Origin of the sequence: Mycobacterium sp. H4Y (genome assembly GCF_000364405.1) — a bacterium.
Classification (GTDB): Bacteria; Actinomycetota; Actinomycetes; order Mycobacteriales; family Mycobacteriaceae; genus Mycobacterium; species Mycobacterium intracellulare.
Genome location: NZ_AKIG01000001.1, coordinates 2,536,915 through 2,994,874, shown reverse-complemented (window position 1 = coordinate 2,994,874; position 457,960 = coordinate 2,536,915). Strand labels below are relative to the sequence as shown.

The 457,960-nt window shown below is 68.1% G+C and carries 431 protein-coding genes, 4 tRNA genes and 9 pseudogenes (2 of these 444 running past the window's edge); 262 read left to right on the top strand and 182 right to left on the bottom strand.

Going from position 1 to position 457,960, the window contains the following annotated elements:
• Together W7U_RS13150 and W7U_RS13145 are read left to right on the top strand one after the other, a co-directional pair.
• A protein-coding gene (locus W7U_RS13150; RefSeq protein WP_008258625.1) for an acyl-CoA dehydrogenase family protein crosses the window boundary here: on the top strand, window positions 1-422 show its 3' end. It extends 769 nt beyond the left edge of the window; the window shows 422 of its 1,191 coding nt (coding positions 770-1,191); its start codon lies off the left edge, out of view; it ends in the stop codon at window positions 420-422.
• A gap of 11 nt (window positions 423-433) precedes the next feature.
• Window positions 434-1,531 carry an acyl-CoA dehydrogenase family protein gene (locus W7U_RS13145; RefSeq protein ID WP_014385401.1) on the top strand — a complete coding sequence of 366 codons (1,098 nt, stop codon included), beginning with the start codon at window positions 434-436 and terminating at the stop codon, window positions 1,529-1,531.
• A 16-nt stretch (window positions 1,532-1,547) separates the two neighbouring features.
• Here W7U_RS13145 and W7U_RS13140 read toward each other — a convergent pair whose 3' ends face one another.
• Window positions 1,548-2,297, bottom strand: a complete 750-nt coding sequence (locus W7U_RS13140; protein ID WP_008258623.1) for a dienelactone hydrolase family protein — start codon at window positions 2,295-2,297, stop codon at window positions 1,548-1,550.
• 98 nt (window positions 2,298-2,395) lie between these two features.
• On the opposite strand from W7U_RS13140, the gene W7U_RS13135 reads away from it, so the two are divergent.
• The 7 genes from W7U_RS13135 to W7U_RS13105 all read left to right on the top strand — a co-directional run bounded on the left by W7U_RS13135 (window position 2,396) and on the right by W7U_RS13105 (window position 9,388).
• A complete protein-coding gene (locus tag W7U_RS13135; protein ID WP_008258622.1) occupies window positions 2,396-3,196 on the top strand; it encodes a thymidylate synthase in 801 nt (266 codons plus the stop codon).
• A 71-nt stretch (window positions 3,197-3,267) separates the two neighbouring features.
• On the top strand, window positions 3,268-3,753 hold the full coding sequence (locus W7U_RS13130) for a dihydrofolate reductase (RefSeq protein WP_008258621.1): 486 nt from the start codon (window positions 3,268-3,270) through the stop codon (window positions 3,751-3,753).
• A gap of 99 nt (window positions 3,754-3,852) precedes the next feature.
• Window positions 3,853-4,587 (top strand): cell division protein DivIVA, encoded by a 735-nt coding sequence (locus tag W7U_RS13125; protein WP_008258620.1) that lies wholly within the window; start codon window positions 3,853-3,855, stop codon window positions 4,585-4,587.
• 52 nt (window positions 4,588-4,639) lie between these two features.
• Window positions 4,640-5,851, top strand: a complete 1,212-nt coding sequence (locus tag W7U_RS13120) for a crosslink repair DNA glycosylase YcaQ family protein (RefSeq protein WP_036429071.1) — start codon at window positions 4,640-4,642, stop codon at window positions 5,849-5,851.
• Window positions 5,852-5,900: 49 nt separating this feature from the next.
• On the top strand, window positions 5,901-6,653 hold the full coding sequence (gene thyX / locus W7U_RS13115) for an FAD-dependent thymidylate synthase (protein WP_008258618.1): 753 nt from the start codon (window positions 5,901-5,903) through the stop codon (window positions 6,651-6,653).
• 136 nt (window positions 6,654-6,789) lie between these two features.
• Window positions 6,790-7,692 (top strand): 4-hydroxy-tetrahydrodipicolinate synthase, encoded by a 903-nt coding sequence (gene dapA / locus W7U_RS13110; protein WP_008258617.1) that lies wholly within the window; start codon window positions 6,790-6,792, stop codon window positions 7,690-7,692.
• A gap of 19 nt (window positions 7,693-7,711) precedes the next feature.
• The gene (locus W7U_RS13105) at window positions 7,712-9,388 is read left to right on the top strand and encodes a ribonuclease J (RefSeq protein ID WP_008258616.1); all 1,677 of its coding nucleotides are present in this window, start codon (window positions 7,712-7,714) and stop codon (window positions 9,386-9,388) included.
• A gap of 103 nt (window positions 9,389-9,491) precedes the next feature.
• On the opposite strand, the gene W7U_RS13100 is transcribed toward W7U_RS13105, so the two are convergent.
• Genes W7U_RS13100 through W7U_RS13090 form a run of 3 tightly spaced genes read right to left on the bottom strand, consistent with a single transcriptional unit; the run spans window position 9,492 to window position 11,514 of the window.
• The gene (locus tag W7U_RS13100) at window positions 9,492-10,364 is read right to left on the bottom strand and encodes an SAM-dependent methyltransferase (RefSeq protein ID WP_008258615.1); all 873 of its coding nucleotides are present in this window, start codon (window positions 10,362-10,364) and stop codon (window positions 9,492-9,494) included.
• Between the two features lie 5 nt (window positions 10,365-10,369).
• A complete protein-coding gene (locus W7U_RS13095; protein WP_008258614.1) occupies window positions 10,370-11,200 on the bottom strand; it encodes a mycofactocin-coupled SDR family oxidoreductase in 831 nt (276 codons plus the stop codon).
• Window positions 11,200-11,514 (bottom strand): putative quinol monooxygenase, encoded by a 315-nt coding sequence (locus W7U_RS13090; RefSeq protein WP_008258613.1) that lies wholly within the window; start codon window positions 11,512-11,514, stop codon window positions 11,200-11,202. The genes W7U_RS13095 and W7U_RS13090 overlap by 1 nt, the downstream gene beginning before the upstream one ends.
• 168 nt (window positions 11,515-11,682) lie before the next feature.
• On the opposite strand from W7U_RS13090, the gene W7U_RS13085 reads away from it, so the two are divergent.
• The gene (locus tag W7U_RS13085; RefSeq protein WP_193375007.1) at window positions 11,683-14,196 is read left to right on the top strand and encodes a DNA translocase FtsK; all 2,514 of its coding nucleotides are present in this window, start codon (window positions 11,683-11,685) and stop codon (window positions 14,194-14,196) included.
• A 23-nt stretch (window positions 14,197-14,219) separates the two neighbouring features.
• On the opposite strand, the gene W7U_RS13080 is transcribed toward W7U_RS13085, so the two are convergent.
• Window positions 14,220-14,735, bottom strand: coding sequence for an amino-acid N-acetyltransferase (locus W7U_RS13080; protein ID WP_008258611.1), 516 nt, complete (start codon window positions 14,733-14,735; stop codon window positions 14,220-14,222).
• A 56-nt stretch (window positions 14,736-14,791) separates the two neighbouring features.
• Between W7U_RS13080 and pgsA (W7U_RS13075) the strand changes: the two genes are divergently transcribed.
• From pgsA (W7U_RS13075) to W7U_RS13060, 4 genes are all read left to right on the top strand, one after another.
• Window positions 14,792-15,382, top strand: a complete 591-nt coding sequence (gene pgsA, locus W7U_RS13075; protein WP_008258610.1) for a CDP-diacylglycerol--glycerol-3-phosphate 3-phosphatidyltransferase — start codon at window positions 14,792-14,794, stop codon at window positions 15,380-15,382.
• A 116-nt stretch (window positions 15,383-15,498) separates the two neighbouring features.
• Window positions 15,499-15,837 carry a transcriptional regulator ClgR gene (gene clgR / locus W7U_RS13070; protein WP_008258609.1) on the top strand — a complete coding sequence of 113 codons (339 nt, stop codon included), beginning with the start codon at window positions 15,499-15,501 and terminating at the stop codon, window positions 15,835-15,837.
• Window positions 15,838-15,971: 134 nt separating this feature from the next.
• Window positions 15,972-16,799: a phage shock protein PspA gene (gene pspA, locus W7U_RS13065; RefSeq protein ID WP_008258608.1), complete on the top strand. Its 828-nt coding sequence runs from the start codon at window positions 15,972-15,974 to the stop codon at window positions 16,797-16,799.
• A 9-nt stretch (window positions 16,800-16,808) separates the two neighbouring features.
• A complete protein-coding gene (locus tag W7U_RS13060; protein WP_008258607.1) occupies window positions 16,809-17,618 on the top strand; it encodes a hypothetical protein in 810 nt (269 codons plus the stop codon).
• On the opposite strand, the gene W7U_RS13055 is transcribed toward W7U_RS13060, so the two are convergent.
• Together W7U_RS13055 and W7U_RS13050 are read right to left on the bottom strand one after the other, a co-directional pair.
• Window positions 17,615-18,013: a DUF5313 domain-containing protein gene (locus tag W7U_RS13055; protein ID WP_014942570.1), complete on the bottom strand. Its 399-nt coding sequence runs from the start codon at window positions 18,011-18,013 to the stop codon at window positions 17,615-17,617. The genes W7U_RS13060 and W7U_RS13055 overlap by 4 nt on opposite strands.
• A 14-nt stretch (window positions 18,014-18,027) precedes the next feature.
• Window positions 18,028-18,459 (bottom strand): limonene-1,2-epoxide hydrolase family protein, encoded by a 432-nt coding sequence (locus W7U_RS13050; protein WP_009956010.1) that lies wholly within the window; start codon window positions 18,457-18,459, stop codon window positions 18,028-18,030.
• 52 nt (window positions 18,460-18,511) lie between these two features.
• On the opposite strand from W7U_RS13050, the gene W7U_RS13045 reads away from it, so the two are divergent.
• Genes W7U_RS13045 through W7U_RS13035 form a run of 3 tightly spaced genes read left to right on the top strand, consistent with a single transcriptional unit; the run spans window position 18,512 to window position 20,238 of the window.
• On the top strand, window positions 18,512-19,678 hold the full coding sequence (locus W7U_RS13045; protein WP_008258604.1) for a glycosyltransferase: 1,167 nt from the start codon (window positions 18,512-18,514) through the stop codon (window positions 19,676-19,678).
• 40 nt (window positions 19,679-19,718) lie between these two features.
• On the top strand, window positions 19,719-19,991 hold the full coding sequence (locus W7U_RS13040) for a hypothetical protein (RefSeq protein ID WP_026071291.1): 273 nt from the start codon (window positions 19,719-19,721) through the stop codon (window positions 19,989-19,991).
• A gap of 40 nt (window positions 19,992-20,031) precedes the next feature.
• Window positions 20,032-20,238, top strand: coding sequence for a DUF3046 domain-containing protein (locus W7U_RS13035; protein ID WP_008258602.1), 207 nt, complete (start codon window positions 20,032-20,034; stop codon window positions 20,236-20,238).
• Between the two features lie 10 nt (window positions 20,239-20,248).
• Here the strand turns inward: W7U_RS13035 and W7U_RS13030 are convergent, their stop codons facing one another.
• Both W7U_RS13030 and W7U_RS13025 read right to left on the bottom strand, forming a co-directional pair.
• Window positions 20,249-20,887, bottom strand: coding sequence for an NAD(P)H-dependent oxidoreductase (locus tag W7U_RS13030; protein ID WP_008258599.1), 639 nt, complete (start codon window positions 20,885-20,887; stop codon window positions 20,249-20,251).
• A 34-nt stretch (window positions 20,888-20,921) separates the two neighbouring features.
• Window positions 20,922-21,581, bottom strand: coding sequence for a (2Fe-2S)-binding protein (locus W7U_RS13025; RefSeq protein WP_008258597.1), 660 nt, complete (start codon window positions 21,579-21,581; stop codon window positions 20,922-20,924).
• 229 nt (window positions 21,582-21,810) lie between these two features.
• Here W7U_RS13025 and recA point away from each other — a divergent pair, with 229 nt between their 5' ends.
• Genes recA through W7U_RS13005 form a run of 4 tightly spaced genes read left to right on the top strand, consistent with a single transcriptional unit; the run spans window position 21,811 to window position 25,545 of the window.
• Window positions 21,811-22,863, top strand: a complete 1,053-nt coding sequence (gene recA, locus W7U_RS13020) for a recombinase RecA (RefSeq protein WP_008258595.1) — start codon at window positions 21,811-21,813, stop codon at window positions 22,861-22,863.
• Entirely contained in the window at window positions 22,829-23,350 is a 522-nt protein-coding gene (recX, locus tag W7U_RS13015; RefSeq protein ID WP_008258586.1) for a recombination regulator RecX, read from the top strand. Before recA ends, recX begins: the two co-directional genes overlap by 35 nt.
• 51 nt (window positions 23,351-23,401) lie before the next feature.
• Window positions 23,402-24,940: a tRNA (N6-isopentenyl adenosine(37)-C2)-methylthiotransferase MiaB gene (gene miaB / locus W7U_RS13010; protein ID WP_085976510.1), complete on the top strand. Its 1,539-nt coding sequence runs from the start codon at window positions 23,402-23,404 to the stop codon at window positions 24,938-24,940.
• Window positions 24,937-25,545, top strand: coding sequence for a hypothetical protein (locus tag W7U_RS13005; RefSeq protein WP_008258581.1), 609 nt, complete (start codon window positions 24,937-24,939; stop codon window positions 25,543-25,545). The genes miaB and W7U_RS13005 overlap by 4 nt, the downstream gene beginning before the upstream one ends.
• Here W7U_RS13005 and W7U_RS13000 read toward each other — a convergent pair.
• The gene (locus W7U_RS13000) at window positions 25,542-26,879 is read right to left on the bottom strand and encodes a DUF349 domain-containing protein (RefSeq protein WP_008258580.1); all 1,338 of its coding nucleotides are present in this window, start codon (window positions 26,877-26,879) and stop codon (window positions 25,542-25,544) included. The two genes, W7U_RS13005 and W7U_RS13000, sit on opposite strands and share 4 nt — an antisense overlap.
• A 403-nt stretch (window positions 26,880-27,282) precedes the next feature.
• Here W7U_RS13000 and W7U_RS12995 point away from each other — a divergent pair, with 403 nt between their 5' ends.
• The 7 genes from W7U_RS12995 (at window position 27,283) to W7U_RS12965 (ending at window position 36,130) form a co-directional block, all read left to right on the top strand.
• On the top strand, window positions 27,283-28,257 hold the full coding sequence (locus W7U_RS12995) for a DMT family transporter (RefSeq protein WP_014380607.1): 975 nt from the start codon (window positions 27,283-27,285) through the stop codon (window positions 28,255-28,257).
• 41 nt (window positions 28,258-28,298) lie between these two features.
• Window positions 28,299-28,991, top strand: coding sequence for a hypothetical protein (locus tag W7U_RS12990; RefSeq protein WP_008258576.1), 693 nt, complete (start codon window positions 28,299-28,301; stop codon window positions 28,989-28,991).
• A gap of 8 nt (window positions 28,992-28,999) precedes the next feature.
• Complete coding sequence (miaA, locus tag W7U_RS12985) at window positions 29,000-29,917, top strand: tRNA (adenosine(37)-N6)-dimethylallyltransferase MiaA (protein WP_008258573.1); 918 nt, start codon at window positions 29,000-29,002, stop codon at window positions 29,915-29,917.
• A 4-nt stretch (window positions 29,918-29,921) separates the two neighbouring features.
• The gene (dapF, locus tag W7U_RS12980; protein ID WP_008258572.1) at window positions 29,922-30,788 is read left to right on the top strand and encodes a diaminopimelate epimerase; all 867 of its coding nucleotides are present in this window, start codon (window positions 29,922-29,924) and stop codon (window positions 30,786-30,788) included.
• 52 nt (window positions 30,789-30,840) lie between these two features.
• Window positions 30,841-32,262 carry a GTPase HflX gene (gene hflX / locus W7U_RS12975; protein WP_008258571.1) on the top strand — a complete coding sequence of 474 codons (1,422 nt, stop codon included), beginning with the start codon at window positions 30,841-30,843 and terminating at the stop codon, window positions 32,260-32,262.
• Between the two features lie 121 nt (window positions 32,263-32,383).
• Window positions 32,384-33,544 (top strand): acyl-CoA dehydrogenase family protein, encoded by a 1,161-nt coding sequence (locus W7U_RS12970; protein WP_008258570.1) that lies wholly within the window; start codon window positions 32,384-32,386, stop codon window positions 33,542-33,544.
• 369 nt (window positions 33,545-33,913) lie between these two features.
• Window positions 33,914-36,130, top strand: a complete 2,217-nt coding sequence (locus tag W7U_RS12965; protein ID WP_008258569.1) for an LGFP repeat-containing protein — start codon at window positions 33,914-33,916, stop codon at window positions 36,128-36,130.
• 15 nt (window positions 36,131-36,145) lie between these two features.
• Here W7U_RS12965 and lexA read toward each other — a convergent pair whose 3' ends face one another.
• Window positions 36,146-36,856, bottom strand: a complete 711-nt coding sequence (gene lexA / locus W7U_RS12960) for a transcriptional repressor LexA (protein ID WP_008258568.1) — start codon at window positions 36,854-36,856, stop codon at window positions 36,146-36,148.
• A 292-nt stretch (window positions 36,857-37,148) separates the two neighbouring features.
• Here lexA and W7U_RS12955 point away from each other — a divergent pair, with 292 nt between their 5' ends.
• The 3 genes from W7U_RS12955 (at window position 37,149) to W7U_RS12945 (ending at window position 38,780) form a co-directional block, all read left to right on the top strand.
• Window positions 37,149-37,643: a LysM peptidoglycan-binding domain-containing protein gene (locus W7U_RS12955; RefSeq protein ID WP_008258566.1), complete on the top strand. Its 495-nt coding sequence runs from the start codon at window positions 37,149-37,151 to the stop codon at window positions 37,641-37,643.
• A 152-nt stretch (window positions 37,644-37,795) separates the two neighbouring features.
• A complete protein-coding gene (gene nrdR, locus W7U_RS12950; protein WP_008258565.1) occupies window positions 37,796-38,260 on the top strand; it encodes a transcriptional regulator NrdR in 465 nt (154 codons plus the stop codon).
• Between the two features lie 34 nt (window positions 38,261-38,294).
• Window positions 38,295-38,780 carry a peroxynitrite isomerase gene (locus W7U_RS12945; protein ID WP_008258564.1) on the top strand — a complete coding sequence of 162 codons (486 nt, stop codon included), beginning with the start codon at window positions 38,295-38,297 and terminating at the stop codon, window positions 38,778-38,780.
• A gap of 24 nt (window positions 38,781-38,804) precedes the next feature.
• Here the strand turns inward: W7U_RS12945 and W7U_RS12940 are convergent, their stop codons facing one another.
• Genes W7U_RS12940 through W7U_RS12930 form a run of 3 tightly spaced genes read right to left on the bottom strand, consistent with a single transcriptional unit; the run spans window position 38,805 to window position 41,602 of the window.
• Entirely contained in the window at window positions 38,805-39,491 is a 687-nt protein-coding gene (locus W7U_RS12940) for a PhzF family phenazine biosynthesis protein (RefSeq protein WP_008258563.1), read from the bottom strand.
• A gap of 47 nt (window positions 39,492-39,538) precedes the next feature.
• Window positions 39,539-40,570: an alpha/beta hydrolase gene (locus tag W7U_RS12935; protein WP_008258562.1), complete on the bottom strand. Its 1,032-nt coding sequence runs from the start codon at window positions 40,568-40,570 to the stop codon at window positions 39,539-39,541.
• 60 nt (window positions 40,571-40,630) lie between these two features.
• On the bottom strand, window positions 40,631-41,602 hold the full coding sequence (locus W7U_RS12930) for a PAC2 family protein (RefSeq protein WP_008258561.1): 972 nt from the start codon (window positions 41,600-41,602) through the stop codon (window positions 40,631-40,633).
• A 230-nt stretch (window positions 41,603-41,832) separates the two neighbouring features.
• Here W7U_RS12930 and W7U_RS12925 point away from each other — a divergent pair, with 230 nt between their 5' ends.
• On the top strand, window positions 41,833-42,669 hold the full coding sequence (locus W7U_RS12925; RefSeq protein WP_036429067.1) for a trypsin-like peptidase domain-containing protein: 837 nt from the start codon (window positions 41,833-41,835) through the stop codon (window positions 42,667-42,669).
• A 142-nt stretch (window positions 42,670-42,811) separates the two neighbouring features.
• Here the strand turns inward: W7U_RS12925 and sthA are convergent, their stop codons facing one another.
• Complete coding sequence (gene sthA, locus W7U_RS12920; RefSeq protein ID WP_008258559.1) at window positions 42,812-44,227, bottom strand: Si-specific NAD(P)(+) transhydrogenase; 1,416 nt, start codon at window positions 44,225-44,227, stop codon at window positions 42,812-42,814.
• A gap of 113 nt (window positions 44,228-44,340) precedes the next feature.
• Between sthA and W7U_RS12915 the strand changes: the two genes are divergently transcribed.
• Complete coding sequence (locus tag W7U_RS12915; RefSeq protein ID WP_008258557.1) at window positions 44,341-45,402, top strand: DUF4192 domain-containing protein; 1,062 nt, start codon at window positions 44,341-44,343, stop codon at window positions 45,400-45,402.
• A 20-nt stretch (window positions 45,403-45,422) separates the two neighbouring features.
• On the opposite strand, the gene W7U_RS12910 is transcribed toward W7U_RS12915, so the two are convergent.
• The 3 genes from W7U_RS12910 to W7U_RS12900 all read right to left on the bottom strand — a co-directional run bounded on the left by W7U_RS12910 (window position 45,423) and on the right by W7U_RS12900 (window position 47,813).
• Window positions 45,423-46,112, bottom strand: coding sequence for a metal-dependent transcriptional regulator (locus tag W7U_RS12910; RefSeq protein WP_008258556.1), 690 nt, complete (start codon window positions 46,110-46,112; stop codon window positions 45,423-45,425).
• Window positions 46,113-46,241: 129 nt separating this feature from the next.
• Complete coding sequence (sigB, locus tag W7U_RS12905; RefSeq protein WP_050782802.1) at window positions 46,242-47,231, bottom strand: sigma-70 family RNA polymerase sigma factor SigB; 990 nt, start codon at window positions 47,229-47,231, stop codon at window positions 46,242-46,244.
• Window positions 47,232-47,366: 135 nt separating this feature from the next.
• Complete coding sequence (locus tag W7U_RS12900; protein WP_008258554.1) at window positions 47,367-47,813, bottom strand: DUF3099 domain-containing protein; 447 nt, start codon at window positions 47,811-47,813, stop codon at window positions 47,367-47,369.
• A 70-nt stretch (window positions 47,814-47,883) separates the two neighbouring features.
• Between W7U_RS12900 and W7U_RS12895 the strand changes: the two genes are divergently transcribed.
• Window positions 47,884-48,123, top strand: coding sequence for a DUF3039 domain-containing protein (locus W7U_RS12895; protein ID WP_008258553.1), 240 nt, complete (start codon window positions 47,884-47,886; stop codon window positions 48,121-48,123).
• Here W7U_RS12895 and W7U_RS12890 read toward each other — a convergent pair whose 3' ends face one another.
• Both W7U_RS12890 and W7U_RS12885 read right to left on the bottom strand, forming a co-directional pair.
• Entirely contained in the window at window positions 48,124-49,125 is a 1,002-nt protein-coding gene (locus W7U_RS12890) for a YihY/virulence factor BrkB family protein (protein WP_008258552.1), read from the bottom strand. It lies immediately after the preceding gene.
• Between the two features lie 64 nt (window positions 49,126-49,189).
• Complete coding sequence (locus tag W7U_RS12885; RefSeq protein ID WP_008258551.1) at window positions 49,190-49,375, bottom strand: hypothetical protein; 186 nt, start codon at window positions 49,373-49,375, stop codon at window positions 49,190-49,192.
• A gap of 123 nt (window positions 49,376-49,498) precedes the next feature.
• Between W7U_RS12885 and W7U_RS12880 the strand changes: the two genes are divergently transcribed.
• Window positions 49,499-49,870, top strand: a complete 372-nt coding sequence (locus W7U_RS12880; protein WP_008258550.1) for a DUF952 domain-containing protein — start codon at window positions 49,499-49,501, stop codon at window positions 49,868-49,870.
• Here W7U_RS12880 and W7U_RS12875 read toward each other — a convergent pair.
• The 3 genes from W7U_RS12875 to ppgK all read right to left on the bottom strand — a co-directional run bounded on the left by W7U_RS12875 (window position 49,816) and on the right by ppgK (window position 52,857).
• On the bottom strand, window positions 49,816-50,232 hold the full coding sequence (locus tag W7U_RS12875) for a RidA family protein (protein ID WP_008258549.1): 417 nt from the start codon (window positions 50,230-50,232) through the stop codon (window positions 49,816-49,818). The genes W7U_RS12880 and W7U_RS12875 overlap by 55 nt on opposite strands.
• Window positions 50,233-50,364: 132 nt before the next feature.
• Window positions 50,365-51,870 carry an RNA polymerase sigma factor gene (locus tag W7U_RS12870; RefSeq protein WP_008258548.1) on the bottom strand — a complete coding sequence of 502 codons (1,506 nt, stop codon included), beginning with the start codon at window positions 51,868-51,870 and terminating at the stop codon, window positions 50,365-50,367.
• A 177-nt stretch (window positions 51,871-52,047) separates the two neighbouring features.
• Window positions 52,048-52,857: a polyphosphate--glucose phosphotransferase gene (gene ppgK, locus W7U_RS12865; protein ID WP_008258547.1), complete on the bottom strand. Its 810-nt coding sequence runs from the start codon at window positions 52,855-52,857 to the stop codon at window positions 52,048-52,050.
• 102 nt (window positions 52,858-52,959) lie between these two features.
• Between ppgK and W7U_RS12860 the strand changes: the two genes are divergently transcribed.
• Complete coding sequence (locus tag W7U_RS12860) at window positions 52,960-53,838, top strand: inositol monophosphatase family protein (RefSeq protein ID WP_008258546.1); 879 nt, start codon at window positions 52,960-52,962, stop codon at window positions 53,836-53,838.
• A gap of 5 nt (window positions 53,839-53,843) precedes the next feature.
• Here the strand turns inward: W7U_RS12860 and cei are convergent, their stop codons facing one another.
• On the bottom strand, window positions 53,844-54,494 hold the full coding sequence (gene cei, locus W7U_RS12855; protein ID WP_008258545.1) for an envelope integrity protein Cei: 651 nt from the start codon (window positions 54,492-54,494) through the stop codon (window positions 53,844-53,846).
• Between the two features lie 205 nt (window positions 54,495-54,699).
• Here cei and W7U_RS12850 point away from each other — a divergent pair, with 205 nt between their 5' ends.
• Window positions 54,700-55,002: a DUF4193 domain-containing protein gene (locus W7U_RS12850; protein ID WP_008258544.1), complete on the top strand. Its 303-nt coding sequence runs from the start codon at window positions 54,700-54,702 to the stop codon at window positions 55,000-55,002.
• A gap of 9 nt (window positions 55,003-55,011) precedes the next feature.
• Here W7U_RS12850 and W7U_RS12845 read toward each other — a convergent pair whose 3' ends face one another.
• Window positions 55,012-55,497, bottom strand: coding sequence for a DUF3093 domain-containing protein (locus tag W7U_RS12845; protein ID WP_008258543.1), 486 nt, complete (start codon window positions 55,495-55,497; stop codon window positions 55,012-55,014).
• A 25-nt stretch (window positions 55,498-55,522) separates the two neighbouring features.
• Between W7U_RS12845 and dut the strand changes: the two genes are divergently transcribed.
• Both dut and W7U_RS12835 read left to right on the top strand, forming a co-directional pair.
• Window positions 55,523-55,987 (top strand): dUTP diphosphatase, encoded by a 465-nt coding sequence (dut, locus tag W7U_RS12840; RefSeq protein WP_008258542.1) that lies wholly within the window; start codon window positions 55,523-55,525, stop codon window positions 55,985-55,987.
• 43 nt (window positions 55,988-56,030) lie between these two features.
• Complete coding sequence (locus W7U_RS12835) at window positions 56,031-56,804, top strand: DUF3710 domain-containing protein (RefSeq protein ID WP_008258541.1); 774 nt, start codon at window positions 56,031-56,033, stop codon at window positions 56,802-56,804.
• An 8-nt stretch (window positions 56,805-56,812) separates the two neighbouring features.
• Here W7U_RS12835 and W7U_RS12830 read toward each other — a convergent pair whose 3' ends face one another.
• Window positions 56,813-57,514: a hypothetical protein gene (locus W7U_RS12830; protein ID WP_008258527.1), complete on the bottom strand. Its 702-nt coding sequence runs from the start codon at window positions 57,512-57,514 to the stop codon at window positions 56,813-56,815.
• A gap of 131 nt (window positions 57,515-57,645) precedes the next feature.
• Here W7U_RS12830 and W7U_RS12825 point away from each other — a divergent pair, with 131 nt between their 5' ends.
• Together W7U_RS12825 and W7U_RS12820 are read left to right on the top strand one after the other, a co-directional pair.
• Window positions 57,646-58,014 carry an OB-fold nucleic acid binding domain-containing protein gene (locus tag W7U_RS12825; RefSeq protein WP_003875251.1) on the top strand — a complete coding sequence of 123 codons (369 nt, stop codon included), beginning with the start codon at window positions 57,646-57,648 and terminating at the stop codon, window positions 58,012-58,014.
• Between the two features lie 14 nt (window positions 58,015-58,028).
• Entirely contained in the window at window positions 58,029-58,718 is a 690-nt protein-coding gene (locus W7U_RS12820) for a DUF3159 domain-containing protein (RefSeq protein WP_051070690.1), read from the top strand.
• Here the strand turns inward: W7U_RS12820 and W7U_RS12815 are convergent.
• Both W7U_RS12815 and W7U_RS12810 read right to left on the bottom strand, forming a co-directional pair.
• Entirely contained in the window at window positions 58,715-59,371 is a 657-nt protein-coding gene (locus tag W7U_RS12815) for a TrkA family potassium uptake protein (RefSeq protein WP_008258524.1), read from the bottom strand. The two genes, W7U_RS12820 and W7U_RS12815, sit on opposite strands and share 4 nt — an antisense overlap.
• A 34-nt stretch (window positions 59,372-59,405) precedes the next feature.
• On the bottom strand, window positions 59,406-60,071 hold the full coding sequence (locus W7U_RS12810) for a TrkA family potassium uptake protein (RefSeq protein WP_008258523.1): 666 nt from the start codon (window positions 60,069-60,071) through the stop codon (window positions 59,406-59,408).
• A 127-nt stretch (window positions 60,072-60,198) separates the two neighbouring features.
• On the opposite strand from W7U_RS12810, the gene W7U_RS12805 reads away from it, so the two are divergent.
• Window positions 60,199-62,193 carry an APC family permease gene (locus tag W7U_RS12805; protein WP_008258522.1) on the top strand — a complete coding sequence of 665 codons (1,995 nt, stop codon included), beginning with the start codon at window positions 60,199-60,201 and terminating at the stop codon, window positions 62,191-62,193.
• Between the two features lie 29 nt (window positions 62,194-62,222).
• Entirely contained in the window at window positions 62,223-63,425 is a 1,203-nt protein-coding gene (locus W7U_RS12800; protein WP_008258521.1) for a class I SAM-dependent RNA methyltransferase, read from the top strand.
• Window positions 63,426-63,433: 8 nt separating this feature from the next.
• Here W7U_RS12800 and W7U_RS12795 read toward each other — a convergent pair whose 3' ends face one another.
• On the bottom strand, window positions 63,434-64,723 hold the full coding sequence (locus tag W7U_RS12795) for an ArsB/NhaD family transporter (protein ID WP_008258519.1): 1,290 nt from the start codon (window positions 64,721-64,723) through the stop codon (window positions 63,434-63,436).
• Between the two features lie 16 nt (window positions 64,724-64,739).
• Window positions 64,740-65,183 carry a CBS domain-containing protein gene (locus W7U_RS12790; RefSeq protein ID WP_008258518.1) on the bottom strand — a complete coding sequence of 148 codons (444 nt, stop codon included), beginning with the start codon at window positions 65,181-65,183 and terminating at the stop codon, window positions 64,740-64,742.
• 154 nt (window positions 65,184-65,337) lie between these two features.
• On the opposite strand from W7U_RS12790, the gene dxs reads away from it, so the two are divergent.
• Window positions 65,338-67,263: a 1-deoxy-D-xylulose-5-phosphate synthase gene (gene dxs, locus W7U_RS12785; RefSeq protein ID WP_008258517.1), complete on the top strand. Its 1,926-nt coding sequence runs from the start codon at window positions 65,338-65,340 to the stop codon at window positions 67,261-67,263.
• Here the strand turns inward: dxs and W7U_RS12780 are convergent.
• The 3 genes from W7U_RS12780 to W7U_RS12770 form a co-directional block, all read right to left on the bottom strand.
• Window positions 67,260-68,552 (bottom strand): ribonuclease D, encoded by a 1,293-nt coding sequence (locus W7U_RS12780; protein ID WP_008258516.1) that lies wholly within the window; start codon window positions 68,550-68,552, stop codon window positions 67,260-67,262. The two genes, dxs and W7U_RS12780, sit on opposite strands and share 4 nt — an antisense overlap.
• 1 nt (window position 68,553) lies before the next feature.
• Window positions 68,554-69,210: a DUF3000 domain-containing protein gene (locus W7U_RS12775; RefSeq protein ID WP_085976454.1), complete on the bottom strand. Its 657-nt coding sequence runs from the start codon at window positions 69,208-69,210 to the stop codon at window positions 68,554-68,556.
• An 88-nt stretch (window positions 69,211-69,298) separates the two neighbouring features.
• A complete protein-coding gene (locus tag W7U_RS12770) occupies window positions 69,299-70,120 on the bottom strand; it encodes an enoyl-CoA hydratase/isomerase family protein (protein ID WP_008258514.1) in 822 nt (273 codons plus the stop codon).
• Window positions 70,121-70,205: 85 nt separating this feature from the next.
• Here W7U_RS12770 and hemE point away from each other — a divergent pair, with 85 nt between their 5' ends.
• Genes hemE through W7U_RS12750 form a run of 4 tightly spaced genes read left to right on the top strand, consistent with a single transcriptional unit; the run spans window position 70,206 to window position 74,102 of the window.
• Complete coding sequence (gene hemE / locus W7U_RS12765; protein WP_008258513.1) at window positions 70,206-71,279, top strand: uroporphyrinogen decarboxylase; 1,074 nt, start codon at window positions 70,206-70,208, stop codon at window positions 71,277-71,279.
• Window positions 71,276-72,652, top strand: coding sequence for a protoporphyrinogen oxidase (locus W7U_RS12760; protein ID WP_008258512.1), 1,377 nt, complete (start codon window positions 71,276-71,278; stop codon window positions 72,650-72,652). The genes hemE and W7U_RS12760 overlap by 4 nt, the downstream gene beginning before the upstream one ends.
• Before the next feature lie 5 nt (window positions 72,653-72,657).
• Entirely contained in the window at window positions 72,658-73,353 is a 696-nt protein-coding gene (gene hemQ, locus W7U_RS12755; RefSeq protein WP_008258510.1) for a hydrogen peroxide-dependent heme synthase, read from the top strand.
• Complete coding sequence (locus W7U_RS12750; RefSeq protein ID WP_008258508.1) at window positions 73,350-74,102, top strand: class I SAM-dependent methyltransferase; 753 nt, start codon at window positions 73,350-73,352, stop codon at window positions 74,100-74,102. Before hemQ ends, W7U_RS12750 begins: the two co-directional genes overlap by 4 nt.
• A gap of 163 nt (window positions 74,103-74,265) precedes the next feature.
• On the opposite strand, the gene msrB (W7U_RS12745) is transcribed toward W7U_RS12750, so the two are convergent.
• Genes msrB (W7U_RS12745) through W7U_RS12730 form a run of 4 tightly spaced genes read right to left on the bottom strand, consistent with a single transcriptional unit; the run spans window position 74,266 to window position 78,356 of the window.
• The gene (msrB, locus tag W7U_RS12745; protein ID WP_008258507.1) at window positions 74,266-74,691 is read right to left on the bottom strand and encodes a peptide-methionine (R)-S-oxide reductase MsrB; all 426 of its coding nucleotides are present in this window, start codon (window positions 74,689-74,691) and stop codon (window positions 74,266-74,268) included.
• Window positions 74,688-75,998 (bottom strand): arabinofuranan 3-O-arabinosyltransferase, encoded by a 1,311-nt coding sequence (gene aftC / locus W7U_RS12740; RefSeq protein WP_008258505.1) that lies wholly within the window; start codon window positions 75,996-75,998, stop codon window positions 74,688-74,690. The genes msrB (W7U_RS12745) and aftC overlap by 4 nt, the downstream gene beginning before the upstream one ends.
• Before the next feature lie 28 nt (window positions 75,999-76,026).
• A complete protein-coding gene (locus W7U_RS12735) occupies window positions 76,027-77,586 on the bottom strand; it encodes an alpha/beta hydrolase (protein WP_008258500.1) in 1,560 nt (519 codons plus the stop codon).
• Window positions 77,587-77,600: 14 nt separating this feature from the next.
• Window positions 77,601-78,356 carry a pyrimidine reductase family protein gene (locus W7U_RS12730; protein ID WP_008258498.1) on the bottom strand — a complete coding sequence of 252 codons (756 nt, stop codon included), beginning with the start codon at window positions 78,354-78,356 and terminating at the stop codon, window positions 77,601-77,603.
• Between W7U_RS12730 and zapE the strand changes: the two genes are divergently transcribed.
• Entirely contained in the window at window positions 78,355-79,488 is a 1,134-nt protein-coding gene (gene zapE / locus W7U_RS12725; protein WP_008258497.1) for a cell division protein ZapE, read from the top strand. The two genes, W7U_RS12730 and zapE, sit on opposite strands and share 2 nt — an antisense overlap.
• On the opposite strand, the pseudogene W7U_RS12720 reads toward zapE, so the two are convergent.
• From W7U_RS12720 to W7U_RS12710, 3 genes and pseudogenes are all read right to left on the bottom strand, one after another.
• Window positions 79,472-79,975, bottom strand: a pseudogene (locus W7U_RS12720) (GNAT family N-acetyltransferase); the annotation flags it as partial. The gene zapE and the pseudogene W7U_RS12720 overlap by 17 nt on opposite strands.
• Complete coding sequence (locus tag W7U_RS12715; protein ID WP_008258492.1) at window positions 79,963-80,481, bottom strand: hypothetical protein; 519 nt, start codon at window positions 80,479-80,481, stop codon at window positions 79,963-79,965. The pseudogene W7U_RS12720 and the gene W7U_RS12715, both read right to left, overlap by 13 nt.
• A gap of 92 nt (window positions 80,482-80,573) precedes the next feature.
• Window positions 80,574-81,344, bottom strand: a complete 771-nt coding sequence (locus tag W7U_RS12710) for a Clp protease N-terminal domain-containing protein (protein WP_008258490.1) — start codon at window positions 81,342-81,344, stop codon at window positions 80,574-80,576.
• 100 nt (window positions 81,345-81,444) lie between these two features.
• Between W7U_RS12710 and W7U_RS12705 the strand changes: the two genes are divergently transcribed.
• Both W7U_RS12705 and W7U_RS12700 read left to right on the top strand, forming a co-directional pair.
• Window positions 81,445-81,783: a DUF732 domain-containing protein gene (locus W7U_RS12705; protein WP_008258488.1), complete on the top strand. Its 339-nt coding sequence runs from the start codon at window positions 81,445-81,447 to the stop codon at window positions 81,781-81,783.
• Complete coding sequence (locus W7U_RS12700) at window positions 81,783-82,127, top strand: DUF732 domain-containing protein (RefSeq protein WP_008258486.1); 345 nt, start codon at window positions 81,783-81,785, stop codon at window positions 82,125-82,127. The genes W7U_RS12705 and W7U_RS12700 overlap by 1 nt, the downstream gene beginning before the upstream one ends.
• A 9-nt stretch (window positions 82,128-82,136) precedes the next feature.
• On the opposite strand, the gene W7U_RS12695 is transcribed toward W7U_RS12700, so the two are convergent.
• From W7U_RS12695 to W7U_RS12670, 6 genes are all read right to left on the bottom strand, one after another.
• The gene (locus W7U_RS12695) at window positions 82,137-83,057 is read right to left on the bottom strand and encodes a cation diffusion facilitator family transporter (RefSeq protein WP_008258485.1); all 921 of its coding nucleotides are present in this window, start codon (window positions 83,055-83,057) and stop codon (window positions 82,137-82,139) included.
• Between the two features lie 63 nt (window positions 83,058-83,120).
• Window positions 83,121-83,333, bottom strand: coding sequence for a hypothetical protein (locus tag W7U_RS12690; protein ID WP_008258482.1), 213 nt, complete (start codon window positions 83,331-83,333; stop codon window positions 83,121-83,123).
• Between the two features lie 63 nt (window positions 83,334-83,396).
• Window positions 83,397-84,860 carry an aldehyde dehydrogenase family protein gene (locus W7U_RS12685; protein ID WP_008258481.1) on the bottom strand — a complete coding sequence of 488 codons (1,464 nt, stop codon included), beginning with the start codon at window positions 84,858-84,860 and terminating at the stop codon, window positions 83,397-83,399.
• 22 nt (window positions 84,861-84,882) lie between these two features.
• On the bottom strand, window positions 84,883-85,713 hold the full coding sequence (locus W7U_RS12680) for a carboxymuconolactone decarboxylase family protein (RefSeq protein WP_170320574.1): 831 nt from the start codon (window positions 85,711-85,713) through the stop codon (window positions 84,883-84,885).
• Window positions 85,697-86,518: a mycofactocin-coupled SDR family oxidoreductase gene (locus tag W7U_RS12675; RefSeq protein WP_008258477.1), complete on the bottom strand. Its 822-nt coding sequence runs from the start codon at window positions 86,516-86,518 to the stop codon at window positions 85,697-85,699. Before W7U_RS12675 ends, W7U_RS12680 begins: the two co-directional genes overlap by 17 nt.
• A 6-nt stretch (window positions 86,519-86,524) precedes the next feature.
• Window positions 86,525-87,355, bottom strand: a complete 831-nt coding sequence (locus W7U_RS12670) for a mycofactocin-coupled SDR family oxidoreductase (RefSeq protein WP_008258475.1) — start codon at window positions 87,353-87,355, stop codon at window positions 86,525-86,527.
• A 115-nt stretch (window positions 87,356-87,470) separates the two neighbouring features.
• On the opposite strand from W7U_RS12670, the gene W7U_RS12665 reads away from it, so the two are divergent.
• Window positions 87,471-88,037 carry a TetR/AcrR family transcriptional regulator gene (locus W7U_RS12665; protein ID WP_008258473.1) on the top strand — a complete coding sequence of 189 codons (567 nt, stop codon included), beginning with the start codon at window positions 87,471-87,473 and terminating at the stop codon, window positions 88,035-88,037.
• Window positions 88,038-88,052: 15 nt separating this feature from the next.
• Here W7U_RS12665 and W7U_RS12660 read toward each other — a convergent pair whose 3' ends face one another.
• The 3 genes from W7U_RS12660 to W7U_RS12650 form a co-directional block, all read right to left on the bottom strand.
• Complete coding sequence (locus W7U_RS12660; RefSeq protein ID WP_008258472.1) at window positions 88,053-88,427, bottom strand: DUF732 domain-containing protein; 375 nt, start codon at window positions 88,425-88,427, stop codon at window positions 88,053-88,055.
• 112 nt (window positions 88,428-88,539) lie between these two features.
• Window positions 88,540-88,905 (bottom strand): DUF4189 domain-containing protein, encoded by a 366-nt coding sequence (locus tag W7U_RS12655; RefSeq protein WP_008258471.1) that lies wholly within the window; start codon window positions 88,903-88,905, stop codon window positions 88,540-88,542.
• Between the two features lie 86 nt (window positions 88,906-88,991).
• A complete protein-coding gene (locus tag W7U_RS12650) occupies window positions 88,992-89,210 on the bottom strand; it encodes a hypothetical protein (RefSeq protein WP_020823085.1) in 219 nt (72 codons plus the stop codon).
• Between the two features lie 95 nt (window positions 89,211-89,305).
• Between W7U_RS12650 and W7U_RS12645 the strand changes: the two genes are divergently transcribed.
• Entirely contained in the window at window positions 89,306-90,580 is a 1,275-nt protein-coding gene (locus W7U_RS12645) for an amidohydrolase family protein (RefSeq protein WP_008258467.1), read from the top strand.
• Here the strand turns inward: W7U_RS12645 and W7U_RS12640 are convergent.
• Window positions 90,577-91,464, bottom strand: coding sequence for a helix-turn-helix domain-containing protein (locus W7U_RS12640; protein WP_008258464.1), 888 nt, complete (start codon window positions 91,462-91,464; stop codon window positions 90,577-90,579). The two genes, W7U_RS12645 and W7U_RS12640, sit on opposite strands and share 4 nt — an antisense overlap.
• A gap of 65 nt (window positions 91,465-91,529) precedes the next feature.
• Here W7U_RS12640 and W7U_RS12635 point away from each other — a divergent pair, with 65 nt between their 5' ends.
• The 5 genes from W7U_RS12635 (at window position 91,530) to W7U_RS26470 (ending at window position 96,160) form a co-directional block, all read left to right on the top strand.
• The gene (locus W7U_RS12635; RefSeq protein ID WP_008258457.1) at window positions 91,530-92,459 is read left to right on the top strand and encodes an SDR family NAD(P)-dependent oxidoreductase; all 930 of its coding nucleotides are present in this window, start codon (window positions 91,530-91,532) and stop codon (window positions 92,457-92,459) included.
• The gene (locus tag W7U_RS12630; RefSeq protein WP_008258456.1) at window positions 92,456-93,259 is read left to right on the top strand and encodes an acetoacetate decarboxylase family protein; all 804 of its coding nucleotides are present in this window, start codon (window positions 92,456-92,458) and stop codon (window positions 93,257-93,259) included. Before W7U_RS12635 ends, W7U_RS12630 begins: the two co-directional genes overlap by 4 nt.
• Window positions 93,260-93,262: 3 nt before the next feature.
• Window positions 93,263-94,477, top strand: a complete 1,215-nt coding sequence (locus W7U_RS12625; protein ID WP_008258455.1) for an amidohydrolase family protein — start codon at window positions 93,263-93,265, stop codon at window positions 94,475-94,477.
• Window positions 94,478-94,490: 13 nt separating this feature from the next.
• Window positions 94,491-95,759 carry an amidohydrolase family protein gene (locus W7U_RS12620; protein WP_008258454.1) on the top strand — a complete coding sequence of 423 codons (1,269 nt, stop codon included), beginning with the start codon at window positions 94,491-94,493 and terminating at the stop codon, window positions 95,757-95,759.
• Between the two features lie 257 nt (window positions 95,760-96,016).
• Complete coding sequence (locus tag W7U_RS26470; RefSeq protein ID WP_014382892.1) at window positions 96,017-96,160, top strand: hypothetical protein; 144 nt, start codon at window positions 96,017-96,019, stop codon at window positions 96,158-96,160.
• Between the two features lie 7 nt (window positions 96,161-96,167).
• Here W7U_RS26470 and W7U_RS26970 read toward each other — a convergent pair whose 3' ends face one another.
• Window positions 96,168-96,452: a hypothetical protein gene (locus W7U_RS26970; RefSeq protein ID WP_196771124.1), complete on the bottom strand. Its 285-nt coding sequence runs from the start codon at window positions 96,450-96,452 to the stop codon at window positions 96,168-96,170.
• Between the two features lie 224 nt (window positions 96,453-96,676).
• On the opposite strand from W7U_RS26970, the gene W7U_RS12610 reads away from it, so the two are divergent.
• The 3 genes from W7U_RS12610 to W7U_RS26465 all read left to right on the top strand — a co-directional run bounded on the left by W7U_RS12610 (window position 96,677) and on the right by W7U_RS26465 (window position 99,768).
• Window positions 96,677-98,608: an alpha/beta hydrolase gene (locus tag W7U_RS12610; RefSeq protein ID WP_008258451.1), complete on the top strand. Its 1,932-nt coding sequence runs from the start codon at window positions 96,677-96,679 to the stop codon at window positions 98,606-98,608.
• A complete protein-coding gene (locus W7U_RS12605; RefSeq protein ID WP_026071302.1) occupies window positions 98,589-99,161 on the top strand; it encodes a hypothetical protein in 573 nt (190 codons plus the stop codon). Before W7U_RS12610 ends, W7U_RS12605 begins: the two co-directional genes overlap by 20 nt.
• Before the next feature lie 313 nt (window positions 99,162-99,474).
• On the top strand, window positions 99,475-99,768 hold the full coding sequence (locus W7U_RS26465) for a hypothetical protein (protein ID WP_162494287.1): 294 nt from the start codon (window positions 99,475-99,477) through the stop codon (window positions 99,766-99,768).
• Window positions 99,769-100,006: 238 nt separating this feature from the next.
• On the opposite strand, the gene W7U_RS12600 is transcribed toward W7U_RS26465, so the two are convergent.
• The 3 genes from W7U_RS12600 to W7U_RS12590 all read right to left on the bottom strand — a co-directional run bounded on the left by W7U_RS12600 (window position 100,007) and on the right by W7U_RS12590 (window position 100,273).
• Window positions 100,007-100,081 (bottom strand) — tRNA-Val (locus tag W7U_RS12600).
• Window positions 100,082-100,098: 17 nt separating this feature from the next.
• Window positions 100,099-100,172, bottom strand: a tRNA-Cys gene (locus W7U_RS12595).
• Window positions 100,173-100,200: 28 nt separating this feature from the next.
• Window positions 100,201-100,273: transfer RNA gene (locus W7U_RS12590), tRNA-Gly, on the bottom strand.
• 182 nt (window positions 100,274-100,455) lie between these two features.
• On the opposite strand from W7U_RS12590, the gene W7U_RS12585 reads away from it, so the two are divergent.
• The 4 genes from W7U_RS12585 (at window position 100,456) to W7U_RS12570 (ending at window position 101,976) form a co-directional block, all read left to right on the top strand.
• Window positions 100,456-100,527: transfer RNA gene (locus tag W7U_RS12585), tRNA-Val, on the top strand.
• A gap of 176 nt (window positions 100,528-100,703) precedes the next feature.
• On the top strand, window positions 100,704-101,015 hold the full coding sequence (locus W7U_RS12580) for a hypothetical protein (protein ID WP_008258446.1): 312 nt from the start codon (window positions 100,704-100,706) through the stop codon (window positions 101,013-101,015).
• On the top strand, window positions 101,012-101,200 hold the full coding sequence (locus W7U_RS12575; RefSeq protein ID WP_008258445.1) for a hypothetical protein: 189 nt from the start codon (window positions 101,012-101,014) through the stop codon (window positions 101,198-101,200). The genes W7U_RS12580 and W7U_RS12575 overlap by 4 nt, the downstream gene beginning before the upstream one ends.
• A gap of 80 nt (window positions 101,201-101,280) precedes the next feature.
• Complete coding sequence (locus W7U_RS12570) at window positions 101,281-101,976, top strand: DUF732 domain-containing protein (RefSeq protein WP_008258443.1); 696 nt, start codon at window positions 101,281-101,283, stop codon at window positions 101,974-101,976.
• 303 nt (window positions 101,977-102,279) lie between these two features.
• Here W7U_RS12570 and W7U_RS12565 read toward each other — a convergent pair whose 3' ends face one another.
• From W7U_RS12565 to W7U_RS12500, 14 genes are all read right to left on the bottom strand, one after another.
• Entirely contained in the window at window positions 102,280-102,939 is a 660-nt protein-coding gene (locus tag W7U_RS12565) for a hypothetical protein (protein WP_136244865.1), read from the bottom strand.
• Between the two features lie 752 nt (window positions 102,940-103,691).
• Complete coding sequence (locus W7U_RS12560; RefSeq protein WP_008258438.1) at window positions 103,692-104,882, bottom strand: phage major capsid protein; 1,191 nt, start codon at window positions 104,880-104,882, stop codon at window positions 103,692-103,694.
• Window positions 104,883-105,446, bottom strand: coding sequence for an HK97 family phage prohead protease (locus W7U_RS12555; protein WP_008258436.1), 564 nt, complete (start codon window positions 105,444-105,446; stop codon window positions 104,883-104,885).
• Complete coding sequence (locus W7U_RS12550; protein WP_008258434.1) at window positions 105,433-106,638, bottom strand: phage portal protein; 1,206 nt, start codon at window positions 106,636-106,638, stop codon at window positions 105,433-105,435. The genes W7U_RS12555 and W7U_RS12550 overlap by 14 nt, the downstream gene beginning before the upstream one ends.
• Before the next feature lie 22 nt (window positions 106,639-106,660).
• Window positions 106,661-108,142, bottom strand: coding sequence for a terminase TerL endonuclease subunit (locus tag W7U_RS12545; RefSeq protein WP_008258431.1), 1,482 nt, complete (start codon window positions 108,140-108,142; stop codon window positions 106,661-106,663).
• Entirely contained in the window at window positions 108,142-108,720 is a 579-nt protein-coding gene (locus W7U_RS26210; protein ID WP_008258428.1) for a hypothetical protein, read from the bottom strand. Before W7U_RS26210 ends, W7U_RS12545 begins: the two co-directional genes overlap by 1 nt.
• 815 nt (window positions 108,721-109,535) lie before the next feature.
• A complete protein-coding gene (locus W7U_RS26930) occupies window positions 109,536-113,603 on the bottom strand; it encodes a transglycosylase family protein (protein WP_036429047.1) in 4,068 nt (1,355 codons plus the stop codon).
• Window positions 113,604-113,656: 53 nt separating this feature from the next.
• A complete protein-coding gene (locus W7U_RS12530; protein ID WP_008258423.1) occupies window positions 113,657-113,902 on the bottom strand; it encodes a hypothetical protein in 246 nt (81 codons plus the stop codon).
• A gap of 996 nt (window positions 113,903-114,898) precedes the next feature.
• A complete protein-coding gene (locus tag W7U_RS12525; RefSeq protein ID WP_136244864.1) occupies window positions 114,899-115,207 on the bottom strand; it encodes a hypothetical protein in 309 nt (102 codons plus the stop codon).
• 92 nt (window positions 115,208-115,299) lie between these two features.
• Window positions 115,300-115,887: a hypothetical protein gene (locus W7U_RS26205; protein ID WP_136244863.1), complete on the bottom strand. Its 588-nt coding sequence runs from the start codon at window positions 115,885-115,887 to the stop codon at window positions 115,300-115,302.
• The gene (locus tag W7U_RS12515; protein ID WP_008258416.1) at window positions 115,880-116,104 is read right to left on the bottom strand and encodes a hypothetical protein; all 225 of its coding nucleotides are present in this window, start codon (window positions 116,102-116,104) and stop codon (window positions 115,880-115,882) included. Before W7U_RS12515 ends, W7U_RS26205 begins: the two co-directional genes overlap by 8 nt.
• Window positions 116,101-116,322, bottom strand: coding sequence for a helix-turn-helix domain-containing protein (locus W7U_RS12510; protein ID WP_008258414.1), 222 nt, complete (start codon window positions 116,320-116,322; stop codon window positions 116,101-116,103). Before W7U_RS12510 ends, W7U_RS12515 begins: the two co-directional genes overlap by 4 nt.
• 103 nt (window positions 116,323-116,425) lie before the next feature.
• Window positions 116,426-116,638, bottom strand: a complete 213-nt coding sequence (locus tag W7U_RS12505) for a helix-turn-helix domain-containing protein (protein ID WP_232536743.1) — start codon at window positions 116,636-116,638, stop codon at window positions 116,426-116,428.
• Window positions 116,639-116,802: 164 nt separating this feature from the next.
• The gene (locus tag W7U_RS12500; protein WP_036429045.1) at window positions 116,803-117,978 is read right to left on the bottom strand and encodes a site-specific integrase; all 1,176 of its coding nucleotides are present in this window, start codon (window positions 117,976-117,978) and stop codon (window positions 116,803-116,805) included.
• Between the two features lie 392 nt (window positions 117,979-118,370).
• Between W7U_RS12500 and W7U_RS12495 the strand changes: the two genes are divergently transcribed.
• Together W7U_RS12495 and W7U_RS12485 are read left to right on the top strand one after the other, a co-directional pair.
• A complete protein-coding gene (locus W7U_RS12495) occupies window positions 118,371-118,817 on the top strand; it encodes a hypothetical protein (protein WP_008258408.1) in 447 nt (148 codons plus the stop codon).
• Window positions 118,818-119,315: 498 nt separating this feature from the next.
• A complete protein-coding gene (locus tag W7U_RS12485) occupies window positions 119,316-120,146 on the top strand; it encodes an enoyl-CoA hydratase/isomerase family protein (RefSeq protein WP_008258406.1) in 831 nt (276 codons plus the stop codon).
• On the opposite strand, the gene W7U_RS12480 is transcribed toward W7U_RS12485, so the two are convergent.
• The 3 genes from W7U_RS12480 to W7U_RS12470 all read right to left on the bottom strand — a co-directional run bounded on the left by W7U_RS12480 (window position 120,141) and on the right by W7U_RS12470 (window position 123,131).
• Complete coding sequence (locus W7U_RS12480) at window positions 120,141-120,926, bottom strand: MBL fold metallo-hydrolase (RefSeq protein WP_008258404.1); 786 nt, start codon at window positions 120,924-120,926, stop codon at window positions 120,141-120,143. The genes W7U_RS12485 and W7U_RS12480 overlap by 6 nt on opposite strands.
• Window positions 120,927-120,934: 8 nt before the next feature.
• The gene (locus tag W7U_RS12475; RefSeq protein ID WP_008258402.1) at window positions 120,935-122,482 is read right to left on the bottom strand and encodes an AMP-binding protein; all 1,548 of its coding nucleotides are present in this window, start codon (window positions 122,480-122,482) and stop codon (window positions 120,935-120,937) included.
• Between the two features lie 70 nt (window positions 122,483-122,552).
• Window positions 122,553-123,131 carry a hypothetical protein gene (locus W7U_RS12470; RefSeq protein ID WP_008258400.1) on the bottom strand — a complete coding sequence of 193 codons (579 nt, stop codon included), beginning with the start codon at window positions 123,129-123,131 and terminating at the stop codon, window positions 122,553-122,555.
• A gap of 196 nt (window positions 123,132-123,327) precedes the next feature.
• On the opposite strand from W7U_RS12470, the gene W7U_RS12465 reads away from it, so the two are divergent.
• From W7U_RS12465 to W7U_RS12455, 3 genes are read left to right on the top strand one after another with little or no spacing between them, the layout of a single operon-like run.
• Complete coding sequence (locus W7U_RS12465) at window positions 123,328-124,119, top strand: SDR family NAD(P)-dependent oxidoreductase (protein ID WP_008258398.1); 792 nt, start codon at window positions 123,328-123,330, stop codon at window positions 124,117-124,119.
• Between the two features lie 35 nt (window positions 124,120-124,154).
• On the top strand, window positions 124,155-125,096 hold the full coding sequence (locus tag W7U_RS12460; RefSeq protein ID WP_008258396.1) for a catalase family peroxidase: 942 nt from the start codon (window positions 124,155-124,157) through the stop codon (window positions 125,094-125,096).
• A gap of 55 nt (window positions 125,097-125,151) precedes the next feature.
• A complete protein-coding gene (locus W7U_RS12455) occupies window positions 125,152-125,922 on the top strand; it encodes a sulfite exporter TauE/SafE family protein (RefSeq protein ID WP_036429043.1) in 771 nt (256 codons plus the stop codon).
• Window positions 125,923-125,948: 26 nt separating this feature from the next.
• Here W7U_RS12455 and W7U_RS12450 read toward each other — a convergent pair whose 3' ends face one another.
• Both W7U_RS12450 and W7U_RS12445 read right to left on the bottom strand, forming a co-directional pair.
• The gene (locus W7U_RS12450; protein ID WP_008258387.1) at window positions 125,949-127,034 is read right to left on the bottom strand and encodes a glutamate--cysteine ligase; all 1,086 of its coding nucleotides are present in this window, start codon (window positions 127,032-127,034) and stop codon (window positions 125,949-125,951) included.
• A 32-nt stretch (window positions 127,035-127,066) separates the two neighbouring features.
• Window positions 127,067-127,504 (bottom strand): anti-sigma factor antagonist, encoded by a 438-nt coding sequence (locus tag W7U_RS12445; RefSeq protein ID WP_009952641.1) that lies wholly within the window; start codon window positions 127,502-127,504, stop codon window positions 127,067-127,069.
• A 153-nt stretch (window positions 127,505-127,657) separates the two neighbouring features.
• Between W7U_RS12445 and W7U_RS12440 the strand changes: the two genes are divergently transcribed.
• On the top strand, window positions 127,658-128,275 hold the full coding sequence (locus W7U_RS12440; protein WP_008258383.1) for a TetR/AcrR family transcriptional regulator: 618 nt from the start codon (window positions 127,658-127,660) through the stop codon (window positions 128,273-128,275).
• Here W7U_RS12440 and W7U_RS12435 read toward each other — a convergent pair whose 3' ends face one another.
• Window positions 128,276-128,947, bottom strand: coding sequence for a DedA family protein (locus W7U_RS12435; protein WP_008258381.1), 672 nt, complete (start codon window positions 128,945-128,947; stop codon window positions 128,276-128,278). It lies immediately after the preceding gene.
• 125 nt (window positions 128,948-129,072) lie between these two features.
• Between W7U_RS12435 and W7U_RS12430 the strand changes: the two genes are divergently transcribed.
• Window positions 129,073-129,888 carry an IclR family transcriptional regulator gene (locus W7U_RS12430; RefSeq protein WP_008258378.1) on the top strand — a complete coding sequence of 272 codons (816 nt, stop codon included), beginning with the start codon at window positions 129,073-129,075 and terminating at the stop codon, window positions 129,886-129,888.
• On the opposite strand, the gene W7U_RS12425 is transcribed toward W7U_RS12430, so the two are convergent.
• From W7U_RS12425 to W7U_RS12405, 5 genes are read right to left on the bottom strand one after another with little or no spacing between them, the layout of a single operon-like run.
• On the bottom strand, window positions 129,889-130,632 hold the full coding sequence (locus W7U_RS12425; RefSeq protein WP_008258376.1) for a class II aldolase/adducin family protein: 744 nt from the start codon (window positions 130,630-130,632) through the stop codon (window positions 129,889-129,891).
• Window positions 130,629-131,447 carry a 3-(cis-5,6-dihydroxycyclohexa-1,3-dien-1-yl)propanoate dehydrogenase gene (gene hcaB / locus W7U_RS12420; RefSeq protein WP_008258374.1) on the bottom strand — a complete coding sequence of 273 codons (819 nt, stop codon included), beginning with the start codon at window positions 131,445-131,447 and terminating at the stop codon, window positions 130,629-130,631. The genes W7U_RS12425 and hcaB overlap by 4 nt, the downstream gene beginning before the upstream one ends.
• Window positions 131,431-131,676, bottom strand: coding sequence for a hypothetical protein (locus W7U_RS12415; protein WP_008258372.1), 246 nt, complete (start codon window positions 131,674-131,676; stop codon window positions 131,431-131,433). The genes hcaB and W7U_RS12415 overlap by 17 nt, the downstream gene beginning before the upstream one ends.
• Window positions 131,673-132,203, bottom strand: a complete 531-nt coding sequence (locus W7U_RS12410; protein ID WP_008258369.1) for a 3-phenylpropionate/cinnamic acid dioxygenase subunit beta — start codon at window positions 132,201-132,203, stop codon at window positions 131,673-131,675. The genes W7U_RS12415 and W7U_RS12410 overlap by 4 nt, the downstream gene beginning before the upstream one ends.
• Window positions 132,200-133,546 carry an aromatic-ring-hydroxylating dioxygenase subunit alpha gene (locus W7U_RS12405; RefSeq protein WP_008258368.1) on the bottom strand — a complete coding sequence of 449 codons (1,347 nt, stop codon included), beginning with the start codon at window positions 133,544-133,546 and terminating at the stop codon, window positions 132,200-132,202. The genes W7U_RS12410 and W7U_RS12405 overlap by 4 nt, the downstream gene beginning before the upstream one ends.
• A 273-nt stretch (window positions 133,547-133,819) precedes the next feature.
• On the opposite strand from W7U_RS12405, the gene W7U_RS12400 reads away from it, so the two are divergent.
• From W7U_RS12400 to W7U_RS12380, 5 genes are read left to right on the top strand one after another with little or no spacing between them, the layout of a single operon-like run.
• Window positions 133,820-134,791, top strand: coding sequence for a Rieske 2Fe-2S domain-containing protein (locus tag W7U_RS12400; protein WP_008258366.1), 972 nt, complete (start codon window positions 133,820-133,822; stop codon window positions 134,789-134,791).
• Window positions 134,788-135,273, top strand: a complete 486-nt coding sequence (locus W7U_RS12395) for a hemerythrin domain-containing protein (RefSeq protein WP_008258355.1) — start codon at window positions 134,788-134,790, stop codon at window positions 135,271-135,273. Before W7U_RS12400 ends, W7U_RS12395 begins: the two co-directional genes overlap by 4 nt.
• 28 nt (window positions 135,274-135,301) lie before the next feature.
• Complete coding sequence (gene pcaH, locus W7U_RS12390; RefSeq protein ID WP_008258353.1) at window positions 135,302-136,075, top strand: protocatechuate 3,4-dioxygenase subunit beta; 774 nt, start codon at window positions 135,302-135,304, stop codon at window positions 136,073-136,075.
• Window positions 136,068-136,640: a protocatechuate 3,4-dioxygenase subunit alpha gene (gene pcaG / locus W7U_RS12385; protein WP_051070689.1), complete on the top strand. Its 573-nt coding sequence runs from the start codon at window positions 136,068-136,070 to the stop codon at window positions 136,638-136,640. Before pcaH ends, pcaG begins: the two co-directional genes overlap by 8 nt.
• Window positions 136,637-137,863, top strand: coding sequence for a lyase family protein (locus W7U_RS12380; RefSeq protein ID WP_036429040.1), 1,227 nt, complete (start codon window positions 136,637-136,639; stop codon window positions 137,861-137,863). Before pcaG ends, W7U_RS12380 begins: the two co-directional genes overlap by 4 nt.
• A gap of 10 nt (window positions 137,864-137,873) precedes the next feature.
• On the opposite strand, the gene W7U_RS12375 is transcribed toward W7U_RS12380, so the two are convergent.
• From W7U_RS12375 to W7U_RS12365, 3 genes are all read right to left on the bottom strand, one after another.
• Window positions 137,874-138,137 carry a hypothetical protein gene (locus W7U_RS12375; protein WP_009952620.1) on the bottom strand — a complete coding sequence of 88 codons (264 nt, stop codon included), beginning with the start codon at window positions 138,135-138,137 and terminating at the stop codon, window positions 137,874-137,876.
• A 181-nt stretch (window positions 138,138-138,318) separates the two neighbouring features.
• Window positions 138,319-138,531: a hypothetical protein gene (locus tag W7U_RS12370; RefSeq protein WP_026071309.1), complete on the bottom strand. Its 213-nt coding sequence runs from the start codon at window positions 138,529-138,531 to the stop codon at window positions 138,319-138,321.
• A gap of 191 nt (window positions 138,532-138,722) precedes the next feature.
• The gene (locus tag W7U_RS12365; protein ID WP_008258348.1) at window positions 138,723-139,562 is read right to left on the bottom strand and encodes a class I SAM-dependent methyltransferase; all 840 of its coding nucleotides are present in this window, start codon (window positions 139,560-139,562) and stop codon (window positions 138,723-138,725) included.
• Between the two features lie 159 nt (window positions 139,563-139,721).
• On the opposite strand from W7U_RS12365, the gene fdxA reads away from it, so the two are divergent.
• The 5 genes from fdxA to W7U_RS12340 all read left to right on the top strand — a co-directional run bounded on the left by fdxA (window position 139,722) and on the right by W7U_RS12340 (window position 142,626).
• Window positions 139,722-140,078: a ferredoxin gene (gene fdxA, locus W7U_RS12360; protein WP_008258347.1), complete on the top strand. Its 357-nt coding sequence runs from the start codon at window positions 139,722-139,724 to the stop codon at window positions 140,076-140,078.
• A 74-nt stretch (window positions 140,079-140,152) separates the two neighbouring features.
• A complete protein-coding gene (locus tag W7U_RS12355; protein WP_170320602.1) occupies window positions 140,153-140,845 on the top strand; it encodes a helix-turn-helix domain-containing protein in 693 nt (230 codons plus the stop codon).
• On the top strand, window positions 140,842-141,267 hold the full coding sequence (locus tag W7U_RS12350) for a hypothetical protein (RefSeq protein WP_008258345.1): 426 nt from the start codon (window positions 140,842-140,844) through the stop codon (window positions 141,265-141,267). The genes W7U_RS12355 and W7U_RS12350 overlap by 4 nt, the downstream gene beginning before the upstream one ends.
• A gap of 54 nt (window positions 141,268-141,321) precedes the next feature.
• Window positions 141,322-141,666, top strand: coding sequence for a cupin domain-containing protein (locus W7U_RS12345; RefSeq protein WP_008258344.1), 345 nt, complete (start codon window positions 141,322-141,324; stop codon window positions 141,664-141,666).
• A gap of 6 nt (window positions 141,667-141,672) precedes the next feature.
• Complete coding sequence (locus tag W7U_RS12340; protein ID WP_036429037.1) at window positions 141,673-142,626, top strand: nitronate monooxygenase; 954 nt, start codon at window positions 141,673-141,675, stop codon at window positions 142,624-142,626.
• Between the two features lie 14 nt (window positions 142,627-142,640).
• On the opposite strand, the gene W7U_RS12335 is transcribed toward W7U_RS12340, so the two are convergent.
• Entirely contained in the window at window positions 142,641-143,345 is a 705-nt protein-coding gene (locus tag W7U_RS12335; RefSeq protein ID WP_008258342.1) for a helix-turn-helix domain-containing protein, read from the bottom strand.
• 92 nt (window positions 143,346-143,437) lie between these two features.
• Between W7U_RS12335 and W7U_RS12330 the strand changes: the two genes are divergently transcribed.
• Window positions 143,438-143,881 (top strand): DoxX family membrane protein, encoded by a 444-nt coding sequence (locus W7U_RS12330; protein ID WP_008258341.1) that lies wholly within the window; start codon window positions 143,438-143,440, stop codon window positions 143,879-143,881.
• Between the two features lie 7 nt (window positions 143,882-143,888).
• On the opposite strand, the gene W7U_RS12325 is transcribed toward W7U_RS12330, so the two are convergent.
• Window positions 143,889-144,401 (bottom strand): DUF1990 domain-containing protein, encoded by a 513-nt coding sequence (locus tag W7U_RS12325; RefSeq protein ID WP_008258340.1) that lies wholly within the window; start codon window positions 144,399-144,401, stop codon window positions 143,889-143,891.
• Between the two features lie 22 nt (window positions 144,402-144,423).
• Between W7U_RS12325 and W7U_RS12320 the strand changes: the two genes are divergently transcribed.
• From W7U_RS12320 to W7U_RS12310, 3 genes are read left to right on the top strand one after another with little or no spacing between them, the layout of a single operon-like run.
• Window positions 144,424-145,344: an aldo/keto reductase gene (locus W7U_RS12320; protein ID WP_051070685.1), complete on the top strand. Its 921-nt coding sequence runs from the start codon at window positions 144,424-144,426 to the stop codon at window positions 145,342-145,344.
• 11 nt (window positions 145,345-145,355) lie between these two features.
• A complete protein-coding gene (locus W7U_RS12315; protein ID WP_008258338.1) occupies window positions 145,356-146,009 on the top strand; it encodes a PaaI family thioesterase in 654 nt (217 codons plus the stop codon).
• A gap of 59 nt (window positions 146,010-146,068) precedes the next feature.
• On the top strand, window positions 146,069-147,325 hold the full coding sequence (locus W7U_RS12310; RefSeq protein ID WP_008258337.1) for an amidohydrolase: 1,257 nt from the start codon (window positions 146,069-146,071) through the stop codon (window positions 147,323-147,325).
• Between the two features lie 22 nt (window positions 147,326-147,347).
• On the opposite strand, the gene W7U_RS12305 is transcribed toward W7U_RS12310, so the two are convergent.
• Window positions 147,348-149,123 carry a cation:proton antiporter gene (locus W7U_RS12305; RefSeq protein WP_170320600.1) on the bottom strand — a complete coding sequence of 592 codons (1,776 nt, stop codon included), beginning with the start codon at window positions 149,121-149,123 and terminating at the stop codon, window positions 147,348-147,350.
• A gap of 98 nt (window positions 149,124-149,221) precedes the next feature.
• On the opposite strand from W7U_RS12305, the gene thrS reads away from it, so the two are divergent.
• From thrS to W7U_RS12255, 10 genes are all read left to right on the top strand, one after another.
• Entirely contained in the window at window positions 149,222-151,297 is a 2,076-nt protein-coding gene (thrS, locus tag W7U_RS12300; RefSeq protein WP_008258335.1) for a threonine--tRNA ligase, read from the top strand.
• Window positions 151,290-151,865, top strand: coding sequence for an HIT domain-containing protein (locus W7U_RS12295; protein ID WP_008258334.1), 576 nt, complete (start codon window positions 151,290-151,292; stop codon window positions 151,863-151,865). Before thrS ends, W7U_RS12295 begins: the two co-directional genes overlap by 8 nt.
• Window positions 151,866-151,878: 13 nt before the next feature.
• Window positions 151,879-152,520 carry a phosphatidylinositol phosphate synthase gene (gene pgsA, locus W7U_RS12290; protein WP_008258333.1) on the top strand — a complete coding sequence of 214 codons (642 nt, stop codon included), beginning with the start codon at window positions 151,879-151,881 and terminating at the stop codon, window positions 152,518-152,520.
• 17 nt (window positions 152,521-152,537) lie between these two features.
• Window positions 152,538-153,488, top strand: a complete 951-nt coding sequence (locus W7U_RS12285; RefSeq protein ID WP_008258332.1) for a phosphatidylinositol mannoside acyltransferase — start codon at window positions 152,538-152,540, stop codon at window positions 153,486-153,488.
• On the top strand, window positions 153,488-154,612 hold the full coding sequence (locus W7U_RS12280; protein ID WP_008258331.1) for a glycosyltransferase: 1,125 nt from the start codon (window positions 153,488-153,490) through the stop codon (window positions 154,610-154,612). Before W7U_RS12285 ends, W7U_RS12280 begins: the two co-directional genes overlap by 1 nt.
• On the top strand, window positions 154,612-155,634 hold the full coding sequence (locus tag W7U_RS12275) for an NUDIX domain-containing protein (protein WP_008258330.1): 1,023 nt from the start codon (window positions 154,612-154,614) through the stop codon (window positions 155,632-155,634). Before W7U_RS12280 ends, W7U_RS12275 begins: the two co-directional genes overlap by 1 nt.
• Before the next feature lie 69 nt (window positions 155,635-155,703).
• Window positions 155,704-156,615 (top strand): pyridoxal 5'-phosphate synthase lyase subunit PdxS, encoded by a 912-nt coding sequence (gene pdxS, locus W7U_RS12270; protein ID WP_008258329.1) that lies wholly within the window; start codon window positions 155,704-155,706, stop codon window positions 156,613-156,615.
• Between the two features lie 9 nt (window positions 156,616-156,624).
• Window positions 156,625-157,461: an acyl-CoA thioesterase II gene (tesB, locus tag W7U_RS12265; protein WP_008258328.1), complete on the top strand. Its 837-nt coding sequence runs from the start codon at window positions 156,625-156,627 to the stop codon at window positions 157,459-157,461.
• Window positions 157,458-158,048, top strand: coding sequence for a pyridoxal 5'-phosphate synthase glutaminase subunit PdxT (pdxT, locus tag W7U_RS12260; RefSeq protein WP_008258327.1), 591 nt, complete (start codon window positions 157,458-157,460; stop codon window positions 158,046-158,048). Before tesB ends, pdxT begins: the two co-directional genes overlap by 4 nt.
• A 259-nt stretch (window positions 158,049-158,307) precedes the next feature.
• Window positions 158,308-159,063, top strand: a complete 756-nt coding sequence (locus W7U_RS12255; RefSeq protein WP_008258326.1) for a YebC/PmpR family DNA-binding transcriptional regulator — start codon at window positions 158,308-158,310, stop codon at window positions 159,061-159,063.
• 103 nt (window positions 159,064-159,166) lie between these two features.
• On the opposite strand, the gene W7U_RS12250 is transcribed toward W7U_RS12255, so the two are convergent.
• From W7U_RS12250 to W7U_RS12230, 5 genes are read right to left on the bottom strand one after another with little or no spacing between them, the layout of a single operon-like run.
• Window positions 159,167-160,729: a polyamine aminopropyltransferase gene (locus tag W7U_RS12250; RefSeq protein ID WP_008258325.1), complete on the bottom strand. Its 1,563-nt coding sequence runs from the start codon at window positions 160,727-160,729 to the stop codon at window positions 159,167-159,169.
• Window positions 160,726-161,181, bottom strand: a complete 456-nt coding sequence (locus tag W7U_RS12245) for a DUF350 domain-containing protein (RefSeq protein ID WP_008258324.1) — start codon at window positions 161,179-161,181, stop codon at window positions 160,726-160,728. Before W7U_RS12245 ends, W7U_RS12250 begins: the two co-directional genes overlap by 4 nt.
• A 25-nt stretch (window positions 161,182-161,206) precedes the next feature.
• Entirely contained in the window at window positions 161,207-161,638 is a 432-nt protein-coding gene (locus W7U_RS12240) for a DUF4247 domain-containing protein (RefSeq protein WP_008258323.1), read from the bottom strand.
• Window positions 161,635-162,150: a DUF2617 family protein gene (locus tag W7U_RS12235; protein WP_008258322.1), complete on the bottom strand. Its 516-nt coding sequence runs from the start codon at window positions 162,148-162,150 to the stop codon at window positions 161,635-161,637. The genes W7U_RS12240 and W7U_RS12235 overlap by 4 nt, the downstream gene beginning before the upstream one ends.
• Window positions 162,151-162,169: 19 nt before the next feature.
• On the bottom strand, window positions 162,170-162,781 hold the full coding sequence (locus tag W7U_RS12230) for a DUF4178 domain-containing protein (protein ID WP_008258321.1): 612 nt from the start codon (window positions 162,779-162,781) through the stop codon (window positions 162,170-162,172).
• 192 nt (window positions 162,782-162,973) lie between these two features.
• Here W7U_RS12230 and ruvC point away from each other — a divergent pair, with 192 nt between their 5' ends.
• The 6 genes from ruvC to W7U_RS12200 all read left to right on the top strand — a co-directional run bounded on the left by ruvC (window position 162,974) and on the right by W7U_RS12200 (window position 167,269).
• A complete protein-coding gene (gene ruvC, locus W7U_RS12225; RefSeq protein ID WP_008258320.1) occupies window positions 162,974-163,528 on the top strand; it encodes a crossover junction endodeoxyribonuclease RuvC in 555 nt (184 codons plus the stop codon).
• Complete coding sequence (ruvA, locus tag W7U_RS12220; protein WP_008258319.1) at window positions 163,525-164,124, top strand: Holliday junction branch migration protein RuvA; 600 nt, start codon at window positions 163,525-163,527, stop codon at window positions 164,122-164,124. Before ruvC ends, ruvA begins: the two co-directional genes overlap by 4 nt.
• Window positions 164,121-165,182, top strand: a complete 1,062-nt coding sequence (ruvB, locus tag W7U_RS12215; protein ID WP_008258318.1) for a Holliday junction branch migration DNA helicase RuvB — start codon at window positions 164,121-164,123, stop codon at window positions 165,180-165,182. Before ruvA ends, ruvB begins: the two co-directional genes overlap by 4 nt.
• 93 nt (window positions 165,183-165,275) lie before the next feature.
• Window positions 165,276-165,962 (top strand): hypothetical protein, encoded by a 687-nt coding sequence (locus W7U_RS12210; protein WP_008258317.1) that lies wholly within the window; start codon window positions 165,276-165,278, stop codon window positions 165,960-165,962.
• Between the two features lie 98 nt (window positions 165,963-166,060).
• Window positions 166,061-166,447, top strand: coding sequence for a DUF1304 domain-containing protein (locus W7U_RS12205; protein ID WP_008258316.1), 387 nt, complete (start codon window positions 166,061-166,063; stop codon window positions 166,445-166,447).
• A 129-nt stretch (window positions 166,448-166,576) separates the two neighbouring features.
• Window positions 166,577-167,269, top strand: a complete 693-nt coding sequence (locus W7U_RS12200; protein ID WP_008258315.1) for a hypothetical protein — start codon at window positions 166,577-166,579, stop codon at window positions 167,267-167,269.
• Window positions 167,270-167,332: 63 nt separating this feature from the next.
• Here the strand turns inward: W7U_RS12200 and car are convergent, their stop codons facing one another.
• Window positions 167,333-170,857, bottom strand: a complete 3,525-nt coding sequence (gene car / locus W7U_RS12195; protein ID WP_008258313.1) for a carboxylic acid reductase — start codon at window positions 170,855-170,857, stop codon at window positions 167,333-167,335.
• 139 nt (window positions 170,858-170,996) lie between these two features.
• Entirely contained in the window at window positions 170,997-172,337 is a 1,341-nt protein-coding gene (gabT, locus tag W7U_RS12190) for a 4-aminobutyrate--2-oxoglutarate transaminase (RefSeq protein ID WP_008258311.1), read from the bottom strand.
• A gap of 211 nt (window positions 172,338-172,548) precedes the next feature.
• Between gabT and yajC the strand changes: the two genes are divergently transcribed.
• The 6 genes from yajC to W7U_RS12160 all read left to right on the top strand — a co-directional run bounded on the left by yajC (window position 172,549) and on the right by W7U_RS12160 (window position 180,763).
• Window positions 172,549-172,875: a preprotein translocase subunit YajC gene (gene yajC, locus W7U_RS12185; protein WP_008258310.1), complete on the top strand. Its 327-nt coding sequence runs from the start codon at window positions 172,549-172,551 to the stop codon at window positions 172,873-172,875.
• Window positions 172,876-172,987: 112 nt separating this feature from the next.
• Window positions 172,988-174,787 carry a protein translocase subunit SecD gene (secD, locus tag W7U_RS12180; protein WP_008258309.1) on the top strand — a complete coding sequence of 600 codons (1,800 nt, stop codon included), beginning with the start codon at window positions 172,988-172,990 and terminating at the stop codon, window positions 174,785-174,787.
• Window positions 174,788-174,791: 4 nt separating this feature from the next.
• A complete protein-coding gene (gene secF, locus W7U_RS12175; RefSeq protein ID WP_008258308.1) occupies window positions 174,792-176,081 on the top strand; it encodes a protein translocase subunit SecF in 1,290 nt (429 codons plus the stop codon).
• 5 nt (window positions 176,082-176,086) lie between these two features.
• A complete protein-coding gene (locus W7U_RS12170; protein ID WP_008258307.1) occupies window positions 176,087-177,790 on the top strand; it encodes an ABC transporter substrate-binding protein in 1,704 nt (567 codons plus the stop codon).
• 7 nt (window positions 177,791-177,797) lie between these two features.
• Complete coding sequence (locus W7U_RS12165) at window positions 177,798-178,340, top strand: adenine phosphoribosyltransferase (protein ID WP_008258305.1); 543 nt, start codon at window positions 177,798-177,800, stop codon at window positions 178,338-178,340.
• A 44-nt stretch (window positions 178,341-178,384) separates the two neighbouring features.
• The gene (locus W7U_RS12160) at window positions 178,385-180,763 is read left to right on the top strand and encodes a RelA/SpoT family protein (RefSeq protein WP_008258303.1); all 2,379 of its coding nucleotides are present in this window, start codon (window positions 178,385-178,387) and stop codon (window positions 180,761-180,763) included.
• Window positions 180,764-180,775: 12 nt separating this feature from the next.
• On the opposite strand, the gene W7U_RS12155 is transcribed toward W7U_RS12160, so the two are convergent.
• On the bottom strand, window positions 180,776-181,666 hold the full coding sequence (locus W7U_RS12155; RefSeq protein ID WP_008258302.1) for a peptidylprolyl isomerase: 891 nt from the start codon (window positions 181,664-181,666) through the stop codon (window positions 180,776-180,778).
• 115 nt (window positions 181,667-181,781) lie between these two features.
• Here W7U_RS12155 and W7U_RS12150 point away from each other — a divergent pair, with 115 nt between their 5' ends.
• Together W7U_RS12150 and hisS are read left to right on the top strand one after the other, a co-directional pair.
• Window positions 181,782-182,438: an MBL fold metallo-hydrolase gene (locus W7U_RS12150; RefSeq protein WP_008258301.1), complete on the top strand. Its 657-nt coding sequence runs from the start codon at window positions 181,782-181,784 to the stop codon at window positions 182,436-182,438.
• Between the two features lie 3 nt (window positions 182,439-182,441).
• A complete protein-coding gene (hisS, locus tag W7U_RS12145) occupies window positions 182,442-183,704 on the top strand; it encodes a histidine--tRNA ligase (RefSeq protein ID WP_008258300.1) in 1,263 nt (420 codons plus the stop codon).
• A 45-nt stretch (window positions 183,705-183,749) separates the two neighbouring features.
• On the opposite strand, the gene W7U_RS12140 is transcribed toward hisS, so the two are convergent.
• Entirely contained in the window at window positions 183,750-184,982 is a 1,233-nt protein-coding gene (locus W7U_RS12140) for a DDE-type integrase/transposase/recombinase (protein WP_036429032.1), read from the bottom strand.
• A 143-nt stretch (window positions 184,983-185,125) separates the two neighbouring features.
• Here W7U_RS12140 and W7U_RS26925 point away from each other — a divergent pair.
• Window positions 185,126-186,204 (top strand): annotated as a pseudogene (locus tag W7U_RS26925) (13E12 repeat family protein); the annotation flags it as partial.
• Window positions 186,205-186,254: 50 nt separating this feature from the next.
• On the opposite strand, the gene W7U_RS12130 reads toward W7U_RS26925, so the two are convergent.
• Window positions 186,255-187,487 carry an IS256-like element ISMysp7 family transposase gene (locus W7U_RS12130; RefSeq protein WP_008258297.1) on the bottom strand — a complete coding sequence of 411 codons (1,233 nt, stop codon included), beginning with the start codon at window positions 187,485-187,487 and terminating at the stop codon, window positions 186,255-186,257.
• Window positions 187,488-187,603: 116 nt separating this feature from the next.
• On the opposite strand from W7U_RS12130, the pseudogene W7U_RS12125 reads away from it, so the two are divergent.
• A pseudogene (locus W7U_RS12125) lies at window positions 187,604-188,038 on the top strand (HNH endonuclease signature motif containing protein); the annotation flags it as partial.
• A gap of 28 nt (window positions 188,039-188,066) precedes the next feature.
• Here the strand turns inward: W7U_RS12125 and W7U_RS12120 are convergent.
• The 3 genes from W7U_RS12120 to W7U_RS12110 all read right to left on the bottom strand — a co-directional run bounded on the left by W7U_RS12120 (window position 188,067) and on the right by W7U_RS12110 (window position 189,179).
• Window positions 188,067-188,291 carry a hypothetical protein gene (locus W7U_RS12120; protein WP_008258295.1) on the bottom strand — a complete coding sequence of 75 codons (225 nt, stop codon included), beginning with the start codon at window positions 188,289-188,291 and terminating at the stop codon, window positions 188,067-188,069.
• Window positions 188,292-188,314: 23 nt separating this feature from the next.
• Window positions 188,315-188,809 carry an SRPBCC family protein gene (locus tag W7U_RS12115; RefSeq protein WP_008258294.1) on the bottom strand — a complete coding sequence of 165 codons (495 nt, stop codon included), beginning with the start codon at window positions 188,807-188,809 and terminating at the stop codon, window positions 188,315-188,317.
• A 70-nt stretch (window positions 188,810-188,879) separates the two neighbouring features.
• Window positions 188,880-189,179, bottom strand: a complete 300-nt coding sequence (locus W7U_RS12110) for a hypothetical protein (protein WP_008258293.1) — start codon at window positions 189,177-189,179, stop codon at window positions 188,880-188,882.
• A 141-nt stretch (window positions 189,180-189,320) separates the two neighbouring features.
• Here W7U_RS12110 and W7U_RS12105 point away from each other — a divergent pair, with 141 nt between their 5' ends.
• Complete coding sequence (locus tag W7U_RS12105; protein ID WP_008258292.1) at window positions 189,321-190,346, top strand: Rv2578c family radical SAM protein; 1,026 nt, start codon at window positions 189,321-189,323, stop codon at window positions 190,344-190,346.
• A gap of 1 nt (window position 190,347) precedes the next feature.
• On the opposite strand, the gene W7U_RS12100 is transcribed toward W7U_RS12105, so the two are convergent.
• Window positions 190,348-191,928 carry a metallophosphoesterase family protein gene (locus W7U_RS12100; RefSeq protein WP_008258291.1) on the bottom strand — a complete coding sequence of 527 codons (1,581 nt, stop codon included), beginning with the start codon at window positions 191,926-191,928 and terminating at the stop codon, window positions 190,348-190,350.
• 101 nt (window positions 191,929-192,029) lie between these two features.
• Between W7U_RS12100 and W7U_RS12095 the strand changes: the two genes are divergently transcribed.
• The gene (locus W7U_RS12095; RefSeq protein WP_008258290.1) at window positions 192,030-192,473 is read left to right on the top strand and encodes a hypothetical protein; all 444 of its coding nucleotides are present in this window, start codon (window positions 192,030-192,032) and stop codon (window positions 192,471-192,473) included.
• On the opposite strand, the gene W7U_RS12090 is transcribed toward W7U_RS12095, so the two are convergent.
• Complete coding sequence (locus W7U_RS12090) at window positions 192,448-192,972, bottom strand: XRE family transcriptional regulator (protein WP_008258289.1); 525 nt, start codon at window positions 192,970-192,972, stop codon at window positions 192,448-192,450. The genes W7U_RS12095 and W7U_RS12090 overlap by 26 nt on opposite strands.
• Before the next feature lie 71 nt (window positions 192,973-193,043).
• Between W7U_RS12090 and W7U_RS12085 the strand changes: the two genes are divergently transcribed.
• A complete protein-coding gene (locus W7U_RS12085) occupies window positions 193,044-193,841 on the top strand; it encodes an aldolase (RefSeq protein WP_008258286.1) in 798 nt (265 codons plus the stop codon).
• Window positions 193,842-193,877: 36 nt separating this feature from the next.
• A complete protein-coding gene (locus tag W7U_RS12080) occupies window positions 193,878-194,762 on the top strand; it encodes a dihydrodipicolinate synthase family protein (RefSeq protein WP_008258284.1) in 885 nt (294 codons plus the stop codon).
• Between the two features lie 13 nt (window positions 194,763-194,775).
• Here the strand turns inward: W7U_RS12080 and W7U_RS12075 are convergent, their stop codons facing one another.
• Genes W7U_RS12075 through W7U_RS12065 form a run of 3 tightly spaced genes read right to left on the bottom strand, consistent with a single transcriptional unit; the run spans window position 194,776 to window position 197,058 of the window.
• Window positions 194,776-195,654, bottom strand: a complete 879-nt coding sequence (locus W7U_RS12075; protein ID WP_008258283.1) for a neutral zinc metallopeptidase — start codon at window positions 195,652-195,654, stop codon at window positions 194,776-194,778.
• A 9-nt stretch (window positions 195,655-195,663) separates the two neighbouring features.
• The gene (locus W7U_RS12070; protein WP_008258281.1) at window positions 195,664-196,161 is read right to left on the bottom strand and encodes an SRPBCC family protein; all 498 of its coding nucleotides are present in this window, start codon (window positions 196,159-196,161) and stop codon (window positions 195,664-195,666) included.
• A 9-nt stretch (window positions 196,162-196,170) separates the two neighbouring features.
• Window positions 196,171-197,058 (bottom strand): oxidoreductase, encoded by an 888-nt coding sequence (locus W7U_RS12065; RefSeq protein WP_180831740.1) that lies wholly within the window; start codon window positions 197,056-197,058, stop codon window positions 196,171-196,173.
• A 62-nt stretch (window positions 197,059-197,120) separates the two neighbouring features.
• On the opposite strand from W7U_RS12065, the gene aspS reads away from it, so the two are divergent.
• The 3 genes from aspS to W7U_RS12050 are packed head-to-tail and all read left to right on the top strand — an operon-like array spanning window position 197,121 to window position 200,398.
• Complete coding sequence (gene aspS / locus W7U_RS12060; RefSeq protein WP_008258272.1) at window positions 197,121-198,896, top strand: aspartate--tRNA ligase; 1,776 nt, start codon at window positions 197,121-197,123, stop codon at window positions 198,894-198,896.
• Window positions 198,893-199,327 (top strand): nitroreductase family deazaflavin-dependent oxidoreductase, encoded by a 435-nt coding sequence (locus W7U_RS12055; RefSeq protein WP_008258271.1) that lies wholly within the window; start codon window positions 198,893-198,895, stop codon window positions 199,325-199,327. The genes aspS and W7U_RS12055 overlap by 4 nt, the downstream gene beginning before the upstream one ends.
• A 3-nt stretch (window positions 199,328-199,330) precedes the next feature.
• The gene (locus tag W7U_RS12050; RefSeq protein WP_008258270.1) at window positions 199,331-200,398 is read left to right on the top strand and encodes an FUSC family protein; all 1,068 of its coding nucleotides are present in this window, start codon (window positions 199,331-199,333) and stop codon (window positions 200,396-200,398) included.
• A 3-nt stretch (window positions 200,399-200,401) separates the two neighbouring features.
• Here W7U_RS12050 and W7U_RS12045 read toward each other — a convergent pair whose 3' ends face one another.
• Window positions 200,402-200,791, bottom strand: coding sequence for a hypothetical protein (locus W7U_RS12045; protein ID WP_008258269.1), 390 nt, complete (start codon window positions 200,789-200,791; stop codon window positions 200,402-200,404).
• A 98-nt stretch (window positions 200,792-200,889) separates the two neighbouring features.
• On the opposite strand from W7U_RS12045, the gene W7U_RS12040 reads away from it, so the two are divergent.
• From W7U_RS12040 to W7U_RS12030, 3 genes are read left to right on the top strand one after another with little or no spacing between them, the layout of a single operon-like run.
• A complete protein-coding gene (locus tag W7U_RS12040; RefSeq protein ID WP_008258268.1) occupies window positions 200,890-201,831 on the top strand; it encodes a transglutaminase family protein in 942 nt (313 codons plus the stop codon).
• Entirely contained in the window at window positions 201,824-202,879 is a 1,056-nt protein-coding gene (locus W7U_RS12035; RefSeq protein ID WP_008258267.1) for a putative zinc-binding metallopeptidase, read from the top strand. Before W7U_RS12040 ends, W7U_RS12035 begins: the two co-directional genes overlap by 8 nt.
• A gap of 15 nt (window positions 202,880-202,894) precedes the next feature.
• Window positions 202,895-203,566: a DUF6629 family protein gene (locus W7U_RS12030; protein WP_008258266.1), complete on the top strand. Its 672-nt coding sequence runs from the start codon at window positions 202,895-202,897 to the stop codon at window positions 203,564-203,566.
• Here W7U_RS12030 and W7U_RS12025 read toward each other — a convergent pair.
• Both W7U_RS12025 and W7U_RS12020 read right to left on the bottom strand, forming a co-directional pair.
• Window positions 203,563-206,214, bottom strand: coding sequence for a circularly permuted type 2 ATP-grasp protein (locus W7U_RS12025; protein ID WP_008258265.1), 2,652 nt, complete (start codon window positions 206,212-206,214; stop codon window positions 203,563-203,565). The two genes, W7U_RS12030 and W7U_RS12025, sit on opposite strands and share 4 nt — an antisense overlap.
• A 66-nt stretch (window positions 206,215-206,280) precedes the next feature.
• A complete protein-coding gene (locus tag W7U_RS12020) occupies window positions 206,281-207,219 on the bottom strand; it encodes a hypothetical protein (protein ID WP_020822993.1) in 939 nt (312 codons plus the stop codon).
• Between the two features lie 119 nt (window positions 207,220-207,338).
• Between W7U_RS12020 and W7U_RS12015 the strand changes: the two genes are divergently transcribed.
• Complete coding sequence (locus tag W7U_RS12015; protein WP_008258263.1) at window positions 207,339-208,703, top strand: replication-associated recombination protein A; 1,365 nt, start codon at window positions 207,339-207,341, stop codon at window positions 208,701-208,703.
• Complete coding sequence (locus W7U_RS12010) at window positions 208,700-209,035, top strand: hypothetical protein (protein WP_008258262.1); 336 nt, start codon at window positions 208,700-208,702, stop codon at window positions 209,033-209,035. The genes W7U_RS12015 and W7U_RS12010 overlap by 4 nt, the downstream gene beginning before the upstream one ends.
• 15 nt (window positions 209,036-209,050) lie before the next feature.
• Here the strand turns inward: W7U_RS12010 and W7U_RS12005 are convergent, their stop codons facing one another.
• Entirely contained in the window at window positions 209,051-209,674 is a 624-nt protein-coding gene (locus W7U_RS12005) for a hypothetical protein (RefSeq protein WP_008258260.1), read from the bottom strand.
• Between the two features lie 153 nt (window positions 209,675-209,827).
• Window positions 209,828-210,448 (bottom strand): antibiotic biosynthesis monooxygenase, encoded by a 621-nt coding sequence (locus W7U_RS12000; RefSeq protein ID WP_014385287.1) that lies wholly within the window; start codon window positions 210,446-210,448, stop codon window positions 209,828-209,830.
• A gap of 164 nt (window positions 210,449-210,612) precedes the next feature.
• Here W7U_RS12000 and W7U_RS11995 point away from each other — a divergent pair, with 164 nt between their 5' ends.
• The 6 genes from W7U_RS11995 to W7U_RS11970 all read left to right on the top strand — a co-directional run bounded on the left by W7U_RS11995 (window position 210,613) and on the right by W7U_RS11970 (window position 216,908).
• The gene (locus W7U_RS11995) at window positions 210,613-211,002 is read left to right on the top strand and encodes a secondary thiamine-phosphate synthase enzyme YjbQ (RefSeq protein ID WP_008258256.1); all 390 of its coding nucleotides are present in this window, start codon (window positions 210,613-210,615) and stop codon (window positions 211,000-211,002) included.
• 131 nt (window positions 211,003-211,133) lie between these two features.
• On the top strand, window positions 211,134-213,845 hold the full coding sequence (alaS, locus tag W7U_RS11990; RefSeq protein WP_008258254.1) for an alanine--tRNA ligase: 2,712 nt from the start codon (window positions 211,134-211,136) through the stop codon (window positions 213,843-213,845).
• Entirely contained in the window at window positions 213,846-214,358 is a 513-nt protein-coding gene (gene ruvX, locus W7U_RS11985) for a Holliday junction resolvase RuvX (RefSeq protein WP_008258252.1), read from the top strand. It begins immediately after the preceding gene.
• Window positions 214,351-215,595: an endolytic transglycosylase MltG gene (gene mltG / locus W7U_RS11980; RefSeq protein ID WP_008258249.1), complete on the top strand. Its 1,245-nt coding sequence runs from the start codon at window positions 214,351-214,353 to the stop codon at window positions 215,593-215,595. The genes ruvX and mltG overlap by 8 nt, the downstream gene beginning before the upstream one ends.
• Before the next feature lie 79 nt (window positions 215,596-215,674).
• Complete coding sequence (locus W7U_RS11975) at window positions 215,675-216,460, top strand: shikimate dehydrogenase (protein WP_029385085.1); 786 nt, start codon at window positions 215,675-215,677, stop codon at window positions 216,458-216,460.
• Between the two features lie 10 nt (window positions 216,461-216,470).
• The gene (locus tag W7U_RS11970; protein WP_008258242.1) at window positions 216,471-216,908 is read left to right on the top strand and encodes an A24 family peptidase; all 438 of its coding nucleotides are present in this window, start codon (window positions 216,471-216,473) and stop codon (window positions 216,906-216,908) included.
• 5 nt (window positions 216,909-216,913) lie between these two features.
• Here the strand turns inward: W7U_RS11970 and W7U_RS11965 are convergent, their stop codons facing one another.
• Window positions 216,914-217,987, bottom strand: coding sequence for an LLM class flavin-dependent oxidoreductase (locus W7U_RS11965; RefSeq protein WP_008258241.1), 1,074 nt, complete (start codon window positions 217,985-217,987; stop codon window positions 216,914-216,916).
• 163 nt (window positions 217,988-218,150) lie between these two features.
• On the opposite strand from W7U_RS11965, the gene aroC reads away from it, so the two are divergent.
• The 4 genes from aroC to aroQ are packed head-to-tail and all read left to right on the top strand — an operon-like array spanning window position 218,151 to window position 221,455.
• The gene (gene aroC, locus W7U_RS11960; RefSeq protein ID WP_008258240.1) at window positions 218,151-219,356 is read left to right on the top strand and encodes a chorismate synthase; all 1,206 of its coding nucleotides are present in this window, start codon (window positions 218,151-218,153) and stop codon (window positions 219,354-219,356) included.
• Window positions 219,356-219,880 (top strand): shikimate kinase, encoded by a 525-nt coding sequence (locus W7U_RS11955; protein ID WP_008258238.1) that lies wholly within the window; start codon window positions 219,356-219,358, stop codon window positions 219,878-219,880. Before aroC ends, W7U_RS11955 begins: the two co-directional genes overlap by 1 nt.
• Window positions 219,881-219,932: 52 nt before the next feature.
• Entirely contained in the window at window positions 219,933-221,024 is a 1,092-nt protein-coding gene (aroB, locus tag W7U_RS11950; protein ID WP_008258237.1) for a 3-dehydroquinate synthase, read from the top strand.
• Window positions 221,021-221,455: a type II 3-dehydroquinate dehydratase gene (gene aroQ / locus W7U_RS11945; protein ID WP_008258236.1), complete on the top strand. Its 435-nt coding sequence runs from the start codon at window positions 221,021-221,023 to the stop codon at window positions 221,453-221,455. Before aroB ends, aroQ begins: the two co-directional genes overlap by 4 nt.
• Here the strand turns inward: aroQ and W7U_RS11940 are convergent.
• Window positions 221,452-222,138, bottom strand: coding sequence for a B-4DMT family transporter (locus W7U_RS11940; protein WP_009955904.1), 687 nt, complete (start codon window positions 222,136-222,138; stop codon window positions 221,452-221,454). The two genes, aroQ and W7U_RS11940, sit on opposite strands and share 4 nt — an antisense overlap.
• A gap of 33 nt (window positions 222,139-222,171) precedes the next feature.
• Here W7U_RS11940 and W7U_RS11935 point away from each other — a divergent pair, with 33 nt between their 5' ends.
• From W7U_RS11935 to W7U_RS11880, 12 genes are all read left to right on the top strand, one after another.
• Window positions 222,172-223,281 (top strand): Xaa-Pro peptidase family protein, encoded by a 1,110-nt coding sequence (locus W7U_RS11935; protein ID WP_008258234.1) that lies wholly within the window; start codon window positions 222,172-222,174, stop codon window positions 223,279-223,281.
• A 36-nt stretch (window positions 223,282-223,317) separates the two neighbouring features.
• Complete coding sequence (locus tag W7U_RS11930; protein WP_008258233.1) at window positions 223,318-223,542, top strand: hypothetical protein; 225 nt, start codon at window positions 223,318-223,320, stop codon at window positions 223,540-223,542.
• A 126-nt stretch (window positions 223,543-223,668) separates the two neighbouring features.
• Window positions 223,669-224,232, top strand: coding sequence for an elongation factor P (gene efp, locus W7U_RS11925; RefSeq protein WP_007171952.1), 564 nt, complete (start codon window positions 223,669-223,671; stop codon window positions 224,230-224,232).
• Complete coding sequence (gene nusB / locus W7U_RS11920) at window positions 224,229-224,738, top strand: transcription antitermination factor NusB (protein WP_008258232.1); 510 nt, start codon at window positions 224,229-224,231, stop codon at window positions 224,736-224,738. Before efp ends, nusB begins: the two co-directional genes overlap by 4 nt.
• The gene (locus tag W7U_RS11915; protein ID WP_008258231.1) at window positions 224,735-225,121 is read left to right on the top strand and encodes a hypothetical protein; all 387 of its coding nucleotides are present in this window, start codon (window positions 224,735-224,737) and stop codon (window positions 225,119-225,121) included. The genes nusB and W7U_RS11915 overlap by 4 nt, the downstream gene beginning before the upstream one ends.
• A 95-nt stretch (window positions 225,122-225,216) precedes the next feature.
• Window positions 225,217-228,078, top strand: coding sequence for an aminotransferase class I/II-fold pyridoxal phosphate-dependent enzyme (locus W7U_RS11910; protein WP_008258230.1), 2,862 nt, complete (start codon window positions 225,217-225,219; stop codon window positions 228,076-228,078).
• Window positions 228,079-228,266: 188 nt separating this feature from the next.
• On the top strand, window positions 228,267-229,025 hold the full coding sequence (locus W7U_RS11905) for a GntR family transcriptional regulator (protein WP_036429023.1): 759 nt from the start codon (window positions 228,267-228,269) through the stop codon (window positions 229,023-229,025).
• On the top strand, window positions 229,022-229,252 hold the full coding sequence (locus W7U_RS11900; protein WP_008258228.1) for a ferredoxin family protein: 231 nt from the start codon (window positions 229,022-229,024) through the stop codon (window positions 229,250-229,252). The genes W7U_RS11905 and W7U_RS11900 overlap by 4 nt, the downstream gene beginning before the upstream one ends.
• Window positions 229,253-229,278: 26 nt before the next feature.
• Complete coding sequence (locus W7U_RS11895; protein ID WP_014385279.1) at window positions 229,279-230,667, top strand: ABC transporter substrate-binding protein; 1,389 nt, start codon at window positions 229,279-229,281, stop codon at window positions 230,665-230,667.
• Window positions 230,664-231,521 carry an ABC transporter permease gene (locus tag W7U_RS11890; protein WP_020822982.1) on the top strand — a complete coding sequence of 286 codons (858 nt, stop codon included), beginning with the start codon at window positions 230,664-230,666 and terminating at the stop codon, window positions 231,519-231,521. Before W7U_RS11895 ends, W7U_RS11890 begins: the two co-directional genes overlap by 4 nt.
• Window positions 231,518-232,267, top strand: coding sequence for an ABC transporter ATP-binding protein (locus W7U_RS11885; RefSeq protein ID WP_008258209.1), 750 nt, complete (start codon window positions 231,518-231,520; stop codon window positions 232,265-232,267). Before W7U_RS11890 ends, W7U_RS11885 begins: the two co-directional genes overlap by 4 nt.
• Window positions 232,264-234,978 (top strand): fumarate reductase/succinate dehydrogenase flavoprotein subunit, encoded by a 2,715-nt coding sequence (locus tag W7U_RS11880; protein ID WP_008258208.1) that lies wholly within the window; start codon window positions 232,264-232,266, stop codon window positions 234,976-234,978. Before W7U_RS11885 ends, W7U_RS11880 begins: the two co-directional genes overlap by 4 nt.
• On the opposite strand, the gene W7U_RS11875 is transcribed toward W7U_RS11880, so the two are convergent.
• Both W7U_RS11875 and W7U_RS11870 read right to left on the bottom strand, forming a co-directional pair.
• Entirely contained in the window at window positions 234,979-235,518 is a 540-nt protein-coding gene (locus W7U_RS11875) for a GNAT family N-acetyltransferase (RefSeq protein WP_008258207.1), read from the bottom strand.
• 13 nt (window positions 235,519-235,531) lie between these two features.
• Window positions 235,532-236,746, bottom strand: a complete 1,215-nt coding sequence (locus tag W7U_RS11870) for a serine hydrolase domain-containing protein (RefSeq protein ID WP_036429020.1) — start codon at window positions 236,744-236,746, stop codon at window positions 235,532-235,534.
• A gap of 433 nt (window positions 236,747-237,179) precedes the next feature.
• Here W7U_RS11870 and pyrR point away from each other — a divergent pair, with 433 nt between their 5' ends.
• The 7 genes from pyrR to pyrF are packed head-to-tail and all read left to right on the top strand — an operon-like array spanning window position 237,180 to window position 245,849.
• On the top strand, window positions 237,180-237,761 hold the full coding sequence (gene pyrR / locus W7U_RS11865) for a bifunctional pyr operon transcriptional regulator/uracil phosphoribosyltransferase PyrR (protein WP_008258205.1): 582 nt from the start codon (window positions 237,180-237,182) through the stop codon (window positions 237,759-237,761).
• Window positions 237,758-238,717: an aspartate carbamoyltransferase catalytic subunit gene (locus W7U_RS11860; RefSeq protein WP_008258204.1), complete on the top strand. Its 960-nt coding sequence runs from the start codon at window positions 237,758-237,760 to the stop codon at window positions 238,715-238,717. Before pyrR ends, W7U_RS11860 begins: the two co-directional genes overlap by 4 nt.
• Window positions 238,714-240,006, top strand: a complete 1,293-nt coding sequence (locus W7U_RS11855) for a dihydroorotase (protein ID WP_008258203.1) — start codon at window positions 238,714-238,716, stop codon at window positions 240,004-240,006. The genes W7U_RS11860 and W7U_RS11855 overlap by 4 nt, the downstream gene beginning before the upstream one ends.
• A complete protein-coding gene (locus W7U_RS11850) occupies window positions 240,003-240,518 on the top strand; it encodes a hypothetical protein (RefSeq protein WP_036429018.1) in 516 nt (171 codons plus the stop codon). The genes W7U_RS11855 and W7U_RS11850 overlap by 4 nt, the downstream gene beginning before the upstream one ends.
• The gene (gene carA / locus W7U_RS11845) at window positions 240,515-241,651 is read left to right on the top strand and encodes a glutamine-hydrolyzing carbamoyl-phosphate synthase small subunit (protein ID WP_008258201.1); all 1,137 of its coding nucleotides are present in this window, start codon (window positions 240,515-240,517) and stop codon (window positions 241,649-241,651) included. The genes W7U_RS11850 and carA overlap by 4 nt, the downstream gene beginning before the upstream one ends.
• Entirely contained in the window at window positions 241,651-245,028 is a 3,378-nt protein-coding gene (carB, locus tag W7U_RS11840) for a carbamoyl-phosphate synthase large subunit (RefSeq protein WP_008258200.1), read from the top strand. The genes carA and carB overlap by 1 nt, the downstream gene beginning before the upstream one ends.
• Complete coding sequence (pyrF, locus tag W7U_RS11835) at window positions 245,025-245,849, top strand: orotidine-5'-phosphate decarboxylase (RefSeq protein ID WP_008258199.1); 825 nt, start codon at window positions 245,025-245,027, stop codon at window positions 245,847-245,849. Before carB ends, pyrF begins: the two co-directional genes overlap by 4 nt.
• Window positions 245,850-245,957: 108 nt before the next feature.
• On the opposite strand, the gene W7U_RS11830 is transcribed toward pyrF, so the two are convergent.
• Window positions 245,958-246,380, bottom strand: coding sequence for a TOBE domain-containing protein (locus tag W7U_RS11830; protein ID WP_008258197.1), 423 nt, complete (start codon window positions 246,378-246,380; stop codon window positions 245,958-245,960).
• Window positions 246,381-247,014: 634 nt separating this feature from the next.
• On the opposite strand from W7U_RS11830, the gene mihF reads away from it, so the two are divergent.
• The 5 genes from mihF to metK all read left to right on the top strand — a co-directional run bounded on the left by mihF (window position 247,015) and on the right by metK (window position 251,079).
• The gene (gene mihF, locus W7U_RS11825) at window positions 247,015-247,329 is read left to right on the top strand and encodes an integration host factor, actinobacterial type (RefSeq protein ID WP_007171927.1); all 315 of its coding nucleotides are present in this window, start codon (window positions 247,015-247,017) and stop codon (window positions 247,327-247,329) included.
• Between the two features lie 88 nt (window positions 247,330-247,417).
• Complete coding sequence (gene gmk / locus W7U_RS11820) at window positions 247,418-248,089, top strand: guanylate kinase (RefSeq protein ID WP_085976452.1); 672 nt, start codon at window positions 247,418-247,420, stop codon at window positions 248,087-248,089.
• A gap of 73 nt (window positions 248,090-248,162) precedes the next feature.
• Window positions 248,163-248,489, top strand: a complete 327-nt coding sequence (rpoZ, locus tag W7U_RS11815; RefSeq protein WP_008258195.1) for a DNA-directed RNA polymerase subunit omega — start codon at window positions 248,163-248,165, stop codon at window positions 248,487-248,489.
• A gap of 21 nt (window positions 248,490-248,510) precedes the next feature.
• Window positions 248,511-249,773 (top strand): bifunctional phosphopantothenoylcysteine decarboxylase/phosphopantothenate--cysteine ligase CoaBC, encoded by a 1,263-nt coding sequence (gene coaBC / locus W7U_RS11810; RefSeq protein ID WP_008258194.1) that lies wholly within the window; start codon window positions 248,511-248,513, stop codon window positions 249,771-249,773.
• A gap of 94 nt (window positions 249,774-249,867) precedes the next feature.
• On the top strand, window positions 249,868-251,079 hold the full coding sequence (metK, locus tag W7U_RS11805; RefSeq protein ID WP_008258192.1) for a methionine adenosyltransferase: 1,212 nt from the start codon (window positions 249,868-249,870) through the stop codon (window positions 251,077-251,079).
• A gap of 75 nt (window positions 251,080-251,154) precedes the next feature.
• Here the strand turns inward: metK and W7U_RS11800 are convergent, their stop codons facing one another.
• The 3 genes from W7U_RS11800 to W7U_RS11790 are packed head-to-tail and all read right to left on the bottom strand — an operon-like array spanning window position 251,155 to window position 254,241.
• Window positions 251,155-251,721, bottom strand: coding sequence for a pyridoxamine 5'-phosphate oxidase family protein (locus W7U_RS11800; RefSeq protein ID WP_008258191.1), 567 nt, complete (start codon window positions 251,719-251,721; stop codon window positions 251,155-251,157).
• A gap of 20 nt (window positions 251,722-251,741) precedes the next feature.
• The gene (locus tag W7U_RS11795; protein WP_036429282.1) at window positions 251,742-253,229 is read right to left on the bottom strand and encodes an NAD(P)/FAD-dependent oxidoreductase; all 1,488 of its coding nucleotides are present in this window, start codon (window positions 253,227-253,229) and stop codon (window positions 251,742-251,744) included.
• A 46-nt stretch (window positions 253,230-253,275) separates the two neighbouring features.
• Window positions 253,276-254,241 (bottom strand): alpha/beta hydrolase, encoded by a 966-nt coding sequence (locus W7U_RS11790; RefSeq protein ID WP_008258189.1) that lies wholly within the window; start codon window positions 254,239-254,241, stop codon window positions 253,276-253,278.
• Here W7U_RS11790 and W7U_RS11785 point away from each other — a divergent pair.
• The 3 genes from W7U_RS11785 (at window position 254,240) to W7U_RS11775 (ending at window position 257,717) form a co-directional block, all read left to right on the top strand.
• The gene (locus tag W7U_RS11785) at window positions 254,240-255,010 is read left to right on the top strand and encodes a lysoplasmalogenase (RefSeq protein ID WP_036429014.1); all 771 of its coding nucleotides are present in this window, start codon (window positions 254,240-254,242) and stop codon (window positions 255,008-255,010) included. The genes W7U_RS11790 and W7U_RS11785 overlap by 2 nt on opposite strands.
• A gap of 80 nt (window positions 255,011-255,090) precedes the next feature.
• Window positions 255,091-257,103 (top strand): primosomal protein N', encoded by a 2,013-nt coding sequence (locus W7U_RS11780; protein WP_179300149.1) that lies wholly within the window; start codon window positions 255,091-255,093, stop codon window positions 257,101-257,103.
• A gap of 128 nt (window positions 257,104-257,231) precedes the next feature.
• Window positions 257,232-257,717, top strand: coding sequence for a MarR family transcriptional regulator (locus tag W7U_RS11775; RefSeq protein ID WP_008258186.1), 486 nt, complete (start codon window positions 257,232-257,234; stop codon window positions 257,715-257,717).
• Window positions 257,718-257,735: 18 nt separating this feature from the next.
• On the opposite strand, the gene W7U_RS11770 is transcribed toward W7U_RS11775, so the two are convergent.
• Window positions 257,736-258,563, bottom strand: coding sequence for a methyltransferase domain-containing protein (locus W7U_RS11770; RefSeq protein ID WP_008258185.1), 828 nt, complete (start codon window positions 258,561-258,563; stop codon window positions 257,736-257,738).
• Between the two features lie 176 nt (window positions 258,564-258,739).
• Here W7U_RS11770 and fmt point away from each other — a divergent pair, with 176 nt between their 5' ends.
• The 4 genes from fmt (at window position 258,740) to ribD (ending at window position 263,057) form a co-directional block, all read left to right on the top strand.
• Window positions 258,740-259,678, top strand: coding sequence for a methionyl-tRNA formyltransferase (fmt, locus tag W7U_RS11765; protein WP_008258184.1), 939 nt, complete (start codon window positions 258,740-258,742; stop codon window positions 259,676-259,678).
• Window positions 259,675-261,117: a 16S rRNA m5C967 methyltransferase gene (locus tag W7U_RS11760; protein WP_008258183.1), complete on the top strand. Its 1,443-nt coding sequence runs from the start codon at window positions 259,675-259,677 to the stop codon at window positions 261,115-261,117. Before fmt ends, W7U_RS11760 begins: the two co-directional genes overlap by 4 nt.
• Window positions 261,118-261,327: 210 nt before the next feature.
• On the top strand, window positions 261,328-262,035 hold the full coding sequence (gene rpe / locus W7U_RS11755) for a ribulose-phosphate 3-epimerase (protein WP_085976506.1): 708 nt from the start codon (window positions 261,328-261,330) through the stop codon (window positions 262,033-262,035).
• Window positions 262,032-263,057, top strand: coding sequence for a bifunctional diaminohydroxyphosphoribosylaminopyrimidine deaminase/5-amino-6-(5-phosphoribosylamino)uracil reductase RibD (gene ribD / locus W7U_RS11750; protein ID WP_008258181.1), 1,026 nt, complete (start codon window positions 262,032-262,034; stop codon window positions 263,055-263,057). The genes rpe and ribD overlap by 4 nt, the downstream gene beginning before the upstream one ends.
• Here the strand turns inward: ribD and W7U_RS11745 are convergent.
• Together W7U_RS11745 and W7U_RS11740 are read right to left on the bottom strand one after the other, a co-directional pair.
• Entirely contained in the window at window positions 263,054-264,610 is a 1,557-nt protein-coding gene (locus W7U_RS11745) for an MFS transporter (protein ID WP_008258179.1), read from the bottom strand. The two genes, ribD and W7U_RS11745, sit on opposite strands and share 4 nt — an antisense overlap.
• Window positions 264,607-265,323 (bottom strand): LppX_LprAFG lipoprotein, encoded by a 717-nt coding sequence (locus tag W7U_RS11740; RefSeq protein ID WP_026071326.1) that lies wholly within the window; start codon window positions 265,321-265,323, stop codon window positions 264,607-264,609. The genes W7U_RS11745 and W7U_RS11740 overlap by 4 nt, the downstream gene beginning before the upstream one ends.
• 109 nt (window positions 265,324-265,432) lie before the next feature.
• On the opposite strand from W7U_RS11740, the gene W7U_RS11735 reads away from it, so the two are divergent.
• The 4 genes from W7U_RS11735 (at window position 265,433) to W7U_RS11720 (ending at window position 268,432) form a co-directional block, all read left to right on the top strand.
• Window positions 265,433-266,032, top strand: coding sequence for a riboflavin synthase (locus W7U_RS11735; protein WP_008258175.1), 600 nt, complete (start codon window positions 265,433-265,435; stop codon window positions 266,030-266,032).
• 123 nt (window positions 266,033-266,155) lie between these two features.
• Window positions 266,156-267,433, top strand: a complete 1,278-nt coding sequence (locus W7U_RS11730; RefSeq protein WP_008258174.1) for a bifunctional 3,4-dihydroxy-2-butanone-4-phosphate synthase/GTP cyclohydrolase II — start codon at window positions 266,156-266,158, stop codon at window positions 267,431-267,433.
• Window positions 267,434-267,482: 49 nt separating this feature from the next.
• Window positions 267,483-267,965 (top strand): 6,7-dimethyl-8-ribityllumazine synthase, encoded by a 483-nt coding sequence (ribH, locus tag W7U_RS11725; protein ID WP_008258173.1) that lies wholly within the window; start codon window positions 267,483-267,485, stop codon window positions 267,963-267,965.
• Window positions 267,962-268,432: a PH domain-containing protein gene (locus W7U_RS11720; RefSeq protein ID WP_008258172.1), complete on the top strand. Its 471-nt coding sequence runs from the start codon at window positions 267,962-267,964 to the stop codon at window positions 268,430-268,432. The genes ribH and W7U_RS11720 overlap by 4 nt, the downstream gene beginning before the upstream one ends.
• A 91-nt stretch (window positions 268,433-268,523) precedes the next feature.
• Here the strand turns inward: W7U_RS11720 and W7U_RS11715 are convergent, their stop codons facing one another.
• The 3 genes from W7U_RS11715 to W7U_RS11705 all read right to left on the bottom strand — a co-directional run bounded on the left by W7U_RS11715 (window position 268,524) and on the right by W7U_RS11705 (window position 271,794).
• A complete protein-coding gene (locus W7U_RS11715; RefSeq protein WP_008258171.1) occupies window positions 268,524-268,862 on the bottom strand; it encodes a hemophore-related protein in 339 nt (112 codons plus the stop codon).
• Between the two features lie 103 nt (window positions 268,863-268,965).
• The gene (locus W7U_RS11710) at window positions 268,966-270,438 is read right to left on the bottom strand and encodes a PPE family protein (protein WP_008258170.1); all 1,473 of its coding nucleotides are present in this window, start codon (window positions 270,436-270,438) and stop codon (window positions 268,966-268,968) included.
• 183 nt (window positions 270,439-270,621) lie between these two features.
• Window positions 270,622-271,794 (bottom strand): cupin domain-containing protein, encoded by a 1,173-nt coding sequence (locus W7U_RS11705; protein WP_008258169.1) that lies wholly within the window; start codon window positions 271,792-271,794, stop codon window positions 270,622-270,624.
• A gap of 103 nt (window positions 271,795-271,897) precedes the next feature.
• On the opposite strand from W7U_RS11705, the gene uvrC reads away from it, so the two are divergent.
• From uvrC to W7U_RS11680, 5 genes are read left to right on the top strand one after another with little or no spacing between them, the layout of a single operon-like run.
• Complete coding sequence (gene uvrC / locus W7U_RS11700) at window positions 271,898-273,853, top strand: excinuclease ABC subunit UvrC (protein WP_008258168.1); 1,956 nt, start codon at window positions 271,898-271,900, stop codon at window positions 273,851-273,853.
• Window positions 273,850-274,761 (top strand): RNase adapter RapZ, encoded by a 912-nt coding sequence (rapZ, locus tag W7U_RS11695; RefSeq protein ID WP_008258167.1) that lies wholly within the window; start codon window positions 273,850-273,852, stop codon window positions 274,759-274,761. Before uvrC ends, rapZ begins: the two co-directional genes overlap by 4 nt.
• Window positions 274,758-275,834, top strand: a complete 1,077-nt coding sequence (locus W7U_RS11690) for a YvcK family protein (protein WP_008258166.1) — start codon at window positions 274,758-274,760, stop codon at window positions 275,832-275,834. The genes rapZ and W7U_RS11690 overlap by 4 nt, the downstream gene beginning before the upstream one ends.
• Complete coding sequence (gene whiA, locus W7U_RS11685) at window positions 275,831-276,808, top strand: DNA-binding protein WhiA (RefSeq protein ID WP_026071328.1); 978 nt, start codon at window positions 275,831-275,833, stop codon at window positions 276,806-276,808. Before W7U_RS11690 ends, whiA begins: the two co-directional genes overlap by 4 nt.
• A gap of 52 nt (window positions 276,809-276,860) precedes the next feature.
• Window positions 276,861-278,261, top strand: coding sequence for a wax ester/triacylglycerol synthase family O-acyltransferase (locus W7U_RS11680; RefSeq protein WP_008258164.1), 1,401 nt, complete (start codon window positions 276,861-276,863; stop codon window positions 278,259-278,261).
• A gap of 66 nt (window positions 278,262-278,327) precedes the next feature.
• On the opposite strand, the gene W7U_RS11675 is transcribed toward W7U_RS11680, so the two are convergent.
• The 4 genes from W7U_RS11675 to W7U_RS11660 all read right to left on the bottom strand — a co-directional run bounded on the left by W7U_RS11675 (window position 278,328) and on the right by W7U_RS11660 (window position 283,578).
• Window positions 278,328-279,722, bottom strand: a complete 1,395-nt coding sequence (locus W7U_RS11675) for an HNH endonuclease signature motif containing protein (protein WP_008258163.1) — start codon at window positions 279,720-279,722, stop codon at window positions 278,328-278,330.
• 209 nt (window positions 279,723-279,931) lie between these two features.
• Window positions 279,932-281,203, bottom strand: a complete 1,272-nt coding sequence (locus W7U_RS11670) for an alpha/beta hydrolase (protein ID WP_036429011.1) — start codon at window positions 281,201-281,203, stop codon at window positions 279,932-279,934.
• Window positions 281,203-282,834 (bottom strand): acyl-CoA ligase FadD12, encoded by a 1,632-nt coding sequence (gene fadD12 / locus W7U_RS11665; RefSeq protein WP_036429009.1) that lies wholly within the window; start codon window positions 282,832-282,834, stop codon window positions 281,203-281,205. The genes W7U_RS11670 and fadD12 overlap by 1 nt, the downstream gene beginning before the upstream one ends.
• 3 nt (window positions 282,835-282,837) lie before the next feature.
• Complete coding sequence (locus W7U_RS11660; protein ID WP_231504897.1) at window positions 282,838-283,578, bottom strand: lysophospholipid acyltransferase family protein; 741 nt, start codon at window positions 283,576-283,578, stop codon at window positions 282,838-282,840.
• 248 nt (window positions 283,579-283,826) lie between these two features.
• Here W7U_RS11660 and W7U_RS11655 point away from each other — a divergent pair, with 248 nt between their 5' ends.
• The 8 genes from W7U_RS11655 (at window position 283,827) to W7U_RS11620 (ending at window position 294,402) form a co-directional block, all read left to right on the top strand.
• Window positions 283,827-285,572 (top strand): DUF3556 domain-containing protein, encoded by a 1,746-nt coding sequence (locus W7U_RS11655; RefSeq protein WP_008258133.1) that lies wholly within the window; start codon window positions 283,827-283,829, stop codon window positions 285,570-285,572.
• A complete protein-coding gene (locus tag W7U_RS11650) occupies window positions 285,565-286,995 on the top strand; it encodes an NAD(P)/FAD-dependent oxidoreductase (RefSeq protein WP_008258131.1) in 1,431 nt (476 codons plus the stop codon). The genes W7U_RS11655 and W7U_RS11650 overlap by 8 nt, the downstream gene beginning before the upstream one ends.
• Before the next feature lie 127 nt (window positions 286,996-287,122).
• Window positions 287,123-288,142 carry a type I glyceraldehyde-3-phosphate dehydrogenase gene (gene gap, locus W7U_RS11645; protein WP_008258129.1) on the top strand — a complete coding sequence of 340 codons (1,020 nt, stop codon included), beginning with the start codon at window positions 287,123-287,125 and terminating at the stop codon, window positions 288,140-288,142.
• 3 nt (window positions 288,143-288,145) lie between these two features.
• Complete coding sequence (locus tag W7U_RS11640) at window positions 288,146-289,381, top strand: phosphoglycerate kinase (RefSeq protein ID WP_008258128.1); 1,236 nt, start codon at window positions 288,146-288,148, stop codon at window positions 289,379-289,381.
• Window positions 289,378-290,163, top strand: a complete 786-nt coding sequence (gene tpiA / locus W7U_RS11635) for a triose-phosphate isomerase (RefSeq protein ID WP_008258127.1) — start codon at window positions 289,378-289,380, stop codon at window positions 290,161-290,163. Before W7U_RS11640 ends, tpiA begins: the two co-directional genes overlap by 4 nt.
• A gap of 30 nt (window positions 290,164-290,193) precedes the next feature.
• Window positions 290,194-290,427, top strand: coding sequence for a preprotein translocase subunit SecG (gene secG, locus W7U_RS11630; RefSeq protein ID WP_008258126.1), 234 nt, complete (start codon window positions 290,194-290,196; stop codon window positions 290,425-290,427).
• 38 nt (window positions 290,428-290,465) lie between these two features.
• The gene (gene ppc, locus W7U_RS11625) at window positions 290,466-293,282 is read left to right on the top strand and encodes a phosphoenolpyruvate carboxylase (protein WP_008258125.1); all 2,817 of its coding nucleotides are present in this window, start codon (window positions 290,466-290,468) and stop codon (window positions 293,280-293,282) included.
• 130 nt (window positions 293,283-293,412) lie between these two features.
• A complete protein-coding gene (locus W7U_RS11620; RefSeq protein ID WP_008258123.1) occupies window positions 293,413-294,402 on the top strand; it encodes an aldo/keto reductase in 990 nt (329 codons plus the stop codon).
• Between the two features lie 14 nt (window positions 294,403-294,416).
• On the opposite strand, the gene W7U_RS11615 is transcribed toward W7U_RS11620, so the two are convergent.
• Genes W7U_RS11615 through tkt form a run of 7 tightly spaced genes read right to left on the bottom strand, consistent with a single transcriptional unit; the run spans window position 294,417 to window position 302,245 of the window.
• On the bottom strand, window positions 294,417-295,346 hold the full coding sequence (locus tag W7U_RS11615; protein ID WP_008258121.1) for a histone deacetylase family protein: 930 nt from the start codon (window positions 295,344-295,346) through the stop codon (window positions 294,417-294,419).
• A gap of 13 nt (window positions 295,347-295,359) precedes the next feature.
• Window positions 295,360-295,758 carry a hypothetical protein gene (locus W7U_RS11610; RefSeq protein ID WP_036429006.1) on the bottom strand — a complete coding sequence of 133 codons (399 nt, stop codon included), beginning with the start codon at window positions 295,756-295,758 and terminating at the stop codon, window positions 295,360-295,362.
• A gap of 45 nt (window positions 295,759-295,803) precedes the next feature.
• Window positions 295,804-296,559 carry a 6-phosphogluconolactonase gene (gene pgl, locus W7U_RS11605; RefSeq protein WP_008258117.1) on the bottom strand — a complete coding sequence of 252 codons (756 nt, stop codon included), beginning with the start codon at window positions 296,557-296,559 and terminating at the stop codon, window positions 295,804-295,806.
• Window positions 296,556-297,467: a glucose-6-phosphate dehydrogenase assembly protein OpcA gene (gene opcA / locus W7U_RS11600; protein ID WP_008258116.1), complete on the bottom strand. Its 912-nt coding sequence runs from the start codon at window positions 297,465-297,467 to the stop codon at window positions 296,556-296,558. Before opcA ends, pgl begins: the two co-directional genes overlap by 4 nt.
• Entirely contained in the window at window positions 297,467-299,011 is a 1,545-nt protein-coding gene (gene zwf / locus W7U_RS11595; RefSeq protein WP_008258114.1) for a glucose-6-phosphate dehydrogenase, read from the bottom strand. Before zwf ends, opcA begins: the two co-directional genes overlap by 1 nt.
• Complete coding sequence (gene tal / locus W7U_RS11590) at window positions 299,008-300,129, bottom strand: transaldolase (RefSeq protein ID WP_008258113.1); 1,122 nt, start codon at window positions 300,127-300,129, stop codon at window positions 299,008-299,010. The genes zwf and tal (W7U_RS11590) overlap by 4 nt, the downstream gene beginning before the upstream one ends.
• A 16-nt stretch (window positions 300,130-300,145) precedes the next feature.
• A complete protein-coding gene (tkt, locus tag W7U_RS11585; protein ID WP_008258107.1) occupies window positions 300,146-302,245 on the bottom strand; it encodes a transketolase in 2,100 nt (699 codons plus the stop codon).
• Between the two features lie 255 nt (window positions 302,246-302,500).
• On the opposite strand from tkt, the gene W7U_RS11580 reads away from it, so the two are divergent.
• On the top strand, window positions 302,501-303,427 hold the full coding sequence (locus W7U_RS11580; RefSeq protein ID WP_008258105.1) for a heme o synthase: 927 nt from the start codon (window positions 302,501-302,503) through the stop codon (window positions 303,425-303,427).
• A gap of 277 nt (window positions 303,428-303,704) precedes the next feature.
• Here the strand turns inward: W7U_RS11580 and W7U_RS11575 are convergent, their stop codons facing one another.
• Window positions 303,705-304,679 (bottom strand): quinone oxidoreductase, encoded by a 975-nt coding sequence (locus W7U_RS11575; protein ID WP_008258103.1) that lies wholly within the window; start codon window positions 304,677-304,679, stop codon window positions 303,705-303,707.
• 19 nt (window positions 304,680-304,698) lie between these two features.
• Between W7U_RS11575 and W7U_RS11570 the strand changes: the two genes are divergently transcribed.
• On the top strand, window positions 304,699-305,349 hold the full coding sequence (locus tag W7U_RS11570) for a hypothetical protein (protein WP_036429004.1): 651 nt from the start codon (window positions 304,699-304,701) through the stop codon (window positions 305,347-305,349).
• On the opposite strand, the gene W7U_RS11565 is transcribed toward W7U_RS11570, so the two are convergent.
• The 4 genes from W7U_RS11565 to mptB form a co-directional block, all read right to left on the bottom strand.
• Window positions 305,299-306,228 (bottom strand): heme A synthase, encoded by a 930-nt coding sequence (locus tag W7U_RS11565; RefSeq protein WP_170320599.1) that lies wholly within the window; start codon window positions 306,226-306,228, stop codon window positions 305,299-305,301. The two genes, W7U_RS11570 and W7U_RS11565, sit on opposite strands and share 51 nt — an antisense overlap.
• A gap of 86 nt (window positions 306,229-306,314) precedes the next feature.
• Window positions 306,315-307,091: an ABC transporter permease gene (locus W7U_RS11560; RefSeq protein ID WP_036429002.1), complete on the bottom strand. Its 777-nt coding sequence runs from the start codon at window positions 307,089-307,091 to the stop codon at window positions 306,315-306,317.
• Entirely contained in the window at window positions 307,088-308,047 is a 960-nt protein-coding gene (locus W7U_RS11555; protein WP_008258099.1) for an ABC transporter ATP-binding protein, read from the bottom strand. The genes W7U_RS11560 and W7U_RS11555 overlap by 4 nt, the downstream gene beginning before the upstream one ends.
• Window positions 308,044-309,753 carry a polyprenol phosphomannose-dependent alpha 1,6 mannosyltransferase MptB gene (gene mptB / locus W7U_RS11550; RefSeq protein WP_277813565.1) on the bottom strand — a complete coding sequence of 570 codons (1,710 nt, stop codon included), beginning with the start codon at window positions 309,751-309,753 and terminating at the stop codon, window positions 308,044-308,046. Before mptB ends, W7U_RS11555 begins: the two co-directional genes overlap by 4 nt.
• Before the next feature lie 51 nt (window positions 309,754-309,804).
• Here mptB and W7U_RS11545 point away from each other — a divergent pair, with 51 nt between their 5' ends.
• The 7 genes from W7U_RS11545 to W7U_RS11515 are packed head-to-tail and all read left to right on the top strand — an operon-like array spanning window position 309,805 to window position 316,156.
• A complete protein-coding gene (locus W7U_RS11545) occupies window positions 309,805-310,617 on the top strand; it encodes a metalloregulator ArsR/SmtB family transcription factor (protein ID WP_085976837.1) in 813 nt (270 codons plus the stop codon).
• Window positions 310,614-312,062, top strand: coding sequence for a Fe-S cluster assembly protein SufB (gene sufB, locus W7U_RS11540; protein WP_008258096.1), 1,449 nt, complete (start codon window positions 310,614-310,616; stop codon window positions 312,060-312,062). Before W7U_RS11545 ends, sufB begins: the two co-directional genes overlap by 4 nt.
• Window positions 312,062-313,246, top strand: a complete 1,185-nt coding sequence (gene sufD / locus W7U_RS11535; RefSeq protein ID WP_008258095.1) for a Fe-S cluster assembly protein SufD — start codon at window positions 312,062-312,064, stop codon at window positions 313,244-313,246. The genes sufB and sufD overlap by 1 nt, the downstream gene beginning before the upstream one ends.
• Window positions 313,246-314,019: a Fe-S cluster assembly ATPase SufC gene (sufC, locus tag W7U_RS11530; protein ID WP_008258094.1), complete on the top strand. Its 774-nt coding sequence runs from the start codon at window positions 313,246-313,248 to the stop codon at window positions 314,017-314,019. Before sufD ends, sufC begins: the two co-directional genes overlap by 1 nt.
• A gap of 1 nt (window position 314,020) precedes the next feature.
• Window positions 314,021-315,337: a cysteine desulfurase gene (locus W7U_RS11525; RefSeq protein WP_008258093.1), complete on the top strand. Its 1,317-nt coding sequence runs from the start codon at window positions 314,021-314,023 to the stop codon at window positions 315,335-315,337.
• Window positions 315,334-315,834: a Fe-S cluster assembly sulfur transfer protein SufU gene (gene sufU, locus W7U_RS11520; protein ID WP_008258092.1), complete on the top strand. Its 501-nt coding sequence runs from the start codon at window positions 315,334-315,336 to the stop codon at window positions 315,832-315,834. The genes W7U_RS11525 and sufU overlap by 4 nt, the downstream gene beginning before the upstream one ends.
• On the top strand, window positions 315,809-316,156 hold the full coding sequence (locus W7U_RS11515; RefSeq protein WP_008258091.1) for a metal-sulfur cluster assembly factor: 348 nt from the start codon (window positions 315,809-315,811) through the stop codon (window positions 316,154-316,156). Before sufU ends, W7U_RS11515 begins: the two co-directional genes overlap by 26 nt.
• On the opposite strand, the gene W7U_RS11510 is transcribed toward W7U_RS11515, so the two are convergent.
• Window positions 316,146-316,679, bottom strand: coding sequence for a YetF domain-containing protein (locus tag W7U_RS11510; protein ID WP_008258089.1), 534 nt, complete (start codon window positions 316,677-316,679; stop codon window positions 316,146-316,148). The two genes, W7U_RS11515 and W7U_RS11510, sit on opposite strands and share 11 nt — an antisense overlap.
• A gap of 133 nt (window positions 316,680-316,812) precedes the next feature.
• Between W7U_RS11510 and W7U_RS25585 the strand changes: the two genes are divergently transcribed.
• Window positions 316,813-317,238 (top strand): hypothetical protein, encoded by a 426-nt coding sequence (locus tag W7U_RS25585; RefSeq protein ID WP_241767548.1) that lies wholly within the window; start codon window positions 316,813-316,815, stop codon window positions 317,236-317,238.
• Window positions 317,239-317,252: 14 nt separating this feature from the next.
• Here the strand turns inward: W7U_RS25585 and W7U_RS11505 are convergent, their stop codons facing one another.
• The 19 genes and pseudogenes from W7U_RS11505 to W7U_RS11420 all read right to left on the bottom strand — a co-directional run bounded on the left by W7U_RS11505 (window position 317,253) and on the right by W7U_RS11420 (window position 339,309).
• On the bottom strand, window positions 317,253-318,203 hold the full coding sequence (locus W7U_RS11505; RefSeq protein ID WP_008258080.1) for an FAD-dependent oxidoreductase: 951 nt from the start codon (window positions 318,201-318,203) through the stop codon (window positions 317,253-317,255).
• 62 nt (window positions 318,204-318,265) lie between these two features.
• Window positions 318,266-319,972 (bottom strand): cytochrome c oxidase subunit I, encoded by a 1,707-nt coding sequence (gene ctaD, locus W7U_RS11500; protein ID WP_008258078.1) that lies wholly within the window; start codon window positions 319,970-319,972, stop codon window positions 318,266-318,268.
• Between the two features lie 70 nt (window positions 319,973-320,042).
• Entirely contained in the window at window positions 320,043-320,591 is a 549-nt protein-coding gene (msrA, locus tag W7U_RS11495; RefSeq protein WP_036429001.1) for a peptide-methionine (S)-S-oxide reductase MsrA, read from the bottom strand.
• The gene (gene msrB / locus W7U_RS11490; protein ID WP_008258068.1) at window positions 320,588-321,082 is read right to left on the bottom strand and encodes a peptide-methionine (R)-S-oxide reductase MsrB; all 495 of its coding nucleotides are present in this window, start codon (window positions 321,080-321,082) and stop codon (window positions 320,588-320,590) included. The genes msrA and msrB (W7U_RS11490) overlap by 4 nt, the downstream gene beginning before the upstream one ends.
• A 34-nt stretch (window positions 321,083-321,116) precedes the next feature.
• Entirely contained in the window at window positions 321,117-321,887 is a 771-nt protein-coding gene (locus W7U_RS11485; RefSeq protein ID WP_008258067.1) for an SDR family oxidoreductase, read from the bottom strand.
• A 172-nt stretch (window positions 321,888-322,059) separates the two neighbouring features.
• Window positions 322,060-322,575 (bottom strand): DUF417 family protein, encoded by a 516-nt coding sequence (locus W7U_RS11480; RefSeq protein WP_008258066.1) that lies wholly within the window; start codon window positions 322,573-322,575, stop codon window positions 322,060-322,062.
• A 133-nt stretch (window positions 322,576-322,708) separates the two neighbouring features.
• Entirely contained in the window at window positions 322,709-323,299 is a 591-nt protein-coding gene (locus tag W7U_RS11475; RefSeq protein ID WP_008258065.1) for a GNAT family N-acetyltransferase, read from the bottom strand.
• A 58-nt stretch (window positions 323,300-323,357) separates the two neighbouring features.
• Window positions 323,358-323,978 carry an RraA family protein gene (locus W7U_RS11470; RefSeq protein WP_020822933.1) on the bottom strand — a complete coding sequence of 207 codons (621 nt, stop codon included), beginning with the start codon at window positions 323,976-323,978 and terminating at the stop codon, window positions 323,358-323,360.
• A 29-nt stretch (window positions 323,979-324,007) separates the two neighbouring features.
• Window positions 324,008-324,280: a DUF6510 family protein gene (locus W7U_RS11465; RefSeq protein ID WP_008258062.1), complete on the bottom strand. Its 273-nt coding sequence runs from the start codon at window positions 324,278-324,280 to the stop codon at window positions 324,008-324,010.
• Between the two features lie 17 nt (window positions 324,281-324,297).
• The gene (locus W7U_RS11460) at window positions 324,298-325,038 is read right to left on the bottom strand and encodes a ferredoxin reductase (RefSeq protein WP_008258060.1); all 741 of its coding nucleotides are present in this window, start codon (window positions 325,036-325,038) and stop codon (window positions 324,298-324,300) included.
• Between the two features lie 8 nt (window positions 325,039-325,046).
• Window positions 325,047-325,646 (bottom strand): sulfite oxidase-like oxidoreductase, encoded by a 600-nt coding sequence (locus W7U_RS11455; protein WP_008258058.1) that lies wholly within the window; start codon window positions 325,644-325,646, stop codon window positions 325,047-325,049.
• Window positions 325,643-326,770 (bottom strand): transaldolase, encoded by a 1,128-nt coding sequence (gene tal, locus W7U_RS11450; RefSeq protein ID WP_008258056.1) that lies wholly within the window; start codon window positions 326,768-326,770, stop codon window positions 325,643-325,645. The genes W7U_RS11455 and tal (W7U_RS11450) overlap by 4 nt, the downstream gene beginning before the upstream one ends.
• A gap of 762 nt (window positions 326,771-327,532) precedes the next feature.
• Window positions 327,533-328,964: pseudogene (locus W7U_RS11445) on the bottom strand (NAD(P)H-quinone dehydrogenase); the annotation flags it as partial.
• A gap of 36 nt (window positions 328,965-329,000) precedes the next feature.
• A complete protein-coding gene (locus W7U_RS11440; RefSeq protein WP_008258051.1) occupies window positions 329,001-329,468 on the bottom strand; it encodes a DUF5709 domain-containing protein in 468 nt (155 codons plus the stop codon).
• A 58-nt stretch (window positions 329,469-329,526) separates the two neighbouring features.
• A pseudogene (locus W7U_RS25575) lies at window positions 329,527-329,915 on the bottom strand (four-helix bundle copper-binding protein).
• Between the two features lie 239 nt (window positions 329,916-330,154).
• Entirely contained in the window at window positions 330,155-330,469 is a 315-nt protein-coding gene (locus tag W7U_RS11435; protein WP_008258049.1) for a hypothetical protein, read from the bottom strand.
• Window positions 330,470-330,655: 186 nt separating this feature from the next.
• Window positions 330,656-332,926 (bottom strand): LuxR C-terminal-related transcriptional regulator, encoded by a 2,271-nt coding sequence (locus tag W7U_RS11430; RefSeq protein ID WP_008258047.1) that lies wholly within the window; start codon window positions 332,924-332,926, stop codon window positions 330,656-330,658.
• Window positions 332,927-333,616: 690 nt separating this feature from the next.
• Window positions 333,617-336,424, bottom strand: a complete 2,808-nt coding sequence (locus W7U_RS11425; protein WP_036429000.1) for a LuxR family transcriptional regulator — start codon at window positions 336,422-336,424, stop codon at window positions 333,617-333,619.
• A gap of 92 nt (window positions 336,425-336,516) precedes the next feature.
• On the bottom strand, window positions 336,517-339,309 hold the full coding sequence (locus tag W7U_RS11420) for a LuxR family transcriptional regulator (protein ID WP_008258043.1): 2,793 nt from the start codon (window positions 339,307-339,309) through the stop codon (window positions 336,517-336,519).
• A gap of 571 nt (window positions 339,310-339,880) precedes the next feature.
• On the opposite strand from W7U_RS11420, the gene W7U_RS11415 reads away from it, so the two are divergent.
• From W7U_RS11415 to W7U_RS11340, 16 genes are all read left to right on the top strand, one after another.
• Window positions 339,881-341,665 (top strand): helix-turn-helix domain-containing protein, encoded by a 1,785-nt coding sequence (locus W7U_RS11415; protein ID WP_008258042.1) that lies wholly within the window; start codon window positions 339,881-339,883, stop codon window positions 341,663-341,665.
• Between the two features lie 502 nt (window positions 341,666-342,167).
• The gene (locus W7U_RS11410; protein ID WP_008258040.1) at window positions 342,168-342,656 is read left to right on the top strand and encodes a hypothetical protein; all 489 of its coding nucleotides are present in this window, start codon (window positions 342,168-342,170) and stop codon (window positions 342,654-342,656) included.
• Between the two features lie 447 nt (window positions 342,657-343,103).
• Complete coding sequence (locus tag W7U_RS11405) at window positions 343,104-344,156, top strand: alpha/beta hydrolase (protein WP_036428998.1); 1,053 nt, start codon at window positions 343,104-343,106, stop codon at window positions 344,154-344,156.
• A 25-nt stretch (window positions 344,157-344,181) separates the two neighbouring features.
• Window positions 344,182-345,417, top strand: a complete 1,236-nt coding sequence (locus W7U_RS11400) for a PPE family protein (RefSeq protein WP_008258036.1) — start codon at window positions 344,182-344,184, stop codon at window positions 345,415-345,417.
• Between the two features lie 98 nt (window positions 345,418-345,515).
• Window positions 345,516-345,761 (top strand): hypothetical protein, encoded by a 246-nt coding sequence (locus tag W7U_RS11395; RefSeq protein WP_085976450.1) that lies wholly within the window; start codon window positions 345,516-345,518, stop codon window positions 345,759-345,761.
• Entirely contained in the window at window positions 345,761-346,681 is a 921-nt protein-coding gene (locus tag W7U_RS11390) for an NADP-dependent oxidoreductase (RefSeq protein WP_008258031.1), read from the top strand. The genes W7U_RS11395 and W7U_RS11390 overlap by 1 nt, the downstream gene beginning before the upstream one ends.
• Before the next feature lie 18 nt (window positions 346,682-346,699).
• Window positions 346,700-347,140 (top strand): cupin domain-containing protein, encoded by a 441-nt coding sequence (locus W7U_RS11385; RefSeq protein WP_008258030.1) that lies wholly within the window; start codon window positions 346,700-346,702, stop codon window positions 347,138-347,140.
• On the top strand, window positions 347,127-347,609 hold the full coding sequence (locus tag W7U_RS11380) for a hypothetical protein (protein WP_050989387.1): 483 nt from the start codon (window positions 347,127-347,129) through the stop codon (window positions 347,607-347,609). The genes W7U_RS11385 and W7U_RS11380 overlap by 14 nt, the downstream gene beginning before the upstream one ends.
• 5 nt (window positions 347,610-347,614) lie before the next feature.
• Window positions 347,615-349,093 (top strand): NAD(P)/FAD-dependent oxidoreductase, encoded by a 1,479-nt coding sequence (locus W7U_RS11375; protein ID WP_008258029.1) that lies wholly within the window; start codon window positions 347,615-347,617, stop codon window positions 349,091-349,093.
• Between the two features lie 53 nt (window positions 349,094-349,146).
• On the top strand, window positions 349,147-350,121 hold the full coding sequence (locus tag W7U_RS11370) for an NADP-dependent oxidoreductase (protein ID WP_232518829.1): 975 nt from the start codon (window positions 349,147-349,149) through the stop codon (window positions 350,119-350,121).
• Entirely contained in the window at window positions 350,118-350,507 is a 390-nt protein-coding gene (locus W7U_RS11365) for a Rid family hydrolase (RefSeq protein ID WP_008258020.1), read from the top strand. The genes W7U_RS11370 and W7U_RS11365 overlap by 4 nt, the downstream gene beginning before the upstream one ends.
• The gene (locus W7U_RS11360; protein ID WP_008258018.1) at window positions 350,504-351,169 is read left to right on the top strand and encodes a nitroreductase family protein; all 666 of its coding nucleotides are present in this window, start codon (window positions 350,504-350,506) and stop codon (window positions 351,167-351,169) included. The genes W7U_RS11365 and W7U_RS11360 overlap by 4 nt, the downstream gene beginning before the upstream one ends.
• A gap of 52 nt (window positions 351,170-351,221) precedes the next feature.
• The gene (locus tag W7U_RS11355; protein ID WP_036428997.1) at window positions 351,222-352,682 is read left to right on the top strand and encodes an MFS transporter; all 1,461 of its coding nucleotides are present in this window, start codon (window positions 351,222-351,224) and stop codon (window positions 352,680-352,682) included.
• The gene (locus tag W7U_RS11350) at window positions 352,679-353,707 is read left to right on the top strand and encodes a methyltransferase (RefSeq protein WP_036428995.1); all 1,029 of its coding nucleotides are present in this window, start codon (window positions 352,679-352,681) and stop codon (window positions 353,705-353,707) included. Before W7U_RS11355 ends, W7U_RS11350 begins: the two co-directional genes overlap by 4 nt.
• A 117-nt stretch (window positions 353,708-353,824) precedes the next feature.
• Entirely contained in the window at window positions 353,825-354,247 is a 423-nt protein-coding gene (locus tag W7U_RS11345; protein ID WP_170320597.1) for an MmpS family transport accessory protein, read from the top strand.
• On the top strand, window positions 354,244-357,189 hold the full coding sequence (locus tag W7U_RS11340; RefSeq protein ID WP_008258011.1) for an RND family transporter: 2,946 nt from the start codon (window positions 354,244-354,246) through the stop codon (window positions 357,187-357,189). The genes W7U_RS11345 and W7U_RS11340 overlap by 4 nt, the downstream gene beginning before the upstream one ends.
• A gap of 20 nt (window positions 357,190-357,209) precedes the next feature.
• Here W7U_RS11340 and W7U_RS11335 read toward each other — a convergent pair whose 3' ends face one another.
• Entirely contained in the window at window positions 357,210-357,428 is a 219-nt protein-coding gene (locus W7U_RS11335; protein WP_008258009.1) for a hypothetical protein, read from the bottom strand.
• A 310-nt stretch (window positions 357,429-357,738) separates the two neighbouring features.
• On the opposite strand from W7U_RS11335, the gene W7U_RS11330 reads away from it, so the two are divergent.
• A complete protein-coding gene (locus W7U_RS11330) occupies window positions 357,739-358,509 on the top strand; it encodes an SDR family oxidoreductase (protein WP_008258007.1) in 771 nt (256 codons plus the stop codon).
• Between the two features lie 240 nt (window positions 358,510-358,749).
• Complete coding sequence (locus W7U_RS11325) at window positions 358,750-359,136, top strand: GNAT family N-acetyltransferase (RefSeq protein ID WP_036428993.1); 387 nt, start codon at window positions 358,750-358,752, stop codon at window positions 359,134-359,136.
• Between the two features lie 42 nt (window positions 359,137-359,178).
• Here the strand turns inward: W7U_RS11325 and W7U_RS11320 are convergent.
• Window positions 359,179-359,393 (bottom strand): annotated as a pseudogene (locus W7U_RS11320) (NAD(P)/FAD-dependent oxidoreductase); the annotation flags it as partial.
• A 260-nt stretch (window positions 359,394-359,653) separates the two neighbouring features.
• Between W7U_RS11320 and W7U_RS11310 the strand changes: the two are divergent.
• Genes W7U_RS11310 through W7U_RS11295 form a run of 4 tightly spaced genes read left to right on the top strand, consistent with a single transcriptional unit; the run spans window position 359,654 to window position 361,848 of the window.
• Window positions 359,654-360,184, top strand: a complete 531-nt coding sequence (locus tag W7U_RS11310; RefSeq protein WP_232518819.1) for a cupin domain-containing protein — start codon at window positions 359,654-359,656, stop codon at window positions 360,182-360,184.
• Window positions 360,185-360,200: 16 nt separating this feature from the next.
• Entirely contained in the window at window positions 360,201-360,629 is a 429-nt protein-coding gene (locus tag W7U_RS11305) for a Rid family hydrolase (protein ID WP_008258002.1), read from the top strand.
• Window positions 360,630-360,665: 36 nt separating this feature from the next.
• Window positions 360,666-361,418, top strand: coding sequence for an SDR family oxidoreductase (locus tag W7U_RS11300; RefSeq protein ID WP_008258001.1), 753 nt, complete (start codon window positions 360,666-360,668; stop codon window positions 361,416-361,418).
• A gap of 19 nt (window positions 361,419-361,437) precedes the next feature.
• Window positions 361,438-361,848: a cupin domain-containing protein gene (locus W7U_RS11295; protein WP_008258000.1), complete on the top strand. Its 411-nt coding sequence runs from the start codon at window positions 361,438-361,440 to the stop codon at window positions 361,846-361,848.
• A gap of 42 nt (window positions 361,849-361,890) precedes the next feature.
• Here the strand turns inward: W7U_RS11295 and W7U_RS11290 are convergent, their stop codons facing one another.
• Both W7U_RS11290 and W7U_RS11285 read right to left on the bottom strand, forming a co-directional pair.
• Complete coding sequence (locus W7U_RS11290) at window positions 361,891-362,628, bottom strand: DUF5666 domain-containing protein (RefSeq protein WP_014380449.1); 738 nt, start codon at window positions 362,626-362,628, stop codon at window positions 361,891-361,893.
• Between the two features lie 125 nt (window positions 362,629-362,753).
• The gene (locus tag W7U_RS11285) at window positions 362,754-363,332 is read right to left on the bottom strand and encodes a DUF5666 domain-containing protein (protein WP_008257998.1); all 579 of its coding nucleotides are present in this window, start codon (window positions 363,330-363,332) and stop codon (window positions 362,754-362,756) included.
• On the opposite strand from W7U_RS11285, the gene W7U_RS26755 reads away from it, so the two are divergent.
• The gene (locus W7U_RS26755; RefSeq protein ID WP_014380448.1) at window positions 363,316-363,594 is read left to right on the top strand and encodes a hypothetical protein; all 279 of its coding nucleotides are present in this window, start codon (window positions 363,316-363,318) and stop codon (window positions 363,592-363,594) included. The two genes, W7U_RS11285 and W7U_RS26755, sit on opposite strands and share 17 nt — an antisense overlap.
• A gap of 21 nt (window positions 363,595-363,615) precedes the next feature.
• Here the strand turns inward: W7U_RS26755 and W7U_RS11275 are convergent, their stop codons facing one another.
• The gene (locus W7U_RS11275; protein WP_008257994.1) at window positions 363,616-365,445 is read right to left on the bottom strand and encodes an acyl-CoA dehydrogenase; all 1,830 of its coding nucleotides are present in this window, start codon (window positions 365,443-365,445) and stop codon (window positions 363,616-363,618) included.
• A 144-nt stretch (window positions 365,446-365,589) separates the two neighbouring features.
• Here W7U_RS11275 and trxA point away from each other — a divergent pair, with 144 nt between their 5' ends.
• The 4 genes from trxA (at window position 365,590) to W7U_RS11255 (ending at window position 368,842) form a co-directional block, all read left to right on the top strand.
• The gene (gene trxA / locus W7U_RS11270; protein WP_008257991.1) at window positions 365,590-365,943 is read left to right on the top strand and encodes a thioredoxin; all 354 of its coding nucleotides are present in this window, start codon (window positions 365,590-365,592) and stop codon (window positions 365,941-365,943) included.
• A 43-nt stretch (window positions 365,944-365,986) separates the two neighbouring features.
• Complete coding sequence (locus W7U_RS11265; RefSeq protein WP_008257990.1) at window positions 365,987-366,796, top strand: enoyl-CoA hydratase; 810 nt, start codon at window positions 365,987-365,989, stop codon at window positions 366,794-366,796.
• Window positions 366,797-366,823: 27 nt separating this feature from the next.
• On the top strand, window positions 366,824-368,461 hold the full coding sequence (locus W7U_RS11260) for an ABC-F family ATP-binding cassette domain-containing protein (RefSeq protein ID WP_008257989.1): 1,638 nt from the start codon (window positions 366,824-366,826) through the stop codon (window positions 368,459-368,461).
• A 183-nt stretch (window positions 368,462-368,644) separates the two neighbouring features.
• The gene (locus W7U_RS11255) at window positions 368,645-368,842 is read left to right on the top strand and encodes a helix-turn-helix domain-containing protein (protein ID WP_008257988.1); all 198 of its coding nucleotides are present in this window, start codon (window positions 368,645-368,647) and stop codon (window positions 368,840-368,842) included.
• On the opposite strand, the gene W7U_RS11250 is transcribed toward W7U_RS11255, so the two are convergent.
• Entirely contained in the window at window positions 368,839-369,414 is a 576-nt protein-coding gene (locus W7U_RS11250) for a TetR/AcrR family transcriptional regulator (protein WP_008257987.1), read from the bottom strand. The two genes, W7U_RS11255 and W7U_RS11250, sit on opposite strands and share 4 nt — an antisense overlap.
• Window positions 369,415-369,436: 22 nt before the next feature.
• Complete coding sequence (gene acnA, locus W7U_RS11245) at window positions 369,437-372,274, bottom strand: aconitate hydratase AcnA (protein ID WP_029384345.1); 2,838 nt, start codon at window positions 372,272-372,274, stop codon at window positions 369,437-369,439.
• A 259-nt stretch (window positions 372,275-372,533) separates the two neighbouring features.
• On the opposite strand from acnA, the gene W7U_RS11240 reads away from it, so the two are divergent.
• The 6 genes and pseudogenes from W7U_RS11240 (at window position 372,534) to W7U_RS11215 (ending at window position 378,727) form a co-directional block, all read left to right on the top strand.
• The gene (locus W7U_RS11240; protein WP_008257976.1) at window positions 372,534-373,106 is read left to right on the top strand and encodes a DUF6676 family protein; all 573 of its coding nucleotides are present in this window, start codon (window positions 372,534-372,536) and stop codon (window positions 373,104-373,106) included.
• Window positions 373,107-373,308: 202 nt separating this feature from the next.
• Window positions 373,309-374,746: pseudogene (gene ripA, locus W7U_RS11235) on the top strand (NlpC/P60 family peptidoglycan endopeptidase RipA).
• Between the two features lie 25 nt (window positions 374,747-374,771).
• Window positions 374,772-375,506 (top strand): NlpC/P60 family peptidoglycan endopeptidase RipB, encoded by a 735-nt coding sequence (gene ripB / locus W7U_RS11230; protein ID WP_008257972.1) that lies wholly within the window; start codon window positions 374,772-374,774, stop codon window positions 375,504-375,506.
• Window positions 375,507-375,628: 122 nt separating this feature from the next.
• The gene (locus W7U_RS11225; RefSeq protein ID WP_008257970.1) at window positions 375,629-376,762 is read left to right on the top strand and encodes a MoxR family ATPase; all 1,134 of its coding nucleotides are present in this window, start codon (window positions 375,629-375,631) and stop codon (window positions 376,760-376,762) included.
• A 38-nt stretch (window positions 376,763-376,800) separates the two neighbouring features.
• Complete coding sequence (locus tag W7U_RS11220; RefSeq protein WP_014380439.1) at window positions 376,801-377,712, top strand: DUF58 domain-containing protein; 912 nt, start codon at window positions 376,801-376,803, stop codon at window positions 377,710-377,712.
• A gap of 7 nt (window positions 377,713-377,719) precedes the next feature.
• Window positions 377,720-378,727: a VWA domain-containing protein gene (locus tag W7U_RS11215; protein WP_008257965.1), complete on the top strand. Its 1,008-nt coding sequence runs from the start codon at window positions 377,720-377,722 to the stop codon at window positions 378,725-378,727.
• 81 nt (window positions 378,728-378,808) lie between these two features.
• On the opposite strand, the gene W7U_RS11210 is transcribed toward W7U_RS11215, so the two are convergent.
• A complete protein-coding gene (locus tag W7U_RS11210; RefSeq protein ID WP_020821705.1) occupies window positions 378,809-380,026 on the bottom strand; it encodes an IS30 family transposase in 1,218 nt (405 codons plus the stop codon).
• A gap of 38 nt (window positions 380,027-380,064) precedes the next feature.
• Window positions 380,065-380,904, bottom strand: a complete 840-nt coding sequence (locus tag W7U_RS11205) for a type IV toxin-antitoxin system AbiEi family antitoxin (protein ID WP_008257963.1) — start codon at window positions 380,902-380,904, stop codon at window positions 380,065-380,067.
• Window positions 380,905-380,987: 83 nt separating this feature from the next.
• On the opposite strand from W7U_RS11205, the gene W7U_RS11200 reads away from it, so the two are divergent.
• The 4 genes and pseudogenes from W7U_RS11200 to W7U_RS11185 form a co-directional block, all read left to right on the top strand.
• Window positions 380,988-382,205, top strand: coding sequence for an IS30 family transposase (locus W7U_RS11200; protein WP_020821705.1), 1,218 nt, complete (start codon window positions 380,988-380,990; stop codon window positions 382,203-382,205).
• Window positions 382,206-382,337: 132 nt separating this feature from the next.
• On the top strand, window positions 382,338-383,105 hold the full coding sequence (gene fabG1 / locus W7U_RS11195) for a 3-oxoacyl-ACP reductase FabG1 (RefSeq protein ID WP_008257961.1): 768 nt from the start codon (window positions 382,338-382,340) through the stop codon (window positions 383,103-383,105).
• A gap of 34 nt (window positions 383,106-383,139) precedes the next feature.
• Window positions 383,140-383,949, top strand: coding sequence for an NADH-dependent enoyl-ACP reductase InhA (gene inhA / locus W7U_RS11190; protein ID WP_008257959.1), 810 nt, complete (start codon window positions 383,140-383,142; stop codon window positions 383,947-383,949).
• Between the two features lie 6 nt (window positions 383,950-383,955).
• Window positions 383,956-385,003: pseudogene (locus W7U_RS11185) on the top strand (ferrochelatase); the annotation flags it as partial.
• Here W7U_RS11185 and W7U_RS11180 read toward each other — a convergent pair.
• Window positions 384,975-385,919 (bottom strand): hypothetical protein, encoded by a 945-nt coding sequence (locus W7U_RS11180; RefSeq protein WP_008257954.1) that lies wholly within the window; start codon window positions 385,917-385,919, stop codon window positions 384,975-384,977. The pseudogene W7U_RS11185 and the gene W7U_RS11180 overlap by 29 nt on opposite strands.
• 56 nt (window positions 385,920-385,975) lie before the next feature.
• Here W7U_RS11180 and W7U_RS11175 point away from each other — a divergent pair, with 56 nt between their 5' ends.
• The 3 genes from W7U_RS11175 to W7U_RS11165 are packed head-to-tail and all read left to right on the top strand — an operon-like array spanning window position 385,976 to window position 387,942.
• Window positions 385,976-386,410 carry an NfeD family protein gene (locus W7U_RS11175; RefSeq protein ID WP_008257952.1) on the top strand — a complete coding sequence of 145 codons (435 nt, stop codon included), beginning with the start codon at window positions 385,976-385,978 and terminating at the stop codon, window positions 386,408-386,410.
• Window positions 386,411-386,445: 35 nt separating this feature from the next.
• A complete protein-coding gene (locus tag W7U_RS11170) occupies window positions 386,446-387,576 on the top strand; it encodes an SPFH domain-containing protein (RefSeq protein WP_008257951.1) in 1,131 nt (376 codons plus the stop codon).
• A gap of 9 nt (window positions 387,577-387,585) precedes the next feature.
• The gene (locus tag W7U_RS11165; RefSeq protein ID WP_008257948.1) at window positions 387,586-387,942 is read left to right on the top strand and encodes a DoxX family protein; all 357 of its coding nucleotides are present in this window, start codon (window positions 387,586-387,588) and stop codon (window positions 387,940-387,942) included.
• Here W7U_RS11165 and W7U_RS11160 read toward each other — a convergent pair.
• Window positions 387,939-388,433, bottom strand: coding sequence for a nitroreductase family deazaflavin-dependent oxidoreductase (locus W7U_RS11160; RefSeq protein ID WP_036428986.1), 495 nt, complete (start codon window positions 388,431-388,433; stop codon window positions 387,939-387,941). The two genes, W7U_RS11165 and W7U_RS11160, sit on opposite strands and share 4 nt — an antisense overlap.
• A gap of 7 nt (window positions 388,434-388,440) precedes the next feature.
• A complete protein-coding gene (locus tag W7U_RS11155; protein ID WP_008257945.1) occupies window positions 388,441-388,839 on the bottom strand; it encodes a hypothetical protein in 399 nt (132 codons plus the stop codon).
• 255 nt (window positions 388,840-389,094) lie between these two features.
• On the opposite strand from W7U_RS11155, the gene W7U_RS11150 reads away from it, so the two are divergent.
• Window positions 389,095-389,826: a response regulator transcription factor gene (locus tag W7U_RS11150; protein WP_008257943.1), complete on the top strand. Its 732-nt coding sequence runs from the start codon at window positions 389,095-389,097 to the stop codon at window positions 389,824-389,826.
• Complete coding sequence (locus W7U_RS11145) at window positions 389,823-391,307, top strand: HAMP domain-containing sensor histidine kinase (RefSeq protein ID WP_020822890.1); 1,485 nt, start codon at window positions 389,823-389,825, stop codon at window positions 391,305-391,307. Before W7U_RS11150 ends, W7U_RS11145 begins: the two co-directional genes overlap by 4 nt.
• Before the next feature lie 108 nt (window positions 391,308-391,415).
• Here W7U_RS11145 and W7U_RS11140 read toward each other — a convergent pair whose 3' ends face one another.
• Window positions 391,416-401,696, bottom strand: a complete 10,281-nt coding sequence (locus W7U_RS11140) for a non-ribosomal peptide synthetase (RefSeq protein WP_008257939.1) — start codon at window positions 401,694-401,696, stop codon at window positions 391,416-391,418.
• A gap of 396 nt (window positions 401,697-402,092) precedes the next feature.
• Here W7U_RS11140 and W7U_RS26620 point away from each other — a divergent pair, with 396 nt between their 5' ends.
• Together W7U_RS26620 and W7U_RS11135 are read left to right on the top strand one after the other, a co-directional pair.
• The gene (locus W7U_RS26620; protein WP_231504789.1) at window positions 402,093-403,073 is read left to right on the top strand and encodes a 1-aminocyclopropane-1-carboxylate synthase; all 981 of its coding nucleotides are present in this window, start codon (window positions 402,093-402,095) and stop codon (window positions 403,071-403,073) included.
• 496 nt (window positions 403,074-403,569) lie between these two features.
• Window positions 403,570-404,553, top strand: coding sequence for a fatty acid desaturase (locus W7U_RS11135; RefSeq protein WP_225337438.1), 984 nt, complete (start codon window positions 403,570-403,572; stop codon window positions 404,551-404,553).
• A gap of 584 nt (window positions 404,554-405,137) precedes the next feature.
• Here W7U_RS11135 and W7U_RS11130 read toward each other — a convergent pair.
• Window positions 405,138-406,121 (bottom strand): S1 family peptidase, encoded by a 984-nt coding sequence (locus W7U_RS11130; RefSeq protein ID WP_008257929.1) that lies wholly within the window; start codon window positions 406,119-406,121, stop codon window positions 405,138-405,140.
• 49 nt (window positions 406,122-406,170) lie between these two features.
• Window positions 406,171-406,938: a TVP38/TMEM64 family protein gene (locus tag W7U_RS11125; RefSeq protein ID WP_008257927.1), complete on the bottom strand. Its 768-nt coding sequence runs from the start codon at window positions 406,936-406,938 to the stop codon at window positions 406,171-406,173.
• A gap of 180 nt (window positions 406,939-407,118) precedes the next feature.
• On the opposite strand from W7U_RS11125, the gene mutA reads away from it, so the two are divergent.
• The 14 genes and pseudogenes from mutA (at window position 407,119) to W7U_RS11055 (ending at window position 425,701) form a co-directional block, all read left to right on the top strand.
• Window positions 407,119-408,996 (top strand): methylmalonyl-CoA mutase small subunit, encoded by a 1,878-nt coding sequence (mutA, locus tag W7U_RS11120; protein ID WP_008257925.1) that lies wholly within the window; start codon window positions 407,119-407,121, stop codon window positions 408,994-408,996.
• A 6-nt stretch (window positions 408,997-409,002) separates the two neighbouring features.
• Complete coding sequence (scpA, locus tag W7U_RS11115) at window positions 409,003-411,252, top strand: methylmalonyl-CoA mutase (RefSeq protein ID WP_008257923.1); 2,250 nt, start codon at window positions 409,003-409,005, stop codon at window positions 411,250-411,252.
• Between the two features lie 76 nt (window positions 411,253-411,328).
• Window positions 411,329-412,311, top strand: a pseudogene (meaB, locus tag W7U_RS11110) (methylmalonyl Co-A mutase-associated GTPase MeaB).
• Window positions 412,312-412,365: 54 nt separating this feature from the next.
• On the top strand, window positions 412,366-413,652 hold the full coding sequence (locus W7U_RS11105) for a serine hydrolase domain-containing protein (RefSeq protein WP_008257920.1): 1,287 nt from the start codon (window positions 412,366-412,368) through the stop codon (window positions 413,650-413,652).
• A 366-nt stretch (window positions 413,653-414,018) separates the two neighbouring features.
• The gene (locus tag W7U_RS11100) at window positions 414,019-415,101 is read left to right on the top strand and encodes an acyltransferase (RefSeq protein ID WP_008257918.1); all 1,083 of its coding nucleotides are present in this window, start codon (window positions 414,019-414,021) and stop codon (window positions 415,099-415,101) included.
• A gap of 323 nt (window positions 415,102-415,424) precedes the next feature.
• Complete coding sequence (locus W7U_RS11095) at window positions 415,425-416,339, top strand: sulfotransferase family protein (RefSeq protein WP_008257917.1); 915 nt, start codon at window positions 415,425-415,427, stop codon at window positions 416,337-416,339.
• Window positions 416,340-416,699: 360 nt separating this feature from the next.
• A complete protein-coding gene (locus W7U_RS11090; RefSeq protein WP_014380422.1) occupies window positions 416,700-417,692 on the top strand; it encodes a sulfotransferase family protein in 993 nt (330 codons plus the stop codon).
• Between the two features lie 181 nt (window positions 417,693-417,873).
• Complete coding sequence (locus W7U_RS11085) at window positions 417,874-418,983, top strand: NAD-dependent epimerase/dehydratase family protein (protein WP_008257915.1); 1,110 nt, start codon at window positions 417,874-417,876, stop codon at window positions 418,981-418,983.
• Window positions 418,984-419,136: 153 nt separating this feature from the next.
• The gene (locus tag W7U_RS11080) at window positions 419,137-419,943 is read left to right on the top strand and encodes a TylF/MycF/NovP-related O-methyltransferase (protein WP_036429273.1); all 807 of its coding nucleotides are present in this window, start codon (window positions 419,137-419,139) and stop codon (window positions 419,941-419,943) included.
• A 92-nt stretch (window positions 419,944-420,035) separates the two neighbouring features.
• Window positions 420,036-421,304, top strand: coding sequence for a glycosyltransferase (locus W7U_RS11075; protein WP_020822885.1), 1,269 nt, complete (start codon window positions 420,036-420,038; stop codon window positions 421,302-421,304).
• 413 nt (window positions 421,305-421,717) lie between these two features.
• Window positions 421,718-423,004, top strand: a complete 1,287-nt coding sequence (locus tag W7U_RS11070) for a glycosyltransferase (protein ID WP_081614494.1) — start codon at window positions 421,718-421,720, stop codon at window positions 423,002-423,004.
• A 95-nt stretch (window positions 423,005-423,099) separates the two neighbouring features.
• A complete protein-coding gene (locus tag W7U_RS11065) occupies window positions 423,100-423,906 on the top strand; it encodes a TylF/MycF/NovP-related O-methyltransferase (protein WP_008257902.1) in 807 nt (268 codons plus the stop codon).
• A 127-nt stretch (window positions 423,907-424,033) separates the two neighbouring features.
• Entirely contained in the window at window positions 424,034-424,825 is a 792-nt protein-coding gene (locus tag W7U_RS11060) for a class I SAM-dependent methyltransferase (protein ID WP_170320572.1), read from the top strand.
• 96 nt (window positions 424,826-424,921) lie between these two features.
• Window positions 424,922-425,701: an SDR family NAD(P)-dependent oxidoreductase gene (locus tag W7U_RS11055; protein ID WP_036428983.1), complete on the top strand. Its 780-nt coding sequence runs from the start codon at window positions 424,922-424,924 to the stop codon at window positions 425,699-425,701.
• A 7-nt stretch (window positions 425,702-425,708) separates the two neighbouring features.
• Here the strand turns inward: W7U_RS11055 and W7U_RS11050 are convergent, their stop codons facing one another.
• Window positions 425,709-426,965, bottom strand: a complete 1,257-nt coding sequence (locus tag W7U_RS11050; RefSeq protein ID WP_008257898.1) for a glycosyltransferase — start codon at window positions 426,963-426,965, stop codon at window positions 425,709-425,711.
• 148 nt (window positions 426,966-427,113) lie between these two features.
• Here W7U_RS11050 and W7U_RS25555 point away from each other — a divergent pair, with 148 nt between their 5' ends.
• From W7U_RS25555 to W7U_RS11020, 6 genes are all read left to right on the top strand, one after another.
• Entirely contained in the window at window positions 427,114-427,875 is a 762-nt protein-coding gene (locus W7U_RS25555; protein WP_081490120.1) for an FkbM family methyltransferase, read from the top strand.
• A gap of 41 nt (window positions 427,876-427,916) precedes the next feature.
• Window positions 427,917-428,795, top strand: coding sequence for an SMP-30/gluconolactonase/LRE family protein (locus W7U_RS11040; RefSeq protein WP_081490119.1), 879 nt, complete (start codon window positions 427,917-427,919; stop codon window positions 428,793-428,795).
• A gap of 120 nt (window positions 428,796-428,915) precedes the next feature.
• The gene (locus W7U_RS11035; protein WP_014711956.1) at window positions 428,916-429,875 is read left to right on the top strand and encodes a glycosyltransferase; all 960 of its coding nucleotides are present in this window, start codon (window positions 428,916-428,918) and stop codon (window positions 429,873-429,875) included.
• 19 nt (window positions 429,876-429,894) lie between these two features.
• On the top strand, window positions 429,895-430,569 hold the full coding sequence (locus tag W7U_RS11030) for an acylneuraminate cytidylyltransferase family protein (protein WP_014711955.1): 675 nt from the start codon (window positions 429,895-429,897) through the stop codon (window positions 430,567-430,569).
• Entirely contained in the window at window positions 430,566-431,498 is a 933-nt protein-coding gene (locus W7U_RS11025) for a phosphoglycerate dehydrogenase (RefSeq protein WP_008257892.1), read from the top strand. The genes W7U_RS11030 and W7U_RS11025 overlap by 4 nt, the downstream gene beginning before the upstream one ends.
• Complete coding sequence (locus W7U_RS11020; RefSeq protein ID WP_008257890.1) at window positions 431,495-432,217, top strand: SDR family oxidoreductase; 723 nt, start codon at window positions 431,495-431,497, stop codon at window positions 432,215-432,217. The genes W7U_RS11025 and W7U_RS11020 overlap by 4 nt, the downstream gene beginning before the upstream one ends.
• Before the next feature lie 267 nt (window positions 432,218-432,484).
• Here the strand turns inward: W7U_RS11020 and W7U_RS25550 are convergent, their stop codons facing one another.
• Window positions 432,485-433,303, bottom strand: coding sequence for an FkbM family methyltransferase (locus W7U_RS25550; RefSeq protein WP_165604839.1), 819 nt, complete (start codon window positions 433,301-433,303; stop codon window positions 432,485-432,487).
• A 586-nt stretch (window positions 433,304-433,889) separates the two neighbouring features.
• Between W7U_RS25550 and W7U_RS11010 the strand changes: the two genes are divergently transcribed.
• The gene (locus W7U_RS11010; protein ID WP_225337588.1) at window positions 433,890-434,744 is read left to right on the top strand and encodes a 6-hydroxymethylpterin diphosphokinase MptE-like protein; all 855 of its coding nucleotides are present in this window, start codon (window positions 433,890-433,892) and stop codon (window positions 434,742-434,744) included.
• 22 nt (window positions 434,745-434,766) lie between these two features.
• On the opposite strand, the gene W7U_RS11005 is transcribed toward W7U_RS11010, so the two are convergent.
• Complete coding sequence (locus W7U_RS11005; RefSeq protein ID WP_008257887.1) at window positions 434,767-435,453, bottom strand: FkbM family methyltransferase; 687 nt, start codon at window positions 435,451-435,453, stop codon at window positions 434,767-434,769.
• Window positions 435,454-435,896: 443 nt separating this feature from the next.
• Here W7U_RS11005 and gmd point away from each other — a divergent pair, with 443 nt between their 5' ends.
• From gmd to W7U_RS10990, 3 genes are all read left to right on the top strand, one after another.
• The gene (gene gmd, locus W7U_RS11000) at window positions 435,897-436,919 is read left to right on the top strand and encodes a GDP-mannose 4,6-dehydratase (RefSeq protein ID WP_008257886.1); all 1,023 of its coding nucleotides are present in this window, start codon (window positions 435,897-435,899) and stop codon (window positions 436,917-436,919) included.
• An 8-nt stretch (window positions 436,920-436,927) separates the two neighbouring features.
• Window positions 436,928-437,890 (top strand): GDP-L-fucose synthase, encoded by a 963-nt coding sequence (locus W7U_RS10995; RefSeq protein ID WP_008257885.1) that lies wholly within the window; start codon window positions 436,928-436,930, stop codon window positions 437,888-437,890.
• 143 nt (window positions 437,891-438,033) lie between these two features.
• On the top strand, window positions 438,034-438,819 hold the full coding sequence (locus W7U_RS10990; RefSeq protein WP_269778935.1) for a glycosyltransferase family 2 protein: 786 nt from the start codon (window positions 438,034-438,036) through the stop codon (window positions 438,817-438,819).
• Window positions 438,820-439,247: 428 nt separating this feature from the next.
• Here W7U_RS10990 and W7U_RS10985 read toward each other — a convergent pair whose 3' ends face one another.
• From W7U_RS10985 to W7U_RS10960, 6 genes are all read right to left on the bottom strand, one after another.
• Window positions 439,248-440,039 carry an ABC transporter permease gene (locus tag W7U_RS10985; protein WP_081490117.1) on the bottom strand — a complete coding sequence of 264 codons (792 nt, stop codon included), beginning with the start codon at window positions 440,037-440,039 and terminating at the stop codon, window positions 439,248-439,250.
• Complete coding sequence (locus W7U_RS10980) at window positions 440,039-440,779, bottom strand: ABC transporter permease (RefSeq protein WP_008257882.1); 741 nt, start codon at window positions 440,777-440,779, stop codon at window positions 440,039-440,041. Before W7U_RS10980 ends, W7U_RS10985 begins: the two co-directional genes overlap by 1 nt.
• Window positions 440,776-441,723, bottom strand: coding sequence for a daunorubicin resistance protein DrrA family ABC transporter ATP-binding protein (locus W7U_RS10975; RefSeq protein ID WP_036428980.1), 948 nt, complete (start codon window positions 441,721-441,723; stop codon window positions 440,776-440,778). Before W7U_RS10975 ends, W7U_RS10980 begins: the two co-directional genes overlap by 4 nt.
• 198 nt (window positions 441,724-441,921) lie before the next feature.
• A complete protein-coding gene (locus W7U_RS10970) occupies window positions 441,922-444,837 on the bottom strand; it encodes an RND family transporter (protein ID WP_008257880.1) in 2,916 nt (971 codons plus the stop codon).
• 89 nt (window positions 444,838-444,926) lie between these two features.
• Complete coding sequence (locus W7U_RS10965) at window positions 444,927-447,818, bottom strand: RND family transporter (RefSeq protein ID WP_008257879.1); 2,892 nt, start codon at window positions 447,816-447,818, stop codon at window positions 444,927-444,929.
• Entirely contained in the window at window positions 447,815-448,234 is a 420-nt protein-coding gene (locus tag W7U_RS10960; RefSeq protein WP_036390192.1) for an MmpS family protein, read from the bottom strand. Before W7U_RS10960 ends, W7U_RS10965 begins: the two co-directional genes overlap by 4 nt.
• Window positions 448,235-449,102: 868 nt before the next feature.
• Between W7U_RS10960 and W7U_RS10955 the strand changes: the two genes are divergently transcribed.
• Together W7U_RS10955 and W7U_RS10950 are read left to right on the top strand one after the other, a co-directional pair.
• A complete protein-coding gene (locus W7U_RS10955) occupies window positions 449,103-449,333 on the top strand; it encodes an MbtH family protein (RefSeq protein ID WP_003877688.1) in 231 nt (76 codons plus the stop codon).
• A 44-nt stretch (window positions 449,334-449,377) separates the two neighbouring features.
• A protein-coding gene (locus W7U_RS10950) for a non-ribosomal peptide synthetase (RefSeq protein ID WP_008257876.1) crosses the window boundary here: on the top strand, window positions 449,378-457,960 show its 5' portion. 1,683 nt of this gene lie beyond the right edge of the window; only the first 8,583 of its 10,266 coding nucleotides appear in the window; the start codon lies at window positions 449,378-449,380; its stop codon lies beyond the right edge, outside the window.

Genomic DNA, 457,960 nt, shown 5'->3' with positions numbered 1-457,960 from the left:
GCGCCGAGCCGGCCCTGCGCGACCCCGCCATGCACGATCAGCTGATGCGGTTGTGGGTGGAGGCGGAGGTCTTCCGGCTCGCCGGTGAACGGCTGCGGCAGCAGGCCGCCACCGGTCAGCCGGGGCCCGAGGGGGCCGGCATGAAGGTGGCGTTCGCCAAGCTGGCGCAAGCGATTTCGGGCTTCGAGATCGAGCTGCACGGCGAATCCGGCCTGTATTACGACGACTGGACCATGCGCCGGCCCGAGACGGTCGACCTGGTCGGCCGCGGGCCCGGCTACCGCTACCTGCGGGCGCGCGGCAACTCAATCGAGGGCGGCACGTCGGAAATCCTGCGCAACACCATCTCCGAGCGGATCCTCGGCCTGCCGGGTGAACACCGCGTCGACAAGGACGCCGCGTGGAAGGACCTGCCCCGATGAGCCCCCTTGCCGTGCTGACCGGGGACCTGCTCTATTCGGACACCGAAGAGGCGCTGCGGGCCGGCGTCCGTCAGCTCTTCGCCGAGCGTTGCCCGCCCGAATCGGTGGCCGGCGTGTATGACGCCCAACCCCAAGACTTCTCGGGCGTGTGGCGGACGCTGGCCACCGAATTGGGCGTGGCCGGCCTGCTCGTTCCCGAGTCGCTCGGCGGGGCCGGCGCAAGCGCCCGCGAGGCTGCGGTGGTCATGGAGGAGATCGGCCGGGCCGTTGCGCCGGTGCCGTTCTTGTCCAGCGCGGTCCTCGCCACGGTGGCACTGCTGCGCGCCGGGGACACCCGGACCGTCTCGGCGCTGGCCCAGGGCGAGCTGACGGCGGCGTTGGTGGTGCCGCTGACCACCGCGCCGGGCGACCCGGTCACCGGGGTCAGCGGCGGACCCGGCGGACTCAGCGGATCGGTCACCGCCGTGGCCGGCGCCGGCGAGGCCGACGTGCTGGTGGTGCCCGTCACCGGTCCGGACGGGCTCGAGCTGCACACCGTCGACCGCGCCGCGGCGGGCGTGCAGGTGTCGCCGCTGCTCGCGCTGGACATGACCAGACCCCTTGCCGCCGTGACGTTTTCGGGCGCGCCCTCCTCGAAGGTCGGCGCGGGCGACGGGCCGGTGGCCGATGCCGTCCTCACCGGGGCGGCCCTGCTCGCGTCCGAGCAACTCGGAGTCGCCCAATGGTGTTTCGACACCACGCTGGACTACGCCCGGCAGCGCCGGCAGTTCGGCCGCACGATCGGCTCCTACCAGGCGATCAAGCACCGGCTGGCCGACCTGTGGTTCGACGTCGGCGCCGCCGCGGCCGCGGCCCGCTACGCGGCCGACACCTGCGCCCGGGCCGACGACGACGCGGCCGCGGCGGCCGCCATCGCCCAGGCCTACTGCAGCGATATCGCCGTGCACGCCGCCGAGGAATGCATCCAACTGCACGGCGGCATCGGGATGACCTGGGAGTATCCCGCGCACCTCTACCTCAAGCGGGCCAAGAGCGACCAGCTGGCGTTCGGCACCGGCTACCGGCACCGCGCCCGGCTGGCCGAGTTGGTGAACCTGCCGCCGACCTGACGGCCCCGCGCAACCGTCAGCGCGGGAACGCCGCGGCGAACACCTCCGTCATCGCGTCCCAGTGCCGCTCGGCGGCCGCGGGGTCATACGGCGCGTTGTCCGGGACGGCGAACCCGTGGCCCGCCGAATACCACTCGATGGTGTGCTCGACGCCGGCCGCCGTCAGCGCCTTGTCGAGCTGTTCGGCGTGATCGGCGGTGAACGACGCGTCGTTCTGGGCGCCGCCCACGTACACCGTCGCGCTCATCCGGTCGGCCAGCAGGTGCGGGCTGTCGTCGGTGTCGGTCACCAGGCCGCCCCCGTGGAACGACGCCGCCGCGGCCACCCGGTCGGGCACCCGGCCGGCGACGATCAGCGACGTCCGCCCGCCCATGCAATAGCCGCACACGCCGAAGCGCTCGCCGGACACCTCGGGGCGCGCGGCCAGGTAGTCGAAGAACGCGGTGGCGTCGGCGGCCATCCGGTCCGGGGTGACGCTGCCGATCATCGAAAACAGGCGGCCCCGTTCTGACTGGTCGTTGAAGACGGTCGCCATGTCGAAGGGCGCCCAGTCGGCGGTGCGGTAGTAGACGTCCGGGAGCAGCACGGCATAGCCGAATCCGGCCAGCCTGGCGGCCATCTCCTCGAACGTGCCCCGCACGCCGCCGGCGTCGGGATACATGACCACGCCGGGCCACGGGACTTGGGATTCCGGACCGTCGGGCGTGAACAGGTGCACCGGGCAGGTGCCATCGGGGGTGGTGACGACGTCGGTGATATTCGGCATGGCACCCGTTCTACTCCGGTTGCCTAGACGCCCAAACATCGGCGTCGACCCGCCGCGCCCGGCTTCGCCGCGCTTGCGATCGCCGCTAAGCTGACCGCGTGCCAATCCCGACGCCCTACGAGGACCTGCTTCGACTGGTGCTCGACGAGGGAACGGCCAAATCCGATCGCACCGGCACCGGGACCCGAAGCCTGTTCGGCCGGCAGCTGCGCTACGACCTGTCGGCCGGCTTTCCGCTGCTCACCACCAAAAAGGTGCACCTCAAGTCGGTGGTGTATGAGTTGCTGTGGTTCCTGCGCGGCGATTCCAACGTCGGCTGGCTGCGCGAGCACGGGGTGACCATCTGGGACGAATGGGCAAGTGACACAGGCGATCTCGGGCCGATCTACGGCGTACAGTGGCGGTCCTGGCCGACGCCGTCGGGCGAGCACATCGACCAGATCAGCGCCGCCCTGGATTTGCTGCGCACCGACCCCAACTCGCGGCGCATCATCGTGTCCGCCTGGAACGTCGGCGAGATCCCCCAGATGGCGCTGCCGCCGTGTCACGCCTTCTTCCAGTTCTACGTGGCCGACGGCCGGCTGAGCTGCCAGCTCTACCAGCGCAGCGCCGACCTGTTCCTCGGCGTGCCATTCAACATCGCCAGCTACGCGCTACTGACGCACATGATGGCCGCCCAGTCCGGCCTGTCGGTCGGCGAGTTCGTGTGGACGGGCGGGGACTGCCACATCTACGACAACCACGTCGAGCAGGTGCGGCTGCAACTGAGCCGCGAGCCGCGGCCCTACCCGGAACTCGTTCTGGGCAAACGTGATTCGATCTTCGACTACACCTACGACGACGTCGTCGTGCGCAACTACGATCCGCACCCGGCCATCAAAGCCCCCGTCGCGGTATGACGCGCTCTACCGCCCGCGCCGGCGACGATGCAGAGCGAAGCGATGAGGAGGAGCGGCGCTCAACCACGGCTGTGGGCCTGGTGTGGGCCCAGTCGACCTCCGGCGTCATCGGGCGCGGTGGCGGCATCCCCTGGAACGTGCCGGAAGACCTCGCCCGGTTCAAAGAGGTGACGATCGGGCACACCGTGGTGATGGGCCGGCGGACCTGGGACTCGTTGCCGGCCAAGGTGCGGCCGCTACCCGGCCGGCGCAACGTCGTGCTGTCCCGCGAGGACGGCTTCGCCGCCGACGGGGCGCAGGTGGTCGGCTCACTGGACGCGGCCTTCGCCCGGGCCGAGGGGGAGCCCGCGGTCTGGGTGATCGGCGGCGGGCAGGTGTATCTGGCCGCGTTGCCGTACGCCACCCGGTGCGAGGTCACCGAGATCGAGCTCGACTTGCGCCGCGACGACGACGACGCGCTGGCGCCCGCCCTGGACGACACCTGGGTGGGCGAGACGGGGGAGTGGCAGGCCAGCCGCTCCGGGCTGCGGTACCGCTTCCACAGCTACCGTCGCTGAGCCTGCGCAGCCGCTCGCGCCCGGCCCCGACCTGACATACTCGGACTCGGGGTCGGTCGCAGGGTCTACCAGGAGTTTGGTGAGAAGGGGGAATTGGCAGTGATAACCGAACCCGTGAAGACGTTCTCGCGAAAGTTCATGGGCTACGACGCGTCCGCCGTCGATGCCCACATCGAAATGTTGACCACCAAGCAGCAGCTGCTGCTTGACGATGTCGAAAGCCTGCGGGCCCGGCTGCAGGAATCCGGCGAGCAAACCGCCGCGCTGCGCAAGGAGGTCGCCGCCCTCACCGACACGTCACCCTCTCCGCACGCGATGCAGAAGCGGATGGCGAAAATGCTGCAGCGCGCGGTCGACGAGGTCGCCGAGATGCAGGCCGAGGCGCGCGCCGAGGCGGACGCGCTGATCGCGGCGGCCGAGGCCGAGGCCGAAGCCGCCGAACGCAAGCGCGACGAAGTGCTCGCCGACATGGCCGCCCAGCAAAAGGCGCTGGAAGCCGAGTACGAACAGACCAAGGAAAAGCTCGACGCCGAACTGGCCGAGATGCGCGCCGAAACCCAGGCGGCGATCGACGAGGCGCGGCGAAACGCCGAGCGGGAGTGCGAGCGGCTCCTCGGTGACGCCAAGCAGGGGGCCGATCACTACCGTGACAAGGCACGGCGCGCGGTCGATGAGGCGACCGCGCAGCGGATCGAGATCCTCGAGCAGCTGATGGGCGTCTACCGCGACCTCGACGGCGTTCCGGCCGCACTCGAGGCGGCCTACCAAGAACAGAAGAACCCGTCCGAGGACGGCGCCCTGGCTCCGGTGGACGGCAAGGTCCGCGCGAGCTGAGCTCCCGCCAGCCCGCGCCGACGGGCCCCGACGGCGGGGTATTCTCGGCGCCGTGTCGACCCGCAGGCTATCCGCCGCTCAAGCCCGGCGGATAGCCGTTGCGGCCCAAGGATTTACCGAGCCTCGGCCCGGCGGGCAGATCACCCGGGCGCACCTGAAACGGCTGATGTCCAGAATCCAAGTGCTGCAACTGGATTCGGTCTCGGTGGCGGTGCGCGCCCATTACGCCCCGGTGTTCAGCCGGCTCGGCCCCTACGACCGTGACGTGCTCGACCGCGCGGCCTGGGGCCCGCGTTCGTCGCGGCTGCTGGCCGAGTACTGGGCGCACGAGGCCGCGCTGATGGCCGTCGAGGACTGGCCGCTGCTGCGCTGGCGGATGCGCCAGTACCGCCACGGCCGGTGGGGGACCCACATCGTCAAGGCCAATCCGCGGCTGGCCGAGAAGGTGGTCGCCGCCGTCGCCGAGCTCGGGCCCAGCACGGCCGGCCAGATCGAGGAGCATCTGGCCGCCGGGCCGCGCGGGCCACGCGGGAGCTGGTGGGGCAGCCGCAGCGACACCAAATGGGTGGCCGAGGCGCTGTTTTCGGCCGGGGTGCTCACCACGGCCACCCGGGTGGGCTTCGCCCGCCATTACGACCTGGTGGAACGGGTGCTGCCGGTCGCGGTGCTGGCCCGCGAGGTCGACGACGACGAGGCGCTCCGCGAACTGACCCTGCGGGCGGCCACCGCGCTGGGCGTGGGCACCGAGGCCGACATCCGCGACTATTTCCGGCTGTCCGCCGCGCAGGTCAAGCCCGCGATCGCCCAGTTGCTGGCCGCCGGTGACATCGAGCGGGTCGACGTCGACGGCTGGTCCGCCCCCGCCTACCTGCGTGCGGGCCGGACGGTGCCGCGCGCCGACCGCGGCACCGCGCTGCTGTGCCCGTTCGACCCGCTGATCTTCTTCCGGCCCCGGGTCGAGCGGCTCTTCGAATTCCATTACCGCATAGAGATTTACACGCCGGCCGCCAAACGGCAGTACGGCTATTACGTGTGGCCGCTGCTGATGGACGGGCGGTTGGTGGCGCGGGTCGACCTCAAGGCCGACCGGCCCGCCGACACGCTGCGTGTCGTCGGCACATTCGCCGAGCCCGACGCCCCCAAAGCCCGCGTGGCCGCCGCGCTGGCCGGCGAGCTTCGGTCCATGGCGTCCTGGCTGGGCCTGGGCGGGTTCAGCGTCTCCGGGCGGGGAGACCTGGCCGCCGACCTGCGGGCGATCAGCTGATGTGCGGCCTGCGACACCGATCCGCCCGGCACGCCTTAAGGTGAGCGCCGTGGCCGAGATCGCGCCGCTGCGCGTGCAACTGATCGCCAAGACCGAGTTCTTGGCGCCCCCGGACGTGCCGTGGAGCACCGACGCCGACGGCGGCCCCGCGCTGGTCGAGTTCGCCGGCCGGGCCTGCTACCAGAGCTGGTCGAAACCCAACCCCAAGACCGCGACCAACGCGGGCTACATCAAGCACATCATCGACGTCGGACACCTTTCGGTGCTCGAGCACGCGAGCGTGTCGTTCTACATCACCGGCCTGTCGCGCTCGTGCACCCACGAGCTGATCCGGCACCGGCACTTCTCCTACTCGCAGCTGTCGCAGCGCTACGTCCCCGAGACGGACTCGCACGTCGTCGTGCCGCCCGGCATGGAAGACGACCCCGAACTGCGGCAGATCCTGGCCGCGGCCGCCGACGCCAGCCGCGCCACCTACACCGAGCTGCTGGCCAAGCTGGAGGCGAAGTTCGCCGACCAGCCCAACGCCGTCCTGCGGCGCAAGCAGGCGCGCCAGGCCGCCCGCGCGGTGCTGCCCAACGCCACCGAAACCCGCATCGTCGTCACCGGCAACTACCGGGCGTGGCGCCACTTCATCGCCATGCGCGCCAGCGAGCACGCCGACGTAGAGATCCGGCGGCTGGCCATCGAATGCCTGCGTCAACTGGCGGGCGCGGCGCCGGCGGTGTTCGCCGACTTCGAGATCTCCGCCCTGGCCGACGGGACCGAGGTCGCGACCAGCCCGTTGGCGACCGAAGCCTGACCCGGCGCCCGTTTGCCCGAGCCCGCGGCCTTTTCCGCGCGCGTGCGCAGATGCCCGGCCGTATCGGCGTGTCGGCGTACCAACACGCACGCTCGCGGGTGCAAACCCCTTGCCGGCGCCAGGTAACCTGAACACCGTGAGCACGGCCGGATTCGACGCCCCAGCGCGGTTGGGAACCGTGCTGACCGCGATGGTCACACCGTTTCGCCCGGACGGCTCCCTCGACACCGCCACCGCCGCCCACCTGGCCAACCACCTGATCGACGCGGGTTGTGACGGGCTGGTGGTCTCCGGCACCACGGGCGAGTCGCCGACCACCACCGACGACGAGAAGCGGGAGCTGCTGCGCGTCGTGCTGGAGGCGGTGGGCGACCGGGCCCGCGTCATCGCCGGCGCGGGCACCTACGACACCGCGCACAGCGTCCGGCTGGCCAAGGCCTGCGCGGCCGAAGGCGCGCACGGGCTGCTGGTGGTCACGCCGTACTACTCGAAGCCGCCCCAGAGCGGGCTGATCGCGCATTTCACCACCGTCGCCGACGCGACCGCATTGCCGGTGGTGCTCTACGACATCCCGCCCCGCTCGGTGATCCCGATCCAGCCCGAGACCATCCGCGCGCTCGCGGCGCACCCGAACATCGTCGGGATCAAGGACGCCAAGGCCGACCTGCACAGCGGCGGCCAGATCATCGCCGAGACCGGGCTGGCCTACTACTCCGGCGACGACGCGCTGAACCTGCCGTGGCTGGCCATGGGCGCCACCGGCTTCATCAGCGTGATCTCCCACGTGGCGGCCAATCAACTTCGGGAAATGTTGTCCGCCTTCAACTCCGGGGATATCGCCACCGCCCGCAAGATCAACTCCACCGTCGCCCCGCTGTGCGACGCGATGGCCCGCCTGGGCGGGGTGACGTTGTCCAAGGCCGGCCTGCGCCTGCAGGGCATCGATGTCGGCGATCCCCGGCTGCCCCAAATGCCCGCTACGCCAGAGCAAATCGACGCCTTGGCCGCCGATATGCGCGCGGCGTCGGTGCTCAGGTGACCCAAGGAGCGTCCGAGAAGTGGATGTAGACCTCGCCCCGCCAGGCCCATTGGCCACTGGAGGGTTGCGGGTCACCGCGCTGGGCGGCATCAGCGAAATCGGCCGCAACATGACGGTTTTCGAACACCTGGGCCGGCTGTTGATCATCGACTGCGGGGTGATGTTCCCCACCCACGACGAGCCCGGGGTCGACCTGATCCTCCCGGACCTGCGCCACATCGAAGACCGGCTCGACGACATCGAGGCGCTGGTGCTCACCCACGCCCACGAGGACCACATCGGCGGCATTCCGTTTTTGCTCAAGCTGCGACCCGACATCCCGGTCGTCGGTTCGAGATTCACGCTCGCGCTGGTCGCCGCGAAGTGCCGCGAGCACCGCCTCAAGCCGGTGTTCGTCGAGGTGGCCGAGGGCCAGAAGAGCACCCACGGCGTGTTCGAATGCCAATACTTCGCCGTCAACCACTCCATCCCCGACGCGCTGGCGATCGCCGTGCACACCGGCGCGGGAACGGTTCTGCACACCGGCGACATCAAACTCGACCAGCTTCCGCTGGACGGCCGGCCGACCGACCTGCCCGGCATGTCCCGCCTCGGTGACGCCGGGGTGGACCTTTTCCTGTGCGATTCGACCAACGCCGAGCACCCCGGCGTCGGGCCGTCGGAAAGTGAGGTCGGTCCGACGCTGCACCGCCTTATCCGCGGCGCCGAGGGCCGCGTCATCGTGGCGTGCTTCGCCTCCAACGTGGACCGGGTCCAGCAAATCATCGACGCCGCAGTGGCATTGGGCCGACGGGTGTCATTCGTCGGCCGCTCCATGGTGCGCAACATGGGCATCGCCCGGGAGCTCGGCTTCCTGCGGGTGGCGGATTCCGACGTGATCGACATCGGCGCCGCCGAGATGATGCCGCCCGAGCGGGTCGTGCTGATCACCACCGGCACCCAGGGCGAACCGATGTCGGCGTTGTCGCGGATGTCGCGCGGCGAGCACCGCAGCATCACGCTGACCGCGGGTGACCTCGTGGTGCTGGCGTCGTCGCTGATCCCCGGCAACGAGGAGGCCGTCTACGGCGTCATCGACGAGCTCGCCAAGATCGGGGCCCGCGTCGTCACCAACGCCCAAGCGCGCGTCCACGTTTCGGGCCACGCCTACGCCGGCGAACTGTTGTTCCTGTACAACGGGATCCGGCCGCGCCACGTCATGCCCGTGCACGGGACGTGGCGGATGCTGCGCGCCAACTCCAAGCTGGCGGCCCGCACCGGCGTGCCGGAGGAGTCGATCCTGCTCGCCGAGAACGGGGTCAGCGTCGACCTGGTCGCGGGCAAGGCCGCGATCGCCGGGGCGGTGCCCGTCGGCAAGATGTTCGTCGACGGCCTGATCAACGGCGACGTCGGCGACATCACGCTGGGCGAAAGGCTCATCCTCTCATCGGGTTTCGTGGCGGTGACCGTCGTGGTCGCCCGCGGCACCGGACGCCCCGTGGTCCCACCGCACCTGCATTCGCGCGGCTTCTCCGAGGACCCCAAGGCGCTCGAGCCCGCCGTGCGCAGGGTCGAGGCGGAGCTGGAAGCGCTGGCGGCCGAGAACATCACCGACCCGAGCCGCATCGCCCAGGGTGTGCGGCGCACCGTCGGCAAGTGGGTCGGCGAAACCTACCGTCGCCAGCCGATGATCGTGCCGACCGTCATCGAGGTCTAGCGGCGATCGTCTCGACCCCTGATCCGCGAAACATAAACCAGTGCGGTGCTGACCGGCGTGTCGTCGTAATGGTTTAAGTGTCGCGAGCGACGCCCACCCAGATCTAGGTCTTCTCCGCGTAGGCCGACCACTCCAGTTGCGACGCCTTGAGTTTGCGACCCGTCGGTGCGACGTAGCGCTCGGCGAGCTCGTCGGGCCCGGCCTGCTCCACCAGCCGCCACCCGTACTCGCCGACGAACGCGGCGGCGTCGTGGGGTTGCAGGCCGAAATGCCACAGCTGCCGGCGCTGGCGCACGTTGCGGTACAGCGTGCGGGTGCCATACCGATTCGTGCCGTCGATGAAATCCCTACGGACGTAGGTGAACACCAAACGGCTGCCGGGTGCGGCCGCGCGCAGCCCCTCCAGCGTGCGGCGAACGGTGGCCTCGGTCAGGTATTGGGTGACGCCCTCGCAGATGAAGAAGACCCGGTAATCGGTGCGATAACCGTGCTCGGCCAGCGCGGTGAGCAGGTCGTCGTGCTCGAGGTTCAGCGCCACCAGCCGAACCGACAGCGGCGGCTCACCCAGCACCCGGCGGACCGTCTTGAATTTGCGGGCGATGTTGACCGGCAGGTCGACCTCGAACACCGGGATGCGAACCCGACGCGTCAGCAGATAGGCGCGGGTGTCCAGCCCCGCCCCCAGAATGACGACGGCGTCGATGTCGTCGAGCGACTCGGTGAGCTTGTCGGCGATAAAACGCTTGCGGCAGGCCAGATTCGCCCACAATCCGGGGCCGGTGAACTCCGAGCCGCGGATCATCAGGCGACGAACCGGCGCGAACCGCGTCGCGCCGACCAGCCACCGCAGCGGGGTGGGCAAGAACAGCTCGGCGAAATCGTCGTCCACCAGGCGGCGCCCGGGCGGCTCGTTCTGCTCGACGGCGGCCAACACCATGGGGCCGAACGCCGTCTGCGCTACCGGATTTCGAGCCATGGCCGCTACTTGTTCAGGAAGCCCGCGTCGACCGGCAACGTGACCCCCGTGATGTAGCGGGCCTGATCCGACACCAGCCAGGCCACCGCGTTGGCGACGTCCTCGACGTCCAGCACCTCCACCGGCATGGCGTTGCCCATGGCGCCGGGTGTGTCGGTCGCGGCGGCCATCTTGGCCAGCCACTCGCGGGTGAACTCGTTGTTGATCATCGGTGTCTCGACACCGGACGGATGAATGGAGTTGACCCGGATCATCTGCCCGGCAAGCAGATTCGCGTAAACCCGCATCAACCCGACGACCCCGTGCTTGGCGGCGGCGTAGCCCACCGAACCGGCGTCCGGGCTGCCGACGCCGGCCAGCCCGGCGCTCGAGCTGATCAGCACGATCGATCCGCCGGTGCCCTGCTTGACCATCGTGGGTATCGCGGCCTTGATCGTGTGGTACACGCCGGTGAGGTTGACGTCGATGACGTCGTGCCAGCCGTCGTCACCGGACTGCATGGGGGCGATCCCCGCGTTGGCCACCACGATGTCGAGGCGGCCGAACACGTCGAGCCCCGCTTGCAGTGCCGCCGACAGGGATTCGCGGTCGCGGACGTCGCCACGGGAGGCCACGATGCGCGCGCCGGTGTCCTCCACGAGCTTCACGGTGGCCGCCAGGTCCTCCGGCGTGGCCAGCGAGTAGGGGACGCTGGCGATCTGGTCGCACAGATCGACGGCGATGATGTCGGCGCCGTCGGCAGCCAGTCGCACGGCGTGTGCGCGCCCCTGGCCGCGCGCCGCGCCGGTGATGAACGCGACCTTGCCTTTGAGCGGGCCTTCCGACGACGGGGCCATCAGGGGCGCAACTGTCCTTTGGCCGGGTCGCCCGCCGAGATCGTCTGCAACATCTTGATGTCGGGGGCGCCGTCGAGGTGTTCGCCGGCCGCGCTGAACATCTTGCCGATCGCCGGGGCGGTGCTGTGCGCCTTGAGCGCCTCCTCGTCGGCCCACTGCTCGATGAAGACGAAGGTCTCGCCCGAGTGATGCAGCGAGTACAGCTGACAGCCCGGCTCGTCGTGCACCTCTTCGACCGCGCGGGTGAGGATGTCGCGAACGGTGTCGACCGATTCCGGTTTGACGGTCATGGTGGCGACGACGACAACGGGCATTGATGGCCTCCTGGGCGCTCCGGGACGGGTGACGAGCACGACTTCGCTCACCGAAATGTCACCCTACTCACGCGGCCGGGGAGCCGACCCGCCACATGCCGCACAAGCCGGGCGGTTACCAGTGTGGCGGGTGGTGTAGATGATGCCGTTGCGACTACCCTTGCCGTCATGCCCAGTAAGACCGCCGCCCGCTCCGCAAGCCGAACGAGCAGGTCAAAGGCCCCTTCGCGCGCGGGCGGATCCCGCGGCGCGCGACCAGCGGCGCCCCGCAGGAAGCCCAGCAAGCCCGCCCGCCGCCGGAATCGCTCACCGCTGGTCGGAATCGGGCTGACCTGTGGTCGCGCCCTGCGCGCCACCTGGTTGATGGCCGCGCGGGGGACCGGCGGCGCGGCCCGGTCGATCGGGCGGGCCCGCGACATCGACCCCGGCCACCGCCGCGACGGCATCGCGCTGCTGTTGCTGGGCTTTTCCGTGGTGGTCGCCGCGAGCTCGTGGTTCCACGCCGCCGGGCCGGTCGGGGCGTGGATCGACACCCTGGTGCGGACCTTCATCGGCGCCGGCGTGCTGGCACTGCCCGTCGTCACCGCCGCGGTGGGGGTGACCCTGATGCGGACGGAGCCCGACCCCGAGGTGCGGCCCCGGCTGATCCTGGGCGCCAGCCTGATCACCCTGTCGGTGCTCGGCCTGCGTCACCTGTGGTCGGGCTCGCCGGGCGACCCGGAGGCGCGCCGGCGCGCGGCGGGATTCATCGGCTTCGCCATCGGCGGGCCGCTCGCGGACGGGCTCACCCCGTGGATCGCGGCGCCGCTGCTGTTCATCGGCTTCATGTTCGGGCTGTTGCTGTTGACGGGCACCACGATCCGCGAGGTGCCCGTGGTGATGCGCAACCTGTTCCACACGCGGTTCGTCGACGAGGACTACGACGACGAGCCCTACGACTACGCCGACGAGTTCGACGACGCCGAACCCGACGATTACCCCGACGACGCCTCGAGCGAGCCGGCGCCGTGGTCGCCGGACGATGACGCCCAGGCCGCGCTGCAGGACGACATCCCCACGGTTCCCGAACCGGCGTTGCAACCCGGCTCAGAGCCCGGCGCGGCGCGGGGCCGCAAGCGCGGACGGTCGGCGGACAAGCAGGACACCATTGAGCTGGACCGGGTCGTCGAGGGCCCCTACGTGCTGCCGTCGCTGAGCCTGCTGGTGGCCGGGGACCCGCCCAAGAAGCGCAGCGCCGCCAACACCGTCATGGCCGACGCCATCACCGAGGTGCTGACCCAGTTCAAGGTCGACGCGGCGGTCACCGGCTGCACCCGCGGACCGACCGTCACCCGCTACGAGGTCGAGCTGGGCCCGGGCGTGAAGGTCGAGAAGATCACCGCCCTGCAGAAGAACATCGCGTATGCGGTGGCCACCGAAAGCGTGCGCATGCTGGCGCCCATCCCCGGCAAGTCCGCCGTCGGTATCGAGGTGCCCAACACCGACCGCGAAATGGTGCGGCTGGCCGACGTGCTCACCGCGCCGTCGACGCGGCGCGACCATCACCCGCTGGTGATCGGGCTGGGCAAGGACATCGAGGGCGACTTCATCTCGGCGAACCTGGCCAAGATGCCGCACCTGCTGGTCGCCGGCTCCACCGGATCCGGTAAGTCCAGCTTCGTCAACTCGATGCTGATCTCGCTGCTGGCCCGGGCCACCCCGGAAGAGGTCAGGATGATCCTGATCGACCCGAAGATGGTGGAACTCACGCCGTACGAGGGCATTCCGCACCTGATCACCCCGATCATCACCCAGCCCAAGAAGGCGGCGGCGGCGCTGGCATGGCTGGTCGAGGAGATGGAGCAGCGCTACCAGGACATGCAGGCGTCGCGGGTGCGCCACATCGACGACTTCAACGAGAAGGTCCGCTCCGGCGCCATCACCGCGCCGCTGGGCAGCCAGCGCGAATACCGGCCCTACCCGTACGTGGTCGCGATCGTCGACGAGCTGGCCGACCTGATGATGACCGCGCCCCGCGACGTCGAGGACGCCATCGTGCGGATCACCCAAAAGGCCCGGGCCGCAGGCATTCACCTGGTGCTGGCCACCCAGCGCCCGTCGGTGGACGTGGTCACCGGGCTGATCAAGACCAACGTGCCGTCACGGCTGGCGTTCGCCACGTCGTCGCTCACCGATTCCCGGGTGATCCTGGACCAGGCCGGAGCGGAGAAGCTGATCGGCATGGGCGACGGCCTGTTCCTGCCGATGGGCGCGGGCAAGCCGATCCGGTTGCAGGGCGCCTTCATCACCGACGAGGAGATCCAGGCCGTCGTCACCGCCTGCAAGGACCAGGCCGAACCCGAGTACACCGAGGGCGTCACCGCCGCCAAGCCCACCGGGGAACGCACCGACGTCGACCCGGACATCGGCGACGACATGGACGTGTTCCTGCAGGCCGTCGAGCTGGTGGTGTCCAGCCAGTTCGGCTCCACCTCGATGCTGCAGCGCAAGCTGCGCGTCGGCTTCGCCAAGGCCGGCCGGCTGATGGACCTGATGGAGACCCGCGGCATCGTCGGGCCGTCGGAGGGGTCCAAGGCGCGCGAGGTGCTGATCAAGCCCGACGAGCTGGCCGGGACGCTGGCGTTGATCCGGGGCGGCTCTGGAGGAGAGGCCGCCGACGGCGGCGACCCCGACCCCGACTAGCGCGAGCGTGGAATTCCGGCCGGTTAGAGCACCAACAGCATCCGGGAGTTGCCGAGGATGTTCGGCTTGACGTAGCTCAGGTCCAGGAACTCGGCCACACCGATGTCGTAGGAGCGGCACATCTCCTCGAACACCTCGGCGGTGACGGGCGTGCCCTCGATCTCGGTGAACCCGTGCCGCGCGAAGAACTCCGTCTCGAACGTCAGCACGAACAGCCGCTTGAGCGCCAACTCGCGGGCGACCTCGAGCAGCCGGTCGACGATCGCGTGGCCGATGCCGTGGCCGGTCATCGCCGGGTTCACCGCGACGGTCCGCACCTCGCCGAGGTCGGCCCACAGCACGTGCAGCGCGCCGCAACCGACGACGCGGCCCTCGTGCTCGGCCACCCAGAACTCCTGAACGGCCTCGTAGAGCGTCACGAGGTTCTTTTCGAGCAGGATCTTGCCCGCGTAGGTGTCGACCAGTTGCTTGATGGCGGGAACGTCGGATGTTCGCGCTCGCCGCACCAGCGGCCGGTAGCCCTGTGGACTTGTGCTCACGGCTAACAGTATCGGCATCGGGAACGGCGACGCTGGTCAACGGTTATTCTGTTGCCGTGTCGGGGCAGCCGCAGACCGGTCCGGTGGTAGGCCGCGCGAACATCGCCAACCTCGCCAACACGCTGACGCTGCTGCGGCTGGTGCTGGTCCCGGTCTTTCTGCTCGCCCTGTTCGCCGGTGACGGCCAGGAGCCCGGCTTCCGGGTGGTGGCGTTCCTGATCTTCGCGGTGGCGTGCATCACCGATCGCCTGGACGGCCTGCTGGCCCGCAACTACGGCATGGCAACCGAATTCGGCGCGTTCGTCGACCCGATCGCGGACAAGACCCTGGTGGGATCGGCGCTGATCGGCCTGTCGATGCTCGGGGAGCTGCCGTGGTGGGTCACCGTGGTGATCCTGGTTCGCGAATTCGGGGTCACCGTGCTGCGGCTGGCCGTGATCCGCCGCGGCGTCATCCCGGCCAGCTGGGGCGGCAAGCTCAAGACCGTCGTTCAGGTGTTGGCCATCGGATTGTTCGTCCTGCCGCTGGGGGGACCGTTCCGGGTGGCCGCCGCGGTGGTGATGGGCGCGGCGATCGTGCTGACGGTGATCACCGGGATCGACTACGTGGTCTCGACCGTTCGGGAACTGCGCCGCACGAACGGCTGATTCTTTCGCCGCCGAGCGGGAACCAGACCGCCGCTGACGGCGTTCACCTAATGAGCACCTGCCGGAGCCAAACTGGCGACGTGCCGCGCAGGGCCGACTGGACGAAGGAGGGCGGGATGCCGCCATTGGTGCGCGAGGTGATCGGCGACGTGCTGCGCGAGGCCCGCACGACACAGGGCCGCACGCTGCGTGAGGTGTCCGATTCGGCGCGAGTGAGCCTCGGGTATCTGTCCGAGGTCGAGCGCGGCCGCAAGGAGCCGTCCAGCGAGCTGCTCAATGCGATCTGCGACGCGCTGGACGTCCCGTTGTCGTCGGTTCTCACCGACGCCGGTGAGCGGATGGCCGGCCAGGAACGGGCCCACGAGCGGGCGCCCGCCGACGCGGCCGCGGGCAGCAGCATCGACGTCAGCACCAAGGTCGTCATTCCGCCGGTGGCGACGCTCGCGCTGGCCTGAGTGCCGGTCGGCCGATGCCGCGCAAAGGGTGGGGCGATCGGCGCCGACCCACTAAATTGAGCGTCAGGCGCGCGGCCCGTCAGGGTCGATCCGGAACCATCCGGCCCCTCAGGAAGCGAAGGTGGAGCTAACTCATGGCCAATCCGTTCGTCAAGGCGTGGAAGTACCTCACGGCGCTGTTCAACGCGAAGATCGACGAGCACGCAGACCCCAAGGTGCAGATCCAGCAGGCCATCGAGGAGGCGCAACGCACGCACCAGGCGCTGACCCAGCAGGCCGCGCAGGTCATCGGCAACCAGCGGCAACTCGAGATGCGGCTCAACCGTCAGCTGGCGGACGTGGAAAAACTTCAGGTCAACGTGCGTCAGGCCCTGACGCTGGCCGACCAGGCCACCGCCGCCGGGGACGCCGCCAAGGCCACCGAATACAACAACGCCGCGGAGGCGTTCGCCGCCCAGCTGGTCACCGCCGAGCAAAGCGTCGAAGACCTCAAAACGCTGCACGATCAGGCGCTGAACGCGGCCGGACAGGCCAAGAAGGCGGTCGAACAGAACGCCATGGTGCTGCAGCAGAAGATCGCCGAGCGCACCAAGCTGCTCAGCCAGCTCGAGCAGGCCAAGATGCAGGAACAGGTCAGCGCCTCGCTGCAGTCGATGAGCGACCTGGCCGCCCCGGGCAACGTCCCCAGCCTCGACGAGGTGCGCGACAAGATCGAGCGCCGCTACGCCAACGCGATCGGGGCCGCCGAGCTGGCGCAGGGCTCGGTGCAGGGCCGGATGCTCGAGGTCGAGCAGGCCGGCGTGCAGATGGCCGGCCATTCCCGCCTCGAGCAGATCCGTGCCTCCATGCGCGGCGAGGCGCTGCCGACCGGGGGGACGCCCGCGGCGGGGACCACGCCCGCCACTCCGGCGCCGGCGGAGAGCGCCGGCGGTGCGGTCAGCGAGAAGCCACTTGGCCAGTAGTCCGGTCTCATGGCGGTGAACGCGCCGCGGCCCCGCCTGTGGCGCGCGCTGCTGCACCGCGGATTGGCCACCGCCGCCGACGTTTCCGACCTGGTGGCCCGCAAGATCAGCGCGGCCGCGGATCCGCGCGCACGCCAGCTGCGCCGTCGCCGCCGCGCGCTGCGGTGGGGCCTGATCTTCGCCGCCGGGTGCGCGTTGTGGGCGGTGGTGACGATCTTGCTCGCGGCCTGGGGATGGTTCGCGTTGCTGCTGGAGATCACCGGCGGGGTCGCGGTCGTCATGGCCATTCCGGCCACCTTGCTGCTGCTGCGCTACCGCTGGCTGCGGTCCGAGCCGCTGCCGGTACCGCGGACCACGACCGCGCGCCGGCTGCCGCCGCCGGGTTCGGCGGCGCGCCCCGCCATGTACGCGCTGGGCGCCTCCGAGCGGGGATTCTTCTCGCTGGTGGCCGTGCTGGAGCGGGGCGCGATGTTGCCGACGGCCGAGATCCGCGACCTGACCGCGGCCGCCACCAAGACCTCGGCGGCCATGGCGTCCACGGCCGCACAGGTGGTGTCGATGGAGCGGGCGGCGCAGGCCAGCGAACAGTCGCGGTCGTATCTGGTGCCCACCATTAACGCGTTCACCGCGCAACTGAGCGCCGGTGTTCGCCAATACAACGAAATGGTCACCGCCGCAGCGCAATTGGTGTCCTCGGCCAACGGTGACGGGCTCACCGAGTCGCAGCGCTACCGCGCGGAGCTGGCCGGGGCGACCGACCGCCTGCTCGGTTGGGCGCAGGCGTTCGATGAACTCGGCGGACTGCGCGGCGCCGGCTAGTCTTCCGGGCGCGGGCCGTAGCGCTCGATGTACGACTGGTGCATGCGGGCGTCGCGCTTGCGGGCCAACTCGTCGACCAACTCGGGATCCAGATCGTGCACGGCCAGCATGTGGCGCCGCCACACCTTGTTCAGCGCGTGCGAAAAGTACACAAACGGAATGAGAATCGGCAGCGTCATGCTCAGATGCACGTCGAGCGTCGTCGGGATCAGCCAGAACGGCGCCAGCACCACCACCGCCGGCACCGCCACGCGGCGCATCATCCGCGCGCTCGCGCCCTTGCCGGCCAGGTCGTTGCGCACCCAGTCGCGCATCGAGTCCGGTAGCCGGCCACCGCAGCAATAGCGGACGAACTGCCAGAAATTCGGCCGCGTGCGGGCGGCGTCCCGGTTTATCATCGTGCCCCCGCTCAGAACGCCGCTTTCAGCGACGGCACCACCAGCGCCGCCAGGCCGCGCGCGGTGGCCTTGAGCATGTCGAAGAAGTCAAAGTAGTCCCGCCACAGCGTGATTCGCCCGTTGTGCACCTCGAACACGCCGCACACCCAGAACTGCAGCCGCAGGGGGCCGAAGATCAGCGCGTCGGTGCGTTCGGTGAGCACCGCGCCGCCGTCGGCCGCGATGCGGTGGATCTTCACCTCGAAGGCCGCGCGGCCCTCCATCTGGCGAAACAGCTTCATGGCCCTGGCGCGGCCATGGATGGTGGGCAGGCCGACGTTTTCGTAGACGAGGTCGTCGGCCAAAGCGGCGTCGGCGGCCTCGTAATCGGCGTCCTGCAGCGCGTTCAGGAATCCCTCGACCGTGCGGGTGTTCGCCACGGTTGTCCCAGTCAGCTCGGTCATCTTGCCAGCGTAGGCGAGCGTGGCGGCCGTGCGCTGTGGCAGGGTGAACCCGATGCGTGTCGCCGTGGTCGCCGGGCCCGATCCCGGGCATTCGTTCCCGGCGATCGCGCTGTGCCGGCGCTTTGCCGAGGCGGGCGACGAGCCCACGCTGTTCACCGGCGCCGAATGGATCGACACCGCCCGCGGCGCCGGCATCGACGCCGTCGCGCTGGACGGGCTGGTGGCCACCGACGACGACGTCGACGCCGGGGCCAGGATCCACCGGCGCGCCGCGCGGATGGCCGTCCTCAACGTGCCCGCGCTGCGCGACCTGGCGCCCGACCTGGTGGTCTCCGACGTCATCACCGCGGGCGGCGGGATGGCCGCCGAGCTGTTGGGGATCCCGTGGATCGAGCTCAATCCGCATCCGCTGTACCTGCCGTCGAAGGGCCTGCCCCCGATCGGCAGCGGGCTCACGCCGGGGACCGGCATCCGGGGCCGGTTGCGCGACGCCGCGATGCGCGCGCTCACCGCGCGCTCCTGGCGGGCGGGCCTGCGGCAGCGCGCGGCGGTGCGCACCGAGATCGGCTTGCCGGCCGCCGACCCCGGTCCGCTGCGACGGCTGATCGCCACGCTGCCCGCGTGCGAGGTGCCCCGCCCGGACTGGCCGCCGGAGGCGGTGCTGGTGGGCCCGCTGCACTTCGAGCCGACCGACCGGGCGCTGGACATCCCCGCGGGGTCCGGGCCCGTGGTCGTGGTCGCGCCGTCGACCGCGTCGACCGGCACCGAAGGCCTGGCCGAGGTGGCGCTGGCCTGCCTGATACCGGGGGACACCCTGCCGCCGGGGGCGCGGGTGGTGGTCTCGCGGCTGGGCGGGGCGGAGCTGACGGTGCCGCCGTGGGCGGTGGCCGGGCTGGGCAGCCAGGCCGAGTTGCTGACGCACGCCGACGTGGTGATCTGCGGCGGCGGGCACGGCATGGTGGCCAAGACGCTGCTGGCGGGGGTGCCGCTGGTCGCGGTGCCCGGCGGCGGCGACCAGTGGGAGATCGCCAACCGGATCGTCCGCCAGGGCAGCGCGCGGCTGGTTCGTCCGCTGAGCGCCGACGCGCTGGTGGCCGCGGTCAACGACGTGCTGGCAGCGCCGGGCTACCGGGCCGCGGCGCGGCGGGCCGCCGCTAGCATCGCCGACGTCGCCGACCCGGTCGCAGTGTGCCACGACGCGCTGGCGGCGGCCGGATGACCCGCCCCGCACCGCCTTATGCTTCGGCGGGAGGCACGCAATGAGGATGATCACGGCGGTCACGGCCGGCGCCCTGCTGGCGGGGCCGGTGTTCGGGGCGGGCGTCGCGCGCGCCGACAGCCCCGAGGAGCAGCAGGCCTGTCAGTTGATGGACGATCCCGCCGCCGCCGAGCAGGGGCTCGCGCCGGCCGAATACGCCTTCATGCGACTGCGCGCCACGATGTCGGCGCAACACGCCCGCGACACCATGTCCCTCGCGGTCCAGGAGGACTGCCCGAATCACATCATCGACCTGCCGGCCAGCTGGCGGTGACCGGCGTCGCGCCCGGGTGTCCGATCCATGCCCGCTGGGTATGTTCACTGGCGTGCGGCTAACGGAGTTTCACGAGCGGGTGGTGCTGCGCTTCGGTTCCACCTACGGGTCATCGGTTTTGGTCGATCACGTGCTGACCGGTTTCGACGGCCGGACGGCCGCCCAGGCCATCGAGGAGGGCATCGAGCCCCGCGACGTCTGGCGGGCGTTGTGCGTCGACTTCGACGTGCCCCACGAGCAGTGGTGACTCGCGCGCGTTATTCGTATGCCGGATAAGGGTTTTGCCGCAGCACCGTGGCCAGGTGCACGGCATTGCGGGCCGCGTTGGCGGTGGCGGACGCGACCGCGTCCGGGACGTCGTCGAGGTCGGTGTAGTCCGTGCCCTGCATCGCCTCGCCGTTCCAGTAGGTGCAGCCCTGCGCGGCGATCGAGAACCCGATGTCGTTGAGCGCCTGAAAGAGGTCGGCCACGATCTTGTGCGCGCCGTCCTCGTTGCCGACGACCGCGGCCAGGGCCACCTTGCCCACCATTGCCGGGCGTCCCGCGTCGTCGGTGTCGGACAGCTCGGCATCCAGGCGCTCCAGGACGCGTTGCGCGACGCTGGACATGTGCCCGACCCAGGTGGGCGTCGACACGATGACGATGTCGGCCGCCTTGATCTTGGTCAGCACCGCCGGCCACTCGTCGCCCGGGCCCATGTCGGCCTCGACACCCGGCAGCAGCGCCAGGTCCACGCACCGCACCTTCTCGCCCTGGACGCCCGCGCCGCGCAGCTGATCGAGCAACTGGTCGGCGAGCAGGTCGCTGCTGGACGGCGCGGGGCTCTTCTTCAACGAGCAGACCAGCGCGAGGGCGCGCAGGGACGGTGCTGAGGTCGGGGCCATGGTGGGCCACATACCCCGGCGCGGCGGCACCAAACGGCGCCCGGCCCTACCGCGGCGTCCGGTGCAGCACGCAGTCGCCGCACAACGAGCCGTCGGGCAGGCGATAGAACAGGCAGCAGCTGCGGCGCCGGAAGCCCAGCCGCGGGCCGGTGATCACGCCGGATCCGGCCAGCACGCCGGTGTCCAGCAGGGACCGGGTGGTCTCGGTGATCGCGCGGCGCAGGTCGGGCCGCGCCGTCAGCAGCGCCCGCGCGGCGCCCACCAGCGCGGAGGCGATGTTGCCCGCGAGCAGCGCCGGCGCCAGCTTGACCCGCAGGCCGGCGGCGAGCGGGCGCATGTGCTCGCTCACCACGGCGCGATACAGCGCGTCCGGTGAATCGGCGGGCATCCCGACGGGTCGGGGCAGTCGTAGCTGCGCGCCGTCGTCGGCGCGTTGCAGGTCGTCGAGCCGGGGGAGGACGCCGTGGCCGATCGCGCACGCGAGCACCGGCGACCACAGCCGGGTGGCGTGGCCGAGGTGAACCAGCGAGGCGCCGATCCGCAGGTCGGTCGTGCGGTAGCGCCGGGCGGTGGCGTCGATCAGGTCGACGCAGCCGTCGGCGTAGGACTGGGTGACCGGATGCCATCCCGCCGCGTCGCCGCCGACGGTCAGGGCGAAAAAGCTTCCATAGGAAGCCGTTTCGGCCAGCTCGGTGGAGATGTCCATCGCGTCGCGCCCGCCTCTTGAGGAAATCCGCCGCGAAGCCCCGTCGACGCCTTTCGGTGGCCGATGTTGCCACACGCGATGGCGATGAACGGCGTGTCAGACTTGAATCGAACACCTGTTCGGCTAGTGTGGGGAGCGTTCGGCCAGTCAACTTGTCGGTGGGCTTCTCTAGTGTCACCGCCAACCGACCGATACCGGTCAGACGAACACCGACTATAGGAGAGACACCATGGCGCAAGCCCCCGATCGCGAGAAGGCTCTCGAACTGGCGATGGCCCAGATCGAAAAGAGCTACGGCAAAGGCTCGGTAATGCGTCTCGGCGACGAGATGCGCCAGCCGATCTCGGTCATCCCGACCGGATCCATCGCACTGGACGTGGCCCTGGGCATCGGCGGCCTGCCCCGCGGCCGGGTCGTGGAGATCTACGGCCCGGAATCCTCGGGTAAGACCACCGTCGCCCTGCACGCCGTGGCCAACGCCCAGGCCGCCGGCGGCGTCGCGGCCTTCATCGACGCCGAGCACGCCCTGGACCCGGAGTACGCCAAGAAGCTCGGCGTGGACACCGATTCCCTGCTGGTCAGCCAGCCCGACACGGGGGAGCAGGCCCTCGAGATCGCCGACATGCTGATCCGCTCCGGCGCCCTGGACATCCTGGTCATCGACTCGGTGGCGGCGCTGGTGCCGCGCGCGGAGCTCGAAGGCGAGATGGGGGACAGCCACGTCGGCCTGCAGGCCCGGCTGATGAGCCAGGCGCTGCGGAAAATGACTGGCGCGCTGAACAATTCGGGCACCACCGCGATCTTCATCAACCAGCTGCGCGAGAAGATCGGCGTGATGTTCGGCAGCCCCGAGACCACCACGGGCGGAAAGGCGCTGAAGTTCTACGCCTCGGTGCGCATGGACGTTCGCCGGATCGAGACCCTCAAGGACGGCACCAACGCGGTGGGTAACCGCACCCGGGTCAAGATCGTCAAGAACAAGGTGTCGCCGCCGTTCAAGCAGGCCGAGTTCGACATCCTCTACGGCCGGGGCATCAGCCGGGAAGGCTCGCTGATCGACATGGGGGTGGATCAGGGCTTCATCCGCAAGTCCGGTTCCTGGTTCACCTATGAGGGCGAGCAGCTCGGCCAGGGCAAGGAGAACGCCCGCACCTTCTTGATGGAGAACGACGAAGTGGCCAACGAGATCGAGAAGAAGATCAAGGAAAAGCTCGGCATTGGCGCGGTCGTGACCGATGACTTGTCCGATGACAGCGTCCTGCCCGCCCCCGTCGATTTCTGATCCCTCCCGCGAGGAGCAGGCGCGGGCGCTGTGCCTGCGCCTGCTCACCGCGAGAGCGCGCACCCGGGCCGAGCTGCGCGGCCGGCTGGCCAAGCGGGGCTATCCCGACGACGTCAGCGAGCGGGTGCTCGACCGGTTGGCCTCCGTCGGCCTGATCGATGACACCGACTTCGCCCAGCAGTGGGTGCGGTCCCGCCGCGCGCACGCCGGAAAGAGCAAGCGCGCCTTGGCCGCCGAGTTGCACACCAAGGGCGTCGACAACGAGGTGATCACCACCGTGCTGGCCGGCATCGACGCCGGCGCCGAGCGGGATCGGGCCGAACAGCTGGTCCGGTCCAAGCTGCGCCGCGAGACGCTCAGCGACGACGACGCGCGGGTGACGCGGCGGCTGGTGGGGATGCTGGCGCGCCGCGGCTACAGCCAGAACCTGGCGTGCGAGGTGGTGTTCGCCGAGCTGGCCGCCGAGCGGGAGCGCCGCCGCGTCTAGGCGGTGACGTGCGGTTTCACCCGCGCCGACCGCCCGCCGTACCATGGCCCCGTGACTTCGACGGTGCGAGAGGCGGTGGCGCGGGGCGCCGCACCGGCGCGCACCTACCAGGTCCGCACCTACGGCTGCCAGATGAACGTCCACGATTCCGAGCGGCTGGCGGGCCTGCTGGAGGCGGCCGGATACCAGCGGGCGGCCGAGGACGCCGACGCCGACGTGGTGGTGTTCAACACCTGCGCGGTCCGCGAGAACGCCGACAACAAGCTCTACGGCAACCTCAGCCACCTGGCCCCGCGCAAGCGCGACGATCCCGAGATGCAGATCGCGGTCGGGGGCTGCCTGGCGCAAAAGGACCGGGACGCGTTGCTGCGCAAGGCGCCGTGGGTCGACGTCGTCTTCGGCACCCACAACATCGGGTCGCTGCCCACGCTGCTCGAGCGGGCCCGGCACAACAAGGTCGCCCAGGTCGAGATCGCCGAGGCGCTGCAGGAGTTCCCGTCGTCGCTGCCCAGCGCCCGCGAATCCGCTTACGCCGCTTGGGTTTCCATCTCGGTCGGGTGCAACAACAGCTGCACGTTCTGCATCGTGCCGTCGCTGCGGGGCAAGGAGGTCGACCGCAGCCCCGACGACATCCTGGCCGAGGTCGCCTCGCTGGTGGACGACGGCGTGCTCGAGGTCACGCTGCTGGGCCAGAACGTCAACGCCTACGGGGTGTCCTTCGCCGATCCCGCGCTGCCGCGCGACCGCGGGGCCTTCGCCCGCCTGCTGCGCGCCTGCGGCGAGATCGACGGGCTGGAGCGGGTGCGGTTCACCTCGCCGCACCCGGCCGAATTCACCGACGACGTCATCGAGGCCATGGCGCAGACGCCGAACGTGTGCCCCGCCCTGCACATGCCGCTGCAATCCGGGTCCGACCGGGTGCTGCGCGCGATGCGGCGCTCGTATCGCGCCGAGCGCTACCTCGGCATCATCGACCGCGTCCGGGCGGCGATGCCGCACGCCGCCATCACCACCGATCTGATCGTCGGGTTCCCGGGTGAGACCGAGGACGATTTCGCCGCCACGCTGGACGTCGTGCGCCGGGCCCGGTTCTCGGCCGCCTTCACCTTCCAGTACTCCAAGCGGCCCGGCACCCCCGCCGCCGACCTCGACGGTCAGCTACCGAAAGCCGTTGTGCAGGAACGCTATGAGCGGCTGGTCGCGCTGCAGGAGGAGATCTCGCTGCAGGGCAACCAGGCCCTGGTCGGCCAGACCGTCGAACTGCTCGTCGCCACCGGCGAGGGGCGCAAGGACACCGCCACCGCCCGGATGAGCGGGCGGGCGCGCGACGGCCGGCTGGTTCACTTCGCCGTCGGCGACGCGGCCCGCGGGTCCGCCGACACCCGGCCGCGCCCCGGCGACGTCATCACCACGATGGTCACCGGGGCCGCACCCCACCACCTCATCGCCGACGCGGGCATCCTGACCCACCGCCGCACCCGGGCGGGTGACGCGCACGCCGCAGGGCGGCGCCCGCGCGGCATCGGCCTGGGCATGCCCGCCGTCGGTCCGCCCGTCGGCCCGGCCCAACCCCTGGGATGTGCACGATGAAAAAAGACGACACACAACTTGGCGCCCTGCGCACCGAGATCGAGGCCGCCGAACGCCGGGTGGCGCGCGGGATCGACCCCGGCCCACGGGGCTTCTTCGTGTCGATCCTGGTGTTCGTGCTGCTCGGGTCGTTCATCCTGCCGCACACCGGCGATGTGCGCGGCTGGGACGTGCTGTTCGGGAGCCACGGCGCCGGCGCGGCCGCGGTCGCGCTGCCGTCGCGGGTGTTCGCCTGGCTGGCGCTGGTCTTCGGCGTGGGCTTTTCGATGCTGGCGCTGGTGACCCGGCGCTGGGCGCTGGCCTGGGTTGCGCTCGCCGGCTCGGCGATCGCGGGCGCGGCGGGCATGCTGGCGATCTGGTCGCGTCAGACCGTGGCCGCGGGGCACCCGGGGCCGGGGTGGGGCCTGATCGTCGCCTGGATCACCGTGCTGCTGCTCATCTATCACTGGGCGCGCGTGGTGTGGCAGCGGACCATCGTGCAGCTCGCCGCCGAGGAGCAGCGCCGCCGCGCCGCCTCCCAGCAGCAGTCGACCTCGCTGCTGGACGACCTGGACCGCCCGCGTGACGATCCCGGAAGCGGTACCGGATCGGGCGGCGGCAGCTAGGACTTGCGGCTCAGGGCCTCCACGGCCGCCTGCGCCCACTGCCGCCACTGTTCGGCGTTGGCTTTGGCCTCTTCGGCCTCTTTGGCCCGGCCCGCCGCCGCGGCCTTCTGGGCCTGCTGTTCGTATTGCTCGGCGCGCGCCTGGAATTGCTCGGCCCGGGCCTGCGCCTGGGGATCCGACCAATCCGCCTCGCCGGCGTCGCGCACCTTCTTCTCGACCGCGCGCAGCCGGCGCTCCAGCTCGGCGGTGCGCTCCCGCGGGACCTTGCCGATCGCGTCCCACTTCTCGACGATCGAGCGCAGCGCCGCCCGAGCGGCGTCGTGATTGCTGGTGTCCAGCTTTTCGGCCTCCGCCAGCAGCGCCTCTTTGGCCGTCGCGTTGGCGCGGAACTCCGCGTCCTTTTCCGCGGTCGCCGCGTTGCGGGCGGTGAAGAACACGTCCTGGGCGGCCTTGAAGCGCCGCCACAGCGCGTCGTCGACCTCCCGGGTCGCCCGCCCGGCCGCCTTCCATTCGGTGAGCAACTTGCGAAACTCCGCGCTGGTGGCGGTCCAGTCGGTCGAATCGGAGAGTTCCTCGGCCCGCTCGCACAGCCGTTCCTTGGCCTGGCGGATTCCCGAGCGTTCCCGATCCAACTCGGCGAAATGCGCTCCCCGCCGCCGGTTGAAGGCCTCGCGGGCCGCGGAATAGCGCTTCCACAACGCGTCGTCCACCTTGCGGTCCAGGCCGGTGATGGTCTTCCACTCGTCGAGGATCGCGCGCAGCCGGTCGCCGGCGGCCTTCCATTGCGTCGAGGTGGCGGCCAACTCCTCGGCCTCGGCGGCCAGCGCCTCCTTGCGGGCGGTCTGGGCGGCCCGATGTTCCTCGCGCCGGGAGCGGTCCGCGGCGACGGTCGCCTCGGCGTGTTCGGCGATGCTGGCCAGCCGGGTGGCCAAAGCGTCGATATCGCCCAGCACGGCGGCCGTCGGCAGCGTCTCGGCCAGCTCGGACGCGTGCGCCTTGATCTTGCGCGCGTCCCCGGTGCCCGAGGCCAGCCGCTCCTCCATCAGCGTGACCTCGGTGGCGAGGTCGTCGAATCGCCGGCCGAAGTGGGCGAACGCCGCTTCGCGGTCACCGGCCTGCCAGGAGCCCACGATCCGCTCGCCGGCGGCGCTGATCAGCCACACCGTGCCGTCGTCGTCCACGCGCCCGAACTGGTGCGGATCGCTGGGTGGGGGCGGCACCACGACCGGGTGAGCGGCCGGCCGCGACCCCGAGCCCGCGGGCCGCGGACCGGGACGCGGCCCCGGACGCGGCACCGGCCGGGCCGATTCGTCGCGAGGCTGGTCAGCCGTCATGCGCTCGTCACTACCCTTTCGCAAACCTTCCGCGCGGTTGGCGTACCGCGCGCCTGCCGCGCGTAGCGGCACCGTTCTTGCATCTGCGGACGTCCCACCCGGGTTTTCCCAGCAGGCGCCTAACAGTATTCAAGCAGCTTGCGCGACCACACGCCGCCACCTTGGTATTCGGGGCGGGGAACCGGGGCGGCCGCCTCGGCTCGCGCTACCTGTGATGTTCTCTTAGAGTTATCCAAGCGGTCACATAGATTGCTGAAGTAATAATCGAAGGATCGCCCGCGGCGCGGCCGGACGTGTGAAACGTCATAGATTTGTATCTGAACTGAACGCGAAATGTGCGTGTATTTGCTTGCGCCCCGGGGAAAGCTGGGTCGGACGGTCGTGAGCTCTGGGGGTCGGGGATATGTCGAAAGTTGATGTCGCAGCGTTGATTGCCTTGTGCGCGGCGCTGGCATCGGCGATCGGCGACGTGATCCGTCAGCGCTCCGCGCACGAGATCACCGACAAGCAGGTCGGGCACCTCGAACTGTTCCGCATGTCGCTGCGCGACGCGCGATGGTGGCTCGGCGGCATGGCCGCGGTCACCAATTACAGCCTGCAGGCCGCCGCCCTGGCGTGGGGCTCGGTGGTCATGGTGACCGCCCTGCAGGTGACCGCGCTGCTGTTCGCGCTCCCGATCTACGCGCGGCTCGCCCATCATCGGGTCAAGCCGCGGGAATGGATCTGGGCGCTGGTCCTGGCGGCCGGGCTGGCGGTGGTCATCATCGTCGGCGACCCGGAGTCCGGCCACCAGCGCGCGCCGCTGCAGACCTGGATCATCGTGGCCCTGGTCATGGCGCCGCTGCTGGTGGGCTGCGTGGTGGCCGCACGAATCTGGTCCGGCAGCCCGTTCGCGGCGGTGCTGCTCGCGGTGGTGGCGGGGTCCTCGCTGGCGCTGTTCGCGGTGTTGACCAAGGGCATCGTCGAGATGTCCGAGCACGGCGTCGCGCGCGTGCTGACCTCGCCGGAGTTCGTGCCCTGGCTGCTGGTGGCGCTGGCCGGGATGATCTTCCAGCAATCGGCATTCCGCGCCGGCACGCTGACCGCGTCGCTGCCGACGATGACGGTCGCCAAGCCGGTGGTCGCGGGGCTGCTCGGAGTGCTGGTGCTGGGCGAGACGGTCAACGCCAGCGGGGCCGAGTCGTTCGTGCTGGTCGCCGCGGTGTCGGTGGTGATCGTCGCGACCATCGCGCTGGCGCGCGGCGAGGCCGCCGCCGTCGACCGGACCGAATCCGGTGGGGGCGCACCGCGAAGAAAGCGGGCCCGGGACGCATCCGCCGAAGAGAGCCTCGGTCCCTACGGCGAGTGCCTGGTGGTCGCCGACGGCCCACGCTGCTGACTGGTTCGCTGGTGGCGGCCCGATCACGTTAGTTTGGTGGCGTGCTGAGCGCCATTGCCATCGTCCCGTCGGCGCCGGTGCTTGTTCCCGAACTTGCCGGGGCGGCCGCCGCCGAGGTGGCCGATCTGGTCGCGGCGACGCTCGCGGCGGCCGCGTTGCTGCCCGAACGCTGGGTGATCATCGGGACCGGCTCCGCCGACGAGGAATTCGGTCCCGACGCCGCGGGCACGTTCGCGGGTTTCGGAGTTGACGTGCGTGTCCGGTTGTCACCGCAGGACGGCGACGAGCCCGAGCCACTGGCACTCCCGGTGTGCGCGCTGCTGGGCGGCTGGGTGCGCGGCCGGGCGCAGCCGCAGGCCAGCGCGCGGGTCCGCGTCTACCGCGGCGACCACGGCGCCACCGCGGCGCTTCGCCGCGGCCGCGAACTGCGAACCGAGATCGACCGGCTGCCCGAGCCGATCGGGGTGCTGGTCGTCGCCGACGGCGCCAACACCTTGACCCCGTCCGCCCCCGGCGGACACCACCCGGACAACGCGCCCGCGCAAGAGGCCCTCAACGACGCGCTCGCCGACGGCGACGTGGCGGCGCTGACCCGCCTGCCGCCCCAGATCCTGGGGCGGGTCGCCTTTCAGGTGCTGGCCGGCCTGGCCGAGCCGGGGCCCCGATCCGCCAAGGAGCTGTACCGGGGGGCGCCCTACGGGGTGGGATACTTCGCCGGCGCCTGGCAGCTGTGACGGTGGCCGTGCGACCACTGGCCATCATCGGTCCCACCGGAACGGGCAAGTCGCAGCTGGCCCTCGACATCGCGGAGCGGCTGGGCGCACAGATCGTGAACGCCGACGCGATGCAGCTGTATCGGGGCATGGACATCGGCACCGCCAAGCTGCCCGTCGACGCGCGCCGCGGCATTCCGCATCACCAGCTCGACGTCCTCGACGTCACCGAGACCGCGACCGTCGCCCGCTATCAGCAAGCCGCCGCCGCGGACATCGAGGCGATCGCGGCCGCCGGCGCGGTGCCCATCATCGTGGGCGGCTCCATGCTCTACATCCAGTCACTCCTCGACGACTGGTCGTTTCCCGCCACCGATCCCGCCGTGCGCGCACGCTGGGAGCGGCGGCTGGGCGAGGTCGGGGTGGGGGAGCTGCACGCGGAGCTGGCCCGTCGCGACCCCGCCGCGGCCGCATCGATCCTGCCCACCGACGCGCGCCGCACGGTGCGGGCCCTGGAAGTGGTGGAACTGACCGGCCGGCCGTTCGCCGCCTCCGCGCCCCGGATCGGCGCCCCGCGATGGGACACCGCCATCATCGGATTGGACTGTGACACAACGATTCTCGATGACCGGCTGGCCAAGCGGACCGACGCCATGTTCGACCAGGGCCTGGTCGGGGAGGTCACCGCCCTGCTCGAGCACGGCCTGCGCGACGGGGTCACCGCCTCGCGAGCCCTGGGCTACGCGCAGGTGATCGCGGCGCTCGACGACGGTGGCGGCCCGGATCGACTCCGCGAGGCCAGGGAGCAGACGTTCGTGGGCACCCGCCGCTACGTGCGACGGCAGCGCTCGTGGTTCCGGCGCGACCACCGGGTGCAGTGGCTCAACGCCGACGATCGCGCCGGGCTCGTCGACGGCGCGGTACGCGCGTGGCGGCACGTATCCTGAACTGGTGAAATTCGCAAAGGGCCACGGCACCCAGAACGACTTCGTGGTGCTGCCCGACCCGGCGGCCGAGCTGAGCCTGACCGGGTCCCGGGTGGCCGCCCTCTGCGACCGGCGACGCGGGCTGGGCGCCGACGGGGTGCTGAGGGTCACCACGGCCGGCGCCGCCGCCGCGGCCGGCGTGCTGGACCGGTTGCCCGACGGTGTGGCCGCCGACGACTGGTACATGGACTACCGCAACGCCGACGGGTCCATCGCCCAAATGTGCGGCAACGGCGTGCGGGTCTTCGCCCACTACCTGCGCGCGAGCGGGCTGGAGGACCGCGACGATTTCGTCGTCGGGTCGCTGGCCGGCCCCCGGCCGGTCAGCGTGCATCGCGTCGACGGGACCACCGCCGACATCAGCGTCGACATGGGCAAGGCCAACACGCTCGGCCCGGGCGACGCCGTCCTGGGCGGGCGGCGATTTTCCGGCGTGGCGATCGATGTGGGCAATCCCCACTTGGCCTGCGTCGACCCCGACCTGACCGTCGACGCGCTGGCCGCGCTGGACGTGGCCGCGCCGGTCAGTTTCGACCCCGCCCAATTCCCGGACGGGGTGAACGTCGAGATCCTCACCGCACCGGACGCCGGGGCGGTGCACATGCGCGTCCACGAGCGGGGGGTCGGCGAAACACGCTCGTGTGGCACCGGAACGGTCGCGGCCGCGGTCGCCGCGCTGGCCGGCACCGGGGCGGACACCGGCACGCTGACCGTCCGGGTGCCGGGCGGCGAGGTCGTCGTCACCATCACCGACGCCACCAGCTACCTGCGGGGGCCGTCGGTACTGGTGGCCCACGGAGAAATCAGCGAGGAATGGTGGCGCGCACAGTAGCGTTAATTCAGATGCACGCCACCGACTTTGCGTGCATCATCTCTTATTGCCTATGACACATCCCGAATTTCGCGATCACGCGGTCACGGAGCCCAGCACGGGCGAACTCGCCCTCGAGGATCGGTCGGCGCTGCGCCGCGTCGCCGGCCTGTCCACCGAGCTCGCCGACGTCACCGAGGTCGAATACCGCCAGCTTCGGCTGGAGCGGGTCGTCCTGGTGGGCGTGTGGACCGACGGCACCGCCGCCGACAGCCAGGCCAGCATGGCCGAGCTGGCCGCCCTCGCCGAGACGGCCGGCTCCCAGGTGCTCGAAGGGCTCATCCAGCGCCGCGACAAGCCCGACCCGTCGACCTACATCGGCTCGGGTAAGGCCGCCGAACTGCGCGAGGTGGTGCTGGCGACCGGCGCCGACACCGTCATCTGCGACGGTGAGCTGTCCCCGGCTCAGCTGACCGCGCTGGAGAAGGCGGTGAAGGTCAAGGTCATCGACCGCACCGCGCTGATCCTGGACATCTTCGCCCAGCACGCCACGAGCCGGGAGGGCAAGGCGCAGGTGTCGCTGGCCCAGATGGAATACATGCTGCCTCGGCTGCGCGGTTGGGGTGAGTCGATGTCGCGGCAGGCCGGTGGCCGCGCCGGCGGCAGCAGGGGAGGCGTGGGCCTGCGCGGTCCCGGTGAGACCAAGATCGAGACCGACCGGCGGCGCATCCGCGAGCGGATGGCGAAGCTGCGCCGCGAGATCAAGGACATGAAGCAGGTCCGCGACACCCAGCGCAGCCGCCGGTTGCACAGCGACGTGCCGTCGATCGCCATCGTCGGCTACACCAACGCCGGCAAGTCCAGCCTGCTCAACGCGCTGACGGGCGCCGGGGTGCTGGTGCAGGACGCGCTGTTCGCCACCCTGGAGCCCACCACGCGGCGCGCCGAGTTCGACGAAGGACGTTCGTTCGTGCTCACCGACACCGTCGGGTTCGTCCGGCACCTGCCCACCCAGCTCGTCGAGGCCTTCCGCTCCACCCTGGAGGAGGTCGTCGACGCCGACCTGCTGGTGCACGTCGTCGACGGCTCCGACGTCAACCCGCTGGCGCAGATCAATGCGGTCCGACAGGTGGTCACCGACGTCATCGCCGACCATGACGGCGCGCCCCCGCCCGAGCTGCTGGTGGTGAACAAGGTCGACGCCGCAAGCGATTTGGCGTTGGCCAAGCTCCGCCACGCGCTGCCGGGCGCGGTGTTCGTCTCCGCGCGCACAGGCGAGGGCATCGACGGCCTGCGCCGCCGCATCGCCGAGCTGGCCGTGCCCGCCGACACGGCCGTGGACGTGGTGATCCCGTATCACCGCGGGGACCTGGTGGCCCGCCTGCACGCCGACGGACGCGTCCAGCACGAGGAGCACGACGCCGAGGGCACCCGGATCAAGGCCCGGGTCCCGGTCGCCTTGGCCGGCCGGCTGCGCGAGTTCGCCGCCCGCTGAGCCGTCGGCCGTAGCGGCCGATTCCCCAGCGCACCGCCGGCGCCGACCCGCCAGCTGCCGACCAACCGTCCGGTTGGTATATGTTGGGCTGCAGAAATCACCGTCGCCGGAGGTCAATTCCATGAGCAGCGCCATCAAATACCAGCGCACTCTTTTCGAGCCAGAGCACGACCTGTTCCGCGAGTCCTACCGGGCCTTCCTCGAGCGCCACGTCGCGCCGTACCACGACGAGTGGGAGAAGGCGAAGATCGTCGACCGCGGCGTGTGGCTCGAGGCCGGCAAGCAGGGCTTCCTGGGCATGGCGGTGCCCGAGGAGTACGGCGGCGGGGGTAACCCGGATTTCCGGTACAACACGATCATCACCGAGGAGACCACCGCCGGTCGCTACAGCGGCATCGGTTTCGGCCTGCACAACGACATCGTGGCGCCGTACCTGTTGGCGCTGGCGACCGAGGAGCAAAAGCAGCGCTGGCTGCCGAAATTCTGCACCGGAGAACTGATTACGGCGATCGCGATGACCGAGCCGGGCACCGGCAGCGACCTGCAGGGCATCAAGACCCGCGCGGTCAAGCAGGGCGACCACTACGTGCTCAACGGTTCAAAGACGTTCATCACCAACGGGATCAACTCCGACCTGGTCATCGTCGTCGCGCAGACCGATCCGGACAAGGGCGCCCAGGGCTTCTCCCTGCTCGCCGTCGAGCGTGGGATGGAAGGCTTCGAGCGCGGACGGCACCTGGACAAGATCGGGCTCGACGCGCAGGACACGGCCGAGCTGTCGTTCACCGACGTGAAGGTGCCGGCCGAGAACCTGCTGGGCCAAGAGGGCATGGGGTTCATCTACCTCATGCAGAACCTGCCCCAGGAGCGGATCTCGATCGCCATCATGGCCGCCGCGGCGATGGAGCAGGTGCTGGAGCAGACGCTGCAATACACCAAGGAGCGCAAGGCTTTTGGCAAGCCGATCGGCAGCTTCCAGAACAGCCGCTTCGTGCTCGCCGAGCTGGCGACCGAGGCGACCGTGGTGCGCATGATGGTCGACGAATTCGTTCGCCTGCACCTGGACCACAAGCTGACCGCCGAGCAGGCCGCAATGGCCAAGTGGTACTGCACCGAAAAGCAGGTGCACCTGATCGACCGCTGCCTGCAGCTGCACGGCGGCTATGGTTACATGCGCGAATACCCGGTCGCCCGTGCCTATCTGGACGCCAGGGTACAAACCATCTACGGCGGCACGACCGAAATCATGAAGGAAATCATCGGCCGCAGCCTCGGCGTATAGCTTTTCGTTTAACGGATCGTCGTCCAGTCGGCGAACGCCCCGCGGGCCGCGGTGGCCGCGCTCGATTGATGAAATCCCGGCCGGCTTTGGGCGCGATATGCGCCGACGCATGGATGGTCGCGATTCGGCCGTGGCCCGGCATCATTTCGACATCGGTGTGGTATCCCTTTTTGTAAAATTCGTGATTTGACTTCGCATTTCTTGTTGGCTGGAGCAAAGTTATGCGAGCCCGGCGATAAGGCGGATCGTGAGCGGGTCCATTCCCCGCGGAAGAACGGCCCGTTTCGCCGGTTATGCAGGTAAGGGCATAGCCGCAGATAGAGCCGTATCCGGAGGCTGGAAGGCTTGGTGAAGGTGCACAGAGGTCACATGCGCAAGCTGATCGGAAGCGCGCTGGTCAGCCTGACGACCACAGCACTAGCCGCCGTATTGCTGGCGCCCGTCGCCACCGCGAGCCCGATAGGTGACGCCGAAGCGGCGATGATGGCCGCGTGGGAGAAGGCCGGCGGCGACACGTCCCCGCTCGGCCCCCGCAAGGGTGACGTGTACCCCGCCGGGGAGGGGTTCGCCCTGGACTTCGACGGCGGCAAAATGTTCTTCACCCCGGCCACCGGGGCCAAATTCGCCTACGGGCCCATCCTGGAGAAATACGAGATGCTGGGCGGGCCGGCCGGTAGCGATCTGGGTTTCCCGGCCATCAGCGAAGTTCCGGGCCTGGCGGGCCCCGACAGCCGGGTGATCACCTTCTCGGCCACCGACAAGCCGGTCATTTTCTGGACACCCGAGCACGGCCCGTACGTGGTGCGCGGCGCCATCAACTCCGCCTGGGACAAGCTGGGCAGCTCGGGCGGGGTGCTCGGTGTTCCGGTCGGCGACGAGACCTACAACGGCGAGGTGTCCTCGCAGAAGTTCAGCGGCGGCCAGGTTTCGTGGAACCGGCAGACCAAGCAGTTCACCACCGAACCGCCGGGGCTGGCCGACCAGTTGAAGGGCCTGCAGGTGGCGATCGATCCCACCGCGGCCATCAACATGGCCTGGCGGGCGGCCGGGGGGCCCAACGGACCGCTGGGTGCCAAGCAGGGCGGGCAGACCCCCATCGGCGGTGACGGCATCGTCCAGAACTTCGCCGGCGGCAAGGTGTTCTTCACCCCGGCGACCGGCGCGAACGCGCTCGAGACCGACATCCTGGCCAAATACGAGTCGCTCGGCGGGCCCGTCGGCAGCGGCCTCGGATTCCCCGTCACCAACGAAACCGAGGGTGGCATCGGCCCGTCCAGCCGGATCTGCACCTTCTCGGCCGCCGACAAACCGGTGATCTTCCGGACCGCCGAGCACGGCGCGTTCGTCGTGCGCGGGGCGATGAAGGCCGCCTGGGACAAACTGCGCGGTCCGGCCGGCAAACTGGGGGCGCCCGCCGGCGACCAGGCCGTGGACGGTGACGTGATCTCGCAGCAGTTCACCGGCGGCAAGATTTCGTGGAACCGGGCGAAGAACACGTTCAGCACCGACCCGGCCAACCTGGCGCCGTTGTTGAGCGGCCTTCAGGTCTCGGGCCAGAACCAGCCGAGCAGTTCGGCCATGCCGTCACACGCCGACAAGTTCGGCTGGCATTCGTGGTGGTGGCTGGCCGCCATTCCGGTCCTGGTGCTGCTGGTGGTGGTGGCGTGGGCGCTGTTCGGATGGCGCCGGCGCCGCTCCGGCGCGGACGGTGCCGCCGGGTATGCGCCCGACCAGGGGTATGACGCGCCCTGGGGCCCGGAGGACCCCGACCTCGCGACCGAGCATTTCGCGCCGAGTGGGCCGCGCGAACCCGAGCAGCCGACCGATGCCGCGGCCACCGCGCGGGTCAGCTGGCAGCGTCAGGCGCCGTCGGAGAGCGACTACGGCGTCGAGCAGGAAGACCCCGACGCGATCGACACCGACTCCATCCCCGTCGTCTCGGAGGAGATGCTGGCGGAGGCCGACTATCCCGATGCCGAGGCCGATTACACCGACTACACCGACGCCGTTCCCGAGGTCGCCGAGGCCGAGACCGCCGACGATGCCGCCTACGTCGACGCCGACTACGCCGACGCCGGCTATCCGGACGACGAGTACGCCGACGACGAGTATCCCGACGTCGCCGTTGCGCACACGCCGCCGGATGCCGACGCCGTCACCGGTGCCCTGGAAGCCGCCGCGCCCGAGGATGAGTATCCCGACGTCGCGGTCCCTGAGGCGGAAGTCGAACCCGAGGACGATGTCGCCGCGGAGCCCGACGTGTCCGGGGCCCCCGAGGCCGGGGCGGTCGGCGCAGGCGCGGCCGGGGCCTTCGTCGCCGCGCAGCGATCCGGCGGTCGGCACGCCGCCGCGGACGACGCCGAGGACGGCTCGGAGAACGGGCTGGCGGGCCCGGACGGGCGCCCGACCATCCACCTGCCACTCGACGACCCGTACCAGGCGCCCGACGGCTACCCGATCAAGGCGAGCGCCCGGTACGGCCTGTATTACACGCCCGGCAGCGACCTGTACCAGGACACGCTGCCCGAGATCTGGTTGTCCAGCGAAGAGGTCGCGCTGGCCAACGGCTTCACCCGGGCCGACTAGCGGGGCCGCCGGCCGCTAGACCTTGCGGATCACCGTGACGACCTTGCCCAGCACGGTCGCGTCGTTTCCCGGGATGGGGTCGAACGCCGGGTTGTGCGGCATCAGCCACACCTGACCGCCGGCGCGTTTGAACGTCTTGACGGTGGCCTCGCCGTCCAGCATCGCCGCGACGATGTCGCCGTTGTCGGCGACGTTCTGCTGGCGCACGACGACCCAGTCGCCGTCGCAGATCGCGGCCTCCACCATCGAGTCGCCCACCACTTTGAGCAGGAACAGCGTGCCCTCGCCGACCAGCTCGCGCGGCAGCGGGAACACGTCTTCGACGGCTTCCTCGGCCAGGATGGGTCCACCGGCCGCGATCCGCCCGAGAACCGGGACGAACGTGGGTTCCGGCAACGCATCCGACCCGGCCACCTCGGTGGCGGGCGCGGCCACGTCGTCGTCGGCGCCGCGGACATCGACCGCCCGGGGCCGGTTGGGGTCGCGGCGCAAATACCCCTTGCGTTCCAGCGTGCGCAGCTGGTGCGCCACCGAGGACGTCGACGTCAGCCCGACGGCGTCGCCGATCTCCCGGATGCTCGGGGGATAGCCGCGGCTGGTCACCGAGGCGCGAATGACATTCAAAATGGTGCGCTGCCGCTCGGTCAGCGCGGAGTCCACGGAGTGCAGCCGGCCGTCCGCCGCGGCCGGGCCGGTGTTCGGGGAAGTGTCGTTGCTGTCGCCCATGGCACTGAATGTAGCCGCACCGCCGACAAGAATCAAACATGTGTTCGACTGGCGTGTCGCCCGGGCGTCCCGGGCCGGAAAAGCGCCGCCATCGGCCGAATCACAAATGTGTAACTCTTGCCGAGACCGGGTATTTGTGCCTCGTGACAGTGGTAGAGGCCGACGGAGTTGTCGGTGGTGTGATCTAGCGTTTTGCTCGTGCGACACGCTTCGCTCAAATGTTCGGGTTTCGAACACACAAGCGATTAGAGTCGAACACACGAGCGAGAGCTAGTTGACCGGAGGAACGCAGATGACAGTCATCCACACGCTTGCGCCGCGCACCAGCAGTCTTCGGCGCCCGGTCAACGGACCGGTTCAGGGCGTTCGGTACGGCAGGGACGGCCTGGCCCGCTCGCGGCGCCCCGCGCCGTCGCGGCCCGCGGGCGCCCCGACGCGCTACTACGGCACCGGGGTCGCGATGTCTGTCGCTCCGCACCGCAGGCGCGCCGTCACCTGGGCGACGACGGTTGGTCTGGCACTCGCCGCCGGGGCGATCACGCTGTGGCTGGGCCTCGTCGCGAACGTGGGGCAGGCGCTCAACGGCGACTCGACGAATTCGGCCGCCCCCGTCCCGAACCGGCTCGCCGTCGTGCGGGTCGACGCGGGGGAGTCGCTGCAGGATGTCGCTCACCGCGTGGCCCCCGACGCGCCGGCCGCCGCGGTGGCCGATCGCATCCGTGAGCTCAACGACCTGAACTCGCCGACGCTGGTTGCCGGCCAAACGCTGATCGCCCCGATCGGCTGACGGTCGTTGTGTCCCAACGGTTCCGGCCCGTGAGGTGCGCGGCCCGCGTGGCGCCGCCCCAGGGAGGGCGGCTCCGTTAGCCGTGCAGGTCAGCGCACGGGTACGCTCAAAGTTCTGCGGTACCCGGTTGTCGGCACGGTGAAGGAGCGGTCATGCACTGTCCCTTCTGCCGCCATCCGGATTCCCGGGTGATCGACTCGCGCGAAACCGACGAGGGGCAGGCCATCCGGCGTCGCCGATCGTGCCCCGAATGCGGAAAGCGTTTCACCACCGTGGAAACCGCGGTCCTGGCGGTGGTCAAGCGCAGCGGCGTCACCGAGCCCTTCAGCCGGGAAAAGGTCATCAGCGGAGTCCGCCGGGCCTGCCAGGGCCGCCAGGTGGACGACGACGCGCTGAATCTGCTGGCCCAGCAGGTCGAAGACACCGTGCGCGCCGTGGCCTCCCCGGAGGTCCCCAGCCACGAGGTCGGCCTGGCCATCCTCGGGCCGCTGCGCGATCTCGACGAGGTGGCGTACTTGCGGTTCGCGTCCGTGTACCGCTCCTTCGAGTCCGCCGACGACTTCGAGCGCGAGATCCAGGCGCTGCGCGAGCACCGCGGAGTGGCCACGCCGGGCTGACGGATCCCGCCGGGGGGCCCGCTAGGCTCGGTGCATGCCCCCTGAGTTGCATCCCGACCTGGCGGCCCTGGCCCCGCTCCTCGGCACGTGGGTCGGCCAGGGCGCGGGCAAGTACCCGACGATCCCGCCGTTCGACTACCTCGAAGAAGTCACGTTCGCCCATGTGGGCAAACCCTTTTTGGCCTACGCCCAGAAAACCAAGGCGGTGGCCGACGGCAAGCCGCTACACGCCGAGACGGGATACCTTCGCGTGCCGCAGCCGGGCCACGTCGAGCTGGTGCTGGCCCACCCGAGCGGCATCACCGAGATCGAGGTCGGCACCTATTCGGTCACCGGCGACCTCATCGACATGCAGATGTCCACCACGGCGGTGGGCCTAACGCCTACCGCCAAAGAGGTGACGGGACTTGGGCGTTGCTTCCGCATCGACGGCGATGAGCTGTCCTACACGGTGCAGATGGGTGCGGTCGGCCAGCCGCTGCAGGACCACCTGGCCGCGGTGTTGCACCGGCAGCGCTGAGCGTGCGACCGCCGGCGGCCGTGGTCAGTCCAACTGTCGCACACCGTCGTTGACCACCCGACCGGCCACCGCGACCCAGCCCTCGGGGCTCCAGGTGGTTTCGATGACCGAGCCGTTGCCCTGGGTGATCCGCAGGTTTTGGCTCAGGTAGTCGGTGATGCGCATCGCGGCCGAACCGGTCGCCTCGTCTTCGGCCACACCGAGGTTGGCGGCGAACATGCGCACCCGCAGCGCCCCGGCGGCCCGGTCGGTCCAGGCCCACAGGTAGTGCGCCGTGTCGTCGGGGAAGTCCGTCGGGTCGGCGGCGAGAACATCGTCGGCCGAAGCGAATTCGTGCAGCGCGAACTCGGGCGCCCATTCCGCGCGGGCGCTGATGCGGGTGTGGTGTTCGTCGTAGCCCACCTGCACGATCCCCGCCGGTATCTGCAACGTGTTGACCGGCCGACCGTTCTCCCGCAGCCACCACGAGGCGCCGACCGTCGGGTGCCCGGCGAACGGCAGCTCGGTCCGGGGCGTGTAAATGGTGGCGTGCGCGGTCGCGGAGCCCGCGGCCGGACGGTCGACGAAAACCGTTTCGCTGTAGCCCAATTGGGTCGCCACCCGTTGCCGGTCCGCGACCCCGACCTCAGCGGCATCAACCACGCCGAGCGGATTGCCGAAATTGCCGTCCGCGTCGGTGAACACCCGCAACACCGTGACGTCGATACCCATGGCCCGACTGTACGGCCCCGAACCGGGCCGCCTCGATCAAGGTGGAATCAGGTGGCGCTGCGTTCGTCGGACCCCATGGCGTTCAGTACGGCGACGCGCGTGGGTGCGGGGCCGCTGACGGCCCGCTCGCCACCACCGGTGCGCAGCAACCCGCGCAGCGCGGCCTGGTCGTATTCGGCGGGCGCGGTCGAATCCATGAAGCGCTCGACGACCTCGATGAAGCGGGCGGGGTCGTCGTGAAAGGGGAAGTGGCCGGAGCCCTCGAAGATCTCGAGCCGCGAACCGGGCATCGCGGCGTGGGCCATCCACGCGTGCCGGACCGGGACCACCACATCCTTGGTGCCCCAGACGATCTGCACCGGGATGGCTTCGGTCAAATAACATCGGTCGAGCATGGTGACGATCTGCCCGCGCCAGTCCACTACCGCCCGCAGGGTTCGGCTGAATGCCGCCGACGCCGTCGGTTCCGGCAGGTCGTCGAGGATCCGCAGCACGTTGGGCAGGTCACGGCCCAGGCCGGTGCTGCCCAGCGCGGCGCCCAGGACCCGGCCCACGACCTGAACCGCCGGCAGCACCAGGGGCAATCGCAGCAGGGCGATGGCTTCGCTGCCCATCGGCAGCGAAGCCCACCGCAAGACGAAGTTGACGTCCTTGGTCACGCCGCCGGCGCCCACCAGGATCAGCCGCTCCACCAAATGCGGGAACTGGTAGGCGAATTGCATGGCCACACCGCCGCCCAGCGAATGACCGACGATGGTGGCGCGTTCGATATCGAGCACGCTGAGCAGGTCCCGCATCCCGTTGGCGTATGCGGCGATCGAGTAGTCGGCGCGCGGCTTGTCGGATCGGCCGTGACCCAGCAGGTCCGGGGCGATGACCGTGAAGCGCTGGGCGAGCTTGGCCTGCACGGCATTCCACGTGGTGGAGTTGTCGCCGATGCCGTGGATCAGCAGGATCGCCGGCCCTGAGCCCGCGATGCGGTAGGCGCGCCGGTAACCGTGGATGGTGCGGAACTCGAGTGTGGGTGCGGTCACTTCGCGCACCGGGCGGAGCCTGTTCTTGCGCTTCCGCTCGGTCATAGGGCCAACCTTGCTGTCGGGCCGGGCTAAGGGCGGTGTGGCTGGGTGTTCGGCAGAGGGTCAGGCCTGATCGTCGTCGTCGAACTTCTTCTCCGCCTGCTGGGCGAGAAATCGCTCGAACTCCGCGCCCAGCTCGTCGCCGCTCGGCAGATCCTCGTCGCGCGACAGTAACGATCTGTTCTCCTGAGCGTCGATGAAGGCATCGTACTGGCGCTCCAGCGCCGCCACCACCTGAGCGACCTCTGCGCTCGCCTCGACCTGCTCGTCGATCTTGGCCCGGATCACCTCCGCGGCTTCGGTCAACGCGGTCAGCGGCAGCTCCAGCGACGCGGTCTTGGCGACCTGCTCGAGCAACGCCTGAGCTGCGGCCGGGTAATCGGTCTGGGTGAGGTAGTGGGGGACGTGCACGGTGAAGCCGACCACCTCATGGCCGTGCTGGGCCATCCGGTACTCGAGCAGGTTGGACGCGCTGCCCGGGACCTGGATCTCGGCGATCCACGGCTGGAAATTGGCGATCAGCTCCGGGTTGTTGGAGTGCGCGGTCATCGTGGTCGGCCGCGTGTGCGGAACGGCCATCGGGACGGTGCCCAGGCCGATGGTCTGGCGCACGTTGAGCCGCTCGGCCAGCAGGCGGACTGCGGTGATGAAGCGCTCCCACTTGAGATCGGGCTCCATGCCGGCCAGCAACAGGAACGGGGTGCCGACGGTGTCGCGCAACGCGTAGAGGCTCAGCTCCGGGTCGTCATAGTTGGTGAAGTGATCGGTCTTGAAGGTCATCAGCGGCCGCCGTGAGCGGTAGTCCAGCAATTCGTCGATCGCGAAGGACGCGACCAGCTCGGTGTCCAGCACGGCCTTGAGATGCGAGGCCGCCAGCCGGATGGCGTGACCGGCGTCGGAAAAGCCCTCCAGGGCGTGCACCAGTACGGGGCCGCGGCCGTCGGACGTCGACAACTGCGGCGCGGGCAGCTCCAGCTCGTACATGCCGGGCTGGCCCTGCTGGTACTGGTCACCTGGGTCTCGATGGTGATCCATCTTCGATCGCCTCCTCTCGGGGGTCCCTTCAGGGTGCCCTACCAAGTGTCCCCTGAATCAGGCGGCACCCGGATAGAACAGCGAACTCGGTTCCGGCGTTCGCACCGTGGAACGCGATAATTCTCAGGCGTAATCCGGTGAGACCCTATCGGGGGTCCCCTCCGCGGCGTCAGCAAACCCCGTGGCGCACGGCGTCGCGCGGAAGTCGGCTCGCCGCCGCGGCGTCGGGCATGATGAAGGCGATGCGCATACCGATCCTGGTGCTCTGCTCGGTGGTGGGGGTGGCGACGTCGCTGACGTCGTGTCATCGGCCCGTCGAGCAGGTGTCGGGCGCCCCGGTGTCGGCGCCGCGGACCGGCGGCCCCGTGCAGCGGCTCAGCCAGCCCGAGCAGAAGGCGGTCGCGGGTCCGGTGGAGCCGGACCGGCGGATCGGGGCGATCTTCATCGACGGTGGGCCGCTCCACGTTTGCACCGGTTCGGTGGTGCATTCCAAGGGCGGGGACCTGATCATGACCGCGGCGCATTGTCTGGCCGGGGCGTCGCTGATCACCTTCGTTCCCGGTTTCGCCGGCGACGCCGCGCCCGCTCCCACCGACATGTGGAAGGCCGACGCGGTCTACCTCGATCCGCGCTGGGTCGCCAGCAAGGATCCGCATGCCGACTACGCGATCGCGCGAGTCAGCAACGACACCGGCGCCGGCGTCGAGTCCCGCGCGGGTCTGGCGCTGACGCTGGGCGTGACGCCCCCGCCGGGCAGTCGCGTCACCGTGCTGGGTTATCCGGTCGGCGTGGGCGGCGAGCCCATCGGCTGCCAGGGCAGCACCTCGGTCAGCGACAGCGGGTTCCCCGCGCTCGCGTGCGAAGGTCTGGTGGACGGCACCAGCGGCGCTCCGTGGGTCAGCGGCACCACGCTCACCGGGCTGATCGGGGGTCTCGAGCGCGGCGGGTGCGCGCCGGACATCTCGTATTCGGCGCCGTTCGACGCCCAGACCGCGGAGCTGCTGGCCCGCGCCGAAGCCGGCGGGCCGGGCGACCCCGTCCCCGGCGACCTGCAGGACGCCTGTTAGCTGTGGCGACCGCCAGCGCGGCCGTGGCGATCGCCAGCGCGGCCGTGCCGGGCGCAGCGGGTCGCCACCATATGCCGGAGCCGGGCGCAGCGGGTCGCCACCACATGCCGGAGCCGGGCGCAGCGGGTCGCCACCATCTGGCCTACCGCCGGAACTGGTTGAGCGCGCGCACCTTGTTCATCACGTCGAGCGCGGCCACCTTGTAGGCCTCGGAAAACGTGGGGTAGTTGAACACGGCGTCCACCAGGTAGTCCACCGTGCCCCCGCACCCCATCACCGCCTGCCCGATGTGCACCATCTCGGTGGCGCTGGTGCCGAAGATGTGCACGCCGAGCAGTTTCAGGTCCTCGGTGGACACCAGCAGCTTGAGCATCCCGTAGGAGTCCCCGGCGATCTGGCCGCGGGCCAGCTCCCGGTACCGGGCCACCCCGACCTCGTAGGGGACCGCGTCCTTGGTCAGCTCCACCTCGGTGGCCCCGACGTAGGAGACCTCCGGGATCGAATAGATGCCGATCGGCTGCAGCTCGGTGATGCCGTCGCACGCTTCCCCGAACGCGTGGTAGGCGGCCAGCCGTCCCTGCTCCATCGAGGTCGCGGCCAGCGCGGGGAAACCGATCACGTCCCCGACGGCGTAGATGTGCGGCACCTTCGTCTGGAAATAGTCGTCAACGAAGATCCGGCCGCGGTTGTCGGCCTCCAGCTCGGCGTTGTGCAGGTCGAGATGGTCGGTCTGGCCCTGCCGACCGGCCGAGTACATCACCGTCTCGGCCGGGATCTGCTTGCCGCTGGCCAAGGTGGTGACGGTGCCCGCCGAGCCGACGTCGACCGCGGTCACCTCCTCACCGAACCGGAACGTCACCGCCAGGTCGCGCAGGTGGAACTTCAGGGCCTCGACCACCTCGGGGTCGCAGAAGTCCAGCATGTCGCCGCGCTTTTCCACCACGGTGACCTTGGTGCCCAGCGCGGCGAACATCGAGGCGTACTCGATGCCGATGACCCCGGCGCCGACGACCACCATCGAGGCCGGCAGGGTCTTGAGGTCGAGGATGCCGTCGGAGTCGAGCACGCGCTCCTCGTCGAACTCGACGCCGGACGGCCGCGCCGGCCGGGTTCCGGTGGCGATGACGATGTATTTGCCACTGATGGTTACCTTTTCGCGCCGCGACGGGTCCTCGACCTCGATGGTGTGCGGGTCGACGAACCGCCCGTGGCCGATCAGCAGGTCGATCCGGTTGCGCATCAGCTGGTTGCGCACCACGTCGACTTCCTTGCCGATCACGTGCTGGGTGCGGGCCAGCAGATCGGCCGGGGTGATCTTCTCCTTGACCCGATAGCTCGCGCCGTAGAGTTCGCGCTGGCTCATCCCGGTGAGGTAAAGGACCGCCTCGCGCAACGTCTTTGACGGGATGGTGCCGGTCTGGACGCAGACGCCGCCGATCATCTGGCCGCGTTCGACGATGGCAACCGACTTGCCCAGCTTGGCCGAGGCGATGGCGGCCTTCTGCCCGCCGGGCCCCGAACCGATGACCACCATGTCGTACTCTTGCGCCGAGCCCATGGGCTAAACAGTAGAGCAGCACAACTCACAGTGCCGGGTTCATCCACAGCTGGGTTGCCGCGCCGCCGCGCGCGAGCACCGGCCGACGGTGGCGGCCGTCAGCGTTGGTGCTCATGACCACGCATCCACAACCCGACTTCGAGCTTTCCCGCCCCGGCGCGCTCATCGCCGCGCTGCCCGCCGTTCTCGGCTTCATTCCCGAAAATTCATTGGTATTAGTGTCTTTGGAGGATCGGCACCTCGGGTCGGTGATGCGCGTCGACCTCTCCGAGGAGTTGCTCGCACGGGTCGGTCATCTGGCCGAGGTCGCCGCGGCGGCCCGGCCCGAGGCCGTCATCGCGGTGATCGTCGACGCCGACGGCGCGCACTGTCCCAGCTGCAACGACGAGTACCGGCAGTTGTGTGAGGCGCTCGCAGAGTCCTTGTCGCAGCACGACATTGAGCTCTGGGCCACCCACGTGGTCGACCGGGTCGCCCTCGGCGGGCGCTGGCATTGTGTCGAGGGCTGCGGGTCGAGCGGCCTCGTCGAGGACCCCTCGGCCTCGCCGCTGGCCGCCGCGGCGGTGCTGGAGGGCAGGCGGCTCTACCCGCGCCGCGCCGACCTGCAGGCGGTCATCGCGCCCGACGACCCGGCGCGCAGCGCCGCATTGGCCGGCGCGGTCGGCCGGCAGGCCGTCCGGCGCCGCGCCGCGCATCGCGCGCATCCTGTCCGCTGCATCCGCGGCGACGTGGAGGGCGCGATGGCGGCCGCCGCCCGCGTCGCCTCGGGCGAATCGCTCTCCGACGCCGAACTGGCGGCGCTGGGCTGCGCGCTGAGCGACCCGCAGGTCCGCGACATCCTGTACGCGCTGGCCGTCGGCGAGGGCGCCGATGACGTCGAGTCGCTGTGGGCGGTGCTCGCGCGCACCCTGCCGCGGCCGTGGCGGGTCGAGGCGCTGGTCCTGCTTGCGTTCAGCGCGTACGCGCGCGGCGACGGCCCGCTGGCCGGGGTGTCGCTGCAGGAGGCGCTGCGCTGTGAGCCCGAGCACCGGATGGCGGGCATGCTGGACACCGCGTTGCAGTCGGGCCTGCGGCCAGAGGACATCCGGGATCTCGCGCTCACCGGGTACCGGCTGGCCAAGCAGTTCGGGGTGCGGCTACCGCCGCGTCGGCCGTTCGGCCGTAGGGCGGGCTAGCCGGGGCGAGGGGCGGTGGGTCAGACCTTTTCGACCTTGACCGCGTGGGCCATCTCGTGGGGCAGGGTGACGTTTTCGTGGCCGGGGATGACGATGGTCACGCCGGCGGGGCCGGTCTCGACGGTCACGCGCGCGTTGGGGACCACGCCGGCGTCCTTGAGGCGGGTGATCAGGTCGGTGTCGCCCTGGACGTGTTCGGTCAGCTGCCGGACCACCACCGCCACCGGGGAGCCGGGCGGCAACTCGGTCAGCCGGACGAGGATGGCCTCCTCGGCGCCGGACTCGGGGCCCACGCCCAGGTCCAGAAGCCCGGGGATCGGGTTGCCGAACGGCGAGGTGGTCGGGTGGTTGAGCACTTTGACCAACCGCCGCTCGACCTCCTCGCTCATCACGTGCTCCCAGCGGCACGCCTCGGCGTGCACTTCCTCCCAGGGCACACCGATGACGTCGACCAGCAGTCGCTCGGCGAGGCGGTGCTTGCGCATGACGGCCACGGCCAGCGCCCGGCCCTTGTCGGTGAGCTCGAGGTGGCGGTCACCGGCCACGTGGAGCAGCCCGTCGCGCTCCATCCTGGACACGGTTTGGCTGACAGTCGGCCCGCTCTGATCGAGGCGTTCGGCGATTCGGGCACGTAGCGGCGTTACGCCCTCTTCTTCGAGGTCGTAGATGGTCCGCAGGTACATCTCGGTGGTGTCAACCAGGTCGTTCATTCAGCACCTTCCATCGACGCTGAGTCTACTTGGCCAGCTGCATGAATGGGTGTAACGCCTCCCAGGCAAGCAGTATGCCCGCCGCTGACGCGGCGGGCATACTGTCTGCTACCTAGCTTGAGTGAGTTGTCAGCTCGCGTACGACCGTAGCCTGTCGGCGCGCTCCCCGTTGCGGAGTTTGGACATTACGTCCCGCTCGATTTGGCGAACCCGCTCGCGGGACAGCCCGAACAGCTTGCCGATCTGGTCCAGCGTGCGGGGCTGGCCGTCGTCGAGGCCGAACCGCAACCGGATCACCTGGTGCTCGCGCTCGTCGAGCGTGGCCAGCACGCTGCGGATGTCAGTGTGCAGCAACTCGGCGATCACCGCGTTCTCGGCCGACATCGCCTCGGCGTCCTCGATGAAGTCGCCCAGCGGGGCTTCCTCCTCGGAGCCGACCGGCATGTCCAGGCTCACCGGGTCGCGGCTGTGCTCGAGCAGGTCGTTGATCTTGTCGACCGGGATGCCGGATTCGGCGGCCAGTTCCTCGTCGGTGGCCTCGCGGCCGAGGTTCTGGTGCATCTCACGCTTGATCCGCGCCAGCTTGTTGACCTGCTCCACCAGGTGGACGGGCAGCCGGATGGTGCGGCTCTGGTCGGCCATGCCGCGGGTGATGGCCTGACGAATCCACCACGTGGCGTAGGTCGAGAACTTGAATCCCTTTGTGTAGTCGAACTTTTCCATCGCGCGGATCAACCCGAGGTTGCCCTCCTGGATCAGGTCCAGCAGCGGCATGCCACGACCCGTGTACCGCTTGGCCAGCGACACCACCAGGCGCAGGTTCGCCTCCAGCAGGTGACGGCGCGCGGCCTTACCATCGCGCACCACGGCCTCTAGATCGCGTTTACGGTTCTCCCCGAGGCGCTTACGCGTTTCGAGCAGGTGCTCGGCGTAGAGCCCGGCTTCGATCCGCTTCGCGAGTTCAACTTCCCCCGCCGCATTGAGCAACGCCGTCTTGCCGATTCCGTTCAGATATACGCGCACTAGATCCGCCGCGGGGCTTTGAGCATCCAGATCGCCGTCAAATCTGCTCGTGCTGGCGTTCGCCATAGCGACCTCCCGTTCGGCTTGTACTGTCATCGAGTTCAACGACCGATTAGGGTTCAGAGTTCCCAGCGGTTCCCCATCTCACACGTCTTGACGTGCACAAATGTGCCGAAGACCTGAGAATGTCCTGAGAAGTGCGCCGCGACGGCACCGAAGAAGGAACGAGCGCTAGCCGTCGTCGATTCCGCCCCGCGGGTCGGGAGGCCACCCCGGCTGGGGGTGTCGCGGAGCCTCGAGCGCCGGGCGTTCGGCGCGGGGGAACAGGGGGGTGCGCCGGCGCGCGTTGTCGAACCGGCGGGGCTCGTCGGGGCGGCGCGGCGGGCGGTCGTTGGCGATCAGCACGGCCATCCAGGGCAGGGGGATGGACACCGCCACGATCGCCAGCGAGATCAAGCCGTTGTGCCACGCGCCGTAGGCGAGCGCGGCGAGGATGAGCGCCGGAATCCGGAATGCCATCAGGGTCAGGTATTTACGGACCCGCGCGCGATGCTGCTCCTCGTAGGAGGGCTCGGCGGCGGTGATGAGCACCGGGCGGCCCTTGTGGCCGGCGAAGTCATCGAAGCTGCCGTCGAACCCCGCGTCGGAGCCGTGCTTCATTTCTCCACTGTCCCACACCGCGACGATTCCGGCGTGGCCGGTTTTGGGGCGGCCCGGCAGCGCACCGGGCAGTGCAAGAATGTCAGGTATGCAGACCCAGACGATCGAGCGCACCGAGACCGACGAACGCGTCGACGACGGGACCGGCAGCGACACACCCAAGTATTTTCACTACGTCAAGAAGGACAAGATCGCCGAGAGCGCGGTGCTGGGCAACCACGTCGTCGCGTTGTGCGGCGAGGTGTTCCCCGTCACCAAGGCGGCCAAGCCGGGCTCGCCCGTCTGCCCGGAGTGCAAGCAGATCTACGACCGGCTCAAGAAGGGCTGATCACCCGGGCGGCTTCGCCGGCGCGGTATCGCGTTGTTGCGTGGCGGGATTCGCGATCGGGCTGGCCAGCGTCTCCACCGTCTTCTTCAGGGCGGGCGAGCGGGAGAACAACCAGGTGCGCACCCGGTGGGCGTGCGTGGTGGGCGCGGGAAACTCCTCCTGGACCGCGGCGTTGAGCTCGGCCCCGAGCATGATCGCGAACCCGCCGAAGAACGCGAACAGCAGGAATGCGATCGGGGTGGAGAGCGCGCCGTAGGTGTAGCCGGTGCTGGTGATCCAGCGCAGGTAGAACCGCAGGCCCAGCGTGGCGGTGACGAACACCGTGGTCGCCAGCATCGCGCCGAGGATCAGCCGGTGGGAGGGCAGCGGTTCGGGCAGTGCGACCCGGTACAGGATCATCACCCCGAGCGTCAGGCCGATGATCAGCGCCGGGTAGTAGCCGTAGCGCAGCACGTTGGACAGGCCGAGCGGGATGTGTTCTTCCACCTTGCGCGGGCCCACCACCACCAGCGGCGCGGTCGCCACCACGACGACCAGCATCACGACGTAGAGGAACAGCGCGAAGAAGCGCTGCCGCACCGGATGGCGCAGCGGCGTCTGGTCATGCGCCTCGACGACGGAATCGACGAACGCCGAGATCGCCGACGACCCCGCCCACAGCGAGATGATGAATCCCAGCGACACCACCTCTCCGCGGGCGTTGCTGGCGATGTCGCGGACCGTCGGCTCGATGATCTCGTTCACCACGCTGGGGGAGAACACGCTGTGCGCCGTCGAAAGCAGCTGCCGCAGGATGTTGGGCAGCATGTCCGGCCCGAACAGCGGCGCCACGTAGGCCATCGTGCCCAGCATCCCTAGCAGCAACGGCGGCAGGGACAACGCCGACCAGAAACCAGCCTGAGCCGACTCGGAAAAGATTGAGTCGTCCCAGCTCTTGGACAGAGCCCTGCGGGTGATTCGCCAGATGTGGTGGCGCGACGGTTTTGCGACCTGATCGCTCATACCAGTCCAGCATTACCGAAGATCGCGCGCGCTGCCCACATTGGGGACGGGCGAGTTCGGTTGGCTAGCTTCCGCTGACCTCCAGCACGGCGTCCAGCTCGGTCAGCTTGGCCTCGTGCTCGTTGGCGTGGTGCTGGCAGAAGAGAAGCTCGAGGCCGGAAGGCAGCTTGGCGCGCACACGGGCCGCGGCACCGCAGCGGTCGCAGCGGTCGGCCCGTGTCAGTTCTGGACTCGTCAGAGTTGCATTCATGGCTTCTCCGTTCTCGTACATTCACTTTCTCAGACGTATGGCGTTTTCGCCTTGTTCCCCGATCGTTATCGGGTGTGTCGTTTCTCACGGCCTGGTCAGGTTTGGTGTGGACGGTTCTCTAGGGTGACCGTCGTGACCTTCGTTGCCGACGTGCTGGTGCACCTGTGCGGCGCCGAGCAGTGGGCGCAGGCCCGCCGTGACGGCGCCATCCGCCCCACCGGCGGCGCCGACTTCATCCACCTGTCGACGCCCGAGCAGGTCCACCTGCCCGCCAACCGGCTCTACCGGGGCCGGCGCGACCTGGTGCTGTTGCGCATCGACCCGGCTCGCCTCGACGCACCGGTGCGCTGGGAGCCGGGAGTGCCAACCGATCCGGCGTCGATGTTGTTCCCGCACCTGTACGGCACCCTGCCGGTCGCCGCGGTGACCCGCGTCACCCCTTACCCGCCGGGGGCCGACGGCGCCTTCCCTCCGGTCACCGGCGAGTCGACGTAGGCGTCGGCCTCGATCTCCACCAGCAACTCGGGCGCGATGAGCGCCGAGACCTCGACCATGGTGGCCACGGGGCGGATCGCGCCGAACACCTCCTCGTGCACGGCGCCCACCTCGCGCCAGCGCGAGATGTCGGTGACGTAGAGGCGTGTGCGTACCACGTCGGTGAGTGACGCGCCGGCTTGTCGCAGCGCAATGTCGATGCGGCGCAGGGCATCTCGCGTCTGGGCGGCGATGTCACCGGCGGGCCCGGTGCCGGTCGTTCCGGCCACCACCACGTGCGGGCCGACCCGCACCGCGCGCGAGTAACCGACCACCGATTCGAATTCCGAACCGGACGAGACCACTGTGCGGTGTGCTGACATGTGGTCACGGTACGACGGCGGCGCCGCCGGCGCAGCCGAATTTCCCCGCGGCAGGGGTTGTTTGGTTCGGACCGGGTTCGGCGAGCCGCGAACAGCTTGTGCGCCAACCGTTCTCGCGGACGGCGGACCGCGCTAGTCGAGGTAGTCGCGGAGCACCTGCGAGCGGCTGGGGTGGCGCAGCTTCGACATGGTCTTGGACTCGATCTGGCGGATGCGCTCGCGGGTCACCCCGTACACCTGCCCGATCTCGTCCAGGGTGCGGGGCTGGCCGTCGGTGAGGCCGAAGCGCAGCCGCACCACGCCGGCCTCGCGCTCCGAGAGCGTCTCGAGCACCGACTGCAACTGGTCCTGCAGCAGCGTGAACGACACCGCGTCGACGGCCACCACGGCCTCGCTGTCCTCGATGAAATCGCCCAGCTGGCTGTCGCCCTCGTCGCCGATGGTCTGGTCCAGCGAGATCGGCTCGCGCGCGTATTGCTGGATCTCCAGCACCTTTTCGGGCGTGATGTCCATTTCCTTGGCCAGCTCTTCGGGCGTGGGCTCGCGGCCCAGGTCCTGCAGCAGCTCGCGCTGGATGCGGCCCAGCTTGTTGATCACCTCGACCATGTGCACGGGGATGCGGATGGTGCGGGCCTGGTCGGCCATGGCCCGGGTGATGGCCTGACGGATCCACCAGGTGGCGTACGTGGAGAACTTGTAGCCCTTGGTGTAGTCGAATTTCTCGACCGCGCGGATCAGACCCAGGTTGCCTTCCTGGATGAGGTCGAGGAACGCCATGCCGCGGCCCGTGTAGCGCTTGGCCAGCGACACCACCAGCCGCAGGTTGGCCTCCAGCAGATGGTTTTTGGCGCGGTCGCCGTCGCGGCAGATCCACTGCATGTCGCGGCGCTGGGCGGCCGGCAGTTTGTCGCCGCGCTCGGTCATCTCGGTCATCAGCTGCGTGGCGTACAGGCCGGCCTCGATCCGCTTGGCCAGCTCGACCTCTTCCTCGGCGTTGAGCAGCGCGACCTTACCGATCTGCTTGAGGTACGCGCGAACCGAGTCGGCGGAGGCGGTGAGCTCGGCGTCCTTGCGGGCCTGGCGCAGCGCCTCGGATTCGTCCTCGTCCCAGACGAAATCGCCGGAGGCCTTGTCCTTTTCGGTGGGCTCGGCGATCTCGTCGTCCTCGTCGGCGGCGGGCTCGGCGGCCGCCGCGGGGGCGGGCGCCTCCTCGTCGTCACCCTCCTCGGAATCGCCCGATTCGACCTCGGCGTCTTCGGATGCCACGTCGTCCTCGAGGTCGTCGAGGGACAGGTCGCTGTCGATGTCGAGGTCCTCGCCGGGCTCACCCTCGAGGTCTGGTTCGTTGTCGAGATCCTCGACGGCGCCGTCGGAATCGAGGGCGTCGGGATCCGCGGGGCCGCCCTTGGCCGTTTTGGTGCCGCGGCCCTTGGCCTCGGCGCCCTTGGCCCGGGTCTTCTTGGCGGGCTCGGCGGCGTCGGACTTGGTGGACCGCGCGGTCGTCTTGGCGGCCCGTTTGGCGGGCGCGGAGCCGTTGGCGGCCTTGGCCGCCGGACGCTTGGCGGGGGACGACGCAGACTTCGTGGCGGTGCGTTTCACCGGCCCATCGGTTGCCGGGCTTGCCTTGGTCGCTGCCACTTACACCCCTTCGTTTGGGCTCACCTTCGGTGGGTATTGGGCATGGTTAACCGAAAGTGTCTGCTATGTCGATGTCGGCGTTGGTATCAGCGTGCGTAGTCGCACGCTATCGGTTGGGCGTTCGCCGAGCACCATTGTAACGACAGTGCGCGGTACTACAGCTGTGCCGGGCGAAATTCAGTGGGTCACGTCCGAGGTGGCGGCCATCGCCGCGCCGACGATCCCGGCGGTGTTGAGCAGGGCCGCGGCCACCACCGGGGTGCGGTTTTCGAGCAGCGGCAGCCACTTGTCGGCCTTGCGGCTGATCCCCCCGCCGGCGATGAACAGGTCCGGCCACATCGCGTTCTCGATGCTGACCAGCACCTCGGTGACGTGTTTGGTCCATTTTTCGTAGGACCAGCCCTTCTTTTCCTTCACCGAGGAGGCGGCTTGTTTCTCGGCTTCTTTGCCGCCGACCTCCAGGTGCCCGAATTCGGTGTTGGGGATCAGCGTGCCGTTGTGGATGACCGCCGAGCCGATGCCGGTGCCGAAGGTCAAGAGAATCACCAGGCCCGTCTGATTCCTGCCCGCCCCGTAGTGCTCCTCGGCCAGCCCGGCCGCGTCGGCATCGTTGAGGACCGTCACGTCCTGACCGTCCAGCTCGGCGCTGATGATGTCGCGGGCGTTGACCCCGATCCAGGACTTGTCCACGTTGGCGGCGGTCTGCACCACGCCGTGCGTGACCACCCCGGGGTAGGTCACGCCGAGGGGCCCGGTCCACCCGAATTCGTTGACGACCGCGGCGATGGTCTTGGCGACCGCCGACGGCGTCGCGGGTTGCGGGGTCAGCAGTTTGACCCGCTCGCCGATCAACAACCCCGTGTCCATGTCGACGATGCCGCCCTTGATGCCGCTGCCACCGACGTCGATGCCGAAGCCGCGGCGTTCATGTGTGCCGTCGGCCGGTGCGGCGCCGGGCGTGTCCGTGGTCGAGTCGGTGCTGGTCATCGAATCTCCTCGGCGTGACGGGGCTGTCCGCTCACCTTAACGCCGCGACGCCGGCAGCCCGCGGTGTCTGCGCGCCCGCGCCGACTGTGATGCGATAGACCGGTGATCCAATCCGATGACGAGCTCGTGCGGCTGCGTTCAGTGGCCGAAACCGTGGCCACGGAGGCCGCCGCGTTCGTGCGGCGCCGGCGCGCCGAGGTGTTCGGCGCCGAGCCGGCCGGCGCGACAGGCCCGGACAGCGGCGCGGTGCGGACCAAGAGCACCCCGACCGATCCGGTGACGGTGGTCGACACCGAGACCGAGCGCCTGTTGCGGGACCGGCTGGCCGAATTGCGGCCTGGGGACCCCATTCTCGGCGAGGAGGGCGGCGGGCCGACCGACCCGGCGGGCACCCCGGCCGGGTCGGTGACCTGGGTGCTCGATCCCATCGACGGCACAGTGAATTTCGTTTACGGCGTTCCCGCGTACGCGGTGTCGGTCGCGGCGCAGGTTAACGGCGAGTCGGTGGCCGGGGCGGTCGCCGACGTCGTCGCCGACCGGGTGTACTCGGCGGCCAGCGGCCTCGGCGCGCACGTCAGCGACGGCCGAGGGACCCAGCCGTTGCAGTGCGCGGCGGTCGAGGACGTGTCAATGGCGTTGCTGGGCACCGGTTTCGGCTATTCGCGGCAGCGCCGCGCGGCGCAGGCGGCGTTGTTGGCGCGCATGCTGCCGGTGGTCCGCGACGTTCGCCGCATCGGCTCGGCGGCGCTGGATCTGTGCATGGTGGCCTCGGGCCGGCTGGACGCCTACTACGAGCACGGCCTGAAGGTGTGGGACCGCGCCGCGGGCGCGCTGATCGCCGCCGAGGCGGGGGCCCGGGTGGTGCTGCCGGCGCACGACGCCACCGGGGCGGGATTGGTGCTGGCCGCCGCCCCCGGGATCGCCGACGAGCTGCTGGCGGTCCTGGAGCGGTTCAACGGCCTGGATCCGATCCTGGATTGAGCGCCTCAGCAGCTGCTGGCGTGAATCTTGGCCAGCAGCGTGGGATCTGACGGCTCGGTGGCGCCGGGCCGCAGGGTGGCGAGCACGGCGTCGATGTCGTCGTTGTGGGCCAACGCGCTGAAGTCGGTTCCCAAGGCGAGGTCGACGGAGTCGTCGGCGCGGCTGTCGTTGAACAGTTCGGTGCACGGCGCCACCAGCCACACCGCCGCGGCCGTGGCCTGTCCGGCGGTGCCGAAACGGATTTGGCCTTGGCAGGCGAGCCTGGTGCCGGCGTAGAGCGGGTCGTTGGCGGCGGTCGGCTGCGCGAAGCCGAGGTCTTTCATCGCCCCGGCGACGTCGCCGGCCTGCCCGCCCCGGCCGCTGGCGTTGAGGACGCGGACCTTGGTGTCGGCGAGCTTGGCGGGTGCGACGTCCATCATGGCGCTGCGCGACACCTGCTCACCGAGCTGGGCCGACGCCGAACCGGTCGCCTGCGGCGGGGGATTGCACACCACCGCCTCGTGCACCTTGGCGGGCCGGGTCAGCGCCACGGTCCAGACGACCGCGGTGGCCACTGCGAGCAAAATCACCACGACGATCGCGGGCTTGGGGTTGCGTCGACGGAAGGGCCGACCATGCTTGTCAAAAGCTGTACCCTCGGTGATTTGCGTGACCACAGCTGCACTCTAGTCGCACCCCAAACCCACTGTTCAGAAGCGAGCGCAAGGGTGAAAATGGGTGTGTGAGGTAAATCACACCTTAATGGGCCGCGATACGGGCACGAATCATTTGGTGGATGCGTTCGACGCTGGTACAAAGCGATGCTTGAGATTTACGAGGGCATGCAGAGGCAAGCAGAGGCAATAGGGCAGGGGAATAGATATGCCTACCGATTATGACGCTCCACGGCGCACCGAGACGGACGACGTTTCGGAGGACTCGCTGGAGGAGCTCAAAGCGCGACGGAACGAGGCGGCCTCGGCCGTCGTCGATGTCGACGAATCTGAATCCGCTGAGAATTTCGAACTGCCCGGCGCCGACCTGTCCGGTGAAGAACTTTCGGTCCGTGTCGTTCCGAAGCAGGCTGACGAGTTCACCTGCTCGAGTTGCTTTCTGGTGCAACACCGCAGTCGGCTGGCCAGCGAGAAGAACGGCGTGATGATCTGTACCGACTGCGCGGCCTGATAGCTGCCGCTACGTTGTCAGGGCCGACAGCACCCGTTCCGGGTGACGGCAACTCACCAGCCAGTACGGCGTCGGGTCGTCCGGGTCGTCGAGGACGATCAGGATCATCGGCGCCACCCACGCCCTGTGCAGCACGTAGGCCGCCGGGTCGAGCTGGCGGCCCAACGCCGCGGATTTGGCCGAGGGCGCTACCTGTGCGGACCGGGCGATCGCGGTGACCGGCAGGTGCGCGGGGCCCGCCCACAGTTCCACTTCCCCCGGCACGGACGGGTTGGCGGTGACCCGGATCTCGACGCGCCCCAGCCACAACAGCGCCGCGGCCGCCACCGCGAACAGTGCCGCGTACGGCCACCACGAGGAGTGGCGGGTGACGCCCATGTTGAACTCGAACGCGAGGATGCCGGCGAGCGCGAGGGCCGGTGGCCACCACCACCACGGAACCCACAATCGTTCGCGATACCGCACGTTGTGCGGCGCGACGCGGGTATCGGACACGCAGTCAAGGGTAGTCTGTGGCCCCGTGTCGACCAGTCTGGCCATCGTCCGCCTTGACCCCGAGCTTCCGCTGCCCGCCCGCGCCCACGAAGGCGACGCCGGGATCGATCTCTACAGCGCCGAGGACGTCAAGCTCGAGCCCGGGCGGCGCGCCCTGGTGCGCACGGGTGTGGCGGTCGCCATCCCGTTCGGCATGGTCGGGCTGGTCCATCCTCGGTCGGGATTGGCTGCGCGCGTTGGGCTTTCGATCGTCAACAGTCCCGGTACCATCGACGCGGGCTACCGCGGCGAGATCAAGGTCGCGCTGATCAACCTCGATCCGGCCGAGCCGATCGTGGTGCATCGCGGCGACCGCATCGCCCAGCTGCTGGTGCAGCGGGTCGAGTTGGTGGAGCTGGTCGAGGTGTCGTCGTTCGACGAGGCCGGGCTGGCCGAAACGTCCCGTGGCGACGGTGGTCACGGTTCCTCCGGCGGACACGCGAGTCTGTGATGCGCCGGCGAGCAGGGCGAAGCGATGAAAAGGAGCGGCGCTGATGGCTGCATTCGGTAAACGCTCACGCAAGGACGACAGCGCTTCGGCCGCGGACGCCCGGGCGGACGAGGCCGTGACGCCGGGCGCCGACGAGCCCGCCGCCGAGGAACTCGAGGGCCCGTTCGACATCGAGGACTTCGACGATCCCGCCGTCGCCGAGCTGGCCCGGCTCGACCTGGGCTCGGTGCTGATCCCCATGCCCGAGGCCGGCCAGCTGCAGGTCGAGTTGACCGAAACCGGTGTCCCGAGCGCGGTCTGGGTCGTCACGCCCAACGGTCGTTTCACCATCGCCGCCTACGCGGCGCCCAAGACGGGTGGGCTGTGGCGTGAGGTGGCCGGCGAGCTCGCCGAGTCGCTGCGCAACGACTCCGCCCAGGTCAGCATCAAGGACGGGCCGTGGGGGCGCGAGGTGGTCGGCACCGCCACCGGCGTGGTGCGCTTCATCGGCGTCGACGGCTACCGCTGGATGATCCGCTGCGTCATCAACGGCGCCCACGAGACGATGGAGGCGCTCGAGCAGGAGGCGCGAGCGGCGTTGGCCGACACCGTGGTTCGGCGCGGCGACACGCCCCTGCCGGTGCGCACACCGCTGGCCGTGCAGCTGCCCGAGCCGATGGCCCAACAGCTGCGCGAAGCCGCCGCGGCGCAACAGGCCGCCCAACAAGCGGATGCGCAGCAATCCGAGGACCAGCAGGCCCCCGCCGACCAGCCGGCCGCGCGCCGCAGCGCCGACGGGTCGGCGATGCAACAGCTGCGCACCACCACCGGCGGCTGAGACCCCGGCTAGCCCAGCTCGGCCAGCGCCGCCAGGCAGGCCGCGCCCAGGCCGGCGGGATCCGCGCCGATCTGATCCAGCGTCACCGTGCGCAGCGCCGCGCGCGGCGCCGCGGCGACCCAGTCGAGGCCGGCCTGCAGCGGATGGATCGGATCGTCGACCGCGGCCGCCACCGCCAGCGGCGCGGCCAGCCCGGCCAGCTCGTCGCAGCTCGGCGCGACGTAGGCGGCCGCCTCCTCCATGGCGTCCGGAAGGTGCGGCCACTGGGCGCCCCACGAGCGGGTCAGCTCGTCGGCCAGCCACGGGGGGCTGGACGCCCGCATCTGGGTCGTCGTCGCCGCCAGGCCGTCGGCTCGCAGCTGGGAGGCCGAGTACCGCGCCGCGAGGGCGGCCGGCGCCTCACCGGGCGCCCCCGCCCACGCCGGCAGCGCGGCCAGCACCGCGACCGCCCGGTCCGGATGGGCCAGCGCCCAGGCCGCCGCGACCGCCGCGCCGATCGACACGCCGCCGACGGCGATCGGGCCTTCGCGCGATGCGGCATCCAGCGCCGCCAGGTAGCCGTCGATCAGCCGGTCGGGGCGCGGCGGCGGGGTCACCAATACCGCGCCGACGTGGGCCAGCGGGCCCGAAAACGCCCGCTGAACGTAGTCGTCGTCGGAGCCGGTTCCGGGCAATAACACCGTCGTGACACCGTTCAGATCGACCACCACCCCTCGATAGTGCACGGCGTTGACCTGCAGTCCAACATCACGTTTGAGTCGGTTGGCGCTGGGGAACCAAGAGGTCTACGGTGTCCGTTGGCATAGAGGAAGCATCGAAGCTTTTATCGTCAGGAGTGGCCATGGGGGCCCAAGGGTATCTGCGCCGGCTGACCCGTCGGTTGACGGAGGATCCGGAGCAACGCGACTCTGAGGAACTGTCCGACGAAGTCGCCAGCACCGGCGCGCAACGGGCTATCGATTGCGAGCGTGGCCAGGAGGTCACGATGGTCGGCACGCTACGCAGCGTGGAATGCAACGGCAGGGCCTGCGCCGGCGGGGTTCGCGCGGAATTGTTCGACGGCAGCGACACCGTCACGCTCGTGTGGCTGGGCCAGCGCCGCATCCCGGGCATCGACTCGGGCCGCACCCTGCGCGTGCGGGGCCGCCTCGGCAAGCTCGAGAACGGAACCAAGGCGATCTACAACCCGCACTACGAAATTCAACGGTGACCGTCCCGGAAGGATTGGGCGGGGCCACCCCGCCCGCCCGGGAGCCGGGCTCATCGGAACAAACCACTAGTCGCATCAGCCCCGAGCGCCTGCTGGCGCAGGCGGGCGGCGTCAGCGGCGTCATCTACTCGTCGCTCCCGGTGGTCGTCTTCGTGATCGTCTCGAGCGTGTCGGGACTGGTCCCGGCGATCGCGGCGGCGCTGGGGGTGGCCGCGCTGGTCTTGCTGTGGCGGCTGATCCGGCGGGATTCCCCACAGCCGGCGTTGTCCGGGTTCTTCGGCGTGGCGCTGTGCGCGCTGATCGCCTACGTGCTGGGGGAGTCCAAGGGCTATTTCCTGCTGGGCATCTGGATGTCGCTGGTGTGGGCGGTGGTGGTGGCGGCGTCGGTGGCGATCCGCCGGCCGCTGGTGGGCTACGCGTGGAGCTGGGCCACCGGCCGCGGGGACGGCTGGCGCAGCGTTCCAAGGGCCGTCCTTGCGTTCGACATCGCCTCACTGGGCTGGGTGCTGGTGTTCACCTCCCGCTTCGTGGTCCAGGGGCTGCTCTACGACGCCGATCGGACCGGGTGGCTGGCGGCGGCGCGGATCGGGATGGGCTGGCCACTGACCGTGCTGGCCGCGCTGGCGACCTACGCGGCGATCAAGTCGGCGCAGCGGGCCATCGCGGCGGGCGCCGAGCTGGCACCCCGTACCGTCGGCGACTAGCCCAACAACAGCTTCTGCAGGTCCTCTTCGGCCTCGGCGACGGCGACGAACAGCAGCTCGTCGCCGCCTTCGAGCGGCTCGTCCTCCTCGGGCACGATGACCCGCGGGCCGCGCAGGATCGTCACCAGCGAGGTGTCGCGCGGCAGCTGCAGTTTGCGCACCGGCTTGCCGCCCCACGGCGTGTCATCGGGCAGGGTGATCTCGACGAGGTTGGCCTGTCCCTTGCGGAACTCCATCAGCCGCACCAGATCGCCGACGGCGACGGCCTCCTCGATGAGCGACGCCAGCATGCGCGGTGTCGACACCGCGACGTCGACGCCCCAGGCGTCGGTGAACAGCCACTCGTTGCGCGGGTCGTTGACCCGGGCCACCACCCGGGGCACCGCGAATTCGGTTTTGGCCAAGAGGCTTAGCACGACGTTGGCCTTGTCATCGCCGGTGGCGGCCACCACCACGTCGAACTCCTGCATGTGCACCGATTCCAGCAGCGTCAGCTCGCACGCGTCGCCCAGGCGCCAGTGCGCGGCGGGGATGGCGTCGACGTCGACGTGGTCGGGGTTGCGCTCGATCAACGTCACGTCGTGGCCGTTGCCGATGAGTTCCCGCGTGACCGAGCGACCGACCGCACCGGCACCGGCAACCGCTACCTTCATATGCGCCGTCCCCTCACAGCCGTGCCCGAATTCATCACAGGTCTTCGCTCGGTGGTAGCGCGGCGATGGCGACCGCCTCGGCGGCGCGCCCGGATATCGCCGCGACATAGACCTGGTCGCCGGCCTGGATCACCGACTTCGGCTCGGGCAGGACGCCGGCCCCGAATCGGATCAGGAAGGCGACCCGGGCGCCGGTGGCCTGCTCGAGATCGGTGACCCGGTGGCCGATCCAGTCCTCGTGCAGGACGACCTCGGAGACGGCGACCGTGCCGGTCGGGTCGCGCCACTTGGCCGTCTCGGTCTCCCGCAGCAGGGCATTGAGCAGGCGGTCGGTGGTCCAGGGCACGGTCGCGATGGTCGGGATGCCCAGGCGCTCGTAGACCTCGGCGCGCTTGGCGTCGTAGATGCGGGCCACGACCCGCTTGACGCCGAACGTCTCCCGTGCCAGGCGCGCGGAGATGATGTTGGAGTTGTCACCGGAGGACACCGCGGCGAACGCGTCCGCCTCTTCGATACCGGCCCTCAGCAGTACATCTCGGTCGAATCCTTGCCCCAGGACCCGCTCGCCGGCGTATTCGGGGCTGAGCCGGTTGAAGGCCGTGCTGTCGCGGTCGATGACGGCCACGTCGTGACCGATGCGGGACAGCCCGTCGGCGACCGAGGAGCCGACACGGCCGCAGCCCATCACTACTACTCGCACTTGTGGTCCTCTCGGCCGCGTCCTGCGCCCTTCGTCGGCAACGCACGTGGGCAAGCCGTTTCGGTCGGCGAACATTCTCGTCCACGAACGCTACCGTCAAACCCGTCTGGGCTTACTCTTGGCTCTCGTGTCCAAACTTTCAACCGCCACTCGTCGGTTGCTTATCGGCCGGCCGTTTCGCAGCGACCGGCTCAGCCACACCCTGCTGCCCAAGCGGATCGCCTTGCCGGTGTTCGCCTCCGACGCGTTGTCCTCGGTGGCGTATGCGCCCGAGGAGGTCTTCCTCATGCTCTCGGTGGCCGGGGTCTCGGCGTACGCGCTGACGCCGTGGATCGGGCTCGCCGTGGCGGCGGTCATGTTGGTGGTGGTGGCCAGCTACCGCCAGAACGTCCACGCCTACCCCTCCGGTGGCGGCGACTACGAGGTGGTCACCACCAACCTGGGCGAGACGGCGGGCCTCGTCGTGGCGAGCGCCCTGATGGTGGATTACGTTCTGACCGTGGCGGTTTCGACGGCGTCGGCGATGGCGAACATCGGCTCGGCCATCCCGATCGTGGCCGAGCACAAGGTGTTCTTCTGTGTGGCCTCCATTCTGCTGGTGATGGCGCTGAACCTGCGCGGGGTGCGCGAATCCGGGGTGGCGTTCGCCATCCCGACGTATGCGTTCATCATCGGGGTCCTCGTCATGATCGGCTGGGGCCTGTTCCGGATCTTCGTGCTGGGTGATCCCTTGCGGGCGGAGTCCGCCGGTTTCCAGATGCACGCCGAACACGGCCAGGTCGTCGGTTTCGCGTTGGCGTTCTTGGTGGCGCGGTCGTTCTCCTCGGGGTGTGCGGCGCTCACGGGTGTCGAGGCGATCAGCAACGGGGTGCCGGCGTTTCAGAAACCCAAGTCGCGCAACGCGGCCACGACCCTGCTGATGTTGGGCGCAATCGCGGTGACGCTACTGATGGGCATCATCGTGCTGGCGCAGAAGATCGGCGTTCAGCTCGTCGAGGATCCCGCGACCCAGCTGAGCGGAATCCCGAAGGGGTACTACCAAAAGACCCTGGTCACCCAACTGGCGCAGGCGGTGTTCGGCGGCTTTCACGTCGGGTTCCTGCTCATCGCCACGGTGACCGCCCTCATCCTGGTGCTCGCGGCCAACACCGCGTTCAACGGATTCCCGGTGCTCGGTTCGATCCTGGCCCAGCACAGCTACCTTCCGCGCCAATTGCACACCCGCGGAGACCGGTTGGCGTTCTCCAACGGAATCCTGTTCCTGTCCGGGGTGGCCGTGCTGGCGATCGTGGCGTTCCGCGGCGAGGTCACCGCGTTGATTCAGCTCTACATCGTGGGCGTGTTCATTTCGTTCACGCTGAGCCAGATCGGCATGGTGCGGCACTGGACCCGGTTGCTGCGCACCGAGACCGATCCCGGGGTGCGGCGCAAGATGATGCGCTCGCGGGTGGTCAACACGGTCGGATTGCTTTCCACCGGTGCGGTTTTGCTGGTGGTGCTGGTCACCAAGTTCGTCGCCGGGGCGTGGATCGCGCTGTTCGCGATGAGCCTGCTGTTCGGCATGATGAAGATGATCCACCGGCACTACAACACCGTGAACCGCGAATTGGCGCAGCAGGCCGAGGACGAGGAAGACGCGGTGTTGCCCAGCCGCAATCACGCCGTGGTGCTGGTGTCGAAGCTGCACCTGCCGACGCGGCGCGCGCTGGCCTACGCGAGGGCCACCCGTCCCGACGTTCTCGAGGCGGTGACGGTCAGCGTCGACGATGCGGAAACCCGTGAGCTGGTGCGCAAGTGGGAGGCGAGCGATATCAGCGTTCCGCTCAAGGTCATCGCCTCGCCGTATCGCGAAATCACCCGCCCCGTACTGGAATACGTCAAGCGGGCCCGGGAGGAGTCGCCCCGCACCGTGGTCACGGTGTTCATCCCGGAGTATGTGGTGGGGCACTGGTGGGAGCAGGTGCTGCACAATCAGAGCGCGCTGCGGCTCAAGGGGCGGCTGCTGTTCATGCCCGGCGTCATGGTGACTTCGGTTCCGTGGCAACTGAGTTCGTCCGAACGGCGCAAGACGTTGCAGCCGCACGTGGCGCCGGGAGACGCTCGTCGGGGTATTTTCGATTGACCCGCGAATCGACCCGCCCACCGCGCGGGGTGTCGCCCGCGGTGGGGGAGCTGACGTTGACCACCGGCGCCCCGGCCAACGGCGGCAGCTGCGTGGCGCACCACGAAGGCCGGGTGGTGTTCGTCCGGTACGCGCTGCCCGGTGAGCGGGTTCGGGTGCGGGTGACCGCGGACCGCGGATCCTATTGGCACGCGGAGGTTGTCGAGGTCGTCGAGCCGGCGGACGGCCGCACGGCGTCGCTGTGCCCGATCGCCGGGGTCGGCGGCGCCGGCTGCTGCGACCTGGCGTTCGCCGCCCCCGAGGTGGCGCGCGCGCTCAAGGCCGAGGTGGTGGCCAATCAGCTGGAGCGCCTCGGTGGGCATCGCTGGAGCGGGGAGGCCGAACCGCTGTCGTCGCGACCCACGGGCTGGCGCACCCGCGTCCGCCTCGACGTGGGCGCCGACCATCGACCGGGCTTTCACCGTTACCACAGCGACGATTTGGTGACCGACCTGCGTTGCGCGCAGCTGCCCGACGGCATGCTAGACGGGATCGCCGAGACCGAGTGGCCGCCGGCCGCCCAGCTGCACGTGGCCGTCGACGACGACGGCGCGCGCCACGTGGTGCGCACCCTGCGGCAGGGCAGACGCACGGCGACCAAGGTGATGGAGGGCCGCTACGAGGCGGTGCAGCGGGTGGCGGGGCGCACCTGGCAGGTGCCGGTGACCGCCTTTTGGCAGGCGCACCGCGACGCCGCAGCGACCTACAGCGCCCTGGTCGCCGACTGGGCGGCCGCCGGCACCGGCATGAGCGCCTGGGATCTTTACGGTGGCGCAGGCGTTTTCGCCGCCGCGCTCGGCGAGGCCGTGGGGGCCTCGGGGCGGGTGCTCAGCGTGGACACCTCGCGCGGGTCGACGCGGGCCGCCCGGAGCGCGCTGGCCGATCTGAGCCAGGTGCAGATCGTCACCGACTCGGTGCGCCGCGCGCTGGCGGCGCAGCGAGAAGGCGCCTCAACAGCAGATGTGGCGGTGCTTGACCCACCGCGGGCGGGCGCCGGGCGCGAGATCATCGATCTGCTCGCCGCGGCCGGTGTCCCGCGTGTGGTGCACATCGGTTGTGAGGCAGCGTCTTTCGCGCGCGATATCGGTATCTATCTCGGCCACGGCTACGCCGTCGAGAAGATCAAGGTGTTCGACGCGTTCCCGTTGACCCACCACGTCGAATGCGTCGCGCTGCTGACACGTGGCGATTAGTCCGGCGCCTAGGCCATCACGAAATACCGCAGCCACACATACAGCGCGGCCAGCGCGATGGAGACGGCGGTGACGACCGCGCCCTTGCGGGTGAATTCCCAAAACGAGATGGGATTGTCGGCGCGGCTGGCGATCCCGAGCAGGACGATGTTGGCGCTGGCGCCGATAGCGGTCAGGTTGCCGCCGAAGTCCGTGCCCAGCGCGAGCGACCACCACAAGACGCCGGGGTTGGCGTGATCGCCCAGGGCGGGGACCAGGTCGGCCACCACCGGCGCCATCGTCGCGGCATACGGAACGTTGTCGACGACCCCGCTGATGAGGACCGAGGCGACCAGGATGATCATCGTCGCGGTCAAGGTGTTCCCGCCGGTCGCGGAGATCGCCACGCGGGCAAGCTGTTTGACCACACCCGTCTTCACCAGCGCGCCGACCATGATGAACAGGCCGGCGAAGAACAGCAGCGTGTCCCACTCCACGCTGGACAGGTAATCGGACGGCTTGAGTCGTGACGCCACGACCAGGATCCCGGCGCCCAGCAGCGCCACCATGGAGGGTTCCATATGCAGCGGCGAGTGCGCGATGAACGCGGTGAACACCGCCAGCAAGACGATCCCGCACGTGACGAGCAGCCGGGGGTCGCGGATGGCCTCCTTTTCCTCCAGCGACATCACGTCGGCAACCCGATCGGGGTCGACGCTGAACGCCCCGGGAAAAAGGCGCGGCAACAACACCATCAGGACGCCGAGGACGATGACCACGATCGGCGCCAGATGAACGAGAAAGTCGTTGAACGTCAGACCGGCCCTGCTGGCGATGATGATGTTGGGCGGATCGCCCACCAACGTTGCCGCGCCGCCGACATTCGATGCGAACACCTCGGCCATCAAAAAGGGCGCCGCGTTGATCGCCAGACGTTCGCACACCAACAGCGTCACCGGGGCGACCAGCAACACGGTGGTGACGTTGTCGAGCAGGGCCGAGGCGATCGCGGTCACCAGGGCCAGCAGGACCATGACGCGCAACGGCGAGCCGCGGGCGCGTTTGGCCGACCAGATCGCCACGTACTCGAACACGCCGGTCTGCCGCAGCACGCTGACGATGATCATCATGCCCAGCAGCAAAAAGATGACGTCCCAATCGATTCCGGTGCCGCGCGAGTAGAAGACGTCGTCGGATCGGATGATCGGCAGGGTGACCACGATCGCGGCGCCGGCCAGGGCCACGAATGTCTTGTTGACGCGGTCGCTGGCGATCAGGACATAGGCGACCACGAAGACCAGGATCGCGATGAAGCTCATCGATGTGCCTGGGGCATCAGGTTTTCAGCGCGGCGGCGAGCACCCGCGACGCCGTGATCACCCCGACCAGCCCGCCGTCTTTGACCACCGCGACGAGCGGGCTGCGCAGCCGGGCCATGAGCGCGGCCACCTCGATGATCGTGTCGTCGGCGTGGGCCGGGGGCACGTCGACCAGGTGGTCGGGCAACACGTCGCGCACCTTCTTGCCGCTCAATTTTTCCGCGCAACGGTCGGCGGTCGATTCGTTGAGCACGCCGGCCAGCGACGGATCGTCCTGCACGTAGCGGGGCACGATGAAGCGGACGACCTGGGAGGCGGGCAGCACCGCGTAGGGACGCCCCGAACCGTCGGTGACCAACAGCCCGGGCAGCCGGTGCTCGGCCAGCATCCGGGCGGCTTCCAGCGCGTCCGCGTCGATGCTGACGACGGGGAAATCCTCGGCGATCTGCTCGGCACGCACACTGCGACGATACGTCCGCGGGGAGTGGATGGTGCGGCGGCCTCGATGCTCATGGCGTGCTCCTGGGTCGGAAGTAGAAGTGCCGACCAGGCTTCCCGGCTCACCGCGCATTGACGCTACCAAACCCGCGCGTGTGGCTGCGTAGACTGACGGGATGCTGGAACAGATCCGCGGGCCCGCTGATCTGCAGCACCTTTCTGCGCATCAGCTCCGCGAATTGGCCGCCGAGATTCGCGAGTTCCTGATTCACAAGGTCGCTGCCACCGGGGGACACCTCGGGCCCAATCTCGGCGTGGTCGAACTGACCCTCGCGCTGCACCGCGTGTTCGACTCGCCGCACGATCCGATCATCTTCGACACCGGCCATCAGGCCTACGTCCACAAGATGCTGACGGGACGTTCCCACGAGTTCCAAACCCTGCGCAAAAAGGGTGGGCTGTCCGGGTATCCGTCGCGCGCCGAGAGCGAACACGACTGGGTGGAGTCCAGCCACGCCAGCGCCGCGCTGTCCTACGCCGACGGGTTGGCCAAGGCCTTCGAGCTGAGCGGGCACCGCAACCGGCACGTGGTCGCGGTGGTCGGCGACGGGGCGCTGACCGGTGGCATGTGCTGGGAGGCGCTGAACAACATCGCCGCGTCGGGCCGCCCGGTGATCATCGTCGTCAACGACAACGGGCGCAGCTACGCCCCGACGATCGGCGGCGTGGCCGACCATCTCGCCACGCTGCGGCTGCAACCGGTCTACGAGCAGGCCCTGGAAAGGGGCCGCGACGCGCTGCGGGCGCTGCCGCTGGTCGGCCGGCTCGCCTACCGGGTGATGCACAGCGTCAAGGCCGGCATCAAGGACTCGTTGTCACCGCAGCTGCTGTTCACCGACCTGGGGCTGAAGTACGTGGGCCCCGTCGACGGCCACGACGAACGCGCGGTGGAGGCCGCGCTGCGCCACGCCCGCGGCTTCGGGCGCCCGGTGATCGTGCACGTGGTGACCCGCAAGGGGATGGGCTACGCGCCCGCCGAGGACGACGAAGCCGAGCAGATGCATTCCTGCGGGGTGATCGATCCCCTTACCGGCCAGGCGACCAGCGTCCCCGGCCCGGGCTGGACGGCGACCTTCTCCGATGCGCTCATCGGCTACGCCCGCAAGCGCCGCGACATCGTCGCCATCACCGCGGCCATGCCCGGCCCCACCGGGCTGACGCCGTTCGGGCAGCAGTTTCCCGATCGCCTGTTCGACGTCGGCATCGCCGAGCAGCACGCCATGACGTCGGCGGCCGGCCTGGCCATGGGCGGGATGCACCCGGTGGTGGCCATCTATTCGACGTTCCTCAACCGCGCCTTCGACCAGATCATGATGGACGTGGCGCTGCACCGGCTGCCCGTCACCATGGTGCTGGACCGGGCCGGGATCACCGGATCCGACGGCGCCAGCCACAACGGCATGTGGGACCTGTCGATGCTGGGCATCGTGCCCGGCATGCGGGCGGCCGCCCCCCGCGACGCCACCCGGTTGCGCGAGGAACTCGGTGAGGCGCTCGAGGTCGACGACGGGCCGACGGCGCTGCGCTTCCCCAAAGGTGATGTGGGCGAGGACATCCCGGCGATCGAGCGCCGTGGTTCCGGCATCTCGGGTGTCGACGTGCTCGCGGTCCCGGCCGGCGGATGCAACCACGACGTGCTGCTGGTGGGCGTCGGCGCGTTCGCGCGGATGGCGCTGGCGGTGGCCAAGCGACTGCAGGATCAGGGGATCGGCGTCACGGTCATCGACCCGCGCTGGGTGCTGCCGGTCTCGGACAACCTGCTCGACCTGGCGGCGCGGCACAAACTGGTCGTCACCTGCGAGGACAACGGGGTCAACGGCGGCGTGGGCTCGGCGGTGTCGGCCGCCCTGCGCCGCGCCGAGATCGACGTTCCGTGCCGCGACGTCGGGCTGCCGCAGCGGTTCTACGAGCACGCCTCCCGGGGCGAGCTGCTGGCGGACCTGGCCCTGACGGATCAGGACGTGGCACGCCGCATCACCGGGTGGGTCGCCGCCCTGGGCAGCAGCGAGGCGGAAGCCGAGATCCGGGAGCACCTCGACTAACCGGCGCTTTCGGTGCCTTCCGCCTGCAGCGCCCGGGCCAGCACGGGATCCACCAACTCCCGCTGCCAGGGCCGGGCCTGCCCGGCCCGCAGAAACGCCTCGACGGCCTCGAACGGATCCGGCGCGGCCTCCCAGTCCCAGCACAGCCGTCGCACCAGGTCCGGCGAGACCAGGTTCTCGGTGGGGACGTGCACCCGCTCGGACACCTCCGACAGCGCCGCCCGCGCGGCCTCGAGCCGCGCGGCGGCCTCCGGTTTGCGCCGGCTCCACCGCGCGGGGGGCGGCGGCCCGTTCGGCGGTTCGGCGTCCACGGGCGGATTCTTGTTCTGGCGCGCGGCCTCCAGCGCCGCCAGCCACGTCGCGGCGCTGCGGCGTTGATTGCGCCCCCCGAACACGGGCAGGGCGACCAGTTCCTCGACGGTCGTCGGGTTGGCCAGCGCGGCGTCGATGATGGCCGAGTCCGGAAGGATGCGCCGCGGCGCGATGTCGCGGCGCTGCGCGATCTGGTCGCGCGTCAACCACAATTCGCGCACCGCGGCCAGGCCGCGCTTGTCGCGCACCCGATGGATTCCCGACGTTCGTCGCCACCGGTCCCGTCGCGCCGCGGCACCCGGATCTTTCGAACCCGTGTCCCGCAGGTAGTCGAATTCCTGTGCGGCCCAATCGGTTTTGCCCTGCCCGGCGAGGACCTCCGCGATCGCCGCGCGCAGCTCGATGAGCAGTTCCACGTCCAGCGCGGCGTAGTTGAGCCATTCGGCGGGCAGGGGGCGCTTGGACCAGTCCGCCGCGCCGTGGCCCTTGGCCAGCCCGAAACCCAGCAGCCGCTCGACCATGGTGGCCAGGTTCACGCGCTCGAACCCGGCCAGGCGGCCCGCGAGCTCGGTGTCATACAGCGCGGGCGGCCGCATGCCCACCTCCGCCAAACAGGGCAGGTCCTGATCGGCCGAGTGCAGGATCCATTCGTCGGTGCCCAGCACCTCGGCCACCGGCCGCAGCGCCTCCAGCGGGTCGCGGCCGTGGCTCACCGGGTCGATCAGCACGGTGCCGGAGCCCGCCCGGCGGATCTGGATCAGGTAGGCCCGGTTGGAGTAGCGGAAACCCGACGCCCGCTCGGCGTCCACCGCGAACGGCCCGCGCCCACGGTCCAGGCGCTCTGCCGCGGCCTCGATTTCGTACACGCTCACCGAGATGGGCGGGACGCCTTCGGTCGGGCGTGGAAGTGGGGTGGGGGCGGGTTCGGTGCCGCCGGGCGCGCTGCTGCCCGGCCCGTCGGGCGACGGTTCGCCCATGCTAGGCGCGTGACCGCGAGCTCAGGTCGGTGACTCCGGCGGGCGGCAGGCCCGCGGCGTGCTCCAGCACCTCGCAGAACGCCTCGACGTGCGCGCCGACCGCGGGCGACGTGGCGGTCCAGGACGCCCGCAGCTCGAGCTGGTGGGCGCGCGGCGGCCCCGAGATGTCGCCGTAGCGCACCGAGGTGGTGGCGGTGACGGTGCCGCCCAGCGCGACGACGTGTTCCATGCGTGACTCCAGTGCCTCGACCAGCCAGCTCCACGCTACTTCGGGCAGCAGGGGATCGACGGCCTCGCTGGGGTCGAGGTCGGCCTGGATGTAGGCGACCATGCGGATGGTGCCGTCCCACGCGTCGGCCCCTTCGGGGTCGTACAGCAGGATCAGCCGGCCGAAGGCGTCGCCGTCGGACCGTTCGGGGATGATCTCGCGGTCGGGATGCTTGACCTCGGCGCCCAGCGCGTAGCTGTGGGGAGCGAGGCGTTGCGGCGGCCGGATCGGACCCAGCTCGATCTCCGGCCGCACGGCCACGGCGTTCATCGCCGCCACCGCCTCGCGGAAGGGGGCCGGTTCGGATGAGGTCACTTGGCACCGCTCCTCTTCATCCCGACCGCTCTGTATCGTCACGGCAGGGGTCACAGGGATCGACGGTAGACCCATCGGCTGACACGCTGCGACAGGCGCGCCGGGTTTCAAACCCGCCGCGACCAACCCGTTACCAGCCCTCCACCAAACGTATATGTCCTGCTCAGGTGGCAGATCCGCCGGTAAACCGGGCGGGGCGCTTCTCGCGGTGGGCGGCCAGGCCTTCCTGCACGTCGGGGCCGCTGAAGCTGAGGAATTCCAGGCCCACCGAGGTCTCGAAGGTGGGGCCCATCATGCGGTACCAGTGGTTGAGGCTGCGCTTGGTCCACTGGATGGCGTTCTGCGCGCCCTGCGCCAGGTTCTCGGCGATCCGGGTGGCGGTGGACAGGACGTCATCGTCGTCGACGCAGGTGGAGACCAGGCCGATCCGCTCGGCCTCCTCGCCGAGCAGGGTTTCGCAGGTCAGCAGGTAGTACTTGGCCTTGGCCATGCCGACCAGCAGCGGCCAGCAGATCGCGGCGTGGTCGCCGGCGGCCACGCCGAGCTTCGTGTGCCCGTCGATCAGCTTCGCGGTCCGGCCCGCCACCGAGATGTCGGCCAGCAGCGCCACCACCAGGCCCGCACCCACCGCCGGCCCCCGGATCGCCGACACGACCGGGGTGTCGCAGTTGATCATGTTGTGCACCAGGTCGCGGGCTTCGCGCATGATGCGGATCCGGCCCTCGTACTCGCCGATGGTCTCGGCGATCAGGTCGAAGCTGCCGCCGGAGGAAAAGGCCTTGCCCTCGCCGCGGACCAGGACGACGCGCACGGCCGGGTCGCGATCGATCACCGGCCAGATGTCGGCGAGGTCGCGATGCATCTGCGGGCCCACCGAATTCAGCCCCGGGGAGTCGAGAACCAGCGTCAGCACGCCGTTCTCACCGAGCTCGCACCGCAGGCTGGGGAACTCGTCGTAATTGGCTGGGGGCTGGCTGACCGGCATCCGGGCTCCTGACGTTCAAACGGTTGCGGTCGCGATAGTACGCAGCGGGGTTTGGCGTTCTGCGGTCATGGCAGCATTGAGGCCGATGAACAGGCCCACGCACACCAGTGCGGACACTCGCCGCGACCTTCCCGAGTCGCCGTATCTGGCCGCGGCGGGCGGCCGAAAGCCCCGCCGGATCCCGGTGTGGTTCATGCGGCAGGCCGGCCGGTCGCTGCCCGAATACCGGGCGCTGCGGGCCCAGCACGACATGCTGTCGGCGTGTTTCGACGCCGAGCTGGTCTGCGAGATCACCCTGCAACCGGTGCGCCGGCACGACGTCGACGCGGCGATCCTGTTCTCCGACATCGTGGTGCCGCTGCTCGGCGCCGGCATCGACCTGGACATCGTCGCCGGGGTCGGACCGGTGATCGAGTCGCCGGTGCGCACCGCGGCCGACGTCGCCGCGATCAAACCGCTTGAGCGGCAACGGGTTCAACCGATTTCCAACGCCGTGTCGCTGCTGGTGTCCGCGCTCGGCGATGTTCCGCTGATCGGTTTCGCCGGCGCGCCGTTCACCCTGGCGTCCTACCTGATCGAGGGCGGGCCCAGCCGCCACCACGCGCGCACGAAGGCGATGATGCTGGCCGATCCCGACAGCTGGCATGCGTTGATGGAGAAGCTGACCGACATCACCGTCGGCTTCTTGCGGGTGCAACTGGATGCCGGGGTGGACGCGATCCAGGTGTTCGACTCGTGGGCCGGGACGCTGTCGTTGGCCAACTACCGCGCCTACGTGCAGCCGCACAGCGCCCGGATCTTCGCCGCCCTGGCCGAGTACGGCGTGCCGATGACGCACTTCGGCGTCGGCACGGCCGAACTGCTGGGCGCGATGTCGGAGGTCGGCGCGACGGTGGTGGGCGTGGATTGGCGAACCTCGCTCGCCGACGCGGCGGCCCGGGTGGAGCCCGGCACGGCGCTGCAGGGCAACCTCGATCCGGTGGTCCTGCTGGCGGGCTGGCCGGTGGTCGAACGCGCGGCGCGCGCCGTCGTCGACGACGGTCGGCGCGCGGTCGACGCCGGCGCCGCCGGTCACGTCTTCAACCTCGGCCACGGCGTGCTGCCCGAGACCGACCCCGCAGTGCTGACCGACCTGGTGTCGCTGGTCCATTCGCTATGACGTCCCGCTCATATTGCGTTGTCGGGGGCGGAATTTCGGGGCTGACGGCGGCCTACCGGCTGCGCATGTCCCTCGGCGACGACGCGGCCATCACGCTGTTCGACCCGGGGGAGCGGCTCGGCGGGATCCTGCGCACGGAGCTGGTCGGCGGGGCGCCGATGGATCTGGGCGCCGAGGCGTTCGTGCTGCGCCGACCCGAGCTGCCGGCGCTGCTGGACGAGCTGAATCTGACTGGGCACCAACTGGTTTCGACCGGTGCTCGCCCGCTGATCTACAGCGGGCAACGGCTGCGCCCGCTCCCCACCGGCACGATCGTGGGCATCCCGTCGTCGGCGGCGTCGGTGGCCGGATTGGTCGACGAGGCGACCGTCGCCCGCATCGACGCCGAACCCTCCCGCCCGTTGGAGTGGGTCGCCGGCAGCGATCCCGCGGTGGCCGACCTGGTGGGCGACCGGTTCGGCGACCAGGTGGTCGCGCGGTCGGTGGACCCGCTGCTGAGCGGGGTCTACGCGGGCTCGGCGGCCACCATCGGCCTGCGTGCGGCCGCCCCGACCGTGGCCGCGGCGCTGGACCGTGGCGCCGCCAGCCTGACCGACGCCGTCGGGCGGGTCGTGCCGCCGGCCACCGGCGCGCCGGTGTTCGGCGCGCTCGACGGCGGGTACCGGGTGCTGGTCGAGGAGCTCGCCGCGCGCGCCCGGCCGCGCTGGGTGCGCGCCGCCGCGTCGCGGCTCGAGCGCGCCGACGCGGGCTGGGCGGTGTTCGACGACACCGGCGCCCGCTGGGGCGCCGACGCGGTGATCCTGGCCGTGCCCGTGCACGAATCGTGCCGCCTGCTCGGCGGCATCGCGCCCCGCAGCGTCGCCGCGGCCGGGCGCATCGCGAGCGCATCGTCGGTGGTGCTGGCGCTGGCCGTGCCGGCTGACACCGCGTTCCCCGACTGCTCGGGCGTGCTGGTGGCCACCGGGGAGCGGTTGCGGGCCAAGGCCATCACGCTGTCGTCCCGCAAGTGGGGCGCCCGGGCCGACGTGCAGCTGTTGCGGTTGTCGTTCGGGCGGTTCGGCGACCACGTGGCGGCCAGCACCTCCGACGACGAGCTGCTGGCCTGGGCGCTGGGGGATGTGGCCGCCGTGTTCGGGCTCGACATCGACCCCGTCGACGTCCGGGTGCAGCGCTGGATCGACGCCATGCCGCAGTACGGCCCCGGCCATGCCGACCTGGTCGCCGAGGTGCGCGCCGGACTGCCGCCGACGCTCGCGGTGGCGGGGAGCTACCTCGACGGCATCGGCGTGCCCGCCTGCGTCGGCGCGGCCGGGCGTGCGGCCGAGGATGTGATCAGGGCCATCGGAGGTCCGGACGCGCAAGTGGCACGATAGGTTTCATGGCCAAGCTCGACTACGACTCGCTCAACTCCCAGATTCGCTACCTGATGTTCTCGGTTTTCTCGGTGGAGCCGGGTGAGCTGGGCGAGGAGCGCGACGACGTCATCGACGAGGCGTCGACGTTCCTCAAGCAACAGGAGGAGCGCGGCGTCGTGGTGCGCGGCCTCTACGACGTGGCGGGCATGCGGGCCGACGCGGACTTCATGATCTGGACGCACGCCGAACGCGTCGAGGCGCTGCAGGCCACCTACGCCGATTTCCGCCGCACCACCGCGCTGGGACGGGCCAGCTCGCCCGTGTGGAGCAGCGTCGCCCTGCATCGGCCGGCCGAGTTCAACAAGAGCCACATCCCGGCGTTCCTGGCCGGCGAGGAGCCCGGCAACTACATCTGCGTGTATCCCTTTGTGCGGTCCTATGAGTGGTATCTGCTGCCCGACGAGGAACGCCGCCGCATGCTCGCCGAGCACGGCATGGCCGCCCGCGAATACAAGGATGTCCGCGCCAACACGGTCCCGGCGTTCGCGCTCGGCGACTACGAGTGGATCCTGGCGTTCGAGGCTCCCGAGCTGCACCGCATCGTCGACCTGATGCGCGAACTGCGCGCCACCGACGCCCGCCGGCACACCCGCGAGGAGACGCCGTTCTTCACCGGCCCCCGGGTGGCCGTCGAGCAGTTGGTGAAAGCCCTGCCATGACAGCGCCGTTCGATCCGACCGACCCCACCCGTTTCGAGCAGATGTACCGTGACGACCGGACGTCGCACGGCCTGCCCACCGCCACGCCGTGGGACATCGGCGGCCCGCAACCGGTGGTCCAGCAGCTCGTGGCGTTGGGCGCGATCAAAGGCGAGGTGCTCGATCCGGGCACCGGCCCCGGCCACCACGCCATCTACTACGCCTCGAAGGGCTATTCGGCGACCGGCATCGACGGCTCGCCCGGCGCCATCGAGCGCGCCCGGGCGAACGCCGAAAAAGCCGGGGTGTCAGTCAATTTCGAGGTGGCCGACGCCACAAAGCTGGACGGGTTCGACGGCCACTTCGACACCGTGGTCGACTGCGCTTTCTATCACACGTTCAGCACCGAGCCCGAGCTGCGACGGTCCTACGCCGAGGCGCTGCGGCGCGCCACCAGGCCGGGCGCGCGGCTGTACATGTTCGAGTTCGGCGAACACAACATCAACGGCTTCAAGATGCTGCGGTCGTTGTCCGAGAGCGACTTTCGCGACGTGCTGCCCGACGCCGGGTGGGACATCACCTATCTGGGCACGACCACCTACCAGGTCAACATCAGCGCCGAGTCCATCGAGTTGATGGCCGCGCGCAACCCCGACATGGCCGACGAGGCGGCGAAGTTGCTGGAACGGTTCCGCGCCATGGAACCCTGGCTCGACGGCAGCCGGGTGTACGCGCCGTTCTGGGAAGTGCACGCCACGCGCGCCGACTGAGGGCCTGGGCGTCACACCCGTCGCGTCTGTCACTGGGGAAGGGAAGGGGGCTTTTGCCCACCTCCCAGCGACAACGTGTTTGCCCTGGTCACACCCGTTAACGACGTTGTCGCTGGGAGGTGGGCACAACGCATGCCCCCCGGATTCTTGTGACTGCTGGGACTCAAGCCCCCGACGGCACCAGTCGCAGGCAGACCGAGTTGATGCAGTACCGCTGGTCGGTCGGCGTCGGATAGCCCTCACCGGCGAACACGTGGCCCAGGTGGCTGTGGCAGTTCGCGCACAGCACCTCGGTGCGCGTCGTCCCCATCGAATGGTCGGGCCGCAGGATCACCGCATCGGATTTCGCCGGGTCGAAGAACGACGGCCAGCCGCAGTGCGACTCGAATTTCTCTGTGCTGCGGAACAATTCGGCACCGCAGGCACGGCACTGGTACACGCCTTCGGTCTTGGTGTCGGTGTATTCACCCGTGAAGGGTCGCTCGGTGCCGGCTTGGCGCAGCACGTGAAACTCTTCCGGGGTGAGCTTCTGGCGCCACTCGTCGTCGGTCAGCTGCAGCTTCGGACGCGATACGTCGGGGGAGGTCATGCATCCACGGTAGCGCGCTGCCGCTCGGTCATCAGCCACGCCGGATCGATCCCGTCATCCAGCCGGTTCTCAGCCTTGGCATCGAGGTACCGGAAGTACAGCACGGTGAACACCACGATCAGCAGCAGCGACCAGCCGTAGGTGATCTTGAGGTACTCCAGCGCCCGGCCCCAGCGCATCCAGTTGAACAGCAGCCAGCGGTCCAGGGTCATGAAGCCGTAGATCCCCAGCCACGCCGGCCAGTTGCGGATCAACGAGTTGGGCAGCACGACCGTCATCAAAAACGGGAACAGCATCATCGAGTAGTAGCCCTGGGCCAGCGACGACACCAGGAACGACCACAGCAGCAGCACACCCGCGGAGTTGGTCAACCAGAACCGCGGGTCCCGGGTGCGGTAGTGGCGGTACAACAGCCACAGGGCCCCAATGGCCAACAGCGTGAACAGGATTCGCAGGAACACGATCAGCCAGGTGGGCAGGCCGAAGTACACGCCGTTGCCCTCGATCGAGCTGTTGAAATAGTCGCGGGTGCCCAAAAAGTAGGGCACCGTGCGGGTCACGAAGTCCATCGGATCACTGACCAACGGCCACGCGGCGGCGTTGACGACGACGGGAATCACGAAGGCCGGCACCAGCGCTCGCCACTGGCGGTTCAGCACCGGCAGCAACAGCAACGGCAACAGCACCGGTTTGAGCGTCAGCGTCAGGCCGATCGCCACGCCGGCCCACCATTGCCGGCCGATCCGGCCGTCGAGCAGCCACCGCAAGAACAGCATCTCGGCGAGCAGCACGCAGCCGTTGATGTTGGTGAACACCAGCGTGTTGGTCACCGTCTCGGTGCAGAACATGGCCAGCAGCAGCGCGGGCGCGGCCACCGAGGACAGCGTGTAGTTGAACATCCGCAGCAGCAGATACCACGCGGCCAGGATGGCCACGGTGTTGATCAGGATGAACAGGTAGCGCGACGGATACTCGGGCAGGTACCCGAACGGTGCCATCAGCAGCGTGCCGCCGGGCGGATACAGGTAGTGCGGGTCGACGTAGTCGAAGTGCTCGTTGTAGATGTCCCAGCCGCGCCGGAAGTTCACCACCGCCCGGTAGACGGGTTTGAAGTCGTCGGTGATGTTGCCGTTGGTGGTGATGACGATGCTGCGGTGCAGCACCGAGAGGATGGCGATCGGCCACAGCGCGGACCGCAAGATGCTCGCCACGCTCGGCGCGCCGGTGCGGGGACGAAAGGCGGTCAGGAGCCGCTCGCGCGAGCCGGTTCGGATCGATTCAGCTGCCGTCACCAGCGCACCGTACACCGGCGCGCCGGCGCCGCTGAAGGCAGCATCAGGCCGGGCAGTAGGTGTCGGTGTTGGGCAATTTGCCGCTGCTGAGGTAGCCGTTCAGCGGCGCAACCGCGCAGCCCGAATAGATGCTGGCGCCGTGCCCGATGCCCTGCCACATCACCCGCTTGCTGGCCGCGTTGGCGTTGATGATGCTGGCCGCGGTCGCCGCGACCCCGTCGGTCCCCACGATCGGGTCGTTCTGCACGCCGAGCAGCAGCACGTCGACCTTCAGGGTCTTCGGGGAGGGCGGCGGGGAACCGGTGGGCCAGTGCACGCACTTGACCATGTTGAGCGCGGCGACGGTACCGAATTGGGGGTAGAGCTTGCCCCAGGCGACGAACAGCTCACGCACCCGGTCCGGGGTCGGGCGATTGACGGCGTCACTGCAGACATTGACGAACTGGCCGTCGGAGTCCTGCACGGTGTTGGCGTGGTTGATCAGGTTGTTCAGCCCGTTGGTGTCACCGGAGCGGGCGGCCGCGAGCGCGTTGGCCAGGTCGGTTGTGGCGTTGACGCGACCGCCGGACGGGAAGCCCAGCGCGACGGTGATGGCGTTGGCGACCTGTGCCACCGACGCGCCGCCGGGGCCCCTGCCGGCGCGGGCGTCGGCCAGCAGGGCGCTGACGGCGCCCTTGGGGTCGGGACCGAGCGCGCAGTTCACCGCGATGCACTGGGCGGCGAAGGCGTCGAGCGCGGCCTGCTGCCCCTTGACCTGTTGCTCGGCGGCGGCTTCGGCGTTGGTGCCCAACGCGACCGGTGAGTCGAGGACGAGGCGGGCGACCTTGTCGGGCCGCGATCCGGCGTAGGCCAGCGCCACCTGGGCGCCGTTGCCGATGCCGATCAGCGCCAGGGCGGGCACGTCCCAGGTGCTGCGCAACCGCTCGATGTCGGAGGCGGCGTGCGCGTCGTCGTAGGCGGAGGCACCAGGCGCGATGGCGTCGGTGCAGTTGGTGGTCGCGGTGTTGGCGACCTCGGACAGGTTGGCCACCGGGTCGTCGCCGGTCTGGAACTGCGACTGGTCGCGCATCTCCTGGCGGTCGAACTTGTCCCGGCAGTCGATGGGGCTCGACATGCCGATGCCGCGACGGTCGACGGCGACGATCGGGTGGGCGGCGAGCACGTCGGCGCCGGCGCGGGACAGCCAGACCGGCAGCTGCGCCGACGACGGCAGATCCGAGCCGGTGGTGAAGACCAGCGGCCCGGCGTCGTGGGGCGTCTTGTTCGTGCGGGCGCGCACCACGCCGATGCTCAGGCTGCCGCCCCCGCCGTTGACCGGGTCCAGGTCGGAGTCGTAGGTGGCGCAGTCGAGCTGCACACCCGCGGCGGCGGGAACCGCCGCGTCGGCGAACACCCGCGAGGTGCAGTCGTGCCACGCCAGGTCGTTCTTGGGCGCGGCGATCGGGGGCGGGCCGGTGGGCGCCGGCTTGGAGGTCGCCGCTCCCTGCGGCCGCGCACCGGAATTCGTGGCGAAGCGCGGGTTGGCGGCCAGGCCCGGGACGCAGCCGGCCAGCAGCGCGGTCACCGCAACGAGGATCGTGGCGCACGTGTACGGCCGACTCATGCCGACCACAGTAGCTAGGCCCTGACGTAGCGGGTGTAAAGGTAGCCGGCGTCGTCGGTCAGGACGTGGGCGCACCGCATCCCGGTGAGCAGCTGGCCCGGGCCGGCCGCGATGCGTCGCGCCTGGCCCCCGACGATGTAGGGCGCGATCGTCAGGCACAGCTCGTCGAGCATGTCGCGGTCGATCAGCGAGCCCAGCAGCATCGGGCCGCCCTCGGTGAGGATGCGGCGCAGCCCGCGCGCGCCCAGGGCCGCCAGCAGGGCGGCCTCGTCGACCTTCTCGGGATCGCCGGCGGAGCAGTCGACGACCTCGCACACGCCGCTGAGCAGCCGTCGCGTCTGGGCGGTCGCCGCGGCGCAGGTGAGCACCAGCGGGGGCACCTCGGTGCGGGTGAACACGGCCATGTCCCGGTTGAGGTGGCCCGATTTGGTCACGATCGCCAGGGGCGGGACCTCGCTTTGTCCGCGGGCCTGCCGGTGCTGACGCTGGGCGGCGCTCAGCTGCGCCCCGGAGTAGCCCTCGATCCGCACGGTGCCCGCGCCGACCACGATGACGTCGGCGAGCTCACGCAGCAGGTTGAAGATGAACCGGTCGCCCGGCCCGCCCATCGCCCCGCTGCTGCCGCCCGAGGTGGCGCCGCCGTCGACGCTGGTGATGAAGTTCGCCCGCACCCAGGTCGCGTCCTGCTCGGGATAGCCGTAGAGCCGGGGGAGTTCGCCGTCCTCGAGGTCGCGCACCGAGCCCAGCAGCGACAGCGGCGTCTCGGGCATGGGTCTGATTGCAGCACGCCGCTACAGTTCCTGCATGCACGGGTCCACCTCCGCGGGCGTTTCGGGCGCCGTCGCGCGCCTGGTGGATCGGCATCCGACCGTCTCGCCGGAGCGCCTGATCGCCCAATTGAGGCCGCCCCCGACGTTCGCCGACGTGAGCTTTGCGACGTACCAGCCCGATCCGGCCGAGCCGACGCAGGCCGCCGCGGTGCTGGCATGCCAGGACTTCTGCCGGCAGGCCACGCAGCGCCGCGCGGGCCGCCGAAAGTTGTTGGGACGACGGCAGGTTCTGCCCGGTGTCGGGCTGTACCTCGACGGCGGGTTCGGGGTGGGCAAGACGCACCTACTGGCGTCGGCCTACTACGAACTGCCCGGTGACGGGCCGGGCGGGTCGAAGGGCGGGACGCCGGATGGGCCGCCCCCCAAGGCTTTCGCGACCTTCGGGGAGCTCACCCAGCTCGCCGGGGTGTTCGGCTTCGCCGAATGCGTCGACCTGCTGGGCACCTACACGGCGGTCTGCATCGACGAGTTCGAGCTCGACGACCCGGGCAACACCACGCTGATCGCGCGGCTGCTCTCGTCGCTGGTCGAGCGCGGGGTGTCGGTGGCCGCCACCTCCAACACACTGCCCGAGCAGCTCGGCGAGGGCCGCTTCGCGGCGCAGGATTTCCTGCGTGAGATCAACACGCTGGCAAGCATTTTCACCACCGTGCGCATCGAGGGGCCCGACTACCGGCACCGCGGCCTGCCGCCGGCCCCGCAGCCGCTGTCCGACGAACAGGTGGCGGCGCGCGCCGCGCGCGTCGACGGGGCCACGCTCGACGACTTCGACGCGCTGTGCGCGCACCTGGCCACCATGCACCCGTCGCGGTACCTGACGTTGATCGAGGGCGTGCGCGCGGTGTTCGTGACCGGCGTGCACGGGATCGACGACCAGAACGTCGCGCTGCGGCTGGTTTCGCTTACCGACCGGCTCTACGACGCCGGAATTCCCGTGGTGGCGTCGGGCGCCAAACTGGACACCATCTTCAGCGAGGAGATGCTGGCCGGCGGATACCGAAAGAAGTACTTACGGGCCACATCCCGGCTGCTGGCGTTGACGGCGGCGGCTGGCCCAGCTCGCGAACCATGACATAGTCGTGCTCGAGGCCGGCGCCGAGACGAAACGTCCTGGTGCCGCTGATCCTGAAGCCGCTCTTGGCGTAAAAGCGTTGCGCGCGTTGGTTTGCCTGGTTGACCCCCAGCCACACGCGCCGCGCGCGCCACTCGCCGGCGGTGGCCAGCGCGCGGTCCATCAGGGCCGTCGACACCCCGCCGCCGTGGTACGCGGGCAGCACGTAGATCTTGGACAGCTCGGCGGCGCCGGGCTCGCGAATCAGCATGGCGTAGCCGATGATTCGGCCGTCGTGCGCCGCGGTGAGGACGGCGCGGTGCGGATCGGCGAGGTAGTCCGCGAAGCGTTCGGCCGACAGGTTGGCGGCCACGAAGGCCGCGATGTTCTCCGGGGCCGCCGTGGGCGGGCACGCCAACGGAAAGGTAAGGGCCGCAACGGCGGCCAGCTCGACCGCAGCACCGGAATCCGCCGCCGCGACGTGGACGGTTCGGATCAAAGATTCCACTGGGCGAGGTGATAGCCCGTCTTCTTGTCCAGCAGGACGACGGTGGAGACGGGGTCGCGGTAGGCGTCCCAATACACCTCACCGCGCACGATCGCCCCGTTGGGCGCGTTGACGATCACGTTGTCCAGCGCGTCGGGCGCATCGGAGGCCCGCGGCTTGTACGCGTCGGCGTTCGGGGTCACACCGTTGAAACTGAAGATGGTCGCCATGATGTACGGATTGGGCACGCGGATCGCGCGAATGGTCACGTCGGCGCGCTCGACGGTGCTGCCGGGGAAGCCCTTGTAGGTGCCCTCGCGCGTGTAGCCGAACCCGGGCGGCGGGTCGCAGGGCGCCACGCCGCTCACGGTCACGTCCGCGATGAACGTGCCGTTGTCGACGCGCAGCGTGTCCCCGATGTGGCCGATCGGCGCGTCGCCGGCCCACGCGCGCGGCGCCGGAACGACGGCCGTCACGCTCGCCGCGGCAACCAACACGGCCGACACCGATACCAGCCAGCGGCGCATCTTCGCCATGTCTTGCCTCCTTGGCACCGTTGCGGGGACCCTCGCATGATCGCACACGCGGTAGCGCCCGAGGGAGGGGTCGGCCGCGGCCGTCAGCCGTCACCGCCGCCGTCCGGGACAACGGGTTTCCCGCCACCGAGCGATTCCAGCGCCGCGATCAGATCCGCCTCGAGCCGGTCCTTGTCGACGCCGCACCGGTGCAGCGGCCCCGGGGTGGAGGAGGCGGCCTCCAGCTCGAGCAACGCCAGCAGCTGGTGCTCGGTGCCGACGTAGTTGTGGCCGAGCCGAAGCGCCTCGCGCACGGTCAACTCGAGCGCTTTGCGCGCCGGCCCGCTGAACGGGATGAGTTCGGGCGGTTGGTCTTCCACGCGCAGCGCGGCGATCGACGCGGCCGCGGCGTCGCGTAGCGCCTCGGTGTCGATCTTTTGCAGGCGCAGCAACACCGTGGCGAGCGCGGCCGCATCGGCGAGCACCCCGATCAGCAGGTGGTCGGGGGTGATCTCGCCGTTACCGGCCTCGTGCGCGGCGTTCTGGGCCGCCACCACCGCGCCACGCGCCCGCGGCGTGAACCGCGCGAAGCCTTGCTCCGGGTCCAGGGTGGTGGCCTCGGCGCGGGGGACGAATCGTTTCTGGGCGGCCTGTTTGGTGACGCCCATGCTCTTGCCGATGTCGGTCCACGAGGCTCCGGAGCGGCGGGCCTGGTCCACGAAGTGGCCGATCAGATGGTCGGAGATCTCGCCCAGGTGCTCGGCGGCCAGCACGGCGTCGGTCAGCTGATCCAGCACGTCGGGGTGGGTGGTCTTGATCGCGGTGATCAACTCGTCGAGGCGGATCGGATACGCGATGCGGATGGGCTCGGACATGTCGTCAACGCTAGGTTGACGCAGCCCGGGTGTCAACCGGGGGTTGACGGCTTCGGCAGGAGATGCGCGCGGGCGTTCCCTCTGGGAGAATCCGTAAGCCATGAAGCTCCTGCTCGCCCTGTCCGGCCTCGCCGTCACGATCGGCCTGGCCGCTTCGGCGCACGCCGACCCCGTTGACGGCGTCGACGGCACCGACGAAGCGTTCATCGCGTCACTGCGCGCGGCCGGCATCACCTTTGCCGATTCCGACAAGGCGGTGGGAGCTGGCAAGTGGGTGTGCGACACCGTCGGCCAGGGCACGCAGATGCCCGACGTGGTCAAGACGCTGTTGGCCAAGAACTCCGCGCTGAACGAGGACAAGGCCAACCAGTTCGCGGCCATTGCCGCCAACACGTACTGCCCGAACGCGATCACGGCGGTCACGAACGCCCCGCGATGATGCGATTTCTCCTCGCGCTTTGCAGCGTCGTCGCCGCGCTCGGCCTGGCCGTCCCGGCTCACGCGGACGTCGACAACGATCAGGATTTCCTCAAGGACCTGCGCGACGCCGGCATCACCTACCAGGACGCCGGCAACGCGATCACCATCGGCAAGTCGGTGTGTGAGCTGCTCGACGACGGCCAGTCGGACGCGAAGATCGTGACGGACCTGCGCAACCAGAACCCGACCTTCCAGGGCGCCAGCGCGGCCAAGTTCACCTTCCTCTCGGCCGCCCACTACTGCCCGAAGTACATCACCGGCGAGGACCGCGGGCCCAAGCCCGAAGGCGCCGCCGGCAACTGAGCCGCCCGGTCAGGCCGCGCGCGCCGTCCACGTGAAGCTCTGCATCTCCGGGATCCGCGGCGCCAGGGCCGCGGCGACGCTGCGACCGATCTGATCGGACGCGGCCAGCGACGTGTCCGCGTTCAGGAACCCTTCCACTTCCACGCGCAGGGTCCGGCCGGTCCATCGGGCCCGGGCGTGCGCGTGCGTCACGCCGGGCACCGAGGCGGCGACGGCCTCGGCGGTGGTGATGATGTCGGGGTCGACGCCGTCGAGCAGGCGATGCGCGATGTCGGCGGTGACCTCCCAGCCGACGTGGCAGATGAACCCGGTGACGACGATTCCGGCGACCGCGTCGGCCCAGCCCCAGCCGAGTGCCACGCCGATCAGCCCCAGCACCGCCCCGGCCGACGACAACGCGTCGAGCCAGGAGTGCTTGGCGTCGGCGACCATGGTGGCCGACCGAATTCGCTTGCCTACCACCAGTTTGTAGCGGGCCACCAGCTGGTTGCCGGCGACGCCCACGACGGCCGCGGCGATGCCCCAGCCCACGTAGCCGGTGCCGCCGTGACGGAGCAACTTGGTGACGCTCTCGAAGCCGGCGACCACGGCGCTGCCCCAGATCACCAGGGCCACCCCGATGCCGGCGAGGTCCTCGGCGCGTTCGTAGCCGTAGGGGTACCGCTCGGTGGGGACCTTGCGCGAGGCGCGGAACCCGACGAACACCAGGGCACTGGTGGAGACGTCGGACAGGTTGTGCAGCGCATCGCCGAGCAGCGCCACCGAACCGGACAACAGCGCGATGACCAGTTCCACCAGGCCGGTCAACGCCAGCCCGACGGCGCTGACGGCGACCGCACGGTTGGCCTGCCGGCGCTCGCCGGCGTCGTCCGCCGCGGTGTCGAGGGGAAAACCTGCCGCCGGGTCACGGACCCCGTTGATCGCATGCATAGGAGTCAGCATGCCCGATGCGGCGGCGGCTCCCAAGGGTTTACGGCAGACGAGGGCCGCGCCCTACTTGTCCTGCTCCGGCTTGGACGGTTGATCACGCCACGGGCGGACGGTCTTCGGCAGGAGCATGAACGCCACGGGTACGCGCACCAGCGCGTCGCGGGCGGAGACCTCGAGGAACACGATCTCCATCTCGAGGCTGTTCAGGGGCCGCGTTTCCATCATGAAGCGTGTCCGCAAGTAGCGGGGGGTCCGCAGCCACTCGACCAAATTCATGAACGCGACTGTACGCCACTAGCGGAAATACCTGATGGACACCGTGTTTCGGAACTCTGTGCGTCAGCTCATGCCGATGCGGATGTTCTTCACCTGCAGAAAGTCATAAAGGCCTTCGATGCCGCCGGTGCGGCCGAACCCGCTTTGTTTGTATCCGCCGTAGGGGCCTTGGGGCGCGATGTCGCTGTGCCTGTTCACCCACACCGAACCCGCCTCCAGCCGGCGGGCCACCCGGTGTGCCCGCTCCAGGTCGGAGGTCGCCACGAAGGCGTTGAGGCCGTAGCGCGAATCGTTGGCGATCCTGACCGCCTCGTCCTCGTCGCCGAACGGCATGACGGAAGCCACCGGCCCGAATGTCTCGGTCTGCGCCAGCGCCGAGCGGTTGTCGACGTTGGCGAAGATCGTCGGCTCGATGAAATAGCCGGACTCGAGTTCACCGCCCAGCCGGTGCCCGCCGGTGATCAGGTCACCGGCCTTCTCGCTGACCGCCTGGTCGATGACACCGAGGATGCGCTCGGCGGCGGCTTCGCTGACGACGGGCCCGAGCATGACGTCGGGCTGCAGCGGATCCCCGACCTTCGCGGCCCGCACGGTCGCCACGAGCTTCTCCACGAACGCCGTGTACACCGACGCCTGGACGAGGATCCGCGAGGCGCAGGCGCAACTTTGGCCGGCCTGGGTGATGGGCCCCTGGTGGGCCGCGATGACGGCGGCCATGTCGAGGTCGGCGTCGGCGAACACGAGATACGCCGACTTGCCGCCCAATTCGGCTGTCACGGGTGTGAGGTTGTGCGATGCGGCCTGCAGCACCTTCTGCGCGGTCGCCTGTCCGCCGGTGAAGTGGATCTTGCGGACTCCCGGGTGACGCACCAGGGCGTCGCCGCCCTCCGGGCCGGCCGGCACCACGTTCACCAACCCGGGCGGCAGGCCCGCTTCCAGGCAGAGTTCGCCAAAGCGCAAGGGCGCCAACGACGCAACCTCCGAGGGTTTGAGGATGACGGCGTTTCCCGCCGCCAGGGCGGGGGCCACGGCCGCGCCGACCACGACCAGCGGCCCGTTCCACGGGGCCAGGACGCCGACGACGCCGTACGGTTCGCGCTCGACGATGTTGACGTCGAACGCGCCGGCGACGGGAGTGCTTGCGCCGTGCGACTTGTCGACGTAGCCGGCGTAGTAGCGCAGGAACCGCTCCGTCAGTACGGAGTTGCCGGCGACCGCGATCGGGACGCCGTAGTCGTGCACGTTGAGCTCGCTCAGCTCGGCGAAGTGGTCGCGCACCACATCGGCCAGCGCGAACAACAGGTCGCGGCGGCGATCGACGGGGTAGGACATCCATTCCCGGTGCGCGTCCCACGCGCTGTCGACGGCCCGATCGACCTCGCTTCGGCCGGCCAGGGGTATGGACGCGTTGGGCAGGCCGGTGCCCGGGTAGACGTGGCGGTAGGTTCCGCCGGATGCCGCGGTAATGCGTTCCCCGCCAATGAGTAACGCACCCGAGAGCGTCGGTGACGACGCGGTTGCCGTCATGGCAGTGTCCTCCGTTGTCGTGTCAGCCGACGGTCGCGGGATCGGCCCGGTTTTCGGCCGTCACCCGCTGCTTCTGCTCCGCGATCACCTGGTTGAGGTAGTCCGCCTTGGCGCAGCCGTAGTACGCCGCGAACTGCAGCGCCAATTCGTCCATCTCCTCGAACGAGACGTCGCCGCTCTTCAGCGCCGCGTACACGTGGGAGATGATCGGGATTTCGGCGTCCTGGAATGCGACGCAGGCCACCGTGATGAGGCGGCGTTCCTTCATGCCCAAGCCGGGCCGCAGCCACATCTCGCCGAAGACGAAGTTCAGAATGCCCGCGCCCGAGTAGGGGTTGTCGCGCATCGGCGCGAACGGCAGGCAGTTGATCTCCTTGAACGATGCTTCGCCGCCCTGCAGCCGCTGCTCGGGGTCGCTGGCGGTGACCAGCGGCAGCAACGGTTCCGGGGGAGGGGGTGCCTCGCCGCGTTCCTCGGCGATCCTGGCCCACTCCTGGTCCACGGCGATGTTGAACCGCGAGGCCTTCGGCCAGCCGGCGTAGACGGCGAAATGCAGGACCGTTTCCCGCATTTCGGTGATGGTGAGGTCACCGCTGTTCAACGCCGCATAGACGTGCTGCTCGAGCGGGGCCTGCGCGTCGGCGGCCGCGACGCAGGCCAGCGTCACGAACCGTCGATCGCGGCGGCTGAGCCCGGGCCGCGACCACACCTCCCCGAAGACGAAGTCGATCAGCCCTGCGGTGAAGGGTCCCCGATCGCCGGGCGGGTCGACCGTCATCACCTCGGCGAAGGTGCGCACCCCCCGTTCACGTCGCGCACCGTCGTCCGTCAAAGCACTATCTGATGGTGACACCGGCGTCCACTTTCAGCTCAAGCCCCGTGACATAACGGGATTCATCGGAGAGGAGGTAGAGCACCGCGTTGCTCACATCGGCCGCCTCGATCAGCGGCGCGGGCAGCGCGTTGAGGAAGATGGGCACCAGGTCGGGCCGCTGCTCGGCGATCAACGTGTGCATCGTCGGGGGCGCCATGCCGGTCGCCACGCCGGTGGGGTGCACGGTGTTGACCCGAATGTTCTGTGCGGCAAGCTCGTTGGCCAGCGCGAGCGTCATCCCCACGATGCCGTGCTTGGAGGCCGTGTAGGGCACGTGCAGCGGGGTCCCCTTGATGCCGGCCGAGGAACTGATGTTGACCAGGCTCCCGCCGCCGCGCGCGACGAGGTGGGGCAGCGCGGCCGCGCAGGTGTTCCAGGCCCCGATGAGGTTGACATCGACGACCAGCCGCCACTGCTCGGCGGTGGTGGTGTCCCAGGTGCCGACGGTGAGCACGCCGGCGTTGGCGACCGCACCGTCGAGCCCGCCGAGTTCGCCGGCGGCCGCGTCGACCGCCGCTTTCATGGCGGCCTCGTCGCGCACGTCGACGACCGCGGTGATCGCCCGGCGGCCGTGTTTCTCGACCAGGTTCGCGGTCTCGTTCAGGTCGTCCTCGGTGGCCAGCGGGTATTCCAAACCCGCTGGGGTGGAACAGATGTCGACGAGGACGCAGTCGGCGCCCTCCTCGGCCAGCCGCACCGCGTGCGAGCGTCCCATGCCGCGCGCGGCCCCGGTGATCAGGATCCGTTTGCCGGCGACCCGGCCCGTTGCGTCGTTCGTTGTCACGGGCTATCAGACCTTGTTGCAGAAGCCGGCATCGACGGGGAAGGTCACGCCGGTCACGTACTTCGCCTCGTCGGAGACCAGGTAGGCGATGGCGGCGCTGACGTCTTCGGGTTCCAGCATGCCGACGGGCATCGGGTTTTGCAGATGGGGGCCGGCGCCGGGATTCTTCTCCAGGAAGTCGGTCATGTCGTCATTGGTCGCCATCATGGTGTTGACCGCGGTCGGGTGCACGGTGTTCACCCGAATGTTCAGCGGCGCAAGCGCATTGGCCAGCGTACGCATCAGGCCGACGATGCCGTGTTTGGACGCCGCGTAGCCCAGGCCGCCGCCCTGCAGGCCGCCGAAACCTTTGATGCCCGCCGTCGAGCTGGTGAAGATGATCACCCCGCCGCGATTGCCGGACAGCAGGTGCGGAACGGCCGCCCACGCCGTGTGGTAGGCGCCGTCGAGGTTGACGCCGGTGACCGCGCGCCACTGCGCCAGTTCCTCCTCAATGCTCAACTCGCGGAACGCCAATGGCGCGATCCCGGCGTTGGCCAACACGATGTCCAGGCGGCCGAAGTGCTCGACGCCGCTATCCATCGCGGTCTTGACCTGCTCGAAGTCGCGCACATCGGCGACGGTGCCCAGCATCTTTCCGCCGGCCTCTTCGACGAGGGCGACGGTCTCGTCCAGTTCCTGGCGGGAGGCCATCGGATATCCGTTGGCGGGGATGTCGGCGCAGATGTCGATCCCGATGATGTTGGCGCCCTCGCGGGCGAGCCGCACCGCGTGGCTGCGGCCCTGGCCGCGGGCCACCCCGGTGATGAAGGCGACTTTGCCATCTAACGAACCCACGGCGCGTTTCCTCTTTTCTTGGTCATCGGCCCAGATCGGGCCGGAGTAACGCCGTTACTCACGTGCGCACAGTAACATGGTTACTGTGAAGACGACAGGGCCCCGAATACAGACCGTGGACAGCGCGTCCGGGCCACGGGTCGATCCGATCCTGGACATTGTGGTCGAAATGCTCGACACCGAGGGCTACGAGGCCGTGCAGCTGCGGGAGGTGGCGCGACGGGCCCGCGTTTCGTTGGCGACCATCTACAAGCGGTATCCGACGCGCGACGAGCTCATCGTCGCCGCGCTGGAAGGCTGGATGGACGCCAACCGCTACGCGCGATTGCCGTCGCTGATCGAGGACCTGCCCGGCGGTTCGATCTATGTCGACCTGATGCACGTGATGAGGACCATCTTCGAGCCGTGGGAACGCCACCCGTTGATGCTGCGCTCCTACTTCCAGGCGCGATCGGGGCCCGGGGGAAAACGCCTCATCCAGCGCGGTGTCGATGCCGTCGTCCCGGTCGCCAAAGCCATTCTGGCCCAAGCCGATCCGGGGTTCGCCAAAGACCTCGAGCTCATCCTGCCCGGCGTCGTGTACGGGTTTCTCACGCGATTCGCTCAGGGCGAGATCGACGTCACCGAGATCGTGCCCGGCATCGAGCGCACGGTGTTCTGGCTGACTGCGGCGCAGGGCTGAGCGGATTCTGCGCTCTCACAGAATCGGGGGCGGTATCAGCCAGCCCATCGACGGATCGACGTCGTCTTTGTATTCCGGGCAGTAGCTGGCCACCGAAAGGCCGATGAAGTATCCGGATTGCTTCGCCGACATGGGCGTTTGCTTGGTCAGCTTGATCGCCAGCATCGATACGTTCGGGTTCGTTTCGATGCTGCTGCACACCGCATGGGCCGTCGCGATCGCATCGTCGTCGTCGAACATCGTGATCCCGCCCCTGTCGAGGCCGGCGAGAAACGCATCGTCGGCGTCGTCGTCGGCCGCCGCCGGTGCCGCGCCGGCGAGCGCGCCCGTGGCCAGGGCGATCGCGCAGGCGGCCGACCACGTGGCAAAACCGGCCCTCAGATGAGCCATGGCCTCCCCTCTATGCGCGGGCCAATCGGCGGCAAGTCAAGGACGACTTAAGTGAACGATAGCCGAAATCGCGGTGTCCATCTCGGCATCGCGCGAGGCGTCGTCCCGGATTTCACGACGAGCAGTGGGAGGCCTTGATTCGTCCGTTGGGCGCGCCCAGCTTGGCCAGGGCGTCCGCATTGGATGCCGTTGTGTCCGGGCCGGATCCGCCCTGGAACCGGCCGGAACGGTCGAACGCCACCGATGCGCAGCCGTTGCGCGTGCCGGCCACGACTTCGCAGACGTCGCCGGCCTCGGCGGTGCAGTGGGCGAACGCGATCCGGTTTGCCTGCTCCTGGCTGCCCCCGGTGCCCCAGCCGGCGGCGCGCCCGCTGCCGACGGACACCGCCAGGGCGACGAAGTCGTCGTCGGCCGCGGCCGCCGGCGCCGCGATGAGCGCGCAACCGACCGCGACGACGACGGCAATGATTGACCGCACCAGCCGACTCCTTCGCAACGCTCAGGACAGGAATTTAGCGCCGCGGTCGGCGTGCGCGCGGGAAAATGGGCCGCCGCGTCCCGCGGCTACCGGTTGCCCTCCGGGTCTTCGGCCAGGTAGGTGACCTCATACCAGCGCTTCTGCGGTTCGGCGTCGGACGACTCGCTCGCGGTGGCCCGCTCGAGTCGAACGTCCGTCAGATGCGGATTGTCAACGCGGATATAGTCTTCCAGCTCGGCGTGCAGCGCTTCGCCGTCCAGGCTGATGTCCGCGAGCGCCCTGCCGTCGTGCCTCGTCCAACTCACGGAGGACATCTTGCTCCGGTCGCGGACCGAACGTTTCGTTGGCCCTTCGCGAGCCGACCCGTTTCTCCTATACTCGACGTACCTTTGGAGGTGCGATGGCTACAAGCTGGGACACGCTGGATCGCTACGTCGTCATTTCGACGGACACCCACGCCGGGGCGGACCTTTACGACTACAAACCGTACCTGCCGGCCGGCCTGCACGAGGAGTTCGATGCGTGGGCCAAGGCCTACGCCAGCCCGTTCGACGATCTGATCGTCGCTACAGCCAACCGGAACTGGGACCACGAGCTTCGGATCGCCGAGATGGACGCCGACGGGGTGGCCGCCGAGGTCCTGCTGCCCAACACCGTTCCGCCGTTCTTCCCGACGACCCCGAACATCACCATCAGCTTGCCGCGCACGCGTGCGGAGTTCGAGCAGCGTTGGGCCGGCGTGCAGGCCCACAACCGGTGGCAGGTCGATTTCTGTTCGCTGGCGCCCGCCCGGCGGCGCGGGCTGATCCAGATCTTTCCCAATGATGTCGAGTTGGCGCTGGAGGAGATCCGCTGGGGCGCGGAGCAGGATTGCTTTGGCGGCGTGCTCATTCCGCCGGTGTCGCCCGGCGATTCGCAGGTGGCCCCGCTGTTTCACACCCGCTACGAACCACTTTGGGCGCTGTGCGCGGAATTGGACCTCACGGTGGTGCAGCACGCGGGCGCCGGCAGTCCCGAGATGCCGATGGACCAGCCGGCCTCCAACGCGGTGTTGATCACCGAAATGGCGTTGTGGGCCCAGCGGACCCTGGGTCACCTGATCCTGGCCGGGGTGTTCGAGCGCTACCCGACGCTGCGCTTCGTGCCGACCGAGCAGGGCACGCTCTGGGTGCCCGGGCAACTCGCCGTCCTCGACGCCATGGTGCCGACCATGAAGTCGGACGCGGGCAACCGCACCTATGGAATGTTCGGCGGATCGTCGGTCGACGAGCTGTCCCTGACTCCGAGCGAATACGTCCAGCGGAACTGCTATTTGGCCACCGAGCTGATGCCGTACGACGGCGAGATGATCGACTTCATGGGCCCCGATCACATCATGTGGGGCAGTGACTATCCCCACGAGGAGGGCTTTGCGCCCCACTCCACGTTGGCCATTCGTTGGGCCCTGCACGACCGGCCGGAGGACGTCTGCCGAAAGATCTTGGGCGGCAACGCCGGTCGCCTGTACCGATTCGATCTAGAAGCGCTGGCGCCGATCGCCGGCAAGATCGGGCCCACCGTCGCCGAGGTGCGGACTCCCCTCGAGGACACGGGATATCGCGCCCCGGCCGCCTTCGGCTACCGACCATTCGAAGGGGGCCTGGCCCTCAAGCGGCTGGCTCCGCAGCGGCACTAACCGGATTCGTCGCTCAGGGCGGCGCTCAGCCGGCGGGTCGCCGAAGCGAGTTGCGCCCCAAGGCCGGTGACCGCCGCGCCGCTCATCGGCTCGGCGCTGGGGACCAGGCTGAGCATCAGGGCGATGCGCGACCCGGGGCCCAGGATCGGGGAGTCGATGTGGCTCACCTCGTAGGTGCGGTCCGCGTCGAGGTCGATCGGGAACCACTCCTCCTGGTGGATCAGCTCGTCGGTCAATTCCTGCGCCAGCCGGCTCAGTCGGGTGGACCGCACCTCGGCACTGCGCACGATCAGGGCCAGTTCCTGCAGGCGCAGATCGGGCAAAAGATGCAGGCCGACCGCGTACCCACGCCGCCGGGCATTGGTGATGGCCTCGCGGTAGCGATCGCGCACGTCGTCCGGCAGCGCGGCCAGCCAGCGCTCCCGGACCTCGGGACCGGCCCAGGCAACGGTCGACGCCCCGTACGGCGGACGGTGCGGGAACTGGGTGCCGATCGGCATCGGGTGACCGCCGCCGCGACGGCTCCGGACCTGATCGACGACGGTGGAGTAGTCCTCGCTCACCGAGAAGGCCACGCAGTGCGCGCCCGTCGCGGCCGACAGCTCGGCCATCGCGGAGCGGGCCAACACCAGCGCCGGGTAGCGGCCCGCGGCCTCGCGGCCGAGCCGGACCAGAGCGGGACCGAGGTGGTAGGTCTTGCGCACCGGGTCGCGCAGCAGCCAGCCGGCCCGCAGTAGCTCGGACAACATCGAGTGGCAGCTGGCCTTGTGCACGCTCAAGTGGCGCGACACCTCGGCCAATGTCATCCCGCGGCTCCCGTCGCCCGCCAGCTGCTCGAACAGGTTCACCACCCGTTCGGTCTGCGGGGAGGGGCGCGGGGCCATGGCCCCAATGGTCGCATAATGCGACTGCTTGCGGTGATATAAGCGACCATGTGACCATGACCACAATGGAAGACCTGCGGGGCAAGGTGGCGGTCGTGACCGGCGGGGCCGGGGGCATCGGCCGGGCCATGGGCCGCCGTTTCGGCCGCGAGGGCATGAGGGTGGTGCTGGCCGACGTCCTCGCCGAACCCCTCGAGGAGGCGACCCGGGCGCTCGCGGACGAGGGCATCGAGGCCGCCGGGGTTCTCACCGACGTCACCGACTATTCCTCGGTCGAGTCGCTGGCCAAGGAGGCGGTCTCGCGCTTCGGCGCGGTCCACGTGGTGTGCAACAACGCCGGCACCGGCGGCGTCTCCGAGGGCTACATGTGGGAGCACGACCTGGCCGACTGGCGCTGGGGGATCGACGTCAACGTGCTCGGCGTCATCCACGGCATCAAGGCGTTCGTGCCGCTCCTGCTCGAGCAGGGCGAGGGACACGTGGTCAACACCTGTTCGGGCAACGGCGGGTTCGCCCCGATCGCCCGGGGCGCCATGGGCGGACCGGCCACCGCGGTCTACCCGATGACCAAGGCGGCAGTGCTCTGCCTCACCGAGAGCCTCTACACCCACCTGGAGATGGCGGGGAAGGGCGTCCGGGCGCACGTCCTGTTCCCCGGCGGCTTTTTGAACACCGGCATCTGGGAGTCGTGGCGGCATCGCCCGGAGCGCTACGCCGCGACCCAGCAACGTCACACGCCCGAGCAGACACTGGACAAGGTCGTGGCCCGCTTCGAGGCCGCCGGCGCGCACGTCGAGTTCACCCCGCTCGAGACCGTCGCCGACCAGGTGGTGGAGGGGATTCGCGCGGACCGCTTCTGGATGATGGGCCCGCCCACCCCGGCCGATCAGGTGGTGAGCGCCAAGGCGGCCTCGATCCTTTCCCGCGGCGCGCCCGACTACCTCGTCGACGTCCTCGGGCGGCACGCCGAAAACAGTGAAGGAGGAAAGCGTTGAACACCAACGTCATTCGCTACGGTCCTCGCCCGCCCGAGGCGCAGGTGGACCACGAGATCGATGCCACCAAGGCGCCCATCGCCACCGAGGCGGTGACCGTCACCTACCTTACCGATCCGGAGATCGTCGCGGCCGTGCTGCCCCGCCCGCTGCAGCCCGCGGCCGAACCACTGGTGCGCATCCAGCTGCAGCGGGTGCGGATCGAGGGCATGGCGCCCTTCGGGTCGGCGGTGTTCTCGGTGACCGCCCGGCACGGCGACGTCGAGGGCGACTACCCGCTCTTCATGCCCCAGTCCACCGAACAGTCGGTCACCGGCGGGCGCGAAACATTCGGCGAGCCTAAGAAATTGGCCCGCATCGAGGTGGAGCGTGACGGCGATCGCGTCACCGCCACCGTGGACCGGCTGGGCTATGCGCTCATCAGGCTGAGCGGACAGATCACCGGCCCGGCGGAGTTGCCCCCCGACCAGATGAACACCGAGTTCTACTTCAAGTTCCTGCGGGCCCCCGACGGCAGCGGCATCACCGACCCCCACCTGGTCCATGGCGAGTACCACCGCCACTACGAGCTGCTGGAGAACATCGACGGCACCCTCGAGCTGGGGGAGTCGCCGTTGGATCCGGTGGCCGACATCGTCGTTCGTCAGATCAGGTCGATCACCTGGTGTCGGCGGCGCACCGTCCAGGTGGGCCGGATCGCGGCGCGGGTGCCGCAGGAGTGGCTGCTGCCCTATGTGCACCAGCGCTACGACGACGTCGCCCTGCTCGCCGCCCCGAGGCCCGAGCCGGCGCGGGCCTGACCCATGGACCGCTACACCGTCATTTCGGCCGACTGCCACGCCGGCGCCGACCTGCTCGCCTACCGCGAGTACCTCGACCCCCAGTACCGGGACGAATTCGACGGCTGGGCAAAGACATACGTCAACCCGTTCGGTGATCTCACCGAGCCCGAGGCCGAGCGCAACTGGAACAGCGATCGTCGCAACGCCGACCTGGATTCCGAAGGCATTGCGGGGGAAGTCATTTACCCCAACACCGTGCCGCCGTTCTTTCCCCAGGCGAGCCTGGCCGCCCCGCCACCCGAGACCGCTCGCGAGCTCGAGCTGCGCTGGGCCGGCCTGCGCGCGCACAATCGCTGGCTCGCCGACTTCTGCTCGGCCTCGCCCGAGCGGCGCGCCGGGGTGGGCCAGATCCTGCTGCCGGACATCGACGAGGCCATCGCCGAGGTGGCGCAGATCGCCAAGCTGGGCCTGCGCGGCGGGGTGCTGCTGCCCGGGATCGCCCCGGGCACGGGCATTCCCGCGCTCTACGCCGAGCACTGGGAGCCGCTCTGGGCGGCGTGCGCGGAGGCCGGCCTGGTGGTCAACCACCACGGCGGCAACGCCGGGCCGAGCCCGACGGACGGGTGGGGCAGCTCGTTCGCGGTGTGGGTGTACGAGACGCACTGGTGGGCGCATCGGGCGTTGTGGCACTTGATCTTCAGTGGCGCGCTGGATCGCCATCCGGACCTCACCGTGGTCTTCACCGAGCAGGGCGCGGGATGGATCCCGGCGACGCTCGACTCGCTCGACGTGGCGGCGGCCCGATACGGGCGGGAGAACTCGGCGATCGCCCGGTTCGCCGGGCCCACCGCCGGCTCGCTGAGCCTCAAGCCGAGCGAATTCTGGGCCCGCCAGTGTTACGTCGGCGCCAGTTTCATGCGTCCCGTCGAGTGCGCCGAGCGGCACCGCATCGGCGTCGACCGCATCATGTGGGGAAGCGACTACCCGCACTACGAGGGCACCGCCCCCTATACGCGGGAAGCGTTGCGCCACACCTTCTCCGGCGTCCCGGCCGAGGAGGTGGCGGCCATTTTGGGCGGGAACGCGGCCACCGTGTACGGCTTCGACCTCGAGGTTCTCGCGCCGCTCGTCGAGCGGATCGGCCCGACCGTGGCCGAGGTCGCCGAGCCGCTGGACACCGTGCCCGCCGACGCGCGCAGCACCGTCTTCGAACCCGACCCCATCCGTGCCTGGTAAGGAAGGACCGCCCGTGAACCCCTACATCATCATCTCCGCGGACACCCACGCCGAACTCCCCACCGAGCGGTACCGCGAGTACGTCGACCCCGAGTACCGCGAGGACTTCGAGGCCTACCTGGCCGAGAAGACCGCCGCGGCGCAGGCAGGCGGATTCATCGACGAGGAGTTCGCGCAGGAGTGGTTCTCCGAGCACGGCGACGGCATCGCCGGGGGATGGGACGTCGGCCTGCGCGACAGGGAACTCGACGGCGACGGGGTGGTCGGCGAGGTCATCTTCCCCGACGCCGACGCCGTGACCGGGGTCGCCGGCGCCCCGTTCGGCGCCGGACTGGGCCAGTCGGGCGACCTCGACCCGGGGCGCGCCATGGCCGGGGCGCGGGCCCACAACCGCTGGCTGGCCGAACTGTGCAGCCACAGCCCCGAGCGGCGCGCCGGGGTGGCGGTGGTGCCGATACTGGCCGACGTCGACGCGGCGGTCGCCGAGATCACCCGAGCGGCGGAATCCGGACTGCGCGGCGGGATCCTGATCCCGGCGCGCTGGGTCGGCTACCCGCCGTATCACGATCGTCGCTACGACAAGGTCTGGGCCGCCTGTCAGGACCTGCAGATGCCGATCCACACCCATTCCGGTCCCGCCCCGCAGGAGGAGTACGGCGGGCACCTGGGCATCTACGTGACCGAGGTGCGCTGGTGGGGCGCCCGGCCCCTGTGGTTCGCGCTGTGGTCGGGCGTGTTCGAGCGCTTCCCCGGGCTGCGCTGGGGGGTCACCGAGTGCGGCGCGTTCTGGGCCAACGATCTGCTCTGGCTGATGGACACGCGGTATTTGCGTGAGCACTCGGCCAAGAAGATGAGCCATCTGATGGAGGGCGACCTGACGATGCCGCCGTCGGCCTACTTCGACCGGAACTGCTTCATCGGGGCCACCACCACCGAACGCCGGGAGCTGGCACGCCGCTACGAGATCGGCGTATCGAACATACTGTGGGGCAACGACTTTCCCCATCCGGAGGGTACCTGGCCGCATACCCGCGACTGGCTGCGCCGCTCCTTCTGGGACATTCCCGTCGAGGAGACCCGCCAGATGCTAGGCCTGGCGGCGGCCGAGGTCTACAACTTCGACCTCGGGGCCCTCGCCTCGCTGGCCGAGCGCATCGGCCCGACCCCCGAGGACCTCGGCCAGGACGATGCGGTCAGCATCCCCAAGTGGGAGGCGGCACGACAGGTCGGACGCCACTGGCTGACGGACGCGGAGCCGATCCCCGATCTCGTGCAGAACTGAATAGTTCCAGGGGTCTCGGCGCCTACTCCAGAGCGCGCCGCCAGGGCGGTATTCCGTTGCGGCGCAGCGTATCTGACCGACGCGTGAGGCCGCCGCGTCCGCGAATGCGCTTGCGTGGCCGCGGGAGGCATTGCCAGCCGTGAAAGGATGGCGATGATGACCACGGTATCTGCGGAATTACCCGTTGCACCGGTGCTGATGGGTTGAGCGTGCCCCTGAAACGCGTTGACGAACTGAAGCCCGGAGACAGGATCCGCATGAAGGTCGGGCACGCCACCGTCGTCGCGACGGAACCCCTCGACGACGACCGCACCCTGCTCACCTTTACCTACGGGACCAAAGCACCCGCCGACAGCAGCCTCACCGTGGACGTCCTCGACGATGACGACTGGGGTTGGTAAGCGAGGATTACGGCTCGGGTGGCGGTGCAGGTGGGTTGTCCCAACTTCCCGGCGTGCCGGCGGGCACCTGCATTCCGAGCCAGTTGCACGGCATCATCGATCGCCACGCGATGAACGCGCACTGCTGTTCGGGTGTCAACGGGCTAGGCCCCGCGCAGGGCGGCGTTCCCGCCGTCCCGCATATCGGGTCGGCCGCGGCGGGTGGTGACGCGGCGAATGTGGCGACGGCGATCATCGGCGCGATGGCCGCGATGAATGTGGTGACGAAACGTCGGGTGCGATGCATGGCCACCTCGAATCTGTAGCTCCGTGCGCAGATCGTAACCCCAGGCCCCGGCGCCGGGTGGCCGTTTGAGTGCACCCGGGCGAGCCCGGGAATCGGAGGGCATCGGCCACGGCGGAGCACGGCAGTGACTTGCGGCGCGTCGCCGGATGTAGCTAACTTGGACGACCCTCGGGTGGGGGTAGCGTCATAGCTGGTGTGGAGAATTATCAGCTAGGTTTTCGGGCGGAGCGATGCAGCTGAAGTGGCTCAGCGTGGCCGATCTGATCGCCCGGGCCGGTGGAGACCCCTGGGCGATCAACCAGAGCCTGCAGGCGGGCAGCCCGGCTCAGATTTCGAGTCTGGCGGAAGCCTTCCACGGCGCGGGTCGGCACACGGCGGAAGCCGACCACGCCTTTGAGCAAGCCAGGAAGCGCTTTGATGCGGCCTGGAACCACCAGAATGGCGACCACCCGATCAACGACTCCGCTGAAGTGCAGCGGGTCATCAAGTCCCTGGGTGCGCAATCCGAGCAGTTACCCAAAATCGGTAGCGATCTGGAGAACATCGCCGCCGCGTTGGCCGAGGCGCAGAAAGCCGGAGCTCAACGAATCTCCACGCTGGAACACGCGCTGCAGGGACTCGACCACATCATCGACGCGGCGCAGCACGACCTGCAATACGGCCACCCCGACGCGAAAACCGAGGCCTTTCTGAAGAAGCTGATCGACGACGCGAAAGCCGACGCGGCCGATGACGTCCGGGATGCTCTTGGCGACCTGCAGTCGATTCGTGACGGCTACTCGGCCACGCTGCAAAACTGTTTGGGCAATTTGCGCACCGATGGCTACGTCCCGAACATCCTGGCGCCAGTTGACGCCGACACCGAGATCCCCCCGCCGAACGCCAGTCCCGAGGACGTCAACCGCTGGTGGACATCCCTGACCCCCCAGCAGCGGCAGCGATTCATGGCCGAGCACCCCGACCAAATCGGCAACCTCAACGGCGTCCCCATTCTGGCGCGCAACGACGCCAACCTCACGGTGATGAACCAGGACCTCGACCGCGTGCGGGGCATCGCCAGCCGCAACGGTGTCTCGGTGGATGACGTGCTTCGCGACCCCGCGAAGTTCGGTTTGTCGGCCACGGATGTGACCCGCTACCAGAACGCCAACGAGACCAAGCTAGGCCTCGACCACGACGCGGGAGACCCGCTTCACCCGAAACCGGTCTACCTATTCGCTTATGATCCAACGGCATTCGGCGGCAAGGGCCGTGCGGCGATCGCGATCGGCAACCCCGACACCGCCAAGAACACCGCGGTGATCGTGCCGGGCACGAGCAGCAGCGTGAAAGGCGGCTGGCTACACGACGGCCACAACGACGCGATCAACCTGTTCGAACAGGCTAACGCCGCCGATCCCCATAACCCGACGGCGGTGATCGCGTGGATGGGCTACGACGCCCCCAACGGATTCGATGACGTCCAGCGCATCTCCACGCCGGCGCTGGCTCGCGCGGGCAGTGCGTCGCTGGCCCAGGACGTCAACGGTTTGTGGGCGACGCACCTCGGGGCGGGCCAGCATGTCACCGTGTTGGGCCACTCGTACGGTTCGACCACCGTCGCGGACGCCTTCGCCATGCACAACATGCACGCCAACGACGCCGTGCTATTGGGCTGCCCCGGAACCGACATGGCCCGCAGCGCCGAACAATTCCACCTCGACGGTGGACACGTCTTCGTGGGGGATGCCTCCACCGATCCGGTCGGCATGCTCGGTCACCTCGACGGCGCGAGCAAGAAGCTCTTCGGCGAGAACTTCTTCGGCACCAACCCCAGCCTGGGTACCGACCCCGCGGTCGACGGGTTCGGGTCGGTACGCTTCCGCGCCGAGGTCCCCGGCTCCGATGGCATCAATCCCCATGACCACTCGTACTACTACCACCGGGGCAGCGAAGCCCTCTATGGCATGTCCGACATCGTCTCCGGCCACGGTGACCAACTACAAGCCGACGGCATGACCGCCGATCATCGCCATTCGTTGGGTGGCGTACAGGTCAGGATCCCCGGCCTGCCCCCGGTCACCATCGGCCCGCACACGCCCGCCGTCATCGACCCGGAGTGGGAGCGCTCGCCAGGATCTATCACCGACAACCATGTTTTCGATGCTCAACACCACCATTGAGGAACAACGTATGCCGTTGCGCCAAGCGCTGATCAGTTCGCTAGTGGTCGTCGCCGTGTTGTTAGGAGGTTGCGCGCCAGTGCTACACAAACCACATGCCGCGGGATCGACGAATCCGTACGAGGATACGGCCCATCCCATGAGCGACGATCAGACCAAGGCGCAGGTGATCGAGCCGGCCAAGCAGATCGTCGCCGCCGCGAAGCTGGAGGGAGTCAGCGGGGCATTCTCGTTCGCCTCGTGCAACGACCAAGGGGATCCGCCGTTTCAGGGCACCGTCACGCTCAGCTTCCTGATCCACGGGGACCCCGATGCGTATTTCCAGCAAGTACGCGCGGCGATGATCGCGCAGGGCTGGAACGAGGGGGCGCCACCGGGACAGCACTACCACGGCGCCTCGCTGAACAAAGACGGCGTGGCCGCCAGCATCAGCTACATGCCGTCCGACCACGCCTACGGGCAGATCATCCTCGATGGCCAATGCCGAAACATGGGCAACCACAAGGGCGAAGGCCAATGGACCAACATCAACGATCAGCTGGCGGCTCGATAGGGTTCTTTGCCGACCGGCTTGTCAGGACCCGATAGGTGCTAGCACTGTGGGGAGCGACCTTGAATCCCTGCACCGATCATGCCTAAGGGGCAGATCCATTGTGGGACAACGCGAGAGGGACTGCCAACCGCCAGGAATTCCTGGCTCTTCCGACCCTTCGGACTAGTCGCCACGCTTGGTGGCGTGATTGACGAGGTGTGACGACGAGACACCTCGAGCGTGCGCCGGGAATCTCAGGGTAAGGCGTTGGCCTGGCTAGTTGGCTGCCGCCGACGGATAATACGAGGTTATCCCGCATGAAAGGTAAGGAGTGATGACCGACACCGCTTCCACCACATCACGAACTCCGACCGGCCCGACGTGGACTCGCTGGCTTTACCGAATCCTCGCCATCGTCGGCATCGGCGTCGGCATCGTTGTCATCATCGCCGTCGTCTATCTCCTCTTCGCTAAGTCGGACTGCTGCTCCATGATGAAAGCGGACCCGCCGGCTGCCCAGTCGAAGGATTGCTGTGCCTCAATGATGAAAGGCATGAAAATGCCGATGGAGAACAGGCCGAGCATGTCGCCGATGCCGAACATGCCCATGCCCGCCCCCGGCCGGTGAATGCCCTGGGGCCGGAGTCAGTCGGAATCTGAGCCGCCCATCACTGCAACCGCAAGTCCCGGCCCCGGCGCCCGCTGAAAAGGCGGCACGTATTCGACGTCGCACGCTCAAGGTGTGGGAGGGTTTCGTCGCGAGCATGACTCGCCACGCAATCGGCGATGTCCCTCTCGGCGCTCGCGCATGCCAGTTACATGAGATTGTCTCGATGCCCAGCTACGGCGGATAAGCAGTACCGATGTGGTGCGCGATACTGGGATTGAACCAGTGACCTCTTCCGTGTCAGGGAAGCGCTCTCCCGCTGAGCTAATCGCGCCGGGGAAACCAAAAGCTTGGAGGTGGAGACGGGAATCGAACCCGTGTGCACGGCTTTGCAGGCCGTTGCCTCACCACTCGGCCACTCCACCGTTGGGGTCCACGCCACTTGCACCTTCGAGCGGATGACGGGATTCGAACCCGCGACCCTCACCTTGGCAAGGTGATGCGCTACCAACTGCGCTACATCCGCGCGCCTCGGACGAGATCGTCGCCCGGTGCGAAGCACGACGATAGTCCACGTGAGCGGGCACATACAAATTTCTTGGTACGAGCCGTGTCTAGGCTATCGCGTCGCGCCCGGCATGCCGATGCGGTCGGTATCGTCGGGGTCTGCACGTGCTAGTCTTCGACGTCGTTCGCCATCTCGGCGCCGGTCCCGTGGCTCAGTGGGAGAGCGTCCGCTTCACACGCGGAAGGTCGCTGGTTCGATCCCAGCCGGGACCACTTGTATTGTCGCAGCTAGACTAGGGTATCTAGCCTTACGAAGCAAGACCGATGTTATCTCGGTGTTATCCGGTTCGCCAGTTCTCCGCAGCAAGAGAGGCCTCCGCAAGGTGCGGAGGGCCCCGGCGACGGCGGTCACCGTCCCGGGGTATGGCCCAACTGCTAAGGAGCTGGACATGCCGAACAATACCTTCCCCGTCCCCGCTGGCGCACTGCGTGTTTACGAGTGGCAGCTTGGTCCCACCGGCCCGGACGGCGCTCCCAATGTTTACCGCCGTTTCGTCGGCAGCTCGTGGGGCTCAGATCGCTTCGCGGTCGGCATCGACGGCATGCAGCACGGCGACGGCAGTGTCGAGCGGTTCATCTACCTCGACAAAGATCTTGGGCTGGACGATCTGACTGCTAAACAAGCTCGCCGGATGGCGCGTGCACTGATCGCTGCGGCCGACGACTACGACCGGCTGAACGACATCGAGGCTTCGAAATGACCAGCGACGCTCAGCTTTTGCATGCCACCCTCTGCTTTCTCGCCGACCGGATCGGCGCCGACCACCCCGATATCTGGGCGGCTCGGGCGGTATTTTCGGCAACCGGCGGGCAACGGCCCACGCAGGCCGGGGTGGATGCCCTCTGCCATGTGGCAGACGAGCAGCGGCCTTGCTCTAAACGCTGACCCAGGACTCGGTCTCGCCAAACCTGAGCGACTTGTCGGGACCGAGTCCTACTCTTTTTCGAATCGAGAGGGGAGCCACGATGGCCACAGACGAGGGTGACGAGACCCAGGCCGCCATCACCGATGACGACGCCAACACCGCTGTCGTGCCAGGCGTCAGCGGCGCGGATGTTGCAGAACTGGCGTGGTCGGCCGAACAACCCGAAAACCCGCCGGAAGAATCACCGTGGCTGAATCGGGTGCGCTGGGCCACGCTCGCCGTCACCGTGATCACCCTGGCTGGCGCGACGGGCTGGCTGGCGACCGTGTTCTACAAAGAGCACTGGGACGCGTCTGTTACTGCTGTGCCGTCCAAGGTGGTTGCGGCCTCCGCGGCGCCGCCAGCACACGAACCCGAGTCGACCGCCGAGAAGGCGTTGCCGTCACCGGGTCCCGCGGCCCAGCATGAGGAAGCGCCCAGGCCAACGCCGCAAGCGCTACCCCCTCCCGCCGCTGGTGTCCCCCCACCACTTCCGGGCCCCCCGGCCCATGCGTATGACACGTACGTGCAGTTGCTTGCACGCGACGGCATCATCTCGACGAACTCTCCGTCGGAAATGCACGACAAGGCTTATTGGCTCTGCAGGGCGGTCAGTACCGGCGACACGATCCGCCTCAAGAGCATCATCGTTGAGTCCCAGCTGGGAGATCCCTTGATGTCGCAAGGGCAGATACGGACGATGCTCACAGATGTAGTCACCGCGTATTGCCCGCAGTATCGGAGCTTGCTCAACTAGCTTGGTTCACGGGAGCTTTACCCTTCCGGTTCAGCCAAAGGACCCCCGCGCGTTGCGCGCACCCTGGGGCCTATAGCGCTTATTCTTCGGCCTATGACTGCTGCGAGTTTTTCTCCGTGGCACCGGACCGGCAGGACGTGTCCGCGTGGCGTGGCGATCGAGGAACGCACCGTCACGATGCAGACCGACCAGGGACGAGTCCCTCTCCATACAGAGGCGCGGTGCTGTTCATTGTGCGAGCGAGAGGGCTTCCACTAGCTGCGGTCCATCGGGGCGCAGTGCGCTCTAGGCCGGGAACGGCTCTCAATCGAGTGGGACAGCCATCGCGGCCCAATAACCTGACATCGTTAGACCCGCCGAGAAACCCTGCGGACCACCAGGAGCATCACCGAGCAGGAGACCGTTGTAGTTGTAGGTGGTGTTGTACCGGCTGGTTTGGTTGTAGCCGGTGAAGGTGTTGACGGTGGGCCAGCCCGCATTGAACATTGCGTTGAAAATTCGCGCGCCCGGCGCGACGGCCGCGGACACGCTCGCGATGCCCCCATTGCCGCTGCTGGTTACAACGCTCCCGAAACTTCTGACATCGTTGAAGGACACGCTATTAGCTGCTGAATACGTGCTGATCGAAGACGTGATGCTGACGGTCTGCACACCGGTGGGGGGATTGAGCAGGCCGAATAATGCGGCGGAGTAGCAATAGGTTCCGACGGCGTAGTTAGTGATGAACCCCAGTTGAGTCATTGGAATTGAGCCGACCTTCGCCGTCGTTGTAGGAGGTGTTGAGCCGTAGACCTCAAGGTTGATGGCAGCCAGGACGCAGTTGCCGGTAATCGTGTGGTTCCATGAAAAGGTGGTAGCGGTTGCGCCCTGTCCGCCGCCTGTGGCGTCATAGGTGACTGGCGGCCGGCGAACAATTTGATGCATTAGCGCGTTGTTCGGGAATGCACGCCCAAGACGGGACATTTAGTTGTTCTCCAAGTCATTTGAGAATTGCGCGCTCTAGGATGTAGAACATGGGCGTCCCGGAGTGCCGAATTTCGTTGGTAACCAGCCGCCGCGGCCCCTCCGACAACGGCGCGCGCTTCCGAAGATGAAGCGCAGCGGGCCGTTGGCACTGTCGGCGGGCGGGCCGGAGCGAAGCGCGGAAAGGAACTCCGGCCCTGTTGCCGCGGCGGCTGGTTAGGTTGGTCGGCGCCGGAAGGGACGAGGAACCTAGCGCCGACCAAGCTCTGGTATGGTTGGCTCATCACAAGCGGTCGAAACCTCACCCTGTAGGCAGGCCCGCGCTCCACGTGGCATGGACAGGGCAACCGGAAACGGTTGCCATCCATTAGCCATCGGGAGAATCGAATGATGAACACTGACGAACTTGTTGGACAGCTACTGCTCTGGTCCGACCTCAGATACGTCACCCTAGAGGATTTCGAGGCGTACGTCGCTCAGCAGGAAGCTGTCAACGCTGAGCTACGGGCGAGGGTGACCGAATTGGAAGCAAGAGTGTCGGAGCTAGAGCGGCTGGTTTAGGTTTGGTCGGCGCCAGGAAATGACGAGGAACCCGGCGCCGACCAAGTTTTAGGCCGTTAGCTGCGGCGCCTGGTGGCCCGCGGCTTGGATTCCGGCTCTGGGATTGCCTTGGCTAGCAAGGCTTTTTCCAGCGCCGCCACCCTCTGTTCGAGGTTGGCTATCTTGCGTTCACTCCATGCGTCGGCCATCGTTTACGACCCGTCGTTGACGAGAACGCGGTACGCGTAGGTGTCCTGCGTGTTACCGTCCGCACGCGACCACATCGTGTATTCAATCTGACCTTCATTGGCGCGTGTGTAGGGGTTCACGATGAGCGTGACGTCCTGCACCCGGCGAATCACGTACCCGGACTGCAGGTCTCCGAACGCGCCCCACTTGTGCGAGCTGGCGTCGACCGAATCGGCCCAAGCCTGATCGACCACAACCGGATATCCCAAGAGCCGCTGATTCGACCGACCCACGTTGATACCGTCAATCGAACTATTCAGCAGCGGGCGGCCATTGCCGTCCACCAGCGTCTCGATCAGGCTCAGCGTTTTGTCGTTGAACGTCCACACCGCCTGATCCCGGTAGGCCGGGTCCACCGAGTGCACAATCGACACCAGCTCGGCGTAGGTGGGCGTGGCGCCGGCGATCGCGGTGGCCGCCGTGCCGGTGCTGATGCCGTACGGCTGGCTGCTGCCGGTGCCGTTTACCCAGTGCGCGGCCTGCGCGCGAGCAATGCGCTGGGTCAGCTTGTTGACGACGAGGGACTGAACGTCGAAAGCGGCGTCCTGCAGCAGTTCCAGCGACACCCGCAACGGCAGTTGTGACGCGCCGGGGGCGACATACTTGTACGATCCCAGCGTCTTCTCGCCGAATACCAGATCGGCACCGCCAGAGGCAGGGTCGCTGGCCTCGGCCGCGATCACACCCACGTTGCTGGTGTCGTCCAAGGTCGGCCACGTCAGCGGCTCGCCGGTCGACGTAACGATCGTCTCCACCGCATTGGCAACCCCACCAAAGGCTTTCATGCGGTCGGTGATCTTGTTTAGCAAAGTGGTGGGCACCATATACCCGCCGGAAGTGGTGGTTCCCGCGGTCTGCCCGTCGCGCAACTCGGTGATGTCGCTGTTGGGCTGTCCGGTGCGAAGATACGCATCGAACGCGCGCTCAAGGGTGTCGCCTTCCTTCGGGGCGGCGACGTGCACGGCGGCCTGCAGCGACGCGTTCGGCGCCTCATAGGCACCCTGGCGGGCGCGAATCGCCTCGGAGCGCTGGGTGGCTTTCAGCTCGGTCTCCAAGGCTTCGTAGGTCTGCACTTCGTCGTCAGTGAGGTTCCGGCCTTCGGCGGCGTCCAGAACGGCGCGCTGCTCGACCAGAAGCTCATCAATTGTCTTCAATTACTTTCCTTTCGAAAGGTTCACACGAGCACGCGCTCGAATGATTTGGGTGCGGCCGGTGATCACGTCGGCCGGTTTGGCTCTGAGAGCCACGCTCGTTCCGCTATAGGCGGGCAGCGAGACAGGGCTGATTTCCACAAGACGGGCGATACTCAGGTGGGTCCGTAGGTCGCGACCCTCGTAGGTGCCCCATGTCTCTTGGTCTGGTTTGAATCCGAACGAAACGCCAGTCATGTCACCGCGGTTTATCAGCTCGCGGGCATCGCGGCCGGCGCTGGTGTCGGGAAGGTCCACCTCAAAATGAAGGCCCCTGGTGTCCGTGGACAGCCGCAGCGTGCCCGATGACTGGCGGCCCAGCAGCTTTCCCGAATCGTGGTCTAGGAACGCCCTTACGTCGGTCGCCGGGTTCGCCAGCACCGCATCGAACGCGGTCGGGGCGAGGACTTCAAAGTACGGCCCAATGTCCGCGCGCTCGTTGAAAACGGCGGCATAGCCGGTGATTCGGTTGCCTTTGACCTCGGAGCGGACCTCGATACATCTGCGTTCAAGTTCAGGCGGCAACATCAACGTTGGTCTGTTCGGCATCGGTCTCCTGTATTTGTGGTTGTGCCGGCAGCGGCGGCAGATTGCGCATGCGCCGGGCCTCGTCCACGGTGATAAGCCCTGCTTGAAGCTGCGCGATAATCAAGCCCACCTCCGTCTCGTGGTCGGGCTGCACGAATTGCGAGTAATCAAAATCCGCGCTCTTGTTGGGCGGCAGCAGCAGCGACAAGCGTTCTTCAATGCGAGAAGTCCAGGGCTGCAGCGTGTAGCGGGCGAACCCTCTGTTCTGCTCGGTGAGCCCGGCGCCGAAGCTGGTCTGCTTTTGTGTCTGGCCCAAAAGGTGGGGCGGCACGCCGAACCAGCGTGAAATGTCCTCCACCTGAAAGGCTCTCGATTCCAACCACTGCGCATCAGCGGCGTTCATTGACCAGGGCGAGAACTTGAGAGCCTTGTTAATCACGGCGATAGACCCGGCGTTGGCTTCGCCCGCTACCTTCTGGGTCAAGCTCTCTTTAATGCGGGTGGCATCCTCCGGTGTCAGCTGCGCGCCCTCCTCGGGCGTCACAAGCCCACTGATAAGCGCGCCGTTGCTGAAAAGCCGCGAGGCGGAGCGCTCGGCAGCAATCGACGTGCCGAAGCTATTGCGAGCCAGCCAGATGGGGCTTAGGCCCCTGATACCGTCCGTGGACAGCCCAGGGATGTGGGTCATGTCCCGAGACGTCAACGTAAGAGCCTTGCCGTCGATCGTCTCGACAAGGAACGTTTTCGTGTAGTCGCTGTGCCACTGAATCGACACGGCTCGCGGGTGAATCGGGTACAGGCCCAACATCTGGCCAGCGCCGCCCCTGATGTGTAACAGAAAAGCGTTTCCGTGCAGCAGCAGATGCAGAAGCATCGTTTCGACCAACTCGAACTTGGTCAGCCCAGCCGCGCCGCCGGGGTTATCCAGCCAGCTCGGTACCGGCTCGCTGATGCCGTCGCTCCGCTCGTGAATCGTGCGCAGAGGCAGGCTGGCGATGCTGGACGCGATCAGCGAGACGGCCCGCCACACGGCAGCCAGGCCCAACGCCGAGAATTCGTTGACGTTGACGCCCGCCAAGTTGGGCGTACCCAAGCCGAAGAATTCGGCGGCGGCGGGGTCACCGATCGACACGAGGTCAAAGCTGCGTTCTTCGATGTCTTCCGGCGGTGTTTTGCGATTCCACCAGGCCATAAAAGTCCTCTAATTCGTTTAGTCAGGCCCACGCGATCATTAGTGGCGGGTCTTCTTTAGTCGGGTGCTGTGCGCGGTCGTGCATCATCGCCAGCGCAATAGCTGCGTCGATCTTTCCGCGACTTTTCGCTTTCGCGAGCATGAAGCCGCGTTCGTTGAGTCGCGGAATAGCGTTGAGTATCTGGCGCGCATATTGCGCATCGCCGTCGTGGCTTATCTCCATGCGCTTAATCGCCTCATACAGCGATCCGATAGCCGGCGTCATACGCTCGACACTTTGCGGAAACTCCACCATCGGGATGCCCGCGTCACTGAGCGTTTGTGCCGGCAATTCAAACAAGCGCGGATCAAAGGCCACTTCAATCAGTTTGTAGGTCTGATCCAGCTCACGGATATAGGCCATAATCGACGCCAGGTCGACTGCATCATCGGCTTTAGGCATCCAAATCTTCGCGACCGTATGAAGCAGCCCGTTGGGCCGCCTCTGGCCCAACACCACGGCCGTCGAGTCGCGTTTCAGGCCAACATCAAGCCCTACCCAAGTAGGTGCACCGGGGACTAGCTTGTAGTCGCTTTCCAGGGCATCCCAGACCCGCTTGCCGTCTGGTCCCAGCCAGCAGTCCGTGCCCTCAACCCACTGGCCTAGATGGAAGATCCTGAAATAGCCCTCCGGGCTCATTTCGACCGCTGTTTCCAGCGCGTCAATCGACTGGTATCCGGCATCGAGTGCCGGGCACGCCTCACGCCAGGCATCGCGGTCGCGGATATCGCAACCATCGGGCGCGGACAGCTCGGTGAAGCTGAAGCCGGCCGGCGTGTGACCGTCCAGAAACGCGCTACGAAGGTGCCACAGCGCAGAGCGCTCGCGGTCCAGGCCCGGCGTGCCGATACCCACAGTTAGGCTGCTGGCGCGCTTACCAGAGGCCAGCACTAATGCCGACCAGCTGTCCAAAGGCTGGAATCCGATTTCATCGGCGATCGCCAACGTCGGATCGAGCCCTTGAAGACCATCGACATCGTTGGCGATAGGAAAGCAGGTACCGCCGTTGTAGCCGACAACCAGCTTTGAGTCGCCTATCGCCGTATATTGAATGCTGCGATTGCTCAGCTCGGGCTCGGCCGCCACCATTTTGGCCGCAACATCAAACACGGATCGTTTCGCCTGACCAACCGTCGTCGCCATGATCGGTACTTGCGGCTCGCCGGTCTCATTCCGGTCGAAAGTGGCCCAAACTGCGAGCGCGGCCAGCAGCGTTGATTTACCTTGCCCGCGTGGACACTGAAGAATGGCCTGCCGAATGCCCGCTTTCAGGATTTTGGCTATCCATTCCTTTTGGAATGCCGCCAGCTTCATTGGCTTGCCGTAGCCGTGGCCTTTCGGAGCGCGGCAGTAGGTCTCTATGAAGCGAATAGCCCGCTTGGCGGGCTCCGTTTCGTCCCAGTCGTACCAGGGCGGCTCAGAGGTATCCCGAAAGCGCGTCCGGGCGTTACCACCCGACGCCATCAGCAGAACTGAATTAGCCGGTAACGGTCCACCAGCTGGTGATTAATCAAACTGAACAGCTCCGGCGAATTGCCGATAGTCAAAATCCAGCGCTCCGACACGTCATCGACCCTGCGCTCCGACGGCGGCCCCGAAGCACCCCGAACACTGCCGACCTGGGCGGCCATCCTGTCGACCATTTCGAGAATTGCCGCCTGAAAATCGAATGCGTCGTCCCAGCCGTGTTCGAGCGAGACCGAGACGTTGCTGTAGCCGCGGGGCCAGGTTTTGCAGCCCGTGCGGTACAGCACCCCGGCGGCATCGGCGGACTGCTGCACTTCGCTGAGGTCGACAGCGGTGCCATCTGCGGTAATCGAGGTCAGACTGACGATATTTTGAGTCGGCAGAATCAGGCTTGACCAGCCGCTACCGTCGACTGTGATGGTTTCAGTGGTCGTCGGCGTAACGTGCCAGCCTGCATATTTCCGGCAAGCGGCAGTCGCGGCATCGAGTAGGCGCTGGGTTTCCGGGTCGTCTGCATCGAGTCGCCCCTTTACGTAGGCTGCCACGTCGGCAGTGGTGAGTTCACTGGTCGGCATGCACTATTACTCCAAATCCCTTATATTGCAATGACTTTGGATCACTGCGTGCATGCGAAAAACGTTGCTATGCAGCGTGATCGGGGTCGGCGAGTTCGGAGTGGGTATCAACAGCGTTGATATACCCCGGCACTCAACCGAGAAGCGTTGGTATCGAACGGCTTTCGAGAGCTCAAAAATGGCCTCTGACCTGCGGTTTTCTTTATAAGCGTGCAAATCCGGCTGCGCGTGTCCCCCCGAGCGTACTCGCCGAACTTTTGACGAATGTCGTTGTGCAACAACGTATCTCGTAGCCGTACGGATGGTCGTCCGCTACCGTATGGGTCCTCGGCGGCGTTGTGCCAAGGTGCCCTGTATTGCAACGTATTTCGCATACGGAGTGAGAGCTAATGCCGTTGTGTTACAACGTCTTTCGCGTTGGCATCATTCGGTATCAACCTAGATGATGGTCACTCAGGAGTGAGTATCAACGTGGCTGATACAGCATGGTTGATATCAGCATCGTTGATACCGTTGTGCGATGTATGCAGGTCAGGTCGTATCTCGGTCCCGACGAGCTGAATTGCATGGCACGCACGCCGGACGTAAATTCCGCCGATCATGAGTGCCGCCCCTAGAGAGCGGCACAATGTGATCCCACGAATTGGCGTAACCAAGACACCGAGTAGTCAGCTTGAGCTGGCACTCCCCGCTCGGTGCTGGTAGCGACCTGTAGGCCGGGTGGTCGTACGTCCTGCGGCGGCGGTCCCGGTGGCATCGTTGGCACCGGGAACCGTCGCTGAGCCGGCCACACTCAAGGCATGGCCGTCGAACGGTCACAGGGCCATCGGGGTTGATGCGCCCATCGCCCCCATGTATGCCAGGTCGTTGTACGTGGTCTGCGGGTTCTGGCCGGGCTGCGTGGTGATGTTCAGATCGCCACCGATATGCATACCGCCGTGGTACTGATCCCCGCCCTGCTGCTGACCCTTAGCGCCCTGCTGCTGCTGCTTGTCCTTGTTGTCCTTCTTGCCCTGCGTCTTACCGGCCGATGTGCCGGTCGCGGGCTTGGCCTTGGCAAGGCCTTTGAGCACCCGCCCGAAAATGTTGTTCTGGATACCGTCCAGGCCGCCCCCGCCGCCATCGGGATCATGCACACCAAAGGTTTCTTGCAAGCCCTGGACACCGATAGCCGCGTATTCGCCGACTTGCTGGATGGTGCGGTTGGTCAGCTGGATAGCGAGCTGTGCAGCAGCGCCACCACCGGGGAACATGCCTGCAGCCGATGTGATGGCCGCCGCCGGCATGCCGCCGATGCCAAGACCGCCGCCGCCCGAGGGCTGCCAGCCGCCACCGGGGCCGCCTGGCTGTGAGCCCTGCGGGGTGGGGCTGCCGGTGTCTGTGAGCCCTCCGGGCATCGGGAAGCCTGGCGTACCACCGCCGGGTCCTGGCATTCCATTGCCGCCCGGCATAGGGAAGCCTGGCGTGCCGCCGCGTGGCCCCGGGAATGGGCCGCCTGTCCCGTAACCGGCCTCTTGGACCCCGGGCATGCCTCGGGCTGGTCCTAAGCCCGTACCGGCGACAATGCCGCGTCCCCGCGTTGCTTGGAAGGCATCAGCTGCCGACACGGGATACTGTGTGCCGCCAGCGGTATCGGACAGGTTGATGGTGCCATCAGGGTTGTAACCCGTCGCGGCGATAAAGTGTCCGTCAGCGAAATTGCGTCCAGCAATTGAACTTCCGGGAGCCACGTTCAAAATGGAGCCGACGCCGTTGTCAATAGATGCCTTGATGGCAGCGAACATCGCTGCCGGGCTTCCGCCGGACCCTTGCATGGGCACGAATCGACCTGCTGGATCGAGCTGGTTCATGCCAGCGGCCTGGGACTCGATGCTGCCGCCTGGGGCTATAACACCCTTGAGCTGGTCCTCGCTCATGTTGACGCCGGAATGAGACAGGATGATCCGAGCCGATGCGTCGATACAGTCGTTTGCGTACTTTTGCGCCGCAATAGGAATGGTGGACAGATTCAGGCCACTACCCGAGGTCATGCCGGCCGGCATGCCGCCCTGGCCACCGCCTGTGCTGAGCTGGCCGTAATTCTGCGGCCATAGCGATTGGGGGCCGCCGCGGGCCTGCATCGCACGCTGAGCAACTTGGATCTGCTGTTCCCTGGTAGCCATGGCCGCGTTCGGGGCGAACGCGGTGCCGCCGTACTGCGCCCAGGTGCTCTGATCGAACTGAAGACCGCCGTAGTAGCCGTTGCCGGTATTGATGCCCCAGTTGCCGCCGGATTCCTTGGCCGCCAACGCATCCCAGTTCAGGTCGTCGCCGCCAGGCATTCCAGAGGGGATACCGAGCAGGCCCGAGCGGCCCTGCATGTGGTTTTGCTCGGCTAGGGCGCCCAAAGCACCGCTGCCGCCCGTGTAGATCGGGTCCGAGTCGCGCATGGCCGCGAGCCTGCCCAGCATGGGCGCGGCAGCCAGCTGGCCGATGAACTCGACTAGGTTCTTGGCCAGGCCCGGCAAGCCCTGTGACAGGCCGAAGTCTTCATCGAGTTTCGGCCCGATGTCGCGCATGCCGTCAGTGAAGTTTTTGTAACCGGCCAGCTGCTTTTTGTTGGCTTCCTGCTGCGCCTGCTGCAGCTCTAGCTGCGCTTTGTTGATCTCGCGCTGATCCTCAACGATTTTGTTCCGCTGCTCCTGCAGCTGCTGCTCGGAGACGGTATTGTCTTTCTCCATCGCCAAGAGGGTCTGTTTGTCGTCCTCAAGGCGGTGCCTGGCTTGCATGAGGGCGCCTTCGGCGTCGTACTCGCCCTGAGTTTCGCCCGGCCGCGGTGCGGCGCCGAAGGACGGATCAAGCGGCGAGACAACCTTCGGGAGCTTGCCCTTGTTGCCCTTGCCTGGGACCCCCGGTACGGGAATGTCATCCCACGGCGTGGCGCCATTGATCGCTGAGCCAGCCCCAAATTGGTTGTTCGGGCGCGGCGCCCACCCCGGGCCGCTCGTGGCTGGCTTGTTGTCCGGCTGGTCCGGCGGAGCGAAGCTGCCACCGCCGCCGATGTAACCCGGAACGGTCCCCGGCGCACCGGGACCGACGTAATTTCCGTTTTGGTCATACAAGCCGCCCTTGCCGAGACGGCTGGGATGCCTGATATCGCCCCACATTTCACGGAATGGCTGCTTGAACCAGTTCCAGTTATCCGTGTCGGGGAGGGGAAGGTTGGTGTGCTTCTTTAGCTGGTCGTCGGCCTTGGGTATGAGGGCCATCATTCCCAGCAGTTCAGCGACTGGCGCCATAGCACTCGCCATCGATGCGGCAATACTCTTGGCGCCCGTCGCGGCGCTGGCCGGCAGCGTAACGCCCAGCATCTCCGCGACCTTGCCCAGCTGAGTGATGGTCGTTGCAACCTTCCACGCCCCCCACGCGCTGGCCACGGCATAGATCAGGTTCGGCCAGCCGCCGATCATGTTCGCCACAGGCTGCAGGTCGTTGATGAGCGTGTTCACCACGTGCGAGACACCAGCGATGGCCTGCGCAACCGACACAGCCGCATCAACCATGCCGTGCAATGTCGATTGGAACTCTTGCGGGCTCTTGTTGCCGAAGACGTCGAAAATCCTGTGGCCGATCTCGCCGATGGTGCGGCCAAGCACCACCGCGGCGTCGATGCCCTTCTGAATCCACTCGTGGAGTTGTCCGGATTGCTGCGCCTTTTGAATGAAGTCGGCGAACTTGGTTGCCAGGTTGGCGATCGACGTGGCCATGCCGGGGAGAAAATCGCTGCCCACTTTGGCGATGCGCGCGAACGCATCCACGACGGGACCCATTGCGGGGGCCAGGTTCTGGAAGGCCTGGACGATGTTGTTCATCAGCGAGCCGATGGCAGCACGGGTCCCTGGCGTCTTCAGTTGGCCGGCGAAGTTCTGGAACATCTCATTCATCGCGCCGGCAATGCCCGTGGTGAGCTGGCGAATCTGCGGCATGAATTGCTTGCCGAGATCGCTCAATTGCCTTGCGACACCGCTAAACAGGGCGTTTTGCGTGATCGCCTTGAGGCCGTCCAGCCCTGTTACCAAGTGCTGAATCTCTAGCGCGGCTTGCTGGGCATTCGGAGCGAGGCCCGCGAGATCCTGCGCAAACTTACGCGGGTCAGACATGTCTTTCAGGGCCTTGTCAAAGCCGCTGAGACCCACCTTCAGGGTTAGAAGCCCAGCGCCCCCGGCGGTTGCGGCGGCAGGGAGTAACCACAGCGCCTGGCTCGCCGTTGTGGCAGCCTCAGCCACCGAACCAAGAATCGCGACTAAGCCGCCGCCGATCGCGACACCGGCTCTGCCGCCGGGCACGCCAGGGATGCTGCTCGCCATGTCGCCAAGAAATCCGCCGCCACGTCCACCACCGCCGCCGCCACGACGGTGCCTGTGAGCGTCATCGATCTTCGCGTCGCGAAGGCCTCGCAGGGCATCATGCTGCCGCTTCACGGCACGGGTGAACTCGTCGGAGCCGCGCGCCGCGTCACGGTTGGCCGCCGCCAGGTCGCGCCGAGCTGCGTATAGCTGGCGCTCCAGCTTGACGCCCTCGCTGGCGGTGATCGCGGTGCCGCGGCGAACGTCGGTAAGCTTTCGCTCACTATCGGCAACCGCCTGCGTCGACTCGCGGATGCGCCGGTTCGCGGCCTCCAACTTTTTGTTCGATTCCGCGACTTGAGAATTTGACGCGATGACCCCACCCGCGGCCTTGCGAATTCTGGGGGAGGCCGACTCCATTTCCTTGCTAAATGCGTCGGCGGCGCTTTGTCCAGCTTTTTTCATTTGATCGCGGATCTGACGATCCACGTTGTCAACGCTGGTGCGGTTTAAGTGCGTAAATACGCCAATATCAATGCGCGGCACGAATTCCTCCAATGAGGATCAAAAAGAATCGGAGCCGGAAGGCCGACCCCAAAATGTGAGCGTGGTTAGTTGTTCGTGTTCGGCGTCGGTGCGCTCGAAATAAAACTGGCCGCAGTGCGCAGCTCAGCGGCCCGCTCCGCGATCTGCTCGGCCGTAGGCTCTGCAATGCCCTGGGCGCGGCACAACAGGCTCGCCAGCAATGTGTAGTAACTGCCCAGCCCAACCATGCCGCGGGCGTAGGCGGCGACTAAATCCACGCCAGCCTGGCGGATTTGCCGAGCCTCGTCAGGGGTCACGTTCTCAGGGGTCATTGCATGGTCCGTTCAATGTCGCGGGACGCGCTAATGTTCTCGAAGAACATCAGGCGCGGCGGAAGTTTTTCCGGGCTATCCAAGAGGCTGTTCACGGGGAGCTGATCAGCAGCGCTGATAAACAACGGTTCAGCGGTCAACGGTTCGACATGTGTCGTCTACACCAAAGGCAAGTGCCACTCACGAGAGGTTCAAGCTCCCGAAGGGAGCCGTTCCCCTGGAATCAAGGGAAAGCCACCCGCTCGTTACGGGAGCTACGCTCGGGCGCGGCGAAGCGCCGCGCTCCGGGGTTGGGGCCTTGTCGGTATCGGCATTGTCGAAGTTGTCAGCGATGCCAAAACTGGAACGCATTTTGATAAAGAGTCATAGAGGAGCGATGCATTTGCGCTGGTCAGCGCGTCGGCTCTTAACCGTTTTGGTTAATGGCCTTAACCGAAACGGTTAAAAAATGCATCATTATTTAACCGTTTCGGTTAAATTTCGCACACCCCGGGATCGCTTACCATCGCAGACAGCGCAGGGGTCGTTCGGGTGCCCCTTCCACCCTCCCGTAACCACATCCTTGGGCGATACCAGGCACCGCGCAGTTGATTCATACATAAGTAGCCCGGCGTCCTTCGCCCCGGCTATGGCGCGGGATACAGACACCGGGTGTGCCTTGAGCGTCTCAGCCAACTCGCCCTTGGCGAAAGTGGCGTGACCATTCGTCCGCGTCTTGCTATAGGCCAGGAAGGCGACACGGAACCGCAGGGGGATCTGCTCATTCTTCGCGAATGCTAAGCACGTCTCCATGTTCAGTTTCACGAAATAGGGCTCATCGCTAGTGGGTTGCAATCTTGCTCATCGTTTCCGCCCGGGGGCAATCATCGGCTAGCAGCTCTTGCATGTCGGCTATCAACTGAACCGCCTCGTCACGGCTGAGCAGGATGAAACTGCGGCCCTGCTTTATGTGGACTCCACCACCGAATCGCTTCGATAGCTGGACAGGGTTTGCGTTCACACCGCACACCCGGCCCGGCCCAGCTCATCCGCCAGCGCCACCGCCGCACGGCACAACTCGGGATCGCGCTGCAGGGCGAGCTGCGCCCGTCCCGACCCGAAGTCCATGACGTCCTGAAGCGCCGCAGCAGCAACGAGAATGCGCTCCGCTTTGTTGAGGTCATTGACGTCAATCCCGCGAGCCTCAAGCGCCCTAAATAGCGCCATCGCCTGCCCGCGGCGGGTTTTATACTTGGTCTGCCGGCCATCATGGCATTTGCGGCATTCGCTGCCGATGAAGTCGGCAGGCGTGCGCAATTCGTGCAACTCATTCTTACAGAGCATTTTGGCGCGTTCTTTCTCCCGTATTTGTACGGTTGGTAGACATGGGTGTTCCCCGTTACTATCGGGTACAGGGATTAAGCCCCTGACCTCGCATTCTTGCGATTCTGTGACACGATTTCCTTCCGGCATGCTTTGCACACCGGGTGCCTGCCATCGGCGGCATCGGCTTTAGGCGAAAAGCACTCCGGGCCTTTCGACCGCCCGCAAGGGCCTTTGCAGGTTTTGCGCGCCCCGACCTCGTAGGCGCCCAAGAACGTGGTGGCGGCCTTTTCCCTGCCCTTCGCGAACACTGGCCTCGCATCATCGTCGACTGGGGTGGAAAGCCTGTTGCGTTCTTCTTCGCCAGCTCGCCCCCATACCCCGTCGGGAAGGCTGGGATTTTCGCGACTCCTTTTGCGGGTATTCACGTCATCCACATCGCCGCAAAGGGTTGGTTCGATATAGTCGATATCCCCATCGACAAGCAGGCTGAAAACGGAGTCTTTCGTGTCAAAATCATTGTCGGGATCGTAATGCTGAAGATCTTCCCGGGCGATAATACCCAGCTCGTATTTCCTCTTTTCAATATCCCGGTCGACGCTGCGCTTATTCTTGCCGGCGCCTTTGTTGAGCCATTCGTTGGCCTGTGCTTCAAGGCCCTTATCTTTGCCATGCTTAGTCACTGTCATCCCCTGATCGGCCAAGTCGATCGCGCCGCCTCAAGAGGTCACTGTGGGTGGCCTCAAGCTCATCAAGTGTCAGCTCATGCAGCGGCTTGCCGGTCGTCTTCAGCAGGCTGGCGAGGGTAGTACCCAGAAAGAGATCTGCGCCGCGGTCGATCTGATCGGCCAACGCCCTGATCCGGTTACGCAACCTTGCCTTCGCCTCGATGTCGTTCACCGGGCGCCTCCCCCATCCGGCCGCTCCGTCACACCACCGCGGGCAGTCGTCGCCATCTGGTTTTCCAGCCACGCCTCGACGTCCTCGCGGCGGTATTTCACATGCCGTCCGACGCGGAAAGACCGCGGCCCCTGATCCATATAGCGCCAGTAGCGAAGTGTCCCTTCACTAACGCCGAGCAGTTGTGCGGCACCGGCCGTTGACATGATATCCATCATGATCGGCGCCCATCCTCGGCCGCGTCGTCCTCGTCATCGATGAATAGCGGGCGCACGGCGAGCCACTGCGCGTCGGTCAGGATGTACTCGTCGTCTGGGTGGGTCACAGCACGCCCCCAATCGGGCGCTGGACCGCAAGCAAGCTGTCCCGGTCAATTCGTATGGCGCGCTTGCCGAGCCGGTATCCGCTGATCCGCCCCTCGGCGAGCCATCGGCGTATAGTCTTGTGCGACAGGCCGAAAACGGCTGCCGCCTGTGCGATACTGATGCGGACGGGAAGTGACTCCAGGTCCGTCATCGTGCCTGATGTGGTCATAGAGCAACTATTGCATCCCCATCCTGCGATCCCCGCGGTTCTAGCGGGACGAATTCCGTTGCGGGACGTAGGCATTGACACATACACCACGCGCTGACCAGCGGATAGGCGGCGGTCTAGTGACGCAAAACACGGTGTGCAGAGGTTGGGCAGCACCGCCGTAATTAGGTCGCGGATGTAGCTCTCGATGTTGAACTAGCTAGCGCCGACAACGCCTCGGCGATCTCGCCATCGCGGCCATCCACGGCGCCCTGATAGATCAAACTCGCCTTCGCCGTCGAGTGCCCGAGCCGGGCCATCGTCTCCGGGAGGTTCGCCACACGCGCGGTTTGGTGTCCGGCGAAGTGCCGTAGGTCGTGGATTGCCGGCCGCGGCTTCTTCTTGCCGTCGCGGCCGATCGCCGTGAGCGCGGTCCTGAAGTAGCGGCGGAAGGTTTTGTCGGACAGGTGGCAGCTGCGGTCAGGCGGAAAGACAAGGGCGTCAGGCCCTTTAGCGGCATACGCGGCCAGATGATGCTTGAGGGCGGCGCGAATGTGTGGGGGAGCGACGACCTTGCGGCCTTTCTTCGTCTTCGGGGTGTCGACAAAGCACTTCCCGTCACGGTGGACAACGCCACGCTCGACCGTGAGCAGCGCGCAGTCGGTGCTGAAGTCTTTGCGCCGTAGTTCGGTGACTTCACCCCACCGCAGGCCGCACCACGCGCTAATCAGCACCAGGGCTTTGAACCGCTCATCGATGGCGTCGGCCAACTGGCCGACCTCGGCTACGTCGAGTATCACGGCCCGTTTCTTGCTCGCGGTCCCGCCGGCCCCGGTGATCTGTGCCGGGTTGGCTAGGAGGTAGCCGTCAGTGACGGCGGTCGCCAGCACCGCGTGCAGCAGCCCATACGCATGGGCGCGATATGTGGGCTTGTCGATCAGCGTTGTCGCGTGCCACTGGCGCACCGCTTGCACGGTGATGTTCCCCAGGGGGAGCTTGCCGAGCGCTGTCGGCTTGATGTGTTCCTCGAACAACCGGGTGTAGTGGCTCTGGGTGCGTGGCTTGAGGGGTTGGCCGCCCACGGTGCGCTGCTCGATCCACGTGGGCGCGTAGTCCGCCAGGGTCAGGCCGTGAGCCTGTTTCTCCGCTTCCCGCTGCGCGGGCGGGGTCCAGACGTTGAGGTCGATCAGCCGCCGTTCCGCTGCCAGCCACGCCTCGCCGTCCATCTTCGCGCCGAAGGTGCCAGGCGCTTTGTGACGCGCCCCGTCAGGGCCAATATAAGAAGCGTGCCAGCGCTTGGGCGGGCGTCGGCCGCTCTGGCGTAGCCAGCCCCACCCCCGGTGCCCCTTCTTCCCGGCCACTAGATATGCCTTTCGTGGTGTTATCCGTGTGTTATGCAAAGGTCCGCTTCGGGGCTCTTGCGTCCACTACGGTCCTAGGCGTACGCTCAGTATAACAGCAGGTAGCGGACATATTATGACTGGTACAGGCTGTGCGGAGCAACTGCAGAAGCGGCTAATTCGATCCCAGCCGGGACCACACATCGACCCAGGTCACTGAGCAGTTCCCCCCTGATCCACCTCTGCTCCCTCGCCTTCTCGCGCGATAGCGTCCTGACCCCAACCGATGTTTCCTGGTCCTGATAGCGGCCCGCTTGGTGCGCCGTGTCGGGTTAACCGCTCGGCGAGACGAAGTCGCGGCCACAAGCCCCGAGGCCACGCTGCCCTTGCCGGAACGCGCCCGCTGGGCCACCATGAACCGCGTGAGTAAGGTAACCCTAACTACCGAGCTGCCGATCCCCGCCGAGACCGCCGCCGCCCTGGCGCGCAAGCCCGAGCTGATGCGCCATGTGTTGAGCCCCGTGCTGCGGACCTATCGCCTCGACGTCCCCGAGCGCATCGAGGTCGGCACCCAGGGATCGGCGCGGTTCTGGTGGTTCGGCGTGATCCCCGCCTGGACCCACCACCTCACCATCAAGCGCCTCGAACCGACCGAGATCTACACCAACGAGCACGGGGGACCGGTCCGCACGTGGAACCACCGCCTGACGTTTGAACCCATCGACGAGCGCAGCTGCCGCTACACCGACGAGATCGAAACCGACGACGGCCTGCATGGCCTACTGACCCGCGCCTTCGTCCGGCTCATGTTTCGCCACCGGCATCGGCGATGGCGAAAGCTCGCGCAGATCCTGCGATAACGCGAGCGGCTTCGCGAAAAGCCCGCATCCATCAACGAATAGCGCTTCCGATCCGAACGACTATTACCCGCCCGCGCGACGGGTACAGCTGTAGAGGACGACTCACAGCAACAGAGGAAGGGATCATGGGAGACACGGCTCGAGATCCGCTCGACCATCAACGGTCCAGCCGCCCGCGGGTTGGCCAAGCCCTGAAAAATCCCGCCAAAGCCCCGGGTGTGCTTCTGGGGGGGCCGGAGTCGTGGCGTTGGCAATCTGTCTCGCGTGCTTCGCTGACGGCCGGGTTGGCGCCGGAGTCGCCGCCGCGGCGGTGTCGTTGCTGACGGCCGCGGCGGGGCTGGCGTGGCTGACGAGGGAAGCGCGCCGCCTGCGCGAGCTCGAACGCCAGCACACGAGCACCGGGAGCCGCGGCCGGCCCTGAACCCGCAATCGGGGTGGCGCCCGGCCCCGCGGATACTGTAAGAGCTACAGTAGCGGCGCCGACCCGAGAGGAGCCCCGTGCCTCAGAATCCCCCGACAGCGCCCCGCCCTCCCGAGGGAGACTGGCTGGGCACGCCCTATCTGCGCTTCGAGCGCCAGGGACCGATCGCGGTGTGCACCATCGACCGCCCCGACGCGCGCAACGCCCTGAGCCCGGCGATGTACTTCGGAATCCGTTATGCCGTAGGACGTCTCAACGAGGACCCGGATCTGGCCGGGCTGGTGCTCACCGGAACCGGCGATGTCTTCGCGCCCGGCGGCGACATGGGCGGCGGGGGAGGCGAGGACAACTGGATCACCTTCGGTTCCGCGCTGGGCATGGACGTGACGCCGTTCGACGCGGTGCGCACTTCGGCCAAGCCCATCGTCTCCGCGGTCAACGGACTCTGCCAGGGCGGCGGATTCCAGATCGCGCTGTGCAGCGACCTGTCGGTGGTGAGCGATCGGGCGACCTTCCGGGTGCCCGAGTTGTTCCGCGGCTACGCCGACACCTACTACAGCCAGATGCTCACCCGCGTCATCGGGCCGGTGCGCACCCGCGACCTCATGTTCACCGGACGGGTGCTGACCGCGGTCGAAGCCCTCGACTGGGGCCTGGTCACCCGGGTGGTGCCGCACGAGGGCCTGCTGGACGCGGCGAAAGACCTACTCGCGCAATGCTGTCGGACCGCGCCGCGCGCCCGCGGCGTCATCAAGTCCAGCATCGACAGTTACCTCGGCCTGTATGACCGCATCGGCATGACCTCCAGCCTGTCCGACGCCGAGGCCATCGAGGGCTTCCGCTCGTTCAAGGAACGCCGCTCGCCCGACTGGGTGCATCCGGAACTGCGCGTCGAGGGACGCCTATAACTCGATCCATTCCCCGTGGGGCGCAACCTTCAGCAGGCTGCTGATGCCGGCCTGATCGAACGCGGCGACGAATTCGTCGAGGCCCTCGCTGAAGTGGGCCCAGCCGTCGACGTGAGCCGGGATCACCGCCTTGGCGCCGAGCACCTCGGCGGCGGCGGCCGCGCGCGCCGCGGTCAGCGTCAACGGCCGCCCGCGCTCCTTGGTGGGCACGCTCGCCGCCCCGGCGAACAGCACCGCGATGTCGACCTGCCCGACCCGATCGGCGACGTCCTTGACCGCGCTCATCGAGGCGTTGTCGCCGCTGAGGTACACCGTCGGCAGCCCGGGCCCCGATAGCACAAAGCCGGTCACCTCGCAGTTGACGTGGCCGCCGTCGTCCCGTTGCCCGTCGGCGGGGCCGTGCACGGCGGGAACCGCTTGCGCGGTAAGCGATCCGGTCCCGCCGCCAAGCTCGTGGGAGTCCCAGGGCGCCAACCCGACCGCGGGCGGGCCCAGCCGGGCGGCCGCCCCGGGATGGGTGAGCAGCAGCGGCGCGGCCAGCGCCATGCGTCGGCCATCGTCGTCGAAGTTGTCGGGATGCTGGTCGTGGCTGACCAACACCGCATCCACCGCGCCCAGGGCGTCGGCGTTCACCGCGGGACCGGTCAGCTTGGTCAGGTAGGCGTGCACCCCGGGCGGGTCGAAGGTCGGGTCCATCACGATCCTGCGGCCCGCGATGTCGATCACCGTCGTCGGACCGCCCAGCACACTGATCGCGCAGTCACGCCGCTGCGCGTCCACACGGCCGCTCATATTCCGCGGGACCGGTCTCGCCAAAACGGTTCCCGCAGCTGCGTTTTGAGGATCTTTCCGCTCGCATTGCGGGGGAGCTCCGACACGAAATCCACGGTGCGTGGGCATTTGAAGCCCGCCAGATGCTGGCGGCAGAATTCGATGATGCCGGCGGGTTCGGCCTCGCCGTCGGCCACCACGATCGCCTTGACCGATTCTCCCCAGAAGTCGTCGGGCACCCCGATCACCGCGGCATCGGCCACGGCGGGATGCTCGATGAGCACGCTTTCCACCTCGGGGCCGTACACGTTCTCACCGCCGGTGATGATCATGTCCTTCAGCCGGTCCTCGATGTAGACGTAGTCGTCGGCGTCGAGGCGCCCGACGTCGCCGGTGCGCACCCAGTCGTCGGCGGTGATCGTCTCGGCGGTCGCCTCCGGGCGGTTGAGGTACCCGGTCATGTTCTGGTTGCTGCGCACCCACACCTCACCGGACTCCCCGGGCGGCAACGAGGCGCCCGTCTCGGGGTCGACGATGCGAATCTCGCAGCCCAGCACCGCCTTTCCGGCCGAGAGCTGCAATTCGGGGCGCGCCGAATCACGGTGGTCGGCGTCGGACAGGGCCGTGACCGCGCCGCACAGCTCGGTCTGTCCGTACACCTGCACGAATTTCGTGTCCGGCCATGTCGACAGCGCCCGATGCAGCAACGGCAGCGGCATCGGCGCCGCCCCGTAGACGATGTAGCGCAGGCCGGCGATGGCGGCGGTCGCCGCCTCACCCGCCTGCAGGAACCGGGCGATCACCGGCGGCACGAAGAACGCGTGGGTGGCGCCGGCGCGCACCGCGCCGATCAGCGTCGCGGCGTCGGGTTCGCGGGTCAGGAAAGTCGGTGCGCCCGAACGGATCCCGAACAGCGCGTAGCCTATCCCGCCCACATGGAACAACGGCATGGCGACCAGGTTCGCGTCCCCGTCGGCGAACGGGAACGCCGGCGCGAGGTTCGCCGCGTGGTTGACCAGCGCGCGCTGGCTGAGCAGCACGCCCTTGGGCCGTCCGGTGGTGCCCGAGCTGTAGATCACCAACGCGGTCTCGTTCGGGTCGAGCCCCGCGTCGGCCTCGGCCGGTGACGCCGCGGCGAGCAACGATTCGTACTCCTCGCCGACCTCGATGATGCGTTCCAGGCCGGGTACCCGCTCGGCGGCCGCCTCGGCGGCGGTGCGCAGCTCGGCGCCGACCAGCAGCACGCGGGCCCCGCTGTCGGCGAGCACGTGGACGAGCTCGTCGCCGATCACCCGCCAGTTGACGACGGTGGTGACCACGCCGACGGAGGCCCCGGCGATCAGCACCTCGAGGCAGGCGGGATGGTTCTTGTCCAGGAACGCCACGCACTGGCCCCGCTCTATCCCGGCGTCGCGCAGCGCCCCCGCGGCGCGACGGATCCGCGAGCTCCACTCGGCCCACGACCACTGGCGCTCGCCGTAGCGGATCGCGATCGCCTCGGGCCGCTGTAGGGCGTGTCGTTCGACGATCCCGGCGAGCGTCTCCGCCGTGTCGGTTTGTGGCATGAACCCCTCCGCGTTCGATGTGTTCCACTCGGTAATACGGGATCGCTGCGCCGTGCCCGACGGCGGGGCGTCATTCCATGGAGCCGACCATCATTCCGCCGTCGCCCGCGGCTTGGGTGGTCGCGCTGCCGCCTTGGCGGAAGTCGATGAATGCCGAGCGCCCGTTCGACGTGTTCAGCAGCTCGGTGAACGTGCCGATCACCGGAATCGTGCCCTGCGGGTTCACCACGTTGGCCGTGTAGTTGACCGACGCTTGCTGCTGAAAGTTGGGCCCCTGCAGCGGCGTGACGTCGGGAGCGGTCAATCGGTTCACACCGGCCAAGATGGCCGATGCGCCGCTCACGTACTGGTCGATGTCGGCTTGCAGAACCGCGGCGGCGTCGGTGCCGCCGGCGTGTTTGACGGTGATCCGCATCTGCGCGCTGGTGTCGGCGTTGTTCAGCGCCACCCAGTTGGGGCCGCGGTTTCCCAGTGTCCAGCCGGGTGCGGGGGTGACCGAGACGCCCTGCGCGATGGCGATCGCCTCGTCGGAGGCCAGCGCAATCCCGACGGATGCGTGGGGGCCGGCCAGGACGAACACCGCGGCCACCACCGCGCCAAGCGCCCCGAGGGCGGTGGAAAAGAACGCCTGCGGCTGAGTCGATGACATCGTTGTTCCTCACTCTCTGGGCGGCGCGGATTCGAGCGCGGTCCTATCGTCCTCCGGCGCCAGGGCCGATGTCCAAGATGGGCTCGCTATGAGTCGATCCAGCGCGGCTATCGCAAATCCGGTATCCGCGAACTGATCCCGGGCCGGTGTGTCACCATGACGGGGCCGCCCGACCCGCCCCCGAGGAGGATCCGACATGGTGAACCCCGATCGCGCCCGCTCCCGCACCTTCGTCGTGACCGGCGCCGCCTCCGGAATCGGGCTGGCCACCGCGCGACGGTTGTTGGCCGAGGGCGGCACCGTCGTCGGCGCCGACCTGGCGGCACCGCCGGATGACCTGGGCCCGCGGTTCACGTTCGTGCCCGCCGACGTGACCGACGAGGCCGCGATCTCCGCGGTGCTGGACGCCGTGCCGGGCCGCCTCGACGGCCTCTTCCACGCCGCCGGTGTCGCCGGGGGAGGCCCGGTGCACCTGCTGGAGCGCGCCGAATGGGACCGGGTGATCGGGATCAACCTCACCGGCACCTTCCTGGTCGCCAAGGCGGCCCTGGCCAGGATGATCGACCAACCCCGCGCCGAGGGTGAGCGGGGCTCGATCGTGACCGTCGCCAGCGTCGAGGGCCTGGAGGGCACCGCGGGCGGCAGCTCCTACAACGCGGCCAAGGGCGGCGTCGTGCTGCTCACCAAGAACATCGCCCTCGACTACGGCCCGAGCGGCATCCGGGCGAACGTCATCTGTCCCGGCTTCATCGAAACCCCGATGGCGCACAGCGTGTTCAGCATTCCCGGGATGGAGGGCCCGCTCGCCTCCATCACCAAGGAGCACGCGCTGCAGCGGCTTGGACAGCCCGAGGAGATCGCGGCCATGGCCGCCTTCCTGCTGTCGCCCGACGCCTCCTTCGTCAGCGGTCAGGCCCTCGCCGTCGACGGCGGCTACACCGCCGGTCGCGACCACGGTGTCGTCGAACTCTTCGGCTTTCCCAGCTGATACCACTGCGATTCAAATGCCACTAAGATTCGTCCATGAGCGGTGGATTAACCCCTGACCAAGCGATCGAGGCGATCCGGGGCGCCGGCGGCGCTCAGCCGGGCTGCCGCGCGTTGCATGCGAAGGGCACCCTGTACCGGGGCACGTTCACCGCGGCCCGCGACGCGGTAATGCTCTCGCGCGCAAGCCATCTCGACGGCTCGCCGGTCCCGGCGCTGATCCGGTTCTCCAACGGATCGGGCAACCCCAAGCAGCGCGACGGCCGGCCCGGCGTGCGTGGGATGGCGGTGAAGTTCACCCTGCCCGACGGCTCCACCACCGACGTCTCGACGCAGACCGCCCGGCTCTTCGTCTCCAGCACGCCGGACGGCTTCATCGATCTGCTCAAGGCGATGCGGCCCGGCCTGATGACGCCGCTGCGCATGGGCAAGCACCTGCTCACCCACCCGCGGCTGCTCGGCGCGTTGCCCATCCTGCGGGAGGCCAACCGGATCCCTGCGAGCTATGCCACCACCGAATACCACGGCCTGCACGCGTTCCGCTGGGTCGCCACCGACGGCAGCGCCAGATTCGTTCGCTACCACCTGGTTCCGATCGCTGCCGAGGAGTACCTGTCGGTGTCGGACGCCCACGGCAAGGATCCGGACTTCCTCACCGACGAGCTGGCGACGCGGCTGGACGGTGGACCGGTGCGGTTCGACTTCCGGGTGCAGATCGCCGGGCCCACCGACTCCACGGTGGACCCGTCGTCGGCCTGGCAGAGCACCCAGATCGTCACCGTCGGCTCCCTGCAGATCACCGGTCTGGACACCGAGCGCGAACACGGCGGCGACATCGTGGTGTTCGACCCGATGCGGGTGACCGACGGCATCGAACCCTCCGACGATCCGGTCCTGCATTTCCGGACGCTGGCCTATTCGGCGTCGGTCAAGCTGCGCACCGGGGTCGAGCGCGGCGCCGAAGCCCCGCCCGCCTGAACATGCGACGAAATCGGCGGCAGGCTAAGGTTTTTCTTCGGTGTCGCCATTTCAGATGTTCCTCATATGCCTGGCCGGACTGGCGGCCGGGGCGATCAACGCGCTGGTCGGCTCCGGCACCCTGATCACCTTCCCGACGCTGGTTGCGCTCGGCTTTCCACCCGTGACGGCCACCATGTCGAACGCGACGGGCCTGGTCGCCGGCAGCGTGTCGGCGACCTGGGGCTATCGCGCCGAGTTGCGCGGTCAGTGGGATCGGTTGCGCTGGCAGCTGCCGGCTTCGCTGGCCGGCGCGACGCTGGGCGCCTATCTGCTGTTGCATCTGCCCGAGAAGGTGTTCGCCGAGATCGTGCCCGTGCTGCTGGTGCTGGCGCTGGCGCTGGTGGTGATCGGGCCGCGGATCCAGGCGTGGACCGGCCGGCGCGCCGCGCAGGCGGGCCGCTCACCCGAGCACGTCCCGCCGGGGCGGATGGCGACGCTGGTGCTGGGCACCTTCGCCGTCGGCGTCTACGGCGGCTATTTCACCGCCGCCCAAGGCATTTTGCTGGTCGGGCTGATGGGGGCCTTGCTGCCGGAGTCGGTGCAACGCATGAACGCCGCCAAAAACCTCCTGGCCCTGGTGGTGAATGTGGTTGCCGCCGTTGCCTATACGGCCGCGGCGTTCGACCGGATCAGCTGGCCGGCCGCCGGGCTGATCGCGGCGGGCTCGCTGGTCGGTGGCCTGCTCGGGGCGCGTTACGGACGCCGGCTATCGGGCAACGCGCTGCGCGCCATCATCGTGGTCGTGGGCCTGATCGGGCTGTATCGGCTGCTCGCGGTGGCCTGACGAGAAGTGTTGTGCGGCAACGAGACTCAACTCAGCGTGGCCGCTGCGGCTTCGGCGATGACGTCCGCCACCTCGCCGCGTCGGCGCCACGCCCGCAGCTGCCGCATCGCCCCATTGCCTAGCGTCGCGACGCGGTCGAGTTCATGGACGACGTGCCGGTATTCCCCCAGTGACTTGAGCGCCGGGCGGACCCGTTGCACGAGCGTTCCCAGTTGCTCACGCGCCGGCACCGCCCCGCGGCCGTGGATCAGATCGAGTGTATGCCCGGACAATCCGTCGTGCGCGGCCTTCCAATACGCCGCGCGCAGCGCGCCGGGCGGTAGCCGGCGGGCGTCGTCGGGTGAGTCGAGCGCCGTCATCACGGCGGCCCTGATCAACGTTGCCAGCAGCACGGTCTCGTCGACCGTGGCGGGCACGTCGGCCACGCGCACCTCCACCGTCGGGAACTCCGCCGAAGGGCGCACGTCCCAATAGACCATGTCCTTGTCGAGGATCACCCCGGTGTCGACCAGCATGCGTACCGCTTCGTCGTATTCGCCGGGCGAGGCGAAAAACGGCGGCGCACCCGCGGCCGGCCAGCGCCGCCACAGCACGCTGCGCCAGCTCGCGTAGCCGCTGTCGGCGTTGCGGTACACCCGCGAATTGGCCGACAGCGCAAGCAATGACGGCAGCCACGGCCGCAGCCAGTTGCTGACATGGATGGCCGCGGCACGGTCGGGCACCTGCACATGCACGTGGCATCCGCAGATGCCCTGCTCGTGGGCGATCATCCCGAACTCGTCGCCGATCCGCCGGTAGCGCGGCGTGTCGGTGACCGGGAACGCATGCGGGGTGGCCGGCGGAAGCCCGCAGGCCAGCAGCTGGACGCCGACGGATTGCGCGGCCTGCGCCGCGGCGCGTCGCAGCCGGCGCAGTTCCTCACCGAGCTCGGCGGCGCTCGCCGCCACGTCGGATGTGGTTTCCACCTGGCAGCTGCTCAGTTCCAGCTGCAGCGCGACGCCGTGCCGCTCGGCCTCGGCCGCCACGGCGGCGTTGCGCGGGGACGGCTCACCGGTTCGCGGGTCGACGAGGAGAAACTCTTCCTCCGCGCCGACGGTGGGATGGCCGCTCATTCAGCCGATTACGGCCGAGCAGTGCCGTGTGGTTACCAGCGCGCGGCCGCGGACAACGCGGAGTCGACGGTGGGGTAGATGGGCAGCACGCCGCCGAGCCCGCACGCGTCGATGATGCGGGCGACGATCGGCTCGCAGCTCACCAGCCGCAGATCGATGCCGCGTTTCTGGCAGCGCTTCGCCTCGTCGGCGAGCACCGCGAACGCGCAGCAGCCCATGAACTCGAGCCCGGTGACGTCGACGACGAACGGGCCGGGCGCGGTGACGACGCCGGCCGCCTCGCTGACCAGGTGGCGCCAGGTGTGCTCGTTGCACGCGTCGATCTCGCCCCCCGCGTAGATCAGCACCGCCGGGCCGCAACGATCGGCGGTCGCCCGTAGCGTGCTGTGCGGATCGCCCAGCTCATACACCAGCTTGGTGCTCAGCATGAGGTGAGTGGTGGGCAATTGTTCCGCAATGGCTGAGTTCATGATGGACCCCCTGATCGACCGGCGTCCGAGACGCCGCGAGGATGCCCGTCCTATTGTCTGAAGACAGACTGTTCGCGGATGCGAATCTCATTTGTATAACGAGACAGGGCGGTCTGTCTACGGGTCCGGGGCTAAGAGTACGGTAAGGCCCGTATGACAACCTCCGATGTCGGGACGCCTGCCGCGTCGGCGCGTGAACGCGTGCTGACCGCGGCATATGAGCTGTTCAGCCGCCGCGGCATCCGCGCCGTGGGCACCGACGAGGTGATCGCGCGGGCCGGTGTCGCCAGGGCGACGCTGTACCGCCATTTCGCCACCAAGACCGACCTGGTGCTGGCCGTGCTGCAGCGCCGGGAGGAGCTCTGGACGCACGGTTTGATCGAGGAGCAGTCGCGGCAGCGCGGTACCACCCCCGAGGAACAGTTGCTGGCGATCTTCGACGTCATGCACGACTGGTTCCAGCTCCGTGACGGATACGAAGGCTGCTCGTTCATCAACGTGCTGCTTGAAGTCGGGCCGGACCATCCGGCCGGACGGGCCTGCATCACCCACATCGACCACGTCCGCGACATCGTGCGCAGCCGCGCGATCGCGGCGGGGTTGACCGACATCGAAGACTTCGCCTCGTCGTGGCACATCCTGATGAAGGGCGCCATCATCCTCGCCGCCGTCGGGGACCTCGACGCGGCCAAGCGCGCGCGCCGGATGGCCCGCGCCCTGATCGACGAACACCGGCCGCCGCTGGTGGCCGACACCGGCGAGGCCGTTTAGTCAGACCGTGTCGGCTTGCGTGGCGGCCTCCGCGGTCTTGCGGTGATGCTCGGCCTCCAATTCGGCAATCGCCCGTGATGTGCGCTCGCGCAACAGGATTGCCGCGGTGAGACCGGCCACCACGGCGACCACCAGCCCGATCCAGGAGAACCGCTCCAGCCAGCGTTCGGCCGCGATGCCGGCGAAGTACACCAGCGCGGTCGTGCCGCCCGCCCAGCAGATGGCGCCCGAGACGTTGGCCGCCAGGAACCGCGGATAGTGCATCTTCAACGCACCCGCCAGCGGCCCGGCCAGAATCCGCAACAGCGCGATGAACCGACCCAGGAAGACGGCCCGCGCGCCCCACCGGTTGAACAGCTTCTCGGCGAGCGCGACGTGTCCGGGACCGAAATGCTTGGGGAATCGCCGGCCGAGCCGGTCGAAGAGCGGCATGCCGAAGCGGCGCCCGATCGCGTACCCGATCGAATCTCCGATCACCGCGCCGATCACCGCGGCGGCGCCGACCCCGATCGGATTGACGGCCAGGTCGTGATGCGACGACATCAGGGCCGCGGTCACCAACACGATCTCGCCCGGCAGCGGGATGCCCAGGCTCTCGATCCCGACCACACCGCCGACCACCACGTAGACCGCGAGCGGCGGGATCGAGTGCAGCAAGGGCTCCACATTCATGCGTCAAGGATGCCTGACCGGCCGCCGATCCGCGCCCCAAGGTGCGCGTTTCAATTCGCTTGCGGCGCCCGGGCCCACGGGACGAAACCCTCCTGCGTCCGGCGCCGACTGGTTACCGTTGAGCCATGCCACCCAAGCGCGAGCGCGCCGCACGGGATGTCGCCGCGGCGGCGCCCGCCGATTCGCTTGCGCCGCAGTATCCGATCGAGTCGGTCGACAATGCGCTCAAGCTGTTGTTGCTGCTGGGCGAACAACCCCAGATCCGGTTGAGCGAGGCGACCCGCTATCTGGGTGTGGCGTCGTCGACCGCGCACCGGTTGCTGGCGATGCTGGCCTACCGCGGCTTCGTCCGGCAGGACCCGGTGTCCAAGGCGTACCTGCCCGGCCCGTCATTGACCGGGGTGGCGTTCGCGATCTTCGGCCGCGTCGACATCGCGCGATCCGCCGCGCCCGTCCTGCGCGGCCTCAGCGAACAGCTGCGCGAGACCGTGCACGTCGGAATGCTGGACGGCGCCAGCGTCCGCTTCGTGGCCGCCGTCGAGGGGCCGGCCGCGGTGCGGGTGGCGTCCCGGCTGGGCCGCACGATGCCCGCGCACTGCACCTCGACGGGCAAGGTGATGCTGGCCCAGTTGTCGCCACCGGAATTGCGTGCGCTGCTGCCGCGCGAGCGGCTCGAGCGCATCACCGCGCATTCGATCGCCAGCCGCGTCGAGCTGGAAGCCGAGCTGTCCGGCATCCGCGAACGCGGCTACGCCACCAACCGGGAGGAGAGCGAGGAGGGCGTCGCCTCGGTCGCCGTGCCCATCCCGGCCCGGGCGCCCGGCCTGCGGCTCGCGCTCAACGCCGCCGCGCCGCAACACCGGCTGGACCCCTCCCGGTATCCGGCGGTAGCCGCCGCACTTGTCAACGCCGCCAAGGAGATTGGCGATCTGCTCGGCTAGCTAGGCCGGCGACGATGCGGGCCCCGACGGGAGTCGCGCCACTTCGTGGCGCCAGGCCGCCTCGGCGGTGAGCGCGGGCCCCAGATCCGGCAGGTCCTCCCAGTCCGCGTCGTCGATGTCGCGCGGCGTGCCGCCGGCGGCGCGCACTCGCAACGCCATGCGGGCCAGCGCGTCGAGGCTGATCGCCTGCAGCACCGCCTGCGGCACCGTGGCCGCGGCGCTGGTGATTCCGTGTCCGCGGCAGATCACCACGGGCGCACCGCGCATGGCCGCCACCATCTCCTTGCCCAGCCGCGAATCTCGGATCAGCACGGCGCGTTCGTAGACGGGGACACCGCCGCGCGCCAGCCAGGCGCCGGGAATGTCGTAGGCGCCGTAGATGGGCCGGATCGTGATGCCGGCCAAATCGGCGGCGACCACCGCCGGCGGGTGCAGGTGCGCGACGGCCGTGTGGCGCGGGTCGGCGAGCATGGTCTCGACGTGGATGGGCAGTTCGTTGGGCACCCGGTACCCGTCGAGTTCGCCTGGGGCGCCGGGGCTGCCGTCGAATCGGACCAGCCGGATGTCGCTGGGCCGGGTGAACGCCACCCCGTCGTCGGCGTCGCTGCGGCAGCGCACCAGCAGGCGCTCGTCGTCGACCCGCTGGCTCAGGTGGCCGAGGATGCCGTCGACCAGGCCGCGGGCGGCCGCGACGCGGCACCCCTGCGCGACCAGGGTTCGCTGCCGCTCCAGCCGGTCGGTCATGGTTCGGTCCCTTTCGGGTCGGGTTTCGTTGCGCCGAGGCCGAATCCGCCGTCGGGACGCACGGTTTCGCCGGTGATCCCGCGGGAGCGGTCGGACGCCAGGAACACATAACTGAACGCGTGGTCTTCGCCGGTGAGCGCGACGTGCAGGGGAGTGCGGTCCGCCACCTCGCGGGCCCGGCCGGGTCTGTCGTCCAGCCGGGTGTCGCCCAGCCCCAGGCTGGCGAGGCCGCGCAGATCGGTGTTCAGCGTGCCGCCGGGCGCCACCCCGTTGACCCGGATCCCCGGCGCCAACTCGTGGGCCAGCGCCGAAACCAGGCCGCGCACCGCGAATTTCGAGGAGACGTACAGCGCGCCGCCGCGTCCCGGGTAGAACGACGAGGCGGACTCGGTCAGCACGATCGAGGCCCCTCCCGCGTGCCGAAGCGCGGGGATCGCCGCCTTGACCGACTGCATGTGGCTGAGCACGTTGGTGCGAAACATCTCGTCGAACGCGCCGGGCAGGTCGGGCGGGTCGATGTCGCCGATGCCCCGGTAGAAGTCGAAGATTCCGACACAGTTGACCAGCGTGTCCAGCCCGCCGAAGGCCTCCACCGCGGCGGTGACGGCCCGTTCGTTGGCGTCGTAGGCGGTCGCGTCGCCCTCGGTCACCGGTACGTCGGGCAGCTGCGCGCGCAGCGCGGCGCACTTCTCCGGAACGCGTTCCAGCGCGGCGACTTTCGCGCCCTCGGCGCGAAACGCGTCGAGGACGGCGCGCCCGATTCCCGAACCCGCGCCGACGACCAGCGCGCGCTTGCCCTCAAGCCAGCCCGTCATCGCGCTCCTCGGGATCGTCGGGCAGCAGCGGCGCGTGGGAGTTGCCGACCATGGCAGCTAGAGTACGGGGGTTCTGCCAGGTCAGGGCCTCGACCTCGAGCGCGTCGAGGGTGATCGACTCCCCGGACCTGGGGGCGCTGATCAGCAGGCGTGACCCGTTGCGGGTGTCGATCCGGCGCACCACGACCTCGGTGAATTCGTTGGCGATCGTGATGGGTTCGTCGCTCATAGGAACACCGCCAGGTTCTGCATCCGTAGCACCGACTCGTCGGCGAGGATGGTGCGCCGCGCCAGCTTGAAGCGATCGCCACACCGGCGCAGGAGGTCCTCGCGCCCGCAGGACAGCAGGGCGGCCTCGTTGACGTCGCCGCGGCTGCGGAACAGCAGCTCGGCCGATTCGACGACCACGTCCTCGGAATCGTCGCACTCGAAGGTGCGCACGTTGGTGATGAAGTGCCGCAGCCGCGACGGCGGGTCCTCGGCCCACACGTGCTCGGTGCCCATCCGCGCGACCCGCTGGGTCAGGGAGTACTTGTCCTCATCGAAATGGGCCATGCCGGGCTCGGGAAACCGTGACGCGTCGAATCCGGCGCCGCGCGCGGCGGTGACCCGCACCGGCATGGTGTAGCGGACGTCGTCGGTCAGCGTGTCCAGCCACGCCTCATACCGTTGGGCGTCGAGCAGGTACGCCTCGTCCACCAGGAACTGGTGCGCCTCGAGGTGTCGAGCGTCGCTGAAGGGCAGGGGCTTTCTCATGTGCCGGCCCCCTGGAGGTAGTCGGCCCACATGGTCAAAAGCGCCCGCTGGTTGTGCTCGTTGTAGCCGACCTGCGCGCGTCCGGGTCCGTGAAAAGCGTTGGGCGCCAACGGCTCGACGACTGAGCGGTCGTCGGCGAGCAGGCCCATGCGGCTGTTCAGCAGCAGCCGTCGCGCCATCGAACCGCCCGCGGTGGTGGTCAGCGACACCCAGTTCTCCACGTCGTCCTGTTCGAACATGCCCGTCGACCCGAAGCACATCAGGTACGCCTTGTACGAATCCTGTTTGTACTGCGGGGGAGCGTTGGAGTCCACGGCGAACCACGAACACACCTCGGTCTCGTTCTCGCTGATGGGTTGCCACAACCGGATCGAGATGAACGGCAACACCTCGTCATCGCGATCGCGGACCTTGGGCCAGTTGTGCACGAAACTCAGGTTCGGAAAGCAGGTCGCCGCGGAGATCATGAACCCGTCCTCACCGACGACCCGCTGCTGTTGCGGGGTCCACACGTCCTTGATGCGGCCGATCATCTCGGCGGGGTAGCCGACGTAGCGCATCCGCTCCTCGAAGCTGCCGGGGGGCAGTTTGTAGGTGGTGCCCCCGCCGCGGTGCGCCCAGTAGGTGGCGCCGTCCTTGCGCTTCTGGGCTTTCGGCTCGCGGAACAGGCCGATCTCGACGATCGACGCGTGGGTGTGTGGGGTGTGGTACATGTCGCCGGCGAAGTTTTCCGCGCCGATCTTCCAGTTCGCTTTGATCCGCCAGCGCTGCGGCCCCCGCACCTCGACGCCGCCGGCGCTCTGCTTGGTGTAGTAGTCCAGGTAGAACCTGAAGTCGCCCAGGAAGTCCTCCAGCGGTTCGGCATTCGGATCCAGGCTGATGAACAGCAGGCCGTTGTAGCTCGCGAAATTCGGTGCGGGCAACAGGGTTTGGTCCTTGGCGAACCCCTCGTCGCCGCCGTAGGCCTCCCGGTGGAACGGCAGCCCGGTGAGCCGTCCGTCGTTGCGGTAGGTCCAGCCGTGGTACGGGCAGCGGAAGTTGGAGGCGTTTCCCATCTCCGCGCGACAGACCTGCATCCCGCGATGCAGGCACATATTGAACAGGGCCCGCACCTCGCCGGCGGAATCCCGGGTGATGATGAACGAGTCGTCGAGCACCCGGCGCACCACGTAGTCGCCGTCGTGCGGGATTTCGGACTCGTGCCCCACGAACATCCACGCCCGGCCGAACAGCCGTTCCTTCTCCAGCGCGAACAGTTCGGAGTCGTTGTAGATGTGCGCGGGGATCATCCCGCGGCGCACGTTCTCGAAGACTTCGAGCAATCCGCCGTCCCGGTGCGCCATGGCTCCCTCTGATCTACAGAAATACTCTCCGCTCAGAAGAATCCCGCAGTCTTCGGCGCCGGTCAACCGCCGGGCGCCCGCGTCGCCAGGTTGTCCGCAGAATCCTTGGGGCCGATTCACAGGTGGCACGCAATTACATCCCGGAAACCCCCGGCTACCGTGGGTCACGGCAGCGGTTCGGCGTATGTGAGCGCGGAGTAAACTGCCGGTAATCGTTCGGTTTTGCGGTTATTAACCGCTTATTTCCACTGATTTGAGGAAAGGCAGGGTGCGATGGTGGGTCGGCCACGCGGGGGTCGATTGCAGCAGGTCGGATCCAAGGTTCTGGCCGCTATCGGGCGCCAGGAGTGGATGGATCGGCCGAGCTATCGGTTCGAACACCTGCTCAGCTTCGCCTACAACGGGCTCGGCGGCGCCCGCAACACCGTCACCAACGCGCTCAACGGGGTCTGGCTTGGGCACCCGGTGCACCCGCCGTTGGCGTCGCTGACCAGCGGCGCGCTCGGCACGACGGTGGCGCTGGACGTCCTCAGCGTGCTGCCGGGCCAGCCCGCATCCGAGGTCGTCGACGCCTCGCGATTCGCCTCCCGCGCCCTCGGGGTCGGCATCCTGGCGAGCCTGGGCTCGGCCGTCACCGGCGTCACCGACTGGCAGCACACCCACGAGGAGGACCGCCGCGTCGGCGCGGTGCACGGCCTGCTGAACGTCGCCGCCACCGCGCTGTACATGCAGTCGTGGTGGGACCGTCGCAAGGGACGCCACGGGCGAGGCATCGTGCTCACCGCGCTGGGCTACGGCATCACCGTCGCCGGTAGCTACCTCGGTGGGGCGCTGGTCTTCGACTCCGGCATCGGCATCGACCAGTCCGGTCCGCGGCTGCGCACCTCCACGTGGACGCCGGTGCTGCCCGCGAGCTCGCTCAACGGCAAACCGGTGCGCGTCGAGGTCGACGGTGTGGGCCTGGTGGTCTGTCAGACCAAGCCCGGTGAAGTCGCGGCGTACGGAGAATTCTGCCCCCACCTGGCCGCCCCGATGGCCGACGGCTGGATGGACCGCGGCCGGTTGGTGTGCCCCTGGCACGGCTCGTGGTTCGCCGCCGAATCCGGCGAAGTGGTGCGCGGTCCGGCGGCAGCGCCGCTGCCGTGCTACGAGGCCCGGTTGGTCGACGGAGTGGTCGAAGTCCGCGGTGAGCAGCAGCCCGCTCCCGGCGGCGCGGTCGGAATCGCTAAAGGAGGAGCCAATTGAACGCCTACGACGTTCTCAAAGAACACCACATCGTGCTCAAGGGCCTCGGCCGCAAGGTCAGCGAGGCACCGCTGAATTCCGAAGAGCGCCATGCCCTTTTCGACGACATGCTGATCGAGCTCGACATCCACTTCCGGATCGAGGACGACCTGTACTACCCGGCGCTGCGCGCGGCCACCAAGCTGATCGCGGTCGCCCACGCCGAACACCGCCAGGTCGTCGACCAGCTTTCCGTGTTGCTCAAGACGCCGCAGAGCGCGCCGGGGTATGAGGACGAGTGGAATTCGTTCAAGACCGTGCTGGAGGCGCACGCGGACGAAGAGGAACGCGACATGATCCCGGCCCCTCCGCAGGTGAAGATCACCGACGCGGAGCTCGAGGAGCTGGGCAACAAGATGGCCGCCACGATCGAGCAATACCGCGGCTCGGCCGTGCACCGCCTGCGGACCAAGGGGCGCGCGGCGTTGATCCGCGCCCTGTAGGGGAGCATCGAGAGTAGCGTCACGGCTCATGGACGCCGGGTGTGTCGCTTCTCAGGCTGACATCACGGCGGAGATCGCCCGCATCGCAGCGCAATACCCGGGCGGCGCCGGGGCAGGCCCGGCGCACGGTCAGCCGCTCCTGGACTATCCGCCGTACCGCAGCACGACGCTGCGCCATCCCAAGCATCCCCTGGTCGCGGTCGATCCCGAGGGGGTCGAGCTCTGGGCGCCGTGCTTCGGCCACCAGGACGTCGACCCGCTCGACGCCGACCTGACGGCCGGGCATCCGGGCGAGCCGATCGGGGAGCGCGTCGCGGTGACCGGACGCGTCGTCGACGAAGGCGGCCGGCCGGTGGCCGATCAGCTGGTCGAGATCTGGCAAGCCAATGCCGCTGGGCGCTACCGCCACCAGCGCGACCAGCACCCGGCCCCGCTCGACCCCAACTTCACCGACGCCGGCCGCTGCCTGACCGGGCCGGACGGCTCCTATCGGTTCCTGACGGTCAAGCCCGGCCCCTACCCGTGGCGCAACCATCGCAACGCCTGGCGCCCGGCGCACATCCATTTCTCCGTTTTCGGAACGGCTTTCACCCAGCGCCTGGTCACCCAGATGTACTTCCCGGGCGACCCCCTGTTCGAGCTGGATCCGATTTTCCAGTCGATCCTCGATCCCGCCGCGCGGCAACGGCTCATCGCCCGCTACGACCACGACCTGACCCAGCCCGAGTACGCGACCGGGTACCGGTGGGACATCGTCCTGACCGGCGGCGCGCAGACACCCACCGAGGGTGCGCATGACTGAAACTGCCTGCACCCCAGGGCAAACGGTCGGACCCTTCCTCGACCTGGGATTGCCGTACCCCGGTGACAGCGAGCTGGTCGACGACGGCCACCCGCAGGCCATCCGGCTGCACGGCACGGTGTACGACGGCGGCGACGCCGCGGTCCCCGACGCCCTGGTCGAACTCTGGCAGCCCGATACCGCGGGACGCATTGCGCGGCAGGCCGGTTCGCTGCGCCGATGCCACGCGTCGATCCCGTCGTTCACCGGCTGGGGCCGCTGCGCGACCGACGACGCCGGGCGCTACGCGTTCACCACGCTGACGCCGGGTTCGGTGATCGACGGGCGCCCGCCGTTCTTCGCGCTCACCGTGTTCGCGCGGGGGCTGTTGAACCGGTTGTTCACCCGGGCCTACCTGCCCGGAGCCGACCCGGACGCCGATCCGCTGCTGGCCGCCATCCCCGCCGAGCGTCTGGAAACGTTGCTCTGTGTGGCCGAAAACGACGGCGCCGCATACCGTTTCGACATCCACCTGCAGGGGCCGGCCGAGACCGTGTTCCTGGCGTACCGGGCGGACGCGCGATGACGAATTTGCTGTGGCCCGGAGACCATCGAGCCGGTGAGCACATGACCGACGGGGCGCTGCTGGGTTCGATGGTCGCGGTGGAGTCCGCGTGGCTGAGCGCGCTGGCGGGCGCCGGCCTGACAGCCGCCGAGTGCGTCGGCGTGGAGCTGCGGAATCTGGTGACGCACGACGACTGCGAGGCGCTCGCGGCCTCCGCCGAAGACGGCGGCAACCCGGTGATTCCCCTGGTGAAGCTGCTGCGCGAGCGCGCGGAGCCGGCCGTCGCGCCGTGGATCCACCGCGGACTCACCAGCCAGGACGTCCTGGACACCGGCCTGATGCTGGCCACGCGCGCGGTCGCCGACGACCTGATCACGCAGCTGAGAAAGCAGATCTCGGCGCTGTCCGAACTCGTCGCGCGGCACCGGGCCGCGCCGATGGTGGCCCGCACCCTTACCCAGCACGCCGCACCCACCACCTTCGGCGCCAAGGCCGCCGGTTGGCTGAACGGGGTCGTCGACGCCTTCGACCGGATGGCCGCGCTGACCACACCCGCCCAAATCGGTGGCGCCGCGGGCACATTGGCCGCCACCACGGAGTTGGCGGCGCTGCTCACCGGCGGCTCCGACCCGGCCGGGGTGGCGGCCGGCGTCGCCGCGGACACGGCAACCGCATTGGGCCTGGCGCCGCGGGCGCCCTGGCACACGGCCCGCGCGCCGATCACCGGCGCCGCCGACGCGTTCGTCGGCTGCACCGACTGCTGGGGCCGCATCGCCTCCGACATCGTCACGCTGGGCCGCCCCGAGATCGCCGAACTCAGCGAGCCGACGGCCGACAACCGGGGCGGCTCGTCGTCCATGCCGCACAAGCGCAACCCCGTGCTGTCCATCCTGATTCGCCGCGCCGCGCTGTCGGCGCCGCCGCTTGCCGCGACCTTGCACACCGCCGCGGCGCTGGCCGACGACGAACGGCCCGACGGGGCGTGGCACGCCGAATGGGACACCCTGCGCACGCTGGGCCGGCGCACCGTGGTCGCGGGATCCCAAACCGCGGAGTTGCTGACCGGACTGACCGTGCACACGCAGCGCATGGCCGAAAACCTCGATGCCGCAGATGTTTCGGGTGAGCAGCAAGCGATCGCCGAGCTGGTGGGCAAAGACCCGTCACCGACCTACTTCGGCGCCGTCGACCGGCTGATCGACGACAGCCTCGGCCGCGCCGCGCGGGCACTCGCTCAGCGCTGAGTCGCGATTCTCAGTCGGCCACCGCGATCTCGATGGACAAGCACTCACTCAGGGCGTGCGCCGCCGCCCAGTCGCCGCCGCACACGGCCCGCTCGAGTTCGTCGACCAGCGGGCTGTCGGCTCCGAGGTCCGCCAGCCACGCCGACACCGTCGCCGTGATCTGATGGGCGGGCACCCGGGCGACGTGCCCGCGGTGGAGTCGGTCGGTCAACTGGTAGATCGTGGCCGTCGGCCTGCGCTGCGGCCAATGAACCATCCATTTCGGTGAATTCATCGTCCCCTCCCCGCTAGCCTCAACGACTCATCCATCCCCGGCGGCACGTCCAGCGTTAGAGCGCAATAGTACGTCCGTACCAATGCGTGGGTTGTCATTTCGGCCGTCAAAACTCGAACTTTTTCGCGGTTTTTGTTCATCGCGGTCGCCTACCTGGTTCTGCAGCAGAAGAGCAGGCCGGTCAATGCCGCGCCAATGAGGCACGGCCCGCCCGGGACATGATGCGTTGCAAGACGTTGTGGGACAGGTCGCCGTCGTTGGCCACCCTGGCGAGGCCGCGCCGCCTCAGGAACATGTCGAGCCGCCGGTCGGGTGACCAATCGGCGTAGATGGCGCCGAGGTAATGCGACTGCAGGAAATCCGACGCCAACGCGTCGAGGTCGGAATCCGTCAGCGACGGTGGGCTAGCACCCATGCTCGGCAAGCTCCTTCGTTCTCCCCACAACTGCCGCAGCCAAGTTACGTCAGGGGGCGTCACTAAACCGTCACGCGGAGATTGCGGAACGGGCCCAAACTCGGGACCCGATATCGGAAGCGGCGCAACACCGAACGGCGCAGGCCGTCCCCAAAGCCTTCCGGGGCCGGTCAGCCGGTGGCCGATGCCGCGGGCTTGTGGGCGACGATCGCGACGGCGGCCAGTTGCTTGCGGTGCTTGCGGAACGTGCGGCGCATCGCCAGGACCCGCTTGCGGGCATCGCGGTGCAGGAGCACGTTCCTGGCGAACCGCAGGGCCCCGAACAGGCCCTCGTCGGAGACCAGCCGGCGGGGCTGTAGCAGGGCCATCGGCGCGGTGGTGACGTTGTCGACCACCAATCCGTGCTCGGCGAGCAGTTTCGACCACTCCGCGATCGTCAGCGGCCGCGCGTTCACCTTGATCGAACGCGCGAGCCCCTGCCGGATCTCGGTGCTGATCTCCTCCGACACCGTGTCCGGGATGAGGGCGAGTTCGTGGATCGCGTAGCGGCCCCCCGGCCGCAGCACGCGGGCCGCCTCGGCGACGATGGCCTGTTTGGCCGCGTCGCCCTGCATGGTCAGCATCGCCTCTCCGACGACGACATCGCTGCTGGCGTCCGGCAACCCGGTCTCCGCCGCGTCCGCCACCCGCACGGCGGCATTCTGCGCACCGAGATCGGAAAGCACGCCGCGGACCATGTTGGCCGCGTCCGGGTCGCCCTCGGCGCCGACGTAGGATCGCGGACCGCGGGCCACGATCTCGGTGGCGGTACGGCCCAGGCCCGGCGCCAGCTCGACCACATCGGCGCCGCCCAGCTCCGCGCGCGACAGCAGGGTGCGGGTCAGCTCGACCCCGCCGGGGCGCAACACGCGCTTGCCGAGCCGCGCCAACAGCCAATGGCCGGCGACCGCGCTGTCGTCACGGCGCGAGGCCGGCAGCGGAAGTTCGGAACCTGCTCGTTGTCCTGGCATCAGATCTCCTGTCGCGCAGCGCCTTGCGGTGAGGCCAGGGCCAGCTCGTGGTACCCATGGCGCACCGGGGGCGGGGTGTCGATGAGCCTACCGTCGGCCTTCACCGTTCTTAGGCCTCGAACCCAATTTTTACAAGACATGTTGTGTAAACTGTAGCCCATGACTTACGCGATCGGGAAGCCATGCGTCGATGTGATGGATCGCGCCTGCGTCGACGAGTGTCCCGTGGATTGCATTTACGAGGGCGGCCGCGCGCTCTACATTCATCCAGACGAGTGTGTCGACTGCGGCGCGTGCGAGCCGGTTTGTCCGGTGGAGGCGATTTACTACGAAGATGACCTGCCCGAGGACCTCCAGCCGCACCTGGCCGACAATGCGGCATTCTTCGCCGAGACGCTGCCGGGCCGCGACGAACCCCTGGGGTCCCCGGGCGGGGCGGCCAAGGTCGGCCCGCTCGGCGTCGACACACCGCTGGTGGCGGGTCAGCCCAGTGCCGCCCATTCGGACGGGGCTTGAAGGACGAGCAGCGTGAGGGACCGGTGAAGACCCAGAGAACCCAGAAGACGCAGAAAGCCCAGAAGGCCCGGCAGTTGGAGAAATTCCCGGAGGTTCAGCGTTCGGTCGCGGGCGAATCGGCCGGTCGGCGCCGCGCGGTGATGCGGTTGTTGCGGGCTTCCCCGGAGCCGATGAGCATCGCCGGGATCGCCGACGAGCTGGGCGTGCACCCCAACACCGTCCGCTTCCACCTCGACAGCCTGGTCACCGACGGGCAGGTGGAACACGTCGAGCTGGACCGCAAAGGCCCGGGCCGCCCACCGCTGATGTTCCGGGCGGTCCGGCAGATGGATCGCGGCGGGACGCGGCATTACCGGCTGCTCGCCGAGATCTTGACCATGGCCTTCGCCACCGAGCGCGACCCGGGGCCCAAGGCGCTGGCCGCGGGACGGGCGTGGGGGCGGAAGGTGGACGCCGAGCTGCATCCGCGGCCCGACGCCCCCGCCAACGCCGAGGAGGTCATCGCCCGTTTGATCGAGGTGCTCGACGAACTCGGCTTCGCGCCCGAGCGCCGGGTGGTCGACGGGGAGCAACAAGTCGGACTGCGGCACTGCCCGTTCCTGGAGCTGGCCGAAAACCGGTCGAGCGTCGTGTGTCCGGTGCACCTCGGCCTCATGCAGGGAGCTGTGGAAACCTGGGGCGCACCGGTCTCGGTGGACCGGCTCGACTCGTTCGTGGAGCCGGACCTGTGTCTGGCTCACCTGACGCTGCAGGGGGCGGCCAAATGACCACCGGAACCGCGATCGCCGTCGCGCTCACCTTCGTCTGGCTCGGCATGGTGCTGGCCATCTCGTTTTTGGAAGCCCCGCTGAAGTTCCGGGCGCCCAACGTGACGTTGCAGATCGGGCTCGGCATCGGCCGGCTGGTCTTCCGCGCCCTCAACACCGTCGAGGTGGCCTTCGCGCTCGTCATCGGGGCGATCGTGATCGCGGGCCCCACCCCGGCGGGCGTCATCGTGGCGGTCGGCGTCGCCGTCGCCGCGTTGGCCGTGCAGCTGGTCGCGGTGCGGCCCGCATTGACCCGCCGTTCCGACCGGGTGCTGTCCGGATCGGACGGGCCGCGCTCCCGGGCCCACTACGGCTACGTCGCCCTCGAGGCGGTCAAGGTGGCCGGCCTGATCGCGGCGGGGATACTCCTACTGAGCGGTTAACTGCCAACCCTCAAGGCCGTCGGTGAAAGGCCTTGCAACTACGAAGGACTCACAATGGATTCCGTTTCGTTGACCGACCTCGCATCCGAAAAGCTCGCCGAGGCCAAACAGTCCCACAGCGGACGGGCCGCGCACACGATCCACGGCGGACACAGCCACGAGCTTCGGCAGACCGTGCTGGCCCTGCTGGCCGACCACGACCTCTCCGAACACGACAGCCCCGGCGAGGCCACCCTGCAGGTGCTGCGCGGCCACGTGCGCCTGACCACCGGCGGCGACGCCTGGGAGGGCAAGGCCGGCGAATACCTTGCGATCCCGCCCGAACGCCATGCCCTGCACGCGATCGAGGATTCGGTGGTCCTGCTGACCGTGCTGAAGACCATCCCCTCGGCACACTAGCCCCCGATGCTCTCGACGCCCTGGGCAACGAGTTTCGGTCTGCGGGTGCCCATCGTCAACGCGCCGATGGGCGGGGTCGCCGGCGGCCGCCTGGCCGCCGCGGTCACGGCGGCCGGTGGTCTGGGCATGGTCGGCATGGGCAGCGTCGCGACCCGGGAGCTGCTGGCCGAGCAGCTGCGGGCCGTCGACGGCCGGTTCGGCATCGGCCTGGTCGATTGGGTGATGCGCAACGAGGCCGGGCTGCTCGAGGATGCGCTGGCCGCACGGCCCGCCCTGTTGTCGGTCAGTTTCGGAACCGACTGGTCCTGGGTCGCCAAGGCGCATGACGCCGGAATCCCCACCGTCACACAGGTTTACGACAGCGACGGGGCGCGCAGGGCCGTCGACGCCGGCGTCGACATCCTGGTCGCCCGCGGGTCGGAGGGCGGCGGGCACGGCGAGGTCAAGCTGGGGCTGCTGCCGCTGCTGGACGCCGTCCTGGACGCCGTCACGGTTCCGGTGCTGGCCGCGGGCGGCGTCGCCTCGGCGCGCAGCCTGGCCGCCGTGCTGGCCGCCGGCGCCAGCGGCGCGTGGGTGGGGACCCGCCTGTCGGCCTGTCCGGAGGCGCTGACCGGCGACGCCGGCCGCCGGGCCCTGGTGGCCGCCACCGAAACCGACACCGCGGTCACCCGGGTCTTCGACGTCGCCAAGGGGCTGCCCTGGCCGGCGCGATTCCCGTCGCGGGTGCTGGCCAACGAGTTCGTCGAGCACTGGACCGGTCACGAAGAGGCGCTGGACCCGGCCGCCTGCGAGGAGCTGGCCACAGCGATCGCCGCCGGGGACTGCCGGATCGCCCCCGTGGACGCCGGTCAGGGCGTCGGGATGATCCGCGACGACGCGTCGGTGCGCGAGGTCATCGACGAGATGTGCACGGGCGCGGCACGGTTGCTGTCCGGCTGGGGGACATCAGGCCGGGCATAGGGCTCGCTCGCGGCCTACGCGCGGCCGGGCGCCAGCACGACGCAGCACCGGTCGGGCCCGGGGCAGAGCCGGGCGTTCGGGCCGTGTGGCGCCAGTGCATCGGCCACACCGCTGATCAGCGCGTGGTTCATGGTGCAGGCCAGCTCCGTCTGCTCCTGTGCCAGGGCGTGGAACGGGCAGTTGGCGAGCTCGACCCCGCCGTCGCCGTATCGGGGCTCGTAGCCGTGCCGGCTCAGCAGCTCCACCGCGCGCCGAAGCGCGCCCGCGGCGTCGGCGGGCGGTCGCTTGCCGGACCGCGCCCCGATCGCACGACCGTAGTCGTGGGCCACCCGGTTCAGGACGCTGGTGACCGGTTCGCCGGTGCCCGCCGACCGGGCGATCGCCGTCGCCATCAAGCGGCCCGCCAGCTCGTACTCCCGCTGCGGAAGGCTGACCGCGATGTCGCGGCCCGCCCGGCGATACAGCTTGGCGGTACGCCCGGCGCCGGGGCCCGAGCGCCCGGTCACGCGCGCGAAACCGGTTTCCAGCAGGCCCTCGGCGGTGAGCCGGTCCAGGTGGAACTTGGCCTGGTGGTGGGGGATCCCGACGGCGTCGGCCGCCTGGTCGCGGCTCACGGGCGCGGGCTGGTCGCACACGAACTGATACAGGCGGTGGCGCACCGGATCGGCGAGCGCCCCGATGCCGGCGGCGTCGCGCTGCAGGTGCTTCCCGTCGTCCATTTTCGCGCCGTTTCTAACAGACAAAATGCTTGACGCTACAGTCTACACGTTCTACCGTTCGATTTATTATCCGTTAGAAATGGAGGCACCCGATGAGCACCAATCAAGTCAGCGCGAGGCCCACCCTCGCCGAGCAGCTACGGGACCCGGCCTATTCGGCCTACCTAGCGCTTCGCACCGTGTTCACGATCGCGCCGATCGTGTTCGGGTTGGACAAGTTCTTCAACCTGCTGACCCACCCGCATCACTGGAGCATGTATCTGGCCGGCTGGATCGACGACCTGGTACCCGGAACGGCCGATCAGTGCATGTACCTGGTCGGGATCATCGAGATCGTGGCCGGGGTGGTGGTGGCGGTGGCCCCACGGCTGGGCGCCTGGGTCGTCGCGGCCTGGCTCGCCGGGATCATCATCGACCTGGTCACCGTGCCCGGGTTCTACGACGTCGCGCTGCGCGACTTCGGGTTGTTCGTGGGCGCCATCGCGCTGGGCCGGCTGGCGCAGGGCGTGCACAGCGGCAGCATCGCGGCCCGGTAGCCGCGGGTCAGACGGCCCTCAGGTAGCGCTTGGCGATGAGCCGCTGCGCTACCCGCACCACCGGGCCGCCGGCCTTGCTCCACCAGGTCGCCGGACGGGAGAACGCCGACACCTCCGCGTGGACCGCGGAGGTGATCGGGTCGTAGCGCACCACGAAACGCTCCTCGCCGGATTCCGGGTGGCCCGGCAGGGTGCCGTAGCCGAAGCCGCGAATGTCGGGTTCGTCGACGACGTACACGACGCGGCAGGGCGCCGGCAGAAAACCCATCCGCACCACCACCACCGCGTCGACGACGGCGATCTCCGAGCTGGCCTGCACGCGCAGCCCCGAGCCGCGCTGCATGCCCCAGCTCAGCACGGCGTCGGCGGCCTGCTCGAAACGCTGCCGGCCCGTGCCGATTTGGCGCTCGGCGTGTTGATGGTCGTATCCCGCGGGCAGGTCACCGGCCTGCTGAAAATCCTGGGTCGCACCCACTTCCCGATAGGTCAGCGGAAGTTCCTCGAGCGCTCGTAGGTCCACGCGTTCAGCTTGCCACGTCACGATGCGCGGCGGTGTTTTGCGAGTACGGTCTGAAGATGTGACCGCACTAAACTCGAAAACCGTTGCCGGGGCGTCGGGAACGTTCACCCTCGGCGGAGATCTGACCATCAACCGACTCGGCTTCGGGGCGATGCGCCTGACCGCGAAGGGCGTTTGGGGCCCGCCCGACGACCGCGACGAATGCGTCCGGGTGCTGCGGCGCGCCGTCGAGCTCGGGGTGAACTTCATCGACACCGCCGACTCCTACGGCCCGTACTTCTCCGAGGAGATCATCCACGAGGCGCTGCATCCCTACGACGGCCTGGTGATCGCGACCAAGGCGGGGCTGCTGCGCACCGGGCCGGACATCTGGATCCCGTTGGGCAACCCCAGTTATCTGCGCCAGGAATGCGAGCTGAGCCTGCGCCGGCTGGGCGTGGACACCATCGACCTGTTCCAGCTGCACCGCATCGACAAGAACTTCCCGCTCGAGGACCAGGTCGGCGAGCTGCTGACCCTGAAGAACGAGGGCAAGATCCGCCACATCGGCCTGTCCGAGATCAACGTCGACCAGCTCGGCGCGGCGCAAAAGATCACCGAGATCGTGTCGGTGCAGAACATGTACAACCTGTCGGCCCGCGACGCCGAGCCGCTGCTGGACGCGGTGACCGAACAGGGCATCGGTTTCATCCCCTGGTTCCCGCTGGCCGCCGGACCGCTGGCCGCCCCCGACGGGCCGCTGCAGCGCATCGCCGCCGAGCACGACGCGACGCCGTCACAGCTGGCGCTGGCGTGGTTGCTGAAGCGGTCACCGGTGATGCTGCCGATTCCGGGGACGTCGAAGGTGGCGCACCTGGAGGAGAACGTCGCCGCGGCCGAGATCACGCTGTCAGACGACGAGTTCGAGACCCTGTCGGCCGCCGGGGCCCAGCAGACCGGGTAGCCACCACGCGAATGCGCGCGCCCGTCGGGCAATACGGTGTGGTGGTGGCCGAACATCAGCGACACCCCGGCGGAGGATTCAACCCGCCCGAACCCACCACCAAGGGCGGGCCCGACTACGGCAGGTTCATCGACGCCGTGCGTGCGTTGCAGGATCACGCGCGCGCCGCCGACGCCCCCGACGAGGTGATCACCGAGGCGGCCGACCTGCTGGAGAAGGTGTCGGCGTTGCTGGCGCCGTACGACGCCGACGAGTGGGCCTCCCCGTCGGGCCGCCGGATGGACCTGCCGATGCGCGGCAACATCCTGACCATCCCGATGGCGGCCCGCAAAGGCGCAGACGGCCGCGTCCATGGCGAGGCCCGATTCGCCCGGTTCCACCTCGGGCGCAACGGCGCCGTGCACGGCGGGTCGCTGGGGATGCTCTTCGACACCGTGCTGGGTCTGACGGCGGTGCTGCTCACCGGCAGCCGCCGCCAGCGCACCGCCTACCTCAAGATCGACTACCGCAACATCGTCCCGATCGACAAGGAACTGCAGTTCGACGCCGGCGTCGACCGGGTGGACGGGCGCAAGATCTTCGTCTCGGGCCGGTTGACCGACGGCGAGCGCCTGCTGACCGAGGCCGACGCGCTGTTCGTGCGGCTCAAACCCGGCCAGCCCTGAGAGTCGTTCGCCCGCAAGGGGTTTCATGAAGCGTCGCCGCAACAAGGAGGGCCGAAACGATGAACAGTGGCTCGGCGGTGCTCGCCGGCCTGGCTGACGTCCGCGGCTGGCAGGAGGACCTGTATCGCGACCTGCACCGGCATCCGGAACTGTCGCACCGAGAACACCAGACCGCGGCGGCCGCCGCGCAACGGCTGCGCGAGTTCGGCTACGACGTCCACGAGGGCGTCGGCGGCACCGGCGTCGTCGGGATCCTGCGCAACGGCGAAGGTCCCGCCGTGCTGCTGCGCGCCGACATGGACGCGCTGCCGGTGGCCGAAGACACCGGGCTCCCGTACGCCAGCGTCGTGACCGACGCCGACGCGGCCGGCCACGAACGGCCGGTGATGCACGCCTGCGGGCACGACGTCCATGTGACCTGTCTGCTCGGCGCGGCCGCGCTGCTCGCCGGCGCGCGAGCGCAGTGGCGCGGCACCGTGGTCGCGCTGTTCCAGCCCGCCGAGGAGGTCGGCGACGGCGCGCGGCGCATGGTCGACGACGGGCTGGCGACGTTGGTCGGACGCATTGACGTCGCCCTGGCCCAGCACGTCCTGCCGATCCCGGCGGGCCAGGTGGCGACGCGGTCCGGGCCGGTCCTGACGACCGCCGACAGCATGCGGATCACCGTCTACGGGCGCGGTGGGCACGGCTCGATGCCGCAATCGTCCGTCGACCCCGTCGTGCTGGCCGCCATGATCGTGATCCGGTTGCAGACCGTTGTTTCGCGCGAGATCGCACCCGCCGAGGCCGCGGTGTTGACGATCGGCAGGATCGAGGCCGGCACCAAGAGCAACGTGATCGGCGACCGCGCCGTGCTGGAACTGAACCTGCGCACCTACAACGAACCGACCCGCGCCAGAATGCTCGCTGCGATCCGGCGCATCGTCACCGCCGAGTGCCAGGCGTCCGGATCCCCGAAGGAGCCCGAATTCGAACTGGTGGACCATTTTCCGGCCACCGACAACGATCCCACGGTCACCGCGCGGGTGCGTGCCGCGTTCGACGATTTCTTCGGCGACCGGGCCTGCGAGCTCGCGCCGCAGACCGCGAGCGAGGACTTCAGCGACATTCCCCGCGCGCTCGACGCCCCCTACAGCTATTGGGGCATCGGCGGAATCGACCCCGACGCCTATCGCGACGCCGACTCGGCGGGCCGCGTCGCCGAGGACATACCCGTCAACCATTCCCCGCGGTTCGCCCCCGTCATCCAGCCCACGCTCGACACCGGCACCCAGGCGTTGACGGTCGCGGCGCTGGCCTGGCTGGGGCGATCCTAGGCCGCACCAAACAGGTTGAAAATCAAGTTCTTTGCGTGCGCCGGCGGGCTCGGCGCGTTCGCATCGGCAGCGTGCTCTCTTCGTGGTCGAGTTCGCGTTCAATCGCGCGCAGGCTCTGGTCGGGCAGCATGCCCGCGTCCCGCCAGCGCACCAGCTCGTCGCGCTGGGCGTCGATGGCGACGCGGCGGATGGCGACCGCGGCCTCGTAGCGGGGAGCGGCGGGCGCCTCGGCGGCGTCCGACAACAGATCGAGCCGGTGCTGATACCGCTCGAGCCGTGCCGACAACTGTTGGCGCACACCGTCGATCACCCTAGGGTCCACATCCATGTCGTCCTGTTGATCCAGCGAGTCGAGCCTGTCCAGCGCGGCCTGCACGGCGGCGGCGCGAGCCCGGTTGCGCAGCCGCAGTTCGTCGGTGGCATCCGCGCGCAGGCCTAGGGCGCGCACCAGCGGGCCGAACGTGATGCCCTGTCCGATCAGCGTCACCAGCACGACGACCAGGGTGCAGAACAGCAGCAGGTCCCGGTCGGGAAACGGCGCGCGGCTGTCGGTCACGAACGGCACCGCGAAAATCGCCGCGAGGCTGACCACCCCGCGGGTGCCGGCCCAGCTCAGCACCAAGACTTCACGGCCGCTGAGGCGCTCGGAGGTGCGGTTGGGCCGGCGCCCGGTGTCGGGGTCGCCGCGTCCGTCGGGTTCGTCGGCATCGTTGGCGTCGTCGGCGTCGGCTGCGTCGTTTGCGTCGTCGGCGTCGGCGGCGTCGGCGGAACCCGAGACGTTGCCGAGCCGGGTGCGCAGCGGCCGGGGAAGCGACTGGGTGAGCAGCAACCACAGCGGCCGCACCACGAGAACCACGGCGACGGTGACGGAGACCGCCACGATGATCGTCGACAGGTCGTAGCCGCCCAAGTCGTCGAGGATGGCCGGCAGCTGATGGCCGATCAGCAAGAACACCAGGCCCTCGAGTAGAAAGTTGACCAGCCGCCAGACGGCCCGCGTCTGCAATCGGCTCGCCCCCGATTCGAGCCGGGGCGAGTCGTGGCCGACGATCAACCCGCACACCACGACCGCCAGGACACCGGAGGCGGACAGCTCCTCGGCCACCAGGTAGGTCACGAACGGGGTGGCGAGCGAGATCGCGTTGGCCGTCAGCACGTCGTGCCTCCACCGGCGCAGCAGCCGCCGGAAGTAGGCGAACACCATTCCCACCGCCAGGCCGCCCAGGGCCGCCAGCGCGAACTCCCGGATCGCCGACGGCACGGAGAACGCGGCGCCGCGCGCCACCGTGATGGCCACCGACAGCGTGGTCAGGGCGGTCGCGTCGTTGAGCAGCCCCTCGCCCTCGATCAGGGTGACGATGTTGAGCGGGAGGCCTTCCTTGCGGGCCACGGCCAGCGCGGCCACCGGGTCGGTCGGCGCGACCGCGGCGCCCAGCACCATGCCCACCGCGAGCGTCGCACCGCTGACGAGCAGCCCGAACGCGATGCCGACCGACGCCGCGGTCAACAGGACGAGGACCACCGACAGGCTGATGACCGTGCGCAGATTGCGGCGGATACCGACCAGCGACGACTCCAGCGCCGCGTTGAAGAGCAGCGGCGGCAGGATGCAGGTCATCACGACGTCGGGCTCGAGGCTGATATTCGGCCCCGGCACCAGCGCATAGCCGATGCCGACGAGAACCAGCAGCGGCGCGCTGGGCAGCCCGGTGCGCTCGCTGATCCAGTTGACCAGCACGATGACCGCGACGGCGCCGAGCAGCAGCGTCAAACCGGTCTGCGCCCCCATCGGGTCCATCTTGCCGGACTTGTGGGCGGCTGCTCGACGGCCCTGCTCGGCGCCGAACCGCCCCGATAGCATGGTCGTCGACCCATCGAGCCTTGGAGACCGCCACAATGACCGTCCCCGCACACGCCGCCTCGGGAGCCGACGGCGGTGACCCGCAAGCCCCGATCCGGGTGCCTGCCGGGACCACCGCGGCCGCCGCGGTGCGGGATGCGGGGCTGCCGGGCCGCGGGGCGCCCGACGGCGTCGTGGTGGTGCGCGACGCGGAGGGGAAGCTGCGCGACCTCAGCTGGGCGCCCGCCGCCGACGCCGAGGTGATCCCGGTGGCGGCCAACACCGACGACGGCCGCAGCGTGATCCGGCACTCGGCCGCGCACGTGTTGGCCCAGGCCGTCCAGGAGCTGTTCCCGCAAGCCAAGCTGGGCATTGGCCCGCCGATCGCCGACGGCTTCTACTACGACTTCGACGTACCGGAGCCGTTCACGCCCGAGGATCTGGCGGCGCTGGAGAAGCGGATGCGCCAGATCGTCAAAGAGGGCCAGCTGTTCGAGCGCCGGGTCTACGAGTCCAAGGACCAGGCGCGCGCCGAGCTGGCGGGGGAGCCCTACAAGCTCGAACTCGTCGACGACAAGTCCGGTGATCCTTCGGTGATGGAGGTCGGGGGCGATGAGCTCACGGCCTACGACAACCTCAATCCCCGTACCCGCGAACGGGTTTGGGGCGACCTGTGCCGGGGACCGCACATCCCGACCACCAGGCACATCCCCGCGTTCAAGCTGACCCGCAGCTCGGCGGCCTACTGGCGCGGCGACCAGAACAACGCCAGCCTGCAACGGATCTACGGCACGGCCTGGGAGTCGCAGGAAGCGCTGGAGCGCCACCTGACGCTGATCGAGGAGGCCCAGCGCCGCGATCACCGCAAGCTGGGCACCGAGCTCGACCTGTTCAGCTTTCCCGACGAAATCGGTTCCGGCTTGGCCGTTTTCCATCCCAAGGGCGGCATCGTGCGCCGGGAGCTGGAAGAGTACTCGCGGCGCAAGCACATCGCCGCCGGCTACGAGTTCGTCAACACCCCGCACATCACCAAGGCGGACCTGTTCCACACGTCTGGCCATCTGGACTGGTACGCCGAAGGCATGTACCCGCCGATGCATCTCGACGCCGAATACGACGACGACGGGACCGTGCGCAAGCCGGGGCAGGACTATTACCTCAAGCCGATGAACTGCCCGATGCACACGTTGATCTTCCGGTCGCGCGGGCGCTCGTATCGCGAACTTCCCTTGCGGCTCTTCGAATTCGGCACCGTTTACCGCTACGAGAAGTCCGGCGTGGTGCACGGGTTGACCCGGGCGCGCGGTTTCACCATGGACGACGCGCACATCTTCTGTGCCCGCGAGCAGCTGCACGCCGAGCTGGCGTCGCTCCTGCGGTTCATCCTCGAGCTGCTCGGCGATTACGGGCTGGAGGACTTTTATCTGGAGCTGTCCACCAAGGACCCGGAGAAGTTCGTGGGCTCCGATGCCATGTGGGAGGAATCCACCAAAGCCCTGGCCGATGTGGCCGCCGAATCCGGCCTGCAGCTGGTGCCCGACCCGGGCGGCGCGGCGTTCTACGGACCCAAGATCTCCGTGCAGGCCCGCGACGCCCTGGGGCGCAGTTGGCAGATGTCGACCATCCAGGTGGACTTCAACTTCCCGGAGCGGTTCGAGCTGGAGTACACCGCCGCCGACGGCAGCCGGCAGCGGCCGGTGATGATCCACCGCGCGCTGTTCGGGTCCATCGAGCGGTTCTTCGGCATCCTGACCGAGCACTACGCCGGCGCCTTCCCGGCGTGGCTGGCGCCGGTGCAGGTGGTCGGCATCCCGGTGGCCGACGACCACGTCGACTATCTGAACGACGTTGCGGCGCAACTGCGTTCGCACGGGGTTCGGGTCGACGTCGACGCCAGCGACGACCGGATGGCCAAGAAGATCGTCAACCACACCAACCAGCGGGTGCCGTTCATGTTGCTCGCCGGCGACCGTGACGTTGCGGCGGGCGCGGTCAGTTTCCGCTTCGGTGACCGCACCCAGATCAACGGCGTGCCCCGCGACGGCGCGGTCGACGCCATCGTGAAGTGGATCGCCGATCGCGAGAATGCCGCTCCCACCGCCGAACTCGTGAAGGTGGCGGCCGGTGAGTGAGCGCGAACGCGCCGAGCCGCGCACCGACGACACCATCCTCGACCGGGGCGTCGGCGAGGAAGATCATCTGCAGCGGTTGTGGACGCCGTACCGGATGACCTATCTGGCCGAGGCGCCGATGAAGCGCGACAACGGCAAAACCGAGCAGCCGTTCACCGACATCCCGCAGCTGACCGACGAAGACGGCCTAGTCGTCGCGCGCGGTGAACTCGTCTACGCCGTGCTCAACCTCTACCCGTACAACCCCGGGCACCTGATGGTGGTGCCCTACCGGCGCGTCTCGGAGCTGGAGGACCTCACCGATCCGGAGAGCGCGGAGCTGATGTCCTTCATCCAGAAGGCGATTCGCGTCATCAAGAACGTGTCGCGGCCGCATGGTTTCAACGTCGGCCTCAACCTGGGGACCTCGGCCGGCGGGTCGCTGGCCGAGCACCTGCACGTGCACGTCGTCCCGCGCTGGGGCGGCGACGCCAACTTCATCACCATCATCGGCGGGTCGAAGGTGATCCCGCAGTTGCTGCGCGAAACCCGCCAGTTGCTGGCGACGGAGTGGACGAAGCAGCGATGAGCGCAACGCGATCATGAGTAAGGTGCCGTTCCTGTCCCGGGCGGCGTTCGCGCGGCTGACCACTCCGACCGCGAAAGCGTGCCTGCGGTTGGGTTTGACCCCCGACGTCGTCACGATCCTGGGCACCGTCGTGGCCGTGGCGGGGGCGCTGATCTTCTTCCCGATTGGCAAGCTGTTCATCGGCACGCTGGTGGTCTGGTTCTTCGTCCTCTTCGACATGCTCGACGGGGCGATGGCGCGGGAACAAGGCGGCGGCACCCGGTTCGGCGCGGTGCTGGACGCCACCTGTGACCGCGTCAGCGACGGTGCGGTGTTCTGCGGGCTGCTGTGGTGGATCGCCTTCGGACTGCACGACAAGCTGCTGGCGGCGGCCACCCTGATCTGCCTGGTCACCTCGCAGGTGATCTCCTACATCAAGGCCCGGGCCGAGGCCAGCGGCCTGCGCGGCGACGGCGGCATCATCGAACGGCCCGAGCGGCTGATCATCGTGCTGGTCGGCGCCGGCATCTCGGACTTTCCGTTCGTCGCGTGGCCGCCCGCGTTGCCGGTGGCGATGTGGCTGTTGGCGGCGGCCAGCCTGGTCACCTGCGCGCAGCGGTTGCGCACGGTGCGCACCTCGCCGGGTGCGACCGACCGCGGATCGGTCGCGCCGTGATTCCCACTCCGCCGGGCATGAACGCGATCACGGCACCGAGCCGCCTGGCGAGCCGCGTCGCGGGCCGGTTGAGCGGCGTCGGGGCCGACTGGGCGTACGCGTCAGGCTGGTTGGCCGTGCGGGCGATGCCGGAGTTCGCCGCGCGCAACGCATTTGGCGCCGCGGCGCGCTACGCGGCCCGCGGCGGCGGCCCAGATCAGTTGCGCAAGAACCTGGCCCGCGTCTTGCGGGTGCCGCCCTCAGACGTTCCGGATTCACTGATGCGGGCGTCCGTGGCCTCCTACGCCCGTTATTGGCGCGAGGCGTTCCGCCTGCCGGGCATGGACCTCGCCGCGGTCGGCCGCCAGCTGCACGACTCTGTTCAGGGCCGCGACCATATCGAAGCGGCACTGTCCGGCGGCCGCGGCGCAGTGATCGCGTTGCCGCACAGCGGCAATTGGGACATGGCAGGGGTGTGGCTGGCGCAGACACACGGCACCTTCACCACCGTCGCGGAGCGACTCAAACCCGAGTCGCTCTACCGGCGGTTCATCGCCTACCGCGAAGGCCTCGGCTTCGAGGTGCTGCCCTTGTCCGGGGGCGAGCGGCCACCCTTCGACGTGTTGTGCGACCGGCTGCGGGACAACCGGGTGGTGTGCCTGATGGCCGAGCGCGACCTCACCCGCACCGGCGTGCAGGTCGACTTCTTCGGCGAACCCACCCGGATGCCGGCCGGGCCGGCGAAGCTCGCGATCGCGACGGGGGCGGCCCTGCTAGCGGCCCACTGCTGGTTCGAGGGCCAGGGCTGGGGCGTCGCCATCCACCCGGCGCTGGACTGCACCGGCGGCGACGTCGGCGCGATCACCCAGCTGTTGGCCGATCACTTCGAGAAGAACATTGCCGCCCGCCCCGAGGATTGGCACATGATGCAGCCGCAGTGGCTGGCCGACCTCTCCGAGAACAAGCAGGCCCGGCTAAGGGACGCCTGATGCGCATCGGGATGATCTGTCCCTACTCGTTCGACGTTCCGGGCGGGGTGCAGTCGCACGTCCTGCAGCTTGCCGAGGTGGTGCGGGCCCGCGGGCATGACGTCAGCGTGCTCGCGCCGGCCTCGCCGCACGCCGTGTTGCCCGACTACGTCGTCTCGGCGGGCAAGGCCGTCCCGATTCCCTACAACGGGTCGGTGGCCCGGCTGCGGTTCGGCCCGGCCACCCACCGCAGGGTCAAAAAGTGGCTCGCCGAAGGCGATTTCGACGTGCTGCACCTGCACGAGCCCAACGCGCCGAGCCTGTCCATGCTGGCGCTCAACATCGCCGAGGGTCCGATCGTGGCGACGTTTCACACGTCGACCACCAAATCGCTGACGCTGACGGTCTTTCAGGGCATCCTGCGCCCGATGCACGAAAAGATCGTCGGCCGGATCGCGGTCTCCGACCTGGCGCGGCGCTGGCAGATGGAGGCGCTGGGAACCGACGCGGTGGAGATCCCCAACGGCGTCGACGTCGGCTCGTTCGCCACCGCGCCGCTGCTGGACGGTTACCCGCGGCCCGGCAAGACGGTGCTGTTCCTCGGGCGCTACGACGAGCCGCGCAAGGGCGTGGGGGTGTTGCTCGACGCGCTGCCGCGGCTGGTTGAGCGGTTCGCGGACGTGCAGCTGCTCATCGTCGGACGCGGTGACGAAGACGAATTACGCGCGCAGGCAGGCGAATTCGTGAACAACATTCGCTTCCTCGGCCAGGTCGACGATGCCGGCAAGGCGTCGGCCATGCGCAGCGCCGACGTCTACTGCGCACCCAACCTCGGCGGGGAAAGCTTCGGCATCGTCTTGGTCGAGGCCATGGCCGCCGGGACTCCGGTGGTGGCCAGCGACCTCGACGCCTTCCGGCGCGTGCTGGCCGGCGGGGACGTGGGCCGCCTGGTGCCCGTCGGCGACGGCGCCGCGCTCGCCGATGCGCTGGTCGCGGTGCTGGAGGATGATGGGCTGGCCGAACGCTACGTGGCGGCCGGTTCGGCCGCCGTCCAGCGCTACGACTGGTCGGTGGTGGCCAGCCAGATCCTGAGGGTTTACGAGACGGTCGCCGCGACAGGCGCCAAGGTTGAGGTGGCCGGTTGATGACATGGCTGATCGTCGCCATCGCGGTGTTGGTCGCGGTGCTGGGCGTCTTCGGCGCCTGGGCGTACCGGACGGCCAACCGGCTGGACCGGTTGCACGTCCGCTACGACCTGTCGTGGCAGGCGCTCGACGGCGCGCTGGCGCGCCGCGCGGTGGTGGCGCGCGCCGTGGCAATCGACGCCTACGGCGGCGCATCCGAGGGCCGGCGGTTGGCGGCGCTGGCCGACGCCGCCGAGGGCGCGCCCCGGCCCGCGCGGGAGACGTGCGAAAACGAGCTGTCGGCCGCGCTGGCCGCCGTCAACCCGGCGTCCCTGCCGGCCGGGTTGATCGCCGAGCTGGCCGACGCCGAGGCCCGGGTGCTGCTGGCCCGCCGCTTCCACAACGACGCGGTGCGCGACACGCTGGCGCTGGCCGAGCGGCCCCTGGTGCGGCTGTTCCACCTGGGCGGGACCGCCGGGCTGCCCAGCTATTTCGAGATCGTGGAGCGGCCGCACGCGTTGGCCCACGGCGATCACGGCGTGCTCAACCACCGCACCTCGGCCCGCGTCGTGCTGCTCGACGAGAGCGGGGCGGTGCTGCTGCTGCGCGGGTCGGATCCGGCGCTGGGCGAGCCCGCCCCGAAGTGGTGGTTCACCGTGGGAGGCGAAGTGCAGCAGGGGGAGCGGCTGGCCGAGGCGGCCGCGCGAGAGCTCGCCGAAGAAACCGGCCTGCGGGTCGCGCCCGCCGACATGGTCGGGCCCGTGTGGCGGCGCGACCAGGTCTTCGAGTTCAACGGCTCGCTGATCGACAGCGAGGAGTTCTACTTCGTCTACCGCACCCGCCGGTTCGAGCCGTCGCGCACGGGCCGCACCGAACTGGAACGCAGCTACATCCACGGCCACCGCTGGTGTGATGCTGCCGACATCGCCCAGCTCGTCGCCGCGGGGGAGACGGTGTACCCCATGCAACTATCCGGACTGCTCACCGACGCGGCCGCGCTCGCCGGCGGCCGCGCCCCCGGCCCGCTGCTGTCGATCCGCTGACTCCGTCGGTCAACGCGGGCCAAAGCGCCTCATTAGACTGGGTCGACAACGGTTGAAGGAGATCAAGCAGTGACTAGCGCCCACCCACCGGACGGCAACGGGCGAACCGGAACCGCACGCGTCAAGCGCGGCATGGCCGAGATGCTCAAGGGCGGCGTCATCATGGACGTCGTCACCCCCGAGCAGGCCAAGATCGCCGAGGGCGCCGGCGCCGTCGCCGTGATGGCGCTGGAGCGAGTGCCCGCCGACATCCGCGCCCAGGGCGGGGTGTCGCGGATGAGCGACCCGGACATGATCGAGGGCATCATCTCGGCGGTGACCATCCCGGTCATGGCCAAGGCGCGCATCGGGCACTTCGTCGAGGCGCAGATCCTGCAGAGCCTCGGGGTGGATTACGTAGACGAGTCGGAGGTGCTCACCCCCGCCGACTACACCCACCACATCGACAAGTGGAAGTTCACCGTGCCGTTCGTGTGCGGCGCCACCAACCTCGGCGAGGCTTTGCGACGCATCAACGAGGGTGCCGCCATGATCCGCTCCAAGGGCGAAGCAGGCACCGGGGACGTCTCCAACGCGACCACGCACATGCGGACGATCGGCGGCGAGATCCGCCGCCTGACGTCGCTGTCCGAGGACGAACTGTACGTCGCCGCAAAGGAATTGCAGGCGCCCTACGAACTCGTCGTCGAGGTGGCCCGGGCGGGCAAGCTGCCGGTCACCATGTTCACCGCCGGCGGCATCGCCACCCCCGCCGACGCGGCGATGATGATGCAGCTCGGCGCCGAGGGCGTCTTCGTGGGCTCGGGCATCTTCAAGTCCGGCGACCCCGCCCAGCGCGCGGCGGCCATCGTCAAGGCCACCACGTTCTACGACGATCCCGACGTGCTGGCCAAGGTCTCGCGTGGGCTGGGGGAGGCGATGGTCGGCATCAACGTCGAGCAGATCGCGCAGCCCCACCGGCTGGCCGAACGCGGCTGGTAAAAGTAGTCCGTGGCGATCGAAGAGATCCTTGATCTCGAGCAGCTCGAGGTCAACATCTACCGGGGCAGCATCTTCAGCCCGGAATCGGGATTCCTGCAGCGCACGTTCGGCGGACATGTGGCCGGGCAGTCGCTGGTGTCGGCGGTGCGCACCGTCGACCCGCGCTACCAGGTCCACTCGCTGCACGGCTACTTCCTGCGGCCCGGGGACGCCAAGGAGCGCACGGTGTTCATCGTGGAGCGCACCCGCGACGGCGGCTCGTTCGCGACCCGGCGCGTCAACGCCATTCAGCACGGCGAGATCATCTTCAGCATGGGCGCGTCCTTCCAGACCGACCAGGAAGGCATCCACCACCAGGACCCCATGCCGCAAGCGCCGCCGCCAGACGGCCTGCCGGGGCTGGACTCGGTCAAGGTGTTCGACGACGCCGGGTTCAAGCAGTTCGCGGAGTGGGACGTGTGCATCGTGCCGCGCGAGCGCCTGCAGCTCACGCCGGGCAAGGCCGCCCAGCAGCAGGTCTGGTTCCGCCACCGAGACCCGCTGCCCGACGACCCGGTGCTGCACATCTGCGCGCTGGCCTACATGAGCGACCTGACGCTGCTGGGCTCGGCGCAGGTCACCCACCTCGACGTGCGCGAGCACCTGCAGGTGGCGTCGCTGGACCACGCGATGTGGTTCATGCGGGCGTTCCGGGCCGACGAGTGGCTGCTGTATGACCAGTCCTCCCCGTCGGCCAACGGCGGCCGCGCGCTGTGCCAGGGCAAGATCTTCACCCAATCCGGCGAGATGGTCGCGGCGGTCATGCAGGAGGGGCTGACCCGCTTCAAGCGTGGATATCACCAGTGAGCGTCCCCCGGATCGGGGTCCTCGCGCTGCAGGGCGATACCCGCGAGCACCTGGCGGCCCTGCGCGAAGCCGGGGCCGAGTCGATGCCCGTGCGCCGGCGCGGTGAGCTGGAGGCGGTCGACGGGCTGGTCATCCCCGGTGGGGAATCGACGACCATGAGCCACCTGCTGGGAGACCTCGGCCTGCTGGAGCCGTTGCGCGGGCTGCTGGCCGACGGGCTGCCCGCCTACGGCGCGTGCGCCGGGATGATCCTGCTGGCCAGCGAGATCCTCGACGCCGGAGCGGGCGGGAGGGAGGCGCTGCCCCTGCGCGCGATCGATATGACCGTGCGGCGCAACGCCTTTGGACGACAGGTCGACTCGTTCGAAGGGGACATCGACTTCGCGGGCCTCGACGACCCGGTGCGGGCGGTGTTCATCCGCGCGCCGTGGGTCGAGCGCGTCGGTGACGGCGTGGAGGTGCTGGCCAGCGCCGCCGGTCACGTCGTCGCGGTGCGCCAGGGCCGCAAGCTGGCGACGGCGTTTCACCCCGAGGTGACCGGCGACCGGCGCATCCACCACATGTTCGTCGACATGGTGACCGGCTGACGGTCGAGGCCGGCAGGGCGTTCGGTGTGCAGTCCGGGTTTTCAGTGTGCGTCCAGGCGGCGCTCCCCGGGCGGGTCGCCGCCGCCAGCGCACACTCAACGCCGTCACCGCACAGCCAAAGCCCTCAGCGCACACTCTCGCCGGAAGTCGGGACTGCGGGCACCCTGCGACCGGAGTGAAGCGCCCGGTAGTCGGCCGCAGACGTCCACGTAGACTCGACTGGCGAACTTTCCAGACATAGAAGAGGTAAGAGACACCGATGAGCGGCCATTCCAAGTGGGCCACCACCAAGCACCAAAAGGCCGTCAAAGACGCGCGCCGCGGCAAGGAATTCGCCCGGCTGATCAAGAACATCGAGGTCGCCGCCCGCACCGGCGGCGGTGACCCCGCCGGCAACCCGACGCTGTATGACGCCATCCAGAAGGCGAAGAAGACCTCGGTGCCCAACGACAACATCGAGCGGGCCCGCAAGCGCGGCGCGGGCGAGGAAGCCGGTGGCGCCGACTACCAGACGATCATGTACGAGGGCTACGGGCCCAACGGCGTCGCCGTCCTGATCGAATGCCTGACCGACAACCGCAACCGGGCGGCGGGCGAGGTCCGGGTGGCCGTCACCCGCAACGGCGGCAACATGGCCGACCCCGGGTCGGTGTCCTACCTGTTCACCCGCAAGGGCGTCGTCACGCTGGAGAAGAACGGCCTGACCGAGGACGACGTGCTGACGGCGGTGCTCGACGCCGGCGCCGAGGACGTCAACGACCTCGGCGAAAGCTTCGAGATCATCTCCGAGCCGACCGACCTGGTCGCGGTGCGCACCGCGCTGCAGGACGCCGGCATCGACTACGAGTCCGCCGAGGCGAGCTTCCAGCCGTCGGTCAGCGTGCCGGTCGACGTCGAGGGCGCGCGCAAGGTGTTCAAGCTGGTCGACGCGCTGGAGGACAGCGACGACGTGCAGAACGTGTGGACCAACGTGGACCTGTCCGACGAGGTGCTCGCCGCCCTCGACCAGGAGTAATTCGCCTCCTTCGCCTCGCCGAGCGTGCACTCAGGGCGAGATTTCGGCCCGGCCGATTTTTCGCCCTCACTGCACGCTCGGCGCTAGGGATTACGCAGGGGATCTAGTCGTACCCGTGCCGCATGTCCTCGACGATGCGCGGGTTGTCCAGGGTCGACGGCTCCACGGGCCGCGGCGCGACGTCGCCGGAGAACACGCACGCGGCCTGAAGCACCTGCTGGTTGAGGAAACGCAGCGGGGGAGCGTCGGGCGGCACCGTCGGCGTGGGCGCGGTATCGGCGCGCTGCGCCAGGGCGAATCCCCAATCGCCGAACGTCGGCACGTGCACGTGATACGGCGTGACCGCGTAGCCCGCCGCCCGGATCGTCGACACCGTGCGCCAGTAGGCCGTCGGCGTGGAAAAGGGGCTGCCCGCCTGCACCGCCATCAGCCCGCCGGGCGCCAGCGCCCGCGCGGCCAGCGCATAGAACTCGGCCGAATACAGCCGGCCCAGCACGGGTGTGTCGGGATCGGGAAGGTCGACGATGATCGCATCGAACCGGTCGACGTCGGGTCCGCGCAACCAGTTCATCGCGTCCTGCGTCACCACCGCCACCCGCGGGTTGTCCAACGAACCGTCGTTGGCGCCACGCAGCGTGGTGCGCGCGATGTCGATCACCGCGGGGTCGAGCTCGACCTGCACGATCTTGGAAACGCCTGGCTGGCGCAGCAACTCGCGAGCCACCAGGCCGTCGCCCCCGCCGAGCACCAGCACCGAACGCGCGCCTTTCCCGACGGCCGGGTACACCAGGCTTTCGGTGTAGCGGTATTCGTCCCGGGTGGAGAATTGCAGCCCGCCGTCGAGGTACAGGCGGGTGTCGTTGCCGCGCCGGGTCACCACGATCTCCTGGTAGGGCGTGTGCCGGTAGGCGACGATCGGATCGGCGTAAAGCCGTTGCCGGCTTGTGGTTTCGACGTCGGCCGAACGCAGCAGCAGGGTGGCGAGCAGCCCCAGCGCGGCGGCCAGCGCGCACAGCGCCAGCAGCAGCTGGCGCGTCGAAACCACGTGGCGCAGCAGGAAAAGCGCGACGACGGCCGCCGCCGCCAGGTTGATCATGCCGGTGGCCGCCGCGCCGCGGATCATCCCCAGCTGTGGCAGCAGCAGGAACGGCCAGACCAGCCCGCCCAGCAGCGCGCCGAGGTAGTCGGCGGCGTTGAGGTTGGCGAGGGTGCGTCCGGCGTCGGCGGCGCCCGTCACCCGCCCGCTCTGCAGCAGCGTCATCAACAGCGGCACCTCGGCACCGACCAGGCCGCCGATCAGGGCCGTGCTCACGGCCAGCACCCACGTCGACCCGACGGAGCCGTCCAGGAACGCGAACACCATGTACAGCGCCGCCGCGGACAGCCCGCCGATGACGCCGAGGGCCGCCTCCACGGCGATGAAGGTGATCGCCGCGTGCGCCAGCAGGGGCTTGACCAGTAGGGCGCCCACGCCCAGCGCGGCGATGTAGCCCGCGACGATCAGCGAGGTGGCGACGATGCCGCCGCCGTCGAGGCTGGCCGACAGCGTCAGCAGCGCGAGTTCGTAGATGATGCCGCAGGCCGCGCACGCCGCCACGGCGGCCAACAGCAGCGCCCGCCACCGCCCCGATACCGGCGACGGCATGGCCACGTCGACGGAGCTCATGACACCGCCGCGGCGGTCACCCCTCCCACGGCGAGCAGTATCAGCGCCACCGCGAACGAGCCGGGATGCAGCACCTGCTCGTCGATGTGCTCGTGGAAACTCCCCGGGATCAGCAGATGCATTGTCAGCAGCGCTATCCCGAGCAGGATCACCCCCATCAACCCGTACACCGCCACGCCGAGGAGCCCCTGGCCCAGCTGGCTGTAGCTGTTGGCGATCGCGGTGATGATGACGACGGTCAGCGCGATGTACATCGCGCCCGCGACGATCACGGCGTTGGGGCGGCGGTCGATGAACACCAGGTGGCGCAGCTTTCCCGGGGTCAGCACGTCGACCACGTAGAACCCGACGAGCAGGACGGCCATGCCGACGACGAAGTACAGGATCGTCGCGACCGCGCCCTTCAGGACGGGATTGAGGTCGACGGTTCCGATCTCGACGGCGAGGTACATGGTTGTCTCCTTTGCGCTGGTGCCATCACTTGGTTCCGCCCGGGCCGCCGGGGCTGCCTCCGGAACCGCCCGACGGGGAGCCGGGGGTGAATCCGGGACCGAGGAAGATGAACGCGCCGTGGCTGTAGCCGGCGCTCAGCGACTCGACGCGGATGCTGCACGGGTAGGTCCCGTCGGGGCCGACGATCACGATGTTGTTGGCGTAACGCAGGTATTCGGTGTTGCCGTTGTCGGCGCGCGCCTCGGGGTGCGCGTACGCGGCGAGCGTGTCGGCCGCCTGCCGTGGCGACCCGCTGCACTGGTAGCGCCTGCCGTTCACGTCGTGGGCGTACTCGTGATAGTGGCCCGCCACGTACGACGCGATGTTCTTCTGCAGCAGGATGATTCCGGTGACCAGGCACACCAGGGCGCCGGCCGCCAGCAGGCCGGAGATCACGAACAGGCGGGTCCGGCTCACGGTTGCCACCGGCTCGCCGTGTGAACCACGGTCCCGCCGGAGCCGGCGGGACGCCCCGGGTACAGATGCCATGTCCGCCAACGCCATCCGGCGCCGTCGGGCTCGGCGGCCAGCACGGTCAGCGCGGCGTCGTCGCCCGGGAACGTGCCGCCGAGCCACCCCTCCTGGCGGGCGCAGCGGCCGCGCAGGTCGTGGGCGAGGCGGCGGAAGTCCGCCTCGTCGCGGACGCCGGTGCGCGATTGCAGGCGGTAGCCGGGCGCGTCGGTGCGCTCGGGCAGGTCGGCCCCGAGATTGCGTGCCGTGCAAGAGATTTCCTCGGAGAACCGGCCCGCGGCGTGCTCGACCGCGACGACGTGCGACGCGCCGAGCACCCCGAGCAGCAGCGCCCCGGCGCCGCAGGGATGGTCCAGGCGGCAGGTGGCCAGCGGCGCGGGGACCGGCGCGTTGAGCGCGAGTCCCAGCCGCTGCCCGGACACGTCCGCCGGGGTTACGGCGAGCTGATGAAGGGGCACCGGCCTGACCTCGCGCGCGCTAGGCGGGGCTGGGCGGGGGCGCCGCGTACACGGTGAGTTCGCCGGGCGACACGGCCTTGCCCGTCGACACCTCCCAGGGCATGTCCGGGGCCCAGCGCTCGAAGGAGAGCAGGACCGTCTCGTCCTCGTTGGTGCAGTCGACGAATTCCATCTCGCCGCCGGCCGGCAGCCCGGTGGTGCCTTCGGTCGTGTACGAGGCGCGGCCGCGTTCGGTCTCGTGAAACATCGCGCCGTCGACGACGTACGGGTCGCCGGGCCGCAGCGGGACGTCCTTGCGGGTGATCCACATCGCCAGTTCCAGCCGTCCGTCGTCCTCCTCGACGCTGAACCAGATCGGCTGGTCGCCGCCCTCGAGCAGGTGTTCCCACCAGACGAACGGTCCCTCGCGGAAGGTGACCGACCCGCGCACGATGTAGTCGGTGCCGCCGTAGCTGACGATGGCGCCGGGGCCCAGTTGGCGCGGCCCGAACTGCGGCATCGCGTCCGACGCGAGCGGGTCCGGCCGCCCGGCGCGCTCGTCCGGCCGCTTGGGGCGGCGCAAAGCGATGACGAGCACCACGATGGACGCGATGAACAGCACGATGGCGAGCACGACCAGCAGAGATCCCACGCGCACCCTCCGTTGCCACGATGCTTGAGCGAACGTGGGCTAAAGCTAACAGCTTTTTCGCGGCACCGGCGCGGTAACCTCGCGGCCCGGGAATCGGCCCAGAATCGGTGGCGCCGCCGCGTGTCGCAGCCGCGTGCGTCGGTGCCGGCCGCTAGGGTATCGAACAGCTGTTCTACTAGGTGGGAGCGGGTAATGCGGGTGATGGGCGTCGACCCCGGCCTGACCCGGTGCGGGCTGTCGGTCGTCGAGAGCGGGCGCGGGCGCACCGTGGTCGCGCTCGACGTCGACGTGGTGCGCACGCCGTCGGACGCGCCGCTCGCCGAGCGGCTGCTGACGATCAGTGACACCGTCGAGCATTGGCTGGCCACGCATGAGCCCGACGTCGTGGCCGTCGAGCGGGTCTTCTCCCAGCTGAACGTGTCGACGGTGATGGGCACCGCCCAGGCCGGTGGGGTGGTCGCGCTGGCGGCGGCCAGGCGCGGCATCGACGTGCACTTCCACACCCCCAGCGAGGTCAAGGCCGCGGTCACCGGCAACGGCGCGGCCGACAAGGCCCAGGTCACCGCGATGGTCACCAGAATCCTTGCGCTGCAGGCCAAACCGACGCCGGCGGACGCCGCCGACGCCCTCGCGCTGGCGATCTGCCACTGCTGGCGGGCGCCGATGATCGCCCGGATGGCCGCCGCCGAGGCGCTGGCCGCCGAGCAGCGGCAGAAATACAAGGCCAAGCTCAAGGCCGCCCGATGATCGCCGCGGTGCGCGGCGAGGTGCTCGAGGTGGCGCTCGACCATGCGGTGATCGAGGCCGCCGGCGTCGGCTACCGGGTGAACGCGACGCCGTCGACGCTGTCCACGCTGCGCACCGGGACCGAGGCGCGGCTGATCACCGCGATGATCGTCCGCGAGGATTCGATGACGCTGTACGGCTTCACCGACACCGACACCCGCGACCTGTTTTTGACCCTGCTGTCGGTGTCGGGGGTCGGGCCCCGGCTGGCGATGGCGACCCTGGCCGTGCACGACGCCGGCGCGCTGCGCCAGGCGCTGCACGACGGCGACGTCGCCGCGCTGACCCGGGTGCCCGGGATCGGCAAACGCAGCGCCGAACGGATGGTCCTGGAGCTGCGGGACAAGGTGGGCGCCGCCGGCGCGGGCACGGCCCCCGCGGGCGCCGCGCTCAACGGCCACGCGGTCCGCGGGCCGGTGGTGGAGGCCCTGGTGGGCCTCGGGTTCGCCGTCAAGCAGGCCGAGGAAGCCACCGACAAGGTGCTGGCCGCCGAGCAGGACGCGACCACCTCCGGTGCGCTGCGCGCCGCCCTGTCGCTGCTGGGTAAGTCCCGATGACCCCGGACGACCTAGGCGACGACTGGTCGGACCGCGACGTCTCCGGCGCGCTGGCGCCCGGCGAGGGCGACATCGACGTCAGCCTGCGGCCGCGCTCGCTGCGGGAGTTCATCGGCCAGCCGCGGGTGCGCGAACAGCTGCAGCTCGTCATCGAGGGGGCCAAAAACCGCGGTGGCACACCGGATCACATCCTGCTGTCCGGGCCGCCGGGGCTGGGCAAGACGTCGCTGGCCATGATCATCGCGGCCGAGCTCGGCTCCTCGCTGCGGCTGACGTCCGGCCCCGCGCTGGAGCGCGCCGGCGACCTGGCGGCCATGCTGTCCAATCTGGTCGAGCACGACGTGTTGTTCATCGACGAGATCCACCGCATCGCGCGGCCCGCCGAGGAAATGCTCTACCTGGCCATGGAGGACTTCCGGGTCGACGTGGTCGTCGGCAAGGGCCCGGGCGCGACGTCGATCCCGCTGGAGGTGGCGCCGTTCACCCTGGTCGGCGCCACCACCCGGTCCGGCGCGCTGACCGGCCCGCTGCGCGATCGCTTCGGCTTCACCGCCCACATGGACTTCTACGAGCCCGCCGAGCTGGAGCGGGTGCTGGCCCGCTCCGCCGGGATCCTGGGCATCGAACTCGGCGGCGACGCGGCCGAGGAGATTGCCCGCCGCTCGCGGGGCACGCCGCGGATCGCCAACCGGCTGTTGCGCCGGGTGCGGGACTTCGCCGAGGTGCGCGCCGACGGCGTGATCACCCGCGACATCGCCAAGTCCGCGCTGGCGGTCTACGACGTCGACGAACTGGGACTGGACCGGCTGGACCGGGCCGTGCTCTCGGCGCTGACCCGCAGCTTCGGCGGCGGCCCGGTCGGGGTGTCGACGCTGGCGGTGGCGGTCGGCGAGGAGGCGACCACCGTCGAGGAGGTGTGCGAGCCGTTCCTGGTCCGCGCCGGCATGGTCGCCCGGACCCCACGCGGCCGGGTGGCCACCGCCCAGGCGTGGACGCACCTGGGGATGGCGCCGCCGGCCGGGGCGGCCGGTCTCGGGCAGCCCGGCCTGTTCGAGTAGCCAGCAAACGATCGCGCGGGCCCCATCCGGTTACTTCGCGGCGCCGTGGGTAACCAACCTCACAACAATCACGCCTCGTGAAGGAGATTGAAGATGAGGAACAGGCGCCACGACTACGAACGCCCTCGCGCGCTGTACATGCCGCGTACCCGCGGCGCGCTGACCGGGCTACTCCTGATTCTGTTGGGAGCTTGGGGTGCGCTGGTTCCGTTCTTCGGGCCCAACATCGACTGGGCCTACGCCACCGACCCGGCCTGGACCTGGACCGCGGCCAAAGGCTGGCTCGAGGTGCTTCCCGGGGTCGCCGCGGCGGTGGGCGGCCTGCTGGTGCTGCTCTCCGGCAACCGCGCGAACGCCGTGTTCGGCGGCTGGCTGGCGGTGCTGGGCGGTGCCTGGTTCGTCGTCGGCCGCGCGTTCGCCCCGACGCTGGGCATCGGGGACGTCGGCCAACCGGCGGCCGCGGCGGACCTCAAGCGCGCCCTGCTCGAGGTCACCTACTTCACCGGTCTCGGCGCCCTGATCGTGTTCCTGGGTGGGGCGGCCGTGGCGCGTTTGGCCGTTCGGCACGCGCGCGACGTCGTGGTGACCCAACCGGCGCCCGCGGCGGGCGATGCCGCCGTGCCGGCGGCCCAACCGGCCATGTACGACGAGACGGGCGGCATGGCGCCCGCACGGACGGACGCGGTGCCGGCCGACGCGGCGCCCGGCGAGCGCGGCGGGCATGGCCTGTTCCACCGCCGCCCCGGCGGCCTGTTCCACCGCCACCACGCCGGCGTCTAGGACAGTAGCCGGCAACACGAACGGCACCGGCAGCCCTTGGCTGCCGGTGCCGCTTTGCGCGAAGGTAGTGCGAGCGACCGCGAGACGAGGAGGACGCGATGATCACGACCGCGCTGCTGTTCGCCGCGCTGGCGGCGTTACTGCACGTCTACATCTTCGTGATGGAATCGTTGACCTGGACCTCGCCGCGCACCCGCGCCACCTTCGGCACCACCCCCGCGGAAGCCGAAACCACGAAGCTGCTCGCCTTCAACCAAGGCTTCTACAACTTGTTCCTCGCGATCGTCACCGGCATCGGCATCGCCGTAATTGCGTTGGGGCACACCACCGTTGGCGCGGCGCTCGTGTTCGCCGGCATCGGATCGATGGCCGCGGCCGCGGTGGTGCTGCTGGTGTCCGCGCCCGACAAGGCCCGCGCCGCGCTCGCCCAGGGCACCTTTCCGGCGATGGCGATCGTGCTGCTGTTGCTCGGCCTTCAGCAGTAACACCAGTCTCACCAGCCTCAACAACCACGGCGGTCGGTTGGCTTTCGTTTGCCGCGTGGGTTACTAGTGGAAGTCGCCGGGTACCCATCTCGAGCCGGAAACAGGCCCGGTATTCAACGAGGGGATGTCATGAAATACGCAGAAGACGGCCGAACCAGCGCGCTGAGCATGCCGCGCTCGCGAGGCGCGGTCAGCGGATTGCTCCTGGTCATTCTGGGAGCCTGGGGGGCGTTAATACCGTTTGTCGGTCCACACTTCAACTTCGCCTACACGCCGGACCGAAACTGGGCGTGGAGCACGGCCCGGGGCTGGCTGGAAGTCGCGCCGGGCGCGGCCACCGCACTGGGCGGCCTGCTGCTGATCGTTGCCGGCAACCGCGTCGCCGCGATGTTGGGCGGCTGGCTGGCCGTGCTGGCCGGCGCCTGGTTTGTGGTGGGCGGCGACGTCGCCCCGCTGCTGGGCATCGGCTCCGCCGGTGACCCGATCGCCGCGACCGACCGCAAGCGCGCGGTGCTCGAGGTCACCTACTTCTCGGGCCTGGGCGCGCTGATCATCTTCATCGGAGGTGTCGTGTTGGCGCGCACCGCCGTGCGCCTGGCGCGCGACGTGCAGCCGCTGGCGCCGGCCACCACGGGCACACCGGCCGTTGAGCCGTATCGGGACTCGGTTTACGAGCAGCCGGCCGAGGTCTCCTCGGGTGCGCTGACCAAGCCGCGCGCGTCGTCTGACCCCGAACCAAAGCGGGGATGGCGCCGCCACCGCGCGGGCGCGGGATCAGGGGGCAACGCCGCATATCTGCGTTGGCCGCACCCGCAACAGTAGTCGGCACACCAAAACAGGTCGCCCAGCCCCAAAAGGGCTGGGCGACTTGCTGTTTGGCTCACCTCAGAGGAGTCCGAGCAACTCCAGGTCGGTGATGTACTTGACGATCACCGGCGCCGACACATGCGGGATGTCTTTGTCGGGGCCGATTTTCGCTTCCTGCACCGCCGCGCGGAACACGTCGGTGGGCGCCATCGAGCCGTTGATCGGCTTTTCCGGCTTCTGGTAGTTGTGCAGCAGCGGCAGCAGCGAGTACTGACGCTGCCGATCGGGCAGGGCCCGCAGCGAGGTCTCGAACCGCCGCAGCCACTCGGAGTAATCGGCGATCCGCTCGATCGAATACCCGGCCTCGATCAGCCAATCGATGTACTCGTCCAGCCCGATGCCGTCGTCGTAGGGGTTCATCACGTGGTAGGTCTGGAAGCCGGTGTCGCTGTCGGTGATTTGGGTCCCCAGCGTCGAGATCGCCGCGGCGATGAACTCGACCGGCAAACCGTCGTAGTGTGCCCGCTGGCGGTTGCCGTCGGCGTCCAGTTCGTAGAACGACCCGGGCGCGATACCGGTGGCGACCAGGCTCAGCATCAGCCGGGTGAACATGTCGGGCAGGTTGAGCTGCCCGGCATAGGTGGTGTCGGCCAGGATCATGTCGCAGCGGAACACCGTGACGGGCAGGCCGCACAGGTCGTGGGCCTCGCGCAGCAGCACCTCGCCGGCCCACTTGCTGTTGCCGTAGCCGTTGGCGTAGCCGTCGTTGATCTCGCGGGTGGCGCTGATCTGGCGGATGTCGGCGTTCTCGACGAACTCGCCCGGCTTGATCTGATCGCCCACGCCGATCGTCGACACGTAGGTGTACGGCTTTTGCCTGGACGTCAGCGCGATCCGGATCAGCTCCGCGGTGCCCAGGGCGTTGGGGCCGAACAGCTCGCTGTAGGGCAGCACGTGGTTGACCAGCGCGGCAGGGTCGACGATGACGTCGACCTCCTCGGCCAGTCGCTGCCAGGCCTGGGGGTCCAGGCCGAGGTTGGCCTCACCCTTGTCGCCCGCGATGACCTCCAGGTGATCGGCGGCCAGCCGCTGGTAGTGGGCCAACAACTTTGGGTCGCCGCTGTCGAAGGTCTTGTCCAGCCGGGCGCGCGCCTCCTCGTCGGACTTCGCCCGCACCAGGGCGATGACCTTGCCGTCGACCATGTCCATCCGCTCGAGCCAGTCCAGCGCCAGGTAGCGGCCCAGAAAGCCGGTCGCGCCGGTCAACAGCACGGTGCGGACCTCGGTGGCCGGCTTGGGCAGGCTGGGCGCGGCGGCCAGGGTCGCCTCGTCGAGGAACTTGTCCAGCGTGAGGTCACTGGCGTGCACCGTCGTGGCGCCGCGTCCGTGCACGGCGGCGAACGTCGGGCGCTTGGAGCCCTGGCGCTCGGCCTCGATGTAGGCGGCGATGGCCGCCAGGTCGTTGGCCGGGCTGACGATCACGCCCACCGGCACGTCGACGTCGAAGATCTCGCGCAGCAGGTTGCCGAACGTCAACGCGGACAACGAGTCTCCACCCAGATCGGTGAAGTGGGCATCCCCGGACAGATCGCCGGTCGAGGCACCCAGCAGGGCGGCCGCGGCCCGGCTCACGGTCTGCAGCACCGGCCCCTGTGCGCCGCTGCGGCGCAGTTCGGCCAACTCGTTGGCCTGTCCCGCGGCCAGCTCGGCATACATCTGCTCGAGCCGATCCCCGTAGTGTGCCTTGAGCTTCGGCCACGCCAGCTTGCGGATCCCGGTCAGCAGACCGTTTTCCAGGGTGAACGGCGTGGTCTCGATGATGAAGTCGCGCGGCACCTCGTAGGACTGCAGGCCGGTCTCCTTGGCGACCTTCTGCAGCGAGTCGGCGATCTTCGGCTTGAGCGACTCAAGATCGTTGTCCGCCAAGGCCTCCTCGGTCGGCACCACCACGGCCAGCAGGTAGGGCTGGGAGCTGTTGCCGTAGACGTAGATCTGGCGGATCAGCGGGCTGTTGCCGAACGCCGCCTCCAGCTTGGCCAGGGTGACGAACTCGCCCTGGGCAAGCTTGAGCACGTTGTTGCGGCGGTCGACGTACACCAGCCGGTCCGGCGCGACCTCGGCGAACACGTCACCGGTGCGGTAGTAGCCGTCCTCGTCGAACACGTTCGCGGTGGTCTCGGCCCGCTTGTAGTAGCCGGGGAACATGTTCTCGGTCCGCAGCAACAGCTCGCCGCGCGGATGCGGGCGGTCGGTGCTGAAGTAGCCCAGGTCCGGAACGTCGACCAGCTTGTAGTCGATGACCGGCGGACGCTGAATCTCCCCGTCGAACAACACCATTCCGGCCTCGGTGGAGCCGTAGCCGTCCATCAGGTGCATCTGCAGCAGCGACTCGGCCCACGCCTTGAGCTCCGGCGAGGTGGGTGCCGAGCCCGTCATCGCGAAGATGAACCGCCCGCCCAGCAGGTACTGGCGCTGCTCGGCCAGCACCTCGGCCGCCACAGTCTCGCGGGCCTCTGGGCCCGCATCGCCGTCGGCCAGCCGCCGCTCGACCTGGCGCTGGAATTCGCCGTACAGCGTCTCCCAGATGCGGGGGACGAAGTTCATCTCGGTGGGCCGCACCAACTCGAGGTCCTCGAGCAGGGTGGACAGGTCGCTGCGGGCGGCGAAGTACGCGGTGCCGCCGTTGCCCAACGTGCCGTAGAGGATTCCGCGCCCCATGACGTGGCTCATCGGCATGAAGTTGAGGGTGATCGACGCGGCGCTTCCCCCGAACCAGTTCTTGCTGCCGCGCCGCCACATCTTGCCGACGTTGCTCTGCGGGTACATCGCGCCCTTGGGCGCGCCGGTGCTGCCGGAGGTGTAGATCAGCAGGGCCAGCGAGTCCTCGTCGCTCGCCGGCAGCTCGGGGGCCGGCAGGTCCTTGCCGCGCCGCAGCACGTCGGCGAGCGCCTCGACCGCGACGCCGGAGTCGGCCAACCGCGCGGCGGCGGCCTCCACGGCCTCGCGCTGGTCGTCGACCTGGGGCTGGTAGTCGAACACGACGAGCTTGCCGGGCACGTGGTCGCCGGCCAGGATCAGCTCCACCGCGTCGGGCAGCTGGTTGACGCTCGAGGCGATCAGGCTGGGCTCGGTCTCGGCGACGATCGGCTGCAGCGACGAGATCGCCGCGCTGGTCTGCAGCGGCACCGACACGGCCCCGATGGTGCCCAGCGCGATGTCGATGGTGGCGTAGTCAACGCTGTTGAAGCCGAGCACGCAGACGCGGTCGCCGGGGCGCACCGCGTCGCCGGCCCAGGCACGGCCGAGGGCCGAAACCCGTTCGCCGAGTTCGCCATACGTGATGGTCTCGAAACGGGGGAGCAGCTCGGCCGTCGTCCGCCCGGTCTTGGCGTCGGTGACGAACTCCACGACGCGCTGCGCCAGGGCAGGCCGGTCGGCGTAGCCGTCGAGCACGGTCCGGATGATCTGCGGCAGCCGCAGCCCCGGCGCTTCGGTGGCGGCGGTGATCGCCGGGTCCGGTCGGGCGGCGGCGAACTGGGGGTCGTTGGCGATGAGTTCCTCGATGCGACGGTCGAGGTGTTCGTCATGAATGGCAGTCGACATAAACAGGTCCCTTGCGAATGAAAAATAGTGAGTCAATAAGCGCGTCGGCGCTGACACATAGAACGTTAGCTAAAGTAACGGTATTCCACCATGATACGGCCTATGGCGTGGTTGTGAGATTGCCCACGGGGGCGGGGCCTTACAGGTCGCGCAACAACCCGCTCAAGATGTCGATTCCCTCGGCCAGCAGCTCGTCGCCGATGGTCAGCGGCGGCAGCAGCCGGATGATGTTGCCGAACATGCCGCAGGTCAGGACGATGACGCCGGCCGCCTGGGCGGCGACGGTCAGCTTCTGGGTCAGCTCCTTGTCGGGCTCGGCGGTCCCCGACTTCACCAACTCGATCGCGATCATCGCGCCGCGCCCACGGACGTCGCCGATCCGGTCGTCGCCGGCCTGCAACCGCAGCAGCGGTTCGGTGATCAGCCGCTCCAGCTGCTGGCCCCGCTCGACCAGCCCGTCGCTCTCGATCGTCTCGATCGTGGCCAAGGCCGCCGCGCAGGCCAGGGGGTTGCCGCCGAAGGTGCCGCCGAGGCCGCCGACGTGCGGCGCGTCCATGATGTTGGCCCGGCCGGTGACCGCCGACAGGGGAAGCCCGTCGGCGATCGCCTTGGCGGTGCAGATCAGGTCGGGCTCGATGCCCTCGTGTTCGCAGGCGAACATGGCGCCCGAGCGCGCGAAACCGGTCTGTACCTCGTCGGCGATGAACACCACGTCGTTCCTGCGGCACCACTCCAGCAGGGTGGGCAGGAATCCCTCGGCCGGCACGATGAACCCGCCTTCGCCCTGGATCGGCTCGATCAGGAGGGCGGCCAGGTTGTCGGCGCCGATCTGGCTGTCGATGACCCGGATGGCCCGCGCGGCGGCCTTCTCCCCGTCGGTGGCCAGCTCCTTGTCGATCAGGCCGTCCCGATAGGGGTAGGACAGCGGCGCCCGGTAGACCTCCGGCGCGAACGGGCCGAAGCCGGCCTTGTAGGGCATGGACTTCGCGGTCAGCGCCATCGTCAGGTTGGTCCGGCCGTGGTAGGCGTGGTTGAACGCCACCACCGCGGACTTGCGCGTGTAGGCCCGCGCGACCTTGACGGCGTTCTCGACGGCCTCGGCGCCGGAATTGAACAGCACCGAGCGCTTCTCGCCGGAGCCCGGGGTGATCCGGTTGAGCGTCTCGGCCACCGCGACGTACGACTCGTACGGCGTCACCATGAAGCAGGTGTGGGTGAACTCGGCGACCTGCGCGCGCACGGCGTCGACCACCCGGGGCGCCGAGTTGCCGATGGTCGTCACCGCGATGCCGGAGCCGAGGTCGATGAGCCGGTTGCCGTCGACGTCCTCGATGATGCCGCCGCCGGCGCGCGCCACGAAGACCGGGACGGAGACGTTGACCGCGTGCGACACCGCCGCCGCCCGGCGCTTGCTCAGTTCCAGCGAGAGCGGGCCGGGGATCTCGGTGACCAGTTGGCGAGTCTGCTCGAGGCCGGCCACCACGTACTCCCTCCCGCGGCGCGCGTGTCACGCCACGTTGAAAGCCTATCGAGCTTGCCTCCGGCGGGCATCGGTCGCACCGCGGCGGCCGGTGACGGGCCGCGGCCTGCCAGACTGAACGGGCACACTGGACCGTGATGAGGTGCGCGGCGTCCGCGTCGCACCGGCACCCACCCCCGAAATCCGAAGACAGAAAGACACAGGCGCGCCCATGGAGAGTTTGATCCTGTTCCTGCCGTTCCTGCTCATCATGGGCGGGTTCATGTATTTCGCGTCGCGGCGCCAGAAGCGCGCGATGCAGGCCACCATCGACCTGCACGAGTCGTTGAGCCCGGGCGACCGGGTGCACACCACGTCGGGCCTGCAGGCCACCGTCGTCGCGATCACCGATGACACCGTCGACCTCGAGATCTCCCCCGGCGTGGTGACCACCTGGATGAAGCTGGCGATCCGCGACCGCATCCTGCCCGACGACGACGAGGATCTGGTCGACGGGGACGAGCCCGCCGACGAGGGCTCGGTCGCCAAGGATTCCTGACGCCTAATACTTCGGGGGAGGGCGGCTTGCGCGACGGGCTCCTCGGGGCCACGTAGGCTTTTCTAGGCTCTGTCCGGGGTAAGTAACCGATTCTCGAGGAGATAGAAGGAACGTGGCATCGTCTTCGGCGCCGGTGCACCCTGCCCGCTACCTGTCGGTCTTCTTGGTGTTGCTCATCGGCGTCTACCTGCTGGTGTTCCTCACCGGCGACAAGCGCGCCGCCCCCAAGCTCGGGATCGACCTGCAGGGCGGCACCCGCGTCACGCTGACCGCGCGCACCCCGGACGGCTCGCGCCCCAGCCGCGAGGCGCTGGCGCAGGCGCAGCAGATCATCGGCGCCCGCGTCAACGGGCTCGGCGTGTCCGGCTCGGAGGTCGTCGTCGACGGCGACAACCTGATCATCACGGTCCCCGGCAACGACGGCAACGAGGCCCGCAACCTGGGCCAGACGGCCCGGCTGTACATCCGTCCGGTGCTCAACTCGATGCCGGCCCAAAGCGCCGAGCCCAAGCCCCCGGCGCACCAGCCCGCGCCCGGCCAGCCCGCCCCGGGGCAGCCCGCGCCCGCAGAACCCGCGCCCGCAGAACCCGGGCCCAGCGGCCAACCCGCACCGGGCCAACCGGCCCCGCCCCCGGCCGGACAGCCCGCGCCGGGAGCCAAGCCGGGCGCCCAGCCCCGGCCCTACCCACAGGACCCGCCGCCGTCACCCAACCCCGCCCCTCCGGCCCCGGCTGCCCCGGCCCCCGGGGCGCCGCCGGCCGAGCAACCCGCGCCGCCGGATCCACGCAAGGACCTCGCCGAGCGCATCGCCGATGAGAAGAAGTGGCGGCAGAGCACCCGGCAGGGCATCCAGTTCCTGGCCCTGCAGTTCCAGGCGACGCGCTGCGACAAAGAAGACATCCTGGCCGGCAACGATGACCCCACCCAGCCGCTGATCACCTGCTCGACCGACCACAAGGTCGCCTATCTGCTGGGACCGTCGATCATCAGCGGTGACCAGATCCAGGACGCCACCTCCAGCCAGAACCAGCGCGGCATCGGCTACGTCGTCGACCTTCAGTTCAAGTCCGCGGCGGCCAACACCTGGGCGGACTTCACCGCCGCCCACATCGGCACCCAGACCGCGTTCACGCTGGACTCGCAGGTCGTCAGCGCCCCGATGATCCAAGAAGCCATCCCCGGCGGCCGCACCCAGATCAGCGGCGGCGACCCGCCGTTCACCGCGGCGACCGCCAAGCAGCTGGCCAACGTCCTGAAATACGGTTCGCTGCCGCTGTCGTTCGAATCTTCGGAGGCCCAAACCGTCTCGGCGACACTGGGTTTGACATCGCTGCGCGCGGGGCTGATCGCCGGCGCGATCGGCTTGGTCCTGGTGCTGCTGTATTCGCTGCTCTACTACCGGGTGCTGGGACTGCTCACGGCGCTGTCGCTGGCCGCTTCCGGCGCAATGGTTTTCGCGATCCTGGTGATCCTGGGCCGCCAGATCAACTACACCCTCGACCTGGCGGGCATCGCCGGTCTGATCATCGGTATCGGCACCACCGCCGACTCGTTCGTCGTCTTCTTCGAACGCATCAAAGACGAGATCCGCGAAGGGCGTTCGTTCCGGTCGGCGGTCCCGCGCGGGTGGACGCGGGCGCGCAAGACGATCGTGTCGGGCAACGCGGTCACCTTCCTGGCCGCCGCGGTGCTCTACGCGCTGGCGATCGGCCAGGTGAAGGGCTTCGCATTCACGTTGGGCCTCACCACGATCCTGGACCTGGTGGTGGTGTTCCTGGTGACGTGGCCGCTGGTCTACCTGGCCTCCAAGTCACCGACGTTGGCGAAGCCCGCATACAACGGCCTGGGCGCAATCCAGCAGGTCGCCCGCGAACGCCGGGGTTCGTCGCAGGTCACGACGGGACGGGGATGACGTGATGGCCTCCAATGACGCGACCGAGATCACCGAAACCTCGGCAGGCACAGCGGAATTGACCGCCAGCGCCGCCGGCACCACCGGGGCGCCGCACCACAGCTTCCTCTCGCGCCTCTACACCGGCACCGGCGCGTTCGAGGTGGTCGGGCGGCGGCGGCTGTGGTTCGGCATCAGCGGCGCGATCGTCGCGGTCGCGCTCTTGAGCATCGTGTTGCGGGGCTTCAGCTTCGGCATCGACTTCAACGGCGGTACCACGGTGTCGATGCCCGCCAACGGGACGCACGGCACGGTGCGCACCTCCCAGGTCCAGGACGTGTTCCGCAAGACCCTCGGCAACGATGCGGAATCGGTGGTCGTCGTCGGCAACGGCGCGGCGGCGACCGTGCAGATTCGCTCCGAGACGCTGTCCAATGACCAGACGACCAAGCTGCGCAACGCCTTGTTCGACGCGTTCGGGCCCAAGGGACCCGACGGCAAGCCGAGCAAGCAGGCCATCAGCGACTCGGCGGTCTCCGAGACCTGGGGCGACCAGATCACCATGAAGGCGCTGTTCGCGTTGGTGGTGTTCCTGGCGCTGGTCGGCGTGTACATCACGGTCCGCTACGAGCGGTACATGACGCTGGCCGCGATCGCGGCGATGTTCTTCGACCTGGCCGTGACGGCCGGGGTGTACTCGCTGGTGGGCTTCGAGGTCACCCCGGCCACGGTCATCGGCCTGCTGACGATCCTCGGTTTCTCCCTCTACGACACCGTCATCGTGTTCGACAAGGTCGAGGAGAACACCCACGGCTTCCAGCACAAACCCAAGCGCACGTTCGCCGAAGAGGCCAACCTGGCGATCAACCAGACGTTCATGCGGTCCATCAACACCAGCCTGATCGGCGTGCTGCCGGTGCTGGCGCTGATGGTGGTGGCGGTGTGGCTGCTGGGTGTCGGCACCCTGAAGGACCTGGCGCTGGTGCAGCTGATCGGCATCATCGTCGGCACCTACTCCTCGATCTTCTTCGCCACGCCGCTGCTGGTCAGCATGCGCGAACGCACCGAGTTGGTGCGCACCCACACCCGCCGCGTCCTGCGGCGGCGCGCCGGCGGTGCGCGCGCGGGTGCCGAGAACGCGCCGGACGCCGACGACGAGGCCGCCGGGGACACCAAAGCGGACGCCGGCGAATCGGCGTCGACGGCGTCGGAGCCGTCCAAGCCCGCGCCGAGCAAGCCTGCGCCGGGGGCCCGTCCCGTGCGGCCGACCGGGACCCGTCGTCCCACCGGCAAGCGGAACGTCGGCCGGCGGTAGACGCGATGGCCACCAGGTACCGGGGAACTGGGGCCGATGGCGCGCTAACCGGCCGGCACAACATCGCGCTGTGGATCAGCGCCGGGCTGGCGGTGGCGCTGGTCGCGGGTTTCGTGGTGACCGCGTGCGCCGGTAGCGCCGCCTCCGAGGTGGACTACGTGGTCGACGGCCCGCTGAGCACCTACAACACCAACACCGTCGCCGGCGCCGCCTCGGCCGGCGCGCAGGCCTTCGCCCGCACGCTCACCGGGTTCAGCTACCACGGGCCGGGCGGGCAGATCGTCGCCGACCGCGACTTCGGCACCGTTTCGGTGGTCGGCGGCACGCCGCTGGTGCTGGACTACCAGATCGCCGACAACGCCGTCTACTCCGACGGCAAGCCGTTGACCTGCGACGATATCGTGCTCGCGTGGGCGGCCCAGTCCGGCCGCTTCCCGGAATTCGATGCGGCCACTCAGGGCGGCTATATCGACATCGCCAACGTCGAGTGCATCCCCGGGCAGAAGAAGGCGCGGGTGTCGTTCGTCCCGGACCGCGGCGTCGTCGACTACAACCAGCTGTTCACCGCGACCTCGCTGATGCCGTCGCACGTCATCGCCGACCAGCTCAACGTCGACGTGACCGCCGCGCTGCTCAGCCACAACGCGCCACTGGTGCAGCAGATCGCGAAGCTGTGGAACACCATCTGGGAGCTCAAACCCGGTCTGCAAAAAGACGTGCTCGAAAAGCGTTTCCCGTCGTCGGGGCCCTACAAGATCGGGTCCGTCCTGGAGGGCGGGGCGGTGGTGCTCGTCGCCAACGACCGGTGGTGGGGGCCGCGGGCCATCACCAAGCGCATCACGGTGTGGCCGCAGGGGCCCGACATCCAGGACCGGGTCAACAACCGCACCGTCGACGTGGTCGACGTCGCCGCGGGCTCGTCGGGAACGCTGGCCACGCCCGACAACTACGAGCGCTCGGATGCCCCGTCCGACGGCATCGAGCAGCTGTTCTTCGCCCCGCAGGGGCCGCTTGCGGCACCCAAGGCGCGCCGGGCCGTCGCGCTGTGCACGCCGCGCGACGCGCTGGCCCACGATGCGGGGACGCCGATCGCCAATTCACGCCTCAGCCCGGCCGGCGACGACGCCGTCACCGCGGCCGACGGGGCCGCCGAGGCCGGCCCGTTCGGCAAGGCGGATCCGGTCGCCGCGCGCAACGCGCTCGGCGGTGCGCCGCTGGCGGTGCGGATCGGCTACCAGGGGCCCAACGCGCGGCTCGCGGTCAACGTGGGCGTCATCACCAAATCGTGCGCCGCGGCCGGGATCACGGTCACCGGCGTCACGCTGGACAGCTCGGGGCCGCAGGCGCTGCGGGACGGGAAGATCGACGCGTTGCTGGCCAGCACCGGCGGCGCGACCGGCAGCGGTTCGACGGGGTCCTCGGCGCTGGATGCGTACGCCCTGCACACCGGCAACGGCAACAACCTGTCCGGATACAGCAATCCCCAGGTCGACAGCGCGATCGGGGCGCTGGCGGTGTCCGCCGATGCCGCCGAGCGCGTCAGGCTGCTGGCCGAAACCGCGCCGATCCTGTGGGGCGACATGCCCACCCTGCCGCTGTACCGGCAGCAGCGCACGTTGCTGATGTCCAAGAAGATGTACGCGGTGAGCAACAACCCGACCCGGTGGGGCGTGGGCTGGAACATGGACCGATGGGCCCTGGTGCAGTGAGGTTGCCGTGACGAACGTCGGCGGGCGGACGCCCGTGGCGGAGCTCATCGCGTCGCTGACGCGCAAGGTGGCCGACTTCCCCAAGCCCGGGATCCAGTTCAAGGACCTCACCCCGGTGTTCGCCGACGCGACGGCGATGACGGCGATCACCGGAGCGGTCGCCGAGCTCGCGTCCGGCGCCGATCTGGTGGCCGGCATCGAGGCCCGGGGGTTCTTGGTGGCCGCGGCCGTCGCCGACCGGCTGGGCACGGGCGTGTTGGCCATCCGCAAGGCCGGGAAATTGCCGCCGCCGGTGCACGCCGAGCGGTACGACCTGGAATACGGCACCGCCACGCTGGAGATCCCCGGCGAGGGCATCGACCTGCGCGGACGCAACGTCGTGATCGTCGACGACGTGCTGGCCACCGGCGGCACCCTGGCCGCGTCGGCCCGGCTGCTCGAGCGCGCCGGGGCGAACGTGACCGCGGCGGCGGTGCTGTTCGAACTCGGTGGGTTGGGCGGCCGGGACGCGGTCGCGCCGTTGCCGGTGCACAGCCTGATGTGCGAGTAGCCCCCTCACATCGGAGATATCCTCGAATTCGGAGGTGACCACACGTGGCGGATGACAACAGCGCGTCGCAGGCGCTCGACGCGCCCACCAAAGTCACGGAGCCGCCGGCCATCACGCAGCCCATGGAGGCGCCGGAGCCGCCGACCGAGTCCCTGAAGACGTCCAGCAGCGCGTCGCGGCGGGTCCGGGCGCGGCTGGCCCGGCGGATGACCGCGCAGCGCAGCACGCTCAACCCGGTGCTCGAACCGCTGGTGGCGGTGCACCGGGAGATCTACCCGAAGGCGAACGTGTCGATGCTGCAGCGCGCCTTCGAGGTCGCCGACCAGCGCCACGCCACCCAGTTGCGCCACTCGGGCGACCCGTACATCACCCACCCGCTGGCCGTCGCCACCATCCTGGCCGAATTGGGCATGGACACCACGACTTTGGTGGCCGCGCTGCTGCACGACACCGTCGAAGACACCGGCTACACCCTGGACGCCTTGAGCGAGGAATTCGGCGAAGAGGTCGGCCATCTCGTCGACGGTGTGACCAAGCTGGATCGGGTGGTGCTGGGCAGCGCCGCCGAGGGCGAGACGATCCGCAAGATGATCACCGCGATGGCGCGCGATCCCCGCGTGCTGGTGATCAAGGTGGCCGACCGGCTGCACAACATGCGCACCATGCGGTTCCTGCCGCCGGAGAAGCAGGCCCGCAAGGCCCGCGAGACGCTGGAAGTCATTGCGCCCCTTGCGCATCGGCTGGGTATGGCCAGCGTCAAGTGGGAGTTGGAAGACCTGTCGTTCGCGATCCTGCATCCCAAGAAGTACGAGGAGATCGTCCGGCTGGTCGCCGGGCGCGCGCCGTCGCGCGACACCTACCTGGCCAAGGTCCGCGCCGAGATCGTCAGCACGCTGGGCGCCTCGAAGATCAAGGCGACGGTGGAGGGCCGGCCCAAGCACTACTGGTCGATCTACCAGAAGATGATCGTCAAGGGCCGCGACTTCGACGACATCCACGACCTGGTCGGCATCCGCATCCTGTGCGACGAGATCCGGGACTGCTATGCCGCTGTGGGCGTGGTGCATTCGCTGTGGCAGCCGATGGCCGGCCGGTTCAAGGACTACATCGCCCAGCCCCGCTACGGCGTGTACCAGTCGCTGCACACCACGGTCGTCGGCCCCGAGGGCAAGCCGCTGGAGGTGCAGATCCGCACCCGCGACATGCACCGCACCGCCGAGTACGGCATCGCCGCGCACTGGCGCTACAAGGAGGCCAAGGGGCGCAACGGCGTTCCGCATCCGCACGCCGCCGCCGAGATCGACGACATGGCGTGGATGCGCCAGCTGCTCGACTGGCAACGGGAGGCCGCCGACCCCGGCGAATTCCTCGAATCGTTGCGGTATGACCTTGCGGTACAAGAGATCTTCGTCTTCACCCCCAAGGGCGACGTCATCACCCTGCCGACCGGCTCCACGCCGGTGGACTTCGCCTACGCCGTGCATACCGAGGTCGGTCACCGCTGCATCGGCGCCCGGGTCAACGGACGTCTGGTGGCGCTGGAACGCAAGCTGGAAAACGGGGAAGTCGTCGAGGTCTTCACCTCGAAGGCGGCCAACGCCGGGCCGTCGCGGGACTGGCAGCAGTTCGTGGTCTCACCGCGCGCCAAGGCCAAGATCCGGCAGTGGTTCGCCAAGGAGCGCCGCGAGGAGGCGCTGGAGGCCGGTAAGGACGCGATGGCACGCGAGGTGCGTCGCGGGGGACTTCCGTTGCAGCGCTTGGTCAATGGCGAAACCCTGTCGGCGGTGGCCCGCGAGCTGCACTACCTCGACGTGTCCGCCCTCTACACGGCGATCGGTGAGGGGCATGTGTCGGCCCGGCACGTCGTGCAGCGGCTGCTGGCCGAACTCGGCGGCATCGACCAGGCCGAAGAAGACCTCGCCGAACGGTCCACCCCGACGACCATGCTGCGGCGCCCGCGCAGCAGCGACGACGTCGGCGTCTCGGTGCCCGGCGCCCCGGGCGTGCTGACCAAGCTGGCGAAGTGCTGCACGCCGGTGCCCGGCGACCAGATCATGGGGTTCGTCACCCGTGGCGGCGGGGTCAGCGTGCACCGCACCGACTGCACCAACGCCGCGTCCCTGCAGCAACAGTCCGAGCGCATCATCGAGGTGCATTGGGCGCCGTCGCCGTCGTCGGTGTTCCTGGTGGCCATTCAGGTCGAGGCGCTCGACCGGCACCGGCTGCTGTCGGACGTCACGCGCGTGCTGGCCGATGAGAAGGTCAACATCCTGTCCGCGTCGGTGACCACGTCCGGCGATCGAGTTGCCATCAGCCGGTTCACCTTTGAAATGGGTGACCCCAAGCACCTCGGCCACCTGCTGAACGTGGTGCGCAACGTCGAGGGCGTGTACGACGTCTACCGGGTGACGTCGGCGGCCTGAGCCCGCTCGGACTCAGTCGAGCAGCACCGAGGTGATGGTGACCTCGGTCGCGGGTGCCCCGTCCTCGCCGCCGCCGGCGACGCCGGCCTTGGCGATCTTGTCCAGCGTGGCGAGCCCGTCGGGCTGGATGGTGCCGAACACGGTGTATTGCGGCGGCAGCTGGGAGTCCTTGTAGACCATGAAGAATTGGCTGCCGTTGGTGCCGGGCCCGGCGTTGGCCATGGCCAGGGTGCCGCGCGGGTAGAGGACGGGCTCCTGCGCCTTGGGGTCGTTCGGCGGGTACTGGTCGGTGGGGTATTCGTTGGCGAATTGGTAGCCCGGGCCGCCCGTGCCTTCGCCCTTGGGGTCGCCGCACTGCAAGACGCCCAGCCCCGGCGAGGTGGTCAGCCGGTGGCATTTGGTGTTGTCGAAGTATTTCTGGCCGACCAGGCTCGCGAAACTGTTGACGGTGCAAGGTGATTCGTTGTTGGCCAGCATCAGGCCGATGTGGCCCTGGTTGGTCACCATGCTGACGCTCACCTGCGCCGGATCGGTCGGCACCTTGCCGGTGCGCGGCGGCTTGACCTGCTTGGCCGCGGGCTCGGGTGTTGCCGGGTATTGACAGTTGGCGCCGACCTCGGCCGACGGCTTGAACGCCGGCAACGGCGGGGCGGACGGCGCGGGCGCGGCGGGCGTCGTGCTTTCCGGCGAGCTGCTGCTGGTCGTGGTCGCCGCGGTGTTGCTTTTGTGTTCGTGCTTGGTGTTGACGATCGTCAGGACCACCGCCACGACCACGGCCACGGCCACGATCGAGCCGGCCGCGATCAACACGATCCGGCGCGTCTTGGCTTGCTTCGCGCGCCGCTCCAGCTGGCGTTCGAGCTTGCGCTTGGCGTTGGCACGTCGTTGTTCGTTGGTCGGCACGGCCGCTATGCCTCCATGATTGGATCGGAGCCCCATAAACCCGTGAGGTGGCCAGCTCAGGCTAATGTGGGCGCCGCGACTCGTGTCAAGTGGGCCCCATGGGAAAATGGGAACCGTGTTGATCACCGGATTTCCCGCCGGCATGTTGGCTTGCAACTGCTACGTGCTGGCCGAGCGGCCGGGAACGGACGCCGTCATCGTGGATCCGGGTCAGCGGGCGATGGCCCCGCTGCGGCGCATCCTGGACGAGAACCAGCTGACGCCGACGGCGGTGCTGCTGACCCACGGGCACATCGACCACATGTGGTCGGCGCAGAAGGTTTCCGACACCTACGGGTGCCCGACCTACATCCATCCCGAGGACAGGTTCATGCTCAAAGACCCGATCTACGGCCTGGGCCCACGGCTGGCGCAGCTGGTGGCGGGCGCCTTCTGGCGGGAGCCCAAGCAGGTCGTCGAGCTCGACCGCGACGGCGACAAGCTCGACCTGGGCAGCGTGACGGTCAACGTCGACCACACCCCCGGGCACACGCGCGGATCGGTGGTGTTCCGGGTGACCGGGGACAAGGACTTGGTGTTCACCGGCGACACGCTGTTCGAGCGGTCGGTCGGGCGCACCGATCTGTTCGGCGGCAGCGGGCGCGACCTGCTGACCTCGATCGTCGACAAACTCCTGGTGCTCGACGACGCGACGGTGGTGCTGCCGGGGCACGGCAACGCCACCACCATCGGCGCCGAGCGGCGCCTCAACCCCTTCCTCGAAGGCCTGTAACCGGTGGCGGAATTTTCTGCGCCCAAGGGCGTGCCCGACTACGTCCCGCCGGACTCGGCCCAGTTCGTCGCGGTGCGCGACGGACTGCTCGGGGCCGCCCGCCGCGCCGGTTACGGCGATATCGAGCTGCCCATCTTCGAGGACACCGCGCTGTTCGCGCGCGGCGTGGGCGAGTCCACCGACGTGGTGTCCAAGGAGATGTACACGTTCGCCGACCGCGGCGATCGTTCGGTGACGCTGCGGCCCGAGGGGACCGCCGGCGTGGTCCGCGCCGTCATCGAACACGGATTGGACCGCGGCGCGTTGCCCGTCAAACTTTGTTACGCGGGACCGTTTTTCCGCTACGAACGCCCGCAGGCCGGCCGCTATCGCCAGCTGCAACAGGTCGGCGTGGAGGCGATCGGCGTCGACGACCCGGCCCTGGACGCCGAGGTCATCGCCGTGGCCGACGCGGGTTTTCGCTCCCTGGGGCTCGACGGCTTCCGGCTGGAGATCACCTCGCTCGGCGACGACAGCTGCCGACCGGCGTATCGAGAACTGTTGCAGGAGTTCCTGTTTGGGCTCTCGCTTGACGACGAGACGCGCCGGCGCGCCGAGATCAACCCGCTGCGCGTCCTCGACGACAAGCGACCCGAGGTGCGGGCCATGACGGCCGATGCGCCGGTGCTGCTCGACCACCTGTCCGATGCGGCCAAGCAGCACTTCGACACCGTCCTGGCGCATCTGGACGCGCTCGGGGTGCCCTACGTCATCAACCCGCGCATGGTGCGCGGGCTGGACTACTACACCAAGACCACGTTCGAGTTCGTGCACGACGGGCTGGGCGCGCAGTCGGGCATCGGCGGCGGGGGCCGCTACGACGGCCTGATGCGCGAGCTCGGCGGACAAGACCTGTCCGGCATCGGATTTGGGCTCGGCGTGGACCGCACGCTGCTGGCGCTGCGGGCCGAGGGCAAGAGCGTGGGGACGGCGGCGCGCTGCGAGGTCTTCGGGGTGCCGTTGAGCGAGCAGGCCAAGCTGCGGCTGGCGGTGCTGGCCGGTCAACTGCGGTCCGCCGGGGTGCGCGTCGACCTGGCCTACGGCGACCGCGGGCTCAAGGGCGCGATGCGCGCGGCCGACCGGTCGGGCGCCCGGGTCGCCCTGGTGCTGGGCGACCGCGATATCGAGGCCGGCACGGTCGGGGTGAAGGACCTCGGGACGGGGGAGCAGTCGGCCGTCGCTTCGGAGACCGTTGTCGCCGACGTGCTTGCGCGGCTGGGCCGGTAGCCCGTTTCGGGCCTGGTAGGCGGTTTGTCGGCTTGTTGCCTCATGTCAAGATGCGCGCGAAGGGTGGTTCGTTGCCTCACGTGAGCGTGCGCGCTTGGTGATGGGAGCGGGGGTGCCGGCTGGGGCTTTGCTGGTGGCCAGGGTGAAGAGCTGGGCGGTCAACGCCTGAATCTGGCGTTGGGTGGCGGCCGGATTGATCAGCGAGTGGGTCCGCTTGAGCGCGACAATGCGTTCCACAGCCATGCTCGGGTGATTGATCGCGCGGTGAAACGGGGTCTGGGCCTTGTCGTGTTTGCGGGACACCTTGGCTCCTGTGCGGACTTTGGAGATCAGTTTCTGCTGGGGGTGGAAGTAGTTGGTCAGCTTCGTCTGCAGATGCCAGATTTCGTTGAGTAGCAACAGTTCTGATGCGGTGTCGTAGCGGTAGTAGCCGACCACTGTGCGTACCACTGCCCAGTTTTTCTGCTCGACGTGGCAGCCGTCGTTCTTGTTGCCCGGTCGTGACCGGGTGAAAGTGATGCAGCGGTTTTGACACCATGTCAGCAGGTCGTCGTTGATGAATTCCGAGCCGTTGTCGCAGTCCACGCCGACGATCGGGAACGGCATCGCGGCGGCGATGTGATTGAGGGCGGCCAGTACGTGTTTGGCCGCCCTGTCGGGCAGTGAGCGGCTCTCGGTCCAGCCGGTGGCGATGTCGGTGACCGTCAGTGTGAAGGCATGGCCTCCACCGCGGTTGCCGCCGTCGTGGAAGACCGTGTCGATCTCGACGAAGCCGGGCACAGCGTCGTCCCATTCGGCCCAGGTGCGCACCGGGATCTGGCTTTTGAGCAGCGATCCCGGCTTGGTGCCCACACGTCCTTTGATCGTGTATTTGGCTCGCTCATCGGCCAGGCGGCGATCGATGGTGGCCGCCGACATCGAGACCAACAACGCCGCGGTCTCATCACTGATGACCAGCTCCCGGAAGTGACGCAACACGGCCACCAGCTCTGCGAGCATGGGGGCGAGCCGTTTGCCGGCGGGCATTCCGAGTACGGTCCAGCAGACCGTCAATGCGGCGATGACCTCAGGTCCATACGTCACCGGCCGGACAGGACGCGCGGCGACGATCGTGGGCACCAGCGCGGCTTTAAGCGCCTTACGGGCATGGTTGCGATGCCAGCCGGTGTTGGCACACAACTCATCGAGAATCCGGCTCTTCCCGCGCTTACCGGCCTGCTGGTAACGGATCGCCGCTGCCTGCGTCACTGCTCTGCGCTCGCCCAATGTCAGCCCCATCACCTGGGCCTACCGAAGTCATTGCTGACCGATCAGGCAGGCGCGCCGTCCACGCGCGCATTTCTGATGAGTCAACGAAGCACCCATTCGCGCGCATTTCTGATGAGTCAACGCGGTCGGTTGCCTGTGGCATAGTCGAACGTATGTTCGATGAGGTGCGGCGGCGTGCGGTGATCGCGGAGCTTGATGAGCTCGTTGAGCGTTGTCATCCGTCGTCGACGCGGGAGTCGGCGGCGTTGTTGGAGCACCTCGGGGTTGTGGCGCGGGTGGAGAATCGGGCGGCGGCGGCGCAGTTGGTGGCGATCGGGGAGTTGTTTGCCTATCGGCTCTCGCGCTGTGCGGAGAGCGAGGAGTGGGCGGTGGACACCGAGGCGGCGGTGGCCGCGGAGGTGGGCGCGCAGTTGCGGATCGGCCAGGGGTTGGCCGCGAGCCGGGTGCGCTATGCCCGCGCGATGCGCGAACGCCTGCCGAAAGTGGGGGCGGTGTTTGGCGCCGGGGATATCGATTATCGGATGTTTCAGACCATCGTGTTCCGCACCGATTTGATCGTCGATCCCGAGGTTCTGGGGGCGGTGGACGCGGTGTTGGCGGCCAATGTGGGCCGGTGGCCGTCGTTGAGTCAGGGCCGGTTGGCGGCCCAGGTCGACAAGGTCGTGGCCAAGGCTGATGTGGATGCGGTGCGGCGGCGCCAGGAGCGCGCGGCCGGCCGGCAGGTGTGGATGGCCGACATGGGCGATGGGCTGGCGCATCTGGAGGCCACCCTGTATGCCCCGGATGCCCACGCGCTGGATCGGCGCCTGGATGGGTTGGCGGCCACGGTGTGTGCGCATGACCCACGGACTCGGGAGCAGCGCCGCGCTGATGCATTGGGGGCGTTGGCCGCCGACGCCGATCGGCTGGGGTGTCGCTGCGGGCGCGCGGATTGCGCGGCCGGGGGCGGGCCGCGGGCCCGGTGACTGTCCATGTGATCGGCGAACACGCGGTGCTGGAGGGTCGCGCATCCACCCCGGGTGCCGAGGTCGGCGCCGAGGGATTGATCCCCCCGGAGGTGCTCGCCGAGCTGGCGGCCTCGGCCACACTGGTGCCGTTGACCCATCCCGGCGACGCCGCCTTGGAGCCGGGGTATGTGCCCTCGCGGGCGCTGGCCGATTTTGTGCGGTGTCGGGATCTGACGTGTCGCTGGCCCGGCTGTGATCGCCCGGCCACCGCCTGCGATGTGGACCGGGCTTGTCAAGATAACTGTGTAAGGTGTTGCAGCCGTTTATCTTTGGGTCATAGTGGGAGTCGGTCGGGGAATTGGATGGCGAAGGTGTTCAGTGCTTCGGTCCAGCGGTAGGTGCCTGGTCCGTGTGTTGATCCTCGTTTCTGGTTGATGTTGCGGATGGCCAAATACAGCAGCTTCATTGCTGCGGCGTCTGAGGGGAACGAGCCGCGGGCCTTGGTGACTTTGCGCAGCTGGTAGTTCAGCGATTCGATGGCGTTGGTGGTGTAGATGATCTTGCGGATCTCGACCGGGAATGCCAGGAAAGGCACGAACTCAGCCCAGGCCCGATCCCAGACAGCGATGGCTCCGGGGGATTTGGTGCGCCACTGGGCGCGGAACTCCTCGAGGGCCAGTTTGGCGGCCTCTTCGGTGGGTGCGGTGTAGATCGGACGCAGCGCGGTGGCCATCTTGCGGCGGTCGGCGTAGGAGGCATAACGCATCGAGGAGCGCAGCAGATGCACCACGCAGGTCTGGATCACCGCGGCCGGCCAGACCGCCGCGATCGATTCGGGCAGGCCGGCCAACCCGTCGCAACACACGAACAGCGCATCGCGGCACCCGCGATTGCGCAGTTCGGTGAGCACCCCGTGCCAGAATTTGGCGCCCTCGCTCTGCTGGATCCAGATGCCCAGGACCTGCTTGATTCCCTCGACATCGACGCCGATGACCACGTGGGCGGCCTTGTTGGCCACCACGCCGCCGTCGCGGATCTTGATGCGGATCGCGTCGATATACAAGATCGGATACACCGGATCGACCGGCCGGGATTGCCAGGCGGCGATCTCCTCGGTGACCACGTCGGTGACCCGCGAAATCGTGGCCGCCGACACGCGGGCGCCATAGACCTCGCCGAGGTGCTCGGTGATATCGCGCGTCGACATGCCCCGGGCATACAGCGACAAGATCATGTCCTCAACCTGGCCCAGGCGGCGTTTGCGCTTGGGCACGATCGCCGGGCTAAACGTGGCGTTGCGGTCACGGGGCACTTCCAGCTCGACCGGCCCGGCCGTGGTCAACACGGTTTTGCGGCCATGGCCGTTACGGGAATTGCCCGAGCCATGCCCTGCCGGATCGCCGTGCTCATAGCCCAGGTGATCGGCGATTTCGACGTCCAAAGCGCGTTCGAGCACCGCCTTGGTCATCTGCGCGAGCAACCCCTCGGGGCCATCAATCGGGGTGCCAGACGCTTCAGCGTCGGCCAACAAGGCATCGACTGCCGCCGGCGGCAACAACTCGGCCAACTGGGCGGCAGCATCATCTCTTGACGAATCAGATTGCGGCAATGGAACTCTCCTGTCCGGTGGTCAGCCACCACCATTCAGGCCGAACCCCTTACACAGTCAATAAGACACGCCCTGTGGACCACACCATCCCCTACGCCGCCGGTGGCCCCACACACGCGTCGAACCTCAAGGCGCTGTGCCGTACGCATCATTTGGTGAAAACGTTTTGGGGCTGGCAGGAAAAGCAGCTGCCCGATGGCACGCTGATCTTCACCTCCCCGGCCGGGCACACCTATGTGACCACCCCGGGCAGCGCGCTGCTGTTTCCCAGCTTGTGCGCGGCCACCGGCGCGATCGCGGCCCCCGAAGCCGACCCGCCCCCGAACCACTGCGCCCAGCGCACCGCGATGATGCCCCAACGCCGCCGCACCCGCACCCAAGACCGCGCCACCCGCATCGCAGCAGAACGCAAACACAACCGAACGGCTCGCCTGGCTGAAAGGCCTTCGTACGCTTGGTATTCCGAATCGACTCACGCCGTGGGGGACGGGGAGCCGCCGCCCTTCTAGCGCGCCGGCGCGGGCCGGCGCGGCCCGGTCATTTCTTGCTGGGAATGACGATCACCACGATCAGGGTGAGGATGGAGAAGAACAGTCCAAGGATTCCCCATCCCAGCGGATTGCGGCCCTTCATCATGGCGATGACGCCGCAGACTATTGCGGCGATGATGCTGCCGATCGCGACGAAAATCCCTTTGATGCCACGCAGAATGAAGCCGGCGGCGACGGGGTCCGAACTCGCCAGAACCATCGAATGCAACATGTCGGTCCCTCCTGCCGCCGGGCTTACAGCACGATTCCCCGCGGATAACCGCGGCGGACGGTGCGGTCGAGAATTCCCAGGGTCGCCCGCAGCGCGCCCTCGGACAGGATCGGGAAAATCCCGGCTTCCCGCCACTTGGGGTCGATGTCCGACCAGTCGTAGAACGAGGTGACCACGGTGGCCGAGGCGTCTTCGGTCGGCGCGAGCGCGTAGCCGTACACATGGCCGATCGGTGGCTGGATCTGACCGAGCACCGTCCACGCGATCAGGCGGTCCTGCTCGAACTGCTTGATCTCGACGGTGACGTCGTACTTGCCCAGTTGCGGAAAGTCGTTCAACGACTCGCGATCCATGTGCACGACGAAGCGGTCACCGACGCCGCGCACCGGATCGCCGTCGGCATCCTGGAGCATCCCGGACGAATCGATCGCCACGTGGCCCTGCGGGTCGCACAGCACGGCGAATATGTCCGACGCCGGTGCGGCGATGGTGCGGGAAGTCTCGATGCGTTCGGTCATAACTCCTCGCGGCTGACGTCCGGGGCGACGATCCGCAGCTTAGCCCCGCGCGGTAGGCGGCAGAAGCGGGCTAATGCGGTGAGTTGACCAGATAACACTGCACGCGGCGAACGGCGTCGTCCCGGTTGACGCCCATGTTCACCAGCCTCTCAACCACTTCGGCGGCCGGCACACCCGAAATGATGTCGTGGTCGATCACATGGACGCTGGGGAACCACACGTCTGCACTCACGCCCGGCGGCGGGGGCTTGGTGTCGCCTCCGACGCATTGGGCATAACCGACGGCGCCGGTTTCCGCGCCGGCCGGCGACGCCCCAATCAGCACAACGACGGGAATGCCAACCGCCGCCGCGACATGGATCAAACGCATGCGTGCAACACCCCGCCTTCGGTTCGGTCACCCGAAAATAATCTGGTTTGCTACCGCGCACAAGGCCGGGCTTCGGCGGCGCAGCGGGGCGGATGGGCCATGGCACTTGACTGTATCTCGAACTGATGTTCGAATAGCGGGATGCGGTGGGCAAGCCAGGCCGTCGCGGTCAACGGGAAACCGGTCGAGGACGGGGCGCTGCCGGGGCTGCAACGCATCGGCTTCGTCCGCAGCGTGCGCTCGCCGCAGTTCGACGGCATCACCTTTCACGAGGTGCTGTGCAAGTCCGCGCTGAACAAGGTGCCCAACGCGTCGGCCCTGCCGTTCCGCTATACGGTCAACGGCTACCGCGGCTGCTCGCACGCCTGCCGGTACTGCTTCGCCCGGCCCACCCACGAATACCTGGAGTTGGACTGCGGCAACGACTTTGACACCCAGGTCGTCGTCAAGACCAACGTGGCCGAGGTGCTGCGTCGCGAGCTGCGCAGGCCGTCGTGGCAGCGCGAGACCGTCGCCCTGGGCACCAACACCGATCCCTACCAGCGGGCCGAGGGGCGCTACGCGTTGATGCCCGGCATCATCGGCGCCCTGGCCGAATCGGGCACCCCGCTCTCGATCCTGACCAAGGGCACCCTGCTGCGCCGCGACCTGCCGCTGATCGCCGACGCCGCGGCGCAGGTCCCGGTGTCGGTCGCGGTGTCGCTGGCGGTCGGGGATGCCGAGCTGCACCGCGACGTCGAGCCCGGCACGCCCACGCCACAGGCGCGGCTCGGCCTGATCGGCGCGATCACCGCCGCCGGGCTGAACTGCCACGTGATGGTCGCGCCGGTGCTGCCGTATCTCACCGATTCCGCCGAGCATCTCGACGCGCTGCTCGGCCAGATCGCGGCCGCCGGCGCCGGCAGCGTGACGGTTTTCGGCCTGCACCTGCGCAGCTCGACCCGCGGATGGTTCATGTCGTGGCTGGCGCGCTCGCATCCCGAACTGGTCGGCCGCTATCGCGAGCTGTACCGGCGGGGCGCCTACCTGCCGCAGGGTTATCGCGACATGCTACGCGAGCGCGCCGCCCCGCTGATCGCCAAGTACCGGCTCGCCGGCGATCATCGCCCGTTCTCCCAAGCGGTTTCGGCCGAAACGCCGCAACCCGTTCAGGAGACGTTGTTTTGAGCTAGCTTTTGTCGCGGCGCGGCTTGGTCAGGGTGAATTCGTCGATCACGACCATGTCGCCCAGCGGGCCCCGCAACGCGTAATGCGTCGCCTTGATCGAGGTATTGCCGCCGGGGCGGCCCGGGTCGACGTCGAAAGCCGCGAAGCCGTAAGGGTTGTCGCGGTCGCGGAACGCCGACCACGGCGCGTCCTCGAGGACGTAGATCGGCGCCTTGCGCCGCAGCCCGGGGTCGAACGCCCCCACGCCGGTGACCACCCGGCACCGGGGTTCGGGAAAGAACATTGCGTTGCTCGGCGCCGAGGTGCCGCCGCCGCCGATGACCAGATGCACCGTGCCCCGGGTGGAGTCGATGAGATCGCTTCGGGTGTCGACGGGGATCGGCGTGCGGGTGTCGGTCCCCAGCGCGCCCCGCACGGGATGCGAGCGTTCGTAGTGGTGCTCGTGGCCGCACAACACCAGGTCCACCTGGTACTGGTCGAACAGCGGCAGCCATTCCTCCCGGATGCCCAGGTCGGCCCCGTTGGTCTTGTCGGCGGTGGAGATCGCCGTCTGGTGCATGCACACGACCACCCAGTCGATATTCGGGTCGCTCCGGGACGCGGCGAGTTCGCTTGCCAGCCAGCGCCTTTGCTCTCCGCCGGAGTAGCCGTGCACGTAGGAGTTGCCACCGTCCTGGTAGGCCACATCGTCGTTGGCCAGGCTGATCACCCGCACCGATCCGGCGGTGAACGAGTACCACAGGCCGCGGGTCTGGGGGCTGGACCCGGAATCGGGCACCGCGAAGTAGGTCTGATAAGCGCCGTAACCGATCGGCCCGTTGCCCAATTCGTTCTCGTGGTTGCCGGCCGCCGGCATCCAGGGCCGGTGGCGGGCCGAGCGGGTGTTGTTGTCGAACCAGTTCGACCAGGTCCGGATCCGGTTCTGGGCCAGGTTGGCGTAGCACAGGTCGCCGTTGACCAGGTTGAACAGCGGGCCGAGGCGCTCGATGGCGATGGTGGTGTCGGCGGCCGCCGGCGAGCCGATGTTGTCGGTCGCATAGCGGCCGTCGGGCATCTTGGCCAGAGCCGGCGTGGACTGGTCGCCGAAGCTGGTGAACCGCAAGGGCTTTCGGCCCGACGGCGCCGTTCGTACGGTGCCCTGTTCCGGTTCGGCTCCGTCGTGCACCGCGGCGTACACGTAGTCGGTGTCCGGGGTCAGGTCGGTCAGCCGGGCGTGGTTGACTCGAACTTCGGTGCCCGACTTGGCGTCCCGGTACGTGCGGGTCTCGGCGGCCACGGTGCGGCCGAAGCCGGATGTCGGCGTACCGAGCAGGACGCGCGGATTGCGGACGGCGTCGGTGGTGTGCCAGGACACCACCACCTCGGTGGCGGCGTCCCTGCCGAATTGCAGGTGCAGCCCGCCGATCGGTGGCGCGCCGTTGCGGTCGGACTGCAGCCAGGCCGCGGGCCCGCGGGGGCCGGCGGGCTGCGACCACAGCAGCGCGGCGCCGCCCACCCCGACGCCGCCGAGAACCGCGGAGGCCGCACTCGATGTGAGTAACCGGCGGCGGCTGATGCCGGCATGTTCCGAATCGTCGCTCACTCCTGCTTCATACCGCAGCCGCGCGACCTGAAGGTGAACGCCCCGCGTGGTAGAGGCCATTTCCCGGATACGGCGGTAACGGATTCGGTAGCGTTTGAGATATGACGAACGTGCGAATAGCGACCACGGGGATCGCGGCGGCGACGTTTGCCGCGGCCGCTGCGATGATTGCGACGCCCGCCACCTCCCACGCGGATCCCGCCGGCCACCAGGTGACGTACACGATCACCGCCACCGGCAACCTGACCGGCAACGTCAGGTACATGAACAGCGATCCGCCCAGCCAGGCGGCCTTCAACTCGAACTCGTCGCAGTTCCTGAACACCGTGCAGACGGCGTTCACCGCCGGGCAGCCGCTCGTCTACAACGCCACCCTGGCCGACCCCAACCAGTGGGCGTTCGTCAACGCCAGCGGTGGATGCCACTGGCCGGACTGCGACTCGTCGAACATGCCGCAGATTCAGTGCCAGATCGCGGTGGACGGCCAGGTCGTGGTGACCCAGAGCGCCACCACCGGAGTCACCTGCTCGACGCGTCCCTGGTAGCCACGACGACGACCTCGGCGGGTTCGGCGCCGACGGCCCGGACCTGGTGGCCGATCGAGGCGTCGAAATAGGCGCTGTCGCCGGGCCCGAGGGTGAACGTCTGATCCCCGTAGTCGAGCTCGACGGTCCCGGCGTGCACGAACAGGAATTCCTGACCCGTGTGCTCGGGATGGGGGTCGTCGGCCGGCCTCTCGGTCGGGCGAACCACGAACGGCGACATCGACTTTCCCAGCACCGACGAGGCCAGCACCCGGTAGCGCTCACCCTCCGCACTGGCGGCCCGTTCGACGGTGATCTTCTCGTGGGCCGCCTCCTCGGAGAACAGCCGCCCGACGTCGACGTCCAGCGCCTTGGCGACCTTGAGGGCGACCGCGATCGACGGCGTGCTGCGCCGGCGTTCGATCTTGGACAGGTAGCTCTTGGTCAGCCCGGTCTGCTGGGCGAGGGCCTCGAGAGTGAGGCCGCGTTGCTTGCGGACCGCGCGCAGCAGTGCCGTCACCGGCCGCCCCTCTCATGACACAAGGTTTCCTATAGTGATACTATCGTGTCATATCGCCGAGGGAGCCCGTTATGGCCAGCACGTTCACCGATTCGAAATCCGACTTGATGCGCCGCGCGGCCGAGCAGTTGACGGCCCTTCAATCCAAGGACGCCGCCGATGCGCCGCTGACCACCCGCCAGAAGCTCGCCCTGACGTGCCGCGCCCTGTTCGACGCCGGGCACGATTCCGGGTTGGCCGGGCAGATCACCGCCCGCGCCGAGCGGGACGGCACCTACTACACCCAGCGGCTCGGTCTGGGCTTCGACGAGATCACCGACGCCAACCTGCTTTTGGTCGACGAGGACCTCAACGTCCTTGAGGGAGACGGAATCGCCAACCCCGCCAACCGCTTTCACAGCTGGATCTATCGCGCCCGCCCCGATGTGCAATGCATCGTGCACACGCACGCGTTCCACGTGGCCGCGCTGTCGATGCTGGAAGTTCCGCTGATCGTGTCCCACATGGACACCACGCCGCTCTACGGCGACTGCGCGTTCCTGGAGAAATGGCCCGGCGTGCCGGTCGGCAACGAGGAGGGGGAGATCATCTCCGCCGCGCTGGGGGACAAGAAGGCGGTCCTGCTGGCCCACCACGGCCACGTCATCGCCGGCGCCAGCGTCGAGGAGGCGTGCTCGTTGGGCATCCTCATCGAGCGCGCCGCGAAACTGCAGCTGGCCGCGATGGCCGCCGGCACCGTCAAAGAGCTACCCGAGGAGCTGGCCCGCGAGGCCCACGACTGGACACTGTCGCCGCAGCGCAGCCGCGCCAACTTCGCCTACTACGCCCGCCGGGCCCTGGCCCGGCACCCGGACGCGCTGACCAGCTAACCCGTTATCCGCCAACCGAATCCGAGGAGCCCGCCTGTGGCGCAAACGTCCGAGCCCAAGATCCACGGCATCATCGCCTACCCGGTAACGCCGTTCTCTGGGGACGGCATCGACACGAAACGCCTTGCGGCGCTGGTCGATCGGCTGGTGTCGGCCGGCGTTCATGCGATCGCACCGCTGGGCAGCACCGGCGAACTCGCCTATCTCGACGAACCCGAATTCGACACCGTGGTCGACACCACCATCGCCACCGTCGCGGGCCGGGTGCCGGTGGTGGTCGGTGTGTCGGATGTGACCACCGCCAAGACCATTCGGCGCGCCACCTACGCGCAGCAGGCCGGGGCCGACGCCGTGATGATCCTGCCGGTGTCCTACTGGAAGCTGACCGAGCGGGAGATCTTCCAGCACTACCGCAGCATCAGCGATGCCATCTCGATCCCGATCATGGCCTACAACAACCCGGCCACCAGCGGCGTCGACATGCCGCCCGAGTTGCTGGTGCGCATGTTCGAATCCATCGACAACGTGACCATGGTCAAGGAGTCCACCGGCGACCTGACCCGCATGCAGCGCATCGCCGAACTGTCCGGCAATCGGCTGCCCTTCTACAACGGCAGCAACCCGCTGGTGCTCGACGCGCTGAAGGCCGGGGCGTCCGGATGGTGCACGGCCGCACCGTGTTTGCGGCCGCAGCCCTGCATCGACCTCTACGAGGCGGTGCGCGCGAACGACCTCGACACGGCGCAGAAGCTCTATGACGACCTCAAGCCGCTGCTCACCTTCATCGTCGCGGGCGGGCTGGCCACCACCGTCAAGGCCGGCCTGGAGCTGCTCGACTTCCCGGTCGGGGATCCGCGCGCGCCACTGTTGCCGCTCGACGAGGCCGGCCGGGGCGAACTGCGCAAACTGCTTGGCGCCTAACCCGATTGCCCTACTAACCCAAATCGGGTGCGGAGAAAGTGTCGCACTGCTTCGGGTCACCGGTCTGATAGCCGACGGTGAACCAATGCTGGCGTTGCTCGGCCGAGCCGTGGGTCCAGCTTTCGCGGTTGACGCGCCCGGTCGCCTGTTTCTGGATGCGGTCGTCGCCGACCGATGCGGCGGCCGATAGCGCGTCGCGAATGTCCTCGTCGGTCAACGGATTCAGGAACGGCGTGCCGTCCTTCTGGTTGACCGTCGCTGCGTAGTGCGCCCAGATGCCGGCGTAGCAGTCGGCCTGCAGCTCGGTGCGCACGCCGTTGCCGCCGGCGCCCTTGGCCCCCTGCTGGGCGCGGCCCAGGTCGCCCTGCAGCTGCTGCACGTGATGACCGTATTCGTGGGCGACGACGTATTCCTGCGCGAAAGCGCCGTTGCTGGAATGCAGCTGCTTGACGAGCACATCCTGAAAGAAGCTGGTGTCGAAGTACGCCGTCTGGTCGGCCGGGCAGTAGAACGGCCCGACGTCGGTGGTGGCCGGTCCGCAACCGGTGCTCACCTGGTCGCTGAACAGGCGCACATGGGGGCGGGTGTAACCCGGCATCAGCTGATGCCACACCGCGTCCACGGAATTGCCGGTGGCGACCACGCGGCATTGCACGTACTTGTTGGCGTCGGCGCCGGTCTTGCACTGGCTCAGGTCGAAACCGGGCGCGGAATAGCCGCCGGTGTTGGTCTGCGGCTGGTTCATCACGCGACCGGGGTCGACGCCCAGAAACAGCGCCCCGAGCAGGATGATCAGCCCGAGGCCGCCGCCCCCGACGGCCATCCCCATCCCGCCACCGCCGGACGACGATGCTGCGCTGGTGTCGATCTGCATGCCCTCGTTGAAGGTCATGACACGCTCCTAAGGTTGCCGGGTCGCAAGGGAGTCGGTGTAGCTACGCAGGTTGCGCAGGTATCGGCGCAGGGCCAGGTTCAGCAGCGGCCCGACCACGACCATCGCCAGCTTCGCCGGGCCGGCCGGCTTCTGGGCCATGGTCCACGTCAGCCGGCAGCCGCCCGGGATGGCCTCGACGCGGTAGTCCTCGGCGAAGGCCGCCACGGACTTGGTCGAGCATTCATTGAAACGAAAAGCCATGTGCGTGAAGGGTTCCCACGCGAGGAATTCCTCGTTGCCGACGATGCCGCCGCGCATCTCCACGACGCGGGTGGTGCCGACGCCGCGGGGCTCGGGGCTGGTCCAGGTCACCTTCGTGATTACCTTCGCCCAGCGCGGCCAGGATGCCGCGTCGGAGAGCACCTCGAACAGCTGCTCGGGGGTGATGGCCAGGTCGACGCTGTTGCGGAACGCAAATGGCGCCGATTCGATGAAGTTCACGTCGACGCGCTCGCAGGGGAACATGAAATTAATCTAACCGGGCCCGTCGCTCGCCGCGGCCAACAACGGCACCACGACGTCGCTGATCGGTGTGGCCAGGCCGTGGGCCCGGGCCTTGCGGATGATCACGCCGTTGCGGACGTCCCATTCCATCGGCCGGTGGTTTTCCGCGTCCGTCAGGATCGACGTGCCCATGTCCTCGGGGGCGTTGCGGAACAGGTCGGTCAGCTCGTGGGCGATGCCGTCGGGAAGCCGGGCGCCCTCGGCCCGCGCGACGGCCAGGCATTCGGCGAGGTAGCGGTGCGACAGTGCGGCCACGTCGTCGCGGCGAAACATCCCCGACCGCCGGCGCGACAGCGCCATGAACCCGGCCAGCGCGTTGGTGAGTAGCTTGCGCCAGCCCGCGGTGATGATGTCGGGGTCGCAGTCCACCCGGCAGCCGGCGCCGCGCAGCAGTTCGGCGACCGTCTCCGCCGAGGGCCCGCTGGGCAGCACCAGGGCCGCCTCGCCGCGCAGCCGCACCCAGCCGTCGGGCTGGGTCTCGGCCGAGTACCAGACGATGCCGGGGATGACGGGGGATCGCGGGCAGTGCGGCTGCACCTGCTCGACCTGCTCCACACCGTTTTGCAGCACGACGACGATGGTGTGGACGTCGCAGAGCCGGGCCAGCCAGCCGGCCGCCTGGTCGTTCTGGGTGGCCTTGACGGCAAGCAGCACCACGTCCACCGGGCCGGAAACCTCGCCGGGATCGGTGTGCACCGGGCCGGGGACGACGATCGGGTCGGCGCCGTCGGGCCGCAGTTCGATGCTCTCGCGAGGGGTGCGGCCGCACACTACGACCGAATGTCCGGCCCGCGACAGCAGCGCGGCGACCGTCGTACCGACGGCGCCCGGACCGACGAGTGCGATGTTTGTGGCGATACGAGCGAAACTACACCGCCCCTTAGACTGATCTGTCGTCCAACGTAAAGGGGAGTGTTTTTGTGCTGCGCAGCCACGCCGCCGGGTCGCTGAGGAGTAGCGACGCCGGGCAGCAGGTGACGCTAGCGGGCTGGGTGGCCCGCCGCCGCGACCACGGCGGCGTCATCTTCATCGACCTGCGCGACGCGTCCGGGATCACCCAGGTGGTGTTCCGCGCCGAAGACGTGCTGGCCCAGGCGCACCGGCTGCGCGCCGAGTTCTGCGTCGCGGTCACCGGTGTCGTGGAGATCCGCCCGGAGGGCAACGCCAACCCCGAGATCGCGACCGGTGAGATCGAGGTCAACGCCACCGCGCTGACCGTGCTGGGGGAGAGCGCGCCGCTGCCCTTCCAGCTCGACGAGCCCGCCGGCGAGGAAACCCGGCTGAAGTACCGCTACCTCGACCTGCGCCGCGACGCCCCCGCCGCGGCAATTCGGTTGCGCTCCAAGGTGAATGCGGCCGCTCGCGGCGTGCTGGCCGAGCACGATTTCGTCGAGATCGAGACGCCGACGATGACACGGTCGACACCCGAAGGCGCGCGCGACTTCCTGGTGCCTGCCCGGCTGCAGCCCGGGTCGTTCTACGCCCTGCCGCAGAGCCCGCAGCTTTTCAAGCAGCTGCTGATGGTGGCGGGAATGGAGCGCTACTACCAGATCGCCCGCTGCTACCGCGACGAGGACTTCCGCGCCGACCGCCAGCCCGAGTTCACCCAGCTCGACATGGAGATGAGCTTCGTGGACGCCGAGGACATCCTCGCCATCTCCGAGGAGATCCTCTCGGCGCTGTGGGCGCTGATCGGGTACCAGATCCCGACACCTATCCCGCGGATCAGCTACGCCGAGGCGATGCGCCGGTTCGGCTCCGACAAGCCCGACATGCGATTCGGACTCGAGCTCGTCGACTGCACAGAGTTCTTCAAAGACACCACATTTCGCGTCTTCCAGGCACCCTACGTCGGTGCGGTGGTGATGCCGGGCGGGGCCTCGCAGCCGCGGCGGACGCTGGACGGCTGGCAGGAGTGGGCCAAGCAGCGCGGCCACCGCGGGCTGGCCTACGTGCTGATCGCCGACGACGGCACGCTGGGCGGCCCGGTCGCCAAGAACCTGTCCGACGCCGAGCGCGACGGCCTGGCCGCGCACGTGGGGGCCGAGCCCGGGGACTGCGTCTTCTTCTCGGCGGGCCCGCCGAAGCCGTCGCGGGCCCTGCTGGGGGCGGCGCGCGGTGAGATCGCGCACCGGCTGGGCATGATCGATCCGGACGCCTGGGCGTTCGTCTGGGTGGTCGACCCGCCGCTGTTCGAACCCGCCGACGACGCGACCGCGGCCGGCGACGTGGCCGTCGGCTCCGGGGCGTGGACCGCCGTGCATCACGCGTTCACCTCGCCGAAGCCCGGGCATGAGGACGCGATCGACACCGATCCGGGCAACGTGCTCGCCGACGCCTACGACATCGTCTGCAACGGCAACGAGATCGGCGGCGGCTCGATCCGTATCCACCGCCGCGACATCCAGGAGCGGGTGTTCGCGGTGATGGGACTGGACCACGCCGAGGCCGAGGAGAAGTTCGGATTCCTGTTGGAGGCGTTCACCTTTGGCGCGCCCCCGCACGGCGGGATCGCGTTCGGCTGGGACCGGATCAACGCCCTGCTGTCGGGGGTCGACTCCATCCGCGAGGTGATCGCGTTCCCGAAGACCGGCGGCGGCGTCGACCCGCTCACCGATGCGCCGGCGCCGATCACCGCCCAGCAGCGCAAGGAGTCCGGAATAGACGCCAAGCCCGAAAAGGTTGACCGGGCATGACCGAACACCTGCCGGACACCGACACTATTAATGCCTTCAACCGGGCCATCGTCGACGAATTCCGCGCCAACGGCGGCAAGGTCGGCGGCCAGTTCGAGGGCGCCAACCTGCTGCTGCTGCACACGACCGGCGCCAAGTCCGGCCAGCCCCGGGTGTCCCCGCTGGCGTACTTCGACATCGACGGCAAGCTCATCGTCATCGGCTCCTTCGCCGGGGCCCCGGTCAGCCCGGCGTGGGTGCACAATCTGCGGGCCAACCCGAGCGCCCGCGTCGAGGTCGGAACGGACGCGTTCGACGTGACCGCTCGCGAGCTGCCGACCGACGAGCGCGACGCTCTCTTCGACAAGGTCACCGCCGCGGCGCCCGGGTTCGCCGAGTACCAGGCCAAGACCAGCAGGGTGATTCCGCTGTTCGAGTTAATCCGGACCTAGCCGGTGGGCGCTTCGCGGCCGGCGGTGCCCTCGAGGGTCCTCGCCGCCGCGCGCGCGGGCGGCAAGCGGTTGCGCGCGGTCTGGTTCAACCTGGTGCAGACGTCGGCGGCCGCGGGCGTGTCCTGGTACCTGACGCACGATGTCCTCGGCCACCCGCAACCGTTCTTCGCGCCGATCGCCGCCGCGGTGTCGCTGTCGACCAGCAACGTGCTGCGCGCGCAACGCGCCATCCAGATGATGATCGGGGTGACCCTCGGCATCGGCCTGGGCTCGGCGGTGCAGGGGCTGGTCGGGCCCGGCGCGGTGCCCATCGCGATCGCGGCGTTCATCGCGCTCGGCGCCGCGGTGTTCATCGGGGGCGGCTTCATCGGGCACGGGATGATGTTCGCGAACCAGACCATCGTGTCGGCGATCCTGGTGCTGGCCCTCTACCACGGCGGCGTCGGGCTGGAACGCATCTTCGACGCGCTGATCGGCGGCGCGGTGGCGATCGTCTTCGCCGTGCTGCTGTTTCCCGCCGACCCGCTGGCGCTGCTGCGCGGCGCGCGCGTCGGCGTGCTGGCGGTGCTGCACGACGTCTTGGCGCGCGCCGCCGACGTCGCCGCCGGGCGCAAAGCCGCCGCGCCCGACTGGCCGCTGACGGCCGTCGACCGGGTGCACGAACAGCTCAGCGGCCTGCTCGAGGCGCGCACCACCGCCCGCCACGTCGTCACCATCGCCCCGCGCCGATGGGGCCTGCGCGACGCCGTGCACGCCGCCGATCACCAGGCCGTGCACGTGGCCCTGCTGGCCGGCTCGGTGCTGCAGCTGGCCCGCGCCGTCGCCCCCGCCTCGGACGTCGGCCCCGAGCCCCCGGCCCCGCACGTGCACACGGTGCTGGTCGTGCTCGCCGCCGCGACCGCGCTCGCCGACCGCGACGCCGCCGGCGCCTGCGCATACACCGCGTCGGCCCGCCATCACGCGTCGCAGTTGCCGTCGGGCGCCGGCGCGAAAACCCAGGCGATCCTCGCCGACGCCGTCGGCGCCTGCATCGACGACCTGCAACGGGTCATCGACCTCCGGCCCGTGTGAGCCTCACCGCGAGTCGGCCAAGAACTCCTGCACCAACTTCCGCGGCGCCTGCGTCAGCCACGCCTCGGTGATCAGCTCCTGGAGGTCGCGCACCGAGATCTCGGCCAGGTTGACCAGCACGGCGGGGTAGCCGTCGAAATGCGGAGTGGTGAAGTAGGTTTGCGGCTCGTCGTCGATCAGCGCGAACTTGACCCCCTCGTCGGACACCCGAACGCCGAGGATGTCGCCGCGCGGCGGCTCCGGGCCGTTGCGGGCCAGGGCCTCGCGTTCCGAGGGCCGCAGCGGCCGCTCCCAGGCCAGCAGTTTCTTGCCGACCCGCCAGTCGTGCGGCGACGGCTCGGAGGTGAGGGCCAGCTCGCCGACGATGCGGGCGACCTCGTCCCAGGTGGCCACTCCTCGATTGTGCTCCCGTTTCCGGCCCGTTGCCGTCATATCGGCAAACCGCCGCCGCCGGCAGTCCGTCGCGGCCCGGTGTGTGATGTGATCAGCCTGTGTCTGAAGCAGACGCCGGGGCGGCCCGCCGGCATCGAGTCACCCACCGCACCGAATACCGCTACTCCGACGTCGTGACCAGCTCGTACGGCCGCGGGTTTTTGACCCCGCGCGACTCGCTGCGGCAGCGCCGCGTCGCCCATCGGCTGATCATCGAGCCCGCCCCCGCCGACAGCTCCACCAGCACGGACACCTACGGGAACATCAGCTCCTACTTCCACGTGACCGAGCCGCACAGCATCTTGAAGGTGGTCAGCGATTCGGTCGTCGACGTCTATCCGCCGGCGCCGGGCCTGTATGCCGCCGGGGCGGCCGTGCAGCCGTGGGAGGACGCCCGGCCGGCGGGACGGATCGGGGCGCTGGCCGCCGAGTTCACCCTGGACCTGGATCCGCCCGAGATCACCGACGAGGTCCGCGAGTACGCGGCGCCCAGCTTCACGCCCGGACGCCCGCTGATCGAGGTGCTGCGCGATCTGGCGTCGCGGATCTTCACCGACTTCACCTACCGGTCGGGGTCGACGACGATTTCCACCGGTGTCGCCGAGGTTCTGGCGGCCCGGGAGGGGGTATGTCAAGACTTTGCCAGGCTGGCGATCGCCTGCCTGCGCGCCAACGGTTTGGCGGCCAGTTACGTGTCCGGCTACCTGGCCACCGACCCGCCGCCCGGAAAGGATCGGATGATCGGCATCGACGCCACGCACGCCTGGGCCGCGGTGTGGACTCCGCAGGACCCCGGCCAATTCGAGTGGCTGGGGCTCGATCCCACCAACGACCAGATGATCGACGAGCGCTACATCGTGGTGGGCCGCGGCCGCGACTACGCGGATGTCCCGCCGCTGCGCGGCATCATCTACACCGACTCGCAGCACAGCGTGATCGACGTCGCCGTCGACGTGGTGCCCTATTCAGACCCCATCGAAGGCGACTTCTCGCATGCGTGACTTCACCTGCCCCAACTGTGGCCAGCGCCTGACGTTCGAGAACTCGACGTGCCTGAATTGCGGCAGCGCGCTGGGCTTTTCGCTCGAGCAGATGGCGTTGCTGGTGATCTCCGACGGCGAGGCCACCGAGCACGCCGGCGTCGTGCCCGCCAGCGAGTACCAGCTGTGCGCGAATCTTCAGGTGGCCGAATGCAATTGGCTGGTGCCGGTCAACACCCCGCGATTGCTGTGCGCGTCGTGCGCGCTGACCGCCGAGCGGCCCAACGACGCCGACACCGTCGGGCTGGCCGAGTTCGCCCGGGCCGAGGCGGCCAAACGACGGCTGATCGCCGAGCTGCACGAGCTGAAGCTGCCGATCGTCGGGCGGGACAAGGATCCCGACTACGGGCTGGCCTTCCGGCTGCTGTCCAGCGCACACGAAAACGTGATGACCGGGCACCAGAACGGGGTCATCACAATCGATTTGGCCGAGGGTGACGACGTGCACCGCGAGCAGCTGCGGGTCGAGATGGACGAACCGTACCGGACCCTGCTGGGCCACTTCCGCCACGAGATCGGGCATTACTACTACTACCGGTTGATCGCCCCGTACCGCGACCGCCTGGAGCGGTTCAACGAGCTCTTCGGCGACCCCGACGCCGACTACCAGGCGGCGCTCGACCGCCACTACAGCGAGGGCGCGCCCAACGGCTGGCAGGACCACTTCGTGTCGTCCTACGCCACCATGCATGCGAGCGAGGACTGGGCCGAGACGTTCGCCCACTACCTGCACATCCGGGACGCGCTGGACACCTCGGCGTGGTGCGGGCTGGCGGCGGCGTCGGCCACCTTCGACCGCCCCGCGTTGGGGCCCAGCGCATTTCAGACGATCATCGACATGTGGCTGCCGTTGTCGTGGTCACTGAACATGGTGAACCGGTCGATGGGGCACGACGACCTGTACCCGTTCGTGTTGCCGGCCGCGGTGCTGGAGAAGATGAAGTTCATCCACACCGTCGTCGACGAGGCAACGTCGGAGTCCCGGGGACCCGCGTCCGTGGCGGGTTAGCCGATGTGCTTCTCGATGACGGCGGATCTGGTGGTGGGCGCCGCCCTCGTGCCCGTCGCCGTGGCGACCCTGCGCGAGGTGAAGCACTGGCGCGAAGTGCCCTTCGCCCTGCTGCCGACGGTGTTCTCGGTCCATCAGTTCATCGAGGCGGCGGTGTGGCCCAACGACGTCGTCTCCCCGGGGATGAAACACCTGGCGATGCTCGCCTACGTCTTCATCGCGCTGCCGCTGCTTCCCGCGCTGGTTCCGTGGGCGATCCTGGCGCTGGAACCGAGCGGCGCCCGGCTCCGGGTGGCGCCGTTTGCGGTGCTGGGCACCGTCGTGTCGGTCTATCTCGCCGTCGTCGTGCTCACCGACCCGGTCACGGTGACGATGGGTCCCCATGCGCTGCAGTACCAGACCGGCGTTCGGGGCGGCTACGTGTGGGCGGCGCTCTACGTCATCGCCGTCATCGGGCCCGCGGTGATGTCGGGCTATCGCTCCATCGTGGTGTTCGGGATAGCGAACCTGGTGGGGCTGAGCGTGGTTGCCGTCCTCTACGTGCACGCGTTCGCGTCGCTGTGGTGCATCTACGCCGCGACGCTCTCGGTCCTGGCGCTGGTGCACATGGTGCGGCGCCGGCGGCTGCCCGACCCGCACCGCTACCACGGCGTCGCCGCGGAGCGGGAGGCATCGCCGACCGGCTAGGCGGGCATCACCCGGCGCACGTCGGGACCCCAAAGTGGTTGCATCCCACCGGGTAAGGCCAGCTGCGTGGTGGTGATGACGTCGGCCAGGTTGCGCAGCTCGGCGTGGACCGCGCCGAGCAGGTCCGCCAACTCGGCGCGCCGCCCGTCGTCGCCGACCCGTTCCAGCGCCGCGGGATGGGATCGGCGCAGCAGGGTGCCGATCTCGTCCACCAGACGTTCCGGGCGCGACGAGCCCGACGAGCCGGGCAGGTCCCCGAGATCGGTGCGCAGCCGGTCCAATTGGTACAGCAGCGATCTCGGGTTCTGCGCGTCGAACAGCATCAGCTCGACCATGGCGGAGACGCTGACCTTGCCCGCGGTGCGGCGCCGGTAGATGACCGAGGACTCGCACGCCACCAGGGTGGATTCGATGACGGTCTGTTCGGCGGCGGCCCCGCGCACCACGGTCAGCGTCGCCCGCAGCAACGCGGTCAGCCACAGGCCGCGTTCGATGCGCTTGCCGATGTCCATCATCGTCCAGCCCACGTCGCGCACCATCGACTCGGCGGCCACCCCCGACAGGGTCAGCATCCCGGCCAGCGTCTGGGCCTGCGCCCGGCTCAGCGCGGCGTCGGCCTCGGCGAGCGAGTCCGGCGGCTCGCTGTCGAGCGCCAGCGCGCGCTCCACCGCGGCCAGCACCATCCACGTGTCGTTGGACATCTGGTCGCGCACCGCGCGGGCGGCCAGCGCCAGGCCTTCCACCGACTGCACCAACGAGCCGGGGCGGTGCGGGTCGACGGTGAGCGACCACAGCGTCGAGGGGGCGACGGCGATCATCTCGGCGTGGTCGCCGCCGCCGTCGGCCGCGGTGTCGGTTCCGGTGATGCGGCCCAGCGCGGCCATCAGCACCGGCACGCACTCGCTTTCCTCGCTGTGCTGGTGGTGCCGGTACACGTGGAACCTGTCGCGGGCGACGATGAGCAACCGCGCCATGCTTTCGGCGCGCTCGCCGTAGCGGCCGATCCAGAAGAGGTCGGACAACACGCGCGGGGAACTGACGGCCCAGGTGCCCGCGGCCGTCTTCGCCGGCGGTTCCACGCTCGGCGGGCTGACCGCCTCGGCCCGCGCCCGCTCGGTGGGCCGGATCCAGACATCCTTTGCCGCAACGGTTTTCAACGCGTAGGCGGCGTCCCCGGGCGCCAGCACGTAGCCGATGCCGCCGATCATCGGCGCGTAACCGCCCCGCTGGGCGACGGTGAACAAGCGGATGCCGACGCCCGCCGAGGACAACGCTCCGGCGTGATCGGTGGGTGCTGACGAGAACTGCGGCAGCTCCTGGCCGACCCACTGCCACGGCGCCGCCTCGACCTGGGCCGCCAACCGCGCCAGCTGTGTAGACGACAGCGCCGGTCCGACAAGGGTTTTCGCGCCGACCGTCGACCTCACCAGCAGGGACCCCAGGTTCGCCAGCAAGTGCGAACGCTCGGAGGCGATGCCGCCCCAGTAGGCCGGCGGGCTGGGCAGCAGCAGGGTCTCCGACAGCAGGTGCTCGGCCATGGCGGGCAGGAAACGCTGCAGCCCAGGGTTTTCCAGGACCCCGCTGCCCAGCGTGTTGACGACGGTCACCGTGCCGCGGTGTTGTGCCTCCACCAGACCGGCCACCCCGAGGCGCGAATCGGCGCGCAGATCCAGCGGGTCCGTGTAGTCGGCGTCAACCCGGCGCAGCACCACGTCGACGCGCTTCAGGGTGCCCAGCGAGCGCATCCACAACATGCCCTCGCGCACCACCAGGTCCGCGCTCTCGACCAGGGGGAAGCCCAGCAGGGTGGCCAGATAGGCCTGGTCGAAAGCGGTTTCGGAGTAGATGCCCGGGGACAGGACCACCACCACCGGGTCCTGGGCATCGTCGGGTGCCGCGTCGATCAGCGCCAGCCGCAGCGCCTGGGCGAACGGCGTGGTCGGCCGCGGCGCGATGCGTTCGTAGAGGTCGGGAACGGCGTGCGCGACCACGCGCCGGTCGGCCAGCGCGTAGCCGGCCCCCGAGGGCGCCTGGGTCCGGTCGCCGTTGACGACGAAGGCGCCGTCGGGACGCCGGCTGACGTCACAGGCGTGCATGAAAAGCTGGTGGCGCCCGGGGATCTCGATGCCGTTGGCGGCACGGACGTAGCCGGGGTGGGCGAACAGCAGCTCAGGCGGAAGGACACCGTCGGTGAGCAGGCTGCGCGGCCCGTAAAGGTCGGCGAGCACGGCGTCGAGCACCCGGGACCGCTGCAGGAGCCCCGCCTCGAGCATCTCCCAGTCGGCCGCGGACAGCACGAGCGGCAGCGTGTCCAGCTGCCAGGGCCTCGGCTCCTGGCCACGGCCGCCGGGCACGACGTCGGTGTAGGTGATGCCGTCGTTGTCGATCAGCCCGCGCACCACCGAGCGCAGCCGGTCCAGCCCCGCGCGGCCGCGCTCCGCGATCGCGTCGGCCACCTCGGCCCACGCCGGGCGCACGTGGCCGTCGGGGTCGACGAATTCGTCGTAGCCGCTCGCCGGGCCGCGCCGCAGATCGAAGAGCGCTTGCTGGGCGCGGGCGGCCCGGTAGCCGGCCAGCAACCGGTCCGCGTCGTAGCGGCCGCCGGCCGGGGCCGCACCGGTGCCGAATGTCATGTCCGCAAACGCCATTACTGCTGCACGGTACGCACGCGGCGCAAGCCTCCGATGCCCGGCGCGCCGAATTCGCGCCGAGTGTTACGGCGGCGCCGGACCCGGCGGCGGCCCGGGCTGGTAACCCGCCTGCTGCGGCGCGACCACCTGCCCGCCGGAGAACTTGCGGTAGGCGTAGATCCCGATCAGGGAGGCGACCGGGGCCGCCACCAACAGCCCGACCCCGCACGCGAGCGCGCCCACCACGAACAGCGCCACCTCGACCAGCCACACCAGCAGGGCGTTGCCGAAGTTTGCGGTGACGGTGGAGAAGCTGGAGGTCAGCGCCTTGATGGGCTGCTCCGATCGATCGATGGCGAACGGGATCGTGAACTGGGCGAAAATGCCCAGGATCAGGCCCGGCAGGAAGCACAGCGCCGAGGCGATCGAGGTGAGGATGCCGACCAGCAGCGCGGCCAGGAACACCATGCCGAAGTTGCGCGGCTTGAAGAACGAACCGACGGTCACCGGGCGCCCGTCGGCCAGATCCAGGCAGCCGGACAGGAAGGCGGCTTGGGCGAACGCGCCCACCAGGTAGGCGACGAGGTAGCCGAGGATGAGCAGCGTCATCCCGCCGCCGTTGAGGTTCGCCGTGAAGGTGAAGTAGTCGTCGTCGGAGCCGGTCGTCGTCGTGCCCACGCTTTGGCTCAGGCCGACCAGGGCCGAGGCGATGCCGATCAGGATCCCGTACACCAAGGCCGGAACGATCAGTGCCACAGGGTTTTTGGAGAAGGCGTTCCAGGCCCAGCCGAACGCGTCACCGATGCTGAAGGCCGGCGCGGGCGGGCCGCCGTAGCCGGGCGGCGGCCCGTAGCCGGGCGGCGGCCCGTAACCCGGGGGAGGCGCGCCATATCCGGGGGGCGGGCCGTAACCCGGGGGTGGCGGGGGAGGCGTGCCGTAACCGGGCGGTGGCGGGTAGCCGGGGGGATTCTGGCCCCCGCCCTGAGGGTCCGGCGGGCCTGGATGTTCGGGGGGTTGGCTCATGTCCGTCCTTGCTGTCCTGGGAGGAACGCGCGCTGAACTTGGCAAACGCCGAACTTAGCAAAGATGCGGCCGGTGCGCGCGGATCGCCGGGGCCGCAGCGGACGTCCGTCCCTCGTGGTATGCCTGAATCCGTGTCCGACGGTCTGTTTGACCTGCCCGGCGCGCCGCAGCCAGACGATCACGGCTTGGGCGCGTCGAGCGGCTCGCCGCTGGCCGTCCGCATGCGCCCGGCGTCGCTGGACGAGGTGGTCGGGCAGGACCACCTGCTGGCGCCCGGGTCGCCCCTGCGCCGCCTCGTCGAGGGCTCCGGCGTGGCGTCGGCCATCCTGTACGGGCCGCCGGGCAGCGGCAAGACCACGCTGGCCGCGCTGATCTCACAGGCGACCGGGCGCCGGTTCGAGGCGCTGTCGGCGTTGTCGGCCGGTGTGAAAGACGTTCGGGCGGTGATAGAAAAGGCCCGAACCGCGCTCCTCCATGGCGAGCAGACGGTGCTGTTCATCGACGAGGTGCACCGGTTCTCCAAGACCCAGCAGGACGCGCTGCTGTCGGCCGTGGAGAACCGGGTGGTGCTGCTGGTGGCGGCGACCACGGAGAACCCGTCCTTCTCGGTGGTGGCGCCGCTACTGTCCCGCTCGCTGATCCTGCAGTTGCGGCCGCTGAGCGCCGACGACATCCGCACCGTCGTGCAGCGCGCGATCGACGACCCACGCGGCCTGGGCGGGCAGGTCGCGGTCGCGCCCGACGCCGTCGACCTCCTGGTGCGGCTGGCCGCCGGTGACGCCCGCCGCGCGCTGACGGCGCTGGAGGTCGCCGCCGAGGCGGTGCCGCCCGACGGCGAGCTGACCGTCACCGCCATCGAGCAGTCCCTCGACGAAGCCGCCGTGCGTTACGACCGCGACGGCGACCAGCACTACGACGTCATCAGCGCGTTCATCAAGTCGGTGCGCGGCTCGGACGTCGACGCCGCGCTGCACTACCTGGCCCGCATGCTCGTCGCGGGGGAGGATCCACGGTTCGTCGCGCGCCGGCTGATGATCCTGGCCAGCGAGGACATCGGCATGGCCGACCCGACCGCGCTGCAGGTCGCGGTCGCGGCCGCGCAGACGGTCGCGCTGATCGGCATGCCCGAGGCGCAACTCACCTTGGCGCACTGCACGATTCACCTGGCCACCGCGCCGAAATCCAACGCCGTCACCACCGCGCTGGGCGCGGCGATGGCCGACATCAGGGCCGGCAAGGCCGGCCTCGTGCCGCCCCACCTGCGCGACGGACACTATTCGGGGGCGGAGGCGCTGGGCAATGCGCAGGGCTACAAATACTCCCATGACCAGCCGGATGGTGTTGCGGCGCAACAATATCCGCCCGACGAGCTGGTGGGCGTCGACTACTACCGGCCCACCGCCCGGGGCTTCGAGCGCGACATGGCGGGCCGGCTGGAGCGGCTGCGCGCGATCATCCGCCGGAAGCGGGGTGACACGGGATGAAAACCTTCAGCGACGAGGAGATGGGCCAACTGCTGCCCACCGCCAAGCAATACAGCGTCGTCATCCTCAAGCGCGACCCGAGGTTCGGGGACGAGTCGTCAGCGCAGATCATCTGGGAGCACGGCCGGCGCAACTTCGGACTGCGTGACGACGGCGTGCTCGCGGTGGTACTGCCGGTCACCGACGAGTCCGACGTCTGCGGCATCGGCGTTTTCGCCGCGACCGTCGACGAGACCGCCGCCATCATGGCCGACGACCCGGGGGTGGCGGCGGGGGTGTTCGTCTACCAGGTGCACGCCTGCCGCGGATTCCCCGGGGACGCGCTGCCCTGACCCGCGGGCGCGCGCTCAGACCAGCTCGGGCACCCGAAGGTGGGCGATCGCCAGCTCGAATTCCCCGACGTCGATCACCTCGGCCCCCAGCTCGCGCACCCGCCGGCTGCGCAGCTCGGTGGCGCGGTCGCGGTTGCGGGCCATCGCGTCCATCGAGTCGAACGTCGAGCAGGTCACCGCCCGGCGGCAGCTGGGGTGGTCGACCAGCAGGCTGGCACTGCAGAACCCGTCCAGGTTCTCCATCTCGGGCAGCACCGCCATCCGGTAGAAGTCCAGGGATCTGCTCAGCTGGTCCGGCACCACCTTGAGCCAGGTGGCGCGCACGCACGCGCCCTGGCGGGAGGGGTGGTCGCGGTGCAGCAGGGCGATGTCCCATTCCTCCACCCGCGCGCTGCCGTCGAACATCAGCGCGGCCCGGTCACGGATGGGCGCGACCCGCTCGGCGCTGCCGCGCATCGCCTCCACCGTCTCCCACGAACTGGTGGCGATGCAGGTGCCGGACTGCCGGTCGACCAACAGCGACAACCCCAACCACCCGTCGATCTCCTTGAGGGCGGGCATGACGACGTCGCGAACATGCGCAATTCCGATGTCGACCGAAAGGGGTTGCGCCTGGATGGTGGTAGAGCGTGCGTACACGGTCGACCCCTTCTCTGTCGGGGCGGCACCCCGGTGGCGCCACCGGTCCCACCAGTTACCTTCCTCCTGCCGGCAACTCGCCGCAATGCTTTCGGGACGCGGATCGGCGACCGGCCGAATGCCTGGTTCGGCCGGTCCACCACCCCCTCTAGATCAGACCAGCTCGGGCACCCGCAGGTGCGCCAGCGCCAGCTCGAACTCGCATTCGTCGAGTTCCTCGGCGCGCGCCTCTTGCATCGAGGAGCTCTTCAGCGCGGTTGCCTGCTCCCTGTTCCGCTCCATCTCGTCGATGCTGTCGAACGTCGCCGAGGACACGCCACGCCCGGAGGCACGGTCGATCAGCAGGCTCGCACTGCAGAACCCGTCGAGGCCCTCGAGCTGGGGCAGGACGGACGACTTGTAGTACTCGATGCCTTGGTCCATGGTCTCCGGCGGCACCATGACCCACGTCGCACGCACGCCCGCACCGTCGGGCGCGTGGTGGTCGCGATGCAGCACCGCGATCTCCCACTGCTCGACGTCCGTCGTGCCCCCGAACATTTCCGCCGCCCGATCGCGGATTCCGGTCACGGCTTCACCGCTGGCGCGCATGGCTTCGTCGCTCTCCCAGGCGCTGGTGGCGATGCACCGGCCGGAGCGACGGTCGACCAAAAGGGATACTCCGATGCAGCCCGGCATGCCTTGCAGCGCGGGCATGACCTCATCGCGAACATGCGCTATCCCGGCGTCGATCGACGAGGGTTGCGCCTGAATTGTGGTAGAGCGTGCGTACACGATCCACCCCCTCTTTGTTCGGGGCAGCGCCCCGGTGGCGCCACCGGTCATGAACCACCTTCCTCCTGCGGGTTACGCGCCGCAATGCCCAAATGTGGTCGCGCTCACAAACGATTGGCTGGTCGCGACGCGCGCGCCGTAGGCTGGTTCGGATGCATACCGATGTGCTGGACGTGGACACCTCCCGCCGCCGCATCGTCGACCTCACCGAGGCGGTGCGCGGCTTCTGCTGGTCGCGCGGGGACGGTCTGTGCAACGTGTTCATCCCGCACGCCACGGCGGGGGTGGCCATCATCGAGACGGGCGCCGGCTCCGACGACGACCTGGTCGACACGCTGGAACGGCTGCTGCCGCGCGACGACCGTTACCGGCACGCGCACGGCTCCGAGGGGCACGGCGCCGACCACGTGATGCCCGCGCTCGTCGCACCGTCGGTGACGGTTCCGGTCTCCGGCGGGGAGCCGATGCTGGGCACCTGGCAGAGCATCGTGCTGGTCGACCTGAACCGCGACAACCCGCAACGCTCGGTCCGGCTGAGCTTTTTGGAGGGTTAGCGGCCCGGTAGCCGACGCCACCGAGCAGGTACTGTGAGCGGTCGAAATGCGTCGTTAGACGGGCTTCCCATACCCCGGCGAATAGGCTGGGAACAAGACGTCGAAGTAAGAGAAAGAAGCGGACTCCGAAAGTGCAGACACACGAGATCAGGAAACGGTTTCTTGATCATTTCGTGAAGGCGGGTCACACCGAGGTGCCGAGCGCATCGGTGATCCTCGACGACCCCAACCTGCTGTTCGTCAACGCGGGCATGGTCCAGTTCGTGCCCTACTTCCTGGGCGCGCGCACACCGGAATACCCGACCGCCACCAGCATCCAGAAGTGCATCCGCACTCCCGACATCGACGAGGTCGGGATCACCACCCGGCACAACACGTTCTTCCAGATGGCCGGGAATTTCTCGTTCGGCGACTACTTCAAGCGCCGCGCCATCGAATTGGCGTGGACCCTGCTGACCAACAGCGTCGAGCAGGGCGGCTACGGCCTGGATCCCGAACGCATCTGGGCGACGGTCTATTTCGACGACGACGAGGCCGTGCAGCTGTGGAAGGAGATCGCCGGGCTGCCCGACGAGCGCATCCAGCGCCGCGGCATGGCCGACAACTACTGGTCGATGGGCATCCCCGGGCCGTGCGGCCCGTCCTCGGAGATCTATTACGACCGGGGACCCGAATTCGGGGTCGAGGGCGGCCCGATCGCCAACGAGGACCGCTACATCGAGATCTGGAACCTCGTGTTCATGCAGAACGAGCGCGGGGAGGGGACCGGCAAGGAGGACTTCGAGATCCTCGGGCCGTTGCCCCGCAAGAACATTGACACCGGCATGGGTGTGGAGCGGGTCGCGTTCATCCTGCAGGGCGTGCACAACGTCTACGAGACCGACCTGTTGCGCCCGGTCATCGACGCCGTGGCCGCGCGGGCCCCGCGCGGATACGACGCCGGCAACCACGACGACGACGTGCGCTACCGGGTCATCGCCGACCACAGCCGCACCGCGGCCATCCTGATCGGCGACGGCGTCACGCCGGGCAACGACGGCCGCGGCTATGTGCTGCGCCGGCTGCTGCGCCGGGTGATCCGCTCGGCCAAGCTGCTCGACATCGAGGGCCCCATCGTCGGCGACCTGATGGCCACCGTGCGCGACGCGATGGGCCCGTCGTATCCCGAACTCGTCGCCGATTTCGACCGGATCAGGCGCATCGCCGTCGCCGAGGAAACCGCGTTCAACCGCACGCTGGCGGCGGGATCGAAACTGTTCGACGAGGTCGCCGGCACCACCAAAGCCTCAGGCGCGAAGGCGATTTCGGGATCGGACGCCTTCACCCTGCACGACACCTACGGGTTCCCGATCGAGCTCACGCTGGAGATGGCGTCCGAGGCCGGCCTGCAGGTGGACGAGGTCGGGTTCCGGGAGCTGATGGCCGAACAGCGCCGCCGCGCCAAGGCCGACGCCGCCGCCCGCAAGCACGCGCACGCGGACCTGAGCGCGTACCGCGAACTGGTCGACGCCGGCCCCACCGAATTCACCGGCTTCGACGAATTGACGTCCGAGGCAAAGCTTTTGGGAATCTTCGTCGACGGCAAGCGGGTGCCGGTGGTCACGCACGGCACCGAGGGGGTCGACCGCGTCGAACTCGTGCTGGACCGCACCCCGCTCTACGCCGAGGCCGGCGGCCAGATCGCCGACGAGGGCACCATCAGCGGGACGGGCGCCAGCGGGAGCGCCCGCGCCGCGGTCACCGACGTGCAGAAGATCGCCAAAACCCTGTGGGTGCACCGGGTCAACGTCGAGTCCGGGGAATTCGTGGAGGGCGACACCGTCATCGCGGCCGTCGACCCGCAATGGCGGCGGGGCGCCACCCAGGGCCACTCGGGAACCCACATGGTGCACGCGGCGCTGCGACAAGTGTTGGGCCCCAACGCCGTTCAGGCCGGATCGCTGAACCGGCCGGGCTACCTGCGCTTCGACTTCAACTGGCAGGGCGCCCTGTCCGACGAACAGCGCACCCAGATCGAAGAGGTGACCAACCAGGCCGTGCAGGCCGACTTCGAGGTGCACACGTTCACCGAGCAACTCGAAAAGGCCAAGGCCATGGGGGCGATCGCGATGTTCGGCGAACGCTATCCCGACGAGGTGCGGGTGGTGGAGATCGGCGGGCCCTTCTCGCTGGAGCTGTGCGGCGGGACCCACGTGCACAACTCCGCGCAGATCGGGCCGGTCACGATCCTGGGCGAATCCTCGGTCGGCTCCGGGGTGCGCCGGGTCGAGGCCTACGTCGGGCTGGAGTCCTTCCGGCACCTGGCCAAGGAACGCGCGCTGATGGCCGGGCTGGCGTCGTCGCTCAAGGTGCCGTCCGACGAGGTGCCCGCCCGGGTGGCCAACCTGGTGGAGCGGCTCAAGGCGGCGGAGAAGGAGCTCGAACGCGCCCGGTTGGCCGGCGCGAAGGCCGCCGCCACCGACGCCGCGGCCGGCGCGGAGCGCATCGGTAACGTCCGGGTGGTGGCGCAACGGATGACCGGCGGGATGACGGCGGGCGATCTGCGCTCCCTGGTCGGTGACATCCGCGGCAAGCTGGGCGGCGATCCCGCGGTGGTCGCGCTGATCACGGACAACTCAGCCGGCGAGGGCGGAAGCGTGCCGTATGCGGTCGCGGCCAATCCGGCCGCCCAGGACCTCGGGCTTCGCGCCAACGACCTGGTCAAGAAGCTGGCCGCGGCGGTCGACGGCCGCGGCGGCGGAAAGGCCGACCTGGCGCAGGGCTCCGGCAAGGACCCGACCGGCATCGACGCCGCCCTCGCCGCAATCCGCTCGGAGATCACCGCGATAGCGCGGGTCGGTTGAGTGGTTTCCGCACAGCACCGCGCGCCCGACCGGCCCGGCGATCCTGACCAGGACCCCGGGCGGGGCCGGCGGCTCGGCGTCGACGTGGGCAGCGTCCGCATCGGCGTGGCCTGCAGCGACCCCGACGCCATCCTGGCCACCCCGGTGGAAACCGTGCGCCGCGACCGCTCCGGCAAACACCTGCGCCGCCTGGCGGCGCTGGCCGCCGAACTCGAGGCCGTCGAGGTGGTCGTCGGGCTGCCGCGCACGCTGGCCGACCGCACCGGTCCCTCGGCGATCGACGCGATCGAGCTGGCGGACGCGCTGGCCGACCGCGTCGCACCCACGCCGGTGCGGCTGGCCGACGAGCGACTGACCACGGTGAGCGCGCAGCGATCGCTGCGCGCGGCCGGGGTGCGGGCCAAAGAGCAGCGTGCGGTGATCGACCAGGCGGCGGCGGTGGCCATCCTGCAGAGTTGGCTGGATCAGCGCCGCGCGACCCTGACCGGGCCCGGGGAGCGTGCCGATGGTTGACAGCGCACGGCGTGAACGCGCCGAACCCGAGGCCGTGGGTCCGCCCCGGCGCAGGTCGAGCCGCACCGCCCGCAATCGGGCGGAGCGGGGCCGCCGGCGCCGGCGCACCGCCCTGCGCACCGCGCTGGCGCTGGTGGCGGTCATCGTGGTGGCGGGTGTTTTCGCCGGCGGCAAGCTGTGGCACGCCGTGTTCGGTCCCGGTGACGACTACACCGGAAACGGCAAGCGCGACATCGTGATTCAGATCAAGGACGGCGACTCGACCACCATGGTCGGGGAGACGCTGCAGAACGAGCACGTGATCAAGACCGTCCGCGCGTTCGTCAACGCCGCGCACGGCAACAGCAAGATCTCCTCGATCCAGCCCGGTTTCTACCGGATGCGCACCGAGATCCCGGCCGCCAACGCCGTCACGCGGCTAGCCGACCCCGACAGCCGGGTGGGCCGGCTGGTCATCCCGGAGGGCCGGCAGCTCGACGACACCACCGACATGAAGACCAACGTGGTCAACCCCGGCATCTTCACCCTGATCTCGCGGGCCACCTGCGTGGATTTCGACGGGAGTAAGCGGTGCGTCTCCGTGGAGGACCTGCGCGCGGCCGCCACCAACAGTTCTCCCTTGGCGTTGGCGGTGCCGCCCTGGGCCACCGAACCCGTCGGTGAGCTCGGCAAGGACCACCGCCGCATCGAGGGGCTGATCGCGCCGGGGACCTTCAACGTCGATCCGTCCGCGCCGCCCGAGACCATCCTGTCGAACCTGATCGGCGCCGGGGCGGTGGAGTACATGAAGTCCGGGCTGGTCGACACCGCCCAGGCCATGGGCCTGTCGCCCTACGACATCCTGGTGGTGGCGTCGCTGGTGCAGCAGGAGGCCAGGTCGCAGGACTTCGCGAAGGTTGCCCGCGTCATCTACAACCGGCTGCACGCCCACCACACGCTGGAGTTCGACTCGACCGTCAACTACCCGCTGGACCGCCGGGAGGTGGCCACCACCGACGGCGACCGGGCCCAGAAGACGCCGTGGAACACCTACGTGTCCCAGGGCCTGCCGGCCACCGCGATCTGTTCGCCCGGTGTCGACGCGCTCAACGCCGCCGAGCACCCCGAACCCGGCGACTGGTTGTACTTCGTCACCATCGACGGTCAGGGGACGACGCTGTTCACCAAGGATTATCAGCAGCACCTGGCCAACATCGAGCTGGCTAAGCACAACGGTGTCCTCGATTCCGCCCGCTGACGGCGATCGCAAGCGCGGCGAAGCCGGGCGCAGCGGGTCGCCGCTCGGTCAAGCCAGCGGCGCACCCCGGAAGGCGGCGGTGCTCGGCAAACCCATCGCCCACTCGAAATCCCCGCAGCTGCACCTGGCGGCCTACCGCGCGCTGGGCCTGACCGGCTGGACCTACGACCGCATCGAATGCGACGCCGACCAGCTGCCCGGGGTGGTCGGCGGGCTCGGCCCCGAATGGGTCGGGGTGTCGGTGACCATGCCGGGCAAGTTCGCCGCCCTGGCGTTCGCCGACGAGCGCACCGAGCGTGCCGAGCGGGTGGGGTCGGCCAACACCCTGGTGCGCACCCCGGCGGGCTGGCGGGCCGACAACACCGACATCGACGGGGTGGCGGGCGCGCTCGGGTCGACGGCCTCTGGATGGGCGCTGGTCTGTGGATCGGGCGGCACCGCGCCGGCGGCCGTCGCCGGCCTGGCGCAACTGGGCGTCGGCGGCATCACCGTCGTGGCCCGCAATCCCGGCAAGGCGGCCCGGCTGGTGGAGCTGGGACACGCGATGGGCGTCGCGACGCGGTTCTGCGACCTCGACGGCGGCGGGCTGGCCGACGAGGTCGCTTCCGCCGACGTGCTGGTCAGCACCATTCCCGCGGACGTGGCCGCCCGCTATGCCGGCACGTTCGCCGGCATCGGTGTGCTGCTCGACGCCGTCTACGACCCGTGGCCGACGCCGCTGGCCGCCGCGGTGAGCGCCGCGGGGGGCCGGGTGATCAGCGGCGTGCAGATGCTGTTGCACCAGGCCTTCGCGCAGGTCGAACAGTTCACCGGGCTGCCGGCGCCCCGCGAGGCCATGGCTTGCGCCCTGGAGGCATCGGATTAGCCTGCCGCGCATGCGGATTGCGGCGGGGTGCCTGGTGCTGGCCTGGTTGGCGGCGTTGAGCTGCTACGACATCCACCAACGGCGCTTGCCCAACGCGCTGACCCTGACCGGCGCCGCGGCGATCCTGGCGGTGGCCGGGGTGGCCGGGCGCGGGTGGTCGGCGCTGGCCGGAGCCGCGGCGTTGACCGCGATCTATCTGCTGGTCCACTGGGTGGCGCCGGGCGGGATGGGGGCCGGCGACGTCAAGCTGGCCATCGGCGTGGGCGCGCTGACCGGTTGTTGTGGCGCCGGCGTGTGGTTCCTGGCGGCGTTCGGTGCGCCGCTGCTGACCGTGCTGGTCGGGATGGTCGCCCGGATTCGCGGCGGCGCTCGGGGCGGCCGCACGGTGCCGCACGGGCCGTCGATGTGCTTGGCCAGCGCGGCGGGCATCGGCCTGTCGCTGCTCTGACGCCTTCAGTTGCCGACGACGGCGGGGCGCAGCAGCGGCAACAGCTCGTCGCCGAGCCGGACCGTCTCCGACTTGTACGGGGTGTCCGACAGCACGAAATGGCTGACCCCCAGGTCGGCGTATTTGCGCAGCGCGGCGGCGACTTCGGCGGCCGACCCGACCAGCCACGTCGTCCCGGCGCCTTCGCCGCCGTACTTGCTCGGCGTCGTATACAGACAGGAATCGAGCACCTCGCCGCGCGCGGCGAGGTCGGACAGCCGCCGCTGGCCCGCGGATCCCTTCGGGTCGTGCAGCAGCTGCATGGTGGGCGTTCCGGCCAGGGTGGCGACCTTGGCCTCGGCGTCGCGCCAGGCCTGCTCGGAGGTGTCGCGCACCAGCGTGGTGACCCGCAGGCCGAACTCCAGCGGCGCGTGCTCGCGACCGAGCTTGGCGGACAACGACTTCAGCCGGTCGATGCGTTCGGCGATCCCGTCCAGGGGCTCCCCCCAGAACAGTTGGACGTCGGCGTCGGTCGCGGCGACCTGCTCGGCGGCCGCCGATGCCCCACCGAAGTACAGCGTCGGGTGCCGGCCCTCGGCCGCGCCGAGCGGGCGGGGCTGCAGGCTCGAGTGTTCGACGGTGTAGAACTCGCCGCGGTGGGTGACGTCGTCCTCGCGCCACAACCGGCGCAGCAACCGGATGAATTCCCGCGTGCGGTCGTAGCGGCGTGACTTGTCGACCTCGGCGTCGCCGTAGGCGGCCGGATCGTCGGCGCCGCTGACGATGTTGACCAGCAGCCGGCCGTCGTTGAGCCGGTCGAGGGTGGCCGCCGCGCTGGCGAAATGCGCCGGATGCCAGTACCCGGGACGGACCGCCACCAGCGGCGCGAAGCGGTTGGTGCGCGCGGCGATTGCGGTCGCGACCGTGAAGGTGTCCGGACGTCCCCAGCCGGTGCCGATCAGCGCGCCGTCCCAGCCGTGTTGCTCGGCGCGCTGCGCCAGTTCGACGGAATAGTCGAGGCTTCCCCAGCCGTCGACGGTGTCGTCGCCGCGATGGCCGGGCTCGACGGTATTCGGTATGTACCAGAGAAATTGACCCACCAGACAAGATGCTGGCACACGACCGCGGCGGCCCGGCCCGGCCGCCGACCGAATCGCGTGGTCACCCCTGGCATCAGGGAGGATGAAAGTCCCCGCATCGGTTCCCCGCAGCCGCGGGCTGCGCGAATCGGCTTTCGGAAGCCGCCATGGGAAGATGGGACGCGTGTTGCGTTGGATCACCGCCGGGGAGTCGCATGGCCGTGCGCTGGTGGCCGTGCTCGAAGGCATGGTCGCCGGCGTGGAGGTCACCTCCCTGGACATTTCGGAGCAGTTGGCCCGCCGCCGGCTCGGTTACGGCCGCGGCGCCCGGATGGCGTTCGAGCGGGACGCGGTGAGCGTGCTGTCCGGGGTGCGCCACGGCGTCACCCTGGGCGGGCCCATCGCCGTCGAGATCGGCAATACCGAATGGCCGAAGTGGGAGACCGTGATGGCTCCCGACCCGGTCGACCCCGGCGAGCTGGCCGACAGCGCGCGCAACGCCCCGCTGACCCGGCCGCGGCCCGGCCACGCCGACTACGCGGGCATGCTCAAGTACGGCTTCGACGACGCCCGGCCGGTCCTGGAGCGGGCCAGCGCCCGGGAGACCGCGGCCCGCGTCGCCGCGGCGACCGTCGCCCGGTCGTTCCTGCGCCAGGCGCTGGGCGTCGAGGTGCTCTCGCACGTGATCGCGATCGGCCCGTCGGCGCCCTACGAGGGCCCGCCGCCGGGCCCGGGGGACCTGGCCGCGATCGACGCCAGCCCGGTCCGCGCGTACGACGAGGCGGCCGAAAAGGCGATGATCGCCGAGATCGAAGCGGCCAAGAAGGACGGCGACACCCTCGGCGGTGTGGTCGAGGTGGTCGCCCTGGGCCTGCCCGTCGGGCTGGGCTCGTTCACCAGCGGCGACAACCGGCTCGACAGCCAGCTCGCCGCCGCCGTCATGGGCATCCAGGCGATCAAGGGCGTCGAGATCGGCGACGGATTCGAGACCGCGCGCCGCCGCGGCAGCCGTGCCCACGACGAGATGTACCCGGGCCCCGACGGCGTGGTCCGCTCGACCAACCGCGCCGGCGGGCTCGAAGGCGGCATGACCAACGGCCAGCCGCTGCGCGTGCGCGCGGCGATGAAGCCGATTTCCACCGTCCCGCGCGCGCTGGCCACCGTCGACATGGCGACCGGCGACGAAGCCGTCGCGATCCACCAGCGCTCGGACGTGTGCGCGGTGCCCGCCGCCGGCGTGGTGGTCGAGGCCATGGTTGCGCTGGTGCTGGCCCGCGCCGCGCTGCAGAAATTCGGCGGCGATTCGCTGGCCGAAACCCGCCGCAACGTCGAGGCCTATCGCAGGGCGGTCGCCGAGCGGGAATCGCCGGCCGCCCGGGGCACGGCGTGATGGCGCCCAAAGCGGTCCTGATCGGGTTGCCGGGGTCGGGCAAGTCCACCATCGGGCGCCGGCTCGCCAAGGCGCTCGACGTCGGCTTCCTCGACACCGACGCGGCGATCGAGCAGCGGACCGGGCGGCGCATCGACGAGATCTTCGCCACCGACGGCGAACGGGAATTCCGGCGCATCGAAGAGGACGTGGTCCGCGCCGCGCTGGCCGACCACGACGGCGTGCTGTCGTTGGGCGGCGGCGCCGTCACCAGCCCCGGCGTCCGCGAGGCGCTCGCCGGCCACACCGTCGTCTACCTGGAGATCAGCGCCACCGAAGGCGTCCGGCGCACCGGCGGCAACACGGTGCGCCCGCTGCTGGCCGGGCCCGACCGCGCCGACAAATACCGCGCGCTGATGGCCGAACGCAGTCCGCTGTATCGCCGGGCGGCGACCATCCGCGTCGACACCAACCGCCGCAACCCCGGCGCGGTGGTCCGCTACATCGTCTCGCGGTTGCAGGCACCGGCGGGGGCGGCCACGTGAGGGCAGCGCCGGCGACGATGCAGAGCGAAGCGATGAGGAGGAGCGGCGCCATATGACAGCCGGTGACCCGGTCACCATCGAGGTGGCCGTCGACCCGCCGTACCCGGTGATCATCGGCACCGGCCTGCTGACGGAGCTCGAGGAGCTGCTCGGCGACCGGCACAAGGTGGCCATCGTGCACCAACCGGTCCTGGCCGAGACCGCCGAGCTGATCCGAAGCCGGTTGGCCGACAAGGGCGTTGACGCCCACCGCATCGAGATCCCGGACGCCGAGGACGGCAAGGATCTGCCGGTCGTGGGCTTTTTGTGGGAAGTGTTGGGCCGCATCGGGATCGGGCGCAAGGACGCGTTGGTCAGCCTCGGGGGCGGCGCGGCCACCGACGTCGCCGGTTTCGCGGCGGCCACCTGGTTGCGCGGCGTCGACATCGTGCACGTGCCCACGACGCTGCTGGGCATGGTCGACGCGGCCGTCGGCGGCAAGACCGGCATCAACACCGACGCGGGGAAGAACCTGGTCGGGTCGTTCCACCAGCCGCGCGCGGTCCTCGTCGATCTGGCGACGCTGCAAACGTTGCCGCACAACGAACTCGTCGCCGGGATGGCCGAAATCGTCAAGGCGGGCTTCATCGCCGATCCGGTGATCCTCGACCTCATCGAGGCCGACCCGAAAGCCGCCGTGGACCCTTCCGGTGAGGTGCTCGCGGAGCTGATCCGCCGCGCGATCGCGGTCAAGGCGGAGGTCGTCGCCGCCGACGAGAAGGAGTCCGAGCTGCGCGAGATCCTCAACTACGGGCACACATTGGGGCACGCGATCGAACGCCGGGAGCGCTACGAGTGGCGGCACGGCGCGGCGGTATCGGTGGGGCTGGTCTTCGCCGCGGAACTGGCCCGCCTCGCCGGGCGCCTCGACGACGCCACCACGCAGCGCCACCGCACCATTCTGTCCGCGCTCGGCCTGCCGGTCAGCTACGACGCCGACGCGTTGCCTCAGTTGCTGGAATACATGGCGGGGGACAAGAAGTCGCGCGCCGGTGTGCTGCGGTTCGTCGTCCTCGACGGGCTGGCGAAGCCCGGCCGGCTGGCCGGGCCCGACCCGTCGCTGTTGGCGGCGGCGTACGCCGGACTCGCGGAGGCGCAATCATGACCACCACGGTGAACGTGATCAACGGTCCCAACCTCGGCCGGCTCGGCCGGCGCGAGCCCGACGTGTACGGCGACACCACGCACGAGCAGCTGGCGGCGCTGATTGAGCGCGAAGCCGCCGGGCTCGGCCTCAAAGCCGTTGTGCGACAAAGCGACAACGAGGCGCAGCTACTGGACTGGATCCACGCGGCGGCCGACGCGAGCGAACCGGTGATCCTCAACGCCGGCGGGCTCACCCACACCTCGGTGGCGCTGCGCGACGCGTGCGCGGAATTGAGCGCGCCGCTGATCGAGGTGCACATCTCGAATGTGCATGCGCGCGAAGAGTTTCGGCGGCACTCCTACCTCAGCCCGGTCGCGACCGGAGTGATCGTGGGGCTGGGCGTGCAGGGCTATCTGCTCGCCCTGCGTTACCTGGCCGCCGCCGGCTAGTCCTTTTTCGGCTCCTCGCGGGCCGACGGGATGACCTCGGTCTTCGGGTCGTCCTCGGTCTTGGCGATCGTCTCGGTGGGGGATTCCTCCGTGGGCATCGTCTCCGTGGGCCCCTCGCGCTCGGCGGTGGCGACAGCGGAGGTCCGCTCTTCGGTCTGGGCGCCGGCCGCGGGAATCTCACCGGTGGGCGCGTCGTCGGCGCGCACCGCGGAGAACACGTCGGTGTCGGCGCGTTCCTCGTCAGTGCCGGGGCGGCGCGGCGGGGGATTGCGGTCCACCCGCCAGCGGCCGATGGTCACGCCGATGATGCCGGGCAGGAAGACGCACAGCGCGGTGAACGCCGCGAACGTCGTCACCTCGTTGATCAGCCCACCGGTGTACAGGCCGGTGTACACCAGCGCGATCAGCCAGGAGACGGCGCCACTGAGCAGGCCCGCGACCAGGCCGGCCAGCAGCCAGGTCATCGCCAGGTCGCCGCGTCGGTCCGGATCGGGGTTGGCGATGGCGTCGGCCCGGCCGTCCAGAACCCCCCACACGGCGACCCCGATGACGAACAGCAGCAGCAGCACCACGCTGAACAAACCCGCCTGGGTCTGCCACGCGTTGATCAGCGCACCTTGGAACAATCGAACGACGACCATCGCCGCGGCGTACACCAATCCGCGCAGCATCCAGTTACTCATGGCCCAAAAGCGTAGCGAGTACCGTCAAGACCCGTGACACATTCACAGCGTCGAGACAGGCTCAGAGCACGGCTGCAGACCAGCGGATTGGATGCGCTGCTGGTCACGGACCTGGTCAACGTCCGTTATCTCTCCGGATTCACCGGGTCCAACGGCGCGTTGCTGGTGTTCGCCGACGATCGAAGCCCCCTGCTGGCGACCGACGGCCGGTACCGCACCCAGGCCGCCGAGCAGGCGCCGGACTTGGAGGTCGCCATCGAGCGCGTGCTGGGGCGCTACCTGGTCGGGCAGGCCGCCGCGGCGGGTGCGCGAAAGCTGGGTTTCGAAAGCAACGTGGTGACCGTCGACGGATTCGACGCCCTGACCGGCGAGCTGAACGACCGGAAGGCGCCCACCGAACTGGTGAAGGCCGCCGGAACCGTCGAGGCGTTGCGCGAGGTCAAGGACGCCGGTGAGGTCGCCCTGCTGCGCCTGGCCTGCGAGGCGGCCGACGCCGCGCTCACCGACCTGGTGGCGCGCGGCGGGCTGCGGCCCGGCCGCACCGAACGCGAGGTCAGCAGGGAGCTCGAGGCCCTGATGCTCGACCACGGCGCCGACGCGATCTCGTTCGAGACCATCGTGGCCGCGGGGCCGAACTCGGCGATCCCGCATCATCGCCCCACCGACGCCGCGCTGGCGGCCGGTGATTTCGTCAAGATCGACTTCGGCGCGCTGGTCGGCGGCTACCACTCCGACATGACCCGCACGTTCGTGCTTGGCAAGGCCGCCGACTGGCAGCTGGAGATCTACCAATTGGTCGCCGACTCCCAGCGGGCCGGCCGGGAGGCGCTGCGCGCCGGCGCCGACCTGCGCGGGGTGGACGCCGCGGCCCGCCAGGTGATCGCCGACGCCGGCTACGGCGAGCAGTTCAGCCACAGCCTGGGCCATGGCGTGGGTCTGGAGATCCACGAGGCGCCGGGCATCGGCGCCACGTCCACCGGCACCTTGCTGGGCGAGTCCGTGGTGACCGTGGAACCCGGCGTCTACCTGCCCGGCCGCGGGGGCGTCCGCATCGAGGACACCCTGGTGGTGCCGGAAGAGGGCCGCGCGCAGGCCCCGGAACTGCTGACCAAATTCCCCAAGGAGCTGGCCGTTCTCTCCTAGCTCGGGGGGGTTGCGCGCCCGAGTAAGGTCGGGGGCGTGAACGGGGTGGCACGGGGGCTGGCGCGCCTGCGGGATTTCCGGTGGGACATGTACGCCCAGCCCCTACGCGAGACACGGCTGGAGATGGACATCGTCTATTTCGCCGTGCGGCTGCCGTTCGCCAGCGGGGTGACGCTGCGCGTCCCGCTGTTGACGATGATCAAGCCGTTGGCGTCGCACGAGGAACCATCCCGGGTCGACGGACAACACGCCCACCGCTGACACGTTCCACCCGTCAGCGCCCCGACCCCGGGCCGCGGGCCCGCGCCGGCGAGCACTCTAAACTGGCCGACAAGTCACAGACAGTTCCCTAGACGACTGTCCATCCCCGAGGAGACGTACCGAACCGTGGCAAGCACTGCCGATTTCAAGAATGGACTGGTGCTGGTGATCGACGGCCAGCTGTGGCAGATCGTCGAGTTCCAGCACGTCAAACCCGGCAAGGGCCCGGCGTTCGTGCGCACCAAGCTGAAGAATGTGCTGTCAGGCAAGGTCGTCGACAAGACGTACAACGCCGGGGTGAAGGTGGAAACCGCGACCGTGGACCGGCGCGACACCACCTACCTGTACCGCGACGGCTCGGACTTCGTGTTCATGGACAGCCAGGACTACGAGCAGCATCCGCTGCCGGAGTCGCTGGTCGGCGACGCCGCCCGGTTCCTGCTCGAGGGTCTGCCGGTGCAGGTGGCGTTCCACAACGGGGCGCCGCTCTACATCGAGCTGCCGGTGTCGGTCGAGATGGAGGTCACCCACACCGAGCCCGGCCTGCAGGGCGACCGGTCCAGCGCCGGCACCAAACCCGCCACCGTGGAAACCGGGGCCGAGATTCAGGTGCCGCTGTTCATCAACACCGGGGACAAGCTGAAGGTGGACACCCGCGACGGCAGCTACCTGGGACGTGTCAACGCGTGAGCCGGCCCGTTAAAGGGCGACATCAGGCTCGCAAGCGCGCCGTCGACCTGTTGTTCGAAGCCGAGGCGCGCGGATTGAGCCCCGCGGAGGTGGTCGACGTCCGCACCGGGCTCGCCGAGGCGAACCCCGAAATCGCGCCCCTGCAGCCGTATACGGCGGCGGTGGCGCGGGGCGTCGGCGAACACGCCGCACACGTCGACGACCTGATCAGCTCGCATCTGCAGGGCTGGACGCTGGACCGGCTGCCCGCCGTGGACCGCGCCATCCTGCGGGTCGCGGTGTGGGAGCTCCTCTACGCCGACGACGTGCCGGAGCCGGTCGCCGTCGACGAGGCCGTCCAGCTGGCCAAGGAGCTGTCCACCGACGACTCGCCGGGCTTCGTCAACGGGGTGCTCGGCCACGTCATGCTGGTCACCCCGCAGATCAGGGCGGCCGCCCAGGCCGTTCGGGGCGCGGCGGGTTCCGACGCCCCCGGCACAGCGGAGGACCACGGACCGCAGCCATGAGCCGGTTGGAGCTGCGCCTGGTCGTTGCGGCCGTGCTGGCCGCGGCGGTGGTGGTGGGTGCCGTGGTGTGCGCCGCCTACGGGTGGACCATCGTCGCCTCGGTGCTCTCGATCTTCGCGCTGGGGGTGGGCGCGTGGCTGTATCACTGCGTCGAACGGGTGGCCGTCGCCCGCCGCATCAGCACGGTGCGTTCGGCGGCCCGGCCGCTGCAGCCGCTGCTGCCGGTGATGGCCGCGATCATGGGCCTGACGCAGGGCGTGGTGCGAGCGCTCAGCGACGTCACCGACCTGCCGGCCCGTAGCCGGGAGTTGCCCGTGCTGCGGTGGGCGGACGCCCGGGCAAACCGGCGGATGATCGAAGGTGGTGACGAGCCGGATCACTGATCAAGCTCAGGTGAAACGGCCACGGTCGGGGCGCGGCGGGTTGACAATACGAGTTGGACTGCAGCGGCGGCGATCCGAGAAGAACAGGTGAGGTCATGATCCGATACAGCACCCAGCCGCGACGACTTCGAGTCTCCGCGCTGGCGGCGGTGGCCAACCCGTCCTACGCCCGGGTCGACACCTGGAACCTGCTCGACGACGCGTGCCGCCACCTCGCCGAGGTGGATCTCGCCGGCTTGGACAAAACCCACGACGTGGCCCGGGTGAAGCGTTTGATGGACCGCATCGCCGCCTACGAGCGCTACTGGCTGTACCCGGGCGCGGAAAACCTGGCGGTCTTCCGCGCGCACCTGGAGAGCCTGTCCACGGTGCGGCTCACCGAAGAGGTCTCCCTGGCCGTGCGGCTGCTGAGCGAATACGGCGACCGCGCAGGCCTTTTCGACACCTCGGCGCCGCTGGATGACCAGGAGCTGGTGGCGCAGGCCAAACAGCAGCACTTCTACACCGTGTTGCTCGCCGACGACGCCCCCAGCACGGCGCCGGACAGCCTGGCCGAATGCCTGCGGGCGCTGCGTTGCCCGTCCGACGATGTGCAGTTCGAGATCCTGGTCGTCCCCAGCGTCGAGGACGCGATCACCGCCGTCGCTTTGAACGGGGAGATCCAGGCCGCGATCATCCGCGACGACCTGCCGCTGCGCTCGCGTGACCGGCTGCCGCTGATGAACACGCTGCTCGGGCCCAACGAGGACGCGGACGGCGTCATCCCCGACCGCGCCAACGACTGGGTCGAGTGCGGCGAATGGATCAGGGAGCTGCGGCCCCACATCGACCTGTACCTGCTCACCGACGAGTCGATCGCGGCGGGCGACGACAGCGAGCCCGACGTCTACGACCGGACGTTCTACCGGCTCAACGACGTCACCGATCTGCACAGCACAGTGCTCGCCGGGCTGCGGAACCGTTATGCCACACCGTTTTTCGACGCGCTGCGGGCGTATGCGGCGGCGCCGGTCGGCCAGTTCCACGCGCTGCCCGTCGCGCGCGGCGCCAGCATCTTCAACTCCAGGTCTCTGCAGGACATGGGGGAGTTCTACGGCCGCAACATCTTCATGGCCGAAACCTCCACCACCTCCGGCGGTCTGGACTCGCTGCTCGACCCGCACGGCAACATCAAGAAGGCGATGGACAAGGCCGCGAAAACGTGGAACGCCGACCACACCTACTTCGTCACCAACGGGACGTCGACCGCCAACAAGATCGTCGTGCAGTCGCTGACCCGGCCCGGCGACATCGTGCTGATCGACCGCAACTGCCACAAGTCGCACCACTACGGGCTGGTGCTGGCCGGCGCCTACCCGCTCTACCTGGACGCCTATCCGTTGCCGCAGTTCGCGATCTACGGGGCGGTGTCGCTGCGCACCATCAAGCAGACGCTGCTGGACCTGGAGGCGGCGGGACAACTGGACCGCGTGCGGATGCTGCTGCTGACCAACTGCACGTTCGACGGCGTCGTCTACAACCCGCTGCAGGTCATGCAGGAGGTGCTGGCGATCAAGCCGGACATCTGCTTTCTGTGGGACGAGGCGTGGTACGCCTTCGCGACGGCGGTGCCGTGGGCGCGGCAGCGGACCGCGATGGTGGCCGCCGAACGCCTCGAGCACATGCTGGCATCGCCGGAATACGTTGAGGAATACCGGAAATGGGCCGCGTCGATGGACGGGGTCGACCGGTCGGAGTGGATCGAGCGTGAGCTGATGCCCGATCCGGCGAGCGCGCGGGTCCGCGTCTACGCGACGCACTCCACGCACAAATCGCTGTCGGCGCTGCGGCAGGCGTCGATGATCCACGTCCGTGACCAGGATTTCAACGCACTCACCCGCGACGCGTTCGGGGAGGCGTTTTTGACCCACACGTCGACCTCACCGAACCAGCAGCTGCTCGCGTCGCTGGACCTGGCCCGCCGCCAGGTCGACATCGAGGGTTTCCAACTCGTCCGGCAGGTCTACGACATGGCGCTGGTCTTCCGGCACCGGGTCCGCAAGGACCGGCTGATCAGCAAGTGGTTCCGCATCCTCGACGAATCCGATTTGGTGCCCGAGGAATTCCGGGAGTCGTCGGTCAGTTCGTACCGCGAGGTCAGGCAGGGCGCGCTGGCCGAATGGAACGAGGCGTGGCGCTCCGACCAGTTCGTGCTGGACGCGACGCGCGTAACCCTGTTCGTCGGCGCGACCGGGATGAACGGTTACGACTTCCGCGAGAAGATCCTGATGGAGCGGTTCGGCATCCAGATCAACAAGACGTCGATCAACAGCGTGTTGTTGATCTTCACGATCGGCGTCACCTGGTCGAGCGTGCACTACCTGCTCGACGTGTTGCGGAGGGTGGCAATCGATTTCGACCGCACCGAAAAGGCGGCGAGCGTGGCGGACCGGGCGCTGCAGCAGCGCCACGTCGAGGAGATCACCGAGGACCTGCCGCACCTGCCCGACTTCAGCGAGTTCGACGTCGCGTTCCGGCCCGTCGACGAATGCAACTTCGGTGACATGCGGTCGGCGTTCTACGCCGGATACGAAGAGGCCGATCGCGAGCACGTGCTGATCGGCATGGCGGGCCGGCGGCTGGCCGAGGGCAAGACGCTGGTGTCGACGACGTTCGTGGTGCCCTACCCGCCGGGCTTCCCGGTGCTGGTGCCCGGCCAGGTGGTCTCCAAGGAGATCGTCTACTTCCTGGCCCAGCTCGACGTCAAGGAAATCCACGGCTACAACCCCGATTTGGGGCTGTCGGTCTTCACCGAGACGGCGCTGGCGCGCATGGAAGCGCAACGCAACGCCGCGGCGGCCGCGGTGGGCTCGGTGACCGCGGCGTTCGAGCTGCCCGCAGACGCCTCCGTCGCCTCCGGCATGAACGGGGCGCGCAACGGCGCGCCGGCGGTGCCGTCGGTCGCCGACAACACCTGACGCGCGCGTCGGGTTCTGCTCATCCAGATCGCAACACCGGCGGATCGCCGCAGGTGGCGCAATGGCGCGTCGGTCCGAGGTTTCCGCTGGTCGGGCGCGAACGGGACCCGGCGCAATGCGGCTGGGCGCCGTCGCCGACGCTGCCCGGCGGCCCGGAAAGGGCCCCTGAGCTGCGTTAGCGTGGCGGCGTGGCGCAACCAGTACCCGTCGGGGATGTTCAAGGCTCGCGGGCCAGCCGCGCCCGCCGGGTCGCCGACGTGTTGCGCCAGCAGATCCACGCCGACGCCTACCCGGACGGCCTGCCGGCCGAACTCGATCTGGCCGCCGAGTTCTCGGTCTCGCGCAACACCGTTCGCGAAGCGCTGACCGTCCTCAAGCACGAGGGGCTGATCGACCGCGGGCCCAGGGTCGGCACCCACGTCGCGCAGCGCAAGTACGACCACGGGCTCGACGCGCTGCTGGGCCTGAAGGAAACGTTCAAGGATCTCGGCGAGGTGCGCAACGAGGTGCGGGCGGCCATGCCGGTCACCGCGCCGCCGTCGGTGGCCCGCCGGTTGCGGCTGAAACCGGGGGAGCGGGCGGTGTTCGTCGAGCGGCTGCGCTACCTCGGGGACCTGCCGCTCAGCCTGGACCTCACCTACCTCGCCCCGGACATCGGCGCCCAGGTCCTGAACCATCCCCTGGAAACCGACGACCTGTTCGCGCTCATCGAGGAGGTCAGCGGGCAGCGGCTGGGCTCGGCGGCGCTGGCGCTCGAGGCCATCCCCGCCGACGCGCACTCGGCGGCCACGCTGCAGGTGCCCGACGGCGCGGCGCTGCTGATGCTGGAGCGCCTCACCAGCCTCGCCGACGGCACCCCCGTCGACCTCGAGTACATCCGGATGCGCGGCGACCGAATCACCATGCGCGGCAATCTTGTCCGAGCCGAAACGAGGAGCAACCCATGACGCTGATCAACAACACGCGCGCGGACGTGCCGGTGACGATCGACGAGTCGCTGTGCATCGACGGCTGCACGCTGTGCGTGGAGGTCTGCCCGCTCGACGCGCTGGCCATCAACCCCGACACCGGCAAGGCCTTCATGCATGTCGACGAATGCTGGTACTGCGGCCCCTGCGCGGCCCGCTGTCCGACCGGCGCCGTCACCGTCAACATGCCCTATCTCCTTCGCTGAAAAGCGTTTATCCCCAGGATTCTTCGATGAGACGACACGCCGTCTGGCCGGCGTCGGTGATGATCGCGATCGCCGCGTTCACCTCCGGGTGCTCGCTGGAATCCCTGTCGCAGTCATCCGGCGTGGTCAACGTGGTGGTGGGATACCAGTCCAAGACCATCAACACCGTCACCGCGGGCACGCTGCTGCGCGCACAGGGCTACCTCGAACACCGCCTTGCCGACATCACCACCCGCACCGGCACCAAATACGCGGTGCGGTGGCAGGATTACGACACCGGCGCCCCGATCACCGCGCAGATGCTCGCCGAGAAGATCGACATCGGCTCGATGGGCGACTATCCGATGCTGATCAACGGCTCCAAGACGCAGGCCAACCCGCTGGCCCGCACCGAGATCGTCTCCATCACCGGCTACAACCCCAAGGGCGCCCTCAACATGGTGGTGGTGACCCCGGATTCGCGCGCCAAGGGCCTGGCCGACCTCGCCGGCACCAAGGTCTCCGCCAGCGTCGGGTCGGCCGGCCACGGCACCCTGGTGCGCGCGCTGGGCAGGGCCGGCGTCACCGGCGTCGAGGTGCTCAACCAGCAACCGCAGGTCGGGGCATCGGCGCTGGAATCCGGTCAGGTACAGGCGCTTTCGCAATTCGTCGCCTGGCCGGGGCTGCTGGTCTATCAGGGCAAGGCCAAGCTGCTCTACGACGGGGCCGAGCTGAACCTGCCCACCCTGCACGGTGTGGTGGTGCGCCGCTCCTACGCGTCGGCGCACCCGGAGGTGCTGGGCGCCTTCCTGCAGGCGCAGTTGGACGCCACCGATTTCCTCAACGACAAGCCGCTGCAGGCCGCCCGCATCGTGGCCAAGGAAAGCGGGCTGCCCCAGGAGGTCGTCTACCTCTACAACGGTCCCGGGGGCACGTCGTTCGACACCACGCTGAAGCCCTCGCTGGTCGAGGCGCTGAAAAGCGATGTGCCGTACCTGAAGTCGATCGGTGACTTCGCCGATCTCGATGTGGCGAAGTTCGTCGTGGACGAACCGCTGCGCGCGGTGTTCACCGCCCGCGGCCTCGACTATGCGGCGTCGCGGGCGCGCACCGCCAACCCGTCGGCGCTGCGCGGCGACCCCGCGCTGGCCAGCGAGCTGTGGCTGGACGGGGCCGACGCCACGCAGACGGTCGCGACCCCGACCGCGCTGCTGCAGGCCGTGCGGGACGCGGTCAGCCACGGAGCCAAGGTCCGCGCCGCCTACGTTCCCGACGCCGAGCTCGGCACCCGCTGGTTCGCCGACAAGGCGTTCTGGGTCAAAGACGGGCAGAACTACCTGCCGTTCGGCACCCCGGCCGGGGCGAACCGGTACCTCGCCGGTCACCCGCGCGGTGTCGCCATGGATTACCAAGAGGCACTGGGAGGTTCGGTATGACTGCCCACGTGGTGGCCGATCAAGTCCTCGGCGTCGTCTCGACGCCCGCGGTGGCGCGGCCGCGGCGGATCGCGGCACGGTGGCAGTCTCGGCTGCTGCGGCTGGCGTCGGTGGCCGCCGCGATCGGGGTGTGGCAATTGCTCACCGCGGACAAGGTGCGGCTGTTGCTGCGATTCGACACGCTGCCCACCGTCACCGAGATCGTCAACGCGCTGCACCGCCGGCTCGGCACCGGCGAGTACTGGCTCGACCTGGCGCAGTCGCTGATCCGCATCCTGACCGGGTTCGGGCTGGCCGCCGTCGTCGGCGTCGCGACCGGTGTGCTGCTGGGCCGCTCGCGGTTGTTCGCCGACGTGTTCGGGCCGCTGGTGGAGCTGGCCCGGCCCATCCCGGCGATCGCCATGGTGCCGGTGGCCATCCTGCTGTTCCCGACCGACGAGGCCGGCATCGTGTTCATCACGTTCCTGGCGGCCTACTTCCCGATCATGGTCTCCACCCGGCACGCGGTGCGCGCGCTGCCCACCCTGTGGGAGGACTCGGTGCGCACGCTCGGCGGCGGCCGCTGGCAGGTGCTCACCCAGGTGGTGCTGCCCGGCATCCTGCCGGGTGTGTTCGGCGGGTTGTCCGTCGGCATGGGCGTGGCCTGGATCTGCGTGATCTCCGCCGAGATGATCTCCGGGCGCCTGGGCGTCGGCTACCGCACCTGGCAGGACTACACCGTGCTGGCCTACCCGCGGGTGTTCGTCGGCATCATCACCATCGGGGTGCTGGGATTCGTGACGTCGGCGGCCGTCGAGTTGGTGGGCCGCCGCGTGACCCGCTGGCTGCCGCGCGCCCAGGAGGGCGCACGATGACCGCGACCAAGACCGGGATGGGCCTCGAGCTGGACCGGGTTCGCTTGTCCTACAACGGTCCTGCGGTGATCGACGACCTGAGCCTGGTGGTGCGGCCGGGCGAGATCCTGGTGCTGACCGGGCCGTCGGGCTGCGGCAAGTCGACCGTGCTGCGCGCCCTGGCCGGCCTGCTCTTACCCGACGGCGGCCGCGTGCTGGCCGACGGCGACCCCGTCGAAACCACCTCGGGCGACCGGGGAATGGTGTTCCAGGACAACGCATTACTGCCCTGGCGCACCGTGCGGTCCAACATCGAATTGGCGCTGCGCCTGCGCGGCGCACCCCGGGCCGGCCGGCGCGCCGCCGCCGAACGCTGGATCGACGAACTCGGGCTCACCGGATTCGGCAACTATTTGCCCAAGAGCCTGTCCGGCGGGATGCGCCAGCGCGTCCAGCTCGCGCGGGGCCTGGCCGGGGCGCCCCGGGCGGTCATGATGGACGAGCCGTTCGGCGCGCTGGACACCCAGACGCGCGCCGCCATGCAGCGGCTGCTGATCGACACCTGGCGCACCCACCCGACCACGATCGTGTTCGTCACCCACGACGTCGACGAGGCGCTGGCGCTGGGGGACCGCATCGTGGTGCTGGGCCGCGCCGGTGAGCCGGTGCGTGCCTCGATCGAGGTGCCGGAGCCGCGCAGCGACCGGCCACAGCAGGAGTTGCGCGCGCAGATCATCGCCGCGCTGAACCACGCGGAGGTTCCATGATGCAGATTCCCGACCCGGCGGCACCGGTCCGGCTCGACTGTGACGTCCTGGTCATCGGCGGCGGCACCGCCGGCACCATGGCGGCACTGTCCGCCGCCGAGAACGGCGCGCAGGTGCTGTTGCTGGAGAAGGCCCACGTGCGGCACTCGGGCGCCCTGGCGATGGGCATGGACGGCGTCAACAACGCGGTGATCCCCGGCAAGGCCGAACCCGAGGACTACGTCGCCGAGATCACCCGCGCCAACGACGGAATCGTCAACCAGCGCACCATCTATCAGACCGCCACCCGCGGGTTCGCGATGGTGCAGCGTCTCGAGCGCTATGGGGTGAAGTTCGAGAAGAACGAGCACGGTGAATACGCCGTGCGCCGGGTGCACCGCTCGGGCTCGTACGTGCTGCCGATGCCCGAGGGCAAGGACGTGAAAAAGGCGCTGTACCGGGTGCTGCGGCAACGGTCGATGCGCGAGAAGATCCGGATCGAGAACCGGCTGATGCCGGTGCGGGTGCTGGTGGATGGCGGCCGCGCGGTGGGCGCCGCGGCGCTGAACACGCGCAGCGGCGAGTTCGTCACCGTCGGCGCCAAGGCGGTCATCCTGGCGACCGGGGCGTGCGGCCGGCTCGGGCTGCCCGCCTCGGGCTACCTGTACGGCACGTACGAGAACCCGACCAACGCTGGCGACGGCTACTCGATGGCCTACCACGCGGGCGCCGAGCTGTCGGGCATCGAATGCTTCCAGGTCAACCCGCTGATCAAGGACTACAACGGGCCGGCGTGCGCGTACGTGGCCAATCCCTTTGGCGGATACCAGGTCAACGCGCACGGCGAGCGGTTCGTGGACTCCGACTACTGGTCGGGGCAGATGATGGCCGAGGTCAAAAGCGAGATCGACTCCGCGCGCGGGCCCATCTATCTCAAGGTGACGCATCTGTCCGACGAGACGCTGACGGCGCTGGAAAACATCCTGCACACCACCGAACGGCCCACCCGGGGCACGTTCCACGCCAACCGGGGCCACGACTACCGCACCCACGACATCGAGATGCATATCTCCGAGATCGGTTTGTGCAGTGGGCATTCCGCGTCCGGCGTGTGGGTCGACGAGCAGGCCCGCACCACGGTGCCCGGCCTGTACGCCGCCGGGGACATGGCCTGCGTCCCGCACAACTACATGATCGGGGCGTTCGTGTTCGGCGACCTGGCCGGCACGCACGCCGCGTCCACCCTGGCCGACGTCGCCGCGCCGCAACGGCTTCCGTCCGACCAGGTGCGCGAGGCGCACGAGCTGATCTACCGGCCGCTGCGCCACCCCGACGGGCCGCCGCAGCCGCAGGTCGAATACAAGCTGCGCCGCTTCGTCAACGACTATGTCGCCCCGCCCAAGACGGCGGCCAAACTGTCGCTCGCGATCCGCACCTTCGAGCGGATGAGCGAGGAGATCGCCGAGATGGGCGCCCGCAACCCGCACGAGCTGATGCGCGCGGTGGAGGTGTCGTTCATCCGGGACTGCGCCGAGATGGCCGCCCGATCCTCGCACACCCGCACCGAATCGCGGTGGGGCCTCTATCACGACCGCGCCGATCTGCCCGGCCGCGACGACGCCCAGTGGGGCTACCACCTCAACCTTCGCAAAGACGCCGGCGGGGAGATGGTGTTCCTCAAGCGGCCGGTGGCGCCGTACTTCGTGCCGGTCCCGGAGCTGGACGGCCTGCCGCCCACCGACCGGACCGTGTACCCGGTGGAGGAGCCGCCGCTGATCGGCGGCCAGGCCCCGGCCACGGCGGTGTCCCGAATCGCCTCGGCGACAACGGCTTTCGAGGCGCCCTCGCCTCGCATCGCCGAAGTGCTGGCGCTCGAGGAGCCGACGGTCGCCGACCTGGCGCGCTACCTGGCCGACTTCGATCCCGGCGTGCGCCGCACCGCGGTGGCCACGCTGACCGAGCACATCCCCGACGGGTACGCCCCCGCGCTGTTGGCGGTGCTGGGCGACGACGACGCGGCCGTGCGCCGCACCGGCGCCGACGGGATCCGCGAACTGGTCGAGGTGCTGCCCGAGCCCGAAAAGGCCCGGGAATACCTGGATTCGGCCGACCGCGTGGTGCGGGCGGCGGCGCTGTACGTGCTGGCGGCACGCCGCGCCGGTGACGGCGCCCACTACCGCCGCGCCCTCGCCGATGCCGATCATCGGGTCCGCATCGAGGCGGTGCGCGCGCTGGTGTCCGTCGACGACGTGCAGGGCGTCGTCGACGCCGCCGGCGACGAGAACCGGGAGGTCCGGATCGCCGCGGCCGCCGGTCTGGCGACGCTAGCGGCGGTGGCAGCCCCAGCTAGCCGGGCGGTGCGCGGGCTGGTCGCCGACACCGACCCGTTGGTCCGTGCCGCCGGCCTCGCCGCGCTGGGTGAGATAGGTTGCAGCCAAGACGATTACGCCGCCGTCACGCAGGCGCTACGGGCCCCGGCCTGGCAGGTGCGCGAAGGCGCGGCGCGCGCGCTGGCCGGCGCGGCTGCGGATTTCGCGGTTCCCCAGCTGTCCGAGGCGCTCAGCGACGCGCACCTGGACGTGCGCAAGGCGGCGGTGCTCAGCCTGACGCGCTGGGCGGCCGAACCCGACGCCCGCGACGCGCTTGGGATCGCGCTCAAGGACAGCGACGCCGACGTGCGGGCCTACGCCCGCCGGGCGCTCGAGCACGACGGCTCGCTGCAGAACGGCTAGTCAGCGCAGGATCTTGGCGTAGAGGAGGCTGTCCTGCGGCTCGGGTCCCATCGTGGGGTAGACGGCGTGCCGGGCCAGCCGGCCCTCCAGGAAGAAGCCGGCGTGCTCGAGCAGACGCGCCGAGCGTTCGTTGTCGACGCTGCAGGTGGCCCAGACCCGATACACGTCGCGATCGGCGTCGAGCGCGGTTAGCAGCATGCCGAGCACCTCCGACATCAGGCCCTTGCCCCACCACCGCCGGCCCAGGCAGTAGCCGATCTCGACCGAGTGCGCCGCCGTGCGTCGGCAGCTGGCCAGCCCGACGACCTCGCCGCGGTGCCGCAGTTCGATCACCCAGGTCTTCTCGTCGGCGGCCGCGTTGAGCTTTTCGGTGATCACCCGCCGCGTCGCCGCGACGTCGGGATGCGGTGCCCACAGCAGATACTTGGTGACCTGCGGATCGCGCGCGACCCGCTGGTACAGCGGTCCGGCGTCGTCGAGCGTGGGTAGGCGCAGGGTCAGCCGCGGCCCGTTGATGCGGTCGGGTGGGTAGTCGGGCATGGCGATGCGCCCTTTAGAGGCCGAGCGCGCGGTAGGTGTTGCGGACGAATCTCGGTTGGGCCGTGCGGAGTTTGGCCAGCGACGTGTTGCCCGCGACAGCCGTGGCCGCGTCGACGGTCAGGTCCGGCAGATTCTGGATGAGGTAGATCAGGACCAGATCCGCGGTGGGATCGGCCTGCCACCAGGTCCCGTAGGCGCCGGGCCAGCTGAACGTGCCGACGCCGCCGGGTCCGAACAGCGGTGTGCTTTTTGCCGGATCGGTCACCACCGACAGGTTCAGCCCGAAGCCGCGGCCGACCCAATACGGCGCGCCCAGGAAGTTGTGCCGCTTCTGCTCGTCGGTCAGCCGGTCGGTGCGCATCAGCCGCACGGACTCCTCCGAGAGCACCCGCGCCCCGTCGATCGTTCCGCCGCCGAGCAGCATTCGCACGAAGCGCAGGTAATCGTCGGCGCTCGACCACAACCCGCCGCCGGCATTGCAGAACGACGGCGGCGTGAGGTGCGGCGGGCCCATCACCCCGTGCTGCAGCTGGTGCTCGTTGGTGAGCCGGTACATGGTCGCCGCGCGCCGCCGCGCCTCGGCGGTGACGAAGAACCCGGTGTCGGTCATGCCCGCCGGCCCCAGGATCCGTTCGTCGAGAACCTGATGGAACGGCTTGCCGTCGATGCGGGAAGCGATGACGCCCAGCAGGTCGATGGAGTGGCTGTAGGTGACCCGCTCGCCGGGTTGGTGCACCAGCGGCAGCTTGGCCAGTTCGGCCAGCCACGCGTCCGGGCCTTGGTTGAACGGCAGCCGCATGTAGGCCTTGGCGATCGGGCCGGACACCGAGAATCCGTACGCCAGGCCGCTGGTATGGGTGAGTAGGTCCTCGATGAGGATGGCGCGGTTCACCGGGTGGGTGCGGTCCAACGGGCCATGCGAATCGTCGAGCACCCGCACGCCGGCCAGCTCCGGCGCCCAGCGCACGACCGGATCCTTGAGCGTCAGCTTGCCCTCGTCGACCAGGCTCATGATCGTCGCGACCGTCACCGGCTTGGTCATCGACGCGATGCGAAACAGCGTGTCCCGCTGCATCGGCAGGCCCGCGTCCACGTCGCGGTAGCCGATCTCGTTGACCTGCAGCAGTTCTCCGCGCTGCCATACCACCGTCACCGCGCCGGCGAGCAGGCCGGCGTCGCACACCTCGCGGACGGAGGCCGCGTTGCCGTCAAGGGTCGAGCGATTCACCCGGTCAGGTTAGCGGGCCGGCGCCGCCGCGCGACCGGCGCCGCCGCGCACGGACGCGGCGCAACGCGCGCGAACGCGGCGCAACGCGCGCCGACGGACCGTCCGATTCTCCTCCCACGCGACACTGGGCGAAGCGATGGGTGTTTTGCCCGCCTCCGAGCGACAACGGGCCGGGACGCGGGCCGTGGCGGGTGCCGCCCGTAGCGGTGCCGCCCGTGGCGGGTGCCGCTCGGCAACTTGTCGCTGGGAGGTGGGCACACATCGTGTGCCTCCCCGGAGAGACTCGTGGGACGCGTGTGACGAGCGCGACCGGGGAGCGATGCGCGCCACACGCGGCCGGCGCCGCCGCCCCCGAAATAAGTGCTACGCTGCCGTGCAGTCGACATCCTTTAACGATCCGTCCGGTGAGGCGGAGAAGGAGGTCAAGTTTCGTATGGGTGCTGCGGGCGACACGCGCTCAGGCAGTGATTCCCGGGAATTGATGTCGGCGGCCGACGTGGGCCGCACCATTTCCCGTATCGCACACCAGATCATCGAAAAGACGGCCCTCGACGGCCCCGACGCTCCGCGGGTCGTGCTGCTGGGCATCCCCACTCGCGGCGTGATCCTGGCCGAACGCCTGGCCGGCAACATCGGCGAATACAGCGGCGGCTCTCCCGCCAACGTCGCCTGGGGTGCTTTGGACATCACCCTGTACCGCGACGACCTGATGCAAAAACCACCCCGTCCGCTGGAAGCCACCTCGATCCCGGCCGGCGGCATCGACGACGCCTTGGTGATCCTGGTCGACGACGTGCTCTACTCCGGCCGCTCGGTGCGCTCCGCCCTGGACGCGCTGCGCGACGTCGGCCGCCCCCGGGTGGTGCAGCTGGCGGTGCTGGTCGACCGGGGCCACCGCGAACTGCCGCTGCGCGCCGACTATGTGGGCAAGAACGTCCCCACCTCACGCACCGAGAGCGTGCACGTGTTGTTGCGGGAGAGCGACGGTGACGACGGGGTGGTGATCTCGCGATGACCCGACACCTGCTTGCCGCCGGGGACCTGAGCCTCGACGACGCCACCGCCATCCTCGACGACGCCGACCGCTTCGCCCAGGCGCTGGTCGGCCGCGAGATCAAGAAACTGCCGACGCTGCGCGGCCGCACCATCGTGACGATGTTCTACGAGAACTCGACCCGCACCCGGGTGTCCTTCGAGGTGGCCGGCAAGTGGATGAGCGCCGACGTGATCAACGTCAGCGCCGCCGGATCGTCGGTGGGCAAGGGCGAGTCGCTGCGCGACACCGCGCTGACGCTGCGGGCCGCCGGGGCCGATGCGCTGATCATCCGGCACCCGGCGTCGGGGGCCGCGCACCTGCTTGCCGAATGGACACGCGCCGGCGGCGATTCCGGCCCCTCGGTGATCAACGCCGGCGACGGCACCCATGAGCACCCGACGCAGGCGCTGCTGGACGCGCTCACCATCCGCCAGCGGCTCGGCGGCATCGAGGGCCGGCGGGTCGTGATCGTCGGCGACGTCCTGCACAGCCGGGTCGCCCGCTCCAACGTCATGCTGCTGCACACCCTGGGCGCCGAAGTGGTGCTGGTGGCACCGCCGACGCTGCTGCCGGTCGGCGTCGACGGCTGGCCGGTGACGGTGTCGAACGACTTCGACGCCGAGCTACCCGCCGCCGACGCGGTGCTGATGCTGCGCGTGCAGGCCGAGCGGATGAACGGCGGCTTCTTCCCGTCGGTGCGCGAATACTCGTCCCTGTACGGGCTTTCCGATCGCCGCCAGGCGATGCTGCCCGGGCACGCCGTGGTGCTGCACCCCGGGCCGATGCTGCGCGGCATGGAGATCGCGTCATCGGTGGCCGATTCGTCGCAATCGGCCGTGCTGCAACAGGTTTCCAATGGTGTGCACGTGCGGATGGCGGTGCTGTTTCACGTGCTGGTGGGTGCCGAGTCGGCCGGAAGCGAGGGGGCCGCATGAGCGTGTTGCTGCGCGGGGTTCGGCTGTACGGCGAAGGCGACCGCGTCGACGTCCTGGCCGAGGACGGTCAGATCGCCGAGATCGGCCCGGGCCTGAAGATCCCCGACACCGCCGACGTCATCGACGCGACGGGCCAGGTGCTGCTGCCTGGGTTCGTCGACCTGCACACCCACCTGCGCGAACCGGGCCGCGAATATGCCGAAGACATCGAAACCGGTTCGGCCGCCGCGGCTTTGGGCGGCTACACCGCGGTGTTCGCGATGGCCAACACCAACCCGGTCGCCGACAGCCCGGTGGTCACCGACCACGTCTGGCATCGGGGCCAGGAGGTCGGCCTGGTGGACGTGCACCCGGTGGGCGCCGTCACCGTCGGGCTGGCCGGCAAGGAGCTCACCGAGATGGGCATGATGGCCGCCGGGGCCGCGCAGGTGCGGATGTTCTCCGACGACGGCATCTGCGTGCACGATCCGCTGGTGATGCGCCGCGCCCTCGAGTACGCCACCGGGCTGGGCGTGCTCGTCGCCCAGCACGCCGAGGAGCCGCGGCTGACCGTCGGCGCCGTCGCCCACGAGGGACCCACCGCCGCCCGGCTGGGCCTGTCCGGATGGCCACGGGCCGCCGAGGAATCCATCGTCGCCCGCGACGCGCTGCTGGCGCGCGACGCCGGCGCCCGGGTGCACATCTGCCACGCCTCCACCGCCGGCACCGTCGAGATCGTGAAATGGGCTAAGGATCAAGGGATTTCGATCACCGCCGAGGTCACCCCGCACCACTTGATGCTCGACGACAGCCGGCTGTCCAGCTACGACGGGCGTAACCGCGTCAACCCGCCGCTGCGCGAGGCGGCCGACGCGGTTGCGCTGCGCCAGGCGCTGGCCGACGGCGTCATCGACTGCGTGGCCACCGATCACGCCCCGCACGCCGAGCACGAGAAGTGCGTGGAGTTCTCCGCGGCGCGGCCCGGCATGCTGGGACTGCAGACGGCGCTGTCGATCGTCGTGCAGACGATGGTCATCCCGGGGCTGCTGACCTGGCGTGGCCTCGCCCGGGTGATGAGCGAGAACCCCGCGCGCATCGTGGGCCTGCCCGATCACGGCCGGCCGCTGGAAGTGGGGGAGCCGGCCAACCTGACCGTGGTGGACCCCGACGCCTCCTGGACCGTCGCCGGGCCCGACCTGGCCAGCCGGTCGGCCAACACGCCCTACGAAGCGATGACCCTGCCCGCCACCGTGACCGCGACCCTGCTGCGCGGCAAGGTCACCTGCCGAGACGGGAAGTGCCCGGCATGAATTCGGGCACGCTGGCGGGGTCGCTGATCTTCGCGGCCGTGCTGGTGGTGGTGATCACGGTGGTGATCCAGCTGATGATGCGCAGCTGGCAGCGCCGCGCGCAGCGGCAGGCGGAGCTGATCGGCGACCTGCCGCAGATCCCGGACCAGGTCGGTGCGGCGAGCATCACCACCCGCGGCCACTATTGCGGGTCCATGATGGCGCCGGGCTGGAACGAGCGGATCGCGGCGGGCGATCTCGGTTACCGCAGCAAAGCGGTGCTGACCCGCTACGCCGGGGGCATCATGGTGGAACGCCTGCGGGCCCACCCGATTTGGATTCCACGGGACTCGATCACGGCCATCCGCATGGAGCGCGGAATGGCGGTCAGGCCGGCCCGGATCGGCATTCTGGCGATCCGCTGGCGGCTGCCGTCGGGCGTCGAGATCGACACCGGTTTCCGGGCGGATCACCGCCATGACTACGACCCGTGGCTGGAGGAACGGGATGGCCAGGAGAATGAGGTCGCGTGAGCAGTAAGGCCCTATTGGTACTCGAAGACGGCCGCGTCTTCACCGGCACCCCGTTCGGCAAGATCGGCCAAACACTGGGCGAGGCCGTGTTTTCCACCGGCATGTCCGGTTACCAGGAGACGCTGACCGATCCCAGTTACCACCGGCAGATCGTGGTGGCCACCGCGCCGCAGATCGGCAACACCGGCTGGAACGACGAGGACGCCGAGAGCCGCGGCGACAAGATCTGGGTCGCCGGCTACGCGGTGCGCGATCCCTCGCCGCGCCCGTCCAACTGGCGGGCCACCGGCACCCTGGAGGACGAACTGATCCGCCAGCACGTCGTCGGGATCGCCGGCATCGACACCCGGGCGGTGGTGCGGCACCTGCGCACCCGCGGCTCGATGAAGGCGGGCGTGTTCTCCGGGGACGCGCTCGCCGACCCCGACGAGCTGTTGCAGCGGGTGCGGGGCCAGCAGTCCATGCTGGGCGCCGACCTGGCCGGCGAGGTCAGCACGCCGGACACCTACATCGTGGAACCCGAAGGGGAGCCCCGGTTTACGGTGGCCGCGCTGGACCTGGGCATCAAGACCAACACGCCGCGCAACTTCGCCCGCCGCGGCATCCGCACCCACGTGCTGGCGTCCTCGGCGACCTACCGGCAGATCGCCGACATCAATCCGGACGGCGTGTTCCTGTCCAACGGCCCGGGCGACCCGGCCACCGCCGACCACATCGTGGCGGTGACCCGCGAGGTGCTGGGCGCCGGAATCCCGCTGTTCGGCATCTGTTTCGGCAACCAGATCCTGGGCCGCGCGCTGGGCCTGTCCACCTACAAGATGGTGTTCGGTCACCGCGGCATCAACATCCCGGTGATCGACCACGCCACCGGGCGGGTGGCGGTGACCGCACAGAATCACGGCTTCGCACTCGAGGGGGAGGCCGGACAGTCCTTCGACACGCCGTTCGGCCAGGCGATCGTCAGCCACACGTGCGCCAACGACGGGGTGGTCGAGGGTGTCAAACTCGCCGACGGACGGGCCTTTTCGGTTCAATACCATCCCGAGGCCGCCGCCGGGCCGCACGACGCGAATTATCTGTTCGACCAATTCATCGAGTTGATGGCGGCCCCAAACCGCGGAAAGGGGCGGTAGTGCCGCGTCGCGCCGATTTGCGTCACGTCCTGGTGATCGGCTCCGGGCCGATCGTCATCGGTCAGGCCTGCGAGTTCGACTACTCGGGCACCCAGGCCTGCCGGGTGCTGCGGGCCGAGGGCCTGGAGGTCAGCCTGGTCAACTCCAACCCGGCGACCATCATGACCGACCCGGAGTACGCCGACCACACCTACGTCGAGCCGATCACCGCCGCATTCGTCGAGAAGGTGATCGCCCAGCAGGCCGAGCGCGGCAACAAGATCGACGCCCTGCTGGCCACCCTGGGCGGGCAGACCGCGCTCAACACCGCGGTCGCGCTCTACGAGAACGGCGCGCTGGAGCGCCACGGCGTCGAGCTCATCGGGGCCGACTTCGACGCCATCCAGCGCGGCGAGGACCGGCAGATGTTCAAGGACATCGTCGCCAAGGTGGGCGGTGAATCCGCCCGCAGCCGAGTGTGTTTCACCATGGAAGAGGTCCGCGAGACGGTCGAGGAGCTGGGCCTGCCGGTGGTGGTGCGGCCCAGCTTCACCATGGGCGGTCTGGGTTCGGGGATGGCGCGATCCGTCGAGGAGGTCGACCGGATGGCCGGCGCCGGGCTGGCCGAAAGCCCCAGCGCCAACGTGCTCATCGAGGAATCGATCTACGGCTGGAAAGAATTCGAGCTCGAGTTGATGCGCGACGGCAACGACAACGTCGTCGTGGTGTGCTCGATCGAGAACTTCGACCCGATGGGCGTGCACACCGGTGATTCGGTCACCGTCGCGCCGGCCATGACGCTGACCGACCGCGAATACCAGCGGATGCGGGACCTGGGCATCGCGATCCTGCGCGAGGTGGGCGTGGACACCGGGGGCTGCAACATCCAGTTCGCGATCAACCCGGCCGACGGCCGGCTGATCGTCATCGAGATGAACCCCCGGGTGTCGCGGTCAAGCGCCTTGGCGTCCAAGGCCACCGGCTTCCCGATCGCCAAGATCGCCGCCAAGCTGGCCATCGGCTACACCCTCGACGAGATCGTCAACGACATCACCAAGGAGACCCCGGCCTGCTTCGAGCCCACCCTGGACTACGTGGTGGTCAAGGCCCCGCGGTTCGCCTTCGAGAAGTTCCCGGGCGCCGACCCCACCCTGACCACCACGATGAAATCCGTCGGCGAGGCAATGTCGTTGGGCCGCAACTTCATCGAGGCGCTGGGCAAGGTGATGCGCTCGCTGGAGACCAGCCGCACGGGCTTTTGGACCAAGCCGGACGATCCGGCAGGGGCCGAAAAGGGGCCGGCGGAGGTGCTGACCCGGCTGCGCACCCCGACCGAGGGCCGCCTCTACGACATCGAACTCGCGCTGCGCCTGGGCGCTTCGGTGGAACGCGTCGCCGAGGCCAGCGGCGTCGACCCGTGGTTCGTCGCGCAGATCGGCGAGCTGATCACGCTGCGCGCCGAACTGATCGCCGCCCCGGTCCTCGACGCCGACCTGCTGCGGCGCGGCAAGCACAACGGGCTTTCGGACCGCCAGATCGCCGCGCTGCGACCGGAATTGGCCGGCGAGAACGGGGTGCGCTCGCTACGCGAGCGCCTCGGCGTGCACCCGGTGTACAAGACCGTCGACACCTGCGCGGCCGAGTTCGAGGCCAAGACGCCGTATCACTACAGCAGCTACGAGCTCGACCCCGCCGCCGAGACCGAGGTGGCCCCGCAGACCCAGAAACCCAAGGTGCTGATCCTGGGTTCGGGCCCCAACCGGATCGGGCAGGGCATCGAATTCGACTACAGTTGCGTGCACGCGGCAACGACGTTGAGCCAGGCCGGTTTCGAGACCGTGATGGTCAACTGCAACCCCGAGACCGTGTCGACCGACTACGACACCGCCGACCGGCTGTACTTCGAACCGCTCACCTTCGAGGACGTCCTGGAGGTGTTTCGCGCCGAGCAACAATCGGCCGGGGACGGGCCGGGGGTGGTCGGGGTGATCGTGCAACTCGGCGGTCAAACCCCGCTGGGGCTGGCGCAACGCCTCGCCGACGCCGGCGTGCCGATCGTCGGCACCCCGCCGGAAGCCATCGACCTGGCCGAGGACCGCGGCGCGTTCGGCGACGTGCTCACCGCGGCCGGCCTGCCGGCCCCGAAGTACGGCACCGCAACCACTTTCGACCAGGCCCGCCGGATCGCCGAAGACATCGGATACCCGGTGCTGGTGCGCCCGTCCTACGTGCTGGGCGGTCGCGGCATGGAGATCGTCTACGACGAGGAGACGCTGCGGGGCTACATCACCCGCGCGACCGAGCTCTCGCCCGAACACCCGGTGCTGGTCGACCGCTTCCTCGAAGACGCCGTGGAGATCGACGTCGACGCGCTCTGCGACGGCACCGAGGTGTACATCGGCGGCATCATGGAGCACATCGAGGAGGCCGGCATCCACTCCGGCGACTCGGCCTGCGCGCTGCCGCCGGTCACGCTGGGCCGCAGCGACATCGAGAAGGTGCGCCGCGCGACCGAGTCCATCGCGCACGGCATCGGTGTGGTGGGGCTGCTGAACGTGCAATACGCGCTCAAGGACGACGTGCTCTACGTCCTCGAGGCCAACCCGCGGGCCAGCCGTACGGTGCCGTTCGTGTCCAAGGCCACCGCGATCCCGCTCGCCAAGGCGTGCGCCCGGGTCATGTTGGGCGCCAGCATCTCCCAGCTTCGCGAGGAGGGGCTGCTGGCGGCTTCCGGGGACGGGGCACACGCGGCGCTGGACGCCCCGATCGCCGTCAAGGAGGCGGTGTTGCCCTTCCACCGCTTCCGCCGCATCGACGGCGCCGCCATCGATTCGCTGCTCGGCCCGGAGATGAAGTCCACCGGCGAGGTGATGGGAATCGACCGCGACTTCGGCAGCGCGTTCGCCAAGAGCCAGACCGCCGCCTACGGGTCGCTGCCGGCGCGGGGCACGATCTTCGTGTCGGTCGCCAACCGCGACAAGCGCTCGCTGGTGTTTCCCGTCAAGCGCCTGGCCGACCTGGGATTCCGCGTCCTCGCCACCGAGGGCACCGCGGAGATGTTGCGCCGCAACGGGATTCCGTGCGACGAGGTGCGCAAGCACTTCGAGGACCCGCAGCCGGGGCGGCCCGCGCAGTCGGCGGTGGACGTGATCAAGGCCGGTGAGGTCGACATGGTGATCAACACCCCCTACGGCAATTCCGGTCCGCGCATCGACGGCTACGAAATCCGTTCGGCCGCGGTGTCGGTCAACATCCCCTGCGTCACCACGGTGCAGGGCGCGTCGGCCGCGGTGCAGGGCATCGAAGCGGGCATCCGCGGCGACATCGGGGTGCGCAGCCTGCAGGAGCTGCACAGCCAGATCGGCCAGGGCGGCCTGCCCGGAAACGGGGCCCGGTGACCGGCTTCGGGGTCCGGCTGAGCGACGCGAAGGCCGAACGCGGACCGCTGTGCGTGGGCATCGACCCGCACCCCGAGCTGCTGCGGGCCTGGGGGCTGCCCACCACCGCCGACGGGCTGGCCGCGTTCTGCGACATCTGCATCGAGGCGTTCTCCGGCTTCGCCGTCGTCAAGCCGCAGGTGGCGTTCTTCGAGGCGTACGGCGCGGCCGGATTCGCGGTGCTGGAACGCACCATCGCGGCCCTGCGGTCGGCCGGCGTGCTGGTGCTGGCCGACGCCAAGCGCGGCGACATCGGAACGACGATGGCCGCCTATGCCGCCGCCTGGGCGGGGGATTCGCCGCTGGCCGCCGACGCGGTGACGGCCACGCCGTACCTGGGGTTCGGGTCGTTGCGGCCGCTGCTGGAAGCCGCCGCCGCGCACGACCGGGGGGTGTTCGTGCTCGCCGCGACCTCCAACCCGGAGGGCGCGACCGTGCAGCGGGCCGCCTTCGACGGCCGCACGGTGGCCCAGCTGGTCGTCGACCAGGCGGCCGTGGTGAATCGGTCCGCGACCCCGTCCGGGCCCGGATACGTCGGCGTCGTCGTGGGCGCGACGGTGCTGCAGGCGCCCGATCTCAGCGCCCTGGGTGGGCCCGTGCTGGTGCCGGGCCTCGGGGTGCAGGGCGGGCGCCCCGAGGCGCTCGCCGGGCTGGGCGGCGCCGAGCCGGGGCAGCTGCTGCCCGCGGTCGCGCGCGAGGTGCTGCGGGCCGGGCCGGGGGTGGCGGAGCTGCGCGGGGCGGCCGAACGGATGCTGGACGCTGTCGCCTACCTGGCGGTGTGAGCTAGTCCGATGGCGGCGACCCGCTGCGCCCGGCTTGGACTATGCGGCGACCCGCTGCGCCCGGCTACGCCGCGCTTGCGATCGCCGCGGCCGCGCTTGCGATCGCCGCTAGTCCGACGCCAGCGCCGTGCTGGGCTGGGCTGTTTCGACGATGACGGTGGTGGCCTTGACGACGGCCACCGCCACGCTGCCGGGACGCAGCTGCAACTCCTCGGCGGCCTCGGTGCTCATCAGCGAGACGACGGTGAACGGGCCGCACTGCATCTCCACCTGGGTCATCACCTTGTCGCTGACCACTGCGGTGACCAGCCCGACGAAGCGGTTGCGGGCCGAGCTGCCGATGCTGAGCGGGTCGGCCGGCGGCGCGGGCGCGTTGCTGCGGGAGAAGCGGGCGAGGTCCTCGCTGGCGATCACTTTGCGGCCGGCCGCGTCGTGACTGACCTCCAACGCCCCCTGGTTGATCCAGCGCCGCACAGTGTCATCACTGACGCCGAGCAGCTCAGCCGCCTGGCGAATTCGCAGGTTGGACACGCCCCGATGGTATCCGATCCACGACCGCGGATTAGCTGATACGCGGCCGGCGCCGCGGCCTTCCCGCGGGTACGGAACGCTCTCAGGCCACGATCCCGTTCCTGCGGTGACACGTCCCTCGCCGACGCGAATCCGCGGAAGTGACACGCCCGCCGCCGTGGGGCCCGGGCGGCACACACGACCCCGCGGGACCCCCCGCCGCCCGCGCGGCCGCGGGGCGGCGCCGCTGGCCTGCCCTTTGACCGGCCGAACGCGACACGCGCGACACGCCGCGACGAATGCGTGATCCCTCGCACCGCCCCGCCCGGGTGCGCGCCGGCGCGTTTCCGGACGGCCACGTCGTCGCACCCCACGACGGCCCCTTCGGATAAAGCCGCTGGTAGATGGCTTGGCGACGGCCCAAAACGGGCTGCGCCGGGCCCCTCGGCACGGCGTCGCGGCGGGCGCCGTCGACGTCGCGCGGCGGGCCGCTTTGGGGGGACACGCGCCGTTGCATGCTGGGAGTTTGCCCCGTTAAGCAGGGGGGCGGGTTAGATTTCGTCAGGAGGCCTGAGTACGGTCGTCTCCGCTGGCAGAAGAACCGGCGAGACAAAATGAGATCGATTGAAATTGATTGATCAGATACGGAGGAATCGTGGCCCTTCCCCAGTTGACCGACGAGCAGCGCGCGGCCGCGTTGGAGAAGGCGGCTGCCGCACGTCGTGCACGAGCAGAGCTCAAGGACCGGCTGAAGCGTGGCGGCACCAACCTCACCCAGGTGCTCAAGGACGCCGAGACCGACGAAGTCCTGGGCAAGATGAAGGTTTCGGCGCTTCTCGAGGCGTTGCCCAAGGTGGGCAAGGTCAAGGCGCAGGAAATCATGACTGAGCTGGAGATCGCCCCCACCCGCCGCCTGCGCGGCCTCGGCGACCGTCAGCGCAAGGCCCTGCTGGAAAAGTTCGGCTCCTAACCCGGCCGCCGACGATGCAGGCCGAACGGCCTGAGGAGAAGGCGGGCAAACCGACCCGAGCCGTGGGCGCACCCGCCCGGGAGCGCCGATGAACGGCGGCGGGGGACCGGACATCCAGCACGGGGCACGTCCCGAACCATCGCGTGCGGGGCGTGTGGTCGTGCTGTCCGGTCCCTCCGCGGTCGGCAAGTCGACCGTGGTCCGATGCCTGCGCGAGCGGGTCCCGGACCTGCATTTCAGCGTCTCGGCCACCACGCGGGCGCCCCGGCCCGGCGAGGTCGACGGCGTCGACTACCACTTCGTCAGCCCCGCCCGCTTCCAGCAGCTCATCGACGAGGGCGCCCTGCTGGAGTGGGCCGAAATTCACGCGGGCCTGCACCGCTCGGGCACCCTGGCCGAGCCGGTTCGCGACGCCACGGCCCGCGGATTCCCGGTTTTGATCGAGGTGGACCTGGCCGGGGCCAGGGCCGTGAAGAGGGCGATGCCCGAGGCCCTGACGGTGTTTTTGGCGCCGCCCAGCTGGGAGGACTTGGAGGCCAGGCTCGTCGGCCGCGGCACCGAGACCCCGGAGGTCATGCGGCGGCGCCTCGAGACGGCCCGCATCGAAATGGCGGCCCGTGACGACTTCGACCGGGTGGTCGTCAACCGTCGATTGGAGTCTGCGTGCGCCGAATTGGTATCCTTGCTGGTGGGAACTGCCCCGGACCGGCACGACCCGGCTGGCCACACCGAAAGCCAGACCACATCCAATCAAGATTGAGCACCGACTTTTCGCCGGCGATCAGCCGTTTTGGGCCCTGGCCCGCCTTCGAACGTAGAGGAGATTGACCTCAGTGACTATTCCGCAGTCCGACGCCGCGCTGGCCGCCGTCCCCGATCGGTTCGACCTGTCCGCCGGGGCGCCGGGCGCCTACGACACCCCGCTGGGCATCACCAACCCGCCCATCGACGAGCTGCTGGACCGGGTCTCGAGCAAGTACGCCCTGGTTATCTACGCGGCCAAGCGGGCCCGTCAGATCAACGATTACTACAACCAGCTCGGCGAGGGCATCCTCGAGTACGTGGGGCCGCTGGTCGAGCCGGGGCTGCAGGAGAAGCCGCTCTCGATCGCGCTCCGCGAGATCCACGGCGACCTGCTCGAGCACACCGAGGGCGAGTAACAGGGCCGGGCCGGGCGCGCTGTGGACCGCACGCGGATCCCCAAACGAGTCGTAGTCGGTGTCTCCGGCGGCATCGCCGCCTACAAGGCGTGCACCGTCGTCCGCCAGCTGTCCGAGGCCGGCCATTCCGTCCGGGTCATCCCGACCGAGTCCGCGCTGCGTTTCGTCGGCGCGGCCACCTTTGAGGCGCTCTCCGGCCAGCCGGTGCACACCGGCGTCTTCAACGACGTTCCCGAGGTCCCGCACGTCCAGCTCGGCAAGCAGGCCGACCTGGTCGTGGTGGCCCCGGCCACGGCGGATCTGCTGGCGCGCGCGGTGCACGGTCGCGCCGACGACCTGCTGACCGCCACGCTGCTCACCGCCCGGTGCCCGGTGCTGTTCGCGCCGGCCATGCACACCGAGATGTGGTTGCACCCGGCCACCGTCGACAACGTGGCGACGTTGCGCCGGCGGGGCGCGGTGGTGCTCGAGCCCGCCGCCGGGCGCCTCACCGGGACGGACAGCGGGTCGGGCCGGCTGCCCGAAGCCGAGGAGATCACCACCCTGGCCCACCTGCTGCTGGAACGCCACGACGCGCTGCCCTACGACCTCGCCGGCTGCAAGATGCTGGTCACCGCCGGCGGCACCCGCGAACCGGTCGACCCCGTGCGCTTCATCGGCAACCGCAGCTCCGGCAAGCAGGGCTATGCCGTGGCGCGGGTGGCGGCCCAGCGCGGCGCCGAGGTCACCCTGATCGCCGGGCACACCGCCGGGCTGATCGATCCCGCCGGTGTCGAGGTCGTCCACGTCAGCTCCGCGGCCCAGCTGGGCGACGCGGTGTCCAAGCGCGCCCCGGAGGCCGATGTGCTGGTGATGGCCGCCGCGGTCGCCGACTTCCGGCCCGCGCACGTTGCCGCCGCCAAGATCAAAAAGAGCGCCTCGAATGAGACGGCGCCCCCGACGATCGAGCTGGTGCGCAACGACGACGTCCTCGCCGGGGCGGTGCGGGCCCGCGCCCACGGGCAGTTGCCCAACATGCGGGCAATCGTCGGCTTTGCCGCCGAGACCGGCGACGCCAGCGGCGACGTGCTGTTTCACGCCCGGGCCAAGCTGCAGCGCAAGGGCTGCGATCTGCTGGTGGTCAACGCCGTCGGCGAGGGCCGCGCGTTCGAGGTGGACAGCAACGACGGCTGGCTGCTGGCCTCCGACGGCACCGAGTCCGCACTGCAGCACGGCTCCAAGACATTGATGGCCAGTCGTATCGTGGATGCGATCGCCGCGTTCCTGCACGGGGACAGCGGGTAAAGCGGTCGAGTTCTTCCCGGCACCGGGACGGGGTGCCGGCCGGGCTGACGCGGGCCGATATAATTCGGTTGACTAACTATTTGGAAGGATTGGCATGAGCGAAAAGGGTCGCCTGTTTACCAGTGAGTCGGTGACTGAGGGACATCCCGACAAGATCTGTGACGCGATCAGCGACTCGGTCCTCGACGCCCTGCTGGCGCAGGACCCCCGCTCACGCGTCGCGGTTGAGACCCTGGTGACCACCGGGCAGGTGCACGTGGTCGGCGAGGTGACGACGACGGCCAAGGAGGCCTTCGCCGACATCACCAACACGGTCCGCGAGCGCATCCTCGACATCGGCTACGACTCGTCGGACAAGGGCTTCGACGGGGCGTCCTGCGGGGTCAACATCGGCATCGGCGCGCAGTCGCCCGACATCGCCCAGGGCGTCGACACCGCCCACGAGACCCGCGTCGAGGGTGCCGCCGACCCGCTGGATGCGCAGGGCGCCGGCGACCAGGGCCTGATGTTCGGCTACGCGATCAACGACACCCCCGAGCGGATGCCGCTGCCCATCGCGCTGGCCCACCGCCTGTCGCGCCGGCTGACCGAGGTCCGCAAGAACGGCGTGCTGCCCTACCTGCGCCCCGACGGCAAGACGCAGGTCACCATCGAATTCGAGGACGACGTCCCGGTCCGGCTGGACACCGTGGTCATCTCCACCCAGCACGCGGCCGACATCGACCTGGAGAACACCCTGACCCCCGACATCCGGGAAAAGGTGCTCAACACCGTGCTCAACGACCTGGCGCACGACACGCTGGACACCTCCTCGACGCGGCTGCTGGTCAACCCGACCGGCAAGTTCGTCGTCGGCGGCCCGATGGGCGACGCCGGGCTGACCGGCCGCAAGATCATCGTCGACACCTACGGCGGCTGGGCGCGGCACGGCGGCGGGGCGTTCTCCGGCAAGGACCCGTCCAAGGTGGACCGCTCGGCGGCGTACGCGATGCGCTGGGTGGCCAAGAACATCGTCGCCGCCGGGCTCGCGGAGCGGGTCGAGGTGCAGGTGGCCTACGCCATCGGCAAGGCGGCGCCGGTCGGGCTGTTCATCGAGACCTTCGGGACCGCGACCGTCGACCCGGTCAAGATCGAGAAGATCGTCCCGGAGGTGTTCGACCTGCGTCCCGGCGCGATCATCCGCGACCTGGACCTGCTGCGCCCGATCTACGCGCAGACCGCCGCCTACGGGCACTTCGGCCGCACCGACGTCGAACTGCCCTGGGAGCAGCTGAACAAGGTCGACGACCTCAAGCGCGCCATCTAGGTTGCCCGCCGCCTCGAATGTGACGTCGCAGTCACGTTCGGCGCCGAGCGTGACCACAGTGTCACGTTCGACGGGTCACCGCGGTGGACCCGGGTGGTCGGAATCGAGCGCGGGCAGCCCGTCGATGCTGCGCCGGTTGCGGTTGATCAGCCGGGTGTAGGCCTCGTCGGGCGCCTTGTGGTGATACGCGTTGAGGACCGGTCGCTCGTCGACCAGCTCGTAGTAGGGCACCGCGAATCCGCACGCGTCGGCGATCCGCTCCACATCGACCACGATGATGGCGCGGATCCCCGCATGCCGGTCACCGAAATGCGTGATGAGATCGGTGAATTCGGCGTCGTCGGGCCGGATCACCCGCCCAGTGCCGAACAGCCGCAGGATCCGCGAGTTGCGGGTGAACGAGCAGAACATGACAGTGATGCGGCCGTTGTCGCGCAGATGGGCGATGGTCTCCACGCCGCTGCCGAACAGGTCCAGGTAGGCCACGGTGCGCTCGTCGAGCACCGCGAACGTGTCGCAATATCCCTTGGGGGACATGTTGATTCGTCCTCCCTCGGAGGGCGCGGTGGCGACGAAGAACACGGCCTGTTCGCGGATGAAGTCGCGCAGCGACTCGTCGATGCTGTCAAATTCCTTCGCCACCCGTGCAGCGTAACCGCTAGCTAGCCGGTGAAGCGGTAGTCGTCCAGATCGAATCGCCGGCTGCGCCAGTACACCTCCGGGGTGGTGCCCGGCCGCAGCGGCACGTCGCCGTTCTTGTCGAAGTAATAGCTGTTGGCCAGCCGGCAACTGTCCTGCCAGAAGATCTGCCGGTGCCGCCGGCGCATCATCTCGGCGAAGTAGCGGTCGTTGGCTTCCTCGCTCACCTCGACGCGGGTCGCGCCCAGGCGCTCCGCCCGCTTGAGGCACCGCACGATGTGATGGGTCTGCGCCTCGATGAGCGCGAAATACGAAGAGCCGACGTAACCGTACGGGCCGAACACCGTGAACAGGTTGGGGAAGCCCGGAACGGTGACGCCCTCGTAGGCCTGCAAGCGGTGCTCGTCCCAGAACCGGCTCAACGAGCGACCGCCGCTGCCCGTGACCGCGAACGTGGGGACGCTGTCGGGGTCCATCACCTTGAAGCCGGTCGCCAAGATGAGCACGTCGATCTCGTGGGTTTCGCCGTCGGTGGTCGCCACCGCGTCGGGCGTGATCTTGTCGATCGGTTCGGTGATCAGGCGCACGTTGTCGCGGTTGAACGTGGCCAGGTAGCCGTTGTGGAAGCCGGGGCGCTTGCAGCCGACGGCGTAGCGCGGGGTGAGTTGCTCGCGCACCACCGGGTCGCGGACCTGCCGCCGCAGATAGGCGCGTCCCAGCGTGGCCATCCTCTTGGCCAGCGGGATCACCGTGAAGTAGTGCGCCGAGATCGGGAAGGTCAGTTCCACGTACGCCTGGCTGAGCAGCCGCTGCAGCGCCTTGCCGCCCGGGATGCGCATCGCCCAGCGCGCCGGCGCGGGCAGCGGGACGTCCAGCTTCGGGAAACACCAGATCGGGGTGCGCTGAAACACGGTGAGCGACGAGACAATTGGCGCGATCTCGGGGATCACCTGCACGGCCGACGCGCCGGTGCCGATCACCGCGACGCGCTTGCCGCGCAAATCCTGGCCGTGATCCCACCGCGCGGTGTGCATCGTGACGCCGGCGAACGAGTCCACGCCGTCGATGTCGGGCAGGTTCGGCACCGTCAGCACGCCGCAGGCGCTGATCAAAAACCTCGCCGTGACTTCGCCGCCGGGGTCGGTCTGCACCCGCCACAGCCCGCGCTCGTCGTCGAAGTCGGCCGCCTGCACCTTGGTGTTGAACCGGATCCGCGAGCGGACGCCGTACTTGTCGGCGCAGTGTTCGGCGTAGGCCTTGAGCTCGCGGCCCGGCGCGTAGGTGCGCGACCAGTGCCGGCTCTGCTCGAAGGAGAACTGGTAGGAGAACGACGGAATGTCCACCGCGATACCGGGATAGGTGTTCCAGTGCCAGGTGCCGCCGACCCCGTCGCCGGCCTCGAGCACCAGGTAATCGGGCAGCCCCGCCTTGTCGAGGTTGATGGCGGCGCCGATGCCGGAGAATCCGGCACCGATGATCAGCGTGTGGTAATCGGGGGTTTCCCCGTCCATCCGGGCGAAGGTGCGCTCCGTCATGAACTCACCGTACGCCCCGGGCTCAGCCCCGCAGGGCGGTTCGCAGCGCCGCCAGGCCGCGCTCGAGCGCCGCGGTGGCCGCGGGCACCACACCGGCGTAGCCCAGGTAGCCGTGCACCAGCGTCTCGGCGTTGTGCACCTCGGCGGCGACCCCGGCAGCCGCCAGCAGTTCGCCGTACCGGATGCCGTCGTCGCGCAGCGGGTCATAGCCGGCGACGCCGATGTAGGCCGGCGCCAGGTTGCTCAGGTCCTTCGCGCGCCCCGGCGCCATGTCCGACGGCGGGTCGGACAGGTCGACTTCGCCCGCGTACCAACGGGAGAACTCGGCGACGGCCCTGACGTCGAGGATCGGCGCGGTGGCGTTCTCGGCGAAGGACGGCAGCGTGGCGTCCCACATGGTCGACGGGTACCACAACAACTGGAATTTCAGGGCCGGTCCGCCGTGATCGCGTGCCCGCTGCGCGACCGCGGCGGCGATCGTGCCGCCGGCCGAATCCCCGGCGACGGCCATCCGGCCCGGGTCGCCGTGCAGGTCGGCGGCGTGCCCGGCGACCCAAAGCGTTGCCGCCCACGCGTCTTCGACCGCGCCGGGGTAGGGGTGCTCGGGCGCGAGCCGGTAGTCGACCGACACCACGATCGCGTCGGCGCCGACGGCATGCTGGCGCGCCGTGCCGTCGTGGGTGTCGAGGTCGCCGATCACGAAGCCGCCGCCATGGAAGAACAACACGACGGGCGCCCCGGTTTGACCGTCGGAATGGCTTGGCGGCCAATAGATCCGGATCGCGACCGGCCCGGCGGGGCCGGCAATCGTGCGGTCCTCGACCCGCAGCTCGGGATGCAGCGGCCTGCGCGGCAGGTCGCGGAACCGCTGGCGCGCCGCGGCGATGCCGTCCTCGGTGGATAGCCGGAAGGGAACCGCGTCCAGTACCTTCTGCAGGATGGGGTCGATCGCGGGTTTCTCGTCGGCTGTGTTATCCAAGCTGGGCATGGACGTACCGTACGCACCTCGTCTGGTGGCCGGCGCCTGGGTGGTGGCCGGCTGGGTGGCCCTCGGCTACGGCATCTACCTGACCGTGCTGGCGCTGCGCTCGCCGCCCGGAATGGAGCTGACCGGGCACTGGGTGCTGCAGCCGGCGTTCAAGGCCTCGATGGCGATCCTGCTGATGCTCGCCGCCGCCGGGCACGGATGCGTACGGGAGCGGCGGTGGCTGATGCCGGCCCTGCTGTTGTCGGCCCTGGGCGACTGGGTGCTCGCGATCCCGTGGTGGACGCTGTCCTTCGAGATCGGCCTGGCGGCATTCCTGTTGGCGCACATGTGTTTCATCGGTGCCCTGCTGCCGCTGGTTCCCCCGCTGTCGTGGTCGTCGCAAGCCGAGCGGCCCGCGGCGCTCCGGATCGCCGCGGTGGTCCTGATGTGCCTGGTGTCGATCGCGCTGCTGGTGTGGTTTTGGCCGCACCTGGGCCCGGACAAGCTGACGTTGCCGGTGACGGTCTACATCGTGGTGCTGACCGCGATGGTGTGCACGGCGCTGCTGGCGAAAATGCCGACGATCTGGACGGCGGTGGGGGCGGTGTGTTTCGCGGCCTCGGATTCGATGATCGCGATCAGCCGCTTCATCCTGGGCAACGAGGCGCTCGCCGTGCCGATCTGGTGGTCGTACGCGGCGGCCCAGATCCTGATCACGGCGGGATTCTTCTTCGGCCGCGAGCTTCCCGGCCAGGACGGCGGGGACGCCGCGGCGCCCGCCGAAGGCTGATCTGTCGGTGGTCGCCGGTACGCTGCGGGCCGGACGGTAAAGGCATTGGATAGCACCATGATTCGCGGCCCGAGGGCGCCGTGAGCCCCAGCGCGCGCACGCCGGTCGAAGTGGAACCCATCGCCCGCGTGCTGCCGATGCTGTCCGTGCCGCACCTGGACCGCGAGTTCGACTATCTGGTGTCGGCCGAGCAGTCCGACGATGCCCAGCCCGGGGTGCGGGTCCGGGTGCGTTTCCATGGCCGGCTGGTCGACGGGTTCGTGCTGGAGCGCCGCGCCGACACCGACCACCCGGGCAAGCTGGGCTGGCTGGACCGCGTCGTGTCGGCCGAACCGGTGCTCACCCCCGAGATCCGCCGGCTGGTCGACGCGGTGGCCGCGCGCTACGCGGGCACCCGTCCCGACGTCTTGCGGCTGGCCGTGCCGGCCCGCCACGCCAGGGTGGAGCGGGAGCCCGTCGTGAGCCGGGACCCGCCGGGCCCGGCGATCCCGGACCCCGTCGACCCCGCGGGCTGGGACGGCTACGGGCGGGGCGCTCAATTCCTGGCCGCCCTGGCCGAGTCGCGGGCCGCCCGGGCCGTCTGGCAGGCGCTGCCGGGCGAGCCGTGGACCGACCGATTCGCCGAGGCCGCCGCCCAAACGGTGCGGGCCGGCCGGTCCGCGCTGGCGATCGTTCCCGACCAGCGCGACCTGGACGCCCTGTGGCGGGCGGCGACGACACGGATCGACGAGGTCAGCGTGGTCGCCCTGTCGGCGGGTCTGGGCCCCGCGGCCCGGTATCGCCGCTGGCTGGCGGCGCTGCGGGGCACCGCGCGGCTGGTGATCGGCACCCGCAGCGCGGTGTTCGCGCCGCTGAGCGACCTGGGCCTGGTCATGGTGTGGGCCGACGCCGACGACAGCCTGGCCGAGCCGCGGGCCCCGTATCCGCACGCCCGCGAGGTGGCGATGCTGCGCGCGCACCAGGCCCGGTGCGCGGCCCTGATCGGCGGCTACGCGCGCACCGCGGAGGCCCACGCGCTGGTGCGCAGCGGATGGGCGCACGACATCGTCGCGGCGCGGCCCGTGGTGCGCGCCCGCACCCCGCGGGTGAGCGCGCTCGACGACACCGGCTACGCCGACGAGCGCGACCCGGCGGCCCGCACGGCGCGCATTCCCTCGATCGCGCTGCGCGCGGCCCGCTCGGCGTTGCAGGCCGGGACTCCGGTACTGGTGCAGGTGCCGCGGCGCGGATACGTCCCGTCGCTGGCGTGTGCGCGCTGCCGCACCATCGCCCGGTGCCGGCACTGCACCGGGCCGCTGTCGCTGCAGGAAGGGGGCGCCGCGCTGCTCTGCCGCTGGTGCGGGCGGATCGACCCGACCCGCCGGTGCGCGCGCTGCGGTTCGGACGCGGTGCGCGCCGTGGTCGTCGGGGCCCGCCGCACCGCCGAAGAGCTCGGCCGCGCGTTTCCGGGCACGGCGGTGATCACCTCGTCGGGCGATGGCGTCGTGCCCGAGGTCGCGCCCGGACCGGCCCTGGTGGTCGCCACCCCGGGGGCCGAACCGCGCGCGTCCGGTGGTTACGGGGCGGCGCTGCTGTTGGACACGTGGGCGCTGCTGGGCCGGCAGGATCTGCGCGCCGCCGAGGACGCGTTGTGGCGCTGGATGAGCGCCGCCGCGCTGGTGCGTGCTCGCGGCGACGGCGGCGTGGTGCTGGTGATCGCCGAATCATCGCTTCCCACAGTGCAATCGCTGATCCGCTGGGATCCGGTGGGGCACGCGGAAGCGGAACTGACCGCCCGCGCCGAGGTGGGCCTGCCGCCGAGCGTGCACATGGCGGCCATCGACGGAACGCCCGACGCGGTGACCGCGCTGCTCGGCGAGGTCCGGCTCGCCGAACTGGAAGCCGACCTGCTCGGGCCGGTGGACCTGCCGGCCGGCGTGCGCCGCCCGGCCGGGACCCCGGCGGGCGTGGCGGTGACGAGAATGCTGGTGCGCGTGCCCCGCCGGCAGGGCCTGGCGCTGGCGGCCGCGCTGCGCCGCGGCGTCGGTGTGCTCAGCGCCCGGCAAACCCATGAGCCCGCCCGGGTCCAGATCGATCCGCTGCACATCGGCTAGCGGTCACAAACCGTTACCCTGGGCGACAGTATGTGCATGCAATATTTCCTGTTTACGACATTCGAAGGTTGCTACACTTTCTATTCCTTAGCCGCCGAGAGGCCGGAAACAATCCGGGGAGGGGCGATATGACAGCGGACAACGCGACCGTTGACGAGTCGTTGGATGTCATCACCGACGCTTTGCTGACGGCCTCCCGTTTGCTGATGGCGATCTCGGCCCGTTCGGTCGGGCAGGTCGACGAGACCATCACCATCGCGCAGTTCCGGACGCTGGTGATCCTGTCCAACCGCGGCCCGGTCAATCTGGCCACCCTGGCGGGTCTGTTGGGCGTGCAGCCGTCGGCCACCGGCCGGATGGTGGACCGGCTGGTCGCCGCCGGACTGATCGACCGCCTGCCGCACCCGACCTCGCGCCGTGAGCTGCTCGCCGCGCTGACCACGCGCGGACGCGACGTCGTCCACCAGGTCACCGCGCACCGGCGCACCGAGATCGCGGCCATCGTCGCGAAGATGCCGCCGCCCGAGCGCCACGGGCTGGTGCGGGCGCTGACCGCGTTCACCGCGGCCGGTGGCGAGCCCGACGTGCACCTGGACGCCGATATCGGCCTGTAGCCGCCGGGTCTACCCCGCCTAGTCGGTCCGCTTGGTGGCGGTGAGCAGCAGGTACTCCCACCCCATGGTGCCGTCGGCGAGGTATTGCTGCGCGAGCTCGACGAGTTGGGCGTCGAGCTCGGCGGCCAGCACCCGGTTGTGGCCGATGTTCGCGTAGGCCTCGATCGTCGGGCCGTAGTGCCGCTTGAAGTAGGCGTGGACGTCTTCCGCGCTGGCGAACCGGTCCACCGCCAACATCCCACGCGCCGTGGTGATTTCGCCGACGCGGTCGCCCAGCAGCGCGGTGACGTAGCCGGGCCGTCCCCACAGCGCCGCCGGCGGCACGGGGTGCGACAGGCTCGGGCGATAGGGCCGGATGGTGGCCAGCATCCGCCCGAAGAAGCCCTCCGGGGTCCAGCTGATCACGCCGATCGTGCCGCCGGGCCGGCAGACCCGGACGAGCTCGCCGGCGGCGCGTTGCTGGTCGGGCGCGAACTGCACGCCGATCGCCGACATGACGACGTCGAATTCGCCGTCGCCGAACGGCAGCGCGTGCGCGTTGGCCTCCCGGTAGTCGATCGTCAGGCCCTGCGCCGCGGCCCGGTCCCGCGAGCGCAGGAGCAGCTCGGGGGTGAGGTCGGTGGAGACGACGGCCGCGCCGGCGGCGGCGGCCGGCAGCGAGATGTTGCCCGAGCCGGCGGCGACGTCGAGGACTCGGACGCCGGGCCCGATGCCGGTGGCCTCGACGAGGGCGGGGCCCAGCGGGGCCATCACTTCCTCGGCCATCAGGGCGTAGTCGCCCAGCGCCCAAACCGTGCGGTGTGTGGCGGCGACTCGGGCGTCGCTGATGGTGGAGTCGACGGTCATCAGACCTCCTTGGGGGAACGGAAAGGTTGTCTTCGACGTCGATGTCGACACGCGCGGTTTCACGCCGCTCAGATCATGACTACTAGAAATAGTAGTCATAAGCAATAGTATACGCGCGCAATTCCGGTCTCCTCGGGTGGGTCCGGCCGGCCTCCGGCGCTTTCTAGACTGGGCCGGTGCGCCTTGTCTTCGCCGGTACTCCCGAGCCCGCGCTGCCCGCACTGCGCCGCCTCATCGACTCGCCACGCCACGACGTGATCGCGGTGCTGACCCGGCCCGACGCCGCCGCCGGGCGACGCGGCAAGCCGGAGCCGTCGCCGGTGGCCCGTGAGGCGCTCGACCGGGGCATTCCGGTGCTGCGGCCGTCGCGGCCCAACTCGGCGGAATTCGTCGCGGAGCTGTCGCGGCTGGCGCCGGACTGCTGCGCGGTCGTGGCCTACGGCGCGCTGCTGCGCGACGACCTGCTGGCGGTGCCCCCGCGGGGCTGGATCAACCTGCACTTCTCGCTGCTGCCCGCCTGGCGCGGCGCCGCGCCGGTCCAGGCGGCCATCGCGGCGGGGGACACCATCACGGGGGCCTCGACGTTCCAGATCGAGCCGACCCTGGACTCGGGCCCGATCTACGGGGTGGTGACCGAGACGATCCGCCCGACCGATACCGCCGGGGAATTGCTTGAGCGACTGGCCATTTTGGGCGCGGCGCTGTTGTCGACCACGTTGGACGGCATCGCCGACTCGACGTTGACGCCGCGGCCGCAGCCGGCCGAGGGGGTCAGCGTCGCCCCCAAGATCACCGTGGAGCAGGCCCGGGTGCGCTGGGATCTGCCGGCGCTCGTGGTGGAACGCCGCATTCGCGCCGTCACGCCCAACCCCGGCGCGTGGACCGTGATCGGCGACCTGCGCGTCAAACTCGGGCCGGTCGACGCCGCCGTCGCGTCCGGTTCGCCAGAACCGTTGCCGCCCGGCGCGATTCACGTCGATCGCAAAGGCGTCTGGGTCGGCACCGGTTCGGATCCGGTTCGCCTGGGTCAAATCCAGCCGCCCGGAAAGAAATTCATGAACGCGGTCGACTGGGCGCGCGGCGCCCGGCTCGACCCCGCGGTGCGGGCGACATGAGCGCCGGCCGTGACGGGCGCCAGCGCAACCGGCCGGACCGCCAGCCGGCCCGGCCGCAGCGCCGGCCTGCGCAGCGGGATCGGCGGCCCGCCCGCCGGCCGCTGGACCCGGCCCGGGCAGCGGCGTTCGAGGTGCTACGGGCGGTCAGCGAGCGCGATGCGTACGCGAACCTGGCGCTGCCCGCGCTGCTGCGCGAGCGCGGAATCACCGGCCGCGACGCCGCATTCGCCACCGAGCTGACGTACGGCGCGTGCCGCAGCCGTGGCCTGCTCGACGCGGTCATCGGCGCGGCCGCCGGGCGCGCCCCGCAAGCCATCGACCCCGTCCTGCTCGACCTGCTGCGCCTGGGCGCGTATCAGTTGCTGCGCACCCGGGTCGATGCGCACGCCGCGGTGTCCACCACCGTCGAACAGGCAGGCATCGAATTCGACTCGGCGCGAGCGGGTTTCGTCAACGGGGTGCTGCGCACCATCTCCGGGCGCGACGAACAATCCTGGGTCGCGGAGCTGGCGCCGGACCCGGCGCGGGACCCGATCGGGCACGCCGCGTTCGTGCACGCCCATCCCCGGTGGATCGCCCAGGCCTTCGCCGACGCGCTGGGCGCGGCCGCGGGCGAACTCGACGCGGTGCTCGCCAGCGACGACGAACGGCCCCAGGTGCATCTGGCCGCTCGCGCTGGCACGCTGACCGCCGTCGAGCTGGCGGACGCGGTGGGCGGCACCGTCGGGCGGTATTCGCCGTACGCGGTGTACCTGCCGGGCGGCGATCCCGGGCGGCTGGCGCCGGTGCGCGACGGTGCGGCGCTGGTCCAGGACGAGGGCAGCCAGCTGGTGGCGCGCGCGCTGACCCTGGCGCCGGTCGAGCGCGACGGCGGCCGCTGGCTCGACCTGTGCGCCGGGCCGGGCGGCAAGACGGCGCTGCTGGCGTCGCTGGGCGCGGGATCCGGGGCCCACGTCACCGCGGTGGAGCCGGCCCCGCGCCGCGCCGACCTAGTGACCGAGAACACCCGCGGCCTGCCGGTCGACGTGCTGCGGGTCGACGGCCGGCACACCGACCTCGAGCCGGCGTTCGACCGGGTGCTCGTCGACGTGCCCTGCACCGGGCTGGGGGCCTTGCGCCGCCGGCCCGAGGCCCGGTGGCGCCGTCAACCGTCCGACGTGCCGGCACTGGCCAAGCTGCAGCGCGAGTTGCTGGGCGCCGCGATCGCGCTGACCCGTCCCGGGGGTGTGGTGCTCTACGCCACCTGTTCGCCGCACCTGGCCGAAACCGTCGGGGTGGTCGCCGACGCGCTGCGCCGCCATCCGGTGAGCGCGCTGGACACCCGGCCGTTGTTCGAGCCCGTCGACCACCTGGGCGACGGGCCTTACGTTCAGCTGTGGCCGCACCGGCACGGCACCGACGCGATGTTCGCGGCCGCGCTGCGCCGCGAAGCGGGGTAGCGGGGGCGCGACACGAAGAACCCCGCCGCGGCCGCGCTGCGCCGCGAAGCGGGGTAGCGCCGGGCGCGACACGACGAACCCCGCCGCGGCCGCGCTGCGCCGCGAAGCGGGGTAGCGGGGGCGCGACACGAAGAACCCCGCCGCGGCCGCGCTGCGCCGCGAAGCGGGGTAGCGCCGCCAGATGTGAACCGGCCCGCGCGGCTCAGTAGTCTGGCGCTCATGGCTGGCAACACGGAATCATCGAAGGGGCCCCTGATCGCACCGTCGATCCTTTCCGCTGACTTCTCCCGGCTCGCCGACGAGGCCGCCGCCGTGACCGGCGCCGACTGGCTGCACGTCGACGTGATGGACAACCACTTCGTGCCGAACCTGACCCTCGGGCTGCCGGTGGTGGAGAGCCTGCTGGCGGCCACCACCATCCCGATGGACTGCCATCTGATGATCGAGGACCCCGACCGCTGGGCACCGCCCTACGCCGAGGCGGGGGCCTACAACGTCACCTTCCACGCCGAGGCCACCCAGAATCCGATCGCCGTCGCGCGCGACATCCGCGCCGCCGGCGCCAAAGCGGGGATCAGCGTGAAGCCGGGCACGCCGCTCGAGCCGTACCTGGAGATCCTGCCGCAGTTCGACACCCTGCTCATCATGTCGGTGGAGCCCGGCTTCGGCGGCCAGAGCTTCATTCCCGAGGTCCTGAGCAAGGTGCGCACGGCCCGCAAGCTGATCGACGCGGGGGAGTTGACGATCCTGGTCGAAATCGACGGCGGGATCAACGGGGACACCATTGAGCAGGCCGCCGAGGCGGGCGTCGACTGCTTCGTCGCCGGGTCGGCCGTCTACGGCGCCGCCGACCCGGAGACGGCGATCGACGCGTTGCGCCGTCAGGCCGCCGCCGCGTCCCCGCATTGGCGTCGATGACCGTTTCCCCGGGCGACGGCCTTGACGCCGCGATGCGCTTGGCGATCGAGCAGTCCACTCTCGTCAAGGGAACGACGTATCCGAATCCCCCGGTCGGCGCGGTCATCCTGGACGCCGGCGGGGAGGTGGTCGGCGTGGGCGGCACCGAGCCGGCCGGTGGCGATCATGCCGAGATCCTGGCGCTGCGCCGCGCCGGCGACCTGGCCGCGGGCGGGACCGTCGTGGTCACGCTCGAGCCGTGCAACCACTACGGCAAGACCCCGCCGTGCGTGAACGCGCTGCTGGACGCGAACGTCGCCACCGTGGTCTACGCGGTCGCCGACCCGAACCCGCAGGCCGCCGGGGGCGCGGCGCGGCTCGAGGAGGCGGGCGTCGCGGTGCGCTCCGGAGTGCTGGCCGACGAGGTCGCCCGCGGGCCGCTGCGCGAGTGGCTGCACAAGCAGCGGACCGGGCTGCCGCATCTGACGTGGAAGTACGCCAGCAGCGTCGATGGCCGCAGCGCGGCCGCCGACGGCTCCAGCCAGTGGATTTCCAGCGAGGCCTCACGGCTGGACCTGCACCGCCGCCGCGGGGCATGCGACGCGATCGTGGTGGGCACGGGCACCGTGCTGGCCGACGACCCGGCGCTGACGGCCCGCTTGCCCGACGGCTCGCTGGCCGCGCGACAGCCGCTGCGGGTCGTCGTGGGGATGCGCGAAATACCTTCGGAGGCAAAGGTTCTCAACGACGATTCGCGAACCATGCTGATCCGGACACACGACCCCGCCGAGGTGCTCAAGGCCGTGTCGGACCGCACCGACGTGCTGTTGGAGGGCGGCCCGACCCTGGCGGGCGCCTTCCTGCGGGCCGGGGCGGTGGACCGAATCCTCGCCTACGTCGCGCCGACCCTGTTGGGGGGACCGGTCACCGCGGTCGACGACGTCGGTGTGTCGACGATCGCGCGGGCGTTGCGCTGGCAGTTCGACGGAATCGATCGGGTGGGACCCGACGTGGTACTCAGCCTGGTGCCGCGCAGCGCCTAGCGCTCGCTCAGCGAAACTTCTTGCGGCTCAGGGATTTCCGGTTCCTCGGCGTGTTCATTGCGGCCGCCGATCAGTAGACCCAGCAGCGCGCCCGCGATGCAGATCACGACGGTGGCCGCGAAGATGTCGCCGTACATCATGGCGAACGCCTTGAGGTACATCGTTCCCTGCGCGGCGATCCGCTCCAACAGGGTGGCGTCAGGCGGGATCGCGGCCGTCAGGCCCGCCACGATCTGGTTGAACCGGTACAGGCCCCACGCGCTGAGCGCGGCCACCCCGATCAGCATGCCCGTCATCCGGGCCACCACCACGGCCGCCGAGGCGATGCCGTGCTGGGCCGACGGGACGACGCGCAGCGCGGCCGACGTCAGCGGCCCGATCACCAGTCCGAGGCCGAAGCCCGCCACCAGCAGGTCGGCGTGCAGCACCGGGACGTTGAGCAGCCCCAGGATGTTGTGTTTCTGGCTCATCACGTCCTGGCGCCAGTAATGGATCAGCCAGTACCCGTACGCCGCGATGAGCAGCCCGACGAAGGTCACCGCCCGGTCGCCGACGCGGGTGGCGATCCACCCGCCCAGCACCGCCCCGATCGGCAGCGCGATCAAAAACCACAGCAACAGCCCGGCGGCCTGCGTCTGGGTCTGCCCCAGCACTCCCTGGCCGAACAGCTCGACGTCGACCAGGGTCACCATCAGCGCCGCGCCCGCGAACAACGAGGCGCCCAGCGCGGCCAGGAACGGCCGGAAGCGCACGCCGGCCGGTTCGATCAGCCGGGTCCGGGAGAACCGCTCCCACAGCAGGAACAGCACCCCGACCACGGCCGCGCCGATCACCAGCGGCAACCCGTAGCTGGGCAGGATCTGCTTGCCGTCGGGCTGTGGGTTGTACAGGCCGATCACGGCGAGCCCCAGCGCGACCGCGAGCAGCACGCCACCGACCAGGTCGACCTTCTCGGGCGTTTCGGTGCGTTCGTGCGACGGCAGGCTGAACTGGATCATCACCATCGCGATGAGGGTCAGCGGGACGTTGATCCAGAACACGTAGCGCCAGTCGTGGAACAGGAAGACGATGAAGATCCCGTACAGCGGGCCCAGCACGCTGCCGAGTTCCTGGGCGGCGCCGATGCCGCCGAGCACGCCGGCGCGGTTGCGCTGGGCCCACAGGTCGGCGCCCAGGGCGAGGGTGACCGGCAGCAGCGCGCCGCTGGCCACACCCTGGATCGTGCGGCCGCCGACCAGCAGGTGGAAATCGCCCCAATGACCGGCCAGCGCGGTGACCACCGAGCCGACCATGAACAGCGCCAGGCTGACCTGCAGCACCAGCTTGCGGCCGAACCGGTCGGACGCCCGGCCCAGCAGCGGCATGGCGGCGATGTAGCCCAGCAGGTACATCGTGATGATCCACGTGATGCGCTGCAGCTGATTGATGGGGATGTGAACGTCGCTCATGATGTCGCGCATGATCGTCACGACGACATAGGCGTCCAGGGCGCCCAGCAGAACCGCCAGGCTGCCGGCGCTGATCGCGACGCGGCGCCCGGTTTGTGTGGTCACGAGCTCACCGGGGGCTTGGTGACCTGAACCTGCTCGCCCCACTTCGACAGGGTGACCTCGGCGGAATTGCCCGAACTCTTCTCCAGGTTGGCGCGCACCAGCTGGTGGTCACCGGACTCCTGGATCCACACCGTGCTCGGGACCCGCTGGGTCGCGTTGAACTGCGGCACGATCTTGTTCACCGCGTCGGCCGAGACGTTGCCGCTGACCTTGATGGTGCTCTGCCCGTCGATGGTCTCGCGGCCCTCGGCCTTGGCGTCGCTGAAGTTCGCCAGCGCGTTGCCCAGCCCGCTGTCCGGGTTCAGCAGCACCGACACGTCGTAGATGTCGGACGCCTTGCCGAAATCGCTCCACTTGTTGGGGGTCAGCGTGGCGTACAGGGTCCCGTCGACGACCACGAAGTTGGCGTCGATGTCGGAGCCGCCCAAGGTGATGGTGGCGTTGCCCGACGCGGCGGTGGCCGGTGCCGTGGTGAGGTCGCCGTTGAGCGTCTTGATGGGGAGCCCGGGGATCTTGCCCTGGATGCTCAGCGCGATGTGCGCGCTCTGCACTTTCTTGGTGGCGTCGGCCGACTGCTTGACCAAGGTCGTGCCGTCGGGCAGTGGTGCGCCGCTCTGCTTTGAGCCCGACGAGCAGCCGGCGATCAAGGCGGTGGCGAGGGTCAGGGATGCGAGGACGGCCGATAGACGGCGGCGGGTCTGCATACTTCGCATCGTAGAGGGTGCCGGTGACTGCCCTGGTGAACGCGGGGCCCCGGTGTCGCCCGCGCGGTAGTGTTTGCCCTGCTCATCCGCGTACGGGCGGGCCAATTAGCCTTAGGGGATGTTTACCGGAATTGTCGAGGAACTCGGGGAGGTGACGGGTCGCGACGTCCTTTCCGACGCGGCGCGGCTGACGATCCGCGGAGCCGTCGTGACCGCCGACGCGGGCCATGGCGACTCGATCGCCGTCAACGGCGTGTGCCTGACCGTCGCCGAGCTGCTGCCCGGCGGGCTGTTCACCGCCGACGTGATGGGCGAAACGCTGGACCGGTCCAACCTCGGCGCATTGCAGGTCGGCAGCCGGGTGAACCTGGAGCGCGCCGCGGCCGTCAACAGCCGGCTGGGCGGGCACATCGTGCAGGGCCACGTCGACGGGACGGGGCAGATCGTGGCCCGCTCGCCGTCCGAGCACTGGGAGGTCGTGCGCATCGAGATCCCCGCGGAGGTGGCCCGCTACGTCGTGGAGAAGGGGTCGATCACCGTCGACGGGATCTCGTTGACGGTGTCCGGGCTCGGCAGTGACCCGCGCGACTGGTTCGAGGTCTCGTTGATTCCCACCACCCGCGAACTGACCACCCTGGGCCAGGCCCCGATCGGGACGCAGGTGAACCTCGAAGTCGACGTGATCGCGAAATACGTCGAGCGGTTGATGTCCCGCTGATCAAGCCGTCGCAATAACGGCGCCGCCGGCGTGGTTCATACTGAATGCAACACGTGGGCTTCTCGTGTGGGCCGTTTTGACAGTGTTCCCCCTCGGAAAAGCGGGGACGGCGAGGTAGCAGGGATGACGAGGTTGGACTCCGTCGAGAGGGCGGTTGCCGACATTGCGGCCGGCAAGGCCGTCATCGTCATTGACGACGAGGACCGCGAGAACGAGGGCGATCTGATCTTCGCCGCCGAGAAGGCGACGCCGGAGATGGTGGCGTTCATGGTGCGCTATACCTCGGGATATCTGTGTGTGCCGCTGGACGGGGCGATCTGCGACCGCCTGGGGCTGCTGCCGATGTACGCCGTGAACCAGGACAAGCACGGCACCGCCTACACCGTCACGGTGGACGCGAAAGATGGTGTGGGAACCGGCATTTCGGCATCCGACCGCGCCACGACGATGCGGCTGCTCGCCAATCCCATCAGCGTCGCCGACGATTTCACCCGCCCCGGTCACGTGGTTCCGTTGCGCGCCAAGGACGGTGGCGTGCTGCGCCGGCCCGGTCACACCGAGGCCGCGGTCGACCTGGCCCGGATGGCCGGCCTGCAGCCCGCGGGCGCCATCTGCGAGATCGTCAGCCAGAAGGACGAAGGTTCGATGGCGCAGACCGACGAGCTGCGGGTGTTCGCCGACGAACACGACCTCGCCATGATCACCATCGCCGACCTGATCGAGTGGCGGCGCAAGCACGAGAAGCACATCGCCCGCATCGCCGAGGCCCGGATCCCGACTCGGCACGGCGAGTTTCGTGCCATCGGCTACGCCAGCATCTACGAGGAAGTCGAACACGTCGCGCTGGTGCGCGGCGAGATCGCCGGGCCGGACTCCGACGGCGACGACGTGCTGGTGCGCGTGCACTCCGAGTGCCTGACCGGTGACGTCTTCGGTTCCCGCCGCTGCGACTGCGGGCCGCAGCTGGACGCCGCCATGGCGATGGTCGCCCGCGAGGGACGCGGCATCGTGCTCTACATGCGCGGCCACGAGGGCCGCGGCATCGGCCTGATGCACAAACTGCAGGCCTATCAGCTGCAGGACGCCGGCGAGGACACCGTCGACGCCAACCTCAAGCTCGGATTGCCCGCCGACGCAAGGGATTACGGGATCGGCGCGCAGATCCTGGTAGACCTCGGCGTGCGCTCGATGCGGCTGTTGACCAACAACCCGGCCAAGCGCGTCGGGCTGGACGGGTACGGTCTGCACATCATCGAGCGGGTGCCGCTTCCCGTGCGCGCCAACGCGGAGAACATCCGTTACCTGATGACCAAGCGGGACAAGATGGGCCACGACCTGGCCGGGCTGGACGACTTTCACGAATCCGTCCACCTGCCAGGTGAATTCGGTGGTGCTTTGTGAGCCACCCCGGCGACGATGCAGAACGAAGTGATGCGCAGGAGCGGCGCCCATGAGCCCCGCCGAGGGGGTGCCGGAGGTTCCCCCGCTCGATGCGTCCGGCCTGCGACTGGCCCTCGTTGCGAGTACCTGGCACAGCGAGATCTGCGACGCACTGCTGGCGGGTGCCAGCAAGGTGGCCTCGGAATCGGGTGTCGACGATCCGACGGTGGTCCGGGTGATCGGCGCGATCGAGATTCCGGTGGTGGCCCAGGAGCTTGCCCGCAACCACGACGCCGTCGTCGCGCTGGGCGTCGTGATCCGTGGGCAGACACCGCATTTCGAATACGTCTGCGATGCGGTGACCCAAGGCCTGACCCGGGTGTCGCTGGACACTTCCACACCGGTGGCCAACGGGGTGCTGACCACCGACACCGAGCAGCAGGCACTGGACCGCGCCGGCCTTCCGGAATCGGCCGAGGACAAAGGGGCCCAAGCCACGTTGGCGGCCCTGACCACCGCGCTGACCCTGCGTGAGTTGCGCGCTCGGTCGTGACTGAGCCTCCCGACCGCGAGACCTGGGATGCGGTGTTGCGTCCCCACCGCACGCCGCTGTTCGCCTATGGGGCTGCGGTGCTCATCGCCGGCGCGCACATCGTGGTGGGGCTGTTGCTCAAGGCGAGATCGACCGGCGTGGTTTTTCAGACTTCCGACCAGGTGGCGATCGCGGTGCTGGGGCTGGTCATCGCCGGCATCGTGCTGTTGTTCGCCCGCCCCCGGCTGCGGGTCGGGCCGTCGGGCGTATCGGTGCGAAACCTGCTGGGAGACAAGCTGATCGAGTGGCCCGATGTCGTCGATGTCTCGTTTCCGGTGGGCCACCGCTGGGCGCGCATCGACTTGCCCGACGACGAGTACATCCCGGTGATGGCCATCCAGGCCGTCGACAAGGGCCGCGCGGTGGAGGCTATGGACACGGTGCGCGCGTTGCTGACGCGCTATCGGCCGGACCTGCCAGCCTCCTGATCACCGTATAGGCGGGCGGGCCGCTGCGTACCCGCAGCGGCCCGCCGCCTGACTACCTAACGCTTGAGTCGGAGACCCGTATCGGAGGCACTCAGTATCGGGTGCAGTCCGTCATCATCTGCTGGAAAATCGGCAGGGCCTGCTGGGCCCCCTGGTTGTGCTCGATCGCGTGCAGCAGGTTCACGCGCTGATCGGGCGACGACGCCAGGTACTGCTGCAAAAACTGCTGGTTCGGCGGCGACTGGTCGAGGTACTGGGCGGCCATCGGGTTCTCCGCGTGTACGGCCCGCATCGCCTGGTCGTAGCTACAGGTCGTGTTGATCATCGGACCGTAATCGGGGCTGGCCGATGCGACCCCGGCCCCAGCGGTCGACGCCAAAGCCAGGCCGCCGACGGTGACGGCCAGTTTGGCCCACGAGCGCTTCATCATTTACGGACTCCCTCCATTGCTGTGCCCCCACTCTAACGTTGAGTTAGAGGCTTGGTAGCCAGAACCGGCGCCGCCCAAACCGCCGGCAACGCGTACGGGCCGCTCAGGGGACGTCCGTCTGCCCCGGTTCCGCCCCCTCGCTTTCGGGGCCCCAGCTGCTCGGTAGCAGCGGCATCCGGGGTCCGTCGTCCAAGGAATCGGCGCCGATTGTGGTCAACCCCACTGGGGCCGCATCGGGCCCGCGGGCGGTGCCGGCGAACCCCAGGGGCCCCGCCCCCCGGTCCGAGGCCGTCGCCGTGGTTTTGCCGGCGGCATCGAGCTCCGGGTCGGCGTCGAGGTATTCGTGGCGGCGGCCGGGGTCGATCAGGCCGGGCCGCTGGCGGCGCCGGCGGCGGGCCTGTTCCCGCCGGGCCGGGGCGGTCGCCGCGGCCGCGGTGCCGGGTTCGGCCGATCTCTGCTGGGACCGCGCGCCGGCCGCGAGGTTCGCACCGGCGCCGATGCCCGGCGGGCCGACGACGTAGGGGTAATCGAAGCCGGCGACGGCGGTCGCGGGTGGCGCCGCGGGCGCCGCGGCGGACGCCGGGGCCGTCGCCGGTGCGGGCGCGGGCGCCGCGGCCGGTGTTGCGGCCGGGGCCGGGGCGCTCAGGCCGGGCGCCATCGCGACGGGCGCGCCCGTGTGGGACGGCGCCGGCGCGGCCGCCGCACCGGGCAGGGTGGGCGCGGGCGGCGCGACGCCGGCCAGCCCGGCCAGCCCCGCCAGGCCGGCCGCCCCGGCGACGGGGAGGAAGGGGACGATCAGCCCGACCGAGAGCTGAGTCAACTGCGGCACTTGGGGAATGAAGGTGTAAAGCGACTCGCCCGCCCAGTGCGGAACCTTGAGGAGTAGCGGGTCAGTCAGCAGGCTGTGGATGGCCGTGGACGGGTTGGACCCAGGCTGGTTCAGGTCCGTGGTGAGTTCTTGGGCGACCATCTGCACGCGATCTACCCACCAGCTCAGCTGATTTGCCCCCCCGCCCGCATCTTGGTTCGGGGGGTTGGTCAGCTGGATCGGCGGGGGTGGCGCGGTGGGCGGGACCCACGTCATCGCGGTCTGGGACACCGCTTCATACATCGCCATCGCGGTGGCTGCCCGCAGCCACATCTGCAAATACTCGAACTCGTTTTGCGCGATCGGAATCGTGTTGACACCAAGGAAATTCGTCGCTATCAGGGAGGCGTTCAGGGCTTTGTTGGCTGCGATCTCCGCCAGTGTCGGCATGGCCGCCACCGCGGCGTTGTACGCCGCGATCACGGTGTCGTGCTCGAGGGCCGCCGCCGTGGCGTTGGCGCTGTTCTGCAAAAGCCAGGCCAGGTACGGCACGTGCGCGGCCACGAACTTCTCCGCGGTGGGGCCCTGCCACGTCCCGGCCTGCACCTCGGCCAACAACTCGCTGAGTTCGGTAGCCGCCGAGTCGTATTCGGCGCTCAAGTTCAGCCACACCGTCTCCGAGTTCAACAACGAGGCGGGCCCCGGGCCGGTGGTGAGCGCCGCCGAATTCACTTCCGGTGGAAAGGCCGCCCAGATCGGCATCGTCATCGTTGGCCACCCTCGTCGTTGCGACACTGCGATTCGTTCGAAGGCTGCGGCGCCGATGTCGCGTGGCAGTGACGAGGGCGGCCGCGGTGCGGACAGCGGTCCGCATGTCATGAAGCTTATCGCCAGAGTGTCCGCAAATACGGATACGATCCCCGACTTTCACCGGAAATGCGAAGGTATTTGTCAGTCAGTGGACAGCCGGGCCAGGAACCCGTTCAACAGGAGCGTCTGAACCAACCCCGTCTGCTGCGGGGCGCTCAGGCCGGGCAGTTCGCCGACCCGGAATGGCTCGGTGCTGGACGCGAGGAACCGCATCGCGGCCTCGTGGTCGAGGCCGGCGGCCACGGACAGCTGAGCGAAGTGCAGGACAACGCGATCGCCGGCGCGGGTCACCCGCGCGTAGAGCGGCTGGTGCTTGCGCACCAGCGTCCGGGCGTCGATTCCGGCCGTGTCGCTCACCCGCCCGACCGGTGGGCATCGGCCGCGCCGGACCAGGACGTCCTCCAATGCGCCGAGGCCGTCGGCGACGATGTCGGGGCCCTCGACGGTGCGCAGGGTGTCGTGCACCAGGTCTCCCAGGCCGGCGCGGGCGCCCGCGTCGTCCAGGTGGCGCGGCGACAGGCGGGTGTGCAGCCGGGGGTCGCGCAAGCTCAGCGCGTAGAGCGCGTGCGTGACGAGCGTGAGCACGGTGGGTGCGTGCAGCCCGATCGTCAGATGGACGGATGGCTCCGAGCGCGTTTCGGCCGAATGCACTTGGCCGCGTGGCAGATACAGCACGTCGCCGGCGCGCAGGCACACGTCGGTCGCCGCCGCGGGCCCGTCCGTCCCGACGCCCTTGCGGCTTTCGATCTCGTGTGGCGGCACGGGGGCGCCGGTGGACACATGCCACGTCTTGGATCCCCGGATCTGCAGGACCAGCACGTCGTGCGGGTCGTAGTGCGGGGCAAAGCCGGTGGCGTCGGGCGGCGTGACGTAGGCGTTGACCCGCGTCGGGAAGTTCAGCTCGACCTCGAGGGAATGCGACAGCGTGGCGACCGTGCGCAGGTACCGCTCGAGGCCGTTCAGCACGATGGTGTACCCGTCGGCCAGGCCCTCGCGGGCGCGGTCCGGGTCGAGGCTGCCGTCGCCGCGGCGATAGCTCGCCGGATCCCTGTCCTGGCCGCCCTTCACCAGCCGCACGGCCGACGGCTCCGCTCGCATCTGCTCGAGGAGTTCGTCGGCCGCGGGCAGCAGGCCGTCGAAGTAGCCCGGCTCGCCGCGCTGGATGTGGTGGTGCCTGATCGCCCAGATCTCGTCGAGGAACGCCTCGACCGAAACCGGCCGCAGCAACCAGGCGAGCGAGGACTCGGCGGCCACTGTTCCTCCCAACCCTTCCCGGCCTCCCCAACGTTCGTGGGCACCACAGTAGACCGGCACCCGCCTTTCTCGGCACGTCGTTCCCGGCTACTAGCCTGGATCTGTGCCAGATCCCGCCACGTACCGCCCCGCGCCCGGGTCCATCCCGGTCGAGCCGGGCGTCTACCGATTCCGGGATCCGCACGGCCGGGTCATCTACGTCGGCAAGGCCAAGAGCCTGCGCAGCCGGCTCACGTCCTACTTCGCCGACATCTCCGGTCTGCACCCGCGAACGCGGCAGATGGTCACCACCGCGGCCAAGGTCGAGTGGACGGTGGTCAACACCGAAGTCGAGGCGCTGCAGCTCGAATACAACTGGATCAAGGAATTCGACCCGCGGTTCAACGTCCGCTACCGCGACGACAAGTCGTATCCGGTGCTGGCGGTCACCCTCAATGAGGAATTCCCGCGGTTGATGGTCTATCGCGGCCCGCGCCGCAAAGGCGTCCGGTATTTCGGCCCCTACTCGCACGCGTGGGCCATCCGGGAAACTCTGGACCTGCTCACCCGGGTGTTCCCGGCGCGCACCTGTTCGGCGGGAGTGTTCAAGCGGCACAGGCAGATCGACCGTCCGTGCCTGCTGGGCTACATCGACAAATGCTCGGCGCCGTGCATCGGCAGGGTCAGTGCCGAACAGCATCGTCAGATCGTGGACGATTTCTGCGACTTCCTGTCGGGCAAGACCGATCGGTTCGCCCGCGAGCTCGAACAGCAGATGAACGCCGCGGCCGAGCGTCTCGATTTCGAGCGGGCCGCGCGGCTGCGTGACGACCTCGGCGCGCTGAAGCGGGCGATGGAAAAGCAGGCCGTGGTGCTCGGTGACGGGACCGACGCCGACGTGGTGGCCTTCGCCGACGACGACCTCGAGGCCGCGGTGCAGGTGTTCCACGTGCGCGGCGGGCGGGTCCGCGGTCAGCGCGGCTGGATCGTCGAAAAGTCCGCCGACCCGGGCGATTCCGGCGAGGAGCAGTTGGTCGAGCAGTTTTTGACGCAGTTCTACGGCGAGCAGGCCGAATTGGGCGGCGCCGCAGACGAATCGGTGAACCCGGTGCCTCGGGAGGTGCTGGTGCCCTGCCTGCCGTCCAACGCCGACGAGCTGACGAGCTGGTTGTCCGGCCTGCGCGGGTCCAGGGTCGTCTTAAGGGTGCCGCGGCGCGGTGACAAACGCGCGCTGGCCGAAACCGTGCAGCGCAACGCGAAAGAAGCCCTGCAGCAACACAAGCTGAAGCGGGCCGGTGACTTCAACGCCAGATCCGCTGCGCTGCAGAACATTCAGGAAGCCCTCGGGCTGTCCGAGGCGCCGCTGCGCATCGAATGTGTGGACATCAGCCACGTGCAGGGCACCGACGTGGTGGGCTCGCTGGTGGTGTTCGAGGACGGTCTGCCACGCAAATCGGACTACCGGCACTTCAGCATCCGGGAGGCCGCCGGACAGGGGCGCTCCGACGATGTCGCCTCCATCGCCGAGGTGACCCGGCGCCGCTTCGCGCGCCACCTCAGCGAGCAGAACGACCCGAATATGCTTTCGCCGGAAGGGAAGTCCCGCCGCTTCGCCTACCCGCCGAACCTGTACGTCGTCGACGGCGGCGCGCCGCAGGTCAACGCGGCCAGCGCGGTGCTCGAAGGGCTCGGCATCACCGACGTCGCGGTGATCGGGCTGGCCAAGCGGCTCGAAGAGGTGTGGGTGCCCTCGGAACCCGACCCCGTCATCATGCCGCGCAACAGCGAGGGTCTTTACCTGCTGCAGCGTGTGCGCGACGAGGCGCACCGGTTCGCGATCGCCTACCATCGCAGCAAGCGATCCAAGCGAATGACGGCATCGGTGCTGGATTCGGTGCCAGGATTGGGAGAACATCGCCGTAAGGCACTGGTAAGCCATTTCGGATCGATAGCCCGCCTCAAGGAGGCCACCGTCGACCAGATCACCGCGGTTCCCGGCATCGGCGTCGCCACCGCCACCGCCGTCCTGGAGGCGCTGCGACCCGAGCAGGCCCCCGACGAGTCCAGGGCCGCGCAATGACGGGTCCGGGCGAGTTGGCGGGGAATCACTCGGTGGACGCCCCGGCCGGTATCGACGTCGTTCTCGTGACGGGGTTGTCCGGGGCCGGGCGGGGTACGGCGGCCAAGGTGCTCGAGGACCTCGGCTGGTATGTGGCCGACAACCTGCCCCCGCAGCTGATCACCCGCATGGTCGACCTCGGCATGGACGCGGGGTCGCGGATCACCCAGCTGGCGGTGGTGATGGACGTGCGGTCGCGGGGCTTCACCGGAGATCTGGATTCGGTGCGCACCGAGCTGGCGACCCGCAACATCGCCCCGCGGGTGGTGTTCATGGAAGCATCCGACGACATGTTGGTGCGCCGCTACGAGCAGAATCGGCGCAGCCACCCGCTGCAGGGCGATCAGACGCTGGCCGAGGGCATCGCGGCCGAGCGCCGGATGCTCGCCTCGGTGCGCGCCACCGCCGACCTGATCATCGACACGTCGACGCTGTCGGTGCGGGGCCTGCGCGAGACCATCGAGCGGGCGTTCGGCAATGACGCCGGCGCGACCACCAGCGTCACGGTCGAGTCGTTCGGTTTCAAGTACGGCCTGCCGATGGACGCCGACATGGTGATGGACGTGCGATTCCTGCCGAACCCGCACTGGGTCGACGAATTGCGCCCACGCACCGGGCAGGATCCCGCGGTGCGGGATTACGTGTTGAGCCAGCCCGGCGCGGCCGAGTTTCTCGACGCCTACCATCGACTGCTATCTCTGGTCGTGGACGGCTACCGCAGGGAGGGCAAGCGCTATATGACGGTCGCCATCGGCTGCACGGGGGGGAAGCATCGCAGTGTCGCGATCGCCGAGCAATTGATGCAGTTGCTGAACGCGGATCACCAGCTGTCGGTGCGCGTGCTGCACCGGGATCTGGGTCGCGAATGAGCGAGCCGTTCAACCGGGGCATCGTCGCGCTGGGCGGCGGACACGGCCTGTACGCGACCTTGTCGGCGGCCCGGCGCCTCACCCCCTACGTCACCGCCGTGGTGACCGTCGCCGACGACGGCGGATCCTCGGGCCGGCTGCGCGGCGAACTAGGGGTGGTGCCGCCCGGCGACCTGCGAATGGCGTTGGCGGCCTTGGCTTCTGACAGCCCGCATGGGCGTCTGTGGGCGACCATCCTGCAGCACCGGTTCGGCGGCAGTGGCGCTTTGGCGGGGCATCCGATCGGCAACCTGATGCTGGCCGGCCTGTCGGAGGTGCTGGCCGACCCGGTGGCCGCCCTCGACGAGCTCGGGCGCATCCTGGGCGTCAAGGGCAGGGTGCTGCCGATGTGCCCGATCGCCCTGCAGATCGAGGCCGACGTGTCCGGCCTGGAAGGCGACCCGCGGATGTTCCGGGTGATCCGCGGCCAGGTGGCGATCGCGACCACCCCGGGCAAGGTGCGCCGGGTGCGGCTGCTGCCGGACCACCCCCCGGCCACCCGGCAGGCCGTCGACGCCATCATGGCCGCCGACCTGGTGGTGCTGGGCCCCGGCTCGTGGTTCACCAGCGTGATCCCGCACGTGTTGGTGCCCGAGCTGGCGGCGGCGCTGCGGGCGACGTCCGCGCGCCGCGCCCTGGTGCTCAACCTGGTGGCCGAGCCCGGGGAGACCGCCGGGTTCTCCGTCGAGCGTCATCTGCACGTGCTGGCCCAGCACGCTCCGGGATTCACCGTGCACGACATCATCATCGACGCCGACCGGGTGCCGAGTGAGCGGGAACGCGAGCAACTGCGCCGCACCGCCACCCTGCTGCATGCCGAGGTCCACTTCGCCGACGTGTCCCGACCTGGTACACCTTTACATGATCCAGGCAAGCTCGCGGCGGCCCTGGACGGGGTCCGGGCGGCCCGCAAGGGTCCGGAAGCGGCTCCGGCCACGGCCACCGCGGATATTCGGGTCGACGGTGCAAAACCACCACCAGGTGGGGATGGGCCCGCCGGCAGCGGAGCAAGGGGTGACGACTCGTGGCGATGACGACCGAAGTCAAGGACGAACTGAGCCGCCTGGTCGTGAAATCGGTCAGCGCGCGCCGGGCGGAGGTCACATCCCTGCTGCGGTTCGCCGGCGGGCTGCACATCGTGGGCGGTCGCGTCGTGGTCGAGGCCGAGGTCGATCTCGGCAATGTCGCCCGGCGGCTGCGCAAAGACATTTTCGAACTCTACGGCTACACCGCCGTCGTGCATGTGTTGTCCGCCAGCGGAATTCGCAAAAGCACCCGGTACGTGTTGCGGGTGGCCAACGACGGTGAGGCGCTGGCCCGCCAGACCGGGCTGCTCGACAACCGCGGCCGCCCGGTGCGCGGGCTGCCGGCCCAGGTGGTGGGCGGCAGCGTCGGCGACGCCGAGGCCGCGTGGCGGGGGGCCTTCCTGGCGCATGGGTCGCTGACCGAGCCGGGTCGGTCCTCGGCGCTGGAGGTCAGCTGCCCCGGCCCGGAGGCGGCGCTGGCGTTGGTGGGCGCGGCGCGGCGACTGGGGGTCAGCGCGAAGGCCCGCGAGGTGCGTGGCGCCGACCGGGTGGTGGTGCGCGACGGCGAGGCGATCGGCGCGTTGCTGACCCGGATGGGCGCCCAGGACACCCGGCTGGTGTGGGAGGAGCGCCGGATGCGCCGCGAGGTGCGGGCCACGGCCAACCGGCTCGCCAACTTCGACGACGCCAACCTGCGCCGCTCGGCGCGCGCGGCGGTCGCGGCGGCCGCCCGGGTGGAGCGGGCGCTGGAGATCCTCGGCGACACCGTCCCCGACCATTTGGCCTCGGCCGGCAAGCTGCGCGTCGAGCATCGTCAGGCGTCGCTGGAGGAGCTCGGCCGGCTCGCCGACCCGCCGATGACGAAAGACGCTGTGGCCGGCCGCATTCGGCGGTTGCTGTCGATGGCCGACCGCAAGGCGAAGATCGAGGGCATTCCCGACACCGAGTCGGCGGTGACGCCGGATTTGCTGGAAGACGCCTAACTGGTCGCGCGAATCGCTGTTCGCAAGGGGTGGCGGGGGCTACGGTCGGGGAATGAAACGGCTTTCGAGCGTTGATGCGGCGTTTTGGTCGGCCGAAACCGCGGGCTGGCACATGCACGTGGGGGCGCTGGCGATTTGCGACCCGAAGGAATGCTCCGAGTACAGCTTTGCGCGACTGCGCGAGCTGATCATCGAGCGGCTGCCGGAATTGCCGCAGTTGCGGTGGCGCGTCACCGGGGCGCCATTCGGCCTGGACCGGCCGTGGTTCGTCGAGGACGAGGACCTGGACCCCGACTTCCACATCCGGCGCATCGCGGTTCCGGCGCCCGGCGGCCGGCGCGAACTCGAGGAACTGGTGGGGCGGTTGATGTCCTACAAGCTGGACCGAGCCCGGCCGCTGTGGGAGATGTGGGTGATCGAGGGTGTCGAGGGCGGCCGGATCGCGTCGCTGACCAAGATGCACCACGCCATCGTCGACGGCGTCTCGGGCGCCGGCCTGGGTGAGATCCTGCTGGACGTCACGCCGGAACCGCGACCGCCGCAACAGGAGACGGTCGGATCGCTGGTGGGGTTGAATATTCCGGGCATCGAGCGGCGGGCGGTGGGCGCGCTCATCAACGTCGGCGTCAAGACGCCGTTCCGCGTCGCGCGGCTGGTGGAGCAGACCGTGCGCCAGCAGATCGCCACGCTGGGCGTGCGCAGCAGGCCGCCGCGCTACTTCGAAGCGCCCAAAACCCGCTTCAACGCGCCGGTTTCGCCACACCGGCGCATCACCGGCTGCCGCGTCGAACTGGCCCGCGCCAAGGTCATCAAGGACGCCTATGGTGTGAAGCTCAACGACGTGGTGCTGGCGTTGGTGGCCGGCGCCGCCCGCGACTACCTACTCAAACGCGGTGAGCTGCCTGCCAAACCGCTCATCGCGCAGATCCCCGTGTCGACGCGCACCGACGAGAACAAGGATGACGTCGGCAACAAGGTGAGCTCGATGACCGTCTCGTTGGCCACCCACATCGAAGACCCCGGGGAGCGGCTGCGGTCCATCCACGAAAGCACCCAGAACGCCAAGCTGATGGCCAAGGCGTTGTCGGCGCACCAGATCATGGGGCTGACCGAGACGACGCCGCCGGGGTTGTTGGGGCTGGCCGCGCGGGCCTACACCGCCAGCGGTCTGTCGCGAAACCTGGCCCCTATCAACCTGGTTGTCTCGAATGTTCCCGGCCCGTCGTTCCCGCTGTACATGGCCGGCGCCAAGCTCGATTCGCTGGTGCCGCTGGGGCCGCCGGTGATGGACGTCGCGCTGAACATCACCTGCTTCTCCTACACGGATTACCTCGACTTCGGCTTCGTGACGACGCCCGAGGTGGCCAACGACATCGACGACATGGCCGATCGCATCGAGCCGGCGCTCACCGACCTCGAAAAGGCCGCCGCGCGGGAGAACAGCTCGAGCTAGGCGTGCTGCCAGGCGATCTCGCGACTATGAGGCGCCGCCATCGGACCTAGGCGATCGCAAAAAGTGTTATGCAGCCCCCGGATTGTCGGCTTCGTCGTCGTCGTGTTCGTGGTGGAGGAGTTTTTCGGGGTGGTGGTAGGTGTTGGTGCGGGGTTGGCCGCGCTCGAGGTGGGGTGGTGGTTTCCATTCGGTGCCGCCGCGGGTGTTCTTGCGGGTGGTCCAGCCGCCGGGGTCGAGCATGCGGTGATGCGGGCCGCAGGCGAAGGTGAGGTCGTTGATGTCGGTGCTGTGACACTTGCTGTAGTCGGTGACGTGATGCACCTCGCAGTAGTAACCCGAGACGGTGCAGCCCGGGGCGGTGCAGCCGCGGTCCTTGGCGTACAAGACGATTCGTTGCCCTGGGGAGGCCAGCCGTTTGGTGTGGTAGAGCGCCAGGGCCTTGCCTTTGTCGAAGATGGCCAGGTAATGATGCGCGTGGCGGGCCAGGCGGATCACGTCGCTCATGGGCACGATGGTGCCCCCGCCGGTCAGCGCTCGCCCGGCGGCGGCCTCCAGCTCTTGCAGGGTGGTGGTGACGATGATGGAGGCCGGTAATCCGTTGTGCTGACCCAACTCCCCGGAGGCCAACAGCCCACGCAGCGCCGCCAGCAGGGCGTCGTGGCCGCGCTGAGCCTTCGAGCGGGTGTCACCGTCGATGGCGTCTTGGCTGGGCGTGCCGTCGACGCAGGGGGTGTCGTCGAGGGGGTTGCACATGCCCGGGGCGCCGAGTTTGGCCTCCACGGCTTCGAAGGTGGCCCGTAGTTCGGGGGTGATCAGGCCCCGCAACTCCGACATGCCGTCGGGTTGTTGGCGGCCCAGGGTCACCCCGCGTTTGCGGGCGCGGTCCTCGTCGGTGAAGAGGCCGTCGGGATTGAGGCAATCTTCGAGGACGTGGGCCAGGCCGTCGAGTTCGTCGGGCCGGTGATACGCGGCGTGACCGGCCAGGTCGGCTTCGACGCGCTCGCGGGTGACCGTGTCGATCCAGCCGGGCAGGCGGCGAAAGAATCTGCGGATCACCGCCACATGGGCAGCACCCAACTCACCGCGGCGTTGAGCGGCGGCGGTGGCCGCCAACACTGGGGGCAAGGGTTCACCGGTCAGGCCGTGGCGTGGGCCCAGATCGGCGGCGTCTTTGACCCGCCGGGCGGCTTCGGCGCGGCTGATCCGCAACCGGTCGGCGATCGCCTGATCCAGCGGGGCGCCGAGCTCTTGGATGCTGGCTTGGCGGGCCAGGTGATTGATCAACGCATGCTCAGGCACGGGCAATCGGCGGCGCACGGTTTCGCAGCGCTCCAACAGCGCCAGGCACTCCCGAGGAGCCAGCGCATCAAAACTGAGCCCCGCCACGCCCTCGATGGCGGCATCAAGCGCGTCGAAGGCCGCGCTGATCGCGTCCCGATCGATGATGCCGCCCGAACTCATACCGCAGACATTACGAAGCGCCACCGACACAAAACCCCGCATTGTGACCACTGAAACAACAGTGACACAAGGGATTTCAATATACGTTTCCGATATCCGAAACCGCGTCGGCAGGAGGTGCGAGAACCGACGGCCCGGGGCGCGAGAGCCGACGGCCCGGGGCGCCGGAGCGCTGCTCGGGGCACCGCCTCGGGCGGCGGCGAGCCGTCCTAGTCGCGCTGGGGCGGACGCGTCGCGTACACCCACGACAAGAACCGCGCCACGGCCTCCGCGGAACGGTGGGCCCGCGGGGAACTGAAGATGTCGAAAGCGTGTTGGGCGTGCGGCAATTCGGCGTAGGCGACCGGCGACTTCGACACCGCGCGCAGCTCCTCGACGAACTCCTGCGCCTCGCCCACCGGGATCAGCGAATCGTCGTGGCCGTGCAGGACGAAGAAGGGTGGCGCGTCGGCGCGCAGCCGACGGATCGGTGAGGCGTCGACGTAGATGTCGCGGTGGGTGCTGAATTTCCGTTTGACGACGAACTTTTGGAGCAACTCCACGAATTCGCGGCGGCCCTCGCCCTCGGTGGAAAACCAGTCGTAGCGCCCGTACACCGGGACCGCGGCGACCACCGACGTGTCGGCGTCCTCGAAGCCCGGCTGGAACGCCGGGTCGTTGGGTGTCAGCGCCGCCAGCGAACACAGATGGCCACCGGCCGAACCGCCCGTGATCGCCACGAAATTCGGATCCCCGCCGTAGCGGGAGATGTTCTCCTTCACCCAGGCCAGCGCGCGCTTGACGTCGACGATGTGGTCGGGCCAGGTGTGCCGCGGCGACACCCGGTAGCCGATGGACACGCACACCCAACCGCGCGCGGCCAGGTGGCTCATCAGCGGATAGGCCTGGGGCCGGCGCATTCCGATCACCCACGCGCCGCCGGGCACCTGCACCAGCACCGGCGCCTTGCCGTCGCGCGGTAGATCGTGGCGGCGCCAGATGTCGGCCAGATTGGCGCGGCCGTGCGGCCCGTAGGACACCACGTTCGTCTTCTCGACGTAGCGGCGCCGCGCCACCGTATTGCCCAGCGGCAGGGTGCGACGCCCGCTGCGGGTGGGCTTGGTTTGCGGCAGCTTGTCGAGCGCCTCTTCATAGTCGTCGCCGAGTTGCTCGCGCAGCCCCGCCTCCAGCACCGGCCCGGGGGTCGTCACGCCGCGATACTTGATCACCGCCAGGATGGCCCAGGACGCCGCCGTCAGCGCCAGCGCCACCTTCCCGCGACGTCCCGCGAAGTCGCCGCGGCGCCCGCGCCGCAGCACGTCCAAAAGCGAAGCGGAGAAGTACACGCCCGGCACCTCGGACGCCGGCCATCCGAACCAGAACACCAGCACCGTGCTGTAGCCCTTGCGGGCCAGCGGCCGTAAACCGTTGGCGGCGTTGGCCAATTCCAGCGTGGCGCGCACCAGTGGCCTGGGCCTTCTGACCATCCGGGTAAACCGCATCAGCCGCCGACCCGTGCTCGCAGCTCCGCGCGCAGGATCTTGCCGGTGCTGCTGCGGGGAAGTTCATCAAGGACCGCGATCTCGCGCGGCACCTTGTAGTTGGCGAGGTTGTCCCGCACGTGTTGCTTGAGGGCGTCAGGGGTGGCCTTCTCATCAAGGTGGCCGCCCGGCTCCAGCACCACGAACGCCGCCAGTCGCTGGCCGTATTGTTCGTCGTCGACGCCGATCACCGCCGCCTCCGCCACGTCGGGATGTGCGGCGAGCGCCTTCTCCACCTCGATCGGGTAGACGTTCTCGCCGCCGGACACGATCATCTCGTCGTCGCGGCCGACGACGAACAGCCGTCCCGCGGAATCCAGATACCCGACGTCGCCCGACGACATGAATCCGGCGTGAAAGTCTTTCGTGCTGCCCGAGGTGTAGCCGTCGAACTGGGTGTTGTTGCGCACGTAGATGCTGCCGACCTCGCCGGCGGGCAGCTCGTTGAATTCCGGGTCCAGGATGCGGATTTCGGTTCCACCAGCCGGCCGGCCCGCGGTGTCGGGCGCCGCGCGCAGGTCGGCCGGCGTGGCGGTGGCGATCATGCCCGCCTCGGTGGCGTTGTAGTTGTTGTAGATCACGTCGCCGAACTCGTCCATGAACGCGGTGACGACGTCGGGGCGCATCCGCGAACCGGATGCCGCGGCGAACCGCAGGGACCGGCCGCTGTAGCGGCGCCGCACCTCGGCCGGCAGATCCATGATCCGGTCGAACATCACCGGCACCACCACCAGGCCGGTCGCCTTGTGCCTGTCGATCAGGTCCAGGGTGGCCTCCGGGTCGAATTTGCGCCGGGTGATCACCGGGCAGGCGAACGACGCCGCGAGCAGCAGCTGGGAAAAGCCCCAGGCGTGGAACATCGGCGCCACGATCACGATGGGCTCCTCCGCCCGCCACGGCGTGCGGTCCAGGATCGCCTTCAGCGTGCCGATTCCCGCGTTGCCGCCAGATTGCTTGGCGCCCTTGGGGGTTCCGGTGGTGCCGGAGGTGAGCAGGATCATCTTGCCCTTGCGCCCGGTGCGCTTCGGTTGCGCGCCTGCCCGGGCCGCGATCAGCCCCTCGACCGTGCGCTCATGCTCGGCATCGGTCCACGCCACGATGCGGGTCGCGTCAGGCGTGCCGGCCAGCGCGCGGTCCACCGTCTCGGTGAACTCCTCGTCGTAGATGACGGCGTCGACGCCCTCGCGGGTCACCACGTCGGCCAGCGCCGGCCCGGCGAACGACGTGTTGAGCAGCAGGATGTCGGAGCCGATCCGGTCGGTCGCCACCAACGCTTCGACGAATCCGCGGTGATTGCGGCACATGATCCCGACGACCCGGGGCTGGCCCGACGGCAACCCCTGCAGCGCCGCGGCGAGTGCGTTGCACCGCTCGTCGAGTTCGCGCCAGGTCAGGCTGCCCCGCTCGTCGATCAGGCCGGGCCGCTCCGGGCAGCGTTGGGCGGCGCTGGCGAACCCGGAGGTCATGCCCATGCCTTCGCGGCGCATGGCCGCGGCGATCCGCACGTAGCGATCCGGGCGCATGGGCGCGATCAGTCCGGCGCGGCGCATGGTGCCGATCAGACCAAGGGTCTCGCTCAAAGGATTTGGCATGACTCAGCCGAGGATCGGGAAGCGGCGCTTGGCGGCGAGCTCGGTCAGCGCCTCCTGCATCACCGACCGCACGTACTCGTCGACCTCGTCGATGTCGGGGTCCTCGCCGAACTTGCCGGCGATGTCGATCGGCTTCAGCACCCGGGTCACGATCTTGGTCGGCAGCGGCAGGTTGGGCGGGATGACGGCGCTCAGGCCGAAGGGGAAACCGAACGACACCGGCAGAATCGCGCTGCGCAGCAACCGTTTGATGCCCAGCCGCTCGGCCAGCCAGGTGCCGCGCGTCAGGTAGAGCTGCGTCTCCTGCCCGCCGATCGACACCGCGGGCACGATCGGGACGCCGGCGTCGATCGCGGTGCGGACGTAGCCCTTGCGGCCGTTGAAGTCGATGACGTTCTCCGACAGCGTGGGCCGGTAGGCGTCGTAGTCGCCGCCGGGGAACACGATCACCACCCCGCCGGACCGCAGCGCGACGGCCGCGTTCTCCCGGTTGGCCCGGATGTATCCGGTGCGCCGGAAGAAGTCCGCGGTGGGGCCCGTCATGAGGATGTCGTGGCTCAGCGTGTAGACCGGCCGGTCGTAGCCGAGCTTGTCGTAGAAGTGGGCGCTGAAGATCGGGACGTCCATCGGGAACATGCCGCCGGAGTGGTTACCGACCACCAGCGCACCGCCGGGCGGGAACGAGTCCAGGCCGTGTACCTCCGACCGGAAGTACGTCTTCAAGACCGGGCGCATCACCGCCATCAGGCGCTGGGTCAAGACGGGGTCGAATTTGCCGATGTCCCCGCCGTCGGCGTTGTCGCTGTCGGTCACGTTCCTCCCTTGACGCTCGCGCCGGGCCAGGTGCCGAGTCGAGTCCCTCGATGGTAGCGACCAAGGAAGCGCCGCCGTCATGGTGTTTCGCCATTTTCGCCCGCGTAAGCCGTTGAGCGGGCTGCGGTGCCGATACATTCGATGGGCCAGCTGGTTTTCCGACAGGAACGAGGCCGCCCATGGGATTCATGTCACCGGAGCTTCCGGACGTCGACCGCAGCACCTGGCCCACGTTGCCCCGTGCCACCCGGCTGCAAGTCGTGACCCGGCACTGGGCGGAACACGGCTTCGGCACGCCATACGCGGTGTATTTGCTCTACCTGCTCAAGATCGCCCTCTACGTCGCCGCGCCCGCCGCGATCATCTCGCTTACCCCCGGCCTGGGCGGTCTGGGCCGCATCGGCGACTGGTGGACGCAACCCATCGTCTACCAGAAGGCCGTCATCTTCACGCTGCTGTTCGAGGTCACCGGCCTCGGCTGCGGATCCGGGCCACTGACCGGGCGGTTCATGCCACCGATCGGCGGCATCCTTTACTGGTTGCGACCCAACACAATTCGGCTACCGGCCTGGCCCGGCAAGGTTCCGTTCACCCGCGGCGACACGCGCACCGCCTTCGACGTCGCGCTGTATGCCATCGTTCTGATCGGCGGGGTGTGGGCGCTGCTGTCGCCCGGTCACGGCGGGCCGGTCACCACCGCGGTCGATGTCGGCCTGATCGACCCCGTGCGGGTCATCCCGACGATCGTGGCGCTGGCCCTGTTGGGTCTGCGCGACAAGACGGTCTTCCTGGCCGCCCGCGGCGAACACTATTGGCTGAAGCTGTTCGTGTTCTTCTTCCCGTTCACCGATCAGATCGCGGCCTGCAAGCTCATCATGCTCTGCTTGTGGTGGGGCGCAGCGGTTTCCAAGCTCAACCATCATTTCCCTTACGTGGTGGCGGTGATGACGAGCAACAACGCGCTGCTGCGAAGCCGGGTGTTCACTCCGATCAAGCACCTGCTCTACCTCGACCATGTCAATGACCTGCGACCGTCGCTGCTGCCCAAGCTGATGGCCCACGTCGGCGGCACCACAGCGGAATTCGTGGTTCCGACGGTGCTGGTCTTCGTCGCCGCCGATCACCCGTGGCGGTGGTTTCTGATCGGGTTCATGGTGCTGTTCCATCTCAACATCATTTCCAACCTCCCGATGGGAGTCCCCTTGGAATGGAACGTGTTCTTCATCTTCTCGCTGTTCTATCTGTTCGGGCATTACGGCGCGGTCCGGGCCACCGATCTTCGCTCGCCCGTGCTGCTCGCCCTCGTGATCCTCGCGGTGGTGGTGGTCATCGTGGGAAACATGTTCCCCGAAAAGATTTCGTTCCTCCCGGCGATGCGGTACTACGCCGGCAACTGGGCCACCAGCGTGTGGTGCTTCCGCGCGGGCGCCGAGGAGAAGATCGACGCCGACATCGTGAAGAGCTCCGCGCTCGTCGTCAATCAGCTGGCGAGGCTCTACGACCCGGAAACCGCCGAAGTCTTGGCGGACAAGATCGCCGCCTTCCGCGCGATGCACGTGCATGGCCGGGCGCTCAACGGGCTGCTGCCGCGCGCGATCGACGACGAAGCCGACTACAAGATCCGTGAGGGCGAAATCGTTGCCGGGCCGCTCGTCGGGTGGAACTTCGGCGAGGGCCACCTGCACAACGAGCAACTGGTGGAGGCGGTGCAACGCCGCTGCCGCTTCGAGGACGGCGACGTCCGGGTCATCGTCCTGGAGGGTCAGCCCATCCACGTTCATCGGCAGTCGTATCGCATCTTCGACGCCAAGACCGGCCTGATCGAGGCGGGCTACGTCGACGTCAAGGACATGCTGACCCGCCAGCCGTGGCCCGAGCCCGGGGATGACTGCCCCGTCCACGTCATTGATGGCGCCCATGGCTAGGGCAGTCGTCGTCGGCGCCGGGCCCAACGGGCTGGCCGCCGCGATCCAGCTCGCCCGCCACGGTGTCGACGTGCAGGTGCTGGAGGCCGGCGAGACGGTCGGCGGGGGAGCGCGCTCGGCCGAGCTGACGGTGCCCGGGGTGATCCACGACGTCTGCTCGGCTGCGCATCCGATGGCAGTGGGTTCACCGTTCTGGCAGGAGATCGACCTGCCGAGCTACGGGCTGACCTGGAAGTGGCCGGAGGTCGACTGCGCGCATCCGCTCGACGACGGCACCGCCGGGTTGCTGTGCCGGTCGATCGACCGAACCGTGGCCGAAATGGGCGCCGACGGACGGCGGTGGCGGCTCGCGGTGGGCGATCTCGCCGCCGGCTTCGACGAGCTGTGCCAAGACCTGATGCGTCCGGTCCTGCATGTTCCGCACCACCCCATCCGGCTTGCTGCCTTCGGGCCGCGCGCGCTGTTGCCGGCGACCGTGCTGGCCCGCTGGTTTCGCACCGAGCGGGTGCGCGCGCTATACGGCGGCCAGGCCGCGCACGCTTACACCCGGCTCGACCGGCCGCTGACGGCCGCAATGGCGCTGATGTTCATGGCCAGCGGGCACCACTACGGCTGGCCGGTGGCTGCGGGCGGATCGGGTTCGATCATCGCGGCGCTAGCAGCCGTCCTGGCCGAACACGGCGCTGCGATCACCACCGGCGTCACGGTGACCAGCCGCAAAGACATTCCCGACGCCGACATCGTCATGCTCGACCTCACCCCGGCCGCGACGCTGCGGCTCTACGGCGACGCCATGCCCGGCCGCATCAAGCGCTCCTACCGGCGCTACCGCCAGGGGTCCTCGGCCTTCAAGGTCGACTACGCCATCGAGGGCCACATTCCCTGGACCAATCCCGACTGCGGTCACGCCGGCACCGTGCACCTGGGCGGGACATTCGCCGAGATCGCACACAGCGAACGCGAGCGGTCGCAAGGACGGATGTACCGGCGGCCGTTCATCATCCTTGGGCAGCAGTACCTGGCCGACCCGTCGCGCTCGGCGGGCAATATCAACCCGATCTACGCCTACGCCCACGTGCCGTTCGGCTACACCGGCGATGCCACCGAGATCATCACTGACCAGATCGAGCGCTTCGCGCCCGGATTCCGCGACCGCGTCGTCGCCACCGTCACCAGCGGTACCGCCGATCTGCAGGCCTACAACCCCAACTTCGTCGGCGGCGACATCATCGGCGGCGCCAACGACGGGCTCCAGGTGATCCTGCGGCCGCGGGTCTCGGTCAACCCGTACGCGACCGGTGTCCCCGGTGTCTATCTGTGTTCGCAGTCCACCCCGCCGGGGGCCGGCATCCACGGGTTGTGCGGCTACCACGCGGCCGAGGCGGCCCTGGGCTGGCTGCGCGAGCGCCGCAATCCGGCCTAGCGGTACGGGCCGCGTGTGGCCGACGTCACGGCCGATGTACCAGCGCGGCAACGGGTGGCGCCGCTGATCTAGGCTGGCGACGAGCGCAAATCAGCGGACACAGGAAAGAAGACGACAGGAGAGACAAGTGACGGTCCGAGTAGGTATCAACGGCTTCGGTCGAATCGGGCGGAACTTCTACCGGGCCTTGCTGGCTCAACAGGAGCAAGGCACCGCTGACATCGAGGTGGTCGCGGTCAACGACCTCACCGACAACGCCAGCCTGGCGCACCTGCTGAAATTCGACTCCATCCTGGGCCGCCTGCCGCACGACGTCAGCCTCGAGGGTGACGACACCATCGTCGTCGGCAACGCCAAGATCAAGGCGCTCGAGGTCGAGGAGGGCCCGGCGGCCCTGCCCTGGGGCGACCTGGGCGTCGACGTCGTCGTCGAGTCCACCGGCATCTTCACCAACGCCGCCAAGGCCAAGGGCCACCTGGACGCCGGCGCCAAGAAGGTGATCATCTCCGCGCCCGCCACCGACGAGGACATCACCATCGTGCTCGGCGTCAACGACGACAAGTACGACGGCAGCCAGAACATCATCTCCAACGCCTCGTGCACCACGAACTGCCTCGGCCCGCTGGCCAAGGTGCTCAACGACGAGTTCGGCATCGTCAAGGGCCTGATGACCACCATCCACGCCTACACCCAGGACCAGAACCTGCAGGACGGCCCGCACAAGGACCTGCGCCGCGCCCGCGCCGCCGCCCTGAACATCGTGCCGACCTCCACCGGCGCCGCCAAGGCCATCGGCCTGGTGCTGCCCGAGCTGAAGGGCAAGCTCGACGGCTACGCGCTGCGGGTGCCGATCCCGACCGGCTCGGTCACCGACCTGACCGCCGAGCTGCGCAAGTCCGCCACCGCCGAGGAGATCAACGCCGCGATGAAGGCGGCCGCCGAGGGCCCGATGAAGGGCATCCTCAAGTACTACGACGCGCCGATCGTCTCCAGCGACATCGTCACCGACCCGCACAGCTCGATCTTCGACTCCGGGCTGACCAAGGTGATCGACGACCAGGCCAAGGTGGTGTCCTGGTACGACAACGAATGGGGCTACTCCAACCGCCTGGTGGACCTGGTCGCCCTGGTCGGCAAGTCGCTGTAACCCGTGGCCGTCCACACGCTCAAAGACCTTCTCGGCGAGGGGGTTTCGGGCCGCGGCGTGCTGGTGCGCTCGGACCTCAACGTGCCGCTCGAGGACGGCAAGATCACCGACCCCGGGCGCATCACCGCCTCGGTGCCGACGCTGAAGGCGCTCGTCGAGGCGGGCGCCAAGGTGGTGGTCACCGCGCACCTCGGGCGTCCCAAGGACGGGCCGGACCCGAAGCTGTCGCTGGCGCCGGTCGCCGCGGCCCTCTCCGAGCAGCTGGGCCGCCACGTGCAGTTGGCCGGGGATGTCGTCGGTACCGACGCGCTGGCCCGCGCCGAGGGGCTGACCGACGGCGACGTCCTGCTACTGGAGAACATCCGCTTCGACCCCCGCGAGACCAGCAAGGACGACGGCGAGCGGCTCGCCCTGGCCCGCCAGCTCGCCGAATTGGTCGGGCCCACAGGCGCTTTCGTGTCCGACGGCTTCGGCGTGGTGCACCGCAAGCAGGCGTCCGTGTACGACATCGCGACCCTGCTGCCGCACTACGCCGGCACGCTGGTGGCCGAGGAGATCCAGGTGCTCCAGCAGCTGACCAGCTCCACCAAACGCCCCTACGCCGTGGTGCTCGGCGGGTCGAAGGTCTCCGACAAGCTCGGGGTCATCGAGTCGCTGGCCACCAAGGCCGACAGCATCGTCATCGGTGGCGGCATGTGCTTCACTTTCCTTGCCGCGCAAGGCTTCTCCGTCGGCAAGTCGTTGCTGGAGACCGAGATGGTGGACACCTGCCGCCGGCTGCTGGACACCTACGTCGACGTGCTGCGGCTCCCGGTGGACATCGTCGTGGCCGACAAGTTCGCCGCCGACGCGACACCGCACACCGTCGCCGCCGACGCCATCGGAGACGACCTGATGGGCCTGGACATCGGGCCCGGATCGGTCAAACGGTTCACCACCTTGCTGTCCAACGCCGAGACCGTCTTCTGGAACGGGCCGATGGGCGTGTTCGAGTTCCCGGCGTTCGCCGCGGGCACCAAGGGCGTCGCCGAAGCGATCGCCGCCGCGACCGGCAAGGGCGCCTTCAGCGTGGTCGGCGGCGGGGACTCGGCGGCGGCCGTGCGCGCGTTGGGCATCCCGGAAGGCGACTTCTCGCACATCTCCACCGGTGGGGGAGCGTCGCTGGAATACCTTGAGGGCAAGACGCTTCCGGGTGTCGAGGTACTGGACCGTCCGCAACCGACTGGAGGCGCAGCGTGAGCCGCAAGCCACTGATCGCCGGCAACTGGAAGATGAACCTCAACCACTTCGAGGCGATCGCGCTGGTGCAAAAGATCGCGTTCGCGCTGCCGGACAAGTACTACGACAAGGTCGACGTCACGGTGCTGCCGCCGTTCACCGACCTGCGCAGCGTGCAGACCCTGGTCGACGGCGACAAGCTGCGGCTGACCTACGGCGGCCAGGACCTGTCCCAGCACGACGCCGGCGCCTACACCGGAGAGGTCAGCGGCGCCTTCCTGGCCAAGCTGGGCTGCACGTTCGTCGTCGTCGGGCACTCCGAGCGCAGGACGTACCACCACGAGGACGACGCCGTCGTCGCCGCCAAGACCGCCGCGGCGCTCAAGCACGAACTGACCCCGATCGTCTGCATCGGCGAGCACCTCGAGGTGCGCGAGGCCGGGAACCACGTCATCCACTGCGAAGAGCAGCTGCGGGGGTCGCTGGCCGGGCTGTCCGCCGAACAGATCGGCAAGGTCGTCATCGCCTACGAGCCGGTGTGGGCGATCGGCACCGGGCGGGTGGCCAGCGCCGCCGACGCCCAGGAGGTGTGCGCGGCGATCCGCAAGGAATTGGCGTCGCTCGCCTCGCCCCAGGTCGCCGACTCGGTGCGGGTGCTCTACGGCGGCTCGGTCAACGCCAAGAACGTCGGCGAGCTCGTCGCCCAGGGCGACATCGACGGCGGCCTGGTCGGCGGCGCGTCGCTGGACGGCGAGCAATTCGCCACGCTGGCGGCCATCGCCGCCGGTGGGCCTCTTCCGTGATCCGGCCAAGGCACCGGTAGGCTGGCCGTCATGCAGTTGGCTTTGCAGATCACCCTGGTCGTCACCAGCATCCTGGTGGTGCTGCTGGTGCTGCTGCACCGCGCCAAGGGTGGCGGCCTGTCCACGCTGTTCGGTGGTGGCGTCCAATCGAGCCTGTCCGGATCCACCGTGGTGGAAAAGAACCTGGACCGCCTGACGCTGTTCATCACCGGCATCTGGCTGGTGTGCATCATCGGCATGGCGCTGCTGATCAAGTACCACTGACGACCTGACCGCCCCGCGGCACGCCGATACTGGGACGCATGGCTGACGCCTCCGAAGCCTCCGAGGACACCCTGGAACCGATCGGCGCCGTCCAGCGCACCCCGGTGGGGCGCGAGGCGACCGAGCCCATGCGGGCCGACATCCGGCTGCTGGGCGCCATCCTGGGCGACACGGTGCGCGAGCAGAACGGGCGCGAGGTGTTCGAGCTCGTCGAACGCGCCCGGGTGGAATCGTTCCGGGTGCGCCGCTCCGAGATCGACCGGGCGGAGCTGGCCCAGCTTTTCGAGGGCATCGACATCCACCAGGCCATCCCGGTCATCCGCGCGTTCAGTCACTTCGCGCTGCTGGCCAACGTCGCCGAAGACATCCACCGCGAGCGCCGCCGCGCTGTCCACGTCGCCGCCGGCGAACCACCGCCGGACAGCACCCTGGCCGCGACCTACGCCAAACTCGATGAGGCACAACTCGATTCGGACACGGTTGCCGACGCGTTGAAGGGCGCCGTGGTCGCTCCGGTGATCACCGCCCACCCCACCGAGACCCGCCGGCGCACCGTCTTCGTCACCCAGCACCGGATCACCGAGCTGATGCGGCTGCACGCCGAGGGGCACGCCGAGACCGACGACGGGCGCGACATCGAACTCGAGTTGCGCCGCCAGGTCCTCACGCTGTGGCAGACCGCGCTGATCAGGCTGTCCCGCCTGCAGATCACCGACGAGATCGAGGTGGGTCTGCGCTACTACGCCGCCGCGTTCTTCAAGGTGATCCCGCAGGTCAACGCCGAGGTCCGCGACGCCCTGCGCGCCCGCTGGCCCGACGCCGACCTGCTCGACGAGCCGATGCTGCAGCCCGGCTCCTGGATCGGCGGGGACCGCGACGGCAATCCGAACGTGACGGCCGACGTGGTGCGCCAGGCCACCGGCAGCGCCGCGTTCACCGCGCTGGCGCACTACCTGGCCGAGCTGACCGCGCTGGAGCAGGAGCTGTCGATGTCGGCGCGCCTGGTCTCGGTCACCCCCGCGCTGACCGAACTCGCCGGGGGCTGCGCGGAGAAGGCCCGCGCCGACGAACCGTACCGGCGGGCGGTGCGGGTGATCCGCGCTCGCCTCAGCGCGACGAGCGCGGCGATCCTGGACCGGACACCGCAGCAGGTGCTGGATCTGGGGCTGCCGCCGTACGAAACCTCGGCCGAACTGGGGGCCGATCTCGACACCATCGACGAGTCGCTGCGCGGCCACGGCAGCGCGCTGCTGGCCGACGACCGCCTGGCGCTGCTGCGAGAAGGCGTGCGGGTCTTCGGGTTTCACCTGTGCGGCCTGGACATGCGCCAGAACTCCGACGCGCACGAAGAGGTGATCGGCGAGCTGCTGGCGTGGGCCGGGGTGCACCCGGACTACCGTTCGCTGCCCGAAGACGAGCGCGTCGAGCTGTTGGCGGCCGAGCTGGGCACCCGCCGCCCGCTGGTGGCCGACGACGCGCAGCTGTCCGACCTGGCCCGCGGCGAGCTGGGTGTGGTGCGCGCCGCCGCGCACGCCATCAAGCGCTACGGACCGTCCGCCGTCCCCAACTACGTGATCTCGATGTGCCGTTCGGTCTCCGACGTCCTCGAGGCCGCGATCCTGCTGAAAGAGGCGGGGCTGATCGACGCGTCCGGTCCCGAGCCCTACTGCCCGGTGGGCATTTCCCCGCTGTTCGAAACCATCGACGATCTGCACAACGGCGCGACGATCCTGCACGCGATGCTGGAACTTCCGATCTACCGGGCGCTGGTGGCCGCGCGCGGCGAGACCCAGGAAGTGATGCTGGGTTACTCGGACTCCAACAAGGACGGCGGATATTTGGCGTCCAGCTGGGCGGTGTACCGGGCCGAGCTGGCGCTGGTGGAAGTGGCCCGCAAAACCGGAATCCGGTTGCGGCTCTTTCACGGTCGCGGCGGCACCGTCGGGCGTGGCGGCGGGCCGAGCTACGAGGCGATCCTGGCGCAGCCGCCCGGCGCGGTGAACGGCTCGCTGCGGCTCACCGAGCAGGGTGAGGTGATCGCCGCCAAATACGCCGAACCGCGTGTGGCGCAACGCAATCTGGAGAGCCTGCTGGCCGCCACGCTGGAGTCCACGCTGCTGGACGTCGAGGGCTTGGGCGACGCCGCGGAACCGGCGTACGCGGTGCTCGACGAGGTGGCCGTGCTGGCCCAGCGCGCCTACGCCGAATTGGTGCACGACACACCGGGTTTCGTCGACTACTTCATGGCCTCCACCCCGGTCAGCGAGATCGGGTCGCTGAACATCGGCAGCCGCCCGACGTCCCGCAAACCCACCGAATCGATCTCGGACCTGCGCGCCATCCCGTGGGTGCTGGCGTGGAGCCAGTCGCGGGTCATGCTGCCCGGCTGGTACGGCACCGGGTCGGCATTCGAGCAGTGGATCGCGGCGGGCCCGCAGAGCGAGGCCGAGCGGGTGAGCATCCTGCACGACTTGTACCAGCGCTGGCCGTTTTTCCGCAGCGTGCTGTCGAATCTGGCTCAGGTGCTGGCCAAAAGCGACCTCGGCCTGGCGGCCCGCTACGCCGAATTGGTCGACGACGAGGAATTACGGCGCCGGGTCTTCGGCAAGATCGTCGACGAGCACGGCCGAACCATCGCCATGCACAAGCTCATCACCGGGCAGGACAACCTGCTCGCGGACAACCCTGCGCTGGCGCGGTCGGTGTTCAACCGCTTCCCGTACCTCGAGCCGCTGAACCACCTGCAGGTGGAGTTGCTGCGCCGGTACCGCTCCGGCGACGACGACGAACTGGTGCAGCGCGGGATATTGCTGACGATGAACGGGCTGGCGAGCGCGTTGCGGAACAGCGGCTGACGACGCGCGTACTTCCCGCGCTGACCACCGGTGTTGCGGCACGCGGTGTCGGCGTCGTTATGGTTGAGTCGTGGCTTGCCTGCGCGGGCCGCGCACGCAGGGACGAATATCCAACGGGGGAGGTTGGCATTTGAAATCCATCACATTCGGCAAGACGGGGCTTGAGGTTTCCCGGTTGGCCTTCGGTACCTGGGCGTTCAGCAGCGACTGGGGCCAAGCCGACGAGGACGCCGCGATCACCATGATCCAACGCGCGCGTGACCTGGGGATCAACTTTTTCGATACCGCCCAGCAATACGGGTTCGGGGAATCCGAGCGCATTCTCGGCAAGGCCCTTCGCGACGATTTCGCGCGGGCCCGCGACGAGTTGGTGATCGCCACCAAAGGCGGGTTGCGCAAAACCGACACGGGACTGGTCCGCGACGCCAGCCGCGAGTACCTGCGCAGCGGTGTCGAATCCAGCCTTCGCGCGCTGGGCGTGGATTACATCGACCTCTACCTGGTGCACTGGCCGGATCCCACGACTGCGGCGGCCGAGACGGGTGAAGCGCTCGCAGAACTGGTGTCGGAGGGCAAGATTCGGCACGTAGGTGTCTCGAACTACGACACGACCCAGATAGAGGAACTCTCGGCCACGCTTCCGGTAGAAGCGGTGCAGCCGCCGTACCACCTGTTTCGCCGTGACATCGAATCCGACCTGCTGCCCTATTGCCACGCCCACGACATCGGGGTGATGGTGTACGGACCGTTGGCGCACGGCCTGCTCACGGGAACCATGAAGCCAGACACCAGCTTTGCCGACGGCGACTGGCGCGGCAAGAGTCCGATCTTCACCGGCGAGGATTATCTGCGCAACCTGAAAGTCGTTGATGACCTGAGCCATTTGGCCATCGATCTCGGCGTCACGACGAGCCAGCTGGCCATCGCCTGGACGCTCGCGCAACCCGGCGTGCATACCGCCATCATGGGCGCGCAACACGTCACCTACCTGCAGGACAGCGCCGGTGCGGCCGACGTCACGCTGACCGACGCGGACCTCGCCGCGATCGAGGACATCATGAAGTCGGCGACGCCGGTCGGCGGCCCGGCCCCCGAGATGCACGAGAAAAAGGCGAGCTGACTCCGGGAGGGCGCCTAGCCCTTCACCAGCTCGCCGACGTGCGCGGTCACCGAATCGGCCAGGGCTTGCAGGTCATAACCGCCTTCGAGCACCGCCACCAATCGGCCGTCGCACAGCGTCTCCGCCGACTTCATCAATTCCCTGGTGACCCAAGCGAAGTCGTCGGTCGTCATGGTCAGCGAGCCCAACGGATCGCGCTCATGCGCGTCGAATCCGGCGGACACGATGATCAGTTCGGGTGAAAACGCGTGCAGCGCGGGCAGTATCCGGTCGGCGAAGGCGGCGCGCAGTTCGGCGCCGCCGTCCCCGGGTGCCAGCGGCGCGTTGAAGATGTTGCCGACCCCGGTTTCGCGCGCCGCACCGGTGCCGGGAAACAGCGGCATCTGGTGCGTGGACGCGTAGAGCACGCTCGGGTCGGAGTAGAAGATCTGCTGCGTGCCGTTGCCGTGATGGACGTCGAAATCGACGATGGCGACGCGCATCAGCCCGTGTTTGCGCTGCGCGTGCCGCGCGCCGATGCTGATGTTGTTGAACAGGCAGAAGCCCATCGCGCGCTCGGATTCGGCGTGATGCCCCGGCGGCCGGCACGCGACGAACGCGTTCTGCACGTCGCCGGCCAGCACCCGGTCCACCGCCCGCAGCGTGGCGCCCACCCCGCGCAAGGCCGTCTCCCACGTCGAGGGCTCCATCATGGTGTCGCCGCCGTCGAGATAGACGTAGCCGTGCTCGGGGCGCGCCGCCTCGAGCGCGTCCACGTAGCGGTTGGAGTGCACGTAGCGCGCGGCGGCAAGCTCGGCCGGCTCGGCCGTCTCGCGCACCAGCGCGTCGAACCGGGGCTGGCGCAGCGCCGCCTCCACCGCGCGGTAGCGGTCCGGCCGCTCCGGGTGCCCGGGGGCCGTCCGGTGCGCGGCGAAGGCGGAGTGGTGCAGCAGCAGCGTGGCCATCAGGGGACGGCGCCTACTCCGCGGTCCGGTTGCGCAGCCTGTCCAGCAGACCGCGCACCGCGTGCTCGGTGATCGCGAGGGGGGAGATCATGGTCTCGCCCACCTTCACCATCTCGTCGATCCGCGCGACGATGGCCTCCACGGGTTCGACCAGCACGATCAGCCGCTTGGCCAGATCGTCCAGGCTGGCCATGGTGCCGTCCAGGTGATCGAGGCCGGCTTCCAGGCGTTCCACCGTGGCGTTCAGCGCCGACAAGGAGCTGCTGAGCTCTTTCATGGTGTTGCTCAAACCGTCGAGGACGTCTTCGACCTGCTCCACCGTCTTGTCGGCGTTCAAGGCGGCCTGGGTGAGCGTCTTGATCCGGCTTCGCTCTTGCCCCCCGCGCACGGTTCTGTCTGCCATGACCGCCATTATGACCCGGACGGGCCGCCCGGGGACCCCACGGTCCGAATCGCGTCAGGCCACGCCGGACGGGTCCGACGGCAGCTTCGACGCGGCGTCCTCGTCGAGCAGCCAGAGCGTGGTCTGCTGACCGATCGCCCCGGCGGCCGGCACCGACACCGGCGCGGCGCCACCGATGGCCGCGGCCGCCGCGTCGGCCTTCCCGGCGCCCGACACCATCAACCAGACTTCGCGGGAACGCGCAATCGCGGGCAGCGTCAAGGTGATTCGTTGCGGCGGCGGCTTGGGGGAGTCCTCGACCGACACCACCATGCGGGTGGTTTCGAGCACGGCCGGGGTGTCCGGGAACAGCGAGTTGATGTGGCCCTCGGGGCCCATCCCCAGCAGGTGCACGTCGAAGTTCGGCACCGGCTGGCCGGGCGCGGCGTTGGCCGCCAGCAGTTGCTCGTAGGCCAGCGCCGCCGCGGCCAGATCGCCGCCGAATTCGCCGTCACTGGCCGGCATCGGGTGCACCTGGCTGGACGGGATGTCGACATGATCGAGCAACGCGGCCCGCGCCTGCTTGTCATTGCGCTCGTCATCGTCTTCGGGGACGTAGCGTTCGTCGCCCCAGAACAGGTGCACCTTGGACCACTCGATCGGCCGGTCCACCAGCGACCGCAACAGCCCGATGCCGTTGCCGCCGCCGGTCAGCACGACGAGCGCGCGGCCGCGGGCCGCGACCGCGTTCCCGATGGTGTCGGTCAGTCGCGTCGCGGCGGCGTCGACCAGGGCCTGGCTGTCCGGGAAGATTTCGATGCTGGTGCTCACACGTATTGCACTTTCTCAATGCCTTCCAGCGCGGTTTGGTAAATCTCGTCGGGATCCAGCCGACGCAGGTCTTCGGCGAGGCACTCGCCGGTTTCCCTGCGCGCCAACGGAAGCAGCGCGTCGGGACGCGACGTCCGGCTCAGCGTGGCCGTCCTGCCTTCTTGCGGGCGGCTCAACACGATGGTCTCGCTGCTGCGCGTCAGTTCGATCTTGAGCTCGCCGACCGCCCTGCGCACCGGGCCGTCGATCCGGCTGGCCAGCCACCCCGCCAGGACGTCGAGCGCCGGCTCGGTGGCCAGGCCGGACACCAGCGCCGACTCGATGGGCTCGTGCGGCGTCAAGTCGACGGCCGAGGTCAGCAGCGCCCGCCAGTAGGTGATGCGCGCCCAGGCGAGGTCGGTGTCACCGGCGGTGTATCCCGGCAGCCGGCTCTTGATCGCCGCCAGCGGATCGACCCCGTTGGTCGCGTCGGTGATGCGGCGAATCGCCAACCGGCCCAACGGATCCTGCGCGGGCACCGCCGGCGCGACGTCGGGCCACCAGGCCACCACCGGGATGTCGGGGAGCAGGAACGGGGTGACGACGCTGGCCGCGTGGCCGGACAGCGCGCCCGACAGCCGCAGCACCACGACCTCGCTGGCGCCGGTGTCGCCGCCGGCGCGCAGCTGTGCGTCCAAGCGGGGCTTGTCCGCGTACGGATTTCCCCTCATCGTGACGATGATCCGGCTGGGGTGTTCGTGGCTCGCGTCGTTGGCCGCCTGCAGCGACTCCTCGAGGATCTCCTCGCTGTCCGGCGCGATGATCAGCGTCAGGACCCGGCCCATCGCGACGGCGCCGACCCTCTCGCGGAGTTCGTCGAGTTTCTTGTTGACCGCGGTGGTGGTGGCGTCCGGCATATCGATAATCATCAGGGCCGCCGCCATTCCCGGCCGGTGCGGTGCAGCATCTCGAACGCGGAGTCCGGGCCCCAGGTGCCCGCCTCGTACGGCTCGGGCTTGCCGCCGGCCGCCCAGTTATCCAGCACGGGATCGAGTATCTGCCAAGCCAATTCGACCTCTTCATTGACCGGAAACAGCGACGGCTCACCCAGCAACACGTCGAGGATCAACTGTTCGTAGGCCTCCGGGGATTCCTCGGCGAACGCCGAACCGTAGGAGAAGTCCATGTTGACGTCGCGGACCTCCATCGCGGTGCCGGGCACCTTGGACCCGAACCGCAGCGTGACACCCTCGTCGGGCTGCACGCGGATCACCATGGCGTTGGTGCCCAGCTCGTCGGTCATGGTCGCGTCGAACGGCAGGTGCGGTGCGCGCTTGAAGATCAGGGCGATCTCGGTCACCCTGCGGCCCAACCGTTTTCCGGTTCGCAGGTAGAACGGCACGCCCGCCCAGCGGCGGGTGTCCACCTCGAGGGTGATGGCCGCGAACGTCTCGGTGGTCGAGTCCTTGGCGAACCCTTCTTCGTCGAGCAGCCCGAGGACCTTCTCGCCGCCCTGCCACCCCGCGGAGTACTGACCGCGGCTGGTGGTCTCGTCGAGCGGCTCGGCGAGCTGCGTCGCCGAAAGCACCTTGATCTTCTCGGCCTGCAACGCCCTTGGGCTGAAGCTGACCGGCTCCTCCATAGCGGTCAGCGCCAGCAGTTGCATCAGATGGTTCTGGATGACGTCGCGCGCGGCGCCGATGCCGTCGTAGTAGCCGGCCCGACCGCCCAGGCCGATGTCCTCGGCCATGGTGATCTGCACGTGGTCGACGTAGTGCGCGTTCCAGATCGGGTCGAACAGCTGATTGGCGAACCGCAACGCCAGGATGTTGCGGACCGTCTCCTTGCCCAGGTAGTGGTCGATCCGGAAGACCGACTCCTCGGGGAAGACGGCGTTGACGGACTGATTCAGCGCTTGCGCGCTCTCCAGGTTGTGGCCGAACGGTTTCTCAATGACCACCCGGCTCCACCGCTCGCCCTGCGGGCGGGCCAGGCCGGACTTGTGCAGCTGATCGCACACGACCGGGAAGGACTTGGGCGGGATGGCCAGGTAGAAGGCGTGGTTGCCACCGGTGCCCCGCTCGGCGTCCAGCTTGTCCAGTGTCTCGGCCAGCCGCCCGAACGCCTCGTCGTCGTCGAAAGCGCCTGGCACGAAACGGAATCCCTCGGCCAACCGCTCCCAGTTCTCCTCCCGGAAGGGGGTGCGGCAATGTTCCTTGACGGCCTCGTACACCACCTTGCCGAAATCCTGCGTGCTCCAATCCCGGCGGGCGAAGCCCACCAGCGAAAAGCTCGGCGGCAGCAGCCCGCGATTGGCCAGGTCATAGATCGCCGGCATGACCTTCTTGCGCGCCAGGTCGCCGGTCACACCGAAGATGACCATCCCGCACGGCCCGGCGATGCGCGGCAGGCGCTTGTCGCGCTTGTCCCGTAACGGGTTATGCCATTGTTGCGCGGTGCGGGCTGGGCTCATTTGGAGGCGGAACCCAGCTGCTTCTGCGTTTCCTCCAGCAGCTCGGTCCACGAATCCACGAACTTCTCCACCCCTTCGTCTTCGAGCACCACGAAGACGTCGCTCAGATCGATGCCGATCTGGTCCAGCTTGTCGAATACCGCCTGGGCGTCCGCGGCCGTGCCGGTGACGGTGTCGCCCTTGATCACACCGTGATCGGCGACCGCGTCAATTGTTTTCTCCGGCATGGTGTTCACCGTGTTGGGCGCCACCAGTTCGGTGACATAGAGGGTGTCGGAGTAGTCGGGGTTCTTGACCCCGGTCGACGCCCAGAGCGGACGCTGCACCCGGGCCCCGTGGCCCTTGAGCGCCTGGTAACGCTCGCCGCCTTCGAACACCTCCTGGTAGGCCGCGTAGGCCAACCGGGCGTTGGCCACACCGGCCTGGCCCAGCAGCGCCTTGGCATCCTCGGACCCGATCTTCTCCAGCCGCTTGTCGACCTCGGTGTCCACCCGGGAGACGAAAAACGAAGCCACCGAATGGATCTTGGACAGGTCGTGTCCGCCTTCGCGGGCCTTCTCCATGCCGGCCAGGTAGGCGTCCATCACGGCCCGGTACCGCTCGACGGAGAAGATCAGCGTGACGTTGACCGAAATCCCTTCCGCCAGAACAGCGGTGATCGCCGGAATCCCGGCCTCGGTTGCCGGGATCTTGATGAACAGGTTCGGCCGGTCGACGATCTTCCACAGCTCGACGGCCTGAGCGATGGTCTTGTCGGTGTCGCCCGCCAGCCGGGGGTCGACCTCGATCGATACCCGGCCGTCGACGCCGTCGGAGTTCTCCCACTCGCGCGTCAACACGTCGCACGCGTTGCGCACGTCGTCGGTGGTGACGGTGCGGATGGTGGCGTCGACGTCCGCGCCGCGCTCGGCGAGCTCGGCGATCTGGCTGTCGTAGGCATCGCCCTCGGCGAACGCCTTCTGGAAGATCGACGGGTTAGTGGTCACGCCGACGACGCTCTTGGTGTCGATGAGCTCCTGCAGGTTCCCCGACCGCAGCCGCTCCCGCGACAGGTCGTCGAGCCACACGGAAACGCCCGCGGCGCTCAGCGCCGCGAGGTTAGGGTTCTGAGCGGTCATGTGAATTACCCTTTCCTCAGTTATCCACGACTTGTTCCGCGGCGGCAGCGACGGCTTCGGCAGTGAAGCCGAATTCACGGAATAAGGTCTTGTAGTCGGCGGATTCGCCGTAGTGCTCGATCGAAACGATCTTCCCGGTGTCACCGACCAACTTGTGCCAGCTCTGCGCGACGCCGGCCTCGACGGCCACCCGTGCCGACACCGACGGCGGCAGCACGCTGTCGCGGTAGTCGTCGGGCTGGGACTCGAACCATTCGACGCACGGCATGGAGACCACCCGCGCCACAATGTCCTTGTCCGCCAACAACTTCTGCGCCTTAACGGCGAGCTGAACCTCCGAGCCGGTGGCGATCAGCACCACGTCGGGGTCCTGGCCGGCCTCCTCGCCGTCCGAACCCAGGATGTACCCGCCGCGGGCGACCCCCTCGGCGCTGGTGCCCTCGAGCACCGGCACGCCCTGGCGGGTCAGGATCAGCCCCACCGGGCCGCTGCCGTTGCCACGGGCCAGGATCGTGCGCCAGGCGTGCGCGGTCTCGTTGGCGTCCGCCGGGCGCACCACCGACAGCTTGGGAATGGCGCGCAACGCCGCGAGGTGCTCGATCGGCTGGTGGGTGGGGCCGTCCTCGCCCAGCCCGATGGAGTCGTGCGTCCACACGTAGATGGTGTCGATGTCCATCAGCGAGGCCAGCCGCACCGCGGGCCGCATGTAGTCCGAGAACTGCAGGAACGTGCCGCCGTACGCGCGGGTGGGGCCGTGCAGCACGATGCCGGACAGGATCGCACCCATCGCGTGCTCGCGAACGCCGAAATGCAGCGTGCGACCGTACCAGTCGGCGGTGTAGTCCTTCGTCGAAATGGACGGCGGGCCAAAGGATTTCACGCCATCCATGGTGGTGTTGTTGCTGCCCGCGAGGTCGGCCGAGCCGCCCCACAGCTCGGGCAGTTTCGGTCCCACCGCGGACAGCACCTTGCCCGAGGCCGCCCGGGTGGCCAGCTCCTTGGAACCCGGCTCCCAGTGCGGGATGTCGGCGTCCCAGCCGTCGGGCAGTTCCTCGGCGGTCAACCGGTCCAGCAGCGCCTTGCGGTCGGGCTCGCGCTGCACCCACGCGTCGAAATCCGCCTGCCACTTCTCGTGCGCTTCCTTGCCGCGGTCGACCAGCTTGCGGGTGTGGGCGATCACCTCGTCGCGCACCTCGAAGTTCTTGTCCGGGTCGAAGCCGAGGATCTGCTTGACGGCGGCGACCTCCTCGTCGCCCAGCGCCGCGCCGTGCGCCTTACCGGTGTTCATCAACTTCGGCGCGGGATAGCCGATGATGGTGCGCAGCTCGATGAACGACGGCCGGTCGGTGACGGCCTGGGCGGCCGCGATGGCCTCCTCGATGCCCACGACGTTCTCGCCGCCCTCGACCCTCTGCACGTGCCAGCCGTAGGCCTCGTAGCGCGCGGCGGTGTCCTCACACAGCGCGATGTTGGTGTCGTCCTCGATCGAAATCTGGTTGTGGTCATAGAAAACGATGAGGTTGCCCAGTTGCTGGACGGCCGCCAGCGACGAGGCCTCCGAGGTGACGCCCTCTTCGATGTCCCCGTCGGAGGCGATCACGTAGATGAAGTGATCGAACGGGCTGGTGCCCGGGGCGGCGTCGGGGTCGAACAGGCCGCGCTCGTAGCGGGCGGCCATCGCCATGCCGACGGCGGACGCCAGGCCCTGCCCGAGCGGACCGGTGGTGATCTCAACGCCCTTGGTGTGGCGGAACTCCGGGTGCCCGGGCGTCTTGGATCCCCAGGTGCGCAGCGACTCGATGTCGGAGAGCTCCAGGCCGAAACCGCCCAGGTACAGCTGCAGGTACAGGGTCAGGCTGCTGTGTCCGCACGACAGGACGAACCGGTCGCGGCCCAGCCAGTAGGTGTCGCTGGGGTCGTGGCGCATCGTCCGCTGGAACAGCGTGTACGCCAGCGGGGCCAGGCTCATCGCCGTCCCGGGGTGGCCGTTGCCGACCTTTTGCACCGCGTCGGCCGCCAGCACCCGAATGGTGTCGACGGCGGCCGAGTCGAGCTCGGACCAGTCGTCCGGGAGGTGCGGTTGGGTCAGCGTGGAGATCTCTTCGAGTGTCGTCACAGACTCAGTCCTTGGGTCATCGAGCTGATCAATCCCACCCTAGTGCGGGAGGGCCGGCTCTTGCAGAGCAGGATTTCGGGTACCCGCGGCCGGCAGGTGAGAAAATTACGCGCCCGTCGAAAGCCCTTAACATTCAGTTCGGAAAACTGGGAAAAGTCTGCGGGAACCGACCCACGGGCGGGGCATCGCCGCCACTCGGTCTACCATCGTCTGTAGTAGATGCTGCGCGCCGCTGCGACCCCGAGGAGTTATTGCGTGAGCGTTCGCGGGCGCGCCGCGCCGAGCCGATTGCCAAGCCGGGTGCGAGGCACGGTGCTGGCGTACCTGGCGCTGACCAAGCCGCGGGTCATCGAGCTGCTGCTCGTGACCGCGATCCCGGCGATGCTGCTCGCGCAGCGCGGCACGGTCAACCCGCTGCTGATCGTCAACACCCTGATCGGCGGCATGCTGGCCGCCGGGGGCGCCAACACGCTGAACTGCGTGGCCGACGCGGACATCGACAAGGTGATGAAGCGCACGGCGCGCCGGCCGCTGGCGAGGGCCGCGGTGCCCACCCGCAACGCCCTGGTGCTCGGGCTGGTGCTGACGGTCGGGTCGTTCTTCTGGCTGTGGTGGACGACCAACCTGCTGTCGGGGCTGCTGGCCCTGGCGACGATCGCGTTCTATGTGTTCGTTTACACACTGCTGCTCAAGCGCCGCACCTCGCAGAACGTCGTGTGGGGCGGTGCGGCCGGCTGCATGCCGGTGATGATCGGTTGGTCCGCCGTGACGAACACGATCGGCTGGCCCGCCTTGGTGATGTTCGCCATCATTTTCTTCTGGACGCCGCCGCACACCTGGGCGCTGGCGATGCGCTACAAGGACGACTACAAAGCGGCGGGCGTCCCGATGCTGCCGGCTGTCGCGACCGAGCGCCAGGTGACCAAGCAGATCCTGATCTACACCTGGCTGACGGTGCTGTCCACCCTGGCGCTGGCGCTGGCGACGGGCTGGCTGTACGCGGCGGTCGCCGTGGTGGCCGGGGTGTGGTTCCTGGCGATGGCGCACCAGCTGTACGCGGGGGTGCGCGTCGGTGAGCCGGTCAAGCCGCTGCGGTTGTTCCTGCAGTCGAACAACTACCTGGCGGTGGTGTTCTGCGCGTTGGCGATCGACTCGGCCATCGGGCTGCCGCACCTGTTCTGACGATCTGGGGCCGCCACTCGGGCGCCGCCAGTCACTTGGGCCACTCCAGTCTCTCCGAGAGAGTGGACCGCGAATGCCCACCTCCCCGCGACAATCGTCCGGCCCGAGTTGTCGCAACCCCACCACGGCGGGTAGCGGCAACCCACCACGGCGCGTAAGGGCAACCCCACCGCGCCTAGTAACGGCAACCCCACCGCGATGCGTTGTCGCTCGGAGGTGGGCAAAACGCCCATGCCTTCCGCGGCGAACCAATGTGGCCGCTGTGACTCGACAGCCCTCAGGGCACCAGCACGATCGAGCCCGTGGTCTTGCGGCCCTGCAGGTCCTCGTGGGCGCGGGCGGCATCGGCCAGAGGGTAACGCCCGCCGACCTCGACGGTGATGTCGCCACGGGCGATCGCGGCGAACAATTCCTCTGCGCGCCAGCTGAATTCCTGCCCGGTGCGGACGAAGTGCGCCAGCGACGGCCGGGTCAAAAACACGGAGCCGGCGGCATTGAGCCGCTGCGGATCGAACGGCGGAACGGGCCCGCTGGCCGCGCCGAACAGCGCGAGCGTGCCCCGCACGGCCAGGCTGGCCAGGCTGGCGTCGAAGGTGGTCGCGCCCACGCCGTCGTACACCGCGGCCACCCCGGCACCGTCGGTCAACGCCCGGATCCGCTCGCCGAACTCGTCGGCGTCGTCGGGGTAGGAGAGCACCTCGTCGGCGCCGGCCTTCGCCGACATCCGCGCCTTCTCCGGGGTCGAGACCGTCGTGATCACCCGCGCGCCGAGCAGGTGCGCCCACTGCGTCAGGATCAGTCCGACACCGCCCGCGCCGGCGTGCACCAGCACCGTGTCGCCGGCCTGCACCGGATACACCGACTTCAACAGGTAATGCGCGGTCAGCCCCTTCAGCAGCGCCGAGGCCGCCACGTCGGCGGGAACGCCGTCGGGCACCGACGCGGTGAAAGACGCTGGGGCGGTGGCATATTCGGCATAACCGCCGGAAGCCGTGGCGGTGACCACCCGGTCGCCGGCGGTGAACCCCTCGACGCCCTCGCCGGTGTCCACCACCGTGCCGCTCGTCTCCTGGCCGAGGATGAACGGCAGCTGGCGCGGGTACTGGCCCGAGCGGAAATACGTGTCGATGTAGTTGACGCCGATGGCCTCGGCCTCGATCAGCACCTCGCCCGGGCCGGGGGAGGGTTGCGGCGTATCGACGTAGCGCAGCACCTCGGGGCCGCCGGTTTCGCTGACTTCGATTGCGTGCATGTGCTTATCATGCCCGGGCATGAAGCTCGCTCGTCCGGACGTCTTCCATCCCCGCATCGTGCTGGCGGGGCCCGGCGACGACCCCGACGACGCGGGGCTGGTGCCCGCGCTGCGCCGGCGTGGCCTGCACGCGCGGTGGCTGTCCTGGGACGACCCGGGGGCCGCCCAGGCCGACCTGGTGATCCTGCGGGCCGCCCCGGTCGGGCCGGGCCGGCGCGACGAATTCCTGGCCTGGACCCGCCGGGTGCGCCACCTGCTCAACCCGCCCGACGCCATCGCCTGGAATTTCGCTGAGCGCTATCTGCGCGATCTCGCGGACGACGGGATCCCGACTGACCCTGGCGCGGCGGCCCGCTCGACGTTGATCTTTCTCGGCGGGGAGCGATCGCACGCCTGGCCGGGCGAACCGGAGTTCGAGTCCTGGGACCTCGTCTATGCCGCGCTGGCAGCGGCCGCCGAACGCGCCGGGGTCGGCGCGCGGGAGCTCCTCTACGCGCGCGCCGACGTGGCGGGGGACCGGTTGGTGAAGCTGGATCTCGTTGCGCCGCAACTGGGTTGGCGGCACGTGGACGCCGCCACCCGCGAGCTCGCGCAGCGCCGGTTCGCCGTGGCGGTCGAGTCAGGCTGCGAGCGGCTCGGGCTCGGCCCGTTCTCGCATCGACGCCCATAGCGCCGCGGTGGCGGCGGTGGCCGCCGCGGCCCCCGCAACGTGCAGGGCGACGAGCGCCGCCGGGACGCCGGTGTAGTACTGGGCGGTGCCGACGGCGGCCTGCGCGCACAGCAGGACGAGCAGAACGCCGAGCCGCCGCAGCACGGGGCGGGTGGCGCGCACCGCCAGCAGCCCGAAGCCCAGGCCCACGACCAGCGCGAGGTAGGCGACCAGCAGCGAGGAGTGCACGTGCACCAAAGTGGCGACTTCGACCTTGAGTCGCGGCACCGTCCGGGTGGCGCTGCGGTCACCCGCGTGGGGGCCGGCGGCCGTCACCAGCGTGCCGGTGATCAGCACCGCGGCCAGGTTCACGCCCGAGAGCGCGGTCAGCGCGCGCAGCGGCGGGGGGATCAGTACGCGCACGGCTCCGTCGTCGGGCTCGCCGATCTTGACGTAGAGCAGCACCGCTAGCCAAACCATCGTCATCGACGTCAGTAGGTGGATGGCCACCGTCCACCACAGCAGCCCGGTGCGCACGGTGATGCCGCCGATGACCGCCTGGACGACGGTCGACACCGGCATCAGCCACGCATACACCAGGACCTCGCGCCGTCGGCGGGCCCGCGTCACCGCGAGCACGGCCAACGCCGCGGTGATCACCACGGCGAAGGTGACCATCCGGTTGCCGAACTCGACGGCCTGGTGGATGCGCGGCACCTCGGCGTGGGCCACCGGGACGAAGCTGCCCGGAAAGCATTGCGGCCAGGTGGGGCAGCCCAGCCCCGAGGCGGTGACGCGCACGATCGCGCCGGTGATGGCGATGCCGCCCTGGGTCAGGATGACGGCCGCGGCGATCAGCCGCTGGACGCCCAGACTGGGATTGGGGAGCAGGTCCACCAGCCGCAACAGCGTTCGTCCGAGCACGGCCCGATCCTAAGGCACCGAAAACTACATGTTGTAGTACGCCCTGGGTCGCCGAACGGTCGTCAGGTGAACCGGAACCAGCGCAGCGCGCTCAGCGCGCCCAGCGCGCCCCAGGCCGCCAGGACGATCACCCCGAACCAGTCCACCGACATGGTCATCGCCTGGGACAGCGCCTCGGTCAGCGCGCCCGACGGGGTCAGCCGGGCCGCCCATTTCACCCCCGTCGGGATGATGTCGGTCTCCACGGTCAGCGCGCCCAGGCCGGCGAAGACGAACCACATCAGGTTGGCGACCGCGAGCACGATCTCGGCCCGCAGCGTCCCGCCGAGCAACAGGCCGAGGGCCGCGAACACCACGGTGCCGAGCGCGATGACCCCCGCGCCCAACGCCAACGCGAGCAACGCGGGTCGCCAACCCAGCGCAAAACCGATGGCGCCCAACAGGATTGCCTGCAAGAACACGACCGTGACGACGGCCAGGGACTTGCCCGCGATGATGCCCCACACCGGAAGTGGCGTGGCGCCAAGCCGTTTCAAAGCCCCGTAGCGGCGGTCGAAGGCGACCGCGATCGCCTGCCCGGTGAACGCGGTCGAGATCACCGCCAGCGCCATGATGACCGGGGTGAACGTGGCGGCGCGGTGCTGGCCGAACGAGCCGAGCGGCAGCAGCGTGAGCCCGACCAGCAGCGTGATCGGGATGAACATGGTCAGCAGCAGTTGTTCGCCGTTGCGCAGCAGCAGCTTGAGCTCCAGACCGAACTGCGCGGCCAGCATCTTAGGCACCGTGCTGGGGCGCGGGTCGGGCGCGAAAGTGCCTGCGGGGAAAGGTGATTCGCTCATGGCCGCAACTTCCTGCCGGTGAGGTCGAGGAACACGTCCTCGAGGCTGCGTTGCTCGACGCGCATGTCGGTGGCCAGCACGTCGATCCGGGCACACCACGCCGTGACCGTCGCGAGCACCTGCGGGTCGACCGGGCCCTCGACCAGGTACTCGCCCGGCGTCACCTCGGTGGCTTTGTAGTCCTCGGGCAGCGCCGCGGACAATAGGGAGAGGTCGAGCCGTGGCGGCGCGCTGAACCGCAACTGGTCCTTGGCCCCGCTGCGCATCAGCTCCGTGGGCGTGCCCGAGGCGACCGTCGCCCCGTTGTCGATGATGACGATCCGGTCGGCGAGTTCCTCGGCCTCCTTGAGCTGGTGGGTGGTCAGCAGGACCGTCACGCCGTCGCGGCGCAGCGCGTCGATCAGCTCCCACACCAGCAGCCGCGCGTGGGCGTCCATGCCCGCCGTGGGCTCGTCGAGGAACACCAATTCGGGCCGGCCGACCAGCGCGCACGCCAGCGCGAGCCGTTGCTGTTGCCCGCCGGAGAGCCGCCGGTAGGTGGTGCGCGCGGCGTCGGTGAGGCCCAGGATGTCCAGCAGCCAGGCCGGGTCCAGCGGATCGGCCGCGTAGGCGGCCACCAGGTCGAGCATCTCGCCGGCGCGGGCCGCCGGGTACCCGCCGCCGCCCTGCAGCATCACGCCGATCCGCGCCCGCAGCCGCGCGTTGTCGGCGATCGGGTCCAGGCCGAGCACCTCGATGGTGCCGGCGTCCGGGCGCACGAAGCCCTCGCACATCTCGACCGTCGTGGTCTTACCGGCGCCGTTGGGCCCGAGCAGGGCCAGCACCTCGGCGGCGTGCACTTCCAGGTCGAGATCGGAGACCGCTGTGGTGGATCCGTAGTGCTTGCTCACGCCGTGCAGCCGCACGACAGTTTCGGGGGATTCGCGGGATTCGCGGACGTCGTCGGCGCGGCTCACGTGGAATCAGCGTAGGCGTCATGGGTCGGCGGCGGCCGCGGGGTCGGGGCAGGTTGCGCGGGCGATGACGGGTCGGCGGCCGGTCGGGGGTCGGTTTCCCGGGCCGGCGCCGGCGGGGGCCGCCAGGGCAACCGGGTGTAGGTCAGCGCGATGAGCAGCACCACGATGACGGTGCTGGCCAAGGTGGCGTCCACGATCTGGAACAGCGCGAACCGGTCGCCGTTGGCGGTCGGGCCGAAGATGCCGACGACGAGGCTGATAACGATCGCCGCCACCCGGAAGCCGGTGCGGGTGGCCCAGCAGGCCAGCGGGATGATCGCCCACAGCAGATACCAGGGCTGAACGACCGGGAACAGCAGCACGCAGATGCCCAGCGCGACGCCGAGGCCGCCGATCGGGTGCAACCGGCCGCGGAAGACGGCCAGCAGCAGCCACGCCACCATGACCGTGATGATCAGCACACCGATCGCACGGGTCAGTCCCAACACCGCGGTGGTGTGATCGCCCAGGCCCAGCAGGATGCCCACCTGCCCGGTGCCGAGCGCCAGCAGCGTCGGGGGCGACATCCAGCTGCGCACCACGTTCGCGGTGCCCAGCGTGTAGATCCAGCCGAAGCCCAGGCCGCTGGCCCAGCCCACGACGGCCATCACCGCCAGCGACAGGGCCGCCATGCCGCCCCCGGTCAACAGCAGGGCGCGCAGGTTTCCTCCCCGCCGGTAGGCCAGGGCCATCGTGACGAAGCCCAGCGCCAGCAGCGACGGCAGCTTCACCTGCGACGACAGCGTGATCAGGACGGCGCCGGCCACCAGCATGCCCAGCGGTTCCCAGTCGGGACCCGGCTTGAGGGAGCGCGGCAGCAGGCGCGGGGTGTCGACACCGCGCAGCGCGAATTCGGCGCCCGCCAGCATCAGGCCCAGCATCAGCGCCTCGTTGTGCACGCCGGCCACCAGATGCATGATCAGCAGCGGATTGGCCGCGCCCAGCCACAGCGCGCTGACCTCGGCGACGCCACAGCGCCGGGCCAGCCGGGGCGTCGCCCACACGATCAGTGCGACGCCGAGCAGCTCGACGAGCCGGTGGCACAGCACGGCCGCGACGATGTTCTCCCCGGTGATCGCCGAAATGCCGCGCCCCATCCACAGAAACAGCGGGCCGTAGGGCGCGGGCGTCTCGCGCCACAGCGTCGGCACGGACAGGGTGAAGATGTGGGACAGGCCCAGCCCGGAGGCCGGGCCGACCCGGTACGGGTCGAGTCCCTCCAGGGAGATCTGGCTCTGCGCCAGGTAGGAGTAGACGTCCTTGCTGTACATCGGTGGGGCGATCAGCAGCGGCAGCACCCACAGCAGCAGGGTGCGGTCCAGGTCACCGCGCGACATCCGCCGGTTGCCCAGCGCGAACCGGCCGAGCATCAGCCAGGCCAGCGCCATCATGACCGCGCCCGTGGTCGTCATCGTCAACGACACGGTCTGGATGCGCGACGGCAGGTTGAGCAGCCGCACCCCGAACGTCGGGTCCTGCACGACGGGCCGCGCCCCGGCGCCCAGCGCGCCGATCGCCATCAGCATCGTGCCGCTGGCGCCGAACAGGCGGATGCGGCGGAGCGAGGTCAGCTCGGTATCGTTCAGCGGCGTACCCACCGCCTGCTCGTCGCCGTGCAGACTCGCGATCGACGAGCTCAGCGTGTGGTGGCGGGCTGACATCTTCAGCAGCGTAGCCGTCCGGCGGTGTGACCAGCGCAACGCCAGGGCAGGGGACCCTTGCTAGACCGATCGTCGGAATTGCGTCACACTGGTGTTGTGAAAATCCGAACCAGCCCCGATGGCGTCGTCGCGCCCGACGTCGGCGCTGCGAGCTCGGATCGTCACACCCGCCGCGCCATCGTGCGCCTGCTGCTGGAATCCGGAACGATCACCGCGGGCGAGATCGGTGACCGGCTGGGCCTGGCGGCCGCCGGTGTGCGCCGGCACCTCGACGCCCTGATCGAGGCCGGCGATGCCGAGGCCACGGCCCCCGCGGCATGGCAGCAGGCGGGGCGCGGGCGTCCCGCGAAGCGCTACCGGTTGACCGCCGGCGGTCGGGCCAAGCTCGACCACGCCTACGACGACCTGGCGGCGGCGGCCATGCGGCAGCTTCGCGAGATCGGCGGCGAAGAGGCGGTTCAGGCGTTCGCCCGGCAACGGATCGACGCCATCTTGACCGAGGTCACCGCGGCAGACAGCGCGGCGGACGACGACGTCGAGGCGGCCGCCGAACGGATCGCCACCGCGCTGACCAAGGCCGGCTATGTCGCCAGCACCACCCAGGTCGGCGGGCCGATTCACGGCGTGCAGATCTGCCAGCACCACTGCCCGGTCTCGCATGTCGCCGAGGAATTCCCCGAGCTGTGCGAGGCCGAACAGCAGGCGATGGCCGAGGTGCTGGGCACCCATGTCCAGCGGTTGGCGACCATCGTCAACGGCGACTGCGCCTGCACCACGCACGTCCCGCTGACGCAGAGCAAGGCTTCAAGTACGGCGCCCAGCCCGCGCCACATGACCGACACCACGAGCATCAAAGGAGCGTCTCGATGACACTCACACCCGAGGCCAGCAAGACGGCTACCGCGCCGCTGACCCAGGAAGAGGCGATCGCCTCCCTGGGGCGGTACGGCTACGGCTGGGCCGACTCCGACGTCGCGGGCGCCAGTGCCCAGCGGGGGCTGTCCGAGGCGGTGGTCCGCGACATCTCCGAGAAGAAGAGCGAGCCCGAGTGGATGCTGCAGGCCCGGCTCAAGGCGCTGCGCATCTTCGAGCGCAAGCCGATGCCGACGTGGGGCTCGAACCTGGAGGGCATCGACTTCGAGAACATCAAGTACTTCGTGCGCTCCACCGAAAAGCAGGCGGCGACCTGGGATGACCTGCCCGAGGACATCCGCAACACCTACGACCGGCTGGGCATCCCCGAGGCGGAGAAGCAGCGCCTGGTCGGTGGCGTGGCGGCGCAGTACGAGTCCGAGGTGGTCTACCACCAGATCCGCGAGGACCTCGAGGCCCAGGGCGTCATCTTCGTCGACACCGACACCGGCCTGCGCGAGCACCCCGAGATCTTCCAGGAGTACTTCGGCACCGTGATCCCGGCGGGGGACAACAAGTTCTCCGCGCTCAACACCGCGGTGTGGAGCGGCGGCTCGTTCATCTACGTCCCACCGGGCGTGCACGTCGACATCCCGCTGCAGGCCTACTTCCGGATCAACACCGAGAACATGGGCCAGTTCGAGCGGACGCTGATCATCGCCGACGAGGGTTCGTACGTGCACTACGTCGAGGGCTGCACCGCGCCGATCTACAAATCGGACTCGCTGCACTCGGCCGTCGTCGAGATCATCGTCAAACCCAATGCGCGCGTTCGCTACACGACGATTCAGAACTGGTCGAGCAACGTCTACAACCTGGTCACCAAGCGCGCCCGCGCCGAGGCCGGCGCGACGATGGAGTGGGTCGATGGCAACATCGGATCCAAGGTCACCATGAAGTACCCGGCGGTCTGGATGACCGGCGAGTACGCCAAGGGCGAGGTGCTCTCGGTGGCCTTCGCCGGCGAAGACCAGCACCAGGACACCGGCGCCAAGATGTTGCACCTGGCGCCCAACACGTCGAGCAACATCGTGTCCAAGTCGGTGGCGCGCGGCGGGGGCCGCGCCTCGTATCGCGGCCTGGTGCAGGTGAACAAGGGCGCCCACGGATCACGCTCCAGCGTGAAATGCGATGCGCTGCTGGTCGATACGATCAGCCGCAGCGACACCTATCCGTATGTCGACATCCGCGAGGACGACGTCACGATGGGGCACGAGGCCACCGTGTCCAAGGTCAGCGAGGACCAGCTCTTCTACCTGATGAGCCGCGGCCTGACCGAGGACGAGGCGATGGCGATGGTGGTGCGCGGCTTCGTCGAGCCGATCGCCAAAGAGCTGCCGATGGAGTACGCGCTGGAGCTCAACCGCCTGATCGAGCTCCAGATGGAAGGCGCGGTCGGCTAGTGACGAATCTGACCGAAGCGGTCGAGGGGTCGTCGCTTACCGCGCTGAACAAGGGGGAGCTGTTCTCCTCCTTCGACGTGGACGCGTTCGAGGTCCCGCACGGCCGCGACGAAATCTGGCGCTTCACCCCGTTGCGCCGGCTGCGCGGCCTGCACGACGGTTCGGCGCATGCCACCGGCAAGGCGCAGATCACCGTCACCGAACAGCCGGGTGTGCGCACCGAAGTCGTGCGTCGGGGCGACGAGCGGCTGGGCCAGGGCGGCGTTCCCACCGATCGCGTTGCGGCTCAGGCTTTCTCGTCGTTCAACTCCGCGACCGTGGTGACCGTGGCGCGTGACACCGAGGTCGCCAAGCCCATCGAGATCGTGGTGGACGGGCCGGGCGAGGGCGCGGTCGCCTACGGGCATCTGCAGATCCGCGTCGAGGAACTCGCGCGGGCCATCGTGGTCGTCGACCTGCGCGGCAGCGGAACCTACGCCGACAACGTCGAGATCATTGTTTCAGACTCGGCGGCGCTCGGGGTGATCTGGATCGCCGACTGGGCGGACGACATGGTCAACGTCAGCGCGCATCACGCACGGCTGGGCAAGGATTCGGTGCTCGGCCACGTCAACGTGACGCTCGGGGGAGACTTGGTGCGCACCTCGACGACGGTGCGGTTCACCGCCGCCGGCGGCGACGCTCAACTGCTCGGCACCTACTTCGCCGATGACGGCCAGCACATCGAATCCCGGCTGCTCGTCGACCACGCTCACCCCAATTGCCGCTCGGACGTGCTGTACAAGGGTGCGCTGCAAGCGGATCCGGAATCCGACCGTCCGGACGCACACGCCGTCTGGGTCGGCGACGTGCTGATCCGCGCCGAGGCGACCGGCACCGACACCTTCGAAACCAACCGCAATCTGATCCTCACCGACGGCGCCCGCGCCGATTCGGTGCCCAACCTCGAGATCGAGACCGGTGAGATCGTCGGCGCCGGACACGCCAGTGCCACAGGGCGATTCGACGACGAGCAGGTGTTTTACCTACGGGCCCGCGGCATCCCCGAAGACCAGGCCCGCCGATTGATCGTGCGCGGCTTCTTCGCCGAGATCATCCAAAAGATCGCCGTGCCCGCCGTGCGCGAGCGCCTGACCGAGGCGATCGAACACGAGCTTGAGCTGACCGAAGGAAACAAGAACTGATGACCACGCTCGAAATCAAGGACTTACACGTCAGCGTCGCGCGCACCAACGAGGCCGACGCCATCGGAATCCTCAAGGGCGTCGACCTCACGGTGAAGTCGGGGGAGACGCATGCGCTGATGGGTCCCAACGGATCCGGCAAGTCCACGCTGTCCTACGCCATCGCCGGGCACCCGAAGTACGAGGTGACGTCCGGATCGATCACGCTGGACGGCCAGGACGTGCTGGCGATGAGCGTCGACGAACGCGCCCGGGCCGGGCTGTTTCTCGCGATGCAGTACCCGATCGAGGTGACCGGGGTGTCCATGTCGAACTTCCTGCGCTCGGCCGCCACCGCCGTGCGCGGCGAGGCGCCGAAGTTGCGGCACTGGGTCAAGGAAGTCAAGGCCGCGATGGACGACCTGGGAATCGACCCGGCGTTCTCCGAACGCAGTGTGAACGAAGGCTTTTCCGGCGGTGAGAAGAAGCGCCACGAGATTCTTCAGCTGTCGCTGCTCAAGCCCAAGATCGCCATCCTGGACGAGACCGACTCCGGCCTGGACGTCGACGCGCTGCGGGTGGTCAGTGAGGGTGTGAATCGCTACGCCGAAGCCGAGCATGGCGGCGTTCTGCTGATCACGCACTACACGCGCATCCTGCGCTACATCCAGCCGCAGTTCGTCCACGTGTTCGTCGGCGGGCGCATCGTCGAAGCCGGCGGCCCGGAATTGGCCGACCAGCTCGAGGAGCACGGTTACGAGCGCTTCGTGCAGGCGGCGTCTGCGAAGGCCTGACATGACTCGGCGTGATGCAGCGGCTTCCGCTCTCGATCTCGCGGCGATCCGTGCCGACTTCCCGATCCTCAAGCGCGTCATGCGCGGCGGAAATCAGTTGGCGTATCTGGACTCCGGGGCGACGGCCCAGCGGCCGCTGCAGGTGCTCGACGCCGAGCGCGAGTTTCTGCTGACGTCCAACGGGGGCGTGCATCGTGGTGCGCACCAGCTGATGGAGGAGGCCACCGACGCCTACGAGCAGGGCCGCGCCGACATCGCGGCGTTCGTCGGCGCGGACGCGCACGAGCTGATCTTCACCAAGAACGCCACCGAGGCGCTCAACCTGGTCTCCTATGTGCTGGGCGACAACCGGTTTGAGCGTGCCGTCGGCCCCGGCGACGTCATCGTCACGACCGAGCTCGAGCACCACGCCAACCTGGTCCCCTGGCAGGAACTGGCCCGCCGCACCGGTGCCACGCTGCAGTGGTACGGGATCTCCGGCGAGGGCCGCATCGACCTGGACTCGCTGGAGCTCGACGAGCGGGTCAAAGTCGTTGCCTTCAGCCATCATTCCAATGTCACCGGCGCGCTCGCGCCGGTGGGCGAACTGGTCTCCCGCGCCAAAGCCGTCGGCGCGCTCACCGTGCTGGACGCCTGCCAGTCGGTGCCGCACCGCCCGGTCGACTTCCACGCGCTCGACGTCGACTTCGCCGCCTTCTCCGGCCACAAAATGCTGGGCCCCAACGGGATCGGCGTGCTGTACGGACGCGGGGAGTTGTTGTCGGCGATGCCGCCATTCCTCACCGGCGGCTCGATGATCGAGAACGTCGCCATGGACGCCTCCACCTACGCCGCGCCACCGCAGCGTTTCGAGGCCGGCACCCCGATGACGTCCCAGGTGGTCGGGCTGGCCGCGGCCGCCCGCTATCTCGGCGGCATCGGCATGGACGCCGTCGAGGCGCACGAACGGGGGCTGGTCGCCGCCGCCCTCGAGGGCCTGTCCGGGATCGAGGGTGTGCGGATCGTCGGGCCCACCACACTGGAAAACCGTGGTTCTCCGGTGTCATTCGTCGTCGACGGCGTGCACGCGCACGACGTCGGGCAGGTCCTCGACGACGACGGCGTCGCGGTGCGCGTGGGGCACCACTGCGCGCTGCCGCTGCATCGCCGGTTCGGGCTGGCGGCCACCGCCCGGGCGTCCTTCGCGGTGTACAACACCGCCGAAGAGGTCGAGCGATTGGTGACGGGCGTGCGCCGCGCGCTGGATTTCTTCGTCGGCGATCGCAAGCGCGGCGAAGCCGGGGGCACCGGGTCGTCGCCATGGGTTGGGAGAGAATGACCTTGCGCCTCGAACAGATGTATCAGGACGTGATCCTCGATCACTACAAGCACCCGCAGCACCGCGGGCTGCGGGAGCCGTTCGGCGCCGAGGTGTTCCACGTCAACCCGGTCTGCGGTGACGAGGTCACCCTGCGCGTCGCGCTGTCCGAGGACGGCGAAACCGTCGCCGACGTGTCGTATGACGGGCAGGGCTGCTCGATCAGCCAGGCGGCCACCTCGGTCCTCACCCAGCAGGTGATCGGTCAAAGTGTCGGCGATGCCCTCAAGACCATCACCGCGTTCACCGAGATGGTGTCCTCCCGCGGCACCATCGAGGGCGACGAGGACGTGCTCGGCGACGGGGTCGCGTTCGCCGGGGTGGCCAAATACCCGGCCCGGGTGAAATGCGCGCTGCTGGGGTGGATGGCATGCAAAGACGCGCTGGCACAGGCTTACTCACGACAAGAACCAGACCTCGAGGAGGTTACAGATGAGCGAGACCACCACACCGCATGACGAGTTGCTCGCCGATGTCGAGGAAGCGATGCATGACGTTGTCGACCCCGAACTCGGCATCAACGTCATGGATCTGGGCCTGGTGTACGGCTTGGAGGTCGAGCACGGCGAGATGGGCCCGGTGGCGTTGATCGACATGACGCTCACCTCGGCGGCCTGCCCGTTGCAGGACGTCATCGAGGACCAGTCGCGCAGCGCGCTCGTCGGCGCCGGCTTGGTCGACGAGCTGAAGATCAACTGGGTGTGGAACCCGCCATGGGGCCCGGACAAGATCACCGACGACGGGCGCGAGCAACTGCGCGCCCTGGGCTTCACGGTCTAGAACTTCGGTATCGACTCGAATCTCGCGCCGCTCTGCAGTCATCGTCTTTGCGCAGAACGGAAATGGCGCCTTTGGCCTCGAAGATCGCGAGATTGATGCAGTCGGCGTTGGGGTGGCCGTGCAGGCGTAACACGGCCTCCAGGTCGGCTGCGGTCAACCCGCATTGGCGCAGATTGCGTCGGTCTACCTTCCCGTCGCGGATCAGCACTTTCAGCGGTGGATCGATGAACCGTCGAACCCCCGGAATGAAGCGCAATCGTGCCAACACTGCGTGGGTGACCAGGAGGCAGATCAGCGCCGTGGTTGCGCTGAGCCACGACGCGTCACTGGCGGTGGCGGCCCTGCCGACGATGGCGCCCGCGGCGACCGCGGCGATCCAGTCGAAGGGCGCGAATTCGGCGAGGGTGCGCCGCTCCGTGAAGCGAAACAGGACCGCGGCGGTGAGGAACAGCGTCGAGGATTTGATGGCGGCACCGGTGACACCGGCCGAGTCGCCGATCAGGGCATGAAATATTCGGTCCACGCGTGCCTCCGTTCCAGGTAGTGAGCCTGGCCCCAACCGTTGTGAACTGTCATCACCCTTCACCGCCAGTCACCCGGGTGAATGAACGGCGGGGGTGATGACGGTTAACCCCGCCGCGCGTCACGCTCACTGTATGAGCAGACCTGCGGAGGCCCAGGATGTCGCGCCGAGATCCACCGCCGCGATCACAAACTCCCCGGTTCGGACGCACAGCCCGATCGCCACTCCCTGCGGCATCGAACATCTCGATTTCTCGCCACAGTGTCAGCTGGCGTTCCTCGACAACGGTTTTCGGTGTGCGCGCCCGGCGGCGGCGTATGTGGAGTTTCACATGGTCGGTTACTGCAAACGCGACGATTGTGACGAGGATGGCAATGCCTGCGGTTTCGTGTGCGCGGACCATCTCGATGCGTTGGAGTACACGGCCGAGTGCACCGCACGGGAGCTACACCCCGCGAGTCCCGCGCGGCGGCTGTCCCGGCGCGTCGCTCGATGCCCGTCCTGCGATAGACCGATCCGATCTGCCACCGATATTCTGCAGGTCGTGGTGATGCTTTAGCCCGGCCCCCGGTGTCACCGGCACTGTGTCAGAGCAGATTTCGCTAACCAGCGTTCGGCGTCGAGGGAGGATGCGCAACCGCTGGCGGCCGCGGTGATGGCCTGCCGGTAGCGGCGGTCAACCAGGTCGCCGGCGGCGAATACGCCGTCGACCGAGGTGCGGCTGGTCCCTTCTCGAGTGAGGACATACCCGTGGGGATCGAGATCGACGATGCCCCCGAGCAGCTCCGAACGAGGGCCGTGCCCGATGGCCACGATCACCGCGGAAACCGGCAGATCGCGCTCGGCGCCGTCCACGTGCTGTCGCAGCCGCAGGCCAGTCACCCACCGCCGCCCTTGGACGGCGAGGACCGAGGTGTTGGTCAGGACGGTGACCTTGTCGTGCGCGCGCACCCGAGCGGTCGTGAGCGGCGATGCGCGAAAGGTATCGCGGTGATGAATGATGGTGATGCTGTGCGCGATCCCCGTCAGGAAGAGCGCCTCCTCCATGGCGGCGTCCCCTCCGCCGACGACGGCGACATCCTTGCCGCGCAACATCAACCCGGCATCCTTGGCGGTGGTACTGACGCCTCGGCCCCATAGCCTCTTCTCGCCGGGGATGCCAAGGGCCCGCGGGGCCGAACCCATGGCGAGGATGACGGCGCGGGAACGCCAGACCTTTCCGGCCGCCGCCACGGTCTTGACGCCACCGTCTAGCCGGAAATCATCGACATCGTCGGGGCGCAGCTGGGCGCCGAACCGTTTGGCCTGGGCACACATGTCCTGTACGAGAAGTGGCCCGCTGGTGCCCTCGCGGAAGCCTGGATAGTTCTCGACGACCGTGGTGGTCATCAGCGCCCCGCCACGCGAAGTCCCTTCGATCAGCACCGTGTCGAGCTGCGCTCGCGCCGCATAGATGCCTGCGGTGTACCCCGCCGGGCCCGATCCGACGATGACGACGTCATGGATGCGGGCCGGTGCCGGCACTGCGGGAGCGGACGGGAGAAACGTGCTAAAAGGTCTAAGCGACAACGACTCCGGCGTCGCGCTCACCGCGCACCCATATTCCCGTACCGCACGTGGGATTCAGCGCGCAACCGGTCGACCATGTGCGGGTAGTGCAGTTCGAAGGCGGGCCGCTCGGAGCGGATCCGGGGGAGTTCGGTGAAGTTGTGTCGTGGCGGCGGGCTCGAGGTGGCCCATTCCAGCGAGTTGCCGTGTCCCCATGGATCGTCGACGGTGACCGGTTCGCCGTACCGCCAGCTCTTGAACACATTCCACACGAACGGCAGCATCGAGAAGCCGAGGATGAACGCCCCGATCGTCGAGACGATGTTGAGCGGCTGGAAGCCGTCGGTGGGCAGGTAGTCGGAGTACCGGCGCGGCATGCCCATGCTGCCCAGCCAGTGCTGCACCAGGAACGTCGTGTGAAAGCCGATCAGCGTCAGCCAGAAATGAAGCTTGCCGAACCGCTCGTCGAGCAGCCGTCCGGTCATCTTCGGGAACCAGAAGTACACCCCGGCATAGGTGGCGAACACGATCGTGCCGAACAACACGTAGTGGAAGTGGGCGACCACGAAATAGGTGTCGGTGACGTGGAAGTCGATCGGAGGGCTGGCCAGCAGCACCCCGGACAACCCGCCCAGCAGGAACGTGACCAGGAAGCCCATCGCGAACAGCATCGGGGTCTCGAAGGTCAGCTGGCCCCTCCACATGGTGCCGATCCAGTTGACGAACTTGATCCCGGTGGGGACCGCGATCAAGAACGTCGTGAACGAGAAGAACGGCAGCAGCACCGCACCGGTGGCGTAGAGATGATGCGCCCACACCGCGATCGACAGCGCCCCGATGCTGATGGTGGCGTACACCATCGTGGAGTAGCCGAACAGGGGCTTGCGGGAAAACACCGGCACGACCTCGGTGATGATGCCGAAGAACGGCAGCGCGATGATGTAGACCTCGGGGTGGCCGAAGAACCAGAACAGGTGCTGCCATAGCAGGACTCCGCCGTTGGACGCGTCGAAGATGTGCGCGCCGAGGTGGCGGTCGGCGGCGGCGCCGAACAGCGCGGCCGTCAGCAACGGGAAAGCGACTATCACCATGATGCTCGTGACAAGGATGTTCCAGGTGAATACCGGCAAGCGGAACATCGTCATACCCGGTGCGCGCAGGCAGACCACCGTGGTGATCATGTTCACCCCGCCCAGGATGGTGCCCAGGCCGCCGACAATCAGCCCCAGGATCCACAGGTCGCCTCCGGCGCCCGGGGAATGGACCTCGTTGGAAAGCGGCGTGTAAGCCGTCCAGCCGAAATCCGCGGCGCCGCCCGGGGTGATGAATCCCGCCAGCGCGATGAGAGCACCAAACATGAAGAGCCAGAACGACAATGCGTTGAGCCGTGGGAAGGCGACATCGGGGGCGCCGATCTGCAAGGGCAGCACGAGGTTGGCGAACCCGAACACGATCGGGGTGGCATAAAACAGCAGCATCACCGTGCCGTGCATGGTGAACAGCTGGTTGTACTGCTCGTTCGACAAGAACTGCAGCCCAGGTGCGGCCAGCTCGGTACGGATGAACAGCGCCATCAGCCCGCCGACGAAGAAGAAGGCGAAGCAGGCGACGATGTACATGATCCCGATCAGCTTGTGATCGGTCGTGGTGATCAAACGGTAGATCAGGTTGCCCTTGGGCCCGACGCGCGCGGGAAACGCCCGTTGGGCGCGCAGCTCGCCCACCGGGGGTGCGTAGGCGGACATCAGATTGGTCTCCTAATGCTGGATCTGTCTCCCGCCTGCGGTCAACTGCGTCGGCGCCGGACGACCACGATCACCCATCGCGGGTCGCGTGCGCCGACGGCGACGTGACGTCGCGAAAGCCGCTGTGGTGGGGCAGCTTCCATCCTGGCCGGACGTAGTGGCACGTATAGCCCGACGGATACCGCTCGAGGTAGTCCTGGTGCTCGGGCTCCGCCTCCCAGAACTCGCCGGCCGGAGCCACTTCGGTGACCACCGTGCCGGGCCACAGTCCCGACTCGTCGACGTCGGCGATGGTGTCGAGCGCGATCCGCTTCTGCTCGTCGTCCAGATAGAAGATCGCTGAGCGGTAGCTGGTCCCGACGTCGTTGCCCTGGCGGTTCTTGGTGGTCGGGTCGTGGATCTGGAAGAAGAACTCCAGCAGCGTCCGATAATCGGTCTGGTCGGGGTCGTAAGTGACCTCGATGGCCTCGGCGTGGCCGGGATGGTTGCGATAGGTGGGGTGCGCGTTCTGGCCACCGGTGTAGCCGACCCGGGTGGACACCACACCGGGCTGCTTGCGGATCAGCTCCTGCATGCCCCAAAAGCATCCACCCGCCAGGACGGCAACCTTGTGTGTCATGACCGATGCTCGCTCACGGGTGCGCCGCCGCGTCGCTCCGCAGCCGTGTCGGAGAACAGGCTCAGGTATTGCCCGTAACCTTCGGCCTCGAGGTTGTCGCGGTGAATGAAACGCAGCGACGCCGAGTTGATGCAGTAGCGCAGGCCGCCTTTATCCCGGGGGCCGTCGCTGAAGACGTGCCCGAGGTGGCTGTCGCCGTGCGCCGAACGAACCTCGGTGCGTTCCATGAAGTGGCTGCGGTCGCTCTTCTCAACGACGTTGTCCGCGTCGATCGGCTGGGTGAAGCTGGGCCAGCCGGTGCCGCTCTCGAATTTGTCGACCGATGCGAACAGCGGCTCACCGGAGACGATGTCGACGTAGATGCCGGGTTCCTTGTTGGCCCAGTATTCGCCGGAGAATGGACGCTCGGTCCCGCTCTCCTGGGTAACGTGGTACTGCTCGGGACTCAGCGCGTCGACCGCCGCCGGGTCCTTGGTGTATTCGTGTGACACGGATGCTCCTTGGTGAGTGTGCTCGGTTGTCCGATTAGTTGCGGCCGGCCATGATGCCGCCGTCGACATTGAGGATCGCGCCCGTGACCCAGCTGGCCTGTTCGGAAAGCAGATAGGTGACGGCGTTGGCGACGTCGACGGGGGTGCCGACTCGTCCCAGCGGGTGAAGCGGCGCGAAAGTGTCTAGCGTGGCGTCGATTTCGTCCTTCGGGATAAAGCCTTCATACAGCGGGGTCTTGACAACCGCCGGCGCCACCGCATTGACGCGAATCTTGTGCTCCGCAAGCTCGATGGCCAGATTGTGGGTAAGGGCGTGCAGGCCGGCCTTTTGCATCGAATACGCAGACGATGGTGTCAAACCGATGGCCTGATGTGCCCACATGCTGCCGATGTTGACGATGGCCCCGCCCTCGCCCTTGGCGATCATGCCCGCAACGACGGTCTGTGTCAGGAAGAACAGCGCGTAGTTGAGCTCCATGTAGGAGTCATAGAACTGCTGGTCGTACTCGAGAAACGGCCTGGGGATGAAGAATCCCGCCGCGTTTACCAGCAAGGTCGCGTCGTCGTGCTGCTCGGACAGCGCACGCTGTACATCCGCGACGGCAGCGCGATCAGTCAGTTCGGCGGCGATGCCAAAAGCGTGGCGACGCCGGTTCGTCAGCTCAGCGACGGTGTCATCGACACGGTCCTTCGAACGTCCGATGATCACCGCGCTGCCGCCATGGTCGACGACATCGAGAGCGACCTGCCGGCCCATGCCCGCACTGCCGCCGACAACGATGACCTTCTTGCCGTCAAAGTGCATGTTCGGGTCCCTTCGTGGTTGTGTTTGACGGCTCCCCGCTGGGCCGCCGCGTCTAACGAGACTGCAACGTCGCGGGCTGAGCCGGCATCACCCCAGCTCCTTGTTCACCCGGGTGATTGGTGCGGAGTTGGGCGCGAGTCCTCGTCGGCGGCAACTTCGTCGGCGGGGAGTGTCAATGTGATTCGGCGACGACCGGCTGTTCGCGGGTCGCGTCAATGGCGTCCACCAACAGCCAGAGCGCTAAGCCGATGAGCGCGATGTCCTTCATCAAGAATTCGCCGTCGGCGGACAAGACGGGAAACCCACCCGCAGACGCCTCGCCGACCCCGGGCGTCGTGATCATGAAACTCAGCGTGGTGACGAAGAACAGAGAGGCGACTATCCCACCCACCACGGCGGCCTTCGGAGACCAGGGCTTGAGGGCCAAGAGCGCCGCCGTGACCAATTCTACCGTTCCGTTCAATCGGCCAAAGGCGTCGATGGACATGATTTCGTAGACCCAACTCAAGAAGGGGCTGTTGGCCACCCAATGCGAAATGCCGTGGGACTCATAGTAAGTGAATTTCATGGCGCCGAACCAGGCCAGGACTATAGCCAAACCGTAACGTGCGACGAGGGGCGCGATGACGTTTATTCGAGACTTTCCTGGCCCAGCAGTCATCATGGCGGTGGCCTCACTCTGCGACATGCGGTCTCCGTTCTGTGTGTCGGTCGCGGCTCAGATCAGCGACCACTATCTGCGCGCATGGGGTGAGTTGTCCTCATCCCTGGGTGCAATTCACCCGGGTGAGACGACGGTAAGCCGTTGCGGGGCATGCCGTTCAGTGCGCACAAGCCGGCTCCGGCAGGTCCAGATCGGCCTTCGTCAAACGGTAGACCTGTAGCGTGAGGTTGTAGTACTTGTCGGTCTCGCCGACCCACTCCATCCCCACTCGCCGGGCGGTAGCCACACCACGGCGGTTCTCCGGTCGCACGACTGCGAAGACCTCACTGATACCGGGGTTTTCGAATGCCTGATGGGCAACCGCGTGACCGGCTTCGGCGCCGTAACCGTAGCCCCAAGCGTTCGGGGACAGCTGCCACCCGATTTCCAGATCCGTGCCGCCCGGCGGCAGTGGAAGCAGGGCAACGCCCCCGATCACGTCTCCCGAGGTGTTGTCGGTGATCGCCCACCGGCCCAACGGCAGCCCGGTTGGATCGCTTTCGGCGATCCATGCCGCCAGGACGTGTCGCATTTCCATCGCGTCGACGATGGGGGGCAAGGCCGGGCACAGCCAACGCGCCACTTCGGGCGCACCGTAGATCGCATATGCGGCGAGATCGTCATCGAGTTCCCACGGCCGCAACACCAGCCGGGGTGTCTCGATGCGCCGCGTGCCCGCGTCCCAGTCGACGTGATAATGCTCAACCATTCCGGCCCCTAGCGTTGTCGTGTGTAGTGCCCAAACGTTGTGGGCGCGGTCCGATCCGTCAGTTCTCATTGACTCCCAGTGTGTTTGGCGTCTCGGCGCTGATGGCCGCGATGGCCTCCGCATCCTCCAGCACGACCTTTTTGGCGGCGAGCAGCACCGCGCGCACGTCGCCGGCGGGTATGACCGCGGCGCCGGAGGCGTCGGCGAAGACATAGTCGCCGGGACGGACCGCCACCCCCGCGATCACCACCGGGCGGTTCGCCTCGTACGGGGTGACGATGTCGCCGCCCGACCGCGTTGTCTCGCCGCGGCAATAGACGGCGAGGTCGTAGTGCGCCAGCTCGGCGAAGTCGCGCAGCTTCCCGTCCGCGAGAATGCCGGCGAGCCGATGGTTATGGACACGCGACAGCTTTGTCCCGCCGCCCAGCGACGCGTCGCTGCAGCCATTGCTGGCCAGGACGAGCACGCGCCCATCGGCGCCGCTTTCGATGGCGTCGTAGAACAACCTCTTGAAGTTGTAGCGCTCGGGCGGGAGGGCGGCCCGGCACGTCGGGAAGTAAGAGATGGTCACGGCGGGACCGAAGAGACGGCGGCCGGGTGTCGGGCTCACCAGGTCGAGGAGGTGACAACGATGCCGGTGCCGGCGCCCCATCGCGTCCACGATGTCGGCGGTGCGCACGCGACCGGCGAGTGCGTCGAGGGATGGCATCAGCGGTCCGGGATCGCGATACGCCAGGACTGGGCGCCACGGAAGTCGAGCCAGGTGTCCGTGCTCGTTTGCACGAGTCGGGCCAGGACGTCGTCGCAGCCCGGGCAGCGCACCACGATGCCGGGGCCTCGGTGGTAGACGTGGCTCTCGGCGAAGGCGGTGTTACGACAACATTTCCCGCAGGTCAGCGTTGCGGTGGTGACGTCGAATCCCAGCACTCCCGCGAAGGCGCCCGCGGCCGCGTTACCGTCGACGTGTGTCGGTTCGGTCATCATTCCTCGCTTCTGGATTAGTTGCTCGGCCCAAACCGCTCGGTCCGAATGGCTGACGGCTGATGCCCCCGCTCGATCAGCATTGCGGTCACCGATTCCACGAATCCCGTTGGGCCGCACACATAGATGCGCAACTCGTTGCGAGGTGCCCAGCGGGTCGGCGCGAAGTCAGCGGCACGCACCCGGCCGGACGGCCGCGTGGTGTGTGGCGCGGCCGAGCGGGTGTAGACCCGTGTGACCTCAAGCCAATCACATTCACGCTCGAGCCGCGCCAACTCTTTTGCGTAGTACACATCGGTAGGACTGCGCACCGAATAGATCAGCCGAAAGTGGGAGCTGCCCACCACTAGCCGCTGTCGCAGCATCGCCATCAACGGCACGATTCCCGATCCACCGCCGACGAGTAGAACCTCACCCCCCTCGTCGGGGCGCCAGACGAACCAGCCACCGATGGGGCCGCGCAATTCGATCTCGTCGCCGGCAGCGAGTCCGAGGAGATACGGCGAGACCTCGCCGTCGGAGATCCGCTGCACGGTGAGTTCGATGTGCTCACCGTCGGCCGGTCTGCTCAGCGAGTAGCTGCGTTGCGCGCTGTACCCGTCCTCGGCGGTCAATTTGAGATCGATGTGCTGGCCGGCCAGGTGGCCGCCCCAGCCGGGCACGGTCAGCCGGATCGTGCGCGCCGAATCGGTCTCGGGGTGAGAATTCACGACACTCGCGACCCGCCACCGTAGCGCCGGTTTCACGTCGACATCCACAGTCGCCGTCAATCCCCGGCGTAGCGTTGTTCTCGCCACGGGTCCCCGTAGTTGTGGTAGCCCAACCCTTCCCAGAAGCCCGGTATGTCGCTGTCGCGCAACTCAATGGATCTCACCCACTTCGCGGACTTCCAGAAATACAGGTGCGGCACCAGCAGCCGTGCCGGGCCGCCGTGCACCGGGCTGAGCGGGGCGCCGTCGTAGGCGTAGACGATCCACGCCCTGCCGCCGAGAAGGTCGCGCAGCGGGAGGTTGGTGGTATAGCCGCCGTAGCAACCGACCAGTGCGAATTCGGCGGCCGTGTCGATCCCTTCGAAAAGAGTGTCCACAGCTACGCCCTCCCACATGGTGTTCAGCTTGGACCACGTGGTGACGCAGTGGATGTCGACGGTGGGCCGCTCGCTGGGCAATTGCCTCAACTGGGCCCAGGTCCACACGCGTTCGGTGCCATGCTCGTCGCGGATTGTGAACCGCCAGCGATCGAGGTCGATGCGCGGAGTCGGTCCCGCCTGCAGCACGGGGAAGTCCGCGGTCAGATGCTGACCGGGCGGCAACTCGACGACCGACTCGGCGCGACGCCCGCGAAAGCCCTTGTTGACGACAGTCATTGGTGTCCTCCTGGCAGCAGATTTGGGGGAGCGGGATAGGACCCGAGCAATTGCCGCCAGGATGCTACGAATTTGGCGACGCCGTCATCTTCGAGCGTCCTCACAACGTCCTTGAGTTCCACGCCGGCTGCGCCGATGTTGTCGAGCACGGCTCGGGCGTCGGCGGCCGTCCCGGTGATGGAGTCGCCGCTGATCACGCCATGATCGGCAAGTGCCTCCAAGGTTTTTTCCGGGATGGTGCTGACAGTGTGTGGTGCGACCAGCTCGGTGATGTACATGGTGTCGGGATAGGCGGGGTTTTTCACCCCGGTGGAGGCCCACAGCGGGCGCTGCACATGGGCGCCGTCGTAGCCGAGCGCGGCGTAGCGGTGTCCGGCTTGGAACACCTCCTGGTATGCGGCATAAGCGAGCCGGGCGGTGGCGATTCCGGCACGTCCGCGCAGTTCCATGGCTGCCTCGGTGCCGATCGTCTCCAGCCGCTGGTCGATCTCGGTGTCGATGCGGGAGACGAACAGGGATGCCACGGAATGGATTTGGGTGAGGTCTTTGCCGGCGCGCTGCGCCGCCTCCAGCCCGGCCAGGTAGGCGTTCATCACCGCACGATGGCGCTCGACCGAGAAGATGAGGGTCACGTTGACTGAAATGCCCTCGGCCACAGTGGCGGTGATCGCGGACATACCGGCCGACGTCGCGGGGATCTTGATGAACAGATTCGGCCGATCGACGATCTTCCACAGCTCGACGGCTTGACTGACCGTCTTGTCGGCGTCGTGGGCTGCCCTCGGGTCCACCTCGATGGACACCCGTCCGTCGACGCCAGCGGAGGCTTCCCATTGGGGGCGCAGGACGTCGCACGCTTGCCGGACGTCGTCGGTGATGACGGTGCGGATCGCCGATTCGGCGTCGGCGCCGCGTTCGGCCAGTGCGGTGATCTGCCGATCGTAGGCATGGCCATGTGAGATCGCCCGCTGGAAGATCGAGGGATTGGTGGTGACGCCGACTACGCTTCTGGTGTCGATCAGCCGCTGCAGGTTGCCGGACACCAGACGGTCGCGGGACAGGTCGTCCAACCAAACCGACACCCCCGCCGCCGAAAGCGCGGCCAGGGTTGGGTCTTGCATCATTTGACTGCGGCCTCCTGCCGATGTCGGCGGCTACGCGCTGTTCGTGCGGTGACGAGCGAGGCGGCGAACGCGACGACCGGCCAGTACGCGCCGGCCAGCATCCGCCGGTCCCGCGTCGTCAAGCTAATGCGGCGCGCTGTTTGCGTCACAGATCCTCCGTTACCAGGCCTTCATAGAGCGTTGTTTGCACCACCGCGCGTGCAAGCCCGTTGCTGCGGAACTCATTCCCGCCCGGTCGATGGCCAGGTTGTGTATGGGCACCTGCCGGGTGGTGTTCTGAGCGTGGCCCGGACCCGGCCAAGCCGTCATCACCCTCCAGCACCATTCACCCGGGTGATAATGCTCAAGCTGGACGGACGGTTAGACCCCTCAAGGGTGTGTCCAGTGATTGCGGCACGAATCGCAGCTCCGCGGCGCCAAAGGACACACCGAAGCGGGCGCACCACAGAATGACGCTGCCGACTCCGGCGGTGTCGACATGGCTACTCGTGTGTCACTCAGCCAGACGCGCAGCTGCGGACCCAACGTGGCATGGAGATTGTCCAGCCGCAGTATCCGTGACCCGTCGGGCAAGGTCGCCAGCCGCGCAGCACCGCTGGTTGGGTGGATGTGGCTGGTGAATTCTCCTAACTGGGTGGTCTGAGCTCCTGGCGGCGGCATCTCATCGATTGTGGTCTTGATCAACAACTTCCACGGTGCCAGCCACCACACGGCGGCAGGCAGTGCGCCCAGGACAAGGGTCGCCCGGGCCACGGGCCGCGGCGCCAACCACTGTGCGGCGTCAGTCCAGATCATCGTGCGCTATCAGCCGCCTGGCCGCCTCGGTGATCGAGCCGGACAGCGACGGGTAGATCGCGAGCGTCTGCGCCAGCCCGTCGACCGTGATGCGATTCTGCACGGCCACGGCGATCGGCAGGATCAGCTCCGAGGCGATCGGGGAGACCACCACACCGCCGATCACGACGCCGGTGGCCTGTTGGCAGAAGAGTTTGACGAAGCCATGACGCAGCTCCGACATCTTGGCGCGCGCATTGGTTTCGAGTGGCAGCATGATGGTCCGGGCCGGCACCGAGCCGTCGTCGATCGCCGTCTGCGGCACGCCGACCGCGGCGATCTCGGGACGCGTGAATACCGTGGCCGCGACGGTGCGCAGCCGGATCGGACTAACCGCCTCGCCCAGCGCGTGATACATCGCGATCCGGCCCTGCATCGCGGCGACCGAGGCCAACGGCAACAGGCCGGTGCAATCCCCGGCGGCATAGATCCCGGGAACCGACGTCCGTGACACCCGGTCTACGGTCAGGTGGTTGCCGCGCCCCAGCTCGATGCCCACCCGCTCCAGGCCCAGGCCGTCGGTGTTGGGGGTCGATCCGATCGTCATCAGGGCGTGGCTGCCCTCAACGGTGCGGCCGTCGGTCATCGTCACCACGACTCCGCCCTCGGTGCGGACAACCGATTGCGCGCGTGCGTTTTTGACGAGTTTGACGCCGCGTTCGGCAAACGATTCCTCCAGTACCCATGCGGCGTCGGCATCCTCGTAGGGCAGCACCCGGTCCCGGCTGGCCACGACGGTCACCGCGGCACCGAGTTCGGCGTACGCGTTGGCGAACTCGGCGCCGGTGACGCCCGAGCCGACGACGATGAGGTGCTCGGGCAGCGCGGTCAGGTCGTAAAGCTGGCGCCAGGTCACGATGCGCTCGTCGTCGGGCTGCGCCGAGGGCAGGATTCGCGGGCTGGCGCCGGTCGCGACCAATACGACGTCGGCATCTCGCACCATCGCGGTGCCGTCGGGCTTGGTCACCTTGACGCAGTGGCGCGCCAGCCCGGGAGTCGCGTCGATCAGCTCACCGCGACCGGCGATCAGCTCGACGCCCATGCTGAGCAGGTCGGCGGTGATGTCGGCGGACTGGGCGGCCGCCAATGTCTTGACCCGCTGGTGGATTTCGGGCAACGAGATCTCCGCGTCGGCGATACCGATGTCCAAGCTCAGAGGCGCCCGGCGCAGTTCGGTGCGCAGCCCGGTGGAGGCGATGAACGTCTTTGACGGCACGCAGTCGCACAGCACGGCCGCACCGCCGATACCGTCGGCGTCCACGATGCTCACCCGTGCCACCTCAGGCCCTCGGGCGGCGGCGACCAGTGCCGCCTCGTAACCGGCCGGGCCCCCGCCGAGGATCACAATGCGGGTCGGCACAGCTCGAACCTCACCATCCGGCCGGACGACAGGTCATCAAAAACGCCATCCACCACCGGCGTTCGTGTCTTCATCGCCGATGATATGGATGGCGGCTTCCTCAGCCGACGCGGCGCCACCGTCAATGCCGACGTCGTAGGCAAGGTAATCCGTAGCCGGATCCGTAGGGTCTACGTCGAAGGCGACGAGCCGGCCCGCGCGCATGCCGCCGACCTGATCGTCGATCGGCTCGCCATCGCTGTCAGCGCTATCACCGATTCCGTCGCCGTCCCACTGGTCGGTCACGTCCGGCAGCTCACGGGCCAGCCGGCGCGCCAGACTTTCGTGGGTGCGCGCTTCCCTCGCGGTGAGACCCCACGCCCGCAATTCCCGCGGGCTTTCCGGGGGTGAGTAGCCCTCGTCCAGGTCGATGCCCGTCTGTTCAGAGTCCACGCTTTCTTCCGGCTCGAGCAGGTGGGCCCCGACGTCGTCGAATTCAGAAATCCCCATCAGCGCCGTCTCCATTCCTTATCTGCAAGGTCGCACTCGCGAAGCGAAGCCGTGCGCCCGCCCGGTGGTTGCCTCAACCGAGCGCCTCGACAAGATCGCGGCAGGCTCGTTCACAGCGACGGCATACCTCGGCGCACATGCGGCAATGCTCGTGTTTCGCCGCGTGCTTGTCGCACTCGTCCCCGCTTGTCTTACAGGCGACGGCGCACGTTTGGAGCACCGTCCTGGTCAAGTTGGCGTCATAGCCCGTGTGCCGGGACAGCACGCGCCCGGTTGTCGCGCAGACATCCGCGCAGTCAAGGCAGGTACGGATGCATTTGGTCAAGTGGTTGACGTCGTCTTCACTGAGGCAGGCGTCTGCACACGCTGTGCACGCCTGGTCGCATTCAAAACACGCGTCGATACATGCGACCAGCTGTCTCGATCGATCCGGCCTAGATCGCGGGGATAGGTCTCCAGCATTCTCCTGGCGGCGTTCACTACGTCCTCCTTGTCAGGTTCCTCCTTGTTGGAGGCTGTCTCACACAACAGAACACGGCTGCGTAGCTGTAGACATCAAAAGCATGGCGTGCAAACGGGTGAACTGTCCTCGCCCACCTGAGTGCCTCACCCGGGTGATAAAATGACGTGACGAATCCGCCGAACCCACTACCCAAGATCACCACTGACGGGGCGCGACCGGTCTGGCGGGTCAGGCGCTCCTAAACCGCCTCGGGCTGCCGCGGGCGAATGATGGCCAGCATCCTGCGCAGCTGCGGCTCCTCTGGGCTGCCGGCGTAGCCATTCAGCCATCCGGTCAACTTCGAGTGTATCGCCACCGGCAACGCCGTACGGGTTGCCAGGAGGGAGGTGAGGATGCGTTTGATCACGAGATACCCTTCGCCGCAGCCTAATTCGACGAAGACAACCGTGCGCTCATAGCCGGTCAGACACGAATTCACCGCGTCGACCAGTAACCACGCCATGTCCTCGTCGGAGATGCTCGACGGCTCAACCGTGGGGCGCGGTTGCGCCACCGAACCACGACTCGGGAACCTCCGTGTCTTCGACGACACCAATCGGGCCTGGGGCCTGATAGCGGCAGTAAGCATGTCCTGGTCCCTTTCCGGTTTCCTGGCGGCGGCTGGGCGTGGTTCATTAACGGCTTTGTCAGACAAGGTGATTCGTGACCGGGCACATCTGGTGCGGTGCCCGCGGATGGGCTAAAACAGTCCGAGTTCTCGCGCCCGGCTGACCGCCGCGCCGCGGTGCTCAACGCCGAGCTTGCGGTAAATGGCGCGCTGGTGGGTCTTCACGGTATTGAGCGAGACGTAGAGCCGCTCACCGATCTCGCGTCGCGATAGCCGGGTGGCGAGCAGGCGAAGAACCTCAACCTCTTTGGGGGTCAGTTCCTCGGCGACCACGCTCCGTTCGTTGCGCGGACTCACCGCGACTCCCGCGTTGCGCTCGGCCGAGGCGAGCAGCGTCGGGGCGATGCCGGCATCGGCGCAACCACGCACCAGGGTGCCGGCCTCTTCGAGGCTCGCCTTGGCGGTCTGGTGGTCGCCGAGCCGCTCGGAGATCTCCGCCCTCACCAACTGCGCCTTGGCCACCTCGAGGATCGCACCACTTTGGCGGGCCGACATGACGGCCATGTCCGCGGCGGCCACCGCCGCAAGCGCGTCACCGCTTTTGGCGAGGAGTTCGGCCGTGGCCAGCGACACCATCACGTCCACCAGATGTTCCGCATCGGCCAGGTCTCGGGGGCTGCCCGAAGCCTCCCGGATCTGATGCTCGGCATCCGCGAGCTCACCCCGTTCGGCCGAGATCAGCGCCAGATAGCCCAACGAGGAACTGCGGGCGCGACGATCGCCCACCTTCTCGGCAAGCTGCACGGCCCGCCGGAAGGCGGCTTGCGCCTCGGGGACATCGCCCGAAAAGTACAGCGCGGCACCATAAATGCAATAGGCGCTCGGTCGGCCCAGCGGTGCTTCGCCGAAATCGAGGGTGGTCGCCCGGCGAGCCCCCTCGAGCGCGGCAGCAACGTCAGCCGTCTTGAATGAGTGAACCGCGCGCAACACGGCGGCTTGCGCGCTGATGGCGCGACCATCCGCGGTATCGTCCGCGGATCGCGCCTCGACCGCCTCGATCCACTCGGCGGCGTCATCGAGTTGACCGACGCTGAGGGCGATCCACGCGCGGGCGACGCTCAGGCGCGGATCCTCTAAGACGGTTTCCTCGGGAAGTAGATCCAGGTAGCCGGAGATGGTCGACAGGCCGCCGCCGTTGAATTCGTCGACCCAGTCCGCGGCGATCAGGTCAGCGCTGCGCGCGGTGTCGCCGGCGGCGAGCAGGTGGCGCAGCGCCTCATCGATGAGTCCCTCGGCCTCGAACCACGTCGCGGCTCGCCGGTGCAGATCGGCGACGAGATCAGGCTCGGTGCGGCGCAGCTCGGTGCGCAGCAGCTCACCGAACAGCTGGTGATAGCGATACCAGTGACGCGACGTGTCCAGTGGCACCACGAACAGGTTTTCGCGCTCGATCTTTTGCAGGACCGCGGCCGAGCCAGACGTTTGCAGCACCGCGTCGCACAGCGCACCGCTGAGTCGTCCCAGGACCGACGTGCGGAGCAAAAAACTACGCAGGTTCGGTGGCTGCCCGTCGAGCACCTCGGCCATCAAGTAGTCGACGATATGACGGTTGTCGCCTGCGAACGTCTTGATGAACGTTGCGGTGTCAGCACGCCCGGCAAGCGAGAGGGCGGCAAGATAGAGGCCGGCAGCCCATCCTTCGGTGCGGCGGTGCAACAGTTGAATATCCGTGGGCGCCAAGCCCAGCCCGAGGACATCGTTCAGCAGGTGGTCCGCCTCGGTCGGCCCGAAACGTAAGTCGTCCGTTCGCACCTCGGCGAGCTCGCCGCTGGCCCTCAGCCGAGCCAGCGGCAACATCGGATCGGCTCGGGTGGCCAACACCAGGTGAAGATTCGCCGGCATCCGGCTGATGAAGAAGGCAAGCTGCTCATGCATCGCTCGGCCTACCACCAGATGGTAGTCATCGAGAATGAGCACGACGGGGCTAGGGATCGTGTCCAGATCGTTGAGCAGGGTAGGCAGCACGACTTGCACTGGATCGGCACCCATCGCCAGGAGTTCGACCGCGCGAATCCCCAGCCCGGGACTGACTTTCTGCAGCGCGGCGACCACGTACATCCAAAACCACACCGGGTCGTTGTCGGAGGAATCGAGCGACAGCCAGGCGAACCGCCCATCCCCACCCATCGCCCACTGCGCCAGCAATGTCGTCTTGCCCCAACCCGCCGGCGCACTCAACAGGGTCAGCTTGCGGGTACGCCCCGCCGACAATGCGTCCAGCAGGGCCGCCCGGTGAACCAGCTGCGCCCCCATGGCCGGGACGTGCAGCTTGGTGGCGAGCAGGACTGCGCGCGCACCGGCTTGTCCGACGCCGTTGTCGCTGCGCCCTGCTGAGCCGCTCATGTCCGCACTCCGCGAATCCGTCGAATCCCGCAGCCGGGCGGGGAAACTCGGCGGTGACGCGTCCTGGGTGGCCGCCCTGTCGGCATCCCAGTTTGTCCTTGCGGGGCCGCCCGGGCTCGTTCTGCTCGGTAATCGCGGCGACTCTATTGAATCAGATGCGCCGTCCGGAAATGCCGCGGGCGCACGCCGGCGGTGCCCGTTTGGGCCGGCGGACCCGCGTCCCGCCAAGGGCTCAATGGTTGTCTCATGAGCCGCGCTCATGCTGTGCCCGCTCACCGCACTTCTCCTGTTTTCACCGAAGCCTCTACTCCTGCAACCCACTGCACCGCCGCGCCCGGATGCTGAACCTCTCAAGGGAGGTGACTGAGCGTCTCAACGCGAGACTTCGGGGCACGCGGGCCGGCGGCCCGCCATCGTCTGCGCCGTGCTCATGGACGTCGGGACACCAACACGTAGCCACCCACGCCGAAGACCACCGGCATCATCATCAACATTCCCAACAGTGTGCTCATCATCGTCTTCTCGACCCTCTGCGCGTTTGCCCTCCGGCGCCGGGCCCTGGTTGGGTCGCGGCGATCCAAAGCGCAATGACTACGTTGGCACCGCGGGAACCGCGCCACCATCGCCCGGCGGGTGATGTTTAGGGCCGGGTCGGTGTATGCCTAGTGGCCTTGGGCTTTGACGGATTGGTCAATCCGGGCGGCGCATGAGTTGCGTCAGTTGAGCGCGGGACGTGATCCCGAGTTTGGCGAAGGCATTGTGAAGATGCGTTTTCACCGTGTGAGGGGAGAGGTGCAGTTGCTGCGCGACCGCGCGGTTGGTCGCGCCGTCGGCGATCAGATGGACGACGGTGAGTTCGGAGTCGGTGAGGCTGTCCAGGCCCGTTTTCGCCCGCGGGTGTGTGACGATGCGCCGTTCCACGCCCAACCCGCGCAGCGCGCGACCGACCCGGCGGGCATCGGCGGTCGCCCCGCACTCGATGTAGGTGTCGAACGCGGCGTTCAGTTGTTCGAGCGCCTCGGCATTGCGCTGCGCGCGAGCCAGTTCGCCGCCGGCATCCTCGGCGGCGCTGGCGTACAGAAGCGGCCGCGGCGACGCGTGCAGCAACTCCGCGGCAGCCACCAATGCCTGGGCATCGTGTTCGAGGATCCCGCGGGCGTACCCGGCCACCGCCGCGAACAGCGGCACCGCGGGCCGGTCACGCTCGAGCACCTCGGTGGCCTGCAGGACCCGCGCGCGTAAACCGGCATCACCGGCGGCCGAGGCCACCCGCGCACCCAAGATCAGGCGAGCCAACGCGTGGGGGAAAAACGGTGTCGCCAGCAGGATGACGTCGCCGAGCCAGCGCATCGCGTCATGAATGTCGTCGCGCTGCCACGCCGCCCGCGCGAGCACATACGCCGATCCGCGACGAATGCCGGCGGAGCCAGTGGAATGGGCGTCGCGCGCGTCATTGACCATCTGTTGCAACAAGTTCCGGTCATCGGTGTGGGCCGCCACCTCGGCGAGAATCACCGTGCGGAGTACGTCGTGCTCGGTCGCCCCCGTCCGCTGCGGTGGCGGAAGGCATTCCGTCGCATCGCGAGCGGCCGACAGCCGGCCCGCAGCGAGGTGGACGAGCCCACTGAAGACGGCCCACAAGGCGAGCGCCATCGCGTTGCCTTCCCGACCGGCTTGCCCGATGCCCTGCGCAACCTGGGCCGTCGCGTCGTCCAACCGGCCGACCACTGCCAGCAGGTTTGCGTTGTACATTCCGGCATAGGCATGCGCCAACGCCGTTTCATTCGTGTGGGCGAGCGGGCAAAGCTCTTCGAAACGGCGCAGTGCGCGGGCCGTATACCCCTCACCGGCATCGAGCAAAGCGTGGGTGACGCCGGCCATGATCGTGGCCTCGAGATCACCGGTGGCGGCCGCGGCCGCGGCCGCCTCGTCGGCGGCCTCGCGCCGTTGCCCACCTTCGTCGAACACCAGGTTGTACGCCAGCCACGCTAGATGCCGCGCCCGGGTGATCTCGCTGAGTCCGCTCAACTCGAGCGCCCGCCGATTCTCCTCCACACGCCGCTGGTCAGTGTGCTTGGTGTGCACGGGAAGTCGCAGCCGGATCTCGGCCTCTACTTCGGGCGACGCCGCGCCCGAGAGCGCCGCGACGGCCAATTCTTCGGCCTCGCCGTGGCGGCCGGCCCGGTTGAGCCACCCCACCGTTTCCGCGACCAGGGATCCATGCTCGGCGTCGTCGGCGGGCAACAGCCCCAGTGCGCGCTTGCTCAGGTCCGCGGCCGCGCTCGCGTCGCCGCGGCCAACCGATTGGGCGGCGTGGCGCAGAGCGTCGATCGCCTCCCGGTCTCCCGGCTCGGCGCTGCGCGCCAGCTGGGTGGCTACCTCGGCCGGCGCCGCGCCCATCCCCAGCATGACCGACGCCGACTGGCGCTCCATCGCCCGGCGCAGCGACTGCGGCAAGGACTGTCGGGTGGCCTCGCGCAGCAAGTCGTGCCGAAACCTCAGCTGCTCACCGTCTTCGATGAAAAGATCCGCGCGCACCGCCTCCTCGAGCGCCGAGAGCAACGACGTCGGCGAACGTTCCAGCATCGCGGCCAGCAAGCCGGCCGAGAACCGGTCCGGCAGCACCGCGGCCACCCGGACCACTTCTGATGCACCTTCGGAGAGCAGGTCCAGCCGTTGCTGCATACTGGCGCCCAGCCGTCGCGGCAGCTCATGTCCGGTGGCCACCGCGTGCCCGCCGGTAACGCTCAGTCGGTCCTCCTCGCCGAGCCCCCTGACGAGCTCGCTGACCAAAAACGGATTTCCGTGCGCCTTGGCGGCCAGATTCAACAGTGACACATCGGCTTTCGCCCGCACGGCGTCACAAACCATGTCGGCGACCGCATCCGGCGCGATGGCCCCCAGTCGCAGGAATGTGGCATGCGCGCGGTGCAGCACCGACAACGTCTCTTGCACCGCTGGCCCGCCGGCCCCGGTGCGGGCGGTCAATATCCACAACACCGCCGCATCCGGCCGCGCGGTGGCCAGCGAACGCAGCGCCAGCAGCGTGCCGTTATCGGCCCAGTGAATGTCCTCCAACACAATCACCAGCGGGGTCTGTGCGGCCGCGGCGTGAATCGCGTCGGCCAAATCGTGCACCACCCAGTAGCGCAGGTCGGCCGATCCGCCCAGGCGGCGCAACGCCTCGGCGTCTCCCACCGGGGGATCGGCGTTGAGCGTGGCCATGAACAGCGAGAAAAACGGCACCGTCTGCTGGTACTCGAACGCCTCACCGAACAAGGTGCGCACCCCGCTGTGGTCGGCCAGCGCCAACACTTCGGTGAGCAACCGACTCTTCCCGATGCCGGGCGGGCCCTCGATGACCAGCACGCCCCCGCGGCCCCGCGCCAGCGCGGTAACCAGTGCGCCGATCATTTTCAGCTCGTCTGCCCGCCCTCGAAGCGGCGGAGTGGACAGCCTTGGGCCGCCGACATCGAATAGGCCGGTGGAAGGCCCCATCGGGTGTGTGTCCTATCTACCGTTTACCGGACTGCCATTGGAGTGCACGTCATTGTAGGCCCGCGCACGCCATCTATCCGATTTGCTGCCGGTCAATCAGCGCCGCGCATGAGCTGCGCCAATTGGGCGCGGGAACTGACGCCGAGCTTGGCAAATGCGTTGTGGACGTGGGTCTTCACCGTGTGGGGGGAGAGGTGCAGCTCGGTAGCGACGTCGCGGTTGGTCGCGCCCTGTGCGATGAGGTTGACGACAGTGAGTTCGGAGTCGGTGAGGCTGCCCCAGCCTGATTTTGCTCGCGGGCTGACGATCCGCCGCTCCACGCCCAATCCACGCAGCGCGCGGCCGACCCGGCGGGCATCGGCAATCGCTTCACACGCGATGTAGGTGTCGAATGCCGCGTTCAGCTCGTCGAGCGCCTCGGCGTTGCGCTGTGCGCGACTCAGCTCGCCGCCGGCGTCCTCGGCAGCGCCAGCGTAGAGAAGCGGCCGCGACGACGAGTGGAGCGCACTCGCCACCGCCACCAACGCATCGGCATCGCGCTCGAGGATCCCGCGGATGTGCTCGGCGACGGTGGAGAAGAACCGAACCCCGGGCCGCTCGCGTTCGAGCACGTCAACGACGGCCAGGAGACGCGCCCGCAACCCGGCATCACCGGCAGCCGAAGCCACGCGCGCGGTCAAGGTCAGCTGATCAAAGACGATCGGCAAGACGGGTGTCACGAGCAGCGGGATATCGCCGCCGAGCCACCGCACCGCCTCATGGACGTCGTCGCGCTGCCACGCCGCCAGCCCCAGCGCGGCCGCGGCCCCGCGACGTACGGCAGGTGTACCGCTGGAGTAGGCATCGCGTGCCTCACTCATCGTCTCTAGCAACAACGTTCGGTCGTCGGTGCGGGCCGCCACCTCCGCCAGGGTGAACATGCGCATCGCGGTTACGAAGGTCGACCCCGTTCGCTCCGGCGTGGGCAGCCACTCGATGGCGGCGCGGGCAGCCGACAATCTGCCGGCGGCCGCCTGTACGACCCCCGCCGTCAGGGCCCAGATGTGAAGCGCCATGCCGTCGCGTTCTTGCTTGGATTTCTCTGTGCACTTGTCGACGAGCGCCGCAGCATCGTTCAACCGTCCGACCACCGCGAGCAGGTTTGCTAGGTGGCATGCGGCGAGATTGTGAGCGGTCATGTCGCCCGCGGGGGTCAGGGCTTGCAGTTGCTCAACCCGGTAAAGGGCGCGGCCGGCGTACCCGTCCGCGCAGTCGAGGCAGGCAAGTGCTACTCCGGATAGGATGCTCGACTCGAGATCGCCGGTGGATGCGGCGGCGGCCGCCGCCTCGTTGGCTGCCGCGCTGTCCTGTCCCTGTTGGCCGTACATCGCCATGTTGTACGCCAGCCACGCCTGATGTCGTGCCCGGGTCACGTCGCTGAGGTGAGGCAGTTGAAGTGCGCGGCGGTTGTCTTCGATGTGTCGCGTTGTCGTATCGGTGATCGGTGTCCGGAGCCGGAGAAGAATCTTGGCCTCTTCTTCGGGCGCCAGCGCGGCAGACAGGGTGGTGTCGGCCAATCTTTCCGCCTCTTCGTAGCGGGTGGCCCGATTGAGCAGCACGATCGTCTCTGTGACGAGTGACGCGCGTCCTGAGTCTTGGGCGGGTTGGAGTTCCAACGCGCGCTTGCTCAAGTCCGACGCGGCGCCCGGATCGCTATAGGCCAGAGACTGTGCGGCTTCGCGGAGTGCGGCGATCGCCGCCTGATCGCCCACCTCCGCGCTGCGGGCGAGCTGGGTGGCGACCTCCTGCGGCGCCGCGCCCATGTCCAGCATGACGCTCGCCGATTGCCGCTCCATCGCTCGGCGCAGCGACCGGGGCAACGACTGCCGCGTCGCTTCGCGCAGCAGATCATGACGGAACCTCATCTGATCACCGTCTTCGATGAGCAGGTCGGCGCGGACCGCCTCTTCGACCGCCGACACCAGGGCGGCCGGGCGGCGTTCCAGCATGGCGGCGAGCAGCCGGGCCGAGAATCGGTCAGGCAGTACTGCCGCGACCCGCACGACTTGGCTGGCGGCGGGGGAGAGTTGATCGAGTCGTTGCTGCATGGTGTGGCTGAGCCGTCGCGGCAACGAATCTCCCGTGGCGAGCGCGCGGCCATCGCTGACGTCGAGCCGGCCCTCCTCGTCCAGTCCGCGCAGCAGCTCCGTCAGCAGGAAGGGGTTGCCGTGCGCCTTATCGGCCAGATTCAGCAGCGACGCATCCGCGTTGGCTCGCACGGCGTCTTGCACGATGTCTGCGACCGCGCTCGGTGTCATGGCAGTCAACCGCAGAAAGGTGGCATCCTCGCGTTCCAGCGCGGTCAGCGTCTCGCGAACGGCCGGACCGCCGGCCCCGGTTCGCGTGGCAAGGATCCACAGCACCGGGGCGTCGGGTCGCGTTGCGGCCAGCGACCGCAGCGCCAGCAGGGTGGCGTTGTCGGCCCAATGGATGTCCTCGAGGAGGATCGCCAGGGGCGTTCGGGACGCGGTGGCATGGATGGCCGCTTGCAGATCGCGCACCACCCAGTAGCTGAGATCGGCCGATGTGCCCAAGCGGCGCAACGCCTCCGCATCCCCGACGGGGGGATCCGCGCGCAGTGTCGCCATGAACAGCGGGAAAAACGGCACCGTCTGCTGGTACTCGAACGCCTCGCCGAAGAGTGCACGGACGGTTGCCTTCTCGGCGCGCGCCAAGACCTCGGTCAACAAGCGGCTCTTGCCGATGCCCGGTGGTCCCTCGATGACCAGTACGCCCCCACGCCCCTGAGCGAGCGCCGCGATCAGCGCATCGATCGCCCTCAGCTCGCTCGCCCGCCCGCGGATCGGCGGCGTGCGCAGCTGCCCCGACGCATTCGCGGCACTCACGCGAACCGCCACCCGCCGACGTGTTGTGGGCGGGCGGGAGACGTCCAAGTTGTGTAATCCACTGTTCTCGCCACCGTTAGCGCTGGCAGTCAGTGTAGGCATGTTCTTCGGCCCCACCTGCTGTGTTTCGCGTTCGATTGAATCAACGCACTCAGCAATCACACCCGGTGCACGTCCCCTTTTGCTGGCGGGCGCTAGCCCCAAGGACCTCATCATTTTCTCGTGATCCGCGCTCATGCTGTGCCCGCTCACCGTATTTCTCCTCTCGGGATCGATGTATCGGCTCCTGCCAACTCATGACATCGCTGCGCGCGGATGGTGAGCGTCTCAACATGAGGTGAATGGGTGTCTCAAATTGAGACGACGGCGGACGGTCCGTCATGGTCTTTCCGCTTGGCTTCGGACGGGTGTATCGGTTCATCCGAGCAACGCACCCGTCGCGCGCGTAGGGTAATCGCCGAAGTCGATAAAAGTTTGCTGTCTGCAGCGAAGGGACACCCAGTCTCCGGCCGCGGTCGGCGGGTGTCAGCCGCCGCTCCGCGACGGTGACCCGGAGTCGAGGTAGTTGGGGATGGGTTCACAGGCGCGCCGCACGGCCGAACTCGAGCAGGCCAAGGAAACGTTCCTGCCCGTGGAGTCCCTTGACGTGATTCGCTCAGTCGATGAGGACATTCTGCGCCCCGGTGTCCTCGATTCGTGGCGTCGGTCCCGGGCCCTGCAAGTCCACCCCGACCGGGTCGAGCTGCCCTTTGTGCGCGAACCCAACAGGGGTTCGCGCCTGGTGCGCGCGGCTGCGCCGGTGCTGGAGCGGGTCACCTTTGACCTGGCCGCGCAGGATGTCAGCGTCGTCCTGACGTCGGCTGACGGTGTGGTCGTCGATCGGACCGCTGCGGCAGTCCCCATCCTCGACGCGTTGGACACGGTGAGCCTCGCACCGGGCTATAGCTTGGCCGAAGAGGTGGCGGGCACCAACGGGATCGGCACGGCTCTGGAAACCGGACAGCCCACATTCATCGGTGGCAGCGAGCACTACGTGGCTATGTTCACCGGTTTTGCGTGCGCGGGGTCACCGATCCGTGATCCCGTAACGGGCAGAGTCATCGGAGCCGTCAATCTGAGCTGTCTCGCAGACCGATCCGATCCACTGCTGCTCGCGCTGGCTACCAGCGCCAGTCGCCACATCGAGGATCGCTTGCGCGTGGTGGCTCATGAGAGCGAGACGGCACTTCTGGAAGCCTATCTGCAGCAGGCACGGCGATGTTCGGCCGGCGTGTTGGCGATCGGTGGCGATGTCGTGTTGATGAATCCCTACCTGCGTCGCACGCTCGACGGGGACGAGCAGACCGCGCTGCTTGAACACGCCTCGGATCTGCTCACGTCCACCCTGTCGGGCACGGCGCTGGTTGTGCTGCCGAGGGGACACATCGCCAAAATCACCGCCGCCGACCGGTCGACGACACGCGCCGGCCGCCTCAACGTCGTTTTCCGCGTTGATCTTTCCGGCGAGACCGGCTCGCAATCGCGTCGAACGGGCCGCCTTGCGTCCACGTACATCCCCGGCTTGGTCGGTCGCAATAGCGCCTGGCTGCATTGCTGCCAGCAGGTCCGGCAGTGCTGCCGCGACCGAGAATGGGTGATGATCGAGGGTGAGAAGGGATCCGGCCGGGCAAAGCTGGCGCAGGCGGTGGGGCAGCATGTGAAGCCGGACCGAACGATTCGCGTGATGCGCAGCGAAAGCTTCGGGAGCGCGGCATCTTTCGTCGCCGAGCTGGCGACACTGGCCGCCGATGACGACTTCGCGGTGGTGATCGCCGACGTGGATGACATCGACGAGGACATACTCGAAGCGATCGTGCCGATGCTGGCCGCGCGCGCAGGTCGGGGGTGGATCGCGGCCACCACAAGTTCCGCGGCTCCTGCTGCACCGATCAAACAGTTACTGCCGCTGTTCACCCATACCGTCACCGTGCCCGCGTTGCGACACAGGATTGACGACCTCGAGGAACTCGTGCCCCTGCTGCTGCGCGAGATCACCCGGGGCGCCGATGTGACGCTGGCGCCCGAGGCCATGCGGCAGCTGAGCAGGTTGCCGTGGCCGGGCAACGTCTCGCAGCTGCGCCGGGTCCTGACCGACACCGTTGCCCGCCAACGATCCGGCATTATCGGCGTCGACAAGTTGCCGCCGGAGTGCCGGTCCGTCACACGACGCAAGCTGACTCGGATGGAGGCTCTGGAGCGCGATGCGATTGTCCGCAGCCTTCAGGACAGCGGCGGCAACAAACAAGAGGCCGCACGCGCCCTGGGAATGTCACGTGCGACCATCTACCGCAAGATCAACGATTACGGCATCGCGTAACGGCCTTGCGCTTGTCGGCCGAAAAGCATTGGCCCGCAGTCATCATCAGGAAGCGCCGCGTCCCTCGGCCGTTGCTGGCCAAGTTCCGGCTCGCCAAAGCGCCGGGCGCGTCGCGGGCGCCCCGCCCGGCTGCGGCAACGCGATGAGCCGCTGACCGCCTCTTCGATTCGCACCGCGCATCCTCTCGGCAAATGGGTGGCTCACCCACGTGCGGGGGATGACGTCGCGAATACACCACCTTGAGCGACGTTCGCTGACAGCTCGTGACGCTCCCAATGCCAGGCAAATCACCCGGGTGAATCAGTTCGCCGGGCGATGACCACTCATCCCACGTCGGTTAATGCTGACTTAACAACTGGCGAGCGGACGGTACGTGGAGTCCACCACGTTTCGGGGATCGGCATTCAGGCCGCATGAGCGAGCAACGGGTCGGGGTGAAGGTGGACAACCTCGCTGTGTCGATCACCGCGGAACCGCCACCGCCACGAAGTGGAGAAAACACATGAAGCCCCGCCAATTTCAACGACCGCCAACCGAATACGGCTCCGGCGCCACGCGAACACCATGGCTGCTGCATCGATTACGGGGCGCCGCCGCATCTGCCCGGCATTGGGCGCGCCGCAATGGAGAGGCCGGGACGGGCGCCATCCCGGCGATCGAGGACCAACTTCACGCGCTGCAGCCCATCTGCAGTGCCCAGGGGCTGGCGACCGGCACCACATGCGGTGCGCCGGCGGTGGCGGTCGCCGAGATACACGCCATCGACGGATGCGACCAAATGGGGCTCAGCCCGGACGGTGACCTCGTCGAAACGCTCTGCCAACACTGCCTGGCCACTGTGCGATGGGCGATGGCGACCTACGTAGGTGACAAACGCGAGATGGCGTCGCGCTGCGGCACCCGCCCGGTGTGTGCGACCTGCGGGCGTTCCACCGGATACCTGCGCAGCGTCTTCGCTGTGCGCCCGATCGGGTCCGAGGGATTGTCATGATGACCCGGGTACGCGTTGCCTCCGTGTTGGTGGCTGTGGTGGCCGGTGATTATGCGCTTCTCACATTGGTCAATGGTCGACTCACCGATTTCGGCGTCACCGCCGGCATCTGGGTGGGGTGCTCGACCGCGGCGGGGCTGATCGCCTACGCCAGCAAGCGACGCCGCCAAGCGATGGCCCGGGGACGTGCGGCTGTTTGGCAGCGCCGTGATCGGCAGGCGGCGACCGCTGGCGGACAACAGTGCCCGTCATGCGGAGACGCGCGCCAACTCCCAAGCGAATCACCCAGATTCGCTGACCGGCAGCGTACGCGCTTGTGCGGGGTATGCGCGCCTGGTTCTCACCCCAGAGTCGACACGACGAGCCCAGGCCGCTCGCGGCGCAATCACCACGTGAAATCCGTTGGGGGCGTGGGGCAACCGATTTCCCGAGCGCGGAAGCGTTGACATGACCGCGCCCGCCGCCGTACCCGGTTCACCGCGCCCCGGTCTAGGAGCGCCCAGGGCGCGTAAAGCCCGACGGTCCCCGTTCCGCGCGGACGTCGTCGTCGATGTGATCCAGGACGGTCCGAGCATGGCTGGGCGCATTGCCTCGCTGAGTGCCCGACTGATGATCCGGCCCGCACTGAGCGTGGGCAGCCACCTGCCCTCGGCGCCCTGGCCATGGGGCGCCGTTGAGATCGCCGCTCGCGCCATCGCCCCGCCACCGGGCACGGTACGCACGGGTGTCGGGCTGGCGCACTGCAGTGCGCAGCTAGTCCGCGCCGCCGGAGTGCTACCGGCCGACGGCTCCCACCGGGCCGTCCTGTACCTGCACGGCGGAGCCTTCCTCACCTGCGGCGCCCACTCGCACGGTCGGCTGGTCAGCATGCTGTCCGGCTTCGCCGACAGCCCCGTACTGGTGCCCAACTACCGCAAGATCCCCAAACATGCGATCGGCGAGGCGATCGAGGACTGCTACGACGGGTACCGCTGGTTGCGACGACAGGGTTACCAGCCCGACCAGATCGTGTTGGCCGGCGATTCCGCCGGCGGCTATCTGGCACTAGCGCTGGCCCAACGCCTGCTCGAGTGCGGTGAGCAGCCGGCAGCGATGGCGGCCATGTCACCGCTGCTGCAACTGGCCACGCAACCCAAAACGACTCATCCCAACGTCGGCTCGGACGCGATGTTTCCGCCCAGAGCGTTCGACGCCTTCCACGCCTTGATCACTCGCGCCGCAGGGCGCACCGCCGCCTACGGGCATTCCGACGCGCTCTACGAGCCGCTCGACCACATCCGACCCGGCCTGCCGCCCATGCTGATCCATGTGTCCGGTTGCGAGGTGTTGCTTCACGACGCGCAGCTGGCGGCTCAACGACTGGCCGCCGCCGGGGTGCCGGTCGAAGTGCAGGTATGGCCGGGCCAAATCCACGTGTTCCAGCTCGCCGCGCCGATGATCCCCGAAGCCATCCGCTCGTTGCGTCAGATCGGCCGCTACATCCGCGAGGCGACCGGATAGCCGGAGGAACCTGGGGATTTCGAAGATGGATTTCGGGGCGCTGCCGCCTGAGATCAACTCCGGCCGAATGTATTCCGGTCCCGGCTGCGGGTCGATGCTGGCCGCCTCGGCGGCCTGGGACGGGCTGGCCGCCGACCTGTATTGCGCCGCCGGCTCCTATGGGTCGGTGATCTCGGACCTCACCAGCGCAGCATGGCTGGGTCCCGGGTCGGTGGCGATGGCGGCCGCCGCCGCACCCTACGTCTCCTGGCTGACGACGACGGCGGCCCTGTGCGAGCAGGCCGCTGCCGAGGCCAGGGTCGCCGCGGCCGCCTACGAGGCCGCTTTCGCGATGACGGTGCCTCCACCGGTGGTCGCGGCCAACCGTGCGCAGCTGATGTTGCTGATCGCGACGAACTTCTTCGGCCAAAACACCCCGGCGATCGCGGCCACCGAAGCCGAGTACGGCGAAATGTGGGCCCAAGACGCCGGGGCGATGTACGGGTATGCGGGCGCATCCGCTGCGGCTTCGGCGTTACCGCCGTTTACCTCGCCCCTTCCCACCACCGATCCAGCAGGGGTCGCCGAACAGGGCGCCGCGGCTGCCCACGCCGGCACCACGACAGCCGGCACGGCCACCCAGGCCATCCTGTCGGCGGGCTCGCAGCTGCTCTCCGCGGTACCCAATGCGCTTCAGGGACTTGCGCTTCCTCTACCGGCCGCGGCAGGACTTCCCTCGTTCTTGGAATTGCTGAGCTTACTGAGCCCGGTGAACCTGGCCGTCTCATCGGCGGCGACAGCCATCACGTCCACGGGGACGGCCGGGTCGTATGCGGGCTTGGGCTACGCGGCGCACTACGACCCGGACGGTGCCAGCAAGATGGACGCCGTATTGGAACGTTTGGGGGCGCTTTCGGGAGGTCCGGGAGCGAGCGCAGCAGCGTCATTGGGTTCGGCGGAGAGGGCGGGCAGCGGTGCGGCGCCCGTGCTGTCGGCGGGGGTGGGCCGAGCCTCCTCAATCGGCGCGCTGTCGGTGCCGCCGGGCTGGGCCGCGGCCACGCCGACCATCAGGGCCGTCGCGGTGACATGGCCGAACTCCCTCCCCGGCCCCATCCCCCCGACCGTCCTGGCGACGAATCCGGAAAACATGCTCAACGAAATGGCTTTGGCGAGTATGGCGATGCGCGGCATCCGCGGTGCTCCGCCCCAAAGCCGGTCCACGATCACCATCACCGTGACGCCACGCCCGCCGGATGACGGCGGGGCGCGCATCACGATGTGAACCGGTTCGCGCTCACCCGGGTGATTTGGCTCGCCGGGTGATGACGACTCACCCCGCACCGGTGAATGCTGACTCGACAGCCGGCGAGCGGAGGGCAAGTGCAGTCGACGATGTACCAGATCTGCATTCGAGGCCGCGTGACCGAGCGGCTCGGGTCCGCATTAGAAGGGATGCGCCTCGAGGCCGGTGCGACCGAAACCGTGTTCACCGGTGAAATCCGCGACCAGTCACAGCTTTACGGACTTCTCGACCGGGTCCGTGATCTCGGCCTCGAGCTCGTCAGCGTACAACCGCAGCCCGCGGCTGACCCGACGACAACCACCCATATCAGGAAGGACCTGTAATGCGAGCCATCACTGTTTCAGATCGTCACGCCGGTGTCGCCGGCCTGTCGCTGACGGACCTGCCCTACCCCCAGGCGGCCGACAACGACGTCGTCGTGCGGGTACACGCCGCCGGTTTCACACCCGGCGAGCTTGACTGGCCGCACACGTGGATCGACCGCTCGGGTCACGACCGGACACCGAGCGTGCCCGGCCACGAGCTGTCGGGCGTCGTGGTTGAGTTGGGTTACGGCACCACACTTTTGACTGTCGGCCAGCGGGTGTTCGGACTCGCCGACTGGGCCCGCAACGGCTCGCTGGCGGAGTACGCCGCGGTGGAAGCCCGCAATCTCGCACCGCTGCCGATGGACATCGACCACACCGTGGCCGCGGCGCTGCCGATCTCTGGATTGGCCGCCTGGCAGGGCCTGTTCGACCACGGCCGCCTCGCCGCCGGGCAAACGGTTCTGATCCACGGCGCCGCGGGTGGGGTCGGGTCGATCGCGGTGCAGCTCGCCCGCGAGGTCGGTGCGCGCGTCATCGGCACCGGCCGGACCGCAGACCGCGACCGAGCGGAGGAGCTCGGCGTGCACGCCTTCCTCGACTTGGAGACCGAAAAGCTCGAGGACGCAGGCGAAGTCGATGTGGTGTTTGACGTGATCGGCGGGGAGGTCCTCGCCCGATCGGCCGCACTGGTGCGGGCGGGCGGGACGCTCGTCACCATCGCGGAGCCGCCGAAGACCCAGCCGCACGACGGACGGGCAGTTTTCTTCCTTGTCGAAGCCGACCGCGCCCAGCTCGCAGACCTCGCCGCGCGAGTGCGGGACGGACGCCTCAAGCCAGTCGTCGGCGCGGTCCTGCCGCTCGCCGACGCCGCCACCGCGTTCGCTCCCGGCAAGCGCATCCCCGGCAAGACGATCCTGCGGGTCGTCGAGGACTGAAAAGGGAAGGCGGCCAAAATGGCCCTAAAACCGCTCGCCGCGCTGACCGTGGCGGTGATGCTCGCGCCTGCCGCGCACGCCGAGCCGGCGCCAGAGAATCCGGAGCAAAAGCCGGTGGTCCGCCCGGTTTTCAATCAACCCACCAATGTGCCGGGCAAATCACTTGAGGCAGTGAGCGTCAGCTATCCGCCCGGAGCCAAGAGCGAAGCCCACCACCACGCGAAATCGGCGTTCATCGTGGCGTACGTGATCTCGGGTGCGATCCGCAGTCAGGTCGAAGGTGAGCCGGCACGCGTCTATCACGTCGGGGAGACATGGAGTGAAGCGCCCGGCGCCCACCACACCATCAGTGAAAATGCCAGCGCCACCGAACCCGCCGAATTGCTGGCGGTGTTCCTCCTGGACACCGGAGACGGACCGCTCACCACGGACGACAACGCGAGCCATGCGCACGCCTGATCCGATCCGAGTTGTCCGGATGGCACTACGAGTCTCACTCGCGGCGGCCTTTCTGTCCGCTGTTGCGGACCGATTCGGGTGGTGGGAACCGTTTGGGCAGGGTAGCTGGGGGAGTATGGACCGCTTCGCCGACTATGCCCACCGGCTTGTTCCGTATGCTTCTGGATGGTCGTTGACCGTCATCGTGTGGGCCGCCACCGCCACCGAAGCGAGCCTGGCGATCCTGCTCCTGGCCGGCTGGTGGCCGAAACTCGTCGGGGCGGCGACCTGCCTGGTGCTCACTGTATTTGGGACCGCGATGGCCGTATCCCTCGGTATCGAGTCACCGCTTAGCTACAGCGTCTTCTCCGCGGCAAGCGCCGCCGCGGCCTACGCCATACTCGGCGCGACATCGCCGGCACCCGCCGCTGGCGCCTCATGCAGTCCGGAAACTTCCAACCGTCGCAACCCGGCTCGTTGTAACGGGTGAGCCTGATGAAAGCGAGCAAGGACTTCGACGTGATCGTCATAGGCGGCGGGGTGGCCGGTGTGGCCGCCGTGCGCAAGCTCGCGTCCGTGGGCCTGTCGGTAGCGCTCATCGACGATCGTCTGGTCGGCGGGGAGTGCCATTATTGGGGCTGCAACCCCAGCAAAACACTGCTGCGCCCGATCGAGGTGTTCAACCTCGCGAGGTCGGTTCCAGGTGTGCGAGAAGCTATTTCGGACCGAAAGATCGACGTGGCCGCCGTCTTCGCGAAGCGCGATGCGATCATCGAGCACCTTTCGGACGACGACCGAAGAGCATCGCTACGGCAAGCCGGGGTCGCGGTGTTTCACGGCTTCGGACGGCTGAGCGGAGAACGAACAGTGCGCGTGGCCTACGCCCCGGGAGATACCACCGAAGTCGTCCTGACGGCACACCATGCGGTCGTCGTGGCGACCGGCACTCGTCCTAACGTGCCGGAGATACCTGGGCTGGCGCAAGCCCGCCCGTGGACCAATCGGGACTTGACGACCATGACGCGGGTTCCACCTCGCGCGTTGGTGGTGGGTGGCGGCCCCGTCGCTGTTGAGTTCGCGACCATCCTGACCGGATTCGGCTCGGCGGTAACACTTCTGGTACGTGAAAACACCCTGATCGCCAACTGCGAACCCCAAGCTCGTGAACTGGTCACGCAGTCGCTGCGAAGCAAAGGTGTCACGATTCATTTTGAGACAGAGTTGTCGGCGGTATGCCGGCCCGTGGCGGGTGGCTGCGTCAACGCGACTTTCCACGGCCAGACCATCGAGGTCGACGAAATAGTGCTTGCCGCCGGACGGCGCAACAACACAGACAACATCGGACTGGAAACCCTTGGCCTGCCAAGAGGCGAGTTCGTCTCCGTGGACGACCATCTGCAAGCGGTCGGCGTCACCGGCGGCTGGCTCTACGCGCTGGGGGATACCACGGGGCGTGCCCGGCTGTCTCATATCTCCACCTACCACGGCCGCGTCGTGGCCGACATCATCGCGGCCCGGGCCGCGGGACGGGAACTGTCCGAGAACGAGTTGACCGCCCACGATGCCGGCAACCTGGCGCAGGTTATCCACACTGACCCTCAAGTGGCGTGGGCGGGGCGCACCGAAAGTCAGGCCCGAGCAGAAGGATTCGCGGTGCGGACGCGGACCGCCCGTTACCCCGGCGCAGTGTCATTCCTCGCCCTATACCGGGATGGCTTCCAAGGATGGGCGAAACTGGTCATCAACGACGAGACCGACACATTGCTCGGGGCGACCTTCGTCGGCCCGCAGTTCTCGGAATTGGTTCAAGCGGCCACCCTGGCCATCGTCGCGAAGGTCCCGGTCAGCCTCCTACGCCATGCGGTCGCGCCGCATCCGACGGTCAATCAGGTCTGGGATCCGCTACTGGCCGAAGAGTCCGAACTCGCCCGGTTACTGAAAACCGAGACGCAGAAAGCGCAGAAGAGCGCTTGAGCCTTGGAAGGAACCACGATGACCTACGACCGGCCGCCCTCCTCGCCGTGACCATGCTTGTGGCGGGGATCCGCACGCTCGGCGGAAACGTGGAGACGTTCGACGTGGACGACCCGCGACCCTTGGCGGCCGACGAGGTCCTCATCGACGTTCTCGGCGCCGGGGTCGGCAACTGGGACAACATCATTCGCTACGGGGGTTGGGACGTTGGCGCGGGGCCGCCACTGGCACTCGGCGTCGAGGCGGCCGGGGTCATCAAAGCCGTCGGCAACAGCCCGGGCGGATTCGGTGTGGGCGATGAGGTGCTGTGTCACCCTGTGCCGCTACGCGATCAGGGCACTTGGGCGCCGCTGCTGATCGCATCCACCGGATCGCTCGCCAAGAAACCGCCCGAGATTCCGTGGGAGACCGCAGGGATCTTTCCGGTGCCGGCGTTGACCGCCGAGCAGGTGGTCGGCGAGGCGTTGGCCCTTCGCGGGGGAGAGACGTTGCTCGTTCATGGCGCGGGTGGGATCACCGGCGGCCTCATTGTCCAGCTGGCCGCCCTGCGCGGTGTCGATGTGCTCGCCACCGCCGGCCCGCGCAGCGCCGTCCGGGTCCGCGGGCATGGCGCCCGCGAAGTCATCGACTACCGCGATCCGCTGTGGCCGCAACACGCAAGGGCGTTGGCGAGGGGCTCTATCGACGCCGTCGCCAACGCCGCCCCCGGGGGTGCTGCTGCGGCGATGACCGCGCTTGCCGACGGCGGCCGACTGGCCACCATCACCCCGGATCCACCCGCATCGGCCCGCGGAATCAGCGTGACAGCGGTGTACGTCCGTTCCGACGGGGCTCAACTCGGCCGCCTCGCCGCGCTACTCGCTACCGGTCGATTGAGCATGCCGGCCCCACGCTCCTGCGGCCTTGATCGGGCCGCCGCCGCCCTCGCGCATGTCGTCGCAGGCCACGAGGCCAGCGGAGTCGCCATCACGACAGACAGCTCACAAAGTCAGCCGAAAAGCACACACCGCCAAGGAGTCTCGCGATGACCACCATTACCCCGATCCGCACCGGAGTGGCCGATCACATCGGGCACTACGCCGACGCCGTCGCCGTATCCGGCGGCGGCACACAGATCTTCGTCTCCGGAACACCCGGCGTGCGCGAAGACGGCACGCTGCCCGAGGATTTCACCGAGGAGGCGCGCCAGTGCTGGACCAATGTCGAAAACGCGCTCGGCAAGGCCGGCGCCACGCTCACCGACATTGTCTACATGCGCCAGTGGATCACCAATCGCGACAACGCGGCCGCCTACCTGGCCGTGAGTAAAGAGTTCATCCGCCACCGACCCGGCGGCATGTTCAGCATCATCGACGGGCTGGTATGGCCGGACATCCGCGTGGAAGTCGAAGTCATCGCGATCCTGCCGGCATGAGCGATCACGCGAAAGTCGACTTGTCCACCGACGAACTGCTGACCACGACCCGATCGGTGCGCAGACGACTCGATCTGACCAGACCCGTTCCCCTCGGCCTGATCCGGGAATGCCTCGAGATTGCGGTGCAGGCACCGACATCGGCCAACGTGCAGAACTGGAGCTTCATCGTGGTCACCGACGCCGAACAGCGCCGTGCGATCGCCGATGTGTACCGCCGCACCTGGAACCTGATCGCGGCGTCGCCGTTCGCGGTCGCCGATCGGTTCAAGGAGGACCCCGCACGCAATCGCGAGCAACGCAAAGTGTCCGACAGCGCGGCGTACCTCGCCGAGCATTTCAGCGAAGTCCCCGTCTTGATGATCCCGTGCGTAGAGGTGATCGACGGTGACGGCACGCTGACGGCCGAAAACGCCAACCAGTATTGGAGTTCGATCATGCCCGCCACCTGGAGCTACATGCTCGCGGCGCGCTCTCGGGGCCTGGGAACCACGTGGACCGGAGTGACCATCATGGCCGACGACGAGATGCGGGCCATCCTCGGCCTGCCCGACAACGTGTACCACGCCACGACCATCCCCACCGCCTACTACACCGGCACTACCTTCCGCCGTGCCCGACGGGTTCCACTGGATGACGTGCTGCATTTCGACCGATGGTGAGCCCCAACGGGTTTGGCGTCCGGTCGCGATCACGTGCCGAACGGACTCCGCAGTGACGTGGCGCGATGCGGCACCGACAAGTCGCGCGATGGTGGTCGCGGTGATGGTGTCGATGGTCGCGTTCCTCGACTCCACCGTGATCAACCTGGCCTTGCCGGCCACCGAACACGACCTCGGGGGTGGCCTGGTGCTGCAGCAATGGATCGTCGACGGCTACCTGTTGGCGATGGTGGCAGCGATGTTGCCCGGCGGCTCCGTCTCGGACCTGTTCGGGCGCGTTCCGGTGATGCGCTTCGGGCTGCTGGCTTTCGGCGCGGGCTCGGTCCTGGCGGCGGTCGCCACCTCTCCGGCGATGCTGATCGCCGCGCGCCTCGTCCAAGGCCTGGGTGCCGCGTTCCTGGTGCCGGGCTCGCTGGCGCTGATCAACACGGTCTTCGACAAGGCGCAGCGGTCCGCGGCGATCGGCGTCTGGACCGGGTGGACGGGAACCGCCTTCGCTGCGGGCCCCCTGCTGGGCGGACTGTGCGTCGACTTTCTCGGCTGGCGTTGGATTTTCGTATTGTCCGCGATCCCCATGGCGGTCGGCTATGCGCTGACGTTCTGGCTGTGCCAAGTGTCGGGGCGGGTCAAAGGCGCCCGTGTCGATACCGCGGGGGTGGGCCTGTCGGCGGTGGGGCTGGGCGCGACCGTATATGCGTTGATCGAATCCCAACGCGATGGCTGGACCGACCCGGCGGTCCTCGCACCATTGGTGGTCGGGGTCGCCGCCCTGGCCGGCTTCGTGAGCTGGCAACGCCGCAGCAGGTGCCCGATGCTTCCGTTGCCGCTGTTCACCTTTCGCAACTTCGCGGCCGCCAACCTCGTCACCGCCTTCGTCTACAGCGCATTGACGCTGGGATCGCTGGCCGTCGCCCTCTACACCCAGGAAGTCGGCCGGTACTCCGCCACCGCGGCCGGGCTGGCCACCCTGCCGATTCCGGCGCTGTCGTTCGTGTTCGCCCGCCATGTCGGTCGCATCGCCGCGCGGGTGGGGCCACGCGCGTTCCTGATCGGGGGGCCCGCCTTGGCTGGGATCGGGCTGCTGCTGATCCGCCCGAAACCTGCTGGATTCCATGCGGTTACCGACCTCGTCCCGGGGATGACTGTCCTAGCCTTAGGACTCGTCGCGACGGTCACACCGCTGATGTCGGTGACACTGGCCTCGGTGCCGACCGAACACAGCGGCCTGGCGTCGGCGATCAACAACGCCGTCTCGCGGCTGGCCGCGCTGATGTCGATCGGGTCCATGGGCCTGATCACCGTCGGCACGGCGAGCGCGGACGGATTCGCCCACGTGTTGGAGGTAAGCGCCGCACTGTTCGGTCTGGGCGCGTTGTGCGCCGCCCTGTTGATATCCAATTCGCCTGCCGGGTGCCGACCAGTGCCATGCGACATCGCGGCGTTGTGCCGTGACCGGCCCGGTGTACAACCCGCCGTGGCCTCGAGTCCGTCTGCCGCGATGGAGGAGACATGACAGCACTACCCGTACCGTCAGGGGCCGACGACCACGAGCGCATGATGACCATGCTGACCGGTTTCTGGGTCACCCAGATCATCTGTGCAGCAGCGACTTTCAACGTGGCGGATCATCTCGCATCAGGTACCGACACGGCTGAAGCGATCGCGGCGGAGGAATGCATCGATCCGGACGCCACTCGGAGGCTGATCCGTGCCTGCGCCTCGCTGGGTCTTGTCACGTCGACCGATGGTGTGCGGCTCAGTGGGACGTCCTTGCTCAGTACGCTGCTGCGCGACGACCCGAACTCGTTGCGTGGCATGGTCCTTGCCCAAGCCGCGCCTGGTCATTGGCTGACCTGGGGCCACTTCCCGGATGCTGTTCGCAGCGGCACCGGCCAGATGGAGGCTGCACACGGCACACCCGGCACGATCTTCGACTATCTGGCCGCGCATCCCGACGAGGCGAGTCATTTCACCGAAGCGATGTCGAATCTCAGTGCGGCCGCTGCGATCGAGATCGCAAAGGTGGTCGATACCCGAGGCGTCAAATACGCGCTCGACGTCGGGGGAGCAAACGGCGAGGTGCTTCGGGCGATGATGCGGGCCAACCCCCACCTGCGCGGTGGCGTCTTCGACTTGCCGCACATCGTGCCCGACGCCGCGGCCGCGGCTCGCAAAGAGGGTCTGCAGGAACGACTTACCGCGGTGGGAGGCGACTTTTTCGAGTCTGTACCGTCCTCGGATCTTTATGTGCTCAAATACATCCTGCACGACTGGGACGACCAGAACTGCATGCGGATCTTGAGAAACTGCCGTGCCGCCCTCCAAGAGGGTGGGCGGCTCGTCGTCATCGACTATCTCGTCGGAGAATTCGGGCTTCCTGGGCTGCCGGCAATGATGGACATGAACATGTTGGTCATGAATGGTGGCAGGGAACGTGAGATCGCCGAGTTCGACGCGCTCTTCGCCTCCACCGGACTTCGCCGCACGACCGTCGGCCAGACCGGGCAGTTCGCCGTCATAGAAGCCGTAGCGATCTGAACACGGCAGCCACCCCGGGAATCAACTCGACCGCGATGGCGTTCGGCTAGCCGTGGCGCACGCGAAGAGATGTCTTAATATCAGCCCGTCGAGCATTCCTGATCGGGGGGCACGGTGTTGACGCTTCTCAAGCGGGCATGGGTTCCGCTGGTCGTGGCTGTGGCGCTGGTCATCGGTGGCGTCGCAGTGATCCGACTCAACGGCGTTTTCCCAGGACCCGGGCTGCCCAAGCCCGATCCCCGGGACGCGACCCCGCCGTATGCGGCCAAGACCGCCATCTACGAAATCCTGGGACCGCCCGGGACGACCGGCGTCGTCAACTGGATGGATGCGGAGTCACTGCCGCAGAAGGCCAACTTCACCACCTTGCCATGGTCGAAGACGATCGTCGCCGAGATGCCCGGCATCTTCGCCTACGTCGTCGCCCAAGGTGACAGTCCCTTCATCGGCTGCCGCATCACCGTCGACGGCAAGTTGGTCGATCAACAACAGGCCACCAACCGGAACGCGCAGGTTTCCTGCTTGGACAAGTCCGCGTGAGCAGCGATAGCAGCGACGCTGACGACACGGCCGAAATCCCCGTCGTGCAGCGCACCGAGGTTGAGCGGAAACCGCGGATCGCCCGCACCATCCGCGTCCTGGCACTGCCGATCATCGTGGTCTGGCTGCTGATCGCGATCGGCGTCAACGTCTTCGTCCCACAGCTGGAAAAGGTTGCCGAGGAAGTCTCGGTGCCGCTCTCGCCGTCCGACGCGCCCTCGGTGACCGGGATGAAGCACATCGGGGAGAAATTCAAGGAGTACGACTCCGACAACCTCGTCCTGGTGACCCTGGTCGGTGACAAACCCCTCGGCGAGGATGCTCACCGGTTTTACGACGATCTGGTCAAGAAGCTGCAGCAGGACCACGAACACGTCGAGCATGCGCTGAATTTCTGGGGACAGCGATTCACGTCTTCCGGTGTCGAGAGCTACGACCACAAGGCCGCCTATGTTCAGGTCAACCTGCGGGGTGACCAAGGCGGGGCCGTCGGCGACAAATCGGTTGCGGCGGTTCGCAAAATCGTCGCGGACTCGAAACCGCCGGCCGGGGTGAAGGCCTACGTCGCCGGTCAGGGAGCCCTGACCGCCGACACGATCGTCGTCGGCGACGCGAGCCTGGCCAAGATGACGATCATCACCATCATCATCATCGCGATCATGCTGATGTTCGTCTATCGATCCATCGGCACGGTGTTGCTGACGATGGTCATCCTGTTCGTCGGACTGGCCACCGGTCGCGGCGTCGTTGCGCTGCTGGGCGAAACCGGCATCATGGGGCTGTCGACCTTCGCCGTCAACTTGTTGACGGCACTGGCCATCGCCGCCGGCACCGACTACGCCATATTCATGGTCGGCCGCTACCAGGAGGGCCGCGAACGGGGGCTGGATCGCGAAGCCGCCTATTACGACACGTTCGCCGGTGTCACCAAGGTGGTGCTGGGCTCGGGTTTGACGATTGTCGGGGCGCTGGCCTGTCTGAAATTCACCCGGCTGCCGTACTTCAGCTCGCTGGCGTTTCCGTGTGCGGTCGGTCTGCTGGTGGTGGTGGCCGCGGGCGTCACGCTGACGCCCGCGCTGATCGCCTTCGCAAGCGGCTTCGGCCTTTTCGACCCGAAGCGCGAGTTCAACTACACGCGGTGGCGCCGCTTGGCGACGGCCATCGTGCGGTGGCCGGCGCCCATCCTCGCTACGTCGGTCATCCTGGCGATCGTCGGCGCAATTGGCTTGATGGGCTTCACTCCTCGTTACAACGACCTGTACTACCTGCCGCCGAGCGCTTCGTCGGTGCAGGCGTACACCGCGGCCGATCAACACTTCACCCAGGCCCGGTTGAACCCGGACCTTCTGATGATCGAATCGGACCACGATCTGCGCAATCCGAGGGACATGCTGGTCCTGGACAAGATCGCCGGTGCCATTTTCCGGGTGCCGGGCATCGAACGTGTGCAGAGCATCACCAGGCCTCTGGGCCCGCCGATTCAAGACGGATCGATTCCGTTCCAGCTCAGTGTGCAAAGCGCGCCGATCCGCAGCAACCTGAACTACCTGAAGGATCGCGTCGCCGACATCAAGAAGATCACCGGTTTCCTCGACACCCAGATCGCGCTGTTGGAGCGTCAATACGCGGTCACACAGAAGCTCGCGAACGCCGCCGACGACAGCTCGAAAACCACGGGGGAGACGGCGGCCATCACGGACGAAATCCGAGATCACATCGCGGATTTCGACGACTTCTGGAGACCGATTCGCAGCTACTTCTACTGGGAGAAGCACTGCTACGACATCCCGATCTGCTGGTCGCTACGGAGCCTGTTCGACGCGCTGGACGGGTTCGATCTGCTGGCCGAAAAGTTCCACGCCCTCACGAGCGACCTCACCAACACGGCCAAGGCCACGCGCGAACTGCTGGCGATCATCCCCGAGAACATCGCCGTCTCGAAGTCGATCCGGGATACGACGCTGACCATCTACAGCTCGTTCGACAGCCTGATCGATCAGTTCGACCGGTTGACCGACACGAACGCCGTGATGGGCAAGTCCTTCAACGACGCCCAGGTGGAGAGCCTGTTCTACCTGCCACCCGAAATCTTCCAGAACTCGGACTTCCAGTTGGGGTTGAGCCTGATGGTGTCGCCGGACGGCAAGGCCGCGCGCTTCATCATCACTCACTCCGTGGATCCGGCGACGTCGAAGGGAATCGCGTCCGTCGATCAGGAGCGCCAGGCGGCCAAGGAGGCGCTGAAACTCACTTCGCTGGAGAACGCGGACATCTACCTCGGCGGCACGGCCGCAACGTTTTACGACATCGCCAACGGCGCCAAGTACGACCTGATGATCGCCGGGGTGGCCTCGATCGTGCTCATCTTCATCATCATGGTGATCGTGACCCGCGCGTTGGTCGCGGCGGGCGTCATCGTCGGCACCATCGTGATGTCGCTAGGGGCCGCCTTCGGGTTCTCGACACTGATCTGGCAGCACCTTGGTGATTTCCAGTTGCACTGGGTGGCAACCGAATTCGCGTTGATCGTGCTCCTGGCGGTGGGGTCCGACTACAACCTGATGCTGGTGTCCCGCATCGAGGAGGAGATCGGAGCGGGGCTGAAAACGGGACTCATCCGCGGCATGGGTGTGACCGGGCCGGTGGTGACGGCCGCTGGCGTGGTGTTCGCCGTCACCATGGGCACGATGATCACCAGCGATCTCCGGGCGATCGGCCAATTCGGCACGACGATCGGCATCGGCCTGTTGTTCGACACGTTCGTCGTCCGATCGCTCATCACGCCGTCGATCATGACGGTGATGGGACGCTGGTTCTGGTGGCCGAAGCGGGTACGGGTCCGCCCGGCCAGCCAGATGCTTCGGTCGGTCGGGCCCCGCCCGCTGGTTCGTGCACTGCTGTACCACCCGCAGCGGGGGGTGCCGTCCGATTCACGGACGTAGCAGCGGGAGGGGCAATCGGTCTACGTTTCGCGATGCGCCGCCATGGCGGCTTCGCGCTGAGCCTTCTCTTTTACGTGGGTCGAGCAGCAATGCACGATCTCGCAATGGTAGCGGTCACTGCATTCGTGCGAACAATAGACCGATGCGGCCGGCAGCCAGTCCGGATCGGATAGGTCACGCCGCCGGGCATCCGGGTCGAACGTGTGGCCGCAATGCACGCAGGTCTTGGTCTTGACCATACTGGTCAGGATACGCGCGGCGGCCCTGAATCGGTGCAGGTTTCTTATCGCGAGCGGACAATTTCCGTTCCGCAAAACAGGTGGCGGCCATTTCAAAATAATTTCGTTGCGCTTGCAAATTAACTATCTCCTGAAAACCGAGCCGTCGTCGTCGATTCTCACCGCAAAGTCAATTCACTCACCCGGGTGAATACGGGGCCGGGGTGATGACAGCTCACCCCGCCTGTCCGCAGTCTCAATACGAGCAGAGCCGGACGGGATTACTACCCCGGTTGGGGGCTCGTCAGGAGAACCGGGAAGGGACCCGAGCATGCATTTTGACGGCAAGAAGGTCATCGTTGTGGGCGGCAGTGCGGGCATGGGCCGGCAGGTCGCTCTCGATGTCGTCGACCATGGCGGCAGCGCGGTGATCATCGGACGTTCGAAAGACCGTGTCGATGACACCGTCGCTGAGCTGACGAACCGGCGTGGCCACGCCTGGGGCATCGCCGCCGAACTGACCGACCGCGCCGCGATTGCCGATGTGCAGCGCGCGCTTGCCGAACAGCACAGCGATGCGACCCTGCTGGTCAACGCGGCCGGATTCTTCATCCCCAAGCCGTTTCTCGAGTACGACCAGCAGTTCTACGACTCCTACATGGAGCTCAACTACGCCCTGTTCTTCCTGACCCAGACCGTCGTTGCGGGCATGGTCGCCAAGGGCGAGGGCGGGGCCATCGTCAACATCGGCAGCATGTGGGCGCATCAGGCCGTCGGCCGGACCCCATCGGCGGGGCATTCCATGCAAAAGGCCGGGCTGCATGCGCTCACCCACAACTTGGCCATCGAGCTTGCCGGGCACAAGATCCGCGTCAACGCGGTGGCACCGGCCGCGGTGAAGACCCCTGCCCTCGAGCGATGGGTCCCGAAGGACGAGATCGATGCCACGCTAGAGACGTTCGCGCCGTTTCATCCCTTGGGACGGGTCGGCACCGCCGCCGACGTCGCCAACGCCGTGACGTATCTGCTGTCGGATGAGGCCAGTTGGGTCACCGGCGCGATCCTCAACGTCGACGGCGGCGTCATGGCCGGCCGCAACTGATCGAACGTGCACTGCCGAAAAGCCCATCCGGTGTTAGTCAGTCGCTTCGGGCCGCAGACCGAACTTTGTCCATTGAGCTACGGCAACGTGGCGCACGCTATGGCGTGATCGGGGTGTGCATCGGCTCGGGCCAGGGGGTGGCGGTAGTGGCGGAAAACCCTGATGCGGTGTAGCTTTCGTCGCCCCGGCGCAGGGCTGCGCGGGGTGCCAGTTGTGATGACATGGAAGGGATAGCTGATCGTGAGCGAATCTGCAACGTCGATGGGCAGTATCGAACGCAGTGCCCACGATGGACTACAGACAATCGTCACCGACAACGCCCAAGACAATCGGTTCGAGGCCGCTGTCGACGGCCAGGTGATCGGTCGGCAGCCCTACCGCCGCTACCGCGCGCACATCGTGTTGATGGCCACCGAAGTCGATGCGCCATGGCGTGATCGGGGCGTCTCCTCGGCAATGATCAGTGGTGTGCTCACTCTGATCCGAGGGGCCGGACACACGGTCATTCCGCGGTGCAAGATCACGGCCGACTACATCCTGCGCCATCCCGAATATCGGGACCTGGTTGCCGACCAATATCAGGGATTGCTCCGCCCGGTGTCGCGGCCCGCTCCGGACACGCCCTGACCGGGCTTCAGGTGCGCGTTGTGCTGTAGCCGGCTGCCGTCAGCCGGGCTGGGTCAGGTCGGGAACCGCGGCCGCATCGCCGGCGGCGAACACCTCGGGGTGACCGGGCACCTGCAGATCGGCTGCACCGTGATCCGGCCCTTCTCGGTCGGCGGCCGCAGATCTTGGATCAGCGGGGCGCCGGTCACCCCGGTCACTGAGGCGATCGTGCGGGTGTCGATGCGCGAATCATCGCTGAACACAACGTGATCGGCGTGTGGTCCGGCCACGGTTCGCGAGCGATGCAGATGGAGTCGATGACGCTTCGGTCACAAATGATTCCGCCGGAGCGCAGGCTCATCCATCCACGCTCGGGTCCACTGCGGCGCGCCACTCACCCGGGTGAAGTGGTGGTGGGGGTGATGACAGCTCACCCCGCCTGGTTGCAGTTTCACTGGGAGAAGGACCGGGCAGATTCCGTCTTGAGGGCGGCCGAGCTGGACGTGATGGTGGATTGGGAGGGGAAGGTGGAATTGACGTGGCAACTGACATCTTGAGGCCGGGCGGGCCACCCGCTAGGTCTGTCGGGCGCACCGAAGGCAAGTCGGTGTTCCAAGGCACTATCGGTGTCCGCCACATCCTCGACAAGCTTGATGCGGAGGGGCGCTTCTCGGTCCTCGAGCATCCGATGTCGCCACGAGCGCTGGCCGCACCGCTTCATCGCCACCACAACGAAGATGAGTACAGCTGGATCATCGAGGGACGTGTAGGAGCTTTGCTCGGCGATGAAGTGCTCTATGGCGGGCCCGCCGACTTCATCTTCAAGCCGCGGGGCCAATGGCATACGTTCTGGAATGCGGGTGACGAACCCGCCCGCATCCTCGAGATCATTTCCCCCGCAGGATTTGAGCAGTTCTTCGACGAGCTCACCGACCTTGGCGGTGTGGACAAGATATCGACGGAGAGCCTAGACGAACTCTGTGCACGCTACGAGCTGGAGATGGACGTCGACAGCGTGCCCGAACTCTGCAAACGCTTCGGCGTGAGATTCCCCGGTGAGCCCATTTGATGAAAGGAACCCCCGCATGTCCAAGCCCGAATTCTTCGATACGCCCGGGTACGGCGAGATTGCCCGCACCCGCAACCACTACCGCCAAGCTCTGCGCATCGGCGATCGCATCGAGATCTCCGGGCAGGGCGGCTGGGACGCGAATTTCACCTTGTCGGTCACATCCTTAGAGGACGAGATCGACAAGGCGTGTGACAACATCGAGAAAACCCTCGCCGAGGCGGGCGCCACCTGGGGCGACGTGGTGAACGTACACTCCTACCATGTCCCCACCGCCGACGATTCCATTGGCAGTCAACACATGTCGTTGATGGTGGACCAGTTCCGCAAGCGGCTCGGTGAACGGCAGCCGCTGTGGACCGCACTGGGCGTCGAGGCGCTCGCACTGGCCGGCCAGCGCGTCGAAATCGAGGTCGTCGCCATCGCCGGATTTGGCAGCAAGTAGACCGGTTCGGTCAAGAACAACTCGGAAAGGTCCATCATGAAGATCGTGGTCATCGGCGGTCGCGGGCTTATCGGCTCGAAGGTGGTGAGCCAGCTCAGCGCGCAAGGACACGACGTGCTCGTCGCCTCCCGCCGATCCGGTGTCGATTCACTCACCGGTGAAGGCCTGGCCGACGCCGTCGCCGGTGCGGACGTCCTGGTCGACGTCGCCGATTCGCCGGTGTTCGACGATGAACCCGTGATGCACTTCTTCACCACCGCGACCGCGAATCTTCTCGCTGCCGAACGGGAAGCGGGGGTCAAACACCACGTCGCGTTGTCCGTGGTGGGCGCGCAGAGCATGCCGGACAGCGGCTACAACACCGCGAAAGCCGCTCAGGAGAAGCTGATCAAGGATTCGGGCGTGCCTTATTCGATCGTGCGAGCAACTCCGTTCTACGAATTCGCGGTCGGCTTGGCCGATTCCGCCACGGACGGGGACATTGTCAGGTTGCCACCCGCACTGTTCCGTCCCATCGCCGCCGACGACGTCGCCACCGCCGTGGCCCGCGCGGCGGTCGAGCCCCCGAGCAACGGCGTGACGGAGATCGCCGGACCCGAAGCGATGGGAATGGACGACTTTGTCCGCACGGGCCTCGCCGCCGGCGGTGATCATCGACGGGTCGTGACCGACGCCCAGGCCCCGTACTTCGGCGCGGTGATCGACGATCACACCCTCGCACCCGACGACAACGCCACGATCTTCACCACTCGATACTCCGACTGGATCGATGCGCACCGCGCGTCGTAACCTCAGGCTGAGGCAGCGAATGTTGTTGGATGCGAACGACTCCGAACCGAAATCAACGTTCACCGTGCTGCAGGAAGTGCGGTCGCCGTCGATTCCGGCCGACGCCCACGTACTGACCGTCCTCATCAACCATCCACCCGGCGCCCCCGGAAACCCGCCGCATCGGCTTCCCGGCGGACCGGGATTCGGGTACATGATCGACGGGGAGATGCTGTTCGAGATCGAAGGTGAAGCGCCCCGCGTCCTCCGCGCGGGAGACGCGTTCTGGGGGGCCGGCGGCGACGTGATCCACTACCGGGACGCGAACAACCGCGCTGACATTCCTTGTAGCTTCGTCCTCACGTTGCTGTGTGTGCCGGGGCGACCGTTGCGCGAATGGGTTACCCAAGAGGAGCTCGAGGCGCGAAAGGGTTTGCGGGTCAACGGCTGAACGGCCGGCGGCCCGCTGCGCCCGGCTTCGCGCCGCCGCAGGCTAAAGGTGGAACGGCAGGTGGGGCAGATGCAGGTGGTGGTGGTGCGGGTGGCCCATGGGCGGGCACGTCTCCAAGCTGATCATCGCCGCGTGCAGCACACCGCCGTCTTGAGTTCCGTTAGCGCCCAGGCATTTACCGTTGGTGATCGCCTGGGCGTCCGACGGTGTCTGCCGTTGATATGAGGTCGATTCGGTGACGGTCACGGTGGTGGGCGCGCCCGGGCCGCCGGGGCCCAGCCCGGTGACGGTGATGGTGTTGCCCGACACCGACGCAACCGTCCCGTAGAACCCGGCCGGCGGCGGGCACTTGCCGTCCGCGGACGCGGTGACCGTCACCGCTTGCGCGGTGACCGCCCCGGGGGTCGGCGCGCTCTGCGGGGTGGCGCGGACGTTCACGCAGCTGCCGGGGGTCACGTCGGCCAGCTTGGCCGGGGTGACCTGGACAACCCTCGTCTCGGGCGTGTAATCCACACTCGCGGAGCCGGTTCGCGTCCGCAGCGCGATCGTGCCAGCCGACACCGACTGGACCATGCCCTCGACGTAATCCTTGCCGACCGGCGGCGGCGGGGGCGGCGCCGGCGGTGGCACCGCGCTCGGTGCGGCGCTGGGCGGGACGGCCGTGACGGCGGGCGGCGCGTTACTGCTCGACGTGTCGCGCGGGGAGTCGCACATGGCCACGCACAACGCGATGAAAACGATCACCGCGGCGATCGCGATGTGCGTCGGCCGGGGTTTCAACGAAGCGGCACGCACAGACTCTTCTCCATCACATGTTCGCCCTCGTGGCCAATCACCCCCGGCGGGCGCGGTTTTCGCTCGCGCCCGCCGGCGGTGACGGCAATCTCAGCTGGCTCGAGCCTGGGTCATCCACCCTGGCCGGGCTGCTTGGGCTTGCCGCATTTGCCGTCGACGGCCTGTCGTAGCTTGATGCTCGTCGCCTGCAGCGCGCCGCCGCTGTCCGTGGTTCCGCGCGCGGACAGGCACTTGCCCGGCGCGATCGCTTCGGTGTTCGCGCTGGTCTGCTTGGTGTATTTGGTCTTGTCGTCGACCGTGACCGTCGTCTGCGTGGTGTTTCCGCTGGCATCCGTGCCGGTCAGGTTGATGGTGTTGCCCGACACCGACGCAACCGAACCCCGCACCCAGGCCGGCTTGGCGGGGGCCGGCGACGGCGAGCCGGACGGCGGTGTGCTGCTGGCCCCGCCGGGGGTGGACTCGTGCGGTTTGGGGCAGGTGCCGTTGACGGACTCGCTGATCTTGACCTTCGCGGCCGTCACCGGCTGCCCGGGCGCCGATCCCTCGGTGGGCTTCACGCTGAGGCAGCTGCCCTGGGTCACGTCGGGCAGGCCGGCCGGAACGGCCTCGGTGATCTTGGTGGTCGAGGTGAAGTTCACCGCGGCGGTCGCGTTGTCTTCCTTGGTGACCTGGATGGAGTTGCCGGCCACCGACGCGATAAGGCCGCTGACCTTAGCTTCGGCGTTCGGGGTGGACGAGGGGGCCGCCGAGGTCACGGTGGACGTCGACGTCGAGGTCGAGGTGGAGGTGGAGCTGGATTTGTTCGACGAGCCGCAGGCGGACAGGGACAGGGCGGTGGCCCCCGCGACCGCGAATACCGCGAAGCGCGTGAGCCGGGGCACGGCACAGCTGGCAGACATCAACGTTTCTCCATTCGTCGGTGAGAGCGAACGTCATGGTTTACCCATTTGAGCTGTGCGTAACCTGTGACCGTCAGAAGGCCTCTTCGGGCACCCTCATGATCTCGTCGTCGATGGCCTCGATGACCGTGCGCAGGGAGGTCAGCTTCGGCAACATGTTCTTGGCGAAGAACGTCGCGGTCGCGACCTTGCCCTGATAGAACGGTTCGTCAGCGCCCGCCGCGCCGTCGGTCAGCGCGCGGTGTGCGACGCCGGCCTGCACCAGCAATCGCCAGCCGATCAGCAGATCGCCCACGGCGAGTAGAAACCGCACCGAGGCCAGCCCCACCTTGTAGATATCGGTGGGCTGTTGGGCGGCGGACATCAGATACCCGGTCAGTGCGCCCGTCATCGCCGTCACGTCGTCGTACGCGGTCTGCAGGAGTTGGGCGACCGGCTTGAGGGCCTCGTCGCAGTCGTCGATGGTCGCGGTGATCTGAGTCGTCAGGAACTGCAGGGCCTGGCCCCGATCGCGCACGATCTTGCGGAAGAAGAAGTCGAGCGCCTGGATGGCGGTGGTGCCCTCGTACAGCGAGTCGATCTTGGAATCGCGGATGTACTGCTCGAGCGGGTAGTCGGCCAAAAAGCCGGAACCGCCCAGTGTCTGCAGCGATTCGGTCAGCACCTCGTAGGCCCGCTCCGAGCTCACGCCCTTGACGATGGGCAGCAGCAGATCGTCGATCCGGTGTGCCATGTCGTGATCGGCGCCCGAAACACGTTGGGCCACTGCGTCATCCTGGTGTGCGGCGGCGTACATGTAGAGCGCCCGCAGGCCCTCGGCGTAGGCCTTCTGGGTCATCAGGCTGCGGCGCACGTCGGGGTGGTGGATGATCGTGACCCGCGGCGCGGTCTTGTCGGACATCTGCGTCAGGTCCGCACCTTGCACCCGCTCCTTGGCGAAAGCCAGCGCGTTCAGATAACCGGTGGACAGCGTGCCGGCGGCCTTGACGCCAATCGTCATGCGCGCGTGCTCGATCACGGTGAACATCTGCGCGATACCCCGGTGCACGTCGCCGACCAAGTAGCCGACGGCGGGCACATCGGTTGCGCCAAAGGTCAATTCGCACGTGGGTGAGGACTTGATGCCCATCTTGTGTTCCAGGCCGGTGACGAAAACCCCGTTGCGCGAACCGAGTTCGAATGTTTCCGGGTCGAACAGATAGTTGGGCACATAGAACAGGCTCAGGCCTTTGGTGCCCGGACCCGCGCCCTCGGGGCGGGCCAGCACCAGGTGGAAGATGTTCTCGGCGGTGTCGCCCACGTCGCCGCCGGAGATGAAGCGCTTGACGCCCTCGATGTGCCAGGTGCCGTCGGGCTGTTCGAAGGCCTTGGCGCGTCCGGCGCCGACGTCAGAACCCGCGTCGGGTTCGGTGAGCACCATGGTGGCCGCCCAGCCGCGCTCGACGCCCTCGGCGGCCCAGTGCCGCTGCTGCTCGTTGCCCTCGATGTACAGGGCCTGGGCCATCAACGGGCCGAGGCAGAAGAAGTTCGCCGACGGGTTGGCGCAGATGATCATCTCGTTGACCCCCCACGCCAGCGGCGGGGGTGCGGCCATGCCGCCGATCTCCTCGGCCAGCATCAACCGCCACCAGCCGGCCTCCTTGATCGCCTGCACCGTCTTGGCCAGCTCGTCGGGCACGCTGATGGTGTGCTCGGCCGGGTCGAACTCCGGCGGGTTGCGGTCGGCGAAGGCGAAGGATTCGGCGACCGGGCCCTCGGCGAGGCGGGCGGCCTCGGCCAATATCGTGCGGACCGTCTCCTCGTCGAGTTCGCTGTAGCCCCCGGTGCCCAGGACGGCGCCGATGTCGAGGACCTCGAAGAGGTTGAACTCGAGATCACGGACGTTTGCGATGTAGTGGCCCAACGCGATTCCCTCACTGGTTCATTGAGGCGGCGGATGGTCAGGCCCAGTCTGTCGGACGCGGGAAAACGTACGCAACCGTAACCAGCGGCGGGCGCGGCGCCGCGGGACGGGAACACCGTGTCGGCGCCGGGCGTTACCGCAAATGTGACAACACTCGATCTCACCGATGAGAAGTTCAACGAAACCATCGAGGGCAACGACATCGTGCTCGTCGACTTCTGGGCGTCCTGGTGTGGTCCATGCCGCCAGTTCGGCCCCACGTTCCAGGCCTCCTCGGAGAAACACCCCGACATCGTGCACGCCAAGGTCGACACCGAGGCCGAACAGCAGCTGGCCGCGGCCGCCCAGATCCGGTCCATCCCCACGCTGATGGCCTTCAAGAAGGGCAAACTGCTGTTCAACCAGCCGGGTGCGCTGCCTCCCGCCGCCCTGGAGGACCTGGTTCAGAAGGTCCGGGCGTTCGACATCGACGCCGCCGAAGCCGGTTCGGCCGAGTAAGCGCGACACCGCGCCGGCGTCGGCCACGCGCTAGGTTGCATGGGTGAGTTTGGTACTGGTAGACCACCCGCGGCCCGGCGTCGCGCTGATAACCCTCAACCGGCCCGAGCGGATGAACTCCATGGCGTTCGACGTCATGGTCCCGCTCAAGGAGGCCCTGGAAAAGGTCAGGTACGACAACGCGGTGCGCGTCGTCGTCCTCACCGGGGCCGGCCGGGGCTTTTCCTCGGGGGCTGATCACAAGTCCGCGGGCTCGGTGCCCCACGTCGAGGGGCTGACCCGCCCCACCTATGCGCTGCGCTCCATGGAGATTCTCGACGAGGTCATCCTGGGTTTGCGGCGGTTGCACCAGCCGGTGATCGCCGCGGTCAACGGCCCCGCCATCGGCGGCGGCCTGTGCCTGGCGCTGGCCGCCGACATCCGCGTGGCCTCCACCACCGCGTACTTCCGCGCCGCCGGCATCAACAACGGGCTGACGGCCAGCGAACTGGGGTTGTCCTACCTGCTGCCGCGGGCCATCGGGTCGTCGCGGGCGTTCGAGATCATGCTGACCGGGCGCGACATCACCGCCGAGGAGGCCGAGCGCATCGGGCTGGTGTCCTGCCAGGTGCCCGACAAGCAGTTGCTGGACACCTGCTACGCCATCGCCGCGCGGATCGCGGCGTTCTCGCGGCCGGGGGTCGAGTTGACCAAGCGCACGCTGTGGAGTGGACTGGACGCCGGTAGCCTGGAAGGGCACATGCAAGCCGAAGGCTTGGGACAGCTTTTCGTCCGCCTGCTCACCGCCAACTTCGAAGAAGCGGTTGCCGCACGCGCAGAACGACGACCAGCGGTATTCACCGACGACAAATAGGCGTCTTTTCAACTCGGGAGAGCGATCGTGATCACGGCCACGGACCTGGAGGTCCGCGCTGGCGCGCGCATCCTGCTCTCGCCCGACGGCCCCGACCTGCGGGTCCAGCCCGGCGACCGCATCGGCCTGGTCGGCCGCAACGGCGCCGGCAAGACCACCACCCTGCGCATCCTGGCGGGGGAGACCGAGCCGTACGCCGGGTCCATCACCCGCACCGGCGAAATCGGTTATCTGCCACAGGATCCCAAAGAGGGCGACCTCGACGTGCTGGCCCGCGACCGGGTCCTGTCGGCCCGCGGGTTGGACGTGTTGCTCACCGACCTGGAAAAGCAGCAGGCGTTGATGGCCGAGGTCGCCGACGACGACGCCCGCGACCGCGCGATCCGTCGGTACGGGCAGCTCGAGGAGCGTTTCGTGGCCCTGGGCGGCTACGGCGCGGAGAGCGAAGCCAGCCGCATCTGCGCCAGTCTCGGCCTGCCGGAACGGGTGCTGACCCAGCAGCTGCGCACCCTGTCCGGGGGGCAGCGCCGCCGGGTGGAATTGGCGCGCATCCTGTTCGCCGCCTCCGAGGGCGGAGCGGGAACGTCGGGCTCGGAGACCACGCTGTTGCTCGACGAGCCCACCAACCACCTCGATGCGGATTCCATCGGCTGGTTGCGCGATTTCCTGCGGGCCCACACCGGCGGGCTGGTGATCATCAGCCACAACGTCGAATTGCTCGCCGACGTCGTCAACCGGGTGTGGTTTCTGGATGCCGTGCGCGGCGAGGCCGACGTCTACAACATGGGCTGGCAGAAATACCTCGACGCGCGCGCGACCGACGAGCAGCGCCGCCGCCGGGAGCGCGCCAACGCCGAACGCAAGGCCGCGGCGCTGCGCACCCAGGCCGCGAAGCTCGGCGCCAAGGCCACCAAAGCCGTTGCGGCCCAGAACATGTTGCGCCGCGCCGACCGGATGATGGCCGCGCTCGACGAGGAGCGCGTCGCCGACAAGGTGGCCCGCATCAAGTTCCCGACGCCGGCCGCGTGCGGGCGCACGCCGCTGGTCGCCAAGGGGCTGAGCAAGTCCTACGGGTCGCTGGAGGTGTTCACCGGCGTCGATCTGGCGATCGACCGCGGCTCGCGGGTGGTGGTGCTGGGGCTCAACGGCGCCGGCAAGACCACACTGCTGAGGCTGCTGGCCGGTACCGAGGCCCCCGACACCGGAGGGCTCGAGCCCGGGCACGGCCTGCGGATCGGCTACTTCGCGCAGGAGCACGACACGCTCGACAACGACGCGAGCGTGTGGGACAACATCCGCCACGCCGCACCGGATTCGGGCGAGCAGGACCTGCGCGGCCTGCTGGGCGCGTTCATGTTCAGCGGTCCGCAGCTCGACCAATTGGCGGGCACGCTGTCCGGCGGTGAGAAAACGCGGCTCGCGCTGGCCGGTTTGGTGGCGTCGACCGCCAACGTCTTGTTGCTCGACGAACCGACGAACAACCTCGATCCGGCGTCGCGCGAACAGGTGCTCGACGCGCTGCGCAGTTACCAGGGGGCGGTGGTGCTGGTGACGCACGACCCCGGCGCCGCCGAGGCCCTCGACCCGCAACGGGTGGTGCTGCTGCCGGACGGCATCGAGGACTACTGGTCCGACGAATACCGGGATCTCATCGAGCTCGCCTGACTTGGCCTGATGGTGGCGACCCGCTGCGCCCGGCTTGGACTCTGCGGCGGTCGCGCTTGCGATCGCCACTGGCGGCAAGCGCCCCAAGGCGATTTGGCGAAATTCGCCCGCCGTCGACGACGGCTTCTTACTCTAGGTTTCTTGCGGTCGTGTCCCGGTGTCGGAGGAGCCATGAGAAGAGCAATGCACAGGTCGGCCAAGGCGCGCGACCAGTTGTTGGACGAACTGCGCCACGCCTACGAAGGCGGGGCCAGCATCCGCAGCCTGGTTGCCACGACCGGTAGGTCGTACGGGTCGATCCACAGCCTGCTGCGGGAGTCGGGTACCACGATGCGCAGCCGCGGCGGCCCCAACCGGACCGCGAAGGCGGCGCGGGCCTAACCTCGAGAACCGTTGCGCCGCATTGAGTTCTCGACCAGGTCGAGCACCGAGGCCAGGCGTTGCGGGTCCTCGCCGGACGCCAGCCGGGCGACCAGGCCGTCGAGCACCAACTCCAGATAGCACTGCAGTACGTCGCCGGGCACGTCGTCGCGCACCCGGTGTGCCTCAGTCTGCCGGCGCAACCGATCGGTGGTCGCCGCCGCCAGCTCGGCCGAACGCTCCGCCCAGCCGCGGCTGAACGCGGGATCGTTGCGCAGCTTGCGGGCGATCTCCAATCTGGTGGCCAGCCAGTCGAACTGGTCGGGCGCGGCCAGCATGTCCCGCATCACCTGGATCAGTCCCGCGCGGGAGGCCACGTCGGCCATCCGCTCGGCGTCCTCGTGGGCGAGTGCGAAAAACAGCGCGTCCTTGTCCCGGAAATGGTGGAAGATCGCGCCGCGCGACATCCCGATCGCCTTCTCCAGGCGGCGCACCGTCGCCTTGTCGTAGCCGAATTCGGCAAAGCAGCGGCGGGCGCCGTCGAGGATCTGGCGGCGGCGAGCCGCCAGATGGTCCTCGCTGACTTTGGGCACGAGTGGCTGGGCCGGTCTCGCGCTAGTCCGACTTCTGGCCCGACTTCAGCATGTTGCGCAGCACGTACTGCAGGATGCCGCCGTTGCGGTAGTAGTCGGCCTCGCCGGGGGTGTCGATGCGCACCACGGCGTCGAACTCCACTGCGTCCGAACCGTCCTTGCTTGCCTTGACCTTCACCGTCTTCGGCGTCTTGCCGTCGTTGAGCGCCTCGATACCGGTGATGTCGAACACCTCGGTGCCGTCCAGCCCCAGGTCCTTGGCGGACTTGCCGTCGGGGAACTGCAACGGGATCACGCCCATACCGATCAGGTTGGACCGGTGGATCCGCTCGAAGGACTCGGCGATCACCGCGCGCACCCCGAGCAGCCGCGTTCCCTTGGCCGCCCAGTCACGCGACGAGCCCGACCCGTACTCCTTGCCGCCCAGCACCACCAGCGGAATGTCTTGCGCCGCATAGTTTTGCGCCGCGTCGTAGATGAACGCCTGCGGCGCGTCATCCTGGGTGAAGTCGCGGGTGTAACCGCCGGACACATCGTCGAGCAGCAGGTTGCGCAGCCTGATGTTGGCGAACGTGCCACGGATCATCACCTCGTGGTTGCCGCGCCGCGAGCCGAAGGAGTTGTAGTCCTTGCGCTCCACGCCGTGCTCGTCGAGATACTGCGCCGCCGGGGTGCCCGGCTTGATGCTGCTGGCGGGGGAGATGTGGTCGGTGGTCACCGAATCACCGAGCAGCGCCAGCACCCGCGCGCCGGTGATGTCGGCGACCGGCTCGGGCTCGGCGGGCATCCCGTCGAAGTACGGGGGCTTGCGCACGTACGTCGAATCCGGGTTCCACTCAAAGGTGTTGCCGCTCGGCGTGGGCAGGTTGCGCCAGCGCTCGTCGCCCTTGAAGACGTCGGCGTAGTTTTTGGTGAACATCTCCTGGTTGATCGCCGAGGCGATGGTGTCGGAGACGTCCTTCTGCGACGGCCAGATGTCTTTGAGGAAGACGTCATTGCCGTCCTTGTCCTTGCCGAGCGGCTGCTCGTCGAAGTCGAAGTCCATGGTGCCGGCGAGCGCATAGGCGATCACCAGCGGCGGCGACGCCAGGTAATTCATCTTCACGTCGGGGTTGATGCGGCCCTCGAAGTTGCGGTTGCCCGAGAGCACCGCGGCCACCGAAAGGTCGTTGTCGTTGATCGCCTTCGAAATGTCCTCGGGCAGCGGGCCGGAGTTACCGATGCACGTGGTGCAGCCGTAGCCGACCAGATAGAAGCCCAACTTCTCCAGATACGGCCACAGGCCGGCCTTGTCGTAATAGTCGTGGACCACCTGGGAGCCCGGGGCCATGGTGGTTTTCACCCATGGCTTGGAGACCAAGCCCTTTTCGACGGCGTTGCGCGCCAGCAGCGCGGCGCCCAGCATCACCTCGGGGTTGGAGGTGTTGGTGCACGACGTGACGGCGGCGATCACCACCGCGCCGTGGTCGAGCACGAACTCGCCGAGTTCGTCGGACTTAACCGTCACCGGGCTGCTCACCCGGCCCTTGGAGTGCGCGGCGGCCGATTGCACCTTGTGGTCGTCGGCGTGGCCGTTGGTCGCCTGCCCCGGGTCACTGGCCGGGAACGACTCATCGACAACCTCGTCGAGCTTGGAGTATTCCTTCTTGTCGGGGTCGTCACCGACGTAGTCGCAAATCTGCTCGCGGAACGTGGATTTCGCGTCGGCCAGCGCGATCCGGTCCTGCGGACGCTTGGGGCCGGCGATGGACGGCACCACGTCGGAGAGGTCGAGTTCGATGTATTCGGAGTACTCGGGCTCGTGCTTGGGGTCGTGCCACATGCCCTGTTCCTTGGCGTAGGCCTCGACCAGCGCCAGCTGCTCGTCCTTGCGGCCGGTGAAGCGCAGGTAGGAGATGGTCTCCTCGTCGACCGGGAAAATCGCTGCGGTGGAACCGAATTCGGGGCTCATGTTGCCCAGGGTGGCTCGGTTGGCCAGCGGCACCTCGGCCACGCCCTCGCCGTAGAACTCGACGAACTTGCCGACCACGCCGTGGTGGCGCAGCATTTCGGTCACGGTCAGCACGACGTCGGTCGCCGTCACGCCGGGCTGTATCTCGCCGGTCAACTTGAAGCCGACCACGCGGGGGATCAGCATCGACACCGGCTGGCCGAGCATCGCGGCCTCGGCCTCGATGCCGCCCACGCCCCATCCGAGCACACCGAGGCCGTTGACCATCGTGGTGTGCGAGTCGGTCCCCACGCAGGTGTCGGGGTAGGCCACCACTGTGCCTTGCGCGTCCGCGCGAGACATCACCACTTTGGCGAGGTATTCGATGTTGACCTGGTGCACGATGCCGGTGCCCGGGGGCACCACCTTGAAGTCCTGGAACGCCCCCTGGCCCCAGCGCAGGAACTGGTAGCGCTCCCCGTTGCGCTGGTACTCGATCTCGACGTTGCGCTCGAACGAGTCGGCGGTGCCGAACAGGTCGGCGATCACGGAGTGGTCGATCACCAGGTCGGCCGGCGCGAGCGGGTTGACCTTTTCCGGGTCGCCGCCGAGCTCGCCGATCGCCTCGCGCATGGTGGCCAAGTCGACGATGCACGGCACGCCGGTGAAGTCCTGCATCACGACGCGCGCCGGGGTGTATTGGATCTCAATGCTGGGCTCCGCCTTGGGATCCCAGTTCGCGATGGCCTCGATGTGGTCCTTGGTGATGTTGCTGCCGTCCTCGTTGCGCAGCAGGTTCTCGGCCAGGACTTTGAGGCTGTAGGGCAGCTTCTCGGTATTGGGGACGGCGTCGAGGCGATAGATCTGGTAACTCTTGTCGCCGACCTCGAGGGTGTTGCGGGCTCCGAATGAGTTCACAGAATCAGTCACTTCAACTCCCAAGGATTTAGTTCTAGCGCCGACGGGCTGAGTGTCGGCGGATCGTCCAAAACGATCATGCAACTTTAACAGTACGCTTGTCCTGCATTACTACGGCAGTCCTGATTGCAGTCTTATCGCGGTGGCCGCCGGTTAAACCTTCGCGTGCGCCCGAATCTCGCCGGGATGAACGCGGCGCGATCGGCGCCGGGCGCGATGCGGCGCCCGCGCGTCGCGTACGGTGCCTCTAGCACTACCGCAGGAGGCGCAGATGACCGGGCACGTTTCTTTCGGACCGCCGCCGCAAACGGTTCCGGTCCTTCCCGCCTACATTCCGGTGGACGTCGACATGACGATGATCAAGGCCCAGGTCGCCGCCACCGGGGTCAGCGCGCCACCGGCGGCCATGCCCGGTTTGCTCGAGGTGGTCAACCAGGCGCACGGCGACGGCATCAACCTCAAGATCGTGCTGCTCGACCACAACCCCCCGAACGACACCCCGCTGCGCGACATCTCGACCGTGGTCGGCGCCGACTACCACGACGCCACCGTCCTGACGCTGAGCCCGAGTTACGTCGGCAGCTACAGCACGCAGTTCCCGCGCGTCACCCTCGAGGCCGGCGAGGACATCGCCAAGACGGGCAACCCGGTGGTCTCGGCGCAACATTTCCTGCACGAGCTCGACACGCCCGAGTTTCCCTGGACCGGCCTGACGATCTTCCTGTTGATCGCGGTCTTCGCCGCGGCCGTCGGCACCCGATTGCTGCAGGTGCGCGGCGAGCGCTCAGCAACCTCGGACGGGTCGGCGACCGCTGAGGACGCCGAGGCCAACACCGGGTCCTGACGACTCGCGGCTAATTCGGCAAACGGGCCAGGTCACCGTTCGGTCACATTAAACGCACGTAGAGAGTGCGATTTCGGTGGAGCGTTTGCACGCCCACCTGTGTGACGTACGGTGCAAATGATGCTGGTGTTGTCTTTGGCGCCTTACGAGAATGCTGTGGCCGGCGCCGCCCGTCGCGTCGAGCCGTAGGAGACCTAGTCGAATGAGACGCACACGCTGGGGGTCTTCCGCGCGACCGACCGCAAGATTGCTCCGGCCCGTCGTGCCATCGGTGTTGAGCGTGGCCCTCTTGGTGTGCACCCCGGGACTGGCGGAGGCTGACCCCGCAGCCGACAATCTCGCGGCACTGATCGCGAACGTCGCCAAGGCCAACCAGCGCCTGCAGAATCTGAGCGCCGAAATTCAGACCGAACAGGAAAGCGTCAACAAGGCCCTCGTCGATGTGGAGACCGCCCGGGACAACGTGGCCACCGCCCAACACGATCTGGAGACCAGCCAGCAGGCGGTCAAGGACGCCAACGCGGCGATCGCCGGGGCGCAGCAGCGCTTCAACACGTTCGCCGCGGCCGCCTATATGAACGGACCGTCGAGCAGCTACCTGACCGCCAGCAGCCCCGACGACATCATCGCCACCGAGGCCGCCGCCAAGAGCCTGACCGCCAGTTCGCAGACCGTGATGGCCAAGCTGCAGCAGGCCCGCACCGAGCAGCTGAACAAGGAATCGGCGGCGCGGCTGGCCAAGCAGAACGCCGACAAGGCCGCTGCCGACGCCAAGTCCAGCCAGGATGCCGCCGTGGCGGCGCTGACCAATTCCCGGCAGAAGTTCGACGAGCAGCGCGAGGACATGATCCGGCTGGCCGCCGAGCGGAACCAGGCGCAGGCCAAGCTCGAGGCGGCCAAGCGTGAGGCCGCCGCCCGGCAAGGGTCGGGCGGCTCCCCGGCGTCGGGCGATCGCTGGGAGACGGGAACGCCCGGCGGAGCGGCGCCGTCGTCCGGGGCCCGCCAGTGGGACGGCGCCTGGGACCCCACGCTGCCGATGGTCCCGAGCGCCAACATCCCCGGCGACCCGATCGCGGTGATCAACCAGGTGCTGGGCATCTCGGCCACCTCGACACAGGTCACCGCCGGTCTCGGCCGCAACTTCCTGCAGCAGCTGGGCATCCTCAAGCCCGACGACACCGGCATCACCAACGCGGCGCCGGGCGGGGTCGGGGGGCGCATTCCCCGGGTGTACGGCCGGCAGGCCACCGAGTACGTGATCCGGCGCGGCATGTCGCAGATCGGTGTGCCCTACTCCTGGGGCGGCGGCAACGCGGCCGGCCCGAGCAAGGGGATCGACTCCGGGGCCGGCATCACCGGTTTCGACTGTTCGGGCCTGGTCCTGTACTCGTTCGCCGGGGTGGGGCATCAAGCTGCCCCACTACTCGGGCTCGCAGTACAACCTCGGCCGCAAGATCCCGTCCTCGCAGATGCGCCGCGGCGACGTCATCTTCTACGGCCCGGGCGGCAGCCAGCACGTGACGATCTACCTCGGTGACGGGCAGATGCTCGAGGCTCCCGACATCGGGTTGAAGGTTCGCGTCGCCCCGGTGCGCACCAGCGGCATGACCCCCTACGTGGTCCGATACATCGAATGGTGATCCAGTGAGAACTGAACGGGAAGTCATGCGCCGCAAGCGATTCCGTCTCATCAACTTCGCCTGGATCACCACCGTGGTGACCGGGCTGATGCTTTCTGTGGCCGGTCCGGCTCCGGTGGCCGCGGCCGATCCGGGCGCGTGGGATCCCACCCTGCCGGCCCAGATCAGCGCCGGCGCCCCGGGCGATCCGCTCGCCGTCGCCAATGCCTCGCTGCAGGCCACCGCCCAGGCCACCCAGACCACGTTCAATTTGGGCAAGCAGTTTTTGGGCGGGCTCGGCATCAACATCGGCGGCGATCCCGCTCCCAGCGCGGCCACCCCCTCCAACCCCGGCGGCAAGATCCCGCGGGTCTACGGGCGGCAGGCCATCGAGTACGTGATCAAGCGCATGGGGTCGCAGATGGGCGTGCCCTACTCCTGGGGCGGCGGCTCGCTGGACGGCCCCAGCAAGGGCGTCGGCGACGGGGCCAACATCACCGGCTTCGACTGCTCGGGGTTGATGCGCTACGGCTTCGCCGGGGTCGGCGTGCTGATCCCGCGGTTCTCGGGTGACCAGTACAACGCCGGGCGCCACATCCCGCCGGATCAGGCCAGGCGCGGCGACCTGATCTTCTACGGCCCGAACGGCGGCCAGCACGTCACCATGTACCTGGGCAACGGCCAGATGCTGGAGGCCTCCGGCAGCGCCGGGAAGGTTACGGTCAGTCCGGTTCGTAAGCCGGGGATGACGCCGTTCCTGACCAGGATCATCGAGTACTGATCGCGGGGGCCGGCGACCCATCGGCCGGGCGAGCGTCGACGGGGACCGGCAGGCCTGGAATAGTTGGACGAGGGCACGTCGCTGCCCGGCAGTCGTGTCCGATTGAGCGTGGAGGGTTCTTGATGACAGCAGCAGGTGGGCCGCCGCCAGGCGCCAGTGGTTACTCGGGCCCGGGCGGGCAAGCAGGTTCGCCGGCTCACGAAGCGCCGACGGGTGGGGGCAACGGACTGGCCGCCGAGGTCCAGACCCTCGAGCGCGCCATCTTCGAAGTCAAACGCATCATCGTCGGCCAGGACCAGCTGGTGGAGCGGATGCTGGTCGGCCTGCTGTCCAGGGGCCACGTGCTGCTCGAGGGTGTGCCGGGCGTCGCCAAGACGCTGGCCGTCGAGACGTTCGCGCGGGTGGTCGGCGGGACGTTCGCGCGCATCCAGTTCACCCCCGACCTGGTGCCCACCGACATCATCGGTACCCGCATCTACCGGCAGGGCAAGGAGGAGTTCGACACCGAGCTCGGCCCGGTGGTGGTCAACTTCCTGCTCGCCGACGAGATCAACCGCGCGCCCGCCAAGGTGCAGTCGGCGCTGCTGGAGGTCATGCAGGAACGCCACGTCTCGATCGGCGGCAAGACCTTCCCGCTGCCCAACCCGTTCCTGGTGATGGCCACCCAGAACCCGATCGAGCACGAGGGTGTGTATCCGCTGCCCGAGGCGCAGCGCGACCGCTTCCTGTTCAAGATCAACGTCGGCTATCCGTCGCCGGAAGAGGAGCGCGAGATCATCTACCGGATGGGCGTGCGCCCGCCGGAGCCCAAGCAGATCCTCAACACCGGCGACCTGTTGCGACTGCAGGACATCGCCGCCAACGTCTTCGTGCACCACGCGCTGGTGGACTATGTGGTGCGCGTCGTGACCGCCACCCGTCATCCGGAACAGCTCGGCATGAACGACGTCAAGACGTGGATCTCGTTCGGTGCGTCGCCGCGCGCCTCGCTGGGCATCATCGCCGCCTCCCGGTCGCTGGCGCTGGTCCGCGGCCGCGACTACGTGATTCCGCAAGATGTCGTGGACGTCATTCCCGACGTCCTGCGGCACCGGCTCGTGCTCACCTACGACGCGCTGGCCGACGAGATCTCGCCGGAGATCGTCATCAACCGGGTGCTGCAGACGGTCGCCCTGCCTCAGGTGAATGCCGTTCCGCAGCAAGGGCATTCGGTGGCCCCGGTGATGCAACCCGCCGGCGCGGCCAGCGGTCGGTGACCGGGCCCAAGGGGCGGTCGGCTGTCCATCCCCCGTCGATGCAGCGCGGGCAGATCGATGACCCGAAGCTGTCGGCGGCGCTGCGCACCCTCGAGCTCACCGTCAAACGCAAGCTCGACGGTGTGCTGCACGGTGATCACCTCGGGCTGATCCCGGGCCCGGGCTCCGAGCCGGGGGAGTCGCGCGAGTATCAGCCCGGTGACGACGTCCGCCGCATGGACTGGGCCGTCACCGCGCGCACCACCCACCCCCACGTTCGGCAGATGATCGCCGACCGCGAGCTGGAAACCTGGTTGGTGGTGGACATGTCGGCCAGCCTGGACTTCGGCACCACGGTGTGCGAGAAGCGCGACCTGGCGGTGGCGGCCGCGGCCGCGATCACCTTCCTCAACAGCGGCGGCGGCAACCGGCTCGGCGCGATCGTGTCCACCGGCGCGAACATCACCCGGGTGCCCGCCCGCTCCGGCCGCCAGCATGAGCAGACGCTGTTGCGCACCATCGCCACCACGCCGCGCGCGCCGGTCGGGGTACGCGGCGACCTGGCGACGGCGATCGACGCGCTGCGCCGCCCGGAACGCCGGCGCGGTATGGCGGTGATCATCAGCGACTTCCTCGGGCCGATCAACTGGATGCGCCCGCTGCGCGCGGTCGCCGCCCGGCACGAGGTGCTGGCCATCGAGGTGCTCGACCCCCGCGACGTCGAACTGCCCGACATCGGCGACGTGGTACTGCAGGACGCCGAGTCCGGGGTCACCCGCGAGTTCACCATCGACGCGCAGCTGCGCGACGACTTCGCCAAGGCCGCCGCGGCGCACCGCGCCGACGTGGCGCGCACCATCCGCAGTTGCGGGGCCCCGGTCCTGACGCTGCGTACCGACCGCGACTGGATCGCCGACATCGTGCGGTTCGTGGAATCCCGCCGGCGCGGGGCATTGGCGGGGCGCCAGTGACTCGCATATGAGCCTGCCGCTCCTGGGCCCGATGTCGTTGTCGGGCTTCGAACATTCGTGGTTCTTCCTGTTCCTGTTGGTCGTCTTCGGCCTGGCCGCGCTCTACATCCTGATGCAGTTGGCGCGGCAGCGGCGCATGCTGCGGTTCGCCAACATGGAGCTGCTGGAAAGCGTTGCGCCCAAACGGCCTTCGACGTGGCGGCATGTGCCGGCCATCCTGCTGGTCGCGTCGCTGGTGCTGTTCACGATCGCGATGGCGGGCCCGACGAACGACGTCCGCATTCCCCGCAACCGCGCGGTGGTGATGCTGGTGATCGACGTGTCGCAGTCGATGCGCGCCACCGACGTGCAACCCAACCGGATGGCGGCGGCCCAGGAGGCGGCCAAGCAGTTCGCCGACGAGCTCACCCCGGGCATCAACCTGGGACTGATCGCGTATGCGGGGACCGCGACGGTGTTGGTGTCGCCGACGACCAATCGGGACTCGACCAAGGCCGCGCTGGACAAGCTGCAGTTTGCCGACCGCACCGCCACCGGGGAGGGCATCTTCACCGCCCTGCAGGCCATCGCGACGGTCGGCGCGGTGATCGGCGGCGGCGACAAGCCGCCGCCGGCGCGCATCGTGTTGTTCTCCGACGGCAAGGAGACGATGCCGACCAACCCCGACAACCCGAAGGGCGCCTTCACCGCCGCGCGCACCGCCAAGGACCAGGGCGTGCCGATCTCGACGATCTCGTTCGGCACCCCCTATGGTTTCGTCGAGATCAACGACCAGCGCCAGCCGGTGCCGGTCGACGACGAGACCCTCAAGAAGGTGGCCCAGCTCTCGGGCGGAAACGCTTACAACGCAGCGTCTTTGCAGGAGCTGAAGGCCGTCTACGCGACCCTGCAACAGCAGATCGGCTACGAGACGATCAAGGGCGACGCGAGCGTGGGCTGGGTGCGGCTGGGCGCGCTGGTGTTGGCGTTAGCGGCGCTGGCGGCGCTGCTGATCAACCGCCGCCTGCCGACTTGAGTCTTCGCCGTCCCCCTGAGCCCGCTTGTAACGCCACGGCGGGATTCCGCGCCTCAAAGTCAAGTGGCTAATGCATTTTTGTTAGGCGGCTTGGTCGAGGAGGGCGGCCAGGCGTTGGGCGGGGGTGTCGAGGTCAAGGGTTGGGCGCGGTCGTCGGTTGAGGGTGTCTTGGATGCGTTTGAGGTCTGCTGGGGTGTAACCGCTGAGGTCGCTGCCCTTTTCGAACCAGAAGCGCAGGAGGCGGTTGGTGTTTTCGTTGGTGCCGCGTTGCCAGGGCGAGTGCGGATTGCAGAAATAGACCGGGGTGTTGAGTTGCAGGTGAATGTCGCGCCAGCGGGCCATTTCGCTGCCACGGTCCCAGGTGATTGATCGACGAAGGTGTTCGGGTAACTGGCGCATCGCTTCGATCATCGCGCCGGCCACCGTCTCGGCGGTGTGATCGCCGGGCAAATGCAGCAGCATCGTAAAGCGGGTGGACCGCTCGACCAGGGTGCCGATGGCGCTGTTGGGGCCGACGATCAGATCACCTTCCCAGTGGCCGGGCACCGCGCGGTCGGCGGCCTCGGCGGGCCGGTCGCTGATGGTGAACACATCGTGGAATTTCCCCCGCCGTTCGGTGTGGTCCCGGGATTTGCGGGCCGCGCGTTTCGTCGACAAACGCTTACTCAGGTCGGCGCGCAGTTGACCACGAGTTTGGACGTAGAGGCACTGGTAGATGGTTTCGTGGCTCACCCGTGCCAGCCTGTCATCGGGGTGATCGCGCGCCAAGACATCGGCGATCAGTTTGGGACTCCATCCCTGATCCATCCAGTCCTCTATGGCCTCGCATAGCGCGCGGTCTTGGAGTTTGAATGCTTTGGGACGCTTGGCTTTCTTGGCGGCGCGGGCATGGGCAAGACCAGCGTGGTAATCCCCGTCGGGATTGCGATTGCGTTTGAGCTCACGGGAGATGACGCTGGCGTCGCGGTCGAGCTCGTCGGCGATCTCGACCTGGGTGAGGCCCTTGTCCAGACCCCGCATAATCACCAGGCGTTCATCGAAACTGAGCCGGTGTCCCCGCGCGCCCGGCCGGGTCAGATCACCTGGTTCGGCAAGGCCGGTATCAGAGCCCGTACCACTTCGTAATTGCATTGATCCAGCGTCATGCCACCAGCTCCATCCGGTCTGGATCGACACACCGACCTGACGGCCGGCTTCACGCAATGATTCCCCTGCACACACCCGATCAAAGAACTCTCGCCGCATCGAACGCGGATAAGCAACTGACACCTGCAACCTCCTCAAACGTGGAAATTGCATTGACCGTATGAATCTGCCCGCGATTTTTCGCCCTGGCGTTACAAGCGGCGGCCTCGGGCGTCGCGCACCCGGCGAATGATGTCGGAGGGATGGTGCTCGGCGATGACGCGGACGACGATCCAGCCGTAACGCTCGAGCATCTCGAGCCGGCCGATGTCCTTGGCGTATTGGGTGCGCAGGGACCGATGGTGGTCGCCGTCATACTCGACCGCGACCTTGATGTCCTCCCACCCCATGTCCAAGTACGCTTCGGCCCAACCCCATTCGTTGCGTATGGCGATCTGTGTCTGCGGCCGCGGGAAGCCGGCATCGATCAACAACAGACGCAGCCACGTTTCCTTCGGGGACTGAGCCCCGCCATCGACCAGTTCGAGAACCACCCTGGCGGCCCTTATGCCGTGGCGGCTGCGGTAGCGGTCCGTGAGCACCTCGACGTCGGCCATCTTCAGCTCCGTCGCTTGCACCAGCGCATCGATCGCGGCGACAGCGATGGCTCTGGGATGACGACGTGCCAAGTCGAGCGCGGTGCGGGCCGGCGTGGTGATGCGCATCTGCTCGACGACGGTGATCTCGTCCGGTTCGATGCGTTCCTCCCAGACGTGTACGCCCGGGGCCGGACGTCGATTGGTATCGATGATCTCGGCGGGTCGGGACGGGTCGATCCACCGAGCGCCATGCATGGCGGAGGCCGAGAAGCCCGCCAGGACGCCCCTTCGGCGCGATCGGAGCCAGCACGCCTTGGCCCGCAGCATCGCCGTTAGTTCGGCATCCCTCGGCAGGTACACATCGCGATGCAGGGCGACGTAACGACTCCGCAGCTCATGCCGCGACATCAGTCGCGCGGCCAGGGCTTCGCTGCCCAGGAACGGGTCGGTCATGACGAGAGTGTGCTGAGTCACACCGACACCGGATCGCGCTCGTAACGCCACGGCGGGATTTCGCTGGCAGATTCATACGGTCAATGCAATTTCCACGTTTGAGGAGGTTGCAGGTGTCAGTTGCTTATCCGCGTTCGATGCGGCGAGAGTTCTTTGATCGGGTGTGTGCAGGGGAATCATTGCGTGAAGCCGGCCGTCAGGTCGGTGTGTCGATCCAGACCGGATGGAGCTGGTGGCATGACGCTGGATCAATGCAATTACGAAGTGGTACGGGCTCTGATACCGGCCTTGCCGAACCAGGTGATCTGACCCGGCCGGGCGCGCGGGGACACCGGCTCAGTTTCGATGAACGCCTGGTGATTATGCGGGGTCTGGACAAGGGCCTCACCCAGGTCGAGATCGCCGACGAGCTCGACCGCGACGCCAGCGTCATCTCCCGTGAGCTCAAACGCAATCGCAATCCCGACGGGGATTACCACGCTGGTCTTGCCCATGCCCGCGCCGCCAAGAAAGCCAAGCGTCCCAAAGCATTCAAACTCCAAGACCGCGCGCTATGCGAGGCCATAGAGGACTGGATGGATCAGGGATGGAGTCCCAAACTGATCGCCGATGTCTTGGCGCGCGATCACCCCGATGACAGGCTGGCACGGGTGAGCCACGAAACCATCTACCAGTGCCTCTACGTCCAAACTCGTGGTCAACTGCGCGCCGACCTGAGTAAGCGTTTGTCGACGAAACGCGCGGCCCGCAAATCCCGGGACCACACCGAACGGCGGGGGAAATTCCACGATGTGTTCACCATCAGCGACCGGCCCGCCGAGGCCGCCGACCGCGCGGTGCCCGGCCACTGGGAAGGTGATCTGATCGTCGGCCCCAACAGCGCCATCGGCACCCTGGTCGAGCGGTCCACCCGCTTTACGATGCTGCTGCATTTGCCCGGCGATCACACCGCCGAGACGGTGGCCGGCGCGATGATCGAAGCGATGCGCCAGTTACCCGAACACCTTCGTCGATCAATCACCTGGGACCGTGGCAGCGAAATGGCCCGCTGGCGCGACATTCACCTGCAACTCAACACCCCGGTCTATTTCTGCAATCCGCACTCGCCCTGGCAACGCGGCACCAACGAAAACACCAACCGCCTCCTGCGCTTCTGGTTCGAAAAGGGCAGCGACCTCAGCGGTTACACCCCAGCAGACCTCAAACGCATCCAAGACACCCTCAACCGACGACCGCGCCCAACCCTTGACCTCGACACCCCCGCCCAACGCCTGGCCGCCCTCCTCGACCAAGCCGCCTAACAAAAATGCATTAGCCACTTGACTTTGAGGCTCGTTTTTTCGCCCTGGCGTTACGGCCGGTGGGAAAAAGGGGGCCGCGGGGTGAAAGGGGGAGGTTTCGGCCCGCGTGAGCCGAGGCGATAGGTTGACGGGGTGACTGACACGGCCACCGAGAACACCACCGAAAGTGCTGCCGACTACGGCAGACCCGCATTCGTAGCCCGCTCGGTCCTGGTTACCGGAGGAAACCGGGGGATCGGTCTGGCGATCGCGCAGCGGCTGGCCGCCGACGGCCACAAGGTGGCGGTCACGCACCGGGGATCCGGGGTGCCCGAGGGGTTGTTCGGCGTCGTGTGCGACGTCACCGACAACGAGGCCATCGACCGCGCCTTCAAGGAGGTCGAGGAGCACCAGGGCCCGGTTGAGGTGCTGGTGTCCAACGCCGGCATATCCAAGGACGCATTCCTCATCCGGATGACCGAGGAGCGGTTCGAGGAGGTCATCAACGCCAACCTCACCGGCGCGTTCCGGGTGACCCAGCGCGCCGCGCGCAGCATGCAGAAAAAGCGGTTCGGTCGCATCATCTACATCGGCTCGGTGTCCGGCAGCTGGGGCATCGGCAACCAGTCCAACTACGCGGCCGCCAAGGCCGGCCTGATCGGCATGGCCCGCTCGATCTCTCGGGAGCTGTCCAAGGCCAACGTGACCGCGAATGTGGTGGCACCGGGCTACATCGACACCGAGATGACCCGCGCCCTCGACGAGCGGATCCAGGCGGGCGCGCTGGACTTCATCCCGGCCAAGCGGGTCGGCACCGCCGCCGAGGTCGCCGGGGTGGTCAGCTTCCTGGCATCCGAAGACGCCAGCTACATCGCCGGCGCGGTCATCCCGGTCGACGGCGGCATGGGTATGGGTCACTGATTTCAACGACGACACAACGACTTTAAGGACGGACATGGCTGGACTGCTCGACGGCAAACGGATCCTGATCTCGGGGATCATCACCGACTCGTCGATCGCGTTTCACATCGCCAAGGCGGCCCAGGAAGCCGGGGCGCAGTTGGTGCTGACCGGTTTTGACCGGTTGCGCCTGATTCAGCGCATCGCCGACCGGCTGCCGGAGAAGGCGCCGCTGATCGAGCTCGACGTGCAGAACGAGGAGCACCTGAGCTCGCTGGCCGAGCGGGTGACGGCCGAGATCGGCGACGGCAACAAGCTCGACGGCGTGGTGCACTCGATCGGGTTCATGCCGCAGACGGGCATGGGCATCAACCCGTTCTTCGACGCGCCGTACGAGGACGTCTCCAAAGGCATTCACATCTCGGCGTATTCGTACGCCTCGCTGGCCAAGGCGACGCTGCCGATCATGAACCCCGGCGGTTCCATCGTCGGCATGGACTTCGACCCGAGCCGCGCGATGCCGGCGTACAACTGGATGACGGTCGCCAAGAGCGCGCTGGAATCGGTCAACCGGTTCGTGGCGCGCGAGGCGGGTAAGTTCGGCGTCCGCTCCAATCTCGTTGCCGCGGGCCCGATCCGGACCCTGGCGATGAGCGCGATCGTCGGCGGTGCGCTGGGCGAAGAGGCCGGCGCCCAGATGCAGCTGCTGGAGGAGGGTTGGGACCAGCGCGCCCCGATCGGCTGGAACATGAAGGACCCGACACCGGTCGCCAAGACGGTGTGCGCGCTGCTGTCGGACTGGCTGCCGGCGACGACGGGGACCATCATCTACGCCGACGGTGGCGCCAGCACGCAATTGCTTTAGGGCCTAATGGAATTCGACGCCGTCCTGCTGCTGTCCTTCGGTGGGCCGGAAGGCCCCGAGCAGGTGCGGCCGTTCTTGGAGAACGTCACCCGGGGTCGCAACGTGCCGCCGGAACGCCTCGACCACGTCGCCGAGCACTACCTGCATTTCGGCGGGGTGTCACCGATCAACCGGATCAACCTGGCGCTGATCGAGCAGTTGCGCGCCGAACTGACCGACCGCGGCCTGGACATCCCGGTCTATTTCGGCAACCGCAACTGGGAGCCCTACGTCGAAGACACCGTCGCAACCATGCGCGACAACGGGATTCGCCGAGCGGCGGTGTTCACCACCTCGGCGTGGAGCGGCTATTCCAGCTGCACACAATACGTCGAGGACATCGCTCGGGCGCGACGCGCCGCCGGGCCGGACGCACCCGAATTGGTCAAGCTGCGGCCGTATTTCGACCATCCCCTCTTCATTGAGCTGTTCGCCCGGGCGATCACCGACGCGGCCGAGACGGTTCCCGACGCGCGCCTGGTGTTCACCGCGCATTCGATCCCGGTGGCCGCCGACGAGCGGCTAGGCCCGCGGCTGTACAGCCGGCAAGTCGCCTACGCCGCAAGCCTTGTGGCGGCCGCCGCCGGATACGCCGACTACGACCTGGTATGGCAGTCGCGGTCGGGGCCGCCCCAGGTTCCGTGGCTTGAGCCCGACGTCGCCGACCACCTGGCGGCCCTGGCGGAGGCGGGCACGACGGCCGTCGTCGTCTGCCCGATCGGTTTTGTGGCCGACCACATCGAGGTGGTATGGGACCTCGACCACGAGTTGGCGGGACAGGCCGAGACCGCGGGGATCACGATGGTGAGGGCGTCAACGCCCAACGCCCACCCGCGTTTTGCGCAACTGGCCGTCGACCTGATCGACGAATTGCGCCACGGCCGCGCGCCCGAACGCGTGACCGGTCCCGACCCGGTGCCCGGCTGCCTCGCCAGCGTCGACGGCGCGCCATGCGAGCCCCCGCACTGTGCGGCCCGCTATCAGGACTAGTCCGCCCAGGCCGAATGCAGGATCGCGGTCACGGCGGCCATCCGCGCCGAACGCACCACGGCGGTCAGCGGTCGCAGCGCGTCGCTGGCGATGCGGGCCTCCGACGACGACTGCGTGCCGAGCGGTTCGAGGCCGGCGGCGATGGGCGCGGCGAAACGGTCCGGTGAGTCGGACCGGCTCAGCCCCGCGCTGACGGCGATGATGGCGTCGACGTGCGCGGCGTTCTCCAGCACCCGCAGCGCGCGCGACGGAGCGTGATCCGGAATGCGGTGTTGCCGTGCGGATTCCAGCAATTGTTCAACCAGTCCCCGCGGATCGTCGACGTCGGCCGCGGCCGATCCCAGCCCGATGGTGCCCAGCGCGTCGGCGGCCGAGCGCACGGCGGACCGCAGCGTGTATTCGGCGTCGCCCAGCTCGTAGTGGTCGAGTATCGGGGCGCCGGGCAGCGAGTACACGGTCCACGTCAGCGTGCACAGTTCGGCCAGGCCGGTCTCGTAGTCGTCGGGCGTGTCGTCGTCGTCCTGATAGGAGAATTCGGGGACCAGGCCGACGGCGGTAGCGGGGCTGTGGGGGTTGGCGATGATGATCGCCTCGCCGGCGGACAGCGCGTCCCGCTCGAACTGCGTTCCCGGGGCCAGGCCGCGCACATCGCCGGGTACCGGCAAAACCACGTTGATGGTCCCGCGCATCAGGGGCGGCGCCCCCCGCGTCGACGTGGGGCGGCCCACCGCGGCGCGCAGAGTCTGCAGCAGCGTGACCGTCCCGGCGTCGTTGACATCGGGCCACGGCAGCCCGGTATGACCCGCCGCCACGGCATCATACGCGGTCACCGATTGCTTTGGCGCCCAAACGGATAACGCGTCCAGGACGTCATCGGGCGCGGCCTTACCCGCGAGCCAGGCATTGGCCCACAGGGACAGCGAAACACTGGGACACCACACCAGACGCAGTGTAGTTGTTTTGCCCCGCACAGGCGGATCACGCGTATCCTTGCCGCATGCACGCCGCGCTGCTATGGCTAATATTCGCGCTGGTGCTGGCCGGTGCGGAGGCGCTCACCGGCCATATGTTTTTGGTGATGCTCGGCGGGGGCGCGCTGGCCGCGGCCCTCACGAGTTGGTTGCTGGATTCACCGGTGTGGGTGGACGGCGCGGTGTTCCTGGTCGTCTCGGTGCTGCTGCTGGTGGTGGTACGTCCGCCGCTGCGGCGCCGGCTGACGCCGAACGTGCCGCGCTTGGGAATCGAAGCGCTGGAGGGCAAAACCGCGCTGGTGCTCGAGCGCGTGGCCCGCGACAACGGTCAGGTGAAGCTCGACGGCCAGGTGTGGACCGCGCGTCCGCTCGACGAGAACGACGTCTACGAACCCGGCGAGCCCGTGACCGTGATGCAGATCGATGGCGCCACCGCGGTGGTCTTCAAGGCCGGCCTGTAGGGCCGCGAGAACGGCTGCGAAAGAAAGGAACTCCGATGCAAGGTGCGGTTGCTGGTCTGGTGCTGCTGGCGGTGCTGGTGATTTTCGCCATCGTCGTGGTGGCCAAGTCGGTGGCGCTGATACCGCAGGCCGAGGCCGCGGTGATCGAACGGCTGGGCCGCTACAGCCGCACCGTCAGCGGGCAACTCACACTGCTGGTGCCGTTCATCGACCGCATCCGGGCCCGGGTGGACCTGCGTGAGCGGGTGGTGTCGTTCCCGCCGCAGCCGGTGATCACCGAGGACAACCTGACCCTCAACATCGACACCGTCGTCTACTTCCAGGTCACCGTTCCCCAGGCGGCCGTCTACGAGATCAGCAACTACATCGTCGGCGTCGAGCAGCTCACCACCACCACGCTGCGCAACGTGGTCGGCGGGATGACGCTGGAGCAGACGCTGACATCGCGCGACCAGATCAACGGGCAGCTGCGCGGCGTGCTCGACGAGGCCACCAACCGCTGGGGCCTGCGGGTCGCACGGGTCGAGTTGCGCAGCATCGACCCGCCGCCGTCGATCCAGGCGTCGATGGAAAAGCAGATGAAGGCCGACCGCGAGAAGCGGGCGATGATCCTCACCGCCGAAGGTATGCGCGAGGCGGCCATCAAGGAGGCCGAGGGCCAGAAGCAGGCGCAGATCCTGGCCGCCGAGGGCGCCAAGCAGGCGGCGATCCTGGGCGCCGAGGCCGAGCGGCAGTCCCGGATGCTGCGCGCCCAGGGTGAGCGCGCCGCCGCCTACCTGCAGGCGCAGGGGCAGGCCAAGGCTATCGAGAAGACCTTCGCCGCGATCAAGGCGGGCCGGCCCACCCCGGAGATGCTCGCCTACCAGTACCTGCAGACGCTGCCGGAGATGGCCCGCGGCGACGCCAACAAGGTATGGGTGGTGCCCAGCGACTTCAGCGCGGCGCTGCAGGGATTCACCAAACTCCTGGGCACCCCGGGCCAGGACGGGGTGTTCCGCTTCCAGCCCTCGCCGGTCGAGGACGCGCCCAAGCACAGCGCCGACGACGACGCCGACGTCGCGGACTGGTTCTCCACCGAAACCGACCCCGCGATCGCCCAGGCGGTGGCCAAGGCGGAGGCGATCGCCCGTCAGCCGGCCGAAGGCCCGGGCGAGCTGACTCAATAGGATTGCGGGATGAGTGCGTTGACCTCCCCCAAGACCTATGCGGCGCTTGGCGCCTTCCACGCCGTCGACGCGGTACTGTGCGGCGTCCAGGTGGCCCCAATCAAGAAGGTGCTGGATGACGTGGGCCTGCCGGAGAACGTGCGGCCCGTGTTGCCGGTGGTCAAGGCGGCCGCCGCGGTCGGCCTGCTGTCGGTCACCCGTTTCCCCGTCCTGGCGAGGGTGACGACGGCGATGCTGACGCTGTATTTCGTGGTGGCGGTCGGCGCGCACGTCCGGGTGCGCGACAAGGTCGTCAACGGTCTTCCGGCCGCGCTGTTTTTGGCCCTGTTCGCCGCGATGACGGTCAAGGGCCCGGACCGGGGTTAGTCCAGCTTCAACTCGACCAGCGGCAGCGGGGTATTCGTGTCGGTGATCGGCGCGCCGAGCGTGTCCTCGAGCACCGGGCGCATCCGCTCCCACGTTTTGGGGTGGCGGCTTCGATAGTCGGCCAGCGTGCGGTCGGCCTCGTGTTGGTCGAGGACGCGCGCGGCGGCGGGCCTGGGCGCGTGGCTGCCGGCGTAGACCCGTACTCGAGGGTTGGCCGCAATGTTGCGGAACCACTGGGCTTTTCGGCCAAATCCGGAGGCCACGACGTAGGTGTCGGGGGACGGGTGGTCGATGACCTCCAGCACCGCGTGGCGCGGCGCTCCGGATTTGCGGCCGATGTGTTCGAGCAACAGGATGCGCGAACCGAACAGCGCGCCCGCACGGGCCTTGTAGATCCAGATCGGTGCGCGCATCAGGTGGTGCGACCGCAGCAGCCGTGCGGCGAGTTTGGCGGGGAGCGGAGACGATTGATCTCGTGACACGCTCCCCATCCTGCACTCAGGGGCGCGGCGCGGGGGACGGTGGCGGCGGGGGCGGCGTCGGGAGACCCTCGTGCGGCGGTCCCGGCCAGGCGCCGTGCGGCGGTTCCAGCGGGCCCGGCGGGCCGGGCGGGCCGGGCGGCGGCGCAAATCCGAACCCTCCCGGACCGGCCATCGGCGGCGGGGGCGCATGGAACAGCATCGGCGGGGGCCCGGGTGGTGGCGGCGGGCCGGGCGGACCGACGCTGACGATCCAGGCGAAGGCGATGGCCGCGACGGTGCCGACCGCGCCCACCAGCGCTCCCGCCACCCCGGCGGCGATCACCACACCGGTGGGGTGACGGCGTCGCTCGGGCGGACGGTGGGCGGGCGGCGGATTGCTCGGCGGATTGGTGTCGATGTCGTCGTTCGTGGTCATGTCACGGACGGTAGGAGCCGGATCTGAAGTGGATCTGAAGAAACTGCGCCGAGTCCCATCCGCCACTGCCGTCACGAGCGGAAGGAAGCAGTGTTGTGCCCACCTCCGAGCGACAACGGCCGCGACGCCGCGCCGGCAGCGAGATTGTCGCTCGGAGGTGGGCACCGAACACATCGCCGACCTCTTGTGACCAACGAGGCTGCCGTGGCGGGAGAGACCGGCGTCTTCAGGTTCGTTTCAGCACCGGCGCCGACAATGGTGGTCATGACGGATTGCGTCCGCACGGCCGCGGGTCGCGGCGGTCACTTCAGCGTGGGCACACCGCGGGTGCTGGTCGTCGAAGACTCAGAGACCATCCGGGAGATGGTCAGCGAGGCGCTCGCCGATGTCGGCTATCACACCGACGCCCGCTGCGACGGCGACGGGCTAGAAAAGGTGCTCGACGGCATGCGGCCCGATCTCGTGGTGCTCGACGTGATGCTGCCGGGCCGCGACGGCTTCGCGCTGATCGACGTGATCCGCGAATGGGGTGACATCGGGATCGTCATGATCACCGCTCGCGACGGGCTGCCGGACCGGTTGCGCGGCCTCGACGGCGGGGCCGACGACTACGTCATCAAGCCGTTCGAGTTGGCCGAGTTGGTGTCGCGGGTCGGCGCGGTGTTGCGCCGACGCGGGCGGCTGCCGCAGGTGGTTCAGGTCGGCGACGTGACGCTGGACCTCGGCGCCGGGGTCGCCGCGCGCGGCGGGAACCGGCTGGATCTGACCGCCACCGAGCTGCGCGTGCTGGCCTTCCTCGTGGAGCAGCGGGGCAGGATCGTCAGCGCCGGACAGATCCTGAACGGCGTGTGGGGCTATGACGCCTATGACCCCAACCTCGTGCAGGTGCACGTCAGCGGACTGCGGCGCAAGCTCGAGGCGCACGGGCCCCGGATCCTGCACACCGTGCGCGGCATCGGCTATCGGCTGCAACCCGAGCGGCCATGACGGGCCCATCGACGACGCCGACTCCGTCGCTGCAACGGCGGGTGACCCTGGTGGTGTTGGCGCTGCTGGCCGTCCTGCTGATGGTGCTCGGGGTGACGATCGACATCACGATGGGTGTGCTCACCCGACGCAATCTGCACGACCGGCTGCTCGCCGCGACGTCGCGCGCCGACGCGTTGAGCACCGCGCATACCTCACCGGATCTGATCGCGGCCGAACTGAACGGCGGCGGGATACGCGCGCTCGTCGTCAGCCCCGACGGCACCGCCTACGGAGACCGCGGCATCAGCCCCGACCTGACCGCCGGGCCGGTCGAGCCACCGCCGTTTTATCCGCCTCCGCCGCCCTTTCCGCCACCGCCGCCGCCGTATGCGCCGCCCTACCCGCCACCGCCCTACCCACTCCCGCCCCCGCCCGGCCCCCCGCCGGACGCCACCGCGACGGCCGTGGTGCACCCGCTGCCCGACGGCTCCCGGGTGATCCTGGTCGCTGACACCACGCAGACCACGCAGGTCACTCACCAACTGCGTGGGCTGCTGATCGCGGCGGCCCTGGTCACCTTGCTGATCGCGGCGCTGCTGCTGATCGCGGTGAGCCGGGCGGCGCTACGGCCGCTGGATCGGCTCACCGCACTGGCCACCGCCATCACCACGGGCGACCGCGGCCGGCGCCTGCATCCCGAGCGCACCGACACCGAACTCGGCCGCGCCGCAAGCGCTTTCGACGGCATGCTGGACGCGTTGGAAACGTCCGAGCGCCGCGCCCGGCGCGCCGCCGACACCGCACAGCGCGCGGAGACGGCAACCCGGCGATTCCTCGTCGACGCTGCCCACGAGCTGCGCACCCCGATCGCCGGCATCCAGGTCGCCGCCGAGCAACTCGCACACGGCGCCTCCGAGCACCCCGACGACGGGCAGTACCGTCGCGCGGACCTGTTGCTCTCCGACGCGCGCCGGGCCGGACGCCTGGTGTCCGACATGCTGGACCTGAGCCGCATCGACGCCGGGCTGGCGCTCGAGCGCGATGACGTCGACGTGGCCGCCGTGCTCGATGGCGAAGTCGACCGAGCCGCCATGTTGGCACCGCAGATCACGGTGCGCCGCAACGGATTACCGTCGCTGACGCTCCAGGCCGACGCGACCCGGCTGTCGCAGATCGTGTCCAACCTGCTCGACAACGCCCGCCGGTACACGCCGGCCGGCGGCGCCATCACCGTCGACCTTGGCGCCCACGACGACGTCGCGGAGGTCACCATCACCGACACCGGGCCGGGCATCCCGGACGACGAGCGGGATCGCGTCTTCGAGCGGCTGGTGCGCCTGGACGCCGGGCGCGCCCGAGACCACGGCGGTGCCGGGCTCGGACTGGCGATCGCGCGGGCGCTGGCGCGCGCCCACGGCGGCGAACTCGTGTGCCTGCCCCACGAGGGCGGCGCTCAGTTCCGGCTCAGCCTGCCGATCACCGCCCGGCGATCGGGATAGCTGAGTCGGGCCGGGTGTGGCAGACGAGGCCAGGGTTAAACAGCGGCGTCTGCGCTGGATTCGCTTCTGGCCCAAGCTGTTTGGCGGCCAGCCGTCCCGCACGGGCGGTCATTCTTGCTCCTCCACATCTGCGGTCATGGCCACCAGCACGCGCTTGAACCGTTCGACCAGCTTCTCGATTCGGTCGGCAGTGAACACGTCGGTATCGAATTCGACGCGGAGACCCAGTTCGTGGCCCGGCGCGACCTGCACCGAAAGGGGGTAGTGATTGTATTCGCGGTTCGTAAAGCCAGTTATCTTCAACTCGTCGACGGCCGACAGCGCGGCGGTGTCGATCGGATAGTTCTCGTACACGAACATCGTGTCGAACAACTGGTCGTGTCCCGTTATACGGTGTATCTCGCTCAGAGCCAGGTGTTGGTGGTCAAGCGTCTTGGTGTAGGCGCCCTGCAGCTGCTCAAGCAGGTCGGCGGTGGTCGTCTCCGCGCCGATGGTCGCCCGGACCGGGACCGTGTTGATCAACAGACCGATCATCGATTCCGCGCCGGCCAGGTCGGTCGGCCGCCCGGACACCGCGGTGCCGAACACCACGTCGTCCTGTCCGGTCAGCCACGTCAGCAGCAGCGCCCACGCGGCCTGCAGGACGGTGCTGACCGTGGTGTGGTAGGAACGCGCCAGCTCGCCCAACGCCTTCGTGGTCTCCGTGGACACTTGGAAGGACTCCGCACCGCGCAGACCGAGCGCTAGGCCCCCCGGGGGTCCCACCAGGCTGGGAGCGCCGAACCCGTCGAGGACTTCACGCCATGCTGTCTGAGCCGCGCCTCGGTCTTGTTCGGCCAGCCAGGTGACAAAGCTGCGATACGACGGGGCGGCGGGCAACCGCACGCCGTAATAGCTGGCGAAGATTTCCCGCAGCAGGATCGGCTTCGACCAACCGTCGAGCACGATGTGGTGGTTGGTGAGCACGAACCTATACAGATCGTCTGCGGTGCGGATCAAGGCGGCCCGGAACGGCGGCCGGCCCGCCAGATCGCAGACCGCGACGCGTTCGGCGGTGCACAGCTGCCGCAGTTGTTCCTCGACATCGCCGTCTGCCGAGCTGAGCTCGACGTACTGCCAGGCCAGCGCCGGATCGGCGGGCATGACCTGCACCGGTTCGCCGAAGTCATCGCAGAAACCGGCCACCAGGTGCGGGTGGCGGGTGACGACGGCGTGCACCGCCTCGCGCAAGCGTTGCGGGTCAAGGGCACCACTCACGGTGATATCGAGCTGCACCGCATACAAGTCGTCACCGCCGCGCCCGCTGCCGGCGTAGTACAGCAGGCCCTGCTGCAGAGGCGTTAGCGGCAACACATCGCCGATCCGGTACTGCTGCGCCAGCCTGTCGATGTCGCGCTGGGTGAGGCGGGCCGGCGCGATGTCGGACGGGGTCAGGCCGCCCCCGCCGCCACGCACGTGCGCGCAGATGCCGGCCAGCGCGTCGAACCACAGCTCGGCGAGCCGGCTGACTTGCTTGTCGTGCAGCGCCGAACGCGCCCAGGTCCAGTTGGCCTGCAGCTGCGGGCCGGCCTCGGTGTCTATCGTGCCGGCATTGAGCTCCACGGTATGCGCCAGCGGCATCTCCACGGCGCCCGCGGCGCCGCCCAGCGAGAAACTGTTCTCGCTGAGCCGCCATAGCTCACTGGAGAGCTCGGCCGCCCCACCCAGGCGGCCTAGGTAGTTGAAGCCGATCACGGGGTCGGACCCACCCGGATCGAACTCAGGGGTGAGGTAGCGCAGCAGCCCGTAGGTCAGCGGATCGGGCAGGGCGCGCAGCTGCTCCTTGGCGTCTTTGATCAGAGCGCCCAGTGCATCTTCACCCGCTGTCACTTGTCCCCAGGACAGGCCGCCGGCCGGGCCCCCGAAGTTCAGCGCCACCGGGTACTTGGTGGTGAACCAGCCCACCGTGCGCGACAAGTCGACATGCGGGGCCAGCTCCTCCTGGCGGCCGTGGCCCTCCACAGTGATGCCGATCGGGCCGCTGATGCTCAAGAATTGGGTCCACGCCAGGCCGAACGCGATCAGCAGGATGTCCTGCACCCCGGCATGAAACGCCGCCGGGACCGCACCGAGCAGTAGGCGGGTCGTCTCGACATCCAGGGACACCGACAATTGGCCGGCGCTGACGTAGGTGTCCTCCGCCTGTACCGGCGGCAGCGCGGCCGGGATCGCCGCCACCTGACGCCACGCCTCGGCCTGGGCCATCACCTCCGCGGTCTGCGCGTACTCGGCCAGCAACGACGACCACCGGGCAAACGACGTCCCGGTTGCCGGCAGCGCCACCGGCTGGCCACTGCGACGCTGGGCCCACGCAATGTTCATGTCTTCCAACAGGATTCGCCACGACACGCCATCGACGGCCAGGTGGTGAATGATCAACGCCAACTGATTGGTCGACTCGGCCCACACCGCGCGCAGCAATGCCCCGGTGTCCGGGTGCAGGCGTGACCGGGCCGCCACCAACGCCTCGGCCGACAGCGCGTCGACGGTGTCCATGCAGCCGCCGGCATCTACCGTCCCGGCTTCGGGCACCCACAACGACCAGCCGCCGGCGCCGTCGTCGTCGACGCGCAGCCGCAACGTGGCATGCCGGTCAAGCAACGCCTGCAGCACCACCATCGCGTCGGTCCGTGCGACGCCCGCGGGAGCTTGCAACACCATCGTCTGGTTGAACTGCTCGACCGGACCCTCGACGCTGTGCAGCCAGCGCATGATCGGGGTGGCCACCACCGACCCGGTGCCCTCGTCGACCACGCCGCCCTCGCCGTCGGCGACCACCGTGGCGACCTGTGCGAGGCGCGCCGCGGTCTGTTCGACGAAAACGTCACGCGGACGGCACATTACGCCGGCCGCGCGAGCGCGCGCCACGACCTGCATCGACAGGATGCTGTCGCCGCCCAGATCGAAGAACGAGTCATCGACACCGACCCGCTGCACACCCAATACCTGGGCATAAATGCCGGCCAGGATTTCCTCGACCGCGCTGGATGGAGCCCGGTAACGGTCGACATCGGAGTATTCGGGTGCCGGCAGGGCGCCGACATCGAGTTTGCCGTTGACCGTCAATGGCATCGCCTCGAGCACGACGATCGCGGTCGGCACCATGTAGGTCGGCAACCGTTCACCCAACTGAGTGCGGATCTCAGCCGGGTCGGCGGCCCCGGTGATGTAGCCCACCAGGCGCTTGTTGCCGGGGCGGTCCTCGCGCGCGATCACCGCCACTTGATCGACCCCGTCCAAATCGGCGAGGGCCGCTCGGATCTCACCAAGCTCGATGCGATACCCGCGGATCTTGACTTGCTCATCAGCGCGGCCGACGTAACGCAGCTGTCCGTCGGCGCCCCACGACACCAGATCCCCGGTGCGATACATGCGGGCCCCCGGCGCCCCGAACGGGCACGCCACAAACCGCGTCGAGCTCAACCCCGGTCTGCCCACATACCCCGAGGCCAACCCGGCACCGGCCACGTACAGCTCGCCGACCACCCCGGCGGGGACCTGACGCATCCACCCGTCGAGTACGAAGAAGGCAAGGTGGGTCAACGGCAGGCCGATGGGGCTGGCATTGCTGTCGACGTCGCAGTCGAGGATCTCGCGGAACGAGGCGTGCACGGTCGTCTCGGTGATGCCGTACAGATTGATCAGGCGCGGCAGTCCGGGATGGCGGTTCAGCCACGTCTGCAGACGCTGGGGTTCGAGCGCCTCGCCACCGAACACCACCGCCTGCAACTTCAGCTGCTGCCCCCGCTCCGAGGCGAGCCCATCAGCGATCTGCAGCGCATAAAACGCGGACGGCGTCTGGCTCAACACATTGACCTGTTCACGAACCAGCAAGGCGTGCAACTCTTCTGGCGAACGCACCACCGAATCTGGCACTATCACCAACCGCCCGCCGTACAGTAGCGAACCGAAGATCTCCCACACCGCGAAGTCAAACGCCAACGAATGACACTGTGTCCAGACCTGTCCCAACGTCAATTGGGTGTCAAGCGAATCCAGCAACTGGGTGACGTTGCGATGAGGCACCGCAACACCTTTGGGTGTCCCAGTCGTGCCCGAGGTGTAAATGACGTAGGCGATATCGTCCGCGGCCGGCGGCGCCAACGGCGTCTCGGGCCCGGTCGTCACCGCAGGGTCGTCGATATCGATGAGCGGCAGCCCCGACCCCTCCAGCCGTGATCGCATGTCCGCGTTGGTGACCACCGCGATAGGCGCAGAGTCGCCCAACACGAACTCGATCCGCGCCGCGGGCACCATCGGATCGATCGGCACATACGCGGCACCGGTTTTGAGCACCGCCAGCATCGCCACCACCGCCTCAGGCGTACGCGGAAGCAACAGGGCCACACGCGTACCCGGGCCCGCACCCTCAGAAAGCAGCAAGTGCGCCAACCGATTAGCGGACTCCTCCACCTCGCGGTAGGTCCATGACCGATCCCCATAGCTGATCGCCGCCGCCTCCGGGTCGCGGACCGTCGCCTGAGCGAACAATTCGGGGATCGAGACCGCGGACGTCTCCGGCTCGGCCAGCACCGCCCGGTTGCCCCACTCGTCGAGGTGGTCATGCTCGCAGCGGTCGAGCAGATCGATTGACGACAACCGCCGGGCGGGATCGGCGATCATTGCCACCAGCGCCCGCCGCAACCGGTCGATCAGCGTGTCGATGGCCGCACGGTCAAATGCGTCCATGTCGAATTCGACGCGAACACTGAGTTCGTGGCCCGGCGTCGCCACCACCGAAAGCGGATAGTGGTTGAATTCGCGGCTGTCGAGCGCGGTAATGGCCAGATCATCGGCGCCCAACAGGGCACTCGCGTCGATCGGATAGTTCTCGTACAGGAACAGCGTGTCGAATAGCTGATCGTGGCCCGTGGCGCGGTGGATCTCAGGAAGAGCCAGATACTCGTACTCGAGGGTTTCGTTGTGGACGCGCTGCAGCTGCTCCAACAGATCGGCGACTGTGGTCCGCGTGGTGGCGTTCGCCCGCACCGGTACCGTGTTGATCATCAGCCCCACAATGGATTCCGAGCCGATCAGCTCGGTCGGCCTACCGGAGACCGCGGTGCCGAACGCCACATCATGCCGACCGGTCAGCCACATCAGCAGCTGCGCCCACGCACCCTGCAACACGGTGCTCACGGTGGTGTGGCACAAGCGGGCCAACTCGGTCAGGGACGCTGTGGTCTCGGCGGACATCCGGAAGGATGCGACGTCGTGGCGCCCTACCTGGCCGGGCGTGCCCACCATGGTCGGGGCCTCGAAACCCGCCATCACGTCGCGCCAAACCGCCTGTGCGGCACTGCGATCCTGCCGATCCAGCCAGCTGACAAAGCTGCGGTACGACGGGGCCGCGGGCAGTCGCTCGCCGTAGTAGCTGCCGAACACCTCCCGCATCAGGATCGGCAGCGACCAGCCGTCCGCCACGATGTGGTGAATGGTGAGCACCAACCGGTATTGGCCTCCTCCTGCGACGCGGATCAACGCCGCACGGAACGTCGGCTTGTCAGCCAGGCCGCAGACCGCGGCGCGCTCAGCAGCACACAAGCGTTCCACCTGCTGATCGGCGTCCGCGCCCGCGGGGTCCAACTCGACGTCCTGCCACCCGATCACCGGCTTCGCCGGGATGACCTGCACCGGCTCGCCGAAGTCTTCGCGGAACCGGGCCACTAGGTTGGGATGGCGGTTGACTACCGCCTGCACGGCCTCGCGCAGGCGGTGCGCATCGAGGGGGCCGCGGACGGTGATACCGAGCTGCACGGTGTACAGGTCGTCCAGACCCGGCACGAAGCTGGTGTGGAACAGCAGACCCTGCTGCACCGGGGTCAGCGGCAGCACGTCCACGACGTCGCCCTGCGAGCAGAGTTCGTCGATCTGCTGTTGGCTGAGTCGGGCGGGAGCGATGTCGGATGGGGTAAGTCCGCCGCCGCCGGCTTTGACGTGCGCGCAGATACCGGCCAAAGCCTCAAACCACAACTGGCTCAGGCGGCCGACCTGCTCGTCGTCCAGCGCCGAGTGCGCCCACGTCCAGTTCGCCTGCAGCTGCGGCCCGGCGTCGGTGTCGATGGTGCCGGCATTGAGCTCCACCGTGTGCGCCAACGGCAGGGGCACCGCCGCGGCCACACCCGCAAGCGACAAACTGTCCTCGTTGATCCGCCACAACTCGCCGGGCAGGCCGACACCCGCACCGAGGCGGCCCAGGTAGTTGAACCCGATCGTCGGGTCAGACCCACCGAGATCAACCTCAGGGTTCAGGTAGCGCAGCAGACCATAGGTCAGCGGATCGGGCAGGGCGCGCAGCTGTTCCTTGGCGTCCTTGATCAGAGCGCCCAGTGCGGCCCCACCGCTGACCACCTGTGCCCACGACAGCCCACCGACCGTCACCGCGACCGGATATTTGGTGGTGAACCACCCCACCGTGCGAGACAAGTCCACAGAGGGAGCCAGCTCCTCGTGGCGCCCGTGACCCTCGACGTCGATACCGATCGGCACAGCCGCGCCGGCGCCGAGGAACTCCGCGAACGCCAGCCCGAAGGCGATCAGCAAGATATCGCCGACCCCGGCGTGGAACGCCGCCGGCGCCTCACCCAGAAGCAGGCGGGTTGTCTCGACATCCAGCGACGCCGACAGCTGGCCCGCGGACTCGTAGGTGTCCACCTCGGGCTGCACCGTCGGCAGCGCGGCCGGCATTGCCGCCACCCGTCGCCACGACTCGGCCTGCGCCACTACCTCGGCGCGGCGCGCATGCTCGGCAAGCAGCGCTGACCAGCGCGCGAACGACGTCCCGCCGGCGGGCAACGCCACGGGCCGGCCACCGTGATGCTGTGCCCAGGCGATGTTGAGGTCCTCCAACAGGATTCGCCACGACACTCCGTCCACGGCCAGGTGATGAATGATCAATGCCAGCTCGCCGGTGGACGTCGCCCACACCGCGTTGAGCATCACTCCCGCGCCGGGGTTCAACCGCGACCGGGCCTGTGCCAGCGCCGCATCCGACAGCACATCGACGCTATGCAGGCATGCGCGCGCGTCCACCGACCCAGCTGCGGGTGCCTCCAGCGACCAGCCGCCTGCGCCGTCATCGTCGATGCGCAGCCGCAACATCGCATGCCGATCGAGCAGCGCCTGAAGGACAACCGCTACGTCGGCCTCGGTCACACCCGTCGGCGCGGCGACCACCATGGTCTGGTTGAACTCGTCGATCGGGCCCTCGACGTCGCGCAGGCAGCGCATGATCGGGGTGGCCACGACCGGGCCGATCCCCTCGTCGACGACGCCGGCTTCGGCACTGGCCACCGTCGCGACCCGCGCCAGTCGCGCCACTGTCTGTTCGACGAAAACGTCACGCGGGCGGCACATCACCCCGGCTGCCCGAGCGCGGGCCACGACCTGCATCGACAGGATGCTGTCGCCGCCGAGGTCGAAGAACGAGTCATCGACGCCTACCCGCTGCATCCCGAGGACTTCGGCGTAGATGTCGGCCAGGATTTGTTCGACCGCGCCGGCCGGGGCCCGGTACTCACCGGTGGTGAATTCGGGTGCGGGCAAGGCGCGCTTGTCCAGTTTTCCGTTGGCCGTCAATGGGATTGCCGGCAACACGACCACCGCGGCCGGGACCATGTAGGCGGGGAGCCGATCAGCCAGTGCCGCGCGGATCTCGGCCGGGTCGGCGGTGCCGGTGATGTAACCCACCAGCTGCCTGTTGCCGGGGCGGTCCTCGCGGGCGATGACCGCCGCCTGGTCCACCCCGTCGAGAGCAGCCAGGGCTACCTGGACTTCACCGACTTCGATCCGGTACCCGCGGATCTTGACCTGCTCGTCGGCGCGGCCCAGGTGTCGCAGCTGCCCGTCCGCGCCCCAGGAGACCAGGTCGCCGGTGCGATACATCCGTGTCCCGGGGGCCCCGAACGGGCACGCCACAAAGCGCGACGCGGTCAAACCAGCACGCCGCACATACCCGAGGCCCACGCCGCGCCCCGCCAGGTACAGCTCACCGACCACCCCGGCCGGCACCGGCTGCAACCACTTGTCGAGCACGAACATTGCCGCCCCGGGTATCGGCGACCCGATCGGCACCAGGCCCGGTCCCGGCGTCAGCGGCGTGCTCATCGACGCACACACCGTCGCCTCGGTCGGGCCGTAGGCATTGATCATCACCCGCCCGGGGGCCGCCCAACGATCCACGACATCGGTCGGGCAGGCCTCACCGCCCACCACCAACGCCGTCGACTCCAGCCCCTCCGGTGACAGCAGCGCCACGGACGACGGAATCTGAGCCAGCACGCTGACCTTCTCCGCGACCAGCAACGCGTGGAGATCTTCGGGGGAGCCGGCGACTGCCTCCGGCACCACCAGCAGCCGCCTACCCCGCAGCAGCGCGCCCCAGATATCCCAGACCGATAAGTCGAAGGCCGAGGAGTAGCACTGCGCCCACACCCCGCCGGGCGGCAGGCGTTCGTCGAGCGCCTCGATCAGCCAAGTGACGTTGTGATGCGTGATGGCCACGCCCTTGGGTGTTCCGGTGGTACCGGAGGTGTAGATGATGTAGGCGACATTTTCGGGGGCCGGCATTGGAAGTGCGGTGCCGGGCTGGGCCTCGATGGCGGGATCGTGGACATCGATGACCGGCAGGTCGGATACGTCCAGCCGTGAGCGCAGCTCGGCCGTGGTGATCAGCGCGCTCGGGGCGGCATCGGCAAGCACGAACTCCACCCGCGCCGACGCATGCGCCGGGTCGACCGGCACGTACGCTGCCCCGGTCTTGAGCACGGCCAGCATCGCCACGATGGCGTCAGCGCAGCGGGGGAAGAGCAGCGCTACGCACTGCCCGGGGCCAACCCCACGACCGGCCAGAAGATGCGCCAACCGGTTCGCGGCCTCGTCGAGCCCCCGATACGTCATGGCGCGGCCGTCGAACGTCACCGCTACCGCCTCGGGGGTACGCTCGGCGTGCTCGGCGAACACCACCGGAATCGACGTCGGCGCGGTTACCGGCTGGGCTGACGCGGCGCGATGCGACCACCTATCGAGCCGGTCGTTCTCTTCCGCATCGAGGATTTCGATGGAGGAGATCGGCCGTTGTGGATCGGCGGTCATTTCCATCAGCACCTGCTGCAGGCGTGCCGCCAGATAGGGAACGCCAAAGCTCGAAAAGGGTTGTCCGGCGCCCGCCGTGCTGAGGAACAGCTGATCGGCAGCCCCAATGAAGAACAGGCCGAAGTGCCCGGCGGGGCCGTTGTTGGTGTACGTCGCGGTTGCCGGAGCGCCTCCGAGCTCCAGGGTCAATCGAGACGGGATGAAATTGACACCTACCCGGTTCGATGGCTCTCTGAGGCCGCGAGAGCCGACTTCACCGTCGAGCTGGTGCACCGGAAACCGCTGGTGCTTCAGCAATTGACGTATCTGTATGTCAACGTGCTGACAAAAATCGGCGACCGTTGTCTCCGGTGACGTCTGCAAGACCAGCGGCACAACCCCGGCGAGCATCCCAGGGAGCGCCTTCGACTCGGGACGTACCCGCCGGCTGACGGGGAAATCCAGGGCCACCTCCGAACCGCTTCCCGACCATGCATGCACCACGAGTGCGGATGCCGCAGTGATGACCGAATAGCGACGGATGCGCAGCTTCTTTGACAACGCTTGCATGCGGGCGACGGCGGTCGCGTCAAATTGGACCGAGGCCGAAGGCGAACACGGGTCCCCGTTGGCGTTGGCCTGGGGGAGTAGATACTCCTGTCCGCCCTCCGGCGGAAGGTTCTTGCGCCAGTACGCCTCGTCTTCCAGATAGTCGGTGGATGCTTCGTATCCCGACTCGAGATCAATCAAATCCTGCGCCGAGCCGAAATAGGCGTCGGGAACAGGCGATCCAGCCACCATTGCCGAATAGATGGTTGCAACCCGACGGGACACCAGCGCCATGCCCAGCCCGTCCAAAACGATGTGATGGCAGCAGCCGAACAAGTAAAACTCCTCGGCCTGCGTCTGGAACAGAACGAATCTGAATAGCTGGCCGTCCAACGCCATCGGCGTGCGCTGGATGGAGGAAGCACTCCGACGGACGTCCTGTAGGGGATCGAGCGAGCCGGTGAGGTTGTGAAACTCGAGCTCGACGTGCGGGCAATCGATCGGCCGTTGGAGCACCTGCCCGTCGATCTCGAAGAATGAAACCCGGAGCGGCTCGGCTTCCGACACCGCTTGGCGGATCGCCCGCTCGAGGACATCCCGGCGTATCGAGCCTTCGATCTTTATCAGCAGGCCGAGCTGCCAATCCGTACCGGCATAGCCCGATTCCTGCGAGAGCCAGATGTCCAGTTGTCCGCGTGTCAGCGGTAGCGCCAACTCATCACGCCCCATCGACTCCCCCAAAGGTTCCACCCACTCGCCCCTCACCCCGAGTGGTAACTGGTCAAAATCCTGCCCCGTCGCCGGCCTGTCGCGCACGTTCTTCCGCCGAGTGTCCGGCCAATTCTGCTCGTCACAAACTTCCAAGGTGACCAGTTGGTATGCGCCCCGGTTGCGACTGCCGGACACTTCGCAGGTGGCCTGCCGACGCCGATGCCGCCGTGATGTGTGAATCCGGTTGAGGGGCAAGAGAATTGGCGTCGAGTCCAAAAGCGCGGACCGGTTGCGCAGGAGATTTCTGACGCCCGAACACGAGCTGGTGATCCAACAGATCAGCTGATCGATCGGGCCGGACTCGGGCACCACATCATCCCAGGAGCCGTGACTCGCGCCTTATTTTCCGGATCGGTGTGGACGGTCGCGACCATTCCGGGACAAAACAGCGGCGGCGTGTATCGGCGATTTTGCCAACGCGCGGGGCGGACCACGGTTAAACTCCCCTTCGATTCGGGGGAATTACCGCCGGCGATACACCTGATCTCGCGCGCGATCAACGCGAGCGCAGGCGCCGGTGGGACGGTGGGTGTTGAGTTTTCGCCGTGGGAGGGGGCGTCAATGAACCGACGATCGGACTATGTCTTCACCGAACTCAGCCATCACACGGACGACTGCGTGCCGGTAATACAGCAATATCTTGATTTTCTTGTTCGAGGCGACGGTCGAAAAGCTCATTGTCCATTTACCGAGACGATGCTCGGAAAGCGTCAATTCTACTATGACACGAGTGATTTTCTCCTGGATGAGGCAGAATTTTACCGAACTATAGCGGAGTTGCGTGAGTTTCACGGTAGACAGCCTGACCGCTATTTAGTTGTCGGGGTCGCATATCGGAATGAGGAAAACTTCTTAGAAGCGACCGCCGCGGCGGGGGAAGTGTGGCGGCAGAAAATGAGACTCGAGCTGATAGCCGCTGGCCTGACGATTGCTTGGACTCATCCGAAAAATCCCATCGGCACCCATACGGATCGCGATAAACCTGTCGAACCTCTTTGGGTGAGCGATATTCCTCTGCTCATGCTCCGAAACCTCGACAAGGGCGACGAGCCGTTCATGTTGAGCGCCGATTCCAAGAGAGCGTTCGTACTGGGCATGAAGTATCACGAATCAATACCTATCGCACTACGGCCTGCCGCGATAAGTCCGCAGCTGGAACTGCACTATAGGCTGAATGCCCTGGCGAATCTTATGAATCATGTTCGGCTTTCCTCCGTCAGATCAGTATCAGCCGATTTGGCCGGAGGCCTTACGGGGCTGTTGAAAAGCGGCAAAACCTTCGCGCATGCGTGGAGTCCCGAGCCCGCGATATCGGACGTGATGCAAGATGCTTGAGTCTCCGATCACCCGGATTGCCGACCGACGGGAACGCCGCATCTCACTGAAGTGACCAGCTTTGGGGCAGGGAAAACTTGGTAACGTCGACTCGAGGGGGCGCCCGGCGACTACATCTGGAACCAACAACGAACGCTGCTTTCCGGCAGCAGCAACGTTGCCTTTCAACGACTACGTCACCGATGTTCATCCTGTGAACTTAATCCAGGCGAGCATTCTCCAACATCGCGATTCCCTGGCAAAACGGAGACGCGATTAGGGGTTTGCGCTGCAAGCACGCCGAGAATGTGCCCTACGTCTCACCGCGTGGATTTCGCACGCATGGGCGTACGCATAACGCGTCTTTACTGGGTTCACCGACATGGCGAAATCGGCACAGAGTTTATTACGCAAATAAGTATGGCAAGCAAGTCGAAACAAGGTGGTGTCACATGCTTTTCTATGCAGTGCATCGGCGGCGTATTCCTTACTGGGTGTCGTGGTGACAGGAGTCGAAATGCTTGCCGCCACCGAGCAAAGATCACGTGGCACCGGCGAGGCGGCCGCAACCCCGCGAGGTTTCCCACCTCCCAGGTTCGTGCGGCCGATCATTGCGGTGCCGACCGTGCTCGTCTGGCTTGGATCGCTCGTTGCGTGGTGTGCGGCGACGGCAGCGGTTCTCGGCGGAGTGAGTCGTTGGTGGCTGGTGGTCACCATCGTCGTTCAGGGTTTCGTGACGGTTTCCATGTTCATCGTGGCGCACGAATCGATTCACCACACCGTCGGCCGGCCAAACTGGATCAACCAGGTCTTCGGCCGCCTGTCGATGCCGTTCGTCTCGTTGTTCGGAACATTCCCAATGCTCGCGTATACGCATCTCGCGCACCACCGCAACACCAACGAAAATATCCAGGACGATCCGGACGCGTGGAGTATCACGGGCCCGCGTTGGCAACTGCCGTTGCGCTGGTTGACAATCGATGCCTGGTACTGCCGCTTTTACCTAGCGCGCCTGCGCCGGCGTCCGCGCAAGGAAGCCGTGGGCTTTGCCATATACCTCACCCTGGCCCTTGTCTTCGTAACCGCCATGCTGGTTCTCGGCTACGGGCGAGAGCTGGTGCTCATCTATTTCATCCCACAGCGGATCGGCGTGGGCGTCCTCGCGTGGTGGTTCGATTGGCTGCCTCATCACGGCCTGGTCACGGTAAGGAGCGACCGATTCCGGGTCGCCCGGGTTCGGGTTGGCTGGGAGCGTGTTTTGTGTCCGTTGTTGATGTATCAGAACTATCACCTCGTTCATCACATCCATACCGCGATCCCGTTTTACCTCTACGTGAAGGCATGGAGGGCTGCAGAATCCGACTATCTGGACCGAAACGTGCCGATCTGCACCGCGTGGGGGCAGGAAATGACGTCGTCGGAGTACCGCAGGTGGCGGGAGGTCAGTCGCCGCATCGTCGGGGCGGACGACGGTGATCGCATCTCGGAGATCGGCGGGTAGTGGTTCGGCTGAATTTCGTTATGCTCCAACCGATTTTGGGGTGGATGTAGGGGGGCGGCCACGGCGGCGATGATGCTCGGGCGTCACCCGCGACGTTCGCCGGCGGTCGTGCGACGAGTTTTATCGAACCGGGCCTTTATCAAACTACTTGGTCGTATGCGGAGGCATTGTGCGGCGGAAACGGTGATGGCCGCCTAGGACACCCGAGACGGCCATCACTCGACATGGCTAGTGCGCCACCGCGATCACCATCCCGGCGGGTGCGGCAACGGTGCTCCCGGCCCCTGTCCTGGTGGAGGCGGTCCCAGCGGTCCACCCGGCCCAGGCGGTGGTCCGCCGAACGGCCCACCGGGCGGCGGCGGTCCGGGCTGACCCGGAGGCGGCGGTGGGGGCGGGGGATCCGCACTCGCCACTCCGGCACCGATGCCGGCCGCGGCGGTCCCGAAGGCCCCCGCGAGCAACGAACCAGCGATGAGTTGCTTGAATTTCATTAGTCCATCGATCCTCTCTGTCGCGTTGCCGCGACGGTACGAAGCCAGCCTGAAGCTGACCTGAAGAAGAGAGGCCGCTGCCGGAATAACCCGTCAGCGTGGGGACGACGGCGCGGTGATCGCGGTCAGGTTCCACTTGTCCAGCCACGGCCGCACCAACTCGGCGACGGAGAATTGGGCGCGCGCCGCGCACCCGGCTTTGGGGGTGTAGGGGGCGCCGCCGCGGATGAGGATGCCGACGGCGCTGACGGTGCCGTCGCGTTCGTAGTGGTACACCGGCCCACCCGAATCGCCGCACTGGCCGCTCGCCAGGAACACGACCTTGCTGGCGGTGATCTCCACGATCTGCCCGCAGGCGTCCGCGCCCGAACCCATGCCGAACTTGCACAACTGTTGTCCGACTTGAAGATTGGTGGCGACGCCGGTGACCGGTAGCGACGCGGCGACCGCCGCGGACTGGGGAACGTTGTCAGCGTCGAGCGTGATCAGGCCGATGTCGTGCTGTTCGTCGTGGACCCCCTCGCTGATCGTCTCGGTGAACGTGCCCAGCGTGGTGTAGGGAAGGACCCCGCCCAGGTTCATCGTCACCTTGCTCCGCTGACCGGGCCGATTGCAATGACCGGCGGTGAGGATCCCGGCCCGGCCGCCCCCGGTATGCACCAAAAATCCCGCGGTGCAACCCATTCCACCGGATCCGTCGGCATACTCGACGTAAATGCCGGCACCCGGGCCGATGGCGCTGGCCGCGGGCAGATCGATCGGCGCCAGGGTCGGCGGCGGCGGTAGGGGAGGCTGCCGCGCCGGGGTCGCGGCCCTGGGGTACAGGCAGACGGCCGCCACCAGGGCGGCGGTGCTGCACACCGCCGCCAGGATGAGCAGTGTGGTGTGCAGTTTGGCGCGCTGCGGCACATCGGAGAAACGGCTCTTCGGCTTGCGCCGGCGCTGGTCCCGGCTGGGCAGAAAGCCCAACACGGCCAGCACCGCCAACACCAGGGCACTGAGCGGCAGCGCGACGGTACGAGCCGGCGAATAAGGCGACCCCCAGCTGGCGAACTCCAGCGCGTACACGCCTCCCATTAGATCGGTCTTTGCCGCCTCGCGCGGCGCTCTCGACAGAGTTGGTGGATCAGCCGACGGTGGCCGGCTCGGGGGAGGGTTCGTCATCGACGCGACGGTGTGCGCGGCGGTGGTGCCGACGGAAGTGGCGGACCTCGATGATCAAGCCCGCCAGGCCAAGCGCGCTGGTGATCGCCGACACCAGGTAAAGCAGCGAGCTCGGGTGACCGGCCAGCGCGTCGCCGAGGACGACGACGGCGGTGGTGCCGGGCAGCAGGCCGGCCAGCGTCGCCAGGCCGTACGGCAGCACCCGCACGCTCGACGCGCCGGCGGCGTAGTTCAGCGCCGAGAACGGCACCGCCGGAATCAATCGCAGCGACACGATCGCCAGCCAGCCCCGCCGCCGCAGCCGTTCTTCCACCGTGTCGATCGATCGGTGGCGCACCAGGCGGTTCAACCGCCACCCGAGCGCCCGCACCAACAGCAGGGCGATCATCGCGCTCGCCGTGCTGGCGACCACCGCGATGGCGACGCCCAGCAGCGGGCCGAAGAGCAACCCGGCCGCCAGCGTGAACGCGGTCCGCGGGATGGGCACCACCGTCACGACGATGTGGGCGACCAAGAACGCCAGCGGGAACCACGGTCCGAGGGACTGCGCCCAGTCGCGCATCTGCACCGGCGAGGGCAGCGGAAGCCACGACGCCAGCACCAGCAGCGCTGTGATGCCCACCACTGTCCAGACGATCCGCGACCGAGACACACTTCGCGCCGCCGCGCCGATGGCGCAGCCGAGATCGCGAAGCGTCGCGGTGATTTTGCTGGTGGCGGAACCCGTCACGGCATCCAAGGTTACGGGGCGCAGATGAATTGGGCGTTGCCCGCGGCTGGCGTTTCGTCCAGAACCCGGTCGGGTGGCGGCGCCTGGCGGTTTTTAGCGGAGAGCTCCCATCAATTAGCCTCAATAGCTAAGTGGTATCCCCAAAGCTGTAGCCCAAATGCTGGGAAAAGGGAGCAATCGGTGTCCATTGATGTACCCGAGCTCGCCGGCCTAGAACAGGTTCGCGGGCGTTGGCGCAGTGCGGTCGCCGGAGTGCTGGCCAAGAGCACCCGGAAGGACCCCGAGCAGTTGGGGGACGCGCCGGAGCGCCTGCTGGAGACCCCGACGTACGACGGGATCGCGATTCGCGCGCTCTACACCGCGCTCGACGAGCTTCCCGAACCGCCGCTGCCGGGCGAGTGGCCCTACGTGCGAGGCGGCGACGCGCTGCGCGACGTCAAGACCGGCTGGCGGGTCGCCGAGGCGTTCCCGGCCACCCCGGTGCCCGGTGTCGCGGCGGCCGACGTCAACTCCGCGGTGCTCGACGCGCTCGGCAACGGGGCCAGCGCCCTGGTGCTGCGGATCGGGGAGTCGGGCGTGGCGCCCGGCCAGCTGGCCGACGCGCTGCAGGGCGTCTACCTGAGCATGGCGCCGCTGATCCTCGAAGCCGGCGCCGACTACGCGGCGGCCAGCGACGTGGCGCTGGCGCTGGCCGAGGGGGTGGAACCCGACCAGCGCGCCACCGTGTCGATCGACCTCGGCGGCGACCCGCTGACCGCGGCGCTCAGTGAGCGTGCCGCCCCGAAGATCGAGGACGTGGTCGCCGTCGCCAAGCGGGCCGCCGAGCACACCGGCGTGCGGGCGATCACCGTCGACGGACCCGCGTTCCACAATCTGGGCGCCAACGCGACCTGGGAGCTGGCCGCCGGTGTCGCGGCCGCGGTGAGTTACCTGCGGGTGCTCACCGAGGCGGGGATGCCGATCGGCCAGGCGTTGCGCCAGATCAGCTTCCGGTTCGCCGCCGACGACGACCAGTTCATGACGATCGCCAAGTTCCGCGCCGCACGCAACCTGTGGGCGCGGGTCGCCGAGGTCGTCGGCGACCCGGACGCCGGTGCGGCCGTCATCCACGCCGAGACCTCGCTGCCGATGATGACGCAGCGCGACCCCTGGGTGAACATGCTGCGCTGCACCCTGGCCGCCTTCGGTGCCGGCGTCGGCGGCGCGGACTCGCTGCTGGTGTTCCCGTTCGACGTGGCGATCGACGGGGGATTCCCGGGCACCGCAACCAGTTTCGCGCGGCGAATCGCCCGCAACACCCAGCTGCTGCTGCTCGAGGAGTCGCACGTGGGTCGCGTGCTGGACCCGGCCGGCGGGTCGTGGTTCGTCGAGGACCTCACCGCCCGTCTGGCCGAACAGGCCTGGCAGCATTTCCAGGCGATCGAGGCGCACGGCGGATTCACCGAGGCCGTCGATTTCATCGCCGCCCAGATCGGCGAGATCGCGGCCCGCCGCAGCGACGACATCGCGCACCGCCGCACGGCGATCACGGGTGTCAACGAGTTCCCGAACCTCACCGAACCGCCGCTGCCGCAAAGCGACTCGTCGTATTCGCCGCTCGCCGCCGGGAAGCTGGTGCGTTACGCCGCGGAGTTCGAAGCGCTGCGCGACCGCTCCGACGCCTTCGTGGCCCGCACCGGCTCGCGCCCCCAGGCGTTGTTGCTGCCGCTGGGCCCGTTGGCCGAGAACAACATTCGGGCAACCTTCGCGTCGAACCTGTTGGCCTCCGGGGGCATCGAGGCGGTCAACCCCGGAACCGTCGACGCCGCCGGCGTCGCGGCGGCGGTGGCTGAGGCGGGGACGCCAACGGTGGCGGTCATCTGCGGCACCGACAAGCGCTACCAGGACGAGGCGTCCGGCGTCGTGCAGGCGGCGCGCGCCGCCGGCATCGACCGGGTTTATCTGGCCGGACCGGAAAAGGCCGTGGCCGACGCCGAGCACCAACCGGACCAATTCCTGACCGCGAAAATCAATGCGGTCGAAGCACTGTCGGATCTGCTCACGAGGCTGGGGGCGTAGCCAGTTATGACGACCACTGCACCTGCTGTCGGCAGCTTCGCCGATGTGCCGCTGCACAGCGAACGGACCATAAAACCGGCGACCGAAGCCGCCGTCGAAGAACACGTCGCCGCGGCCGCGGCCGCGCACTGGTACACGCCCGACCAACTGCAATGGCACACACCGGAAGACATCGACGTCAAACCGGTCTACATCGCCGCCGACCGCGCCGCGGTCGAGGCCGACGGCTATCCGCTGCACAGCTTCCCCGGCGAACCGCCGTTCGTACGCGGGCCGTACCCGACGATGTATGTCAACCAGCCGTGGACGATTCGGCAGTACGCCGGGTTCTCCACCGCCGCCGAATCCAACGCCTTCTACCGCCGCAACCTGGCGGCCGGACAGAAGGGCCTGTCGGTGGCGTTCGACCTGGCCACCCACCGCGGCTACGACTCGGATCACCCGCGCGTGCAGGGTGACGTCGGAATGGCCGGTGTGGCAATCGATTCCATCCTCGACATGCGGCAGCTGTTCGACGGCATCGACCTGTCGACGGTGTCGGTGTCGATGACCATGAACGGCGCGGTGCTGCCGATCCTGGCGCTGTACGTGGTGGCCGCCGAGGAGCAGGGTGTCCCGCCGGAGAAGCTGGCCGGCACCATCCAGAACGACATCCTCAAAGAGTTCATGGTGCGCAACACCTACATCTATCCGCCCAAGCCGTCGATGCGCATCATCTCCGACATCTTCGCCTACACCAGCGCCAAGATGCCGAAGTTCAACTCCATCTCGATATCCGGGTACCACATCCAGGAGGCCGGTGCCACAGCGGATTTGGAGCTGGCCTACACCCTGGCCGACGGGGTGGACTACATCAAGGCCGGCCTGGACGCCGAGCTGGACATCGACAAGTTCGCGCCGCGGTTGTCCTTCTTCTGGGGCATCGGGATGAACTTCTTCATGGAGGTCGCCAAGCTGCGGGCGGGCCGGCTGTTGTGGAGCGAGCTGGTCTCCCAGTTCGACCCAAAGAGCGCCAAATCGCTGTCGCTGCGCACACATTCGCAGACCTCGGGCTGGTCGCTGACCGCGCAGGACGCCTTCAACAACGTCGCGCGTACCTGCATCGAGGCGATGGCCGCCACCCAGGGGCACACGCAGTCGCTGCACACCAACGCGCTGGACGAGGCGCTGGCGTTGCCCACCGACTTCTCGGCCCGCATCGCCCGCAACACCCAGCTGGTGCTGCAGCAGGAGTCGGGCACCACGCGGCCCATCGACCCGTGGGCGGGCTCGTATTACGTGGAATGGCTGACCCATCAGCTCGCGCAGATGGCCCGCGCCCACATCGCCGAGGTCGCCGAGCACGGCGGCATGGCCCAGGCCATCAGCGACGGGATCCCCAAGCTGCGCATCGAGGAGGCGGCCGCGCGCACGCAGGCCCGCATCGACTCCGGGATCCAGCCGGTGATCGGGATCAACAAGTACCAGGTCGAGGAGGACCAGGAGGTCGAGGTCCTCAAGGTCGAGAACAGCCGGGTGCGCGCCGAGCAGCTGGCCAAGCTCAAGGAGCTGCGGGAAAGCCGCGACCAGCAGGCCGTCGACGCCGCGCTCGCCGAGTTGTCACGCGCCGCGGCCGCGCACGGTCGTGCGGGTGAGGACGGGCTGGGCAACAACCTGCTGGCGCTGGCCATCGACGCGGCCCGCGCCAAGGCCACCGTCGGCGAGATCTCCGACGCGCTGGAGAAGGTCTATGGCCGTCACCAGGCGGAGATCCGTACCATCGCCGGCGTCTACCGCGACGAAGCTGGAAAGGCCGGAAACATGGCCAGCGCAACCGAACTCGTCGAGAAGTTCGCCGAGGCCGACGGCCGCCGCCCCAGGATCCTGGTGGCCAAGATGGGGCAGGACGGCCACGACCGGGGCCAGAAGGTGATCGCGACGGCGTTCGCCGACATCGGCTTCGACGTGGACGTCGGATCGCTGTTCTCCACGCCCGAGGAGGTGGCCCGCCAGGCCGCCGACAACGACGTGCACGTGGTGGGGGTGTCCTCGCTGGCCGCCGGTCACCTGACGCTGGTGCCGGCGCTGCGCGACGCGCTCAAAGAGGTGGGGCGTCCCGACATCATGGTGGTGGTGGGCGGCGTCATCCCGCCCGGCGATTTCGACGAGCTGTACGAGGCCGGGGCCGCCGCCATCTTCCCGCCCGGCACGGTGATCGCCGACGCCGCAATCGGCTTGCTGCACAAGCTCGCCGAGCGGCTGGGTTACGACCTCTAATGATGCGCGCGAGACGGCAACTACCGACAGGGTTACTCGGGAAATGCGTCGCCAGTTGCGGTCTCGCGGTGTGGAAATGAACCCAGAGCAGCTGGCCAAGGCGGTCCGCAGCGGTGACCGCGCGGCATTGCCGCGCGCCATCACCCTGCTGGAGTCCACCCGCAAGGACCACCAGGAGAAGGCGCAGCGGCTGCTGTTGGAGCTGACGCCGGACTCGGGCAAGGCGCACCGGGTGGGGATCACCGGGATTCCCGGCGTGGGCAAGTCCACCACCATCGAGGCCCTCGGCATGCACCTGATCGAACTGGGCCATCGCGTCGCGGTGTTGGCCGTCGACCCGTCGTCGACGCGCACCGGCGGCTCGATCCTCGGTGACAAAACACGGATGGCGCGCCTGGCGATGCACCCGGATGCATACATTCGGCCGTCGCCCACGTCGGGCACCCTCGGCGGGGTGGCCAAGGCCACCCGCGAAACATCGGTGCTGCTGGAGGCCGCCGGGTTCGACGTGGTCCTGATCGAGACCGTCGGCGTCGGGCAGTCCGAGGTGGCCGTGGCCAACATGGTCGACACCTTCGTGTTGCTGACCCTGGCACGCGGGGGCGACCAGCTGCAAGGCATCAAAAAGGGCGTGCTGGAGCTGGCCGACATCGTGGTGGTGAACAAGGCCGACGGGAATCACCTGCCCGAGGCGCGGTCGGCGGCCCGCGAGCTGTCCGGGGCGATCAGGCTGATATATCCGCGCGAAACCCTTTGGCGCCCGCCCGTTCTCACGATGAGCGCTGCGGAGGGGACCGGCCTCGACGAACTGTGGGAGACCGTCGAACGCCATCGTCAGGTGCTCAGCGAGGCGGGGGAGTTCGAGGCGCGCCGCCGCGGCCAGCTGGTCGACTGGACCTGGCAGATGGTGCGCGACACGGTGCTGGACCGGCTGGCCTCCAACCCGGCGGTGCGCAAGATCCGGGCCGACGTCGAGCGGAAGGTCAAGGCGGGGGAGCTAACTCCGGCCCTGGCCGCCCAGCAAATATTGACGGCCGCGTCTGGCTAACGGATAGGTAAATAATCGGGGGGTTTCGCTCCTGCCCGGTGTGTAATCCAAGTAAATTCAAAAGTGTGACGGTGGATAGCCGAGTCAATCGCCGCGCGGTCCGTGTCCACGATGACCTTGACGCAGGTCACCGTGTGTCCGGCGCGGCGGACTCACACTTCGGGTGCGTCGTTCGTAGCTTTTCCAGCATGTTTCCGGCCCGCCGGTTCGGTGGCGGGGCGTTGGCCGTCTATGTGGACGGCCAGCCCGTCGTGGACGTCTGGACGGGGTTTGCCGACCGGGGCGGGCAGCGGCCGTGGTCGGAGAACACCGCCCCGATGGTGTTCTCCGCGACCAAGGGAATGGCCGCCACCGTCATCCACCGGCTCGCTGACCGGGGGCTGATCGACTACGACGCCCCGGTCGCCGAGTATTGGCGCGAGTTCGCCGCCAACGGCAAGGCCGACATGACCGTGCGCCAGGTGATGAGCCACCAGGCCGGCCTCTCGGGGCTGCGCGGCGCCACCAAGGAAGACCTCCTCGATCACGTGGTGATGGAGGAGCGGCTGGCGGCGGCGGCTCCGGGGCGGCTGTTCGGCAAATCCGCATACCACGCGCTGACCTTCGGCTGGCTAATGTCGGGTCTGGGCCGGGCGGTGACCGGTAAAGGGATGCGGACGCTGATTCGCGAGGAACTGGCCGAGCCGCTGGGCGTCGACGGCCTGTACCTGGGCCGGCCGCCGGCCGGATGCCCGACGCGGGTGGCCGAGATCGTCGCGCCGCAGAACCTGCTGGGCAGTTCGCTCGTCAACTACGTCTCCCGCAAGGTGGCCAACGAGCTCTCCGGCGGCTTCCGGTCGATCTATTTCCCGGGCATGGTCGCGGCGGTGCAGGGCGACACCCCGCTGCTCGACGCCGAGATCCCGGCGGCCAACGGTGTGGCCACGGCGCGCGGCCTGGCGCGGATGTACGGCGCCATCGCCAACGGTGGCGAGGTCGACGGCATCCGATTCCTCTCCCGCGACCTGACGGCAGGCCTGACGGGCGAGCGCAGCCTGCGGCCGGACCGAAACATCTACGTGCCGTTGGCATTCCACCTCGGTTATCACAGTCTGCCGATCGGCGGCGTGATGCCCGGCTTCGGTCACGTCGGGATGGGCGGTTCGGTCGGATGGGCCGACCCGGCCTCGGGGGTGGCGTTCGCGCTGGTGCACAACCGTCTGCTGACGCCGCTCGTGATGAGTGACCACGCGGCGTTCGTCGGGATCTATGCGCTGATCCGCAGGGCCGCGGACAAGGCCCGCAAACGCGGATTCCGCCCGGTCACCGAGTTCGGGGCGCCGTTCTGCGAGCCGGGGGCCGTCGCGGGCTGAAAGCGCGCGGACGGTGAGTTCCGGCGATGCAAATGACCGCGTAATTTACACGGGGCGCTTAAATCGACTCGCCGGTTCGAATGACGGTGGTCGAAAGCCCATGTGCGGTTGTTCGCATGCGATGTAATCTGTGCTGGATGTTTGCTCAGTTCATTTCCGCAAATTGCCGCGGCGTTGCCCGAAAACAATGCCCGCCGGTAATCCCGCTTTTGCGGGTGTGCTGATGCCTCGACCGCGATTTTGGCACCCGGGCGCCGGGCAGCGAGAATCGTTCAGGTGAGCGCGCACCCGACAGTCTCTGGTCCCGATGCAACCGTCAACCGCCGGCCAAAGCGACGAGGGTCGGCGGGCTCGACGCTCGCCCAGGTGTTCGACACCCGAAACAACGCGCTCAACGTTTGGCGCCTGGTGCTGGCTTCTGGCGTCATCCTGCAACACTCCTGGTCTCTCACCGGCCGCAAGATCTACCCGCCGGTGGAACAGCTGCTCACCCAAGTGTGGGTGGACGGATTCTTCGCGATATCGGGGTTCCTCATCACGGCGAGCTGGGTGCGCAACCCGCGCCTTCGCGAGTACTTCGTCGCCCGTGTTCTTCGCATCTTCCCCGGGCTGTGGGTCTGCCTGGCCGTGGTGGCATTTGTCATCGCCCCGCTCAGCGTGGCGATCCAAGGAGGCTCGCCCGCCAGGTTGCTGCTGTCTCCCGCGCCGTTCGCGTATGTGCTGAACAACGCCGTGCTGAACGTCTATCACACCGGTATCGACGGAACACCCCGAAACGTCCCCTTCCCGGGCGTCTGGGACGGCGTCCTGTGGACCCTCGTATTCGAATTCCTCTGCTACATCGCCATCGCTGTTGCCGGTGTGGCCGGACTCCTCAAACGCCGCTGGCCCGCTCCGGTGGTGTTCGCACTGTTCTTGGTGGGTGCGGCGCTTGTGTCTTACCCGGTGGGAGCGGTGGAGACGATCCCGCAGATGATCACGCGTTTCGCCCTCGTCTTCGCCGCGGGAGCGGTTCTGCATCAATTCCAAGACATGATTCCCGCCCGGTGGTCACTTGTTGCCGTGAGCGCGGCCATCGTGGTGGTGGCCGGCTTGCTGGTGCCGAACTATCGGGTAGTGGCGGCCATCCCACTGGCCTATGCCGTCATCGTTTCGGGAGCGCTGATCCACAACCAGCGCATGCGTTTACGCACGGACCTGTCCTATGGCGTGTACATCTACGCGTGGCCCATTCAGCAGCTGTTGGTGATCTGCGGACTGGGTGTCCTCCCTCCAGTCGCGTTCGCCGTTCTTGCCGCCGTCGCCACCCTGCCACTGGCCGCACTGAGCTGGTTCCTGGTGGAAAAGCGTGCGCTTGCGCTCAAATCCCGCTTCAAGCGCAAAGCGCCTGAACGGGACGGCGTGGTCGCTGACGCGCAACCGTCCGCGCACATCGTCACCGGCGACTAGGTCCCTTGCGGATTCCGCGCCGCATTAGCCTCGATCTCACCTTTACCTAGAGATGAAAAGTCGTCCAGACCGAATGATTAATGCGCGTTGCTGAACGCGCCTCGTGGTCGGCGACGGCGTTGCCGGAAGCGCGTAATTGAACTTTGCCCCACAAATTGCAAACTCATGGATAATGACCCGTGATCCCGGGGGCCACATGACGCGCAACTGAAAGGTGTGGGCCACCGATGACAGCTTCCCGGACGAGCCAACCCGCCGATCTAACAGGGTCATCCGCCCGCCAAGCAACCGCCGTCCGTCCGGTTGCGCTGTTCGTGTTGGGAATGGCGCGGTCCGGAACGTCGGCGCTGACCCGGGTTTTGTCGCTGTGCGGTAGCACGCTCCCGGCCGGAATGTGTGGCGCCGACGGGAACAATCCGCGCGGATATTGGGAGCCGCGGGCGGCGATCATGCTCAACGAGACGATCATGCGCCGCCACGGCAGCAATTGGTACGACCCGACGCTGCGCCTGCAGGAGGAGTGCGCGTTCGGCGCCGACGAGAAGGCGGCCTGGATCGCGGAGATCGCGGCGTATCTGGGCACACTGCCGGCGGCGCCGCTGGTGGTCATCAAGGAGCCGAGGATCACGGCGCTGTCGGGCCTGTGGTTCGAGGCGGCGCGCCAGGTCGGCTTCGACATCGCCGCCGTGATTGCGGTGCGCCATCCGCAAGAGGTTGTCGCCTCGGCGGCGAAGTACGTGGACACCTCGCCGGAGCTGTCCAGCGCATTGTGGCTGAAGTACAACCTGCTCGCCGAGCGGCACACCCGCGGGATCCCGCGCGTGTTCGTCGACTACGGCAACCTCCTCGACGACTGGCATCGAGAGGTGAAGCGCGTCGCCGCCGCGCTGGAAATCGATCTGGACACCGTCGACGAGAGCGCCGTCGAGGAATTTCTCACCCCGGAGCTTCGACGCCAGCGATACGGCGGCCCCGTGGCGGACCATTTCGGTGCGGACTGGGTCTCCGCCGTCTACGAGGCGCTGCACGGGGCCGCGCAGGACAACCCCCTGCACGCAGCGACTTTGGACCGGGTTTTCGAGTCGTATCAGGCCGGCGAGCGTGATTTCCGCATGGTCTTCACGGAATTCCACGCCCGCACCAACAGCCTGCTTCGCCGGGTGTTTCGGCCGTTCATCGTGAAGCGGATCCTCGAGATCGCCGCGGTGGTGCACCGGCACCGCGGGGCCTGGGCGTAGGTCACGCCGTCAAAGATTAAGTAAGAAAAACAGGTTCGTAAAAAGGCCGCCTTGGTCCATCGCACGGGGCTATAGTCCTTAGCGGGCGAAATGATTCGAAGGTTCTCACCGGGGGGCAGAAGTTGCCGGTCACAAGTCAGCCGTGACTCGTGTGAGGAGCGCGGTATATCGCTTCCTCTTTGCCAAAGTTGTTGAGCAGGCTGCGATCTAGCTCTCTGACACCGTAGTGTGCGCGACGGTGTCGATTCCCAACGGTTGCTACGCGCATGGATCGCGCGTGCACCAAGTCGGAAACCCCTGGATATCAACCGAACTCCGAAAGTCGTTCAGGCGCACGGCCAGTGAAAGGTTGGATTCGCGATGAGATTGGCCCGGATGACCAAGCCCGTCGATCGCCCCGTCGGCTCCGGGAACCGCCCGGTTGCCCTCTTCGTGCTGGGACCGCAACGGTCGGGAACGTCGGCGCTCACTCGGGTGCTCTCCCTGTGCGGTGGCACGCTGCCGGCTGCGATGCTGGGCGCCGACGCCAACAACCCGCTCGGGTATTGGGAACCGCGAGCGGCCATTTCGCTCAACGAAACGATCCTGCGCCGTCTCGGGACCAATTGGTACGACCCCTCGCTTCGCTTCCTGGACGACGTTTTACCCACCAAAGAAAAGAAGGCCTGCATCGCCAAAGTCGGGGAGTACCTGTCCACGCTGCCGGCGGCGCCGCTCGTGGTGATCAAAGAACCCAGAATCACGACACTGTCCGACCTGTGGTTCGAGGCGGCACGCGTGGCCGGATTCGACGTCGCCTCTGTGATCGCGGTACGTCATCCGCAGGAGGTCATTTCGTCGATCGCGAAGTCCTGGCACGTCTCACCCGCGCTAGCGAGCGCCTTGTGGTTGAAATGCAACATCCTCGCCGAACGAAATTCGCGCGGCGTACCGCGGGTATTCGTCGACTACGCGAACCTGCTCGACGACTGGCGCCGGGAAATGAAGCGCATCTCCGCGGAGTTGCCGGTCGAACTGCATGCCGAGGACGAGGACGCCATCGAGGGGTTCCTCACGCCAGGCTTGCATCGGCAGCGGCACTGTGGCGCGGTGACGGATCTGTTCGGCGCCGATTGGATTTCCACGGTCTATGAAGCGCTTCGCGATGGCGCGCAGGACGATCCGATCGACATGTCAGCGTTGGACCGCGTTTTCGAGTCCTACCGGTCCAGCGAGCGTGATTTCCGTAAGGCGTACGAGGACTTTCACGGCTTGTCCAACAGCATGCTGTTCCGGCTTCTCCGGCCGGCCATCGCGAGGCCGGTGATGGAGGTCGTCGCAATGGCCCACCGGCACAGGGGGACTTGGGCGTAGCGCCTTTCGTGCATGCGGCGTGGCCTCGCGCCGCCCCCGATGCGCCGCCTATCCGCAAGGAATCCCCTGATGCGGCGGTAAGTCCCCGTTATGATCGACCGGACCGCGATCTCGGCGAGCGTGCCGATCGCATGTTTTCCTCAGCATCGCAAACGGGAGGCGTCGATTCGTGTCAGCGTCCGTGCTCATCACCGGTGGGGCGGGATTCATCGGGTCGGCGCTCGCCCGCCGTCTCATCGAGGCCGGATACGACGTCGCCGTGATGGACGTGCTGCATCCGCAGGTGCACGGGGGAGATCGGCCGATCGAGCTGCCGCCGTCGGCGCGGCTGTTCACCGGGGACGTCACCCACGCGCCCGACTTCGACGCGGTGTTGCGATTGTTCCGCCCCACCCAGGTGGTCCACCTGGCCGCCGAGACGGGAACCGCGCAGTCGCTGTCGGAGGCGACGCGGCACGGCTCGGTGAACGTCGTCGGCACCACCCAACTCCTGGACGCCTTGAGCCGCTCGGGACACGTGCCCGAACAACTCGTCCTGGCGTCCTCGCGGGCGGTGTACGGCGAGGGCTCCTGGCAGTCCGGCTCGCAGATCTTCTACCCGCGTCCCCGCAGCCACGCGCAGCTCGTCGCGGGCCGCTGGGATCCGCAAGGACCCGCGGGTGAACACGCGGCGCCGCTGCCGAGCCGCGCCGACCGAACCGAACCCCGGCCCACCAACGTGTACGCGGCGACCAAGCTCGCCCAAGAACACCTGCTCGCCGCCTGGACGTCCGCGCACGACACCAACCTCAGCGTGCTGCGGTTGCAGAACGTTTACGGCCCCGGGCAGTCGCTGACCAATTCGTACACCGGGATCGTCGCCCTCTTCGCGCGGTTGGCGCGCCAGGGGCTTGCGTTGGAGGTCTACGAAGACGGCCGCATCGTGCGCGATTTCGTCTACATCGACGCCGTCGTCGACGCGCTGTTCGCGGCGGTCCAGCGCCCGGCGACCCAGCCGCGCTGCCTCGACATCGGGTCCGGCCAGGCCACCACCATCCACGAGCTGGCCAACAAGATCGCCGCCATGTGTGACGCCCCCGAACCGACCGTCGTCGGAAAATTCCGCGACGGCGACGTGCGCGCAGCGAGCTGCGACATCGAGCCCGCGATCAACGAGCTCGGTTGGCGCCCCGAGCGTTCGCTCGATGACGGTTTGCGCGCGCTGCTCGACTGGATCGCCGAGCGGCCCGAAGCCGCCGCCGGATCGAACGAATCGGGCCGCCCCGTCGTTGAACAGGCGGGACGCCGCTGAGACCTGCGGTCTGGCGCGGCTGGCGGTAGCGGAGGCAGTGCTAATCACGGCCTATGATGGTTGCTACTCCCCGGTAGGGGCAGGGACGGGACCACCCACGCCAGTCCTTTCATTTTGAACCAGGGGGCAGCTTTGACCGTGGCCGATCGTGACATGCGATCTCCGTTCCTCGACACCCGATCCGCCTACCTTGACCTGCTGCGACGTAACCTCACCCGGTACGGCAGCGACGAGTTGGTGCCGGTGGGCTGGGACCGTCTGGGGCGCCCTCTTTTCAGCACCCGCAACCTGATGCTGGTCCGCAAGCGTCCGTTCAACGAGCACGCGCGGAAGTTAGGCCTGGATTGGCCGGCGGATGCGTTGACGATGATCGGCATGCAGCGGTTGACCAGCCTGCAGCGCTGCGTGGAAACGGTCCTGACGGAAGACGTCCCCGGCGACCTGGTCGAGTGCGGTGTGTGGCGCGGTGGTGCGTCGATTCTGATGCGCGCCGTGTTGTCCGCCTACGGGGACGAGAAGCGATCCGTGTGGCTATGCGATTCGTTCGAAGGGGTGCCGCCGCCGGACACCGCGCACTACGAAGCCGACAAAGGCATCAATTTGCATCGCGCCGCCGGGGTGCTCGCGGTGTCCCAGGCGCAGGTCAGGGCGAATTTCGAACACTACGGCTTGCTCGATGACCGGGTTCGTTTTGTTCCGGGCTGGTTCAAAGACACCCTGCAGGACGCCCCGATCGAAAGCATTTCGGTGTTGCGTCTCGATGGTGACCTCTACGAGTCGACCATCCAGGCCCTCGATGCCCTCTACCCGCGACTCTCGTCCGGCGGGTATTGCATCATCGACGATTACCACGCCATCGACGCATGCCGGCAGGCCGTGGCGGATTACCGCACGGCTCACGGTGTCACCGCGGAGATCGAGGAGATCGACGGCACCGGCGTGCTGTGGCGCAAGCCGTGACGATCGCGCAAACCGGTGCAGTGGGGATTCGGCGCTATCTAAAGTGATCGGTGCATCAGTGTGATGGCGCAACCGAAGGGCTTTGATCCGCGATGAAATGTGTGCTGGCCAGCTATGGAACGCGCGGCGACATCGAGCCCTCCGTGGTGGTCGCCCGCGAACTGCAGCGCAGGGGCCATGACATGGTCATGGCCGTTCCGCCCGACTCGGTGGGTTTCACCGAAGCGGCAGGGCTGACCGCGGTCCCTTACGGGCTGGAATCGCAGACCTGGCTGGACGTCTACCGCAACTTCTGGACCTCGTTCTTCCGCGGATTCTGGAAGATCCAGGAGATGCGCGGCATGTGGCGCGAGATGTGGGATCTCAGTGACCAGTGCTGGGCGCAGATGAACACGACGCTGATGTCGTTGGCCGACGGGGCTGACCTGCTGTTCGCCGGCCAGAGCTACCAGGAGACCGCCGCCAACGTCGCGGAGTTTTACGACCTTCCCTTGGCCACCTTGCATCACGTCCCCATGCGGCCCAATGGACAGGTCGTATCGATCCTGCCGCCGCCGTTGGCGCGCTCGGCGATGACGGCGTTCGACTGGTACTGCTGGCGACTGAACAAAAAGGTCGAGGACACCCAGCGCCGCCAACTCGGGCTGCCGAAGGCGACATCGCCGTCACCGCGGCGGATCGCCGAGCGCGGATCACTGGAAATCCAGGCCTATGACGAGGCCTGCTTCCCCGGGCTGGCCGATGAATGGGCGAAATGGGATGGCCTGCGACCGTTCGTCGGAACGTTGACGATGGAGTTGACCACCGAGGCCGACGACGACGTGATGTCCTGGATTCACGCGGGGACACCGCCGATCTGCTTCGGCTTCGGCAGCATGCCGGTGGAATCTCCGGCCGACACCGTCGAGATGATCAGCTCCGCCTGCACGCAGCTGGGCGAGCGGGCGTTGATCTGCGCCGGGCGGAGCGACTTCAGCGGCGTCCCGCTCGCCGATCACGTCAAGGTGGTGGGGCCGGTGAATTACGCGACGATCTTTCCCGCCTGCCGCGCGGTCGTTCACCACGGCGGCTCGGGAACCACGGCCGCCAGCCTGCGCGCCGGGGTGCCGACGCTGATCCTGTCGATGGATGCCAATCAGACCATCTGGGGAGCTCAGCTCAAGCGGCTGAAAGTTGGTACCACGCGCCGGTTTTCGGCCACCGATCGCAAATCGTTGGTGGAGGATCTGAGCCGGATCCTCGCCCCGGATTACGCCCGACGGGCACGCGAGATCTCCGCCCGGATGACCAAGCCGGCGGACAGCGTCGTCAAGGCTGCCGATGTGGTGGAAAAGTTTGCCAGCTCGCGCAGTCGCGCCTGACGCAGCAAACAAGTTCAGGGCCGTTGTGCTGGGGGAATGGTCGAATTTGTTATCGGCTGCGATGCCGCGGATGGATCCGGGCCGACTTCCCGTTTTCGCGGACACGGTGTCGATCGTCTGGCAGACTACGGAAGGATCAGGCGACGACACCTGGGCTTCAGCCACACTGCCCACGGGTCGTCATAGTTCTACGGTCGGGGGGAAGGCCGATGAGGTTGGCTTTGTCGCACTCGGCCATTCCGGTGCGCCGTTACCATCCCGCGTGGCCGCGGGGTGCCAAATCCGTTGTGGAACAACGACAACCAATGACGCCGACCGCGCCCCAGGGTAGATGGCGGGCCGCAGATTACCGAGCGGAAACGCCGCAGTCAAAGTTGCCCGCGCCGTCGGAGATTGACTAAGGTAAAGTCGCGATGAAATTTGCTGTGGCAAGTTATGGAACGCGTGGCGATATCGAGCCTTGCCTCACCATCGGTCGTGAACTGATGCGCAGAGGCCACTCGGTACGCATGGCCGTGCCGCCCAATCTTGTCGATCTGGCCGAGGAGGCCGGTGTGCCGGCGATTCCGTACGGGCCGGATATGCATGACTTTTGGAGCGACGAGTTCATCCGCGACTTCTTCAAGAACTTCCTCCGGGGCCCGGTCAAGTTGATACGGGAGGCCTGGGAACCGGTACTGAAAAACTGGCAGGAAATGAGCGCGGCGCTGATGTCGATCGGGGCCGGAGCCGATTTGCTGTTCACCGGGCAGCTTTACCAGGATTTGGCGATCAACGTCGCCGACTATTACGGCATTCCGATGGCCACACTGCACTACATCCCGATGCGGCCAAACGGCAGGGTGGTACCGGGGGTGCCCGCGCCCATGGTCCGCACCGGAATGGCCGTGTACGACTGGATGTGCTGGCGGATGAACAAGAAGGCCGAGGACCGTCAGCGACGCGAGCTCGGCCTTCCCACTGCAACGGTGGCCTCGCCGCGGCGGATCGCCGAGCGGGGTTCGCTGGAAATCCAGGCCTACGACGACGTGTGCTTCCCCGGGCTGGCCGACGAATGGGCGAAGTGGGGCGGTCAGCGGCCGTTCGTGGGCTCTTTGACCATGGAACTGACGACCGAATGCGATGACGAGGTGTTGGCGTGGATCGCCCAGGGCACGCCTCCGATCTGCTTCGGTTTCGGCAGCATGCCGGTCGCCGAATCACCCGCCGACACGGTGAGAATGATCGGCGCCGCCTGCGCGGAGTTGGGGGAGCGGGCGTTGATCTGCTCCGGCTGGAGCGACTTCAGCGACGTCCCCCAGTTGGACCACGTCAAGGTCGTCGGCGTGGTCAACTACACGAAAATCTTCCCCGCCTGTCGCGCGGTCGTTCATCACGGCGGCTCGGGCACCACGGCCGCCGGCCTGCGCGCGGGGATCCCCTCGCTGATCCTCTGGACGGCCGGCGACCAGCCGATGTGGGGGTCGCGTGTCAAGCAACTGAAGGTCGGCACATCCCGACGGTTCTCGAGCGCCACCCCCGAAACTCTCATTGCCGATCTGCGGACGATCCTTGCCCCGGAGTACACCACCCGCGCCCGTGAGCTGGCGACTCGGATGAGCAAACCCACCGAGAGCGCAGGGCGCGCCGTCGATCTGTTGGAGGAGTTCGCTCGTTCGGGGCGCTGTGTTCCCGGGGTATCCACCGAGCGAAGTCGCTGAGCAGCCGGTGACGGATACAGCGAAACGCATTGATGGCGTGGAGGGACGTCTAGGCTCTCTACCGGTATTACTGGCACGCGGAGTTAGGGGCAGTTATGGCCGTGACTGATCACGACACGCGGTTTGCATACCTCGATCTGCTTCGGCGCGATCTGACCAGGTACGGCAGCGACGAGTTGGTGCCGGTGGGGTTGTACCGCCTGGGGCGTCCCCTGTTCAGTACCCGCAACCTGATGCTCGTGCGCAAGCGGCCATTCAATAAAAAGGCGCGCGACTTGGGATTGGACTGGCCGGCAGATGCCTTGACGATGATTGGTATGCAGCGGCTGACCAGTTTGCAGCACTGTGTGGAGACGGTCCTGGAAGACGACGTGCCCGGCGATCTGGTCGAGTGCGGTGTGTGGCGCGGGGGCGCCTCGATCTTGATGCGCGCCGTATTGGCCGCCTATGGAGACGAGAAGCGAACCGTGTGGTTGTGCGATTCGTTCGCCGGAGTGCCGCCACCCGACACCGTCAATTACAAGGCGGATAAAGGAATCCGGCTGCATCGCCACGCGCGCATCCTGGGTGTGCCGCAAGAGCACGTCAAGGCCAACTTCGAGCGCTACGGGTTGCTGGATGACCAGGTGCGTTTTCTTCCGGGCTGGTTCAAGGACACCCTGCAGGACGCCCCGATCGACCGCATTTCGGTGCTGCGGCTTGACGGCGACCTTTACGAGTCGACGATTCAGGCGCTCGATGCGCTCTACCCGCGGCTGTCGCCCGGAGGCTTCTGCATCGTCGACGACTACCACGCGATCAAGGCGTGCGCACAGGCGGTGACGGACTATCGCGACAAGCATGGCGTGACCGACGAGATCGTCGAGATCGACGGCACCGGCGTGCTATGGCGTAAGTCCTAAAGAGATCGCTGAAACTCTAGGTGTACGAGACGATTTGCCTTCCGGTGCAGGAGCGGCGGAACACGATCATGATGAACCGATTCCGTTTGCCCCGGACGCGGTACGTGCCGATGCTATGGTTGCCGCCGTGGCACCAGGGCTGACAACCGGCACCCGCCTGCGGATGTGGTGGGTGCGCACCGAATACTGGCTCGCGCGCGCACTGTTGCCCGATGTCTACGCCAACGACGCGTTGATCACGTTCAACAACTTTCACGCATTTCTCGACGATCCCGAATTCCAGCGCGCCTACCAGCGTGGCGCCCGCTCCCTCGGCAACGAGGATTGGTACCAGTGGCAATGGCGCGTGCACGTGGGGCTGTGGGCGGCAGCCAGCGCCAGCAAACTCGAGGGCGATTTCGTCGAGTGCGGCGTCAGTTACGGGTTCTTGAGCAGCGCCATCATGGAGTACCTCGACTGGGATCGGCTGGGCAAGACGTTCTATTTGCTTGACACCTTCGCCGGTCTCGACCCGCGGTTCGTTACCGAGAACGAACGCCGGGCCGGGGCGCTGGAGACCAGCAAAGGACACCTGCGCAACGGGATGTACGTCAACGGCGTTGACAGCGTCCGCGCCAATTTCGCGCAATGGAAAAACCAGCGCATCATCGTCGGCGCGGTTCCCGAGACACTGGAGCAGGTCGATGCGCGGTCGGTGGCGTATCTGCACATCGACATGAACTGCGCTCCCCCCGAAGTCGCTGCGCTGCGGTTCTTTTGGCCACGCCTGACTCCAGGTGCCTTCGTGCTGCTGGACGACTACGCCAACCGGGGACGCGACGAGCAACGCGCCGCCATGGACGAGGTCGCCGGCGAGCTGGGTGTGAAAATCTGCACATTGCCGACGGGGCAGGGCCTGCTCATCAAGCCGGCACGCTAAGGCGAACCAGGCCTTCTCCCAAGGGTTTTAGCGCACCGGACCGCGAGTCGTCGTCCGATCGGGTTTCACGTCCTTTCACACGGGTAGGCCTCTGCTATGGCATTAGCATTGATCACCGGCGCGTCCAGTGGAATTGGTCTCGAGCTCGCGGAGCTTTTCGCCCAGCGGGGATATGACCTGGTGGTGGCCGCCGAAAACGACGGCATCTACCCGGCGTCCACCACGTTGTCTCGCTGGGGTGTCGACGTGCGGCCGGTACAGGTTGACCTACGTACCCCAGAAGGCGTCGAAAAGCTCTATCAGCAGGCCACAGAGGGTGATCGGCCGCTCGACGCGGCCGCACTGAACGCCGGCATCGGCGGCGGGGGAAGCTTTGTCGAGGGCGACCTGGCACATGATATGTCCATCATCGACCTCAACGTGAAGTCGACGGTGCATCTGGCCAAGCTTGTCTTGCGTAACATGACCCGTCGCAACGCGGGGAAGGTACTGCTCACCTCGTCGCTGGCGTCGATGGCGCCCGGCCCGTTCGAGGCGGTTTATCACGCCTCCAAGTCGTTCGTTCAGTCCTTCGCCGGGGCCCTGCAGGACGAATTGCGTGATACCAGAATCACCATCACCTCCCTGCTGCCCGGCACCATCGAGACCAACTTCTTCAACCGCGCGGGTATGGACGAGACACGTGCGGGGCAAAAGCCGAAGGATGACCCGGCCGAGGTTGCCAGGCAGGGTTTCGAGGCGATGATGCGCGGCGACCGCAAGGTCGTCGGCGGCTCGCTGACCACCAAGACCGTGGGTGTGGCCCTGCGGTTCCTGCCCGATTCGGTCAAGGCGGTCGCCAGCCGGGTGAATTCCACCCCCGCGGGCCGGCGATAAGGCGGCCTCAGCCAACCACTTTCCGGCGGACGGCCTCCTCCAAGAGGTCGGCGGTGGTCCCGACGCTCTCGGCGGGCTTGCTCATCCGGGCGGAGAGTTCCCGGGCTCTGGTCGCGTAGTCCGGGGCGAGGATGGTACGCAGGTCCGCCACCAGCGAGCGTGGGGTGGTGGCCGAAAAGCGTCGGGCGGCACCTACTTTCAAGCGTTTGATCTGGGCCGCCCAGTACGGCTGGTCGGCCGAACTCCACAGGGCCAAGGTGGGGATTGCCGCGCGCAGGCTCGCGGCAGTGGTGCCCGAACCGCCGTGATGAACGACGGCACGGCAGGCGGGGAATATGGACGCGTAGTTGACCGGGCCGACGACTTTGACGTGGTCGAAATGCGGCACGTCGGTGAAGTCAGTGCCGCCGAAGCAAATGAGCGCCCGCTCGCCCAGCTGTGCGCACGCCGTACCGATCATCTCGACGGTGGCGGTGGGGGATTCGACCGGTATGCTCCCGGACCCGAAGCAGATGGGTGGCGTTCCCGCGGCGATCCATGAGGCGACATCATCGTCGGCGTCGGTCGCCAACTCCATGGTGAGTGCGCCGACGAACGGACGGCGGCTACCCCATTTCGCCCATTCGGCGGCCAGGCCGGGAAAAAACACGTCGTCGTAGGTTTGGATCTCCAGCCAACCGTGGTCGGCGATTCGTCGCTGCGAACGATGTGTCGCCTTGGGCAGTCCAAGTTCTCGTCGCTGCGCGTTGTCGACCTTCTTCGTCGAGCGCCAAAACAACCACTCGATCGTCGCCATCGTCGAGCGCACCAACGGGGAAGGAACGCTCGGCACAAGCCGGCCGTTGGTTCGCATGGGAAAGTGGTGCAACGAGGCCAACGGAATGTCGTAGTACTCAGCAACATTGGCGGCGGCCTGCTCGAAATTCAGGCCAGTGGAGAGCAGGTCGACGCCATCCGCCAACGACTTCAGCGTCGTGCTCGCGTCGCCCCAGTACTTGATAAGCGGATCCCAAACCTTGGACACCTGTCTGATCGGATTGCGAAAGAAATCCGTCCACATGTTCCGGAGGAATTCCTCATCCAGGAATTCCTCCACCTTGGGACCGTAGGGAACCGCCGCGAGTCCGATCGACTCGACAAAGCCAACCAGTTCGGGGGGGACGGCCAGGCGAACGTCGTGCCCTCGGCGCACCAGTTCGCGGCCCACCGCAGTGGAGGGCTCGATGTCGCCGCGAGTTCCGTAACTCGCCAGGGCAAATCTCATTACGGGTCCTAGCTTTGCACTCGTCTTGGATCGTCGGCGTCCGGGTCCCCGCGATTATCTCTGGTTCGACCCCAACGATGACTCTTAGCGCTGATTGATTGCATATTGGTTCAGGGCGGGCCGCCTTTGAATCAGTTATGGTGGCATCATGAGGCTCCTCGAAGCCGCATACCGCTACGCGCGACAGGCGATCGACAGGGCGCACGGATATGGGGTAATCAACCGTGGCGGCCGAGGACTAGTCGGATTGATCGATGTCGGCTCGGTAGGCCCATTGCCGACCCCCTGGCATAAGCGATCTGACCTTCTCAGCCACGTCCTCAAATTCGAACCCCGCGACCCGCGCGTAGAAACTTCTCGGGTTGTCAGTATTGACACGGCCCTATGGAATGAAACGGCCACTCTGCCGTTCTACGTGTATGCAGGCCTGGCCGGACACGGCTCGTCGATGTTTCGGGAGAACGCCGACTATGTGCGCGCCAACTTCGATGCGTTGCGGACCCGCGGCCCCTCACATCTTGCGAAGACATGGTTCGAGCGGTCGCGGCTTGATCACATCGAGGAGATCCATTGCACCACGTTGGATGCTGTGCTGGCTGACCGTCCAGATCCGTACCATCTCCTCAAGATCGACGCTCAGGGTGCTGAGCGGCAGATTCTGGAAGGCGCGGCTCAGTATCTTTCCGGTGGCGACTGCATGGCCCTGCACCTTGAGCTGTTCAAGCTGCCCTTGTACAAAGGAATCGCGCTCCGACCAGAGGTTGAGGAGATTGTCGACGGCATGGGATTCAGCCTGGTCAAAGAGTATCCGCCGCACGGGTCGTTCGACTCTCAGAACGATTGCGTATTTTTGCGTCGCGGAGCGGCGGGGCCGGTCGTAGATGCTATTCGCCAAGCCTACGGCCTATAGACCGAGTGGACCATGCGTAGCCGTGGCATGCCCACGGCACGGTGCCGGGGAGCACGGTGACAAACGCTGAGCGCGTGACGGTACCCGTCGCCTACCATTGCGAGGGTCCGTACTGGGATGCGTCCGCCGGTCGCCTTTTGTGTATGGATGTCCTCGCCGGTGAAATAGTTGCGGCCGATTCGTCCGGTAGGCTGTCGCGCTACAACGTGCCGAGTCCAGTAACCACGGTGATCAGAAGTCGAGCGTCGGGTGGCTTTGTGATCGCCACCGAGCACGGTCTTATAGGCGCGAATGATGAGTTGTCGGTGTTCGACCGAATCGCCGATGTCACCGACGATCCCAACCTCCGGACCAACGAGGGGGGTTGTGACCCACTAGGCGGCTTCGTCATAGGCACCATGGCGTATGACGAGCGTCCAGGAAGGGGAGCCGTTTATCGTGTCACCCCCGGCCATCAGGTCACCGTGCTCCTTTCGCCCGTCTCCGTCTCCAACGGGGTCCAATGGTCAGCCGACGGTACCCGCGTCTACTACATCGATACCCCGACCCGGCGGATTGATGTGTTTGACGTCGATCCACAGACAGGCGAGTGGTCCGGCCGCCGGCTCCATATTCATATCGACGACTCGCCGGGATACCCCGACGGGATGGCAATCGATGAAGAAGATGGGCTCTGGGTTGCGTTGTGGGGTGGCGGTGCGGTTAACCATTACGACCCAATTGGGCGGCTGGTGGAGACAATCAGGGTTCCCAACGTCACCCAGGTCAGTTCGTGCGCGTTTGGTGGCGACGGCGGCAATGTCCTGTATATCACCACCTCCCGTCAAGGACTGCCGGACGATCACGAGCATTCTGCCGGCGCACTATTCGCAGTGCATACCGGATCCCGAGGCGCGGTTACTTCGGCGTTTGCCGGATGATTGGCGTCTAGAGCTGCTGACCGTGTGAGGCTTCACGCTTGCACCTCCAACGAGAGCCGACCGGAGAAGAGTTGATGGACAAGACACAAAGTCATCTGATATGGGGCATGCTCGTCAGCGATGAGTGACAACAATCCTCCGCGCCGGGTGTCGGTGGTCATCCGTGCTTTGAACGAAGGCAAGCATATCGGCCGACTGCTCAAGGGGCTTGAACAGCAGACCGTCAAACTCGACGAGGTCATCCTGGTTGACTCCGGTTCCACAGACAACACGGTCGCGATCGCTGAGGCCGCCGGCTGCACCGTCGTTCACATCGCTAAGAACGAGTTCTCGTTTGGGCGGGCGCTCAACAAAGGTTGCGCAGCAGCGAGTGGCGATATTCTGCTGTTTGCTTCCGCCCACGTCTACCCGGTCTACAACACCTACGTCGAGCACATCGTCAGCGCGTTCGACCGCGATGGCGTGGCCATCGCGTACGGGCGCCAGGTTGGAGATGAGCGAACCAAGTTCTCCGAATCGCGGGTGATGCTGAAATGGTTCCCCAACCAAAACATCTGGGACCAGGGTCATCCCTTCAGCAACAACGCCAACGCCGCGGTACTGAGGTCGGTGTGGAAGGAGACGCCTTATGACGAGAGCCTCACCGGCCTCGAAGATCTCGACTTCGCCAAGAAGGCCCTGGACAGGGGGCACAAGATCGCCTATGTCGCGGACGCACCGGTGGTCCATGTGCACGAGGAGACCTGGAGCACGATCCGCAATCGCTATCGGCGGGAGGCGATGGCCTACGCCCGTATTGTCAAGGGGTCGAACATGTCCCTGCCGAGGGCGGTAGGGCTAGCATTATCGAACATCGCGAGTGATTATCGCGATGCGATCAAGGCGGACCTTCTGCGTAGCAACGCACTGAGTATCCCGCAGTTCCGATTCGCCCAGTTTATTGGGGCTTGGCAGGGCTTCCGCGAGCCTGATCATGTGTCGGCACGCTTGCTGGAGCGCTTTTACTACCCTGCTGAATCGCAAGGCGACGACCTTCCACCTGCTCTTGGCCGGAAGATTGTCTACTCCGAAGACCCGTAGCCAACAACCGTGGAGAGCCATGACCCGCACTGTCGCCGTCGTACCCATGCGCCACAACAGTGAGCGTGTTCCGCGCAAGAACTATCGCCCACTGGCTGGAATCCCGCTGTATCACCACGTGGTCCGTATGTTGAGTTCGGTGCCCGAAGTCGACCTCATTGTGGTCGATACCGACAGCGACTTGATCACCGACGACTGCGCCAAGAATTTCCCGCACGTGCAGGTGGTTGCTCGTCCACAGCACCTACGCGACGGCGGCATCGCGATGAACGACGTCTTGCGCAATACGCTCGATCAGGTATACGCCGATATTGTCCTGCAGACACACTCGACAAATCCATTCCTCAAGGCCGACACGGTTTCTGCGGCGCTGCAACTGTTTACGGCTCACGATCGTGAGTGCGACTCCGTCTTTAGTGTCACGCGCTTGCAGGCCAGGCTCTGGGACGCTGAAAGTAGGCCCATCAACCACGACCCATCTATGCTGCTCCGAACGCAGGATCTGCCGCCCTTGTTCATCGAGAATTCCTGCTTTTTTATTTTCACTCCGAAATTGTTGCGTGAGCACGGCTCCCGCATTGGGGCACGGCCGTTTATGGTTGAAATCGCGCCCCTTGAAGCGGTGGACATCGACACGGAAGAGGACTTCTCTCTCGCCGCCGCTATCGCCGAGCGCGGTGAGATCAGGGCGTGACCGCCCCGCTAATCCTGGTGACCTGCCGGCAGATGCAGGTCGAGCTTCCGCGGCACCGTGAGCGTATCGAGAAACTTGGCTACGAGGTTGTTGCGCCGGATCTCCTTGGGCGGCAACAGCTCACCGCGGCGGAACTGCTCAAATACGGCGACCGCCTGGTGGGGATCATTGCCGGCGACGACCAGCTTGACCGTGACTTCTTTGAAAATGCAAAAAAGATCAAGACCGTGATCCGCTGGGGGATCGGCATGGACTCTGTTGATCTTCAAGCCGCTCGAGACCACGGGGTAACTGTGCGTAACACCCCGGGGGTCTTCGGCCACGAGGTCGCAGACGCGGCATTCGGCTATATCTTGAATCTGGTGCGCGGCCACATTGCGGTGGATGCCGCCGTCCGTCGTGGCGAGTGGCCGAAGGTGGAAGGGGTGACACTGGCCGGCGCGCAGCTTGGCATCGTGGGGTTTGGAACGATCGGGCGTGAGATCGCCAATCGTGCAAAGGGTTTCGCCATGGATGTCGTTGCTTACGACCCATTCGCCGACGGTGCGCAAGCGGACGTGCCGATTGTCGGCCTCGACAAGCTTTTGGAAACAAGTCGTTTCATCGTCCTGGCTTGTCCGCTAACTCCGCAGACATTTCACCTCATTAACGCCGAACGTCTCGCTCGGGTACGGCCGGACACTTACCTGGTGAACGTTGCCCGAGGCCCCGTCGTCATGGAGCAGGATCTAATCGACGCTCTCAAGGATGGTCGGCTCGCGGGAGCCGCACTCGATGTGTTCGAGGTCGAACCGTTGCCGCTGGACAGCGAGCTTCGGACGCTGCACAACGTGGTACTGGGCGCGCACAATGGATCGAACACCCGCGAGGGTGTGGTGCGGGCGAGTGAGGCGGCTGTCGACTTCCTGATCGAGGAGCTTGGGCGGTGAGCCGCGCGGTCATCGTCACGGGTGCCGCAGGCGGAATCGGCGCGGCGTTGTGCGAACGGATGCGCAAAGACGGGTACACCACGATCGGGATCGATAAAGACGTTGCTCCGGCTGCAGATGTCTACCTTCAGGTCGATCTGAGCGAGTCCGAGCAACTCGTGGACCTCGGCCGAGAGTTGGCGGGTGACTACAAGCTGAAAGCCGTGGTGCACAACGGCGCGGTGCAGCCCATTGCGGGTGCAGGGGAGACGCCCTTCGACGTATGGACAAATGCTCTGCGCGTGAACGTCATCGCCGTCGACGCCCTGATGTCGGGCACTCACGAAAACCTTGCGGTTAACAATGGTTCGATCGTCGTGATCAGTAGCGTTCATGGCCGCGCGACAACGGGAGGCATCACGGCGTACGCAACGACGAAGGCCGCGTTGGAGGGTTGGGTGCGGTCCGCGGCTATGGACCTTGGCCCGAGCATCCGCGTCAACGCCATCGCGCCGGGAGCCATCGACACCGCGAAGCTTCGCGAGGGATTCGCCCGCTGGGGGGAGACAGCCGAGGAACGCAAAGCCCTCTTGCGCCAGCGCACTGCGCTTCGCCGCATCGGAGAGCCGAGTGACGTCGCAGGAGCCGTGTCATTTCTGATTGGTGACGACGCCCGTTTCATCACCGGAACGGTATTGGTCGTCGACGGCGGAGCAACGGCTCGCCTGGGATCGGAATGAAGTATGGCTTGGCGGGGCGTGGTAACAGCGTGCCTGGTCACCGCCTGCTAGGAGAATTCCAACCAGTGTGCAACCCACACCGTGCAAACCCCGGCGAATGGGGCGTAGGAATAGCATCGGATTCTTCCGTTTGGCTGCCGCTTCATTTGTCCTCGCCGGCCAGTCAGGATCCTTCGCAGGGTTTGGATGACCCATAATCAGCCGACGTCAGGAATCGTTGGTTGAATCGAGGGATAACACGTCCGCATTTCGTCCGTACTAGCGGCATTAGAACCACGGTTCCCCTTCGCTTTCAGCGCCGAGGCGAAAGCGGAGAAGGTTCGGCATATCGGCGGTCAGTGGCTCCCGCGTGAACAGCAAATCTGCCCCCGTGTGAACTGGATTGACCACCGTGCCATGCTGAAAGCCATAGTGTTCGGCTGTGGGTAAAACGCGTTGCACCCCCTCGAGGTCCAGCCAGGTCACTTCAATAAACAGGTATTCTACGGTTTCCAACGCAGTCCGAGCGCCACGTAATACTGCGCCTTCTAAACCCTGTACATCGATTTTCAGTACATCGATTGGACCACTCTTGTATTCGGCCACGAAGGAATCCAGCGTGACACAACGAATGGTCTCCATTTCAATATCAGCTGAATCTGCGAAGGCTTGTACTGCAGAGGGCTTCAGGCTATTGGTCTGCTGTGAATCCGGGTTAACGAATAGTGTGACGTCCTCGTTGCGTTCGCCGACTGCAAGCTGGTGCACCGAAATGCTCTCCGCCGGGCAGTTACGTGCGAGAATCGGCTGAAGCGCCTTCGCGGGCTCGAAAGCGTGTATGGCAGCCGACGGAAATTTCTGGGCACAGAGCGCTGCGAATATTCCGCAATTTGCACCAACATCGAAAATAGTTCTAGCATCAGCGACTAATTCCACCATGCGTTCGAGTTTCGGCACGGAATGGAGCGCGTGATAGAGCGCGGCTGGTTCCGGGTTCAAATAATAACTAACCCCATCAATCTTAACGCTTACTGGCCTCCCCAGTTGATTCTGCGTGTAAAGCCTCAAAATGTTGACCACAGTTTTAGTACGATCGATGATTTTCATGATCCCTCCCAGATAGTCTCGTATCGTTCGAGGATGAAATCCGAACGACGAAGCGCGAGAGCAACCGTTGCACACCTGGCAGCGACACGTTCGGTCACCGCGTCGCAGTTTTTCCTTCTGCTTTGTCCGTTCATAACGTTTCGTGCTGCCTGCAACGGCTTGGACGGCGAGGCTACCACTCGCGTCAGTAAATGCCATCTTCACCTGGGTCTTTCCAGCGCGCCATGAATCTAGCTCAAAATTACTAGCCGATTCCTGGCGCAGGACGCTAGCGCACGTTGCTGCGCAACCGCCAAGCTCTTCGCACGGTCGTCGCGCGGCGCTGCCACAGCTCAGTTGTCAGGACGGCCAGCCACCAGCACCATGCGGCCAGCTCACGGGCGAGTCTTCGCGCGCGGCCGTGCGCTGACTGCATGAACGCTGACCATCGCTAGTGCTTCCGATGGGTTCCTGCCAACCGGGGGGCGTCCATAGTCGGTCGGCATATTCCAATGCGGCAATCAGGGTGTGGCAAGCTTGACACGTCTGGAGAAGACAGATGTTGTCCGTGGAGCGAGATAACCGCGACTAGGGGAAGATATCCGCTGTGGGTGAGCCGGAAGAGCAGCAGGTTGTGGTGGTCGACTCCGAGGAACTCGACTGGAAACACAGGACGGCGGCGAAAATGCTTGGCAGCCGCCCAGCTCGTAGCCTGACTCGATCGATCTCATTCGGCTTAGCAGGCCTGCACTCCAGTCTGACGCCTGGCGGCCGCGCTAATCGCGCATATATTCGCCAGTTCAAGGGCATCCATGCTGATGAGCGGTGTGTAATCATCGGAAACGGCCCAAGTCTTCGGAACACCGACCTGAGCCTCTTGCGCGACGAATACACCTTCGGTTTGAACCGCATCTATTTGATGTTCGACGAACTTGGTTTCGAGACCACATTCCATGCCGTCGTCAACCGGTATGTGGTCGAGCAATGTGTCGAGGATTTCCGGGAGATCAAAGCACCGCTCTTCACGACCGTCCTGAACCGCGCATACCTCGACAGCGCACCGAATACCGCCTATCTCTACAGCGTGGTTGGGCCGTGGTTCGCGCGCGATGTGAGCCGCGGAATTTGGGAGGGCTATACTGTCACGTACGTGGCGATGCAGCTGGCGTACTACATGGGGTTCTCCGAGGTGATACTTATCGGGGTCGACCACCGCTTCGCTGTCAGCGGAGCCCCCAACCAGCTGGTCGAATCCAGTGGACCGGACACAAGCCATTTCGATCCGCGCTATTTTGCGAAGGGTTTCAAGTGGCAACTACCTGATCTCGAGAACTCTGAGATTGCATATAGGCTTGCCCGCAAGGTGTTCGAGGACGATGGGCGGCGAATTGTCGACGCGACTGTCGACGGTGCGCTGACCGTATTTCCCAAACTCACACTCGAAGAGGCGCTCCGAAAGTGAGAACTTGCTGGAGGTCAAGTTCTTATGCAGCGTGCAAAATCAGGTGCGTTTGGTCGGCTCGTCGGGCCCTATAGACGGTCGTCGTGTACCCCAATTCTTGCAGCAGTGCATAAACTTCGTCAGCTGAAGATCCGAAGCCCGGCAGGAACGTGTCGTGAACCTCTATAAACAGAGCGCGAGGGCGCTCGGGACCGGTCAAGAGTTGTTTGGCGCCTCGTAAGGCGAGGATCTCGGCGCCCTCGATATCCAACTTGATCACTGTTGGGCGCGGTAAGGCACCTTCGGCCATGAGGCTATCCAGCGACCGCGCAGAAACTGACACGCTCTCGTGTTCACCGCGCTGATGAGCCAGACTAGGACTGTTGCCGGCGGCGCCGTCCGTGTACAGCACAACGGTGCCGTCCGAGTCGCTGATGGCAATTGGCTGGAGAGTAAATGCGCGGTCAGGGTTGAGCGCCGTATTGGTTTCGAGTCGATGCTTGAAAGATGGGTCAGGCTCAAAGGCTACTGTGCGGCAGATTTTGGCGGCGTGGATTGCGACCAGGCCTACATTTGCGCCGACGTCAAAAAGCACGTCTTCATCCTGAAGATCCCGAAGCATCGCGGCGAGATACTCCGTCTCCCCGCCGTGGTCGGCGACTCGGAAGTATTCGACGACATTAGTAACCTCGAACCGCACGCCGTCTCTCTCGAAGTCCCTCAAAGTCACAACGTAGGGGAGTCGGCGCCTAACAAAAAGAGACCAAACAAGGCTTCTTCTCAGGGTCGTCGCGGCCTGCCGAATCGCGTTCAATTGAGTCATCGCCTCTCCCGTAAGTCGTGCGGTCCCGTAGTCTACCTTTTCGGGAGAATGGCGAGAACCTTGTCGCGAACGCGATCAGCGTAGTCGTTGCAGCAGCCCAGTCGAGGTGGTCAGTCGGCACACTGGAACCCGTTGTGCCTCATTGACTTCCGCAGCAGCTCTCGCTGGGATGTGGTCCCTTCGAACGCGCTCAAGTGGCGGCAACCGAGGTCGCTCGATGCTTGTTGCTTTCGACATCTACTATGAGGCAACGGCAACGCCCTGCCCTTGTAACGCGCAGGAGTGAGAGCCGCGATGATGAAATGCCGGTCGTGCGGTGACGGGCATGCAGCGACAGAAGCGGGAATCCAGTGAAGCGAGCGCTCATTACCGGAATCACCGGACAGGACGGCTCGTATCTCGCCGAATTGCTGCTGAACAAGGGATACGAGGTCCACGGGCTGATTCGTCGAGCCTCGACCTTCAACACATCGCGGATCAATCACCTCTACGTCGATCCACATCAACCGGACGCTCGCCTGTTCTTGCACTACGGCGACCTCACCGACGGGACCCGCTTGGTGACCCTGCTGAGCACCATCGACCCCGACGAGGTGTACAACCTTGCGGCGCAGTCGCACGTACGTGTCAGCTTCGACGAACCCGTGCACACCGGCGACACCACGGGCATGGGATCGATCCGATTGCTCGAAGCCGTCCGCCTTTCCCGAGTGGATTGCCGTTATTATCAGGCATCCTCGTCGGAGATGTTCGGCGCGTCGCCGCCGCCGCAGAATGAGCAGACCCCGTTTTATCCGCGGTCACCGTATGGCGCGGCGAAGGTCTATTCCTATTGGGCCACACGCAACTACCGCGAAGCCTACGGGTTGTTCGCGGTGAATGGTATCTTGTTCAACCACGAATCACCCAGGCGCGGTGAAACATTCGTGACCCGAAAGATCACGCGAGCGGTGGCCCGCATCAAGGCCGGCGTTCAGTCCGACGTTTATCTCGGCAACCTGGATGCCGTCCGCGACTGGGGGTATGCACCCGAATACATCGAAGGGATGTGGCGGATGCTGCAGGCCGCCGAACCCGAGGACTACGTTCTCGCGACGGGGCGTGGTTACACCGTGCGCGAGTTCGCCAGGACCGCGTTCGAGCATGCTGGACTAAACTGGAAAAAACACGTGAAGTTTGACGACCGTTATCTGCGGCCCACCGAAGTGGACTCGCTAATAGGCGATGCGACCAAGGCGGAGGAATCGCTCGGCTGGAAGGCCTCCGTGCACACCGGTGAGCTGGCGCGGATCATGGTCGACGCGGATGTCGCGGCATTGGAGTGCGATGGCAAGCCATGGATCGACAAGCCGGTCATCGCCGATTGGAACTGAGCACCGGAATGGACATGCCAGTTGGCGCTCTCGACCGCGCATTGCCCGTATTCATTGTCGGGCACCGTGGGCTGGTGGGGTCCGCGTTACTGCGCAAATTTCAGGCCGAGGGATTCACCAAATTACTGGTACGGTCGCACAGCGAACTCGACCTTACGGACCGGGCCGCGACGTTTGACTTCGTGCTGGGATCGAAGCCGCAGGTGATCATCGATGCTGCGGCCAAGGTCGGCGGCATCATGGCCAACAATACATACCCGGCCGATTTTTTGTCCGAGAACCTTCAGATCCAGGTCAATCTCCTCGACGCGGCCGTGGCCGCACGTGTGCCGCGACTGCTATTCCTGGGCTCCTCATGCATATACCCAAAATTCGCTCCGCAGCCCATTCGCGAGAGGGCACTACTTACCGGCCCTCTAGAGGCCACCAACGACGCGTATGCAATCGCCAAGATTGCCGGCATCCTTCAGGTTCAGGCGGTCAGGCGCCAACATGGGCTGGCATGGATTTCTGCGATGCCGACAAACCTCTATGGGCCAGGTGACAACTTTTCGGCATCGGGTTCGCACCTAGTTCCTGCGCTTATTCGTCGGTATGAGGAAGCCAAGACCAGCGGCGTCCGACAGGTGACGAACTGGGGGACTGGAACTCCCCGGCGTGAGCTCCTACACGTTGACGATTTGGCGAGTGCGTGTTTGTATCTCCTCGAACACTTCGACGGTCCGAATCACATCAACGTGGGCACCGGCATCGACCACACCATCAGGGAGATCGCCGATATAGTCGCCAAAGCAGTAGATTACACCGGCGAAACACGCTGGGACCCAAGCAAACCGGACGGAACGCCTCGTAAGTTGTTGGACGTATCGATTTTGCGGGGCGCGGGCTGGCTGCCCCGAATCGCGCTGCGGGAAGGCATCGAGTCAACAGTGGCGTGGTATCGCGCGAACGCCGCCTCGGCGAGGAAATGAGATCGGAGTGGGCTATGCCGGACTCGTGTAGGTAGCCTAAGACGAGGATCGGCGGTCGGGGGGCCAAGCCAAAAGTCACCTGAGTGAAGCAGCGGCTCTTACTGGTGATTCCTGCTAACGTGGCTGAAGTCATGACCGCGCCAATGTTTTCCATTATCGTTCCCACATTCGACGCGGTGGCGACGCTGCATGCATGTCTCGAAAGCATTGTTCACCAAACCTGCAGCGACTTCGAAGTGATCTTGGTCGACGGTGGCTCGACTGATGGAACGCTTGACATCGCGAACGGCTTCGGCCCCTTCCTCGATACGCGGTTGGTCATCCATAGTGGGTCCGACCAGGGACCATACGACGCTATGAATCGCGGTGTCGGCATGGCCACGGGGCAGTGGTTGCTTTTCCTGGGCGCCGACGACACCCTTTACGAACCTGACACCTTGGCGCGCGTGGCCGCTTTCGTCCGTGACCATGCGCCTAGCGATCTCGTTTACGGCGACGTAGTCATGCGCTCGACTGGGTCCCGGCACGCCGGCGCCTTCGATCTTGACCGTCTGCTATTCGAGACGAATATGTGCCACCAGTCGATCTTTTACCGCCGCGAGCTCTTCGCCGGCATCGGCCCTTACAATTTGCGCTACCGGGTCTGGGCCGACTGGGACTTTAATATCCGCTGCTTCTCGAACCCCGCGCTGATCACTCGGTACATGGACGTTGTGATCGCGCGATATAACGACATGACCGGGCTCAGCATGAGGGAGAGCACGGACAGGGAGTTCAGAAAGCGGCTGCCAATGTATTTCTGGGTAGGCGCCTGGGAAACCTTCAGCCGAATGCTGGCGTTCATTAGGAGAAAGGAAAACCGGCGACTGTTACTGCGTGCCTTGTTGATCCGATCCAGAGCTGCATCAAAAGCTCGTGCGCAATCCTAGACAGGACTCTATCCGCACTTAGTGCACCAATGATGGGCGGCCTGCTGTAACTTCAATGGGAATGCAAATGAGCGCCCTCTTCCCAAGAAGATTGCCTTCTATGCGTCGGACACGATTGGGACGTTTACCGTTTCCGCCGACCTGGATGCGCACCTGATCTGCGACTACCTCGCCACCCACAAGACTACGGCGATCCACGGACGGCTAGAACGGCTCCTTCTAGATGAACCAGCTTGGACGCTGTCCGACCTGCTCAACCGACCAACTGCTCCACCGCGGCATGCATGAGGCTGTTGCTGCCGGAAAAACGACGTGCATGACTGGATCACCGCATGGAACGACGACCCAAAATCATTCCGCGGACTGAATTCCGCTGACGAACTTATATACTCCGCTAAATATATGGCACAGATCTCGGACGCGGCACACTAGGGGTTGGCCGCAGCTGCCGACCGATAGCCGCGTATCGCCATGGGAATGAACGCGGCGAGCAAAACGATTGGCCAGATGAGAGTTATCGCGAAAGGCCCAGCGAGTGGGCCCCCGTGGGCCAGCGACCTCATTGTCTCTATGGGTGGCGATATCGGTTGCACGCGGATCAGTGGTCGAGCCCAATCTGGAAAGAGGTCGATTGGGGTGGCACCGGGATTGACGAATGCCATGGAGAAAGTGAGGCCAAGTAACCACGTCATTGCGGTGCGGCCGTTCTTGCGAATCGCCATAGCCATCACCAGTGCGGTGAAACCAGTCACTGTGATCGACGGAATTAGAATGAAGAGTAGCGCAGCGAGCCAACCGTGGGTGAAGCGCAGCCCCATTGCCAGCCCGATTGCGGTGATCAGGACGGTCCCGATGAGTGCGCGTGCGATCTCGGCGATCACCCATCCTGTGAGAGCGCTTGCCCGGTGGACCGGCAAGACCCACATCCGGCTGAGGAGGCCCGACTCTCGATCCATTGTGATGCTGACGGAGTTGCCCAGGGAGCCGAAGAGGGCCGATATTACAGCACACATGGGCACTATGCCGTAGACGCTCTCGACACCGGTGACCGCGTGGACTCGCCCGCCCAGCACAATTTGGTAGGCGAATAGGAGGAAGACGGGGAGCAGCAGCGACCCCATCAAGACTGCTTGGTCACGCCGCCACCGAAGAAGTAAACGACCGGCCTGCACCCAGCTTTGGATGAGCAGGGATCCTTGTGGCTCCAGGCGATGAGTCACTAGCCGCGCCTCTGCATCCGCAGTGCGATCGCACCAAAGACCACCACCATGCCCGCGCACCAGGCCAGCGTGGCAGCCAAGGTGCCGCCCAGCACCCTTCCGCTTGCCAGCCCGCGTAGGGTTTCGGCGAACTGTGACACCGGCTGGTTCCGGACGTATGGGCGCAGCCAATCTGGGAAAGTCTTCTCGGGGGCGAGTCCGGTGGACAGCATGAACAGTAGAAGCTGGGGGACAAACAGCAGGTGACTGGCACCCTGGACACTGTTTGCGCTCGATCCGAGCGCGTCGGCACCGAGCGCCACGGCCAAGCACAGCAGCAGGGCTATGACCAGGAACGCTATGGCGTAGCCGAATCCACCGGTCATGCGGAAACCGAATACGTATCCGGCAACCATCGCCACCACCAGGGCGAGCATTCCCCGCATCAGGGTGGCAGTCACGCGGGCAGTCACCGTCGCCGCAGCTGCGATTGGCAACGTACGCATCCGCTCGCCGAACCCGCACAGGTGGTCGCGTGAAGCGCGGTCGGCGGTGAGCAGCCCAACGACGATCATAGACTGGACCACCACGGCGGGCAGCAGATATTGCGAATAACTGATGTGTCCCGTGTCGATCAAACCGTGTAGCGCCACACCGAAGCCCACCAAATACGCTGCCGGCGAGAGGATCTCGAAGATCATCTCGCCGTCACGTGCCGCGGATTTCAACGAGCGTTCGGTGAGTGCGGTCACAGCGCTCATGACCGGGTGACAGTCCGTTCGGTGAGGTGCAGGAAGGCTTCGTCGAGCGACGGCTTACGGAGCGAAATGTCGGCGAGTTCGAGGCCGAGCGCATCGACCCGGCGAAACACCTCGACCAATGTGGACACCCCGTCGGGGGCGAACACCGACACAGAGCTCGTGTCGTTGTCGATCTCAATCCCTTCGAGCCCGTTCAACGCTGCTGCGACCCGGGACAGCTCGGCGGGATTGGTCGGGGTCACCTGGCAGTAGCTGGTGCCCACAGCGTGCTTGAGCTCTTCGGCGGTGCCGCTGGCGATCACCTGCCCGTGATCGATGACGACGATCGAGTCGCTCAGCACGTCGGCTTCTTCCAGATACTGGGTGGTCAGCAGCACGGTCATGCCGTGCACAGCCAACGAACTCACCAGGGCCCATACGTCACGGCGACTGCGTGGGTCCAGCCCGGTGGTCGGCTCGTCGAGGAAAAGCACCTTCGGTGGAACCACCAGGGCGCTGGCCAGGTCTACACGTCGGCGCATACCACCGGAATATGTCGCGACCCGGCGGTCGGCGACGGCGACGAGGTCAAACCGTTCGAGAAGTTCGTCGGCGCACGCTTTCGCCCTACGGCGATTTAGCCCGCGCAGCCTGCCGAACAACACCAGGTTTTCGCGGCCCGTGAGCATGGGATCCAGTCCCGTGAATTGCCCGGCCATCCCGATGCTGGCACGTACTTCGGCGGGCTGGCGGGCGATGTCATGGCCGGCAACGCTCGCGCGCCCCGAGCTGGGACGGATCAACGTGGACAGGATGTTGATCGTGGTGGTTTTGCCGGCGCCATTATGGCCGAGCAGCCCACACACCGTCCCAGCCGGAACCGAGAAGTCCACGCCATTGAGCGCGATCGTGTCTCGCCCGAATGTCTTTGTGAGGCCGACAACCTCGATCGCCAAAGGGCTCACGGTAGGAGTATTTCACGATGTGTACCGGCGTGGTGACGGTATAGGTCGATAGGTCTAGCGGCTTTGCCCAAACTTGTTCGCAGCGGGGGAGTTCCGAACGTGCGGAGCAAAAACATTGGCATCCAACCTTTCTCACCACATTCTCCGCGAAGGGCATTGAGTGCCGGATGGCTCTGGCAATGAGAAACGCGAAACCACCTAGACGGTTGACCTGGGAATCGGGATTTCCGCCGTCGGGGCCTCCGCATCGTCGTCCTCACGCAGCAGGGTGCGCACCGACGGGCGTGTGCCCACCGAGCGAAGCAGCAGGCTGGCCGGCCGCGGCCGAACCAACAGCGGCCACCAGAACCACCGCCCGAGCAGCGCCGCAATGGTGGGCGTCATGAACGAACGCACGATCAAGGTGTCGAACATCAGACCCAGCCCGATCGTGGTACCCACCTGACCGATGATGCGCAGATCGCTGACCACCATCGATGCCATGGTGAACGCGAACACCAGGCCCGCGTTCGTCACGACCTTTCCGGTGCCGCCCATCGCGCGAATGATGCCCGTGTTGATGCCGGCGGCTATTTCCTCTTTCATACGGGACACCAGCAGCAGGTTGTAGTCCGACCCGACGGCCAGCAAGACGATGACCGACATCGGCAGCACCATCCAATACAGCTCGATGCCGAAGATGTACTGCCAGATCAGCACCGACAACCCGAACGAGGCGCCCAACGAAAGGGTCACCGTGCCCACGATGACAAGGGCGGCGATAAAACTTCGGGTGATGATGAGCATGATGATGAAGATCAGACACAGCGCGCCAACGCCGGCGATCAAGAGGTCGTAGGTCGAACCGTCCCGGAAGTCCTTGAAGGTCGACGCGGTGCCCGCGATATTGATCTTGGCGTTTTCCAGCGGCGTGTTCTTGAGCGCCTCTTCGGCCGCCTGCCTGATCTTGTCGATGCGGGCCACGCTTTCGGACGTTGCCGGGTCGCCGCGGTGGGAAATGATAAAGCGGGCGGCCTTTCCGTCCGGCGACAGGAATTGGCTCATCGCTTTCTTGAAGTCCGCATTGTCGAAGATGTCCGGCGGCAGATAAAACGAGTCGTCGTTCTTGGAGGCGTCGAACGCCTCGCCCATGGCAACGGCGTCCTTGTTGTTGCTGTCCATCTGGCCGATGATCCCAGACATGGTGCTGTGATTGGTCAGCATCATCTGTCGCATGTCCTCCGACATGGCGATCATCGGCGGGTACTGCTCGAGCAGCTGCGGCATCAGCTTGTCCATATGGTCGAGATCTTTGAGAAGATCCGTCAGTTTGTCGCTGAGTGTATCGATGCCGTCGAGCGTGTCGAATATGCTTCTCAATGACCAGCATATCGGGATGTCGTAGCAGTGCTTTTCCCAATAGAAGTAGCTGCGCAGCGGCCGGAAAAAATCCTCGAAGTCGGACACATGGCCTCGTAGGTCATAAAGGACTTCGGCCATTTCCTTGGTCTTCTCGATCGTATCGTGCGTGATATCGGTCATGCGCGATTGCAATTCGTAGATGCGCTTCATGATCTCGATTTGCTTGGCCATCATGTCCGCCTGGACGAGCATGTCATCCATGCGTGCCTGCATGTACTTGATGTCTTGACTCATCATCGCCTGCTGCATGCTCAGCAGGAAAGGGATCGACGTGTGCTGGATCGGCGTTCCCTCCGGCCGCGTGATGCCTTGCACGCGCGAAATCCCATGAACCCCAAAGATTGCCTTGGCAAGCCTGTGCAGCACGAGGAAGTCCGCCGAGTTTCGCATGTCGTGATCGGCCTCGATCATCACGATTTCGGGCATCATGCGCGACTGATTGAAGTGACGATCGGCGGCCGCGTACCCGACGTTGGCGGGAACGCTATTGGGCATATACAGCCGGTTGTTATAGCTGGTCTTGTAGCCGGGCAAAGTGGCCAGGCCGACAATGGCGATCGCTATCGTCGCGCACAGGATAGGCGCGGGCCAGCGGACGATCGCCGTGCCGATGCGGCGCCAGCGGCCGAACCCGATCGTGCGCTTCGGGTCGAATAATCCGACACCGCCGCCGACGGTCAGAACCGCCGGAACCAGGGTCAAAGCGATCAGGACCGAAATCAGCATGCCCAAAGAGCAAGGCAGACCCATGGTTTGGAAGATGGGCATGCGGGTGAAGCTCAGGCACAACATCGCCCCGGCGATCGTCAGACCGGAACCCAGGACGACGGGCGAGACACTGCGATAGGTGGTGAAGAACGCGGTTTCCCGGTCCTCGCCGGCCTGACGCGCCTCTTGATAGCGGCCGAAGAAGAAAATCGCGTAGTCGGTTCCGGCGGCCATTGCCAGGGCCACCAGCAAGTTGACGGCAAACGTCGATAGGGCGATGAAGTTGTGATCGGCGATAAAGGCGATGACACCGCGCGCGGCAAAAACTTCGATGCCTACTGTGAGCAACAAGAGGATGACGGTGATGACCGATCGGTACACGAATAGCAGCACGATGAAAATGATCAAGGCGCCGATCATCGTCATTTTCAGAATGGATCGGTCGCCGGCGAGCTGCATATCGGAAAAAAGTGCCGCCGGGCCGGTGACATAGGCCTGAATTCCAGGAGGCGGTGGCGTCCGCGCGATGATGTCGCGGATCGCCGCCACGGATTCCTGGCCCAGGGTGGTGCCCTGATTCCCCGCCAGGTTCAGCTGCACATAGACGGCCTTGCCGTCGGGACTTTGGGCGCCCGCCGCGGTAAGGCGGTCTCCCCACAAATCCTGCACGTGCTCGATGTGCTTGGTATCCGCTTTGAGCTCACGGACCAATTTGTCGTAGTAGGCGTGTGCCGAGTCGCCGAGTTGCTGCTGCCCCTCGATTACCAGCATCGCGAAGCTGTCCGAATCGGACTCTTTGAAGTCCCTGCCCATGCGCTGCATGGCCTGGACCGCCGGGGCGTCCTGTGGGGCCAGCGGCACCGAATGCTGTTGGCCAACGATCTCGAGTCGCGGGACGCCGAAGGTCACCAGCAGGGTCAGCGCTACCCACCCGATGATGATGAGCGCCGAAAAGCGACGGATGTTCCGCGCGATGCGGGGAGGCCGAGTCCCTTGGGTCGTCATGCGGCCCCCAGCAGGCGCGTGGGGCTATTGCCCTGCGTCACAACGTTTCCCACGGTTGCTGTTCCCATCCTGAAGTGGAAAGCCGCCACTTACTGCGACTGCTTCAGCAGCAACGAACGCACCACCGGACGAGGCCCCGTGGACCGCAGCATCGTGCTGGCGGGGCGGGGGCGCACCAGCTGTGGCCACCAGAACCAACGCCCCAGCAATGCAGCCACAGAGGGCGTCATGAAGGCGCGCACCACCAACGTGTCGAACAACAGTCCCAAACCGATGGTGGTGCCCAATTGGGCGATGCTGCGTAGGTCGCTGACCACCATCGAGGCCATGGTGAACGCGAACACCAAACCGGCGTTCGTCACGACCTTGCCGGTGCCGCCCATGGCGCGAATGATGCCGGTGTGGATCCCGGCGGCCAATTCCTCCTTCATGCGGGAGACCAGCAGCAGGTTGTAGTCGGAGCCGACCGCCAACAGCACGATCACCGAGGTGGACAGCACCGTCCAGTGCAGCTGCATGCCCAGGAGGTACTGCCAGACCAATACGGACAGCCCGAAGGATGCGCCGAGGGAAAGCAGCACCGTGCCGACGATCACCATGGCGGCAATGAAACTGCGCGTCATGATCAGCATGATGATGAAAATGAGGCAGATCGCGGACACGCCGGCGATCAGGAGGTCGAACTTGGATCCGTCCACCAAATCTTTGGTGATCGCCGCCGTGCCGGTGAGATAGATCTTGGCGTTTTCGAGAGGGGTCCCCTTGAGCGATTCTTCGGCCGCCGTCTTGATCTGTTCCACCCGTGAGAGGCCCTCGGGTGTCGCCGGGTCACCCCGCTGCGAGATCAGCAGACGGAAGTCCTTCCCGTCCGGCGACATGAACACCTTCTCGACACGCTTGAAGGCGTCGGAGCCGTTGATGATCCCCGGCGGAAGGTAGAAGGAATCGTCGTTTCTGGAGGCATCGAAAGCCTGCCCCATGACACTCGGATCCTTGGCACTCGAATCCATCTGGCCCATGACGCCGGTCATGGTGCTGTGCATGGTCAGCATCATGCTGCGCATGCCCGACATGGTTTCGATCATGGGCGGGATCTGCATGACCAGTTGCGGCAGGATCGCATCGAGCTGATCGAGGTTTTTCACCATCTCCTGCAGCTTGTCGCTGATTAAGTCAACGCCGTCGAGCGTGTCGAAAATGGATCGCAGGGAGAAGCAGATCGGAATGTCGTAGCAGTGCTTTTCCCAATAGAAGTAGCTGCGGAGGGGGCGCCAGAAATCCTCGAAATCCGAAATATGATCGCGTAGTTCCGACGTAATGTCCTGCATTTCATGCGTCGTCTGGACCATGTGGTGGGTCGTGGCGACGAGCTCTTTCATCAAACCCAACATGTGCTGCATGATGCCGATCATTTTTCCGAGCTCTTCGGCCTGGACGAGCATGTCGTTCATGCGGTCTTTTTGGAAGGCCATGTTCTGCATCTGGCTGGCCTGACCCATGCTGATGATCCACGGGATCGTGGTGTGCTGCAGGGGGACGCCTTCGGGGCGGGTGACGGTCTGCACCGTGGCAATGCCCGGAACGCCCAGCACGCCCTTGGCGAGTTTGTTGATCACCAACATATCCGTCGGATTGCGCAAATCGTGATCGGTCTCGACCAACAGAATTTCGGGCATCTGCATTCGTTGACCAGGAAAGTGTCGCGCCGCCGCCGCATACCCCACATTGGCGGGAATGCTTTGCGGAATGAATTTCTGGTCGTCGTAGCTCGGCCGGTAATTCGGCAAGGCCAACAGGCCGATCAGCGCAACGGCCAACGAGGCCACCAGAATGGGCGCCGGCCAGCGGACGATGGCCGTACCGATCCGTCGCCACCGGCGGGCCGAGATCGCCCGCCGCGGTTCGAACAGGCCGAACCGGGCCCCGGCGGCCAGCAGCGCCGGCCCGAGTGTCAGCGCAATAAGGACCGCAACCGCGATGCCGACCGCGCAGGGGATACCGAGGGGCTGGAAAAACGGCAGGCGAGTAAAGCTAAGGCAAAACACCGCGCCCGCGATGGTCAAGCCGGAGGCCAGCACAACCTTGGCGACCCCACTGAATGTGGTGTAAAAGGCGTCTTCCCGGCTTTCACCGGCCTGCCGCGCCTCTTGATATCGGCCGACGAAGAAAATGCCGTAGTCGGTTCCGGTCGCGATGACCGCCGCCACCAAGAGGTTGACGGCAAAAGTGGTGAGACCGACCAGCCCGAGGTGGCCGAGCAGGGCGACCATTCCGCGCGCAATCTGCAATTCCAGGCCGACGATGAGCAACAGAAGGATGACGGTGACAATCGACCGATAAACGATCAGCAACGTCAGGAAAATTACGCAAAGGCTGGCCAAAGTCACCAGCGCGACCGTCTTCGCGCCGGCGGCGTTCATGTCCGCGACGATGGCCGCGGGGCCGGTGACATAGACCTTGAGCCCCGGCGGGGGAGAAGCCTCCTGCACGATCTTTCTAACTGCGGCCACAGATTCGTCGCCCGCGGCCGCGCCCGCGTTGCCGTTCAGGTTCACCTGAACGTATGCGGCCTTGCCGTCCTGGCTTTGCGCGGCGCCGCGGGTAAGCGGATCGCCCCAGAAATCCTGGACATGCTGCACGTGCGTGTGATCGGCCTCCAACTGGCGAACCAAACGCGTGTAATACGTGTGCGCGTCGTCGCCCAGTTGCTGCTGGCCCTCCAGCAGGACCATGGCCAAGGCACCGGTGTTGGTTTCCTTGAAATCCTCGCCCAGGCGCTCCATTGCCTTGAACGACGGTGCGCCCAAAGGACTAAGCGACACCGCATGCTCAGCCGCAACCTTTTCCAGCGGCGGGACGGCGACGCTGATGAGGACGGCGATGCCGAGCCAGCCCAAAATGATGGGCACCGACAACCGGTGGATGATCCGCGCCATACGTGGTCGCGCGGCCGGCTGGGTGTCCAATTGCTCGGTACTCATGTGGCCGTCAACACGCAGTAGGTGAATGCGTTCAATTGGTGCGAGATCCTCTCGGTCTTGACAACGCCGTCCACCACGATGCGGCAGCCAAGAGTGTCGCTATTGCCCTGCGCCACTACGTTTCCCACGATTGACGGCAACGTCGTCGAGATGTCGAACGTCCACGGCAGCACGATTCCGGTGATGTGGTTCGGCTCGCCGTTGGCATCAAAGTAGCTGATGTCGGCCATCGTCCCCGCCGGGCCGAAGACCTCGTATTTGACGTGCTTGGGGTTGAACGGTTTGGTGTCCTGCTGCCGTGATTCGGCGTACGACGGGCGGTGCTCGGAACCGAAAACGCCGTGCAACCGCGAAACGGTCATGCCCCCCGCGATGACCACCGCCACGATCACCAACGGGATCCACAGCCGCTTCAGAACGCCGAAAGCTGCGGCACTCTTTTTGGGTCGATTCGTTTGACGGCCAGTTTGCTGCGTTGGTTCAGGCGAAGATCGGCGAGCAAAGCCCAAGAAACCGCGTCGCCGGCCAGACGGTTGGCTAATTTCTCGTCCTTCCGCGATGGTGTTGTCGGGCCGGGCCCGCACGTCGGATTCGACCACTGCACCCCCTTCAGCCGTCTTCATGTCCGCGCGGGCTCCGCCACCCGAACATGCAACTACAGACCGGTAGCAACACGCCAGACTGCGGCGCCTTGATGCGGTGTACGTCGCCGACCAGTCGTGTCTCCGTCACCTCATGCGAGCCCCGCCCCCGGGGAACGCGACCAGGTCTTGATGAGTAAACCACGCCCGTCGCTTCCGTATCAGTGCTTTGGCAACGCGATACGGGATCGTGACCGATTCCACCTGCGGAAACGGCGTTTTGCTGACCTCTCCGCCCCGGGCAGCGGTCGCCAACGCCGCGCAACCACCTAAGCACAGCACTCGTCACGTGTCACCGGCCGGGAGGGTTCAACATGCCCTGCCGGGAGGCGGCAGGTTCGCCTCCGGGTGATTTTCGCGGCCGTCACGCGTTCGGCTAGGATGTGTGTCGACAAGCACAAAAACTTCATCGGCCTGAAGGACGTGCCTGCCCCAATAGCGATATTTCGCACCAACCGCCATTGATGCAGGTCACTGGAGCGAATTCGGGGGCATCGGGGCCCCTCCGCACACCAATCATTCGGTGGCGCCAAGACCCTTCTCGGCCACACCAGGAACTTTCCCCAAACCGCCGACGGGCAGTGTTGCCCTCCACTATGGTTTGGACCTGTTCCACTCATGTCCACTATGTATCTGGAGAATTGTGAGCATCAATCCATTCGACGACGACAACGGCAGCTTTTTCGTCCTGGTGAACGACGAGGAGCAACACAGCTTGTGGCCGGCCTTCGCCGATGTTCCAGCGGGTTGGCGAGTGGTACACGGGGAAGCCGACCGAGCTGCGTGTTTGGAGTACATCGAGCAACATTGGCCCGACATCAGGCCGAAGAGCCTGCGGGACAAGCTCGCAACGGGTCGGGGTTTTGACCAGTAACCAGCCGGGGTACGGGGCGGGTGGGTGGAGACTTGGGGGAGTCGATGGCGAGGGATGATCGAGCGCTGCCACTGACACGGGGTCAGCTCGACATCTGGCTATCCCAGGAAGCCGGCTTCGCCGGCACCCAATGGCAGCTCGGCCTCCTGGTCAAAATCGACGGCCCGGTCCATCGCGACAAGTTTCAGCAGGCACTCACCCAAGCGGTCGGCGAGGCCGAATCGGGCCGGGTCTCGTTCTTCGAGGTCGACGGCCAGGTGGTCCAGAAGCCGATCGACTACCCCCACGTCGACCTCGAGTTCCACGACCTGACGGGCGCGGCGGATCCGGTGCAGGAAGCCCGCGAGATGTCGTCCGCCATCCAGCGCACGCCGATGCCGTTGAACGGCCAGATGTTCAAATTCGTGCTCTTTCAAACTGGGCACGAGGAATTCTATTTGTTTGGTTGCTGCCACCACATTGCGATCGACGGTTTGGGCATGGCCTTGGTCTGCCGCCGCGTCGCAACCATTTATTCCGCGATGGTGGCGGGAAAGCCAATTCCCGACGCCTACTTCGGTTCGGCGCAGGACCTGGTCGACCTCGAGTCCGAGTACGAGGCTTCCGAGGACTACCTCGAAGACAAGGCCTATTGGAGCGAGCACCTCCCCCCGGAGAGTGGGCCGGTCGACCGGCTGCCCGACGCGGGCACCGAGCAAGACCACTACTCGCCGTCCGCCTCGGTCCAGTTGGACCCCTCGGTCGCCAACCGGATCAAGGAGCTGTCCAAAAAGCTGGCGATCCGCCGGTTTTCGGTCACCACCGCCGCGTGCGCCCTGTTGGTGCGCGGATGGTCGGGCAGCGGGTCGGAGGTGGCGCTGGACTTCCCGGTCAGCCGGCGGGTGACTCCGGAGTCGAAGACGCTTCCCGCGATGCTGGCCGGTGTCGTGCCGCTGGTCCTGTCGACGGAACCGCAGACGACGGTCGCCGACTTCTGCAAGCACGTGGACACGCGGATCCGCGAACTGCTGAAGCATCAGCGCTTCCCGGTGCACACCCTCGAGGGCGACGGGCTGCGGCAGGCGCCGAACCGCGTCGGGATCAACTTCATCCCATCCCGGCTGACCCTGGACCTGGCCGGCTCGCCGGCGACGGCGTCGTACACCAACCACGGGCCGGTCGGGCACTTCGGGTTGTTCTTCCTCGGCGCCGGTGACCAGCTCTTCCTCAGCACCGCGGGCCCGGGTCAGCCGTTCGCCGGCTTCGGCGTCGCCGACCTGGCGGGACGGCTGCAGCAGATCCTGGCGGCCATGACCGCCGACCCCGAGCGGCCGCTGTCGTCGATCGAGCTGCTGACCCCCGACGAGCCCGCGCTCATCGACCAGTGGAGCAACCGGCCGGCGCTGGCCGAGCCCGCGCCGGCCCCGGTGTCGATTCCCGCCGCGTTCGCCGAGCACGTGCAGCGCACACCCGAGGCGCCGGCCGTGACCTTCGGCGACCAGACGCTCACCTACGCGGAGCTCGACGAGGCGTCGAACCGCTTGGGGCACCTGCTCGCCGGCCACGACGTGGGCCCGGGTGACTGCGTGGCGGTGCTGTTCCCCCGCTGCGCGGACGCCATTGTCTCGATGCTGGCGGTGCTCAAGACAGGCGCGGCCTACGTGCCGATCGACCCCGCGCACGCGTCGTCGCGGATGGACTTCGTGCTCGCCGACGCCGCACCCAGCGCGGTGATCACTACGGCGGAACTGCGCCCGCGGCTGGAGGGTCATGACGTTTTCGTCGTCGACGTGCACGACCCCGCCGTCGACAGCCAACCCGACACCGCGCTGCCGAACCCGGCGCCCGAGAACGTCGCCTACATCATCTATACGTCCGGAACGACCGGGACCCCCAAAGGCGTCGCCATCCCGCATCTGAACGTCACGTGGCTGACCGAGTCGCTCGACGCCGCGCTGCCGCCCGGAAACGTCTGGACGCAAAGCCATTCCTCGTCCTTCGACTTCTCGGTGTGGGAGATCTTCGGCGCGCTGCTGCGTGGCAGACGGCTGCTGGTGGTGCCGGAATCGGTGGCATCCTCCCCGCAGGACTTCCACGACCTGCTGGTCGCGGAGAAAGTCAGCGTGCTGACGCAGACGCCGTCGGCGGTCGCGATGCTCCCCGCCGAGGGCCTGGAGTCCACGGCGCTGGTGGTGGCCGGCGAGGCCTGCCCGACCGACGTCGTCGACCGGTGGGCGGCGCCCGGCCGGGTGATGATCGATGCCTACGGTCCGACCGAGACCACGGTCTGCGCGTCGATCAGCACGCCGCTGACGCCGGGCTCGCCGGTGGTGCCGATCGGCTCCCCGATACCCGGGGCGGCGATGTTCGTCCTCGACAAGTGGCTGCAGCCGGTGCCCGCCGGTGTGGTCGGCGAGTTGTACCTGGCGGGTCGCGGCGTCGGGCACGGCTACGTGCGCCGGCCCGGGCTGACCGCGTCGCGTTTCGTGGCCAACCCCTTCGGCGGCCCCGGGGCACGCATGTACCGCACCGGGGACCTGGTGTGCTGGGGTCCCGACGGGCAGCTGCAATACCTGGGCCGCGCCGACGAGCAGGTCAAGATCCGCGGCTACCGCATCGAACTCGGCGAAATCCAGGCGGTGCTGGCCGGCCTCGACGGGGTGGACCAGGCCGCGGTGATCGCCCGCGAGGACCGCCCGGGCGACAAGCGCCTCGTCGGCTACATCACCGGCACCGCCGACCCCGCGGCACTGCGCGCCCAACTGGCCGAAAAGCTTCCGCCGTACATGGTGCCGACCGCGGTGATGGTGCTCGACACCCTGCCGCTGACCGGCAACGGCAAGCTCGACAAGCGCGCCCTGCCCTCGCCGGAATACACCGCGAGCGAATACCGGGCCCCGGCCGACGCGATCGAGGAGATCCTGGCCGACATCTACGCCCAGGTGCTGGGCGTCGAGCGCGTCGGCGTGGACGACTCCTTCTTCGACCTGGGCGGCGACAGCATCCTGTCGATGCAGGTGGTGTCCCGGGCACGGGCGGCCGGCGTGATCTGCCGACCCCGGGATGTCTTCGTCGAGCAGACGGTGGCCCGGCTGGCGCGGGTGTCCGAGGTGGCGGTCGACGGCGACCTCGGGGCGGCCGACGAGGGGGTCGGTCCCGTGGTGGCGACCCCGATCATGCGGTGGCTGCAGACCATCGACGGTCCGATCGACGAGTTCAACCAGGCCATGGTGCTGGCGGCGCCCGCGGGTGTGAGCGCCGACGACGTGGCGGTGGTGCTGCAGGCCGTGCTGGATCGCCATCCCATGCTGCGGCTGCGCGTGCAGGACGACGGCGCCGGGGGCTGGTCGCTCGAGGCGCCCGAGGCCGGCTCGGTGCAGGCCGGCGACTGCCTGCGCACGGTCGAGGCGCTCTCCGACGCGGACCTGGTCGAGGCCCGTTCCCGGCTCAACGTGGCCGACGGGGTCATGGTGAGCGCGGTATGGGCAAGTGCGACAAGCCAATTGGCGTTGATCATCCACCACCTGGCGGTCGACGGTGTGTCGTGGCGGACCCTGATCGAGGACCTCAACATCGCCTGGGTCCAGCACCACAACGCCCAACCGGTGGCGTTGCAGGCGCCCGGCACCTCGTTCGCCCGGTGGTCGTCGCTGCTGGCCGAGCACGCGAAGGACCCGGCCGTCCTCGAACAGGCCGGCGCGTGGCAGGAGGTGGTCGCCACCCCGCCGGCGCTGCCGGCCGCCGGGCCGGAGGACACCTACGCGAACGCCGGACAGTTGTCGGCGTCGCTGGACGTCGAGACGACCCGCCTGTTGCTGGGGGAGGTGCCTGCGGCGTTTCACGCCGGCGTGCAGGACATCCTGTTGATCGCGTTCGGGTTGGCGTTCACCGAGTTCCTGGGGTCCGTGGGGACCGCGACGCCGATCGGCATCGACATCGAGGGCCACGGACGCAACGAAGAGATCGCCTCCCGCATCGATCTGTCCCGCACGGTCGGCTGGTTCACCACCAAATACCCTGCGGCGCTGTCGATTCGCGGCGGGCTGAACTGGTCCAAGGTGACCGCGGGGGACGCCGCGCTGGGCGCGGTGATCAAGGACGCCAAGGAACAACTGCGCGCCCTGCCCGACGGCCTCACCTATGGGCTGTTGCGCTACCTGAACAGCGAGGTCGGCCTGCAGGGGCCGGACCCCGTGATCGGATTCAACTACCTGGGCCGGCTGGCCGCGGGGGCCGACCTCTCCGAGGACTTGTGGCGCGTCAGCGAGGACAGCCTGTCGTCGGCCGCGGTCGCGACGGCGGTGGCGATGCCGTTGGCGCACACCGTGGAACTCAACGCCGGCACCATGGACACCGAGGACGGCCCGCTGCTGCACGCCAACTGGCGGTGGGCGACCTCGGCGCTGACCGACGAACAAGTAAACCGGTTGAGCCAGTTGTGGTTTGAGGCCCTGGCCGGCATCTGCGCGCACGTGCGCGCCGGCGGCGGGGGGCTGACCCCGTCGGACATCGCGCCGGCCCGCCTGGACCAGCAGCAGATCGACGAGCTGTGCCGGCAGCACCAGATCGCCGACGTGCTGCCGCTGAGCCCCGTGCAGCAGGGTTTGTTGTTCCACACCAGCTTTGCGGCCGAGCTCGAAGACCTCTACGCGGTGCAGCTGGGCATCACCGTGAGCGGCAGCCTGGATCAGCACCGGCTGCGCGAGGCCGTGCAGACCGCCGTCAACCGCCACCCCAACCTGGTGGCGCGCTTCTTCGATGAATTCGGCGAGCCGGTGCAGATCATCCCCGCCGAGCCGGTAATGGCTTGGCGCTACGTCGAATTGGACGGCGGCTCGGACCCAGTGGACCAACAGCTCGAGCAGTTGGCCGCCGACGAACGCACCGCCGTGTGCGACCTGGCGGGCCAACCCGCCTTCCGGACCGCGCTGATCCGCATCGCCGACGACCGGCATCGGCTGCTGTTCACCATCCACCACATCGTGATCGACGGCTGGTCGCTGCCGGTCCTGCTGCGGGAGGTCTTCGCCGGCTACTACGGACAGCGGCTGCCCGCGCCGCCGTCGTACCGCAGCTACCTGATGTGGCTGGCCGCCCAGGACCACGCCGCCGCCCAAGCGGCCTGGCGTGAGGCGCTCGACGGGTTCGAGGCCCCCACCCTGGTGGCCCCGCCCGGCAAGATCGGGCGGCGCGCCGTTGCCACCTATGCGGTTTCGGCCGACACGACGCGGGCGCTCGGCGAGCTGGCCCGCTCCAGCCGCACCACCATCAGCACCGTGCTGCAGGGCGCCTGGGCGCAGCTGCTGACGTGGCTGACCGGCCAGCACGACGTCGCCTTCGGCACCGCGGTCTCGGGCCGGCCCACCGAGCTGGCCGGCGCCGACGCCATGGTCGGGCTGCTGATCAACACCGTGCCGGTTCGGGCCAACATCGCCGCCGCGACCACCGTCGTCGACTTGCTCGAGCAGCTGCAACGCGCCCACGCCGAGACCCTCGAGCATGAACACTTGGCGCTGGGCGAGATTCACCGCGTCACCGGGCACGACCAGCTGTTCGACACCCTGTTCCTCTACGAGAACTACCCGATCGACGCCGGCGCGATGATGGGCGCCCAAGAGCTGGCCGTCACCGAATTCAGCAGCCGCGAATTCAACCACTACCCGCTGTCGGTCGTGGCCACGCCGGGCCACGAACTGAGCCTGCGCGTCGAGTACGACACCGAGGTCTTCGACGCGGCCGCCATCGAAACGCTGATCGAGCGGCTGCGCCAGGTGATGGCGGCCATGACCGCCGATCCCGCGCAACGGCTTTCATCGATCGATCTGCTCGACCCCGCCGAACACGAACGGCTGGACGAGTGGGGCAACCGCGCCGTGCTGGCCCAGCGGCCCACCGGGCAGGAGTCGATCCCGGCGTTGTTCGCTGCGCAGGTCGCCCGCGCCGCCGACGCCGTCGCGATCACCTGCGGCGAGCGGTCGTTCACCTACCGCGAGGTCGAGGAGTCGGCAAACCGGTTGGCGCACTTGCTGGTTGGGCAGGGCGCGGGCCCGGGGCAGCGGGTGGCCGTGGTGATCCCGCGGTCGGCCGAAGCGGTGATCGCGATCTTCGCCGTCCTCAAGACCGGGGCCGCCTACGTGCCGATCGACCCGAGCGTGCCCGCGGCGCGCCTCGAGTTCGTGCTCGGCGATTCCGCCCCGATCGCGGCGGTGACCACCGCCGAGGTGCGCCCGCAGCTGGGCGGGTACGCCGGACAGATCATCGACATCGACGACGCCGCGGTGGCCGACCAGCCCACGACCGGCCTGCCCGCGCCGGCGCCGGACAACATCGCCTACATCATCTACACCTCGGGCACGACGGGAACGCCCAAGGGCGTGGCGATCCCGCACCGCAACGTCACGTTGCTGCTGGAGACACTGGATGCTCAGCTGGGGTTGGGCCAGGTGTGGACGCAATGTCATTCGCTGGCGTTTGACTTCTCGGTGTGGGAGGTCTTCGGGTCACTGCTGTACGGCGGGCGCCTGGTGATGGTGCCCGACGCGGTGGTGCGCTCGGCAGAAGACTTGCACGCCTTGCTGGTTCGCGAGCAGGTCAGCGTGCTGAGTCAGACCCCGTCGGCGTTCTATGCGTTGCAGAGTGCCGACGCGTTGGCCCCGGAGCTGGGTGAGCAGCTGAAGTTGCAGACGGTCGTGTTCGGCGGGGAGGCGTTGGAGCCACACCGGCTGTCGACGTGGCTGCATCACCACCCCGGCCTGCCGCGCATGATCAACATGTACGGCATCACCGAGACCACGGTGCACGCGTCGTTCCGCGAGATCCTCCGCGGCGACGTCGACAACAACGTCAGCCCGATCGGGGTGCCGCTGGGCAACCTCGCCTTCTTCGTGCTCGACGGGTGGCTGCGCCCGGTGCCGGTCGGGGTGGTGGGCGAGTTGTACGTCGCCGGTGGGGGATTGGCCACGGGCTATGTGGGCCGTCCGGGGCTGTCGGCCGCTCGGTTCGTGGCCTGCCCGTATGGGGCCCCCGGCGCGCGGATGTATCGCACGGGCGACCTCGTTCGGTGGAGCGCCGACGGGCAGCTGCAGTACATGGGCCGCGCCGACGAACAGGTCAAGATCCGCGGCTACCGCATCGAACTCGGCGAAATCCAGGCCGCCCTCGCCTCGCTGGACGGCGTCGAGCACGCCGCGGTCATCGCCCGCGAGGACCGCCCCGGCGACAAGCGCCTCGTCGGCTACGTGACGGGCACCGCCGACCCCGCCGAGGCCCGCGCGCAACTCACCGAGCGGCTCCCGTCCTACATGGTGCCCTCGGCGGTGGTGGTGCTCGACGCGCTGCCGCTGACGGTCAACGGCAAGCTCGACACCCGCGCCCTGCCCGCCCCGGAATATCAAGACGTCGACCGCTACCGGGCGCCGGCGAGCGCCATCGAGGAGATCCTGGCCGGCATCTACGCCCAGGTGCTGGGCGTCGAACGGGTCGGCGTGGACGACTCGTTCTTCGACCTGGGCGGCGACAGCATCCTGTCCATGCAGGTGGTGGCCCGCGCCCGCGCCGCCGGCGTGGTGTGCCGCCCGCGGGACGTCTTCACCGAACAGACGGTCGCGCGCCTGGCGCGGGTCGCCACGATCGCCAGCCCCGAGGACGACGTCGTCGACGAGGGCATCGGGCCGGTGGTGGCCACCCCGATCATGCGCTGGCTGCAGAACATGGACGGCCCCGTCGAGCAGTTCAACCAGACGATGGTGCTGGCGGTCCCCGCCGACGTCACCGCCGACGACGTGCCGGTGGTGCTGCAGGCGTTGCTGGACCGGCACGCGATGCTGCGGGTCCGCGTCGAGGACGACGGCGTGGGCGGCTGGTCGTTCGACGTGCCCGAGCCGGGCTCGGTGCAGGCCGGCGACGTCCTGGAGACCGTCGATGAGTTGTCCGAGGCGGCCCTGGTCGACGCCCGGTCGCGGCTGAACCTGGCCGACGGCCTCCTGGTGAGCGCGGTATGGGCAAGCGCGACAAGCCAATTGGCGTTGGTCATCCATCACCTGGCCGTCGACGGTGTGTCGTGGCGGACCCTGATCGAGGACCTCAACATCGCCTGGGCGCAGCACCACAGCGGCCAGCCGGTAGCCCTGCCGGCCGGCGGGACCTCGTTCGCCCGGTGGTCGTCGCTGCTGGACGAGCACGCGCGCCGCCCCGAGGTGGTCGAGCGGGCCGAGGAGTGGCGGCAGGTGGCGGCGATCCCGGCGGTGTTGCCGGCCGCGCGGCCCGAGGACACCTACGCGACGGCCGGGCAGCTGTCGGCGTCGCTGGACGTCGAGACGACCCGCCTGTTGCTGGGGGAGGTGCCCGCGGCGTTTCACGCTGGGGTGCAAGACATTTTGCTGATCGCGTTCGGGTTGGCGTGGACGCAGTTCATGGGCACCGGAGCGCCGATCGCCATCGACGTGGAGGGCCACGGGCGCAGCGAGGAGCTGGGCCCGCAGGTGGACCTGTCGCGCACGGTCGGGTGGTTCACCGCCAAGTACCCGGTGTCGCTGCGCGTCGGCGGCCTGTCGTGGGGTCAGGTGGTCGGCGGCGACGCGGCGCTGGGCCCGGTGATCAAGGACGCCAAGGAACAGCTGCGCGGCCTGCCCGACGGCCTCACCTATGGG

Coding starts and splice junctions, on each gene's coding strand:
- W7U_RS13140 (WP_008258623.1), bottom strand. CDS start 2,297: ATGCCGAATATCACCGACGTCGTCACCACCCCCGATGGCACCTGCCCG.
- W7U_RS13100 (WP_008258615.1), bottom strand. CDS start 10,364: ATGGCTCGAAATCCGGTAGCGCAGACGGCGTTCGGCCCCATGGTGTTG.
- W7U_RS13095 (WP_008258614.1), bottom strand. CDS start 11,200: ATGGCCCCGTCGTCGGAAGGCCCGCTCAAAGGCAAGGTCGCGTTCATC.
- W7U_RS13090 (WP_008258613.1), bottom strand. CDS start 11,514: ATGCCCGTTGTCGTCGTCGCCACCATGACCGTCAAACCGGAATCGGTC.
- W7U_RS13085 (WP_193375007.1), top strand. CDS start 11,683: ATGCCCAGTAAGACCGCCGCCCGCTCCGCAAGCCGAACGAGCAGGTCA.
- clgR (WP_008258609.1), top strand. CDS start 15,499: ATGCCGCCATTGGTGCGCGAGGTGATCGGCGACGTGCTGCGCGAGGCC.
- pspA (WP_008258608.1), top strand. CDS start 15,972: ATGGCCAATCCGTTCGTCAAGGCGTGGAAGTACCTCACGGCGCTGTTC.
- W7U_RS13060 (WP_008258607.1), top strand. CDS start 16,809: ATGGCGGTGAACGCGCCGCGGCCCCGCCTGTGGCGCGCGCTGCTGCAC.
- W7U_RS13050 (WP_009956010.1), bottom strand. CDS start 18,459: ATGACCGAGCTGACTGGGACAACCGTGGCGAACACCCGCACGGTCGAG.
- W7U_RS13045 (WP_008258604.1), top strand. CDS start 18,512: ATGCGTGTCGCCGTGGTCGCCGGGCCCGATCCCGGGCATTCGTTCCCG.
- W7U_RS13040 (WP_026071291.1), top strand. CDS start 19,719: ATGAGGATGATCACGGCGGTCACGGCCGGCGCCCTGCTGGCGGGGCCG.
- W7U_RS13035 (WP_008258602.1), top strand. CDS start 20,032: ATGTTCACTGGCGTGCGGCTAACGGAGTTTCACGAGCGGGTGGTGCTG.
- W7U_RS13030 (WP_008258599.1), bottom strand. CDS start 20,887: ATGTGGCCCACCATGGCCCCGACCTCAGCACCGTCCCTGCGCGCCCTC.
- W7U_RS13025 (WP_008258597.1), bottom strand. CDS start 21,581: ATGGACATCTCCACCGAGCTGGCCGAAACGGCTTCCTATGGAAGCTTT.
- recA (WP_008258595.1), top strand. CDS start 21,811: ATGGCGCAAGCCCCCGATCGCGAGAAGGCTCTCGAACTGGCGATGGCC.
- recX (WP_008258586.1), top strand. CDS start 22,829: ATGACAGCGTCCTGCCCGCCCCCGTCGATTTCTGATCCCTCCCGCGAG.
- W7U_RS13005 (WP_008258581.1), top strand. CDS start 24,937: ATGAAAAAAGACGACACACAACTTGGCGCCCTGCGCACCGAGATCGAG.
- W7U_RS13000 (WP_008258580.1), bottom strand. CDS start 26,879: ATGACGGCTGACCAGCCTCGCGACGAATCGGCCCGGCCGGTGCCGCGT.
- W7U_RS12995 (WP_014380607.1), top strand. CDS start 27,283: ATGTCGAAAGTTGATGTCGCAGCGTTGATTGCCTTGTGCGCGGCGCTG.
- hflX (WP_008258571.1), top strand. CDS start 30,841: ATGACACATCCCGAATTTCGCGATCACGCGGTCACGGAGCCCAGCACG.
- W7U_RS12970 (WP_008258570.1), top strand. CDS start 32,384: ATGAGCAGCGCCATCAAATACCAGCGCACTCTTTTCGAGCCAGAGCAC.
- W7U_RS12965 (WP_008258569.1), top strand. CDS start 33,914: ATGCGCAAGCTGATCGGAAGCGCGCTGGTCAGCCTGACGACCACAGCA.
- lexA (WP_008258568.1), bottom strand. CDS start 36,856: ATGGGCGACAGCAACGACACTTCCCCGAACACCGGCCCGGCCGCGGCG.
- W7U_RS12955 (WP_008258566.1), top strand. CDS start 37,149: ATGACAGTCATCCACACGCTTGCGCCGCGCACCAGCAGTCTTCGGCGC.
- nrdR (WP_008258565.1), top strand. CDS start 37,796: ATGCACTGTCCCTTCTGCCGCCATCCGGATTCCCGGGTGATCGACTCG.
- W7U_RS12945 (WP_008258564.1), top strand. CDS start 38,295: ATGCCCCCTGAGTTGCATCCCGACCTGGCGGCCCTGGCCCCGCTCCTC.
- W7U_RS12940 (WP_008258563.1), bottom strand. CDS start 39,491: ATGGGTATCGACGTCACGGTGTTGCGGGTGTTCACCGACGCGGACGGC.
- W7U_RS12935 (WP_008258562.1), bottom strand. CDS start 40,570: ATGACCGAGCGGAAGCGCAAGAACAGGCTCCGCCCGGTGCGCGAAGTG.
- W7U_RS12930 (WP_008258561.1), bottom strand. CDS start 41,602: ATGGATCACCATCGAGACCCAGGTGACCAGTACCAGCAGGGCCAGCCC.
- W7U_RS12925 (WP_036429067.1), top strand. CDS start 41,833: ATGATGAAGGCGATGCGCATACCGATCCTGGTGCTCTGCTCGGTGGTG.
- sthA (WP_008258559.1), bottom strand. CDS start 44,227: ATGGGCTCGGCGCAAGAGTACGACATGGTGGTCATCGGTTCGGGGCCC.
- W7U_RS12915 (WP_008258557.1), top strand. CDS start 44,341: ATGACCACGCATCCACAACCCGACTTCGAGCTTTCCCGCCCCGGCGCG.
- W7U_RS12910 (WP_008258556.1), bottom strand. CDS start 46,112: ATGAACGACCTGGTTGACACCACCGAGATGTACCTGCGGACCATCTAC.
- sigB (WP_050782802.1), bottom strand. CDS start 47,231: ATGACAGTACAAGCCGAACGGGAGGTCGCTATGGCGAACGCCAGCACG.
- W7U_RS12895 (WP_008258553.1), top strand. CDS start 47,884: ATGCAGACCCAGACGATCGAGCGCACCGAGACCGACGAACGCGTCGAC.
- W7U_RS12890 (WP_008258552.1), bottom strand. CDS start 49,125: ATGAGCGATCAGGTCGCAAAACCGTCGCGCCACCACATCTGGCGAATC.
- W7U_RS12885 (WP_008258551.1), bottom strand. CDS start 49,375: ATGAATGCAACTCTGACGAGTCCAGAACTGACACGGGCCGACCGCTGC.
- W7U_RS12875 (WP_008258549.1), bottom strand. CDS start 50,232: ATGTCAGCACACCGCACAGTGGTCTCGTCCGGTTCGGAATTCGAATCG.
- ppgK (WP_008258547.1), bottom strand. CDS start 52,857: ATGACCAGCACCGACTCGACCACGGACACGCCCGGCGCCGCACCGGCC.
- W7U_RS12850 (WP_008258544.1), top strand. CDS start 54,700: ATGCCTACCGATTATGACGCTCCACGGCGCACCGAGACGGACGACGTT.
- W7U_RS12835 (WP_008258541.1), top strand. CDS start 56,031: ATGGCTGCATTCGGTAAACGCTCACGCAAGGACGACAGCGCTTCGGCC.
- W7U_RS12825 (WP_003875251.1), top strand. CDS start 57,646: ATGGGGGCCCAAGGGTATCTGCGCCGGCTGACCCGTCGGTTGACGGAG.
- W7U_RS12815 (WP_008258524.1), bottom strand. CDS start 59,371: ATGAAGGTAGCGGTTGCCGGTGCCGGTGCGGTCGGTCGCTCGGTCACG.
- W7U_RS12795 (WP_008258519.1), bottom strand. CDS start 64,723: ATGAGCTTCATCGCGATCCTGGTCTTCGTGGTCGCCTATGTCCTGATC.
- dxs (WP_008258517.1), top strand. CDS start 65,338: ATGCTGGAACAGATCCGCGGGCCCGCTGATCTGCAGCACCTTTCTGCG.
- W7U_RS12780 (WP_008258516.1), bottom strand. CDS start 68,552: ATGGGCGAACCGTCGCCCGACGGGCCGGGCAGCAGCGCGCCCGGCGGC.
- W7U_RS12775 (WP_085976454.1), bottom strand. CDS start 69,210: ATGGGTCTACCGTCGATCCCTGTGACCCCTGCCGTGACGATACAGAGC.
- W7U_RS12770 (WP_008258514.1), bottom strand. CDS start 70,120: ATGCCGGTCAGCCAGCCCCCAGCCAATTACGACGAGTTCCCCAGCCTG.
- hemE (WP_008258513.1), top strand. CDS start 70,206: ATGAACAGGCCCACGCACACCAGTGCGGACACTCGCCGCGACCTTCCC.
- W7U_RS12760 (WP_008258512.1), top strand. CDS start 71,276: ATGACGTCCCGCTCATATTGCGTTGTCGGGGGCGGAATTTCGGGGCTG.
- hemQ (WP_008258510.1), top strand. CDS start 72,658: ATGGCCAAGCTCGACTACGACTCGCTCAACTCCCAGATTCGCTACCTG.
- W7U_RS12750 (WP_008258508.1), top strand. CDS start 73,350: ATGACAGCGCCGTTCGATCCGACCGACCCCACCCGTTTCGAGCAGATG.
- msrB (WP_008258507.1), bottom strand. CDS start 74,691: ATGACCTCCCCCGACGTATCGCGTCCGAAGCTGCAGCTGACCGACGAC.
- W7U_RS12735 (WP_008258500.1), bottom strand. CDS start 77,586: ATGAGTCGGCCGTACACGTGCGCCACGATCCTCGTTGCGGTGACCGCG.
- zapE (WP_008258497.1), top strand. CDS start 78,355: ATGGGTCTGATTGCAGCACGCCGCTACAGTTCCTGCATGCACGGGTCC.
- W7U_RS12730 (WP_008258498.1), bottom strand. CDS start 78,356: ATGCCCGAGACGCCGCTGTCGCTGCTGGGCTCGGTGCGCGACCTCGAG.
- W7U_RS12715 (WP_008258492.1), bottom strand. CDS start 80,481: ATGCGCCGCTGGCTGGTATCGGTGTCGGCCGTGTTGGTTGCCGCGGCG.
- W7U_RS12710 (WP_008258490.1), bottom strand. CDS start 81,344: ATGTCCGAGCCCATCCGCATCGCGTATCCGATCCGCCTCGACGAGTTG.
- W7U_RS12705 (WP_008258488.1), top strand. CDS start 81,445: ATGAAGCTCCTGCTCGCCCTGTCCGGCCTCGCCGTCACGATCGGCCTG.
- W7U_RS12700 (WP_008258486.1), top strand. CDS start 81,783: ATGCGATTTCTCCTCGCGCTTTGCAGCGTCGTCGCCGCGCTCGGCCTG.
- W7U_RS12695 (WP_008258485.1), bottom strand. CDS start 83,057: ATGCATGCGATCAACGGGGTCCGTGACCCGGCGGCAGGTTTTCCCCTC.
- W7U_RS12690 (WP_008258482.1), bottom strand. CDS start 83,333: ATGAATTTGGTCGAGTGGCTGCGGACCCCCCGCTACTTGCGGACACGC.
- W7U_RS12685 (WP_008258481.1), bottom strand. CDS start 84,860: ATGACGGCAACCGCGTCGTCACCGACGCTCTCGGGTGCGTTACTCATT.
- W7U_RS12660 (WP_008258472.1), bottom strand. CDS start 88,427: ATGGCTCATCTGAGGGCCGGTTTTGCCACGTGGTCGGCCGCCTGCGCG.
- W7U_RS12645 (WP_008258467.1), top strand. CDS start 89,306: ATGGCTACAAGCTGGGACACGCTGGATCGCTACGTCGTCATTTCGACG.
- W7U_RS12640 (WP_008258464.1), bottom strand. CDS start 91,464: ATGGCCCCGCGCCCCTCCCCGCAGACCGAACGGGTGGTGAACCTGTTC.
- W7U_RS12635 (WP_008258457.1), top strand. CDS start 91,530: ATGGAAGACCTGCGGGGCAAGGTGGCGGTCGTGACCGGCGGGGCCGGG.
- W7U_RS12625 (WP_008258455.1), top strand. CDS start 93,263: ATGGACCGCTACACCGTCATTTCGGCCGACTGCCACGCCGGCGCCGAC.
- W7U_RS26470 (WP_014382892.1), top strand. CDS start 96,017: ATGAAGGTCGGGCACGCCACCGTCGTCGCGACGGAACCCCTCGACGAC.
- W7U_RS12610 (WP_008258451.1), top strand. CDS start 96,677: ATGCAGCTGAAGTGGCTCAGCGTGGCCGATCTGATCGCCCGGGCCGGT.
- W7U_RS12605 (WP_026071302.1), top strand. CDS start 98,589: ATGCTCAACACCACCATTGAGGAACAACGTATGCCGTTGCGCCAAGCG.
- W7U_RS26465 (WP_162494287.1), top strand. CDS start 99,475: ATGACCGACACCGCTTCCACCACATCACGAACTCCGACCGGCCCGACG.
- W7U_RS12580 (WP_008258446.1), top strand. CDS start 100,704: ATGCCGAACAATACCTTCCCCGTCCCCGCTGGCGCACTGCGTGTTTAC.
- W7U_RS12575 (WP_008258445.1), top strand. CDS start 101,012: ATGACCAGCGACGCTCAGCTTTTGCATGCCACCCTCTGCTTTCTCGCC.
- W7U_RS12570 (WP_008258443.1), top strand. CDS start 101,281: ATGGCCACAGACGAGGGTGACGAGACCCAGGCCGCCATCACCGATGAC.
- W7U_RS12565 (WP_136244865.1), bottom strand. CDS start 102,939: ATGTCCCGTCTTGGGCGTGCATTCCCGAACAACGCGCTAATGCATCAA.
- W7U_RS12555 (WP_008258436.1), bottom strand. CDS start 105,446: ATGTTGCCGCCTGAACTTGAACGCAGATGTATCGAGGTCCGCTCCGAG.
- W7U_RS12550 (WP_008258434.1), bottom strand. CDS start 106,638: ATGGCCTGGTGGAATCGCAAAACACCGCCGGAAGACATCGAAGAACGC.
- W7U_RS12545 (WP_008258431.1), bottom strand. CDS start 108,142: ATGGCGTCGGGTGGTAACGCCCGGACGCGCTTTCGGGATACCTCTGAG.
- W7U_RS26210 (WP_008258428.1), bottom strand. CDS start 108,720: ATGCCGACCAGTGAACTCACCACTGCCGACGTGGCAGCCTACGTAAAG.
- W7U_RS12530 (WP_008258423.1), bottom strand. CDS start 113,902: ATGACCCCTGAGAACGTGACCCCTGACGAGGCTCGGCAAATCCGCCAG.
- W7U_RS12510 (WP_008258414.1), bottom strand. CDS start 116,322: ATGATGGATATCATGTCAACGGCCGGTGCCGCACAACTGCTCGGCGTT.
- W7U_RS12505 (WP_232536743.1), bottom strand. CDS start 116,638: ATGACCACATCAGGCACGATGACGGACCTGGAGTCACTTCCCGTCCGC.
- W7U_RS12495 (WP_008258408.1), top strand. CDS start 118,371: ATGAACCGCGTGAGTAAGGTAACCCTAACTACCGAGCTGCCGATCCCC.
- W7U_RS12475 (WP_008258402.1), bottom strand. CDS start 122,482: ATGCCACAAACCGACACGGCGGAGACGCTCGCCGGGATCGTCGAACGA.
- W7U_RS12470 (WP_008258400.1), bottom strand. CDS start 123,131: ATGTCATCGACTCAGCCGCAGGCGTTCTTTTCCACCGCCCTCGGGGCG.
- W7U_RS12465 (WP_008258398.1), top strand. CDS start 123,328: ATGGTGAACCCCGATCGCGCCCGCTCCCGCACCTTCGTCGTGACCGGC.
- W7U_RS12460 (WP_008258396.1), top strand. CDS start 124,155: ATGAGCGGTGGATTAACCCCTGACCAAGCGATCGAGGCGATCCGGGGC.
- W7U_RS12455 (WP_036429043.1), top strand. CDS start 125,152: ATGTTCCTCATATGCCTGGCCGGACTGGCGGCCGGGGCGATCAACGCG.
- W7U_RS12450 (WP_008258387.1), bottom strand. CDS start 127,034: ATGAGCGGCCATCCCACCGTCGGCGCGGAGGAAGAGTTTCTCCTCGTC.
- W7U_RS12445 (WP_009952641.1), bottom strand. CDS start 127,504: ATGAACTCAGCCATTGCGGAACAATTGCCCACCACTCACCTCATGCTG.
- W7U_RS12440 (WP_008258383.1), top strand. CDS start 127,658: ATGACAACCTCCGATGTCGGGACGCCTGCCGCGTCGGCGCGTGAACGC.
- W7U_RS12435 (WP_008258381.1), bottom strand. CDS start 128,947: ATGAATGTGGAGCCCTTGCTGCACTCGATCCCGCCGCTCGCGGTCTAC.
- W7U_RS12430 (WP_008258378.1), top strand. CDS start 129,073: ATGCCACCCAAGCGCGAGCGCGCCGCACGGGATGTCGCCGCGGCGGCG.
- W7U_RS12425 (WP_008258376.1), bottom strand. CDS start 130,632: ATGACCGACCGGCTGGAGCGGCAGCGAACCCTGGTCGCGCAGGGGTGC.
- hcaB (WP_008258374.1), bottom strand. CDS start 131,447: ATGACGGGCTGGCTTGAGGGCAAGCGCGCGCTGGTCGTCGGCGCGGGT.
- W7U_RS12415 (WP_008258372.1), bottom strand. CDS start 131,676: ATGAGCGACGAACCCATCACGATCGCCAACGAATTCACCGAGGTCGTG.
- W7U_RS12410 (WP_008258369.1), bottom strand. CDS start 132,203: ATGAGAAAGCCCCTGCCCTTCAGCGACGCTCGACACCTCGAGGCGCAC.
- W7U_RS12405 (WP_008258368.1), bottom strand. CDS start 133,546: ATGGCGCACCGGGACGGCGGATTGCTCGAAGTCTTCGAGAACGTGCGC.
- W7U_RS12400 (WP_008258366.1), top strand. CDS start 133,820: ATGGTGGGTCGGCCACGCGGGGGTCGATTGCAGCAGGTCGGATCCAAG.
- pcaH (WP_008258353.1), top strand. CDS start 135,302: ATGGACGCCGGGTGTGTCGCTTCTCAGGCTGACATCACGGCGGAGATC.
- pcaG (WP_051070689.1), top strand. CDS start 136,068: ATGACTGAAACTGCCTGCACCCCAGGGCAAACGGTCGGACCCTTCCTC.
- W7U_RS12380 (WP_036429040.1), top strand. CDS start 136,637: ATGACGAATTTGCTGTGGCCCGGAGACCATCGAGCCGGTGAGCACATG.
- W7U_RS12375 (WP_009952620.1), bottom strand. CDS start 138,137: ATGAATTCACCGAAATGGATGGTTCATTGGCCGCAGCGCAGGCCGACG.
- W7U_RS12365 (WP_008258348.1), bottom strand. CDS start 139,562: ATGCCAGGACAACGAGCAGGTTCCGAACTTCCGCTGCCGGCCTCGCGC.
- fdxA (WP_008258347.1), top strand. CDS start 139,722: ATGACTTACGCGATCGGGAAGCCATGCGTCGATGTGATGGATCGCGCC.
- W7U_RS12350 (WP_008258345.1), top strand. CDS start 140,842: ATGACCACCGGAACCGCGATCGCCGTCGCGCTCACCTTCGTCTGGCTC.
- W7U_RS12345 (WP_008258344.1), top strand. CDS start 141,322: ATGGATTCCGTTTCGTTGACCGACCTCGCATCCGAAAAGCTCGCCGAG.
- W7U_RS12340 (WP_036429037.1), top strand. CDS start 141,673: ATGCTCTCGACGCCCTGGGCAACGAGTTTCGGTCTGCGGGTGCCCATC.
- W7U_RS12335 (WP_008258342.1), bottom strand. CDS start 143,345: ATGGACGACGGGAAGCACCTGCAGCGCGACGCCGCCGGCATCGGGGCG.
- W7U_RS12330 (WP_008258341.1), top strand. CDS start 143,438: ATGAGCACCAATCAAGTCAGCGCGAGGCCCACCCTCGCCGAGCAGCTA.
- W7U_RS12320 (WP_051070685.1), top strand. CDS start 144,424: ATGCGCGGCGGTGTTTTGCGAGTACGGTCTGAAGATGTGACCGCACTA.
- W7U_RS12315 (WP_008258338.1), top strand. CDS start 145,356: ATGCGCGCGCCCGTCGGGCAATACGGTGTGGTGGTGGCCGAACATCAG.
- W7U_RS12310 (WP_008258337.1), top strand. CDS start 146,069: ATGAACAGTGGCTCGGCGGTGCTCGCCGGCCTGGCTGACGTCCGCGGC.
- W7U_RS12305 (WP_170320600.1), bottom strand. CDS start 149,123: ATGGACCCGATGGGGGCGCAGACCGGTTTGACGCTGCTGCTCGGCGCC.
- thrS (WP_008258335.1), top strand. CDS start 149,222: ATGACCGTCCCCGCACACGCCGCCTCGGGAGCCGACGGCGGTGACCCG.
- pgsA (WP_008258333.1), top strand. CDS start 151,879: ATGAGTAAGGTGCCGTTCCTGTCCCGGGCGGCGTTCGCGCGGCTGACC.
- W7U_RS12285 (WP_008258332.1), top strand. CDS start 152,538: ATGAACGCGATCACGGCACCGAGCCGCCTGGCGAGCCGCGTCGCGGGC.
- W7U_RS12280 (WP_008258331.1), top strand. CDS start 153,488: ATGCGCATCGGGATGATCTGTCCCTACTCGTTCGACGTTCCGGGCGGG.
- W7U_RS12275 (WP_008258330.1), top strand. CDS start 154,612: ATGACATGGCTGATCGTCGCCATCGCGGTGTTGGTCGCGGTGCTGGGC.
- W7U_RS12255 (WP_008258326.1), top strand. CDS start 158,308: ATGAGCGGCCATTCCAAGTGGGCCACCACCAAGCACCAAAAGGCCGTC.
- W7U_RS12250 (WP_008258325.1), bottom strand. CDS start 160,729: ATGAGCTCCGTCGACGTGGCCATGCCGTCGCCGGTATCGGGGCGGTGG.
- W7U_RS12245 (WP_008258324.1), bottom strand. CDS start 161,181: ATGTACCTCGCCGTCGAGATCGGAACCGTCGACCTCAATCCCGTCCTG.
- ruvC (WP_008258320.1), top strand. CDS start 162,974: ATGCGGGTGATGGGCGTCGACCCCGGCCTGACCCGGTGCGGGCTGTCG.
- ruvA (WP_008258319.1), top strand. CDS start 163,525: ATGATCGCCGCGGTGCGCGGCGAGGTGCTCGAGGTGGCGCTCGACCAT.
- ruvB (WP_008258318.1), top strand. CDS start 164,121: ATGACCCCGGACGACCTAGGCGACGACTGGTCGGACCGCGACGTCTCC.
- W7U_RS12210 (WP_008258317.1), top strand. CDS start 165,276: ATGAGGAACAGGCGCCACGACTACGAACGCCCTCGCGCGCTGTACATG.
- W7U_RS12205 (WP_008258316.1), top strand. CDS start 166,061: ATGATCACGACCGCGCTGCTGTTCGCCGCGCTGGCGGCGTTACTGCAC.
- W7U_RS12200 (WP_008258315.1), top strand. CDS start 166,577: ATGAAATACGCAGAAGACGGCCGAACCAGCGCGCTGAGCATGCCGCGC.
- car (WP_008258313.1), bottom strand. CDS start 170,857: ATGTCGACTGCCATTCATGACGAACACCTCGACCGTCGCATCGAGGAA.
- yajC (WP_008258310.1), top strand. CDS start 172,549: ATGGAGAGTTTGATCCTGTTCCTGCCGTTCCTGCTCATCATGGGCGGG.
- secF (WP_008258308.1), top strand. CDS start 174,792: ATGGCCTCCAATGACGCGACCGAGATCACCGAAACCTCGGCAGGCACA.
- W7U_RS12170 (WP_008258307.1), top strand. CDS start 176,087: ATGGCCACCAGGTACCGGGGAACTGGGGCCGATGGCGCGCTAACCGGC.
- W7U_RS12140 (WP_036429032.1), bottom strand. CDS start 184,982: ATGGGGCTGACATTGGGCGAGCGCAGAGCAGTGACGCAGGCAGCGGCG.
- W7U_RS12120 (WP_008258295.1), bottom strand. CDS start 188,291: ATGTTGCATTCGATGGTTCTGGCGAGTTCGGACCCCGTCGCCGCCGGC.
- W7U_RS12115 (WP_008258294.1), bottom strand. CDS start 188,809: ATGACCGAACGCATCGAGACTTCCCGCACCATCGCCGCACCGGCGTCG.
- W7U_RS12110 (WP_008258293.1), bottom strand. CDS start 189,179: ATGCGTTTGATCCATGTCGCGGCGGCGGTTGGCATTCCCGTCGTTGTG.
- W7U_RS12105 (WP_008258292.1), top strand. CDS start 189,321: ATGCGGTGGGCAAGCCAGGCCGTCGCGGTCAACGGGAAACCGGTCGAG.
- W7U_RS12095 (WP_008258290.1), top strand. CDS start 192,030: ATGACGAACGTGCGAATAGCGACCACGGGGATCGCGGCGGCGACGTTT.
- W7U_RS12085 (WP_008258286.1), top strand. CDS start 193,044: ATGGCCAGCACGTTCACCGATTCGAAATCCGACTTGATGCGCCGCGCG.
- W7U_RS12075 (WP_008258283.1), bottom strand. CDS start 195,654: ATGACCTTCAACGAGGGCATGCAGATCGACACCAGCGCAGCATCGTCG.
- W7U_RS12070 (WP_008258281.1), bottom strand. CDS start 196,161: ATGTTCCCCTGCGAGCGCGTCGACGTGAACTTCATCGAATCGGCGCCA.
- W7U_RS12055 (WP_008258271.1), top strand. CDS start 198,893: ATGACCGAACACCTGCCGGACACCGACACTATTAATGCCTTCAACCGG.
- W7U_RS12035 (WP_008258267.1), top strand. CDS start 201,824: ATGCGTGACTTCACCTGCCCCAACTGTGGCCAGCGCCTGACGTTCGAG.
- W7U_RS12030 (WP_008258266.1), top strand. CDS start 202,895: ATGACGGCGGATCTGGTGGTGGGCGCCGCCCTCGTGCCCGTCGCCGTG.
- W7U_RS12025 (WP_008258265.1), bottom strand. CDS start 206,214: ATGGCGTTTGCGGACATGACATTCGGCACCGGTGCGGCCCCGGCCGGC.
- W7U_RS12020 (WP_020822993.1), bottom strand. CDS start 207,219: ATGAGCCAACCCCCCGAACATCCAGGCCCGCCGGACCCTCAGGGCGGG.
- W7U_RS12015 (WP_008258263.1), top strand. CDS start 207,339: ATGCCTGAATCCGTGTCCGACGGTCTGTTTGACCTGCCCGGCGCGCCG.
- W7U_RS12010 (WP_008258262.1), top strand. CDS start 208,700: ATGAAAACCTTCAGCGACGAGGAGATGGGCCAACTGCTGCCCACCGCC.
- mltG (WP_008258249.1), top strand. CDS start 214,351: ATGGTTGACAGCGCACGGCGTGAACGCGCCGAACCCGAGGCCGTGGGT.
- W7U_RS11970 (WP_008258242.1), top strand. CDS start 216,471: ATGCGGATTGCGGCGGGGTGCCTGGTGCTGGCCTGGTTGGCGGCGTTG.
- W7U_RS11955 (WP_008258238.1), top strand. CDS start 219,356: ATGGCGCCCAAAGCGGTCCTGATCGGGTTGCCGGGGTCGGGCAAGTCC.
- aroB (WP_008258237.1), top strand. CDS start 219,933: ATGACAGCCGGTGACCCGGTCACCATCGAGGTGGCCGTCGACCCGCCG.
- aroQ (WP_008258236.1), top strand. CDS start 221,021: ATGACCACCACGGTGAACGTGATCAACGGTCCCAACCTCGGCCGGCTC.
- W7U_RS11940 (WP_009955904.1), bottom strand. CDS start 222,138: ATGAGTAACTGGATGCTGCGCGGATTGGTGTACGCCGCGGCGATGGTC.
- W7U_RS11915 (WP_008258231.1), top strand. CDS start 224,735: ATGAGCCGGTTGGAGCTGCGCCTGGTCGTTGCGGCCGTGCTGGCCGCG.
- W7U_RS11910 (WP_008258230.1), top strand. CDS start 225,217: ATGATCCGATACAGCACCCAGCCGCGACGACTTCGAGTCTCCGCGCTG.
- W7U_RS11900 (WP_008258228.1), top strand. CDS start 229,022: ATGACGCTGATCAACAACACGCGCGCGGACGTGCCGGTGACGATCGAC.
- W7U_RS11895 (WP_014385279.1), top strand. CDS start 229,279: ATGAGACGACACGCCGTCTGGCCGGCGTCGGTGATGATCGCGATCGCC.
- W7U_RS11890 (WP_020822982.1), top strand. CDS start 230,664: ATGACTGCCCACGTGGTGGCCGATCAAGTCCTCGGCGTCGTCTCGACG.
- W7U_RS11885 (WP_008258209.1), top strand. CDS start 231,518: ATGACCGCGACCAAGACCGGGATGGGCCTCGAGCTGGACCGGGTTCGC.
- W7U_RS11880 (WP_008258208.1), top strand. CDS start 232,264: ATGATGCAGATTCCCGACCCGGCGGCACCGGTCCGGCTCGACTGTGAC.
- W7U_RS11875 (WP_008258207.1), bottom strand. CDS start 235,518: ATGCCCGACTACCCACCCGACCGCATCAACGGGCCGCGGCTGACCCTG.
- pyrR (WP_008258205.1), top strand. CDS start 237,180: ATGGGTGCTGCGGGCGACACGCGCTCAGGCAGTGATTCCCGGGAATTG.
- W7U_RS11860 (WP_008258204.1), top strand. CDS start 237,758: ATGACCCGACACCTGCTTGCCGCCGGGGACCTGAGCCTCGACGACGCC.
- W7U_RS11855 (WP_008258203.1), top strand. CDS start 238,714: ATGAGCGTGTTGCTGCGCGGGGTTCGGCTGTACGGCGAAGGCGACCGC.
- W7U_RS11850 (WP_036429018.1), top strand. CDS start 240,003: ATGAATTCGGGCACGCTGGCGGGGTCGCTGATCTTCGCGGCCGTGCTG.
- gmk (WP_085976452.1), top strand. CDS start 247,418: ATGAACGGCGGCGGGGGACCGGACATCCAGCACGGGGCACGTCCCGAA.
- metK (WP_008258192.1), top strand. CDS start 249,868: ATGAGCGAAAAGGGTCGCCTGTTTACCAGTGAGTCGGTGACTGAGGGA.
- W7U_RS11795 (WP_036429282.1), bottom strand. CDS start 253,229: ATGGACGGGGAAACCCCCGATTACCACACGCTGATCATCGGTGCCGGA.
- W7U_RS11785 (WP_036429014.1), top strand. CDS start 254,240: ATGGACGTACCGTACGCACCTCGTCTGGTGGCCGGCGCCTGGGTGGTG.
- W7U_RS11790 (WP_008258189.1), bottom strand. CDS start 254,241: ATGCCCAGCTTGGATAACACAGCCGACGAGAAACCCGCGATCGACCCC.
- W7U_RS11775 (WP_008258186.1), top strand. CDS start 257,232: ATGACAGCGGACAACGCGACCGTTGACGAGTCGTTGGATGTCATCACC.
- W7U_RS11770 (WP_008258185.1), bottom strand. CDS start 258,563: ATGACCGTCGACTCCACCATCAGCGACGCCCGAGTCGCCGCCACACAC.
- W7U_RS11760 (WP_008258183.1), top strand. CDS start 259,675: ATGAGCGCCGGCCGTGACGGGCGCCAGCGCAACCGGCCGGACCGCCAG.
- ribD (WP_008258181.1), top strand. CDS start 262,032: ATGACCGTTTCCCCGGGCGACGGCCTTGACGCCGCGATGCGCTTGGCG.
- W7U_RS11740 (WP_026071326.1), bottom strand. CDS start 265,323: ATGCGAAGTATGCAGACCCGCCGCCGTCTATCGGCCGTCCTCGCATCC.
- W7U_RS11735 (WP_008258175.1), top strand. CDS start 265,433: ATGTTTACCGGAATTGTCGAGGAACTCGGGGAGGTGACGGGTCGCGAC.
- W7U_RS11730 (WP_008258174.1), top strand. CDS start 266,156: ATGACGAGGTTGGACTCCGTCGAGAGGGCGGTTGCCGACATTGCGGCC.
- ribH (WP_008258173.1), top strand. CDS start 267,483: ATGAGCCCCGCCGAGGGGGTGCCGGAGGTTCCCCCGCTCGATGCGTCC.
- W7U_RS11715 (WP_008258171.1), bottom strand. CDS start 268,862: ATGATGAAGCGCTCGTGGGCCAAACTGGCCGTCACCGTCGGCGGCCTG.
- W7U_RS11710 (WP_008258170.1), bottom strand. CDS start 270,438: ATGACGATGCCGATCTGGGCGGCCTTTCCACCGGAAGTGAATTCGGCG.
- rapZ (WP_008258167.1), top strand. CDS start 273,850: ATGACGGGTCCGGGCGAGTTGGCGGGGAATCACTCGGTGGACGCCCCG.
- W7U_RS11690 (WP_008258166.1), top strand. CDS start 274,758: ATGAGCGAGCCGTTCAACCGGGGCATCGTCGCGCTGGGCGGCGGACAC.
- whiA (WP_026071328.1), top strand. CDS start 275,831: ATGACGACCGAAGTCAAGGACGAACTGAGCCGCCTGGTCGTGAAATCG.
- W7U_RS11680 (WP_008258164.1), top strand. CDS start 276,861: ATGAAACGGCTTTCGAGCGTTGATGCGGCGTTTTGGTCGGCCGAAACC.
- W7U_RS11675 (WP_008258163.1), bottom strand. CDS start 279,722: ATGAGTTCGGGCGGCATCATCGATCGGGACGCGATCAGCGCGGCCTTC.
- W7U_RS11670 (WP_036429011.1), bottom strand. CDS start 281,203: ATGCGGTTTACCCGGATGGTCAGAAGGCCCAGGCCACTGGTGCGCGCC.
- fadD12 (WP_036429009.1), bottom strand. CDS start 282,834: ATGCCAAATCCTTTGAGCGAGACCCTTGGTCTGATCGGCACCATGCGC.
- W7U_RS11660 (WP_231504897.1), bottom strand. CDS start 283,578: ATGGCGGTGATGCGCCCGGTCTTGAAGACGTACTTCCGGTCGGAGGTA.
- W7U_RS11655 (WP_008258133.1), top strand. CDS start 283,827: ATGGGATTCATGTCACCGGAGCTTCCGGACGTCGACCGCAGCACCTGG.
- W7U_RS11650 (WP_008258131.1), top strand. CDS start 285,565: ATGGCTAGGGCAGTCGTCGTCGGCGCCGGGCCCAACGGGCTGGCCGCC.
- secG (WP_008258126.1), top strand. CDS start 290,194: ATGCAGTTGGCTTTGCAGATCACCCTGGTCGTCACCAGCATCCTGGTG.
- ppc (WP_008258125.1), top strand. CDS start 290,466: ATGGCTGACGCCTCCGAAGCCTCCGAGGACACCCTGGAACCGATCGGC.
- W7U_RS11615 (WP_008258121.1), bottom strand. CDS start 295,346: ATGGCCACGCTGCTGCTGCACCACTCCGCCTTCGCCGCGCACCGGACG.
- W7U_RS11610 (WP_036429006.1), bottom strand. CDS start 295,758: ATGGCGGTCATGGCAGACAGAACCGTGCGCGGGGGGCAAGAGCGAAGC.
- opcA (WP_008258116.1), bottom strand. CDS start 297,467: ATGATTATCGATATGCCGGACGCCACCACCACCGCGGTCAACAAGAAA.
- zwf (WP_008258114.1), bottom strand. CDS start 299,011: ATGAGCCCAGCCCGCACCGCGCAACAATGGCATAACCCGTTACGGGAC.
- tal (WP_008258113.1), bottom strand. CDS start 300,129: ATGACCGCTCAGAACCCTAACCTCGCGGCGCTGAGCGCCGCGGGCGTT.
- W7U_RS11575 (WP_008258103.1), bottom strand. CDS start 304,679: ATGCACGCAATCGAAGTCAGCGAAACCGGCGGCCCCGAGGTGCTGCGC.
- W7U_RS11570 (WP_036429004.1), top strand. CDS start 304,699: ATGAAGCTCGCTCGTCCGGACGTCTTCCATCCCCGCATCGTGCTGGCG.
- W7U_RS11560 (WP_036429002.1), bottom strand. CDS start 307,091: ATGAGCGAATCACCTTTCCCCGCAGGCACTTTCGCGCCCGACCCGCGC.
- sufB (WP_008258096.1), top strand. CDS start 310,614: ATGACACTCACACCCGAGGCCAGCAAGACGGCTACCGCGCCGCTGACC.
- sufC (WP_008258094.1), top strand. CDS start 313,246: ATGACCACGCTCGAAATCAAGGACTTACACGTCAGCGTCGCGCGCACC.
- W7U_RS11525 (WP_008258093.1), top strand. CDS start 314,021: ATGACTCGGCGTGATGCAGCGGCTTCCGCTCTCGATCTCGCGGCGATC.
- sufU (WP_008258092.1), top strand. CDS start 315,334: ATGACCTTGCGCCTCGAACAGATGTATCAGGACGTGATCCTCGATCAC.
- W7U_RS11515 (WP_008258091.1), top strand. CDS start 315,809: ATGAGCGAGACCACCACACCGCATGACGAGTTGCTCGCCGATGTCGAG.
- W7U_RS25585 (WP_241767548.1), top strand. CDS start 316,813: ATGAGCAGACCTGCGGAGGCCCAGGATGTCGCGCCGAGATCCACCGCC.
- ctaD (WP_008258078.1), bottom strand. CDS start 319,972: ATGTCCGCCTACGCACCCCCGGTGGGCGAGCTGCGCGCCCAACGGGCG.
- msrA (WP_036429001.1), bottom strand. CDS start 320,591: ATGACACACAAGGTTGCCGTCCTGGCGGGTGGATGCTTTTGGGGCATG.
- W7U_RS11485 (WP_008258067.1), bottom strand. CDS start 321,887: ATGCACTTTGACGGCAAGAAGGTCATCGTTGTCGGCGGCAGTGCGGGC.
- W7U_RS11480 (WP_008258066.1), bottom strand. CDS start 322,575: ATGTCGCAGAGTGAGGCCACCGCCATGATGACTGCTGGGCCAGGAAAG.
- W7U_RS11475 (WP_008258065.1), bottom strand. CDS start 323,299: ATGGTTGAGCATTATCACGTCGACTGGGACGCGGGCACGCGGCGCATC.
- W7U_RS11465 (WP_008258062.1), bottom strand. CDS start 324,280: ATGACCGAACCGACACACGTCGACGGTAACGCGGCCGCGGGCGCCTTC.
- W7U_RS11455 (WP_008258058.1), bottom strand. CDS start 325,646: ATGACTGTCGTCAACAAGGGCTTTCGCGGGCGTCGCGCCGAGTCGGTC.
- tal (WP_008258056.1), bottom strand. CDS start 326,770: ATGATGCAAGACCCAACCCTGGCCGCGCTTTCGGCGGCGGGGGTGTCG.
- W7U_RS11440 (WP_008258051.1), bottom strand. CDS start 329,468: ATGGAGACGGCGCTGATGGGGATTTCTGAATTCGACGACGTCGGGGCC.
- W7U_RS11430 (WP_008258047.1), bottom strand. CDS start 332,926: ATGAGCGGCTCAGCAGGGCGCAGCGACAACGGCGTCGGACAAGCCGGT.
- W7U_RS11425 (WP_036429000.1), bottom strand. CDS start 336,424: ATGGGGCCTTCCACCGGCCTATTCGATGTCGGCGGCCCAAGGCTGTCC.
- W7U_RS11415 (WP_008258042.1), top strand. CDS start 339,881: ATGGGTTCACAGGCGCGCCGCACGGCCGAACTCGAGCAGGCCAAGGAA.
- W7U_RS11410 (WP_008258040.1), top strand. CDS start 342,168: ATGAAGCCCCGCCAATTTCAACGACCGCCAACCGAATACGGCTCCGGC.
- W7U_RS11405 (WP_036428998.1), top strand. CDS start 343,104: ATGACCGCGCCCGCCGCCGTACCCGGTTCACCGCGCCCCGGTCTAGGA.
- W7U_RS11400 (WP_008258036.1), top strand. CDS start 344,182: ATGGATTTCGGGGCGCTGCCGCCTGAGATCAACTCCGGCCGAATGTAT.
- W7U_RS11390 (WP_008258031.1), top strand. CDS start 345,761: ATGCGAGCCATCACTGTTTCAGATCGTCACGCCGGTGTCGCCGGCCTG.
- W7U_RS11385 (WP_008258030.1), top strand. CDS start 346,700: ATGGCCCTAAAACCGCTCGCCGCGCTGACCGTGGCGGTGATGCTCGCG.
- W7U_RS11380 (WP_050989387.1), top strand. CDS start 347,127: ATGCGCACGCCTGATCCGATCCGAGTTGTCCGGATGGCACTACGAGTC.
- W7U_RS11375 (WP_008258029.1), top strand. CDS start 347,615: ATGAAAGCGAGCAAGGACTTCGACGTGATCGTCATAGGCGGCGGGGTG.
- W7U_RS11370 (WP_232518829.1), top strand. CDS start 349,147: ATGCTTGTGGCGGGGATCCGCACGCTCGGCGGAAACGTGGAGACGTTC.
- W7U_RS11365 (WP_008258020.1), top strand. CDS start 350,118: ATGACCACCATTACCCCGATCCGCACCGGAGTGGCCGATCACATCGGG.
- W7U_RS11360 (WP_008258018.1), top strand. CDS start 350,504: ATGAGCGATCACGCGAAAGTCGACTTGTCCACCGACGAACTGCTGACC.
- W7U_RS11350 (WP_036428995.1), top strand. CDS start 352,679: ATGACAGCACTACCCGTACCGTCAGGGGCCGACGACCACGAGCGCATG.
- W7U_RS11335 (WP_008258009.1), bottom strand. CDS start 357,428: ATGGTCAAGACCAAGACCTGCGTGCATTGCGGCCACACGTTCGACCCG.
- W7U_RS11330 (WP_008258007.1), top strand. CDS start 357,739: ATGCATTTTGACGGCAAGAAGGTCATCGTTGTGGGCGGCAGTGCGGGC.
- W7U_RS11305 (WP_008258002.1), top strand. CDS start 360,201: ATGTCCAAGCCCGAATTCTTCGATACGCCCGGGTACGGCGAGATTGCC.
- W7U_RS11300 (WP_008258001.1), top strand. CDS start 360,666: ATGAAGATCGTGGTCATCGGCGGTCGCGGGCTTATCGGCTCGAAGGTG.
- W7U_RS11295 (WP_008258000.1), top strand. CDS start 361,438: ATGTTGTTGGATGCGAACGACTCCGAACCGAAATCAACGTTCACCGTG.
- W7U_RS26755 (WP_014380448.1), top strand. CDS start 363,316: ATGGAGTTGCCGGCCACCGACGCGATAAGGCCGCTGACCTTAGCTTCG.
- W7U_RS11255 (WP_008257988.1), top strand. CDS start 368,645: ATGCACAGGTCGGCCAAGGCGCGCGACCAGTTGTTGGACGAACTGCGC.
- W7U_RS11240 (WP_008257976.1), top strand. CDS start 372,534: ATGACCGGGCACGTTTCTTTCGGACCGCCGCCGCAAACGGTTCCGGTC.
- ripB (WP_008257972.1), top strand. CDS start 374,772: ATGCGCCGCAAGCGATTCCGTCTCATCAACTTCGCCTGGATCACCACC.
- W7U_RS11225 (WP_008257970.1), top strand. CDS start 375,629: ATGACAGCAGCAGGTGGGCCGCCGCCAGGCGCCAGTGGTTACTCGGGC.
- W7U_RS11220 (WP_014380439.1), top strand. CDS start 376,801: ATGCAGCGCGGGCAGATCGATGACCCGAAGCTGTCGGCGGCGCTGCGC.
- W7U_RS11215 (WP_008257965.1), top strand. CDS start 377,720: ATGAGCCTGCCGCTCCTGGGCCCGATGTCGTTGTCGGGCTTCGAACAT.
- W7U_RS11210 (WP_020821705.1), bottom strand. CDS start 380,026: ATGCAATTTCCACGTTTGAGGAGGTTGCAGGTGTCAGTTGCTTATCCG.
- W7U_RS11205 (WP_008257963.1), bottom strand. CDS start 380,904: ATGACCGACCCGTTCCTGGGCAGCGAAGCCCTGGCCGCGCGACTGATG.
- W7U_RS11200 (WP_020821705.1), top strand. CDS start 380,988: ATGCAATTTCCACGTTTGAGGAGGTTGCAGGTGTCAGTTGCTTATCCG.
- inhA (WP_008257959.1), top strand. CDS start 383,140: ATGGCTGGACTGCTCGACGGCAAACGGATCCTGATCTCGGGGATCATC.
- W7U_RS11175 (WP_008257952.1), top strand. CDS start 385,976: ATGCACGCCGCGCTGCTATGGCTAATATTCGCGCTGGTGCTGGCCGGT.
- W7U_RS11170 (WP_008257951.1), top strand. CDS start 386,446: ATGCAAGGTGCGGTTGCTGGTCTGGTGCTGCTGGCGGTGCTGGTGATT.
- W7U_RS11165 (WP_008257948.1), top strand. CDS start 387,586: ATGAGTGCGTTGACCTCCCCCAAGACCTATGCGGCGCTTGGCGCCTTC.
- W7U_RS11160 (WP_036428986.1), bottom strand. CDS start 388,433: ATGGGGAGCGTGTCACGAGATCAATCGTCTCCGCTCCCCGCCAAACTC.
- W7U_RS11155 (WP_008257945.1), bottom strand. CDS start 388,839: ATGACCACGAACGACGACATCGACACCAATCCGCCGAGCAATCCGCCG.
- W7U_RS11150 (WP_008257943.1), top strand. CDS start 389,095: ATGGTGGTCATGACGGATTGCGTCCGCACGGCCGCGGGTCGCGGCGGT.
- W7U_RS11145 (WP_020822890.1), top strand. CDS start 389,823: ATGACGGGCCCATCGACGACGCCGACTCCGTCGCTGCAACGGCGGGTG.
- W7U_RS11140 (WP_008257939.1), bottom strand. CDS start 401,696: ATGGGGCGTGATGAGTTGGCGCTACCGCTGACACGCGGACAACTGGAC.
- W7U_RS11135 (WP_225337438.1), top strand. CDS start 403,570: ATGCTTGCCGCCACCGAGCAAAGATCACGTGGCACCGGCGAGGCGGCC.
- W7U_RS11130 (WP_008257929.1), bottom strand. CDS start 406,121: ATGGGAGGCGTGTACGCGCTGGAGTTCGCCAGCTGGGGGTCGCCTTAT.
- scpA (WP_008257923.1), top strand. CDS start 409,003: ATGACGACCACTGCACCTGCTGTCGGCAGCTTCGCCGATGTGCCGCTG.
- W7U_RS11095 (WP_008257917.1), top strand. CDS start 415,425: ATGGCGCGGTCCGGAACGTCGGCGCTGACCCGGGTTTTGTCGCTGTGC.
- W7U_RS11090 (WP_014380422.1), top strand. CDS start 416,700: ATGAGATTGGCCCGGATGACCAAGCCCGTCGATCGCCCCGTCGGCTCC.
- W7U_RS11080 (WP_036429273.1), top strand. CDS start 419,137: ATGCGATCTCCGTTCCTCGACACCCGATCCGCCTACCTTGACCTGCTG.
- W7U_RS11075 (WP_020822885.1), top strand. CDS start 420,036: ATGAAATGTGTGCTGGCCAGCTATGGAACGCGCGGCGACATCGAGCCC.
- W7U_RS11070 (WP_081614494.1), top strand. CDS start 421,718: ATGAAATTTGCTGTGGCAAGTTATGGAACGCGTGGCGATATCGAGCCT.
- W7U_RS11065 (WP_008257902.1), top strand. CDS start 423,100: ATGGCCGTGACTGATCACGACACGCGGTTTGCATACCTCGATCTGCTT.
- W7U_RS11055 (WP_036428983.1), top strand. CDS start 424,922: ATGGCATTAGCATTGATCACCGGCGCGTCCAGTGGAATTGGTCTCGAG.
- W7U_RS11050 (WP_008257898.1), bottom strand. CDS start 426,965: ATGAGATTTGCCCTGGCGAGTTACGGAACTCGCGGCGACATCGAGCCC.
- W7U_RS25555 (WP_081490120.1), top strand. CDS start 427,114: ATGAGGCTCCTCGAAGCCGCATACCGCTACGCGCGACAGGCGATCGAC.
- W7U_RS11035 (WP_014711956.1), top strand. CDS start 428,916: ATGAGTGACAACAATCCTCCGCGCCGGGTGTCGGTGGTCATCCGTGCT.
- W7U_RS11030 (WP_014711955.1), top strand. CDS start 429,895: ATGACCCGCACTGTCGCCGTCGTACCCATGCGCCACAACAGTGAGCGT.
- W7U_RS25550 (WP_165604839.1), bottom strand. CDS start 433,303: ATGAAAATCATCGATCGTACTAAAACTGTGGTCAACATTTTGAGGCTT.
- W7U_RS10995 (WP_008257885.1), top strand. CDS start 436,928: ATGGACATGCCAGTTGGCGCTCTCGACCGCGCATTGCCCGTATTCATT.
- W7U_RS10990 (WP_269778935.1), top strand. CDS start 438,034: ATGTTTTCCATTATCGTTCCCACATTCGACGCGGTGGCGACGCTGCAT.
- W7U_RS10980 (WP_008257882.1), bottom strand. CDS start 440,779: ATGAGCGCTGTGACCGCACTCACCGAACGCTCGTTGAAATCCGCGGCA.
- W7U_RS10970 (WP_008257880.1), bottom strand. CDS start 444,837: ATGACGACCCAAGGGACTCGGCCTCCCCGCATCGCGCGGAACATCCGT.
- W7U_RS10965 (WP_008257879.1), bottom strand. CDS start 447,818: ATGAGTACCGAGCAATTGGACACCCAGCCGGCCGCGCGACCACGTATG.